Origin of the sequence: Phytobacter diazotrophicus, assembly GCF_052061655.1 — a bacterium.
In the GTDB taxonomy this organism is placed as follows: Bacteria; Pseudomonadota; Gammaproteobacteria; order Enterobacterales; family Enterobacteriaceae; genus Phytobacter; species Phytobacter diazotrophicus.
In genome coordinates this window covers 4,978,359-5,439,731 of record NZ_CM125428.1, presented here as the reverse complement: position 1 = coordinate 5,439,731, position 461,373 = coordinate 4,978,359, and the positions used below count along the sequence as shown (strand labels likewise).

Genomic DNA, 461,373 nt, shown 5'->3' with positions numbered 1-461,373 from the left:
GCTGGGCCGCATCGCTGGGTGTGGAAGTCAGCTTCTTCTTAATTGATGAAAACCGTTTCCGCCATAATGAAAGCGGCAGTCTGGGTGGTGAAGACTGTGGCTCGACGCAGCATATTTTGTTGCTCGATGAATTCTATCGTACCGCTGTGCGTCTGGCCGGTAAGCGTATTCTGTGGAATATGGTGCCGGGCGATGAAGAAGAGCACTATGACGATTACGTCATGACGCTCTATGCACAGGGCGTACTGACGCCAAATGAATGGCTGGACCTCGGCGGCCTGAGCTCCCTTTCCGCCGAAGAGTACTTCGGTGCCAGCCTGTGGCAGCTCTATAAAAGTATCGACTCCCCCTATAAAGCAGTGCTGAAAACCCTGCTACTGGAAGCCTATTCCTGGGAGTATCCGAACACCCGCCTGTTGGCGAAAGACATTAAACAGCGTCTGCACGACGGCGAAATCGTTTCGTTCGGTCTGGATCATTACTGCATGATGCTGGAGCGCGTCACCCATTATCTGACCGCGATTGAAGATTTCACGCGTCTTGATCTTGTGCGTCGATGTTTCTATTTAAAAGTGTGCGAGAAACTGAGCCGTGAGCGTGCCTGTGTGGGCTGGCGGCGTGAAGTGGTCAGTCAGCTAGTGAAAGAGTGGGGGTGGGACGAAGCGCGTCTCACCATGCTCGATAACCGGGCAAACTGGAAAATCGACCAGGTGCGTGAAGCGCATAACGAGCTGCTCGATGCCATGATGCAGAGTTACCGTAACCTGATTCGCTTTGCGCGCCGCAATAATCTGAGCGTCTCCGCCAGTCCGCAGGACATCGGTGTGCTGACCCGTAAGTTATATGCCGCTTTCGAAGCGTTGCCGGGTAAAGTCACCCTGGTGAATCCGCAGATTTCTCCGGATCTCTCCGAGCCTAATTTAACCTTTATCCATGTGCCGCCGGGCCGTGCGAATCGTACGGGTTGGTATCTGTACAACCGCGCCCCAAACATGGACTCTATTGTTAGTCACCAGCCGCTGGAATATAACCGTTACCTGAACAAACTGGTGGCGTGGGCGTGGTTCAATGGTTTGCTGACGTCGCGTACTCGCCTGTTTATTAAAGGTAATGGCATTGTCGATTTGGCAAAGCTGCAGGAGATGGTGGCGAATGTGTCCCATCACTTCCCGCTGCGTCTGCCTGCGCCAACGCCAAAAGCGTTGTACAGCCCGTGCGAAATTCGCCATCTGGCGATTATCGTGAACCTGGAATATGACCCGACTGCGGCATTCCGTAACCAGGTCGTGCATTTCGATTTCCGTAAGCTTGATGTGTTCAGCTTCGGTGAGCAGCAAAACTGTCTGGTTGGCAGCGTAGACCTGCTTTATCGCAACTCCTGGAATGAAGTGCGTACCCTGCATTTCAACGGCGAGCAGGCGATGATTGAAGCGCTGAAAACCATTCTGGGCAAAATGCATCAGGATGCCGCGCCGCCGGATAGCGTTGAAGTATTCTGTTATAGCCAGCATCTGCGCGGCTTGATCCGTACCCGCGTGCAGCAACTGGTTTCTGAATGTATTGAGCTGCGCCTGTCCAGTACCCGCCAGGAAACGGGGCGCTTTAAAGCGTTACGCGTGGCCGGACAGACCTGGGGGCTTTTCTTCGAGCGCCTGAATGTATCGGTGCAGAAACTGGAAAACGCGATTGAGTTTTATGGCGCGATTTCTCATAACAAACTGCACGGGCTGTCGGTTCAGGTCGAAACGAACCACGTCAAACTGCCGCAGGTGGTGGATGGGTTTGCCAGCGAAGGGATTATTCAATTCTTCTTTGAAGAGACCGGCGATGACGGTTTCAATATCTATATTCTGGATGAAAGCAACCGCGCGGAAGTCTATCACCACTGCGAAGGCAGCAAAGAGGAGCTGGTGCGCGATGTTAGCCGCTTCTATTCGTCTTCGCACGACCGCTTTACCTACGGCTCAAGCTTTATCAACTTTAACCTGCCGCAGTTCTATCAAATCGTGAATGTGGATGGCCGGGCGCAGGTGATTCCGTTCCGCAATCAGGCTATCACGCCCGTTGCGTCTGCTAATCAGGATAACGACGCACCGCTCTTGCAGCAGTACTTCTCCTGATGTTTTAGTGGGTCGCCCGGGTAAGCGCAGCGTACCCGGGACTCCCGGATGCGGCGCAATGCCTTATCCGGGGTTAGATGTTAGCCGCGAAAACTTACCTCTTCACCAGCCTGTTGCGTCGCCGCCTGTTCCAGCAGATCCCAGAAGGTTTCGCCTGAACGGTCGCAAACCCACTCGTCACCTTTCAGATCGAAATGGTAACCGCCTTGTTTGGCCGCCAGCCACACCTGATGCAGGGGTTCCTGGCGGTTAATGATGATTTTGCTGCCGTTTTCAAAGGTGATAGTCAATATGCCGCCGTTAATTTCGCAGTCGATATCGCTGTCGCCGTCCCAGTCGTCCAGACGCTCTTCAATGGTCATCCAAAGAGTGTCAGCAAGGCGATGAAATTCACTGTCGTTCATTGTCGTTTCCCGTTTTACGTGATGGCGGCAGTATAACGCGAAACATTTCCCGCTGCAGGGTGAGTGCAAACTCTTGCTTTTGTGTCTTCTCCTGCGATGATAGAAAGCAGAAAGAATGAACCAACAGGCAACCTACAATGAAAGACGTGTGTCGAACCCTGGCTGTATTATTAACCTTATTTAGCCTGACGGGCTGTGGTCTGAAAGGGCCGCTCTATTTTCCGCCGGCTGACAAAAATGCGCCGCCGCCAACCAAAAAAACCGAAAGCGCCATTCAGACAACGACCCCGGATCGTAACGATCGTGGCGATAATGGTGGCCCAACGCAGGTGAATTACTAACGTTCCCGTGCTGTATCCGCGTATATGGAGTAGATGATGCAGTTCTCTAAAATGCATGGCCTTGGCAACGATTTTATGGTCGTCGACGCGGTAACGCAGAATGTCTTTTTTTCCCCTGATCTGATCCGTCGTATGGCTGACAGGCATCTCGGAGTGGGGTTCGATCAACTGCTGGTGGTCGAACCCCCCTACGATCCCGAACTCGATTTCCACTATCGCATCTTTAATGCTGACGGCAGCGAAGTCTCCCAGTGCGGAAATGGCGCACGTTGTTTTGCCCGTTTTGTGCGCTTAAAAGGGTTGACCAATAAACGTGACATTCGCGTCAGCACCGCGAATGGCCGCATGGTATTAACCGTAACGGATGATGAGCTGGTGCGCGTGAACATGGGCGAACCCAACTTCGAGCCATCGCAGGTTCCGTTCCGGGCGAACAAAGCGGAAAAGACCTATATTATGCGTGCGGCGGAACAAACAATATTGTGCGGCGTTGTCTCAATGGGCAATCCGCACTGTGTTATCCAGGTCGATGATGTCGATACCGCTCCGGTTGAAACGCTGGGGCCGGTAATGGAGAGCCACGAACGCTTTCCTGAGCGCGCCAATATTGGTTTCATGCAAGTGGTCAAACGCGATTACATCCGACTGCGCGTGTATGAACGCGGCGCGGGCGAAACGCAGGCCTGCGGAAGCGGCGCTTGCGCGGCGGTCGCGGTCGGCATCCAGCAAGGTTTGCTGGCAGAAGAAGTACGTGTGGAACTCCCAGGCGGTCGGCTGGATATCGCATGGAAAGGACCGGGCCAACCGTTGTTTATGACTGGCCCGGCGGCACATGTCTATGACGGATTTATTCATCTATGAAGCAACCAGGGGAAGAACTGCAGGAAACGTTTATGGAACTGGATGACCACGCTGTCGTCGATTATCTGTTGCGTAATCCTGAGTTTTTTATCCGTAATGCACACGCTGTTGAAGCTATTCGTGTTCCTCATCCCGTACGCGGTTCGATTTCGTTAGTCGAGTGGCACATGGTGCGGGCACGTAACCATATCAACGTGCTGGAAGAGAACATGACGTTGCTGATGGAGCAGGCCAGCGCCAATGAAGGTCTGTTCTATCGCCTGTTGCGTCTGCAGGGCAAACTGGCATCGGCCAAAAGCCTTGAGGAAATGTTGAATCGCTTCCAGCGGTGGGCCAGAGATTTGGGGCTGGCAGGCGCTACCGTCCGCCTGTTCCCGGACCGCTGGCGTCTTGGCGCGCCGTCCGGTTTTACCCACCTTGCGCTCTCACGCCAGGCTTTTGAGCCACTGCGTATTCAGCGTCTGGGTCAACAGCAGCACTATCTCGGTTCACTGAACGGACCGGAGTTACTCTTACTTTTGCCGGAAGCGAAAGCGATCGGTTCTGTGGCGGTAACAATGATGGGGCCAGACGCCGATTTGGGCGTGGTGCTGTTCAGTAGTCGCGACCCGCATCACTACCAGCATGGCCAGGGCACGCAACTGCTGGAAGAGATCGCCATAATGTTACCGGACCTGCTGGAGCGCTGGATCGAGCGCGTATGACCGATTCGCCTCTGCATCTGGCCGTCACGCGTTTTCTGCGCTATCTGGGCGTGGAGCGTCAGTTAAGCCCCATCACGCTTCTCAATTATCAGCGTCAGCTTGATGCCATCATTGCGCTTGCCGGGGAAATCGGCCTGCAGCGCTGGCAACAATGTGACGCCGCCGCGGTACGGGCTTTTGCCGTACGCAGTCGCCGCAAAGGACTGGGAGCCGCCAGTCTGGCGCTACGCCTTTCGGCTTTACGCAGCTTCTTTGACTGGCTGGTGAGTCAGGGCGAGCTTCCGGCCAACCCCGCGAAGGGTATTTCCGCTCCGAAAACGCCGCGTCACTTGCCAAAAAATATCGACGTGGACGACGTAAACCGTCTGCTGGATATCGATCTTAACGATCCGCTGGCGGTACGCGACAGGGCGATGCTGGAGGTAATGTACGGTGCCGGGCTGCGTTTATCCGAACTGGTGGGGCTGGATATCAAACACCTTGATTTGGAAAGTGGTGAGGTCTGGGTGATGGGGAAAGGCAGCAAAGAGCGCCGTTTACCTGTCGGGCGTAATGCGGTCATCTGGATTGAACACTGGCTGGATTTACGCGGGTTATTTGGCAGCGAAGAAGAGGCGCTGTTTCTCTCGAAATTGGGGAAACGTATTTCCGCACGCAATGTGCAAAAACGCTTTGCTGAGTGGGGAATCAAACAGGGGCTGAACAGTCACGTGCACCCGCATAAACTGCGTCACTCCTTTGCCACCCATATGCTGGAGTCCAGCGGCGATCTGCGCGGCGTGCAGGAACTGTTGGGGCATGCTAACCTTTCCACCACACAAATCTATACCCATCTTGATTTTCAATACCTTGCCTCAGTGTATGACGCAGCGCATCCACGCGCCAAACGGGGGAAATAATGCGATTTTACCGGCCTGTGGGCCTCATCTCTGCCATCACTTTTGATCTCGACGATACCCTTTACGATAACCGCCCGGTTATTCTGCGCACTGAACAGGAATCCCTGCTGTTTGTGCAACAATATCACCCCTCGCTGAATGCGCTGGAAAACACGGATTTGAAACGCATTCGCCAGTCGTTGTTGCTCGCGGAACCGGAGATCTACCACGATGTGACCGAATGGCGTCGTCGTGCGGTCGAACGCGCCATGCTGGATGCCGGGTTAACCGTTGATGAAGCGGCAGAAGGGGCGCAAGCGGCAATGCAGCACTTCGCGAAATGGCGCAGCCGTGTTGATGTGCCGCAAGAGACCCACGAAACCCTGGCAAAGCTCGCTGAAAAATGGCCGCTAGTGGCGATCACTAACGGCAATGCGCAGCCAGCGTTATTCGGCCTGGACGATTACTTTGAATTTGTGCTGCGCGCTGGCCCTGACGGGCGTGCGAAGCCGTTTAATGATATGTACCACCTTGCGGCTGAACGTCTGAACATTCCGTTGGGTGAAATTCTGCACGTCGGTGATGACCTGACGACAGATGTCGCCGGTGCCATTCGCTGTGGTATGCAGGCCTGCTGGATCAAACCGGAAGGGGCAGACCTGCTGACGGCTTCTGATAGCCGATTGCTGCCACATCTGGAGATTTCGCGGTTGGCATCCCTCACCACGCTGATATAATCACCACAAGTTCTGTATAAATTCCCAGGGGTTGTTACGCTTCATCCTTCGGTCTACAGGTGCCTTGGCGGCACTCACTCATCCCCAGTCACATAGTTAATCTATGCTCCTGGGGATTCATGAGCTTGTCGCCTTCCTGTAAACCAAATGATATAGCGCAGCGGCTTCATACTAACCCGGCGGTGCCAATGGACGTTTCTTACCTGCTCGACAGCCTTAATGACAAACAGCGTGATGCGGTCGCCGCGTCGCGTAGCAATATGCTGGTGCTGGCCGGGGCAGGCAGTGGCAAGACGCGCGTGCTGGTGCATCGCATCGCCTGGCTGATGACCGTGGAAAACTGCTCGCCGTACTCCATTATGGCGGTGACCTTTACCAACAAAGCGGCGGCGGAAATGCGCCACCGTATCGGCCAGCTTATGGGGACCAGCCAGGGCGGCATGTGGGTGGGTACTTTTCACGGGCTGGCGCATCGCCTGCTGCGTGCGCACCATATGGACGCCAACCTGCCGCAGGATTTCCAGATCCTCGACAGCGAAGACCAGTTGCGTTTGCTTAAGCGTCTGATCAAGGCGATGAACCTTGATGAGAAGCAGTGGCCGCCGCGCCAGGCCATGTGGTACATCAACGGCCAAAAAGATGAAGGCATTCGCCCGCATCATATTCAAAGCTACGGTAACCCGGTCGAGCAGACCTGGCAGAAGGTTTATCAGGCCTATCAGGAAGCCTGCGATCGCGCCGGGTTGGTGGATTTCGCCGAGCTGCTGCTCCGTGCCCATGAGCTGTGGCTCAATAAGCCGCATATCCTGCAGCACTACCGCGAACGTTTTACCAACATCCTGGTGGATGAGTTCCAGGATACCAACAACATTCAGTATGCCTGGATCCGCCTGCTGGCAGGCGACACCGGCAAAGTAATGATTGTCGGCGACGATGATCAGTCGATTTACGGCTGGCGTGGGGCGCAGGTGGAAAATATCCAGCGCTTCCTCAACGACTTCCCCGGCGCGCAGACGATCCGCCTGGAGCAGAACTACCGCTCAACCAGCAATATTCTCAGCGCGGCGAACGCCCTTATCGAAAACAACAACGGGCGTCTGGGGAAAAACCTGTGGACCGACGGTGCCGATGGCGAGCCGATTTCACTCTATTGCGCTTTCAACGAGCTGGATGAGGCTCGTTTTGTTGTTAACCGTATTAAAACCTGGCAGGAGAGCGGCGGTGCGCTGGAACATTGCGCCATTCTCTATCGCAGTAACGCCCAGTCCCGTGTGCTGGAAGAGGCGTTATTACAGGCAAGCATGCCGTATCGTATTTACGGTGGGATGCGCTTCTTTGAACGTCAGGAAATCAAAGACGCACTCTCTTATTTGCGCCTGATTGCAAACCGAAATGATGATGCCGCCTTTGAACGTGTGGTGAATACGCCGACGCGTGGGATCGGTGACAGAACGCTGGACGTGGTACGCCAGACTTCGCGCGATCGTCAACTGACGCTATGGCAGGCGACACGCGAACTGTTGCAGGAAAAAGTACTGGCCGGTCGCGCGGCGAGTGCATTACAGCGCTTTATGGAGCTGATTGACGCGCTGGCTCAGGAGACGGCGGACATGCCATTGCACGTACAAACGGACCGCGTGGTGAAAGATTCCGGCCTGTGGATGATGTACGAGCAGGAGAAAGGCGAGAAAGGCCAGACGCGTATCGAGAACTTAGAGGAACTGGTCACGGCAACGCGCCAGTTCAGCTACAACGAAGAAGATGAAGATCTGATGCCTTTGCAGGCATTCCTCTCCCATGCCGCGCTGGAAGCGGGTGAAGGGCAGGCGGATACCTGGCAGGACGCAGTACAACTGATGACACTGCACTCCGCCAAGGGGCTTGAGTTCCCGCAGGTGTTTATTGTCGGGATGGAAGAGGGGATGTTCCCGAGCCAGATGTCGCTGGATGAAGGCGGCCGTCTGGAAGAGGAACGTCGCCTGGCCTATGTCGGCGTGACCCGTGCGATGCAGAAGCTGACGCTGACTTATGCCGAAACCCGCCGTCTGTATGGCAAAGAGGCCTATCACCGTCCATCGCGCTTTATCGGCGAGTTGCCAGAAAACTGTGTCGAAGAGGTGCGCTTGCGCGCTACCGTCAGCCGTCCGGTCAGCCATCAACGCCTTGGCGCGCCGATTTCAGAGAACGACACGGGCTATAAACTGGGACAGCGTGTGCGTCATCCGAAGTTCGGTGAAGGGACAATTGTTAATCTGGAAGGCAGCGGCGAGCACAGCCGTTTGCAGGTGGCATTCCAGGGGCAGGGCATTAAATGGCTGGTGGCTGCTTATGCACGTCTTGAAACAGTGTAACTTTCAGAAAAATATCATTATTTTGTAATATTCTGCTAGCCTTATACGCTAAGGGGGAAATATTACCCTTTAGCGTTTCGTTGCGTGTTGACGCCTCATTTTTGCTGGCGTAACATGCGCGCACGATCACGCTAAGAGGACATTCGCCTTGGACACACCCAGTAGATACTGGCTCAATTCCCTGTCATCCAGGAACAACTCCTAAGGCTATCTCCTTATGCTGATGGCCTTAGTGGTTGTCAGCGACCTGCTGTATTCCCGTCGCGCTGAGTCAGGCTGTTTAATGGTCTGAAACGCCAAATGTTTCTTGTGTGCCCAACCGAACTGTCCAGTCATTTTTGCATTGGGAGTCCCGGCTATGCTGAGCGCATTTCAACTGGAAAATAATCGTTTAACCCGTCTCGAAGCTGACGAAATAAAGCACCTCGCCAGTTCCGTCTGGGTTGACCTGGTCGAGCCGGACGATGACGAGCGAACCCGCGTGCAGTCTGAATTGGGTCAGAACCTGGCGACACGCCCGGAACTGGAAGACATCGAAGCATCTGCGCGTTTTTTTGAAGATGAAGACGGCTTGCACATCCACTCCTTCTTCTTCTTTGAAGATGCGGAAGACCATGCTGGCAACTCCACCGTGGCATTTACTATCCGCGAAGGCCGCCTTTTCACCCTGCGTGAGCGCGAATTACCCGCATTTCGTCTCTACCGTATGCGTGCCCGTAGCCAGGCTATGGTCGATGGCAACGCCTATGAGTTACTGCTCGATCTCTTCGAGACCAAAATCGAACAGCTCGCAGACGAAATCGAAAACATCTATAGCGATCTGGAAAAACTCAGCCGTGTGATCATGGAAGGTCATCAGGGTGATGAATATGACGAAGCGCTCTCCACGCTGGCGGAACTGGAAGATATCGGCTGGAAGGTACGTCTGTGTCTGATGGATACCCAGCGCGCGCTGAACTTCCTGGTGCGTAAAGCGCGTTTGCCGGGCGGTCAGTTGGAGCAGGCCCGCGAAATCCTGCGAGATATCGAATCCCTGCTGCCGCACAACGAATCCCTGTTCCAGAAAGTGAACTTCCTGATGCAGGCGGCTATGGGCTTTATCAATATTGAGCAGAACCGGATCATCAAGATCTTCTCGGTCGTTTCCGTTGTCTTCCTGCCGCCGACGCTGGTGGCATCCAGTTACGGGATGAACTTCGAGTTTATGCCTGAGCTGCACTGGAGCTTTGGCTACCCTGGCGCGATTGTCTTTATGATCCTCGCCGGGTTGGCGCCGTATCTCTACTTCAAACGTCGTAACTGGCTGTAAATCTAAAATAAAAGGTTCAGCAATTCTGCTGAACCTTCCTTTACGGATCTTATCGCGCGTGGCTTCCTTCACCTGCTCTGGCTGATTAAAGACGCGGCGATATCAGCGGTACGGAATCCTGACGCCGGCAATTACCGACCCCTGCGTTGGGTGTACAGTGCATCCATCACGAATATGGCGAGCGCAACCCAAATAAACCCGAATGTCACCATTTTGTCCGCCCCCGGATGCTCGTCATAAAACGTCACCGCCAGCAGGAACATCAACGTTGGGCCAATATACTGGAAGAAACCCAGTGTCGACAGGCGCAGACGCGTCGCCGCGCCGGTAAAGCACAGCAGGGGAACGGTAGTGACCACCCCGGCGGCCATCAACAGCAGATTAAGCGACCAGCTATTTTGTGTCATATGGCTGGTCGCGCTATCGGCAATCCCAAACAGCCAGATAGCCGCCACGGGCAGCAGCCACAGTGTTTCCACCAGCATGCCGGTTTGCGCGTCGACGGCGATTTTTTTACGCAGCAGGCCGTAGAAGGCGAAACTAAAGGCCAGGCCCAGCGAGATAATCGGCAAGGAGCCGAAGGCCCACAACTGTACCAGTACGCCACTGGCGGCCAGTATTACCGCCAGCCACTGCATGCGGCGGAAACGTTCACCAAGGAAAACCATCCCCAGCAGGATATTAACCAGTGGGTTAATAAAATACCCCAGGCTTGCTTCCAGCAGATGGTGGTTATTTACTGACCAGATAAAGAGCAGCCAGTTACCTCCAACGAGAACGGCAGATACCGCTAACAGCAAGATTTTCTTTGGCGTACGTAAAAGCTGTTTCACCTGCGACCACTGACGGCTGACGCTTATCAGGGCGATCATGAAGAAGAAGGACCAGATAATTCGGTGAGTCAGGATTTCATCGGCAGGAACGAACCAGATAACTTTGAAATAGGCCGGTGCGACGCCCCAAATAAAATAAGCGGCCAGAGCAAATATCACTCCCAACCGCGTCTGTTTTGCATCCATCAGGAAAACTCTTTGCTGAAAAGTAACGACATTTTACCCGATTTTCGCGGCTTAACCCACCATATAGGTTGCTGTGGCGCTGGCGATATAGAGCTGCTCTTCGTTATGTAACTCGACACGCGCGACCGCAACCTTGTTCCCGGCACGCAGTAACGTACTGGTGGCGGTGAAGCGATTACCCCGGCCCGGACGTAAATAATCGACGCGCAAATCAATGGTGCCCATTCGCGACAGACGAGCACGTAATTCATCTTCGGTGAGGGTGTCATGGCGTGTCAGCGTGCTGCCAACGCACACCAGGCCTGCGGCGACATCCAGTGCGGAGGCAATAACCCCGCCGTGTAAAATGCTCTGCGCCCAGTTTCCCACCATCATGGGCTGATTGTTGAAGCTGAGTTGGGCAAAATCCTTCTCGTAGCGAGTAAGCTCCAGACCCAGCGCACGATTGAAGGGCATGTGGTAGACGAATATCTCACCCACGAGTTTTAATGCGGCTTCTGCTGTGAGGACGGCAGACATAGTGGCTCTTCCGTTAGGTTAATGAAATGTTGATTTTATGCCTCTAAATTGTTGAATTCCAGTTTAAGAGAGGATACCTGCGCAGCGTCTCAATAAATATGTAGAATAGATGTTGTAAAAATATTCAGTTCATCAACATTGTTCAGGGGAAGAAAACCGATGCGGACGTTTCTGGGTTGGTTTGTGGCATTGTGTGCGCTGCCTTTCGCGGCTTTTGCGCAGGAAGCGACAGTAAAAGAAGTTCATGATGCGCCTGCTGTGCGCGGTAGTATTATCGCGAATATGCTGCAGGAGCATGATAATCCGTTCACGCTCTATCCGTATGAGTCGAACTACCTGCTTTATACCTACACCAGCGACATGAATAAAGAAGCCATTCGTTCATATAGTTGGTCTGATGAAGCGCGTAAGGATGAAGTAAAATTCCAGCTCAGCCTGGCGTTCCCGCTGTGGCGCGGTATAGTCGGTCCGAATTCCGTGTTGGGCGCTTCCTATACGCAAAAATCGTGGTGGCAGCTTTCTAACACGAAGGAGCCTGCTTCTTCGCCGTTCCGTGAAACCAACTATGAACCGCAGTTGTTCCTCGGTTTTGCTACTGATTACAGCTTTGCGGGCTGGACATTGCGCGATATGGAGTTTGGCTTCAACCATGACTCCAATGGCCGTTCTGATCCCACATCGCGTAGCTGGAACCGCCTTTATACGCGTTTGATGGCGCAAAATGGCAACTGGCTGGTGGAAGTAAAACCCTGGTATGTGGTGGGTAACACCGACGATAACCCGGATATCACCAAATATCTTGGCCACTATCAACTGCGGGTCGGCTACCAGTATGGCGAGGCCATTTTCAGCGTCAAAGGGCAGTACAACTGGAACACGGGCTACGGTGGCGCAGAAGTCGGCGTCAGCTATCCGATCACCAAACATGTCCGTTTCTACACCCAGGTATACAGCGGTTATGGCGAGTCGTTAATTGACTACAATTTCAATCAGACGCGTGTTGGTGTCGGCGTAATGCTCAACGATCTGTTTTAAGCATTGCAGTTTCATGAGCAGGCGCTGAAAATAGCGCCTGTTTTCTTTTGTCGAGTGGAGTAAATGTGGCGCAGGCGGAAGTATTGAATCTGGAATCGACAGCCCTGGAAGTTTTACGGGAAACCTTCGGCTACCAGCAGTTCCGTCCGGGTCAGCAACATATCATCGATACCGTGCTCGGCGGCCGCGACTGTCTGGTTGTCATGCCGACCGGTGGCGGCAAATCTCTCTGCTATCAAATTCCGGCGCTGATTCTGCCTGGCCTGACGGTGGTGGTATCGCCGCTGATCTCTCTGATGAAAGATCAGGTTGATCAGTTACTGGCGAACGGCGTTGCTGCGGCCTGTCTGAACTCAACACAAAGTCGTGAACAACAGCTTGAGGTGATGGCTGGCTGCCGCACCGGACAAATCCGTCTGCTGTATATCGCTCCTGAGCGGCTGATGCTTGATAACTTTCTTGAGCAACTGACGCACTGGAACCCGGTACTCCTGGCGGTGGATGAAGCGCACTGTATCTCCCAGTGGGGTCATGATTTCCGCCCGGAATATGCCGCACTTGGCCAGCTTCGTCAGTATCTGCCGTCTGTGCCTTTTATGGCATTGACCGCCACGGCGGATGATACCACTCGTCGCGATATTGAACGTCTTCTGGGGCTGAACGACCCGCTGATTCAGATCAGCAGTTTTGACCGACCCAATATCCGCTACATGCTGATGGAGAAATTCAAACCTCTCGATCAGCTTTTACGCTATGTACACGACCAGCGCGGTAAGTCCGGAATTATTTACTGCAATAGCCGGGCGAAGGTGGAAGACACCGCCGCTCGCCTGCAAAGCCGGGGTTTTAGCGCCGCGGCGTATCATGCCGGGCTGGAAAACGCGGTGCGCGCCAGCGTGCAGGAGAAATTCCAGCGCGATGATCTGCAAATCGTGGTCGCGACCGTCGCATTCGGTATGGGGATTAACAAACCCAACGTGCGATTTGTGGTTCACTTCGACATTCCGCGTAATATCGAGTCTTACTATCAGGAAACCGGCCGTGCCGGGCGTGATGGCCTGCCCGCCGAGGCGATGCTGTTCTACGCGCCGGAAGACATGGCCTGGCTGCGCCGTTGCCTTGAAGAAAAACCGGCCGGGCAATTGCAGGATATTGAGCGTCATAAGCTCAATGCGATGGGGGCCTTTGCGGAAGCGCAAACCTGCCGCCGTCTGGTCTTGCTCAATTACTTTGGCGAAGGGCGTCAGGAAGCCTGCGGTAACTGCGATATCTGCCTTGATCCGCCGAAACAGTACGATGGCCTGAACGATGCGCAAATTGCGCTCTCGACCATTGGTCGCGTCAATCAGCGTTTCGGGATGGGCTATGTGGTTGAGGTGATCCGTGGGGCGAATAACCAACGTATCCGTGAACTCGGCCACGATAAGCTTAAGGTCTACGGCATGGGCCGGGAAAAAAGCCATGAGCATTGGGTAAGCGTGATTCGCCAGCTTATTCATTTGGGGCTGGTCACGCAGAACATTGCCCAGCATTCATCGTTACAGATGACCGATGCCGCGCGTCCGGTGCTGCGTGGTGAGGTTCCGTTGCAACTCGCTGTGCCGCGTGTGGTCGCGCTGAAATCCCGGGTGATGCAAAAGGCGGCGGTCGGCAACTATGACCGCAAGCTGTTCGCTAAGCTGCGCAAATTACGTAAAGCGATTGCCGATGAAAACAACGTGCCGCCGTATGTGGTCTTCAACGACGCAACGCTGATTGAAATGGCCGAACAGATGCCCATTACGCCAGGTGAAATGCTCGGGGTTAACGGCGTAGGCGTACGTAAACTTGAGCGCTTTGGTCAGGAGTTTATGGCGCTGATTCGTGCCCATGTGGATGGCGATGATGACGAGTAGCCAGCACAGAGAAAAAGTGTCAGGATAGTAACCCACTTTATTATCTTTCCGCGAGTTAACCATGTTAATGCTGTTTCTCACCGTTGCCCTGGTGCACATTGTGGCGTTAATGAGCCCCGGCCCGGACTTCTTCTTTGTGTCGCAAACCGCCGTCAGCCGCTCCCGCAAAGAGGCGATGATGGGGGTGCTCGGCATTACCACAGGCGTGATGGTGTGGGCAGGCGTTGCACTGCTCGGTCTTAACCTGATCCTTGAAAAAATGGCCTGGTTGCACAGTATCATTATGGTCGGCGGCGGCCTGTACCTGTGCTGGATGGGTTACCAGATGCTGCGTGGTGCGCTGAAAAAAGAAGAGAACAAAGCCGGTGCGCCGCAGATTGAACTGGCAACCAGCAGTGGTCGAAGCTTTATGAAGGGGCTGTTGACGAACCTCGCCAATCCGAAAGCGATCATCTACTTCGGTTCGGTGTTCTCACTGTTTGTCGGCGACAGCGTGGGAGCCGGGGCGCGCTGGGGGATCTTTATGCTGATCACGCTGGAAACTTTCGCCTGGTTCACCGTCGTGGCAAGCCTGTTCGCCTTACCGGCGATGCGCCGTGGTTATCAGCGTCTGGCGAAGTGGATTGACGGTTTTGCCGGTGCGCTGTTCGCCGGTTTCGGTATCCATTTGATCATTTCGCGTTAATGTTTGTCCCGGAGGCGCTGCCGCTGTCCGGGGCTATGTGTTAGCCCGGATAAGGCGTTCACGCCGCCTCCGGGACGACACCGAACTCAGGCATGCCTTGCCGATGCCAGCAGCGCTCCCACCAGCATAAACAACGAACCAAACACCCTGTTTAGCGCCTTCAACTGACGCGGGCCCTTAATCCAGGCGGCAATACGTTGCGCCAGCGTCGCATAGCCAATCATCACGATAATATCCACGACGATAGTGGTCACGCCGAGCACCACGTACTGCATCACCTGCGGTTCATTGGGTGCAATAAATTGCGGGAACAGTGCGGCGAGAAAGACGATGCTTTTGGGGTTCGTCAGGTTGACGAAAACCGCGCGTTTAAACAGCCGCGTACGCGATTGTGTATGCGCCAGAGTATTAAGGTCGATCGCGCCCGCGGCGCGCCACTGCTGAATACCAAGCCAAATCAGATAGGCGGCCCCGGCCCATTTCAGCACTTCAAACGCCAGTACCGAGCGCGAGAAGAGGGTGCCCAGACCCACGCCAACCAGCACAATATGGATGCCTAAGCCGGTTTGTAGCCCGGCAATGGACGCCGCAGCGCCGCGATAACCGTGGCTTATCGAGGTGGTCATGGTATTAATCGCGCCGGAGCCGGGCGACAGGCTGAGAATGATCGATGTCAGCAGATAAGCGAACCACCACTCGAAGGTCATGAGAAACTCCCTGATTGTCTGTTTTTATGCCACAATACGCTATTGTTAGCGGAATTAGCTACAGGTCACAAAAACGTTTTTGTCGCGCAAGTGAGGGCGTAGCCAATGTACCGGCAAAACAAGGAGTGGGAAACCAGAGAAAGCGCGTTTGCCGCCTTTGCCACAGGCCCGTTAACCGACTTCTGGCGTCAACGAGAAGAGGCGGAATTTACCGGTGTGGACAATGTCCCGGTGCGTTTTGTCCGTTTCCATGCCGCCAGGCATGACAGGGTTATCGTGGTTTGCCCTGGTCGAATCGAAAGCTATGTGAAGTATGCTGAACTGGCATATGACCTCTTCCATCTCGGCTTTGATGTGCTCATTATTGACCACCGCGGTCAGGGGCGTTCCGGTCGTTTGCTGGAAGATTCTCATCGCGGCCATGTGGTCAATTTCAGTGATTATGTCGATGATCTTACGGCGTTCTGGGAGCAGGAAGTGGCTCCAGGTCCGTGGCGCAGGCGTTACATTCTGGCGCACTCAATGGGGGGCGCGATTGCCACGCTCTTCGTGCAACGTTACCCACAAGCTAACTGTGATGCTATTGCACTGTGCGCGCCGATGTTCGGCATTATTATCCACCTGCCGGACTGGATGGTGCGCCCGCTGCTGGACTGGGCGGAAGGCTACCCGCGTATTCGTGAGAATTACGCCATTGGCACCGGTCGCTGGCATGCGCTGCCGTTTGCCATTAACACGCTGACCCACAGCCGCGAACGTTACCGGCGCAATCTGCGTTTCTACGCCGACGATCCTGAACTGCGCGTGGGAGGCCCAACCTGGCACTGGGTGCGGGAAGGTATCCTGGCCGGTGAGCAGGTGCTGGCCGGGGCCGCATCAGACACATCGCCCATGTTAATTATTCAGGCAGAAGAAGAGCGTGTTGTAGATAACCGCATGCACGATCGCTTTTGTGAAATGCGCGCCGCGGCGGGCCACCCCTGTGAAGGGGGGAAGCCGCTTGTCATCAAGGGCGCGTACCATGAGATCCTCTTTGAAGAGGACGCCATGCGCTCAGTCGCGCTCAACGCCATCGTCGATTTTTTCGATCGGTATAACTAATGAATTATTGAGGTTAACGTTTCCTATGTATCAGGTTGTTGCGTCTGATTTAGACGGCACATTGCTCTCCCCCGACCATACACTCTCCCCTTACGCGAAAGAAACATTGAAGCTGCTCACCGAACGCGGAGTGAACTTCGTTTTTGCGACGGGCCGCCACCACGTGGATGTCGGGCAAATCCGCGATAACCTGGGGATCAAGGCGTACATGATCACCTCGAACGGTGCGCGGGTTCACGATACCGATGGCAATCTGGTGTTCACTCATAACCTGGATCGGGATATTGCCAGCGATCTGTTTGGCGTGGTGCATAACAACCCGGACATCATCACCAATGTGTATCGCGATGATGAATGGTTTATGAACCGCCACCGCCCGGATGAAATGCGTTTCTTCAAAGAGGCGATTTTCCAGTATTCCCTGTATGAGCCAGGCTTGCTGGAGCCTGAAGGCATCAGCAAAGTCTTCTTCACCTGCGAAAATCATGAGCAGTTGCTGCCGCTTGAGCAGGCGATTAATGCCCGTTGGGGCGATCGCGTGAACGTCAGTTTCTCGACGCTGACCTGTCTGGAGGTCATGGCCGGCGGTGTGTCGAAAGGACACGCGCTGGAAGCCGTTTCGAAGGCGCTTGGTTACAGTCTCAAAGAGTGCATCGCGTTTGGCGATGGCATGAACGATGCGGAAATGCTCTCCATGGCCGGTAAAGGGTGCATTATGGGCAATGCGCACCAGCGTCTGAAGGATTTGCATCCGGAGCTGGAAGTCATTGGCACCAACGCCGACAACGCCGTGCCGAATTACCTGCGTAAATTGTATTTGAGCTGATGAACTGGTTAATTATTGACCAGTTGTCAACCTGATACTCCGCTACAATGAGTGTTCCTTATTCTGAGAGACATTCATTGTGGCGTTACTCATCATCACTACGATCCTGTGGGCCTTTTCCTTTAGTCTGATTGGCGAGTACCTGGCCGGGCACGTCGACAGCTATTTTTCAGTGCTGATGCGCGTGGGGCTGGCGGCTCTGGTCTTCTTACCGTTCCTGCGCACCCGTGGACAAACGCTTAAAACGATCCTGCTCTACATGCTGGTGGGTGCGATGCAGCTTGGCATCATGTACCTGTTCAGCTTCCGTGCGTATGTCTATTTGAGTGTATCGGAGTTCCTGTTATTCACTGTTCTGACGCCGCTTTATATCACGCTGATTTATGATCTTCTCAGCAAGCGTCGTTTACGGTGGGGCTACGCCCTGAGTGCGCTACTGGCGGTGGTTGGCGCAGCGATTATCCGTTACGACAAAGTCAGCGATCACTTCTGGACGGGCCTGATGTTTGTGCAACTTGCCAATATCAGTTTTGCTATTGGTATGGTGGGTTATAAACGCCTGATGGAAACGCGCCCGATGCCACAGCACAACGCGTTTGCCTGGTTCTATCTTGGCGCCGCTATCGTTGCTGTTATCGCCTGGTTCCTGTTGGGTAACCCGCAAAAACTGCCGACCACCAACCTGCAATGGGGCATCCTGGTGTGGCTGGGCGTCGTGGCGTCCGGGCTGGGTTACTTTATGTGGAACTACGGGGCGACGCAGGTGGACGCCGGTACGCTTGGCATCATGAACAATGTGCATGTCCCGGCCGGGCTGCTGGTGAACCTTGCCATCTGGCAGGAGCAGCCGCACTGGCCGAGTTTTATCATTGGTGGGACGGTGATACTGGCCTCACTATGGGTGCATCGGCGCTGGGTCGCTCCGCGCTCCGCACAAAGGGCAGATGGTCACAGGCGTGGTTCCGCGCTGAGCGAATAAATGCCTCGGTGACCGGCTGGCGCTGCTCGCCATCGCGCACGGCAGCGTACAACCGGCTCCATAATCCCTCACCCAGGGTTTTGGTCACCACCAGACCCTGGCGTTCAAAACTTTCCACCACCCAGTGGGGCAGGGCGGCAATGCCCATCCGCGCCGCGACCATCTGAATCAACAGCAACGTATTGTCCACGCTTTTAAGCTGCGGGCTGATGCCTGCCGGTTGCAGGAAATGGCGCCAGATATCCAGGCGGCTACGCTGCACCGGATAAATAAGCAGTGTCTCGGTGGCGATATCTTCCGGGGTGATCCGTGTGCGTGAGGCCAGCGGGCTCTCCGGTGAAAGCACCAGCCGGACTTCAAAATCGAACATCGGCGAATAGTGCAAGCCACTGCGCGGCAGAATGTCCGAGGTCATCACCAGATCCAGCTCGCCCTGCTGGAGCGCGGGCTGTGGGTCGAAGGTAACGCCCGATTTGAAATCCATCTCGACATGCGGCCATTGGGTGCGAAAACTTTCCAGCGCCGGCGTCAGCCACTGAATACAGCTATGGCATTCAATCGCGATACGCAGGTGGGTCTGCTGTGGTTCATTGCAGGCCTGCAGTGCGCTACTGATTTGCGGCAGCACCTGATTGGCCAGTTGCAGCAGGATTTCCCCCTGCGGCGTAAAGCGTAAAGGCTGGCTTTTGCGCACAAAGAGTCGAAAGCCAAGGCGCTGTTCCAGATCGCTGAACTGGTGGGAAAGTGCGGATTGCGTCTGATGCAATGCCGCCGCTGCCGCAGCCAGCGACCCGCAGTTCCGTAACGCTTGTAGCGTTTTCAGATGTTTAATTTCGATCATGAAAGTCCTTCACTTCGGCATGACAAATTTGCGCTTGAGGAATATACAGTAACCGCCAAATATGGATGTGTAAACATCTGGATGGCTAAAACCTTTATCTTTCGAATTTATGGTGCGTTGGCCGCACTTTCTCACCCCAGTCACTTACATCAGTAAGCTCCTGGGGATGAGCAAGCTTGCCGCCTTCCCGAAATCCGAAATCTTTCGGATTGAAATTATGAGGCTCAAAAAATGACAATTATTAACCACACCCTCGGTTTTCCTCGCGTTGGCCTGCGTCGCGAGCTGAAAAAAGCGCAAGAAAGTTACTGGGCGGGTAACTCATCCCGTGACGCATTGCTGGCGACAGGGCGCGAACTGCGTGCGCGTCACTGGGAGCAGCAAAAAGCGGCGGGCATCGACCTGCTGCCGGTGGGGGATTTCGCCTGGTACGACCATGTTCTGACCACCAGCCTGATGCTCGGCAACGTCCCGGCTCGTCATCAGAACAGCGACGGCTCCGTTGATATCGACACCCTGTTCCGTATTGGCCGTGGCCGCGCACCGACCGGCGAACCCGCAGCCGCGGCAGAAATGACCAAATGGTTTAACACCAACTATCACTATATGGTGCCGGAGTTCACCAAAGGCCAGCCGTTCAAACTGACCTGGACGCAGTTGCTGGATGAAGTGGACGAAGCACTGGCGCTGGGCCACAAGGTGAAACCTGTCCTGCTGGGGCCGGTGACGTACCTGTGGCTGGGCAAAGTGAAAGGTGAGCAGTTTGACCGCCTGAGCCTGCTTAATGACATTCTGCCGGTCTACAAACAGGTACTGGCTGAACTGGCGAAACGCGGCGTCGAGTGGGTACAAATCGACGAACCTGCGCTGGTACTGGATCTGCCCCAGGTTTGGCTGGATGCCTTCAAACCGGCTTACGAGGCACTCGCAGGCCAGGTGAAACTGCTGCTGACTACCTATTTTGAAGGCGTAGCACCGAACCTCGACACCATCACCGCGCTGCCGGTACAGGGGCTGCACGTTGACCTGGTCCACGGTAAAGATGACGTTGCTGAATTGCACAAGCGCCTGCCTGCTGACTGGCTGCTCTCGGCAGGGCTGGTGAATGGACGTAACGTCTGGCGTGCCGATCTGAGCGCAAAATATGCACAGATTAAAGGAGTGGCAGGGAAGCGCCCGCTGTGGGTGGCCTCTTCATGTTCCCTGCTGCACAGCCCGATCGATTTGAACGTGGAGACGCGTCTGGATGCGGAAGTGAAGAGCTGGTTTGCCTTCGCCCTGCAAAAATGTGAAGAACTGGCGCTGCTGCGCGATGCGCTGAACAGCGGTGATACCGCTGCAATTGAGGCCTGGAGCGCCCCGATTCAGGCGCGCCGCCACTCCACCCGTGTGCACAATACCGCCGTTTCGCAGCGTCTGGCGGCCATCACCGCAGAAGACAGCCAGCGCACCAGCACTTATGAAGTCCGCGCCAAAGCACAGCGTGCCCGCTTTAACCTGCCCGCATGGCCGACGACGACCATCGGTTCATTCCCGCAGACCACCGAGATCCGTGGTCTACGACTGGACTTCAAAAAAGGCAATCTGGATGCCAACAACTACCGTACCGGTATCGCTGAACACATCAGGCAGGCGATTGTGGAGCAGGAGCGTTTAGGGCTGGACGTGCTGGTCCACGGTGAAGCCGAGCGTAATGACATGGTGGAATACTTTGGCGAGCATCTCGACGGCTTTGTCTTTACCCAGAACGGCTGGGTGCAGAGTTACGGCTCCCGCTGCGTGAAGCCGCCGGTGGTCATTGGCGATGTCAGCCGCCCGGAAGCGATTACCGTGGAGTGGGCGAAGTATGCCCAGTCCCTGACCAGTAAGCCGGTAAAAGGGATGCTGACGGGGCCGGTGACTATCCTGTGCTGGTCCTTCCCGCGTGAAGATGTGAGCCGTGAAACTATCGCCAAACAAATTGCGCTGGCGCTGCGTGACGAAGTCGCAGATCTGGAAGCCGCCGGTATCGGCATCATCCAGATTGACGAGCCGGCCCTGCGTGAAGGTCTGCCGCTGCGTCGCCGCGACTGGGATGCGTATCTGGAGTGGGGCGTGGAAGCTTTTCGCATCAGTGCGGCCGTGGCGAGGGATGAAACCCAGATTCACACCCACATGTGTTATTGCGAGTTTAACGACATCATGGACTCCATTGCCGCCCTGGACGCAGACGTGATCACCATTGAGACCTCGCGCTCGGATATGGAATTGCTGGAGTCGTTCGAAGAGTTTGAATACCCGAACGAAATCGGACCGGGCGTGTATGACATTCACTCGCCGAACGTACCGAGCGTGGAGTGGATTGAAGCGCTGCTGGCGAAAGCCGCCCGGCGTATCCCGGCAGAGCGCCTGTGGGTGAACCCGGACTGCGGCCTGAAAACCCGCGGCTGGCCGGAAACCCGAAGCGCTCTGGCAAATATGGTGAAAGCCGCGCAGAACCTGCGTCAGGCGTAATGATCAGCGCACCGTCCGTCAGGGCGGTGCGCTATCCCTCTTCCCGACACAGCCACTGCGTGCGGCGCTGTGCCAGCAGATCGCGCTGGGGGCCGGTGGGGGCTCTGTCGCTCACCACATAATGGAAATCGCCGATATCACCGTTGCGGCACATCGCCCGGCGGCCAAACTTGGTGCTATCGACCACCAGAACATTGACTTCCGCACTGGCGACCAGCGCCTGACGTGCCACTACCTCTTCATCGTTGAAATCGTACAGCTCGCCCTCTTCGCCAATTCCGCCAACGGACACCACCCCGATATCGACACGATAACGGCGAAAGAAGGTCAGGGCGTCACTGCCAATCACATCCAGATCGCGCTTACGCACGCGACCACCCGCGACGGTCAGTTCGCAGCCAGGAAGCAGACTTAGCGGCGTGGCGGCGTGCAGATTATTGGTACACACCGCCAGACGGATATCGTCCGGCAGGGCGCGCGCTACCATTTCCACGGTGGTGCCGGTGCCGAGAAAGCAGCTTTGCGCCTCGCTGAGCAACTGCGCGACCCGTTCGCCAATCCAGCGCTTACCGATGACGTTGACGATCTCGCGCTGTTGATAACCAATATTTTCGCGCGCGAAAGGGGCGACCATGCCATGACGGCGCAATAACAGCCCTTGCGCGGTGAGTTCGCGCAAATCGCTGCGTACTGTTTGCAGCGAGACGCCGAAATAGTGCGCCAGTTGTTCAATGCTACTCTCACCGTGCTCTGTCACGATGGCGACAATCGCGCTGCGACGTGCTTCTGGAGTCATATTTGCGTCCGGCTGAGGGGATTTGCGCTCATGCTAGCCCGCGAATATGAAATTATTACTACGAAAAAAACGGGTCATATTTCTGTCAGATTCCCCTGTTTTAATCGTCACAACGAAAACCAGGGGGACGAAACCATGAGTAAGAAAATTGCGCTGGCAGCGGCATTGCTGGCTTTCATGAGTGGCACCGCTTTCGCGAAATCCACTCTGACGCTCTACACCAGCCAGCCAACCGAAGATGCGCAAATGACGGTGAGTGCGTTTGAGCAGGCGCACCCGGATGTCGAAGTAAAATGGATTCGCGATGGAACCGCAAAGCTGATTGCCCGCCTGCAGGCTGAAATTTCAGCCGGTGGCGCCAGCCCGGATGTCTTACTCATCGCCGACAGCGTGTCGATGGAATCCCTGAAACAGCAAAATCTGCTGGCGGCCTACAAATCACCGCAGGCCAGCCGCTACGATGCTCAACTCTATGATAAAGACGGCTACTACTACGGCACGAAACTTATCACTACCGGTATTGCGTACCACAGCAAAGCCCCGGTAAAGCCGGAATCCTGGCAGGATCTGCTCAAGCCTGAACTGAAAAATATGACCACCTTGCCAAGCCCGCTCTATTCCGGCGCCGCGCAGATTCATATGGCGACGTTAATGAATGACCCGCAGCTCGGCTGGCAGTATTACGAGAAACTGAAAGAGAACGGCGCGATGCCGCAGAGTGGTAATGGCGGCGTGATGAGCGCCATCACCTCTGGCAGCAAAGCCTACGGCGTACTGGTGGATTACATGGCGATCCGTGAAAAAGCCAAAGGCGCGCCGATTGAGTTCGTTTTCCCGAAAGAGGGCGTCAGCATCGTGACCGAACCGGTCGCCATGATGAAAGGGGCGAAAAACCCTGAGGACGCAAAAGCCTTCATCGATTTTGTCCTCTCCGCAGACGGGCAGAAGCTGGTTCTCAAACAGGGCTACCTGACGGCGGACGCCAGCTTACCAGTACCTCAGGGCTTCCCGGCGCGTGACACCATTAAACTGATGCCATACGACCCGGCAAAAGCGCTGGCTGATACCGAAGCAAACAAAAAGCGTTTTGCCGATCTGTTCGGAAACCGCTAAGTCATGACGGACATGACACTGCATCAATCTACCGCCAGCAGCCCGCCGAAAGGGCTGCTGTGGCTTTTACTCGCGCTGATCGCCTTGCTGAGTCTACTGCCCAGCCTGCGACTGCTTATTTCCGCCCTCTTTGACTGGCAGCAAGGTAGCAACAGTAGCCTGTGGCGCGTGTTGAGCAATGAAGCCACCTGGGTTGCGCTCTACAATAGCCTCTATACCAGCGGGTTAGGCACGGTGCTGTCGCTGCTGTTGGGCAGTTTTTTCGCCTTTTGCCTGGCCCTGACCAATATTCGTGGCAAGCAGATTTGGGTCTTCCTGTTCATGCTGCCAATGATGATCCCCCCGCAGGTCACCGCCCTGAGTTGGTTACAATTGTTTGGCCCCAGCAGCATTTTGCTCAACAGTATTGGGCTCGCGCCGGGGTTTGGCAGTACCAATCCCCTTTACTCGCCGGAAGGCATCGCGCTATTGCTGGGGATCCAGCATGCGCCACTGGTCTTTCTGGCACTGCGCACGCAGCTACAGTGTCTGCCAAAAGAGCAAATTGAAGCCGCGCGGCTGAATGGCGCCTCGTTGTGGCGGGTGTTTATCGATATCGTATTGCCGCTGTGCCGCACCGCGCTGTGGGCCGGTGCGGCGATTGCATTTGTCTCCGCGCTGGGTAACTTCGGCATTCCCGCCATGCTCGGGATACCCATTTCCTATTTTGTGCTGCCGATTCAGATTTACCAGACGCTCTCAAGCTTTGGCCCGTCGATGTTAAACGACGTCGCGGCGCTGTCTGTGCTGATGGGCGTGCTCGCCATTGGTATCGTGACCTTGCAGGGATATATGCAGCGTCGTCACGCGCTGCCGCTTATCGGGATGGCCGGGCGGGCGCTCAGTTTTCAGTTAGGTAAATGGCGACTGGCGACCGAAGTACTGCTGGGAATGGTGTTGTGCGCCATCCTTCTGGCACCTCTGCTGGCGCTGATTGCAACGTCGCTGGTACCCACGCTGGGCGTGCCGCTGAATGCCGATACCCTGACCTTTGCCGCCTGGCGAACGATTTTTGATAACCAGAGCGCTACCTGGCGAGCACTCACTAACAGCATCTCGCTCTCCGTGAGCGCCTCGCTGGTTCTGATGTTGCTGTGTCTACCACTGGCGTGGCTACTGGTGCGCTATCCCAGCCGTCCGCTGCGGTGGTTATATAGCGTTATCGATATTCCCTACACCCTGCCGGGCGTGGTGCTGGCGATTGCCTTTATTTTGCTGTTTGCCCGTCCGCTGCCGCTGGTGGGTATCAGCCTGAGTGGGACGCTGACCATCATTTTCCTCGCCTATCTTGCCCGTTTTCTGACGGTCTGCCTAAAGCCGGTGCATAACAGCATGTTGCAGCTTGACCCGGCGATGGAAGAGGCGGCCAGTCTGGCCGGGGCGAATTTCTCGCAGCGTCTGCGCCATATTGTGTTGCCGCTGCTGGCCCCTGCCGCATTTGCCGGGGCGCTGCTGGTCTTTCTGACCGCCGTCAACGAGCTGACCGTTTCCGCGCTGTTGTGGAGTGCCGGTAAAGAGACGCTCGGGGTGGTGATTTTTAATCTCGACGAAAGCGGCAACAAGGTGCTGGCCTCGGCGATCTCCGTGTTAGTCGTGGGGCTGGTGGCCTGCGTCATGTTATTGCTGAGCAGTCTCGGCAAGTATTTACCCAAAGGAGTTATCCCGTGGCAGAGCTAATACTGGAACGGCTGAACAAGGTGTTTGGAGAGCAGGCCGTGGTGCGGGATCTGAGTCTGACCATTCCCGAAGGGGCCTTCACCGCACTGCTGGGGCCGAGCGGCTGTGGCAAAACCACCACGCTGCGTATTCTTGCCGGACTTGAGCACCTCTCTTCCGGGCGCTTGTTGCTGGGGGATCGCCTGCTGGCGGACTCGCGGGTGCATATGCCGCCGGAAACCCGCGATATGGGGATGGTATTTCAGTCTTATGCCCTCTGGCCGCATATGACAGTGGCGGAAAACGTGGGTTATCCGCTGAAATTGCGCAAAGTGAATGGCGCTGCGCGCCAGAAGCGGGTGATGGAAGCGCTGGATGTGGTGGAGCTGGGCGCTTATGCCGGGCGCTCGCCGCAGGAGCTTAGCGGCGGTCAACGCCAACGCGTAGCGCTGGCCCGTTGCCTGGTGTCGGAGCCGGAAGTGGTGTTGCTCGATGAACCGTTGGCGAACCTCGACCGTCATCTGCGCGCCACCATGGAGCAGACGTTTCGCGAGTTTCACCGCCGTACCGGCGCGACTTTTGTCTATGTTACCCACGATCAGGCCGAGGCGATGGCGCTGGCCAGCCACATTGCGGTGATGCATCAGGGAGAGTTAATGCAGTGGGGGGCGCCGCAGACGCTCTATCAGCATCCACAAAATGCCTGGGTGGCGGGGTTTATCGGTAAAGGCAGCATTCTGTCGCTGGCAACCCAGTATCCGCAAGCACAACTGGATAGCGTGCAACTGCATGACGGTCTTGCCCCCGACAATACACAACCGCGCCAGCAGGTGTTGGTTCGCCCGGAGCATGTCATGGTGAGTGATAGTGGGTTGCAGGCAAAGGTGGAAAGCTGCATTTTCCAGGGAGAACGCTACTTGCTGGAACTGCGTCTGCCGGATGGGCAGCGGTTAAGCGCCTTCCACCATTTGCCATTGCGTGAACAGCAGAGCGCCGGTGTACGCCTGTTACAAGGATGGTGCCTGGAGGCGGCGTGACGGTACAAATTGAGATTATCAGTGGGGCGGGACATAAAGCCCCCGCAGCGATTCTGGTTTCCACGCCCCGGCAACGTATTTTGCTGGATGCAGGCGGTGCGCTGGATCCGCATACGGAACTCTGGCCAGTGCCGGAAAAGATCGATGCGATCCTGCTTAGCCATGATCATGTCGATCATATTGGCGGTTTGTATCGTCTTGCGCCGCACATCCCGGTCTATTGTACGCAGACCACCGCACAATCATTACCCGCAGGGCACAACGTTCACCCCATTGCGGTACGCGGACATTTCAGTTGGGCGACATTACGGTGACGACGGGCAGTTGCGGACACGCCTGGGGCGGGGTGTGGTTTCATCTTAATGTGGCCGGCGGCCTGTTTTATAGCGGCGATATCAGCATGGAATCGGCGCTGTTTCGCTTTGATGCACCGCCGCCTGCGCAGATTGCGCTGGTGGATGCGTCGTACGGGCTCTATAACGTTTCACAACGCCAGCAGTGGGATAAATTGCGTGCTCGTCTGACGCATCCGGTGCTGTGTCCGGTGCCGCCGTCGGGCAGGGCGGTGGAACTGGCGCTACTACTGGCGCGTGAGGGGCGTACCGATATCACGCTTGATGCGCCCTGTCAGGAGGTGCTCAGGCAAATGGCCGCGCATAATGACGGCAGTTTGCGCGAGGATGTGGCGGCAGATTTACAGCAGCTTTTGCGCACCCTTCCTGCGTTTTCCGCCCAGTCATCGCTGATTCTGGCCGCAGATCCTGATGGGCAAAGTGGGGTGGCGGGCGAACTGCGTCGACGCAAAGATTTCCACCATCGAACCCTGTTTACGGGTCATATGAATCGCCTTAACCATCAACAGTGGCTGGCCGGGGAAGTGGATTTTTGCCGCTGGAATGTGCATCCAACTCTCAATACCTTAATGTTGTTGGTGTCGATGCTAAAGTGCAGCAAGCTGGTGCCGATGTTTACTCATGTAGAGGACATCCAGGACTGGCAGTTCGCACCAGGGTGCCACATCGTTACACATAATATGTTGGGGGTGGATCTATGCCACTGATATGCAAACCCTTTGTTTTTGTTCGTCACGGCGAGACGCCGCTTAACCGCGATAAAGTGATTGGCGGGAGTACGGATGTGCCGCTGACCGACGAAGGGGAGCAGCAGGCACGTTCCGCTGCACCCATTCTGGGCCGTTATGACTGGAATGGTGTGGCAGTAAGTTCGCTCAAGCGGGCCCAACGCACTCTCGAACTGGCGCTGCCTGGTGCGGCCCATGTGGTTATGCCGGATTTATGTGAGCGCGACTGGGGCGAGCTGGAAAACCGTCCGCTGGCAGAGTTAACGCCGTATGAAAGTACGCCGCCTGGCGGTGAAAGTTGGGAGACGTTTTGCACCCGGGTCACGGATGCGCTTAACAGCCTGCTGGAACAATACGATACGCCGTTAATTGTGGCGCATTCTGGCGTTTACCGTGTGATCCGCTATCACGCCTTCGGCACGCCTTATGGCGATCGCGTGGGGAACGCGGTGCCGATGTGGATCTCGCCTGGCGAAACGCCACAAGAGTGGCAGATAGTCCCACTGGCGGAACGTGATTAAGCGGCACGAGAGCCAGGCACGTGTCACGAGCGACACAGATCATACCGTCCTGCGTCGCTCTGCATAGGCAGTATTAGCGTGATACGCCACCGTACTGGGCGAACCAGTCCAGCATCCGGCGCCAGCCATCTTTGGCTGATTCTTCATGATAGCTGGGACGATAATCGGCGTTAAATGCGTGCCCGGCGTCAGGATAAACCACGATCTCGGCGTGTGCGTTGGCGGCGCGTAACGCCTGACGCATGGTCTCGACCGTCTCCAACGGGATCCCCGTATCCTGCGCGCCATACAGACCGAGGACCGGCGCATTGAGGTCGGTGGCGATATCCACCGGATGCTTCGGTGAATTCAGTGATTTTTGCCCCACCAGTTTCCCATACCAGGCGACCGCTGCTTTCAATTGCGGGTTATGGGCCGCGTACAGCCAGGTTATCCTTCCCCCCCAGCAAAAACCGGTCGCCAGTAGTCGATGAGCATCACCGCCATTACGTGCCGCCCAGTTGGCAACATGATCGAGGTCGGCCAGCACCTGCGCATCGGGCACCTTCATGACCAGCCCATCAAAAAGGGTCTGAATATCCGCGAAATCATTCGGGTCACCCTGACGAAAATAGAGTTCAGGGGCGACGGCCAGATACCCTTCGAGCGCAAGGCGGCGGCACAGGTCGCGAATATGCTCATGTACGCCAAAGATTTCTTGAATCACCAGCACCACGGGCAGGGGATCGGAAGCATTTTTAGGCCGCGCATGGTACGCAGGCATGCTATCGCCCTGGCTTGGGATGGTGGTTTCGCCAGCGATGATGGCGTCTTCCGGGGTGTGCAGTGTGGTTGAAGCGTGAGGTGATGCCGCCGGTGCGAAGCCCGGTAATGTTTTGGTTGTCATGGCGTTCTCCATACCCTTTATTTAGCGCTCCACTAACTATAGTCCGACAGAGCGCAAATCATCCTGCGCGAAAAAGGCTATCTTTGGAGCAGGGCGAGACGGTTGAATGTGTTAATGTGATTGATATCACTATTTTATGGAAATGTTATGCAAACAAATTACATCATGGAGATCTCAGTCACGAAATTTGGTGCATACCTTCTGTAAAGTACCGTTTTGCTTCTTCTGACTAACCCTGATCACAGAGGAGTTTTTATGTCCAAGTCTGATGTTTTTCATCTCGGCCTCACCAAGAACGATTTACAAGGGGCTACGCTTGCCATCGTCCCTGGCGATCCTGAGCGTGTGGAAAAGATCGCCGCGCTGATGGATAAGCCGGTTAAGCTGGCATCTCACCGCGAGTTCACCTCCTGGCGCGCTGAACTGGATGGCAAAGCTGTCATCGTCTGCTCCACCGGTATCGGCGGCCCGTCAACCTCTATCGCTGTAGAAGAGCTGGCCCAACTGGGTATCCGCACTTTCCTGCGCGTCGGTACGACAGGCGCTATTCAGCCCAATATTAATGTTGGTGATGTACTGGTCACCACCGCGTCTGTTCGTCTGGACGGTGCAAGCCTGCATTTTGCGCCGATGGAATATCCGGCTGTGGCTGACTTCGAGTGCACCACCGCGCTGGTGGCTGCGGCGAAAGAAGTGGGGGCAACCACCCATATCGGTGTGACCGCCTCTTCCGACACCTTCTACCCAGGCCAGGAGCGTTATGACACCTTCTCCGGCCGCGTGGTGAGCCGTTTCAAAGGTTCTATGGAAGAGTGGCAGTCCATGGGCGTAATGAACTACGAAATGGAATCCGCAACCTTGCTGACCATGTGCTCAAGCCAGGGGCTGCGTGCCGGGATGGTGGCGGGTGTTATCGTCAACCGTACCCAGCAGGAAATCCCAAACGCTGAGACCATGAAGCAAACGGAAAGCCATGCGGTGAAAATCGTGGTAGAAGCCGCGCGCCGTCTGCTGTAATTATTTCTTTCCGTATGAAGGCCGGCATGCCCGGCCTTTTGCTTATCTGCTGTTTCCCAGGGCGGGATTAATCCGTATTTTGCCCACCTGCCACGCTTGCGGTTCACAATAAAAACAACCGATTCGTATCCGCTGCTTATAGAACACACGCTTAATGAACTGTTCAGCGGAGGGTTGAAACGTAGGGCAATCTCGCCCAATCTGTTACACTTCACGAACATTTTCTTCAATAGCAGGCACTAAGATGGCGGAAGATTCAAAAGAGACGACGCACTTTGGTTTTCAGACCGTCGCCAAAGATCAGAAAGCCGAGATGGTGGCACACGTGTTCCACTCGGTTGCCGCAAAATACGATGTCATGAACGACTTAATGTCGATGGGCATCCACCGTTTGTGGAAACGTTTTACGATCGACTGTAGCGGCGTGCGTCGCGGGCAAAAAGTTCTCGATTTGGCCGGGGGAACCGGCGACCTGACGGCTAAATTCTCTCGTCTGGTCGGCGAAACAGGTCAGGTAGTGTTGGCAGACATTAACGAGTCCATGCTCAAAATGGGCCGCGAAAAACTGCGCAATATCGGCATTATCGGCAACGTTGAATATGTCCAGGCGAATGCCGAAGCGCTGCCGTTCCCGGATAACACGTTTGACTGCATCACCATCTCTTTTGGTCTGCGTAATGTCACCGAAAAAGAGAGTGCCCTGCGTTCTATGTACCGCGTGCTTAAACCCGGTGGACGCCTGCTGGTGCTGGAATTTTCCAAACCGATTATTGAACCGCTGAGCAAGGTGTATGACGCCTACTCTTTCCACGTGCTGCCGCGCATTGGGCAACTGGTAGCCAGCGATGCGGAAAGCTACCGCTATCTGGCGGAATCCATCCGTATGCATCCGGATCAGGAAACCCTGAAAGCGATGATGCAGAGCGCAGGATTTGAAAACGTCGATTACTACAACATGACCGCAGGCATTGTTGCGCTGCATCGTGGCTACAAGTTCTGACAGGAGTTCACATGCCTTTTAAGCCACTGGTGACTGCGGGTGTTGAGCGTGTGCTGAATACCTTTTTCTATCGCGAGCGGGCGCTTAAACCTGCCCGGCAGCGGTTGCAGGGAAAAGTGTTGCGCATTGCGCTAAAAGAGTTTGCTTCGCCACTGGTGCTGGCCTTTAGTGAACGCCAGGTCGATGTGCTGGGCGAGTGGGAAGGCGAGGCTGATTGTACGGTGATTACCCAGCTTCGCGTTTTGCCTAAGCTGCGTGACAGACAGCAGTTGACTGCGCTGATTCGCTCGGGCGAGCTGGAAGTCCAGGGCGATATTCAGGTGGTGCAAAATCTTGTTGCGCTGATGGATCTGGCCGAATTCGATGTTGCGGAACTGCTGGCCCCTTATACCGGCGATGTGGCTGCTGAGGGGATTGGCAAAGCACTGCGTAACGGTGCATTTCTGGTGCGCCACGGCTTTGAGCGCCAGCAGAACTATGTGGCAGAAGTGATTACCGAAGAGTGGCGTCTGGCGCCTGGGGCACTGGAAGTGGCCTGGTTTGCGGAAGAAACCGCCGCAGTAGAACGCGCAGTGGACGCATTCAGCAAACGCCTGGATAAACTGGAGGGCAAATGACGCCAGGAGAAATTCGGCGCCTCTATTTCATCATCCAGACCTTTTTGAGTTACGGCCTCGATGAGCTTATCCCCGTCATGCGTATTACGTTGCCGCTGCGACTCTGGCGACGCACGCTATTCTGGATGCCCAATCGGCATAAAGAGAAAGCGCTTGGGGTACGCTTACGCCTGGCGTTACAGGAGTTAGGTCCGGTATGGATTAAATTCGGGCAAATGCTCTCGACCCGACGCGATCTCTTCCCGCCGCATATCGCCGATCAACTGGCTATGTTGCAGGACAGAGTGGCCCCTTTCGATGGCGTACTGGCCAAACAGCAGATTGAAAAAGCGATGGGCGGTCTGCCCGTTGAGGCGTGGTTTGATGATTTCGAGATTGAGCCGCTGGCCTCCGCTTCCATTGCCCAGGTGCATACCGCGCGGTTGAAAGAGAACGGCAAAGAGGTGGTCATTAAAGTTATCCGCCCGGACATTCTGCCGATCATCAAAGCGGACTTAAAACTCATTTACCGTCTGGCCGGCTGGGTACCGCGTTTGCTGCCGGACGGGCGTCGTCTGCGTCCGCAAGAAGTGGTGCGCGAGTACGAAAAAACGTTGATCGACGAACTCGATTTACTCCGTGAGTCGGCGAACGCTATCCAGCTGCGACGTAACTTCGAAAACAGCCCGATGCTCTATATTCCCGAAGTGTATCCGGACTACTGTAGCCAGAACATGATGGTGATGGAGCGCATCTACGGCATTCCGGTCTCCGATGTGGCGACACTGGAGAAAAACGGAACCAACATGAAATTGTTGGCTGAGCGCGGTGTTCAGGTGTTCTTCACCCAGGTTTTCCGCGACAGTTTTTTCCATGCAGATATGCATCCTGGCAATATTTTCGTCAGCTTTGAACACCCGGAAAACCCCCAGTATATCGGTATCGACTGCGGTATCGTCGGGTCGTTGAACAAAGAAGATAAGCGTTATCTTGCGGAAAACTTTATTGCCTTCTTCAACCGCGATTACCGCAAGGTGGCTGAGCTGCATGTCGATTCCGGCTGGGTGCCGCCGGATACGAACGTTGAAGATTTCGAATTTGCCATTCGTACCGTGTGCGAACCGATTTTTGAAAAGCCGCTGGCGGAAATATCGTTTGGCCATGTGCTGCTGAACCTGTTTAACACCGCACGCCGTTTCAATATGGAAGTCCAGCCGCAACTGGTGCTGCTGCAGAAAACCCTGCTTTATATTGAGGGTGTGGGACGTCAGCTTTACCCACAACTGGATTTATGGAAAACGGCGAAGCCATTCCTGGAGTCGTGGATTAAAGATCAGGTGGGTATACCGGCGCTGTTGAAAGCGGTGAAAGAGAAAGGGCCCTTCTGGATCGAGAAAATGCCAGAGCTTCCTGAACTGGTGTACAACAGCTTGCGACAGGGTAAGCAATTGCAGCATAGCGTTGATAGGATCGCCAGCGAGTTGCAGACCAACCATGTGCGTCAGGGGCAATCCCGTTATCTGTTTGGCATCGGCGCGACGCTGATGTTGAGTGGAACCCTGTTGCTGATTAATCGCCCGGAATGGGGTTTCGCCCCCGGATGGTTAATGGCTATTGGTTTATTAACCTGGATTGTCGGTTGGCGCAAAACTCGCTGATTTTAACATCGCCCCTGGGAGGCACGGTAACGTATACTGTGGCTTGTTTTCATCATCTCCTACAGAGGACTATGTATGGGTGGTATCAGTATTTGGCAGTTGTTGATTGTTGCGGTTATCGTCGTGCTGCTGTTTGGAACGAAAAAACTCGGTTCTATCGGTTCCGATTTGGGTGCATCGATCAAAGGCTTTAAAAAGGCCATGAGCGATGATGACAAGCAAGACAAAGACAAATCTGCAGAGGATGCGGATTTCACTGCTAAATCTCTTGCTGATAAGCAAGAGGACGTGAAGAAAGACGAAAAGCGTCACGACAAAGAACAGGTGTAATTCGTGTTTGATATTGGTTTTAGCGAACTGCTATTAGTCTTCGTCATCGGCCTTGTGGTACTGGGGCCGCAGCGTTTACCCGTTGCGGTGCGTACGATTGTGGGCTGGATCCGCGCGCTGCGCTCGCTGGCGACGACGGTGCAAAATGAACTGACTCAGGAGCTTAAGCTGCAGGAGTTTCAGGACAGCCTCAAGAAAGTTGAGAAAGCCAGCCTGGACAACCTGACGCCGGAATTAAAGGCATCAATGGATGAGTTGCGCCAGGCAGCCGAGTCGATGAAACGTTCCTATACCGTCAACGATCCGGAAAAGGCCAGCGATGAAGCGCACACTATCCATAACCCGGTGGTGAAAGGTAACGAAGCGCAGCACGAAGGCGTCACTCCGGCAACGGCAGAAGCGCAGGCCAGCGCACCGGAGCAGGTTCCTGACATTCAGGATGCGCCGGAGGTGAAAAAAACCGTAACTCAGGCCGCAGAAGCGAAAACGGCTTCTGAGGCGACCCCTTCTTCAAGTGATAAATCCTGAACATGGCTGTCGATGATACTCAACCGCTCATCACGCATTTGATTGAGCTACGTAAGCGCCTGTTAAACTGCATTATTGCCGTTATCGTGATCTTTCTGGCGCTGGTTTATTTTGCCAATGACATCTATCAGATAGTTTCAGCGCCCTTGATTAAACAGATGCCGCTGGGTGCGACGATGATCGCAACCGATGTGGCGTCGCCCTTTTTCACGCCGATCAAATTGACCTTCATGGTGTCGCTGATTCTCTCGGCACCGGTCATTCTTTATCAGGTGTGGGCGTTTGTGGCCCCGGCGCTCTACAAACATGAGCGCCGTCTGATTATCCCGCTGCTGGTTTCCAGTTCGCTGCTGTTCTATATCGGTATGGCATTCGCCTACTTTGTGGTGTTCCCGCTGGCGTTTGGCTTCCTGACGCATACGGCACCGGAAGGCGTGCTTGTCTCAACCGATATTGCCAGTTATTTGAATTTTGTCATGGGGCTGTTTATGGCCTTTGGCGTCGCGTTTGAAGTGCCTGTCGCCATCGTGCTGCTGTGCTGGATGGGTATAACAACGCCGCAATCGTTGCGCCAGAAGCGACCCTATGTACTGGTAGGGGCATTTGTGGTGGGCATGTTGCTGACGCCGCCGGATGTTTTCTCCCAGACGTTGCTGGCCATCCCCATGTACTGTCTGTTTGAGGTGGGCGTCTTTTTCGCGCGCTTCTACACCGGCAAACGCCGTCAGGTTGACGAAGGCGAAGAAGAAACCACGACAGAAGAGTAAATCCAGCCGCCCGTCAGGGCGGTTGTTGTCTGGAGCGCTGTATGTTTGATATCGGTGTGAATCTCACCAGTTCCCAGTTTGCCAAAGATCGTGATGATGTGGTGGCGCGCGCGCAGGCGGCGGGTGTCAGCGGCATGCTGCTGACCGGCACCAATCTGCATGAAAGTCAGCAGGCGCAACAACTGACAAAACACTACCCACGCTGCTGGTCCACCGCCGGCGTACACCCGCACGATAGCAGTAGCTGGACGCAGGACACGGCAGATGCCCTCCGCCAGCTTGCCGCCCAGCCAGAAGTGGTGGCAATTGGCGAGTGTGGGCTCGATTTCAACCGTAATTTCTCGACCCCCGAAGAGCAGGAGCGGGCTTTTTCCGCGCAACTGGCGCTGGCGGCAGAACGTGGTATGCCCGTTTTTTTACACTGCCGCGATGCCCATGACCGTTTTCTGGCGCTCCTGGATCCCTGGCTTCCCCGGTTGCCCGGTGCGGTGCTGCACTGTTTCACCGGCACATTAGACGAAGCGCAGGCGTGTCTGGCGCGGGGTATCTATCTGGGTATTACCGGCTGGGTGTGTGATGAACGGCGTGGACTGGAACTGCGCGACGTGTTGCCGCATATCCCCGCAGACCGTCTGTTTGTAGAAACCGATGCGCCGTATTTGCTGCCGCGTGATTTGTCGCCGAAACCGGCATCAAGACGTAACGAACCCGCGCATCTGGGGCATATTCTGGCCTGTGTTGCTCAGTTGCGCGGTGAAGATGCCCAATGGCTTAGCGACGTGACGAATCAAAACGTGCAGACGCTATTTGGCATCAGGCTTTAACGCAGGATTAGACTTTACGGAAGTCGGTGTTTTTGATGCTCTGTAGCACCTGTTTATTCAGCAGGTTAAGCAGCAGCATGGAACGGGCTTCGCCGTCCGGCTCTTTAAAGATAGCCTGTAACCCTTCCAGCGCCCCTTCGGTAATGATCACACTATCGCCGGCGTACGGCGTTTCAGGGTCGGTAACGCCCTCGGGTTTATACAGGGAAAGCTGATGGATAACCGTCGAAGGAACCTGTGCCGGGCTCGCGCCAAAACGGACAAAGTGGCTAACGCCGCGGGTCGCATTAATCGTGGTGGTATGAATCACCTCGGGATCGAACTCGACAAACAGATAATTTGGGAAGAGCGGTTCGCTCACCGTGGTACGTTTACCACGGACCATTTTTTCCAGTGAGATCATTGGCGTCAGGCAGTTGACCGCCTGGCGTTGAAGATGTTCCTGGGCGCGCTGGAGCTGGCCTCGTTTGCAGTAAAGTAAATACCAGGATTGCATAATGTTCTTTTCCGAAAGTTCGGTGAGCAAGCATACCAAAAGCCTAAGGCGATGGCGAAGTTGATTATAACTGGCGACAATACTTACCGTCCTCTTTCACCTTGATTTAACAAAATTACAGCAACGTGAAGATGAACACCGTATAATAGAGCGCTTAGCAAGAGGCCATTATAAACCCCATGAAATACCATGACCTACGTGATTTTCTGACGCTGCTTGAACAGCAGGGTGAATTAAAACGCATTACATTATCTGTTGATCCCCATCTGGAGATGACGGAAATTGCCGACCGCACCCTGCGCGCGGGAGGACCGGCGTTACTGTTCGAAAACCCGAAAGGGTACACGATGCCGGTGCTATGCAATTTGTTCGGTACGCCACGTCGGGTTGCATTAGGTATGGGGCAAGAAGAGGTGAGCGCCCTGCGAGAAGTGGGGAAATTACTGGCCTTTTTGAAAGAGCCGGAGCCGCCAAAAGGCTTTCGCGACCTCTTCGATAAGCTCCCCCAGTTTAAACAAGTGCTGAACATGCCGACCAAACGGCTGCGCGGTGCGCCTTGCCAGCAAAAAGTGGTGCAGGGTGACGATGTCGATCTCACCAAAATCCCTATCATGCAGTGCTGGCCCGATGATGTCGCGCCGCTGATTACCTGGGGGTTGACGGTAACGCGCGGACCACAAAAAGAGCGCCAGAATTTAGGCATTTATCGCCAGCAACTGATTGGTAAAAATAAGCTGATCATGCGTTGGTTGTCCCATCGCGGCGGCGCACTCGATTTTCAGGAGTGGTGTGCTGCGCATCCAGGCGAACGTTTCCCGGTCTCTGTAGCTCTCGGTGCGGACCCGGCGACGATTCTGGGGGCGGTCACGCCCGTTCCTGACACCCTGTCGGAATATGCCTTTGCCGGGTTACTGCGCGGCACTAAAACCGAAGTCGTCAAATGCCTCTCCAATGATTTAGAAGTCCCGGCCAGTGCGGAAATAGTGCTGGAAGGCTATATTGAGGCTGGAGAGATGGCACCCGAAGGGCCGTATGGCGACCATACCGGCTACTATAACGAGGTCGATAACTTTCCGGTCTTTACCGTCACGCACATTACGCAGCGTGAAGATGCGATTTACCATTCGACCTACACCGGCCGTCCGCCGGATGAACCTGCCGTGCTCGGTGTGGCGCTCAATGAAGTGTTCGTCCCGATTTTGCAAAAGCAGTTCCCGGAAATCGTTGATTTTTATCTGCCGCCGGAGGGCTGTTCTTATCGCCTTGCCGTCGTCACCATGAAGAAACAGTACGCAGGTCATGCAAAACGCGTCATGATGGGCGTCTGGTCGTTCTTGCGCCAGTTTATGTACACCAAGTTCGTGATTGTGTGTGACGACGATGTTAATGCGCGTGACTGGAACGATGTGATTTGGGCGATCACCACCCGTATGGACCCTGCGCGGGACACAGTACTGGTGGAGAACACGCCAATTGATTACCTGGACTTTGCCTCGCCGGTTTCCGGTCTTGGCTCAAAAATGGGCCTGGATGCCACCAATAAATGGCCTGGCGAAACCGAACGAGAGTGGGGTCGCCCCATCAGGAAAGATCCTGACGTGACGGCGCGTATCGACGCCATCTGGGATGAACTGGCCATTTTTAGTGACGGTAAAGGTGCCTGACGCGCCGCCGTTTTTCGCCAGACATTACGACAACGAGTATGAACCCGACAGAGGGAGCGCATGACAACCTTAAGCTGTAAAGTGACCTCGGTAGACGCCATCACCGATACCGTATATCGCGTCCGTTTAGTGCCGGAAGCGGCTTTTTCTTTTCGCGCTGGCCAGTACTTAATGGTAGTGATGGATGAACGAGACAAACGCCCCTTCTCTCTGGCTTCCACGCCGAGCCAGCACGACTTTATCGAGCTGCACATTGGCGCATCAGAATTAAATCTCTACGCCATGGCGGTGATGGACCGTATCCTGAAAGACCGGGAAATTGTGGTGGATCTTCCGCACGGTGACGCCTGGCTGCGTGACGATGAAGAGCGTCCGCTGGTGTTGATTGCCGGGGGAACCGGGTTCTCCTACGCGCGTTCCATTTTGCTGACGGCGCTTGAGCAAAACCCGAACCGTGATATCACCATTTATTGGGGTGGGCGCGAAGAGAAGCACCTGTACGATCTGTCCGAGCTGGAAGCATTGTCCGTTGATCATCCGAACCTGCGCGTGGTGCCGGTGGTTGAGCAGCCGGAAGAGAACTGGCGTGGCCGCAGCGGAACCGTTTTGACCGCCGTATTGCAGGATTTCGGTACGCTGGCGGAGCATGATATCTATATCGCCGGACGTTTTGAGATGGCGAAAATCGCCCGTGACCTGTTCTGCAATGAGCGTGGTGCACGTGAAGACCGCCTGTTTGGCGACGCATTCGCGTTTATTTAAGCCTTCCCGAAAACCACCCCTTCGTGAAGGTGGTGGTTTTCAGCAATCACTCATCCAGGTTGTAGAAGTAAACAAACAGCGGCTCATCGTTTTCTAACAGACACATCATCTCGCCTGTCGCGCCTTGCTTCGTTTCGAGGTTTGCCGTCACCTGGGTCGCAATATGCTGGCTACCGATATTTTCATCGAAGCGCTCAATAACCGCGGTGCTGGCGTTCGGCCTGGCGGTTTGCAGTTTCGCATGTAATCCCGGATTGTCGGCTCTGAGCTTATTGAGCCCAAATGTCAGGCAGTGTTGTGCCATGATCTGTTCCTGACGGGTCTCTTCATTTGCCAGTGCTGTCTGTGCTGCCAGTGCGAATGTGGGTAACAGAATAAACAGACAGGATAAAGCCAGAGTAGCGTTCTTCATTTCATTCCCTTGTCGATGTGGTGTCGCTCCCATGAGGAGTGTAAGGGATGGAGAGAAGAATAAGAAATAAAAAGCCCGCCCCTGACAGGCGGGAAAACGGCAACTAAATCTTTCTTTGCCATTGACACCATAACTGCGTTGGCTGCACTCATTTGCCCGAATCACTTACTTCTGTAAGCGTATCGGGATGTAGTCGCTTGCCGTCTTGTTCTGGCGCCAATGTCTTTGAGATCAATTTTTGTAAGCCGGGCACGCGAAGCGCCCCGGCATCGTGTTATACCCGCTCGAACACCGTTGCGATGCCCTGACCCAGCCCGATACACATGGTCGCCAGACCAAACTGGGCATCTTTGCGCTCCATCAGGTTGAGCAGGGTAGTGCTGATACGCGTACCTGAACAACCCAGCGGATGGCCGAGCGCGATCGCACCGCCGTTGAGGTTGATCTTCTCGTCAATCTGCTCCATCAACCCCAGATCTTTTATGCACGGTAGGATCTGTGCGGCAAAGGCCTCGTTCATTTCAAACAGGTCAATATCGCTGGTAGTCAGGCCCGCTTTTTTCAACGCCAGCTTTGATGCCGGAACCGGGCCATAACCCATAATGGATGGATCGCACCCGACGACAGCCATCGAGCGTACGCGCGCCCGTGGTTTCAGGCCTAACTCGCGGGCACGGCTTTCACTCATGACCAGCATTGCCGATGCGCCGTCGGAAAGGGCGGAAGAGGTCCCCGCAGTGACCGTGCCGCTCACCGGATCGAACGCCGGTCTTAAGGCCGAGAGCGCCTCAACGGTGGTTTCCGGGCGAATAACTTCGTCATAATTAAATTGCTTTAACACGCCATCGGCATCGTGGCCGCCGGTGGGGATGATTTCATTTTTAAATGCCCCGGACTGTGTGGCGGCCCAGGCGCGGGCATGAGAACGCGCGCCAAACGCGTCCTGCATTTCGCGGCTGATGCCGTGCATCCGGGAAAGCATCTCTGCGGTAAGCCCCATCATCCCTGCGGCTTTCGCCACATTGCGGCTCATACCCGGATGGAAATCCACGCCGTGGCTCATCGGAACATGACCCATATGCTCCACGCCGCCAACCAGGCAGACCTGCGCATCGCCGGTCATGATCATCCGGGCGGCATCGTGCAGCGCCTGCATTGATGAACCACACAGACGGTTAACGGTCACTGCAGGTACGGAATGGGGGATCTCCGCCAGCAATGACGCGTTGCGGGCAATGTTGAAACCCTGCTCCAGAGTCTGCTGAACGCAGCCCCAGTAGATATCGTCAATCGCAGAAGCGTCCAGCGCCGGGTTACGCGCCAGCAGGCTGCGCATCAGGTGCGCGGAGAGATCTTCCGCGCGCACGTTACGAAATGCGCCGCCTTTTGAACGGCCCATCGGGGTGCGAATTGCATCGACAATGACAACCTGTTCCATTGTGACTCCTTAAGCCGTTTTCAGTTCGCCTGCCGGACGGGCAGGTTCAACCGGGGGATAATACGCTTCGTTGTGGCGCGCTTTCTCGCGCAGCCCGGCCGGGGCTTCATAGAGCGGGCCAAGATGCTGGAACTGATGTGCCATATCGAGATATTTTGCGCTGCCAAGCGTGTCGAGCCAGCGGAATGCCCCACCGTGGAACGGAGGGAAACCGAGACCGTAGACCAGCGCCATATCGGCCTCTGCCGGACTGGCGATAATGCCTTCTTCCAGGCAGCGCACAACTTCGTTGACCATCGGGATCATCATGCGGGCGATAATCTCATCGTCGCTAAAGTCGCGCTTGGGCTGGCTAACTTCTGCCAGCAGGGCATTTACCTCGGCATCTTCTTCTTTCTTCGGTTTGCCTTTGCTGTCTTCTTTATAGCGCCAGAAGCCAAGGCCATTTTTCTGCCCGAAACGGTTAGCGTCGAACAGCGCGTCGATAGCATCGCGATAATCTTTCTGCATCCGCTGAGGGAAGCCCGCCGCCATGACGGCTTGCGCGTGATGCGCCGTGTCGATGCCGACCACATCCAGCAAATATGCCGGGCCCATTGGCCAGCCAAAGACTTTCTCCATGACTTTATCGACTTTGCGGAAATCCGCACCGTCACGCAGCAACTGGCTAAAGCCGGCAAAATAAGGGAACAACACGCGATTGACGAAGAATCCCGGGCAGTCATTCACCACGATCGGTGTTTTGCCCATTTTGCTCGCCCATGCCACGACTTTAGCGATAGTCTTATCAGACGTTTTTTCACCGCGAATGACTTCAACCAGCGGCATACGGTGTACCGGGTTAAAGAAGTGCATCCCGCAGAAGTTTTCCGGGCGTTTAAGCACGCTTGCCAGTTCGGAAATGGGGATCGTGGAGGTGTTAGACGCCAGGACGGTATCCGGGCTTACCTTTTCTTCGGTTCCTGCGAGAACGGCTTTTTTCACTTTCGGGTTTTCAACAACCGCTTCGACCACGACATCCACGCGCTCAAAGCCGGCATAGTCGAGGGTCGGGTGAATAGTGGAAATGACCCCGGCCAGTTTTAGTCCATCGATTTTGCCGCGTTCAAGCTGTTTATTTAGCAACTTACCCGCTTCACTCATACCCAGCGTCAGCGATTTGTCATTGATGTCTTTCATAATGACCGGCACGCCTTTCCAGGCAGACTGGTAGGCAATACCGCCGCCCATAATTCCCGCACCCAGCACGGCGGCCTGTTTTGGTGTCTCGACATCTTTGGTCAGTTTTTTCGCTTTGCCTTTCACGTATTGATCGTTGAGGAAAATACCGACCAGTGCGCGGGCTTCTTTACTGTGCGCCAGGGGAACGAAACTTTGATTTTCAAGTTTCAGGGCCTCTTCACGGCCAAAGCGAGCGGCTGCTTCAATGGTTTTAACCGCTGTTATGGGGGCGGGGTAATGTTTACCTGCTGTCTGCGCGACCATACCTTTGGCAATCGTAAAGCTCATGGTGGCTTCGATTTTACTTAAGTGTAGCGGCTCCAGCTTCGGCTGGCGTTTGGCTCTCCAGTCGAGATCGCCGTTAATCGCCTGACGTAAAATCGCCACCGCGCCTGCTTTTAATTTTTCCGGCTGAACTACGCCATCGACCAGGCCGATTTTCAGCGCCTCTTCGGCACCCACATCTTTCCCGGCGGCAATGATTTCCAGCGCACTGTCGGCGCCCAGCAGACGTGGCATACGGACGGAACCGCCAAAACCAGGCATGATGCCCAGTTTCGTTTCCGGCAGACCGATGCGCAGATCCGGCGTCGCCAGACGATAGTCGGTGGCGAGCACGCACTCGCAGCCGCCGCCCAGCGCATAGCCATTTACGGCAGAAATGGTCGGTACCGGCAAATCTTCCAGGCGATTGAACACGCTATTGGCAAAGTGCAGCCAGGTACTCAGTTGTTCTGCCGGAACCAGGAACAGAGAGAGGAATTCGGTAATATCGGCACCGACAATAAACGCTGCTTTTTCTGAGCGCAGCAGCAGGCCTTTTAAATCCGCCTGTTTTTCCAGCACGTCCAGCGCCTGGCCGAGGCTGGCTACGGTTGCCGTGTCTAACTTATTCACCGACCCGGGGGCATCGAACACCAGTTCGGCAATGCCATCTTCCAGCCATTTGATATATAGGGTATCGCCTTTGTAGAGCATGTCAGTCTCCTGAATCCAGCAAGGGATCTGGTCATACCAGATGAAGCGGAGTGTGGTTTTTATGTTAATAAATTGCAAATTTATCTTTAAAGAATTGCTAGTTTGATCACGCTCAGCCGAAATCACCCTACCGGGATCAGGTATGCTAAGATGCAAAAACTTGAGCTCAAAAAACAGAAGGAAGAATGATGGACTCACTGGCTGCGCTGTATAAAAATCATATCGTTACGCTCCAGGAACGTACCCGGGACGTGCTGGCCCGCTTTAAACTGGACGCGCTGTTGATTCACTCCGGTGAACTGTTCAATGTCTTTCTCGACGACCATCCGTACCCTTTCAAAGTCAATCCGCAGTTTAAAGCCTGGGTTCCGGTCACACAGGTTCCAAATTGCTGGTTGCTGGTCGATGGCGTTAACAAACCGAAACTGTGGTTCTACCTGCCGGTCGATTACTGGCACAACGTTGAGCCGTTACCGACCTCCTTCTGGACCGACGAAGTTGAGGTGATTGCCCTGCCGAAAGCCGACGGTATTGGCAGCCTGTTACCTGCTGCTCGCGGAAATATTGGGTATATCGGCCCGGTTCCCGAGCGCGCGCTTTCGCTGGATATTGCTGCCAGTAACATCAACCCGAAAGGGGTGATCGATTACTTGCACTATTACCGCGCCTATAAAACTGATTACGAACTGGCATGTATGCGTGAAGCGCAGAAAACGGCGGTAATGGGGCATCGTGCGGCGGAAGAGGCGTTCCGTTCCGGGATGAGTGAATTTGATATCAACCTGGCTTATTTGACCGCGACCGGGCATCGCGATACCGATGTGCCTTACAGCAATATTGTGGCGCTCAATGAGCACGCCGCCGTCCTTCATTACACCAAACTGGATCATCGCGCACCGGCAGAACTGCGTAGTTTCTTGCTGGATGCAGGGGCGGAATATAACGGTTATGCCGCAGACCTGACCCGCACCTGGTCGGCCAACAGCGATAACGATTATGCCCATCTGGTCAAAGATGTTAATGATGAACAACTGGCGTTGATCGCTACGATGAAGTCGGGTGTTAACTACACCGAGTACCACCTCCAGTTCCATCAACGTATTGCGAAGCTGCTGCGTAAACATCAGATAATCTCTGATATGAGCGAAGAGGCAATGGTCGAGAATGACCTGACCGGCCCATTCATGCCACACGGCATTGGTCACCCGCTTGGCCTGCAGGTGCACGATGTCGCAGGCTTTATGCAGGATGATACCGGTACGCACCTGGCGGCGCCGTCCAAATATCCTTACCTGCGTTGTACTCGTGTTCTGCAACCACGTATGGTGCTGACGATTGAGCCGGGTATCTACTTTATTGAATCACTGCTGGCGCCGTGGCGTGACGGCCCGTTCAGCAAGCACTTCAACTGGCAGAAAATTGAGGCGCTTAAACCATTTGGCGGTATTCGTATCGAAGACAACGTGGTGATTCACGAAAACAGTATCGAAAACATGACGCGTGATTTGAAACTGGCGTAATGGATAGCTGGCTGATACCGGCAGCGCCGGTCACCTTTGTCGAAGAGATCAAGAAAAGCCGTTTTATCACATACCTGGCCCATACTGATGGTGTGGAAGCGGCTAAGGCGTTTGTCGAGTCAGTACGTGCTGAACACCCGGATGCGCGACACCATTGTGTGGCCTGGGTAGCCGGGCCGCCGAATGATTCGCAGCAACTGGGCTTTTCTGATGATGGTGAACCTGCGGGTACAGCCGGAAAACCGATGCTCGCCCAGCTAATGGGAAGTGGGGTCGGGGAAATGACCGCCGTAGTGGTGCGCTACTACGGTGGCGTGTTGTTGGGGACCGGTGGACTGGTTAAAGCTTACGGCGGCGGTGTGAGCCAGGCACTTGCGCAGTTGACGACGCTGCGCAAGACGCTATTAACCGAATATACTTTGCAATGTGAATATGGGCAGTTGACCGGGGTTGAAACCCTGCTGGGGCAGTTTTCTGGCAAGATTGTTGCGAGTGAATACGAGGCGTTTGTTCGGCTTCGGGTGGCACTCCCGCAATCTGAACTGGCTGCTTTTTCAACAAAACTTGCTGATTTCAGTCGTGGTGCGTTGCAATTACACAAGATTGAAGAATAATCCCCACCTAATTTTTGCGTACCTAAGGAAGCGGCAGAGATGCATTTTCGTGCCATAACCCGAATTGTTGGACTTCTGATCATTCTCTTTTCCGGGACGATGATTCTGCCAGGGCTGGTTGCACTTATCTATCGTGATGGCGCAGGAAGGGCATTCACGCAAACATTTTTTGTCGCGCTGGCGATTGGTTCTCTGCTGTGGTGGCCTAACCGCCGTGAAAAGAGTGAGCTGAAATCGCGCGAGGGTTTTCTGATCGTTGTGCTGTTCTGGACCGTACTGGGTAGTGTGGGGGCGTTGCCCTTTATCTTCTCTGAAAGTCCAAATCTGACGGTGACGGATGCTTTTTTCGAATCGTTCTCTGGGTTAACGACGACGGGGGCCACCACGCTGGTGGGGCTGGACTCGTTGCCTCATGCCATTCTCTTTTATCGTCAGATGCTGCAGTGGTTTGGTGGTATGGGGATCATCGTGCTGGCGGTGGCGATTCTGCCTATTCTGGGCGTCGGGGGAATGCAGCTCTATCGCGCTGAAATGCCAGGGCCGCTGAAAGATAATAAAATGCGTCCGCGTATTGCCGAAACAGCGAAGACGCTGTGGCTCATTTATGTATTGCTGACTATTGCCTGTGCGCTGGCATTGTGGTTTGCCGGTATGCCCGCTTTCGATGCAATCGGGCACAGCTTCTCAACCATCGCGATTGGCGGCTTTTCGACGCATGATGCCAGCGTGGGTTACTTCGACAGCCCTACGATTAACACCATTATCGCCATCTTCCTGCTGATCTCCGGTTGTAACTATGGTCTGCACTTCTCTTTACTCAGTGGTCGCAGCCTGAAAGTGTACTGGCGCGATCCCGAATTTCGCATGTTCATCGGCGTACAGTTGACGCTGGTGGTGATCTGCACCGTGATGCTGTGGTTCCATAATGTCTACAGTTCGGCGATGACGACGCTCAACCAGGCTTTCTTCCAGGTGGTGTCGATGGCGACAACCGCAGGCTTCACGACCGACAGTATCTCTCGCTGGCCGTTATTCCTGCCGGTGCTGCTGCTCTGCTCAGCCTTTATCGGCGGCTGCGCGGGTTCGACGGGGGGCGGCCTGAAAGTCATTCGTATCCTGCTGCTGTTTAAACAGGGTAACCGTGAACTGAAACGTCTGGTGCACCCGAATGCGGTATACAGCATCAAACTGGGGAACCGTGCTCTGCCGGAGCGTATTCTTGAAGCGGTATGGGGGTTCTTCTCCGCCTATGCATTGGTGTTTATCGTCAGCATGCTGGCTATCATTGCGACCGGCGTGGATGACTTCTCCGCATTCGCTTCAGTCGTGGCGACGCTCAATAACCTGGGGCCGGGGCTTGGTGTAGTGGCGGATAACTTCGCCAGTATGAACCCGATTGCGAAATGGATCCTGATTGCCAATATGCTGTTTGGTCGTCTTGAGGTCTTTACCTTATTGGTACTGTTCACGCCGACCTTCTGGCGCGAATAAGGGAGCTATACGTGAAAACGCTAATTTTGTTTTCTACTCGTGATGGACAAACGCGTGAGATTGCCGCTTATCTGGCCTCGCAATTAAGCGAGCTGGGGGTGAGTACCGATGTGATCAATCTCAATCGTGTCGGGACGATTGACTGGTCAGCCTATGAGCGCGTCGTCATCGGCGCTTCTATTCGTTATGGTCATTTCAACCCGGCGCTGGACACTTTCGTTAAGCAGCACCAGAAAAACCTGAATGCGCTGCCCGGCGCGTTCTTCTCCGTAAACCTTGTCGCGCGCAAGCCCGAGAAACGCACCCCACAGACTAACAACTACACCCGTAAGTTTTTGCTGCGTTCGCCATGGCGTCCTGATGAATGCGTCGTGTTTGCAGGTGCGCTGCGTTACCCGCGTTATCGCTGGTTTGATCGTCTGATGATTCAACTCATTATGAAGATGACGGGTGGTGAAACAGATCCCCGTAAAGAAGTGGTCTACACCGACTGGCAGCAGGTGACCGAATTTGCGCGCAAAATCGCTCAGTTAAACAGCAAAGCGCCGCTTTAACCGCCGCTATGAATGAAATGTGAGCGAACGATAATTTTTTTGAATTTTATGCTTGTCACTTCACAAGAACTCCCTATAATGCGCCTCCACTGACACGGAACAACGGCAAGCAAGCCGCCGGGTCAGCGGGGTTCTCAGGCGAATGCCGGTGAGAATTCCGCAGAGAAAAGTGAAAATAAATACTTGACTCTGCAGCGGGAAAGCGTAATATGCACACCCCGCGCCGCAGCGAAAAACGAAGCGGCACTGCTCTTTAACAATTTATCAGACAATCTGTGTGGGCACTCAAAGTGACATGTATTCTTAACGTCCTCGGACGATAAATGAATACCAAGTCTCAACGAGTGAACACGTAATTCATTACGAAGTTTAATTCATTGAGCATCAAACTTTTAAATTGAAGAGTTTGATCATGGCTCAGATTGAACGCTGGCGGCAGGCCTAACACATGCAAGTCGAACGGTAGCACAGAGGAGCTTGCTCCTTGGGTGACGAGTGGCGGACGGGTGAGTAATGTCTGGGAAACTGCCCGATGGAGGGGGATAACTACTGGAAACGGTAGCTAATACCGCATAATGTCGCAAGACCAAAGAGGGGGACCTTCGGGCCTCTTGCCATCGGATGTGCCCAGATGGGATTAGCTAGTTGGTGAGGTAATGGCTCACCAAGGCGACGATCCCTAGCTGGTCTGAGAGGATGACCAGCCACACTGGAACTGAGACACGGTCCAGACTCCTACGGGAGGCAGCAGTGGGGAATATTGCACAATGGGCGCAAGCCTGATGCAGCCATGCCGCGTGTGTGAAGAAGGCCTTCGGGTTGTAAAGCACTTTCAGCGGGGAGGAAGGCAGTACGGTTAATAACCGTGTTGATTGACGTTACCCGCAGAAGAAGCACCGGCTAACTCCGTGCCAGCAGCCGCGGTAATACGGAGGGTGCAAGCGTTAATCGGAATTACTGGGCGTAAAGCGCACGCAGGCGGTCTGTCAAGTCGGATGTGAAATCCCCGGGCTCAACCTGGGAACTGCATTCGAAACTGGCAGGCTTGAGTCTTGTAGAGGGGGGTAGAATTCCAGGTGTAGCGGTGAAATGCGTAGAGATCTGGAGGAATACCGGTGGCGAAGGCGGCCCCCTGGACAAAGACTGACGCTCAGGTGCGAAAGCGTGGGGAGCAAACAGGATTAGATACCCTGGTAGTCCACGCCGTAAACGATGTCGACTTGGAGGTTGTGCCCTTGAGGCGTGGCTTCCGGAGCTAACGCGTTAAGTCGACCGCCTGGGGAGTACGGCCGCAAGGTTAAAACTCAAATGAATTGACGGGGGCCCGCACAAGCGGTGGAGCATGTGGTTTAATTCGATGCAACGCGAAGAACCTTACCTGGTCTTGACATCCACGGAATTCGGCAGAGATGCCTTAGTGCCTTCGGGAACCGTGAGACAGGTGCTGCATGGCTGTCGTCAGCTCGTGTTGTGAAATGTTGGGTTAAGTCCCGCAACGAGCGCAACCCTTATCCTTTGTTGCCAGCGGTCCGGCCGGGAACTCAAAGGAGACTGCCAGTGATAAACTGGAGGAAGGTGGGGATGACGTCAAGTCATCATGGCCCTTACGACCAGGGCTACACACGTGCTACAATGGCATATACAAAGAGAAGCGACCTCGCGAGAGCAAGCGGACCTCATAAAGTATGTCGTAGTCCGGATTGGAGTCTGCAACTCGACTCCATGAAGTCGGAATCGCTAGTAATCGTGGATCAGAATGCCACGGTGAATACGTTCCCGGGCCTTGTACACACCGCCCGTCACACCATGGGAGTGGGTTGCAAAAGAAGTAGGTAGCTTAACCTTCGGGAGGGCGCTTACCACTTTGTGATTCATGACTGGGGTGAAGTCGTAACAAGGTAACCGTAGGGGAACCTGCGGTTGGATCACCTCCTTACCTTAAAGAACCTGCCTTTGTAGTGCTCACACAGATTGTCTGATGAAATACAGCAGTAAAAAATCTCTGCAGGCTTGTAGCTCAGGTGGTTAGAGCGCACCCCTGATAAGGGTGAGGTCGGTGGTTCAAGTCCACTCAGGCCTACCAAATTCCTGCTGATGCTGCGTTGCGGCGACACTCACATACTTTAAGTATGCTTCGTGTCACCACGCCTTGCCTCAACAGTAATTAAGGTTGGTGAGATTTACCTACGATGGGGCTATAGCTCAGCTGGGAGAGCGCCTGCTTTGCACGCAGGAGGTCTGCGGTTCGATCCCGCATAGCTCCACCATCTTTTACTGCGAACACAAGAAAACTTCAGAGTGAACCTGAAAAGGTGCACTGCGAAGTTTTGCTCTTTAAAAATCTGGATCAAGCTGAAAATTGAAACGACACACAGTGTCTGTTCTCCGTAATAAGAACAGATGACGGTGTGTTCGAGTCTCTCAAATTATCGCAATCAGAAGATGACACTGTAAAAGGTGACGTGAGCGACGTGAAGACAAGGCGTACCGCACGCAGCGAGCGGAGTGGACTTAATGTCCATGAGCATCGCGAGTACGGAACAACGCAGTATTCACAACGCGTAACAAACCGGACAGAACAAGACATCTTCGGGTTGTGAGGTTAAGCGACTAAGCGTACACGGTGGATGCCCTGGCAGTCAGAGGCGATGAAGGACGTGCTAATCTGCGAAAAGCGCCGGCGAGGTGATATGAACCTTTGACCCGGCGATGTCCGAATGGGGAAACCCAGTGCAATCCGTTGCACTATCGTTTGATGAATACATAGTCAAACGAGGCGAACCGGGGGAACTGAAACATCTAAGTACCCCGAGGAAAAGAAATCAACCGAGATTCCCCCAGTAGCGGCGAGCGAACGGGGAGCAGCCCAGAGCCTGAATCAGCTTGTGTGTTAGTGGAAGCGTCTGGAAAGTCGCGCGATACAGGGTGACAGCCCCGTACACGAAAGCACACAGGCTGTGAGCTCGATGAGTAGGGCGGGACACGTGGTATCCTGTCTGAATATGGGGGGACCATCCTCCAAGGCTAAATACTCCTGACTGACCGATAGTGAACCAGTACCGTGAGGGAAAGGCGAAAAGAACCCCGGCGAGGGGAGTGAAAAAGAACCTGAAACCGTGTACGTACAAGCAGTGGGAGCCTCTTTAATGGGGTGACTGCGTACCTTTTGTATAATGGGTCAGCGACTTATATTCTGTAGCAAGGTTAACCGAATAGGGGAGCCGAAGGGAAACCGAGTCTTAACTGGGCGTTAAGTTGCAGGGTATAGACCCGAAACCCGGTGATCTAGCCATGGGCAGGTTGAAGGTTGGGTAACACTAACTGGAGGACCGAACCGACTAATGTTGAAAAATTAGCGGATGACTTGTGGCTGGGGGTGAAAGGCCAATCAAACCGGGAGATAGCTGGTTCTCCCCGAAAGCTATTTAGGTAGCGCCTCGTGAATTCATCTCCGGGGGTAGAGCACTGTTTCGGCTAGGGGGCCATCCCGGCTTACCAACCCGATGCAAACTACGAATACCGGAGAATGTTATCACGGGAGACACACGGCGGGTGCTAACGTCCGTCGTGAAGAGGGAAACAACCCAGACCGCCAGCTAAGGTCCCAAAGTCATGGTTAAGTGGGAAACGATGTGGGAAGGCACAGACAGCCAGGATGTTGGCTTAGAAGCAGCCATCATTTAAAGAAAGCGTAATAGCTCACTGGTCGAGTCGGCCTGCGCGGAAGATGTAACGGGGCTAAACCATGCACCGAAGCTGCGGCAGCGACACTATGTGTTGTTGGGTAGGGGAGCGTTCTGTAAGCCTGCGAAGGTGTGCTGTGAGGCATGCTGGAGGTATCAGAAGTGCGAATGCTGACATAAGTAACGATAAAGCGGGTGAAAAGCCCGCTCGCCGGAAGACCAAGGGTTCCTGTCCAACGTTAATCGGGGCAGGGTGAGTCGACCCCTAAGGCGAGGCCGAAAGGCGTAGTCGATGGGAAACAGGTTAATATTCCTGTACTTGGTGTTACTGCGAAGGGGGGACGGAGAAGGCTATGTTAGCCGGGCGACGGTTGTCCCGGTTTAAGCATGTAGGCTGGTTATCCAGGCAAATCCGGATAATCAAGGCTGAGGTGTGATGACGAGTCACTACGGTGATGAAGTAACAAATGCCCTGCTTCCAGGAAAAGCCTCTAAGCATCAGGTAACATCAAATCGTACCCCAAACCGACACAGGTGGTCAGGTAGAGAATACCAAGGCGCTTGAGAGAACTCGGGTGAAGGAACTAGGCAAAATGGTGCCGTAACTTCGGGAGAAGGCACGCTGATATGTAGGTGAAGCCCCTGCGGGTGGAGCTGAAATCAGTCGAAGATACCAGCTGGCTGCAACTGTTTATTAAAAACACAGCACTGTGCAAACACGAAAGTGGACGTATACGGTGTGACGCCTGCCCGGTGCCGGAAGGTTAATTGATGGGGTTATCCGTAAGGAGAAGCTCTTGATCGAAGCCCCGGTAAACGGCGGCCGTAACTATAACGGTCCTAAGGTAGCGAAATTCCTTGTCGGGTAAGTTCCGACCTGCACGAATGGCGTAATGATGGCCAGGCTGTCTCCACCCGAGACTCAGTGAAATTGAACTCGCTGTGAAGATGCAGTGTACCCGCGGCAAGACGGAAAGACCCCGTGAACCTTTACTATAGCTTGACACTGAACATTGAGCCTTGATGTGTAGGATAGGTGGGAGGCTTTGAAGCGTGGACGCCAGTCTGCGTGGAGCCAACCTTGAAATACCACCCTTTAATGTTTGATGTTCTAACGTGGACCCGTGATCCGGGTTGCGGACAGTGTCTGGTGGGTAGTTTGACTGGGGCGGTCTCCTCCCAAAGAGTAACGGAGGAGCACGAAGGTTGGCTAATCGTGGTCGGACATCAGGAGGTTAGTGCAATGGCATAAGCCAGCTTGACTGCGAGCGTGACGGCGCGAGCAGGTGCGAAAGCAGGTCATAGTGATCCGGTGGTTCTGAATGGAAGGGCCATCGCTCAACGGATAAAAGGTACTCCGGGGATAACAGGCTGATACCGCCCAAGAGTTCATATCGACGGCGGTGTTTGGCACCTCGATGTCGGCTCATCACATCCTGGGGCTGAAGTAGGTCCCAAGGGTATGGCTGTTCGCCATTTAAAGTGGTACGCGAGCTGGGTTTAGAACGTCGTGAGACAGTTCGGTCCCTATCTGCCGTGGGCGCTGGAGAATTGAGGGGGGCTGCTCCTAGTACGAGAGGACCGGAGTGGACGCATCACTGGTGTTCGGGTTGTCATGCCAATGGCACTGCCCGGTAGCTACATGCGGAAGAGATAAGTGCTGAAAGCATCTAAGCACGAAACTTGCCCCGAGATGAGTTCTCCCTTGTCCTTTAAGGACACTAAAGGAACGTTGAAGACGACGACGTTGATAGGCCGGGTGTGTAAGCGCAGCGATGCGTTGAGCTAACCGGTACTAATGAACCGTGAGGCTTAACCTTACAACGCCGAAGATGTTTTGGCGGATTGAGAAGATTTTCAGCATTGATTACAGATTTTCGGGAACGAAAGATTTTACGCTGAGGCAAGGCGGCAAATGAAGTAAAGGAAGGAGCATACATGAGTATGTGACTGACTTTGCGAATGCAGCCAACGCAGCCACAGTGAAAAAGATTCGTTTCTGGCAACAGAATTTGCCTGGCGGCTTTAGCGCGGTGGTCCCACCTGACCCCATGCCGAACTCAGAAGTGAAACGCCGTAGCGCCGATGGTAGTGTGGGGTCTCCCCATGTGAGAGTAGGGAACTGCCAGGCATCAAATTAAAAGACCTGCACCAGTCTTCGGGGCAGTTCGCTACTCGACAGAGAGTAGGACAAAAGCGAGAGCTTTTGAACGTTGCGCAGCAACGGCCCGAAGGGTGAATCACAACGTGATTCATAAACTGCCAGGCATCAAACAAGTAAGAAGCCCATCCTCACGGATGGGCTTTTTGCGTTTTTACCCCTCAAGAAACCTCCCCTATAACCACAAGCGCTCACTTTGCATATGCGGTAAACTAGCCGGGTTTTTGCATCAGGACAGCGTCTATGAACCACTCCCTTAAACCCTGGAATACCTTCGGCATTGATCACAATGCAAATAAAATAATACGTGCTGAAAGCGTGCAGCAACTACTTGAAGCGTGGCAGGAATCCGTACGTAATGAACAGCCCGTATTGATGCTGGGTGAGGGCAGTAATGTTCTTTTCCTGGAAGATTTCACAGGTACGGTCATTATTAACCGCATCCTGGGTATTGAAACTGAGGAAAGCGCCGAGGCCTGGCATGTTCATGTTGGTGCGGGGGAAAACTGGCATCAGCTCGTTCAGTTTACGCTCTCGCATGGTATGCCCGGTCTGGAAAACCTGGCGTTGATCCCGGGTTGTGTTGGGTCATCGCCTATCCAGAACATCGGCGCATACGGTGTTGAATTGCAGCGCGTCTGTGCTTATGTCGACTGTGTAGAGTTGAGTACGGGAAATACCCACCGATTAACGGCAGAAGCTTGCCGCTTTGGTTATCGTGACAGTATCTTCAAACATGAGTATCAGGATCGCTACGCAATCGTCGCGGTTGGGTTGCGCTTACCTAAGCAGTGGCAGCCGGTTCTGACTTATGGCGATCTGACGCGTCTGGACCCGGCAACCGTAACGCCGCAGAACGTTTTTGAAGAAGTTTGCCGCATGCGCACCAGTAAGTTGCCCGATCCGAAAGTAAACGGTAATGCCGGTAGCTTCTTTAAAAATCCGGTTGTGAGTGCCGAACAGGCTGCCGCGCTACTGGAAAAGTCACCGAAAGCTCCCCATTACCCTCAACCTGACGGCACAGTAAAACTCGCTGCCGGATGGCTTATCGATCAATGCCAGTTAAAAGGTGTATCTATTGGTGGTGCAGCCGTTCATCCGCTACAGGCACTGGTGCTAATCAATCAAAATCACGCGACCAGTAAAGATGTTGTCCGCCTGGCTCACCATGTACGTGAACAGGTTGGCGCGAAGTTTAATGTCTGGCTGGAACCGGAGGTGCGTTTTATCGGCCATCGTGGCGAAGTCAATGCCGTGGAGGTGATTGCATGAAAGACAACACCATTCCGTTAACCCTGGTCTCTATCCTTGCTGATGGCGAATTCCACTCTGGTGAACAGCTCGGTGAGCGGCTGGGCATGAGTCGTGCAGCTATCAATAAACACATTCAAACCCTGCGTGACTGGGGGGTGGATGTATTTACCGTACCTGGTAAAGGTTACAGTCTTCCTGAACCTATCCAATTGTTAAATGAAGAGCTGATCGTAGCGCAGGTTCAAACAGGTAAAGTGGCTGTATTGCCGGTTATTGATTCCACTAACCAATACCTGCTGGATCGAATCGGCGAGTTGCGATCCGGCGATGTCTGTGTCGCAGAATACCAGCAGGCGGGGCGTGGTCGGCGTGGGCGTAAGTGGTTCTCTCCCTTTGGTGCGAATCTCTATCTCTCCATGTACTGGCGTCTTGAACAAGGTCCGGCTGCGGCCATTGGGTTAAGTCTGGTCATTGGCATTATCATGGCAGAAGTTCTGCAAGAACTCGGCGCAGAAAATGTTCGGGTGAAATGGCCCAATGATCTGTATCTGGGGGACCGTAAACTTGCCGGTATCCTCGTGGAATTAACCGGAAAAACCGGCGATGCTGCGCAGATCGTGATAGGGGCTGGCATCAACCTTGCCATGCGCCATGCGGAAAGTGATATGATCAATCAAAGCTGGGTTAACCTGCAAGAAGCGGGTGTAGTCATTGATCGCAATACGCTCGCTGTCCGTCTGATTCATGAATTACGTGCTGCGCTACAGTCTTTTGAACAAGAAGGGTTAAGTCCCTGGCTCTCTCGCTGGAAGAAACTGGATAACTTTATTGATCGTCCGGTGAAATTGATCATCGGCGAGAGAGAAATATTTGGCATCTCGCGTGGCATTGATGCACAAGGTGCATTGTTGCTTGAACAGGATGGGGTAATTAAACCCTGGATGGGTGGTGAAATTTCCTTACGCAGTGCCGAATAATAAAAGGGGGAGCATTTCGCTCCCCTTGTTTTATTTTCGCAGGCGTACTTGCTCGACCGCGTGGTCGGCACTCTTGGTCATAACAAGGCTTGCACGCTCACGGGTTGGAAGAATATTTTCTTTTAAATTTAGCCAGTTAATTTCCTTCCAAAGGGAGGTGGCAATATTGATGGCTTCTTCTTCGGTCAATTTCGCATAGTTGTGGAAATAAGAATCCGGATCGGCGAAAGCCCCTTCACGGAATTTCAGGAAACGATTGATATACCATTTCTGTAATAACTCCTCCGGCGCATCGACATAAATAGAGAAGTCGACAAAGTCAGAAACAAATACATGATGAGGGTCATGAGGATAATCCATACCGCTTTGTAATACGTTGAGCCCTTCAAGGATCAGAATATCCGGTTGAGTTACCGTTTTATCACCGTCCGGGATCACATCGTAAATTAAATGTGAATATACTGGTGCAGTAACGTTTGGCACGCCGGATTTAATATCGGAAACGAATTTCACCAGACGGTGCATATCATAAGATTGCGGAAAACCTTTCTTCTTCATCAGGCCACGATCTTTTAAAACCTGATTAGGATGCAAAAAGCCATCGGTGGTGATTAATTCAACGCGGCGATGCTCCGGCCAGCGACTTAATAAAGCCTGCAATACACGTGCAGTGGTGCTTTTGCCCACGGCAACGCTACCTGCAATGCTGATGATATAAGGTATTCTTTGTCCATTCGTGCCTAAGAATTGTTCAAGCACAGCCTGGCGACGTAAATTCGAACTGATATAAAAATTGAGCAAACGCGATAGCGGCAGATAAATCTCTGCAACCTCTTCCAAAGATAGATCTTCATTAATGCCTTTTAACCGCGCGATTTCACCCTCAGTGAGCGTCATCGGCACTGAATCACGAAGCGCAGCCCACTGGCTACGATTGAACTGCAAGTACGGGGTCATTAACGTTTGCTCTTTTTTACTCATAAGCTTTTTCTGCCTGCCATGGTGGCTCGCCACGTATGCTTCCGACACGGAGCGAGAAGCCTTCTTTTAAGGTAATGTGATGGCGCGACGTTATTGATATAAGTTAGGACAATGGGCAGGAGGTTAACACCAGATGACAGGGAATAATATGAAAAATCGCGTCTGCATGATGCTTTCCGGGGAAAGCATCACGTTTCAGAGACTGGCAGGCAATAGCGCGAGATAACGGAATTACCACGAATAAGCGTTGGTAATAAATCGCGGTTGAATGTGTGTTTCCATCTGCTGAATTCAGGAAACCCGCTATTTCGGCAGGCAGTGTCGTCCCTGCCTACTGTAGAAACCTTCTACTGCAAACCAGCCTGTACATAGTGATAAAGAAGGCTGCGTTGCCATGCATAGCCCGCTTTCTCAAGAGTATTAATAAGGCATTAGCCAGAGCCGCTTCGGTGGAATTGATGGTGTACCTTATTTATCTTGATGGATGATGTTACGAAGATGACCGTTCGTTTCGTCCCTCTGAACAACCTGCACAACAAATTGGCAAGTTCCTCGCAGTAAACGGAAAGACCATTTTTACAGTGATACTCCCGCGTACAGGTGATATGTATCACGCTCTCCTTAATAGAGGATTTCTTCTTGAACGCTTAAAAAACGGCATTAGGGTGAAGCAAAAGCACTTTATACAGAGTGATGGGAGGTGTGTTTGCCATCAATGGCGAGGAAGTATGGCCTCCAATAGCGGCCACGATGTTGGTTTTTTCCACTGATTTGCTTGAAATAGCAGCATTTAACGGCCTTGTCGTGCAAAATGTGAGCGATAGAACAATTTGTGCAATTTTTTAGTTGCATCAAGCGCTCTGTCTCCCTAGAATGCGCGCTACTTGATGCCGACTTAGCTCAGTAGGTAGAGCAACTGACTTGTAATCAGTAGGTCACCAGTTCGATTCCGGTAGTCGGCACCATCAAGTCCGGTGGGGTTCCCGAGCGGCCAAAGGGAGCAGACTGTAAATCTGCCGTCACAGACTTCGAAGGTTCGAATCCTTCCCCCACCACCATTTTCGGTCACCTTGTGTGACCAGAGTTGGTGTCAAAACTGAATCAACTCAAAGGGAGAGTTTTCTTCTCCTGAAACACAGAAAGAATAGGGTAGCCGAGTTTTAGGATGCGGGCATCGTATAATGGCTATTACCTCAGCCTTCCAAGCTGATGATGCGGGTTCGATTCCCGCTGCCCGCTCCAGACGTGCTGATATGGCTCAGTTGGTAGAGCGCACCCTTGGTAAGGGTGAGGTCCCCAGTTCGACTCTGGGTATCAGCACCACTTCTTTATCTCTCCTCCCCTGTTTCTCTCTGTTTATTGCATTCAACAAGTCGGGCATGTTGCCTGGTTGATGTGGTGATATCACCGATTTATCCGTGTCTTAGAGGGACAATCGATGTCTAAAGAAAAGTTTGAACGTACAAAACCGCACGTTAACGTCGGTACTATCGGCCACGTTGACCATGGTAAAACAACGCTGACCGCTGCAATCACTACCGTTCTGTCCAAAACTTACGGTGGCCAGGCTCGCGCATTCGACCAGATCGATAACGCGCCGGAAGAAAAAGCACGTGGTATCACCATCAACACCTCTCACGTTGAGTACGATACTGCGATCCGTCACTACGCACACGTAGACTGCCCGGGCCACGCCGACTATGTTAAAAACATGATCACCGGTGCTGCGCAGATGGACGGCGCGATCCTGGTTGTTGCTGCGACTGACGGCCCGATGCCGCAGACTCGTGAGCACATCCTGCTGGGTCGTCAGGTAGGCGTTCCGTACATCATCGTGTTCCTGAACAAATGCGACATGGTTGATGACGAAGAGCTGCTGGAACTGGTTGAAATGGAAGTTCGTGAACTTCTGTCTCAGTACGATTTCCCGGGCGACGACACTCCGATCGTTCGTGGTTCTGCTCTGAAAGCGCTGGAAGGCGACGCAGAGTGGGAAGCAAAAATCATCGAACTGGCTGGCCACCTGGATACCTATATCCCGGAACCAGAGCGTGCGATTGACAAGCCGTTCCTGCTGCCGATCGAAGACGTATTCTCTATCTCCGGTCGTGGTACCGTTGTTACCGGTCGTGTAGAGCGTGGTATCATCAAAGTTGGTGAAGAAGTTGAAATCGTTGGTATCAAAGATACTGCGAAATCTACCTGTACCGGCGTTGAAATGTTCCGCAAACTGCTGGACGAAGGCCGTGCTGGTGAGAACGTTGGTGTTCTGCTGCGTGGTATCAAACGTGAAGAAATCGAACGTGGCCAGGTACTGGCTAAGCCGGGCACCATCAAGCCGCACACCAAGTTCGAATCCGAAGTGTACATTCTGTCCAAAGATGAAGGCGGCCGTCATACTCCGTTCTTCAAAGGCTACCGTCCGCAGTTCTACTTCCGTACAACTGACGTGACTGGCACCATCGAACTGCCGGAAGGCGTAGAGATGGTAATGCCGGGCGACAACATCAAAATGGTTGTTACCCTGATCCACCCGATCGCGATGGACGACGGTCTGCGTTTCGCAATCCGTGAAGGCGGCCGTACTGTAGGCGCGGGCGTTGTAGCAAAAGTTCTCGGCTAATCGCTGATAACATTTGACGCTAAGCGTAAGAAAAGGGCATCATTTGATGCCCTTTTTGCACGCTCTCGAATCAGAACCTGGCTCATCAGTGATTTTTTTTGTCATAATCATTGCTGAGACAGGCTCTGTAGATGGCGTTAAATCCGAAACGCGCCAGAGCATTTCGGTTTGGTTGCCTCGCCTATGCGGGGCAAAAATGTTTGTCTGATTCTTGTAACAGGTTGGTTTATGAGTGCGAATACCGAAGCTCAAGGGAGCGGGCGCGGCCTGGAAGCGATGAAGTGGGTTGTTGTTGCTGTTCTGTTGCTCGTAGCGATCGTTGGCAACTACCTTTATCGTGACATGATGCTGCCGCTGCGTGCGCTGGCCGTTGTGATTCTGATTGCTGCAGCAGGTGGTGTCGCGCTGTTGACGACGAAGGGTAAAGCGACCGTTGCGTTTGCCCGCGAAGCGAGAACTGAAGTCCGTAAGGTAATTTGGCCTACTCGCCAGGAAACATTGCACACCACATTGATCGTAGCTGCGGTAACTGCGGTTATGTCACTTATTCTGTGGGGACTGGATGGTATTCTGGTTCGCCTCGTTTCCTTTATCACTGGCCTGAGGTTCTGAGATGTCTGAAGCTCCTAAAAAGCGCTGGTACGTCGTTCAGGCGTTTTCCGGTTTTGAAGGCCGCGTAGCAACTTCGCTGCGTGAGCACATCAAATTACACAATATGGAAGAGTTGTTTGGCGAAGTTATGGTGCCGACCGAAGAAGTGGTCGAAATCCGTGGCGGCCAGCGTCGTAAAAGCGAGCGTAAATTCTTCCCGGGTTACGTACTGGTCCAGATGGTCATGAACGACGCAAGCTGGCACCTGGTGCGCAGCGTTCCGCGCGTAATGGGCTTCATCGGTGGTACTTCCGATCGTCCGGCGCCGATCAGCGATAAAGAAGTTGATGCGATTATGAACCGCCTGCAGCAGGTGGGTGATAAGCCGCGTCCGAAAACGCTGTTCGAACCAGGTGAAATGGTCCGCGTTAACGATGGTCCGTTTGCTGACTTCAATGGTGTGGTCGAAGAAGTTGACTACGAGAAGTCCCGCCTGAAAGTTTCTGTTTCCATTTTTGGTCGTGCGACCCCGGTGGAACTGGACTTTAGCCAGGTAGAGAAAGCCTAAAAAAAGGCGATCAAATGTTGCACAAGGCGCGAAGTTGGCATACAATTTCGCGCCTTTTGATTTTATGGGTCCCGTACCCGTAAAACGAATTTAAACACGGGGAGCCCTTCCGGGCGCTATAACCCAAACGAGGAATTTAGAATGGCTAAGAAAGTCCAGGCCTACGTCAAGCTGCAGGTTGCAGCTGGCATGGCAAACCCGAGCCCACCGGTTGGTCCGGCTCTGGGTCAGCAGGGTGTTAACATCATGGAATTCTGTAAAGCGTTCAACGCGAAAACTGATTCCATGGAAAAAGGTCTGCCGATTCCGGTTGTTATTACCGTTTACGCTGACCGTTCTTTCACTTTCGTTACCAAAACGCCTCCGGCAGCAGTTCTGCTGAAGAAAGCAGCTGGTATCAAGTCTGGTTCCGGCAAGCCGAACAAAGACAAAGTGGGTAAAATTTCCCGCGCTCAGCTGCAGGAAATCGCGCAGACCAAAGCTGCCGACATGACTGGTGCCGACATTGAAGCGATGACTCGCTCCATTGAAGGTACTGCACGTTCCATGGGCCTGGTAGTGGAGGACTAAGAAATGGCTAAACTGACCAAGCGCATGCGCGTGATCCGTGACAAAGTTGATGCGACCAAACAGTACGACATCAATGAAGCTATCTCTCTGCTGAAAGAGCTGGCCACTGCTAAATTCGTAGAAAGCGTTGACGTTGCTGTTAACCTCGGCATCGATGCGCGTAAATCTGATCAGAACGTACGTGGTGCTACTGTACTGCCGCACGGTACTGGCCGTTCCGTTCGCGTAGCCGTATTTACTCAGGGCGCAAACGCTGAAGCTGCTAAAGCTGCAGGCGCTGAGCTGGTAGGTATGGAAGATCTGGCAGACCAGATCAAAAAAGGCGAAATGAACTTTGACGTTGTTATTGCTTCCCCGGATGCAATGCGCGTTGTTGGCCAGTTGGGCCAGGTTCTGGGTCCGCGTGGCCTGATGCCAAACCCGAAAGTGGGTACTGTAACGCCGAACGTTGCTGAAGCGGTTAAAAACGCGAAAGCAGGTCAGGTTCGTTACCGTAACGACAAAAACGGCATCATTCACACCACCATCGGTAAAGTGGATTTTGACGCTGACAAACTGAAAGAAAACCTGGAAGCTCTGCTGGTTGCGCTGAAAAAAGCAAAACCGACTCAGGCGAAAGGCGTGTACATCAAGAAAATCAGCATCTCCACCACCATGGGTGCCGGTGTTGCAGTTGATCAGGCTGGCCTGAGCGCTTCTGCAAACTAATGCCTTTACGTGGGCGGTGAATTTGTCTACAATTTTACCCCCACGATTCTGTTGAAAGATACAGACGCTATGCGAGTCATTTGAATTGCGGCAAGGCGGCAAGCGAGTGAATCGCCAGGAGCATAGTTAACTATGTGACTGGTGTGAGCGAGAGCAGGCAACGCAGCAGCAGTTCGAAGGACTAAGTTATAGACAAGATTTGTTCGTTGGAGCCTGGCCTATCCAGGCCTCCGTCGAAGACCGCAGGTGTTTCGTAAGAGACTTAATCCCCTGCGTAGACGGTGACAGAACGCTAAGATTATTTTTTATACTCTGGCTTGTTTCTGCTCACCGTATTAAGACGCTCTTCTCGTTGGGAAGAGTGAAGTGAGTTCCAGAACATTTTGTTCTGGCAAACATCCAGGAGCAAAGCTAATGGCTTTAAATCTTCAAGACAAACAAGCGATTGTTGCTGAAGTCAGCGAAGTAGCCAAAGGCGCGCTGTCTGCGGTTGTTGCGGATTCCCGTGGCGTTACCGTAGATAAAATGACCGAACTGCGTAAAGCAGGTCGCGAAGCCGGCGTATACATGCGTGTTGTTCGTAACACCCTGCTGCGCCGTGTTGTTGAGGGTACTCAGTTCGAGTGCCTGAAAGACGCGTTCGTTGGTCCGACCCTGATTGCATACTCTATGGAACACCCGGGCGCTGCTGCTCGTCTGTTCAAAGATTTCGCGAAAGCGAATGCAAAATTTGAGGTCAAAGCCGCTGCCTTTGAAGGTGAGTTAATCCCGGCATCCCAGATCGATCGCCTGGCAACTCTGCCGACCTACGAAGAAGCAATTGCACGCCTGATGGCAACCATGAAAGAAGCTTCGGCTGGCAAACTGGTTCGTACTCTGGCTGCTGTACGCGATGCGAAAGAAGCTGCTTAATCGCAGTTGTCTTTGTAACGCATTCGCTTACGTATAAACTTATTCTGATATTCAGGAACAATTTAAATGTCTATCACTAAAGATCAAATCATTGAAGCAGTATCCGCTATGTCCGTAATGGACGTTGTTGAGCTGATCTCTGCAATGGAAGAAAAATTCGGTGTTTCCGCTGCTGCTGCTGTAGCTGTAGCTGCTGGCCCGGTTGAAGCTGCTGAAGAAAAAACTGAATTCGACGTAATTCTGAAAGCTGCTGGCGCTAACAAAGTTGCTGTTATCAAAGCAGTACGTGGCGCAACTGGCCTGGGTCTGAAAGAAGCTAAAGACCTGGTTGAATCTGCACCTGCTGCCCTGAAAGAAGGCATCAGCAAAGACGACGCCGAAGCACTGAAAAAATCTCTGGAAGAAGCTGGCGCTGAAGTTGAAGTTAAATAAGCCAACTTTTCTGGTTGAAGCCTGAGAAATCAGGCCGATGGCTGGTGACTTTTTAGTCACCAGCCATTTTGCGCTGTAAGGCGCCAGCAGCATTTCACACTGTTTGACTGCTGGTAGTCCTGACAATGTTTGTTTCTATCGACGACTTAATATACTGCGACAGGCGCCTCGCTCTGTGTAAATCGCAATGAAATGATTTAAGCGTGATAGCAACAGATATTGCGGAAAGTATTCGATTTTCCGGTCAACAAAATGGTGTTGCATAAACTGTCCCTCCGATGGACAGAGTGGGTCGACTTGTCAGCGAGCTGAGGAACCCTATGGTTTACTCCTATACCGAGAAAAAACGTATTCGTAAGGATTTTGGTAAACGTCCACAAGTTCTGGACATTCCATATCTCCTTTCTATCCAGCTTGACTCGTTCCAGAAGTTTATCGAGCAAGATCCTGAAGGGCAGTACGGCCTGGAAGCGGCTTTCCGCTCCGTGTTCCCAATTGCCAGCTATAGCGGCAATTCTGAACTGCAGTACGTCAGCTACCGTCTTGGCGAACCTGTATTTGACGTTAAAGAATGTCAAATTCGTGGCGTAACCTATTCCGCACCGCTGCGCGTAAAACTGCGTCTGGTGATCTACGAGCGCGAAGCGCCGGAAGGCACCGTTAAAGACATTAAAGAACAAGAAGTGTACATGGGCGAAATTCCGCTCATGACCGACAACGGTACTTTTGTCATCAACGGTACTGAGCGCGTTATCGTTTCTCAGTTGCACCGTAGTCCTGGCGTTTTCTTCGACAGCGACAAAGGCAAAACCCACTCTTCTGGTAAGGTGCTTTATAACGCGCGCATCATCCCTTACCGTGGTTCCTGGCTGGACTTCGAGTTCGATCCGAAAGACAACCTATTTGTTCGTATTGACCGTCGTCGTAAATTGCCTGCGACCATTATTCTGCGCGCACTGGATTACACCACTGAGCAGATTCTTGATCTGTTCTTTGAAAAAGTTGTCTTCGAAATTCGCGACAACAAGCTGCAGATGGAACTGGTGCCGGAACGCCTGCGTGGCGAGACTGCATCTTTCGACATCGAAGCTAACGGTAAAGTCTATGTAGAAAAAGGCCGCCGCATCACTGCGCGCCATATTCGTCAGCTGGAAAAAGACGAGATTCAGCACATCGAAGTACCGGTTGAGTACATCGCTGGTAAAGTCGCGTCCAAAGATTACGTGGATGAGTCTACCGGTGAGCTGATCTGCCCGGCGAACATGGAGCTGAGCCTGGATCTGCTGGCTAAACTGAGCCAGTCTGGTCACAAGCGTATCGAAACGCTGTTCACCAACGATCTGGACCACGGTCCGTACATCTCTGAGACTGTACGCGTCGACCCAACCAACGATCGTCTGAGCGCGCTGGTAGAAATCTACCGCATGATGCGTCCTGGTGAGCCGCCGACTCGTGAAGCTGCTGAAAGCCTGTTCGAGAACCTGTTCTTCTCCGAAGACCGCTACGATCTGTCCGCGGTTGGTCGTATGAAGTTCAACCGTTCTCTGCTGCGCGACGAGATCGAAGGTTCCGGTATCCTGAGCAAAGAAGACATCATCGAAGTGATGAAGAAGCTCATCGATATCCGTAACGGTAAAGGCGAAGTCGATGATATCGACCACCTCGGCAACCGTCGTATCCGTTCCGTTGGTGAAATGGCGGAAAACCAGTTCCGCGTTGGCCTGGTCCGCGTAGAGCGTGCGGTGAAAGAGCGTCTGTCTCTGGGCGATCTGGATACCCTGATGCCTCAGGATATGATCAACGCCAAGCCGATTTCTGCGGCAGTGAAAGAGTTCTTCGGTTCCAGTCAGCTGTCTCAGTTTATGGACCAGAACAACCCGCTGTCTGAGATCACGCACAAACGTCGTATCTCCGCACTCGGCCCAGGCGGTCTGACCCGTGAACGTGCAGGCTTTGAAGTTCGAGACGTACACCCGACTCACTACGGTCGCGTATGTCCTATCGAAACGCCTGAAGGTCCGAACATCGGTCTGATCAACTCCCTGTCCGTGTACGCACAGACTAACGAATATGGCTTCCTTGAGACGCCGTATCGTAAAGTGACTGACGGCGTTGTGACCGACGAAATTCACTACCTGTCTGCTATCGAAGAAGGTAACTACGTTATCGCTCAGGCGAACTCCAACCTGGATGACGAAGGCCACTTTGTAGAAGATCTGGTTACCTGCCGTAGTAAAGGCGAATCGAGCTTGTTCAGCCGCGACCAGGTTGACTACATGGACGTATCCACCCAGCAGGTGGTTTCCGTCGGTGCGTCCCTGATCCCGTTCCTGGAACACGATGACGCCAACCGTGCATTGATGGGTGCGAACATGCAACGTCAGGCGGTTCCGACTCTGCGCGCTGATAAGCCGCTGGTTGGTACCGGTATGGAACGTGCTGTTGCCGTTGACTCCGGTGTTACTGCGGTTGCTAAACGTGGTGGTATGGTTCAGTACGTGGATGCGTCCCGTATCGTTATCAAAGTTAACGAAGACGAGATGTACCCTGGCGAAGCCGGTATCGACATCTACAACCTGACCAAGTACACCCGTTCTAACCAGAACACCTGTATCAACCAGATGCCGTGTGTCTCTCTGGGTGAGCCAATCGAGCGCGGCGACGTGCTGGCAGATGGCCCGTCCACTGACCTTGGTGAACTGGCGCTCGGTCAGAACATGCGCGTCGCGTTCATGCCGTGGAACGGTTACAACTTCGAAGACTCCATCCTCGTATCTGAGCGTGTTGTCCAGGAAGACCGTTTCACCACCATCCACATTCAGGAACTGGCGTGTGTGTCCCGTGACACCAAGCTGGGGCCGGAAGAGATCACCGCTGACATCCCGAACGTGGGTGAAGCTGCGCTCTCCAAACTGGATGAATCCGGTATCGTTTATATCGGTGCGGAAGTGACCGGCGGTGACATTCTGGTTGGTAAGGTAACACCGAAAGGTGAAACCCAGCTGACCCCAGAAGAGAAACTACTGCGTGCGATCTTCGGTGAGAAAGCGTCTGACGTTAAAGACTCTTCTCTGCGCGTACCAAATGGTGTCTCTGGTACCGTTATCGACGTTCAGGTCTTTACCCGCGATGGCGTAGAAAAAGACAAACGTGCACTGGAAATCGAAGAGATGCAGCTCAAACAGGCCAAGAAAGACCTGTCTGAAGAACTGCAGATCCTCGAAGCCGGTCTGTTCAGTCGTATCTACGCGGTGCTGGTTTCCGGTGGCATCGAAGCTGAGAAGCTCGACAAACTGCCGCGTGACCGCTGGCTGGAACTCGGCCTGACCGACGAAGAGAAACAAAATCAGCTGGAACAACTGGCTGAGCAGTATGACGAACTGAAACACGAGTTCGAGAAAAAACTCGAAGCGAAACGCCGCAAAATCACCCAGGGCGATGATCTGGCACCAGGCGTGCTGAAAATCGTTAAGGTTTATCTGGCCGTGAAACGTCAGATCCAACCGGGTGACAAAATGGCAGGTCGTCACGGTAACAAGGGTGTTATCTCGAAGATCAACCCGATCGAAGATATGCCGCACGATGCTAACGGTACGCCGGTAGATATCGTACTGAACCCGCTGGGCGTACCGTCTCGTATGAACATCGGTCAGATTCTGGAAACCCACCTGGGTATGGCTGCGAAAGGTATCGGCGATAAGATCAATGCCATGCTGAAACAGCAGCAAGAAGTCGCGAAACTGCGCGAATTCATCCAGAAAGCGTATGACCTCGGTGCCGATGTTCGTCAGAAAGTTGACCTGAACACCTTCAGCGATGAAGAAGTACTGCGTCTGGCTGAGAACCTGAAAAAAGGTATGCCAATCGCAACGCCGGTATTCGACGGTGCCAAAGAAGCTGAGATTAAAGAGCTGCTGCAACTGGGTGACCTGCCGACTTCCGGTCAGATCACACTTTATGACGGCCGCACCGGTGAGCAGTTCGAGCGTCCGGTAACCGTAGGTTACATGTACATGCTGAAACTGAACCACCTGGTCGACGACAAAATGCACGCTCGTTCTACCGGTTCTTACAGCCTGGTTACTCAGCAGCCGCTGGGTGGTAAGGCGCAGTTCGGTGGTCAGCGCTTCGGGGAGATGGAAGTGTGGGCGCTGGAAGCTTACGGCGCCGCGTATACCCTGCAGGAAATGCTCACCGTTAAGTCTGATGACGTGAACGGTCGTACCAAGATGTATAAAAACATCGTGGACGGCAACCATCAGATGGAACCGGGCATGCCGGAATCCTTCAACGTACTGTTGAAAGAGATTCGTTCGCTGGGTATCAACATCGAACTGGAAGACGAGTAATTCTCGCTCAAACAGGTCACTGCTGTCGGGGTAAAACCCGACAGCAGAGTGTGCTAACTCCGACGGGAGCAAATCCGTGAAAGACTTATTAAAGTTTCTGAAAGCGCAAACTAAAACCGAAGAGTTTGATGCGATCAAAATTGCTCTGGCTTCGCCAGACATGATCCGTTCATGGTCTTTCGGTGAAGTTAAAAAGCCGGAAACCATTAACTACCGTACGTTCAAACCTGAGCGTGACGGCCTTTTCTGCGCCCGTATTTTCGGACCAGTAAAAGACTACGAGTGCCTGTGCGGTAAGTACAAGCGCCTGAAACACCGCGGTGTGATCTGTGAGAAGTGCGGCGTTGAAGTGACCCAGACTAAAGTGCGCCGTGAGCGTATGGGCCACATCGAGCTGGCGTCTCCGACTGCTCACATCTGGTTCCTGAAATCTCTGCCGTCCCGTATCGGTTTGCTGCTGGATATGCCGCTGCGTGATATCGAACGTGTTCTGTACTTCGAATCCTATGTGGTTATCGAAGGCGGTATGACGAACCTGGAACGTAACCAGATTCTGACCGAAGAACAGTATCTGGACGCGCTGGAAGAGTTCGGTGACGAATTCGACGCGAAGATGGGTGCGGAAGCTATCCAGGCCCTGCTCAAGAGCATGGATCTGGAGCAAGAGTGCGAGCAGCTTCGTGAAGAGCTGAACGAAACTAACTCCGAAACCAAGCGTAAGAAGCTGACCAAGCGTATCAAACTGCTGGAAGCGTTCGTACAGTCTGGCAACAAGCCGGAGTGGATGATCCTGACCGTTCTGCCGGTTCTGCCGCCAGATCTGCGTCCGCTGGTTCCGCTGGATGGTGGTCGTTTCGCAACGTCAGATCTGAACGATCTGTATCGTCGCGTTATTAACCGTAACAACCGTCTGAAACGTCTGCTGGATCTGGCTGCGCCGGACATCATCGTACGCAACGAAAAACGTATGCTGCAGGAAGCGGTTGACGCCCTGCTGGATAACGGTCGTCGCGGTCGTGCGATCACCGGTTCTAACAAACGTCCTCTGAAATCTTTGGCCGACATGATCAAAGGTAAACAGGGTCGTTTCCGTCAGAACCTGCTCGGTAAGCGTGTTGACTACTCCGGTCGTTCTGTAATCACCGTAGGTCCATACCTGCGTCTGCATCAGTGCGGTCTGCCGAAGAAAATGGCACTGGAGCTGTTCAAACCGTTCATTTACGGCAAGCTGGAACTGCGTGGCCTCGCCACTACCATCAAGGCCGCGAAGAAAATGGTTGAGCGCGAAGAAGCTGTAGTCTGGGATATCCTGGACGAAGTGATCCGCGAACACCCGGTACTGTTGAACCGTGCGCCAACACTGCACCGTCTGGGTATCCAGGCCTTTGAACCGGTACTGATCGAAGGTAAAGCTATCCAGCTGCACCCGCTGGTTTGTGCGGCATACAACGCCGACTTCGATGGTGACCAGATGGCTGTTCACGTACCGCTGACGCTGGAAGCCCAGCTTGAAGCGCGTGCGCTGATGATGTCTACCAACAACATTCTGTCTCCGGCGAACGGCGAACCTATCATCGTTCCGTCTCAGGACGTTGTACTGGGTCTGTACTACATGACCCGTGACTGTGTTAACGCCAAAGGCGAAGGCATGGTGCTGACTGGCCCGAAAGAAGCTGAGCGTATTTATCGCGCTGGCCTGGCCTCTCTGCATGCGCGCGTTAAAGTGCGTATCACTGAGTATGAAAAAAATGCACAGGGCGAATTTACGTCTAAAACCAGCCTGATCGATACGACCGTTGGTCGTGCGATCCTGTGGATGATCGTGCCGAAAGGTCTGCCGTTCTCTATCGTGAACCAGCCTCTGGGTAAAAAAGCGATCTCCAAAATGCTGAACACCTGTTACCGCATTTTGGGTCTGAAACCGACCGTTATCTTTGCTGACCAGACGATGTACACCGGCTTTGCTTATGCAGCGCGTTCAGGTGCATCTGTTGGTATCGATGACATGGTTATCCCGGAGAAGAAACACGAGATCATCTCCGAGGCGGAAGCCGAAGTGGCTGAGATCCAGGAGCAGTTCCAGTCTGGTCTGGTTACCGCGGGCGAACGCTATAACAAAGTTATCGATATCTGGGCTGCGGCGAACGATCGTGTATCCAAGGCGATGATGGACAACCTGCAGACCGAAACGGTTATCAACCGTGAAGGTAAAGAAGAGCAGCAGGTTTCCTTCAACAGCATCTACATGATGGCCGACTCCGGTGCGCGTGGTTCTGCGGCACAGATTCGTCAGCTTGCTGGTATGCGTGGTCTGATGGCGAAGCCGGATGGCTCCATCATCGAAACGCCAATCACCGCGAACTTCCGTGAAGGTCTGAACGTACTCCAGTACTTCATCTCCACGCACGGTGCGCGTAAAGGTCTGGCGGATACCGCACTGAAAACAGCGAACTCCGGTTATCTGACGCGTCGTCTGGTTGACGTTGCGCAGGATCTGGTTGTGACCGAAGACGATTGTGGCACCCTCGAAGGTATCACCATGACCCCGGTTATCGAGGGTGGTGATGTTAAAGAGCCACTGCGCGATCGCGTACTGGGTCGTGTAACGGCAGAAGATATTCTGAAGCCGGGTACTGCAGACATTCTGGTTCCACGCAACACGCTGCTGCACGAGCACTGGTGTGACCTGCTGGAAGCGAACTCTGTTGACTCCGTCAAAGTGCGTTCCGTTGTATCCTGTGACACCGACTTTGGTGTATGTGCGCACTGCTACGGTCGTGACCTGGCGCGTGGCCACATCATCAACAAAGGTGAGGCCATCGGCGTTATCGCGGCACAGTCCATCGGTGAGCCGGGTACACAGCTGACGATGCGTACGTTCCACATTGGTGGTGCGGCATCTCGTGCGGCTGCTGAATCCAGCATCCAGGTGAAAAACAAAGGTAGCATCAAGCTCAGCAATGCGAAGTCTGTTGTTAACTCATCAGGCAAGCTGGTTGTGACCTCTCGTAACACCGAGCTGAAACTGATCGACGAATTCGGTCGTACCAAAGAGAGCTATAAAGTGCCTTACGGTGCTGTTATGGCGAAAGGTGATGGTGAGCAGGTTGCTGGCGGTGAAACCGTCGCAAACTGGGATCCGCACACCATGCCGGTAATCACCGAAGTAAGTGGTTTCATCCGCTTTACTGACATGATCGACGGCCAGACCATTACTCGTCAGACCGACGAGCTGACCGGTCTGTCTTCTCTGGTGGTTCTGGATTCTGCTGAACGTACTACCGGTGGTAAAGATCTGCGTCCGGCACTGAAAATCGTTGATGGTCAGGGTAACGACGTTCTGATCCCTGGCACCGATATGCCTGCGCAGTACTTCCTGCCAGGTAAAGCGATTGTTCAGCTGGAAGATGGCGTACAGATCAGTTCTGGTGACACCCTGGCGCGTATTCCGCAGGAATCCGGCGGTACCAAGGACATCACTGGTGGTCTGCCGCGCGTTGCGGACCTGTTCGAAGCACGTCGTCCGAAAGAGCCGGCAATCCTGGCTGAAATCAGCGGTATCATTTCCTTCGGTAAAGAAACCAAAGGGAAACGTCGTCTGGTTATCACCCCGGTAGACGGTAGCGATCCGTACGAAGAGATGATTCCGAAATGGCGTCAGCTCAACGTGTTCGAAGGTGAACGTGTAGAACGTGGTGACGTGGTTTCCGACGGTCCGGAAGCGCCGCACGACATTCTGCGTCTTCGTGGTGTTCACGCGGTTACGCGTTACATCACCAACGAAGTACAGGACGTTTACCGTCTGCAAGGCGTTAAGATTAACGATAAACACATCGAAGTTATCGTTCGTCAGATGCTGCGTAAAGCGACCATCGAAAATGCAGGTAGCTCCGACTTCCTGGAAGGCGAGCAGGTTGAATACTCCCGCGTCAAGATTGCGAACCGCGATCTGGAAGCGAACGGCAAAATCGGTGCGACCTTCTCGCGCGATCTGCTGGGTATCACCAAAGCGTCTCTGGCAACCGAGTCCTTCATCTCTGCGGCATCGTTCCAGGAGACCACGCGTGTCCTGACCGAAGCAGCCGTTGCGGGCAAACGCGACGAACTGCGTGGCCTGAAAGAGAACGTTATCGTGGGTCGTCTGATCCCGGCAGGTACCGGTTACGCGTACCACCAGGATCGTATGCGCCGTCGCGCAGCGGGTGAACTCCCGGCTGCACCGCAGGTGACTGCTGAAGATGCGTCTGCCAGCCTGGCAGAACTGCTGAACGCAGGTCTGGGCGGTTCTGACAACGAGTAATCGTTGCTGACACGTTAATATAAGTTAAGCTGCACCCCAAAGGTTGGATCCCAACTGACTAAGGTGCAGTTTTTTTGCCTTTTTTGTGCCCGCTTTTTATTGCCCCTCTCTGAATCACACCTCTGGCGTTCTGCCAGCACCAATAAGTAAAATCCTAGATTAATTAAAATGAAATGGTGTTTTAGTTGTGTGTGTCACAATTTCTTTTTCCCTGTTTGTTAAAATATGCACCGTTAGCAGATGTTTTATCCAGGCCATTTTCATGGCAAGAAATAAGGGGCTCTATTTTCATATCCTGATAGTAAGTCTTAAGCTCAAATTTATAACGACTGGTTAATTTTAATCAGCGCGTCTCTATATCATTGAATAATGCAATCTTTCTATGGATTGCCAAATTATAAAAATAATTCTGGGATTTATTTCTCAGGAACCGGCTCGTTTCAATATTACTGAAATACTAAATAAAAGATCAAATCATTATCAGTTAATAATCAATGCTTACGGTGAAAGGGTTTATTATGGATTACGTAATTAAAATATTGGGTACCCCTGCAATCATAATTGCTTTTATTGCTTTTCTGGGCCTGGTGCTACAAAAAAGTAGCATTACGAATATTATCAAAGGCACACTCCTTGCTTTTATCGGCTTTGTATTAATTAAAACCGGTGGGAGCATCCTTGGTGGTGTTCTGACCATGTTCAGCGACCTGTTCACTAATGCGTTTGGCTTGCGGGGCGTTGTCCCAAGCAATGAAGCTATCATGGCGTTGACTATTGACAAGCTTGGTCGGCCTGCCGCATTTATTCTGTTTTTCGCGATGATTATTAACGTCCTGCTGGCACGCTATACCCGTTTTAAAGCGATATATCTGTCACTGCACCTGATTGTCTTTATGTCGTTTTCCGTGACAGCCGCCCTCGTTGGCCTTGGCTACGGTGAGCAATTTGCTATTATTTTTGGCTCTGTGGTTATTGGTACCTACATGGCCGTTTTTCCTACTATATTGTCACGTTTTAGCCGAAAAATTATCGGCCACAATGAGTATTGTATAGCCCATGCTGCATCCAGTTCCTATATTATTGGCTCTTACTTAGGTAAATGGTTTGGCAATACCGCGACGAACGTTGAAGAAGTTAAAGTTAGCGATAAATTTAGCTTCCTCAAGAATGCTGATGTTGCCACTTTTCTGACCATGTTCTGTTTGCTGGGCATTTCTTCTATATTCGCTGAACATGCTTTTCTCGATAAAATGTTAGCGGGCAAACCTTATCTGGTTTGGTTATTAGAAAAATCAGCGACGTTTGCGGGCGGTTTGTACATTGCCAAGAAAGGCGTGGTCATGTTCACTGAGGAAATCGTACCTGCTTTTAAAGGCTTTTCTCAAATTGTTGCGCCCGGCTCCATTCCGGCAGTGGATCCGATGGTGCTGTTTGATAAATCTCCGAACGCGGTTCTCATCGGTTTTCTGGTGAGCTTTATGGCGGAGCTGTGCTGCGTTGCGCTGTTCCCGTTCATTGGCCTGCCGGTGATTATTCCTGGCATCATGGCGAGTTTTATTACTGGTGGCAGTGCTGCTATTTTTGGTAATGCGACCGGTGGCTTGCGAGGCGCATTGATCGCAAGTTTCGTAAACGGTCTGCTGCTGTGTGTTCTTCCAGCGTTGGTACTACCGTTGTTCAGCCATCTGGGTGTTGACAGTGTGACCTTTGCTGACCCTGATTTCACATTCCTGTCAGCCATCATTAAATACACGTTTGGTTTGGCGCATTAATCGTGCTGCAGGCCTGAATACCAGGCCTGCAAATTCTGTTTTAGCGAGGTGTAAAAATGTTTATTTATAAAAAAGAGACGGTGCTGGAAGATCTGGGTAATGGCGTCAATCGCAGAATCCTGGCCCATGGCGGCACGATGATGGCGGTGGAGGTTAATTTTACCGAGGGGGCCGTAGGGCCGATGCATAGCCATCCGCACGAACAGCTCACTTATGTTTTGTCAGGACGCTTTAGCTTTACGATTGATGGCGTAACGAAAGAGGTCAGTGCCGGCGATACCCTCTACAAAAAGCCAAATGTTGTGCACGGTTGTGTTTGCCTGGAAGCAGGAACGCTGTTGGATACATTCACGCCGCAACGTGAAGACTTTTTGTCTTAAGCGCTTCTGGTCAGAATAAAAGCAAAGACCCGCTTCGGTGGGTTTTTTTATGTACAAAAACCATCAAAAAAGACCTCGATCGTGTTTCAGGACGCGAGCACAGGCTGCGGATGCTAGAAAAGCCGGGTGTTAACTCATCAGGAAAATCATTATGTATCGTCGCCTTACTTTGCTACTGCTTACTCTTCTTATCAGCTATTCCGCGTATGCGAATGTCGGATTCAGACAACTGCAAATAAATGAAAACAGCAACCGTCCTCTCGATATCGCCCTGTGGTACCCAACGACAGACACCGGGAAAATCGAACGCATAGGAGAGAATGCCGTGTTTCACGGTATTCCTGCACTTCGCAATGCGAAACCAACAGCACGGCGGCACCCCCTTTTGTTGCTTTCGCACGGTTACGGTGGCAACTGGCGCAATTTAAACTGGCTGGCTCAGGGAATGGCCTCTCAGGGTTATATTGTGGCGGCCGTAGACCATCCCGGCACCACCACTCGCAATAAAGAAGAAGTGGCAGCGCAGCAGTTGTGGGAACGCCCACGGGATTTGATTGCGATGCTGGATTACCTGTCTGATACACCCGCCATTGCCGGTGCTGTCGACCCCGAACGCATTGCGGCGGTAGGCCACTCTCTGGGAGGCTGGACAGTCATGGAGCTGGCGGGCGCGCAGTTTTCTGCGCCTCGCTTTTTGAAAGATTGTGAAACTCATCCGGCGCTGGGAGCCTGTAAACTCAAACACGTTCTGGGTATTGATAAGCCTGAATCACTGGCGCCGTTGGCAGCAAGCCGACGTGACGTACGCATCAAAGCCGTTATTTCTCTGGATTTGGGACTGGCAAGGGGCTTTACCCCCGAGAGCCTTGCACAGGTTTCCGTGCCAGTGCTGGTTATGGGGGCGCAGGCCGACAGCGATGATGTGCCTGCACGTCTGGAATCAGGCTACCTCTTTACTGCACTTGCGCAGGAGTATCGCCATCTGATCAGCGTGACGGGAGCGACGCACTTTAGTTTTATGCAGGAATGTAAGCCAGGCGCCGTGGCAATGATTGAAGCCGCAGAACACGGTGAGGGTATTGTTTGCCGGGATGGTGGACAGCTAAGCCGGCAGGCTATCCACCAGCAATTGTTTACACAGATGAGTCAGTTTTTAAATCAGTCCCTGAACGACTCGCCTCAGCACGGCGAAAATCGCCAGGACTCATCCCGCTGACGCGCATAAATTCACGGTTAAAATTGGATTTTGTGGAGAAACCTGCCTCCAGCATGATCTGCGTGACAGGAGCATCTGACTGCACTAACAAGCGCTGTGCATATTGAATGCGAAAGCCATTAATCCACTGGGAGACATTGCAACCCCGAGTGCGGTTGATGGCCCGGGATATTTGTCGTGCAGGTGTCCCGGTTTTTCGTGCCAGCCCCTGTAATGAAAGATCCGGGTCAAGGAAAAGCTCGCGTGCCGTAAGCGCGTTTTCCAGATGCAGGCAGAGATCATTGTCTTCTGGATCCACCATCTCTGGCCCGGTAACCTCCACTGTCACGCTGAGGGGAGGTGGTGTGACTTTTCGTCCGGTGAACAAAATCGCCAGGCAAATAAATGGCAATAAGATACCTTGTGAAATAGCAACCAACAGAGGCGCATGCTGCCCATGGTACTGGTTAAAATCATAGGCTATCGCCGCATCCGTCAGGCTCGAAAAACACAGGAAACATCCGGCGGCAAACGCCATCACCGAGGTTGTTGGCGAATCGCTAAGCCGCGTTAAGACAAAGGCATCGGCGCCCAACAGAGCAGTTCTGAGTAGCGCAATGCCGTACCCCAGATAAAGCAGCACTAGTACGGCATCCGTTGCCTCAGGGCAGGTAAGATTCGCCAGCAGGGCGAGGGTGGGCGGTATGATGGAGGTTGAAATATGCCAGATGCGCTTTCGCCCGATGAGGTCGGTAAAGCAGCGCCAAACCAACGGTGGGAAAAGTATCGCCAGCAATGACTGAGCCTGGCGAAACACCATGGCGTCAAACGCCCAACGCAGGGCCGACATAATAACCAGTAGTGTGCAACCTACGATGAAGTACATTACCCCTCGCGATTTCTCACCCGGCTGCAGGCAAACTTTGGCCAGTAAGATAAGCAGGAGAAAAAGAGTAAAGATGGGAAAAGGGAGCGAAGGCATCCTGGATCCTGATGTCGTTCAGCAGAAGAATGCTCATGTTGTGCCATAAATGGCAGAAAAAAACACGCCACCAGATAGCGCGTTGACAGAGGCTAAACAGCAAAATGCCCGACTCATCGGGCATCATGCATAACTGAGCAAGAGTTAATTATTGATTAACGGGCGGCAGGCGGCGGTATAGTTCAATCATGTCTCCCGCCAAATCCTGGATGACCATTGCATTCATCAAGTGATCCTGAGAATGCACGGTAATCAGGTTAACCGGTAGTTTTCCGGCGCCTTCATCAAGGCCAATAAGTTGTGTCTGGATTTTATGTGCGTGTTTGACGAATTCGCGGGACTCTTCCATCGCCTGTTCCGCACCGGGAAAATCGCCTTTACGCGCCAGTTGCAATGCCGTCAGCGCCTGGCTGCGCGCTGCACCTGCATTCACCAGCAGCTCCATAATGATGGTTTCTAAATCTTCCACGCGCTTACTCCATCAGCTTGAGGGCTTTTTCCAGAACGACATCGCCTTTCATCATGCCGTAATCCATCATGTCGATAACCGCGACTTTTTTGCCCAGCGGTTCGGCCTGCGCCTGCAACTTGGCCTGCTCATACTTCACCTGTGGCCCGAGCAGGACAATATCTGCGGTAGCGATATTGTCTTTAAACTCAGCGACGGGAACGGCCTTAATGGAAACTTCTACCCCTTTTTTCTGCGCTGCGTCTTTCATGCGTTGAACCAGCATGCTGGTGGACATCCCCGCAGCACAGCATAAAACGATGTTTTTCATAGTCAGCCTCGATGTGGATGGGATAACTGATAATTATCCCGTGCTGGTCCCTTCAACAACCGCCTTTCCATGAATGTGTGTATAGCATCACAAACATTCACTGCGCTGTCTGAAACCGGTTACAAGGAGGTTGACGAATCGGCGGGAAGCGACTTATTACGCAATACGATTTGGTTTTTGCCTTGCTGTTTCGCCTGGTAGAGCGCCTCATCAACGCTATTCACCAGTTGCTCCAGCGGCTCCATTTGCCACTCACCCAATCCGGCGCTGAATGTCACGGTCATTCCCTCTTCACGCCACTCACGGCTTGCCACGTTAATACGCCACTGCTCCAGTATCTGACGCGCGTTGGCGATGTGCTCTTCGGGGAAAATAACCGCAAACTCTTCGCCGCCGTAACGGTAGAGCGAGATATGTTGTGACTGCAGCACTTGCAACCCTTCCCGGGCAACATTACGTAGCACAATGTCGCCGCTCAGGTGTCCCCAGGTATCGTTTATCGATTTGAAGTTATCAATATCGACCATCGCCAGCGCGAAGGGTTGGTGATCGTTCATCAGGGCGGCGATGTCGCTATCAAATGCCCGGCGATTCTTGCAATTTGTCAGAGCATCCATCGTGGCCTGCCTGACCCAGACCTGCTCCCGTTCTTTGCTACTAACTATCGCTTTGCTCAGCATCGCCTCCAGCTTCGGTGTCTGCTGTACATCCCCGGTTTTAATCGCATTAATGATATTGAGCAGGACCGTGCGGGAAGCGTAGCGCAGATACAGACCGAACAGGATAATAGTCATGGCCGCAACGCCAAACCCCCAACCGACCACCAGCGTTTCATTGCGCAGGAGATTTTCCAGCGTATCGCCCGGTACGATATAGATGGCAAACCAGTCCGGATTGGTTAGCGAGCTGTAATAAAGCCAGGTGTTACGTCGTTCGTCATGAAACATGCCCTCGCCGCTGTTCATCTCTTTCATTCGCGACTGCTGGGAAAACGCCTCGAAAAGGACGCCCGTATCCGGGTGCAACATGACATGACCGCTACGGTCCACCACAAAAAATTCCCCTTGCATGGGGGATTGCATGGTTCGTAATCCATGGCTGATAGAAGCCAGATCCAGGTGAAAAGCCAGCGTGCCTTTGAGATTGCCCTCCGGGGAGACGACGGGCTTATATACCGTCACCGTCGGATGATGGGTAAAGTAATCCTCATAAATATCCGTGTATTTGCTGTACGACGTCGCCTCGGCCTGGCGAACAAACCAGGGGCGGGTTTTGGCGTCATAACGCTGACCCTCCTCGCTATCAAACACCACCGGGGCACGCAGGTAACGGCCCTGTGGATCGGCCAGTGAAATAGAGGAGACAGAGGGCATTAGCCGCAGTAACTGCATCAGGGATTGTAATCCCTCAGGCGAGGTGAAATTTACCGCGCTATCGAGGCGGTTATAACGGGAAAAGTAGGCTGCGGCCTGGTTGAGAATATAATCATTCTCCTGAAAAACGGCTTCGGCATAGTTGACCGCAATGTTATGCGTAAACGTCTGATTAACCTTGTGATAGTTATCAGTAATGTCTTTCCTTTGGCTTAAAATGACCAGCGTGGCAATGACGGCCAGGCAAAGAAAGATGCCGGTAAAACTCACCAGAATGGGTGTAGTGAACGAAAGTTTTCGGCTATACATGTTCGTTATCTTCGAGAGCGTTGGACAGTGACCTGGAAAGTATAGGCAAGCGTGGCGCGGTAAATAAAAAAGACGTTCAGTGCTATTAATCTATTCAATTGGTTAATGTTACACCATGAGGCATAAATGAAGGGAAATTTGCGCCGGGAAACGCGGGGTTGGCTGATTTATATCAAGCGACGGGAAAACGAGGTTAACCAAAGAGAGGCGGGGCGTAAGCGACAACGCCCCGATGAGTGTAATGCGCAGCGTCCCGAAAGATATCAGCGCGTAACGGCAACGTTGCCATTTTCTTGCGGCGTTCTTCCCAGCCAGCTGTCCCAGTCTTTCCACACGGGCTGTAAACCACGCGCTGCCAGCGCGCTGGCCACCTCTTCTGGCCGCCGGTCATCATGCGGTGAAAACTGTTCCAGTTCCGGATGATTATCGGCATAACCGCCGGGTTGCGTTTTGGAAAACGCGCTGACGTTATTAATGGCCAGCGGCACCACATGATCACGAAACCAGGGTGATTCACGTGTTGAGAGTGACAGTTCGATTTCCGGCGAAAAGAGGCGGAAAGCGCAAATGGTCTGCACCAGTTGACGTTCGTCCATAATAGAGGCCGGCTCGATCCCGCCAGCGCAGGGGCGTAATCGGGGGAAGGAAACAGAAAAACGGCTTTGCCAGTAGTGCTGCTGTAACCACAACAAATGCTCCGCCATCATGTAGCAGTCCACCCGCCAGCTATCGGAAAGGCCAATCAACGCGCCAAGACCGATTTTATCAATACCCGCCTGACCTAGCCTGTCCGGCGTCTCCAGTCGCCAGAAAAAATCCTGTTTCTTGCCGCGCAGATGATGCCGGGCATACTGTGCTTCATGCCAGGTTTCCTGATACACCATGACGCCATCCAGCCCCAGCGTTTTCAGTTCGGCGTATTCCGCCATGGAGAGTGGTTGTACTTCCATTTGCAAAGAGGCGAACTGGCGACGAATGGTTGGCAGGTGACGACGGAAATAGTCCATTCCCACTTTTCCCTGATGCTCGCCGGTGACCAGCAGCAAATGTTCAAAGCCCATTTCGCGGATGGCTGCACATTCGCGAGCGATCTCTGATTCATCGAGCGTCTTGCGCTTGATGTGGTTACTCATCGAAAAACCGCAGTAGGTACAGTCGTTGGCGCATAAGTTAGAGAGGTACAACGGGACGTAAAAGCTCACCGTGTTGCCAAAGCGCTGGCGCGTGAGGCGCTGCGCTTTTTGTGCCAGAGGTTCCAGATATGCGCTGGCAGCAGGAGAGAGCAGGGCCATGAGGTCATCGCGGGTCAGGCGCGTGGCATTCAGGGCTCGCTCTACATCGGCTGCCGTCTTACTGTTAATGCGTAGCCGAAGATCATTCCAGTTCAGCGTGCGCCAGTAATCGGTAAACGTCTTCATGCGCTGGCCTCCAGAAAACCGGTTAGCGGGCTGGTGGCCACGGCATGGGAGTGGCGCCCGCCGGGGACTGCCTGGCGTGCCAGCATGCCAGCTTCAACTGCCAGACGGAACGCATGCGCCATTGTTACCGGATCGTCGGCCACGGCAATCGCCGTATTCACCAGTACGGCATCAGCACCCATTTCCAGTGCCAGTGTCGCATGGCTGGGTACGCCGATACCGGCATCAACCACCACCGGCACAGTTGCCTGCTCAATGATGATCTCCAGCATCGCCCGCGTTTCCAGTCCCTGGTTGGAACCAATGGGAGCACCCAGCGGCATGACGGCGGCACAACCAGCCTCTTCAAGACGCTTGCATAACACCGGGTCTGCGCCACAGTAAGGCAGCACGACAAACCCCTGTTTCACCAGTGCTTCCGCCGCCTTTAGCGTCTCGATAGGATCCGGTAAAAGCCAGCGCGCATCGGGGTGGATCTCCAGTTTCAGCCAGTGGGTACCCAGCGCTTCACGTGCCAGTTGGGCGGCAAAAATAGCTTCTTGCGCCGTTTTCGCCCCTGATGTGTTAGGCAGTAGCGTGACGCCTGCTGCCAGCAGTGGCGCGAGGATGGCATCGTTATGTTGACGCAAATCGACACGCTTCATCGCCAGTGTGACTAGCTGGCTGCCGGACGCACGGATGGCATCGACCATCAGCGCTGCGTTGGCAAATTTCCCGGTACCGGTAAACAGGTGTGAATCAAATTGTTTATCTGCAATGCGTAACATCTCAGCCCCCTGCGATAACCTGAAAAAGCAGGATCTGGTCGCCGTCCTGCACGATATGCGCTTCCCACCGCTCGCGCGGAAGAATTTGCTGATTAAGCGCCAGCGCGGCGCCGGGTTTTAGCTGATCGAGTTGCTGCAACAGGTCCGAGACGGTCAGCGCGTCGTCGAACTGCATGGGCGTGTCATTGAACTGAATGTGCATGCAGCCCTCCGCAAACCGGGCAACCGCTGGCCCGGCGTAATGCCAGACTGCGCCAGTTGTTGGCGCGGGCATCAAACAGACGTAACTCGCTGGTGTTGGTATTCATACCGCTCAGAAGCTTGATCGCTTCGAGTGCCTGAAGGGTGCCCATCACGCCAACCACCGGGCCGATCACACCGGCGGTACGGCAGTTGCGTTCGGGCTCTTGTTCATCTGGCCACAAACAGCGATAGCAACCATGGGTCCACGGCGGGGTGAGCACCATCAACTGCCCCCCGAAACCCACGGCGCTGGCGGTAATCAACGGTGTACCAGTGCTGACGCAGGCGGCATTAATCGCCTGACGAGTCGCCATATTATCGGTGCAATCGAGTACCAGATCGGCATTGTCCACCGCGTGGCGCAACGCCTCGCCGGAAAGGCGCTGCTCAAGGGCGATCAGCGAAATTTCGGGGTTCAGCCGTCCCAGTCGCTGTTTAGTGACCTGCGATTTCGACCGGGCAATGTCGTCAGTGGTAAACACGATTTGCCGCTGCAGATTACTCAGATGCACATCGTCGTCGTCCGCCAGCACCAGCGTCCCCACGCCTGCGCCCGCCAGGTAGAGCGCGGCGGGGGAGCCTAACCCGCCCAACCCGATAATCAGCACCCGGCTGGCGAGCAATTTTTGTTGCCCGTCGATGGCAATATCTTCCAGCAACATCTGGCGGCTATAGCGCATAAAGTCACGATCATTCATCGCCAACCCCCGCCAGAGCCAGTAATTGCGCCGTTGCCTCACGCCAGTCAGCCGCCTGCGTAATCGCGCTGACGACCGCAATGCTGCCAACGCCAGTTCCCAGCACTGCGGGCGCACGGGCAAGGCTTATCCCGCCGATGGCGACGGTCGGATAATCGGCAAGCCTTTCGATATGCCGCGCCAGTTGCTCCAGTCCCTGCGGCGCGGAGGGCATCTGTTTCGTCTGCGTCGGGAAGACATGCCCCAGGGCGATATAGGACGGGCGTGCGGCGAGCGCCACGTCAATTTCCATATCGTCGTGAGTCGATACGCCGAGGCGTAATTCCGCAGCCTGGATCGCCTTCAAATCGGTGGTTTCCAGGTCTTCCTGACCCAGATGTACACCGTAAGCGTTATGTTTTATCGCCAGCCGCCAGTAGTCGTTGATAAACAGGCGGGCATCGTAACGACGCCCCAGTGCAATGGCCGCTACAACGTCGGCTTCAACCTCTTCATCACGCTTATCTTTGATGCGTAGCTGAATGGTTCGCACGCCGGCGTCGAGCAGGCGTTCAATCCACGCCACGCTGTCCACCACCGGGTAAAGGCCTAAGCGAAGGGGCACTCTTGGGAAATCGGGTTGATACATCAGGCCTCCTCCTTTTTGAGATAGATTTCACCGCCTTTGGCGCGGAAGTTTTCTGACATATCCGCCATCCCCACTTCGATGGTCTGGGCTGCGGCGTAATCGCGCACTTCCTGGCTGATTTTCATTGAGCAGAATTTCGGCCCGCACATGGAGCAGAAGTGGGCGACTTTGCCCGACTCCTGCGGCAGGGTTTCATCGTGATACGCACGGGCGGTGAACGGGTCGAGCGCAAGGTTGAACTGGTCTTCCCAGCGGAATTCGAAACGCGCTTTGGACATGGCGTTATCGCGGATCTGCGCGCCGGGATGGCCTTTGGCGAGATCCGCGGCATGCGCGGCGATCTTGTAGGTAATCAGCCCTTGCTTCACATCCTCTTTGTTTGGCAAACCGAGGTGCTCTTTTGGCGTGACATAGCAGAGCATGGCGCAGCCGAACCAGCCGATCATCGCCGCGCCAATCCCGGAGGTGAAGTGGTCGTAGCCCGGTGCGATATCGGTGGTCAGCGGCCCCAGGGTGTAGAACGGCGCTTCGTGACAATGCTCCAGCTCTTCGGTCATGTTGCGACGAATCATCTGCATCGGCACGTGGCCAGGGCCTTCAACCATCACCTGCACATCGTACTCCCAGGCAATTTTAGTCAGCTCGCCCAGCGTGCGAAGTTCGGCGAATTGCGCTTCGTCATTGGCATCCTGAATTGAGCCGGGTCGCAGGCCATCGCCCAGTGACAGTGAGACATCATAGGCGGCGCAGATTTCGCAGATTTCACGGAAGTGCTCGTAGAGGAAGTTCTCTTTGTGATGGGATAAGCACCATTTCGCCATAATCGAACCGCCGCGTGACACGATGCCGGTCAGGCGTTTGGCAGTCATCGGCACGTAGCGCAGCAACACGCCCGCGTGGATGGTGAAGTAGTCCACGCCTTGCTCAGCCTGCTCCAGCAGGGTGTCGCGGAACGCTTCCCATGTCAGGTTTTCGGCGATGCCGTTCACCTTCTCCAGCGCCTGGTAGATCGGTACAGTACCAATTGGCACCGGGCTGTTACGCAGGATCCACTCGCGGGTTTCGTGAATATAGCGGCCCGTCGACAGATCCATCACCGTATCGGCACCCCAGCGGGTTGACCAGACCAGTTTTTCCACCTCTTCCTCGATGGAGGAGGTGACCGCGGAGTTACCGATGTTGGCATTAACCTTCACCAGGAAATTGCGGCCGATGATCATCGGTTCCGACTCCGGGTGGTTGATGTTGGCGGGGATGATGGCGCGTCCGGCAGCCACTTCGTCGCGCACAAATTCCGGGGTGATATTTTCTGGCAGGTTAGCGCCAAAGCCGTGGCCAGGATGCTGCTGGCGCAACACCTCACCGCGGATACGCTCGCGGCCCATGTTTTCACGGATGGCGATAAACTCCATCTCCGGGGTCACCATCCCCTGACGCGCATAATGCAACTGGGTGACACGCTGGCCCGCTTTGGCCCGTTTCGGTGTCAGTAAGCCGCTAAAACGCAGGTCGTTCAGGCCGTCATCCGCAAGCCGCTCTTTGGTGTATACCGAACTGCGATCGCGCAGTTTTTCGGTATCGTCGCGGGCATCGATCCACGGCTGACGCAGTTTCGCCAGCCCCTGCTGTACGTCGATAGTCACATTCGGGTCGCCATAGGGACCGGACGTGTCATAGACCGGAATCGCCTCGTTTTCTTCGTATTGAGGGTTGTCTTTTGAGCCGCCGATAAGCGTCGGACTAAGCTGGATTTCGCGCATCGGAACACGAATATCAGGCTGTGAGCCGGTAATATAGATGCGTTTTGAATTCGGGAAAGCGGTGCCTTCCAGCGTGTCGATAAAATGCTGCGCCTGGGCGCGTTGTTCACGGCGTGTAAGTTGGTTTGCAGACATAGCTCATTCCAAATGTTAAGGACATGGCTTGTCAGACGACGGATGGAGTAATAACAGCAGATCACCGCAAGGGTGATTGATGTGAATGGATTACTCTTGTTCCCTTCGCAGGTTCTAACCTGATCAGGTTCCGCGGATCCCGAATTAACGGTCTCAGCCTTTTCCACTTCATCCTTCGCGCCGCCTCTTTAGGGCATCGCGAATGCTTTTGTGGAAATATAGGCACTCCGACAAGAAAAACCCCGTCCGAAGACGGGGACTGTTTTTTAAACTACGCGTTAATCAGAAAGAACTCAAGCAGGACGCGCCATTCCACTTTCGTCGTTGGCGCCGTCTTTAAGATTGTTGTCGTATGCCAGTACGATCAACTTGTCTTCAAGTGAAAAGCGGGCTGCAAGCGCTTCGCCGATATCAGACAGCGCCTGCTGAAATTCAGCGTAATTGTCATCATCGATAGCATTTTCCAGGCTGGAGTCGTAGTACTCCATAATTTCCAGGGTATTGGCTTCGAGGAGAGGGTAAATCTGCGTGGAGGCTAAAAGTGGGCTGGTCCCTTCCATTTCACCGATAATCCGTTCATAAATATTAAAATGACCGGCGGAAAGGTATTCAACCAGGTTATGACAGAATTCGTCCAGCGCTTTTTCATTCAGCTGCATGTACGAGCCTTTTCCAGGTGTTATGCCAACCAGGTTGTAGTAATGAACCAGTAGCTGTTTTCGGTTATACAGCCAGTTGTCGACCAGTTCGTTACTTCCTCCAATTCGTTCCGCCAGGGTTGCTAACTGGTTTAGCATAATTGACTCCGCAATATTAAGATTAAAAAACGCTCGAATGTAATAATAATGTTAACAACATGCCAGTAAAGCTAAGGTAGTGCAAACAAATGCATCGTATTATCGAGTCATCAGATCATGGCTGGTGGATCGTAAGCCATGAACAAAAATTATGGTTGCCCGGGGGAGAATTACCACTCGGTAATGCAGGAAATTTCGATCTTGTGGGGCAAAGCGCACTCCAGATAGGCGAATGGGAAGGCGAACCTGTGTGGATGATCCGCCAGAATCGTCGACAGGAGATGGGAACTGTCCGCCAGGTGATTGAACAGGATGCTGGATTGTTTCAACTGGCCGGGCGCGGTGTTCAACTGGCTGAGTTTTACCGCTCACATAAGTTTTGTGGGTATTGCGGACATACTATGCACCCCAGCAAGACAGAGTGGGCCATGTTATGTGACCACTGCCGCGAACGTTATTACCCGCAGATTGCGCCCTGCATTATCGTTGCCATTCGCCGCGATGATAAAATTCTGTTGGCTCAGCACACCCGTCATCGCAATGGTATTTACACCGTTCTGGCCGGTTTCGTCGAAGTGGGCGAAACGCTGGAACAGGCCGTCGCGCGTGAAGTGATGGAAGAGAGCGGCATCAAAGTGAAAAACCTGCGTTACATCACCTCGCAACCCTGGCCTTTCCCGCAATCGCTAATGACGGCTTTTATGGCGGAATATGACAGCGGGGAGATTGTTATCGATCCTAAAGAGCTGCTGGATGCGGGCTGGTACCGCTACGACGACCTGCCGCTGCTGCCTCCGCCCGGTACTGTTGCCCGTCGTTTGATTGAAGATACGGTGGCGCAGTGCCGGGCAGAATACGAGTAAAGAACGAGTAGTGTTACACTGGCGGGCTGACGCAATAAGGAACTGTAAACATGACCGAATTAAAAAACGATCGCTACCTTCGCGCACTTCTGCGCCAGCCCGTGGATGTGACGCCAGTATGGATGATGCGTCAGGCTGGTCGCTATCTCCCGGAGTACAAAGCGACGCGCGCACAGGCGGGTGATTTTATGTCGCTGTGCAAAAATGCCGAACTGGCGTGCGAAGTCACCCTTCAGCCTTTGCGTCGCTACAAGCTGGATGCGGCCATTCTTTTTTCCGACATCCTGACTATCCCGGACGCGATGGGGTTAGGGCTCTATTTCGAGGCGGGCGAAGGCCCACGTTTTACCTCTCCCATTACCTGTTGTGCGGATGTTGAAAAACTGCCCGTGCCGGACCCGGAGCAGGAACTGGGTTACGTCATGAACGCCGTGCGTACCATTCGCCGTGAACTGAAAGGTGAAGTGCCGCTGATTGGCTTCTCTGGCAGTCCGTGGACGCTGGCAACCTATATGGTGGAAGGCGGCAGCAGTAAAGCCTTTACCGTTATTAAAAAGATGATGTACGCCGAACCGCAAACGCTGCATTTGTTGCTTGATAAGCTGGCCAGCAGCGTCACCCTGTACCTCAACGCGCAGATCAAAGCGGGTGCGCAATCGGTGATGATTTTCGACACCTGGGGCGGCGTGCTGACCGGGCGCGATTACAAGCAGTTCTCGCTCTATTACATGCATAAAATCGTCGACGGCCTGCTGCGTGAAAACGAGGGCAAGCGTGTACCGGTGACGCTGTTTACCAAAGGCGGTGGGCAGTGGCTGGAAGCGATGGCGGAGACGGGTTGTGACGCTCTGGGTCTCGACTGGACGACAGATATCAGCGATGCACGCCGCCGTGTCGGCCACAAAGTGGCGCTGCAGGGCAACATGGATCCCTCGATGCTTTATGCCGCACCTGGCCGCATCGAAGACGAAGTGGCGTCTATACTTGCTGGTTTCGGTCAGGGTGAAGGGCATGTGTTCAACCTCGGTCACGGCATCCATCAGGATGTGCCGCCAGAACATGCTGGCGTATTTGTGGAGGCGGTGCACAGACTCTCAGCCCAGTATCACAAGTAAGGAGTCGTTATGGATCTCGCGTCGCTACGCGCTCAACAAATTGAACTGGCCTCTTCTGTTTCCCGTGAGGATCGTCTGGAAAAAGATCCTCCCGCCCTGATCGGCGGCGCGGATGTAGGGTTTGAGCAAGGCGGCGAAGTGACGCGTGCTGCGATGGTGCTGTTGACCTGGCCTGAACTGGAACTGGTTGAGTATAAAGTGGCGCGTATTGCGACCACGATGCCTTATATCCCCGGCTTTCTCTCTTTCCGTGAATATCCCGCGCTGCTTGCGGCGTGGGAGCAACTCTCACAAAAACCGGATCTGCTATTTGTCGATGGCCATGGAATATCACATCCCCGGCGTCTGGGGGTTGCCAGCCACTTTGGCCTGCTGGTGGATGTGCCAACCATTGGCGTGGCGAAAAAACGGCTGTGCGGTAAGTTTGAGCCACTCTCTGACGAACCGGGCGCCCTGGCGCCGTTGATGGACAAAGGCGAGCAACTGGCATGGGTCTGGCGCAGTAAGGCGCGCTGTAACCCTCTTTTCGTGGCGACAGGGCATCGGGTGAGCACGGATACCGCGCTGGCCTGGGTGCAGCGTTGCATGAAAGGCTATCGGCTGCCTGAACCGACCCGTTGGGCCGACGCTGTCGCATCCGGCCGCCCTGCATTCGCTCGTTGGCAGGAAATTCAGCGTTGATTCAGGTACACTGCCGCTAATTTCTGCATCAGAGAACCTATCATGTTACAAAACCCGATTCACCTGCGTCTGGAGAAGCTGGCAACGTGGCAGCACGTTACCTTTATGGCCTCTCTTTGCGAGCGCATGTATCCCAATTACGCCATGTTCTGCCAGGAAACGGAGTTTGGCGATCCGCAGCTTTATCGCCGCATTCTCGATTTGGTGTGGGAAACGCTGACGGTAAAAGATGCAAAGGTGAATTTCGATAACCAGCTTGAGAAGCTGGAAGAGGCAATTCCTTCGGCTGACGACTACGATATGTACGGTGTCTACCCGGCGATTGATGCTTGTGTGGCGCTAAGCGATCTTATTCATGCTCTCCTGAGCGGTGAATCGACAGAGTACGCGATTGAGGTTAGCAAGACGTCTATTACCACCGTTGCGATGCTGGAAATGACTCACGCAGGTCGCGAAATGACCGACGAAGAGCTCAAAGAAAACCCAGCGGTGGAGCAGGAATGGGACATTCAGTGGGAGATTTTCCGCCTTTTGGCTGCTTGTGAAGAACGCGATATTGAACTGATCAAAGGCCTGCGCGCAGACCTGCGTGAGGCCGGGGACAGTAATATCGGTATAAATTTGCAGCAATGAGACAACAAAACGTGATTTAACGCCTGTTTTGTCGTCCTGGGAGGCTTCCCTTCGCACCCCCGTCTGGTCTACATTTGGGGGGCGAAAAAAAGTGGCTATCGGTGCGTGTATGCAGGAGAGTGCTTTTCTGGCATTTCCGTCGCACTCGATGCTTAGCAAGCGATAAACACATTGAAAGGATAACTTATGAACAAGACTCAACTGATTGATGTAATTGCAGACAAGGCTGATCTGTCTAAAGCGCAAGCGAAAGCTGCTCTGGAATCCACCCTGGCTGCGATTACTGAGTCTCTGAAAGAAGGCGATGCTGTACAACTGGTTGGTTTCGGTACCTTCAAAGTGAACCACCGCGCTGAGCGTACTGGCCGCAACCCGCAGACCGGTAAAGAAATCAAAATCGCCGCAGCTAATGTACCGGCGTTTGTTTCTGGTAAGGCACTGAAAGACTCTGTTAAGTAAGACAGGCGTGGCAGTGAACAGTTTTATCGAAGGGGCTTTGCGGCCCCTTTTGTCTTTCTGGCGCCGATCACGGGTGCTGGCGGGCGTGCTGTTATTAACTGCCTGTAGCCACAACTCCTCACTCCCCCCCTTCACCGCCAGCGGCTATGCCGGGGACCAGGGAGCAGAGCGCCTTTGGCGCAAAGATTCAGACAGCGAGACCCATCTTCTCGCCGCTTTTAGCCCTTGGCACAACGGGAATACCTCTTTAAGTGAATACCGCTGGCAGGGCGATGAGCTTCGGCTGATTGAACTTAATATCTATGGTAAAACACCGGAACACATCCGCGTGCGCTTTGATGACCACGGCGAGCTGAGTTTCATGCAGCGTGAAGTCAATGGTCAGAAAGAGCAGCTTTCCAGCGATCAGGTCGCGCTCTACCGTTATCGTGCAAACCAGCTACGGCAGACCAGCGACGCATTGCGCCTGGGGCGCGTCGTGCTGCGCCAGGGCCGTTGGCATGCCAATGGTTCCGTTACAACATGCGAAGGTCAAACCATCAAACCCGACCTCGATTCTCTGGCTATCAGCCATATAGAGCGTCGGCAGAATCATTCATCGGCGGAAGTGAGCGTAGCGTGGCTGGAAGGTCCCGAAGGATCTCAGTTGCTGCTGGTGGCAAATGAGGATTTTTGTACCTGGCAGCCAACTGAGAAAAGTTTCTAAGTTTTACCAGTGATTCATTCCCATATGGTCGCGGCCTCCGCCACAACTTCCGCGTCCCATACCTTCACCGCGAGGAATCCCTGCCTGTGCTAAGGCGATATCAAACTTGACTCGCTGCTGGTCCAGTTTTTGGCTTAGCGTTTCCATTTCCTGGGCTGCGGACTCTATTTTTGCGCTGTCCGGCTTATCTGCGGTTAATAACGCATTGTATTCATAACGTTTTGAGGTGAGTTGCTGACGTAACGCACGGGTTTGCTCATAAAAATCGTTATGTAGCTTCTGGACAGTAGCCTGTTGTTCGGTGGTCAGTTGGCTATAGCCCTGCGGGCCCATCCCGTTACCGTTATTCCCGTGGTGCCTGGCCCATGCTGAGCTGCTACCTAAAGTCAGCGCGGCGAGGGTGATGAGTGTCAGCGTCAGTTTTTGGTTCCGTTTCATGGTTCATTCTCCTGGTTGTCGTTATTTAGTGATTTGCATCTTCCATGCCAGGATGAGAAACCAGCAGAATATAGGGGTATTGTTGCGCTACAGGCCGGTGGGGCGAGTAAAAATGACTCACGATGAAGGGCGAGACGGGTCATTTTTACTCGTTTTCCTTGCGGGTTTATGGCAGGAGGCAGGTTTGCCGTGGCGGAAAAATGGCATGATTTCTGCTGCGTGAACGGGAGCAGCAAATAAAGGGAGTAGTAATGAACATGATGCGGTTGTCGAAGGATTCCGTCGCCGTGGGTCTGAGCTGGCTATTGACTGGCTTTATTCTGCTACTGGTGTGCCTGTTCTCCGCGCTTATCGTGCGTGATTATGGCCGGGAAAATGAGGCTGTGCGGCAGACTATCCAGGAGAAAGGCAGCGTGTTGATTCGCGCCCTGGAGTCCGGAACCCGCGTGGGTTTGGGTATGCGTATGCATCATACGCAACTTCAGGCACTGCTGGAGGAGATGGCCTGGCAGCCTGGCGTGCTGTGGTTTGCGGTGACGGATGAGAACGGCAAAATTCTTGCCCATAGTGATCCGAACCAGGTTGGCGGGACACTGTACTCCGCCGATACGATGCACGAACTGAAGATTGACCTGGAGGAACGCTGGCGGCGGCTCGAACAGCCGGAACCGGCTCTGGAGATTTATCGTCAATTCCGCCCGCTGAACAGCGGTGGTGGGCATCATATGCGTATGATGCCCCGCGAATCTGCCGAACAGCGTGCCGGGCTACCGCAGGTGATTTTCATCGCCTTTGATACACGAGAACTGGACACGGCCAATGCCCGTGGCCTGCGCAATATGGTCATTATGCTTTGCGCGGCAGGGGTGGTAATGATTGCAACGGTGTTGAGCCAGTTCTGGTTTCGCCGCTATCAGCATTCGCGTAAACAATTGCAGGAGGCGATGGCGCGTAAAGAAAAGCTGGTGGCGCTTGGGCATCTGGCCGCAGGGGTCGCGCATGAGATCCGCAATCCGCTGTCTTCCATCAAGGGGCTGGCAAAGTATTTTGCCGAACGCACTCCGCCTGATGGAGAAGCGCATCAACTGGCCCAGGTGATGGCGAAGGAGGCCGATCGTCTGAACCGGGTCGTCAGTGAGATGCTGGAACTGGTGCGTCCGGCCCATTTAACCTACCAGTCCGTTGATCTGAATGAAGTGATTAGACATTCGCTTCGGTTGGTTAGCCAGGATGCCGCCAGTCGGGCGATTATGCTCAATTTCACCCCGCAGCCAGAGCTATGCCGCATCCAGGCCGATCCGGATCGTTTGAAGCAGGTGCTGCTGAACCTCTACCTTAATGCTATCCACGCCATTGATCACGATGGCGTAATTACGGTCGCAGCGAGCGAATGTGGCGACGGGCGAGTTAAGGTAAGCGTTGCGGACAGTGGTAAGGGGATGACGGCGGAACAGTTACAGGCCATCTTCACGCCGTATTACACCACCAGAGCCGACGGCACCGGGCTTGGCCTGGCCGTCGTGCAGAACATTATTGAGCAGCACGGCGGAATAATTCATGCCGGGAGTGCTCCCGGCAAGGGCGCGGTATTTACTCTCTTTTTGCCGGTCAACGGGCAACAAAAGGATGAACAAGGATGAGTGGCGGGCAGGTCGATATTCTGGTGGTGGACGATGACATCAGCCACTGCACTATTTTACAGGCGCTGTTGCGGGGCTGGGGATACCGGGTTGCGCTGGCTCATAACGGCGTACAGGCGCTGGAACAGGTACGTCAGCAGGTGTTTGATCTGGTGCTTTGCGATATTCGCATGGCGGAGATGGACGGTATCGAAACGCTGAAAGAGATCAAAATCTTGAACCCGTCGATTCCCGTTCTGATCATGACCGCGTACTCCAGCGTCGATACCGCAGTGGAGGCGCTGAAATCCGGTGCGCTGGACTACCTCATCAAGCCGCTGGACTTTGACAAGTTGCAGCAGACGCTGTCTCAGGCGCTGGCGCATACGCGGCTGAGTGAGTCCCCTGTCACAGGCACCCCCGCTGCTCAGTTTGGCATGGTGGGGGATAGCCCGGCGATGCGGGCGCTGCTGAATAATATTGCGCTGGTTGCGCCCTCCGATGCGACGGTATTGATTCACGGCGAGTCGGGAACCGGGAAAGAGCTGGTCGCACGGGCGCTGCACGCCAGCAGTGGTCGCAGCCACGGGCCGTTGGTTACCCTCAACTGTGCGGCGCTCAACGAGTCGTTGCTGGAGTCGGAGCTGTTTGGCCATGAGAAAGGCGCGTTCACCGGCGCGGACAAACGTCGGGACGGGCGCTTTGTTGAAGCAGATGGCGGCACGCTCTTCCTCGATGAGATCGGCGATATCTCCCCGTTAATGCAGGTGCGTCTGTTGCGGGCGATTCAGGAGCGCGAGGTGCAGCGCGTGGGCAGCAACCAGACCCTTTCGGTTGACGTACGGCTGATTGCCGCCACCCACCGGGATTTAGCCGGGGAGGTTAGCGCCGGGCGTTTTCGTCAGGATCTCTACTACCGCCTGAACGTCGTGACTATCGACATGCCGCCGCTGCGTCAACGCAGGGAAGATATCCCTCCGCTGGCGCGTTATTTCCTGCAACGTTACGCCGAGCGTAACCGTAAAGCGGTACAGGGATTTACGCCGCAGGCGATGGACTTGCTGATTCACTACACATGGCCGGGCAATATTCGTGAGCTGGAGAATGCGATTGAACGGGCGGTGGTCTTGCTGACCGGAGAGTTTATTTCTGAGCGCGAGCTGCCACTGGCGATTGTCGGTACGCCGATTGCGAACGCGCCACACGGCGATGATGTTATTCAGCCGCTGGTCGATGTAGAGAAAGAAGCGATCCTCGCTGCGCTCGAAAAAACGGGCGGCAACAAAACAGAAGCCGCCCGTCAGTTGGGCATCACGCGCAAAACGCTGCTGGCAAAGCTCAGCCGTTAGCTGTTTTGCTCGCGGGCAATTGCGCGATAACCGATATCTTTACGGCTAAAGCTACCTTCCCACTGGATATTTTCCATTAAGGCGTATGCACGCTTCTGTGCTTCGGCAACGGTGTGGCCCAGCGCAGTCGCGCACAGCACGCGACCGCCGTTGGTAAGAACGCGGTCATCGTCGGAAAGCTTTGTGCCGGCGTGGAAGACTTTGCCATCCGCCACTTCTTCCAGCGGCAGTCCGTGGATCTCGTCACCGGTGTTGTAATTACCCGGATAACCACCCGCAGCAATAACGACACCAAGAGACGCGCGCTCATCCCAATCGGAGGTTTTCTCATCCAGCTTGCCATCGCAGGCTGCGAGACACAGATCCACCAGATCGGATTTCATGCGCAGCATGATCGGCTGGGTTTCCGGATCGCCGAAGCGGCAGTTGAACTCGATAACCTTCGGGTTGCCCTGTTTGTCGATCATCAGACCGGCATACAGGAAGCCGGTATAGGTATTCCCTTCGGCGGCCATACCTTTAACGGTTGGCCAAATGATACGCTCCATGGTGCGCTGGTGGACTTCATCCGTCACCACCGGAGCGGGGGAATAAGCGCCCATACCGCCCGTATTCGGACCGGTATCGCCATCACCGACGCGTTTATGATCCTGGCTGGTCGCCATAGGCAGCACATGCTCACCGTCAACCATCACGATAAAGCTGGCTTCTTCACCGTCGAGGAACTCTTCGATAACGATACGGTGGCCTGCGTCGCCAAAGGCGTTGCCAGCCAGCATGTCATTGACGGCCGCTTCGGCTTCCTCGAGCGTCATTGCCACGATCACGCCTTTACCGGCAGCCAGACCGTCTGCTTTGATAACGATCGGAGCGCCTTTTTCGCGCAGCCAGGCCAGCGCAGGTTCCACTTCGGTGAAGTTCTGGTATTCCGCTGTCGGAATGTTATGACGCGCGAGGAAATCTTTGGTGAAGGCTTTAGAGCCTTCCAGTTGAGCAGCGCCTTCGGTTGGGCCGAAGATTTTCAGCCCTGCGGCACGGAACGCATCCACAACGCCAATCACCAGCGGCGCTTCCGGGCCAACGATGGTCAGATCAATCTTCTCGCTCTGAGCAAAGCTCAGCAGCGCCGGAATATCGGTTACGCCAATGGCGACGTTTTGCAGCGTGGGTTCCAGCGCTGTGCCTGCGTTGCCCGGTGCGACGAAAACGGTGTCGACCAGCGGTGACTGTGCCGCTTTCCATGCCAGCGCGTGCTCGCGCCCGCCGTTACCAATCACTAATACTTTCATTGTCTGCTCCGAAAATTAATGGCGGAAGTGACGCATGTCGGTGAAGATCATCGCAATACCGTGTTCGTCGGCAGCGGCAATCACTTCGTCATCACGGATAGAACCGCCTGGCTGAATCACACAGCTCACGCCAACGGCGGCAGCGGCATCAATACCATCACGGAACGGGAAGAACGCATCAGAGGCCATCGCGGAACCTTTCACTTCCAGACCTTCATCGCCTGCTTTGATCCCGGCGATTTTCGCGGAGTAGACGCGGCTCATCTGACCTGCGCCTATGCCAATGGTCATGTTCTCTTTGGCATACACGATAGCGTTGGATTTCACGAACTTCGCCACTTTCCAGCAGAACAGCGCATCACGCAGTTCCTGTTCGGTCGGCTGGCGTTTGGAAACAACACGCAGTTCGCCTTCGGTCACCATACCCAGATCGCGGTCCTGAACCAGCAGGCCGCCGTTAACGCGTTTGAAATCAAGACCGGGGACGCGTGCGGTCCACTCACCACAGGTCAGCACGCGGACGTTCTGTTTCGCGGCAGTGATCTTCAGGGCTTCTTCAGTCGCAGACGGTGCAATGATCACTTCTACAAACTGGCGGGAGATAATAGCCTGCGCGGTCTGCGCATCCAGTTCGCGGTTAAAGGCGATGATACCGCCGAACGCGGAGGTTGGGTCGGTTTTGTACGCGCGATCGTAAGCATCCAGAATAGAGGAACTGACCGCTACGCCGCATGGGTTAGCGTGTTTAACGATAACGCAGGCCGGCTCGCTGAACTCTTTCACACATTCCAGTGCGGCATCGGTATCGGCGATATTGTTATAGGAAAGCGCTTTGCCCTGAACTTGCTGCGCGGTCGCAACAGAGGCTTCTTTGATCTCTTCTTCTATATAGAAGGCTGCCTGCTGGTGGCTGTTTTCGCCGTAGCGCATATCCTGCTTCTTAATGAAGTTCAGGTTCAGGGTGCGCGGGAAGCGGCCGGCGGCTTCTTTTGTCTCGCCGTGATAGGCCGGCACCATGCTGCCAAAATAGTTGGCGATCATGCTGTCGTAGGCGGCGGTGTGTTCGAAGGCTTTAATGGCGAGGTCGAAGCGGGTGTCGAGGGTCAGGGAGCCTTCGTTGGCATCCATCTCTTCAATAATAGCGTTGTAGTCGCTGCTCTTTACAACGATGGCGACATCTTTATGGTTCTTCGCCGCCGAGCGCACCATGGTCGGGCCGCCGATATCGATATTCTCTACCGCATCTTCCAGAGAACAGCCTTCGCGGGCGACGGTCTGGGCAAACGGATAAAGGTTAACAACGACCATATCAATAGGAGAGATGCTGTGCTCAGCCATGATGGCATCATCCTGGCCGCGGCGGCCAAGGATCCCACCATGCACTTTCGGATGCAGGGTCTTAACGCGTCCATCCATCATTTCCGGGAAACCGGTGTAATCGGAAACTTCGGTCACCGGCAGGCCTTTATCAGCTAACAGACGGGCAGTGCCCCCTGTAGATAGCAGTTCCACACCGCGTGCAGAAAGTGCCTGGGCGAATTCGACGATACCGGCTTTGTCAGAAACACTGAGCAGCGCGCGGCGGATTGGACGACGTTGTTGCATGGTAAATCCCCTGGATTTGACGATTACAGAGAGCGTTAGCTGAATTTTCATCTAAAAACTCAGCTAACGCCCCTTACGGGGCATCCTTGTTTTAGCGGGGGCATTTTAACGAAAACGTTTGCGCAACGCTCGCGAATTTTCACTTTTTCGCAGCATTGTGGATAAGTCTGTGTGCAAAAGGGTATAAGGCGGGCTTTTGCTGTGGAATGCAGCAGTCAGTCATTTTTCTGCAATTTTTCTATTGCGGCCTGCGGAGAACTCCCTATAATGCGCCTCCATCGACACGGCGGATGTGAATCACTTCACACAAACAGCCGAGTCGGTTGAAGAGAAAATCCTGAAATAACGGGTTGACTCTGAAAGAGGAAAGCGTAATATACGCCACCTCGCAACGGTGAGCGAAAGCCGCGTTGCACTGCTCTTTAACAATTTATCAGACAATCTGTGTGGGCACTCAAGGTGACATGGATTCTTAACGTCCTCGGACGATAAATGAATACCAAGTCTCAACGAGTGAACACGTAATTCATTACGAAGTTTAATTCATTGAGCATCAAACTTTTAAATTGAAGAGTTTGATCATGGCTCAGATTGAACGCTGGCGGCAGGCCTAACACATGCAAGTCGAACGGTAGCACAGAGGAGCTTGCTCCTTGGGTGACGAGTGGCGGACGGGTGAGTAATGTCTGGGAAACTGCCCGATGGAGGGGGATAACTACTGGAAACGGTAGCTAATACCGCATAATGTCGCAAGACCAAAGAGGGGGACCTTCGGGCCTCTTGCCATCGGATGTGCCCAGATGGGATTAGCTAGTTGGTGAGGTAATGGCTCACCAAGGCGACGATCCCTAGCTGGTCTGAGAGGATGACCAGCCACACTGGAACTGAGACACGGTCCAGACTCCTACGGGAGGCAGCAGTGGGGAATATTGCACAATGGGCGCAAGCCTGATGCAGCCATGCCGCGTGTGTGAAGAAGGCCTTCGGGTTGTAAAGCACTTTCAGCGGGGAGGAAGGCAGTACGGTTAATAACCGTGTTGATTGACGTTACCCGCAGAAGAAGCACCGGCTAACTCCGTGCCAGCAGCCGCGGTAATACGGAGGGTGCAAGCGTTAATCGGAATTACTGGGCGTAAAGCGCACGCAGGCGGTCTGTCAAGTCGGATGTGAAATCCCCGGGCTCAACCTGGGAACTGCATTCGAAACTGGCAGGCTTGAGTCTTGTAGAGGGGGGTAGAATTCCAGGTGTAGCGGTGAAATGCGTAGAGATCTGGAGGAATACCGGTGGCGAAGGCGGCCCCCTGGACAAAGACTGACGCTCAGGTGCGAAAGCGTGGGGAGCAAACAGGATTAGATACCCTGGTAGTCCACGCCGTAAACGATGTCGACTTGGAGGTTGTGCCCTTGAGGCGTGGCTTCCGGAGCTAACGCGTTAAGTCGACCGCCTGGGGAGTACGGCCGCAAGGTTAAAACTCAAATGAATTGACGGGGGCCCGCACAAGCGGTGGAGCATGTGGTTTAATTCGATGCAACGCGAAGAACCTTACCTGGTCTTGACATCCACGGAATTCGGCAGAGATGCCTTAGTGCCTTCGGGAACCGTGAGACAGGTGCTGCATGGCTGTCGTCAGCTCGTGTTGTGAAATGTTGGGTTAAGTCCCGCAACGAGCGCAACCCTTATCCTTTGTTGCCAGCGGTCCGGCCGGGAACTCAAAGGAGACTGCCAGTGATAAACTGGAGGAAGGTGGGGATGACGTCAAGTCATCATGGCCCTTACGACCAGGGCTACACACGTGCTACAATGGCATATACAAAGAGAAGCGACCTCGCGAGAGCAAGCGGACCTCATAAAGTATGTCGTAGTCCGGATTGGAGTCTGCAACTCGACTCCATGAAGTCGGAATCGCTAGTAATCGTGGATCAGAATGCCACGGTGAATACGTTCCCGGGCCTTGTACACACCGCCCGTCACACCATGGGAGTGGGTTGCAAAAGAAGTAGGTAGCTTAACCTTCGGGAGGGCGCTTACCACTTTGTGATTCATGACTGGGGTGAAGTCGTAACAAGGTAACCGTAGGGGAACCTGCGGTTGGATCACCTCCTTACCTTAAAGAACCTGCCTTTGTAGTGCTCACACAGATTGTCTGATGAAAAGTAAAAAGCAAGGCGTCTTGCGAGTGAGACTTAAGTGTCCCCTTCGTCTAGAGGCCCAGGACACCGCCCTTTCACGGCGGTAACAGGGGTTCGAATCCCCTAGGGGACGCCACTTGCTGGTTTGTGAGTGAAAGTCACCTGCCTTAATATCTCAAAACTCATCTTCGGGTGATGTTTGAGATATTTGCTCTTTAAAAATCTGGATCAAGCTGAAAATTGAAACGACACACAGTGTCTGTTCTCCGTAATAAGAACAGATGGCGGTGTGTTCGAGTCTCTCAAATTTTTGCAGCGCGATGATGAATCGAAAGAAACATCTTCGGGTTGTGAGGTTAAGTGACTAAGCGTACACGGTGGATGCCCTGGCAGTCAGAGGCGATGAAGGACGTGCTAATCTGCGAAAAGCGCCGGCGAGGTGATATGAACCTTTGACCCGGCGATGTCCGAATGGGGAAACCCAGTGCAATCCGTTGCACTATCGTTTGATGAATACATAGTCAAACGAGGCGAACCGGGGGAACTGAAACATCTAAGTACCCCGAGGAAAAGAAATCAACCGAGATTCCCCCAGTAGCGGCGAGCGAACGGGGAGCAGCCCAGAGCCTGAATCAGCTTGTGTGTTAGTGGAACGGTCTGGAAAGTCCGGCGATACAGGGTGACAGCCCCGTACACGAAAGCACACAGGTTGTGAGCTCGATGAGTAGGGCGGGACACGTGGTATCCTGTCTGAATATGGGGGGACCATCCTCCAAGGCTAAATACTCCTGACTGACCGATAGTGAACCAGTACCGTGAGGGAAAGGCGAAAAGAACCCCGGCGAGGGGAGTGAAAAAGAACCTGAAACCGTGTACGTACAAGCAGTGGGAGCCTCTTAATGGGGTGACTGCGTACCTTTTGTATAATGGGTCAGCGACTTATATTCTGTAGCAAGGTTAACCGAATAGGGGAGCCGAAGGGAAACCGAGTCTTAACTGGGCGTTAAGTTGCAGGGTATAGACCCGAAACCCGGTGATCTAGCCATGGGCAGGTTGAAGGTTGGGTAACACTAACTGGAGGACCGAACCGACTAATGTTGAAAAATTAGCGGATGACTTGTGGCTGGGGGTGAAAGGCCAATCAAACCGGGAGATAGCTGGTTCTCCCCGAAAGCTATTTAGGTAGCGCCTCGTGAATTCATCTCCGGGGGTAGAGCACTGTTTCGGCTAGGGGGCCATCCCGGCTTACCAACCCGATGCAAACTACGAATACCGGAGAATGTTATCACGGGAGACACACGGCGGGTGCTAACGTCCGTCGTGAAGAGGGAAACAACCCAGACCGCCAGCTAAGGTCCCAAAGTCATGGTTAAGTGGGAAACGATGTGGGAAGGCACAGACAGCCAGGATGTTGGCTTAGAAGCAGCCATCATTTAAAGAAAGCGTAATAGCTCACTGGTCGAGTCGGCCTGCGCGGAAGATGTAACGGGGCTAAACCATGCACCGAAGCTGCGGCAGCGACACTAAGTGTTGTTGGGTAGGGGAGCGTTCTGTAAGCCGTTGAAGGTGTGCTGTGAGGCATGCTGGAGGTATCAGAAGTGCGAATGCTGACATAAGTAACGATAAAGCGGGTGAAAAGCCCGCTCGCCGGAAGACCAAGGGTTCCTGTCCAACGTTAATCGGGGCAGGGTGAGTCGACCCCTAAGGCGAGGCCGAAAGGCGTAGTCGATGGGAAACAGGTTAATATTCCTGTACTTGGTGTTACTGCGAAGGGGGGACGGAGAAGGCTATGTTAGCCGGGCGACGGTTGTCCCGGTTTAAGCATGTAGGCTGGTTATCCAGGCAAATCCGGATAATCAAGGCTGAGGTGTGATGACGAGTCACTACGGTGATGAAGTAACAAATGCCCTGCTTCCAGGAAAAGCCTCTAAGCATCAGGTAACATCAAATCGTACCCCAAACCGACACAGGTGGTCAGGTAGAGAATACCAAGGCGCTTGAGAGAACTCGGGTGAAGGAACTAGGCAAAATGGTGCCGTAACTTCGGGAGAAGGCACGCTGATATGTAGGTGAAGCCCCTGCGGGTGGAGCTGAAATCAGTCGAAGATACCAGCTGGCTGCAACTGTTTATTAAAAACACAGCACTGTGCAAACACGAAAGTGGACGTATACGGTGTGACGCCTGCCCGGTGCCGGAAGGTTAATTGATGGGGTTATCCGTAAGGAGAAGCTCTTGATCGAAGCCCCGGTAAACGGCGGCCGTAACTATAACGGTCCTAAGGTAGCGAAATTCCTTGTCGGGTAAGTTCCGACCTGCACGAATGGCGTAATGATGGCCAGGCTGTCTCCACCCGAGACTCAGTGAAATTGAACTCGCTGTGAAGATGCAGTGTACCCGCGGCAAGACGGAAAGACCCCGTGAACCTTTACTATAGCTTGACACTGAACATTGAGCCTTGATGTGTAGGATAGGTGGGAGGCTTTGAAGCGTGGACGCCAGTCTGCGTGGAGCCAACCTTGAAATACCACCCTTTAATGTTTGATGTTCTAACGTGGACCCGTGATCCGGGTTGCGGACAGTGTCTGGTGGGTAGTTTGACTGGGGCGGTCTCCTCCCAAAGAGTAACGGAGGAGCACGAAGGTTGGCTAATCCTGTCGGACATCAGGAGGTTAGTGCAATGGCATAAGCCAGCTTGACTGCGAGCGTGACGGCGCGAGCAGGTGCGAAAGCAGGTCATAGTGATCCGGTGGTTCTGAATGGAAGGGCCATCGCTCAACGGATAAAAGGTACTCCGGGGATAACAGGCTGATACCGCCCAAGAGTTCATATCGACGGCGGTGTTTGGCACCTCGATGTCGGCTCATCACATCCTGGGGCTGAAGTAGGTCCCAAGGGTATGGCTGTTCGCCATTTAAAGTGGTACGCGAGCTGGGTTTAGAACGTCGTGAGACAGTTCGGTCCCTATCTGCCGTGGGCGCTGGAGAATTGAGGGGGGCTGCTCCTAGTACGAGAGGACCGGAGTGGACGCATCACTGGTGTTCGGGTTGTCATGCCAATGGCATTGCCCGGTAGCTACATGCGGAAGAGATAAGTGCTGAAAGCATCTAAGCACGAAACTTGCCCCGAGATGAGTTCTCCCTTGTCCTTTAAGGACACTAAAGGAACGTTAAAGACGATGACGTTGATAGGCCGGGTGTGTAAGCGCAGCGATGCGTTGAGCTAACCGGTACTAATGAACCGTGAGGCTTAACCTTACAACGCCGAAGATGTTTTGGCGGATTGAGAAGATTTTCAGCATTGATTACAGATTTTCGGGAACGAAAGATTTTACGCTGAGGCAAGGCGGCAAATGAAGTAAAGGAAGGAGCATACATGAGTATGTGACTGACTTTGCGGATGCAGCCAACGCAGCCACAGTGAAAAAGATTCGTTTCTGGCAACAGAATTTGCCTGGCGGCTTTAGCGCGGTGGTCCCACCTGACCCCATGCCGAACTCAGAAGTGAAACGCCGTAGCGCCGATGGTAGTGTGGGGTCTCCCCATGTGAGAGTAGGGAACTGCCAGGCATCAAACAAGTAAGAAGCCCATCCTCACGGATGGGCTTTTTGCGTTTTCTTCGCATGATAAAAGGAATTTTTCATGTCTGTTCTTTATATCCAGGTTCGCAAAAATCATATCACCGTTCGCAACATTGAGCGTAAGCAGGATGTAGCAGGAAGCGGTGCCTTTAGTAATCAACGCCTGCTTATTGCTGATTTTTTCAAGGCCGAAAAAGTTCTGTGGGACCTGATCGAACAGATCCGACCCCGTTCATGGTTCAGGAAACTGCTGCGCACAGACCGCTTTGACATTGTTATCAGCGCGCTGGAAATGAACGAGGGCGGATTATCGCAGGTCGAAGAACGTATCCTGCAGGAAGTCGTCGCAGGTGCGACGCGAATGCGTTATCGCTGCTTGATAACGCACGCGCAATCAACACCCCTGAGCGATGACGCTGTGATGGCGCTGATTGCGGAGCGGTAAAAAAGAGTTAAGCGGTGAACATTACTGTTGATAGCGTAAATGCAGCAGTGGATATGGTCTGCCGGAATCATCCTTTTCGCTTCGTCCGGTTACCATAAATCCCAGCTTAAGGTAGAACCCAATGGCCTGCTCGTTTTGCTCATTAACATTGGTCGTTAAGTTGGGGGCCAACAACAGGGCGTGTTCAACCAGTCGTTTCCCTACGCCGCTGCCGCGAACGTCAGGATCAATAAACAGTGCATCCATATGTTTATCGTTGAGTAGCATAAACCCAACGGGTTCATCCTGTTTATTGACGGCAACCCAAAGCGGCGCCGTCGGTAAAAATGCACTCACCTGCTCCTCCAGCTCTGCCCGATAGTCTCTGGACAAAAAATCATGTGTCGCATCGACCGAGCGGCACCAGATAGCGATCAGTCTCTCTCCTTCCTCAGGTCGCGAACGACGAATACTAATAACCATATTGTCTCCTGTTATGCGCGCTTATATTCTAACGCAAACACTTTCGTGAAACTTTCTCACCTTCTACATGCAGACTCGACAACTCGCTTATTCCTGGGTATTGTCAGCTATCTGGATGTCTAAACGTTTAAACGTATGCAGTGAGGATATAAGTTATGCCGATTCGGGTGCAGGACGAGCTACCAGCCGTCAATTTCTTGCGTGATGAAAACGTCTTTGTGATGACGACATCGCGTGCTACAGGTCAGGAAATTCGTCCGCTCAAGGTACTTATCCTCAACCTGATGCCAAAGAAGATCGAGACAGAGAACCAATTTCTGCGGTTACTCTCCAACTCGCCACTGCAGGTGGATATCAAGCTACTGCGCATTGACGCACGTGAATCACGCAACACGCCAGTGGAACACCTCAACAACTTCTACTGTAACTTTGATGAAATCAGAGAAGAGAACTTCGATGGCTTGATTGTAACCGGTGCGCCACTGGGTCTGGTTGAATTTAACGATGTTGCCTACTGGCCGCAGATCAAACAGGTACTGGAGTGGGCAAAAGACCATGTCACCTCCACGTTGTTTGTCTGTTGGGCGGTACAAGCCGCACTGAACATCCTTTACGGTATTCCTAAGCAAACCCGCAGTGAAAAACTGTCCGGCGTCTATGAGCACCACATTTTACATCCGCACGCTCTGCTGACTCGTGGTTTTGATGATACGTTCCTCGCGCCGCACTCACGCTATGCTGATTTCCCGGCGGCACTGATTCGTGACTATACCGACCTGGAAATCCTGGCTGAAAGCGATCAGGGCGATGCCTATTTGTTCGCCAGCAAAGATAAGCGTATCGCCTTTGTTACCGGCCATCCTGAGTACGATGCTAATACTCTGGCAGGTGAGTATTTCCGTGATGTTGAGGCCGGGCTGTCACCGGAAATCCCGTATAACTATTTCCCTAACGACGATCCCCGGAACAAGCCACATGCGACATGGCGTAGCCATGGCAATTTGTTGTTTACCAACTGGCTGAACTACTACGTGTACCAGATTACGCCGTTCGATCTGAGCCATATGAACCCAACGCTTGATTAACGTTTCAGCACGATCCTAAAGCGTTTCAGCTCCCCATTTCAGGCACCTTCGGGTGCCTTTTTCATGCCTGAAATTCCCTCCAGCAAGTAATTAAATTTTAAATCCATTGTTATCAAATAGTTAAGTTGTTTTTTAAATTAAAATGGAAATTGTTTTTGATTTTGAAAATTAAATGAGTAGTCTTAATTGTGCTGAACGAAAACCATACAACGATCTTTCGTTCGCGTTGGGGAGTGTACGCGGATCAACGATGATGAGGAGCAGCGCAATGACACAGCAGGCAACGACGACAGGTGAGTTGGCTTTTAATAAGCCTTATGGCGAAATGGAAAAGCAAATTCTGACCCCGGAAGCGGTCGAATTCCTTACGGAGCTGGTGACACGCTTTACGCCACAGCGCAATAAGCTACTGGCTGCGCGTATGCAACAGCAGCAGGATATCGACAACGGCAAGCTGCCTGATTTTATTTCGGAAACTAATTCCATTCGTGAGGGCGACTGGACTATTCGCGGTATCCCGGAAGATTTGCAGGATCGCCGTGTTGAGATCACCGGGCCGGTTGAACGCAAAATGGTGATCAATGCGCTTAATGCCAACGTGAAAGTCTTCATGGCGGATTTCGAAGACTCCCTTTCACCGGACTGGGATAAAGTGATCGATGGGCAAATTAACCTGCGTGATGCGGTGAATGGCACCATCAGCTACACCAATGAAGCCGGGAAAATTTACCAGCTCAAGCCCGATCCGGCGGTACTGATTTGTCGCGTCCGTGGCTTGCATCTGCCAGAAAAACACGTGACCTGGCGCGGCGAAGCTATCCCTGGCAGCCTCTTCGATTTTGCGCTCTATTTCTTCCACAACCATAAAGCGTTGCTGGCAAAAGGCAGCGGTCCTTACTTTTATCTGCCGAAGACCCAGGCATGGCAGGAAGCGGCATGGTGGAGTGAAGTCTTCTGTTATGCCGAAGATCGCTTCGACCTGCCGCGCGGCACCATCAAGGCAACCTTGTTGATTGAGACGTTGCCTGCCGTCTTCCAGATGGATGAAATCCTATATGCGCTGCGTGACCACATTGTTGGCCTGAACTGTGGCCGTTGGGATTACATCTTTAGCTATATCAAGACATTGAAAAACCACCCGGACCGTGTGCTACCCGATCGTCAGGTGGTAACGATGGATAAACCGTTCCTGAGCGCCTATTCGCGGCTGCTGATTAAAACCTGCCATCGCCGTGGCGCGTTCGCCATGGGCGGCATGGCGGCCTTTATTCCCAGTAAAGATGCTGAACGCAACAACCAGGTACTCAATAAAGTAAAAGCGGACAAGTTACTGGAAGCCAACAACGGCCATGACGGTACGTGGATTGCGCATCCGGGCCTGGCAGATACGGCCATGGCTGTCTTTAACGAGGTGCTGGGTGAAAACAAAAACCAACTGGCAGTTACGCGTGAGAGCGACGCCCCCACCACGGCAGATCAACTGCTGGCGGCCTGCGATGGCGAACGCACAGAAGAGGGGATGCGCGCCAATATCCGCGTGGCCGTTCAGTACATCGAAGCGTGGATCTCCGGCAACGGCTGTGTACCGATTTATGGTCTGATGGAAGATGCGGCGACGGCTGAAATCTCGCGTACCTCAATCTGGCAGTGGATCCATCACGAGAAAACGCTCAGCAACGGCAAACCGGTCACGAAGGCCCTGTTCCGTCAAATGCTGGCCGAAGAGATGCTTGTGATTCAGGAAGAGTTGGGCGAACACCGCTTTAGTAGCGGACGTTTCGATGATGCTGCCCGCCTGATGGAGCAGATCACCACCTCTGATGAGTTAATCGACTTCCTGACGTTGCCAGGCTATCGCCTGCTGGCTTAGTGCCCAGGCTATTTTGTTCGCCATTTTGGCCCCGGACAGTGCTCAAAACCCTCACGTACGCTAAGTACGCTCCGGTTTTTGCGCGGCTTCTCGTGACCAAACTGCCTTCACCAATAACGCCTGGAAAGCCAGGACGAGAATATGGAGCATCTGCACATGAAAACCCGTACCCAACAAATAGAAGAACTGAAAAAAGAATGGACTAACCCTCGCTGGGAAGGCATCACGCGTCCTTATAGCGCGGAAGAGGTGGTGAAATTACGTGGCTCGGTGAACCCGGAATGCACGCTGGCGCAGATGGGCGCAGCGAAAATGTGGCGTCTGCTGCATGGTGAGGCGAAAAAAGGCTATATCAACAGCCTTGGCGCACTGACTGGCGGGCAGGCATTGCAACAGGCAAAAGCAGGCATCGAAGCGATTTATCTGTCGGGCTGGCAGGTGGCGGCAGATGCGAACCTGGCCTCCAGTATGTATCCGGATCAATCGCTCTACCCGGCCAACTCCGTTCCGGCTGTGGTCGATCGGATCAACAACACCTTCCGCCGCGCGGATCAGATCCAATGGTCAGCGGGTATTGAACCGAACGATCCGCGTTACACCGATTATTTCCTGCCGATCGTGGCGGATGCCGAAGCCGGTTTTGGCGGCGTACTGAATGCCTTTGAACTGATGAAATCGATGATTGAAGCCGGTGCAGCGGCCGTTCACTTCGAAGATCAACTGGCTTCGGTGAAAAAATGCGGCCACATGGGCGGAAAAGTGCTGGTACCGACGCAAGAGGCGATTCAGAAACTGGTGGCTGCGCGTCTGGCGGCAGATGTCATGGGCGTACCGACGCTGGTGATTGCCCGTACCGATGCGGATGCTGCGGACCTGATTACCTCAGATTGCGATCCTTATGACAGCGAGTTCATCACCGGCGAGCGCACCAGCGAAGGGTTCTACCGTACCCGCGCCGGGATCGAACAGGCTATTAGCCGTGGCCTGGCGTATGCGCCGTATGCCGACCTGGTGTGGTGTGAAACCTCAACACCCGACCTGGCGCTGGCGAAACGCTTTGCCGATGCTATTCATGCGAAATTCCCTGGCAAGCTGCTGGCGTATAACTGCTCGCCGTCGTTCAACTGGCAGAAAAATCTGGACGACAAAACCATTGCCAGCTTCCAGCAGCAATTGTCGGAGATGGGCTACAAATACCAGTTTATTACCCTGGCGGGCATTCACAGCATGTGGTTCAACATGTTCGACCTGGCACACGCCTATGCGCAGGGTGAGGGGATGCGTCACTACGTTGAAAAAGTGCAGCAGCCAGAGTTTGCCGCCGCCAAAGAGGGCTACACCTTCGTGTCTCACCAACAGGAGGTGGGCACGGGCTACTTCGATAAAGTGACCACCATCATCCAGGGCGGGGCGTCCTCTGTTACCGCCTTAACGGGCTCGACGGAAGAAGCTCAGTTCTGACACCTCTCACCGTAACTCTCTCCCCTCAGGGGAGAGAGGATCGATCCGTGCAGTTTTCGGGGTTGGCTGGATAACGTTTCCCCCCTCTCCCTGGAGGGAGAGGCCGGGGTGAGGGGAAAGATGCGATGTCGCGTGGCCTGGAATTACTGATTGCACAAACCATTCTGCAAGGTTTCGATGCGCAATACGGGCGCTTTCTGGAAGTGACTGCCGGCGCGCAGCAGCGTTTCGAACTGGCGGACTGGCATGCCGTTCAGCAGGCGATGAAGCAGCGCATCCATCTTTACGATCACCACGTTGGGCTGGTTGTGGAGCAACTACGCTGCATCACCGACAGTCAGCAGCCTGATGCCGAATTTCTGCTACGGGTGAAAGAGCATTACACCCACCTGTTACCGGACTACCCGCGCTTCGAAATTGCTGAGAGTTTTTTTAACTCCGTCTACTGCCGCTTGTTCGATCACCGCTCGCTTAGCCCCGAGCGCCTGTTTATTTTCAGCTCTCAGCCGGAACGGCGCTTTCGCACCATTCCACGCCCGCTGGCGAAGGACTTTTGGCCTGAGCGTGGCTGGGAATCCCTGTTAACCAAGGTATTAACCGATCTGCCGCTGCGTCTGCCCTGGCAGGATAAAGCGCGGGATGTTGGTTATATCATTACTCACCTGACAGAGACATTTGGCGCCGATACATTGCGTCAGTCCCATTTGCAGGTCGCAAACGAGCTGTTTTACCGTAATAAAGCGGCATGGTTAGTGGGCAAATTGATCACCCCTGCGGGCACGCTTCCCTTCCTGCTGCCGATTCATCGTACAGACGAAGGCGAGCTGTTTGTCGATACCTGTCTGACCTCGCACTCGGAGGCCAGTATCGTGTTCGGTTTCGCCCGCTCCTATTTTATGGTGTATGCCCCGTTACCCGCAGCCACCATCGAGTGGTTAAGGGAGATTCTGCCGGGTAAAACCACCGCTGAACTGTACATGGCTATTGGCTGCCAGAAGCACGGTAAAACGGAAAGCTATCGCGAATACCTGAATTATATCCATGCCTCGGACGAGCAGTTTGTTGAAGCTCCGGGTATTCGCGGCATGGTGATGCTGGTCTTCACGCTGCCGGGCTTCGACAGGGTCTTTAAGGTCATCAAAGATAAATTCCCGCCGCAAAAAGAGATGAGCGCGGCGCATGTGCGCGCCTGCTATCAACTGGTGAAGGAACATGATCGCGTCGGGCGTATGGCGGATACACAAGAGTTTGAACACTTCGTTCTGGAAAAGCGCCAGATTGACCCGGCGTTAATGGCGCTATTGCTCCAGGAGGCGCCGCAGAAAATCACCGACCTTGGGGATCGCATCTCCATCAGTCATCTCTATATTGAGCGCCGCATGGTGCCGCTTAATCTCTGGTTCGAGCGGGTACATGGTTCGCAGTTGCGCGATGCGGTGGAAGAGTACGGGAACGCCATCCGCCAGCTTGCTGCGGCGAATATTTTTCCCGGCGATATGCTGTTTAAAAACTTTGGCGTCACCCGTCACGGGCGCGTAGTGTTCTACGATTATGACGAGATCTGTTATATGACGGAGGTCAACTTCCGTGATATTCCGCCGCCGCGTTACCCGGAAGATGAACTGAGTGCCGAACCCTGGTATAGCGTCTCGCCGGGCGATGTTTTCCCGGAGGAGTTTCGCCACTGGTTGTGCGCCGACCCGCGCATCGGACCGCTATTTGAAGAGATGCACGCCGATCTGCTGCGCGCCGACTACTGGCGAGGTCTGCAGGCACGCATCAAAAACGGTCATGTGGAAGATGTTTACGCCTACCGTCGCCGCCAGCGCTTCTGTGTGCGCTACAGCGCATCTGAAAGCGCTTTATTGCGAGCGGCTTTCCAGTCATGACGCTGTCTGTTTGTATGACTTTTATTGCCGCAGTACTCTTGCATCGTATCGCGGACGTACAGATGCCATTGCGCTAAGTCTGGCGGAGGAATTCTCTGGTGATATGCGTCTCTTCTTTCTAATATGTCCATACTGGCCATTCAAGCCATTTTGGCTAAAAAGGAGGATGTATGTACGTCATGCCTGCGCAACAAGCAAAGAATCAATTTGGGGATTTGCTGATGAAGGCCCAGAGTGAACCTGTGGAAATCAGTAAGCATGGTAAACGAGTGGCAGTGGTCATTTCTCCTGAGGAATATGATCAATATACGCAATTGAAGTTACAGAGACTGAAAGCTGTTCTTGCTGAATCAATGGCTCAGGCGGATGCTGGTGAATTGCATAGCGTTGAGGAGGTGTTCGGCCCGTTGGAAGCAGATAAAACCAAGGATATTTAAGGGCATAGCGAAAGGATGAGCGTCAGCTTTACGACAAGGGCGAAAGAGCATATTCACGCGATTGGTGTTTATTCTACGCATCGGTGGGGTAGGAAAGTCGCGCAGGCATATGCTTCTGTATTGCGCGTTACGATGACGGATATTCTGGATAAACATCCTTCCCCTGGCCGTGACCGCAGCAACGATCTCTTTCCGGGAGTGCGTAGTTTCCCTGTCGAAAGCCACATTATTTATTACCGTGAAGTCTCAACAGGGATTATCGTTTTGGCAGTGCTGCATGAAAAGCAGGATCCGCAGAACTCTCTCTAAATCTCAGGTCGTTAAACAGGTTATGGCCACTTTCAATTCGCCCTTTCAACGACGGCAAATTCCTCAAAGATCAGTTCCATATCCGGCGTCCAGGTGCCTTCACGTTCAAAGAACGCCTGATGCGCCGATTGCCAGTAAGCCAGGCTCAAATCACCTTCGCCTTCCAGCGCGGCGAGCTCAGGACTCATTTCATTAAACCGGATCAGCCTGAGCGTCAGAGTGCGTATCACGCATACGGCTTTGCCCTGGCCGTCCAGTACAATGTGATAGGCCCCTGGCGTGACGGGGGGTTGTTCTTGCCTGTAGCTGGCAAGCGAGCCGCAGGTACCGCGCTTTTTCCCCGCAATGACCAGGGCTGCCAGCTCGTCGGCCAGTTCCGGTGAATCGCCGAATGACCAGCAGAAAGCCGAAGGGTATTTATCCTGCCAATATGATTTGAGGTCAGCCATTTTGACGCATCCCGCCCCAGGCGACCGTCACCTCTTTGGCCCCTTTGATCGCCAGCGCACCCAGCTCAGTCACCCGGTCATCGGTGATACGGGAAATGGGTCCGGAAATAGAAATCGCGGCAAACGGCACACCGTGTTCATCATAAATGCAGGCAGCGACGCAGCGCAGGCCAAGCGCATGTTCTTCGTCATCAAAGGAGTAACCGCGCTTACGCGTCTGGGCCAGATCCTCTTTCAGATGTACCGGTGATACCAGCGTGGCATGGGTATAGGCATGCAGCCCTTTGCGATGCAGCAGGCCGGAGACCTGGTCATCATTCAAATAGGCGAGGAACGCCTTACCCGCGCCGGAAGCGTGCATCGGCAGCTTCCCGCCAATCGGCGCGGACATGCGCATCAGTTGGGTACACTGTACCTGGTCTATAATTATGGCCTGATGGTCGCTCTGGTCGAGTACCGCAAGGTTGACCGTCTCGCCGGAATCTTCCATCAGCTTGCGCAGGATCGGATGGACAATCGCCATCAGATTGCGGCTTTGCAAAAAGCTGCTGCCGACGATAAACGCGTGGGCGCCAACGGACCAGTGGCCTAATTCACCGACCTGGCGCACAAAGCCAAGCTGTTGCATGGTGGTGAGCAGACGGTGGGTTGTGGAATTGGGCAGGCCGGCCTGTTGCGCCAGCTCGGTGAGCGCAACGCTACCATGGGATTCGGCAATTGACTCAAGCAGTTTGAGTCCACGCGTCAGAGACTGGACTTGCCCGGTAGCCTGAGCGGCGGGGGCGGCGGGTTTTCTGCCGCGTTTAGCGGGAACAGTGGCGACCATGGCTGACTCCTTTTCTGTATCGTGGAAATCATTTTCGTTTTATTTAATTATAATGCAACTCTGACGCGGACTGATCGGATGAGTTCAAGTGAACATCTCTCATGTTCCCCCTGTGTGCCTTTTCCGCTCTGTCAGTTTGTGCCAGTATGTCCTGCTGGCCTTTTGGCCTGGTTGAGCGTTGTCGGGAGCACGTGTGAGCAGCAAAGTTGAGCAACTGCAGCAGCAGTTAAAAGAACGAATTTTGGTTCTGGACGGGGGCATGGGCACCATGATCCAGAATCAGCGTCTCAGTGAGCAGGATTTCCGCGGTGAGCGATTCGCCGACTGGCCCTGCGACCTCAAGGGTAACAATGATCTGCTGGTGATTACAAAGCCAGAGGTGATTGCCGCTATCCATTCCGCCTATTTTGAAGCGGGTGCGGATATCATTGAGACCAACACCTTTAACTCCACCACTATCGCGATGGCGGATTACCAGATGGAATCCCTGTCGGCGGAGATCAACTTTGCGGCGGCCAAACTCGCCCGCGCGTGTGCCGATGAATGGACTGCCCGCACGCCTGACAAACCGCGTTATGTTGCCGGTGTTCTTGGCCCAACCAACCGGACAGCCTCTATCTCGCCGGACGTTAACGACCCCGCGTTTCGTAATATCACTTTCGACCAACTGGTGACCGCCTATCGCGAGTCGACCAAAGCGCTGGTGGAAGGGGGTAGCGACCTGATCCTGATCGAAACGGTGTTCGACACCCTGAACGCCAAAGCCGCCATTTTCGCGGTGAAAGAAGAGCTGGAGGCGCTGGGCGTCGATCTGCCGATCATGATTTCTGGCACCATTACCGATGCTTCCGGGCGCACGCTTTCCGGGCAAACCACTGAAGCCTTCTATAACTCATTGCGTCACGCCGATGCGCTCACCTTCGGCCTGAACTGCGCACTGGGGCCAGACGAACTGCGCCAGTATGTGCAGGAACTCTCGCGCATTGCCGAATGCTACGTGACCGCGCACCCGAACGCCGGGTTGCCAAACGCCTTTGGCGAATACGATCTCGACGCCGACACCATGGCGGCACAAATTCGCGAATGGGCAGAGTCCGGCTTCCTGAACGTGGTTGGCGGGTGTTGCGGCACCACGCCGGAACACATTAAAGCGATGAGCGATGCCGTCGCCGGTCTGCCACCGCGCAAACTGCCGGACATTCCCGTCGCCTGCCGTCTGGCGGGCCTGGAGCCGCTGAATATTGGCGATGACAGCCTGTTTGTGAACGTGGGTGAACGCACTAACGTCACCGGTTCGGCGAAATTCAAACGCCTGATCAAAGAAGAGAAGTACAACGAAGCGCTGGACGTGGCGCGTCAGCAGGTGGAAAGCGGCGCGCAAATCATCGATATCAATATGGATGAGGGGATGCTCGACGCCGAAGCGGCGATGGTGCGTTTCCTCAACCTGATTGCCGGTGAACCGGACATCGCCCGCGTACCGATTATGATCGACTCCTCAAAATGGGAGGTGATCGAGAAAGGGCTGAAATGCATTCAGGGTAAAGGCATCGTTAACTCCATCTCAATGAAAGAGGGCGTTGACGCGTTTATCCATCATGCGAAAAAGGTACGCCGTTACGGTGCCGCCGTGGTGGTGATGGCCTTTGATGAAGTAGGCCAGGCGGATACCCGCGAGCGCAAAATCGAAATTTGCCGCCGGGCGTACAACATCCTGACCAAAGAAGTGGGCTTCCCGCCGGAAGACATTATTTTTGACCCGAATATCTTTGCGGTCGCCACCGGGATCGAAGAGCACAACAACTATGCGCAGGACTTTATCGGGGCCTGCGAAGACATCAAACGCGAACTGCCCCATGCGCTGATCTCCGGCGGCGTCTCCAACGTCTCGTTCTCATTCCGCGGTAATGACCCGGTACGTGAGGCGATCCACGCGGTCTTCCTCTATTACGCTATCCGTAATGGCATGGATATGGGGATCGTCAACGCCGGGCAACTGGCGATTTACGACGACCTGCCGGCAGAACTGCGTGATGCGGTGGAAGATGTGATTCTGAACCGCCGCGATGACAGCACAGAACGCTTGCTGGATCTGGCAGAAAAATACCGTGGCAGCAAAACCGACGATACCGCCAACGCCCAGCAGGCGGAATGGCGGAGCTGGGACGTGAAAAAGCGTCTGGAATATTCGCTGGTTAAAGGTATTACCGAGTTTATCGAACAGGACACCGAAGAGGCCCGCCAGCAGGCTGCTCGCCCGATTGAGGTGATTGAAGGGCCGCTGATGGATGGCATGAACGTGGTCGGCGACCTGTTCGGCGAAGGCAAAATGTTCCTGCCGCAGGTGGTGAAATCCGCCCGTGTGATGAAACAGGCGGTGGCCTACCTTGAGCCGTTTATCGAAGCCAGCAAAGAGAAGGGCTCCAGCAACGGCAAAATGGTCATCGCCACCGTGAAAGGCGACGTCCACGACATCGGCAAAAATATTGTCGGCGTGGTATTACAGTGTAACAACTACGAAATCGTCGATCTCGGCGTGATGGTGCCGACGGACAAAATTCTCAAAACTGCCCGTGAAGTAAACGCCGACCTGATTGGCCTGTCTGGCCTTATCACCCCGTCGCTGGATGAAATGGTGAACGTGGCGAAGGAGATGGAGCGCCAGGGCTTCACGATCCCGTTGCTGATTGGCGGCGCGACCACCTCAAAAGCGCACACGGCGGTGAAAATCGAGCAGAACTACAGCGGCCCGACGGTCTATGTGCAAAACGCCTCGCGCACTGTTGGTGTGGTGGCCTCGCTGCTGTCTGATACCCAGCGCGATGAGTTTGTGGCCCGCACACGTAAAGAGTACGAAACCGTGCGTATTCAGCATGGACGTAAGAAGCCGCGTACGCCACCCGTGACGCTGGAGGCCGCCCGTGAAAACGATCTGGCCTTCGACTGGGAGAGCTACACCCCGCCGGTGGCCCATCGCCTGGGCGTGCAGGAAGTGGAAGCCAGCATCGAAACCCTGCGTAACTACATCGACTGGACGCCGTTCTTTATGACCTGGTCGTTGGCTGGCAAGTATCCGCGCATTCTCGAAGATGAAATCGTCGGGGAAGAGGCTAAGCGCCTGTTCCAGGACGCCAACGATATGCTGGATATGTTAAGCCGTGAGAAGAGCCTCAACCCACGTGGTGTGGTGGGCTTGTTCCCGGCGAACCGCGTAGGCGACGATGTTGAGATCTATCGCGATGAAACCCGCACTCAGGTGCTCGCGGTAAGTCGTCATCTGCGTCAGCAGACCGAGAAAGTGGGTTTCGCTAACTACTGTCTGGCCGATTTTGTCGCGCCGAAGTTGAGCGGCAAAGAAGATTACATCGGCGCGTTTGCGGTGACCGGTGGTCTTGAGGAAGACGCGCTGGCAGAGGCGTACGACGCGCAGCATGATGATTACAACAAAATCATGATAAAAGCCGTGGCAGACCGTCTGGCGGAAGCCTTCGCCGAATATCTGCATGAACGCGTACGTAAGGTCTATTGGGGCTATGCGGCCAACGAGAACCTCAGTAACGAAGAGCTGATCCGCGAAAATTATCAGGGGATCCGCCCGGCGCCGGGATATCCGGCCTGCCCGGAGCATACGGAAAAAGGCACGATCTGGCAGTTACTGGATGTGGAAACCCACACCGGTATGAAGCTGACGGAATCCTTCGCCATGTGGCCGGGCGCCTCGGTCTCCGGCTGGTACTTTAGCCACCCTGACAGCAAGTATTTCGCCGTGGCGCAGATTCAGCGCGACCAGGTGGCGGACTACGCATTGCGTAAGGGCATGAGCGTGGCGGAAGTGGAACGCTGGCTGGCACCGAATCTGGGCTATGACGCGGACTAAACATCAGGCGAATTAGGCTATCTTGCTTGCCTGTTTGAACCTGGACAGTGCTCAAAATCCTCACGTACTCAGTGTACGTTCCGGTTTTTGCGCGCTGTCCGCGTTCAACGCTCTGCGCCGATGGCACCAACCGGGCCTGATTCTGAACGCTCTTTCATTCACGGAACTATCCTGCAGGCCCGTTTTTCATTACTCAGTATCTTTAGATAACAGCAGGGTAAATATTTTTATTAATCGTATGTCAATTATAATTGTCATTAGCAGCCTTAGTATATATAACTATATAAAGTGTTAATCCGCGCCGTAATTAATAACGTATTAAAAATGATACTTTAAAAATATATTAAAACCCCGGTGTTATTTTTGATACTTTAAAAGTCCCTCAATAAATCAGGTTATGTGATCGCTGTTAGTAACTCAGCATAGTTGCATTTAATAAAATAGCCAAATAAACACAGCACTTTTATTACCTGAATCAGAGCCAAATAAAAATGGCTCTAATCTATATTACTGAGGCCATATTATGGAAACCGTTCAAAATACCCTCGTCGCTCGCGAAAGCAGCGGCTGGAGAAAAAGTGATACCGTCTGGATGCTGGGCCTGTACGGTACTGCGATTGGCGCAGGGGTCCTTTTCCTGCCGATTAACGCCGGGGTTGGTGGTTTAATTCCGTTAATCATCATGGCAATTCTCGCATTCCCGATGACCTTTTTCGCCCACCGTGGTTTAACCCGTTTCGTTCTGTCGGGTAAAAATCCGGGTGAAGATATTACCGAAGTGGTTGAAGAACATTTTGGTATCGGCGCCGGTAAACTCATTACGCTGCTTTATTTCTTCGCTATTTATCCAATTCTGCTGGTTTATAGTGTTGCAATTACTAACACGGTCGACAGCTTTATTACTCACCAGCTTGGTCTGGTGTCTCCGCCGCGCGCCATTTTGTCGCTGATTCTGATTATCGGCATGATGGGTATTGTCCGTTTTGGCGAAAAAATGATTGTTAAAGCGATGAGCGTGCTGGTGTTCCCGTTCGTTGCCGCGCTGATGATGCTGGCGCTGTATTTGATCCCGCAATGGAACGGTGCGGTCCTCGATACACTTTCCCTGAGCAGCGCTGCGCCAGGTGGTCACGGTCTGTGGATGACGCTGTGGCTGGCTATTCCGGTCATGGTTTTCTCGTTCAACCACTCGCCGATTATCTCCTCTTTCGCGGTCGCTAAACGTGAAGAGTACGGCCAGGATGCCGAGCGCAAATGTTCCCGTATTCTGGGCTTTGCACATATCATGATGGTGCTGACCGTGATGTTCTTTGTGTTCAGTTGTGTACTGAGCCTCTCCCCGGAAAACCTGGCGGAAGCGAAAGCACAAAACATCTCTATTCTCTCCTATCTGGCGAACCACTTTAACGCGCCGGTGATTGCCTGGATGGCGCCGATTATCGCCATGATTGCCATTACCAAATCTTTCCTCGGCCACTACCTCGGTGCGCGTGAAGGTTTCAACGGCATGGTGATTAAATCTCTGCGCGGCAAAGGCAAATCCATCGAAACCAACAAACTGAACAAAATCACCGCGCTGTTTATGCTGGTGACGACCTGGATTGTCGCGACCCTGAACCCGAGCATCCTGGGCATGATTGAAACGCTGGGTGGCCCGGTTATCGCGATGATTCTGTTCCTGATGCCGATGTATGCCATCAACAAAGTACCGGCTATGCGCAAGTACAGCGGTCACATCAGCAATGCGTTTGTAGTGCTGATGGGTCTGATTGCCATCTCCGCCATCTTCTTCTCTCTGTTCAGCTAAGTTTTCAGCGCCGCCTGTTAGAGGCGGCGCATCCGTTTTGCTTTGTAACCGCATGGGTGCCACATGATTAGCGTTTTCGATATTTTCAAAATCAGCATCGGGCCGTCCAGCTCACACACTGTTGGACCGATGAAAGCAGGAAAACATTTTGTTGATACCCTGCAGGAAAAAGGCCTGCTGCATAAAGTGACTCGTCTGGTGGTGGATGTGTACGGTTCCCTGTCATTAACAGGTAAAGGCCACCACACCGATATCGCGATCATTCTTGGGTTGTCCGGGTATTTACCGGATACCGTCGATATCGATGCCATTCCCGGAATTATTCGCGATGTAAACACCATGCATCGTCTGTTTATTGAAGAAGGTCAGCGGGAAATTGAGTTCCCGGTGGCGGAATGCATGCGTTTTCACAATGAGTTTCTGCCGCTGCATGAAAACGGCATGAGCATTACGGCGTTTTGCGATGGCAAAATTGTCCACTTCCAGACCTATTATTCGATCGGTGGCGGTTTTATCGTCACGGAAGAAAACTTTGGTAAGAATCAGGATGCGGATGTCGATATTCCGTTCCCGTTCTATTCTGCCCGCAACCTGCTGGCACATTGCCACGACAACTGCCTGTCGATTTCTGCGGTGATGATGAAAAATGAGATCGCCCGCCACGGCAGGGAGAACGTTGAGCAAAATATGGCGAAAATCTGGGAGACCATGAGAAACGCCATCAACCGTGGTATGAACACGGAAGGCATTTTGCCTGGCCCGCTGAAAGTACCGCGTCGTGCCTCTGCACTGCATCGCGTACTGGCGCCGCAAAGCCAGTCCATTACGCCATTAAGCGCAATGGACTGGGTCAATATGTTCGCCATGGCCGTCGGCGAAGAGAACGCGGCGGGCGGGCGAGTGGTTACCGCGCCGACCAACGGTGCCTGCGGTATCATCCCGGCAGTACTGGCCTATTACGATCGCTTTATCAAAGCGGTGACGCCGGAAATCTATATGCGCTACTACCTGACGGCGGGCGCGATTGGCATTCTGTATAAGATGAATGCGTCGATTTCCGGTGCAGAAGTCGGCTGCCAGGGTGAAGTGGGGGTCGCCTGTTCTATGGCTTCTGCCGGGCTGGCGGAACTGCTGGGCGGTAGCCCGGAGAAAGTGTGCATCGCGGCGGAAATCGGCATGGAGCATAACCTTGGGCTGACCTGCGATCCGGTGGCCGGTCAGGTCCAGGTGCCGTGTATTGAGCGTAACGCGATTGCGGCCGTGAAGGCGATTAACTCGGCCAGCATGGCGATGTACCGCACCAGCGATCCGAAGGTCTCACTGGATAAAGTCATCGAAACGATGTTTGAGACGGGCAAAGACATGAACGCCAAATATCGTGAAACCGCACGAGGCGGTCTGGCGATTAAAGTCGCGGTATGTGAATCCTGAGTCCTTTCTCTCCCCGGTGGCGCTGTGCTAACCGGGGCTATAGTTGATAGCCCGGATAAGCGTCAGTGCCATCCGGGCTAACCTTTTTTCTCTGTGTCAGGCGGCAGGAAAGACCACACCACACTGTGAGATGCCGATGAGGTATACCATTCGTTAATGGTGGCGTTCGCTTCATTGGTCTGCGCTGCGGCGGCAAATTTTTCTTTTGGCTGATGCGCTTTTTTCCGGATACGGATGCGGGAAGGGGTCGCGGCATTGATTTGCGCGTTAAAGGTGCGAATGTGCGAATCGAATAAAACCGACTCCAGTTGATGCAGACGATCCAGACCGCGCAAAATACCAATCAGCGTACTCAGGGTAACGGACTCGCCTAATTCAACGCGTTTGATGGTTGCAGCGCCGACTTGTGCACGCTCGGCCAGCTCAATCTGCGATAGCCCGAGCTGCATACGCGTTTCTTTAATTCTGCGGCACAGTTCAGAAATAATTTCACTGTCGGACATAGTACTGAAACGCATCTTAATTCCCCTACTGCGTAATAAATCATGGCAGATTATTTAGCATATTAAATTATAAATAAAGCGGATAATTTCTCTTTTGCGAGAGTAACAACATTGTTTTTTCTTTAACAAAGTTTCTACAGAAGAAACGATAATTAAAGACAAGCCGCTGAATATGAAAGTTATCGCAGTTGTCCATTTTATTATTCCATCCTGGATGGATAATGCAGTTTACTCCATTTTCTTTATCTCTTTATTACGCCTTTGCCTTTATACTGATAAAAAGTGTTATGCATAACAGGGACGCGGTAATGGCATGAGTTACAAAGATAAAATATTTACATTCTGGGGTGTGATGGATCTGCTGGCTATCGGGAGCTACCTTTTCTATTCCCTAAAGATGGGTCACGTACCGATCTGGTCCGATATCCAGCTTTTTTACGCTCAGCTAGCGTTAATGGAAGTTCGGGGTGCTGACCGTATTTTTCTGCAATCCCTCTTTTTTATCCATTCAGGGTTATTGTTATCGCTCTGTTTTTCGGCATACGCCTTTCTCGCGAAAAAGAAAATACGTTTCCTGCTCATTGGGTTGCAGGAAGTGATGCGTATTTTATCTCTCACCTGCTCGGTCGCACTTTTTCCGTTGCTCCTGCAGGTTATGCGAATCGATAACGTCTTCGTTGGTCTTTTTTTATTTGTCCTTTCCGAAACGCTCAAGGTCGGTTCGCTGCTGTGGCTGAGAAGACGGGGATTGTTAACGTAATGTTGAATTCGTCTGTCTCTTTATGGCGCGTAAGACTTTATACTTAGATTCAATGAGCCTTGCTCTGACCTGTTTGACAGAGTTTTCCCCCGACACGCAGGGTAAAACCGGGTCGAGGAGAAACCGAAAGGAATCGACAACGATAAGGAGAACCAGAATACGTGTTAATTTTGCTTCACTTACTCTCTTCTGTTGCCCTGTTAGTGTGGGGCACGCATATCGTACGTACCGGTGTGATGCGCGTTTTCGGCGCGCGACTGCGCACGGTACTGAGTCGCAGTATTGAAAAGAAGTCCCTCGCTTTTAGCGCAGGGATTGGCGTGACCGCACTGGTGCAAAGCAGTAACGCTACCACCATGCTGGTGACGTCGTTTGTTGCCCAGGACCTCGGGCGCTCGCGCCTGCGCTGGTGATCGTGCTGGGGGCCGACGTGGGGACCGCGCTGATGGCGCGTGTTCTCACCTTCGATCTCTCGTGGTTATCACCGTTGCTGATCTTCATCGGCGTGATTTTCTTCCTGGGGCGTAAACAGACACGCGAAGGCCAACTGGGGCGTGTCAGCATTGGCCTTGGACTGATTTTACTGGCGCTTGAGCTGATTGTTCAGGCGGTAACCCCTATTACCCAGGCCGATGGCGTGCAGGTGATCTTCGCGTCGCTGACGGGCGATATCATGCTGGATGCGCTGATTGGCGCGGTGTTCGCTATCATCAGCTATTCCAGTCTGGCGGCTGTATTACTGACCGCCACGCTGACCACGGCGGGGATCATCTCCTTTCCGGTGGCGCTCTGCCTGGTGATTGGCGCCAACCTCGGTTCCGGCCTGTTGGCGATGCTTAACAACAGTGCCGCCAACGCCGCCGCACGCCGCGTGGCGCTGGGCAGCTTGCTGTTTAAGCTGGTGGGGAGCCTGGTAATCCTGCCGTTTGTGCACTTACTGGCCGATGTGATGGGCAAGCTGCCGCTGCCGAAAGCGGAGCTGGTCATCTACTTCCACGTCTTCTACAACCTGATTCGCTGCCTGGCAATGGTCCCTTTTGTGGGCGTGATGGCGACCTTCTGTGAACGTCTGATTCGCGATGAGCCGGAGCTGGATGCGCGACTCAAACCAAAACACCTCGACAGTTCAGCGCTGGATACGCCAACGCTTGCCCTGGCGAACGCGGCCCGCGAAACATTACGGATGGGCGACGCGATGGAGCTGATGCTCGAAGGGTTGCATAAAGTGATGCACGGTGCGCCGAGGGAAGAAAAAGACCTGCGTAAGCTCGCCGATGACATTAATGTGTTGTATACCGCCATCAAACTCTACCTTGCACGTATGCCAAAAGAAGAACTGGCGGAAGAGGAGTCACGGCGCTGGGCTGAGATTATCGAGATGTCTCTTAACCTTGAGCAGGCCTCTGACATTGTGGAGCGCATGGGCAGTGAAATCGCCGATAAATCACTGGCGGCGCGGCGGGCTTTTTCCGGTGAGGGGCTGAAAGAGCTTGATACGTTACACGAACAGTTGGTCAGCAATTTGAAACTGGCGATGTCGGTCTTTTTCTCTGCCGATGTCACCAGTGCGCGCCGCCTGCGTCGCAGCAAACATCGCTTTCGTATCCTCAACCGTCGCTACTCCCATGCCCATGTTGACAGGTTGCATCAGCAGAACGTGCAGAGTATAGAGACCAGTTCGCTACACCTGGGGCTGTTGGGCGATATGAAACGCCTTAACTCGCTGTTCTGTTCGGTGGCTTACAGCGTGCTGGAGCAGCCGGATGAAGATGATGAAAGGGATGAGTATTAACGTGGAAAACGCTTCGCACAATGGATGTGTGGAGCGTGACTCTGTCCTGGAAAATACTTTATGTTAGGCACTCGATAACCACGGATGGAGAAATAGAAAATGCTCGTTCACTACGCTAATCTTAGACACTTAATGCGCCTTACTATGGGGGTTCTCATGCGCAGTGCATCGAACGTAAAAAAATCGGTGAATGTGTCGCTGTCGCCTGACATTCTTACCCAGGCGCGCGAGCTCAACCTCAATCTGTCAGTGGTGTTAACCGAGGCGCTGATTGAAAAATTTCGTGAAAATAAACGTGATGAATGGCTGCGTGAGAATCAGAAATCCATTGATGCCATTAATCAGTGGGTAGATGAAAATGGTTCATTCAGCGATTTTCAACGGTCATTCTGATGGAGCAGTTCCACATTTTTGAAAACAAGGGCAGCGGGAAAAGCGTCTATCCTTTTTTGATTAACCTCCAGCATCCCGTTGCAAATGTGCTTAAGCACGCTCTTGTTGCACCAGCAATCGAGCTTACTCTCCTTGCCGGTATGTCGCCGCCAGCGAAAATATGCCCCGTCGTGGAAATCAATGACAAACCTTATGTCGTCATGATGCATATGATGGCTGGCATATCGGTCAAAGACCTGGGTGAACGTGTTGCGGATTTGACAAGCGCGAGAACGGTATTGCGTGATGCCATTGATTTTCTTGTCAATGGATATTGAGCTCCTTCCCTGGTGCTTTTTCAGTGCCATCAACCCGCTTCGGCGATAAGCGCCGCGTCCGTGCGCACGCCGGATTACATCGCGAACTGTTCACGGCCTGCTGCGCAGTCACTTCTGCGCCGCTGATGTTTTGCCACGCTGCTGTGCCAGGCGAATCACCGGGGTTTCTGGCGGCAGGGCGACCACCTCAAAGACCACGCTGGCGTGATTTACCATCGCTTCGCTAAAGGGCAGGGCCTCACTCTCTTTGGACCCTTGCATATTTGTGCAAACCACGATTGATGTTCCTTGATTTGATATAACCGCATGCGGGGGCATATTCAAAGGAATTTTGTTCTATTTCAAGGCGATGGAACGAGGGAATATCTTGCACAAATGATTATGCGCGTGGCTGACGTCTGCACGCTATGCTGTAGTGTCTAAGTGATTGATTCTGCTATTTTTCGCCACAGAAAGTTGCACGCGTGGTAAGACGTCACTTTTGTGTAGAAAGACGCTGTGGATCACATTTAGCACCGGGATGCGAGAAAGCGCAGATTTCCTTAACCTTCTGATAAGATATATTGCGCTTTTACAGGAGAATTTATGCTGCCAGACTCATCAACCCGATTAAATAAATACATCAGCGAAAGCGGAATTTGCTCGCGCCGCGAAGCCGATCGCTACATAGAACAAGGCAATGTTTTCCTCAACGGTAAACGTGCCACCATTGGCGATCAGGTTAAGCCTGGCGACGTCGTAAAGGTAAACGGTCAGTTGATTGAGCCGCGAGAGGCCGAAGATCTGGTCTTTATCGCGTTAAACAAACCCGTGGGCATTGTCAGTACCACGGAAGACAGTGAAAAAGACAACATTGTTGATTTTGTTAACCACAGCAAACGCGTTTTCCCCATTGGTCGTCTCGACAAAGATTCCCAGGGGCTGATTTTCCTCACCAACCACGGCGACCTGGTGAACAAGATTTTGCGTGCCGGCAATGACCACGAAAAAGAGTATCTGGTGACGGTGGACAAACCCGTGACCGATGAGTTTATTCGTGGCATGGGAGCAGGCGTACCGATTCTGGGAACCGTGACGAAAAAATGCAAAGTCAAAAAAGAGGCGCCGTTTGTTTTTCGTATCACCCTGATTCAGGGGCTGAATCGCCAGATTCGCCGCATGTGTGAACATTTTGGCTATGAAGTCACGAAGCTTGAGCGTACCCGGATTATGAATGTGGGGCTGGCTGGCCTGCCGCTCGGGGAGTGGCGCGATCTGACCGATGATGAACTGATTGCCCTGTTTAAGCTTATCGAGAATTCATCGTCCGAAGCGAAGCCAAAGGCAAAGAGTAAACCGAAAACGGCGACGACTGCCGCGAAGAAACCCGCCGCCAGTGGGGCGAAAAATATGGCGAAAACCCCGGCGGAACTGGCTTCGCGTAAACGCTTTACCCAGCCGGGGCGCAAGAAGAAGGGGCGTTAACGCCTGCCGCGCGTCGACGTACTGGCCGACCAGGAAAAGGTGGCCGCTTCATCTGGTTTGTAAGCCTGCTTTTTCTTTATCTGGCGGGCTTTTTTTGCCTCTGCTTCACGCTCAACCATTAATTTATCGATGTACTCTTTTTTGATGCTGTTGGTTTCAGCGTTGGTCAATACACGCCCGTGCGCAATGCGCGCGCGGTCGAGCAAGGTTTTCAGTTCACGCTGCTCGCGCTCGGTCATCTCTTTTTGGGTAATGCGGGGGAGTGCCATGTGGGTGCCCTCGGTCAGGAAGTTGAACCAGTGTACGGCATAGGCGTGGGGTGCTCACAGTAAATTGTCATTTGTTACAACATCTATCGCACTGACGCGTAGCCCCGGCAGGCGAAGCGCCGCCGGGGAAACCCGGATCTGACGCATGCCGACCGGGCTACGGCTTATCAGCTCTCTTTTGCTGTTTTGCGGGGTTTATCTGAAATAGGCTTACCGGACCAGTAACCAGCCAGCAGCGAACCGGAGAGGTTGTGCCAGACCGAGAACAGCGCGCCAGGCAGGGCAGCCAGCGGCGAGAAGTAGATTTTACCGAGTGCGGCAGCCAGGCCAGAGTTCTGCATTCCCACTTCGATGGCCAGTGTGCGACAGGTGGATTCGTCAAAACCGAACAGACGGCCACCCCAGTAGCCACCCAGCAGGCCGATACTGTTGTGCAAAATCACCGCGACGATAACTACCATGCCCACGGAAGCAATATACGAGGCGGAACCCGCCACCACGGCGCTGATGATCGCCAGAATACAGACCATCGAAAACGCGGGAAGATACGGCTCCACAGCTTTCACCACGCGTGGGAAGAGATGGTGCACCACTAAACCGAGGCCAATGGGAATCACCACAATCTGCAGAATGCTCAGCAGCATGCCCATGACATCTACCTGAATGTGGGCATCAACATACAGACGCGTCAGCAGGGGTGTCGCCACCACGCCAACCAGCGTTGAGACGGAAGAAATCGTCACCGAGAGCGCTACGTCGCCCTTCGCCAGATAGATCATGACGTTGGATGCCGTACCGCTGGCTACGCTACCCACCAGTACCATCCCGGCAGAGAGATCCGGCGGCATCTTGAATAGCATCGCCAGCAGCCAGGCGGCCAGCGGCATCACCAGATAGTGCAGAAAAATACCTGCCGCCACCGGCGCCGGGCGGGAAAGCACGCGTTTGAAATCGTCAATTTTCAGGTGCACGCCCATGCCGAACATAATCAGCATCAGCAGCGTAGTGACCCACGGGCCTACAGGGGTAAAGGTTGAGGGGGTGTACCAGGCAATAACAGAGAGCAGCAGCGCCCATAACGGGAACAGCCGGGTGAGTACAGCGAGCATAGTGTTTTCCTTTAACGCGTTGTGTTGTGTTTCGTTATAAAAAGGCCGGGTTCGAGCCCGGCCATAGGTATTGTTTATCGCGTGAGGAAATTTTATTCAAACAAATTAAGGTGAAGAGGATTCATGTCGCCGGGCGGACGTTTTCCCAGTTCAGACCGAAGCGAGCGAGGTATTTACGCAGACGGTCAGCATCATTCGGCCTGGCTTTTTTCAGGCGCGAAACGGCAAACAACTCGCGCCCGGCATCGGAAAGAGAGTGGTGACGACGACAAACCTCCAGTACGGTTTCTAACTGGCGTTGATCAAATAGATCGACCTCCTCTGCTAAAGGGGGAAGTGCGGAAGGCGTCTGCCAGGCGTGCTGCAAACGGCTGATTTCTTCGTCGGCGATAGAAAGGGTAATGCGCCCCTGTTCGGCCAGCGTCGCCATACGGGCAATCGAGGAACTCAGCTCACGAAAGTTGCCGCGCCACTGCGCCTGTCCGGAACAGGCAAATGCCAGATAGCGTTCGCGTGCGTCTTTGTCGAAACGGATGTGCGTCTGGGCTTCGCTACAAAAGCGCTGGAGTTCGAATTCAATATTCGGCGCGATATCTTCCCGTCGTTCTGCAAGCCCCGGCAGAGCAAAAGTCCACATATTGATACGCGCGTAAAGATCTTCACGGAATTTTCCTTCCATCACCCACTGGCGCATGTCGCGGTGCGTTCCGGCGATAAGCTGGAAATCACTGTGCACCTCTTTATCTGAGCCAAAGGGGAAGAACGTTTTTTCTTCAATGGCTTTCAGCAGCATGGCCTGCTCATCCAGACCCAGTTCAGCGATTTCATCCAGAAACAGCACACCGCCATCGGCTTCGCGCAGCAGCCCCATTCGCGGCGTTAGCGCGCCGGTAAAGGCTCCTTTGACATGACCAAACAAGGTCGACATGGCGTTATCGCCGCGCAGTGTGGCGCAGTTAACGGCGACAAGTTTGCCCGCAACGCGGTGGCGCGACTGGCGCAACTGATAAATACGTTTTGCCAGAAAAGATTTACCGGCGCCGGTAGGCCCGGTGAGAAGAATGGGGGCCGTTGAGCGCAAGGCTACCCGTTCAATTTGATCGATGAGCTTATTAAACGTTGTGTTGCGCGTATCGATACCGGCTTTCAGCAGCGAGACCGACTGTTGTTGTTCGCGTTGAAAGCGGCTGGTTAAGGTCGCATAGCGGCTTAAATCAAGATCGATAACCGAGTAAACGCCGGCGGCAACATCCTCCTCAGAAGCCCCTTTTGGTGCCGGGCTGGTTTGCAGCAGGCTGGCGGGCAGGTAGCGGGCTTCCGTCAGCAAAAACCAGCAGATCTGCGCCACGTGCGTGCCGGTGGTGATATGCACCAGATACTCTTCATTTTCCGTATCGAAATCGTAGTGGCTGGCGAAATCCAGAAACGCGGCGTACACCTCTTCAAAATCCCAGGGATCGCGAATATTCACCGTATGAGGGCGCACAGTGGTTTGCGGTGAAAGCAGCGCGATATCTTCCGCCAGTTGTTGAGCCATGCCTTCGTCGCGCGACTGGTGGAGCAGCTCCAGTCGATCAACCGGAAAATCCGGCTGCTGGCATAACCCAACGGTTGGTCGCCATTTGCGAAAACGATGTGATCGCTTGCCGCGTTTATCCAACACCGTTCCCAGTACGCCAATTACCACTCTGCGCTTTTGCATTTTTATCCTTAAAGATAAACAACGATAACTAAATATAAAAAACGCGTGGTGTTACCAGCAAGCGATCAAAGTGCGTAAAATTTAAAATCATTAAATATCAATAAATTATATTTTTAATTTTTCATTTCTTAGTACCTGGCACACTTCTGGCAATACCTGATACGTCACGACGCTGAACACGCAGGGGATTATGCCCCGCCAGCGCACCCGGAACGGTAAGACGTTATCCGCGGGGCGTTCTGTCAGCAGAGAGACACCATGAGGGTTCGATTCCCAACTCACCTTTCCGGTGAACACTGGTTGTGTTCGTAAACGCGCCGTCGGGTGGTAAACGATGGCAATGAACCGGCGCCGATAAGGGCTCCGGGTCGCAGGCAAAACAGGCTGGCAGTGAGAGTCTGTTTCCCTCCGGCTCCGATCCTGCATTCGCGCCGGTACGTGAAAATGTAAGGATGACAAATGAATAAGAAAATCACGATCCGTAAGGGACAATTGGGCCTGCTGGTGAAAGCGGGCGATTACACACATATCCTTGAGGCAGGCGAGCACCGTCTTTCCTGGTTTGGTAAGCAAGAGGTCACGATCGTTGAGCTCAATGGCAGCGATGTAGCGGAAGATCTGGCGAATTATTTGCGCCGCTTCAGACCGGAATGGGTCGACGCGTACTGCCTGGCCGTCGATACCGCCGGGCATGATGTAGCCGCGCTCTACCGTAACGGTATCCTGGTGGAAATTATCCCTCCAGCGTCACGCCGCCTGTTCTGGCAGGACGGCAGCCTGAGCGTGGAATTGCTGGATACCCGGGATGTGCGCGTACCTGAGAGCATCATGAATGCCGTGTTGCAGCCGCGAAGCGGCGCAGCAGTAAAAGGCCGGGATGCCATACTGACGGTGAATGTCGCGGCATGGCACGTCGGTGTCTTAAAAATCGATGGCGTAACACAACCGCTGTTGCCGCCGGGATTAAGCGCTTACTGGAAAGTGAACCATCTGGTTGATGCCGACGTTGTCGATACGCGCTTGCAACTGATGGAAGTGTCCGGCCAGGAAATTCTGACCAAAGACAAAGTGAACCTGCGCATCAACCTGGGCGCGAACTGGCAATACAGCGATGTATTACAGGCGTTCAGCCAGTTAACCAAACCGCTGGACCACCTGTATCGTGAATTGCAGTTTGCCCTGCGTGAAGCGGTAGGGACCCGTACGCTGGACGAACTGTTGGAAGATAAGCAGATCATCGATGAGGTGGTCAGTGCCCAGGTGAAAACCCGCATGGCTTCCTTTGGTATGGATGTCGCCTCGCTGGGCGTGCGTGACATCGTGCTACCGGGCGATATGAAAACGATTCTGTCGAAACTGATAGAAGCAGAAAAATCGGCGCAGGCGAATGTGATTCGTCGGCGTGAGGAGACGGCGGCGACCCGTTCACTGCTGAACACCGCGAAGGTAATGGAAAACAACCCGGTAGCCCTGCGCTTAAAAGAGCTGGAAACGCTGGAAAGAGTGGCTGAACGTATCGATAAAATCTCGGTATTCGGTGGCCTCGATAACGTCCTGAATGGACTGGTGAGTATTAAAGGATAATCAAATGCAGCATCACGAATTTCAACTGCTGACGGCGCAGAACAGTGCGCCGATAAAAATGTGGACGCACGGGGTCCCGGTCGAGCCAGAGGCGCGTGAACAGTTGCAGAATACCGCGAAGATGCCGTTTATTTTTCAGCATCTGGCGGTGATGCCGGATGTACATCTCGGTAAAGGTTCTACCATCGGCAGCGTGATCCCAACCAAAGGGGCCATTATTCCGGCGGCGGTCGGCGTGGATATTGGTTGTGGGATGATCGCTGTACGTACCTCGCTGGTGGCAAGCGATCTGCCCGATAACCTGAGTGGGCTTCGCAGCGCAATCGAACAGGCGGTACCGCACGGACGCACCAGTACCCGTTCCGGGCGTGATAAAGGCGCATGGGAAACGCCGCCGCAAGAAGTGGATAACCACTGGTCAATGCTGGCGGCGCGGTTTAAACGTCTGACGGATAATTATCCGCAGTTATTGAAAACCAATAATTATCAGCACCTGGGAACGCTGGGGACGGGTAACCATTTTATTGAAATCTGCCTGGATGAGCAGCAGCGCGTGTGGGTGATGTTACATAGCGGTTCGCGCGGCGTGGGTAACGCCATTGGTACGCTGTTTATCACGCTGGCCCAACAGGATATGCAGCAGCATATTGCGAACCTGCCGGATAAAAACCTGGCCTATTTCAAAGAGGGAAGTAAACACTATGACGACTATATGGAAGCCGTATCGTGGGCGCAGGATTTTGCCCGTCATAACCGGGAAGTGATGATGTCGCGCGTACTGGCGGCGCTGTCGCGCATCGTGACAAAACCGTTTATGACCCAGCAGGAAGCGGTGAATTGCCACCATAACTACGTGCAAAAAGAGACCCATTTTGGCGAAGAGGTGCTGGTGACGCGCAAAGGCGCGGTCTCGGCGCAAAAGGGCCAGATGGGGATTATTCCCGGTTCGATGGGGGCGAAAAGCTTTATCGTGCGTGGGTTGGGAAATGAAGAAAGTTTCTGCTCCTGTAGCCACGGTGCAGGGCGCACGATGAGCCGTACGGCTGCGAAAAAGCGCTTTACCGTTGATGACCAGATTCGGGCGACTGCGCACGTTGAGTGTCGTAAAGATAGCGACGTGATTGATGAAATTCCGATGGCCTATAAAGATATCGACGCGGTAATGGCGGCGCAGGCGTCGCTGGTGGAGATTGTCCACACTTTACGTCAGGTGGTCTGTGTAAAAGGATAAATGAGATGTCTTATAGCGGAGTGGATGCCGCAATGCGTGAACGCGTGCGGCAGCAATTAAAAGAGGTGGAGCAGCGTTACGGTGTCAGAGTGCTGTACGCCTGCGAATCCGGCAGCCGTGGCTGGGGCTTTGCCTCGCCGGACAGCGACTACGATGTGCGTTTTTTATATGTGCATCCGCCGGAGTGGTATCTGCGCGTAGAGGCGCCGCGTGACGTGATCGAACTGCCCATCGATGATGAGCTGGACGTGAGCGGTTGGGAGTGGCGTAAAGCCTTAGGTTTACTGAAAAGCGCAAACCCGACCCTGATCGAGTGGCTGGATTCGCCGGTGGTCTATCAGCAAGACGATGCCACCGTCTGTGCGCTTAAGGCGGAGATGCCGAAATGGTTTTCCGCCGTGCGGGCGCGCTGGCATTACTATTCGATGGCCCGCCGAAACTTTCACAGCTATTTGCAGGGCAATGAGGTGCGGTTAAAGAAATACTTTTATGTGCTGCGCCCATTGCTGGCGGTGCGTTGGGTAGAGGCGGGAAAAGGTGTGCCGCCGATGCGCTTTGCCGAACTGCTGGCCGGAAGCGAGCTGGATGCGCCATTGCGTCAGGAGATCGCTGAATTGCTGGCACGTAAGCAGCGTGCAGGAGAAGCGGAATACGGCCAGCGTCTGCCACGTTTACATGCGTTTATCGCAGCCGAGATCGAAAGGGGAACCATTCCCCCCGCGTTACCGGAGAGCCGGGAAGGCGACGTCAGGACGTTGGACGCAATGTTGTACCGGACGGTCATGGGGCAGATGTAGGCCCGGCAAATTACGGTTGCCCCGGATGCGGCGTAAACGCAGTCCGTAGCCCCGGTAGCGCAGCGCCACCGGGGAAACAACGCCTGCGATTACTCGAACAAATTATGATGCAGCTTCTGCACCACTTGCTCAGCTTCGGCGCCCGGCACCAGGAAACACAGATTGTGGCTGGACGCGCCGTAGCAAATCATACGGATATTGAACGGGTCCAGCACGCCGAAGACCTCTTTGCCAACACCGCAGGCTTTCGACAGGTCATTACCAATTATCGCTATCAGCGCGAGGTTCTCTTCCACTTCCACACGACACAGTGACGAAAGCTCGGTCAGCAGACCCTGCGTGAGCAACGTATCGCCGGTTGACGTGGACCCGGTGGTATCCAGCGTCAGCGCCACGCTCACCTCCGAGGTGGTGATCAGGTCAACCGAAATGCTGTGGCGCGCCAGAATGCCGAACACCTCCGCCAGGAAGCCACGGGAGTGCAGCATATTCAGGCTGTGTAGCGTCAACAATGTCTGCCTGCGACGTAACGCCAGCGCGCGGAACAGCGGCGGGTTACTGGTTTTGTTGCACACCAGTGTACCGCCGGCTTTGGGATCTTTGCTGGAGCCGACAAACACCGGGATATCGCTACGAACGGCAGGCAGCAAGGTTGCCGGGTGCAGAACTTTCGCGCCGAATGTCGCCATCTCAGCCGCTTCTTCAAAGGCAATCTCGTCAATGCGTTTGGCGGCAGGCACCACGCGCGGGTCGGTGGTGTAAATGCCGGGGACATCGGTCCAGATATCAACGCGGGTCGCATGCAGCGCTTCGCCGAGCAGCGCGGCGGTGTAGTCACTACCGCCACGTCCCAACGTGGTGGTGCGGCCTTTCGCTTCACTGCCAATAAAGCCCTGCGTAATAACGATGGTGTCGACCAGGCGCGGCGCAAGCTGCTGGGTCGCCAGTTCTGACAGGGCTGCCACATCGGGCTCGGCGCGGCCAAAACGATCATTCGTACGCATCACTTTACGCACGTCAAACCACTGCGCCTGCACATTGCGTTCACGCAGAATTTCAACAAACAACAGGGTGGACATCAGTTCGCCGTGGCTGACCAGCTCATCGGTCAATGCATTGGAGGTCGCCAGCGAAGCGGCTTCGGCCAGAGTGGTGATATTTTCCAGCAGACGTTCGATCTCTTCACGAATAACGTTTGGATTCGCCAGACGCTCCAGAATATCGAACTGAATTTTGCGAATCGCATCGAGCTTAACGAAACGCTCGCTAGCCTCAAGCCCTTCGGCAAGCGCGACCAGCAAATTGGTAATACCGGCAGAGGCGGAAAGCACGACCAGACGTACGCTTGCATCGGAAAGCACCACGTCCGCACTGTGGTTCATTGCATCAAAATTTGCCACGCTGGTACCGCCGAATTTGGCGACGACGAGCGGGGAAACGGAGTGACTCATTGTTATAACCTCGTGTCAGGGAAGCCTGACGTGTGACGTCAGACAACATTATTCAGCCATGGCACAAGGGAAGAGCGAAAAGGGGTAGGCGCAGAGCAAAAGACAACTACGATTACACCCAGAAGTGCTCCACCACTTGTGAAACGCCCGACTGCGAACGTTTCTGGTGACAACTCAAGGGATTCAGCCCCTGTAGCCGATGATGAATGCCGCCATGCACTTCACCACCTCGGCGTTACTCCCCCTCAGGTGTTTTCTTTAGATTGGCTCTTCCAACACCGTACCTGGGTAACGCGCCTCTTCTGGCCCGCGCACGCGCGGGTAGCGCCCTAATAAATAAAGGCTAGCGGCACCGCTGTCAATGTTACGATTATGCGGATTTTTCATGCAGACGAATCGATTAGAAAAACGTCTTATGTTAGACATATTTATCGCGTAAAAAAGGCCGTTTTAGCAGCGCTGCTGGACAGCGACACAAAAACCATCACAATTTTCATTCGCAGGCGCTACAATCGACCGCAGTCACAATTCTCAAATCAGAAGAGTATTGCTAATGAAAAACATCAACCCGAAGCAGACCGCTGCCTGGCAGGCATTACAGAAACACTTCGATGAAATGAAAGACGTTACTATCGCGGATCTGTTCGCGAAAGATGCCGATCGTTTCTCTAAATTCTCCGCGACCTTCGATGACTTAATGCTGGTGGATTTCTCCAAAAACCGCATCACCGAAGAGACCCTGAGCAAACTGCAGGATCTGGCCAAAGAGACCGCTCTGGCAGATGCGATCAAGTCCATGTTCTCCGGTGAGAAAATCAACCGTACCGAAGATCGCGCCGTGCTGCACGTGGCGTTGCGTAACCGTAGCAATACCCCGATTATTGTTGACGGCAAAGATGTGATGCCGGAAGTCAACGCGGTGCTGGAAAAAATGAAAGCGTTCTCTGAGGCGATCATTTCAGGTAGCTGGAAAGGCTACACCGGCAAAGCGATCACTGATGTGGTGAACATCGGTATCGGCGGTTCCGACCTCGGCCCGTTCATGGTGACCGAAGCGCTGCGCCCGTACAAAAACCATCTGAATATGCACTTCGTTTCTAACGTCGATGGTACCCACATCGCCGAAGTGCTCAAGAAAGTAAACCCGGAAACCACACTGTTCCTGGTAGCGTCTAAGACCTTCACCACTCAGGAAACCATGACCAACGCCCACAGCGCGCGCGACTGGTTCCTGGCAACCGCGGGCGATAACAAACACGTGGCAAAACACTTTGCCGCGCTCTCCACCAACGGCAAAGCGGTTGGCGAGTTTGGTATCGACACGGCGAACATGTTCGAGTTCTGGGACTGGGTTGGCGGCCGTTACTCTCTGTGGTCCGCAATCGGCCTGTCCATCATTCTGTCCGTTGGCTTCGACAACTTTGTTGAGCTGCTCTCCGGCGCGCACGCGATGGACAAACACTTCTCCACCACGCCGGCTGAGAAAAACCTGCCGGTGCTGCTGGCGCTGATCGGTATCTGGTACAACAACTTCTTTGGTGCGGAAACCGAAGCGATTCTGCCGTACGACCAGTACATGCACCGCTTTGCCGCTTACTTCCAGCAGGGCAATATGGAATCCAACGGTAAATACGTTGACCGTAACGGCAACGCGGTGGATTACCAGACGGGCCCGATCATCTGGGGCGAGCCGGGTACTAACGGCCAGCACGCGTTCTATCAACTGATTCACCAGGGCACCAAAATGGTTCCTTGCGACTTTATCGCTCCGGCGATTACCCACAACCCGCTGTCGGATCACCATCCGAAACTGCTGTCTAACTTCTTCGCCCAGACCGAAGCACTGGCGTTCGGGAAATCCCGCGACGTGGTTGAGCAGGAATATGCGGACCAGGGTAAAGATCCGAAGTCGCTGGAACACGTGGTGCCGTTCAAAGTGTTCGAAGGCAACCGTCCGACCAACTCCATCCTGCTGCGCGAAATTACCCCGTTCAGCCTGGGCGCGTTGATCGCACTGTACGAGCACAAAATCTTTACTCAGGGCGCGATCCTCAACATCTTCACCTTCGACCAATGGGGTGTTGAGCTTGGCAAACAGCTTGCTAACCGTATCCTGCCTGAACTCGGTGATGATAAAGAAGTCAGCAGCCATGACAGTTCCACGAATGGCCTGATTAATCTTTATAAAGCCTGGCGTTAATATCGTTCATCGATAAGGATGAGCGAAATACGCAAATTAAAATGCCGACATAACGTCGGCATTTTATTATCGGATAATTCTTGTTGTTCCGGCATCGACATAATTCTTCATTATGAGGTTATTCTGAAAAAACAGAATACCCGGTTAATTCCTCAGTGTTATTTTCAGATGTTACGTATACTTCCATGTTGTTTCTTTAATTGTAACTAAATGAAATATAATGGTTTTATATTAAATTAATATCGGCAGTTTATCGTTTTTATCCAATTTTCTTAAAACTTCCCGCTGCGTTTCCCATTCGACAAATAGCCTGCTTTAGTTGTGTATACTCGTTCTCGCCTGTTTATTTTCAGGCAAATCTCCATTCATTCAATGAAGGGAAATTGATATGAAAAAAGCACTGTATGGCATTTTTGCCATTACCGCGCTTGCGGCGACGTCTGCTTTTGCGGCACCGATTGAAGTCGGTGACGCGGCAGGGTCGGCAGCGACGACAGTTTCTGCGGGTAGCTCCTCAGCAACCAGCGTCAGCACCGTAAGTTCTGCGGTAGGTGTTGCCCTTGCGGCAACCGGTGGCGGTGATGGTTCCAATACCGGAACCACGACCACCACGACCACCAGTACTCAATAACGGCGAGTACTTTAATCATAACCACACTTCGGTGTGGTTATTTCGTCCCCCTCTGGAGAAGAGTCGTGAAGCGACCCGCAATCATCCTGATTTGCCTGCTGATTCAGGCCTGTTCATCCACCACGAAAGGGCTGGGCCATTCGCTCTGGAATAGCGTGTTCGGCACGCCGGGCGTCCAGTTAACCGATGACGAAATCCAAAACATGCCCTACGCCAGCCAGTATGTGCGGCTCAATGGCGGGCCGCAGCTCTTCGTTGTGCTCGCCTTCTCAGAAGACGGGCTGCAGAAATGGGCAACGCAGGATCAGGCCATTTTCGTTACACAGCATTATCGCATTGTGAAAACCCTGACCAACGGCGACAACCTGCTGGAGGTGAATAACCTGGCGGCAGACCCGTTAGCCAACCCGAATCAAATTATCGACGGCGCGAGCTGGACCCGCACGATGGGCTGGACAGAGCACAAACAGGTGCGTTACGCGACGGCGCGCTCGGTCTTCCACTGGAATGGCTCTGACTCGGTCACGCTGGGCAGCGAATCCACGCATGTGCGCATTCTTGATGAAGAGATTACGACGGACCAGACCCACTGGCGTAACCGTTACTGGGTGGATGAAGACGGATTAATCCGTCAGTCGGAACAGTACCTGGGGGCGAACTGGTTCGCGGTCAGAACCACGCTTATCAAGGCGGCGAAATCATGAGGCTCTTATCCGCTACCGCACTGTTACTCTGCTTTGCCTCTTCACTGGCGCAGGCCGCTGGCAACGTCAATGTCTACATGGCAGGCGACAGTAAACCCAGGGTACTCACCAACGCGGCACGTCTGATTGATGTCGTGGGGCAGCCTCGTCTGGCACAAAGCTGGTGGCCGGGGGCGGTCATCAGCGAGCGGCAGGCCACGGCTCTTGAAGAGCAGCGCCAGCAGGCATTACTGGGCAGCCTTAGCGCGTTGGCCGCCGAGGAAGAGGGCGACGATGCGGCAGCGATAAACAGCATACGTCGCCAGGTTCAGGCGCTGCGTGTGACGGGGCGGCAATTGATCAATCTCGACCCGGATTATGTGCGAATTAAAACGCGTGCTAACCCTCCTCTGGAGGGCGAATACAGCTTGTGGGTGGGACCACGGCCTGCGACGGTCATCGTGCTGGGGCTGGTAAGCCAGCCGGGTAAAAAGCCCTTTACGCCAGGGCGTGACGTGGTGAGTTACCTCGATGAGATGAGTTTGCTGAGCGGGGCGGAAAAAAGCGACGCCTGGTTGATTTATCCCAATGGTCGGACAGAGAAAGTGCCGGTGGCGTACTGGAACCGACGTCATGTTGAACCTATGCCGGGCAGCGTGATTTTTGTCGGCTTCGCTCCGGCGTTATGGGGCGATCGCTATGAAGTGCTGAACGCTGACATTCTTCGCTTACTGACCCATCGGATACCGGAAGAATAATGAAAAAATCGTTTGTCATCAGTATCCTGGCGCTAAGTGTGAGTGCCGCCTGCCAGGCTGAAACGTATCCGGCACCTGTTGGGCCCTCGCAATCGGATTTTGGTGGCGTAGGTCTGTTGCAAACCCCCACAGCCCGTATGGCGCCTGCGGGGGAGATCAGCCTTAACTATCGCGATAACGACCAGTACCGCTACTATTCAGGCTCGATGCAGCTTTTCCCGTGGCTGGAAACCACACTGCGTTATACCGATGTGCGTACCCGGAAATACAGCAGCGTGGAGGCCTTCTCCGGTGAGCAGACGTATAAGGATAAAGCCTTCGACGTGAAAGTGCGTTTATGGGAAGAGGGATTCTGGTTGCCGCAGGTGGCGGTTGGCGCGCGCGATATTGGTGGTACTGGCCTGTTTGACGGCGAGTATGTTGTGGCGAACAAAGCCTGGGGACCCTTTGATTTCTCCCTCGGGCTTGGCTGGGGATATCTGGGTACCTCTGGCAATATCAAAAATCCGCTGTGTACCTATAAGCAAAAATTCTGCTATCGCGATAACAGCTATAATCAGGCGGGCTCTGTGGATGCCAGCCAGATGTTTCACGGCCCGACCGCGCTTTTTGGCGGGGTGGAATACCAGACGCCGTGGCAGCCGCTGCGTCTGAAACTGGAATATGAAGGCAACAACTATCAGCAGGACTTTGCCGGTAAGCTACCGCAAAAGAGCAAGTTTAACGTCGGCGCGATTTATCGGGTGACGGACTGGGCCGATGTGAACCTGAGCTATGAGCGTGGGAATACCGTGATGTTCGGCTTTACCCTGCGTAATAACTTCAACGAGTTGCGTCCGAATTACAACGATAACTCACGTCCGAAGTATCAGCCACAGCCCCAGGATGCCATTCTTCAGCACTCTGTCGTGGCCAATCAATTGACCTTGTTGAAGTACAACGCCGGGTTTGCCAATCCACAAATTCAGGTGAAAGGCGACACGCTCTACGTGACCGGGGAACAGGTGAAATACCGTGACTCTCAGGAAGGCGTGGTGCGCGCAAATCGTATCATCATGAACGATTTACCGGAGGGTATCCGCACTATCCGCGTGACGGAAAACCGTCTGAATATGCCGCAGGTGACCACCGAAACCGATGTTGCCAGTCTGCAACGTCATCTTGAAGGTGAGCCACTGGGCCAGGAAACGCAGCTCGTGCAACAGCGTGTTGAGCCGATTGTGCCGGATAAGCCGGAGCAGGGCTGGTATATCGAGAAATCGAGCTTTGATTTCCACATCGACCCGGTTTTAAACCAGTCTGTTGGGGGACCGGAAAGTTTCTACATGTACCAGCTTGGGGCGATGGCGACCGCCGACTGGTGGCTGAGCGATCACCTGCTGACAACCGGCAGCCTGTTCGCCAACATTGCCAACAACTACGACAAATTTAACTACACCAATCCGCCGCCGGATTCAAAACTGCCGCGTGTGCGTACCCGCGTGCGTGAGTATGTACAAAACGATATCTACGTGAACAACCTGCAGGCCAACTACTTCCAGTACATGGGTAACAATTTCTATGGCCAGGTGTACGCCGGTTATCTGGAGACGATGTACGGTGGTGCGGGGGCAGAGGTGCTGTGGCGGCCGGTTGACAGCAACTGGGCCTTCGGTATTGACGCCAACTACGTGAAACAGCGTGACTGGCGTAGCGCGCAGGACATGATGAAGTTTACGGATTATAGCGTTAAAACCGGGCACTTAACGGCCTACTGGACACCCCCGTTCGCCCAGGATGTGCTGATCAAAGCGAGCGTCGGGCAATATCTGGCGGGTGATAAAGGCGGCACTCTGGAAGTGGCTAAACATTTCGACAGCGGGGTGGTTGTCGGGACGTATGCCACTATCACCAACGTGTCGCCGAAAGAGTACGGAGAGGGGGATTTCACCAAAGGGGTGTATGTGTCTATTCCAATGGATCTCTTCACCTCCGGTGCTACTCGTAGCCGTGCGGCCGTGGGCTGGACGCCACTGACGCGTGATGGCGGACAGATGCTGGGACGTAAGTTTGATCTTTACAGTATGACCAGCGATAAGAGTTTGAATTTCCGCTAATTCCCGGATTCGGCGCAAACGCCTTATCCGGGCTTGTATTATTAAAAAATCCAGAGATAACCGGCCAGTTCTCTCTGGTGGTGGTCCGGATGCCGTATCCGGGCTCAGACTTTGAGTCTGTATCGTAGATCCCCGCACCGGACCACCGTTATCCACAAGTGATAAACCGAACAGTATCATGGACCGGATTACCCGGTACCCCGCATTTGCAAGGAGGGTTACACTATGGAGCACGAACTTCACTTTATCGGCATTGATGTTGCCAAAGCTAAACTCGATGTCGATATGTTGCGGCCTGATGGCCGTCACCGCAGCAAAAAATTTGCCAACACCCCCGGAGGGCATGACGAGCTCGTCAGCTGGTTGCAGGGACATCAGGTCAGCAATGCCCATATCTGCATGGAAGCGACCGGGACGTATATGGAAGATGTCGCCGCTCATCTCTCTGACGCAGGATATCAGGTCTCTGTTATCAATCCGATGCTCAGCAAAGCGTTCGTTCAGAGCCAGGGAATACGCAGCAAAACCGATACGGTGGATGCCCGCCAGCTGGCATATTTTTGCCGGGAGAAACGCCCGGCGATATGGGAAGCCCCCCATCCGGTTGAACGTGCCCTGCGGGCGCTGGTGCTGCGGCATCAGGCGCTGACAGAGATGCATGTACAGGAGCAGAACCGGCGGGAAAGCGCGCGTGAGGTTCAGTTGCCGAGCATAGACATGCATCTGCTGTGGCTGGAGACGGAACTGAAACGTCTTGAAAAACAGATAAAAGACCTGACGGATGATGACCCGGATATGAAACAGCGGCGCAAACTGCTGGACAGTATCCCGGGCATAGGCCCGAAAACCGCAGCGGTGCTGCTGGCTTATGTGGGACTGAAAGACAGGTTCAGGGAGGCGAGGCAGTTCGCGGCGTATGCAGGTCTGACGCCCCGGCAACATGAATCAGGCAGCAGTATCAGGCGGGTGAGCAGGATGAGTAAACTGGGCCATGCGTCGCTGCGTCGTGCGCTGTACATGCCAGCGATGGTGACGCTGTACAAAACGGAATGGGGTCGGGTGTTCAGGGAACGGCTGGAGAAGAACGGGAAGAATGCGAAGCTGATAATCGGGGCGATGATGAGGAAACTGGCGCAGGTTGCCTATGGCGTCCTGAAGTCAGGACGCCCGTTCGATGCCACGTTACATCAGGGAAATGCTTGCGCGGCATAACAGTATCTACGACCGGTTTTCTCCCTCTCCCCCTGGGAGAGGGTTGGGGTGAGGGGAATATGCGGCTCGGAAGGTGGGTTCCGTTCACCTTATATTCATGGCGAAATGTCACCACCGGACACGTGAACGGGTAAAGGGGAACACCGCGTTCCCCTTTACAATCCCCGCGGCCCCGCAAAGAAATCGGTGCTTCGCACTGCGTTCGCCTCCCGCCCCGCTGCCTGCGGTCGGTTTGACTCGAGTTACTCGCCCCATCCCTGGGGCTCGCCCTTCGGGCCAACGCGTTGCGTTGTTCAAAATCGTTCCGGACGATTTTGTCCTGTCTCGACAAACCTCAGTCCGCCATCCCTGGCGGCCTGACCTTGTCATCGGGTCTTCGTCTCACCGATTTCAGCGGGGATTCAACCCCCTCGCTGCATGCTCTGCGCCAGGGGGCACAAAGTTGTCGCTGTGGTTGTCATGCGGGAAAATGAGTCAGCCGTGACTAACAAGGTTGAAGACGCTCACTATCTACGACTGGGTGTGTAGCCCCGGCAAGCGCAGCGCCGCCGGGGGTCTACAAGCGCCGCAACAGCTTCGCCGGATTACCCGCGTAAACCCCTTTCTCAGTGATCGATTTGGTGACTACGCTGCCAGCACCAATCACCACGCCATCGCAAATGGTCACTGCCAGAATGGTGGCGCCGCTGCCAATCGACACATCATTACCCACCACAATCCTTCCCCAGCTATCCCTGTCCGGGTTGGGTTTGCCTTCACGAAACATATCGTTGGCGAACATCACGCCATGACCAATAAAACAACGCTCGCCAATGGTCACATATTCGCAGATAAAACTGTGGGACTGGACTTTGCTGCCCTTGCCGATTTTCGTATGTCCCTGGATTTCGACAAAAGGCCCGATGAAAACGTCTTCTGCCAGTTCGCAGTCATACAGATTCACCGGGTCATAGATCACCACATTTTCACCGCAAATCACGTTACGGATAGCGGCCTGCCGCATCTTCGCACCCATCCCATCTCCTTAAATGACTTTGCCCAGAATATGCAGCGTGCTCTGCTGCGAGGCGGTACTGAACACGGTATCCCGCACATGTTCAAAGCCCTGGCGTTCATAGAATCGACGGGCCTGCGGGTTGGCATCCAACACTTCCAGCCACAGGAAGCGTTCGCCATGTTTCCGCGCACGACGCGTTACCTCCTGGATAACACCTTCCCCATAACCTTTACCGGTCGCCTGCGGCAGAAAATAGAGTTTATGCAGTAGTGTTCCTGACGGGCCCTGGGGGCCAGCGGCCGCATGCCAACTGAATTTGGCAAAGCCGACCGGGATACCATCGCTGGCAGCAACCAGCCAGCAGCACTCCTCGTCCTGCAGACTCTGCTGTAAAACGGGCAGCGCGTATTCTTGCGCGAGAAAATTCGCCAGTTCATCTTTTTTCTGCCACAAATGGGCGAAATGATGGGTATAGCTGGCGTATGCCATGTCGTGGAGCAGTTCAGCATCGTTAACCTGTGCCTTACAGATTGTAAGCATTATATTTTTTACTCCCTGTTGCTGTGCTTGCAGGGCGATATGTCACCACGATACAGAACAAAATATAAGCAAAAAATCTAGATCTTGATCACATTTTTGCGTTATACAGAAAGCTCGCCACTGAGAATGAGGTGCCGGTATGACAATGCCATCGCTAACTGTTCGTCCACGCGTTGAGTTTATCTCCACCGTTCTCCAGACCGTGTTGAATCTGGGTTTGCTGAGTCTTGGCCTGATTCTGGTTGTCTTTCTGGGTAAGGAGACGCTGCATCTTGCGGATGTCCTTTTCGCGCCTGAACAAACCAGCAAGTATGCGCTGGTGGAAGGACTGGTGGTCTACTTTCTTTACTTTGAATTTATCGCGCTGATTGTGAAGTACTTTCAGTCCGGTTTTCACTTCCCGCTTCGTTATTTTATCTACATTGGGATTACCGCGATTGTGCGACTGATCATCGTCGATCATAAATCTCCAATGGACGTGCTGATCTACTCTGGCGCGATCCTGCTTCTCGTGATCACTTTGTGGTTGTGTAACTCTAAACGTCTGAAACGCGAATAAAAAAATGGCGCTCCGGGGAGCGCCTAACAACAGTCACAAGTTAACTCGCCATATATCGGTTTGCAGGGGGGGTTGGCGGCCTCGTTTACCCCCGTCACCTACATTTTGTAAGTTACCGGGGATGCTCTCTCTTGCCGCCTTCCTGCAACCCGAATTATTTAGAGTTCGGGTCAATATTCCAATGAGGACTACAGTGGCATATATACTCGTCATACTTCACGTTGCAGATGCGTTGGCTACACTCGTTCCCCCCGGTCACTTACTCCAGTAAGCTCCCGGGGACTTTCTCATTTGCCGCCTTCCTGCCACGCGAATTATTTAGAGTATGACGATGAAAATTAACCTTTTACACCGCCTGCGGTGAGGCCGTTAACCAGCCAACGCTGCGCAAGCAGGAAGACAACCGTAATCGGGATTGCTGACAGCACCGCAGCGGCTGCAAAGTCGCCCCACAGATAGTTTTGCGGGTTGAGGTATTGCTGCATGCCAACGGCCAGGGTGTAGCTGTTGACATCGCGCAGTAGCAACGAGGCTACTGGCACTTCGGTGATCGCGGCGATAAACGACAGAATGAACACGACCGCCAGAATCGGTACCGACAACGGCAACAGCACCAGACGGAATGCCTGCCACGGCGTTGCGCCATCCAGCGCTGCCGCTTCCTCCAGCGAGTTGTCGATCGTTTCGAAATAACCTTTAATCGTCCAGACGTGCAGGGCGATGCCGCCCATATAGGCGAAAATAACCCCGCCGTGCGTGTTCAGGCCGATAAACGGAATGTACTGGCCCAGACGGTCAAACAAGGCATACAGAGCCACCAGCGACAGCACCGCCGGGAACATCTGGAAAATCAGCATCCCTTTCAACAGCGTCGCTTTGCCAGGAAAGCGCATACGAGCAAAGGCATACGCACAGGTAGTTGAGAGCGCCACTACACCGATAGCGGTAATCGCTGCGATCTTGATGGAGTTCCACAACCACAGCAGCACCGGGAAGGGGGGCGGCGTCACGCGGCCATCGGCGTGCTCCACGCTAAAGCCCAGCGCCAGTTTCCAGTGTTCCCACGAGATGCTTTCCGGAATGAGGCTCCCGGTGGCGAAGTTGCCTTCACGCAGAGAGATGGTGATCACCATCAGCAGCGGGAACATAATTGCGGCGATAAACACCAGCAATAACAAATGGGTAACGAATAACCTTAATTTTTGCGATTTCGCCTGGACCATTGCCATAATCATCGCCCTCCTTAATCAAATTTCATGCGTGTGGCTTTCAGGTTGATGATGGCAAGCGCGCCAACCAGCAAGAAAATCAGCGTGGCGATAGCGGCCGCGAGGCCAAAATCTTGCCCACCGCCACCCTCAAAGGCAATGCGGTAGGTGTAGCTGACCAGCAGGTCGGTATAGCCCGCAGGCGTGGTGGTGCCGATACGGTCCGGGCCACCGTTGGTCAACAACTGAATCAACACGAAGTTATTAAAGTTAAAGGCGAAACTGGCGATCATCAGCGGCGTGAGCGGCTTGATCAGCAGCGGGAAGGTGATGCGGAAGAAATTCTGGAACGGCCCGGCGCCATCCATTGCCGAGGCTTCATACAAATCGTCCGGAATCGCTTTCAGCAGCCCCATGCACAGAATCATCATGTACGGATAACCGAGCCAGGTGTTGACGATGATGATCATCGAACGTGCCGTGGTCGGGTCGCTAAACCACGCCGGTTTGATACCAAACAGCGCGCTCAGCATCATGTTGATCTCACCGAAGCTCTGGTTAAACAGCCCCTTGAAGATCAGAATGGAGATAAAGGACGGCACGGCGTAAGGCAGAATCAGCAGGACGCGGTAGATGGCCTTGCCTTTGAGCGATTCCCACTGCACCAGACAGGCCAGTACCATGCCGACGGCGACGGTCAACACGACGGTTAACAGCGAGAAGACCACCGTCCAGACGAAAATCTCAATAAACGGTTTCTGGATACCTTCATCGGTAAAGACGCGCATGAAGTTATCCCAGCCAATGGTAACGGTGTAGCCTGGGCTGAGCTTTTCATCGCCCCAACTGTTATCAGCATTAATGGCCTGATAGAAACCCACAGTGTTATTGGGACGGTATTTCACGCCGCTCTGCTTGTTGGTGAGCGTGCCATCTTCCGCCATGCTGTACAGCGGCGTGGTGCCAGAGAACTGACGCAGTGAGCTCATCACAACATTGCTGTTATCTGGCAATACGGCGGTAAGCTGGTTAAGCGCGGTGCGGTTTTGCGTGACGTCACGCAGGGTGCCACGTTCGCCCGCAGGCAGGGTATCCGTCTCTTTTAAGACGATTTTTTGCTCGCCACCGAGTTTAAAGGCGTCCGAAAGATAGTTTTTGCCGCTTTCACCGTCGGTTAGCGCCAGTCGCCAGCTTCCCTCCGCCGGGAAAAGCGCAAAGTTATAGGTTTTGCCCGCCTGATAAGAGCGGTCCATCAGCACCTGCTGCGCGCGTTCTTGCGTGAGCTGGTGAGTGCTGCTGTAGTTCGTGAACGCAATGGCGATGGTACAAATCAAGGGAAACAGGACAAACAGCCCCATCCCGGCAAGGCCTGGATAGACATAACGCCAGGCGTAGGTTTTACGATTCGCAAAAATGTACAGGCCAGCCGAGCTTAAAATCAGCGTCGTGATGGCGAAAAGATATTCCCCTTGTGCATACATTAAAACTACAAGGTACCCCACCAGTAAGCCCAGCAGACCTATCACTGACCATTTCAGCGCGTCACTTTGCCACCAGTGCTTCTTTTTAATGACATCCATGGGGGAGCTTCCTCTTTACACTTCATCATTCGCGCTGCCTCTTTGTTGGCTGCGGATGCGCACCCCAGTCACTTACTTTTGTAAGCTCCTGGGGATTTGCATCCTTGCCGCCTCGATGCAACACGAATGATTTCGTGTAAACAACGTATTTAACAATCCTTACTTCCTGAGAAATAAGGGACTACAGTCTTACTTAGTAATACGACCCTGTGCGTCTTTCAGCGCGGCATCAACGGTCTGACGACCACTCACTGTGTTGATCACGGCGGTGCGGGTGGCGTACCAGAAGGCGGCCATCTGCGGGATGTTCGGCATGATTTCGCCTTTCTGGGCGTTACCCATTGTTGCCGCGATACGTGGATCTTTCGCTAACTGGTCCTGGAAGGATTTCAGAGCTACCGCGCCGAGTGGTTTGTCTTTATTCACTTCATCCAGACCCTGATCGGTCAGCAGGTAGTTTTCCAGAAACTCTTTTGCCAGTTCTTTATTCGGGCTGGCGGCGTTAATACCGGCACTCAACACACCAACGAACGGTTTGGACGCTTTGCCTTTAAAGGTGGGCAAAGAGGTCACGCCGTAGTTGATTTTGCTCTTATCAATGTTGCCCCACGCCCACGGACCGTTAATGGTCAGCGCAGTTTCGCCTTTGTTAAACGCGGCTTCGGCGATGGAGTAATCCGTATCCGCATTCATATGTTTGTCTTTGATGAGCTTAACCAGGAAGCTCAGACCCGCTTTCGCGCCAGCGCTGTCCACGCCAACGTCTTTCACGTCATATTTGCCGTTTTCAAACTTGAAGGCGTAACCGCCGTCAGCGGCAATCAGCGGCCAGGTGAAGTACGGCTCTTGCAGGTTGAACATCAGCGCGCTCTTACCTTTCGCTTTCAGCTCTTTATCCAGCGCCGGGATCTCTTCCCAGGTTTTTGGCGGGTTCGGCACGAGATCTTTGTTGTAAATCAGTGAGAGGGACTCCACGGCGACCGGGTAGGCGATCAGCTTGCCGTTATAACGCACTGCATCCCAGGTGAACGGGAATAACTTGTCCTGGAAGGCTTTATCCGGGGTCACTTCCGCCAGCAGGCCAGACTGTGCGTAGCCGCCAAAACGGTCATGAGCCCAGAAAATAATGTCCGGGCCATCGCCGGTCGCTGCAACTTGCGGGAATTTCTCTTCCAGCTTGTCCGGGTGCTCAACGGTGACCTTAATACCGGTATCTTTCTCGAATTTTTTACCCACTTCGGCCAGGCCGTTATAGCCTTTGTCGCCGTTGATCCAGATAACCAGCTTACCTTCTTCAATCTTTGCGAGGGCAGAAGCGGAGAACATCATCGTCGTCAGTGCGGACAATGCGAGGATGCGTGCGCCTGTTTTGAATTTCATATATCCCGTCCTTTAGGTGATGTGCTCGTGGATATGTTTGGTGGTCTAACGGGGTGTAGTCTCCTTTGTTGGCAAGCGCTTCTCATCCTCCTTACCCCTACGCCCCTGGGTGGATTTGTGTGATCTCTGTTACATAAAGTTTCTTTATGTGTGTCAGCGCACATAAAAACACACCGATTTTTGCCGTCTGCGTCACGAAAATCGCCTCAGCCCCCGGCAACGCGGGGCAGACTCGTCCCTCTCATCCTCCCGTCTCCTCCCCCATAAAAAAGCGAGGGGGTGGAGGATTCGCCAGCGTTATCAATAGCCCATAGTCAGCCCATCTTGAATGTTTCTGTAAGTGACAGGTTGTAACGAAGGGAGAGGGGCATGGCGAGCGTACAGCTGCGGAATGTAACGAAAGCCTGGGGCGATGTGGTGGTGTCAAAAGACATCAATCTCGACATCCACGAAGGAGAATTCGTGGTGTTTGTCGGTCCGTCAGGCTGTGGGAAGTCGACGCTGCTGCGCATGATTGCGGGTCTGGAAACCATTACCAGCGGCGATTTGTTTATTGGCGATGCTCGGATGAACGATATCCCACCCGCCGAGCGCGGCGTGGGCATGGTGTTTCAGTCTTATGCACTTTATCCGCACCTTTCCGTGGCGGAGAACATGTCATTCGGCTTAAAGCTGGCCGGGGCGAAAAAAGAGGTCATCAACCAGCGGGTCACCCAGGTCGCAGAAGTCCTGCAACTGGCGCATTTGCTGGAGCGTAAACCGAAAGCCTTGTCTGGCGGTCAGCGTCAGCGCGTGGCAATTGGTCGTACGCTGGTGGCAGAACCGCGCGTTTTCCTGCTGGACGAACCGCTTTCCAACCTTGATGCCGCGCTGCGTGTGCAGATGCGTATTGAGATTTCGCGTCTGCATAAGCGCCTCGGCCGCACGATGATTTACGTCACCCACGATCAGGTAGAAGCGATGACGCTCGCTGACAAAATCGTGGTGCTGGACGCCGGTCGCGTCGCGCAGGTGGGTAAACCGCTTGAGCTTTACCACTATCCGTCAGACCGCTTTGTCGCCGGGTTTATTGGTTCGCCAAAAATGAATTTCCTGCCGGTGAAGGTAACGGCCACCGCCATTGAACAAGTCCAGGTCGAGCTGCCTAACCGCCAGCGGGTCTGGCTGCCTGTCGACAGCGCCAATGTGCAGGTCGGCAGCAATATGTCACTCGGTATTCGCCCTGAACACCTGCTGCCAAGCGACATCGCTGATGTCACCCTGGAAGGCGAAGTTCAGGTCGTCGAACAGCTAGGCCACGAAACGCAAATTCACATCCAGATCCCCGCCATCCGTCAAAACCTGGTCTACCGCCAGAATGACGTGGTGTTGGTAGAAGAGGGGGCCACATTCGCTATCGGCTTGCCGCCAGAGCGCTGCCATCTGTTCCGCGAGGATGGTACGGCCTGTCGTCGGTTGCATAAAGAGCCGGGCGTTTAAGGTCTCCCATTAAAAAAGCAAAACGCCAAACCGTTCGCGGTTGCAGCCAACGAAGAGGCAGCCCGAGAGGTGAGGTGTTTAAAGAAAAGCAATGATCTCAGGAGATAGAATGATGACTACTCTGCGCAAAGTTCCACTGGCAATCGCCATCGCCGCGGGCATTTTGTCTGCTCAGGCGGGCGCTGTCGATTTTAAAGGCTATGCCCGTTCGGGTATTGGCTGGACCGGCAGCGGCGGCGAGCAGCAGTGCTTCCAGGCCACCGGTGCTCAAAGTAAGTATCGTCTTGGTAACGAATGCGAAACCTACGCCGAACTGAAACTGGGCCAGGAAGTATGGAAAGAAGGCGACAAGAGCTTCTACTTCGATACCAACGTAGCCTACTCCGTTGCCCAGCGTAATGACTGGGAAGCGACCAGCCCTGCGTTCCGTGAAGCCAACGTTCAGGGTAAAAACCTGATCGACGCGCTGCCGGGCTCCACTATCTGGGCAGGTAAACGCTTCTATCAACGTCATGACGTTCACATGATCGACTTCTACTACTGGGATATCTCTGGTCCTGGTGCCGGTCTTGAAAATGTTGATGTTGGCTTCGGTAAACTCTCTTTAGCGGCAACCCGTTCGTCTGAAGCGGGTGGTTCCGGTACTTTCGCTGACCGTAATGCTGATGGCAGCCGTATTTATGACAACCTGGTGCCAAACGACGTCTTCGACGTGCGTTTAGCGCAAATGGCTGTCAACCCTGGCGGTACGCTGGAGTTCGGTGTGGATTACGGTCACACCAACCTGCCGGACAAATATGACCTGGCGCCGGGCGCATCGAAAGATGGCTGGATGTTCACCGCTGAACATACCCAGAGCATGATGAAAGGTTACAACAAGTTTGTACTGCAGTACGCAACAGACTCCATGACCTCTAACGGTAAAGGTATTCCGCAGGGCGGCAGCATCAACAACAACGGTTCACTGTGGCGCGTGCTGGATCACGGGGCAATCAACCTCGCTGACAAGTGGGACCTGATGTATGTCGGTATGTACCAGGACATCAACCGTGACGACAACAACGGTACCAAGTGGTGGACCGTGGGCGTACGTCCTATGTACAAATGGACACCGATCATGAGCACCCTGCTGGAACTGGGCTATGACAACGTCAAATCCCAGCGCACCAGCGACACCAACAACCAGTACAAAATCACCCTGGCCCAGCAGTGGCAGGCTGGCGACAGCATCTGGTCTCGTCCTGCAATTCGTGTTTTCGCAACCTACGCGAAGTGGGATGAGAAATGGGGCTATGCCAACAGCGATTCCGGTAATGGTTACACCTCTGGCGTAGCGTATCGCGATACTTCCGCGAAAACCTTCAGCCGTGGTGATAACGACGAGTGGAGCTTCGGCGCCCAGATGGAAATCTGGTGGTAATCCTCGCCACCTGACGTACCGAAACAAGAGGGGCGCAAGCCCCTCAATTCTTCGAGACAGTGCGCTATTGCCGGGCGTTAGTTGTCTCTCGTAAAGAAGGTGATAACAATGAAAATGAAAAAAAGTTTCGTCGCCCTGTGCCTGACCGCGGGTTTACTCGCCGCAGCGCCTGGGGTTAGCTTCGCCGATGTTAACATCGTCCCGCAAAATACCACGGCGGCGCCGGCCATTCCGGCCTCCGCACTCCAGCAACTGAGCTGGACGCCTGTCGATCAAAGCAAAACACAAACAACTGAGCTTGCCACCACGGGCCAGCGCCTGAATGTGGCGGGTATCAGTGGCCCGGTGGCCGCATACAGTGTCCCGGCGAACATCGGTGAACTGACGCTCACGCTCAGTAGTGAAGTGAATAAACAAACCAGCGTTTTTGCGCCCAATGTGTTGGTTCTTGACCAGAACATGTCACCTGCCGCGTACTTCCCCAGCAGCTTCTTTACCTATCAGGAGCCGGGAGTGATGAGTGCCGACAGGCTGGAAGGGGTGATGCGCCTGACGCCTGCGCTGGGCCAGCAAAAGATCTATCTGCTGGTCTTCACAACCGAAAACGATCTGCGCCAGACCACCAAACTGATGGACCCGGCCAAATCCTACGCCAAAGGAACGGGTAACGCGGTACCGGATATCCCCGATCCGATAGCCCGTCACGTTACTGAGGGCGTGGTGAAACTGAAAGTGAAAACCAACAGCGGTTCCAGCGTGCTGGTTGGCCCGTTGTTTGGTTCATCCGGACCAGGGCCGGTGACGGTGGGTAACACAGCCGCGCCTGCTACAGCTTATAGTGCACCGGCGGCCGCACCTGCTGCGGTGGCTGCCGCGCCGACCTCTGCGCCTGCGCCTGCCGCGAAAAGTGAGCCGATGCTGAATGACACTGAAAGCTATTTCAACCAGGCCATTAAACAGGCCGCCGCAAAAGGTGATATCGATAAGGCCCTGAAATTACTGAATGAAGCTGAGCGTCTCGGGTCTACATCCGCCCGGAAAACCTTTATCAGCAGTGTAAAAGGCAAGGGGTAACCGTCTCCCCGCAATGCTGATGTTTGCAACAACTGGTGCGTCGCCTGACGCACCCTTTTTGTCTATAGAAAACCCCCAGCTAGGCTGGGGGTTCCGGAAAGCTTTCAGCTTTAAGCCAGTTATTAAAACCCCTTTTGATTTGTTAAAACAGCTTGCGGTCTGGCAACTGCAAAAGTTCAACAAGAAATCAAAAGGGGTTGGATGGGGGACGAAAAGAGCTTAGCGCACACCCGATGGAACTGTAAATATCACATAGTTTTTGCGCCGAAATACCGAAGACAGGCGTTCTACGGAGAGAAACGTCTGGCGATAGGCAGCATTTTAAGAAAGCTGTGTGAGTGGAAAAACGTACGGATCCTGGAAGCTGAATGCTGTGCAGATCATATCCATATGCTTGTGGAAATCCCGCCCAAAATGAGCGTATCCGGCTTTATGGGATATCTGAAAGGGAAAAGCAGTCTGATGCTTTATGAGCAGTTTGGAGATCTGAAATTCAAATACAGGAACAGGGAGTTCTGGTGTCGGGGATACTACGTGGATACGGTAGGGAAGAACACAGCGAAGATACAGGAATACATAAAGCACCAGCTTGAAGAGGATAAAATGGGTGAGCAGTTGTCGATCCCTTATCCGGGCAGCCCGTTTACGGGCCGTAAGTAAGGAAGTTTGATGCAAATGTCAGATCGTATGCGCCTGTTAGGGCGCGGCTGGTAACAGAGCCTTACAGGCGCATCTGAAAAACCTCCGGCTATGCCGGAGGATATTTATTTTTCTGGCGCAACGACGCTGTTGCATATCTGTTGCGCTTATGAAAACTGAATGAAGTTCCCCGCACGAGGCAGCCTGTTCTGCGATACAATAATGTGACGTTATGTATTGGAGAGTAAGGCATGTCACACCCCGCGCTTACGCAACTGCGTGCGCTACGCTATTTTGACGCACTTCCCGCGCTCGACCCGCAGCAACTGGACTGGCTGTTGCTGGAAGATTCCATGACGAAACGTTTTGAGCAACAGGGTAAACAGGTGTCTGTGACGCTTATCCAGGAAGGGTTTGTGACGTCCGATATGCTCGATGGCGAGCGCCATTTGCTGCCAGACGATACGCGGTACTGGCTGCGGGAGATCCTGCTGTGCGCTGACGGCGAACCCTGGCTTGCCGGGCGAACGGTGGTGCCGGAGTCTACGCTGACCGGCCCGGAACTTGCGCTGCAGAAGCTGGGTACCACGCCGCTTGGGCGTTATCTCTTTACATCATCTACGCTGACACGAGATTTTATTGAAGTTGGTCGCTATGACACGCTGTGGGGAAGACGCTCCCGCTTGCGCCTGGGGGGGAAACCTCTCCTGCTGACTGAACTGTTTTTGCCTGCGTCACCGCTGTACTAAGAGGAAAAAAAATGGAGTGGAGTCTCTCGCAGAATAAGCTGCTGGCCTTTCATCGACTCATGCGCACGGACAAGCCCATTGGTGCGTTGCTGCTGCTCTGGCCAACGCTGTGGGCACTGTGGGTTGCAACGCCGGGCGTTCCTCCCCTGTGGATCCTGCTGGTGTTTGTGGCGGGGGTCTGGTTGATGCGTGCGGCAGGCTGTGTGGTAAATGACTATGCGGACCGTAAATTTGACGGGCATGTGAAACGTACGGCCAATCGTCCGCTGCCCAGCGGAGCGGTCACGGAAAACGAAGCGCGCGTACTGTTTGTGGTATTGGTGGTGCTGGCGTTTGCACTGGTGTTGACGCTTAACATGATGACCATTCTGCTTTCCGTTGCGGCGCTTCTGCTTGCCTGGGTTTATCCGTTTATGAAGCGTTATACCCATTTGCCGCAGGTGGTGCTGGGGGCGGCGTTTGGCTGGTCGATTCCGATGGCGTTTGCCGCCGTGAGTGAGTCGGTGCCGCTGAGTTGCTGGGTTATGTTTCTTGCCAATATCTTGTGGGCGGTGGCCTACGATACGCAGTACGCCATGGTGGATCGCGACGATGATCTGAAAATCGGTATCAAGTCGACCGCTATTCTCTTTGGACGCCACGATAAGTTAATCATCGGCATATTGCAGGTGGCGGTGCTGGCGCTGATGGTGGCGATCGGTGCGCTCAATGGCTTAGGCTGGCAATTCTACGGGGCGGTTATTATTGCGGGTGCGCTGTTTGTTTATCAGCAGAAGCTGATTGTGAATCGCGATCGCGACGCCTGTTTTAAGGCGTTTATGAATAATAACTATGTGGGGCTGGTACTGTTTATCGGTCTCGCGGCAAGTTATCTGGCGTAACTCACCTCTTCCCGGATGCGGCGCTGCCTTATCGGGGCTACCTTAAGCGCCAGGCTCAGCGTAGCCCCGATAAGCAAAGCGCATCGGGGACGTTACTCCCTGATGCGGCTGCTTTACTCACTCTGCCTGCGTTGCGCTCTCAATCGTCAAGCGCACATCAGAGGTAATCAGCTCGGCTAACAGCTGATACACCGCCAGCGTCTGCTCAGGCTCGGCATCTCCGGTATCGCTGATATACCCTTCGTCACGCAGCGTCAGCACCAGTGTACTGAATACCGCCTTATCGAAGAATTCCGGCGCATTGATGCCGTGCAGAACAGACAGACGCTGTGCCAGCGTGCGGCTCTCTTTCTCCAGCGTACTGCGGTTCATTGCCGGATTGGCGCTCAGCAGCCAGAAGGTGATGGCATAGCGTTGCAGTGTTTCGCGCGCACCCGCCGCCAGCAGTTGCAGCGTTCGGGAATGGGCCGGGTTGATATAAAGCTGGTCATCTTTCATGGTAATCAGCCCCTGGCGCAGCAATTCCTGAGCAAGGTTTTTCAGCACGCCTGCCAGCTCTTCTTTTTCCCAACGTAAGAACAGCTCGGCTTTCAGCATCGGGTAAAGTAACTCAACATGGCGCAGCATCTCGTCCTGAGAGATATGACGATGCTGGGTAATAATGGCCGCCATCAGAGAGGGCAACATCAGCATATGCGCAATGTTGTTGCGGTAGTATGTCATCAGAACCGCCTGCTCGCGCGGCAGAATGATGATGTCACCGATCGTGTCTTTCTCTACTTCGAACTTGTTCATCTGCAACGCATGCTCAATTAGCGCGTCCGCACTTACGGTGGGTACCGTTGTGTCGGCGGCATAGGGCACATTGCGCATCAGGTTGAGATAGCAATTCAACTGCTCGGTGAGCTGTTCACGGGTCAGAGAACGCTGGCGAGATGCCAGAAGCGCGGTACAGCAGAGGTTCATGGCGTTTGCCGCACCGGCATTGTTAATGCGCACCATCAAATCGGCAGCAATAGCGTTCACCGTCGGCGTCAGCCAGGCAGGACGCACCGCTTCGATAGGATCGATAGACTCGCGCCACTCCGGCACCCGGTGGTTCAGGTAGTTCATCAGCGGGATAGGCTCGCCGAAGTTCACATAACCCTGACCGAGATTACGCAGCTTGCTCAAACCGCGTATCATCTGGGCAAAACCTTCTTTCTCTTTCGTCGCGCCACGCAGCTCTTTGGCGTAAGTCCCCACCTCCATGACATGCTCATAACCAATGTAGATTGGCACCAGCGTGATTGGACGGGTACCTCCACGCAGCATGGCCTGAATCGTCATAGAAAGCGTGCCGGTCTTCGGATCCAACAGACGGCCCGTACGGGAGCGCCCGCCTTCAACAAAGTATTCCACTGAGTAGCCACGGTTAAACAGTTCGCCCAGATACTCGCGGAAAACGGTCGAATAGAGTTTATTACCCTTAAAGGTACGGCGAATAAAGAACGCGCCCAGACGACGGAAAATGGGGCCCGCCGGCCAGAAGTTCAGGTTGATCCCGGCTGCAATATGCGGCGGTACCAGCCCCTGGTGATAGAGCACGTAGGAGAGCAGTAAATAGTCCATATGGCTGCGATGGCAGGGCACATAGACAATTTCATGGCCATCATGGGCGAGCTGACGAACACGCTCCGCGTTATGCACATTAATGCCCTGATACAGACGGTTCCAGGTAAAGCCGAGGATACGGTCTGACAGACGGATCATCTCGTAGGAGAAGTTCGCCGCAATCTCTTCCATCAGCGCAATTGCATTTTGCTGCGCTTTATCGTGGGAGATTTTTTTGCTGCGCGCTTCGTCTTCTACGGCGCGAGCGATGGCTTTGGAGGAGAGCAGCTTATTAAACAGGTCCTGACGGGCAGGTAAGCGTGGCCCCACAGCAGCCAGGCGCTGACGGGCAAAGTGCATACGCGCGACGCGTGCAAGTTTTTGCGCAATGGTTTTGTCCGTGCCGTGCTCGGTTGCCATACGGCGCAGCGAAACCGGCGGGGAGAAACGCACAAAGCTGTCGCGGCCAAGCCACGAGATCGCGAAAAATTTCTGAATACCGTTTAGCATACGCAGCGGCGGGTTGACCTCGCCCTTTTCGCGACCTGGAGAACGGCCGAACATCATCGACACAGGCACCATCTGAACATCCAAATCGGGATGGCTGCGGTGCAGATCGAGATAGTCATGGAACAGCTTGATCGACTCTTCTTTCGGCGTGTACCAGGTAAAGACACGTGGTCCGCCGTGAATAAAGATATAACGCGGCAGCTCCGCTCCGTCGATTTCAAGCGGTTCGAGGGGGTCGGGCAAATCGTGTGCCAGACACTGAGCGCGCAAGGTCAGCAAATCTGCCTTCGAGTTATAAGGCAAAACGTACATAATAGGGCGCGACGTATCGAGCCCTAATTCCTGGGCGGGTTCCGCCGGGATAGACTTGCTTTTTACCAGCACGCTTAATGGTAAATTAAGTAATTTGTAGTAAATTCGTGGCCAGCCGGACATAAACGATGTAAAGCCTCTGGTTAATAATGCCATTGCGCGGCAAGAATATCAGAAAGTCCGCAGAATTTCTTTTCTACCTCTATAAGCTTACATAGACATTGACGTTCATTACATAAAAAGGTTGTTTTTGATGGCCAACAATACCACTGGAATTACCCGCATTATTAAAGCGGCAGGCTATTCATGGAAAGGGGTGCGCGCAGCGTGGATTAACGAAGCTGCTTTTCGTCAGGAAGGTGTTGCGGTCGTTATTGCCATCATCATTGCGGCTTTTCTGGATGTAGATGCGATTACGCGCGTCCTGCTGATTGGCTCTGTCGTACTGGTGATGATTGTGGAAATCCTTAATAGTGCAATTGAAGCCGTGGTTGACCGTATTGGGTCTGAATTTCATGAACTCTCGGGGCGTGCGAAAGACATGGGGTCTGCTGCGGTATTGATGGCCATTCTCCTGGCACTGTTTACCTGGGTTTCTCTGCTGTGGGGCTATTTTCGATAGCGCTTCCAGAAATGCGTTAAGTCCGCGTTTTTTGCTTAATTTTGGTTTCAAAATCGCCTTTAACTGTATATACTCACAGCATAACTGTATATACACCCAGGGGGCGGAATGAAAGCTTTAACGGCCAGGCAGCAAGAGGTGTTCGATCTTATTCGCGATCGAATCAACCAGACAGGTATGCCGCCGACGCGTGCGGAGATCGCGCAACAGTTGGGGTTCCGTTCCCCAAACGCGGCAGAGGAACACTTGAAAGCGCTTGCGCGTAAGGGTGTTATCGAGATTGTATCCGGTGCGTCTCGCGGTATTCGTCTGTTGCTTGAAGAGGAAGAGGATATTGGGCTGCCGCTTATCGGGCGCGTCGCTGCTGGCGAACCTTTGCTGGCGCAACAGCACATTGAAGGGCACTATCAGGTCGATCCGTCTCTCTTCAAACCTAACGCTGATTTTCTGCTGCGCGTAAGCGGTATGTCGATGAAAGATATCGGCATCATGGATGGCGATCTGCTGGCAGTGCATAAAACCCAGGATGTTCGCAACGGGCAGGTTGTTGTAGCGCGTATTGACGATGAAGTGACGGTCAAGCGGCTTAAAAAGCAGGGCAATACCGTGCAGCTATTGCCTGAAAACAGTGAGTTTTCCCCTATTGTCGTTGACCTGCGCGATCACAACTTCACCATTGAAGGTCTGGCGGTTGGCGTTATCCGCAATGGTGAATGGCTGTAATAGCCTTCTGAGCCGTGGCGGCATGCCTGCTGTCACGGTTGCTTGCTTTTCCTGACAAAGCTTTAATCTCTGTTTTATCCCGCTGATCTCGCTCGGTTTTGCTCCGCATATCTATTCCGGTAATTTGCTTTCCGATGGTTAAAAATTCCGAATAAAGAATCATGGTCGCTATCCTTAACTACAATAATTATCACGTTCAGGATATTAAGAGCGTAACGAAAGGAATAACGCTGTTCATGACCAATGATGAGGAGACGACGATGAATAAAGACGAAGTCAGCGGCAACTGGAAACAATTCAAAGGTAAAGCAAAAGAACAGTGGGGTAAATTGACCGACGATGATATGACCATCATTGAAGGTAAACGCGACCAGTTGGTCGGTAAAATTCAGGAACGCTACGGCTACGCCAAAGATCAGGCAGAAAAAGAAGTCGTGGATTGGGAAACGCGGAACGATTACCGCTGGTAGCCTTCACATCCCCCCAATGTGTAACCCTCAATGGCTACCCTGCCCGAACGGTACATGGATGTACCACCCTTAATTGCCTTACCTGCTTAAAAGAGAAAAATCGCGCTTAGCGCGATTTTTTTTTCAACTGAATCGTGTGGTCATGATGACACTCGCCGGGGTGTCGACACGCTTCAACTTCTGCGCAATCAGCACATAATCCATGTGCTTCTATGACATTATGGCGCAGCGCAAAACCGCGTTTTGCCGCCAGCGCATGCATGATGTCTTCCACGCCCTCCGCTTGCTCCTCTTTTACCACACCGCAACGGTCACAAATAAACATCGCGGACGTGTGCGTCGGCTGATCGAAAAGATGACAAAGTACGTAGCTGTTAGTGGACTCTACTTTATGTACAAACCCTTGCTCTAAAAGGAAATCCAGCGCGCGATAGACCGTAGGAGGTTTGGCTTGCGGTTCTGCCTCACGCAGAAGATCGAGCAGGTCATAAGCGCTGATTGCCCCCTGCTGCAGACTCATCAGGCGTAACACTTCGAGGCGCTGAGGAGTCAGGCGCACGTTGCGTTGCACACACAGTTTTTCGGCCTGCGCGAGCATCTCTTGCGAAGTGGACTTATCCATAGGCGTTCTCTCATGAAATGGCAATATAAGCCCCCACTTTACCATGTTCTGTACTAAACGCCGAGATCACGACCGCGCCTTCACCTTTCGCAATCGCCATGTGTCTTCTATAAATATTGATGGTCACTTCATATAACAACATCTTCTGTAACGCTTTATTACATTCAGTAGAAATAGGATATTTTTTGGATGTTATTCGCAGCAATAGAGCCTCCCTGTCCATGTCACAACTAACAGGGTCATAAAACTCATTTGATTACGAGACGCATACTGTGAAAAACAATCTTAAACTTTCGGTGGTCGCTATCGCTGTCTCCTTTTTCGTGGCAAAGCAAGCCGGAGCGGCAAATACCTGGGCAGAGGCACGTAATGATGCGATGGGGGGAACAGGTGTTGCCTCCGCAAGTTACGGTAGTGGTGCATTCATTAACCCGGCGTTGCTGGCAAAAGCAAAACCGGAAGACAATGTTACGGTCATCTTACCGACCGTGGGTGCGCGGATAACTGATGAGGACAACCTGCGTGATGAAATTGATGATATCAGTAATAAGATCGATTATTACAAGGATATAGTTAATAACCTCACCCTGCGGGAAGTGCTGCTTAACCCCGTTAGTACTGTTGATCAGTTCCAGTCAGCGGCAAAAGATCTGGCGGATTCGCTTGATTATCTGGAGGGTAAAACCGCGAGTGCGAATGCCGGGGCCGGTATCGCCGTCACGATTCCTAACGATGTGTTGTCTGTTGCCTTTGTGACCAAAGGTTACGCGCATGCTCGCGTCAATTCGAATATTGATCAGGACGATATCACCTACCTTCGCAATATCCAGAACAGTGATACGGTAGCCACGGGCGTTGCCCTGGGGGCCATACTCTCACCTAATGGCTCAGGCGAAATCACAAAAAATCTTAACTCCACGGCATCAGGCCGTGCAGCCATCATTACGGATTTTGGTATCGCCATGGCGCACCAGTTTGACGTGGGCGGCGTTCCTCTTTCCGTAGGCGTTACGCCAAAATTGCAAAAGTCATGGATCTATAACTACACCACGTCGATTTATGATTACGACAAAAACCAATGGAACAACAGTAAGTACCGCAAGGACGACACGGGCTTTAACATTGATGTTGGCCTGGCGGCAGATTTAACAGATAACGTCACCGTCGGTCTGAGTGGACAAAACCTGGTCTCGCGTAACATCGACACCAAAGATGTTTTTATCACCAATGGCAGAACCGGTGAGGTTAAAAACTACAAAGACACCTACCAAATCAGCCCATTGGTCACCGCGGGGGCGGCGTGGCATAACGATCTGCTGACGCTGAGCGCTGATGGTGATCTGACGGAAACCAAAGGCTTTAAGAGCGAGAAAAACTCGCAGTTTGTTGGCGTCGGTGCGGAGGTTCGTCCTCTGAGTTGGCTGGCGGTTCGTGCCGGTTATCGTGCTGATGTCAAAGGCGATGAAAGCAACGTCTTCACTGGCGGTGTCGGTTTTGCGCCATTTAACCGCGTGCACGTTGATTTAATGGGGTTAGTGGGTGAGAACAAAACCTGGGGTGCCGGTGCGCAGTTGAGCATGACATTCTGATGCACAACCGGAGGCCTTGCGCCTCCGGTTTTTCTTTGTGCTCAGGCAAAAACCACCTTCATACGTCCCGGGGTACGGCGTGGGCGCCCAACCACAATTTGAACATCGCGCCCTAAGCGTGTCAGACATTCAAGCATTTTTACTTCACTTATGCCGCGAAATTGGCCGCGCAGCATATTTGATAGCCTGGGCTGTGTCATCCCCAATAACTTTGCCGCCTCCACCTGAGTAAGACGACGACTTTTAATGATATTGCCAATGGTGGTAGCAAGCTGCGCTTTAACCTGCATTTCATCCGCATTGTCCAGTCCAATGTCGGCATAAACATTGCCGCTACTGATATCGATATTCTGGCTCATATTATGCTCCTCTGGCATGGGCTTCTGCTGCCTTAAGACGTTCTCGAATTTTTTCTATATCAGATTTGGGGGTTTGCATACCGGATGACGACTTCTTCTGAAATGCATGTAGCACATAGACCGCCTCTCTGAATTTCAGGGTATAAACCGCGCGATAAGTATCGGTGCAATAGTCTTCGACCACCTCCAGCACACCTGCACCCCCAAATCCTTTTAACGGTTTTGCCTGGGGATGCTTACCTCCGTCTTGTGCGAGATGCAACGCATAACCAAAAACATCCTGAACATCCTCCGGCAGAGACTGAAGATCTTTTTTGCTGCTCCCCACCCAATACAGTGGCTTCATTCGCGTTATCCTTGCGATTTTTTATATCCATATGGGTATATTTTAGCTAAAGGGATGAGCAAATAACAGTCAGAAAACAGGATGGGTGCCATTATGTGCAGTACAATAATTACACTAATGTCCTCGCTGCCCGACGGCGATTCTCTGTGCTATAGTAGCGCCCCTTTTTTACCTAAAGCCTATTTATTCGCCATGTCGCCAGAAAATCAGCCTGCTGCTTATCCTGCTCACCGTTTCTCCATTGCGCCGATGCTCGACTGGACGGATCGCCATTGCCGCTATTTCCTGCGCCTGCTTTCACGCCATACGCTGCTCTATACAGAGATGGTGACGACGGGAGCTATTATTCATGGCAAGGGCGACTATCTTGCATACAGCGAAGAAGAACACCCGGTAGCATTGCAGTTGGGGGGGAGTGACCCGGCGCAGCTTGCGCATTGCGCGAAACTGGCAGAACAGCGCGGTTATGATGAGATCAATCTGAACGTAGGTTGCCCGTCCGATCGCGTGCAGAACGGCATGTTCGGCGCCTGCCTGATGGGCAATGCGCAACTGGTGGCTGATTGCGTCAAAGCGATGCGCGACGTGGTATCCATTCCGGTGACGGTGAAAACCCGCATCGGCATTGACGATCAGGACAGCTACGAATTTCTCTGCGATTTTATCAGCACGGTTTCCGGCAGGGGCGAATGTGAGATGTTTATCATCCATGCGCGTAAAGCCTGGCTTTCCGGCTTAAGCCCGAAAGAGAACCGTGAAATCCCCCCGCTGGACTACCCACGTGTCTACCAGCTTAAACGCGATTTCCCGCATCTCACCATGTCGATTAATGGCGGTATCACTTCGCTGGAGGCGGCCAAAACCCACCTGGAGCATATGGATGGTGTGATGGTTGGACGCGAGGCGTATCAGAATCCGGGCATTCTGGCGCGTGTTGATCGGGAAATTTTCGGCGCGGATGTGGTGGACGCGGATCCTGTAGCGGTGGTTCGGGCAATGTATCCCTATATTGAGCGTGAACTGCAGCAGGGGACCTACCTCGGGCATATTACCCGCCATATGCTGGGCCTGTTCCAGGGGATCCCAGGGGCGCGCCAGTGGCGTCGCTATCTGAGCGAAAATGCACATAAAGCCGGGGCTGACGTCGCAGTGCTGGAACACGCGCTGAATCTTGTGGCAAACCGCGAATAATTTCGCTAAAAAATGGTCAAATTCACCAGGCTCTGCATCACCATGCGGAGATTTTTCTTTTATAAATCAATAAAATAAAAGTGGCATGCTTCTTGTAATGCATTTGGTAAGTCATCGTCCCGATGCCATTGTCTGTTTACCAGGAGCGCGCCATGTTGGAATTACTGTTTGTTATCGGCTTTTTTGTTGTGCTACTCGTCACCGGTGTTTCATTGCTGGGTATTCTGGCTGCACTGCTGGTGGCAACCGCAGTGATGTTTTTGGGCGGCCTTTTTGCGTTGATGATCAAGCTGTTGCCCTGGTTGTTACTGGCGGTTGCGGTGGTGTGGATTATCCGGGCAGTCAAAACGCCAAAAATTCCTCAATATCAGCGCAATAACCGTTGGCGTTACTAAAGTATTGAGCACTTGATCACAACCTCGACACTTTTCCGGGCGCTTTGCTAAGAACCGAATAGGATTTACTTATCAAATCTGTCACTATCGCCGCGTTAACGAATTCATCGAGCTGTACCCTACATACAGCCGAACTAAAAAAAGAATGGGCTTCCTTCGGGAAGCCCTAATTCTTTCTACCGATGCCATACTTCAAGCCATAGATGCATAACCTGCGCTCATTCATCCCGGTCACTGACTTGAATAAGCGCCCGGGCATTCACGCTCTCGCCGCCTGCCTGCAACGTGAATTTACGGAATCAACAGGCTCGACCCTTGCGTTACGCGACTTTCCAGAACCTCATGTGCACGCCGTGCGTCGGTGAGGGCAAATTTCTGCGATTGCGTCACTTCCACTTTGATCACGCCGCTGGCAATCAGCGAGAACAGTTCATTGCTGGCCTCTTCAAGCTCCTCGCGATTTGTTACGTAGCCGTTGAGGGAAGGGCGGGTCGCATACAGCGAACCTTTCTGGTTGAGAATACCCAGGTTGACGCCTGATACCGGTCCGGAGGCGTTACCAAAGCTCACCATCAGGCCACGGCGCTGCAGGCAATCGAGGGAGTCTTCCCAGGTGTCTTTACCCACCGAGTCATACACGACGCGGACTTTTTTCCCGTTGGTTATCTCTTTTACGCGCTCAACAATGTTTTCTTCGCGATAGTTAATCACCTGCCATGCGCCAGCCTGTAAGGCCCGCTGTGCTTTCTGTGCGGAGCCGACAGTACCGATCAATTTTGCCCCCAGCGCCTTCGCCCACTGACAGGCAATCAGCCCTACGCCACCCGCCGCCGCATGGAACAGGAATACTTCATCAGGTTTAATTTCGTACGTTTTGCGCAGCAGATAAAAGACAGTGAGCCCTTTCAGGAAGGAGGCCGCCGCCTGCTCGAACGAGATGGCATTGGGCAGAATAGCGACTTTGTCTGCCAGGACATTGTGCACGGAGCTGTAGGCGCCAAGCCCGGATTGGGCGTACACCACGCGATCGCCCGCTTTGACATGTTTGACGCCAGAACCCACTTTGCTGACCACGCCCGCCGCCTCGGTCCCCAGGCCACTCGGCAATGACGGGGGTGGATACAGCCCACTGCGAATGTAGGTGTCGATATAATTAATCCCTATGGCTTTGTTTTCGACCTGGACTTCATTTTCCGCCGGATCGGTGGGATTAAACTCGACAGCTTGCAAGACCTCAGGGCCACCATGCTTGTGAAATTCAATTCTTGTCGCCATGCTTCCTCCCGAATGATAATCTTTCGAACCATTCATTACGTTGGTAACTCCATTCACTATGGCAGGAAATAAACCCTTCAACAAACAGACTGAACCCCGCGATTTTCAGGTCGAGGGGATGAAAGTGCCGCCCCATTCCATTGAAGCGGAACAGTCGGTGTTGGGCGGTTTAATGCTGGATAACGAGCGCTGGGACGATGTTGCCGAGCGCGTTGTGGCGGATGACTTCTACACCCGCCCGCATCGCCATATCTTTACTGAGATGCACCGTCTACAGGAGATGGGCAAACCCATTGACCTGATTACGCTGGCAGAATCGCTGGAACTGCAAGGGCAGTTGGATATTGTCGGCGGCTTTGCTTATCTGGCTGAACTGTCCAAAAATACGCCAAGTGCAGCGAACATCAGCGCTTATGCAGACATCGTGCGTGAACGTGCAGTTGTGCGCGAGATGATCTCCGTTGCCAATGAGATCGCCAATGCAGGTTTTGACCCTCAGGGGCGCACCAGTGAAGACCTGCTCGATCTTGCTGAGTCACGGGTTTTCAAAATTGCGGAAAGCCGCGCCAATAAAGACGAAGGCCCGAAAAACATCGCGGATGTGCTTGAGGCGACCGTTGCGCGTATTGAGCTGCTGTTCCAGCAGCCTCACGACGGCGTTACTGGCGTGAATACGGGCTACGATGACCTCAACAAGAAAACGGCGGGTCTACAGCCATCGGACCTGATCATTGTCGCCGCGCGTCCATCCATGGGGAAAACCACCTTTGCGATGAACCTCGTTGAAAACGCGGCGATGTTGCAGGATAAACCGGTTCTCGTCTTCAGTCTTGAGATGCCCTCAGAGCAGATTATGATGCGTTCTCTGGCCTCCCTGTCACGTGTGGACCAGACGCGCATTCGTACCGGTCAGCTTGATGATGAGGACTGGGCCCGTATTTCCGGCACCATGGGCATCCTGCTGGAAAAACGCAATATCTATATTGATGACTCGTCCGGCCTGACGCCGACCGAGGTGCGTTCCCGTGCGCGACGTGTTGCCCGTGAGCATGGTGGGATCGGGCTTATCATGATCGACTACCTGCAACTGATGCGCGTGCCGTCGCTATCCGACAACCGTACTCTTGAGATCGCGGAGATTTCCCGCTCTCTGAAAGCACTGGCGAAAGAGCTGCAAGTGCCGGTTGTTGCGCTGTCGCAGCTTAACCGCTCACTGGAACAGCGTGCGGATAAACGCCCGGTCAACTCCGACCTGCGTGAATCCGGTTCCATCGAACAGGACGCCGACTTGATCATGTTTATTTATCGTGATGAGGTTTATCACGAAAACAGCGACTTAAAAGGGATCGCTGAAATCATTATTGGTAAGCAACGTAACGGCCCGATCGGTACGGTACGTTTGACCTTTAACGGACAGTGGTCGCGTTTTGATAATTATGCGGGTCCACAATACGACGACGAATAATCCTCGTCATCCTTTGAGCTGCAGCGGTGTTGGCTACGTCCCCGGAGATTCATGGCCTTGCCGCCTTGCTGCAACTCAAATGATTTAGAGGATGGTTTATTTTTCTTAAAGGCAAGGAATTCAAATGCAAGCGGCAACAGTTGTAGTCAACCGCCGCGCTCTGCGACACAACCTTCAACGTCTGCGCGAACTGGCTCCTGCCAGCCGCCTGGTTGCGATTGTGAAAGCGAACGCCTACGGACACGGTCTTCTTGAGACCGCGCGAACGCTCCCCGACGCCGACGCTTTCGGCGTCGCCCGTCTCGAAGAGGCCCTTCGCCTGCGTGAGGGGGGCATTACCCATCGCATCCTCTTGCTCGAAGGTTTTTTTACCGCTGACGAGCTCCCTCTGGTTTCTGCTCACCGCCTCGATACGGTGGTGCATAGCGTGGAACAACTCACGGCGCTGGAAGCGGCGCATCTGGATGAGCCTGTTACCGTGTGGATGAAGCTTGATACCGGTATGCACCGTCTGGGCTTTCACCCGTCTGAGGCCGAGGCGTTTTACCAGCGTCTGAGCCAGTGCAAAAATGTGCGCCAGCCGGTAAATATTGTCAGCCACTTTGCCCGTGCCGATGAGCCGGACTGTGGTGTAACAGAACGTCAGCTCGATATCTTCACTACCTTTAGCGATGGCAAGCCAGGGCAGCGTTCTCTTGCTGCATCGGGTGGCACGCTGCTGTGGCCGCAGGCCCATTTTGACTGGGTGCGCCCTGGCATCATTCTGTATGGTGTTTCACCGCTTGATCGCCATCCGTGGGGGGAAGATTTTGGCTTCCAGCCCGCGATGACGTTGACCTCCAGCCTGATTGCCGTGCGCGAACATAAAGCGGGGGATGCGGTTGGTTATGGCGGAACCTGGGTGAGTGAGCGCGACACGCGCCTTGGGGTGGTGGCGATGGGCTATGGCGATGGTTATCCGCGTTCGGTGCCATCTGGTACGCCTGTGCTGGTTAACGGTCGGGAAGTCCCGATTGTTGGTCGGGTGGCGATGGATATGATTTGCGTCGATTTGGGTCCGGATGCGCAAGATACCGCCGGTGACCCGGTGGTGTTTTGGGGGGAAGCTTTGCCCGTCGAGCGCATTGCGGAAGCCACCGGGATCAGTGCCTATGAATTAATTACGCGCCTGACATCGCGCGCTGCCCTGAAATACGTCGATTAACGCAGCGTCGACTCTCCCCGGATGCGGCGCAAGCGCCTTATCCGGGATATGATTTTGCCCGCGCTTGCGTTTGGTTTTCTCCCTCTTTCTGTGGGAGGGGGCCGGGGTGAGGGCATCAGACGACGCAGCCCAAACGCATCACACACATCCCGCTCGACCTTCTCTCGCTTCCGGTTTATTGTGTCTTATCCTTCCTACTGTAAACCTGGAGAACCACCTCGTGTTTCAAAAAGTTGACGCCTACGCTGGCGACCCCATCCTTAGCCTGATGGAGCGTTTTAAAGAAGACCCGCGCAGCGACAAAGTTAACCTCAGCATCGGGTTGTATTACAACGAAGATGGCATCATTCCGCAGCTACAGGCTGTTGTCGAAGCGGAAGCCCGCCTTAATGCCCAGCCGCAGGGTGCGTCTCTCTATCTGCCGATGGAAGGTCTGAATACTTATCGCCACACCATTGTGCCGCTACTGTTTGGTGCGGAACATCCGGTGGTGGCGCAAAAACGCGTTGCAACGATCCAGACACTGGGCGGCTCCGGCGCGCTCAAAGTGGGTGCTGATTTCCTGAAACGCTACTTCCCGGATTCCGGTGTGTGGGTCAGCGATCCCACCTGGGAAAACCATGTCGCCATTTTTGAAGGCGCGGGTTTTAAGGTCAACACCTATCCCTGGTTCGACAGTGAAACCAATGGCGTGCGCTTTACCGCGCTGCTGGAAAAACTCGCTACCCTGCCGGAGAAGAGCATCGTTCTGCTGCATCCGTGCTGCCACAACCCAACCGGTTCAGATTTAACGAACGCGCAGTGGGATGAAGTGGTAAACGTGCTGAAAGCCCGCAACCTGATTCCTTTCCTCGACATTGCCTACCAGGGCTTTGGCGGCGGTATGGAAGAAGACGCCTATGCGATCCGTGCGATTGCTGATGCGGGATTACCAGCGCTGGTTAGCAACTCGTTCTCCAAAATTTTCTCACTCTATGGCGAGCGCGTAGGCGGTCTCTCCATTGTCTGCGAAGATGCGGAAACGGCCTCTCGCGTCCTGGGGCAGTTGAAAGCGACGGTGCGTCGTAACTACTCCAGTCCGCCGAACTTCGGTGCGCAGGTTGTTGCGACGGTGCTCGGCGATACGGCGCTGAAAGCCTCATGGCTGGCAGAGGTCGAGACAATGCGTACGCGCATACTGGCTATGCGTCAGGAGCTGGTTAACGTGCTGAAAGAGGCTGTTCCGGGGCGAAACTTTGACTATCTGCTTAAACAGCGCGGCATGTTCAGCTACACCGGTCTGAATGCTGCACAAGTTGATCGTCTGCGTGAAGAGTTTGGTGTCTACCTCATTGCCAGTGGGCGTATGTGCGTTGCCGGGCTTAATAGCCGCAATGTGCATCGCGTTGCTCAGGCATTTGCTGCTGTAATGTAAACGACGCATATTTTCCTCCCGTCAGGGAGGAAAATGGCGCGATCCTGCTACAAATATTCCGGTTTATGAGGGTGAAACCGCAGAAACGCCTTCCTTTCACCCGTCCCTGAGGGTATGGTCAGAGAGCTTTTTGATGCTTAGCACGCTATCTGACAATAACGGACTGAAAATTTAGGGATAAACATGCGAAAGTTCACATTAGCCCTCTGCTTATCGTTTTCGCTCACCGGTGCTTTCTTTGCTCAGGCTTCTACGCCGACTCCGGATAGCACAGGCACCAACGTTGCCAAACTGGCCGAACAAGCGCCCATTCACTGGGTCTCCGTTGCACAGATCGAACACAGCCTGGTGGACCGCCCACCGATGGCCGTCGGGTTTGATATCGACGATACGGTCCTGTTTTCCAGCCCTGGCTTCTGGCGCGGTAAAAAAATGTACTCCCCGGATAGTGAAGCCTATCTTCAGAACCCGGAGTTCTGGGAGAAAATGAACAACGGCTGGGATGAGTTCAGTATTCCAAAAGAGATCGCACGGGCGCTGATCGCGCTGCATGTGAAACGCGGCGACAGCATTTACTTCATTACTGGACGCACGCAGACGGCGACGGAAAGCGTGACCAAAACCTTGCAGGACGATTTTTTGATTCCGGCGGTGAATATGAATCCGGTGATTTTTGCCGGGGTGAAAGACGGGCAGAACAGCAAGACGCAGTGGCTGGCCGACAAGCAAATCAAAATCTTTTATGGCGATTCGGATGAAGACATTACCGCGGCGAAAGCGAGTGAAGCCCGCCCGATACGTATCCTGCGCGCTTCGAATTCAACCTACCGTCCACTGCCACAAGCCGGGGCATTTGGTGAAGAGGTGATCGTAAATTCCGAATATTAAGATTGAACTGTTGTTTTTTTAAGCAAATCTGTTCTGTCGGGTTTTACCTTTCGCCGACTTGCTGCACACTTAAAAAGATTCGTCTTTTAAAAGGAAGCAGCAGATGTGGTATCAACAGACTCTTGTTCTCGGGGCAAAACCCCGGGGTTTTCATCTGATCACTGATGAGGTGCTGGGGCAGATCCGCGATCTGTCCCGCATCAGAACAGGCTTGTTGCATCTGCTCCTCCAGCATACTTCCGCTTCTCTCACCCTCAATGAAAACTGTGACCCCACCGTACGTCACGATATGGAGCAGCATTTTCTGCGAGCGGTGCCGGATAACGCCCATTACGAGCATGACTACGAAGGCGCGGACGATATGCCTTCGCATATCAAGTCTTCCATGCTGGGTGTGTCGTTATTACTTCCTGTCGCCAGCGGGCGCGTTCAGCTTGGGACGTGGCAGGGGATTTGGCTGGGAGAGCATCGTATCCACGGCGGTTCGCGAAAAATCATCGCGACGCTACAAGGGGAATAAAGATGACAATTTCGGAGTTATTGCAGTATTGCATGGCGAAGCCGGGTGCAGAGCAGAGCGTACACAGCGACTGGAAGGCCACGCAGATAAAAGTGTCTGACGTGCTGTTTGCGATGGTCAAAGAGGTGGAAGGCCGCCCGGCTGCATCCTTGAAAACCAGCCCGGAACTGGCTGAACTACTGCGTCAGCAGCATAGCGACGTGCGCCCAAGCAAACACCTGAACAAAGCGCACTGGAGCACCGTCTATCTCGACGGCTCGCTCCCGGACTCACAGATTTACTACCTTGTGGATGCCTCATACAAACAGGCGATAGAACTGTTGCCTGAACAGATCAGGCAACAGCTTTACTCCGCATCATCCAGGGCGTAATCAGCCCGGAAGATTATTTCAGCATCGGTTTCAGGAATCGCGCCGTGTGTGAGGCTTCACACTCGGCGACGGTTTCTGGTGTGCCGGACACGAGAATTTCCCCGCCGCCGCTGCCGCCTTCCGGACCGAGATCGACAATCCAGTCTGCGGTTTTGATGACGTCCAGGTTATGCTCAATGACTACGATGGTATTACCCTGGTCACGCAACTGGTGCAGAACGTCCAGCAGTTGCTGAATATCGGCAAAGTGCAGGCCGGTGGTCGGTTCATCCAGAATATAGAGCGTTTGGCCGGTGCCACGTTTCGACAGCTCGCGCGCCAGCTTCACGCGCTGCGCCTCACCGCCGGAAAGCGTGGTGGCTGACTGACCCAGACGGATGTACGTCAGGCCCACGTCCATCAATGTTTGCAGCTTGCGCGCCAGCGCCGGGACGGCATCAAAGAATTCACGGGCTTCTTCGATGGTCATATCCAGCACTTCATGGATGGTTTTGCCTTTGTACTTAATCTCCAGCGTTTCGCGGTTATAGCGCTTGCCTTTGCACTGGTCGCACGGCACGTAGATATCCGGCAGGAAGTGCATCTCAACTTTGATTACGCCGTCACCCTGACAGGCTTCGCAGCGTCCACCACGGACGTTAAAACTGAAACGCCCTGGGGTGTAGCCGCGCGAACGGGATTCCGGCACGCCGGCAAACAGTTCACGAACCGGGGTGAAAACGCCGGTATAGGTCGCCGGGTTGGAGCGTGGCGTACGGCCAATCGGGCTCTGGTCGATATCGATCACTTTGTCGAAATGTTCCAGCCCCTGAATATCACGATAAGGCGCGGGTTCGGCGATGGTGGCACCGTTTAACTGGCGCTGAGCGATCGGGAACAGCGTGTCGTTAATCAGGGTGGATTTACCCGAACCGGAAACACCGGTAATACAGGTGAACAGCCCTACCGGTAGCGTTAGCGTCACGTCTTTCAGGTTATTGCCGCGCGCCCCGGTCAGTTTAAGCACTTTTTCCGGATCGGCTTTAACGCGGTTTTTCGGGACGGCGATCTGGCGTTTGCCGCTCATATACTGCCCGGTGAGGGATTCAGGCACCGCCATAATCGCCTCCAGTGGGCCTTCGGCGACGACCTGACCACCATGCACCCCTGCGCCGGGGCCAATATCGATCACGTGATCTGCGGCGCGAATGGCATCTTCATCATGCTCGACCACGATGACCGTGTTGCCGAGATTGCGCAGGTGGATCAGCGTACCGAGCAGACGTTCGTTATCACGCTGATGCAGGCCGATCGACGGCTCATCCAGCACATACATGACGCCCACCAGACCTGCGCCAATCTGGCTTGCCAGACGGATACGCTGGGCCTCGCCGCCGGAAAGGGTTTCCGCGGAACGGGAAAGCGTCAGGTAATTCAGGCCGACGTTCACCAGGAATTTCAGGCGATCGCCAATCTCTTTGAGCACTTTTTCAGCGATTTTCGCGCGCTGGCCGGACAGCTTCAGATTATTGAAGAAGTCCATAGCGTGACCGATGCTCATGTCCGAGATGGTCGGCAGCGGCGTATTTTCAACGAAAACATGGCGGGCCTCGCGGCGCAGGCGCGTACCGTCGCAGGTGGTGCAGGGACGGTTGCTGATAAATTTCGCCAGCTCTTCGCGTACCGCGCTGGACTCCGTCTCTTTATAGCGACGTTCCATATTATGCAGCACGCCTTCGAACGGATGGCGGCGCACGGAGGTATCGCCACGATCGTTCATGTACCTGAATTCAATACTCTCTTTGCCGGATCCGAACAGCACCACTTTATGCACGGTTGGGCTGAGGCTGTCCCACGGCGCTTCCACATCAAATTTGTAGTGGTCCGCCAGCGATTTCAGCATCTGGAAATAGTAGAAGTTACGGCGATCCCAGCCGCGAATTGCGCCACCCGCCAGCGATAGCTCGGGGTTCTGAATCACGCGGTCAGGGTCGAAATACTGCTGCACGCCGAGCCCGTCACAGGTCGGGCAGGCGCCTGCCGGGTTGTTGAACGAGAACAGGCGCGGTTCCAGCTCGCGCATGCTGTAGCCGCAAATCGGGCAGGCGAAATTGGCCGAGAAAAGCAGCTCTTCGGCTTTGGGATCGTCCATGTCGGCGACCACTGCCGTGCCACCGGAAAGCTCCAGCGCCGTTTCGAAGGACTCTGCCAGACGTTGCGCCAGATCCTCGCGCACTTTGAAGCGGTCAATCACGACTTCAATGGTGTGTTTCTTTTGCAGCTCCAGCTTCGGCGGATCGGAAAGGTCGCAGACTTCACCGTCAATACGCGCGCGGATATAACCCTGGCTTGCCAGGTTTTCCAGCGTTTTGGTGTGTTCGCCTTTACGTTCTTTTATTACCGGCGCCAGCAGCATCAGACGTTTGCCTTCCGGCTGCGCCAGCACATTGTCGACCATCTGGCTCACGGTCTGTGCCGCCAGCGGAACGTCATGGTCCGGGCAGCGCGGTTCACCTACGCGGGCAAACAACAGACGCAGATAGTCATGAATTTCGGTAATGGTCCCGACGGTGGAACGCGGGTTATGCGAGGTCGACTTCTGCTCGATAGAAATAGCAGGAGAGAGCCCTTCAATGTGGTCAACGTCAGGCTTTTCCATCAGCGAAAGAAACTGACGAGCATAAGCGGAAAGAGACTCAACGTAGCGACGCTGCCCTTCGGCATACAGAGTGTCGAAAGCCAGTGACGATTTACCCGAACCCGACAGACCGGTAACGACAATCAGTTTGTCGCGTGGAATGACGAGGTTGATGTTTTTGAGATTATGGGTGCGCGCGCCCCGTACTTCGATCTTATCCATTCACCTTTCCCGGTAATAACTCGGCATGCCTGGTCGATTGGAAGGACAACCGGCGGTCAGAAACGGCTAATTATGACACAATTTAACCTGGCTGGATATACAGTATTGGAATGCAAATTCCGAGGAGGTGTGCAACAATGTTGAGTCCGCGCGACAACTCTGGAAGATCCTTCGCAGCTATGAACATGTCGCATGGAAATGGTACACTCCCGCGCTTACACTATTTAGAAATGTTTTCAGGAGACACGATCATGGCCAGCAGAGGCGTAAACAAGGTGATTCTCGTCGGTAATCTGGGCCAGGACCCGGAAGTACGCTATATGCCGAGTGGTGGTGCAGTGGCCAACATTACGCTGGCGACTTCCGAATCCTGGCGTGATAAAGCGACCGGTGAAATGAAAGAGCAGACTGAATGGCACCGCGTTGTGCTGTTCGGCAAACTGGCAGAAGTGGCCGGTGAGTACCTGCGTAAAGGTTCTCAGGTCTACATCGAAGGTCAACTGCGTACCCGCAAATGGACCGATCAGTCCGGTGCCGAGAAATACACCACCGAAGTCGTGGTTAATGTGGGCGGCACCATGCAGATGCTCGGTGGCCGTCAGGGTGGCGGTGCTCCGGCTGGCGGCAATATGGGTGGCGGCCAGGGTCAGCAGGGCGGCTGGGGCCAACCTCAGCAGCCGCAGGGCGGTAACCAGTTCAGCGGCGGCGCGCAGTCTCGCCCACAGCAGTCTGCTCCGGCACCGTCTAACGAACCGCCGATGGACTTTGACGACGATATTCCGTTCTGATTGCAGGCCATCGGCCTTATCAGCGCGACCCGTTATGGGAAACGTATCGACAAAACCCCGCACTGCGGGGTTTTTTGTTACCTGCTGGCGTTATTTGTCTCTTTTCGTGTCAGCGGATTTTTGCCAATAAAAAAGCTCCACGCGGGAGCTTTTTACTAAAGAAGGGATTGCTGTCAGGTAATCACCATCGGCCATTCGGGGGAAGATTTCTCTGACATCTCCGTCATGATATTGATGACGTTGTGCCAGACGGCATGGACATCGACCATCGTAATGCCCAGCAGGCCCGTTGCGAACCAGCAGGCTGCAACCAGACCAAGGCCGCTGCTTATCACAGCCAGACCAATATAATCTGCTTTACGAAAGCGAATGTTCAATGTGCTGGCCATAAACATCAGCACTGCACTCAGTATCTGCCAACGAAGAAGAACGACACTGGTGGTTAATGTAGCCATGAAAACGATCCTCGAAAGAAAACTTTCAGGCACAGGTGGGTGACGCCATGAGCCTGAGCGATGTGTGCAGGCGCAGAAAATCTGCAGAAGTAACGTTCTATATTGAAACAGTGTTTCCTATCTCAAGAATGTGTGAACTATATCACATTTGTTCTTTTATTCGCCAGTGTGCAAATGAGCAAAATTTTCTGTGCAAAGGGGCATTTTGTTAGAGGGCGTAGGGAGTACCCGGGCGTGATGATAGCGTTTTGTTATGAAGAATAAGAATGCTAATAAATTCATAAAGATAGTAACTTTATGATTTTTTGCATATTTTCCCTGGGTTGGCACTTTTGGGAAAGTCGATTATTCTTGATCGAATAGCTATATATATCTGAATGCCATTTTTCAGATTTCTGATCTGCATGGATATATCCTCAACTGGCGTCTTTTAAACGCATTTCGCTGCATTTTTTGTAAATCAGCGTTGGTCTTCTGAATTTAGTTTTTCGTTTTTTTCCTGTACAGCTCATTGTGGGTATGGTCCGGTGTTTAATCATCTGCGACTGAAAAAAAATGAAAAAAGAGAATACCGCCATTCCTGTGGATGATGGCGCGGTGGCGCTTACTATCCTGGCGAAGTTGATGCCATGCTTCAGTGCACAACGCACGCTAAAAGAAATTTTACAGGCAATTAATAGTGCCGTAGGTTCAACGCTCTCCTGGGTTGTGGTAGAACAGGACGGAGATTTCCAACATGAGAGCGCGGGGCAGATTCCATGCACCCTGGGTGATGCGCAAACCTTTCTGGAACAGTCGCAATTGCGGCGCAATCAACATGCGTGGCGTGTTATTTGTTGGCGACGACAGGTTGGCACAATATTATTTTCGCCTACTCACCATGCTGCTGATAAATTCCATGGTGGTATTCTTTGTAAATTAATTTCAAGTGCTCATGGGGTAGAGGGATATTTCTTCCTGGCGTTTCCGCAACCGTTATTTTCAATGAGTATCATTAAAAGTGTGGTGCTCATCCTTGTCGAGAAATTAAAAGATTATTTCGCCGGTATTATTGCTAAAGAGCGCATGACCAGAGAAATGCATCGCATTGTCGCGCAATATAAAGTTTTATTTGACCGCGCCCCTGTATTAATGAATTCATTCGATAAAAACAACCGCTGTATATTATGGAATGGGGAATGCGAACGGTTGTTTGGCTGGTCAATTGAGGAGTTAAACTGCCAACCTGATCCATTAGCATTGTTTTTCCCTGATGATGAGGTCCGTCATAAAGTCCGGGCTTCTGTCAGCGCTTCGCCTACTGTGGATATGTATGAATGGCATCCGGTAAGGCGCACGGGCGAAGTATTAACCGTATTGTGGTCAAATATTTTGCTCCCGGATAAATCCATTCTCAGTATCGGGCTGGACATTACCGAACGTAAGAAGGCTGAGCAGCAACTGGCGGTGAAAGCGACAACCGATGACCTGACGGGGTGCTTTAATAGGTTCTCTATATTACGACAGTTCAGAGAGGTGCTTGCCACCTGTGAACCGGGAGATCCCGATAGTCATTTCAGTATCCTAATGTTGGATCTGGACCATTTTAAAAACATCAACGATCGCTGGGGCCACCTTACGGGAGATGCGGCACTGCGCCACTTCTGCGAGAAAATCCGTGAGCTCAGCACGCCGGAATACGCGTTAGGTCGTCTGGGAGGGGAGGAATTTCTGATTTTATTACCGCAAACTGACAGTCAGACTGCGCTGCGTTTTAGCCAAAAAATTCGCGCTGCGCTGGTCGATAAACCGCTTTTTAACGGAGATGAAAAGATAACCTTATCCTTTAGCGCAGGTGTTGTGTTTGTAACCGGAGGGGTGTCCGATACTTCAGTTTTGCTTACGCTTGCGGACGATGCACTGTACGACGCGAAGCGTACCGGACGTAGCCGAACTGTGATTGCAGAAGCAATTTTATAAATATTCCCGGCTCCCTTTCGGAAGGCTACGCAATAGATGAAAAAATACTCGATCGGCCTGTCTTTTTTTTATCCTGCGGAGAGTTTGACTTAATCAACGATTGTCTGTTGCGTAAACTAAAAACCCTGACTGGCGACTGGATAAATATTTTCCTTAATATAAACACAACGCATACTTTTAGTTTGCCTTACGGGCAAATATTATCGTCATAACCAAATATTAGGTTTTTAATGAAAAAAGTAAGTTGCTAATGTCGTATGATTCATGCAACGTAATCACCTGTTTATCAAAGCATCCTGCCTTCATTACAGGCACACTAAATGCAGGGATATAGGCGGAAATGAATCATAGCGCGCAGCGTAAGATGCTGAGAGTCGTCGGGATCATCATGGTAGTGCTCCTACCGGTGATGCTGTCGCTATGGTTTGCTCACATCCGTGCAGTAAAAGAAACAGGTATACATCTTCGTTCTTTTGCGCAACTTGCTTTAGATAAAACTGAACGGGTTATCGGACAAGTCGACCAGGCCCGAAGCGCTGCTGAGAAATATCAAGGTCAGGTTTGTTCCCCTGAGCATCGTAACTACATGCTCAATATCATTCGCGGTAGCCTGTATGTTGCCGATTTAATATACGCGCGCGGCGAACAGTTTTTATGCTCGACAGCTTTTTACCCTACGCAATCGTATGCTATTTCGCCTCCCGAGTATAAAAAAAAGCCAGCCATCTCTATTTATTACTATCGTGATACGCCATTTTATCCCGGATATAAAATGGTCTATATGCAGAAAGGAAATTATGTCGCGGTAGTCAATCCACTTTCCTACAGCGAGGTGATGTCAGACGACAGCACGCTGGCTTATGGTATATACGATACGGTAACGGGTCTCTTTTTTTCCGTCAGTGATCAGGCCGATCTACAAACGTTGAATAAGCTCGTTCGTAAAAATGACCTTACTTTTCAAGAGAATGGCCGTTTTTACACAATAGACCATTCTGATAAACGTCCAATTGCAATCATTGTTTCGACCTCCAGCGACACTTATTTTCAGTATCTTTATCATCAGGCGACATTAACGCTGCCGTTAGGCATGATTTGTAGCATTATTATTTTATTGATGTGGTCGCGAACACGGCAGGAGTTTAACTCTCCACGACGAATGCTGCACAGAGCATTAACCAAACACCAGCTTGAACTTCATTACCAGCCCATTATTGATATCAAAAACGGCCAATGTGTAGGCGCAGAAGCATTATTGCGCTGGCCGGGTTTTAATGGTCCGGTAATGAGCCCGGCGGAATTCATTCCGCTGGCAGAGAAAGAAGGAATGATTGAGCGGGTTACCGATTATGTCGTTGATGAAGTCTTTAATGATCTAGGAGAATTCTTAGCAGCATGGCCGCATCTTTATATTTCGATTAATTTGTCAGCTGTCGATTTCCATTCTTCCCGCCTGATTGCACTTATTACCAATAAAACCAGGGAACATTCTGTTCGCGCGGAACAAATTAAAATCGAAGTAACCGAGCGTGGTTTTATTGATGTTCCTAAAACCACGCCGGTCATTCAGGCGTTTCGCCATGCGGGTTACGAGGTGGCGATTGATGACTTCGGAACCGGTTACTCGAACTTGCATAATCTGTACTCCCTCAACGTCGATATTTTAAAGATTGATAAGTCCTTTATCGATACGCTGACGACCAACAGTACCAGCCACCTGATCGCCGAACACATCATTGAAATGGCGCACAGTCTGCGTCTGAAAATTATCGCGGAAGGGGTGGAAACAGCAGAACAGGTAACCTGGTTACTTAAGCGCGGCGTGCAGTACTGTCAGGGTTGGCATTTTGCGAAGGCTCTGCCGCCGCAGGAATTTAAAGCCTGGGTCGCGCAGCCACCTTCGCTAAAGTAATCATCCCGGCGACACTTACGCCTGGTGGCGATAGTCGCTGGGAGTCCGATCAAATTCCCGACGAAACACGCGTGAAAACGTTTGTTGCGAAACGTAACCCAGATCCATCGCAATATCAAAAATGGGACGCCGCGTAGTACGCAGTGCTTCCGCAGCCAGTAACAGACGGCGCTGACGTATGTAATCTCCCAGCGTCTGATGCATCACGGTACGAAACATTCTCTGCAAATACCATTTTGAATATCCAGACTTTCTGGCGACTACATCAATGTTCAACGGTTGGTCGATATGTTCATCAATCCACTCCGTAAGGGTCTGAATAATTTGCTGATGGGACATAGAGCTGCCTCTTTCTCGATTCGTCGTTTTGTCTGCGGTGGAGTATAATTCCTCAAGTTAACTTGAGGTAAAGAGGTTTTATGGAAAAGAGAACACCGCGTATCAAGGCGCTGCTCACGCCGGGTGAAGTGGCGAAACGCAGCGGGGTGGCCGTTTCCGCGCTGCATTTTTATGAAAGCAAAGGGCTTATAAAAAGCACCCGTAATGCCGGTAACCAGCGGCGCTATACGCGCGATGTGCTGCGCTATGTGGCGATCATTAAAATCGCCCAGCGTATTGGTATTCCTCTGTCGACCATCGGCGATGCGTTTGGCGTATTGCCGGAAGGACATACGCTGAGTGCGAAAGAGTGGAAGCATCTTTCGTCCCAGTGGCGCGAGGAACTGGACAGACGTATTCACACGTTGGTGGCGTTACGTGATGATTTGGATGGGTGTATTGGCTGTGGTTGTCTGTCGCATAGTGATTGCCCGCTGCGAAACCCGGGAGACCAGTTAGGCGCTCAGGGGACGGGAGCAAGGCTGCTGGAAGGCGATTAGCCAAAGAAACATATTCCCCCCGGTGGCGCTGCCGCTTACCGGGGCTGCAGCAATACAAAAAACTAAAGCGCCCAACTGGGGCGCTTTAGTCGGTCCGGTCTTTGTCTTTCTCTCTATCCCATTCTGTTATGGGAGGGTTTCCCCCGACATCAGCACCCCTCATTATGTTGGAGGTTCCGGATTGTGCTGACACTTTTAGTCTAGGCAATGGCGAAAATTTCGCCACATCATGACGCTTTTTTTTAGGAAATTTTTTATCCAAAGAGCAAGCTTTTCTATAGTTAATTCGAATAACTCAGCGGGAGCCTGTCATGCTTAAAGTTCACCATCTGAACCAGTCTCGTTCTCAGCGCATTCTGTGGGCGCTGGAAGAACTGGGTTTACCGTATCAACTCATTCATTATCAACGTGAAAAAAACATGCTGGCCCCTGCGTCACTTAAGAAAGTGCACCCGCTGGGCAAATCACCGGTACTGGAAGACGACGGTCTGATCCTCGCTGAATCCGGCGCAATTCTGGAATACCTGCAGGAGACCTACGATACAAAAAGCCTGCTTAAGCCTGAGGATAGAGAGATGCGTCAGCAGTATCGCTTTTGGCTGCACTACGCCGAAGGATCGCTGATGCCTTTATTATTGATGAAGCTGGTTTTTGCCAGCCTCGGTAAACCACCCGTACCGTTTGGTGTGCGAACGATAGGAAAAATGCTTGGTCAGGGCATCCAGAAAGCCTGGCTAAACAAGCAAATTGAAACCCACGCGCGTTATATCGAGTCGCAACTGGCCGTGAAGCCCTGGTTTGCCGGAGAGCAGTTAAGCATGGCCGATATTCAGATGAGTTTTCCGATTTTCGCCTTGCTGTCACGCGGCGGCATTGCCGATCTTCCGCATACCCAGTCATGGAAAAAGAGAGTTGAAATGCGCCCGGCCTGGCAACGAGCGATTGAGCAGGGTGGGCCTTTAGATCTTCCCGGTACGTAATATTGATCGCGAAATGTTGCAAAGTTGCGCAGTGACGATAACGTTTGCGCATCGGTCGGTCAATTCTTCGTCGTCATAAGCGAAAATTAGCAAAAAGCGGCAAAGTTCAGTTGAAAAGCGGTATCTAAACGCTGGATAATCGTTTGCCTTTTTTGACCAACCGTTTTGTATGCGTGGAGTTAATCGTTTGCTTTTTGTGACACCCCTTCGTCACAACGCAGCTCAGGGAGACGACGTTTAACTGGCAGTGGACACTGTCCGCCACGCATATCAAAGAAAGATAAAAACTCTCAGGGGATGTTTCCTATGTCTACGCCTTCTGCGCGTACCGGCGGTTCGCTTGACGCCTTATTTAAAATTTCTGCTCGCGGCAGTACTGTTCGTCAGGAAGTCGTTGCTGGCTTAACCACATTTCTGGCGATGGTCTACTCCGTTATCGTCGTGCCTGGCATGCTTGGTAAAGCGGGCTTCCCGCCAGCGGCAGTGTTTGTCGCTACCTGTCTGGTTGCCGGTGTAGGTTCGATCGTCATGGGCCTGTGGGCAAACCTGCCACTGGCTATCGGTTGCGCTATCTCCCTGACCGCGTTTACCGCGTTCAGCCTGGTACTGGGCCAACATATCAGCGTTCCGGTCGCTCTGGGAGCCGTGTTCCTGATGGGTGTGCTGTTTACTGTCATTTCCGCAACAGGCATTCGTAGCTGGATCCTGCGCAACCTGCCGCAAGGTGTTGCGCACGGCACCGGTATCGGTATCGGTCTGTTCCTGCTGCTGATCGCGGCGAACGGCGTGGGTCTGGTTATCAAGAATCCGCTGGACGGCCTGCCCGTCACGCTGGGTCATTTCGCCAGCTTCCCGGTGATCATGTCGCTGATTGGCCTGGCGGTTATCATCGGTCTGGAAAAACTGAAAGTACCGGGCGGCATCCTGCTGACCATCATCGGTGTTTCTATTGTCGGGCTCATCTTCGACCCGAGCGTGCACTTCTCCGGTATTTTCGCTATGCCATCGCTGAGCGATGACAAAGGCAACTCCCTGATCGGCAGCCTGGATATCGTTGGCGCGCTGAATCCGGTCGTGCTGCCAAGCGTACTGGCGCTGGTGATGACGGCGGTGTTTGATGCGACCGGTACTATCCGTGCGGTAGCCGGTCAGGCGAACCTGCTGGATAAAGACGGCCAGATTATCGATGGTGGCAAAGCGCTGACCACCGACTCCCTGAGCAGCGTGTTCTCCGGTCTGGTGGGTGCGGCGCCTGCGGCGGTATACATCGAATCTGCGGCAGGTACGGCGGCAGGCGGTAAAACCGGCCTGACAGCGATTACCGTTGGTGTGCTGTTCCTGCTGATTCTGTTCCTCTCTCCGCTCTCCTACCTGGTTCCGGCGTATGCGACTGCGCCAGCGCTGATGTACGTAGGTCTGCTGATGCTGAGCAACGTGGCGAAAATCGACTTTGCCGACTTTGTTGATGCGATGTCCGGTCTTATCACCGCAGTATTCATCGTGCTGACCTGTAACATTGTTACCGGCATCATGATCGGCTTTGCCTCTCTGGTAATTGGCCGCGTGGTCTCAGGTGATTTCCGTAAACTGAATATCGGTACCGTGGTTATCGCCGTGGCGCTGGTTGTCTTCTACGCAGGCGGCTGGGCAATCTAATTCCCTTGCCTCATGTGTACAACGGGTGGCTCAGGCCGCCCGTTTTCATTTTTTGCGCACATCCTGTTTCCTTTGCGTTAAGCTGAATGTTCTATCATCAAGGCATGACGCCTTAATAAGAACATCGCAAACAGGGAACGCATGGAAATCTTTTTTACCATCCTCATCATGACCTTAGTGGTTTCACTCTCGGGCGTGGTCACGCGAGTAATGCCATTTCAAATCCCACTTCCGCTTATGCAAATCGCCATTGGCGCGCTACTGGCTTTCCCCACGTTTGGGTTGCATGTGGAGTTCGATCCGGAGCTGTTCCTCGTCCTGTTTATTCCGCCATTGCTGTTTGCCGATGGCTGGAAAACGCCCACGCGAGAATTTCTTGAACATGGCCGGGAGATCTTTGGCCTGGCGCTGGCGCTGGTGGTAGTCACCGTTGTCGGGATCGGTTTTCTGATTTACTGGCTGGTACCGGGCATTCCGCTGGTGCCTGCTTTTGCCCTGGCGGCAGTGCTGTCGCCCACCGATGCGGTGGCGCTGTCTGGCATTGTGGGAGAAGGGCGTATTCCGAAGAAAATCATGGGGATTTTACAGGGCGAAGCGTTGATGAACGACGCATCCGGTCTGGTTTCGCTCAAATTCGCCGTATCGGTAGCGATGGGTACGATGGTGTTTACCATTGGCGGCGCGACGGTTGAATTTTTGAAGGTGGCGATTGGCGGCATTTTCGCCGGGTTTGTGGTGAGCTGGCTGTACGGTCGTTCACTGCGTTTTCTGAGTCGCTGGGGTGGCGATGAGCCCGCTACACAAATCGTGCTGCTGTTCCTGCTGCCGTTCGCTTCTTATCTGATTGCAGAACACATTGGCTTTTCCGGTATCCTCGCCGCGGTGGCCGCCGGTATGACGATTACCCGCTCCGGCGTGATGCGCACTGCGCCGCTCGCTATGCGTCTGCGTGCCAACAGCACCTGGGCGATGCTGGAGTTTGTCTTTAACGGCATGGTGTTCCTGTTGTTAGGCCTGCAACTACCGGGCATTCTCGAATCTTCGCTGGCTGCAGCAGAAGCCGATCCGAATGTGGAAACCTGGATGCTGTTTACCGACATCGTGCTGATTTACTGCGCGCTGATGCTGGTGCGTTTTGGCTGGCTGTGGACGATGAAAAGATTCAGCCTGCGCTTTTTGCACAAAAAACCGATGGAGTTCGGTTCCTGGAGTACGCGTGAGCTGCTGATTGCCACCTTCGCAGGCGTGCGCGGTGCGATTACGCTGGCCGGTGTGCTGTCTATTCCGCTGTTTTTACCTGATGGCATCGGTTTCCCGGCACGTTATGAGCTGGTGTTCCTTGCCGCCGGGGTGATTCTGTTCTCGCTGTTTGTTGGCGTTATGGCACTGCCGTCTCTGTTGCAGCATATTGAAGTGCGTGACCATTCCCAGCAGTACAATGAAGAACGACAGGCGCGGGCTATCATTGCCGAGGTAGCGATTGTCGCGATTCAGAAAATGGAAGAGCGTATGGCAGCCGATGCGGAAGAGAATATCGACAACCAACTGCTCACCGAAGTGAGTTCCAGGGTGATTGGTAATCTGCGTCGTCGTGCGGATGGGCGTAATAACGCAGAAAGCTCGCTGCTGGAAGAGAACCTTGAACGCCGTTTCCGCCTGGCGGCCCTGCGTGCGGAACGCGCCGAGCTTTACCATCTGCGCGCGACACGGCAAATCAGCAATGAGACGTTACAGAAGATGCTTCACGATCTTGATTTGATGGAAGCGCTGTTAATCGAGAAAAAGTAAGTTTCCTCTCCCTTATCCCCACAAAAATGCGAGCACGATCGGTCCCCTCTCCTCTTTGGGGAGAGGGTTAGGGTGAGGGGGAAAATGCGGCTCTGATGGTCATTCCGTTCACCTTATTCTCCTCGCCCCAAAGGGGAGAAGACAATGGATTATGCTCGCTGTGGCTATAGCATGCACTTATCGGGGCATTCCCGGTCTGATTACTTCTTTCCTTCGCCCAGCGGCACATCCGCAATATCCATATTCACCCAGAACCCTTCACAGCATTGCAGCCAGGCTTGTGCACTGCGGGAAAGATAACTTCCTTCACGCCAAATCATCCCCAGATGCCAGCGTAAATCACTCTCCAGCGGGACCCAGCGCAGCGTCTGTTTATCCAGGCGCTGGCAAATGGGCTCCGGTAAAATCGCGATCCCTACGCCGGCCTGTACCATCGCAGCCAGGAAATCCCACTGCCCGCTACGCACGGCAATCCGCGGCTTCACGCCATGGTCGTTAAAGAGCTGCATAAGCTGGCGGCTGAGGGCGAAATCTTCGTTATAGATGAGCAGCGGGTGCCCGGCCAACTGTTCAGGTGTTATGGATTGAATATTGAGCCAGTCGCCGGAGCGCGGCACCAGCACACAGAGCGGATGGCTGAATAGCGGCAGGGTAGAAAGGCCGCTATCTTCCTCGACGGGCAGGGCGGTCATCGCCAGGTCCAGTTCGCCATTGGTGACTGCCTGCTGGACCGTCAGGCCGCCAAACTCGGAGATTTTCAGCTCAACGCCGGGATAGCGCTGGCGAAACAGGCCTATCGGCCCGGCCATCAGCATTCCGACCATTGGGGGGATGCCGAGGCGCAGCAGGCCTTTATTTAAATGGTTGATATCACCAAGTTCTGCCTCAAGCTGGCGAAACTCAGCAAGGATAGCCAGCCCGCGCTCGAACACCACGCGCCCGGTATCGGTGAGAAGTAATTTGCGCCCATCGCGAATGAGTAGCGTGCAGCTCAGCTCATCTTCAAGATTTTTCAACATCTTACTGATTGTCGGCTGGGTGACGAACAACCGTTCCGCTGCGCGAGTGAAACTTTGCTGACGCACCACTTCCACAAAATAGCGCAGCGTTCTGATGTCCATAATTATTCCTTTAAACTATGCCTGCGATGAGTTTAATTCATTTCAGTATGGAGTGGCGGCTCCCTATACTGTGCTCTCTGTCTCATTTCCGCGAGAATTATCTATGGATATGGCGTTAGGTCGTATTACGCCTGCCATTGTGCGTCGACTGCAGGTGCCGGTTCAGGTTGTTATCTATGCCGGGCTGTTTATCGTGGCGCAATATCTGGTGCAGTGGCTGCATCTTCCCCTTCCCGCTAACCTGGTTGGCATGATCCTGATGCTGGCGCTGATTGTCTGTCGCGTAATTCCCCTTAGCTGGGTGAGGGCTGGCGCGCGCTGGCTACTGGCCGAAATGTTACTGTTCTTTGTGCCTGCCGTTGTCGCCGTGGTGAATTACACTCAGCTTTTGATGGTGGAAGGCTGGCGTATTTTTGCCGTGATTGCCCTGAGTACCCTGATGGTGCTGGGGGCCACAGCCTGGGTGGTTGATAAGGTTTATCGCTTCGAAATCAGCAGGCTGAATCATGAGTGATTTTGCCCTGAGCGTGCTCTGCCTGGTCATGACGCTGGTTATCTATTTTCTCAATAAGCGCCTGTACCGCCGGTTCCATAAACTCCCGTTAATGCCGTTAGTCTTCACCCCGATATTGCTGGTGCTGATCCTGGTGTTCGGGCATATCTCCTGGCAGCGTTATATCGGTGAATCTCACTGGCTGCTTTGGCTGTTAGGCCCGGCGACCATCGCCTTTGCCGTACCGGTGTATGACAACCTCGCGGTGATTCGTCGCCACTGGATGTCGCTTTCCGCAGGCGTTATCACCGCAACGGTGGTCGCCGTAACCAGCTCGGTCTGGCTGGCGCGTCTCTTTACCCTGCCGGATGACATTCAGCGCAGCCTGGCGGTGCGTTCGGTGACGACGCCGTTTGCGCTGGCGGCGGCAGGGCCATTGGGCGGACAGCCGGATCTGGTCGCTTTGTTTGTGGTGATTACCGGGGTATTCGGCATGGCGGTGGGGGATGTGCTCTTTTTGCGCCTCTCCATTCGCGAAGGGATGGCAAAAGGCGCAGGGTTTGGTGCGGCGTCTCACGGCGCGGGAACCGCCCGCTCCTACGAGCTGGGCCAGCAGGAAGGCGTCGTCGCCAGCCTGGTGATGATGCTCTCCGGCGTGGTGACGGTATTGGCCGCGCCGCTGGTGGCGCGGCTACTGTTTTAGCCCTGTTTTTTCAAACGCGATACCAGTTCGAACTCACGGAAATTGACCGGGCGCTGTTGCTGCATGGAAATATTGCCCGCGATGCCCGTCAGGATCGACATTGCCCCGGCGCGGTGATCGGCGGCACGCCTGAGCGGATCGTTACCCGGCGTGCCGAACAGATCGGCAAGCATCGCGTTATCACCGCCGCCGTGGCCGCCTTCGCCGAGGGTAAAACTGGCCTCCCAGGGGGCGGCAAACATCGGGAAGACAGTAATATTGCAGGACTCCAGACTTCCCTCGTTTGCGCGCTCGCCCCCGGCGTTCACATACGATTTTTCGACGATTTTCATCTCCAGTCGGCCTTCGCTGCCGTTAAACACCACATTCAACCCTTCCCAGGGCAAATACGTATTCAACGAATAGCTGAGCTGGCACTGGTTCTGGTATTTCACCAGCACCGAAAGGGTATCTTCGATGGTGATACCATCGCTGAATACACTCTGATCGCGCCAGTAGTTATCTTCATGCTCCGCGTCCAGATAGAGCGCCTTAAGCTGCGGATTGTCCGCCATGTGCAGCGCAAACGGGTCTTCTTTAGCCGTCGCATAGCCGTGGGCGCGCGGATAGAACCCGGTCACGCCCCGTTTTTCCGCGTTCTCTTTGCCGTAAAAACGCAGACTGCCTTCGGCGTAGACGCGCTCCGGGTAGCTATCGAGCCAGAAGTTCATTAAGTCGAAGTGGTGGGTGGATTTGTGGACCAGCAAACCGCCGCTGTTGCGTTTTTCCCGGTGCCAGCGGCGAAAATAATCGGCGCCGTGCTCGGTGTTGAGCAGCCATTCGAAGTGGACGGAGTACACCTCGCCAATGGTGCCGTTCATCAGCAGTTCACGCACTTTGCTGTGGTGCGGCGCATAGCGGTAATTAAACGCCACGCGAACGCTGTGCCCGGTCTCTTCAATGGCATCGAGAATACGGAGCGCCCGTTTTTCATCAATGGTCATCGGCTTTTCAGTGATCACATCGCAGCCCGCTTTCAGCGCCCGTACGATATAGTCGTCATGGGTGCGGTCCATGGTGGTGACGATAATAATGTCCGGGCGCGTCTCGCGGATCATCGCCTCGAATTGCGCGGCTTTCCAGGTGGATACCGGAGCAGCGCCTTCGTTTTTTAATAATGTATTGGCGTAATTCATCCGCGTCTGGTTGGTATCGCAAAACGCCACCAGTTGCGCATTGTCTTTCCACTGACTGCCGATCGCAGAAATATATAATCCGGCGCGCCCACCTGTGCCGACCAGGGCATATTTTTTCATACTATCCTCAATTATTATCTGTGAGAGTAAATGACCTGGATGAAGTCATGAAACGTATTGCCCATCAATTAATGGAACTCAACAGCACCTTTATCTGGCACTGGCCATGGTTGATGCAAGGTGTTGAAAGCGCTAAGCAACACGGCTTTACAGGCATCATTCTTCATCAGCAGGAGTTATTTTCACTGCTGGCAACGCCCTCGCCATTGAGTCAGAAATTGAATGTGGAAAATCTCATTCATCAACAGCACTACGCGTTGCACTATTTAAAACGGGTGAACCAGTATCTGGCGGCGAATAATTTGTCTTTTTGGTTGCAGGGGGAAGCCGCGCCCGCTGACGATATTATTAAGCGTAAATTCCCGGAGTTTGCTTTCGACGATAAAAGCACGCCGGATTTCTGGAACCACTTTTATTCCACAACGCTGGCACCGTTATTAAACGAATTACCCTATCTGAGCGGTATCATCCTTAGCCTGACGACCCCGTCTTTTCAGACGGTAGAGTGGCAAAAAAGTCTGCGTCAGGTCTGGCGGCAATTACGCGGCGCCGGAAAAAAACTGATCCTGCGCGACTTTATTGATGACTCCTGGCCGCGCCAGCAGTTGTCGGGCGTACTGGCAACGCTGCCTCATGACGTTCGCGCCTCGATCAAAGCCACGGAACTCGATTACCACCCCGGTTTTGCCAATCACCCGCATATCGTCACCCTGCCGGATCATAAAAAATGGATCGAATACGATCTCTTTGGTATCGGTTACGGCTGGACAGCGCTCCCGTGCTGGCTTGCCGATGAAATCAGCGGACGGCTGAGCTGGGCCATCGGCGCGACGGACAACAGCGTAGAAGCCATTACCTGCCGGGTTAGCTGGCAGTGGCTACCGGACAGCCGCGTCATGGATTCGGTCAATGCCATCAATCTGCTGGGCCTGGCGGCGGCCAATCAGACGCAGGGCCACGTTTTTGACGACTGGGTCGAACAGCATGGGCTGCGCTTTCGTCAGCCGCAGGATAAAACCCGTCTTGCCGCGTTATTCCATTCCAGCTACGACTGGCTGTGTAAAACCCCTAATCTGCTGGGGCGACGCCTGCATTACCAAAGCCAGATCCCGGAAAGCCTGGCGCAGGCGCAACAATTGCTGCATATGGACACGCGCAGCGCCAACTGGCTGCAGGCATATCAGCCGCTGATGCCACCGGACGATCGTGACCTGGGCGGCGAACAGCGCCAGCTTATTGCGCTAGAAAAGCAAAATGCCTGTTTCCTGGCGGCCAATGCCGTACAAACCCTGCGTGAGCTGCTGCCGCGAATCACCTGCCCGGATGATTCGATGGAAACGTTACTGGCCGCCTGGCGCAATGCGGATATCTATAGCCAGATGTTCAGCCGGGTCACAGAGGTCGTTACCGATGTGCTGTGGCGCGATCATTATGGCGACGATGCCCTGCCTGCCAGAGCACTTGAAAAGCATCAACAATCTCTGCTGCGCTACGCCGATACGCTTGCCGCCTGGGTGAACAACCCGCCACCCGGTAGCCCGCTCTTTCTGCCGTTGCTACTGAGCCCCCAGCGTCTGGCGGCCTTTGCCGATAGTCTGGAGGCGTCGCTGTGAAATAAGCATAAAGGGGCGCCGTCGGGCTGTCTTGTACCCGTCGACGACCTGCGTGTCGGGAAGGGGCAGGAGATGCAAAAGCGTGATGTTGCTTACAAAGCAGGGGAAATGTTTGTGACAGGGATCGGCTTTTGGGCGGCAAAGAAGGTGATGTCTGTCACCTGTGGCGGGAAAAACTGTGATATTGCCCCGGTCATGGCTGACCGGGGCAGAGGGGCTTAGTGCGCGCGGCCCTGTGCGATGCCGACACCCGTTTGTGAACGGATGAACTGCGCACGGAACTGCTCACGCTCGCGAATACCTTCTTGCGTGTTGTCGGTAATCGAGAAAATCCAGATACCGATAAAGGCTACGGCGATAGAGAACAGCGCCGGGTATTCATACGGGAAAATCGCCTGCGCGTGGCCGAGGATTTGTACCCAAATGGTCGGGCCGAGGACCATCAGAATCACCGCCGTCAGCAGGCCCAGCCAGCCGCCAATCATTGCGCCACGGGTGGTCAGTTTTGACCAGTACATGGAGAGCAGAATGATAGGGAAGTTGCAGCTCGCCGCGATGGAGAACGCCAGTCCCACCATAAAGGCAATATTCTGCTTCTCAAACAGAATACCCAGCAGAATGGCGACCACACCGAGCACCAGTACGGTGATTTTCGAGACTTTCAGCTCCTGACGTTCGGTGGCGTCTTTACGAATGACGTTAGCGTACAGGTCATGAGAGACCGCCGATGCGCCCGCAAGCGTCAGCCCGGCAACCACCGCCAGGATGGTGGCGAAAGCCACAGCGGAGATAAAGCCGAGGAACAGGTTGCCACCGACCGCATCCGCCAGATGCACCGCCGCCATGTTATTGCCGCCAATCAGCGCGCCCGCCGCATCTTTAAAGGCCGGGTTTGCCCCAACCAGCATGATGGCGCCGAAGCCAATGATAAAGGTCAGAATGTAGAAATAACCCATAAAACCCGTGGCGTAGAACACGCTCTTACGGGCTTCACGCGCATCTGATACCGTGAAGAAACGCATCAGAATATGCGGCAAACCTGCCGTACCAAACATCAGCCCCAGGCCCAAAGACAGTGCGGAGATCGGATCTTTAACCAGACCGCCCGGACGCATAATGGCTTCCCCTTTCGGATGAACCGCCATCGCTTCGCTAAACAGGCTATTGAAGCTAAAGCCGACATGCTTCATCACCATAAAGGCCATAAAGCTTGCGCCGAACAGCAGCAACACGGCTTTGATGATCTGTACCCAGGTGGTGGCGAGCATACCGCCGAAGAGAACGTAGAGCACCATCAGCACGCCGACCAGCACGACCGCAACGTGGTAGTTGAGGCCGAACAGTAACTGAATAAGCTTACCTGCACCGACCATCTGGGCTATCAGATAGAGCGCCACCACCACCAGCGAACCGCAGGCGGAGAGGGTGCGAATCGGCCCTTGTCTGAGGCGATACGAGGCGACGTCGGCAAAGGTGTAACGCCCCAGATTGCGCAGACGTTCGGCAATCAGGAACAGAATAATTGGCCAGCCGACGAGGAAGCCCAGCGAGTAAATCAGCCCGTCGTAGCCGGAGGTGTAAACCAGCGCAGAGATCCCGAGGAACGACGCGGCTGACATAAAGTCACCGGCAATCGCCAGGCCATTCTGGAAGCCCGTAATATTACCGCCAGCCGTGTAGTAATCGTTACGCGAACGCACCCGTTTTGACGCCCAGTAAGTGATATAGAGCGTCAGCGCCACGAAGATCAGGAACATGATGATCGCCTGCCAGTTGGTTGGCTGGCGTTGGACCGCGCCGGTAATGGCATCGGCGGCGTTGGCCGTAAAAGGCAGTGTGGCGGCGAGCGCCGTCAGAACACGCTTCATGATGCTTTTACCTCTTGCAGAACGGTTTTTGTCAGACGATCAAACTCGCCATTTGCCCGCCAGACGTACACGCCGGTCAGCAAAAACGAAATCACAATCACACCAATGCCAATCGGAATACCCCGCGTGACGCTGCTGCCCGCAGAGATCGGCGTACCGAGCCAGCCTGGCGCAAAGGCGATCAGCAGAATAAAACCGACATAGATAATCAGCATGATGATGGAAAGAATGAAGGCAAACCGTTGCCGCTTTTCGACGAGCTCCCTGTAATGCGCATTGTTTTCTATCCGTTGATAAATGGTGTCATTCATCACAGAACTCTCCAGAGGTATCCCCTTCGTCTTTCACGCCACAGGTTCGTTGGCTGCACTTGTTACTCGGCTCATCCCTGGGCCTCGCCCCTGACGGGGCCGTTACAAGTAACGTTCAAATCTGTTCCAGACAGATTTGTCACCCCAGTCACATAGTTATCTATGCTGCTGGGGATGTGCGCGTTTGCCGCCTTCCTGTAACGCGAAATCCTTTGGGTAGGGTTTTTATTATTCCCTCTCCCTTTTAGGGAGAGGGGCAGGGTGAGGGTCGTTGTTACGATGGCATGGTGATGGCCTGCTTCTCTTCGAGCAGTTTCTCCACGACACCCGGATCCGCGAGGGTCGAGGTATCGCCGAAATTGCTGGTATCCCCGGCGGCAATTTTGCGCAGAATACGGCGCATGATTTTGCCGGAACGGGTTTTGGGCAGAGAGTCGGTCCAGTGCAGGACATCCGGCGTTGCCAGCGGGCCAATCTCTTTACGTACCCAGTTGCGCACCTCGGTATAGAGCGCAGGGGTCGGCTCTTCACCGTGGTTCAGGGTGACGTAAGCGTAGATGGCCTGGCCTTTAATATTGTGTGGAATGCCCACCACCGCGGCTTCGGCGATTTTCGGATGGGAGACCAGCGCCGATTCAATCTCCGCGGTCCCCAGACGGTGGCCGGAAACGTTCAGCACATCGTCCACGCGGCCGGTTATCCAGTAATAACCATCTTCATCGCGGCGCGCGCCATCGCCACTAAAGTACATATTCTTGAAGGTTGAGAAGTAGGTCTGCTCAAAACGTTCGTGGTCACCAAACAGGGTACGCGCCTGGCCCGGCCAGGAGTCGGTAATCACCAGGTTGCCCTCGGTGGCCCCTTCCTGCGGATGACCTTCGTTATCCACCAGCGCAGGCTGCACGCCAAAGAACGGACGGGTCGCGGAACCCGCTTTGAGCTGTATCGCACCCGGTAACGGGGTGATCATAAAGCCCCCGGTTTCGGTCTGCCACCAGGTGTCCATGACCGGGCATTTTTCGTTGCCGATTTTCTTCCAGTACCACTCCCAGGCTTCCGGGTTGATGGGCTCGCCGACGGAACCGAGAATGCGCAGCGAAGAGCGGTCCGTACCGTCAATCGCTTTGTCACCTTCCGCCATCAGCGCACGGATAGCCGTGGGCGCGGTATAGAGAATATTGACCTTATGTTTGTCCACAACCTGGCTCATACGCGCTGGCGTCGGCCAGTTCGGCACCCCTTCGAACATCAGGGTAATCGCGCCACAGGCCAGCGGTCCGTACAGCAGGTAGCTGTGGCCGGTGACCCAGCCGACATCGGCGGTGCACCAGTAGACGTCGCCGTCGTGATAATCGAAGACATACTTAAAGGTGGTGGCTGCATACACCAGATAGCCGCCGGTGGTGTGCAGTACGCCTTTAGGCTTGCCTGTAGAACCGGAGGTATAGAGGATAAACAGCGGATCTTCGGCATTGACTTCAACCGGCTGGTGTTGCGGGCTGGCGTTGGCGGTGAGCGCATCCCACCACAGGTCGCGGCCTTCGTGCCAGTCGATGTTGCCGCCGGTGCGTTTAAGTACCACGACATGCTCAACGGTTTTTACATTCGGGTTTTTCAGCGCGTCATCAACGTTCTTTTTCAACGGGATATTACGCCCGGCACGTACGCCTTCATCGGCGGTGATCACCAGACGGGAGCTGGAGTCCACAATGCGTCCGGCAACGGCTTCCGGCGAGAAGCCACCGAAAATGACCGAGTGGATGGCACCGATACGCGCACAGGCCAGCATCGCGACTGCGGCTTCCGGAACCATGGGCATATAGATAGCCACCACGTCGCCTTTTTTAATGCCCAGGTCTGTCAGTACATTGGCAAAACGGCAGACATCTGTATGCAACTGGCGATAGGTAATATGTTTACTTTGGCTGGCGTCGTCGCCTTCCCAAATGATGGCGGTTTGGTCGCCACGTTCGGCAAGATGGCGGTCAAGACAGTTGGCCGCAAGGTTCAGCGTGCCGTCTTCGTACCATTTAATGGAGACATTACCCGGGGCGAAGGAGGTATTTTTCACTTTCTGATAGGGTTTAATCCAGTCAAGGATTTTGCCTTGCTCGCCCCAGAAGGTGTCAGGGTCGGTAATGGATTGCTGATATTTAGCCTCGTACTGCTCCGGATTGATCAGGCAACGTTCCGCAATATTTGCGGGAATATCGTGTTTATGGATTTGGCTCATGGCTTTTGCTCTCCTTGTAGGATGTTAATAATATGTCAAATAAACGTTAATTATAGGGGCTTTGCCTGGTTTGTTTATTATTTGCGCTATAGATCACGCATTGATTGAACAGTATGAAAACTGAACAAATGAATCTTTGAAGCAAAATAATTGCCGGAATTAATTATCTAAAAATGGCTGAAAAAAAGTTTTTTCATAACAAATGGTTATGTATGATAAATGGCATAAAAAAGCGTTTTTATGCATAAATTCAGTCAATACCCCTTCTGGTAAAGGGTTGCGCCCTACACCCTGCAAATGGTACTGATAATGCGCGTTAAAAAACCCCGCAAGAGCGTGTGACGCTAACCATACCCTTTCCGTATGAGTCGTTCCCCACCGGGAAGGTCGCTTCATTGAGGATGTCTCGAGTTATGAAAAATTTGAAAGTCAGCCTGGCCTGGCAGATTTTGCTGGCCCTGGTGCTGGGTATTCTTCTGGGCAGTTACTTGCATTATCACAGCGACAGCCGCGAATGGTTGATCGCGAATCTCCTGTCTCCGGCAGGCGATATCTTTATTCATTTGATCAAAATGATTGTTGTGCCGATTGTTATCTCCACGCTGGTGGTGGGTATTGCCGGTGTGGGTGATGCGAAACAATTGGGGCGTATTGGCGCCAAGACCATTATTTATTTCGAAGTGATCACCACGGTGGCCATTGTGCTGGGCATTACGCTGGCGAATGTCTTCCAGCCGGGGTCGGGCATTGATATGTCACAACTCGCGGCGGTGGATATTTCGAAATACCAGAGCACCACGGCAGAAGTGCAAAGCCACGCGCATGGCTTGATGAACACGATTTTGTCTCTGGTGCCGACCAACATCGTGTCTTCGATGGCGAAGGGCGAAATGCTGCCGATTATTTTCTTCTCGGTACTGTTTGGCCTGGGGCTTTCTTCACTGCCTGCCACGCACCGCGAACCGCTGGTTACGGTGTTCCGTTCTATCTCCGAAACCATGTTCAAAGTGACCCATATGGTGATGCGTTACGCGCCGGTCGGCGTATTTGCGCTGATCTCCGTAACGGTCGCGAACTTCGGTTTTGCGTCCCTGTGGCCGTTGGCGAAACTGGTGGTGCTGGTTTATTTTGCAGTGCTGTTCTTTGCGCTGGTGGTGCTTGGACTGGTGGCGCGGATGTGCAAACTCAGTATCTGGACGCTCATCCGCATTTTGAAAGATGAGCTGATTCTGGCCTACTCCACTGCAAGCTCCGAAAGCGTGCTGCCGCGTATCATTGAGAAGATGGAAGCCTATGGCGCGCCAGCCTCCATCACCAGCTTCGTGGTTCCGACCGGTTACTCCTTTAACCTCGACGGTTCTACGCTGTACCAGAGTATTGCTGCCATCTTTATTGCACAGCTTTACGGTATCGAGCTGTCGCTGGGCCAGGAGATCATTCTGGTGCTGACGCTGATGGTTACCTCTAAAGGTATTGCCGGTGTGCCGGGCGTTTCGTTCGTGGTGTTGCTGGCAACCCTGGGCAGTGTGGGCATTCCGCTGGAAGGTCTGGCCTTTATCGCCGGTGTTGACCGTATCCTTGATATGGCGCGTACTGCCCTGAACGTCGTGGGTAATGCGCTGGCGGTACTGGTTATCGCCAAGTGGGAACACAAGTTTGACCGCAAAAAAGCCGCGGCTTACGAGCGTGAAATGCTCGGCAAGTTCGACAAGACGGCCGATCTGTAATCGTCACGCCGCCTTCCGTCCGGGAGGCGGCGCTTCTTGCTTCAGGCCGTGATAACGGTAATCTGTTGTTCCTTTAATACGGTACGCAGTGCATCGCTGATATTCGCTTCAACGATTATCACGTCAAGCGCCTGAGGCCGTGCCACAACATAGCGTGCCACGCCGGGCAGTTTCTCTGCCGTCAGGGCAACAACCGTCTGGTTACTCTGTTTCAGCACCGCTTTTTTAAATTCGCAGTCGGCAAAATCAAACCCCGTCAGCCCAACATCCGGGTCCATAGCGCAACCGCCGATAAACACCTGATCGAATAACATCTCCTGAATCTGTGCAACGGCACCGCTGCCGACGCATCCTCCCGTGGCCTGATGAATCTGCCCGCCCAGAAGGATCACTTCGCTGTGCGAGCGTTTCATGAGTTCGACGGCGATTTCGGGTGAGTTCGTCACCGCTGTGATGCGGATATCCGCAGGCAGGGCTCTGGCGATGGCCAGATTCGTCGTACCGGCATCAATGAAAATACAGGTATCTGGCTTCACCAGCGCTGCGCATTGCTGCGCGATCTTGTCCTTTTCTGCACTATTTTTCACTTTGCGACTGTGAAAATTCCCCGCCTCCGGCAACTGTAGTACCGCGCCGCCATAGACCTTTTTGCACACGCCTGAATGACTAAGTTCTTGTAAATCCCTGCGAATCGTATGTTCAGACACCTGCATCTGGCTGGCCAGTTCTGCACAGACAACGCGTCCGTTTTCCTGCAAAAGCTGGCGAATACGTGCTTGTCGCTGTTGCGGAAAAGCTGCATAATCGAGCATAAAGCCTCTTTATTGAAATATCATCGAGCAATAATGAGCATAATCCAGCATCATGAACCGCCTTGTCAATGCGGCTACCGGGCATAACCACTGTGGAGATAAAAGATGAAAATTGCACACGTCGCGCTCTGGACGCGCAACCTGGATGCGCAGGTCGCTTTCTGGCAGGAAGTGTTCGGCGGGCAGAGCAACGAACGCTATCTCAGTAAAAACCGTCCTGGCTTCGCCTCGCACTTCATTTCCCTGAGCGAGGGGCCGACCATTGAACTGATGGCCTTGCCTGAGCTTGATGATGCGCCGGCTAACCCGGAGTTTGTCGGCTGGGCGCATATCGCGATGACCGTTGGCGGTACCCATGAGGTGGACGCGATGGCGCAAAAAGCAGAGGCTAACGGGTGTTTGCTAAGTCCGGCGAGATGGACCGGTGATGGGTTTTATGAAGCGGTGATTGCCGACCCGGACGGCAATCGCATTGAGCTGGTTGCGGCGTAATATCCCTTACCGGGCCATATAATATATGCACGCTGACTGTCGCCTCCTAAATTGCGGGGCGATTTTTTTATAGCAGATTAAGTAATTGTAGCCATAATACGTCTGTCGCGGATATTAGCACGCGTTTAACGTTACCCTGATGATACGGAGAGTTCAGGAATGTCAGACTTTTATCTACATGAAGGCAATCGCTATATTGTTAAAAATCAAAAGGGATTGAAAATAGCCCTGGCGATCGCGTTTGCTGCGATGGGTGTTTATGCCTATTTCAAACATGAATCATCACTGCGCGGTATTATTGTCGCGCTCGTTTTATTTGCCATTGCCGGCGTGATGCTGGCGACGCTGCGCATCAAGATGGTATTTGATTTAGATAAACGCATTTTTTATATCCAGAACGGCGGCGGCAAAACGACGTACAACCAGTCGTTGGATAATTTCGCCGGGCTTGAGTTGATTCGCCAGTACCGTTTTTTTGGCCTTATTCGTAACAGTATTGTCAATGTGGTCTTTAACGTTGACGGTAAAACCTCGAAAATGCCGATAAGGCAGTTTGGCCCCGGCCAGAAAGCGCCGCAGGCTATGATGGAAGAGACGGAAGCCTTTCTGGGTATCAGCCCGCGAGGAGATGCCTGATGCCAGCCCCTTTGCTGGTAGAGTTGACCGACCGGCGCCTGGTCTATCGTCCGTGGAAGGTCGGTAGCGCACTGGTATTTGTCGCGGCCGGTATTGCCCTGCTGGTCGGCACGTTTATTTGGACGCAAATGAACGACAGGACGCTGCAATCCGTCATCGTGTTTCTGCTTTTCGGCGCCGTTCTGACGGGGTACGGGCTTATCTACACCCTAAAGAATGCGGAAGTGCTTATTTTTGATGTCGCCACCGGGCGAATAACGAAGAAAGCCCCCTTTCTGCCCGAAAAAGATCTCAGCCGTTTTAATGAGGTCTACTCCATTTCGCGCGTCGGGGAGATGCGGACATTTCATTATGCCCTGAGCCGTAAGAGTGAGCACGGCGGCGGTAATATTGCCATTTCTGACGATTTTTTAAGTGAAAAACGCGAACCTGAACGCGCTGCGTTTGAAGAGAATATTTTGCCTGTTATTTCAAGGCTGCTTAATTTAAGACCATAATAATTTAATGGTTATGTCATAAATAACAAAAAAACGGGGTGCGATAATCACCCCCCGTTTTTTTTACGCCGCTATTAGCCCAGTGCGCTTTCGCGCAGACGCGATTTCAGTTTGTTGTACTCGTCGATCACATACTGCTCGGCAGCACGCTGGTCGGGAATACGTTCCACATTCACCGCGCAGTACTTGTACTCTGGCGTTTTGGTAATCGGACTCAGGTTCTCCGTCACCAGCTCGTTACAGGCACCAATCCACCACTGGTAGGTCATGTACACCGCGCCTTTATTCGGGCGTTCACTGACCTGCGCACGGGTGATAATCCGGCCTTTACGCGAGTTCACCCACACCAGCGCTTCATCTTCAATACCGAGGCGCGCGGCATCGGCGGTGTTGATTTGCGCGTAGCCGGGTTCATCTGCCAGTGCCGAAAGCGCCGCACAGTTGCCGGTCATCGAACGACAAGAGTAGTGGCCCACTTCACGCACGGTAGAGAGCACCATCGGGAACTCATCGTTGAGTTTGTCGACTGGCGCGACCCAGTCGCAGGTGAAGAACTTCGCCAGCCCGGTATCGGTGTCGAACTTCTCTTTGAAGAGATACGACGTCCCCTGATCGGCATCCGATGTATCGCGACACGGCCACTGAATGTAGCCCAGCTCACCCATTTTCTCGTAGGTGGCGCCGTAGAAATCCGGGCAGAGATGACGCAATTCGTCCCAGATTTCCTGCGTGTTGTCGTAATGCATCGGGTAGCCCATACGGGTGGCAATCTCACTGATAATCTGCCAGTCCGTTTTCAGATCCCACTTCGGTTCTACCGCTTTAAAGAAGCGCTGGAAGCCACGGTCAGCCGCTGTGTACACACCTTCGTGCTCCCCCCAGGAGGTGGATGGCAATATGACGTCCGCCGCCGACGCGGTTTTGGTCATAAAGATATCCTGCACGATGACCAGTTCCAGATCCTCAAACGCTTTACGCACGGCGGAGAGTTCTGCATCGGTCTGCAGCGGATCTTCCCCCATGATGTACGCGGCGCGCACTTCACCATGCGCCGCGCGGTGCGGCAGTTCGCTGATGCGATAACCGGTATGCGCGGGCAGCTCGGCCACGCCCCAGGCTTTCGCAAATTTATCGCGGTGAGCCTGTTCTTTGACGAACTGGTAGCCCGGGAAGGTATCCGGCAGCGCACCCATATCGCAGGCGCCCTGGACGTTGTTCTGCCCACGTACCGGGTTCACCCCCACATGCGGTTTGCCCAGGTTGCCCGTCAGCATGGCGAGACTTGTCAATGAACGTACCGTCTCTACGCCCTGATAGAACTGGGTTACGCCCATACCCCACAGGATGCTGGCGTTTTTCGCACCGGCATACATGCGGGCGGCTTTACGGATATCCGCAGCGCACACGCCTGTTATCTCTTCCACCGACTCCGACGTATAGCCTTCGACGATTTTTTTATACTCTTCAAAACCCTGGGTACGCGAGGCCACAAACGCCTGGTCGTACAGGTTTTCTTCAATAATCACATGCCCGAGTGCGTTTAACAGCGCGATGTTCGAGCCGTTTTTCAACGCAACGTGCATATCAGCAATGCGCGCGGTTTCGATTTTGCGCGGATCGCAGACGATGATTTTTGCCCCGTTCTGTTTCGCCCGAATCACGTGGTTAGCGACGATAGGGTGCGAATCCGCCGGGTTATAGCCAAAGATAAACACGAGATCCGTGTTATCGATTTCGTTAATGGCATTACTCATTGCGCCATTGCCGACCGACTGGTGCAGACCTGCAACCGATGGGCCGTGTCAGACGCGTGCGCAGCAGTCCACGTTATTGGTACCAATAACGGCGCGCGCAAATTTTTGCATTATGTAGTTGGTTTCGTTCCCCGTACCGCGGGACGAGCCGGTTGTCTGAATCGCATCCGGGCCATACTTCTCTTTAATGGCGCTCAGGCGAGTGGCAACGTAATCCAGGGCTTCATCCCAGGAGACGGCTTCCAGTTTGCCGCCACGCTGGCGACGGATCATTGGGGTTTTCAGACGAGGCGTAAGGATCTGTGTATCGTTAATAAAATCCCAGCCATAGTAGCCTTTCAGACACAGGGTACCCTGGTTGGTCTTTCCTTGCGCAGCCTCCGCCCGAACGATTTTTCCGTTATCCACCACCAGGTTAATCTTGCAACCTGAGGCGCAATACGGACAAACCGTGACGACTTTTTTCATCGCTATCGCTCCAGTTAAGAAAGATCGCGCTTTGCGCGCTCACTCGACCCATTATGCATCTTCTATGCCATGCTTCTTTTGTGGGTATTACCTGATTTTACGTCCGAATTTTGGTCAAAATACTGACGAAGGGCAGGCCATCGTCAAATTTGACGTGACGAAGGCGAGGGGATGTGACCGCGATTATAAAAACAGCATTAATTCACCGCCTTTATGGTTCCGCCAAATAAAATAAAGCAACGAGTCACTTTTCCTGACGGATGCGGACAATGAAACCTGCGATTCTGGTAGTGGATGATGATGTGGCGGTCTGCGAACTGCTCAGGGATGTGTTGAGCGAGCATGTCTTTACGGTACACGTGTGTCATAACGGGCTGGAGGCGATTGCCGCGGCAGCAAGGCATCCTGAGATTGCGCTGGTGTTGCTCGATATGGTCCTGCCGGACATCAACGGCCTGATGGTGCTTACCCAACTGCAGAAACAACGTCCAGAGCTGCCGGTGATTATGCTCACGGGGCTGGGCAGTGAATCGGATGTGGTAGTGGGGCTGGAAATGGGGGCTGATGACTATATTGGCAAACCCTTTACCCCACGGGTGCTGGTGGCGCGGGTGAAGGCAGTGATGCGCCGCACGGGCGCGCTGGCGGCGGATGTGCAGACGATGAAAATGGCCGGGTATGCCTTCAATGGCTGGCATCTTGATCCCGCACGCTGCCAGCTTAGCGACCCCCGTCGGCAAACTGTTGATTTAACCCAGGGGGAATACAGCCTGCTGCTGGCGCTGGTACAAAACGCGCGTCGTGTACTTAGCCGTGAGCAACTGCTGGAATTGACCCACAGTGAAAGCATTGAGGTGTTTGACCGCACTATCGATGTATTGATCATGCGCCTGCGCCGTAAAATTGAGATCAACCCGCATCAACCCGCGTTAATCAAAACAATACGCGGGCTGGGCTATGTTTTTGCGGCGGATGTCGTACACAGCGAACAGGCGGCGTAGCGGCGCTACGGCGCGCCGTCGATCTCTTGTTTTAATTCTTCCAGCGATTTCGCCCCGTCGATGGCGTTCGCGCAAAGCAGGCTTGCCCGGGCGCAGGCGTGGGCCAGTTGAATGCTTTGCGCCAGCGGCCAGTGTTCGTGGCAACCGTAGAGCAGCCCGGCGCAAAACGCATCTCCCGCACCGACGCTACCGATGATCTCCTCCTGCGTGAGCATCTGGGTGGCTATCCACTGACCCTCGCGGCCAGGTTCCTCGCCCCATGCCCCCTCCGGGCAGTGGATCACCACGCGCTGGCGTACCCCGGCGGCGAGCAACTGCGAGGCGGCCGTGGCGATGTTGGCAATATGCGGCGAATCGTCAGGCAGGCGCATCTCCAGCCCGCTAAATTCTCCCGCTTCCATCTCATTGATGACCAGATAATCCAGATGCGGCAGGCAGGGCATCACCAGCGGCTGATAACGCGGATCGCCCTTGCGGGAGACCAGATCGAGAGAGGTTTCGTAACCCTGCTCGCGCATCTGTGCCAGCAGGCGGGCGCTGCGGGTACCAAACTCCTCATCCGGCAGGTCAAGGCTGTCGAGCAGCAACAGATAGCCGAGATGGAAGATTTTCATGGTCTGGTCCAGGCTGTCGAATGCCGGGAGATCCAGAAGACGGTTGGCGCCAGGGGAGTGGAAGAAGGTGCGTTGGCCGGTTGGATCGGTCATGACCTGCGACATGGAGGTCGGGGCAGAATTGGTACGCTGCACATGCTGGCGATTGATGTGATACTGGTCGAGCATCGCCATAATGTAATCCCCATCGCTGTCTTCACCCACCAGCCCCACCGCCTGAAGCGGCATGCCCGTGCGCATTTTTGCCAGCGTCAGCAGGACATTGAGCGGCGCTCCGCCGGTAGAGCGCTCGCTTTGCGTGATCTCTGCTAACCAGCCTCGCTCCGGCCATTGCACAATCTGGTGTACATGATCGACCAGCATGTTTCCGGCGGCGATAACTCCTTTTCTTTCCATTAGAGTTGCCCCGCGCTGCCAAAGACGCGCATCTGCCCGGCAACGGTGTCGGTGATGGCCTCTTCCACGCTCAGCAAGAGCTGGGCGAATTCGTCGTAGAGAGGCTGGCGGTTGGCCATGCGTGCTTCAATGGTGTCCAGCGCCGCTTGCGACATCCCGGTATAGAAATTGATTTTATGGATGCCAAGCCCGATAGCGCGCCGGAAATCCGCGTCACTGATGCCGGAACCACCGTGGAGCACCAGCGGCAGGCCGGTTTGCTGGCGAATCGCCTCCAGGCGAGTAAAGTCGAGCTTCGGTTCCCCTTTGTATTTACCATGGGCGTTACCAATGGCGACGGCGAGGGTGTCGATACCGGTACGGTCGACAAAATCACGCGCTTTGGCGGGGTCGGTAAACCAGGCTTCATCCGCATGACCATACAATGCGCCACCTTCATCGCCGCCAACGGCCCCGAGTTCAGCCTCCACCGAGACGCCCACCGCATGGCACATCTTCACCACTTCCCGCGTCTGGCGAATATTCTCTTCATATTCCAGCGTAGAGCCATCAAACATCACCGAGGTAAAGCCCAGCCTTAAGGCGCGCACCACGGATTCAAAATGCAGGCCGTGATCGAGGTTAAGCACCACCGGAATGTCATGGTGGGCGGCTTCGTATTTCACCGCTTCCACCAGTGATTCGAGGGAGACATATTTGAAGTGCACCTCGGCGATATTGATGATGAAAGGCGAACGCTCCTGTCTTGCCGCAGCATACAGCGCGCGTAAAAAATGGGAGTCAAGCACGTTGAACGCGCCCAGCGCGTAGTGATGTTCACGGGCGTGCGCCAAACCCTGGGCAAGCGAAATCAAAGCCATCGTATTCTCCTTAGCTCAGAAACAGACCATATTCGTTACACAGCACTAGCTGCGCGGGTTCGTCTTCCAGAATGTCGTTAAAGCGATCTACCGGGTGCAGGAAGTGGTTGTCATGCTCGTCATCGTTGACCGACGACACTTCGCCGACCAGCACATCGCCGAAACCAGACTCTCCCCAAAAGCTGTGGTACAGACCGGGCGGCAGGCAAATGCTTTCCCCTGGTGAGAGGCGTAACTGGCTGCCCGCTGAATGTGTCTGGAGACAACCGTCGATAACCACGCTCACGTCGGTATACGTCGTCTCTTCATGCGCGCCGGCGTTCCACAGCTCGATAATCAGATTGCCGCCGCCACGGTTAATAATGTCTTCGCGTTTGCGCCAGTGAAAATGCATGGGTGTGACCTGCCCGTCGCGCACGTGCATGATTTTTTCCGCATAGCATTTGGCGTAAGGGGTGCCATTTGGCGAACCATTGCGCAGGGTGAAAAGGGTGAGCCCCTGGGTGTAAAAATCATCACCGCCGAAAGCGGTGACATCCCAACCCAGCTTTAAGTCGAAGACTTCGCGCCAGCTATCGTGATCAAGTTGATGCCATTTGGTTGGGGGAAAACTGGCGAAGGGCGGCAAGTGGACGTCGTGCATGGAAAAGAATTGCCGGGTATGGCCGAGGATTTCATTGATTTCGGAGCGTTTCATGGCTATCTCCTGATGGCATTTGAGCGCGTTGCGCCCCTCACCCTAACCCTCTCCCCACAGGGGCGAGGGATGGTTTGCTCCCTCTCCCCACAGGGGTGAGGGGATGGTTTGCTCCCTCTCCCCACAGGGGTGAGGGGATGGTTTGCTCCCTCTCCCCTGTGGGGAGAGGGCAGGGGTGAGGGGAAAAATCCGCACTTACTTAACCGTCCAACCCTTATAGGTACTGACGTTTTTCTTGTCGATCATCGTCACCGGGATCAGCACAGGCTCTTTCGGCGCGGGTTTCCCCTGCAGAATGTCATAGCCGATTTCCACCGCTTTGGCCGCCATGACCTGGGGATCTTGCGCCGGGGTCGCGACAAACAGCGAGTTCTCGCGTTTCAGCGCCTCTTCACCGTCCGGGCTGCCGTCCACGCCAACGATAAAGAACTCGTTACGTTGTGCCTGTTTAGCCGCCAGATCGGCGCCGATCGCCGTTGGATCGTTAATCGCAAACACACCGTCGATCTTCGGATTCGCGGCCAGCAGCGAGGTCATCACTTCCAGACCCCCTTCGCGGCTGCCTTTGGCGTTCTGGTTAGATGACAGCACTTTGATATCCGGGTGGCGCTTGAATTCGGTCTGGCAGCCTTCCACACGGTTCTGTACCGCAGAGACCGGCGGTCCGTTGATGATCACCACATTGCCTTTACCTTTCAGACGGTCGGTAATGTACTTACAGGCCATCTCTCCGGCCTGGGTGTTATCCGAGGTAATAGTGGCATCTGCCCCTTCCGCCGCAACGTCAACGGCGACCACGACGATACCGGCATCTTTCGCGCGTTTGACCGCAGGCCCAATGCCTTTCGAATCCGCGGCGTTGAGGATAATCATGTCCACTTTGGCGGCGATAAAGTTATCGATTTGCGCCACCTGTTGGCCAAGGTCGTAGCCGCTGGAAACCAGCGTCACTTTCACCTTATCGCCCGCCAGTTTACGTGCTTCCAGCTCCGCCCCTTTGGTGATTTGCACGAAGAACGGGTTGGCAAGGTCGCCTACCGTTACCCCGATCGATTTCAGTTCTTTTGCCTGCGCAAATGGCGCCGCGGCAAGCAGTGCGCCAGCACAGAGCGCGGTGACTAACGGCTTCAAACGCATATTCTTTCCTCACGTAGGGTTTTCAGGGAAATCTTGTTGTTATGCACTTTGATGATGTCGGGTACGGTATTTGTCTATCAGCACTGCAATGATGATCACCGCCCCTTTGATCACCAGTTGCCAGAAGTAAGAAACGCCCATCAATGTCATGCCATTGTTCAGGGTGGCGATAATCAACGCCCCGACCAGCGTACCGGTGATGGTGCCGATGCCGCCGACGAAACTGGTGCCGCCGAGGATGACCGCCGCGATGGCGTCAAGCTCGTAGCCCATACCAAGGTTACCGTTGGCGCTGTACAGACGAGACGCGCTCATCACCCCGCCAAGGCCAGACAGCAGGCCGCTCATGCCGTAGACAAACAGCAGTACCAGCCACACTTTGATACCGGTAAGACGCGCCGCCTGCATGTTGCCGCCGACGGCATAAATGTGCACGCCCAGGGTGGTACGACGCAGGATGAACCAGCAGACCACAATCACCGCCAGCGCAATCACCACCAGCCAGGGGATCGGCCCGAGATAGTTATTGCCAATCCACTCAAACCCGATACTGGAGTTGATGACCGTGGTGCCGTCCGCCAGCAGGTAAGCCGCGCCGCGCAGCGCCGTATAGGTGCCAAGCGTAACGATAAAGGGGGGAAGCCCGGCGAACGCGACCAGTACGCCGTTAAACAACCCCAGCACCAGACCGAGCATCAGCGCGGCGGGTACGGAAAGGAAAGCCAGTTCCGGGATCAGCGACACCACCATCGCCGCCACCGCCGTGGTGCCGAGGATGGATCCGACTGACAGGTCAATACCGCCGGTCAAAATGATAAAGGTCATCCCCGCCGCCAGCACGATGTTGATCGATGCCTGGCGAGTGATATTCAGCAGGTTGCTTTCCGTAAAAAAGTTCGGTGCAATAAAGCCAAATACTGCGACAATCAGGATCAAGATTGGCAAGATGCCGACCGTTTGCATCAGATCGCCCATCAGCATTTTTTTCGCCGAGGCCGATTTCGCCACCTGTTGTGGCGTGGTGGCAGAGGTCTCTTTCGATTCAGTCATGGTGCACCGCCTGATGATGGGATTCGTTCACGCCGGTCGCCAGCGTCATAATGTTTTCCTGGGTAATACGTTCGCCTTCCAGTTCACCGGCGATACTGCCTTCATGCATCACATACACGCGGTCGCTCATACCGACCACCTCCGGTAACTCGCTGGAAATCATCAGAATGGCCACCCCTTTACGCGCCATCTGGCTCATGATGCGATAGATTTCGCTTTTGGCCCCGACATCGACGCCGCGTGTAGGCTCATCGAGAATCAGGATGCGTGGCCCGATGGCGACCCAGCGGGAGATCAGCAGTTTTTGCTGATTGCCGCCGGAAAGACCACCCGCCCGCACCTGAGAGTGGGGCACGCGGATATTGAGTAACTTGATGGCGTCATCGGAGATGGATTGCGCTTTTTTGCGGTCGAGCAGGCCGTAACTGGCATCGCGCTCAATGGTCGCCATCGTGATGTTTTCCTGCGCGGCCAGCTCCAGAAACAACCCTTGTTCTTTGCGGTTTTCGGTGAGAAAGCCGATGCCTAAATCAATGGCGGCTCGCGGGGAGTGGATAACCACCGGTTCGCCATCGATTTCAATCACCCCGCCGGTAGCTTTACGCACGCCAAAAATCAGTTGTGCGAGCTCTGAACGACCTGCGCCCACCAGGCCGGCAAGGCCGACGATCTCTCCGGCACGTACCTGCAGGCTGACCGGCTGGATTTTTTTGCCGTCGGTGAGGTGATGAATGTTCAGACGGACATCGCCCCGTGGAATATCGCGTTCTTTATTGAAGAGATCGCTGAGCGGGCGGCCCACCATCATGCGTACCAGTTCTGAGGCGTTGAGTTTGTCGCGGGTCAGGCTGCCCACATACTGACCATCACGCAGGACGCTAACCCGGTCGGAAAGTTCATACACTTCTGCCATGCGGTGGCTGATATAGATGATTGCCATCCCTTCGTCGCGCAGACGCATGATCAGTTCAAACAGGCGGTGTGTTTCACGAGAGGAGAGGGCGGCGGTGGGTTCATCCATCACCAGAATACGGCTGTTACGATGCAGGGCGCGGGCGATTTCGACCTGTTGCTGTTCGGCGATGGTCAGTTTCATTACCAGGTCGCTGGCTTTGAATTGAGCGCCGAGGCGGTCAATCACGCTTTGCGCCTGAGCGACCATGTCCCGGCGCTGAATTAACCCACCGCGGGAAATCTCACTGCCCAGAAAGATATTTTCGGCGACGGTCAGATTGGGGGCTAACTGCATCTCCTGATAAATCAGCGTGATGCCAGCCGCCAGCGCGTCTTTTGGCCCTTTGATATTAAATGACTGCCCGTCAATTAATATCTCGCCGCTGGTGGCGGTGTATGCCCCCGCGAGGATCTTCATCAGGGTGCTTTTACCTGCGCCGTTTTCCCCCATCAGTGCGTGGATTTCGCCAGGATATACCGTCAGATCCACGCCTTTGAGCGCGTAAAACTTGCCAAACGCTTTGGCAATATTGCGCATCTCCAGAACCGGCGTCTTGCTCATGGCTTACTCCTGCAAGGGTTATCAATACTTGCAGTCCACCACGATGAAATAAATGCAGAATGACATTGGGCGTTCATATTTGTCATATTGCTGAATAGTTAACGAAGATCACAGTTACGCAACATAACTTCCTTCACCCTCACCCCAGCCTCTCCCTGGAAGGGAGAGGAAGAAAACCCAGACCGCACCGAGCAGTCTCCTCGCCCCTCCGGGGAGAGGGAGAAAACCCAGACCGCACCGAGCAGTCCCCTCGCCCCTCCGGGGAGAGGGAGAAAACCCAGACCGCACCGAACAGTCCCCTCGCCCCTCCGGGGAGAGGGTTAGGGTGAGGGGAACACAGACAACGGAGCCCGCTATGCCCTATCGGCACAACTCGTTTTTCGCCAGCACGCGCGGGCGGTTACTGTTCTTCAACTTGCTGGTGATGGCCGTGACCCTGATGGTTTGCGGCGTTGCGGTATTGGGATTTCGCCATGCCAGCCAAATCCAGGAGCAGGTGCAGCAGCAGACGCTGGATGACATGACCGGCAGCATGAACCTTGCGCGTGATACGGCAAATGTCGCCACGGCGGCGGTGCGCCTTTCGCAGGTGGTGGGGGCGCTGGAATATAAGAGCGAAGCGGAACGGCTTAAGGCGACCCAAATGGCGCTGCAAAAATCGCTGGAACAACTCGCCCGTGCCCCGCTGGCCCAACTGGAACCGCAACTGGTGGAGCGCATTACCTGGCGCAGTAATGAACTGGAACAGAGTGTGACGCAGATGCTGGAGCGTGGTCAGCGCCGCCATCTTGAACGTAATGCGCTACTCAGTTCGCTGTATCAGAACCAAAGTTATCTACGCCATTTGCAGGAGATTAACCAGCGCGATGGCATTGCCATCGGCGATCCCCGTTTACTCGGCGAAATGGACAGGCTGCTGGCCGCTGCCATCCGTACCCCCTCGCCGCGCCCGACGATCCAGCAACTGACGGAGATCCGTACACAGTTGCCAGAGCGCACCAACAACCCGGTGGTGAATGGCATTTTGCAGGATTTCAACGATGAGCTGGCAAAGCTCGGCCCGCTGGCGGCGCAACTGGATGAGAGCGATCTGGCGATAAGCTGGTTTATGTTTCATATCAAAGCGCTGGTCGCCATTCTCAATACCGATATCAATCAGTACGTTGCCCAGGTGGCGCAGGCTTCTGAGCAGCGGACCGCGCAAAGTCACAGTGAAATGCGCTCGATCATTATCTTTATCAGCGCCTTTGCCCTGCTGGCGCTGGTGATTACCGGGTTTGCTGGCTGGTATATCTACCGCAATCTGGGGTCGAATTTAACGGCGATTTCCCGTGCGATGTCCCGTCTTGCGCGCGGTGAGCCGGATGTTCCCGTTCCGGCGCTGCAACGGCGCGATGAACTGGGCGAACTGGCGCGTGCTTTTAACGTCTTCGCCCGCAATACCGCCTCGCTTGAGCACACCTCAAAGTTGCTCAAAGAGAAAAGCACCCAACTGGAGACCACCTTCCATGCCATGCGTGACGGCTTTGCGCTGTTCGATAGTCAGGGCTGCCTGGTGGTGTGGAACCCGCAGTATCCGTTGCTGCTTGGCCTCTCTGCCGAGGCGCTGCAACGCGGACAGCACTATCAGAGCCTGCTGCGTCAGGTGAGTGAGCTGCCGGACCATGTGCAGGAGAACCTGGCGCGACCCATGCCAAAACCGCAGGAGCTTCGTCTGGCGGATAACCGCACTATTGAGCTGCGATTTAGCCCGGTGCCGGGGCGCGGAATGGTCAACGTCGTGCTGGACCGAACGGAACGTAAGGGGCTTGAAGAGGCGCTGTTGCACAGCCAGAAAATGAAAGCCGTCGGTCAGCTTACCGGTGGGCTGGCACATGATTTCAATAACTTACTGGCGGTCATTATCGGTAGCCTGGAACTGGTGAACCCGCAATCGCCGGATGCCCCGCGTATCTCTCGTGCGCTAAAAGCGGCTGAGCGTGGGGCGATGCTGACCCAGCGTTTGCTGGCCTTCTCGCGTAAGCAATCTCTACACCCCCATGCAGTAGAGATGCAGCCGCTGCTGGAGAACTTAAGCGAACTGATGCGTCATTCTCTTCCTGCCACGTTGACGCTGGAGATTGAAGCTCAACAACCTGCCTGGCCTGCATGGATTGACGTTGGCCAACTGGAAAACGCCATCATCAATCTGGTAATGAACGCGCGGGATGCGATGGAAGGGCAGAAAGGGACGATCAAGATCCGTACCTGGAACCAGCGTGTGACGCGCAGCGACGGACGCAGGCAGGATATGGTGGTACTGGAAGTGATCGACAGAGGTTGCGGCATGTCCGAGGAGGTGAAGGCCCGCGTCTTCGAGCCGTTCTTCACCACCAAGCAGACCGGCAGCGGTAGCGGCCTGGGGCTGTCGATGGTATACGGCTTTGTGCGCCAGTCCGGTGGACGGGTGGCTATTGATAGCGCGCCAGGTCAGGGAACCACGGTGCGTTTACAGCTTCCACGCGCATCGGTACAGGTCGTCAGCCCGGTCGAGCAGGCGCCCGCACAGGAAGCTGACCGTACTGATAAGTTAATCCTGGTGCTGGAAGATGAAGCGGATGTACGACAAACCCTCTGCGAACAGTTACACGGGTTGGGGTATTTAACGCTGGAGGCGGAGTGCGGTGAACAGGCGCTGGCGCTGCTGGCGGCATCGGAAGATATCGGCATGCTGATTAGCGACCTGATGCTGCCGGGGCAGATGAGTGGCGCGGAAGTGATTAATTTCGCCCGTCAGCACTACCCGCATTTGCCGCTGTTACTGATTAGCGGCCAGGATTTACGGCCGGCGCATAACCCTGCGCTACCGGATGTTGAACTGTTGCGAAAACCCTTTACCCGCGTGCAACTGGCACAGGCGCTGCAACGGATTGCGGCGTAGCGGCCATTGATGCGCCCCTGAACACTGGGTCTATGGGGCGAGGCCAAGTACCGGGGGAACGATCTCTTCGAGGAGCGCGATCAACGCAGGGTCCATGTAGCGGTAGTCATCGGGGATATCGAGAACGTGAAGCAGTTTATTGTCGATGATGCGACGATAGTCGGCCATTAAGCGGTTTTTATGTTTCTGCTCCATCACACAGATAACATCTGCCCACTGCAACCCTTCGGCACAGACCGTTTTTTTGGCATTGCGACTGGTCCCCGCAGAACGGACGTTAAGCCCGGGATAACGGCGGAACACCTGTTCCGCCGTGGGGCTGCGCCATTGATTACGACTACATATGAAAAGGACGTTCATTGGCAAACAGATACTCTTCCAGGCCGCGCCTCGTCCTTTGTTGACGGGTTACACGTGGATACTCAATCCCCAGTTGTGCGGCCCGCGTTACTTTTTCAGAACGCAGATACAGCATCTTCCAGTTTTTTTCGCCACGAAAACGTAAAAGCGCGGTGTGAACATCACGGGACTTATTGCGCCGCTTTTGGGCACGGCGCCAGTCCCGGCTACGGGGTGTTTCCATTGTTTTTTCTCTCTTCGATTGATCGGGTTCAGCAGCCGCGATAATACGGAGAGAGCAAACAGCGAAATTTTATTCCATTTCGTTATGGCGTGCGATAGCAATTAATGAACTTGTCATTTTACTCAGATATGTTGCGTCACATAACAGAGAAAAGTATCACCCGAAATAATTCATATTCTATTAATAAACACCCTTTAAGATTTTATCGACTTATTCTTCCTGGCTGAAAATAATAATTTGTAGCCGCGATTTTTTTGTAGCTGCACCTATACTTACCTGTTTGCAATGTAATTGAAAAACCAGAGATCTGAAAAAATTATGGATAATAAGATCGTCGCTATTGAGCAGCATGATACAGCGGTAAATCTGCATGGCCTTATGCAGGTGTTAAGTAAACATCTTTACTCCACGCCCATGGTTGCATTGCGTGAGCTTGTACAGAATGCGCATGATGCGATAGTCCGGCGCAGACTGGAGGAGGTTGATTCTTCCTTCACGCCTGAAATTCGGGTTACCGGTAACCCGCAGAATAAAACGATTACCATTTATGACTCAGGTGCGGGCCTGACAAAACAAGAAATCCATGAGTTCCTGGCAACGGTCGGCATCGGCTATACGCGGCAATTGCGCCAGGAGGATGATGATACCGGCCTCATCGGTATGTTCGGTCTGGGTTTCTTATCTTCTTTCGTGCTGGCACAACAGGTTGTTGTCCATACCACATCCTGGAAAACGCCGCAGGAAGGTTGGGTTTATCGTTCCGATAACGGCGAGACGTATCGCATCGAATCTGCCCTGCCCAGGGAACCTGGCTTTACGGTCACTCTCAACCTTAAAGATGAGTTCAGCTACCTGGCGGATAATCCGTTGCTGGAAACGCTGCTTGGCCGCTACTGCGTGTTGATGCGTGAACCGCTGTTCGTGGGGCAATCGGAGACGGCGGTCAACCATCTTTCGCCCCCCTGGCGCCGTGACCCCGACTCGGCGGTCGTACTCCATCCGGGGCTTCGGCAGAAGCAGAATATTGAGTTTGCCAGCCGTTTTGAACGTACTTTTACTCCTATTTGCACCATCGATATCACCCCTTCTGGCAAAAGCGATGTGGTCGGCATTCTCTGGATCCAGGATGGCGCGACTTATGGCACCAGCGATAACCGTAATTTGTCGCTCTTTTTGCGTGGCATGCTGCTTGACGATCAGGCGCACGACCTGCTGCCGCTGTGGGCCGGTTTTGTTGGCGGCGTCGTGGAGTCCAACGTCCTGACACCCACGGCGAATCGGGAAGATTTACAACGTGATGACGCCTATTTCGCCACCCAGCATGCATTAGCCGAAGGGTTAATTAAAGGGTTGGGTGAGCTGGCGAAAAACCAGCCGGCTATCTGGCGGCGTGTGCTGCTTCGTCATAATGAAGCGCTGCTAGGTGCAGCGATCTGCGACGAAAGGCTGTTTGATCTGCTCAAAGATGATTTGCTCATTCCGACCTCGAAAGGCGAAATTCCGGTTCGCAGTCTGCGCCAGCAAAATACGCTACTGGTGATGCCGGGAGAAGAGAGTTCTTTCGAAGAGATGTTATTTCGCCTCTCCGGGCGCCCCGTCGCGCTGGGGCATCGTTATGCCGTTATACCGTTTCTACGCCGTTGGGCCACGCTCTATTCAGCGCGGCTCATTGAAATTGGCACCACGGGCGGCAACCAGTCATTGTTCTCCTGCCATGAAATTAGCCAGCAGGAAGAACAGTGGTGGCGCGAACAACTGGCCGATGATGAAGAGTGCGTTATTTCACGATTTGAGCCCGCGGTGCTCCCCTTTGTGGTGGTACCGAATCGCGAAGTGGAATTAAAACAGCGGCTGGAACAGGATGACGCCGACCGACGCATGAGTACTGCGGCGCTGATGCTGGCACGGCAGTTTACTCAACGGATCAGCGAGCAGTCTGATAAACAGCTCTATATTAATTTTAATAATCCGGCCATCAAGGCGCTTTCTGCTTCCTGGCAAAATGGGAAAAACACTGACGTTGCCTGTCAGTTATTGAAAAGCATGAAGGTCATCTTATCTTTTCAATTACAACGTTCGGGACCCAATGATTTTCATCAGGCGCTGGATAATATTAACCAGATAATAATGACGCAATTTCTTGCAAATAAAGGGGAGCAATAAAATGGATATATGGCAATGGTATAACCAATATGAAAGGGATCTTCACGCTGCAGGCCAACCCTATATTACCGATCATTTGAATAAATTGATTAACGCCATTTGTGACGTTAAGCCCGATGTGAGCGAAGCGTTACTGCCGGAAGCGCGATCATTTAAGAAAACGGCCGGGAATCCCTGGCTTGAGGTCTTTATCGGCCACTGGGAGATGCGCCATCGGCTGGGGATGGGCGAAGGCGAGACAGCGCTGGGGGATGCGGTGACCTTCTTTGAGCGTGCCCATCAGCCGGATGCGATTGATTGCCCACAATCCGTTTGCGTGACGCAGGATCTCAGCGATTGCTACGGCAATATCGACGGTCCGGGCTGGGCGGATGAACGTATTGCCGTGTGTCAGGAAACGATGGAGCGGATTACGCCGTTATGGAGCTGCTTCCAGTGCTTATCGGACGAGCAATTCTGTGCCATGGTCGATAAAGGCGAGAAGCAGCAGGCGCTGGATTACATTCGGGGGCAGATAAAGAAAGTACGTGATGCAGGGGAACCTGATGTCACTGGCCTGCTGGAAAACGAAGCCGAAGCATTGATCTATTTGGGGCGCTATGAAGAAGCGCTGGCGGTGATTGAACCCCTCTGCGAACCGGACGAACTGGAAGGCAGCGCCGAACAGATACGGCTTACCCGAATGATGATCCGCGCTGAGGCCTATGCCTGTATGGGGCGGCTGGATGACGCCTGCAACAGCCTTATCCACTGGAAACAACTGCAAACGCGCGGCGTTGTCCGCTGGGTAAGGATCATCGACCAGCTTTGCCGCCACGATGCCTCTTACAACAACTGGCAGACGGGTGTCTCATTACAGCAAATCCTTGAACAGCGTATCGCCCGGCAGGCCTGGCGGGCTGCAATAGATACCGCAATTGTACATATTCGTCTGGCGCTGGCGCGCAATGCGACCTGGATTGCCCGCCGGGCGTTAGGGCAGGCAAAAGCCTGTTTGCCACGTTTACGTAAACAGATGGGGGCCGACCGCGTTCTGGCCGATCTTGAACGTGAGATTGCTGGCATGGAAAAAGAGGTGCTGCTCCCGGTTCCTGCCCATGAGCTGTATGACTGGCTTGACGAGCGCAGCAAACAAAATGAGGCGCGTGACCCTGAACAGGAAGCGGAGTGGCTGAAACTGGCGGCCATGCAGTTGCCTGATAATGAACAACTGGTTGCGCTGGCGTCATCCGCCCTGGAGGCGTGTCATGCTGCTGATGAAGCCATTGCGCTGTTGCAAACCTGGCGGTCACGCCATCCACACACTGAATCTCCTCTTCTGTTCGAGTTGCTGGGTGTGCTGTTGCGTACGCGGCGGTTCGATGAGGTTTTAACCCTCGCTAAGGACTATCACGAGACGCTCCCTCATGTCGCGTACTGGTTCGAAATGCAGGTAGCCTTTGGCAATGAGGATTGGGCGGCGCTGGAATCCCTGAGTGAGTCGATGCTCGCGACGCCAGAAGGCAGCACTAAGATCGCACCGCTGTTAATGGCGAGCCGCGCGGCAATGAAACTGCGCGCCAGCGAGCGGGCTATCCCACGTCTTCAGCGCGCTATTGCGATGCTTGAGGAACAAGAGCAAGAGACAAACAATGTTCTGTGGGATCTGATCACCGCGGCGAGTATTCAGCAAGAGTGGGCGCTGGTGCGTGAGGCCGGAACGAAGCTGGGGATGAAATTCGACAGCGAAGACGGCCCCATTGAAGAAAACTGGGGAGCGGTACGGCTACGTTTCCGGGAAGAGCACGACTACGTTTACTACCTTGCTCAGCGTACCGGGCCTGCGACAGCCAGAGTCTTCCAGCCAGCCTGGCCGAAAGCGCAGCAGCATTTAGGCGACAGCGTAGTATTTGATGTCGAACTGCTCAATACCCCTCCGGAAGATGAAGCCGAGCGGGAGTATTTTATCGGTCTTTATGACGCTGTCGAAATCATTGAAGAGGGTGAATATGCCCCATCATGGTTTGTTGATGGCGTTTATCCGGGCGAGGAGCTGTTTGGGCAGTTTGAGAATAAAGTGCGCGAATTGGGTGGGCAAGTATGGGTGAGTAGCGAAGGCGATTATGAAATAACCGATCGCGAAAATCCTCAAGAGCCGCTGCCTGGCGTGTACTTTAATTTGGCTACGCCGCTTTCGATGCTGCCGCAGGAAGTGGACAGTATGTTGCTCACACTCACACGGGACTGGCCGCATCCGGTGCACTGGCTTGGCGTTGCCATTAAAGGCGGGCTGGATGAACAGCGTCATCGGCAGATTATTGACCGCTACGGTTTGTAACTGTTACCCGGCGTAGTTTGAGATTCCTCCGCTACTCGTGAGAACAGCGCTTGATTAACGTAAAGCCAGCCCACTGTTGAGACTGGCTTTATGAAACGTTACGCAACCCTGCTGTTTATCAGCGCACTCTCTCTTACCAGCCAAATCGCCCGTGCTGATATTGTCGATGACGCCATCGGCAATATTCAGCGGGCAATTAATGATGCGTATCATCCCAGCGATAGCCGCGATGACGATGATCGGCAGTATGATGACGATCGCCATCGTAGTGACGAGCAGAGCAGACGCTATGAAGACCGGCACAGACAGCTTGAAGACCGACGCCGCCAGTTAGATGACCGGCAGCGCCAGCTCGATCAGGAGCGTCGCCAACTGGACGACGAAGAACGCCGACTGGAAGATGAGTTCTAATCCGCAGGCGCGAAAGAGGGCAATCAGTTCTTTTTAACGAACTCGGATTTCAACTTCATTGGGCCAAATCCGTCGATTTTGCAGTCAATGTTATGATCGCCTTCGACCAGACGGATATTCTTCACTTTCGTGCCGATTTTCAGCATGGAAGAACTTCCTTTTACTTTCAGATCCTTAATGACAGTGACGCTGTCGCCATCGGCCAGTAAATTGCCGTTGGCATCTTTGACAATCAGTTCATCACTTTCGGCAGCAGCTTCGTTGTCATTCCATTCATGGGCGCATTCCGGGCAGATGAACATGCCATTATCTTCATAAGCGTATTCGGAATTGCATTTCGGGCAGTTTGGCAGTTGCATGGGGGTATCCTCAAAAAGTACGTATGATGCTGGAAACAGGCCAGCGAAAAAGGCGGTTTATGCCAGAAAAGTCCGCGATTATACAGCATGTCCGTATAATTACTGTTGCTATTCTTTTTTTCAGAAAAAGATAAAAAAGGTGATACAGGTGACATATCCTGTCATTAGCTTAAGCGATGCTAGCTCCAACTGAGTAGGGGTAAATCCTTATGTATGTTATTTAGAATATTTTCGACGGGAAATTGCTACCCATTGCCAATTCAGATAAGGTGAGGTGACGCAACCGGTGTTAATAATTAGCATACTGTCATATCAGCAGGGTCTTCTACCGAAGACAGTTAATTACCTCGCAAATTGGGGGGGTAAATAAATGACGATATATCCTGGTCGTTCTTGAAAATGAGCTACGCTCTCTATCTCCCAGCCATTTTATGTCCGGGACGGCGTGCTCTGTCAGTCTCTACCGAGAAAATGCATTTTTCCTGATTCCCATCAGGCATTTATCTTCTTTAAGATATTTTCCACACGTAATTATAAAAGCCGAAACTTCACAAATAAAACATCACGGCTTAATAAAAGTAAGAAATTTGCGTTAAGGAAAGACTTTTATCATGCACACACAGACAATTTTCGAATTAAGCCAGGAAGCAGAGAGATTGTTACAGCTCTCCTTGCAGAATCTGCAGGCGCTCAAAGCCTTGCCGATTGCAACGCTTGATGAGGCGGCTTCCGGCAAAGCAGATAACGCAAATGTACTGCCATTACATTTTAGTGCTCGCGGCATCGAGACACAGCAAGCCACTCTGCACAACGAATTACGGAAAATCACCCGGCTGGAGATGGTGTTAGCGATCGTCGGGACGATGAAAGCGGGTAAATCGACCACAATCAATGCGATTGTGGGTACTGAGGTTTTGCCTAATCGCAACCGTCCGATGACGGCGCTGCCGACATTAATTCGCCATACGCCGGGCCAGAAAGAGCCTGTACTGCATTTCGCCCATGTAGGGCCAATCGATACGTTGACCCAGCAACTCCAGATGCGGCTTTATACCTATGATCGTGAAAAGCTGGCGCAAAAACTCGAAATCGATAAAGACATGAGTGCCCTGCTCGAACGCATCGCACAAGGGGATGCGTTCGACAAACATTATCTGGGCGCGCAGCCCATTTTCCATTGTTTAAAGAGCCTTAACGATCTGGTGCGCCTGTCGAAAGCGCTGGATGTTGATTTTCCCTTCTCCGCTTACGCCTCCATAGAGAATATCCCGGTTATTGAAGTTGAGTTTGTTCACCTGGCAGGCCTTGAAAATGATCTGGGCCAGTTGACGCTGCTCGACACCCCTGGGCCAAACGAAGCGGGACAGCCGCATCTGCACAAGATGCTCAATGAGCAACTGGCGCGAGCGTCTGCGGTTCTGGCGGTGATGGATTACACCCAGCTTAAATCGATCTCTGATGAAGAGGTGCGCCACGCGATTTCCGCCGTTGGGCGCTCCGTTCCGCTGTATGCGCTGGTTAATAAATTCGATCAGAAAGACCGTAACAGCGATGACGAAGAACAGGTGCGGGCGCTGATCGCCGGGACATTAATGAAAGGCTACATTAATCCGACGCAGATTTTCCCCGTCTCCTCGATGTGGGGCTATCTGGCGAACCGCGCCCGCCATGAAATCAAACAACAGGGGAAATTACCCGACCCGCAAGAGCAGCGTTGGGTGCAGGATTTTGCCGAAGCGGCGCTGGGCCGACGCTGGAGAATGGCTGACCTGGATGATGTCGAGCATATCCATCACGCCGCCGATCTGTTGTGGGAAGATTCGCTGTTTGAGCAACCTATTCGCAAGCTGTTGCATGCTGCACATGCCAACGCGTCGCTGTATGCCCTGCGTTCGGCGTCGCATAAGCTGCTTAACTACGCCCAGAGCGCCCGGGAATATCTTGATTTCCGCTATCAAGGGCTGACGGTTGCGTTTGAGAACCTTGAGCACAATATCAGCCGCCTTGAAGAAGATATGACGCTACTGAAAAGCTGTCAGGAGCGCGTCAGCGATGAGATTGATCATGAGGTGGATGAAGCGCTGGCGGCGGCGGACCTCTTCATTAATAGCCAGCAAGTGGAAATCGTTGGAGCCATTAATGCCTGGTTTAGTGATGGCAGGATCATGGAAATGGCCAACGAAAGTCAGGCCGACCTGCGTCTTGATGCGGGAGTTTCGCCAGGCCAACTGGTGCTGGAAGATGAGGGGCAGGCGCAGATTGTGCTGAGCAAAATGCGCTCCTCCTGCGAAGCGATTTTTGTCACCGCGCAGGAGAAGATCGGTCGCGAACTGGCGATGCGTTTTGACCAACTGGAAAATACCCTGACCCGCTCACTCAATGATGCGATGCGCCCGATCGAGATGCGCATTAAAGAAGAGCTCAGCCACGCGGGTTTCCGGGCGCGTATTAGTTTCCCGGCCTTCCAGGCAAGCGCACTCAATTTTAATACTCGCCAGCTCTTTACCAACGCTATTGCGCCGGAAGACACCCCGGCAGGGCAGGTGCCGCGTAGCGGAAGTGTACGGGAAACGGTTTCTCGGTGGTTAAATAATCCGAGCTGGGGGTGGGATGATTATGTGGTGACCCGTACCCGCTATGTCATTGATGTGGCGTCATTGCATACCAAGCTCATCCAGCATGTTGCTCATTTTTGTGAACAAATTCGTAAAGCTTTGGCTGCGCAGGTCGATGTTTCTGTTACGGCGGGAATGGCAACCTTCTTTGCCGAGTTCTCGCTGAGCCTGGCGGGGCTACAAGATAGTTTGCGTGACAGTTTGGCGATTCGTCAGCAAAACGAGTCGTCAGTGTTAGCATTGCGGCAGCACCTGCGACACTGCATCAAAACCGCTAACTGGATTCAGGAAGATGCACGTCTTTTACGCGATGATATACAAACACTATTCGCAGCAGAGTAATTATGAAAAATCGACTACTGGAAGGGCCTGGGCGAACGCTTGAGTGCATTCATCCGAAGTTCATTGTGGATTTAGTGCAGGGGGCAGATGCGCCTCGCCAGAGTCAGATTGTGCCCCAACAGCAGTTGTTTCGTGAAAGACTGACCCAGGAAGTAATGGCGCAAACCCAACTGCGTCCGTGGGCTATGTCCGGCGTATTAAATGAGAATGACTCTTTGCGTCTGGGGCTTGCGGAAAAGCTCGCCAGTATGCTCGACCCCGGTCATCTTGCGCTGACGCGTATCACCCAGCGTCTGGTCTCATTACAGCAGGCTGAGCAGCGCCGCCCCGCGACCAACACTTCGGGCAATCAACAACAATATGATGAGTTAATTGAGCACTTTAGCCAACGGGCGAACTGGAAAGAGAAAGCGCTCGGCCAGCGTGGCTTAACGGTACAGGCGGGAAATCACAGCGAACAAATTTTTACCCGCTGGCGTGCCGGGAATTATAACGGCTGGTCGATGGCGGGGCGCTGCTATGTTGCGCTGGAAGAATTACGCTGGGGCGCTTTTGGCGACGCCTGCCGCCTGGCGAGCAGCGAGGTGGCTTCCATGCTGAAAGATAACCTGCGTGCGATGGCCTCTGATTTTCTGGCGCAGGGTATTAATGCTGCGCCTGCTACCCGCCATTTTTATCACCAGTGGCTGACAACGCCTGCGACACCGGGCCTGATGGATTATAAAGATCTGCTGGGCTGGCTTGGCGACTGGTGCGATGCGGATCGTCACCCTATTTGCTGGTCGGTGACCCAAAGCTGGCAGACAGTCGCGTTAGGTATGCCAAGGCTTTGTTCGGCATCGCGCTTAGCCACTGCCATGGTGGACGAGATTTTCGGTGAGTAAAAAGGTGTGTCCTGCAATTAACCAATGTTGATGGCTAATTGCAGGACATAGCGACAAACAGGCAAAGAGAAGCCCCCGGCGTGTCACGTCGGGGGCTTTTTTAATGATTGAGCGATGCGGCGGGGTTGTCTGCCGCTTTTGTCGTTTCAGGAACCTCGCCAAACCGTCTGGCGTACAGTGCGGTGATGATGGGCACCAGAATCGCCGTTACAATCACGCTTGCTGCCACCAGCGCCGTTGCTGAGGCGGCTACCGGTTCAAACGCCGGGTTGATTTGGGCAATGATCACCGGGTTTGCTACCGCAGCTCCGGCTGCCGATGAGGCGGCGACACCTGCCGTACCGTTACCCCCACCAATGACTTTGTCGGCAATAATTAGCGGAATACCAGTGATGATGATAACCGCGATACCCAGGAAGATACCCAGCAGACCGGTATCGAGAATCACTTTCAGGTTGATGGTATTACCCAGCGCGAAGCCGAAGAACGGGATCAGTACCGGTGTAGCTTTACTAAAGAACGCGCGCAGGTCGTGGTCGAGGTTGCCCAGAACAAAGCCAATCAGAAACGGCAGTACAGCTCCGATAAAGTGGTGCGGTTCGAAGGATGCCAGGCCCGCAGATCCCAGAATGACCATGGTCATCAGTGGGCCGGATTCCAGCGACATCAGCACGAATGCGCCTGATTCTTCTTTGGTGCCGTACTGGTTCATCAGGCTGGCATACAGGCCGCCGTTGGTCATGTCCATCGCGGAAACGATAGCCAGTACGGAGATACCGGCGAAGAAACCAGTCTGAATACCGCCTTCCGGGATAAAGGTGGCGGCGATCATTGCCACTACCCAGGCAACGGCGATTTTTGTCAGTACCAGCGTGCCGGATTTGCGTAAGACGGTCCCGGTGGCGCGTAAATCAATTGACGCGCCGATACAGAAAAACCAAACGGCAAGAATAGGTACCGTACCTGTGATCATGCCCTTGGTGAAAGAACCGAAATAAGCGCCTGTATTAGGTGCCAGCGTATTTAAAATTGCCCCAAGCAGCAAAGGTATTAACATCATCCCACCGGGGATGCGTTCAATGGTGGCTTTGATTTTCATTATGAATCCTCATATCTCATCATGTGCAATGACCGAGAAAATAAAAACATGCTATTCAATGAGTTAAACCTTCCTGGTTTGAATTTGTTCAATGTCCGGAGCTGTTGTTCCTTTCCGGAGAGCACCCTCGCTATCCTTGTCTGTTTTGTGTCTGGACGTATGATGCGATCATTGGAATATCGATTCAATGAAAATAAAACAATGTTTTAGTTATCTTCATCACATATTCCGTGTAAAGATTTATATGTGAACAATTAAATAACTTTGCGTTACATAGTTTCTGTAAAAAGGTGAATGGATACAGCTAGCAGAATAATAATCACGGGGGGTATGGCATATCAGTATAAATAGCAACTGCGGGCATTCTATAAGTTAAAAACGTTTTTTCTCGTTAAGTAAAACGCAGTTCCGATGGAAAGATATGTGGATTGCCAGAATTGTGGGTGTTATCACAGGGATATTTTGTGTGAAGTTGATCACGTTTTTAAACCCTGTTAGGGTAAAAGGCGGTTAAACAACGCTCTGCCAGGCGTCAACAGGTTCGGTTGTACAGGCTGTAACCAGCCAGTGTAAGTAAACCTGCTACGCTTGAACAAGGTAAGTCGGTATGAACGGCTTAATACGCGCAATGCTGGTATGGCATATCAAATGCGCGGTTCAGGGCGAAAGTCAAAAGAGGACATCATGTTAAAAAGGAAGAAAGTTAAACCTATTACACTGCGCGATGTAACCATCATTGATGACGGTAAGTTGCGAAAAGCAATAACTGCCGCTTCACTCGGTAACGCGATGGAATGGTTTGATTTTGGCGTATATGGGTTCGTAGCTTACGCACTGGGTAAAGTGTTTTTTCCTGATGCCAACCCCAGTGTGCAAATGATTGCCGCGCTGGCGACCTTCTCCGTTCCGTTCCTGATTCGCCCGCTGGGTGGTTTGTTTTTCGGGATGCTTGGCGACAAATATGGACGGCAGAAAATCCTCGCTATAACCATAGTGATCATGTCCGTCAGTACATTCTGTATTGGGCTTATTCCCTCGTATGCCTCTATTGGTATTTGGGCACCTATCCTGCTCTTGCTGTGCAAAATGGCACAGGGGTTCTCAGTGGGCGGGGAATACACCGGCGCATCGATTTTCGTAGCGGAATACTCCCCGGACCGTCGACGCGGTTTTCTGGGCAGTTGGCTTGATTTTGGTTCGATAGCGGGATTCGTTATCGGTGCGGGCGTCGTTGTGCTTATCTCCACGGTCGTCGGTGAAGAAAACTTCCTCAGTTGGGGCTGGCGTATTCCCTTCTTCCTGGCGTTGCCACTGGGGATAATCGGTCTGTATTTGCGCCATGCGCTGGAAGAGACTCCGGCGTTTCAGCAGCATGTGGATAAACTGGAGCAGGGCGATCGCGAAGGGCTGCAAAACGGCCCGAAAGTCTCTTTCAAAGAGATTGCGACAAAGCACTGGCGTAGTTTGCTGATCTGTATCGGTATGGTGATTGCGACCAACGTCACCTATTACATGTTGTTGACGTACATGCCGAGCTATCTGTCGCATAACCTGAACTATTCAGAAGACCACGGCGTGCTGATTATTATCGCGATTATGGTCGGTATGCTGTTTGTTCAGCCTGTGATGGGCTTACTCAGCGACCGTTTTGGCCGCCGTCCGTTTATTATTCTGGGGAGTGTGGCGCTGTTTGCGCTGTCCATTCCGGCATTTATCTTGATCAACAGCAACGTGACGGGGCTGATTTTCGCGGGATTGCTGATGCTGGCCGTGATTCTAAACTGTTTCATTGGCGTGATGGCATCGACCTTGCCGGCAATGTTCCCGACGCACATTCGTTATAGCGCACTGGCGAGTGCCTTTAACATTTCGGTGCTGGTGGCTGGTCTGACCCCGACACTGGCCGCCTGGCTGGTTGAAAGTACGCAGAACCTGATGATGCCAGCTTATTATCTGATGGTTGTTGCGGTGATTGGCCTGATCACTGGGCTTACGATGAAGGAGACGGCGAACCGCCCATTAAAAGGTGCGACGCCTGCGGCCTCCGATATCCAGGAGGCAAAAGAGATCCTGCGCGAACATCACGATAATATTGAACAGAAAATCGAAGACATCGATGCGGAAATTGCTGAGCTACAGGCGAAACGCTCACGCCTTGTCGACCAGCACCCACGGATTAACGAGTAGCAGATAAAGCCCGGTTAACGTACCGGGCTTTTTTTATCAGCAACCCGCAGCAATATAATCACCGCCAGGACTGACCGGAACGACGGTTAAGAACAACACCACGGCGAACAAAATCAGCGCCAGGCCACCGACGATATTCAGTGCCGGTACCAGCCATGGCATGCTGCCGCTCTCCTCACCAAAAAAGGTAACCGTCCGGTTGCGGGCATAACGCACTGCCAGTGACAGACCCATAATCGACAATGCGGTACCGAATGCCATTGTCATTACGGCTGCGATCCCCCAGCTCACAATGCCCAGCGCGTTAGAAAAGAGCAAAATCATGATTGCGCCGCTGCAGGGGCGTGCGCCAATGGCGAGTATGACACCCAGACGTGTTTTCCAGTCGCCTTGCGTACTGATTCCTACTCCGTGATTTCCGCAGCCACAGTCGTCAGAATGCCGGTGAGATAAAGGCCTCATCGCAGTGATTTTCATTTTCTGCGGTTTGATGGTTTTTATCGCTTTGACGATGAGCCAGACGCCAAACCCACCCACCATAAATGCGCTGATTTTCTCAACGTACCAGCGACGCTCACTGAGATCGCCGGAGGCGAGGTTAAAACCAACCGCGAGGATGAAGACAAAAAGAATGGCGCTCACACCTTGCATCAGGCTGCCAAGAAACGGGATGACGCGGGCGGCGGTTTGGCTCTCCTGGTTGGTGCTGAGATAGGTTGTGACGATAAATTTTCCGTGACCCGGCCCAACCGCATGTAACACGCCATAAAAGAACGAACCGGTCAGTAGCCACAGTCCCCCGGCATACTGATGGTTATTCAGTTGCAGCAGGTACATCACCAGATAACGATGCAGCGTAATCTGGGTTGCCAGGCACCACTGGATAAAGGCATTCCAGTGCGCATGCAGCGTGAAGGCGGCGGCCAGCAATAACATCACTGCTGCGATGGCGCCGGGCAGACGCCATTGACGGGTAAGCGTTTGGGTTGTCATAAGCTTTAGGGGAATGGTTAAAGCATGACCGCAGTATAGGTGCTGCTTGTGGGGAGCTCCAGCCAGAGGGGAAATATGCGGCTCGGGAGGTGGGTTCCGTTCACCTTACGTTCATGGCGAAATACACGCTCTGTGTTGTCGCTGTGGTTGCCATGCGGCAAAACGATTATTCGTGGCTAAAAAAGGTGGAAGACATTCACCGTATCTACAAAACGAACGGAGTTCGATGGAGAGTCCGGTTGTAGAAAAGCAAAAACCCAGCCATAGGCTGGGTTCTCTGAATAAGTGGTGCCCGGACTCGGAATCGAACCAAGGACACGGGGATTTTCAATCCCCTGCTCTACCGACTGAGCTATCCGGGCAACGGGGCGCATTAAACCCTAATCAATGTAATGCGTCAACTCTATTTCAAAAAATGCTGTTCAGTTGCTCAAGTTTGCGGCAGTCTGAGTGATTCTGCGCCACAAAATGGCGTATTGCACAAATCTTCCAGATTTTTTCCGCACGGGGGAGTAATGCTGTTCCCGGGGATTTCGGAGGCAATATGGCTAATGACTGGCTGGAACTGCGGCAACATGCGGACACCGGCATCGAAACAATTCGCGCCCACTTTGAAGGCCATGCGTACGATCCGCACTGGCACGACAGCTATCTGGTGGGTATCACCCTCAGCGGAACGCAGGAATTTCATTGCCGTCGTGAACGTCATCGCAGCACGCCGGGAGATGCCTTCTTACTCGAGCCTGGTGAAATTCACGATGGTGACGCGCCGGTTGAAGGCGGTTTTACCTACCTGACATTCTACCTTGATGAAGCGTGGCTCAGTTCTACCCTTCGGGGGTTGTACGAGTCCGTCCCTTCCAGTTATTCGCTGCATTTTTCCCGCACGATGGCGCGCGAGCCAATGCTTGCTGGCGCGATCGCCAGGACCTTTCATTCACTGCACAGCGAAGAGATGCGCATTGTGCAGCAAAGCACCATGGATGATCTGCTCGGGCAGCTTACCCGGCACAGCCAGTGGCGCAAGCGCCTGCCGTCGCATCTGCAAAGCGCAGCGGTGGCCCATCGCGCACGGGACTATTTGCATGCCCATATGGGGGAAAACATCGGCCTGTCCGATCTGGCCCGCGAAACGGGTACCGACCGCTTTACCCTGACCCGTTGTTTTAAGCGCGAATTTCATCTCTCCCCCCATGCCTGGCTTATTCAACTGCGGCTGGCCAATGCCCGAAGCAAGCTGGCGCGCGGCGAACAACCGGCGGACGTGGCGGCTGCGCTGGGCTTTGCCGATCAAAGCCATCTGGGACGCTGGTTCCAGCGGGCATATCGGCTATCGCCAGCCCACTACCGGAAACTTTGCACAAATCTTCCAGACGACATCCGTAAATAACGCCAAAGTCACAGGACGGAGAATAAGGAGTCCCGACTGTGAACATGCTCTACAGCTACCTGCCATTTATGTTGTTTGCCTTTGTGGCGTCGATAACGCCCGGCCCGACCAATATTCTGATCCTTGCCAGCAGCCAACGCTATGGCATCAGGGCCACGCTACCGGCGGTGCTCGGGGCATGTGTGGCAGCAAGCCTTATTGTGTTTATCTCCGGGGCGGGGGCAGGAGAGATACTGCGAGGGTATCCGTTGCTGCGTGAGGGGATGAGTTGGGCCGGTGCATTATGGCTAAGCTGGATAAGCTGGCAGCTCTTTACCGCCCCGGCAGCGGATCTGAACGAGAAGAGTGGTGAACCCTTTAGCGGCAAAGCGGCGGCCATGTTGCAGCTAATTAATCCCAAAACCTGGATGATGGCGCTGGCCGTGGTCAGCCTGTTTGCCCCGAACGGCGCGCATCCCGTGCGCGAAGTGTCATTTTTGTCACTGAGCTTCCTGCTCATTTCGGTGCTCTGCCTGGGCGCGTGGACACTACTGGGCAAAGCGGTAAACCGGCTCTTTCGCAGTGCGGCATCGCTGATTTGGTTTCAACGGGCGATGGCGCTTTGCCTGCTGGTTTCAGCCTGGGCCGGGTTTATGCACTGATCAGGTCAATGCACCGCCCGTGCGACAACATGCAAAACGAAGAATATCTTCTGCCAGTTGTCGGGCGGTATCGACGTCGGTCTGGCTGCGATTGACCAGCATCCTGCTTAGACAACCCTCCAGCACCAGCTCCATCTGTTTCGCGACCATTGTCGGGTCGTCCACTTCCAGTTGGGTTAACAGGTCATGGGTGAAGTTAAAGGCCGCCTGCTTTTGCTGATCCGCCAGTTGGTGTATCGGATGGTCCGGGTCGGGGTAAAAGGTGCAGGCGGCGATAAACAGGCAGCCCGGATAGCGATTGTTACTAACGCAATCCGTCAACGCCCCATAACGCGCCAGCAATTTTTGCTCTTTTGTCAGCTCTTCATCGAGTAATAACTGCCTGCGCCAGATATCAACCTGCTGGCTGAGATAGCGTAGCGCATCGTAAAACAGCGCTTCTTTATCCGGCCAGAAACGCAAAAACTCCTCTAACGGGTAGTCAATACGCTCCGCGACCATTTCCGGCGTGGTGTCAGCAATCCCTCTTAATTCAAATAATTGAAGTGTCTGACTTAAAACATCTTCACGTTGCACGGTAAGTTCCTCCGTTGTCAGAAGCCTGCGTCCCAAACCAAGTGTTGTTTACGGTGTGTGATTGCGCAAATGTGTCGTAAAGGCAGGTGCATCCATAAACCCCGTGACCCGCTGTGCCGGTTGCTCGTGGCCTTGCGCATCAAAAAACACAATGGTGGGTAAGCCCAGAACCTGTAAATGGTGCAGCAGCGCTTGATCCTGCGCGTTATTGGCGGTGACATCCGCCTGTAATAACACGGAATTTTTTAATGCTGCCTGAACCCGCGTATCGCTAAAGGTGTACTTCTCAAACTCTTTGCACGCCACGCACCAGTCGGCGTAAAGATCCAGCATCACCGGGCGACCTTTGGCCTGTGCCAGCGCCTGATTAAGGTCATCCACGGTTTTGATGGCAGTAAACGGCAGATGCGCCTGGTTTTGCGCCGTTGGCTGACCAAAGGCCCAGTCCTGCAAGGGACGAGCGCAAACCAGCGCCACACCTAACAGGACGATTTGCACAATTCGCATCACCGGGCGGGTTGCGCCGAAGCTGGCAATAAAGGCCCAGGTGAAAAAGGCGACGCCGAGCAGCGACCATAAGCGTAAACCCCAGTTATCACCCAAGACTCGCTCGAGCAGGAAAACAGGTAACGCCAGGATCACAAAGCCAAAGGCGATTTTGACCTGCGCCATCCACGGGCCGCTTTTGGGCAGCAGGCGGTTGCCAAAGACGGTAACCAGAATCAGCGGCAATCCCATCCCCAGGGCATACAGATACAGCGTGCCGCCGCCAAGCCACAGATTACCGCTTTGGGCGATATAGAGCAGGATGGCGCTCAGCGGCGCTGTGGTGCAAGGGGAACAAATCAGCCCGGCAATCGCCCCCATAGCAAACACACCGCCTGCGGAACCACCTTGTTGGCGGTTGCTCATCAGCGTTAAGCGGGTTTGCAGCGAGGAGGGCAATTGCAGGGTGAACAGGCCAAACATCGACAGCGCCAGCACAAGAAAGACCACCGACAGGCCAATCAGCACGTACGGATGCTGGAGTGCTGCCTGGAACTGGAGCCCGGCCGCCGCCACGACAAGGCCCAGCGCGGTATAGGTCAGCGCCATGCCCTGCACATAGATAAATGCCAGAAGCAGCGCGCGGGGCGTTGAAAGGCGTTGTTTGCCCCCCAGCACGATGCCTGAGATTAGCGGGTACATCGGTAAGACGCAGGGGGTGAAGGCCACGCCAATACCAATCAGCAGCGCCCAAAGGGCGGAGAAGGGCAGCGCGGCTGGAGCCGTATCGTCATTGCCCCTCACCACGGCCCTCTCCCCGGAGGGCCGAGGGGGGATGGATTGGGCAGTGGCTTTCACCTCACTCAACGGAATAACTTTTGTCTCTGGCGGGTAACAGAACCCGGCGTCCGCACAGCCCTGGTAGATCACCGTCAGGGTCGCGCCTTTTGCCGCCTCGGTGATGGTCACCGGCAGGTGCAACTGTTGGCGATAAATCTCGCTCTTGCCATAAAACTCATCGTTATGCGGCTCGCCGAAAGGCAGTTGTGGCGGTGTGATCTCCGCCTGCTGCGCAGTGAGTTTGATTTGCTGGCGATAGAGGTAATAGCCCTCTTTCACCTGCCAGTTCAGCTTGAGTTCATTTTCCTGTTGCTGGAAATCAAACATAAAGGCCTGATCGGACGGAACAAAACTGGACCGTCCGGGAGCGTCAAATAGCCCGGCAAGGGCCGGTGTGCTGCATAACAGCAGAATCAGCGTAAGGATGCGTTGAGCCATGAGAGGTAATCAAAATCTCCGTGAGTAACCGGTATAGCGAGTAATTCTGGGGTCTGATAAGGATGATGCGATTTTATGCAGGCGAAGAGATCTTCAAGATGTGCAACGTCGGTTTTAAGCAACAACTGTACTTCATATTCCTGTTCCAGCTTCCCCTCCCAGTAGTACATAGAGGTGGCGCCGGGGAGGAGGGTCACGCAGGCAGCCAGTTTATCGGCCAGCGCTTTGGCGGCCAGCTCCTGGGCTGTCGCTTCATCCGGGGCGGTACAGAGCACAACAACAGTATCAGGCGTGTTCATCGTTAACCTCTTCGCAGCGAAAAGGGGACTATATCACGCACAAGAAAAACGGGCCGCAGTGCGGCCCGTTTTTAACCACTTTTACAACAGAATACCGCCAATTACGAAACCGAGTATCACGCACAGGGTGATGGCGATAACGCCCGGAACCAAAAAGGCATGGTTAAACACATACTTGCCGATACGCGTTGAACCCGTATCGTCCATTTCCACCGCCGCAAGAAGCGTTGGGTAGGTTGGCAGGACGAACAATGCGGATACCGCAGCAAACGATGCCACGGCGGTCAGCGGGCTGACACCCAGCATCAGTGCCGCAGGCATCAGCGCTTTCGCGGTTGCTGCCTGAGAGTAAAGCAGGGTAGAGGCGAAAAACAGCACCACCGCCAGCAGCCACGGGTAGCTGTTGAGCAGGTTGCCGGCCACGGTCTGGATATCCTGAATGTGGTTTTTCACAAAGGTATCGCCCAGCCACGCTACGCCCAGGACGCAAATACAGGCGCTCATACCCGATTTAAAGGTGCTGGCGTTGAGAATGTCGCCCGTGTTGATTTTACAGGTCAGGCAAATCAGCGTGGCGATGGTTAACATGAACACCACAATCGCTTCGTTACGTGGCAATACCGGGTTCGTAATAAGACCTACGTTCGGACTGATTGCCGTGGCGTACAGCATGACAGCGATAATCCCAACCAGGAACAGCAGCACGGAACGTTTGGCATGCGGTTTCATCTCGAAAACTTTGCTGCCGCGCAGTTTGACTTCCCCTCTTGCCAGACGCTCCTGGTAAACCGGATCATCTTTCAACTCAGCGCCGAGGAAGTTACACACAATAGCCGTCAGCATAACGGCGATCAGCGTAACAGGAATACAGACCGCCAGCAGCGTCAGATAACTCACACCGAGCGGTTCCAGAATGCCAGCAAAAAAGACGACAGCCGCAGAGATGGGGGAGGCGGTAATAGCGATTTGCGAAGCCACGACGGCAATGGAGAGTGGACGGGAAGGTCGAATCCCTTGCTCTTTCGCCACTTCGGTAATGACCGGCAGCGTAGAAAACGCCGTATGACCGGTACCCGCCAGGATGGTCATAAACCAGGTGACCAGCGGGGCGAGAAAAGTAATGTATTTCGGATGACGGCGCAGCATACGCTCCGCAAGACTCACCAGGTAATCCATGCCCCCTGCCACCTGCATCGCGGCAATAGAGGCGATAACCGCCATGATGATTTCAATCACATCGAAGGGTATAGCGCCGGGTTTGATTTGAAAAAAGAGTGTCAGTACAAGCACCCCGAAACCACCGGCAAAACCGATGCCGATACCGCCGAGTCTGGCCCCCAGGTAAATAGCAAGCAGGACGAGTACAAGTTCTGCAGCAAACATAATTGCCTTCCTTGTTGATGAAATGAGAATGATTTTTTTTACTGCAGGCTAAAAAAAAGGCACGTCAGAGCTGACGTGCCTTGTGGCTTTAGCCGTCAGTGTTACTGTTCGCTTTCATCGGTATAACGCTTCGCCTTATAGGCCGGATGCATCAGGTTCTGTGCGGAGAAAATGTCATCCAGCTCCGCTTCCGTCAGCAGACCGCGCTCCAGCACGACCTCGCGCACACTCTTGCCCGTTTCGGCGCAGATTTTGCCGACGATGTCACCGTTATGGTGGCCAATAAACGGGTTGAGGTAGGTCACAATACCAATCGAGTTATAGACATAGCCTTCACATACAGACTTGTTAGCCGTGATACCGCTGACGCATTTTTCCAGCAGGTTGTAGCAGGCGTTGGTCAGAATGTGGATGGATTCAAACATGGCCTGGCCAATCACCGGCTCCATCACGTTCAACTGTAACTGGCCCGCTTCGGACGCCATGGTCACGGTGGTGTCGTTACCGATGACTTTGAAGCATACCTGGTTCACCACTTCCGGCACGACCGGGTTCACTTTAGCCGGCATGATGGACGAGCCTGCCTGCAGTTCTGGCAGGTTGATTTCGTTCAGACCCGCACGTGGACCCGAAGAGAGCAGACGCAGGTCATTACAGATTTTGGACATTTTGACGGCCAGGCGTTTCAGCGCGCTGTGTACCATCACGTAAGCACCGCAGTCGGAGGTCGCTTCAATCAGGTCTTCTGCCGGTACTACAGGCAGGTTGCTCACTTCCGCCAGTTTTTGCACTGCCAGTTGCTGGTAGCCATCCGGGGTGTTCAGACGTGTACCGATAGCCGTTGCGCCGAGGTTCACTTCCAGCAGCAGCTCAGAGGTGCGCAGCAGATTTTTCGTCTCTTCATTCAGCAGTACGTTGAAGGCGTGGAATTCTTGTCCCAGCGTCATCGGAACGGCGTCCTGCAACTGCGTACGGCCCATTTTCAGGATGTCACGGAACTCATCCGCTTTGTGTTCAAAACCTTCACCTAACTGAGTGATGGCATCGACCAGCTTGAGGATGGAGGTATACACCGCGATACGAAAACCGGTCGGGTAGGCGTCGTTGGTGGACTGGCATTTGTTGACGTGGTCGTTCGGGTTGAGGTACTGGTATTCCCCTTTCTGGTGGCCCATGAGCTCCAGACCGATGTTTGCCAGTACTTCGTTGGTGTTCATGTTTACTGATGTCCCTGCGCCGCCCTGATAGACGTCGACCGGGAACTGGTCCATGCATTTGCCGTTATTCAGGACTTCATCACATGCCGCCACGATGGTGTTCGCAATGCTCTTAGGGATGGTTTGCAGCTCCTTGTTGGCCAGAGCAGCCGCTTTTTTCACCATTACCATTCCCCGGACAAACTCCGGGATGTCGCTGATTTTGCTGTTACTAATGTAGAAGTTCTCAATCGCTCTAAGAGTATGTACACCATAATAGGCATCCGCTGGTACTTCCCTTGTGCCCAACAAATCTTCTTCGATACGAATGTTGTTTAACATGTGAACCTTCTTTATCAAGCTACGAATGAATACACCAAACACACAGTATATATGTGGTTATGTGTGATTTCGGGCCGACGATTATCCCCTTAATCGGCCAGATATCTGCGATCATATGCTGATCCGAGCGAAAAGCCGTAATCTGGATCACTTATTATCTTAGCCGCTTTATCAGAATCATTAATCTGTGAAATGAATCACCGCTATCGCAGCGCTGGAAAAAATAGTTTCCGTGGAAAATTGAATTTTCCGGCGGTCGTCACCATCTCAGTAACTATGCGAATCGCAAAAATTTACCGACAGGCGCCAGTGGCGTCTGTTCACTGAGGAGAAACCAGTGCGCTGGATACCGCTGATTGCTGTTTTTTTATACGTCTACATCGAGATATCGATTTTCATTCAGGTGGCGCATGTGTTTGGCGTGCTGATGACGCTTATCCTGGTCATTTTTACTTCGGTTATCGGGATGTCTCTGGTGCGTAATCAGGGCTTCAAAAACTTTCTGTTGATGCAGCAAAAGCTGGCGACAGGGGAAAGCCCGGCGGCCGAGATGATTAAAAGCGTGTCGCTGATTATTGCAGGCTTACTGCTGGTGCTGCCGGGGTTCTTTACCGATTTCCTCGGCTTACTGCTGCTGTTGCCGCCGGTACAAAAACATCTGACGCTTAAGCTGATGCCGCATTTACGTTTTTCCCGTATGCCGGGCGGCGGCTTTAGCACCGGGCCTGGTAATACGTTTGAAGGGGAGTACCAGCGCAAGGATGATCAGCGCGACCGCCTGGATAACAAAGACGATCGCTAAACATTTTGTAGCCCGGAAAAGGCGAAGCCGCCTTCCGGGCTTACGACCGCTGAACCGCCACGCCGCGCCTGGGTAAAAATGCCCACAGACCTGCCAGCATCACAATCGCATACAGACTCTTCCAGCCAGGAATGGCCAGCAGCAGTAAGCACAGAATGCTGCCCACCCAGGCCAGCACCTTATAACGTCCCTTCAACAGGCGGCACCCTGCCAGCATGCATAGCAAATAAATCAGAATGAAAATGCCATTGGCATAAATGATGAGCGTGTCGAGATTAATCGCAAATGCGTAGATACCCAGCGTACAGATAACGCAGCAAATCAGGACGGCATTCAGCGCGTTAAACGGGATTTGTCGGGAGGACAAACGCGCCAGCGGGCTTTGCGGCTTGTATTGTGCCTGCGACCACACCAGCCGGGCGAAGCTCTGAATATAGATATTGAGACTGGCAAAACAGGCCAGATAACCGATGATGCAGGCAATCCACTGCGCCTGCTTGCCGAACAGCTCAACGACGATGATCGGTAAGGACGCCGCGGCCCCTGCGCTACGCCAGAGCGGGAAATGCAGCACCACCACGGTACAGGCCCAGTAGACTGAACCGGCCAGAATCAGGCCAATCATCAGTGCGCGGGGAAAGTCACGTTCAGGATGCTTAAACTCCGAGGCCAGATGGGCAAAGGCTTCCAGGCCGACGAAGCACCAGAACATCACCGCCAGCGAGGCGGTCATGCCGGAGAGGGGAACGTCGGCCGGTGCCGGGAAAGACAGGGCGCTAAAGGAGAGCCCACCACGCCACCAGATGGCGATAATCAATGCAACGATAAGCCCGGCAATGATGGATTGCAGGTTAGCGCTGGAACCCGCACCGCGCGTCCCGATGAGCCAGATAAGTGCCAGGGTGGCAAGCTCGGCTATCAGCAGTTGCGCGCCCTGCCAGCCAAACATCCCCTGCCAGAAACCGGCGGCGATATGCAGCGCCGCGGGCAACCCCACCGGGATCACTGACAGAAATAACCAGCCGGTGACGCGCTCCAGTCGTGAGCCAAACGCCATACCGACAAAATGGGCGACGCCGCCTGCGCTGGGAAACTGACGACCAAGAACGGCGAAGACGATAGCGACCGGAAAGACCAGCAGAATGAGCACAGGCCAGGCCCACAGGCTGCTGTCACCTGCCGCCAGCGCAGCCAGCGCCGGAACGGCAAAAACCCCTGTGCCCAGTAACGATGTTGAAAGTAACCCAATTCCCTGAGCCAGCCCCAGCTCCTGTTTCAGTCCACTCATGGCCCGTATCCCGCACGTCATCGCAAAGTAAAGAGGGATCATGCTATCACAATCAATTTTACTTATGGCTGTTGGTGCGCCTGCCTCTTCTCACGGATTGCATTTTCCCTTTTCTTGCCGACCTGGGGCTTTGTGCGAATTTTTTTTAAAGTCCCCCCTTGAAGGGGGAAAAACCCATCCCCATCTCTCTGGTCACCAGCCGGAGAACCGATTGCGGGCCGGCGTCACCCATAACTGATAATGACTTTCTCAAAGGAGAGCTATCAATGAGTATTCGTCCGTTACATGATCGTGTGATCGTCAAACGTAAAGAAGTTGAATCTAAATCCGCTGGCGGCATCGTTCTGACCGGTTCTGCAGCAGGCAAATCAACTCGTGGCGAAATCATCGCTGTCGGTAAGGGCCGCATCCTGGAAAACGGTACAGTGCAGCCACTGGACGTGAAAGTGGGCGACATCGTGATTTTCAATGATGGTTACGGTGTTAAAGCTGAGAAGATCGACAATGAAGAAGTGTTGATCATGTCCGAAAGCGACATTCTGGCAATTGTTGAAGCGTAATCCGCGAACGACACTGAACATACGAATTTAAGGGAAAGATTAAAATGGCAGCTAAAGACGTAAAATTCGGTAACGACGCTCGTGTGAAAATGCTGCGCGGCGTAAACGTACTGGCAGACGCAGTTAAAGTGACCCTGGGCCCGAAAGGCCGTAACGTAGTGCTGGATAAATCCTTCGGCGCGCCGACCATCACTAAAGATGGTGTTTCTGTAGCACGTGAAATCGAACTGGAAGACAAGTTCGAAAACATGGGTGCTCAGATGGTGAAAGAAGTTGCCTCTAAAGCGAACGACGCTGCAGGCGACGGTACCACCACTGCTACCGTACTGGCTCAGGCTATCATCACCGAAGGCCTGAAAGCTGTTGCTGCAGGCATGAACCCGATGGACCTGAAACGCGGTATCGATAAAGCCGTTCTGGCCGCAGTTGAAGAGCTGAAAGCACTGTCCGTACCGTGCTCTGACTCTAAAGCGATTGCTCAGGTTGGTACTATCTCCGCTAACTCCGACGAAACCGTAGGTAAACTGATCGCAGAAGCGATGGACAAAGTCGGTAAAGAAGGCGTGATCACCGTTGAAGACGGTACCGGTCTGCAGGACGAACTGGACGTGGTTGAAGGTATGCAGTTTGACCGCGGTTACCTGTCCCCTTACTTCATCAACAAGCCGGAAACTGGCGCAGTAGAACTGGAAAGCCCGTTCATCCTGCTGGCTGATAAGAAAATCTCCAACATCCGCGAAATGCTGCCGGTTCTGGAAGCCGTTGCGAAAGCAGGCAAACCGCTGGTTATCATCGCGGAAGACGTTGAAGGCGAAGCGCTGGCGACCCTGGTTGTCAACACCATGCGTGGCATCGTGAAAGTGGCTGCGGTTAAAGCACCGGGCTTCGGCGACCGCCGTAAAGCTATGCTGCAGGACATCGCTACCCTGACTGGCGGTACCGTGATCTCCGAAGAGATCGGTATGGAGCTGGAAAAAGCGACGCTGGAAGACCTGGGCCAGGCGAAACGCGTTGTGATCAACAAAGACACCACTACCATCATTGATGGTGTGGGTGACGAAGCGGCAATTCAGGGCCGTGTTGGTCAGATTCGTCAGCAGATCGAAGAAGCGACTTCCGATTATGACCGTGAAAAACTGCAAGAGCGCGTAGCCAAACTGGCTGGCGGCGTTGCGGTTATCAAAGTCGGTGCTGCTACCGAAGTTGAAATGAAAGAGAAAAAAGCACGTGTTGAAGATGCCCTGCACGCGACCCGTGCTGCGGTAGAAGAAGGCGTGGTTGCGGGTGGTGGCGTTGCGCTGATCCGCGTAGCAAGCAAAATCGCTGGCCTGAAAGGTCAGAACGAAGACCAGAACGTGGGTATCAAAGTTGCGCTGCGCGCAATGGAAGCTCCGCTGCGTCAGATCGTGCTGAACTGCGGTGAAGAGCCGTCTGTTGTGGCTAACACCGTGAAAGCGGGCGACGGTAACTACGGTTACAACGCATCTACCGAAGAATACGGCAACATGATCGAGATGGGTATCCTGGATCCGACTAAAGTGACCCGTTCTGCGCTGCAGTACGCGGCATCTGTAGCCGGCCTGATGATCACCACCGAGTGCATGGTGACCGACCTGCCGAAAGGCGACGCGCCTGACTTAGGTGCTGCTGGTGGTATGGGCGGCATGGGTGGTATGGGCGGCATGATGTAATTGCCCACACCCTGCATCCTTCAGGCTGCAGATGCGTTGGCTGCGTTTGCTAACCCCAGTCACTTACTTGAGTAAGCTCCTGGGGATTAACAAACTTGCCGCCTTCCTGCAGCCAGAATGATTTGGGTGTTCATCTCCCAGAATTGAAAAACCCCCGGGCAGAAATGGCCGGGGGTTTTTCTTTTGGTCATCTTTTTAGTATAAGATTCAGACACGGACGCAAGACGTCCAGCTCATTGATTGTGGGGAATAACATGCACGTTAAATATTTAGCAGGGATTGTCGGCGCAACGTTGTTACTGGCAGGCTGTAGCGCCGGTAATGAGCTTTCTTCGGGCGGGCAGAATGTTCGCTTCGTAGAAGATAAACCTGCAGCAAATTGTCAGTATCTGGGCACCGCAACGGGTAAACAAAGCAACTGGCTTTCTGGCCAGCATGGCGAAGAGGGTGGTTCAATGCGCGGTGCGGCTAACGACCTGCGTAACCAGGCTGCGCAAATGGGCGGCAACGTGCTTTTCAGCGTCTCCAGCCCGACACAAGGCTTTATGTCCAGCTTCGTGCCGACAGCCAGCGAAATGACCGGTCAGGTTTATAAATGTCCGCAGTAAAGTAAACAGCATTGCTCTCATTTATAAATGGGAGCAGTGATCCTGATGTTGCCTGTATGTTTTTATTATTCCTATTATTTTTCTAAACTCGCGTTTCGATCTTAATTGTTTGATTTTTAATAATTTTTTTATTTTTTTATAAATTAAAACCGAACGCCTTTTATTTTCATCCCCCCACGTATATTAAGATTTCTTAAGCTTTCACTTGTGTGAGAGTTTTCACATCTTTTTTTGAATTCGTAAAGTAAAAGTTAACTTAACGCTAAAGTTTTAATAAAGCGTTCCGATAAATAAACCGAAGTGTGAAAGGACTCTCCCTCATGGTGGTTATTCATCATGATCTATCAAAGATACTAAAGTTAAATTGGAGAGGTATGATGAACATCACCAAACGGTTATTACTTGCTTTTTCTCTACTTATCATTAGCTTGATTGGCACGAATATCATTGCAATGATTTCTTTATCAAAAATTAGTGAGGACACTAATTATTTCCAGGAAAATATTCTTCCCAGCCTGACGACAATGAATAAGGAAATGATTCAGGCTACAGGCGTACGCTCGCAACTTTATTTGCATGGTTTAACCGAAGACCAGACGCAAATGGATGTCATTAAACAAAATGCCAATAAAATTTATGATGAGCTCCTTGCAAAACATCAATACTATCTTAAAGAATTAGCTTCTGACCCGCGCGACGTAGAGCTTAGCAATAAAACACTGGCGGATTTACAGTCGTTCCGCGGAGCAATGGACCAATATTTTAAAATATCAGAATCTAATGACCGCAAGGCGATTATCCAAAGCATGCAAAAAGGCGGATTAATCGCAGAAAAAATTGCTACATTACTTGCTGACTTTAATGACCAGATTGACTACAACACCTCTTTAGTTGTACAGGCGAATGCGGCCAGCAAATCGCTTATTAACAAAGCACTGATTTTATCAGTGAGCGCAACACTTGCTGCCACCATTCTTCTTGGGCTGTTTGGTCTGCTTACCGTTTTGAATATTCGTCGCCGTTTAAATGCCATGAGAGATGGCATGGTGCAGATCAGTGAAGACCTTGATCTGAGCAAAAATCTGCTGGCCGGTCGCCAGGATGAAATTGGCCATGCCATCACGGCATTTAACCATCTCGTTGAGCGGGTGGCGGAATCCCTCAGCATGGTGAGAAACGCTTCTGCTTCGGTAAATACTGCGGCAAACGAAATTTCTTTAGGCAATGATGAGCTGTCAGCGCGTACTGAACAACAATCTGCCGCCGTTGTTGAAACTGCGGCCAGTATGGAAGAGCTGAGCTCGACGGTAAAACAGAACGCGCAAAACGCCCAACAGGCAAGTTTGCTGGCAGTTACCGCGTCCGATACGGCGAGTCAGGGTGGTATTGTTGTGGGTAATGCCGTGAGTCGGATGAAAGATATTATCGAAAGCTCACGCCGGATCTCTGAAATTACCACCGTTATTAACGGTATCGCGTTCCAGACCAATATTCTGGCGCTCAATGCCGCCGTTGAGGCTGCGCGTGCGGGCGACCAGGGGCGTGGGTTTGCCGTTGTTGCCGGAGAGGTTCGTTCATTAGCTCAGCGCAGCTCACAGGCTGCAAAAGAGATTGAAGCGCTCATCAGCGAGTCGGTCCACTTTGTAGAAGAAGGTGCAAAACAGGTCGATCTGGCGGGTGAAAGTATGAGTGGGATTGTTCACTCCGTCACCCAAGTGAAAGATTTAATGCAGGAAATTGCCGCAGCGTCTGACGAGCAAAATCGGGGTATTGCGCAAATTGCTCAGGCCATGTCTGAAATGGACACAACAACACAGCAGAACGCCGCTCTGGTTCAGGAATCGTCTGCTGCTGCGGGAAGTCTGGAAGATCAGGCCGTCAAGCTGCAACAACTGGTTGATGTATTCCGTTTACCTGGGGTACAAACGGCGGCGGCTGCGGCCAAAGCCCCTAAACGTCCTCTGAAAATGTCCCCTGTGTCTGCGGCTGCAGGCCATGATGCGGGTTGGGAGACGTTCTAAAGCAGGGCCTTACTGTAATAGCGTCGCACCTTTTGTCAGGTTGTCAGGTGCCGGTAATTCCAACGCTGCCACGGAATATCGTGGCAGCGTTTTCGCTATATTATTTTTTGGCTTTTTTTACCGATGGTTTCACCGTGACCTGATGGCGTATCTGGTTCAGCGTATGCATGCATCTATCCAGATTAAGCGGTTCACCCTCTTGCACGTTAATAGCCTGAATGTGTACCTGACAGGCTTTATTGGCGAGTTTTCCCAGCCGTGGGCTGAAAGCCAACAGTCTTTTGGCGATCGCCTGGGTTTCAGGAGTATCGGGAAGGCTTCTGGTTTTGATCACCGTACCGCAGAAAGTGGATTTTTTCTTTGTTCCGGCATAGTGGTACAGAAGAATTAAATAGTGATCAAACAATGCCGTTTTCCACTCTGGCTGGGTATAGGTATCGTAGATCATCTTACCATCAGGCTGGCAATCAACATCATATAGTGGAAGAAAATCCAGTAACGAAGAGATACGCAATGCCAGGTCCCGCATACCAGCGTTATTAATGGCATGAATTAAAACATGGGTAAGTAACTCTATTTGCAGCTCATGGATTTCGAATATGAACTTTTCATTATTATGTAACTGCAAAGTGAAAATGAGTTTCCCTTCATCATAGGTAAAATTATCAATGGCGTTTACGCGATAATTTATATCTGCATTTTCCAGCTCTTCCCTTTTTAACTCAGGAATATGGGCGTGCATTGTTTTGGTTACCGCAGTTTGCGCTGCGATGAAATCATCCCGTTGAGTACCGTCCAGTTCTTTTTGCTTAGAGAGATGATATTCCATGGCGACAAAAAGATCGCGTAAAGTTAAAGCCGGAAAGAAAAGCAGCTTCGTGTCACTCTTTTTAATGTTTAGTTTTAGCGCGACGGCGAGAAACTCGTCATTGTTACGTATTACGCCTGCGTTGACACCCGTAATATTCATTTCCATTATGGTTCTCCATAACCATTGTTAAAAACTATATATCCAACTGAAAAATAGAGTTAGTGAATATATTATCTGATATAAGCTTGAAAAGAGGATTAAAATACCATAATAAATGCAGTGAACAATCAGATATGCTAAAAAATCGAGCCTGGATGAGAAAACACTATCGTTTTCTTAGATACAGAAAAGCGATGCATTCCTGCATCGCTTTTCTGTTTGAACGGTTAGCTTCTATTGTTGCCGTAACTGCAAATCCAGCGGCGTTTTGCTGGGCTCACCGCCAATTTCCCGGGCCAGTTTCGGCACCATATAGCCTGAGATCAGCGTCAACAACTCCCGCATAATTTCCCGCGCTTCATCATCGCTTACCATGAAATGGGCCGCGCCCTGAACTTTATCCAGCACATGCAGGTAGTAGGGCATCACGCCAGCATCAAACAACGCGTTACTGAGGTCTGCAAGCGTGCGGGCATTATCATTAACGCCGCGCAACAACACGCTCTGATTAAGTAGTGTTACACCCGCCCGACGCAGTTTTTCCATGGACGCGCGAAAGTCGTCATCGATTTCCTGGGCATGGTTGATATGGTTCACCAGCAGAATCTGCAGTGAAGAACCTGTAAGGCGGGCGACGAGTGTGTCGGTGATCCGCGCCGGAATGACGATCGGCAGCCGACTGTGAATACGCAATCGCTTGATATGTGGAATGGCTTCAAGCTGAGCGATCAGCCAGTCCAGTTCATGATCTTTCGCCATCAGCGGATCGCCACCGGAGAAAATGATCTCATCAAGTTCAGGTTGCTGGGCAATATAATCCAGCGCAACCTGCCAGTTGCGTTTATTGCCCTGATTTTCCGCATACGGGAAGTGGCGGCGGAAGCAGTAGCGGCAGTTTACCGCACAGCCACCTTTTACCAGCAGCAGTGCACGGTTACGGTACTTATGCAGCAAGCCAGGCACCACACTTTCCTGCTCTTCCAGCGGATCGGTGCTGTATCCTGGGGCGGCAACAAACTCTTCTCTCGCCGTCAGGACCTGACGTAAAAGCGGATCGTTGGGGTCGCCTTTTTTCATTCTCGCGGCAAAAGCACGGGGCACACGCAGCGGGAACAGGCGTTTTGCTTCGCGTCCGGCGGTTAAATTTTCGTCAGTGTCTATATTTAAAACACGCAAGAGTTCATCTGGATCGGTTATTACATCGGCAAGTTGCACTAACCAATCTTCTCTGGATGGGGTATTTAGGGTTACAATATGCGCCATTTTGTGGCTTAGCTACCAGTTAACATTTTTAGAGGGCCTTTATGGCGACTTACTATAGCAACGATTTTCGTGCCGGTCTTAAAATCATGCTCGACGGCGAACCTTATGCAGTTGAAGCCAGCGAATTCGTTAAACCAGGCAAAGGTCAGGCATTTGCGCGTGTTAAACTGCGCCGCCTGCTGACTGGCACCCGTGTAGAAAAAACCTTCAAATCTACTGACTCTGCCGAAGGCGCAGATGTTATCGATATGAACCTGACTTACCTCTACAACGACGGTGAGTTCTACCATTTCATGAACAACGAAACCTTCGAGCAGTTGGCTGCCGATGCGAAAACCGTTGGTGACAGCGCGAAATGGCTGCTGGATCAGGCTGAGTGCATCGTGACGCTGTGGGATGGCCGTCCGATCGCTGTGACTCCGCCGAACTTTGTTGAACTGGAAATCATTGAAACCGATCCAGGTCTGAAAGGTGATACCGCAGGTACCGGTGGTAAGCCGGCTACGCTGAGCACTGGCGCAGTGGTTAAAGTTCCGCTGTTCGTACAGATCGGCGAAGTGATTAAAGTGGATACGCGTTCCGGCGAATATGTATCCCGCGTGAAGTAATTCACCTTATCTTTTAGGCTGCCTCTTTGTTGGCTGTGCTTATAGAAACCCCAGTTAACCCGTTAAATAGTTTGCTGGGATTTCTCCCTTGTCGCCACAATGCAGCCTGAATGATTTGTCTATTGTGAAATGTTGGTGCGCTCACCTTATTGCACCTTTGCTTTTCCAGAGCAGGAATGATGAAACGTCTTCTCAGTCTTGTAGCACTCTTTCTTCTCACCACCACTTTGCTGGCGGGCTGTAATACCGCGCGTGGCTTTGGTGAAGACATCAAACATCTCGGCAACTCAATCTCGCACGCTGCGAGCTAATTTCTTCCTGTCGTCCTAAAAATCGCCGACATTCCGCCAGGTTGCGCAATCTTGTCTATTCTTAAGTGGCTATGCACAAACAATATTGGCTACATAAGGAAGATATTATGGTTAAGAAGACATTTGCTGCGATCTTTACTGTACTGGTTCTTTCCTCAGCGCTGACTGCTTGTAACACCACGCGTGGTGTCGGTCAGGATATCTCTGAGGGTGGTAGCGCTATTTCTGGCGCAGCGACAAAAGCGCAGCAGTAATTCCTGCCAGTACGCGGTACGGCCAGTGCCGTACCGTTAATTCAGATTGTCTTGCAAGTTGTCCGGGGCCTCGGGGAGTGAAAGGAACGGTGTAAAGCGGTTGCCCATTCCCAGTTTCATCCGAATATTGCGCTTGTAGGTATACACCGTCTTACCATTTATGCTCATTTTGGACGCAATGGACTGATTGCTGCGGCCTTCCATCCATAGCGACAGCACTTTTTCTTCCTGGCGTGTGAGCAACGGGGTGGCTATCTGTGGCCCGGTTCTCACGGGGCGAGACAGAACGGCATGATCAATGACTTTAGCCAACGTTTCCATCGGCTCGCTTTTTTGCAGCGTTGCCTGTACCTGATATTGGGCACAATACGCCTTCAGTTGTGCATCTTCCCCTGACTGCAAAAGGATAAGGTGGTTATCTTTACCACAGGCGGTGAACAGTGAGGAAAGTTGCTGAATATGGTGGAGATCATTCTTAAAGCCGTAAAGATCGGCAATGATCAAGTCCGGCTGCCATTGCACAATATGCTCTTTTGCCAGCATCAGGTTATTCAGCGAAGTCACAAGGAATGAAGCCGGGAAAAAATCAGTCTGATTGAGCCAGCTTTCCAGCCCCGTACGGGTGAAGTAACAACGGTCAATCAAGAGAATTTTGAACATATTTTTCTTCGCAGTAAGGATATTGACGCACGGCTTCCCGTTGCTGGCAGCACTTCATCATAGGGGGTACTTATGGGGAATAAATGCGCGAACTGCGTTGCTATCTGTAGCTATTTCTTGCTTTAAGTCACTTAAATCTGCGCAATTCCGCAAAAATTGCATTCCGTTTGTAACCAGGTCAAAATTTATCTCTCTCAACCAGCCTGTCGGGACGACCCGATTGCGCAACACTCAATGGGGACGGCCCCGCACTGGAGCCACCTATGTCATGGATAATTCTTTTTATCGCTGGTCTTCTTGAAGTCGTTTGGGCTATTGGCCTGAAATACACGCACGGTTTTACCCGCCTTGTACCCAGCGTGATTACCGTAACGGCAATGATCGTTAGCGTCGTGATGTTGTCATGGGCGATGAAAAGCCTGCCCACAGGAACGGCGTATGCCGTCTGGACAGGCATTGGCGCCGTGGGGGCTGCTATCACGGGGATTGTGTTATTCGGTGAATCGGCCAATCCCGCGCGCCTGCTAAGCCTGGCACTGATTGTCGCGGGGATTATCGGCCTTAAGCTCAGTACGCCTTAAAGGGTCTGATTTATCCACAGAAGTTTTTCAACCGCAAAACCTTCGCGGGCTGCGATATCAACGAGCTGTTTTTTCACCGCATCCGGAAGCGTCGGTGTGCGTGACAAAATCCACAGATAGTCCCGATCCGGCCCGCATACCAGCGCGTATCGGTAATCTTTGTCCAGTGCAATGACGTTATAGCCGCCATAGAAAGGACCGAAGAACGAGACCTTAAGTGCGGCCTTACGCGTATCACCGGTAAAGTACGCCTTCCCGACCGATTGTTGCCACATGCCGCGTTCCGGATTGTAGCCTTTATTGATGACCTGAATGCCGCCGTCATCCATTGTGCTGTAGGTCGCGGTCACCTTTTCCAGGCCACGCTCGAAGCGGTGGTCAAAGCGGGCAATTTCATACCAGCGGCCAAGGTAACGTTGCGCATCGAAGTTATCCACCACGGTGACGCCAGAAGGGGGAGTAGGAGAGCTACAGGCTACAACCAAAAATGCAGCAGCAGCCGTTGCGATAATCGGCAACAAACGCATGATTTTTTCCTTCCAGTTTTTTACTTAAGTGTAGAAGCTGGCGGGAAAAATGCTCTCCCGCCAGAGCGGGAGAGCGAGGTGAATTAAAGGAAGATGACCCCGATCAGGGTGACCACTGTCAGAATAGCGGCGAGGCCATAGAAGACCCATTTCCCGCTGGGGATATGGACTTTAATATCATGCATGGCATGGTGCAGACGGTGCAGCCCGCACCATAGCGGCAGAACAATCATCAGGAATAAAAACGCACGGCCGATAAAGCTTTGGGCGAATGCCAATACACGTTCGTAGCCGAGCGCTTCACCGGGGTAGAGACCCAGCGGTAGCAGCACGCCAACCAGCAGAATCATCACCGGCGCGATAATCGCACTCCACATGCCGCCTGCGCCGAACAGCCCCCAGAAGACGGGTTCATCGGAACGTTTTGGGTTTGGATTGATCACCTTTGGCCTCCTTACCAGAACAGTGCAACGAAAAGAATGACCACCGTCGCCAGCACGGTCACGACCCACAGCCCTCTGATAACCGGCTCGGGTTTAAGCTTTTCGCTTTTGATGATGATATTCGACGCTTTTGGCGCCAGTTCAAACCAGGTTTTGGTGTGCAGCAACGCTGCCGCCAGGGCAATCAGGTTCAGGATCACCACTATTGGGTTTCGCAGGAAGGTAACAAATCCTTCCCAGGATTCCGGGCCATGTTTTAAGGAAAAAAGTCCGCAGATCAAAATGATGCTGAACCATACCGCCGGTAACGCTGTTCCTTCACGCAGCATATAGAAGCGATAAAACGGCAGCGATTTCCACCAGGTCGACGGCATTGGTCGGACATAGGGTTTGCGTTTAGTCGTCATGATGCGCTCCTTAGCGTGGTTTCAGAGTGGCGATAAGAAAGTCTTTCGAGCTTTCCACTTTGCCCTGCTGGATAGCGGCCGCCGGGTCGACATGTTTCGGGCACACTTCCGAGCAGTAGCCCACAAAGGTACAGCTCCAGACGCCATTTGGACTGTTCAACTGCGGCATACGCTGCTGTTTCCCGTGGTCGCGGTTATCCAGGTTGTAGCGGTGCGCCAGCGTGATGGCCGCCGGGCCAATAAACTCCGGATTGAGGCCAAACTGCGGACATGCCGCATAGCACAGGCCACAGTTGATACAGCCGGAGAACTGATGGTATTTCGCCATCTGCGCCGGGGTTTGCTTGTTCGGCCCCTGATCCGGTGTCCGCGAATTGCCAATGATGTACGGCTTAATGGCCTCCAGGCTTTCGATAAAGTGGGTCATGTCGACCACTAAATCGCGCTCGATAGGGAAGTTGGCCAGCGCCTCGATTTTTAGCCCTTTAGTGTAATCACGTAAAAACGTTTTACAGGCCAGCTTCGGCACTTTGTTGACCATCATGCCGCAGGAGCCGCAAATCGCCATGCGGCAGGACCAGCGATAACTGAGGTCCGGCGCCAGGTTATCCTTTATATAACCCAGCGCGTCCAGCAGCGACGTTTGCTCATCGTAAGGCACATCATAAAAGGCGCTGTGCGGAGCGGTATCCACTTCCGGGTTATATCGCACCACCTCAACTTTCAGGGTTTGCATCTCAGCCATGGGTCGACTCCTTCTTCTCAGCGGCTTCCGCTTCGCCACCGTAAACACGTTTCGCAGGCGGCAGCGTCGTTATCTTCACGTCGCTGTAATCGAGACGGGTAGTACCGTCTGCGTCCCGGTACGCCAGGGTGTGCTTGAGGAAGTTGACGTCATCGCGCTCCGTGCAGCCCTCATCCAGACGTTGATGCGCCCCGCGCGACTCTTTACGTGCAAGCGCGGAATGGGCCATACATTCGGCGACGTTCAGGCCGTGCCCCAGTTCGATGGTATAAAGGATGTCGGTGTTGAACACGCTGGAAGTATCGGTGATGCGCACGCGTTTGAAACGCTCTTGCAGCTCCGCCAGTTTATCAACGGTTTTTTGCATCAGCTCTGGCGTACGGTAGATACCGCAGCCTTCTTCCATTGACTCACCCATTTCGTCGCGAATTTTCGCCCAGTTTTCAGTGCCTTCCTGATTAACCAGATTTTTCAGGCGTTGCTCAACGTCGGCGGCCTGCGCGTTCAGCGCAGCGTCACTGGCTGCTGTCGCGGAGGCGGCACGCGCCATTGCTTGTTCACCTGCCAGACGACCAAACACCACCAGCTCTGCCAGCGAGTTTGAGCCAAGACGGTTTGCGCCATGCAGACCAACAGATGAACACTCACCCACAGCAAACAGCCCTTTGATACGGGTTTCGCACTGCTGATCGGTTTCGATACCGCCCATGGTGTAGTGCGCGGTTGGGCGTACCGGAATCGGTTCTTTTACTGGATCCACGCCAACGTAGGCTTTTGCCAGTTCGCAAATGAACGGCAGACGTTCCAGCAGTTTTTTCTCACCCAGATGACGCAAGTCGAGATGGACGACATCGCCGCGCGGGGTCGAAATGGTGTTGCCTTTACGCCATTCATGCCAGAACGCCTGCGACACTTTGTCGCGCGGCCCCAGCTCCATATATTTGTTCTTCGGTTCGCCCAGCGGGGTTTCTGGCCCCATGCCGTAATCCTGCAGATAACGGTAGCCGTTTTTGTTGACCAGGATACCGCCTTCGCCACGGCAGCCTTCCGTCATCAAAATACCGGAACCCGGCAGCCCGGTGGGGTGATACTGGACAAACTCCATATCACGCAGCGGTACGCCATGAGCAAGCGCCATGCCCATTCCGTCGCCGGTGACGATACCGCCATTGGTGTTGTAACGGTAAACGCGACCCGCACCGCCTGTCGCCATAACGACCGCGTTGGCACGAATCTGAACCAGCGTGCCTTCCATCATATTCATCGCGACCAACCCACGCACCTGGCCATCGTCGACCAGAATATCCAGCACGAAGTGCTCGTCGAAACGCTGAATTTGCGGGAACTGAAGTGAGGCCTGGAAGAGGGTGTGTAGCATATGGAAGCCGGTTTTATCTGCGGCAAACCAGGTGCGTTCGATCTTCATACCGCCAAAGCGGCGTACGTTGACAGAACCATCGGGGCGGCGGCTCCACGGACAGCCCCAGAGTTCAAGCTGTGTCATTTCGGTGGGGCAATGACGGACAAAGTAGTCAACGACATCCTGCTCGCACAGCCAGTCGCCACCGGCTACAGTGTCGTGAAAATGATACTCGAAGCTATCATGATCCTGTGCAACGGCTGCGGAACCGCCTTCTGCGGCCACGGTGTGGCTGCGCATGGGATAAACTTTTGAAATAAGGGCGATTTTAGCATTTGGATTTGCCTGGGCGGCTGCTATGGCGGCACGTAAACCCGCGCCACCCGCGCCAATTACAGCAAGATCGGCTTGAAAAGTTTGCACGACATTCCTCCTGATTATTGTTATCTCGCAACCCTTTCTGATCTGACCAGCCAGGGCCTCGAATACGATTCCACTGCTCCTTTATTGGTATGCATTATAATCTTAGGATGGTGAGGGAAATTTGACCTGTTCGATTTTTTTAACGTATGAATGGCCTAAAACATCATTGATTTTGATTAATTTAATTACAAAACCCCCAACCTTTAGTGTTTTTACCTCCCGTCGCTGAACCTTATTCCGCTCAAAATTTGTCTCTCTGAGCTGATACGGGTAGACTTCGTGCCCTTGTTTGAATTCGGAGAACGTACCATGAGCGAGACGGCAACCTGGCAGCCGAGCGCATCCATCCCTAACTTATTAAAACGCGCAGCAATTATGGCGGAAGTTCGGCGTTTCTTCGCCGATCGCGGCGTGTTAGAGGTGGAAACGCCTTGTATGAGCCAGGCCACGGTAACCGATATTCATCTGTTCCCGTTTGAGACCCGTTTCGTTGGTCCCGGCCATTCGCAAGGGATGAATCTTTATCTGATGACCAGCCCGGAATACCACATGAAGCGTCTTCTGGCGGCAGGATGTGGCCCGGTTTTCCAACTGTGCCGTAGCTTCCGTAATGAGGAAATGGGGCGTCATCATAATCCTGAGTTCACCATGCTGGAGTGGTACCGTCCGCACTACGATATGTATCGTTTGATGAATGAAGTGGATGACCTTCTGCAACAGGTGCTGGAGTGTCCGGCAGCGGAATCACTCTCTTATCAGCAGGCTTTCCAGCGCTACCTGGAAATCGATCCGCTTTCTGCGGATAAAATTCAACTGCGTGAAGTGGCGGCGAAGCTTGATTTAAGCAATATCGCAGACACTGAAGAAGACCGCGATACCTTGCTGCAACTGCTGTTCACCATGGGCGTTGAGCCGCATATCGGCAAAGACCGTCCGGCGTTTGTCTACCACTTCCCGGCAAGTCAGGCCGCGCTGGCGCAAATCAGCACCGAAGATCACCGCGTGGCGGAACGCTTTGAGGTCTACTTCAAAGGTATTGAACTGGCGAATGGTTTTCATGAACTGACCGATGCCCGCGAACAGCAGCAGCGTTTTGAGCAGGATAATCGCAAGCGTGCCGCACGTGGTCTGCCGCAGCAACCGGTGGATACAAATCTGCTGGAGGCGCTGAAGGCCGGTATGCCGGATTGCTCCGGTGTGGCGCTGGGCGTTGATCGCCTGGTGATGCTGGCGCTGGGGGCGGAAAGCCTCGCCGAGGTAATGGCGTTTACCGTCGATCGCTCCTGATTTTTCGGCTTCACCATCCCGGATGCGGCTACGCCTTATCCGGGCAACGGTCTGATGGCGTTGAGCATCGAAGCCTCTCCCGGTGGGAGAGGCTATCAGAGTAGCCCCGATAAGCGTATTGGGGAAAGATTACACACTTCCCGCCGGACGATTCCCTTTCCCTGCCGATGTCAGCGTGCGCGCCGTGCGCTTGCCGTCCAGACTTTCAAGCCGCATCTGGAACGGTGGGAACGGCAGATCGATGCCATGTTCGCGGAAGCCCGCCAGAATCAACTGATGGATCTCGTGGCGCAGCGGCATACGATGCCCCATCTCGGCGGCGTAGATACGCAGTTCAAATAGCTGAATCCCTTGCTGGAGGTCCACCAGAAACACTTCCGGGGCAGGGTTATCAATCACAAACGTACAACGTTCTGCGGCGGTATAAAGGATCTGCGTTACCTCTTCGCTGTTGGCATCGGCGGGTGCCGGAACCGTCAGCACCACACGCGTCACCGAATCCGACAGTGACCAGTTGATAAACTGCTCGGTAATAAAGGCCTTATTGGGCACGATGATCTCTTTGCGATCCCAGTCGCTGATCGTCGTGGCGCGGGTATTGATCTTCGTGACGCTACCGGTCAGATCGCGGATCGTCACGGTATCACCGATGCGGATCGGCTTTTCAAACAGAATGATCAGGCCGGAAATAAAGTTAGCGAAGATCTCCTGCAGGCCAAAGCCCAGACCGACGCCAAGCGCGGCAACCAGCCACTGCAATTTCGCCCATTCGATCCCGATCATTGAGAATCCAACCAGCCCGCCAAACAGCATCAGCAGATATTTGGTGATGGTGGTGATGGCATAACCGGTGCCTGGGGTGAGATCGAGATGCTGCAACAGGGCAAGTTCAAGCAGCGCCGGAAAGTTACGCACCAGTTGCGTGGTGATGATAAACACCAGAATGGCAATCAACACCGCGCCGAGGGTGATCGGCTCAAGGCTTTCCACCCCCTGCACCGTGGAGGTGACATCCCACAGGGAAATGTTCTCCAGGAAGCCGAAAGCTGAGTGAATTTCTGACCACAGCACAATGACGGAGAGCAGCGCGATAAGCATCAGGATCGAGCGCACCAGGCGAAGCGATTGCACGCTGATGGCATCCAGATCGAGCTCTTTCTCATCTATCTCGACCGATCCTTCGGTACTGGTGGAGTGCGGCGTCTCATCTTCGCCTTTCGCACGCTGGGCGAGGATCTCTGCGCGACGATGGCGGGCACGATCGAACGCCAGACGGCGGCGCTGGATCAGCATCCAGCGGCGGATAATGTGATACACCACTAACAGCAGGAACCAGATGGCAACGGAGGTTTCCAGACGCGCCAGCAGGGCCTGCGAGGTGGCCAGATAGCCCACCGCAGCAGCCAGAATCGCAATCAGCGGGGCGCTTAACAGCAGGTTCCATAACAGGCGGTTCGGCATGTTATCACCCGAACCGGTCTTATCGACATAGAGCGGGATCCCGGCGCGTTTAAGACTGAGTGTGACGACCGCCAGCGCACCACAAATCAGAATAAAACAGAGCCTGCCCAGCGACCCGGAAAACTCCCGGTCATTGAGGTTATCGAACATGATCAGCGCCATAATCAATGGCACGATAAAACCAATGCTCATCAGATAGTTGCGCATTCCACGCGCCACGCGATGACGCGGCCAGCCGAAATGGGCGACAAATAATCCGGTTGGGCGGGCGAAAGTGGCGCAAATCATCACCACCCACAGTAGCGGAACGGTCGCGGTGACGCCGTCGCCAATCGCTACGGCTAGCGGATACGGCCAGGCTTCCTGTAAGCCGTAACCCAGCGTTGCCCACAATACGGGAAGCGGAAGGGCGACCAGAATCGACCAGAACACCGTACGCATTGTCAGCCAGAAATGGTCCTGAGTGACTTTGCCGACTTTGGCGCTGGAGCGCTCAAGGAAACGGGTGAAGTGTTTACGCGAGTAGAGGCTGAAACCTACGAGGATGAGCGCGCCAAAAAGCGGGAACAGCGTCTCTTTGCTGGTTAGCATCATTGCGCTGGCTTTGCCGAGTTGGCTAAAGGTATCCAGCGAGATCAGGCGCCGCAAATCCTGCACGATTTCAACCGGCCAGCTCAGGCTCATTGGACTGACGTCCGCCGTCCAGAAAAGGTAGCGGTGCGTGGCTTCATTCACCTCGCGCAGCGCATCCTCAAGCTGGCTATTGGAAACTTTAAGCTTTGTCAGTTCCAGAATCAGGGTATCGCCACCCTGTAGTAGCGACGAGAGCAACTCACGCTGCGTGCGCAACTGGGCATCGAGTATACGGCTCTGCTCCGCCGTCAGTTGCTGGCCGTCAGCCTGGCGAATTTGTCGCAACTGAGGCTGCTTGTTCACCAGGTCTTCATAGCGCATGCGGTGCACGCGAAGTTGCGCCATTTCCGTATCGAGCTGCTGGGGCTTAGGCATTTCTGGCAAGCGGGCCACCTGAGCGCGTAACGCTTCGCCCAACATATTGGACGCGCCCAGCCACTGTGACTGCTCGCGCAGGGTGTTGAGGGCCTGACGGACCTGCAACATCTGATTTGTCGCCTGACGCTGTTGTGAGGCGACCAGATCCATGCGCTGTGCCTGTTGGTTCAGCGCCTGCGACAGCTCACGGTTGATCTTAAACTGTTCGATAATACCGGGCGGTAGGTTATCGCTGTTTTCCGCCAGTTGTTCGGTACTCTCCAGCGCCTGCTCGGCTTCACGCTGACGCTGGCTGTTGAGCTGATTACGCAGTGCCTGCAGGTAAGCATCCAGTTGCTGTGCCTGCTTTTGGGCCAGCTCTGAGCGCATCCGTGACAGCTCCTGGCGGTTATTTGCCGATAGCTGTGCCAGTTCCAGTTCATCGACCAGCGCCCTCAGTTTTGCTGACTCTGCCTGGGCACTCAGATTTTGCGCCTGCGCGAGCGGCGTATTACTGGTTTGCGCGCCGATGCGGCGTTCAACTTCATTAACCTGACGGCGGGCATCTGTTTGCTGTTGCGGAAGCTGGCTCAGGGAATCGTTAATTTCCCTGGCGCGCTCCTGCTCTTGCTGCGCCTGGCGGGTTTTTTCCAGCAACTGGCTGCTGACTTGCAGAATTTCCTGGTTTAGCGCGTCGGTGCTTATATTGGCAGGCACCGATTTTGGCTCATCGCGCAGGTTATCTAACTGCGAGCGTAGCGTGCGGGAAAGTTTGGGGAAGTTATCGATAACATCTTGATATTGCTGGGCACGCTCAAGTGAACCTTTACGCTCTTCAAGCGCGTTCAGCGCGCCCTGGAGCACTTCGACGGTTTCAGCCTGATCGGGCGTGGCTTTTGCCGCTTTGGCCTGCTCCAGTTCTTGCGAGATTTGTTTGGCATCGGGGGCCGTTGCTGCATTGGCCCCCAGGCTGAGGCACCAGGCCATCAGAAAAATGATAATCAGGCGCACTACAGCTTACCTTCTTCGTTAGACTTCGTCTTTCTTGTCGTCTACCAGCGGGCTGGCATCCAGCTCGGCGGCAATTTCTTCTGCGGGCAGAGGCGTCGGTTCAACTTCCGGTGTCACCAGCGTTTCGGTGGAGACGGCCAGCGGCTCGCCGATTTTGGTCACAGAAAGGCTTTGCAGGTGTTCTGCCAGGCTCACTTTACCCGGAGCGAACAGGTTAATCACCGTTGAACCCAGTTTGAAGCGGCCCATCTCCTGGCCTTTCAGCAGTGCAACTGCACCATCGCTCTCGCCTGCAGGAAAGGTCCAGCGTTTGATGATGCCTTCACGCGGCGGGGTGATCGTACCGGCCCAGACTGTCTCAATACTCCCGACAATCGTGGCTCCGACCAGAATTTGCGCCATCGGGCCGAATTCAGTATCGAACAAGCAAATGACGCGCTCGTTACGGGCAAACAAGTTCGGCACGTTCTGCGCCGTCAGGTGGTTAACCGAAAACAAATCGCCCGGTACATAAATCATTTCCCGCAGGATACCGTTGCACGGCATATGCACGCGGTGATAATCACGCGGTGACAGGTACGTGGTAGCAAAAGAGCCATTACGGAACAGGTCTGCCATCAGGTAGTTTCCTGCCAGCAGGGCTTCCAGGCTGTAATCGTGGCCTTTCGCCTGCAGGATTTTGTCGTTTTCGATTTTACCAAGCTGGCTTATCACGCCGTCTGCGGGCATGACCAGGATGTTCGGATCGGTGTTCAGAGGGCGAACATCGTCACGCAACGGGCGCACGAAGAAGTCGTTGAAGGTGCGATAGCTGGCGGTGTCCGGCTTTTGCGCCTCCTGCATATTGACCTTGTAGTATTTGACGAACAGATCAATAACCAGTTTGGTCAGCCAACCCGCGCGTTTGCTTGCGCCCCAGCCCGCCAGGCGAGTGAGCCACAGTTTCGGCAGAATGTATTGAAGCGAAAGTTTAAATGAGTTTAACAAGGTAGCCTCCAGGCCATTGTTTTTGTCGTTCCTGACCCGGCGCTATCGCCAGGTCTTTGCAAAAAAGGGGACGATTCTAACGACGCTTAGCTTAGTTGTCAGTCATCGGATTCAGAAAAGCTTTTACGCGTTTTTACTTGTGCCATGCTCTCAAGAATACGGTGATAATTTTCGAACCGCGTCCCGGCGATTTCGCCCTTGTCGACGGCTTCGCGGATGGCGCAACCTGGGTCGCTGGCATGTTTACAGTCACGGTATTTGCAGTGGCCGATATAGTCATGGAATTCGACAAAGCCGTTAGTAATTTGTTCCGGCTCCAGATGCCAGAGTCCAAATTCACGCACCCCAGGAGAATCAATCACATCGCCGCCGTGCGGGAAGTGATAAAGACGGGCTGCTGTCGTAGTGTGCTGGCCCAAACCGGAGTTATCTGAGACATCATTTGTCAGGATTTGGTCTTCATGCAGACCGAGCAGGGCGTTTAACAGGCTGGATTTGCCCACGCCAGACTGCCCGGCAAAAATACTGATACGGTCAGTTAATGCGTCCTCAAGTGGCTGCAGCCCGTTCTGGGTATGGCTGGATACCATCAATACGCGATAGCCGATGTTGCGGTAGATATCCATCTGCTCATTAACGAAGGCCATGCCTTCATCGTCCAGCAGATCGATCTTGTTCAGCACGATCAGCGGTTCAACCTCCAGCGCTTCGCAGGCCACCAGATAACGATCGATAATATTGAGCGAGAGTTCCGGCAAAATGGCTGAAACGATCACGATCTGATCGATATTTGCCGCGATCGGTTTTACGCCATCGTAAAAGTCAGGGCGGGTCAGTACGGACGTGCGATCGTGTACGGCTTCGACAATGCCTTTTACCGTCACCCCTTCCGCCGCCTCTTTGCCCGGACGCCAGACGACGCGGTCGCCGGTGACCAGTGAACGAATAGTACGACGAATATTGCAACGGTGTACGGTGCCATCCGCGGCTTCAACGTCCGCGTGCATGCCGAAGCGGCTGATCACTATGCCTTCAGACGGCTCGCCAAACAGGTTGTCATCGTAGTCGGCTTTCTCCACAGACGTTTTTAACCGGCGCTGATGATTCGCGTTGACGCGGCGTTGTTGTCCTTTGGAGAGTTTATTTTTACTCAATCGTACTGGCTCCTGGTCGCCCCGGATGGGCAAAACCTTTATGATACACGCTATTTTAGATGAATATAGTCACGCTGAATATGACGCGAGAAGGGTGGAAAATAGCATGAGTGCAAATGAAAACAACCTGATTTGGATCGATCTGGAGATGACCGGGCTGAATCCGGAACGCGATCGTATTATTGAAATCGCGACCCTGGTTACCGACGCGAATCTGAATATCCTGGCGGAGGGGCCGACAATTGCGGTTCATCAGTCTGACGCTCAGCTGGCGCTGATGGATGAATGGAACGTACGTACCCACACTGGCAGCGGTCTGGTGGAGCGCGTCAAGGCCAGTCAGTTTGATGATCGCGCGGCGGAGCTGGCGACCATCGAATTTCTGAAAGAGTGGGTGCCAGCAGGCAAGTCGCCAATTTGTGGCAACAGTATCGGTCAGGACCGTCGTTTTCTGTTTAAGTACATGCCGGAGCTGGAAGCTTACTTCCACTATCGTTATCTGGACGTAAGCACCTTAAAAGAGTTAGCGCGTCGCTGGAAACCGGAAATTCTCGACGGTTTCAAAAAACAGGGCACGCATCAGGCAATGGATGATATCCGAGAGTCTGTGGCCGAGCTTTCCTACTATCGCGAACATTTTATTAAGCTGTAAAAATAGTGCCCGGATGGATGAAAAAGGGAGTAAGGTAGTCCGTCCGGTGCAAAAACAGGCAAGATGACGAATAATCGAGCACTTGAACGAAAAATTTAAAAAATCGTTTTCGGGGGGCTTGCAGGAGAAAGGAATTCTCGTATAATGCGCCTCCCGTGACGACACAGAAATGTGAAATTACGACAGCAAGAAAAATGATGTTTGCGGGAATAGCTCAGTTGGTAGAGCACGACCTTGCCAAGGTCGGGGTCGCGAGTTCGAGTCTCGTTTCCCGCTCCAAAATTTGAATGCACCATCAATCGCCGGTATGCACGTGTAGCCAAGCTGTTGCAACGTGAAACCAGAGATTATGCGGGAATAGCTCAGTTGGTAGAGCACGACCTTGCCAAGGTCGGGGTCGCGAGTTCGAGTCTCGTTTCCCGCTCCAAAATTTGAAAAGTATCGAAAGATACGCACCACCCAAGCGGGAATAGCTCAGTTGGTAGAGCACGACCTTGCCAAGGTCGGGGTCGCGAGTTCGAGTCTCGTTTCCCGCTCCAAATTTTTACTCCATTAAATTATCCACAGCGGAAAGCACATGCTGCGGACGATTTTTTTCGTCCTTACATATTCTTGTAAACAGACTTATCCACAGAACGCCTGCCTTCATTTGAAATCCCAATCGCTTCGCCTGGTGAATAGTATCAATTTAACTTACTGAATTTTTTAATAAAAAATTCATCTTAAATTGTTAGTGGGATCACTTGACGATTTTGTGGGCATTGAAACGCAATGCGTTTTTAATTTTATTCACAAGCTGTGGATGGCTCAGGCGTCACGTATCAACCCCTTTTCGATGACCCTCACAAGGCGTTGTTTCTTCGGCGTCTGTACTTCCACCACGCAGGCATTTCGTTTTTCCACCTGTTGCGCAATGGCCCATTCTATATGCTCATCAAGAAGTGGGTGCTCACCCCGGCGTTGTTCCAGCGCACGTATATTGGCTTCATCCCAGGGGGCGTTACCCAACGCGACGGCAATATTACGCAGCCAGCGTAGATGACCGATACGGCGAATCGCTGAGCCTTCCGTCACTTTCAAAAACCAGCTCTCGCTCCAGGCAAACAATTCAATCAGTTCCGGCGAATGCAGCACCTTGCGCGGGCTGAAATCTGCTTCATTGGTTAATTGCGAGAAACGGTTCCACGGGCAAATAAGCTGGCAGTCGTCGCAGCCATAGATGCGGTTACCGATTAACGGGCGGAATTCCTCCGGAATCGCCCCTTCCAGCTCAATGGTGAGATAAGAGATGCAGCGGCGTGCATCGACCGTATAGGGCTCGACAATCGCCCCGGTCGGGCAAATGGTGAGGCAGGCCACGCAGCGACCACAATCTTCTTCAACGGGCTGGTCGACAGGCAGGGGCAAATCAATGAGTAACTCGCCGAGGAAGAAGAATGACCCCGCCTGGCGATTAAGGATAAGTGAGTGCTTACCTACCCAACCAAGCCCGGCTTTTTCAGCTAATGGGCGTTCAAGGATGGGCGCAGAATCCACAAACGGTCTAAAATTCAGCGAAGCACAATGCTGCTGGATCTTTTCACCGAGTTGCTTTAATCGGTTACGTAGCAGTTTATGATAATCGCGGCCCAGCGCGTAGCGGCTGACATAGCCCAGCGCCGGGTTTTTAAGTGTGCTGGCGAAGGCGGCATTTGCGGGGAGATAGTTCATTCTTACGCTGATAACCCGCAAGGTGCCGGGCAGAAGCTCGTGTGGACGGGCGCGCATCATGCCGTGTCGCGCCATCCACTCCATTTCGCCATGATATTGTTTGTCCAGCCATGCCTGCAGCTTAGGTTCGCTGGCGGAAAGGTCGGTGTCAGCGATACCGACCTGCTGAAAACCCAGTTCAGTGCCCCACTGTTTGATGCTGTGCGCTAATTGATTGAGATCGAGGGGCTCTGACATGACGGACCATAACAATGAAGAAATACGCAGCAAGTATACCACACTCAATCTGGCCTGCGGATGAACTGCGGCGGGCGGAAAAGGAGGCGGCAGATAGCCTTGGGATTACGCTGTTTGAACTGATGCAGCGTGCGGGTGAAGCCGCGTTCAAGGTCGCACGGGCATACTACCCCACAACGCGACACTGGCTCGTGCTGTGCGGCCATGGCAACAACGGCGGCGATGGTTACGTTGTCGCACGGCTGGCCGCGGCCGCAGGCATTGAGGTGACCCTGTTGGCTGTTGAGGAGAGCAAGCCGCTGCCGGAAGAGGCGCAGGCGGCGCGAGAAGCCTGGCTGAACGCGGGAGGTGTCATCCATGCCGCTGATATCATCTGGCCGGAAGGCGTCGATCTGATTATTGATGGTTTGCTGGGCACAGGGCTTAACAGCGCACCAAGAGAGCCTGGCGCCGCCCTGATAGCCCAGGCCAATGCACATCCGGCTCCGATCCTGGCGCTGGATATTCCTTCTGGTTTAGTGGCCCAGACCGGTACAACGCCCGGTGCGGTCATTGAGGCCGCGCATACCGTGACTTTTATCGCCCTGAAACCGGGATTGCTGACCGGGAAGGCCCGTGATGTCGTCGGTGTGCTCCATCATCATGCTCTGGGGCTGGAAAACTGGCTGGCCGGGCAGCCAACTTTACTGACCCGCGTTGATGCGACGTTCCTTCCCCACTGGTTTAGGCCGCGCCGTCCCACTTCACATAAAGGCTCCCATGGCCGGCTGGTTATCATTGGCGGCGATCATGGCACCGCTGGCGCTATCCGCATGGCGGGCGAAGCGGCGCTGCGGGCGGGGGCGGGGCTGGTGCGAGTGCTCACGCGTAGCGAAAATATTGCGCCTGTCATTACGGCCCGCCCGGAACTGATGGTTCAGCAACTCACGCCACAGAGCCTTGAAGAGAGTCTGGAGTGGGCCGATGTGGTGGTCATAGGGCCGGGGCTTGGTCAGCAAGAGTGGGGTAAAAAAGCCCTGCAGAAAGTTGAGAATTTCCGCAAACCGATGCTCTGGGACGCCGATGCGCTGAACCTTCTGGCAATCAATCCCGATAAACGTCACAATCGCATCCTGACGCCGCACCCTGGCGAGGCTGCGCGCCTGCTTGGCTGTTCCGTTGCAGAAATTGAAAGTGATCGCTTACTTTCTGCGCAACGTCTGCTACAACGATACGCAGGCGTTGTCGTTCTGAAAGGGGCGGGTACGGTGGTGGCGGGCGCTGAAGGCAAGGTCAGTATTATTGATGCAGGTAATGCGGGGATGGCCAGCGGCGGCATGGGAGATGTGCTGTCTGGCATTATCGGCGCAATGCTGGGGCAGAAGCTTGAACTGTATGACGCGGCCTGTGCTGGCTGTCTCGCCCATGGTGTCGCGGCAGATGTGCTGGCGGCGCGACAAGGGATGCGGGGCATGCTGGCAACCGATCTTTTTTCCACGCTGGTGCGTGTAGTTAACCCGGACGTTATTGAAACAGAAGATGATGAATCGAGTAATTCCTTTACCTGATGAGCAAGCGACCCTTACGTTGGGGCAACGCATGGCGCAGGCTTGCGATGGCGCGACAGTGATTTACCTGTACGGCGACCTGGGTGCGGGTAAAACCACTTTCAGCCGGGGCTTTCTGCAGGCTCTGGGTCACAACGGGAATGTTAAAAGCCCGACCTATACGCTGGTTGAACCCTACACACTCGATAAGCTGAATGTGTACCACTTCGACCTGTATCGCCTTGCGGATCCTGAGGAGCTGGAATTTATGGGGATCCGCGATTACTTTGCCAACGACGCTATTTGCCTGGTCGAGTGGCCGCAACAAGGTGCGGGTGTGCTGCCTGACCCGGATGTCGAAATTCATATTGATTACCAGGCGCAGGGGCGTGAGGCGCGCATTACTGCTGTATCCTCATCTGGCGATGCATTGCTGGCTCGTTTGGCCGGTTAATCTAAGGGATGACGGGATGATTTATCGCGTTAAAAGTTGGCTAATGACCGCACTGATTTTATTCAGCATGCAGGTCGGTGCGGCGAGTTTGTCAGATATTCAGGTTTCCAATGGAGATAACCAGGCCCGTATCACGTTCAGTTTTATGGGCGACCCGGAATATGCCTTTTCTCAGGAAGGGAAGCGAAGCGTTGCGCTGGATATCAAACAAACCGGTGTAATTCAGGGGTTGCCGCTCCAGTTCAGCGGTAACAATTTGGTCAGAAGCATTCGTTCGGGCACGCCGAAGGATAACCAGTCGCTGCGATTGGTGGTCGATTTAACGCAAAACGGTAAAACGCGCGCGGTGAAACAGCAAAGCGGCTCAGGTTATACCGTGGTGTTTACCATTGATGCCGATGTGCCGCCACCGCCTCCACCGCCAAAAGTGGTAGCGAAACGCATTGAGACGCCTGCCGTCACGCCGCAACCGGTGCAGACCCAACCCGGTCGTAATCCTTTTAGTGGCAGCAACGATCGCATCACCAGCGTCACCAGCAGCAATACGGCGGTTCGTCCTGCGGCACAGGCGCGTCCGGCTTCCGGGGACAGTAAAGTCATTATTGCTATCGATGCCGGGCACGGCGGGCAGGATCCTGGTGCGATTGGCCCTGGCGGCACTCAGGAGAAAAACGTCACTATCTCCGTGGCGCGTAAACTGCGTACTTTGCTGAATGACGACCCCATGTTCAAAGCCGTAATGACCCGCGATGGCGATTACTTTATCTCGGTGATGGGGCGTTCGGACGTGGCGCGTAAACAAAACGCAAACTTCCTGGTGTCGATTCATGCGGATGCCGCACCGAATCGTGATGCTACCGGCGCGTCCGTCTGGGTGCTTTCTAACCGTCGCGCCAACAGTGAAATGGCGGGCTGGCTTGAGCAGCATGAGAAACAGTCCGAACTGTTGGGCGGCGCGGGCGATGTACTGGCGAACAGTCAGTCTGACCCCTACCTGAGCCAGGCGGTGCTGGATTTACAATTCGGCCATTCTCAGCGTGTCGGTTATGATGTCGCCAGCAGTATGATCACTCAGCTTGCGCGTATTGGCGCGCTGCATAAGCGACATCCGGAACACGCAAGCCTTGGTGTACTTCGTTCGCCGGATATCCCGTCAGTGCTGGTTGAAACCGGGTTTATCAGTAACAACAGCGAAGAGCGTATGCTGGGCAGCGATGAATACCAGCAGCAGCTTGCGGAAGCAATCTACACGGGGCTGCGCAACTATTTCCTTGCACACCCTCTGCAATCTGCGCCGCAGGGGGGCAGTGGACAAATGGCTAACGCCGCAGCGCCCGCCAGCGGATTGCTTAATTAAGGAGACTTCATGCCGATTCAGGTTTTGCCGCCACAGCTTGCGAACCAAATCGCCGCAGGCGAAGTGGTGGAACGCCCTGCGTCGGTGGTGAAGGAACTGGTGGAAAACAGTCTGGATGCGGGCGCGACCCGCATCGATATCGATATCGAACGCGGTGGGGCGAAGCTTATCCGCATTCGAGATAATGGCGGCGGTATTAAAAAAGATGAGCTGGCGCTGGCGCTGGCACGTCATGCCACCAGTAAAATTGCCTCGCTTGACGATCTTGAAGCCATCATCAGTCTGGGTTTTCGCGGTGAAGCGCTGGCCAGTATCAGCTCTGTCTCGCGTTTGACGCTCACCTCGCGCACCGCCGAACAGCAGGAGGCCTGGCAGGCTTATGCGGAAGGCCGCGATATGGACGTGACCGTTAAGCCGGCCGCCCATCCTGTTGGCACCACCCTGGAAGTGCTGGACCTCTTCTATAACACCCCGGCGCGGCGCAAATTCATGCGCACCGAAAAAACCGAATTCGGCCATATCGATGAAGTCGTAAGACGCATCGCTCTGGCGCGTTTTGATGTCACCATCAACCTGAGCCATAACGGTAAGATGATGCGCCAGTACCGTGCGGTGACTCAGAACGGGCAAAAAGAGCGTCGGCTGGGGGCTATTTGCGGTACTGCATTTCTGGAACAGGCGCTGGAAATCGAATGGCAGCATGGCGACCTGGCGCTACGTGGCTGGGTGGCTGAGCCCACGGCGACCACATCCGCATTTGCTGAAATCCAGTATTGCTACGTCAATGGCCGCATGATGCGCGATCGCCTGATTAACCACGCGATTCGCCAGGCCTGTGAGGACAAGCTTGGGGCCGATCAGCAGCCTGCCTTTGTCCTCTATTTAGAGATAGACCCGCACCAGGTTGATGTGAACGTGCACCCGGCAAAACATGAGGTGCGTTTTCACCAGTCAAGGCTGGTGCATGATTTTATCTACCAGGGTGTTCTGAGCGTGCTGCAACAGCAGACAGCAACCGCCTTGCCGTTGGAAGACGAACCTGCGCCGCGCCCGATACCGGAAAACCGCATCGCCGCCGGGCGCAATCACTTCGCAGAACCCTCTGTGATGCGCGAGCCCACGCCGCGAGCGTCTGTTTCATCAGGGACTGCTTCGGCAGGTTCCGCGCGTCCGCCTTCATGGCCAAACGCACAGCCGGGCTATCAGAAGCAGCAAGGCGCGCTGTACCGCCAGTTGCTGGAAACCCCGGCGGCGGAGCGTAAAGCGGATGTCGTGAAAGAAGCCGCTCCCGTTCTGGACGCGCACAGCCAGAGTTTTGGTCGGGTGCTGACGGTTGTCGCGCCTGCCTTTGCTTTGCTTGAGCGCGGCGGTCAGGTCGCGTTACTGGCGTTGCCCGAGGCAGAACGCTGGCTGAGGCAGGCGCAATTGTCACCGACCGGCGGGCCGGTGTGCGGACAGCCGCTGCTCATTCCCGTGCGTCTGAAAGTATCCTCGCAAGAAAATGCCGCGTTAAAACGCGCGCAACCGGTGCTGGCTGAAATGGGTATCGAATTTGTGCCGGATGGTCAACACGTTACGATTCGCGCCGTGCCTTTACCCTTACGCCAACAAAATTTACAAATCTTGATTCCTGAACTGATAGGCTACCTGGCGCAGCAGACAGAGATTGATGCGGTGAATGTTTCCCACTGGCTGGCTCGCCATCTGGCGAGCGAACATACCCAGTGGAATATGGCGCAGGCCATTAGCCTGCTTACCGACGTCGAGCGTCTTTGTCCGCATCTGGTTAAGACCCCGCCAGATGGTTTGTTACAACCTGTTGATTTATCTATGGCGATGAATGCCCTGAAACATGAGTGATGTAAGCAAGGCTGGCCTGCCTAAGGCTATTTTTTTGATGGGGCCGACGGCCTCTGGCAAAACGGCATTAGCCATTGAGTTACGTAAAGTTTTGCCAGTTGAGTTGATAAGCGTAGATTCAGCCCTTATCTATCAAGGGATGGATATTGGTACGGCGAAGCCGACTGCCGCTGAATTACGCGCCGCTCCGCACCGGTTGTTGGATATTCTCGACCCGGCGCAGGCGTATTCCGCAGCCGATTTTCGCCGCGATGCGCTGGCAGCCATGGCGGAGATTACCGCAGAAGGGCGCATCCCGCTGCTGGTTGGCGGCACGATGCTTTATTTTAAAGCACTGCTGGAAGGGTTGTCCCCTTTGCCATCAGCGGATCCAGCGGTACGAGCAGAGATTGAAAGACAAGCAGCAGAGCGTGGATGGGACGCGTTGCATCAGCAGCTACAGACTATTGATCCTGTAGCCGCAGCGCGAATCCATCCAAATGATCCGCAAAGGCTTTCCCGGGCACTGGAAGTTTTTTTCATTTCGGGTAAAACTTTAACAGATCTGACGCAAACGTCTGGAGATACTCTGCCGTATCAGGTGCATCAGTTCGCCATCGCCCCGGCGAGCCGTGAACTGCTCCATCAGCGAATTGAGCAGCGTTTTCATCAGATGTTAGCTTCGGGTTTTGAAGCAGAAGTGCGGGCGCTTTTTGCTCGCGGAGATTTGCATACGGATATGCCTTCCGTTCGTTGTGTGGGTTATCGCCAGATGTGGTCGTATCTTGAAGGCGAAATATCCTACGACGAAATGGTTTACAGAGGTGTTTGCGCCACGAGGCAGTTAGCTAAGCGGCAAATAACCTGGTTGCGTGGCTGGGATGGCGTTCACTGGTTAGACAGTGAAAAGCCGCAAGAGTCATACAACGAAGTGTTACAGGTTATTGGTGCGATCGCGAATTGAATGTGTACAATCAAGTTGTATCGTGCGCAAAATTTTACGCAGTTTTCAGAACTCCCGGGTTCTAAGTACAAAACAAGCATATAAGGAAAAGATAGAATGGCTAAGGGGCAATCTTTACAAGATCCGTTCCTGAACGCACTGCGTCGGGAACGTGTTCCAGTTTCAATTTATTTGGTGAATGGTATTAAGCTGCAAGGGCAAATTGAGTCTTTCGATCAGTTCGTGATCCTGTTGAAAAACACGGTCAGCCAGATGGTCTACAAGCATGCTATTTCTACTGTTGTTCCGTCTCGCCCGGTTTCTCATCATAGCAATAACGCGGGCGGCGGCACTGGCAGTAACTACCATCACGGTAGCAATGCTCAGTCCTCTGCGCAGCAGGACAGCGAAGAAACCGAATAAGGTTGATGGCTGTTTTTCCATGTCGGGGAGCCAGGATTCTGAGTTCCCCGCTGGTATTTTAGGAGAGTTTACGCTTGTTTGACCGTTATGAAGCCGGTGAGCAGGCGGTGCTGGTACACATCTATTTTTCGCAAGACAAAGATATGGAAGATCTCCAGGAGTTTGAATCTCTGGTCTCTTCCGCCGGTGTCGAAGCAATGCAGGTGATTACTGGTAGCCGTAAAGCACCGCACCCTAAGTATTTTGTAGGTGAAGGTAAGGCTGTCGAAATTGCGGAAGCCGTAAAAGCGACAGGGGCTTCTGTTGTTTTATTTGATCACGCATTGAGTCCGGCCCAGGAACGTAATCTTGAAGCGTTATGTGAATGCCGGGTTATCGACCGTACAGGTTTGATATTAGATATTTTCGCCCAGCGTGCGCGTACCCATGAAGGTAAGCTGCAGGTTGAGCTGGCGCAGTTGCGCCATTTAGCGACGCGTTTAGTGCGTGGCTGGACCCACCTTGAAAGACAGAAGGGCGGGATTGGTTTGCGTGGCCCGGGTGAAACCCAGCTCGAAACCGACCGTCGTTTACTGCGTAATCGTATTATGCAAATCCTCTCGCGGCTTGAGAAAGTGGAAAAGCAGCGTGAACAGGGACGCCGCTCGCGCATGAAAGCGGATATTCCAACGGTGTCGCTGGTGGGTTATACCAACGCCGGCAAATCCTCCCTGTTTAATCAGATAACCGAGGCCCAGGTGTACGCGGCGGATCAACTGTTCGCCACACTGGACCCGACCCTGCGTCGTATTGATGTTGCTGACGTAGGTGAAACTGTACTGGCGGATACCGTTGGGTTTATTCGCCATTTGCCACATGACCTGGTGGCGGCGTTTAAAGCGACGTTGCAGGAAACCCGGCAGGCGACGCTGTTATTGCATGTCATAGACGCTGCCGATGTGCGTGTCGCTGACAACATTGAGGCGGTGAACATTGTGCTTGAAGAGATCGACGCACATGAAATCCCGACGCTGCTGGTGATGAACAAGATCGATATGCTGGATGATTTTGAGCCGCGTATCGACCGTGATGATGAAAATAAACCGATTCGGGTGTGGCTTTCCGCTCAGACCGGAGTCGGCGTACCACTGTTATTCCAGGCTTTAACAGAGCGGCTGTCTGGTGAGGTTGCGCAGCATACGTTGCGTTTGCCGGCAAAAGAAGGTCGTCTGAGAAGTCGTTTTTATCAGCTTCAGGCCATCGAAAAAGAGTGGATGGAGGAAGACGGGAGTCTGGGCATACAGGTGCGTATGCCGATTGTGGACTGGCGTCGCCTCTGTAAACAAGAACCGGCACTGGAAGACTACGTCGTCTGACCGGTTGGCCAGAAGGATTTTCCCCTTTGGGGGTACCTAAAATAATTTGGGTTGCATCGTGGCGGCAAATCAAGGCCGCCAACAAAGAGGCAGCCCGAAGCATGAAGGGTAAAACCGCATAACAAATATGGAGCACATACATGGCGTGGAATCAGCCCGGTAACAACGGACAAGACCGCGACCCGTGGGGAAGCAGCAAACCAGGCGGCAACTCTGAGGGAAATGGAAACAAAGGCGGTCGCGATCAGGGGCCACCTGATCTGGATGATATCTTCCGTAAGCTGAGCAAAAAACTCGGCGGCCTGGGCGGTGGCAAAGGCACCGGTTCAGGTGGCGCAAGCCAACAACCTTCCGGCCCGCGTGGCCACGTTGGCGGCCGCATCGTCAGCATCGTCGCGGCGGCTGCCGTGATTATCTGGGCTGCCAGTGGGTTCTACACCATTAAAGAAGCGGAACGTGGCGTTGTGACCCGTTTCGGCAAATTCAGTCATCTGGTAGAGCCAGGTCTGAACTGGAAACCGACCTTTATCGATAACGTGACGGCGGTAAACGTCGAATCCGTTCGCGAGCTGGCGGCGTCCGGCGTGATGTTAACGTCTGATGAAAACGTCGTGCGCGTCGAAATGAACGTGCAGTACCGCGTGACCGATCCTGAACGTTACCTCTATAGCGTAACCAGCGCGGATGACAGCCTGCGCCAGGCGACAGACAGCGCGCTGCGTGGCGTTATTGGTAAATACGGCATGGACCGCATTCTGACGGAAGGCCGTACCGTTATCCGTAGCGATACCCAGCGTGAGCTGGAAGAGACCATCAGACCGTACAACATGGGTATCACCCTGCTGGACGTCAACTTCCAGGCGGCGCGTCCGCCAGAAGAGGTCAAAGCCGCGTTTGATGATGCGATTGCCGCACGTGAAAACGAGCAGCAATTCATTCGTGAAGCGGAAGCGTACACCAACGAAGTGCAGCCTCGTGCGAACGGTCAGGCGCAGCGTATCCTGGAAGAAGCGCGTGCGTACAAGACCCAAACCATTCTGGAAGCACAGGGTGAAGTGGCTCGCTTTGCGAAGATTCTGCCTGAGTATAAAGCCGCACCGGAAATTACCCGTGAGCGTCTCTATATCGAGACCATGGAAAAAGTGCTGAGCCACACCCGTAAAGTGCTGGTCAACGATAAAGGTGGCAACCTGATGGTTCTGCCGCTTGATCAGATGCTGAAAGGCGGGAATGCACCTGCGGCAAAGAGCGATAGCAGTGGCGCGAACAACCTTCTGCGCCTGCCGCCTGCGTCCTCTTCCGGTAACAGCGGTGCGAGCAATTCATCGTCTATCAGTCAGGGCGACATTATGGACCAACGCCGCGCTAACGCGCAGCGTAACGACTATCAGCGTCAGGGGGAATAACGATGCGTAAGTCAGTTATCGCGATTATCATCATCGCGCTGGTAGTGCTCTACACCTCTATTTTTGTCGTAAAAGAGGGTGAACGCGGGATCAAATTCCAGTTCAGCAGCGTGGTGCGTGACGGCGATAAAAAGCCGGTAATTTATGAGCCAGGTCTGCATTTTAAAGTGCCTTTTATTCAGTCAGTTAAAATGATGGACGCGCGTATCCAGACGATGGATAACCAGGCCGATCGTTTCGTGACCAAAGAGAAGAAAGACCTGATTGTCGACTCGTACATCAAGTGGCGGATCAGCGATTTCAGCCGTTACTTCCTGGCGACGGGCGGTGGTGACGTCTCTCAGGCGGAAGTACTGTTGAAACGTAAGTTCTCGGACCGTCTGCGTTCTGAAATTGGTCGCCTGGATGTCAAAGATATCGTGACCGACTCTCGTGGCCGCCTGACTCTGGAAGTGCGTGACGCGCTGAACTCCGGCTCTGCGGGTACAGTAGACGAAGTGACAACGCCAGCGGCGGATAACGAAATCGCTAAAGCGGCGGAGCGCGTTCAGGCTGAAACCAACGGTAAAGTGCCGGTGGTTAACCCGAACAGTATGGCAGCGCTGGGTATTGAAGTCGTTGATGTGCGTATCAAGCAGATCAACCTGCCAACCGAAGTGTCGGAAGCGATCTTCAACCGTATGCGCGCTGAGCGTGAAGCGGTTGCCCGTCGCCACCGTTCTCAGGGTCAGGAAGAGGCTGAAAAACTGCGCGCAGCGGCTGATTATGAAGTCACGAAGACACTGGCAGAATCTGAGCGTCAGGGCCGTATCCTGCGTGGTGAAGGCGATGCCGAAGCGGCGAAACTGTTTGCTGACGCCTTTAGTCAGGATCCCGACTTCTACGCCTTTATCCGTAGCCTGCGTGCTTACGAAAGCAGTTTCCAGAGCAACCAGGATGTGATGGTGCTCAGCCCGGATAGCGATTTCTTCCGTTACATGAAGACACCGACTTCCGCGACACGTTAAACTGACGTCATCGATTTTAGAAGTAAAAACCACCGGCCTATCAGGGCGGTGGTTTTCTTTTTATAAGGATAAAAAATGAACGCAACAATCTGGCTGGCACTGGCGCTCGTGTTGGTGTTTGAAGGGCTCGGTCCGATGCTTTATCCCCGAGCCTGGCGCCGTATGATTGCCACGATGAGTACATTGCCAGACAACCTGCTGCGTCGTTTCGGAGGGGGTCTTGTGGTCGCCGGTATCGTTATCTACTACATGTTGAGGAAAACGATTGGCTGATCAAAAAACGGTCGGATTTGCCTCATTTTGGGTACAAAAAGTGCTGTATATCTGAAAAAGCGATGGTAGAATCCATTTTTAAGCAAACGGTGATTTTGAAAAAATGGGTAACAACGTCGTCGTACTGGGCACCCAATGGGGTGACGAAGGTAAAGGGAAGATTGTTGATCTTCTGACTGAACGGGCTAAATATGTTGTTCGCTACCAGGGCGGTCACAACGCAGGCCATACTCTCGTAATCAACGGTGAAAAAACCGTCCTCCATCTTATTCCATCAGGCATTCTTCGTGACAATGTGACCAGCATCATCGGCAACGGTGTTGTGCTGTCTCCTGCTGCTCTGATGAAAGAGATGAAAGAACTGGAAGACCGTGGTATCCCGGTTCGTGAACGTCTGCTGCTCTCCGAAGCATGCCCGCTGATCCTTGATTATCACGTTGCGCTCGATGTGGCACGTGAGAAAGCGCGCGGTGCGAAAGCTATCGGCACCACCGGTCGTGGTATCGGGCCAGCTTATGAAGATAAAGTTGCTCGCCGCGGTCTGCGTGTTGGCGACCTGTTCGATAAAGCGACCTTTGCTGACAAACTGAAAGAAGTGATGGAATATCACAACTTCCAGTTGGTGAATTTCTATAAAGTTGAAGCCGTTGACTACCAGAAAGTGCTGGACGATGTCATGGCGATTGCCGACATCCTCACCGCGATGGTGGTTGATGTTTCCGAGCTGCTGGATCAGGCGCGTAAGCGCGGCGACTTCGTGATGTTCGAAGGCGCGCAGGGTACGCTGCTGGATATTGACCACGGTACCTATCCGTACGTCACCTCCTCTAACACCACCGCAGGTGGCGTGGCAACCGGTTCTGGCCTGGGGCCGCGTTATGTGGATTACGTACTGGGTATCATCAAAGCCTACTCCACTCGCGTGGGTGCGGGTCCGTTCCCGACAGAACTGTTCGATGATATCGGTGAGTTCCTGTGCAAACAGGGTAACGAATACGGCGCTACCACCGGTCGTCGTCGTCGTACCGGCTGGCTGGACTCCGTTGCCGTTCGTCGTGCTGTGCAGATCAACTCCCTGTCTGGCTTCTGCCTGACCAAGCTGGACGTCCTGGACGGCCTGAAAGAAGTGAAGATCTGCGTTGCTTACCGTATGCCGGATGGTCGTGAAGTGACGACGACTCCGCTGGCGGCAGACAACTGGGAAGGTATTGAGCCGATTTATGAAACCATGCCAGGCTGGTCTGAATCGACCTTTGGCGTGAAAGAGCGTAGCGGGTTACCGCAGGCGGCGTTGAATTACATCAAACGCATTGAAGAACTGACTGGCGTGCCGATCGATATTATCTCTACCGGTCCGGACCGCACAGAAACCATGATCCTGCGCGACCCATTCGACGCGTAATGATCCACGGGGCTTGCCTTGCAGGCCCCTCTCTTCCTGCTTTTTTCCCCTTCAGTTCAAATAAATTGGCGGCATCACTGTTGGCTGGTTTATCATCAATAGAGTCAATACCTGTAGGTATCTCACCTTTCTCCCTTTTACTGAGGTAGATGTGCAGTTAACAAGTTTTACGGATTACGGATTACGCGCACTGATTTACATGGCTTCCTTGCCGGAAGGAAAGATGACCAGCATTACCGAGGTCACTGAAATCTATGGTGTGTCCCGTAATCATATGGTCAAAATAATCAATCAACTTAGTCGTGAAGGTTACGTTGCTGCCGTCAGAGGAAAAAACGGCGGGATACGCCTTGGTCGGGCGGCGAAAGATATCTGCATTGGCGATGTCGTGCGTGACCTGGAACCGCTGGCGCTGGTTAACTGTAGCAGTGAGTTTTGCCATATTACTTCCGCCTGCCGCCTTAAGCGGGCGCTTTCTAAGGCTGTGCAAAGTTTCCTCAAGGAGTTGGATAACTACACGCTGGCCGATTTGGTTGAAGAGAATCAACCGCTTTACAAATTACTGCTGGTGGAAGGATAAAAGCCCTGAGTATTTCGCGTTACATCGCGGCGGCAACTGAACGAATGCCCCCGGCGCTTATATCGATAAGTGACGGGGTGAGTGAAAGAAGCCAACAAGAGGTAGCGTGGAAGATAACGGGACTTTCACCAGAGATGACAACGGAGGAACCGCTATGTCACACGATCCTTTCCAGGAACGCGAAGCTGAAAAATACACAAACCCCATCCCCAGCCGCGAATTTATCCTCGAACATTTAACAAAACGCGAAAAACCGGCCAGCCGTGAAGAGCTGGCAATTGAACTCAATATCGAAGGCGAAGAGCAAAACGAAGCACTGCGCCGCCGCCTGCGCGCCATGGAGCGCGACGGACAACTGGTCTTTACCCGCCGTCAGTGTTACGCCCTGCCAGAACGCCTTGATTTGCTGAAAGGAACGGTTATCGGTCACCGCGATGGCTATGGCTTCTTGCGCGTAGAAGGCCGCAAAGACGATCTGTACCTCTCCAGCGAACAGATGAAAATGTGTATTCACGGCGATCAGATTCTGGCCCAGCCGCTGGGTGCCGACCGTAAAGGTCGTCGTGAAGCGCGTGTTGTGCGTATCCTGGTACCGAAAACCGGTCAGATTGTTGGCCGTTACTTTACCGACGCGGGCGTCGGCTTTGTGGTGCCGGATGACAGCCGTCTGAGTTTCGACATCCTGATCCCGCCAGAAGAGATCATGGGCGCGCGCATGGGCTTTGTGGTGGTGGTTGAACTGACCCAGCGCCCGACCCGTCGCACTAAAGCCATCGGTAAAATTGTCGAAGTACTGGGCGACAATATGGGCACCGGCATGGCTGTCGATATGGCGCTGCGTACCCATGAAATTCCGTATGTCTGGCCGCCTGCGGTTGAAAAACAGGTTTCAGGGCTGAAAGAGCAGGTGCCGGAAGAGGCCAAAGTGGGCCGCATAGACTTGCGTTCCTTGCCACTGGTCACCATCGATGGTGAAGATGCCCGCGATTTCGACGACGCCGTTTATTGTGAGAAAAAACGCGGCGGCGGCTGGCGCCTGTGGGTTGCTATTGCCGATGTCAGCTATTACGTCCGTCCGGGCACGCCGCTGGATGATGAGGCGCGAGCTCGTGGAACCTCGGTCTATTTCCCATCCCAGGTTGTGCCGATGCTGCCGGAGGTGCTCTCCAACGGCCTGTGTTCACTCAACCCGCAGGTTGACCGCCTGTGCATGGTCTGCGAAATGACCATTTCGGCAAAGGGTCGTCTGACGAGTTATACCTTCTACGAAGCGGTAATGAGCTCCCATGCCCGTCTGACCTATAACAAGGTCTGGCATATACTGCAGGGCGATCAGGATCTGCGCGAGCAGTATGCGCCGCTGGTTAAGCACATCGAAGAGCTGCACAACCTCTATAAAGTTCTTGATGCCTCCCGTGCCGAACGTGGCGGTATCTCTTTTGAGAGCGAAGAGGCGAAGTTTATCTTCAACGCCGAGCGTCGTATTGAGCGCATTGAGCAAACTCAGCGTAATGATGCCCATAAATTGATTGAAGAGTGCATGATCCTCGCGAATATCTCGGCGGCGCGTTTCGTTGAGAAAGAGGATGAACCCGCGTTGTTCCGTATCCACGACAAGCCAACGACTGAAGCGATCACTTCTTTCCGTACCGTCCTGGCGGAATTGGGCCTGGAACTACCGGGCGGTAACAAGCCTGAGCCTGCGGATTATGCAGCACTGCTTGAGTCCATCGCCGATCGTCCCGATCATGAGATGCTGCAAACCATGCTGCTGCGATCCATGAAGCAGGCGGTCTACGATCCCGAAAACCGCGGCCACTTCGGTCTGGCGCTGCAATCTTATGCACACTTTACCTCGCCGATCCGCCGTTATCCTGACCTGTCGCTGCACCGTGCCATCAAGTATCTGCTGGCGAAGGATGAGGGCCATACCGGCAACAGCACTGAAACCGGCGGCTGGCACTACTCTATGGAAGAGATGCTGCAACTGGGCCAGCACTGCTCGATGACTGAACGTCGTGCGGATGAAGCGACCCGCGAAGTCTCTGACTGGCTGAAATGCGACTTTATGCAGGACCATGTGGGCAACACCTTCCCTGGCGTGATTGCCAGCGTCACTGGCTTTGGCTTCTTTGTTCGCCTGACCGATCTGTTTATCGATGGTCTGGTGCACGTCTCCACGCTCGATAATGACTACTATCGCTTCGACCAGGTGGGCCAGCGTCTGATTGGCGAATCGGGCGGCCAGACTTACCGTCTGGGCGACAAAGTGGAAGTGCGTGTGGAAGCGGTCAATATGGACGAGCGTAAAATCGACTTCTCGTTGATTTCCAGCGAACGCGGTCCGCGTAATGTCGGTAAAACCGCACGTGAAAACGCGAAGAAAGGTAACGGCGCTAAGCCGTCGGGTAAACGTCGTCAGACCGGTAAGAAAGTTAATTTCGAACCCGACAGCGCATTCCGTAAAGCGAAAAGCCCCGCGAAACCGAAGAAAGAAAAAAGCGTGAAAAAGCCGTCCGCGAAGACGCAAAAAATTGCCGCAGCGACTAAAGCGAAGCGTGCGTCAAAAAAGAAAGACGCTGAATAAATAGCGCTGAAATACCGCCTGATAACCCCTCTCTATGCAGAGGGGTTATTCTTTTTTAACGTAATATATTCCCGCGTGTAATAGAAATAGCCCTCAGGGCGGTTATTTCTTTGACTTAGCTAAATTGTGAGAATCGATATTTATTATTGGTGATTAGCGCTCAGAATCTGATGTGTATAGTGACTCCCATCTGTTATTCGCTTATTTAGCAAGGAGTCGTTATGCATCTGGCGCGCTTTCCCCGACTTTCGCTCGGCCATTTTTCCACCCCCCTGGAGCCTCTGAATAATCTCTCTGCATTACTCGGCGGTCCGAAAATATGGATCAAGCGCGATGATGCGACAGGGCTTGCCAGCGGCGGCAATAAAACCCGTAAGTTGGAATTTCTGCTGGCCGATGCGCTGGAGAAAAAAGCCAATGTGATCATTACCCAGGGGGCGACCCAGTCTAACCATGTGCGCCAGACCATTGCCGGAGCGGCGAAACTTGGGCTGGCCGCAAAAGTGCTGCTGGAAAAACGCGTTACCGACTTTGGCGAAGACTATCAACGCTCCGGGAATGTCCTGCTGGATGATTTGCTGGGCGGCGAAATCGTTGCCCATCTGCCGGGCGGCACCGATATGCAGCAGGCAATGGAAGAGTATGCCGCGACGCTGCGTGAGCAGGGCCATAACCCCTACATCATCCCCGGCGGTGGCTCTAACCCCATTGGTGCGCTGGGTTATGTCGCCTGTGTCGAAGAGTTACTGTACCAGTCTTCACAGTTACGTTTGCGTATTGATCATGTCGTGCACGCTACCGGCAGTACAGGTACTCAAGCCGGGCTGGTCGCCGGGTTTACCGCCACCAACAGCCAGGTGCCTGTGCTGGGGATTAGCGTTCGCGCACCGAAGACGAAGCAGGAAGAGAACGTCTGGAATCTGGCCTCGCGCACCCTGGCGTTGCTGGGTGTGCCGGGTGAGCTGCCGCGTGAGGCGGTGGTGGCGAACAGCGATTACGTTGGTGACGGTTATGGCCTGCCAACCGAGAGCATGCTGGAGGCGCTGACCCTCTTTGCCCGCCATGAAGGTATTCTTCTCGACCCGGTCTATTCCGGGAAAGGGGCTGCCGGGCTTGTCGACCTGATTCGCAAGGGCCATTTCCGCAAGGATGAGAACGTGGTGTTTATCCACACCGGTGGTTCCGTTGGTCTGTTTGGCTATCGTCAGGTGCTGGAGGCGCATGCCCGTCATGGCTAAGCCCTTTTTGCTTGGCGTGCTGGGCGGCATGGGGCCGCTCGCCACGCTCGACTTTCAGCACAAATTGCTCGACGCCACACCGGCGCAGAGCGATCAACATCACCTGCCGTCGGTAGTGTGGAATGTGCCGCAAATCGCCGACCGGCAAAAGGCGCTGGCCGGGACTGGTCCGTCGCCGTTGCCTCAGTTACTTGAAGGCATTGAAAAATTGAACCAGGCGGGGGCGAGCCATATCGCTATTCCTTGTAACACCGCGCACCACTGGTATCCGCAACTGAGCGCCGCCAGCGATGCGCCCATTCTGCATATCGTGGATGCAACCCTGGATGCGCTGTTAACGGTGGCGAAAAAGCCCGAACGTGTTGGCATCATTGCCACCAAAGGGACACTGGACGCCGGCTGGTTTCAGCAGCGTCTGGCAGCGCAGGGGATTGAATCCATTACGCCTACAGAAGACGAGCTGGCGGAGTGGTTTGTGCCCGGCTGCTATGCTGTGAAGCGCGGCAAACTGGCCGAGGGGGGCGAACTGCTCTCATTGCAGGCGCTGGCGCTGATGGCGCGTGGCGCGCAGCAACTGGTGCTGGCTTGCACGGAAGTCCCGGTGGCTCTGCGCGCGGTGGAAGCGCCGTTCCTGTCACTTACGCACGACCCCGCACAATCGCTGGCCGAACGATGTTCCTGCCTCTGGCAGGACTATCGCCTCACGCAACTGGCATAAAACAACAGGCTTTAATTGACTATTTTCCCCTGCTTCGCGGGAAAGATGACTCGCATTTACCTCAAGGAAAAAGAAATGAAAAAAACGCTCGGCATATTACTCGCAGCAGGCAGCCTGTGGGCCAATATCAGTATGGCCGCCAATCCTCCAGAAGTCCGTGTGGCTTATAGCGGTGGCTCTCAGGTATTAATGCTCGCCAAAGCCGACGGCTCTTTAGATAAAGCCTTACACAGCCAGGTAAAATGGGTGCAATTTGCCTCCGGTGCCGATGCCCTTAATTATTTCGCCAGTAACGCAATTGATATTGCCAATTTCGGATCCAGTCCGGCAACGGCGGGTATTGTCCGTAAATTACCGGTAGAGATTATTGGTGTCTCAGGCGTCATTGCCAGTTATGAACGTTTAATTGGCAAAAACGGCATCAACACGATTAAAGATATTGAAGGGAAACGCGTGGCCTATCCGCCAAATTCCACGGCGGCTTATGCGCTGGAAGCGGCAATTAGCGTCAATAAACTCGATCGCAGCAAAATCACCCTCCTGCCATTGCGCCCGGCAGAGATGGTGGCAGCCTGGAAACGCGGCGATATTGACGCAGGTTATGTCTGGGCTCCCTTTGCACAGGAGCTGGAATCCTCCGGTGGTCACCAGGTCTTTGCCACCAAAGATCTGCAAAAAGAGGGCTACCTGATTTACAACAACTACGTGGTACGTAAGGCCTTTGCCGAACAGTACCCGGAAGCAGTAAGCGCCTTCCTGCGCGTGCATCAGCAGAAAGTCGACGAGTTTAAGAAAGACCCGGAAAGCGCTGCCGCCATCGTTGCGAAAGAAGTGGGCGCACCGGTCACCACCGCTGCCAATACGCTGGGCGGGCTGGAGTACCCAACGCTTGCTGATCAGGGCACAGCGGCCTGGCTGGGTAACGGCACGGACACCACCCATAGCGGCATCGGCAAGGCGCTGACCAAAACCTCTAACTTCCTCGCAGGCATTGGCGAAATTCGTAAGCAGGATATCCCGGACAACTGGGACACGGCGATTGATTCCCGTTACATCCGGGAAGCGGCGGCAAAATGAAAGTAGGTCAGCATATCGCCATCAGCGTGTTTTCGGTGGCGGTTTTCTTCGCGCTCTGGCAACTGGCGGCCACCCGGCAATGGGTGGACCCGCTGTTACTGCCGTCACTCACCGATATTGGCCTGACGGCTGAAGAGCTACTGGCGGACGGTTACCGCCAGGTCCCGCTCTGGCAGCATGTGGCGGTGAGCCTGGCCCGTGCGCTGAGCGCCTTTGCGGTCGCGATTGTGCTGGGTATCCCGCTCGGACTGCTGATGGGGCTGTCACCCGGTTTGTCCGCGGTACTTAACCCGTTTGTGCAGTTCCTGCGCCCGTTACCGAAAATCGCGCTGATCCCGCTGGCCGTGGTCTGGCTGGGGATAGGGGAAGCGTCGAAATTCTTCCTGATCTTTATCGCCACCTTCCTGAGTGTGGTGGTGGGGGCGTCGGCGGCGGTGGAGCGGATTGGTCGGGCACGCATACGGGTGGCGCAAACGTTGGGGGCAACCAAAGGGCAGATTTTCCTGCGTGTGGTGCTGCCGGATGCCCTGCCGGATCTCTTTACCACCGTCAGGCTCTCTATTGGTATTGGCTGGACCTCGTTGATTGCCGCTGAGATGGTCGCCGCCAGTTCAGGCCTCGGCTGGATGGTGATTAACGCCAGCTCTTATTTACGTACCGACATCGTCATGCTCGGCATCCTGCTCCTGGGCGGGACGGGGTATCTGTTGGATTTATTACTGCTGGGGCTACAACGTCTGTTTGTCCCGTGGGCGGGGAAAGAATAATGACTGCCATCGCGCTTGAAAATGTCTCCCTCTCTTTTGCGGCTAAACCGCAGCCGTTTACGGTGCTGGAGGGGATAGATCTCACCCTCGATAAAGGAGAGTTTGTCGTGCTGTTAGGCCCGTCGGGCTGCGGCAAATCCACCATTCTCAACCTGGTCGCCGGGTTTACCAAACCGGACAGCGGCCACGTGCTGGCGAGCGGAAAACCGGTGCGGCAGCCGGGGCCGGAGCGCGGCATGATTTTCCAGCAGCCGAATCTGTTCCCGTGGCTGTCGGTGCTGGATAACGTCACCTTTGGCCCGCGCCTGGGCCGCTATCAAAAAGAAGAGGTCAATGCGCGGGCGCAGGACTGGCTGAACCGCGTGGGCCTGAAAGGCTTTGAGCAGCATGCGCCGTGGCAGCTTTCCGGGGGCATGAAGCAGCGTGTGGCGCTGGCCCGCGCCTGGCTGCCGGGGCCAGAAGTGCTACTGCTGGATGAACCCTTCGGCGCACTGGATGCACAAACCCGTCTGATGATGCAGGAGCTGCTGCGCGAGGCCTGGCTGACGACCGGCACCACGCTACTGTTCGTCACCCACGATGTGGAAGAAGCACTGTTTCTGGCTGACCGCATCCTGGTGATGTCGGCCAAACCGGGAAAAATTGTCGAAGAGATTGTCCTGCCCTTTGGCCGCGAGCGCGACATTGAAACGCTGGCGGAGCACCCGCGTTACGGCGAAATCAAGCAGCACGTTTTACACCGCGTCCGCCAGGAGGCGAAACGTCATCTTAGTTGATTCGATCTGGGGCGTCTGTCGGTTATAATGTGGCGATGTGAATGTCTCACAGCCTATTCAACCCGGCGATATCGCCTCAAATGAGTACCATTGATGAGTGAAATGATTTACGGCATCCATGCGGTGCAGGCCCTGCTGGAACGCGCTCCGGAACGTTTTCAGGAAGTGTTTATTCTCAAGGGGCGCGAAGACAAACGTCTGATGCCCCTGATTCACGCGCTGGAAGCGCAGGGTGTCGTGATTCAGGTCGCTAACCGTCAATATCTGGATGAGAAAAGCGAAGGGGCGGTGCATCAGGGCATTATCGCTCGCGTCAAACCGGGTCGTCAGTATCAGGAGAACGATCTGCCGGATCTGATCGCCAGTCTTGAGCAGCCTTTCTTCCTGATCCTTGATGGCGTTACCGATCCCCATAACCTCGGCGCCTGCCTGCGTAGCGCCGATGCGGCGGGCGTTCACGCTATCATCGTGCCGAAAGACAAATCTGCCCAGTTAAACGCGACCGCCAAAAAAGTGGCCTGTGGTGCGGCAGAAAACGTCCCGCTGATCCGTGTGACCAACCTGGCGCGTACCATGCGTCTGCTACAGGAAGAGAATATCTGGATTGTCGGCACCGCGGGTGAAGCTGACCACACCCTGTTCCAGAGCAAAATGACCGGCCCGATGGCGCTGGTGATGGGGGCGGAAGGTGAGGGGATGCGCCGTCTGACACGTGAGCATTGCGATGAGTTGATCAGCATTCCGATGGCGGGCAGCGTGTCGTCACTGAACGTGTCGGTCGCTACCGGCATCTGCCTGTTCGAAGCCGTTCGCCAGCGCACAAAATAAACCGCAAAAGGCAACGTAAGTTGCCTTTTTAGTGTTTGCACCCTCTCCCCGTAGAGGTAAAAGCAAAACAGCAACGTTGGTTGCTGTTTTTAGTGTTTACTCCCTCTCCCTGTGGGAGAGGGCTGGGGTGAGGGCATCAGACCGCACGGCCCCCAGCAAGGCGAGGGCGCCAGACTGCATTACTCCTCCAGTGAACGCTGGTGATCATCCTTCCTGAGCGTCATCAGCGCAATTACACTCACCACCGCCGTTGCCATTACGTAATATGCCGGAATATCCAGATTCCCCGTCTGCTTAATCAGCCCGGTAATAATTAGCCCCGCACAGCCTGAGAAAATCGCATTCGACAGCGAATAGGCAAGCCCCAGGCCGGTATAACGAACCCTGGTCGGGAACATCTCCGCCAGCATGGCGGGCCCAGGCCCTGCCAGCATCCCCACCAGTCCACCGGCGATAAACACCACCACCGCCTTGATAAATATCGTGCTTGATTCCGCCTGTAACACTTTCAGCAGCGGCAGCGCCAGGATGAGCAACAGCACTGCGGCGGTGACCATCACGGTGCGTCGACCAATCCTATCGCTCAGCATGCCGGAGGGGATAATCGTCAGGGCGAACCCGGCATTAGAAATCACCGCTATCAATAGTGCCTGGTTAAAGCCAGTGTGCAGCGAAGACTGAAGATAGGTCGGCATAATCACCAGATAGGTATAACCCGCCGCTGACCAGACCATCAGGCGACCAATCCCGGTGATGATGGCTTTTAGCGTACTGGCGAAACTGGCCGCCTGAGGCGGAGCGGCCTGCGCTTGCTGATGTACAAAACTGGGTGTCTCTTCCATATGAACGCGAAGCCAGAGCGCAACGGCGCCCATTGGAATCGCGATGAAAAAGGGAATACGCCAGCCCCAGTCATGAAGGGCCTCCGGACTAAGTAATGCTGACAGCAATGCTACGACCCCGGCCCCCGCCAGCAGACCGAGGGCGACGGTCAATGACTGCCATGCACCGTACAAACCGCGCTTACCTCGTGGGGCAAACTCGGTCATCAGCGAGACGGCCCCGCCATATTCCCCACCGGCAAACAGACCCTGCAAAATGCGCAGGCCGGTAATAAGCAGCGGTGCGGCGACGCCGATACTGGCATAAACCGGCACCACGCCAATGGCCGCTGTCGCCAGGGTCATCAGTACGAGGACAATGATCAGCGTTGGCTTACGGCCTATCCGGTCACCCATGCGGCCAAACACCACTGCACCTAACGGACGGAAGAAAAAGGCGACGGCAAAGGCGGCATAGGTCAGGATCAGACTGGTGATAGCAGATTCACCTTCGAGGGTAAAAAAGTTCTTCGCAATCACCGTGGCAAGAAAGCCATAGACCGCAAACTCGTACCATTCGATAAAATTACCGATAGAGCCTGCGACCAGCGCTCTTTTTTGTGCATGTGTTGTTGTCATGGGCGTCACCGTTCCTGGTTTCATATTGTTAAGCCTCGCCGCTAAGTGCGGGTAACGCAAACAGAAAGCGCCCATACGCACCATTTTGTGACCGCTATCGCGGGCGGAATGCCTGCCATCTGCCCATACTTATTGCCGATGCCATTGATGGAGGGCAAACAGATGCACTGGCAAACGCATACCGTTTTTAATCAACCCATCCCCCTGAATAACAGCAATCTTTTCCTTTCTGACCGAGCCCTGTATGACGCTGTTATCCGTGAAGGCGCAGCCTGGGATACTGATTTACTGGCCAGTATCGGTCAGCAATTGGGTACGGCAGAATCGCTGGAGCTCGGCAGGCTGGCCAACGTTAATCCCCCGGAACTGCTGCGTTATGACCCGACGGGGGCACGACTCGATGATGTACGGTTTCACCCGGCATGGCACTTACTGATGCAAGGCCTGTGCGCAAACCGTGTTCATAACCTGGCATGGGAAGAGGACGCGCGCAGCGGCTCGTTTGTTGCCCGCGCCGCGCGGTTTGTGCTCCATGCACAGGTGGAAGCCGGTTCATTATGCCCGGTTACCATGACCTTTGCCGCCACGCCGCTATTGCAGCATTCGCTTCCTGCGCCTTTTCAGGATTGGCTCAAACCGCTGATGAGCGACCGTTACGACCCGCATCTCGCGCCAGGCAACCAAAAGCGCGGTCTGCTGATTGGCATGGGGATGACGGAAAAACAGGGCGGCTCGGACGTGCTCAGTAATACCACGCGGGCGCAACGCAGTGGTGACAGCTACCGGCTGGTGGGGCACAAATGGTTTTTCTCGGTGCCGCAGAGCGATGCGCATCTGGTCCTGGCGCAGGCGGAAGGCGGACTCTCCTGCTTTTTTGTGCCGCGTTTTTTACCTGACGGACAGCGCAACGGTGTGCGGCTCGAACGTCTGAAAGACAAGTTGGGTAACCGCTCGAATGCCAGCAGCGAAGCAGAATTTTGCGAGGCCAGCGGCTGGCTGGTAGGAGAAGAGGGCGACGGCGTGCGTCAAATCCTCAAAATGGGCGGTCTGACCCGTTTTGACTGTGCGCTGGGTAGCCACGGTCTGATGCGCCGGGCATTTTCCGTTGCCCTGTACCATGCTCATCAGCGTCAGGCATTCGGAAAACATCTCGTCGACCAGCCAATGATGCGGGAAGTCCTTAGCCGGATGGCGTTGCAACTGGAAGGGCAGACGGCGTTTTTATTTCGCCTTGCCCGCGCCTGGGATGGTCGCACTAAGCCGGAAGAGACGCTTTGGGCACGGCTGTTTACCCCCGTTGCGAAATTCGCGGTCTGCAAAGCGGGTATGCCCTTTGTTGCCGAAGCCATGGAAGTGCTGGGCGGCATTGGCTATTGCGAGGAGAGCGAGCTTCCCCGGCTTTATCGGGAAATGCCGGTGAACAGTATCTGGGAGGGTTCAGGCAATATTATGTGTCTTGATGTCTTACGCGTGCTGGCTAAACAGCAGGGCATCAGTGAGTTGTTGCACGATGCGTTTGGTGCGGTCAAAGGTCAGGACAGGCATTTTGATCGTGCCTGGCGTCAGTTACAGCAACAGTTGCGTAAACCTCTTGAGGCGCAAGGGCGGGAGATTACCCGGCAACTGTATCTGCTAGCGACGGGGGCGCAATTGTTGCAATTCGCTCCCCCGTCAATAGCACAAGCCTGGTGCCGGATGATGCTGGATGTACGCGGCGCGTCTGTTGTGGCTGAGCAGGTCCAGAGTGACCTGCTGCTGCGTGCCACGGGCGGTCTCGGTTAGTCCGTTTTCAGGCTGAACAGGCGGACCACCTCCGTCAGATGTGCCCCTTTTTCGCGCAGCGTGCCAGCGGTTTGCTCACTGCGCGAAACCCGTCCTGCGTTAATATGCGTGGCTTCACCAATATGCGTCATGGCGATATTGACCTGATTAATCCCTGCCGACTGCTCATGAGAGGCGTTATTAATCTCGTTAACCAACTGGTTAATGTGGTTCATATGCGCGGTGATAGAGCCCATCGCCTGTCGGGTATTGTTGGATAACGTATGTCCCTCATGGACTTTTTTGAGTGTATCGCTGGTCAGTTCATCGATCTCTTTTACCGCATTGGCGCTGCGGGCTGCCAGCGCTCGTACTTCCTGGGCCACGACGGCAAATCCTTTACCATGTTCCCCGGCGCGAGCGGCTTCAACCGCAGCGTTAAGCGCCAGGATATTGGTCTGGAAGGCGATAGATTCAATCACATGGGTGATGTCGGCAATTCGCTGCGAGGCGGTACGAATCGCGTCCATGGTGGCAACCGCTTCTTCGACGGTTATGCCACCCTTTTGTACTTCCCGGGCGGTTTCATTCACCAGCGACTGCATCTCTTCCATATTGGCGGCATTCTGCTGTAGGGTCGCCGCAAGTTGCTCCATGCTGGCTGAGGTCTCCTCGACGCTGCTGGCCTGCTTGTTAATTTGCTCGCTGATTTCACTGCTGTCGGCGGCAAGCGCATTGGTGCCGTGGTGAATATCACTGGCCGATTCACGCACTTGTAAAACAATGGCATGCAAGCCATTACCGATTCCGTTGATGGCATCAATGAGTTGCCCCACTTCGTCCTGACGTTTGACCTCCAGAGTGGCCCGCAGATCGCCCGACGCATAGCGGCTGGCCAGGCCAATGGCATCACGAAGAGGGCGGGTCAGCCAGCGGCGAACAATCACCACAAACAGTGCGGCAAACAGCAGAGAGAGGACCAGCCCGGCTATCAGGAACTGGTTGCGTAACGTGTTGACGTCATTGAGTAATGCCGCCTTGTCGACTTCGCCCACCACCGTCCAGTTCCAGCCGGGCACAGTTATCCATGAGAGCATTTGTCGATGGCCATCGGGGCGCTGCTGTTCCAGCGTACCGGTAGTCTGTTGCAGAACGGTATTCAGATCGCGCTCATCCCACTGCGGGCGTTTACCCTCCTCGCTGGGGTGGAACAGGTAATTACCGTAGTTCTTACCATTATTACGATCCAGTACGTAGAAATGGCCGCTATCGCCAAGCTGGCGTCCGAGGATCTTGCTGCGCATGATCTCCCATGAGTGGGTGATGTCCACGCCGACAAATAAGATGGCTATGGTATTGCCATTGTTATCTTTTACCGGCTGGTATTGCGTGATGTAGCGCTTACCGAATAATAAGGCCAGCCCACGGTAGGTTTCGCCTTTCAACGCCGGAGCAAAAGCCGGGCTGGCTTTGTCCAGTTTCGTGCCTATCGCACGATCGCCATTCTCTTTACGTAACGAGGTAGCAACGCGCACAAAGTCATCGCCACTGCGCACAAACAGCGTGGCGATAGCCCCGGTGCGGGTAAGAAAATCATCAACAATGGCATTGTTTTCATGAAGGTCACTGTCGCCCCCTTTCAGCAAGGGAACGCTAATGCCGTTAATTTCACGGCGTTGCGCCTGATCGATGGTCACAGGTTGAGGCAAAAAACTGCTGAACAGACGGGTATAGCTTTCAACTTCTTCGCTCAGGCTGCTGTTAAACATTTCTACCATATCCTGGACGCCCGTGGACTGGTTATGGAGATCTTCCACTGCCAACGTTTCTAGTTGTTGGCTGGCTTTATTGCTTAACAGAAAGGTGAAAACCAGGAAAAGCACGGCTACGCTTGTGCCCGTCAAAAGAGAAAGTTTGGTGCCGAGTCCAATGCGACTAAAAAAGGTGCTCATAAAATATCCGCTGAAAAGAATGTCAGCACCTTCAACGGCAATAATTCGATAACATTTAATGTGTCAATGTAACTAAATGTTACTAAAAAGTTCCATCTTCGTAAATCATTGTTAACAATGAAGTAAACAAAAAAGCCACTCTTTAAAAGTGGCTTTTTCGGGTATATACATGTCAGGCATAAAGTATGGCCTGCACCCGCCAGTTATCTGCCCGTTGTTCTTCCTGCATCTGAATAATACGGTACCAGGATGCTCCCTGTTCGTCTGCCTTCAGCGCGATGACACGCTCCACATCCTGTGGACTTCCGGAAACATTGTTGACAGAAATCAGGCCAATTTCATTCAGCCCGGTGACGCAGTCAGCGCTCGCGAACTCTGCTGGCTGCGCTGTTATGCTGGCTAAGCCGGTAGAAAGCAACAGTGAGTTTAAGGCAAGAGATCGTTTCATATCTATCAGCTCCATTCCACGTTACCCCGATTTTTTCCAGGGCACTCCATCGCGCGAAAATTCCATACATTCCATTGTGCACAGGCAAACATAAAAGGACGCAAAGCAGTGTAAATCTTCCTTAAACCCAGACGTTTACTTAATGACGATACAACATAGCCCTTGCATACCAGCGGCCTGGAATGACCGTGTCATCCATCATCAGAATGACGTAGTAATCCGCTTTTTCAGCGGTAGCTCTGGCTTTTATTTCATCTTCAACGTCCATAGGCGAACCCAGCACCGATACGCTAAATGCACCCATTTCATGCAGGTTTTGCGTCTGATTACGACTTATCTCCTGCGGATGATCGCTGACGGGCGGGGCGGGCTGTGGTTTACCTTCCAGCACGCTACATCCACTCAAAAACAGCGCCATAACAAGGGGGAGAAACCAGCGCATCATGTTTTCATGTTTCCTGATAGCCATAGTGTAGTTCCATAATAAACAGGCAAGAGGGGAATGTTCCCAATTTTGCTATTGCCAACATAAGTTTCGAATGAAAATGCGATCGGCGCAGCATCTTTATCACAATGCTAACACTTGATATGCGAACGTTGACTTGCACCTTCGAAGGCGTGATGGCATACCAGCACTATAGATCAAGGAGAGGCCAATGATAGAACTCGATGTACGGCATTTTGCCGGGATTGAAGCATTACACGCGTTCCCGGCGGGAAAAGAGGCACAGCCATTACCCTGTATTGTTTTTTACCACGGATTTACCTCCTCCAAGCTGGTATATAGCTATTTTGCCGTGGCGCTGGCTCAGGCCGGGTTTCGGGTCGTTATGCCTGACGCGCCGGAGCATGGAGCCCGGTTTGACGGTGATGAAACGCGGCGGCTACAGCGTTTCTGGCAAATTTTGCAGGGTAATTTTACGGAGTTTGCGGCGCTGAAAGCGGCACTGTATCAGCAGGGATTGATCGACAATCAGCGGCTGGGCGTGGGGGGCGCATCGATGGGCGGCATGACGGCGCTCGGTATTATGACGCAGTTTCCGGAAGTCAGGAGCGTTGCCTGCCTGATGGGTTCCGGCTATTTCTCCACCCTGGCGAATTCCCTTTTTCCGCCGCTGGAGGTGACAACACCGGAAGAGCAGGCGGCGTTCGATGCGATTGTCGCGCCGTTAGCAAAATGGGATATCAGTGGGCAATTAGCACAGCTTGCCAACCGTCCGCTTTTTCTCTGGCATGGGGAGGAGGACGACGTTGTACCCGCAGCGGAAACATTACGCCTGCAGCAGGCGTTGACGGCTGCACGTCTGGACGAGCAGTTAACCTGCCTGTGGGAAGCAGGCGTAAAACATCGCATAACACCCACCGCCCTGACGGCCACCGTCCGCTTTTTCACCGAGCATCTTTAACTACACGCGCATCACTTTAACTCCCTGATCCTCAAGTTTTTTGAGGATTTCGGGGTTGGCCTGTTTTCCGGTGATCACCAAATCGATTTGATCGGCGTTACTGAACAGCATACCCGCACGCTCACCGACTTTGCTGCTATCCACCAGAACGACCAGTTTTCCCACCATGTTCAGCATCTTCTGTTCGGCCATGGCCGTCAGCATGTCGGTTTTATAAAGACCTTCTGCCGTCAGCCCTTTGCCGCTGGTAAACATCCAGTGACCGGCATAGAGGCTATTTTCACTGCTTTGCGGGCTCAGGGTGATGGACTGCGTCTTGTTGTACTGTCCGCCCATGATGACCACGCTTTCGTGTTCTTGTTCGATGAGGTAATTGGCGAGCGGCAGGTAGTTAGTGATGATTTGTACCGGTTTACCGCAGATTTCACGGCCCAACAGGAAGGCCGTTGATCCACAGTTGATCACTACGCTTTCACCCGCGCTAACGAGCTGTGATGCGGCTCTGGCGATACGTACTTTTTCATCGTGGTGCAGTGCCTCATGGATATTCATCGGCGACCAGCGCGGACGCTGCTGGCTGATGGCTTCGGCGCCGTTACGCACCTTCTTAAGTTTGCCACTTTCATCCAGCTTGTTGATATCGCGACGTGCGGTTGCAGGAGAAACGCCCAGGCTGGCGATCACTTCTTCAACCGTAATAAAGCCCGTCTGCGACAGTTGATCCAGCAGTATTTGATGTCGTTGCGCTTCCGTCATGAGCTATTCCGATGATTAATGATGTGAAAAGATGATATTTGAAATAGCCTGAAATTACTAAAGATAAGTGCACGATACTGATGATAAAAGCGGGTGCACACGGCACCCGCTCCGGCTTTTAGAGGAAGGACTTAAACGGTAAATCGGGCTCGATAGTAAAGCAATCGTCAAAACCACGTGGGTAGTGATACTCGAAATTATCTTTATCCACAGGCCAGGTAAATTTCCCGCCCACCTGCCAGATATAAGGCTTAAAGCCATACTGTAAGCGGTCTTTTTTCATGTTCCACAGAACACGAATCTCTTGTGGATCGGCCTGAAAATTAGACCAGATATCGTGGTGGAATGGGATCACGACTTTTGTATTTAGCGCTTCCGCCATACGCAGTATGTCGGCGCTGGTCATTTTGTCGGTAATGCCGCGCGGGTTCTCGCCGTAGGAACCCAATGCCACATCAATTTGGTACTCATTACCATGTTTCGCATAGTAGTTGGAATAGTGCGAGTCACCGCTGTGGTATAGCGTACCGCCGGGGGTTTTAAAGAGGTAGTTAACTGCACGCTGATCCATGCCGTCAGGCAGTACGCCAGCCGCTTTTTGCTCTGCAGGCAGGGTAATTAACGCGGTGCGATCAAACGCATCAAGTGCATGAATTTCAATATCTTTTACGCGAACAACATCACCCGGTTTGACGACGATACAGCGTGACTTTGGTACACCCCAGCCAATCCATAAATCGACGCAGGTCTGTGGACCGATGAAGGGGACATCATCGGCACAGTTCTTCATGACGGCAGCGGCGACGTTTACATCAATATGATCGTTGTGATCGTGAGTGGCGAGGATGGCATCGACCTGACGAATAGCGAACGGATCCAGCACAAACGGCGTGGTGCGCAGGTTTGGCTGCAGTTTTTCAACACCTGCCATGCGCTGCATCTGATGCCCTTTTTTCATCAATGGATTACCGTGGCTCTGCTTGCCCGTACCGCACCAGAAATCGACGCACACATTGGTACCTCCTTCTGATTTCAGCCAGATACCGGTACAGCCCAGCCACCACATAGCAAAGGTGCCGGGAGCGACACGTTCCTGCTCAATTTCCTCATTAAGCCAGCTTCCCCACTCGGGAAAAGTGCTCAGAATCCATGATTCCCGGGTAATGGTTTCAATCTTACTCATGGTGTCGCTCCTTACCTGTTTAATCAAAAAAAATCATATTGTGATAACTTGTGATTTATATTTTCACAGTTTCATCATGATCGCAACAGGGTTTGGCGTGTTAAATCGCATTGTGATTGTGTTGCTACGATACGCTTTGCATGCTGATTTCTCTGATGTTTTTACTAACTATATGAATTTAATAAATTGTTTTGCGGGTTCTTGTACTGGATATGTATGTGTAATGAGAATGGGGAAATAAATTGCGTGATGCATCACAATTAATCAAAAACAATCTTTTTGTGATTATTTATGATTGATAGAGTGTTTTCACCTTGTGCTGCATTGCACAAATGCAGCCACTTTCTTACTGGAGCGAGTTATGGAGATTCTCTACAACGTCTTCACTGTCTTTTTTAATCAGGTGATGACCAATGCCCCGTTGCTGCTGGGGATCGTGACCTGTATTGGCTATATCCTGTTGAGAAAAAGTGTCAGCGTTATCGTTAAAGGCACGATCAAAACGATCATCGGCTTTATGTTGCTGCAGGCGGGGTCGGGGATCCTGACCAGCACGTTTAAACCGGTGGTTGCCAAAATGTCTGACGTATACGGCATCAACGGTGCGATTTCTGACACCTACGCGTCAATGATGGCGACCATCGAACGTATGGGCGATGCGTACAGTTGGGTGGGTTATGCGGTACTGCTGGCCCTGGCGCTAAACATTATTTACGTCCTGCTGCGGCGTATTACTGGTATTCGCACCATCATGCTGACCGGGCACATCATGTTCCAGCAGGCCGGTCTGATTGCGGTGTTCTTCTTTATTCTCGGTTACTCCATGTGGACCACCATTATCTGTGCTGCCGTGCTGGTTTCACTCTATTGGGGCATTACCTCCAATATGATGTACAAACCAACACAGGAAGTGACAGATAATTGCGGTTTCTCTATCGGTCACCAGCAGCAGTTCGCCTCCTGGATCGCTTACAAAATCGCGCCGTACCTTGGGAAAAAAGAGGAAAGCGTTGAAGATCTGAAACTGCCGGGCTGGCTGAATATCTTCCATGACAACATCGTCTCTACCGCCATTGTCATGACGGTCTTTTTTGGTGCGATTCTGCTCTCTTTTGGCCTTGATACCGTTCAGACGATGGCGGGGAAAACTCACTGGACGGTCTATATCCTGCAAACCGGCTTCCAGTTTGCAGTGGCGATTTTCATTATCGTCCAGGGCGTGCGTATGTTTGTCGCCGAGCTTTCCGAAGCCTTTAACGGTATTTCTCAGCGCTTGATTCCGGGGGCTGTGCTGGCGATTGACTGTGCGGCGATTTACAGCTTCGCACCGAACGCGGTGGTCTGGGGCTTTATGTGGGGGACTATCGGCCAGTTGATTGCGGTCGGCATCCTGATTGCCTGCGGCTCCTCCATTCTCATCATTCCTGGCTTTATCCCGATGTTTTTCTCCAACGCCACCATTGGCGTCTTTGCCAACCACTTCGGCGGCTGGCGTGCCGCCATCAAGATTTGCCTGGTGATGGGCATGATCGAAATTTTTGGCTGTGTCTGGGCGGTAAAACTGACGGGAATGAGCGCATGGATGGGAATGGCTGACTGGTCCATCCTGGCACCGCCGATGATGCAAGGCTTTGCCTCCGTGGGGATCGCGTTTATGGCCGTGATGATACTGATTGCGCTGGCTTACATGTTCTTCGCCGGCCGCGCCCTGCGTGCTGAGGAAGATGCGGAAAAACAACTGACAGAACACTCTGTTTAAAAAGGAGTTTGATTATGACCGTACGTATTCTGGCTGTGTGTGGTTGTGGGCAAGGTAGTTCCATGATCATGAAAATGAAAGTTGATCAGTTTTTGACGCAACAAAAGGTCGACCATACGGTGAACAGCTGCGCGGTGGGGGAATACAAAAGTGAGCTGAGCGGGGCGGACATCATCATTGCCTCTACCCATGTCGCCAGTGAAATCGAAGTCTCCGGTAATAAGTACGTGGTCGGGGTACGCAATATGCTCTCTGCCGCTGATTTTGGTCCGAAGCTAATGGAAGTCATCAACGCCCATTTTGCACAGGATGTGAAATAAGGACTCACTATGAAATTACGTGACTCGCTGGCGGAGAACAATGCGATTCGCTTGCAGGCAGAGGCCAGTACGTGGCAGGAGGCGGTGAAGCTTGGCGTGGATCTGCTGGTAGAGGCTGAGGTTGTTGAACCGCGTTACTACCAGGCCATTCTGGACGGTGTGGAACGGTTTGGACCGTACTTCGTGATTGCCCCGGGACTTGCCATGCCCCATGGCCGCCCGGAAGAAGGGGTGAAGAAAAATGGCTTTGCGCTGGTGACCCTCAAAACACCGCTGGTTTTTAATCACGAGGACAACGACCCGGTCGACATCCTTATCACAATGGCGGCAGTGGATGCGCGTACTCATCAGGAAGACGGCATCATGCAAATCGTCAACTTGTTTGAAGATGAAGCGAATTTTGACCGTTTACGCGCCTGTCGCACGGCGCAGCAGGTACTGGATTTAATTGATAGCGCCACGGCGGCGTCTGTATAAGGAGCAAAAAAACATGTCTGATTTACCGATGTTGCAGGTAGCCCTGGATAACCAGACGCTGTCACACGCTTATGCAACCACCCGCTTAATTGCCGAAGAGGTGGATATTATTGAGGTTGGGACCATTTTATGTGTTGGCGAGGGCGTTCGGGCTGTTCGCGATCTTAAGGCGCTGTATCCTCACAAAATCGTACTGGCCGACGCCAAAATTGCCGATGCCGGGAAAATCCTTTCAAGAATGTGCTTTGAAGCCAATGCCGACTGGGTGACCGTGATCTGTTGCGCCGATATTAACACCGCGAAAGGTGCGCTGGATGTGGCGAAAGAGTTTAACGGCGACGTGCAGATTGAACTGACCGGCTACTGGACGTGGCAACAGGCCCAGCAGTGGCGCGATGCAGGCATTCAACAAGTCGTTTATCACCGCAGTCGTGATGCGCAGGCGGCAGGGGTCGCATGGGGTGAGGCGGATATCAGCGCGGTGAAAAAACTGGCCGAAATGGGCTTTAAGGTGACGGTTACCGGTGGACTGGCGCTGGAAGATTTGCCGCTGTTCAAGGGCATTCCCATTCACGTTTTTATTGCCGGGCGCAGTATCCGCGATGCCGCAGATCCAGTTGAAGCGGCGCGTCAGTTCAAGCGCTCAATTGCTCAGTTGTGGGGCTAAGGAGCGGATATGTTGTCAAAACAGATCCCGCTGGGCATCTACGAAAAAGCACTCCCTGCCGGGGAGTGCTGGCTGGAACGGTTGCGACTGGCGAAAACGCTGGGTTTCGATTTTGTCGAAATGTCGGTAGATGAAACCGATGCCCGTCTGGCCCGCCTCGACTGGAACCCTGAGCAGCGTCTGGCACTGGTGGCTGCGATAGCCGAAACGGGCGTTCGCGTTCCTTCAATGTGTCTGAGCGCGCACCGGCGTTTTCCGCTGGGCAGCGAAGATGACGCGGTACGCAACCAGGGGCTGGAGATCATGCGCAAGGCTATCCGGTTTGCGCAGGATACCGGTATCCGGGTGATTCAACTCGCTGGTTATGACGTTTACTACCAGCAGGCGAATGATGAGACGCGCCGCCGCTTTCGTGACGGGCTCAAAGAGAGCGTGGAAATGGCCAGCCGCGCACAGGTAACCCTGGCGATGGAAATTATGGATTACCCGCTGATGAATTCGATCAGCAAAGCGCTGGGGTACGCGCACTACCTTAATAACCCATGGTTTCAGCTCTACCCGGATATCGGCAATCTTTCAGCGTGGGATAACGACGTGCAGATGGAACTGCTGGCGGGCGTCGGCCATATCGTGGCGGTTCATGTCAAAGACACGCGCCCTGGCGTTTTTAAAAACGTCCCCTTTGGCACCGGCGTAGTGGATTTTGAACGCTGTTTCGCCACGCTCAAAGAGAGCGGCTACTGTGGTCCGTACTTGATCGAGATGTGGAGCGAGACGGCAGAAGATCCGGCGGCAGAGGTGCTAAAAGCGCGCGACTGGGTGAAAGCGCGTATGGCAAACGCGGGTTTGGTGGAGGCGGCATAATGCAAGAGCTTAGGCAGCAGGTGTTTGACGCCAATATGGATTTGCCGCGCTATGGATTAGTGACCTTTACCTGGGGAAATGTCAGCGCTATTGATCGTGAACGTGGGCTGGTGGTGATTAAACCCAGCGGTATTGCCTACGAGAACATGAAACCAGATGACATGGTCGTGGTGGATTTACAGGGCAACAGGGTGGAAGGGCAGTGGCGCCCGTCTTCCGATACCGCAACACACCTTGAGTTGTACCGACGCTACCCTCAGCTTGGCGGTGTTGTGCATACCCATTCCACGCATGCCACGGCCTGGGCGCAGGCGGGTCTGGCCATTCCTGCGCTTGGCACCACCCATGCAGATTATTTCTTTGGCGATATTCCCTGTACCCGGGCGCTCTCTGAAGAGGAGGTACGGGAAGAGTATGAACTCAACACTGGTAAGGTGATTGTCGAGACGCTGGGCAACAGTAACCCATTGCATACGCCGGGAATGGTGGTCTACCAACACGGTCCGTTTGCATGGGGGAAAAATGCCGCTGACGCCGTTCATAATGCGGTGGTCATGGAAGAGGTTGCCCGGATGGCGTGGATTGCCCGAGGTATCAATCCGTCGTTAAAACCGATTGATGATTATCTGATGAATAAACACTTTATGCGTAAGCACGGCCCAAATGCTTATTACGGGCAGTGACCGGTAGCCCGGCCAGGCGCAGCGCCGCAGGATTTTCCCCGGCGTCAGCTATGCTTCGTCCGGACTACCAGAAAATTATGCTCCGGAATGTGTACGCCTTCGGGATGTTACTGGTCTGATTCCGGAGCCTTTTTATGCCTGTCGATAGGCTGATGGTATGCAGCGCATCCCTGCCAGCGTAATCAGGCAGATCACGGCACCGGCATAAAATGTTGATGCTGCGCCCAGGCTTTCCCACAAGACACCGGCCCCGGCGCTGGCCAACAGCAGGGCGATACCGCTCATGAGGTTAAACATGCCAAACGCGGTGCCGCGCAGTTCTGCTGGCGCGGTATGGGCGATCATCGCCGCCAGCAGGCCCTGAGTCATTCCCATATGGATACCCCACAGGGCAACGCCAAGCAGCAACGTGCTCCAGTGGTGGCTTAACGCCAGTACCAGATCGGCGGCAATCAGCACCAGCAGGCCTGCCTGCAGCATTTTGCTGTGGCTCATGCCGTCGGACAATTTACCAAAGGGGTAGGCCGTCAGGCCGTATACCAGGTTCATTGCGACCATTACCAGCGGAATGGCGAACAGTGGAATCTCCATCTGCTGTGCGCGTAGTACCAGAAAGGCTTCACTAAAACGGGCAAGGGTAAAGACGCTGCCCAGTCCAACGACCCACCAGTAAGCACTACTGAGTTTTTTCAGGTTCTCACGGGTGAGCGGGTTGGTGCGCTTGTTGGTAATCGGCGTTTTGGGTTCATCAAGCCCGAAATAGAGCAGAGCGATAGCCAGTGTGCCTGGGATCACTGCCACCCAGAAGATGGACTGGAAATCATTGTCCCACAGAAACATCAGCGCCACGGCCAGCAGCGGACCAAGGAAAGCACCGATTGTGTCCAGCGACTGGCGCAAGCCAAATGCGGCACCACGAATGTCGGGGGGCGTCACATCGGCAACCAGCGCGTCGCGAGGCGCCCCACGGATCCCTTTGCCAACGCGGTCAATCATTCGCGCGCCGAATACCAGGCCGGAGGAAGATGCCAGGGCAAACAGCGGTTTGCTAAGCGCACCCATGCCATATCCCAGCAGGGCCAGTCCTTTGCGTTTACCCAGATAGTCGCTGAGTACGCCGGAAAACACTTTAATGATAAGCGCAGTTGCCTCTGCCATCCCTTCGATCAGGCCAATGACAATGACGCTGGCACCTAGTGTGGTCGCCATAAAGAGAGGTAACAGGCTGTGGATCATCTCGGACGAGACATCCATTAACAGACTTACGCCGCCGAGCACCCAAACGCCTTGCGGGATACGGCCCAGGGTTGCAAAACGCACAAACATGATATCGCTCCGGATAATCAGGTTATTAAGATGCTATTACATCAGCGGCCTGCGGTTTTGATAAGCGCACTGTACAAATAATTATCATTTAATGATGTGCAAAAAAAAGCCCTCATGGAAGAGGGCGATTAATAATGGCAAGGGTAAGTTGTCTGTGTGTACTAGCGATAAATGTCAGCGCTGGCGTGAATAAGGCCATTGCTGCCCGGCTCCCGAAGTAAGACCGGGTGATAATATTTCGCACCCTTCGCGTCAGTTTCGACTTTGAGTGCTTGATCCGCTTCGCTTTCAGTGGCGATGTTATGATTAATGTAAATAACGCCTAAGCTCTGCACATCATCCATGTTTTTGGCTTGCCGGCCGTCAATTTTGATGGCTGCTGCCGCATTGGCGCTAAGGAGTAGCGCTGCGAGTAAGATTGCGATGTTTTTCATAATATTGTGCTCCATTACTGCTTATGTTGTGACCTTCAGAACATCTTTCCTCCCGTGTCATTGGGGTGTATTTAAAGTCTACGCTTTCCCGCCAAAACGTATCGCGACCATTTCTGATGCTGTCGTTCAAAAAATTGCCGTATCCGTTTTGTCTAATTTTAATCCCACTCTGTGAAGCGGCTTTGCGCTTAGTGCGAATTATTTGTGCAATCAGCTTGAGTTTGGGGGGCGAGATAAGTATTATGACGCGTCAATTTTTCAGCCGCCCTTTAATCACGTTCCTTGCCTCCATGGGCCGCGGCTGACCCAGACAGGAGGCTGAATAATCCGTAAGGAGCAATTCGATGCGTCATTACGAAATCGTTTTTATGGTCCATCCTGACCAGAGCGAACAGGTTCCGGGCATGATCGAACGTTACACTGGTGCAATCACTGCAGCAGAAGGTACGATCCACCGTCTGGAAGACTGGGGCCGCCGTCAGCTGGCTTACCCGATCAACAAACTGCACAAAGCACACTACGTTCTGCTGAACGTTGAAGCTCCGCAGGAAGTTATCGATGAGCTGGAAACAAACTTCCGCTTCAACGATGCCGTTATCCGTAGCATGGTAATGCGTACTAAACACGCTGTTACCGAAGCATCTCCGATGGTTAAAGCGAAAGACGAGCGCCGTGAGCGTCGCGATGATTTCGCAAACGAAACCGCAGATGATGCAGATGCTGGGGATTCTGAAGAGTAATTTCTGATGACCAACCGTCTGGTGTTGTCCGGCACTGTGTGCAGGACCCCCCTTCGAAAGGTCAGCCCATCAGGAATTCCTCACTGCCAGTTCGTGCTTGAGCACCGTTCTGTGCAGGAGGAAGCCGGGTTTCACCGGCAGGCGTGGTGCCAAATGCCCGTTATCATTAGCGGACACGAAAACCAGGCCATTACTCACAGTATAACGGTCGGTAGCGCAGTAACCGTTCAGGGGTTCATCTCTTGCCACAAGGCAAAGAACGGTCTGACTAAAATGGTCCTGCATGCCGAGCAGATTGAATTGATAGATTCTGGAGACTAGCCATATGGCACGTTATTTCCGTCGTCGCAAGTTCTGCCGTTTCACCGCGGAAGGCGTTCAAGAGATCGACTATAAAGATATCGCTACGCTGAAAAACTACATCACCGAAAGCGGTAAGATTGTCCCAAGCCGTATCACCGGTACTCGTGCAAAATACCAGCGTCAGCTGGCTCGCGCTATCAAACGCGCTCGCTACCTGTCTCTGCTGCCGTACACTGATCGTCATCAGTAATCGGGCACGGTCCATTAATACGACTTTAAGAGGATAAGGTAATGCAAGTTATTCTGCTTGATAAAGTAGCAAACCTGGGCAGCCTGGGTGATCAGGTAAACGTTAAAGCGGGCTACGCTCGTAACTTCCTGGTTCCACAGGGTAAAGCTGTTCCGGCTACCAAGAAAAACGTTGAGTTTTTCGAAGCTCGTCGCGCTGAACTGGAAGCCAAACTGGCTGACGTTCTGGCGGCTGCTAACGCTCGCGCTGAAGCAATCAACGCACTGGGCACTGTAACCATCGCTTCCAAATCTGGCGACGAAGGTAAACTGTTCGGTTCCATCGGTACCCGCGACATCGCTGACGCTGTAACTGCAGCTGGCGTTGAAGTGGCTAAGAGCGAAGTTCGTCTGCCGAACGGCGTTCTGCGTACCACCGGTGAGCACGAAGTGGACTTCCAGGTTCACAGCGAAGTATTCGCTAAACTGATCGTTAACGTTGTTGCTGAGTAATTAGCTTCTGACGTTGCGTAAAAACGCCGGCCTTGTGCCGGCGTTTTGCTTTTTATCCCTCTGGTTTTTCCTTTTTATACCTTCGATCTCATAACCGGATCTCTGTTTTCGCATATCTGTTTCCATTTCCTGACTATTCCGCAATAATTAAAAAATAAAACGTTATTTTAAATTGGTGAATGTATGGAAACGATACACCAGCCGCCGCTCTTTGCCCGTAAAAATGCGGCGTATGCAGGAGCAGCATTCTGTTGTTTATTATGGGGAAGCGCCTACCCGGCGATTAAAAGCGGTTATGAGATTTTCCAGATTGACGTGGATGATATCCCCTCGAAAATCGTCTTTGCTGGCTATCGCTTCTTCTTCGCATGGCTACTGTTATTACTGCTTGCGCTGGCGCAGCGCCGTCCGCTGGCTCGCCTCTCTTTCCATCAGTGTGGCCAACTGGCACTGCTCGGGGTTACGCAAACCTCACTCCAGTACGTCTTCTTCTATATTGGTCTGGCCTTCACCACTGGGGTAAAAGGTTCAATTATGAATGCGACAGGCACCTTCTTTAGCGTGCTGCTGGCCCACTTTATCTACCAGAATGACAAACTGAGCTATAACAAAACCCTTGGCTGCGTACTGGGGTTTGCTGGCGTCATGGTGGTTAACCTCAACAATGGCCTGATGGAGTTCAGCTTTAGCCTGATGGGGGATGGTTTTGTAGTCCTGGCGGCGTTTATCCTCTCGGCATCGACGCTATACGGTAAGCGGATCTCGCAAACGGTCGATCCGTTGGTAATGACGGGTTATCAACTGGGGTTTGGTGGCGTCGTGCTCGCGGTCGGCGGGTATGTTTTTGGCGGCGAGCTTACCGTGCATGGCCCTTCCTCGGTGGCGATTCTTGGCTACCTGACGCTGCTCTCCTCGGTTGCGTTTGCGCTGTGGAGCATTCTGCTCAAGTACAATCGGGTGGGGATGATTGCGCCGTTTAACTTCTTAATCCCGGTCTCAGGTGCGTTACTGTCGGCTATTTTTCTGGGCGAGAATATTCTCGAACTCAAATACGCGATTGCGTTGATGCTGGTGTGCTCCGGCATCTGGTGGGTGAACAAGGTCTCCCGAAAAGCCGATTAACTTCTGGCCGGGTAGCGTTATCGCTCACCCGGCCAGGAGGCTTATCGTGCCCGGATAAAACTACCGTCCTGCTGGCGAGTGAACAAGACAGACTGGCCGCTGCCATTTTCAATCGTCAACCCGGTTACTACGCCATTCGCGTTCTGACGAATTTTCACCATCTGGCCGCTTTGCAGGGTGCTGAGCGGTTTGCCTTCGCCTTCTACTTTTGCCATGGCATAGACATCGGTTGGCGGCAAATTGTGGTCACGGAAAACCTGGGCCAGCGTTTTGCCCTGTTCGACACGGTAGGTGCGCCACTGCTGCTCAATACCGCCAGCGGAAGAGGCAGCAGGTGCAGAGTGTTCGGCGACCGGACGCTCCTGTTGTATCGGCTCCTGCACGGCCTGCGGCTCCTCGTTAAGGACAGGTGCAGGTTGCTGGTTTTGCACCGGCTGTGACGTCACCAGCGGTTGTGAAGGCTGCGATTGTGTCTGCGGCTGGGATTGTGACTGAATATTCAGTTGTGCTTCGCGCCCGACAGAGGTGGAAGGCGTCACCGTCTCTTTCGGGGTGGGCAGCAGGAAACCGATAATAACCAACAACGCCGCAAGGATCAGCCCACGACGGTGCATCGGCGGAAGCGGGTCCAGAATGCGAAAATGATCCGGGGCGTGCCAGATTTTCGCCAGGGTAGGTTTCAGTTCAAATCGCCCGGGCATGGCTTTCCTCCTGCTCCGCGTCATTATTTATCCTGTCTCGTTGAGTATAGATGGCTAACTACCTGATTGGCTGTGTGATGCATTGTCTCGTGACATCATAATGAGAATTATCTTACCGGGAGTATTGTTTCTGTTTCTCTGCGATTTGTCATCTTTACTACGACAAAGTTTTACCCGCTGCGGCGTGGCTGTTATGCTGCGCGCTACCTTAAAAAGTGATGAAAGGAAAACCCATGACAACCCCAACGTTTGACACGATCGAAGCGCAGGCCAGCTATGGCATTGGTTTGCAGGTAGGACAGCAGCTTAGCGACTCCGGCTTACAGGGGCTGTTGCCGGAAGCGCTGGTCGCCGGTATTGCTGACGCGCTGGCAGGTAAACAACCGGCTGTGCCGGTGGATGTTGTTCATCGTGCGCTGCGTGAAATCCACGAACGTGCGGACGCAGTGCGTCGTGCTCGCTTTGAAGAGATGGCGGCAGAAGGCGTGAAATATCTGGACGAAAATCGCGAGAAAGAGGGTGTGAACAGCACGGAGTCTGGTCTGCAGTTCCGCGTTATCACTCAGGGCGAAGGCGCTATCCCGGCGCGTACTGACCGTGTTCGCGTTCACTACACCGGTAAACTGATCGACGGTACCGTGTTCGACAGCTCCGTCGCGCGTGGCGAACCGGCTGAATTCCCGGTAAACGGCGTGATTGGCGGCTGGATCGAAGCGCTGACGCTGATGCCGGTTGGCTCCAAATGGGAACTGACGATTCCGCACGAACTGGCCTACGGCGAGCGCGGCGCGGGCGCGTCCATCCCGCCATTCAGCACCCTGGTATTTGAAGTGGAATTACTGGAAATCCTGTAATCTTCCCGATGTTTTCCTCTCCTCGTCAGGGGGGAGGAAGACGATGTTGCGTGAATCATTCATTAAATGAATTAGTTTCGATACTTTATCTTGCTATGCGCGCATTGCGGTGTATTTTTGTGAACTCCATCCCCTAATTTGAGTGATATGCTGCTCACTTTAAACAAATATTTAACATCTCTTTTAATTCAGAGTATTCATCCTACCAATTCTTACCTAATATCGTTGCGTCCGCGAATGGGCGAAGTATGCAATTAAAGGCCAGAAGAGCCTCAACAACACAGACAGGATATAAACATGGTAGATCAGGCAAAAGTCGCGGCTGACGAAGAGGCTTCGACTGAACAATCGCTACGGCGCAATCTTACAAACCGTCATATTCAGCTAATCGCTATCGGTGGTGCCATCGGTACCGGGCTGTTTATGGGCTCCGGGAAAACCATCAGCCTTGCAGGACCGTCGATCATTTTTGTCTATATGATCATCGGGTTCATGCTGTTTTTCGTCATGCGTGCGATGGGTGAGTTGCTGCTGTCGAACCTTGAGTACAAATCTTTTAGCGACTTCGCCGCCGACCTGCTCGGACCGTGGGCGGGGTATTTTACCGGCTGGACATACTGGTTCTGCTGGGTAGTCACCGGGATGGCCGATGTGGTGGCGATCACCGCTTACGCACAATTCTGGTTCCCTGGATTATCCGACTGGATAGTGGCGTTGACCATTGTCCTGGTGCTGCTGAGCCTGAACCTTGCCACCGTAAAAATGTTCGGCGAGATGGAGTTCTGGTTCGCGATGATCAAAATCGTCGCCATTGTGGCGCTGATTGTTGTTGGTCTGGTGATGGTGCTGACCAGTTTCAAATCGCCGACCGGAGTAGAAGCCTCTGTTGCGCATCTGTGGAATGACGGTGGCTGGTTCCCGAAAGGTATCAGCGGCTTCTTTGCTGGTTTCCAGATTGCGGTCTTTGCCTTTGTGGGGATTGAGCTGGTCGGAACGACAGCGGCAGAAACCAAAGACCCGGAAAAATCGCTGCCGCGCGCCATTAACTCCATTCCGATCCGCATCATCATGTTCTATGTGTTTGCGTTGATTGTGATTATGTCCGTGACCCCATGGAGCTCAGTGGTGCCGGATAAGAGCCCGTTTGTTGAACTGTTTGTTCTGGTGGGCCTGCCTGCCGCAGCGAGCATTATCAACTTTGTGGTGCTGACGTCTGCTGCGTCTTCCGCGAACAGCGGCGTGTTCTCCACCAGCCGTATGCTGTTCGGCCTGGCACAAGATGGCGTGGCGCCAAAAGCGTTCGGTAAGCTCTCTAAACGTGCGGTACCGGCGAAAGGGCTGACCTTCTCTTGTATCTGCCTGTTGGGCGGTGTGGTAATGCTGTACGTGAACCCAAGTGCGATTGCGGCGTTCACCATGATTACCACCGTTTCGGCCATCCTGTTTATGTTTGTCTGGACGATTATCCTCTGCTCTTACCTCGTCTACCGTAAACAGCGTCCGCAACTGCATGAAGCGTCCATCTACAAAATGCCGCTTGGCAAAGTGATGTGCTGGGTATGCATGGCGTTCTTTGTGTTCGTATTGGTGTTGCTGACGCTCGAAGAGGACACTCGTCAGGCCCTGATCGTCACCCCCATCTGGTTTATCGTACTGGGCGCGGGCTGGCTGATTGTGGGTAAAAAACGCCTGGCAGGTATGCGCTAGTCTTCGTAGACCTTGCATCCGGGAAAATAAAAAAGAGCCGCGCAGGCGGCTCTAAAGACTTCCATGAATCAGGCGCTCTCAGGGGCGCCTTTGCTTATTCTCCAGCGAGGGCACGCGGAAACAGAACGTTGTTTTCCAGACTGATGTGTTCCATCAGGTCGTCGATCAATTCGTTGATACCGTTATACATTGCTTTCCAGGTGGTGCAGGCTTCCGGCGGCGGTGTCACGCCATTGGTAATGTGCTTGATAACTTCCAGCAGTTCGCCTGCATCATCATGCTCGCTTTCCATCACGCTGATTGGCCCCATCGCCTGGCTGCCCATCCCCTCTTTAATCATCGGGAACAGGATGCGCTCTTCTTTCATCATGTGGCTGGAAAGCTCGTCGTGCAGCATGGTCAGGTATTTGGTTAACCCTTTTGGCACGTTGGGTTTATCGGCATGCACGCGTTCTACTTTGGTCGCCTGCAGGATAAGCTCTGGCAGTTGTTCGCGATGGCGGTCGTGGTAACGCACGATAATGTGATCGATGATTTCGTTCAGTGCGGCGGCGCGCCAGTCTTTCTCGATGGGCTGCTCTGCCAGTTTTGCCAGTTCGGTTTCAATGATGCCAACATCCAGTTCTTTGCGGGACGCGGCGCGCTCCAGCGTCTGCTTACCGCCGCAGCAGTAATCCATATCGTATTTACGAAACAGCGCTGACGCACGTGGAATGGATAGCGCCAGTTCACCCAGGGGTTGGTCACGGAAAGCCATAGCAGTTACCTCATCAGAAATTATAACATGCATTTTAAATGCATCTTTTGTTCGATGATATACCCCTTTCGGGGCAAGGTAAACAAGACCACGATTAACCGTGGTCTGAAACTGACTGAACCAGAGGCTTTTCTGGCTTCGCGCGTACGGCCATGACCACGCCGCAAACCAACAGGGTGATACCACAGAGGGTGAGCAACGGCGGCATTTGCTGACGTAGCATGAAGGTATAAAGCAGGCCCGCCAGGGTTTCAAAAACAATCAGTGGCCCGACAATGACCGTGGGTAAACGCTGACTGGCAACATTCCAGCACATAGCGCCGACCCAGGAGCAGAGCACTGCAATCGCGAACATCAAACCGAGAAATACCGCCGGGCGCGGGCCAAAGGGTTGGGCAAAATCGGGTTGTTGCGTACTCAGCCACAGACAAGCAACAGCATAGCCGAGTAAAGAGACGGGGAGCGTCACCAGTGCCTGCGCGGTTGCCCACATCATCGGGTTCTTGTCCGGGTTTTCCCGCAACCAGCGGGCGTTACGCAGCGCATACCACGCCCAGCAGGCGACGGAAACCAGCGCAAGGGCAATGCCGGAGCCATAGCGCCACCAGGAGAACGCCGGCAGGCCGCCGTGCAGTTCGGCTATATTCACGCAGGCCAGTCCCGCTGCAATACAGAGCAGTGCCGGAGCGAGACTTGTCCAGGTGCGTTTACCGTCACGCTGGCTGTAGAGCAGATTTGCACATATCGGGATAACAACCGGCAGGGTGCCAATGATCATCGTCGAAACCGGTGCCCCGGTGCGCTGAATGGCGCTGGCAAGACAGACGTAATAGATGAGATTGCCCATCATGGTCAGCGCCAGTGCGGTGAGCCAGTCTTTTTGTGTTAACTGCCGTAAACGCTGGCGGCCCAGCCAGGCCAGCGGCAGGGCAATTATCCCCAACGCCAGATAACGACCGGTTGACTGCAATGCCGCCGGGTAATCCGGCACAATTAATGGCCCAACAAAAATAAGCCCCCACAACAACCCCGCGAGCAGGGCATACAACACACCACTAATCATACTTCCACCTGACGTTTCTGTTTGCCGTCACAGTGTAGGAAAGGAGGGGAACGGAATATTGTATGAGATTGCGCATTAGCGCCGGACGACCTGCTTCTGGTAGCGCACGGGGGTAATGCCGTAACGACGCGTAAAGGCGCGGGTGAGGTGTGACTGGTCAGTCAGCCCGGTGGCGGCGGCTACTTCGGCGGCGGGCATCCCGTGGGTCAGGAAATCTTTCGCCCGCCACAGACGAATCGCCATCAGCATTTGATGGGGTGTTACGTGAAAATGGGCTTTGAACTGACGCTGAAAATGGTACGGGCTCAACGAGACCACCTGCGCCAGCTCATCCAGCGTCAGGGGGTGCATAAAATTATCATGCAGATAGTCACGGACCCGCTCAAAACGATGAGCGCCTTCCTGACTGACCGGCGTGTGACGTGCAAGCGGTGTGAAGGTGTCGATCAGGTCCAGCAGCATCCCTTTTTGCGCCAGCGAATCCTCGGTGTGCCACAGGCCATGAATCAGGCGGCAAATCTTGACTGTGCGCAGGGGATCGTGGCGAGTAGCATCGCTAAACCACCAGTGGCGGATACCGGTCACCTCTTCCAGCAACGCGGGGTCAAGGTAGATCATGCGATAGCGCCAGCCATCCGCGGTCTCAGCCTCACCGGTATGCAGTTCGTCGGGGTTCATGGTGACAACAGAATTGGCAGGCGCAACGTACTGCGTACCGCGATAACGAAAGCGTTCGGCACCCGCTTCGATTGCGCCAATACCAAAGGCTTCGTGGGTGTGGGGTTCGAAGGCATAACGGGAGATATGCGCATGGTACAACTCCACCCCTGGCAATTGCGCCAGGTGGCGAAAACGCGCGCTGTCTCTTTCGTCAAAGAATTGTTCCGGTACGCCTTCCACTTTTCGCCTCCGCTCAGGTCATCTTCTCATTATTAAGGATGACCCGGCGGCGTGCTACAAAAATTAACCAGCCTTTAACAGTTACAGGATGCCTTTGACGCTTTCCGCGAGCGGGGTGGTCGGGCGACCAATCAGCTTGCTCAGGGTATGGCTGTCATCGAACAGACCTCCTTTCGAGGCTCCGATATCCGAGTCAGCCAGCAGGTTAGCGAACACGTCTGGCAGACCAACACCCTTTAACGCACCCGCAAAATCGGCTTCGCTCAGGTTCTGATACACCACTGGTTTACCGCTCTGTTTGCTCAGTTCAGCCGCCAGTTCGCTGAGTGTCCAGGCGCTGTCACCGGCCAGTTCGTAGACTTTCCCTGCATGGCCGTCTGTGCTGATAACGCGTGCGGCGGCAGCGGCGTAATCTGAGCGGGTGGCCGAGGCGATTTTGCCGTCTCCCGCAGCGCCGATGAAGACGCCATGAGCCAGAGCAGCCGGGGCGCTGGCCAGGTAATTTTCGGTATACCAGCCATTACGCAGCAGGGCGTAAGGGATACCGGAATCGGCCAACATTTTTTCGGTTTCAACGTGCTCAACATGCAGACCGAGCGGAGATTTATCCGCATGCAACAGGCTGGTATAGGCGATAAATTTCACGCCCGCCGCTTTGGCCGCATTGATCACGTTACGATGCTGAGCGGCGCGCTGGCCCACTTCGCTGGAGGAGACCAGCAGCAGTTTTTCTACGCCCGACAGTGCCGCCGTTAGCGCTGCCTGGTCGCCGTAGTCGGCCTGGCGAACGACGACACCTTTCTGAGCCAGTGCGTCAGCTTTTGCCGGGTTACGTACAATCGCGACGAGCTCACTCGCTTTGACGGTTTTCAGTAATTCTTCAACAGCCAGTGCGCCCAGTTGGCCTGTAGCGCCGGTAATTGCGATCATGATGATTCCTCTTCGTGTTTGTCTTGTGTTGTGGCACACTATCACCTTAACTAACTTTTAGTAAGTACGTACAAAAAGGTAAGTATGGAAGGCATAAATCCCACCCTGAGCGAGCGGATGCGCGACGGTAATCTGTTTGCTGAGGAGTGCCCCTCCCGTGAGGTGCTTAAACACGTGACCAGCCGCTGGGGCGTATTGATTCTGGTGGCGTTGCGCCATGGCACTCACCGTTTCAGCGATTTACGCCGCAAAATGGGCGGTGTCAGCGAAAAAATGCTGGCGCAATCGCTGCAGGCGCTGGAAATGGACGGTTTTATTAACCGCATTTCGTACCCGGTGGTGCCGCCGCATGTGGAGTATAGCCTGACGCCGCTGGGAGAGCAGGTGAGCGAGAAAGTGGCTGCGCTGGCCGACTGGATTGAGCTGAATTTGCCGCAGGTGCTGGCGACGCGAGACGACCGCGCCGCCTGAGTGAACCCGGATGGCGGTGTGAACGCCTTGTCCGGGCTACAGTTGCGGGATAACCGAGCTTACTTACTTAAATCCACCTGATAGAGCGCAAAGCCAATCTCGTCCGTACCGACCTTCTTCATCGGGTACTGCGCTTTCTCTTTGATAAACGCAGCCGCTTTCTCAGAAGGTGAGGTTTCGAAACGGATATCCAGCGCCGTATTACTGTGAATCGGTGCCAGGCGCCAGTTGTTATCCGCCGCCGGGTGGATTTCTCCCGCTTTTGCCGATTCGTCGGTTATCCATTTTGCCAGCACCGCGCGGTTTTCATCCGGCGAGGCAAAGGCGATATGGCTGTCACCCGTTCCCGCAAACTTACCGCCATAGGCGCGGTAGTTATTGGTTGCCACCAGGAACACCTGGTTGGGATCGATCGGTTTGCCGTTAAAGGTCAGATCTTTAATACGCTCAGCTTGCGGGTTGATGCTCTGGCATTCGCCGTCATAACGCGCAGGCTGCGTCACATCAATCTGATATTTCACCCCATCAATCACATCGAAGTTATAGGTACGGAAGGTCTCCCAGTTGATGAGTGACTGAGGCTTCGTACTGTTGGTATCGATCTGATTAAACTGCCCGGCGGAGCACTCCAGCCACTCTTTCACCTCTTTGCCCGTCGCTTTTACGACCACCAGTGTGTTGGGGTAGAGATACAGATCGGCGGCGTTACGGAAGGTGAGCTGCCCTTTTTCGACCTCGACAAAACTGGCCGGATCGTTTTTACGTCCGCCTGCTTTGAACGGGGCGGCGGCAGACAAGACCGGCAGGTTCGCCAGGTCCGGATCGCCCTGAATAAAGTGCTTCACATAAGCGGTCTGGGCATTATTGACGACCTGGACGGTTGGGTCATCCTGTACAAGGGAGAGGAAGCTGTACATGTTGTCGGCGGATTTCCCGATAGGCTTGCCGACGAACTGACGGGTGGCATCGTGGTCGTGTTTCAGGATTTCCACCAGTTTGCTGTCTTCTGCGGCCAGCGATTTTTTGGCAGCGGCGTCATAAATCGGGCGCGCTTCGGCTTTTGACGAAGCGACCTGCCACTTCCCGGCATCGTTATTCAATACCAGATCCACCACGCCGAGGTGGTCGCCCCACATTCCTGGCATCACTGACGGCACGCCATTTAAGGTTCCTTTGGCGATATCCGCTCCTTTAATGGCGGCGAAATCTTTCGACGGGAACACCGCATGGGCATGACCAAACAGAATAGCGTCAATGCCGGGGACTTGGCTTAAGTAGTAGACGGAGTTTTCCGCCATCGCCTGATAAGGTTCAGAAGAGAGGCCGGAGTGGGCAACCAGCACGACCAGGTCGGCCCCTTTTTCGCGCATCTCTGGTACATATTTTTTCGCCGTTTCGGTGATGTCATTAACCGTGACTTTGCCGCTCAGGTTGGCTTTATCCCACACCATGATTTGTGGCGGGACAAAGCCGATATAGCCAATCTTCAGAGTATGCGTTTTACCATCGGTATCGGTAACGGCGGTCTCTTTAATGAGATACGGGGTAAACAGCGGCTTTTGGGTTTTGACATCGATAATGTTGGCATTCACGTAGGGGAATTTTGCCCCTTCCAGCGCCCGGTGCAGATAATCCAGGCCATAGTTGAATTCGTGATTGCCGAGGTTGCCCACGGCGTAGTCCAGCGTATTTAGCGCCTTATAGACAGGGTGGATGTCGCCCTTTTTCAGCCCTTTGGCTGCCATATAATCACCGAGCGGGCTGCCCTGAATTAAGTCGCCGTTATCCACCAGCACGCTATTTTTGACTTCTTTTCTGGCGGCATTGATCAGGCTGGCGGTACGCACCAGGCCAAATTTTTCTGTCGCAGAATCTTTATAGTAATCAAAGTCCATCATGTTGCTATGCAAATCAGTGGTTTCCATAATCCGGAGATCCACCGTCGCCGCTTGTACGCTGGCTGCTATCAACGTGGCAAGGAGCGTTGCGCTAAACTTAATCATCAGAGGTGTCCTTTTTAGATCTGAGCCACAAAAGAAATGATATGTACATTTTGTTGCTTACAGAATTGTGAATTCTGCCATGAAATTTGCCACATAAATGCAACAACTATCACACCTGGCAGATTCGACCTGAATGCGATATAAGTAAAACAATGAGTTATACCCGTCATACTTCATGTTGCATGAGCGTTGGCTGCGTTCACTCACCCGAATCACTTGCTGAGGTAAGCGCATCGGGATCCACTCACTTGCCGCTTTCCTGCAACGTGAATTATTGAGGGTAAAGACCCCACTGCCATAGAAGAGGTGGATGATGTTAGAAGCCATTTGTCAGCTCGCGCGAGAAGCGGGCGATGCCATTATGCAGGTCTACGACGGCCATAAGCCGATGGATGTAACCAGCAAATCCGACGATTCGCCCGTGACGGCCGCCGATATTGCCGCGCATGCGGTGATTGCTGGTGGGCTACAGGCACTGACGCCGGATATTCCGGTTCTGTCGGAAGAAGATCCTCCCTCCTGGAGCGTTCGTCAGCACTGGCAGCGTTACTGGTTGGTCGATCCGCTGGACGGCACCAAAGAGTTTATAAAGCGTAACGGTGAGTTCACGGTGAATATCGCCCTGATTGAAAACGGGAAACCGGTACTTGGCGTCGTTTATGCCCCGGTGCTTAAGGTGATGTATTGCGCGGCGGAAGGTAAAGCGTGGAAAGAGGAAAACGGCACGCGGACGCAGATTAAAGTGCGTGACGCGCGTCCGCCGCTGGTGGTGGTAAGCCGTTCCCACGCAGATGACGAACTGAAAGAGTATTTAACCCAGTTGGGTGAACATCAGACAACCGCGATCGGTTCATCGCTGAAATTCTGCCTGGTGGCAGAGGGACACGCTCAACTGTATCCGCGTTTTGGGCCGACCAGCGTCTGGGATACGGCGGCAGGCCATGCGGTAGCCGTGGCAGCCGGGGCACATGTTCACGACTGGCAGGGAAAAACCCTGGATTACACGCCGCGTGAATCTTTCCTGAACCCCGGCTTTCGGGTGTCGATTTACTGACTGTCGAGTAATTTATGCAGCAGGGCGATGACCTGCTGCACTTCCGCCTGCGTCAGCCCACCGTCTTTGACATATTGCACCCGTCCGTCTTTATCCAGCACCACGATGGCTGAACTGCCTTCATCCAGTTGCCAGGCCTTTCGCGCTACGCCATCACTGTCGACAATAAACTGTGACCAGGGATAGAGCTTTTTGTTGCTCTCAATACTGCTGCGCACAAACATTGCTGAGCCGGGGATCGCATCATCTGTATTGATGATGGTCGTCGTCTGGTAACGATCGTGAGGTAAATTTGCGGCCTTGATCGCTTCAATCAGCGCGGCATTTTTCTCTTTGGCAGAGGTCCGACCGGCAATATGTTGCACCACTCGCACTTTGCCAGGAAGCTGCGCGCTGTTCCAGTTTTTGTAACTAAACTTATCGTTATTGAGAATCAATTCCCCTCTATCGGCGATGCCCACAGGCGGTACTCGTTGGCTGGTTTCAAAATTGTGGGCTTGCGCCAGGAGCGGCAGTAGCAGGCAGGTGGCTGCCAGGATGTTACGTAAGGTCATGGTGTTTCCTTTTATTATTTGCAGGTGATCCGACCACTTAACTCAACCTTTTAATCATAAGTGCGATCAATGTGCTTTTCCCGCAAACGGGATGCCAGTTTGCGGGTTAACGCACATAACGGCGAAAAAACGACGACTTATACTGCCTGTTCGTAAGCGCTGAAAAGAAAATTCTGAATAACTGTAATCAAAAGGTAAATAAACTTATACATACTAGGTCTCATGTTGTTTCTGAACTATGCTCATTGAGCACCAAAATTTGCGCTCATCACTGTTGGGCCAAGCGTGGCACCGCAAGGGCGTATTACTTAGCAGGAGATACAAAAATGAAAATTTTCCAACGTTACAACCCACTTCAGGTGGCAAAGTACGTGAAAATCCTGTTCCGTGGACGGTTGTACATCAAGGACGTTGGCGCTTTCGAGTTTGATAAAGGCAAGATCCTTATCCCGAAAGTGAAGGACAAACAGCACTTTACTGTGATGTCCGAAGTCAACCGTCAGGTTATGCGTCTGCAAACTGAGATGGCTTAACCAACCCACTATGCTATGCAGTAATCGCAGTACAACAAAAACGGCTCCGTCAGGGAGCCGTTGATGTTTTGAGGGGAGAATCGCCTCTGAATGGCAGGCAAGAAAAAAGGCGGAAATTACGCCGCCTTTTATATCGAGGATTTGCCGTCGTGCTTATTCGCTTTTCTCTTCAGCATCCGGCAACTTTGGCGTTAAGACCGTGGCCTTGTTATCAATCCGCGTGACCAGCAACTGGTCGATACGGTAGTTATCAATGTCCACGACTTCGAACTTATAGCCGGAGTACTTCACCGAGTCGGTACGTTTCGGGATCTTGCGCAGCATGAACATCATAAAGCCGCCAATGGTCTCGTAATTGCCGGACTGAGGGAACTCGTCGATATCCAGCACACGCATCACATCATCAATCGGCGTGCCGCCGTCAATCAGCCATGAGTTTTCATCACGCGCGACGATTTGTTCTTCCAGCCCCTGACCGACCAGGTCGCCCATCAGCGTGGTCATTACATCGTTGAGGGTGATAATCCCCACCACCAGCGCATACTCGTTCATGATGACCGCAAAATCTTCGCCTGCCGTTTTAAAGCTTTCCAGCGCTTCGGAGAGCGTTAACGTATCCGGCACAATGAGCGTGTTGCGGATTTGCACGCCGCTGCTCAGCACCAGGCTTTGGTTGGCCAGTACGCGAATAAGCAGGTCTTTTGAGTCGACGTAACCAACGATATGGTCAATGTCTTCATTACATACGAGGAACTTGGAGTGCGGGTTTTCAGCGACTTTTCGTTTTAAGCTTTGCTCATCTTCATGCAGATCAAACCACACCACGTTTTCGCGCGATGTCATTGACGATGGTACCGTGCGCGATTCCAGCTCAAACACATTCTCAATCAGCTCGTGCTCTTGCTTACGCAGCACCCCGGCCAGCGCGCCAGCCTCGAAGATGGCATAGACATCATCAGACGTGATGTCGTCTTTACGCACCATTGGCAGCTTGAAGATGCGGAAAATAATGTTAGCCATGCCGTTAAAAAACCACACCAGCGGGCGGAAGAGAAACAGGCAGAAGCGCATCGGGTTGATAATGCGCAAAGCCACAACTTCAGGCGCGATCATACCGATGCGTTTCGGGGTCAGGTCGGCGAACAGGATAAACATCCCCGTTACCAGCGAGAACGAAATAATAAAGCTCAGACGGTCTGCCAGCTCTGGCGACACCACGGTGACTAAGATGCTGTAGAACGCGGGGGAGAAAGCGGCATCACCTACGATACCACCCAGGATGGCAACGGCATTCAGGCCGATTTGCACCACGGTAAAAAAGGTGCCGGGGTTTTCCTGCATTTTTAAAATGCGTTGCGCATTGACGTTGCCATCATCGGCAAGCAGTTTCAGTTTTATTTTTCTGGAAGCGGCAAGCGAAATCTCAGATAGCGAGAAGAATGCACTTACGACTATCAGACAGAGTATGACTAAGATGCTGTTTAACATAATTTATCCAGCTATAAGCGGGATCCTCGGAGGGAAGTTGAAAAATCCTTGTGGTAAACACATTGAAAGCGAGTCCGAAGCGGTGGACCTACAATTTCGACGGCTAGTATAGCGTAAGCGTGTTACAGCCTGCCAGCAGTGTAAGCAGTTTGTTACATGTAGATGGGAGCTTTTCTCATTTGTGAGTTCGTTTCTTGCTCTAATGGCGCAATGCGTAGTCGTTTTTCAGGTGTAGCCTTTATCCACAGGGGTGAGCAATGCGTCAATGAAAGAGCAAAAGGAGTAATAAGAGGGTTTTTATATATTCCCGTGGCACGTTATTACTTCCTTTTACTCGCGCTAAGGTTTTGCCTTTAATTTCTATTTTGTGGATGTGACCTTTTCGTTATTACACTCGTGTTCTCTTTCGTAACGATTAAAGCAACCACTCCAGTTTCTTTAAGGGTACTGAGCGATACATGTAGCCCTGAACCGCCCAGATGCCGCAATCCTGTAGTACTGAAAATTCCCACGTACTTTGTACGCCGTCGATAATGACGCGATCCGAATATGATTTTCGGATGTTCTTAATCAGTTCAGGGAAAGTGGGCTTCTGCACCTGTTTATGGTAGAAGTCTCGATTAATCACCACGGCCTGGCGGACGTTTTCCCGCCATAGCCCAAATAACGCAGGATCTTCCTGTTTCATTAATGTCAGGTGTGGAAACTGTGCTGCAGTATCTGTAAGATTCCTGGGGTTGTTAACATAAAACAAAAGCCCATTTTCGACAGAGAAGTCAGAACAATACTTCAGGTGATGGCTGTGCGGGGGATGATCGCTACAGTCCATTGAAAATCCAACAATTGTGCCATTCAGGCTGTGAATGGGTATTACGCTAACCCGGTCCATATCCTTTCCTTGTTAATGCCTAGATATATCTAATATTGATCGCTAAAAGTTATTAATCAATCATTTATTGATCGATAATTAATATCAATATATATACCTATCAAAGGGTATTTCTTTGATAGTTAGCGCATTTGTATATTGCCGGTTGGGCAATAAATGTTGTTAAGCGATGAGGGTTCTGGCTGTCGCTTTTATATGAAGGCGGCTTTTTTGTGGTCGTAAGACGTCATTCCTTACCGGAGGATATGCTGGAATTTTTCACTGTTTATGTATAAAAAACTAAATCAAAATATCAATTCATGTTCATTTCGTAATAAATGACACTGCAAATGGGCAGAGCGTGTCGCAACAAGGGGTTACATTAACTGATGCACCTTACTAAACGGTATTGGCGCATAAAGTCCGCAACAGGCCCAAATACCCGCCTCTTCAAGTGCTCTGCGGTTAATATCATTGTCTGTTTTTATAATAACTTTGTCGCAATAACGCTTTAAATTTTGGATAAGGTATGGAAACGTGTTTTTACTTAGCTCGTTGTTTGTAAAGGTTTCATCCAAAATGATTGCTTCACAATACTGGGTAAAGGGCGCGTTTTTATTGCCCACATGACTCAGCCAGATGCCATTTTTACTTTTTGCTAAATCTTGTATGGCTGTTTCAAATGTTTGGTTGATTTGTAATTTCACAAAGGGAAGTCGCGCCAGTGTTGCCTGTAACACTAAGTCAAACGTTAATAGCATTGCGATCTCTTCATCGGTGATGGAGACCAGACAGAACAAATCACGCTTTTTAAAAAAATCGGCTTTATTACCAATGGCATTCATTAAATCAAAAAGGTAAGTTCTTTTTTTTTCGAGACTATTCAGGACAAGCGTTTTTCTTGGGTAGATCTTAACGCCCAGTAGTTGACCGTGTGGAGTGGTTATCCTTTCTGCTAAGTAAGGCATATAAAATCTCCCTCCAGGTGGTATTCACATCGCTTTCTCTAAAACACGCTTACAGCGTGTGTAACACATACTAAGAGCATATTGCGACAGGTGATGTCACTCTTAAATGGAAATTTATCTGAAATACGCTTATGAAAAAGATTGTTATATATGACAGATTTTACTTAAGTTAAAAAATTGAAAAAGCTAAAAAAACTTCTCAATAAAATGAACAGGATACACATATCTCGTAATACAGTTCAGGTATGCGAAATTAAACCAGTAATGACGTGCAAATAGCGTGGTCGGTTGAGAAAGAATAGCGAAAAGTTAAAGCGAGAATTTCCAGGGGGGCGGGTCAGGTGCTACGTGAAAACCGGTTCAGGAAGCTGAACCGGTAATAAAGGAATATCAGGCCAGTTGCGGCGGCAGGCAAACGCCAATACCACCAATGCCGCAATATCCATAGGGGTTTTTATGCAAATATTGCTGATGATCGTCTTCGGCATAGTAAAACGGTGGTGCGTTAACAATTTCCGTCGTAATAGTACGATCATCATTCGCGGCCCGCATTGCCGCCTGGAACCGTTCAAGGCTGGCATGAGCGGCAGCGCTCTGCTCGGGCGTCAGCGGATAAATGGCGGAGCGGTATTGCGTGCCGTGGTCATTGCCCTGACGCATTCCCTGGGCCGGATCGTGGTTTTCCCAGAACACCTGCAGAAGCTGCTCATAACTGATCACCGACGGGTCATACACTACGCGAACCGCTTCGGCATGGCCCGTCTGTCCGGTACATACTTCGCGGTAGGTTGGGTTCGGCGTATAACCGCCCATGTAGCCTGCCGCCGTGCTATAGACACCGGGCAGTTGCCAGAACAGACGTTCGACGCCCCAGAAGCAACCCATTGCGAAATAAGCGGTCTCCATCCCTTCCGGTACGTTTGTCATGGAGTGCTCGTTAACAGCATGTAGCGTGGCAACGGGCATTGGCGTGTTACGTCCGGGTAACGCATCCGATTGAGTAACAAGGTTTTTCTTATCAAACAGACTCATGGTGAGGCCTCCCATAAGCGCAAATTGCGGTTAAGGTTGTAACGAAGCGTCTCTTTTAACACAATAAACGCGGTAAATCAGACTAGATTTAAACATAAGAAATATTTGGGGTGTCGTCCGTTTTTCAATCCACATATTGGATTTTTTACAAGCCGCGGAGCGGTGTTGACGTTTCCTTCCAGGGGTGGAAACAAGGGATATTCAGGAGAGAACGTGCCAAAAATCCGTACTTTATGTTTTGCCGGTTTGTTGCTGGCAAGCCATAGCGCCATGTCGGCAAACGTCCGATTGCAACTGGAAGGGTTGACCGGAGCGCTGCAGAAAAATGTTCGCGCTCAGCTTTCCACCATCGAGAGCGATGAAGTGACGCCGGACAAGCGATTTCAGGCGCGTGTCGATGACGCCATCCGTGAAGGTTTGAAAGCGCTGGGATATTACGAACCCACTATCGAGTTCGAGCTTCGCCCACCGCCGGCGAAAGGGCGTCAGGTATTGATTGCGCGTGTCTCGGCAGGGGAACCGGTACGCATCGGCGGTACGGATGTGATCCTGCGCGGCGGTGCGCGTACCGATGAAGATTATATTGCATTGCTAAAAAAGCGCCCGGAAAAAGGCACGGTGCTGAACCACGGTGATTACGACGGTTTTAAGAAATCACTCACCCGTGTTGCCTTGCGCAAAGGCTATTTTGATAGCCACTACAACCACAGCCAGTTGGGCATCGCGCTTGACCGGCATCAGGCATTCTGGGATATCGACTATGATAGCGGCCAGCGCTACCGTTTCGGAGATGTGACCTTCGAAGGTTCGCAAATCCGCGAAGAGTATCTGCAAAATCTGGTGCCGTTTAAAAAAGGTGATTACTACCAGACCAAAGATCTGGCGGAACTTAACCGTCGCCTGTCAGCTACCGGCTGGTTTAACTCCGTGGTGGTGGCACCGGAGTTTGATAAAGCCAGAGAAAGCAAGGTACTACCTTTAAAAGGTGTCGTCGCACCGCGTATAGAAAACACCATTGAGACGGGTATCGGCTATTCCACCGACGTAGGTCCGCGCGTCAAAGCCACATGGAAAAAGCCGTGGATAAACTCCTATGGCCACAGCTTTACCACCACTGCCAGCGTCTCTGCGCCGGAACAACAGCTTGATTTCAGCTACAAAGTTCCGCTGCTCAAAAACCCGCTTGAGCAATATTATCTGATTCAGGGCGGTTTTAAGCGCACCGATTTAAATGATACCGAAGCGGACTCCACCACGCTTGCGGTGTCCCGTTACTGGGATCTCTCCAGCGGCTGGCAGCGCGCCATTAACCTGCGCTGGAGCCTCGACCACTTTACGCAGGCGAGCGTGACCAACACCACCATGCTGCTTTATCCGGGGGTGATGATCAGCCGTACCCGTTCGCGCGGCGGTCTGATGCCGACCTGGGGTGATTCCCAGCGTTATTCCATCGATTACTCCAGCACCGCTTGGGGCTCGGATGTGGAGTTTATCGTGATGCAGGCGCAAAACGCCTGGATCCGCACGTTATATGACCGCCACCGTTTTGTGGCCCGTGGCAACCTAGGGTGGATCGAAACAGACGATTTTAACCGCGTACCGCCAGATTTGCGCTTCTTCGCCGGGGGGGATCGCAGCATCCGCGGCTATAAATACAAATCTATCGCGCCGAAGGATGATGACGGTAAGCTGATCGGCGCCTCGAAAATGGCCACCGGATCGCTGGAATATCAATACAACGTGACGGGTAAATGGTGGGGCGCGGTCTTTGTCGATAGCGGTGAGGCCGTGAGCGATATCCGCCGCAGTGATTTCAAAACCGGTACCGGCGTCGGGGTGCGCTGGCAATCACCGGTTGGCCCGATCAAATTCGATCTGGCCGTTCCGGTCGGCGATAAAGACGAGCACGGATTACAGTTTTACATCGGTTTGGGGCCTGAATTATGAGTTTATGGAAGAAGATAAGCCTCGGCGTACTGGTGTTTATCCTGTTAGTGCTGGGGACGGTTATTTTTCTCGTCGGGACGACGAGCGGGTTACACCTGCTGTTTAAGGCCGCCAACCGTTGGGTTCCGGGACTGGAAATCGGCCAGGTGATCGGCGGCTGGCGTGATTTATCGCTGAAAAACATTCGTTACGATCAGCCGGGTATCGCGGTGAATGCCGGAGAGTTCCATCTGGCGGTAAAACTGGGCTGCCTGCGTGACAGTAGCCTGTGCGTGAACGATATCTCGCTAAAAGATATCAATGTGGTCATCGATACCAAAAAGATGCCACCTGCCGCGCCGGTGAAAGAAGAGGATAACGGGCCGTTAAACCTTTCCACGCCGTACCCCATTACGTTAAGCCGCGTAGCCCTCAATAACGTCAATATTAATATTGATGACACGACCGTCTCCGTCATGAACTTCTCCTCTGCCCTGAACTGGGAAGAGAAGAACCTGACCCTGAAACCCACCTCGCTGAGCGGCCTGCTAATTGCCCTGCCGAAAGTAGCGAAGGTGGCGCAGGAACAGGTGGTGGAGCCGAAGGTTGAGAATCCGAAACCGGATGAACTGCCGCTGGGCGAATCCCTTAAGCAACTCTTCGCCAAACCGCTGCTGCCGCAGATGACGGATGTGCATCTGCCGCTCAATCTCAATATTGAAGAATTTCACGGTGAGCAGCTTCGCTTAACCGGTGACACCGATATCACGGTCAGCAATATGCTGCTCAAAGTGAGCAGCATTGACGGCAATATGAAGCTTGATGCGTTCGATATCGATTCAAATCAGGGCACGCTTAATGCCACGGGCACGGCGACATTGCGGGATAACTGGCCGGTGGATATCACCCTCAACAGCACCCTGAATGTCGATCCGATGAAAGGCGAGAAAGTGAAGCTCAAAGTCGGCGGCGAGGTGCGCAAACAACTGGAGTTTGGCGTCAACCTGTCCGGCCCGGTGGATATTGTTCTACGTGGGCAAACACAGCTTGCCGAGGCGGGGCTGCCGCTCAATCTGGACATCACCAGCGAGCAGCTCTACTGGCCGTTTACCGGTGAAAAACAGTATCAGGCCGACGACCTTAAGCTCAAGCTGACCGGTAAAATGACTGACTACACACTGTCGTTCCGCACGGCGGTAAAGGGCCAGGACGTACCACCAGCCACCATCACTCTGGACGGTAAAGGTAACGAGCAGCAAATCAGCATCGACAAGCTGAGCGTCGCCGCGCTGGAAGGGAAAACCGAACTCAAAGCCTTGCTCGACTGGCAGCAGGCGATTAGCTGGCGCGGAGAGTTAACGCTGGACGGTATCAACACCGCAAAAACCTTCCCGGACTGGCCTGCAAAACTGAACGGGCTGGCGAAAATGCGCGGCAGTCTCTACGGCGGAACCTGGCAGCTTGATATCCCGGAGCTGAAACTCGCCGGGAACGTGAAACAAAATAAAGTCAGCGTTGACGGGCAGCTTAAAGGCAACAGCTATATGCAGTGGACCATTCCGGGGCTACATCTGGAACTGGGACGCAACAAAGCCGATGTCAAAGGCGAGCTGGGAGTAAAAGATCTTAACCTGGATGCCAACATCGACGCGCCAGGTCTGGATAACGCACTGCCAGGGCTGGGCGGTACGGCTAAAGGGCTGGTGAATATTCGCGGTACGGTGGATGCGCCACAGGTAATGGCGGATATCACCGCCAGCAATCTGCGCTGGCAAGCGCTGCGTGTGGCCCGTGTCCTGGTGAAAGGGGATGTGAAATCGACCGATCAGCTTGCCGGTACGATGAATGTGCGGGTTGAACGCCTCTCTCAGCCTGGGGTGAATATCAGCCTGGCAACGCTTGCTGCCAAAGGCAGTGAAAAGCAGCACGAACTTGAGTTGCGGGTGCAGGGTGAGCCGGTCGCCGGGCAGTTAAAACTGGCCGGGAGTTTTGATCGCAACGAACAGCGCTGGAAGGGCACCCTTAGCGATACACGCTTCACCACGCCCGTCGGGCTAGTTGCCCTGAACCGTGAAATCGCGCTGGATTACCGCAATCAGGAACAGAAGATCAGTATTGGGCCACACTGCTGGACCAACCCGAATGCGGAGCTTTGCGTGCCGCAGACGATCGATGCCGGGGCGCAGGGGCGTGCGGTGGTCAATCTGAACCGCTTCGACCTGGCGATGCTGAAACCCTTTATGCCGGATACCACCCAGGCCAGCGGCACATTCAGCGGTAAGGCTGATGTCTCGTGGGATGCCACCAAAGAAGGCTTGCCGCAGGGTGAAGTGACGCTATCCGGGCGTAACGTCAAAGTGACCCAGGTAGTGAACGATGCACCGCTGCCGGTCGCTTTCGAAACACTGAACCTTAACGCGAAGTTGCAGAATAATCGTGCGGATTTAGGCTGGCTGATCCGTCTGACCAATAACGGACAGTTTGACGGGCAGGTGCAGGTCACCGATCCCCAGGGGCGACGTAACCTTGGCGGTAACGTCAATATCCGCAATTTCTCGCTGGCGATGGCTAACGCCATCTTTACGCGCGGCGAGAAAGCGGCGGGTACGCTGAACGCTAACTTACGGCTCGGCGGGAATCTGCAAAGCCCGCAGTTGTTCGGGCAGATGCAGCTCAACGGTGTGGATGTGGAAGGTAACTTCATGCCGTTCGATATGCAGCCCAGCCAACTGGCAATGAACTTCAATGGAACCACCTCGACCCTGCAAGGGGTGGTGCGGACCCAGCGTGGACAAATTAACCTGAGCGGTGATGCGGACTGGAGCCAGATTAACAACTGGCGTGCCCGCGTGGCGGCACAGGGGAGCAAGGTGCGCATTACCGTGCCGCCTATGGTGCGTCTGGACGTCTCCCCTGATCTGGTGTTCGAGGCTACGCCGACTCTGTTTACGCTTGATGGCCGGGTCGATGTGCCCTGGGCGCGGATCGTCGTGCATGATTTGCCGGAAAGCGCGGTTGGCACCTCCAGTGATGAAGTGATGCTCAATGCGGATCTGAAACCGGAAAAACCGAAAAGCGCGGCGATTCCGATTAACAGTAATTTGATTGTGCATGTCGGCAATAATGTGCGGATGGATGCTTTCGGACTGAAAGCGCGGCTGACCGGCGATCTGAAAGTGACTCAGGATCAACAAGGGCTTGGCCTTAACGGGCAAATCAATATTCCGGAAGGGCGCTACCACGCTTATGGTCAGGATTTGATTGTGCGTAAGGGGGAACTGCTTTTCTCCGGCCCTGTCGATCAGCCGCTGCTGAATATCGAGGCGATTCGTAACCCGGATGCCACCGAGAACGACGTGACCGCCGGGGTGCGTATTACCGGCACGGCAGATGAACCGAAAGCGGAGATCTTCTCCGACCCGGCGATGTCGCAGCAAGAGGCACTCTCTTACCTGCTTCGCGGGCAGGGGCTTGAGAGCGGACAAAGCGATAGTGCAGCAATGACTTCAGCCTTAGTGGGCCTGGGGGTTGCACAAAGTGGTCAGGTTGTGGGTAAAATCGGCGAGACGTTTGGCGTAAGCAATCTGGCGCTGGACACCGAAGGGGTGGGAGACTCCTCCCAGGTGGTGGTCAGCGGCTATGTACTGCCGGGTCTACAGGTAAAATATGGTGTGGGTATTTTTGACTCACTGGCGACTCTCACGTTACGTTATCGCCTGATGCCTAAGCTGTATCTGGAAGCGGTGTCTGGCTTAGATCAGGCACTTGATCTGCTCTATCAGTTTGAGTTTTAGCAATGCGAATATTTGTCTACGGCAGTTTACGACGCAAGCAAGGCAACAGCCACTGGATGACCAATGCTCAGTGGCTGGGTGATTATTGCGTTGAAGATTATCAACTCTACAGTCTGGGGCACTACCCTGGCGCTGTACCGGGTGATGGCAGTGTGCTGGGTGAAGTTTACCGCATTGATGCGACAACGCTTGGCGAACTGGACGCGCTACGTACCGCTGGGGGCGAATATAAACGGCAGCTTATCCAGACGCCTTATGGCAGCGCCTGGATGTATGTGTACCAACGGCCGGTGGAGGGGAAAACGTTTATCCCTACCGGCAACTGGTTAGACAGAGACCAGTATTAATACAAACACGCCACCTTCGGGTGGCGTTGTTTTTTGTCCCGCAGACGTTGCCTGGCTACCAGTGCTTAATCAGCGATGCGCCGATGTCGGCGATTTTTTTGTTTCGTTCGTCCATGGTCGCCTGCGTTTCGGTGATGTAGATAACGACGATGCGGGCCGGTTTGCCATCAGGCCCCAGCGCGGCAACAATACCGCGAGAACCCCGTTCCCCCGCTCCCGTTTTATCGGCGATAAACCAGCCTGTTGGTATGACCGAACGAATCAGCGGCCCACCGACTTTATCTGCTTCCATCCAGGCCATTAATTGCTGCTGTGATGCTGGTGTCAGTATCTTGCCGGTGAGAAGCTGGCGTAGCATCTGCGCCATGGCCTCAGGTGTTGTCGTATCACGCTCATCGCCAGGCAACGCTTCATTCAACGCGGTTTCCCATCGGTCGAGACGGGTGACCCGATCGCCCGCTTTACGCAGGAACGCCGTAAGTTCGGACGGTCCACCGATCGCAGACAGCAGCAGATTGCCCGCCGTGTTATCACTCATTGTGATGGCGGCGCTGCACAGTTCGGCCAGGGTCATCCCGTCGTTCAGGTGCTTTTCCGTTACCGGCGAGTACGCGACCAGGTCCTGCTTACGATAATGTATACGACGGGCAAGCTGCTCCTGCCCGGCATCAACCCGCGATAAGACCGCGCCGCACAGCAGCACTTTAAAAGTACTCATCATGGGAAAACGTTCTTGTGGACGATAGCTGCCCAGCATTTGGCCGTTGGCGAGGTTCAATTCGGCATAGCCCACTCGTGCGTTAAGTTGGTCCTCGGCTTTTTTTACGGTCTCCAGCGTGACCGGGTGAGCAAAAGCGGGCAGGCAAAAGGCGGTCAGCAGGGAGATAAAGTGCAGACGAAACCGTGGCATAGAGATACGTTTCCTTGTGGTTATTTCGGGGCAGGAGGGCAATCACACAACGGTATGCATTGTAGAGGTATATCTTTACCAGAGTGTGATGAATTAAGGGTAAAGATTCGCACGGTAAATGAAAGTGGGAGGGTAAATACAGCGCCCTCCGACCCAAAGCCGAATGGCGCTGCTGCTGATTACGCGGCGTTTTGCCGCAATTTGAACTGGCTTACGGCTTCTAACAACTCTTCTGCCTGGCGCTGCATTTGATGCGCGGCAGCCGACGATTCCTGCGACAGTGTGGCGTTCTGCTGGGTTGCGGTATCCATATGCGTCACCGCCACGTTCACCTGATCGATACCGGTGCTCTGCTCTTTGCTGGCGGCGGAAATAGACTCCACCAGCTCGCTCACCTGCTGCACGCTACGCAAAATCTCGGTCATTGCGGAACCGGCGCTTTGTACCTGCGCGTTCCCTTCGGCGATACGGTTAACGGAATTGTCGATCAGGTTACGAATATCCCGCGCCGCAGAGGCAGAACGTTGCGCCAGGGCGCGGACTTCGGAGGCAACGACAGCGAAGCCACGGCCTTCGGCACCCGCGCGTGCGGCCTCGACGGCGGCATTCAGCGCCAGGATGTTGGTCTGGAAGGCAATACTGTCAATCACACCGATGATGTTATTAATCTGGCTGGAGAGCTGGTGGATGTCGCTCATGGTTTGCACCACGCGCTCCACGGCTTGCCCGCCCTGGCCTGCGATAGTGAATGCGTCGCGGGCGATAGTGCTGGCAAAACGCGAGTTCTCGGCGTTGCTTTTCACCACCGAGGTGAGCTCCTCCATGGAGGCAGCCGTTTCTTCCAGCGCGCTCGCCTGCGCCTCGTTACGTGAAGAGAGTTCCCGGCTACCGGTGGCAATTTGCACCGATGCCGAGGCTATGGATTCCGTGCTGTGACGAACACCGTGGACGATGCGGGTCAGGTTGCCGTTCATCTCCTGCAAGGCGTGCATCAGTTCGGCTGTCTCGTCGCGCCCGGTGATACTAAAGGTTGTCTGCAAATCACCAGAGGCCACCGTGCGGGCAACGGTAACGGCTTGTGCCAGCGGATGGGTAATGCTGCGCACCAGCCACCAGGTGATAATCCCACCGGCCAGCATGGTCAGCGCCATGGCGATCAGCAACATCAGGCGGGTTTGCTGATATTGCGCCAGGTTGCGCGCGTCCGTCTCCACGTGAATAGCATTGGCGTGTTTCAGCGTCCGCTCTACTACCTCGTCAATCATCCGTGTTGGCTCCCGATCAATGCCGGTCACCAGTTTGTCGACGCGTTGGGCGCTGGTAGGGTCGCTCAGATCGTATTGCTGTAGTGCGCTCAGGTAGTGTGCTTCAAGCTCAGCATGGAGCTTGCGAGTCTGTTCAACCTGCGCGTTATCCATGCCAAGTTGTGGCAACATCGCGCTCAGTTTTTCCAGCAGTTGCTGCGTTTTTTGGCTCTGGGAAACAAAGGCTGCTTTGTATTTATCAAAAGTCTCTTGTCCCTGAGAGCCGCGTAGTAGCGTGTTCTTCCATTCCTGAACCTGGATTTTGAACTGCACCTGGGCGTTACGTGCGGTATCAATGCTCTCAACGAGCACCTTCTCCGTTGCCATCATTTTCTGATTCTGCCCAAAGCTGTCACTGTTTATCGCCAGCCCCCGCAAGCCGATAAACAGCGTTGCCAGCAGTAACAGTGTTGCCATCAGGCCGAGTCGTTGCCCAATTGTGAAGTGATTAAGTTTCATGTTGTTCCCCGGTGGAATGAAAGAGCACGGTCACAAAAGGGGTATCGACCCGCGTGGGGCGGACTTTACAGCGGTCGGAAGGCGGTTGTGGGGCGGGTTTGGGTTATATCGTTCAAACGCATGGGAAAAGAATTTTGTGACGTTTTTATGACAGCTTAAGAAACGGGCGCTGAAAGGGCAGGAACAGAGAAGGACAGAGGAATAAGACATAAAAAAACCCTGTCCGCCGTTATCCGCGTTCAGGGTTTTTCAGATAAAACGGATTACTTCTTCGCCGCGCGCTCGAAGGACGCAACGATTTCAGCTTTAGCCGCTTCAGCGTTGTCCCAACCGTCTACTTTCACCCATTTGCCTTTTTCGAGGTCTTTGTAATGCTCGAAGAAGTGAGTGATCTGTGCTTTCAGCAGTTCTGGCAGGTCGTTCACATCTTTAATGTGATCGTACTCTTTGCTCAGTTTGGTGTGCGGTACAGCAACCAGTTTGGCATCTTCACCAGACTCGTCGGTCATTTTCAGCACGCCAACCGGGCGGCAGCGAATGACAGAGCCGGGTTCCAGCGGGTACGGCGTTGGGACCAGCACATCTACCGGGTCACCGTCCAGAGACAGGGTGTGGTTGATGTAGCCGTAGTTGCACGGATAGAACATCGCAGTGGACATGAAACGGTCAACGAACAGCGCGCCGCTGTCTTTATCGACTTCGTATTTGATCGGATCTGCGTTAGCCGGGATTTCGATAATAACGTAGATATCTTCTGGCAGATCTTTGCCCGCCGGGACGTTGAGTAAGCTCATGTTTGTTTCCTTTAAAATGTGTGGCAAACAAGTGCCGGGTATTATAGCCAACTCATCGGGAATGTCTTTGCTTGTTTTACATTGCGACACGCCTGACGCCTCCTTTTTTTTCAGAAAATGTAGCTGGATTATCCATAAAGATAGCTGCATCCTGAATAAAATTGTGAAAGCGATTACACTGCATAAATTGGACGCGGCTTTGAATGAAAATTTGTGTGTTTTCAAAGCATGATGCAGAGGCGATCGACCTGGCTCTTTTCGCGCGCCAGATCTCAACTGGCAACTAACAATTCATTCACTTTTCTGATTTGTGATGTAACGCATTCTGTTACATCTCCAATTGTCTATAGTTTTCCCGCAGGCGAAGTTGTAGCCAACAATAACCCTACGAGGATACACCTATGTGGAAGCGCTTACTTCTTGTCACAGCAGTTTCAGCAGCCATGTCGTCTATGGCGATGGCCGCCCCGTTAACCGTGGGATTTTCGCAGGTCGGATCAGAATCCGGCTGGCGAGCCGCCGAAACCAACGTCGCTAAAAGCGAAGCTAAAAAACGCGGTATTACCCTGAAAATTGCTGACGGTCAGCAAAAACAGGAAAACCAGATCAAAGCGGTGCGTTCGTTCATTGCCCAGGGCGTGGACGCCATCTTTATTGCGCCCGTTGTGGCAACAGGCTGGGAACCGGTACTGAAAGAAGCAAAAGATGCAAAAATCCCGGTATTCCTGCTCGACCGCTCAATTGATGTGAAAGATAAATCCCTCTATATGACCACCGTGACCGCCAATAACGTGCTGGAAGGGCAACTCATTGGCGACTGGCTGGTGAAAACCGTCGCTGGCAAACCGTGTAACGTGGTTGAACTGCAGGGCACCGTAGGCGCGAGCGTGGCGATTGACCGTAAGAAAGGCTTTGCCGATGCCATTTCTAAAGCGTCCAACATCAAAATCATTCGTTCTCAATCCGGCGACTTCACCCGCAGTAAAGGGAAAGAGGTCATGGAAAGCTTTATCAAAGCGGAGAACAACGGCAAAAACATCTGCATGGTTTATGCCCATAACGATGACATGGTGATCGGTGCCATTCAGGCCATCAAAGAAGCGGGTCTGAAACCGGGCAAAGACATCCTGACGGGTTCTATTGACGGCGTGCCGGATATCTACAAAGCGATGATCGACGGTGAAGCCAATGCCAGCGTGGAATTGACGCCGAACATGGCCGGACCGGCGTTTGATGCGCTGGAAAAATACAAAAAAGACGGCACCCTGCCTGAGAAGCTGACCATCACCAAATCCACGCTCTACCTGCCGGATACGGCGAAAGAAGAGTTAGAGAAAAAGAAAAACATGGGCTACTAATGCCTTTATCGCTCTGCCCCTCACCCCAGCCCTCTCCCCGGAGGGGAGAGGGTGTCGACGGGCTGGCACTATCTATCCCCTCTCCCCTCCGGGGAGAGGGTCAGGGTGAGGGGGAGAAAACAATGACCACCGAACAACACCAGGAGATCCTCCGTACAGAGGGGCTTTGCCAGTACTTCCCGGGCGTTAAAGCGCTGGATAACGTCAATTTCAGTCTGCGTCGGGGCGAAATCATGGCGTTACTCGGTGAAAACGGTGCGGGAAAATCCACGCTGATTAAAGCCTTAACGGGCGTCTACCATGCAAACAGCGGCACCATCTGGCTGGAAGGCAATGAAATCCGGCCTAAAAACACCGCCCATGCGCAGCAACTGGGCATTGGTACGGTGTACCAGGAAGTCAACCTGCTGCCGAATATGTCGGTAGCGGATAACCTGTTTATTGGACGCGAACCGCGTCGTTTCGGCTTTATATGTCGCAAAGAGATGGAAAGACGCGCCACCGAGTTAATGGCGTCTTACGGCTTTTCCCTCGATGTGCGTGAGCCGCTCAACCGTTATTCCGTCGCCATGCAGCAGATCGTGGCGATCTGCCGCGCCATCGATCTCTCTGCCAAAGTGCTGATCCTGGATGAACCCACCGCCAGCCTGGACACCCAGGAAGTAGAAATGCTCTTCACCCTGATGCGCCAGCTACGCGCGCAAGGTGTTGCGCTGATTTTCGTAACCCACTTCCTGGACCAGGTTTATGAGGTGAGTGACCGCATCACGGTTCTGCGTAATGGTGGCTTTGTTGGCTGCCGCGAAACGCGAGAACTGCCGCAAATTGAGCTGGTAAAAATGATGCTGGGACGTGAACTGGACAATAACGCCCTGCAACGTGCGGGACGTACCCTGTTGAGCGAAAAACCCGTCGCTGCATTTAAAGGCTTCGGTAAGAAAGGGCTGATAGCACCGTTCGATCTGGAGGTTCGTCCCGGTGAGATCGTCGGCCTGGCCGGGCTATTGGGTTCCGGGCGCACCGAAACTGCCGAGGTTATCTTCGGGATTAAGCCCGCCGACAGCGGTAATGCGATGATCAAGGGTAAGCCCCAGACGCTGCGCTCACCGCATCAGGCCTCTTGCCTCGGTATCGGTTTTTGCCCTGAAGACCGTAAAACGGACGGCATTATTGCCGCCGCCTCCGTGCGGGAAAATATCGTTCTCGCATTGCAGGCGCAGCGCGGCTGGCTACGGCCGATCCCCCGGCGCGATCAAAACGCCATTGCGGAGCGCTTTATCCGCCAGTTAGGGATCCGTACGCCGAGTGCGGAACAGCCGATTGAGTTTCTCTCCGGCGGCAACCAACAGAAGGTGCTCCTTTCCCGCTGGCTGCTGACCAAACCGCAGTTCCTGATCCTCGATGAGCCAACGCGTGGCATCGACGTCGGAGCGCATGCGGAAATCATCCGCCTGATTGAAACGTTGTGCGCGGACGGCCTGGCGCTACTGGTTATCTCTTCGGAACTGGAAGAGCTGGTGGGCTACGCTGACCGGGTAATTATCATGCGCGATCGCAAGCAAATAGCGGAAATCCCGCTTGCTGAGCTGTCGGTCCCGGCGATCATGAATGCCATTGCGGCATAAGGAGTACAGTGTGATGCCTCAATCACTCCCACAAACCGGGCAGCCGAAGCGCCGCTTTAAGTGGCCCACAGGGACGCCACAAATACTGGCGCTGATTCTGGTGCTCGTGGTGGATAGCCTGGTGGCGCCCCATTTCTTCCAGATTGTGTTACAGGATGGCCGCCTGTTCGGCAGCCCGATTGATATTCTCAACCGCGCCGCGCCCGTAGCGTTACTGGCCATCGGCATGACGCTGGTGATCGCGACCGGGGGGATCGACCTTTCCGTCGGTGCGGTTATGGCCATCGCCGGAGCGACCGCCGCGTCAATGACCGTGGCCGGATACGGCTTGCCGATAGTGCTGCTTGCCGCGCTGGGGACGGGGATCCTCGCTGGTCTGTGGAACGGCGTTCTGGTGGCGATTTTAAAGATCCAGCCGTTCGTTGCCACGCTGATTCTGATGGTGGCCGGACGCGGGGTGGCGCAACTGATTACCTCCGGGCAAATCGTCACTTTCAACGCCCCCAATCTGGCCTGGATTGGGAGCGGTAAGCTCTTGCTGTTCCCGACACCGGTTATCATCGCACTGGCCACACTGGTTATCTTCTGGCTGTTTACCCGTAAAACGGCGCTCGGCATGTTTATTGAAGCGGTGGGGATTAATATCCGCGCGGCGAAAAACGCCGGGGTGAATACCCGCACCGTGGTGATGCTGGCCTATGTACTAAGCGGCGTATGTGCGGCTATCGCCGGGGTGATTGTGGCGGCGGATATCCGCGGGGCTGATGCCAACAACGCCGGTCTGTGGCTTGAGCTGGATGCCATCCTCGCCGTGGTGATTGGTGGCGCATCGCTCATGGGCGGGCGCTTTAACCTTGTGCTGTCGGTGGTAGGGGCACTGATTATTCAGGGCATGAATACAGGAATTTTGCTCTCCGGCTTCCAGCCAGAGCTTAACCAGGTGGTGAAAGCGGTGGTGGTGCTGTGCGTACTGATTGTTCAGTCGCCGCGCTTTATCGCACTGATTAAAGGAGCGCGCGGTCATGATAAAACGTAATTTACCGCTGATGATCACTCTGGGCGTGTTTATCCTGGGTTATCTCTATTGCCTGACGCAGTTTCCCGGTTTTGCGTCCACACGCGTCATTTGTAATATCCTGACCGATAACGCCTTTTTGGGCATCATCGCTGTCGGTATGACCTTTGTGATTCTGTCCGGCGGGATAGACCTTTCCGTGGGCTCGGTGATTGCTTTCACCGGGGTGTTCTTGGCGAAAGCCATTGGCTTCTGGGGGATATCGCCGCTGGTTGCCTTCCCGCTGGTGCTGGTGATGGGCTGTGCATTTGGCGCTTTTATGGGGCTTTTGATCGACGCGCTGAAAATCCCTGCATTCATCATTACCCTGGCCGGGATGTTCTTTTTACGCGGTGTCAGTTATCTGGTCTCCGAAGAGTCGATCCCGATTAACCACCCGGTCTATGACACTCTGTCCGGCCTGTCGTGGCTGATTCCCGGCGGTGGGCGTCTGAGCGCCATGGGGCTGCTGATGTTAGGGGTCGTGGTCATCGGGATTTTCCTTGCCCACCGTACCCGTTTTGGCAATGAAGTGTATGCCATTGGCGGCAGTGCAACGTCGGCGAACCTGATGGGGATCTCAACGCGCAGCACTACCATTCGTATCTATATGCTCTCGACCGGGCTGGCGACGCTGGCAGGTATTGTCTTTTCTATCTACACCCAGGCGGGATATGCGCTGGCCGGTGTGGGGGTGGAACTGGACGCGATTGCCTCGGTGGTCATTGGCGGTACGCTGCTGAGCGGTGGTGTGGGCACGGTACTGGGGACGCTGTTCGGTGTGGCGATTCAGGGGCTGATCCAAACCTACATCAATTTTGACGGAACATTGAGTTCCTGGTGGACCAAAATCGCGATCGGCATTTTATTGTTTATTTTTATCGCGTTACAACGTGGTCTTACGGTGCTGTGGGAGAATCGCCAGAGCTCGCCTGTTACACGCGTTAGCACAGCGGCAACAAGGCAGTAACACATTGAAATAATTAAAAAGAAGTAAAGTTTTTCCGGTGGCGGTCGATAACCTGCCAATGAGGCTTATTTTACGCCTGAAAGAATCTCTGCTACCGGAAAAACTATCATGCTCAGAACGCTCTCGCTTCGTACTGGTTTGCTTTCCCTTCTCGCTATTATGACTTTCCTGCTGCTGGTGGTGAGCGGCATGGGAATTTATGCCCTCAGCAAAAGCTCTTCCTCCCTGGAACGAATTAGCGTTCTGCAAGGCGAGAAGATGGCGCGCCTCAATGAAGGCTATACGCAAATTCTGCGTGCGCGTAATGAGTCGGGCCAGGCTGTACGCATGATGGAAGTTGGCCTGCTCGCCGATGCAGGCAGTGCAGTCAAAATCATTAATAGCGAAATTGAGCAGGGGCGTAAGTCGCTCGATAGCGTCATTAAAGCGGGCGTGGATGACGAGCAGGGCGCAGCGCTGCTGGCTCAGGTTGCGAAAAGCTACAGCGTGTATCTGGACCAGGGCATTAAGCCGATGCAGGCAGCGTTAAACCAACAAAGCGCGGATGCCTATTATGATCTGCTGGAGAACAAATTAGTTCCGGTTTCCCGGCAGTTTGATAACGATATCCAGGCGTTTCTTACTTGGGGCGAAAACCGTGGTAAAGCTGAGGTCAGCGCGGTCCAGACCAGCAAAAATTTTGTGATGATGCTGATTGTCGTCGTTGCACTGGCAGCCGCGGGCATTATCGTGCTGGCCTGGCTGGCAATGCGCCATATGCTGCTTAAACCGCTGGATGCTTCAATTATCCAACTGGAGCATGTTGCCGCCGGAGACCTGGCATCCGTTAGCGTTAGTACCGCCAGTAAAGAGTTCAACCGCCTGAATGCGGCGATTGAGAATATGCGTCATTCGCTCATTAACTCCGTTACCCGCGTGCGTGATGCCAGCTCGCAAATCGATACTGGCAGCCGTGAATTGTCGCTGGGTAACGTCGACCTGGCGCAACGTACTGAATCAACGGCAACGTCGCTGGAGCAGACCGCCGCCAGCATGGAACAGATCACCGCCACGGTGAAACAGAATGCGGATAACGCCGACCAGGCGCATCAACTGGCGAAATCGGTGTCTGATACTGCCGATCGCGGCAGTGAAATGGTTTGCTATGTGATTGAGAAGATGCGTGATATTTCCGACAGTTCCAGCCGCATCGCCGATATCCTCAGCATGATTGACAGCATTGCTTTCCAGACCAACATCCTGGCGCTGAACGCCGCCGTTGAAGCAGCCCGTGCAGGCGAGCAAGGACGCGGCTTTGCCGTGGTGGCTGGCGAAGTGCGTAACCTGGCAAGCCGCAGCGGTGATGCGGCCAAAGAGATCCGTCAGCTCATCAGTAGCTCTCAGGCCCATGTGTCCGAAGGCAGCGACCTGGCGATGCAGGCAGGCGAAACGATGGATGAGATCGCGTCCGAAGTTATGCGTATGACCAAATTGATGCGCGAGATTGCCAGTGCGTCGCAGGAACAGAGTCGTGGCATTGAGCAGGTAAATATCGCAGTCAGCCAGATGGACGAAACGGCACAGCAAAACGCCTCGCTGGTGCAGCAATCTTCCGCCGCGACCCGCTCGCTGGAAGAGCAGTCCCGCGAACTGCTGGAGGCGATGGCCTCTTTCCGTTTGCAGCCAACGGCATAATAATTAACCCCGCGCAGGTTCGCGCGGGATTTTTTTATACAGGGTAAGGATAGATGGATACACAGGAAGAGATCAGAAAACACATTTGTATTCAGTGTGATAACGAAGCGCTTAAAGGCAGCGATTACTGCGAAGCGTGCGAGGCCAAAGAATTTAAGAAAATTGGTGGCTGGTTGTATCTCCCCGCGCTGGGGCTGCTCGTGGCGTTAGTGTTGAGTATTTTTGCCATTAACAATACCGCGCGCGCCCTGCTGGAATTCGGCAGTAGCTTTACCACCAGTGGGCTTGCGGTCGTTTACTTTGAGCTTTTTGGGTTTATCGGGCAGTTCCTGCTCGTTATTTATGTGGGCAGTCTCTTTCTGCGCAAAAAGCGTCAGTTACCGGTTACTTACATCATTTTTCTTCTTTACGGTGTGGTGTTTGTGGGCGTGGATTTGTGGCTGGCGAACGCGCTGATGAACCTTCCATTTGGCTATGACGATGCTCGCTCCCTCATTCGCGCGATCGTGGCTTGCTGTATCTGGATACCCTATTTCCGGATGTCTGAACGTGTAAAACGGACTTTTGTGCATTAATCAAAAAAACCGGATACGGCATCAATGCCTTATCCGGTTGTAGCCCGGGTACGCGAAGCGCACCCGGTACCAGATGCCGAACTTACGCGTCCGGGAACTCACGCATAAGACGTTCTACATCATCCACCATGTGCTCATTGCCAACGAAGAACGGGCGGCGCTGGTGCAGACTTTGCGGCACGATATCCAGAATACGGTTTTTACCGTCACTCGCTTTACCGCCAGCTTGTTCCGCCAGGAACGCCATCGGGTTGCACTCATACAGCAGACGCAGTTTCCCTTCCGGGTGGCTTGCGGTGCTCGGGTAGAGGTAGATCCCGCCTTTCAGCAGGTTACGATGGAAGTCCGCCACCAGTGAGCCGATATAGCGCGTGGTGTACGGGCGCTGAGTGGACTTGTCTTCTTCCTGACAGAACTTGAGATACTTCTTCACGCCCAGCGGGAATTTGATGTAGTTGCCTTCGTTGATGGAGTACGTGGTTCCTTTTTCCGGGAAGCGCATACGCTCCTGACACAGGCAGAACACACCCAGGGACGGGTCATAGGTGAAGGCATGCACGCCACAGCCGGTGGTGTAGACCAGCATGGTGGACGAGCCGTAAACCACATAGCCCGCAGCAACCTGCTTGTTGCCGGGCTGCAGGAAATCTTCTTCGGTGACAGGTGTGCCTACCGGCGTAACACGGCGGTAGATAGAGAAGATGGTACCGACAGAAACGTTAACATCGATGTTACTGGAGCCGTCCAGTGGATCCATGAGCACAACATATTTTGCGTGTTCGCAGCCTTCGAAAACGACGATTTCGTCCTCTTCCTCAGAGGCAATACCCGCGACAATATCGCGCGCACGCAGCGCGGCTTTCAGTTTTTCATTGGCAAACAGGTCGAGTTTTTGTTGCACCTCACCCTGGACGTTCTCGGCGCCACTGGCACCCAGGATATCAACCAGACCCGCTTTGTTGATATCTCGATGGATGATTTTGGCACCCAGTTTTATTGCCGAGAGCAGTGCAGTCAGCTCACCGGTAGCATGGGAAAATTCATGCTGCTTTTCGACAATAAATTCACCTAACGTTTTCATACCCTGTCCCTACATTTTATATGGAGTAATGTCACTGCAACAATATTAACAAAGATTCAAATGTTAGCGCACAGGTGAATCGCGCCAGCACAATACGGATTATCCTGAAATGCATTTCCGTCGTGTGAGACAAGAGGGTAAAATGTGCGCCGTAGATAAGAAGGATAGAGACGAATGCGCATTCATATTTTGGGGATTTGTGGCACCTTCATGGGTGGGCTGGCGCTGCTGGCGCGCTCACTGGGTCATGAGGTAACGGGTTCGGACGCCAATGTGTATCCGCCGATGAGCACCCTGCTCGAGAAGCAAGGCATTGAACTTATTCAGGGTTACGACGCCAGTCAGCTTGATAACGCGCCGGACCTTGTGATCATTGGCAACGCCATGACGCGCGGGAATCCGTGTGTTGAGGCGGTGCTGGAAAAAAACATTCCGTATGTTTCAGGCCCGCAATGGCTGCATGACTTTGTGTTGCGTGACCGTTGGGTGCTGGCAGTGGCGGGCACACACGGCAAAACGACCACGGCAGGCATGGCGACCTGGATTCTGGAAGCCTGCGGTTATAAACCCGGATTTGTCATTGGCGGCGTGCCGGGCAACTTCGAGGTGTCTGCTCGCTTAGGGGAAAGCCCGTTTTTTGTCATCGAAGCCGATGAATATGACTGCGCGTTTTTCGATAAGCGTTCGAAATTCGTCCATTACTGCCCGCGTACGCTGATCCTCAATAACCTTGAGTTCGATCATGCGGACATTTTCGACGATCTGAAAGCGATCCAGAAACAGTTCCACCACCTGGTGCGTATCGTACCGGGGCAGGGCAAGATCATCTGGCCTGAAAACGACATCAACCTGAAACAGACGATGGCGATGGGTTGCTGGAGCGAGCAGGAGCTGGTGGGCGAACAGGGCCACTGGCAGGCAAAAAAACTGACCACCGATGCCTCTGAATGGGAAGTGCTGCTGGACGGTGAATCTGTCGGACAGGTGAAGTGGGGTCTGGTAGGCGAACACAATATGCATAACGGTCTGATGGCGATTGCCGCTGCCCGTCATGTGGGGGTTGCGCCAGCCGATGCTGCCGATGCGTTGGGCTCGTTCGTGAACGCCCGTCGCCGCCTTGAACTGCGCGGTGAAGCCTATGGCGTGAAGGTGTATGACGATTTCGCGCATCACCCGACGGCGATTCTGGCGACGCTGGCTGCGCTACGCAGCAAAGTGGGGGGAACGGCGCGCATTATTGCGGTGCTGGAACCGCGCTCAAATACCATGAAAATGGGCATCTGCAAGGACGATCTGGCGCCTTCTCTGGGGCGTGCCGATGAAGTCTTCCTGTTGCAGCCTCAGCATATTCCGTGGCAAGTGGCGGAAGTGGCTGACGCGTGCGTGGTCCCTGCGCACTGGAGTGGCGATGTCGACGCACTGGCAGAGATGATCCTCAAAACCGCGCTGCCTGGCGATCACATTCTGGTGATGAGTAATGGCGGGTTCGGCGGCATCCATCAGAAACTGCTGGATGGGCTGGCGAAGAAAGCCGAAGCGGTCGCAGAGTAATTGAGCGGCCTCTCTTTCGACCAAAGAGCGGGATTGCTTAGACGTTGAGATAAGATGTTCTGGAAACCGCGCCATCTGATGGGAATGGCGCGGTTTTTTTATGCTTACTCTTTGGCGATTGGCGTGTCGATAATCTGCGGTGCTTTAGCTCCCTGAATATCAGCGACACGTTTTTCCACATCCTTCACCTGGCTTGCGTTGTGCAGCAGGGTGTAGGTCAGGTCGAAACGGGTGCTCTGGCCCGGTTCAAGTTTCTTCACGCGTTTCTGTTCGCGTTCAATGGTCACCGGATAGGCGTAGCTGGTACCCGGTTCAATCCCCGTCACATAGCCCTGTTTCAAAGTGTCGGTATTTTTCCACAGCGTCAGCACCGGCAACTGCTGGGTGTTAAAGCTGATGGCCGCCCCTTTATCACCGGCTTTGTTAATTACCGCCGCTACGGTCTCTTTACGCGCGTCAGCCAGCGGCTTGAAGTTAAATACCATTTCATCGAAGTCTTTGGTCGGCCCGCTATAGGTTTGCCAGTTTTTCAGCCCGGCTTTGGCGTAATCGTTGAACGGGCTGACGCTCTCAACAGGGGCGATAAAGCGCGCGCCCTCTTCCAGAATCGGCGTGCCGAAGTTGCTGTGGTAGATGATTTGGTAATCGTGCGCGTAATCAGCATGGTTGGTCAGCACATCATGCAGGGTAAAGCTGTTGCTGCCCGGAATATAGCTCAGCTCCATTTCGGTTTGCAGATCGGCTTTTTTGAAGGTGCTCTCTTTTACCAGCCCACGAATGCGAATTTCATACGGCGCTTTCTCGCTGACATCCACGGAAACCTGTGAGGCCGGGGTGTTGCCCACTTTGCCGTGCAGGGTATAAATCTGCCCGTCAGCGGTGACCGGATGGCCGGTCCATTCATAGCCGCAGCGCACCAGCATTTCGTTGAATCCTTCCAGCCATCCCAGACCATTGCGGCTTTCCAGATTCATATACGCCGGGTTAACCACCTCTTTTACCGGTGAATCCCAGCCCATCCGCACGCCAAAACCTTCAACACGGAGCAAATTCATGCCGCGAGTCGGGCTCAGGGTGATAGTCAGGCCATTCTGGCTGCTGATGGTGATGATTTTACTGCCTTCCTGCTTGCCGCCGTGCAGGACTTTTTGCTCAATGCTGAAAGTCTGATCTTTAATTTTCAGCTGCTGGCTGGTGACCTGCCAATTTCCTTGTTCTACGCCGCTTTCAGCGCTTGTCAGCAACCATGTTTTTGCACAAACGTTGCCAGAAATAAGCAGAGCGAGGGTTGATAACACCAGGGCTTTCTTCATTTTTATTCCTTTTTTGCTGAATCGATTATTTTCATGACCCCTGAAATCTAATAATTGCTGACGCTAAAAAATGTGATCCGTTTCATCTGGTGTAATTAAGCGCAATTGAGTGATCAAAAGTCTGCTATTGATCGCTTTTAACTATGTAAGCATGAAATCTCATGCATAAAATCTGTGAACCATGATGATTTTAGCTTTAACGATTCAGCTTAATTGGCTTTTAGAGATCAATAAGATAGATAAAAAATAGGTAAGAGAATTTTTAGATCCCTGGAAGGCCTGGCAGGCGAGGTGAGGGGGAGATGACAGGACATTTATCGCGCCACCTGGTACTGATACGAGTGGCGCAAGGCATGGGTATTAAATGGCTTTTAGCTGATTAATGATAAATGGGTTCGCCTGCAGGAGCAGGAGGAGTTTTCTCGGCGCTCCTGTGGGTTGACGACGCTTTGTCTCCCAACTTTTTACAAGGTCATAGCTGACGCCCACTGCCACGGCAAAATCCTGTTGCTTCAACCCGGTTGCCTCACGGATCGCTTTTACGTCAATTTCGCTAAACGTATGCACATGTTCCGGCAGTGGAATATGTTCGCCTTTTTCAATGCGCACCATCTCTTCTGCACTGGCCAGCAGATCGGCAAATAATTCGTCTTTCATCTGTCTCTCATCGCTGCTCGTAGACGGACTTTGCCGCCTGGTGGAAGTTACAGAGCTTTAGCGTTATACCAGCATGTCGGATAATTGCTTAAGCGCTTTTTTTTGAGCTTCCGTCAAATTATCCATTTCGTTCTTAGGGTAGAGCAAAGCCAGATAAATACGCCCCTTGCTCGTCAGCGTGTAATAAATCACCCTGATACCACCGCGCCTGCCCATACCGGGCCGACGCCAGCGAATCTTTTTAAATCCACCGGTATCCGCGATGGTGTCACCAGCTTCTGGATCTTCAATTAGCATTTCTTGAAACGCCCGGTATTCGTCATCAGGTAAAAGCGCCTGGCGTCGCTTACTGAAACCCAGCAGTTCAATAAAAGTGAACATATCAATCCCTGATCCTTAGCCACTCCTGAGTTCACTATAAGTGTACCGGGTACATGATGCAAATTGAAAATGTACCAGGTACATATTTAGTTATTTACGGCAATAAAGTAGAGAACAAGAAAAGGCCGGGGAAACGAATCGGCAGGGAGAAGAGGAAAAGCGATGTGCGGGGCGAGCCGCACATCCGGGGGAGATTACTCTGCGGCTTCGGACAGCTCGCGCAGGTACTGGAAAATCAAACGCGCGGATTTCGGCGGTTTGTTTCCTTCTTTCTCTTTCTTCGCGTTGCGGATAAGCGTACGTAATTGCTGACGGTCCGCGTCCGGCCACAGGCCTAACACTTCCGCAATGGCGTCATCACCTTCCTCAATCAGGCGGTCGCGAATCTGTTCCAGCTTGTGGAAAAACGCCACCTGTTGGTTATGGCGGTTTTTCAGCTTATCCAGCGCCTGGCGAATTGGCTCAACGTCACGTTGACGCAGCAATTTACCAATCAGCTGTAACTGGCGGCGGCGGCCTTCCATCTTGATGCGCTGTGCCAGTTCAATGGCGTCGCGCAGGTCCTGGTCGAGCGGGATTTTCTCCAGCGCATTTTTACCCAGGTCTACCAGTTCCGCACCCAGGCGTTTTAATTCCTCGGCGTCGCGTTTAATTTCACTCTTACTGACCCAGATGATCTCATCATCTTCGTCCTCGATGTCGTCACCGGGAACGTCGTCGAGCCAGTCGTCGGGCTGCTTTGTCATCTCAGGTTCCTCAAAAAAGAGGCTAATGTTACCAGTTAAGGGGCGCACTGAAAAACGGTTCTCTGTTAGACTTCAAAGATTCTCTCCTCTAATTATGGCATTGGCGATGAAAGTAATCACACAAGTTGCACAACAACGCAAAGCACTGGAAGAAGCGGTTTCTACCGCGCTGGAGTTGGCCTCCGGAAAAGCGGATGGTGCGGAAGTGTCTGTCAGCAAGACCACTGGGATCAGCGTCAGCACGCGCTACGGTGAAGTGGAGAACGTAGAATTTAACAGCGACGGTGCGTTAGGCATTACGGTTTATCATCAAAATCGCAAAGGCAGCGCGTCGTCCACCGATTTAAGCCCGGATGCGATTGCCCGCACCGTGCAGGCCGCGCTGGATATTGCCCGCTACACGTCGCCGGATCCCTTTGCCGGGGTGGCGGATAAAGAGCTACTGGCCTTCGAAGCACCGGATCTGGATCTCTTCCATCCGGCGGAGGTGACGCCAGACGAAGCCATTGAGCTGGCTTCACGCGCAGAGCAGGCGGCGCTGAAAGCCGACAAGCGCATTAACAATACCGAAGGCGGCAGTTTTAACAGCCACTACGGCGTCAAAGTCTTCGGCAACAGCCACGGTATGCTGCAGGGCTATGCCTCAACGCGTCATTCGCTCTCAAGCTGCGTTATCGCCGAAGAGAACGGGGATATGGAGCGCGATTACGCTTACACCATTAGCCGTGATATTCGCGATTTGCAAAGCCCTGAGTGGGTGGGGGAAGAGTGCGCGCGCCGTACGCTCTCTCGCCTTGCTCCGCGTAAACTCTCCACCATGAAAGCGCCGGTCATTTTTGGTCATGAAGTGGCGACCGGCCTGTTCGGGCATCTGGTCGGGGCAATTGCGGGTGGCTCGGTGTACCGCAAATCCACCTTCCTGCTTGACTCGCTGGGTAAGCAAATTCTGCCGGAATGGCTGACCATTGAAGAACATCCGCATTTGCTCAAAGGGCTGGCGTCGACGCCGTTTGACAGTGAAGGGGTGCGCACAGAGCGTCGCGACATCATCAAAGATGGCGTATTAACGCAGTGGCTGCTGACTAATTACTCCGCACGCAAACTGGGGCTGAAAAGCACCGGGCACGCGGGCGGGATCCACAACTGGCGGATCGCCGGGCGCGGCCTGAGCTTTGAGCAATTGCTTAAGCAAATGGGTACCGGTCTGGTTGTTACCGAACTGATGGGGCAGGGCGTTAGCGGTATTATCGGCGATTACTCCCGCGGTGCGGCGGGGTTCTGGGTGGAAAACGGTGAAATACAGTATCCGGTAAGTGAGATCACCATTGCAGGAAATCTGAAAGATATGTGGCGTAATATCGTTACGATTGCTGACGATATCGAAACACGTAGTAATATTCAGTGTGGTTCAGTGTTGTTACCGGAGATGAAAATCGCCGGTCAGTAATGCCCGTTATAGTTCAGGTTACAGGCGCGTTGGCTGTACGTGCGCACCCCGCCGTTTACCCATGTAAACGGCTGGAATTCAGACGTTTTCCGGCTGCCTGAATCTCGAATTATTGAGGGTATGGCTTTTTTTAATAATAAAAAAGGAAGTGAGCAATGCGGAAAAAACTGCTGGCGATGTTAGCTGTATCCACCCTTGTCCTGAGTTCGGCAAATGTATTCGCCGCCGATCTTGAAGACGACATGGGCATCCTGAATGACAATCTTAAAGTGGTTGAGAAGGCAGATGACGCCGCCACCATTAAAGATGCGTTAACCAAAATGCGCACGGCTGCCGAAGATGCGCAAAAAGCGACACCGCCGAAGCTGGAAGGTAAAGCACCGGACAGCCCTGAAATGAAAGACTACCACCAGGGGATGCAAACGCTGATTGGTCAGATCGACGGCGCGCTGAAACTGGCGAACGAAGGCAAAGTCAAAGAAGCAAAAGCGGCGGCTGAAGATTTCAAAGCCACCCGCAACAGCAACCACAAGAAGTTCCGCTAACTATCCCGAAGCGGGGCATATGCCCCGCTTCTCTCCCCGCTACGGGACAAGTACGATTTTCCCGCTAAATTCCCGGTTCTCCAGCAAACGATGCGCTTTTGCCCCTTCCCTGAGTGAAAACGCGGTGATATCTGGCAGCGAAACGTGACCCTCTTTGATAAGCCCGAACAGGCGATCCGCCCGCCGTTGACGTTGCTCCCGCGAGGTCAAGTATGTCCACAGATCGGCCCCCAGCACCCCGGAGGATTTCAGTAAAAAATCAGCCGGATCCACGGCCGGAATTTTTCCTCCTGACATACCAAACAGCACCACGCGACCGCCTTCTTTCACGGCTTCGAGGCTTTGCAACAGGGTGCTGCCGACGGAGTCAAAAACGATATCGCAGCCTGCGGCCTGTTTCTGCCAGGTGTCATAACCCACCGCAATTTCCGCCCCGTGGGCAAGGCAGATGGCCTGCTTCTCCTGGCTTGATGCTACGGCAAGCACCTGAACACCCCGGTGGACGAGCATTCGCGTCAGTAGCCGCCCAACACCACCGGCAGCGGCCAGTACGGCAACGCGCATCCCCGGCAACACAGGCAATACATCGTGGATCAGGTAATCAGCGGTTAATCCTTGCAACAGCACGGCGGCGGCCTGCGCCTCGCTAAGCCAGTCGGGAAGGTGAATTGCATGGGTTTGCGGCACGATAACGTGGCTGGCATGTGCCAGCGGCACATCGGTAAAGCCAATACGATCCCCCGGCTGCCAGCCGCTGACCCCCGCACCGACCTGCACCACGCGCCCGGCCCCTTCATAACCCGCTGTCCAGGGGGCGTCTCCGGCAAGAGGATAGCGTCCCTGTCGCCGATAGACATCGGCAAAGTTAAGCCCGGCCGCGGAAATTTCAACGAGAATATCGCCCGGCCCTGGCTGCGGCGTGGCGCTCTCTCGCAAGTACAACACGTCGGCAGATCCAAACTCATCGAAAACCAGTGATTGCATAATAAAATGACCTAATAGAGGGTAATGTGACGATTATTCCTCCCTGTTATGTGCGGATAAAGTGGACTCTGTTATTTTGATTTGATAGCCAAAGTTTAGAATTGGGGTGGTGAATGGATTACTTAAAATGCGTTGAGTCCTTTGTCCGTACGGTAACCTGCGGCAGCTTTACCGCGGCGGCGGAAGAGCTGGGCATCACCCCGGCGATGGTGGGTAAACATGTGCGCGAGCTGGAAGCCAGAACGGGATGCCAGTTGATTCACCGGACGACCCGGCGACAAGGGCTGACGGATGCCGGCCAGCGTTTTTACCAGTATGGCCTGCAGATTCTCGCCACCATTCGTGAGGCGGACGGGCTGGCAAACCATCTGTATGACAATGTCGCGGGCATGCTGCGTATCAGCGCGCCTGTGACCTTTGGCCAGCGCGTTCTCACCCCCATCCTGTCGCGTTTTCTACAGCAATATCCTGGGGTCGATGCTGAAATGGTGCTGACCGATCGGAAAGTGGATCTGATAGAAGAGCGCTTCCAGTTGGCGATACGCATTGGCAATATCAACGATGACGGGATCGTCGCCATTCCGCTTCCGCCGTATCGTATGATCCTAGCCGCCTCCCCCGAATACCTGCAACGCCACGGCACGCCGCTCACGCCACAAGATCTGAGGCAGCATCATTGCATCAGTTTCAGCCAGTGGCGCTCGGATCATAGCTGGCAACTGGAAGGCCCGTCCGGGAAGCTGGAGATTGCGATTACACCGCGTCTGATGGTCGATTCTGGCGAAGCGATACGCCAGGCGGCGCTCGCCGGGCTGGGAATAGTGCAGCACTCTGTTCTGACGTTACAACAGGATATCGACGAAGGCCGTCTCTGCCCGGTGCTGCCAGACTACCTGCCACCACCGCGCCCCATGCATTTGCTGCGCTTACCGATCAGGCCGCTGCTGCCGATTGTCTCCTCGTTTACCGACTACTTTTTGCAGGCGCTAAAAATGACCCTTTGATCCTTTTTCATAAGGAACCCTTATCTCGTCACACTTTTCCCTTCATGTTGACCGTTTTTTTATTCTCCCATAGCCCCGTTTTTCCGCATTTTTCCATCAAAGCTGTGAGCGCTGCACAGTGAAAAGCCCCAGAGGGGCGCATTAATGTGGCGCAGATCACTAAAGTCTCCCGGCTTTCCACTTCAAAGTGGAAAACTCCTCGCTACAAACTCTTAACCTGCAACGTTAGTTTTATTCCAGGCCATTAACGGGGTAAGACGAGTGAAAAACGGAGCGGTAATGAACGACGCTGGAGACGGGGCGGAACAAACGGCAAGCCTGGCCGGGCATATGCTCACGCAGGTATACACCTTATTGAGCCAGCACAACATCACGCCTAATGCGGTACAGCAGCAGATGCTGACCTCGCATGTCCGCGCGATGGCGCACCGGTCGGTGACTGGCGAGCCGCTACCGGAGGTGGATGCCAGCCTGTTTGACGAAATCTCGCCTGAATCAATGCAACTTGCCCGCGATGTCGTGGCGCAATTTGGCAACCTCCCGGAAGAAGAAGCCTGGCTACTGTCGGTGCACTTCGAAGTGGCAAAAGACAACCTGTAAGGAGCGAACAATGGAACAGATTACCGTAGTGATTGGCGACCGTCTGGGGAAAGGCCAGAAAGTGGCGGCAGGTGTTGAGAAAGCCGGTGGGCGCGCCGTGGTGGTGCCGGGTGTGGCGGCGGATATGAAGCTGGGCGATGTGATGAAAGCGGAAAACGCGACGTTCGGCATCTCGTTTTGCGGCAGCGGCGGCGCAGGGGCTATCACCGCGCAAAACAAACACGGCTATAAAGCCAAATACGGCATGCGTTCGGTTGAAGAGGGCGTTACCGCCATCAACGAAGGCTGCAATGTACTGGGTTTCGGCTTTATGGATAAAGAAGAGTTAGGCGAGCGCCTGGTGCAGGCGTGGCAGAAAAAATACGGCGCGTAACCATGAAAGAACAGTTCACCACCACGGTCAGGGTTAAAGGGAAAGGCGAGGCGAAAGCGCGCGCGTTTTCCGATGCGCTGAACCATGTTCAGGCCGCGGTGATGAAAGCGTCGCCGCACATTTTACTGCGTATAGAGCCACAGGACGTGCAGGTTGTTCATGCGCATGAAACGACGCGGAAAGAGGCTTTTTTGTTCTTCTTTCTGCGCCGCGAAAGACGGACATACAGTGTGGAGCTGGATGTCACCGTCAACGTGACCGCCATCAATCTCGACAAAGTGGATTTCGTCACGCAACGCTGATTTTGACTAAAAGGGCAGACTGATGTTCCTGATAATTTTAATAAAATCGCTCATCATCGGCGGCCTTGTGGGCGTCGGGGTAGGCGCTGGGGCTGCACGCATGTTTCATGCGCCGACCACGCAAGGGATGGGCGCATTTCGTACACTCGGCGAGCTGAATTCCTGTGAAGGGGATCCGGCTTCTCACTTCTCCTTTGGGTTAGGTTTCTTCTTCAACGCCTGGGCCTCGTCTGTAGCGGCGGGTTCCTTCACTCAGGACGTTGATCATCGCATCATTCCGAACTGGGGCGCGGCGGCGCTGATGGTGAAAAACCGCAACGTCGGCGAAACCCTCCATGATCCGAAAAAGATGGCCATCGCCTGCGGCCTGATCGGCATGATCGTGGTGACCTTCCTTAACCTGACAGCCTCCTCCGTTCCGGCGGCACTACAGGTGACGGCGGTGAAAGTTCTGGTGCCTGCGGCGAACCTGCTGGTCAACACCGTCATGCCGGTTATCTTCTGGCTGGCGGCGATCGATGCGGGGAAAAAATCCGGCTTCTGGGCCACCGTTTTTGGCGGTGCCGCGCAGCTCATCATGGGTAACGCCGTGCCGGGCCTGGTGCTGGGCATTCTGATTGGTAAAGGTGTGGAAGAGAGCGGCTGGCATCGCGTCACCAAAGTGATGATGAGCGCCATTGTGGCCCTGTTTGTCCTGAGCGCCTTCTTCCGTGGCTTCGATCTGAAAATGATCCAATCCTTCCACCTGAGCGCGCCGAACTGGCTGGAGCTCATCCATAACTCGCTCAGCGGCAAGTAAGGAACGATGATGGAACAGAATAAAGGTTTTTGGTACGCCGACTGGTCATTCCCGATTTTTGTCGGTCTGCTCTCTTCCGGCGTCTTCGCCGGGACCCATATGTACTACCTCTACGGCATCGGTGCCTTTAACGAAGTGGCGTTCGTGGCGATGCTGAAATCGGGGATTGATACCGGCGCCTACGGCGCGGTGGCGGCCTTTGGCGCGAGCTTCCTGTTCGCCCGTATTATCGAAGGTTCACTGGTGGGGATTCTGGACATCGGCGGGGCGATTCAAACCGGCGTTGGCCTCGGCGTTCCCGCGCTACTGCTGGGTGCGGGCATTATGTTCCCGGTGACCAACTTTATCGCTTCGCTGGCGACCGGCCTGGTGATTGGTCTGGCGATTGGTTACATCATCATTCTGGCGCGTAAGTTCACCATCAACCAGAGCGACTCCACCTACGGGGCGGACGTCATGATGGGGGCGGGCAATGCTTCCGGCCGTTTCCTTGGCCCGTTGATTATCCTCAGCGCGATGACCGCGTCGATTCCTATCGGCATCGGCTCTCTGATTGGCGCGCTGCTGTTCTACCTCTGGCAAAAACCGATTACCGGGGGCGCCATCCTCGGGGCGATGCTGCTGGGCTCCATTTTCCCGATTGCACTTTGATCTGACCGGGCGCGTAAGCGCCCGTTATCACTGGAGATTCGCATGTTTGATTTACTCCTGCGCCGGGCGCGTCTGGTGGATGATACGGTGACGGATATCGCCATCGAAAACGGTAACATTGCGGCGCTGGGCGACATCAGCGGCCCGGCGATGAAAACCGTTGATTTAGGTGGTGAGCATTATGTGAGTGCGGGCTGGATTGACTCCCACGTCCATTGCTACTCCAAATCGCCGATTTACAATGACCAGCCGGACAGCGTCGGTATCGCGACGGGGGTGACCACGGTCATTGATGCGGGGAGTACGGGGGCAGACGACATTGATGACTTTTATGCCATTACCCGCAAGGCGGTGACCGAGGTCTATGCGCTACTGAATATCTCTCGCGTTGGGCTGATCGCGCAAAACGAACTGGCAAACATGGCGAATATTGACGCCGATGCCGCGCGCAACGCGGTGAAACGCCATCCGGATTTTATCGTCGGCCTGAAAGCGCGTATGAGCAGCAGCGTCGTTGGCGAGAACGGCATTAAGCCACTAGAGCGCGCCAAAGCTATCCAGCAAGAGAACGGCGACCTGCCGTTGATGGTTCATATCGGTAATAACCCCCCAAACCTGGATGAGATTGCCGATCTGCTGACTTCCGGCGACATCATCACCCACTGCTATAACGGCAAACCCAATCGCATTCTGACACCATCTGGCGAACTGCGTGCCTCTATTACGCGTGCCATTGCGCGCGGCGTGCGTCTGGATATCGGCCACGGTAGCGCCAGTTTCAGCTTTGCCGTCGCGAAACAGGCTATTGCCCTTGGCATCCTGCCGCAGACTATCAGTTCTGATATCTACTGCCGCAACCGGATCAACGGCCCGGTCTTCTCGCTGGCGAAAGTGATGTCCAAATTCCTGGCTATTGGCATGTCGCTGCCACAGGTGATTGCCTGTGTGACCGACCATGCCGCCGACGGACTGCGTTTGCGTCGCAAAGGCCGGCTTGCCGTGGGCTATGACGCCGACCTGACCATTTTCGACCTGCGCCGTCAGCCCGTGCTCTTTCGTGACGCGGAAAACGACACCCTGCAGGCCGACCTGTTACTCACGCCGCTTGCCGCTATTCGCGCAGGCAAGGGCTATATGACCGAACAAGGGAGTGCGGAACATGTCTTCGATTTATGAAAAATATCAGTTAAAGCAAGTCATTAATGCCTCCGGGCGCATGACGATGCTGGGTGTTTCCACACCGCGCCCGGAAGTCGCTGAGGCCGTGTTGAGCGGCATGAATCACTACTTCGAAATGAAAGATCTGGTGAACAAAACCGGCGACTACATTGCGAAGCTGCTGGAAGTGGAAGGGGCGACGGTCGTCTCCTGCGCCTCGGCGGGGATCGCCCAGTCGGTGGCGGCGGTGCTGGTGAAAGACAGCGACTGGTTGCTGGAAAACCTGCACAGCACGCCGATTGAGAACAACGAAATCGTCCTGCCACGCGGCCATAACGTCAACTTCGGCGCCCCGGTGGGCACCATGGTGGCGCTGGGCGGTGGAAAGGTGGTTGAAGCAGGCTATGCCAACGAGTGCTCTGCCGACCAACTGGCGGCGGCCATTTCCCCGCGCACGGCGGCAATCCTCTACATCAAATCGCACCACTGTGTACAAAAAAGCATGCTGAGTGTGGAACAGGCGGCGGTAGTGGCACGTAAACACAACCTGCCGCTGATTGTGGATGCGGCGGCGGAAGAAGATTTGCAGTGCTATTACCGTGCCGGGGCAGATCTGGTGATTTATAGCGGTGCGAAGGCGATCGAAGGGCCAACCAGCGGGCTGGTTATCGGCAGAACACAGTACGTGGAGTGGGTCAAACGCCAGACGGCGGGGATCGGGCGCGCCATGAAAGTGGGCAAAGAGGGCATCCTCGGGCTGACATGTGCCATCGAGCACTACCTGAGCGCCACCAAAGAGAGCGGCGCAGAGATGGTCGCCAAAATGACGCCGTTTATCGACAGGCTGAACACCCTCAACGGCGTCAGCGCCCGCGTGGTGTGGGACGGCGCCGGTCGTGACATCGCCCGCAGCGAAATCAAGTTTGATGAAGCGATCACCGGCATCGCCACCGGCGAGCTGGTCAGTGCCCTGAAACAAGGGGAATACGCCATTTATTTCCGTGGCTACAAAGCCAATGAAGGGATCATCGAAGCCGATGTACGCAGCGTGAGCGCTGAACAACTGGATATTGTGGCGAACCGTATCGCCGAAGAATTGAATAAGGAGTCCCGCGCATGAAACTGACGCCCAATTTTTACCATGACCGTGTCTGCCTGAATGTGCTGGCGGGGAGCAAAGAGAACGCCAGCGCTATTTACGAGGCCGCAGAAGGTCATGTGCTGGTGGGGGTGCTCTCCAAAAACTACCCGGATGTGGCAAGCGCGGTGGCAGATATGCGTGAGTATGCGGCGCGTATCGACAACGCCCTTTCCGTGGGCCTGGGAGCGGGTGATCCGAACCAGTCGGCGATGGTGAGCGCTATCTCCCGCGAAGTACAGCCGCAGCATGTTAACCAGGTCTTTACCGGGGTGGCGACCAGCCGTGCGCTGCTCGGCCAGAACGCGACCGTAGTGAACGGTCTGGTGTCGCCAACGGGCACGCCGGGTCTGGTCAAAATCTCTACCGGGCCGCTCAGCAGCCAGGCGGCGGACGGCATCGTCCCGGTGGAAACGGCGATTGCACTGCTCAAAGACATGGGCGGCAGTTCGATTAAATATTTCCCGATGGGCGGCCTGAAATGTCGCGAAGAGTACCAGGCGGTGGCGGAAGCGTGCGCGCGTTATGACTTCTGGCTGGAGCCGACGGGCGGTATCGATCTGGAGAACTTTGGTGAGATTTTGCAAATCGCACTGGACGCAGGGGTGAGTAAAATCATTCCTCATATTTATAGTTCTATTATTGATAAGGTAAGTGGCGATACCCGCCCTGCGGATGTCCGCCAGTTGCTGGCGATAACCCAACAGCGCGTGGGTTAATAAAACACCCTCACCCCGACCCTCTCCTTCCGGGAGAGGGAGAAAAGCCATGTTAAGAGGACAACGACGTGCGATTCCCCAACCAACGTTTAGCGCAACTGTTTATGATGTTGCAGAACGAGACGCTGCCGCAGGATGAACTGGCGCAGCGGCTGTCGGTTTCCACGCGTACCGTCCGGGCTGATATCACTGCGCTGAATGCTTTGCTGGAAAGCCACGGGGCGCAGTTTATCCTCAACCGTGGCAGCGGTTATCAGCTAAAAATTGACGACGCCAGCCGTTATCAGACCCTGCAGGCAGAGCGTCCGCGCACGTTGCGTATCCCCCGTAGCGGACCGGAGCGGGTACAGCATCTTCTGCTGCGTTTTCTGACCTCGGCCTTTTCCATCAAGCTGGAGGATCTGGCGGACGAGTGGTTTGTCAGCCGCGCCACGTTGCAAAATGACATGGCGGAAGTGAGGGAGTGGTTTTCCCGCTACCGCCTGACGCTGGAAACCCGGCCGCGTCACGGTATGAAGTTGTTCGGCAGCGAAATGGCGCTGCGTGCCTGCCTGACGGATTTGCTCTGGGAACTGACGCAGCAGAATGCCCGCAACCCGCTTGTCACCGAAGAGGCGCTCAATAAAGGGATTCCGGAGCAACTGGCGGTGATTCTGCGCGATGTTTTTACCCGGCATCATATTCGGCTGACCGATGAGGGCGAGCGCTTCATCCGCCTGTATTGTGCGGTAGCGGTACGCCGTATCAGCGAAGGGTTTCCGCTGTCAGAGTTCACCGCCGAAGACGGTGACGAGAATGTGCGGGATGCTGCGCGCGAGATTGCCGCCGCGCTGCAACAGCTTGCCGAAAAACCGCTGGCGGCTTCGGAAGTCCACTGGCTGCGGGTGCATATCGCCGGGCGTCAGTTGCAGGACATTACCCCCAGCGCCATCAGTGCGGACGATGACGAAGCGCTGGTCAATTACATCCTCAATTACATCAACACCCACTATAACTACAACCTGCAAAACGATGCGCAGTTACATGCGGACCTGCTTACCCATATCAAGACCATGATCACCCGGGTGCGCTATCAAATCATGATCCCTAATCCGTTGCTGGATAACATCAAGCAGCACTACCCGATGGCGTGGGACATGACGCTGGCCGCAGTCTCCAGTTGGGGGAAATATACGCCGTATGTGATCAGCGAAAACGAAGTCGGTTTTCTGGTACTGCATATCGGCGTTGGGCTGGAGCGGCATTACAACATTGGCTATCAGCGCCAGCCGCGGGTGATGCTGGTGTGCGATGCGGGTAACGCGATGGCGCGAATGATTGAGGCGGTGCTGCAACGCAAATATCCACAGATTGAGGTCACCCGTACGCTGACGCTGCGCGACTATGAGCAGTGCGAGGCCATCAACGAAGATTTTGTTATCTCCACGGCAAGGATCAGCGATAAAGAGAAGCCGATTGTGACCATCGCGCCGTTCCCGACGGACTACCAGCTTGAACAGATCGGCAAACTGGTGCTGGTGGACAGAACGCGGCCGTGGATTCTGGAAAAGTATTTCGATGCTTCGCATTTCACGATTATCGACCAGCCGTTAGACAGACAAACGTTGTTCACTACGCTTTGTGCCCAGCTTCAGCGGGAAGGGTTTGTTGATGCGGATTTCCTCGACTCAGTCGTGGAGCGTGAAGCGATTGTCAGCACCATGCTGGGTGAGGGGATCGCACTGCCGCACTCGCTGGGCCTGCTGGCGCAAAAGACGGTGGTCTATACGGTGCTGGCACCTCAGGGCATTCAGTGGGGAGAGGAGACGGCCCATGTTATTTTCCTGCTGGCCATTAGCAAAAGCGAATATGAGGAAGCGATGGCGATATACGATATTTTCGTCACGTTTTTGCGCGAGCGGGCTGCATCCCGATTGAGTGCCTGTAAAGATTTTATGTCATTTAAAGCCGTAGCCATGGAATGCGTTAGCCGCTTTTAATGGGGATTGCGCGTTGAAACAACGCGCCCCACCTGACCAGACGTTACTGCTTAATATTCCGAAAGAGTAAAACGAATATTCTATTTAAAGCTCGCGCTTATTTTCCTTGGCGGAAATAAGGTTTTCTTATCTTATGTTTCTGTGTGCGTAGTAAATGATTTACTATTCCGCAAGTAAGACTGATTATATTTTTTAATAATTATTCTGCGTTACCGGCGTGAGATTTTATAGTCTCTCCCGGTGTCCCTGCAATGTTTGCCATCTCTATATTTAATGATTCCTGAACGCTTTCTGTAGACCGACTAAACTGTTGCTGCAGGTCTTGCGCCGTTAATTTGACGCCAGAGAGGGCATCAACCATCTCTTCACTCCCGTCAGGATATTTCACCACCGAGACCAGGCGACCATGAAATAGCGGGATGCCCGTCATCTCCAGGGTGTAGTCAGTCTTTTTTATTTCTTCCTGTTTTAATTGATGTTGTTTCTTAATTTCCTCCGCTGTTTTGGATGATAGCGAAAGTTTGGTACTGCTATCATCGCTGCCAGAGCTATTAGTGTCAGAATTAGCATCTGCTGATTTAGGTTTATTTCGCAGACCAAACGTACTTTCATTATTTGATAAATGAGGATCACCGAGTGTGCCTGCGCTTACGGCGGTAATTTTATCAATACCGTTCATTGTCATCTCCGAAAAATGCAATCCAGGACCTGACGCAAGGAGCCTTCTGCCTCGTTGGATGATGAATCTACGCGGGAAAGAACGAGACTACGTCATTATCGGCAGTAAAAAGAATATGTTTAGAAAATAATCACGCAAAGGGTTCTTTCACTTTTTTTGAACGATAGATACAAATAGTTCTGCTTTCCCTAACTGGCTGGCAGGATTACTCTTTTCACAGTCAGAGCAAACAGCCTGCGGGGTGTTTGCTCTCTTTTAAGGGACCGACAGGAATCAGCGAACCATGAACTCGTTTCAGCGAATTTTGAACGCATTACTTTCCCGGGAGCAGCCTGTCACGCACACCCCAACTCCGTTGGAATTCACCACGCTTTCAGGAGGCGTTATGCCAGAGAACTACCTTGCTTTAGCGAAACAACGCAGAACCATTTATGCACTGGGCAAAGACCTGCCGTTGCCGGAAGATGAAGTTGTTCAGACGATTCAGGACGCCATCAAGCAAGCGCCATCTGCGTTCAACTCGCAGAGTTCTCGCGCGCTGATCCTGTTGGGTAATGAGCACAATAAATTCTGGGAGCTGGTCCGCGAGCAACTGAGAAAAATTGTTCCGGCAGAGAGCTTCCACGCCACCTCCGACAAACTCGATGGTTTTGCCGCTGCCGCGGGTTCCGTGCTGTTCTTTGAAGATCAGGACGTTGTGACCGGGCTGCAGGAGCAGTTTGCCGCCTACGCCGACAACTTCCCGATTTGGTCAGAGCATAGTTCAGGTATCGCGCAATATGCGGTATGGCTGGCACTGGCTGAGAAAGGCATTGGCGCCAACCTCCAGCACTACAATCCGCTGGTGGATGCGGATGTTCAGCGTACCTGGAATATCCCGGCGAGCTGGAAACTGCGTGCGCACATGAACTTTGGTTCGATTATCGCCCCTGCAGGCGACAAAGCCTATATGGATGACGCCAAACGCTTTATCGTGGCGAAATAATCCGCCCAGGCTGGATGTATCACGTGTCTTCGTCGCCCCGGCAGCATCGCGCCGCCGGGGAAAACCCGGATGGCGGCGCAAGCGCCTGATCCGGGCAACTGATAACCCTGGCACCTGTGCCGGGGTTTTACTATCGCAGGTGATGCACCACCTGGTTGCTGCTGCCTCGCCAGATAAGCGCCGGGTCTTTTAGATCCTGCACAAACTTCCCGTCGATCAATACGTTAATTAAATCGACAACGGCCATTTGCGCGTCGTTCAGCTCGTTTAACTTATACCCCGTCCAGACCCAGATATCTTTGCCCGGACATTCGGTGCGGATGCGCTGCACCAGCTTGAGGATATCCGGGACATTCTGCGGATGGAGCGGATCGCCGCCGGACAACGAGATACCCTGGCGCTTGACGCGGGTGTCATTGAGATCGTCAATGATCTGGTCTTCCATCTCTTTGGTAAACGGCTTGCCGGAATTTAACCGCCAGGTGCTTTTGTTGTAGCAGCCGGGGCATTCATGTACGCACCCGGAGACAAAGAGGGTGCAGCGCGTGCCGGGGCCGTTGACGATGTCGACAGGGTAGTACTGATGAAACCTCATTTTCGCTTCCCAATTGACGCCATTACTGCGTTGGCTGCTCTCACTCACCCTGGTCACTTACTTATGTAAGCTCCCCGGGATTCGCGCGTTTGCCGCCTTGTCCTGACGCCAATTGCTTTGTGAAGAGCGCGGATCAGGTAAGTTACAGTAATTGAAGTTGCTTTCGATCGGTCCCCTCTCCCTTGAGGGAGAGGGTTAGGGTGAGGGGGAGAGGTCGGTAAAAAACTTAACCTATCTGCCCATTCCCAAGATGCTTAACGCGGCGTTTCACTTCTTCCTGCTTCCCGGCGTTAAACGGACGGGCATCCGGACTACCGAGATAACCGCACACGCGGCGGGTCACCGATACTCGTGCTGCATCGTGGTTGCCGCATTTCGGGCAGGTGAAGCCTTTGCTGGTACACTCGAACTCGCCGGTAAATCCACACTCGTAGCACTCATCAATCGGCGTATTGGTCCCGTAATAGGGCACATGCTGATAGCTGTAATCCCAGACATCTTCCAGCGCACGCAGGTTGTGCTGAATATTCGGGTACTCGCCGTAGCAAATGAACCCCCCGCTGGCGAGCGGTGGATATGGCGCTTCGAAATCAATCTTGTCGTATGGGTTTACCTTCTTCTCGACATCGAGATGGAAGCTGTTGGTGTAATAACCTTTATCCGTCACCCCATCCACCACGCCAAACTCAGCGGTATCCAGACGGCAGAAACGGTCACACAGGTTTTCACTCGGGGTGCTGTAGAGGCTAAAGCCGTAGCCGGTCTCTTCTTTCCATTGATCCACCGCCTGGCGCAGACGCTCTACAATCGCCACGCCTTTGGCACGCAGCGTTTCACTGTCGAACATGTGCTCTTTGCCGAACAGCGCGTTGATGGTTTCGTGGATGCCGATAAAGCCAAGCGAGATAGACGCACGGCCGTTTTTGAAAATTTCAGAGACGTCGTCGTCCGCTTTCAGACGCACGCCGCAGGCCCCTTCCATATAGAGGATCGGTGCCACACGCGCTTTCACTCCCTCCAGACGGGCGATACGGGTCATCAGCGCCTTACGCGCCAGCACCAGACGTTCATCCAGCAGTTTCCAGAACGCGGCTTCGTTGCCTTTGGCTTCCAGCGCGATGCGCGGCAGGTTCAGGCTGATGACGCCCAGGTTGTTACGCCCGTCGTGAATCTGTTCGCCGTTCTCTTCGTACACGCCGAGGAAGCTGCGGCAGCCCATCGGGGTTTTAAACGAGCCGGTCACTTTCACGACCTGATCGTAGTTGAGGATATCCGGGTACATGCGTTTGCTCGCGCACTCCAGCGCCAGTTGTTTGATGTCGTAGTTCGGGTCATCAAACTTATGGTTCAGGCCATCTTTAATGGCGAACACCAGCTTCGGGAACACGGCGGTTTTACGGTTTTTACCAAGACCTGCGATGCGGTTACGCAGAATCGACTGCTGAATCAGACGCGATTCCCAACTGGTGCCAAGACCAAAGCCGAAGGTGACGAACGGGGTCTGGCCGTTGGCGGTATGCAGCGTATTGACTTCATATTCCAGTGACTGGAAGGCGTCGTAACACTCTTTTTCCGTGCGGCTGTGTGCGTAGCCATCGGCATCCGGAATTTGCCATTCGTCGGCGACCTTACGGTGTTTGGCAAAGCTTGCAGTAACAAACGGCGCCAGCACTTCGTCGATACGGTTGATGGTGGTACCGCCGTAAATGTGGCTGGCGACCTGCGCGATAATTTGCGCGGTCACTGCGGTTGCGGTAGAGATGGATTTCGGCGGCTCAATTTCCGCGTTGCCCATTTTAAAGCCGTGGGTCAGCATGCCTTTCAGGTCGATCAGCATGCAGTTGAACATCGGGAAGAACGGCGAGTAGTCGAGATCGTGGTAATGGATTTCACCACGCTCATGCGCCAGTACCACATCGCGCGGCAACAGGTGCTGACGGGCATAGTGTTTGGCAACGATGCCGGCCAGCAGGTCGCGCTGGGTCGGAATGACTTTACTGTCTTTGTTTGCGTTTTCGTTCAGCAGTGCGGAGTTAGTCTGTTCCACCAGCCCGCGAATTTCCTGGTTCAGGCGGCCCCGTTTTTCACGCGCGATATCACGATCGTGGCGATATTCAATATAGGCACGCGCGAGCTGCTTGTGGGAACCGGACATGAGCTGGTTTTCGACAGCGGTCTGGATTTCGTTGATGTCGACCTGTGAACGGTTTTGCATCTGCTGACTGACAATTTCTGCGACGGTGGCGCAATAGTCCGCGTCATCGACTCCCGCTGCTTTAGCTGCACGCAGAATGGCTTCTTTGATGCGCTCTGATTTGAACGGCACTTTCTTGCCGTCTCGTTTCATCACATGCGGTGTCATGATCACTCCATATTAAAAACAGGTTATCCACAGAGGTGAGGAATTATTCACTGGAGGTAAGTGTTGTTGCGACAGTGAGTTCCCCGAATCCTGACCCTTGTTATCCACAATTCCGGCCAGCGTCGATGCCGTTGCTTTGTTGGAATAATAGACGATTAATACAATATGTTGGGTCGGCGTGCATTCTAAGTTCTATATATAGTGATTTGCATCAAACAAGTTTGCGATTTTTTTGATTCAGGACAAAGTAAAAAAGGGAGAGTACAAACGGCGGGCACTGGCGGCTTTGTAAATTCTGTCAGGAAAAATCTGATTAATTATTCAACAAAAACAGTAAGGTAATAGGACTCGCGGAGATAACATACTCCCCGGTGTCGCTACGCTAACCGGGGCTACGGGCGTGGTGCCGGATAAGGCGGCTGCGCTGCCATCCGGGGTTGTTCCCCGGTGTCGCTACGCTAACCGGGGCTACGGGCGTGATGCCGGATAAGGCGGCTGCGCTGCCATCCGGGGTTGTTCCCCGGTGTCGCTACGCTAACCGGGGCTACGGGCGGGTAGCCCGGATAAGGCGCTAGCGCCGCATCCGGGGCCAGGTCAGTCGTCGGATTGCAGCCACCATACCGCTTCAAACGGACGCAGCGTCATCTCACCGGGCGCCGGGGAAATTTCGGCGTAATTACTCATGATCGGCTGCCACTGCCCTGGCATCTCTTTAGGTTGCCACTGCTGACATTCACGGCTCAGGTTTGCCGCCACCACCAGCGTCTGCCCCAGCCACTGACGGCGATAACACCACAACCATGGGTGCGTGGGCAGCAAATCCTCATAATCGCCCCAGGTCAGAATCGGCTGCTCTTTACGCAAGGCGATCAGACGCAGATAGGTATAAAACACCGAATCCGGATCGTTCATCGCCGCCTGCGCGTTAATTTCGTCGCGGTTATCACACAGGCCAATCCAGGGTTCACCGGTTGTGAATCCGGCATGCTTCTCGCCCGACCACTGCATTGGCGTGCGGCCGTTATCGCGGGATTTACTGGCCAGAATCGCCAACAGCTCGTCGGCATCACGCCCGCTGGCCCGCAATTCGGCAAACATATTGTGGCTTTCCACGTCCCGATAATCGGTGATTCGCGTAAAATGCGGGTTGGTCATCCCAATCTCTTCACCCTGGTAGATATAGGGCGTCCCTTGCATACCGTGCAGCACCATCGCCAGCATTTTGGCGGACGGCACGCGCAGCTCGCCTTCATCACCAAAGCGCGACACAATGCGCGGCTGGTCGTGGTTACACCAGAACAACGCGTTCCACGCCACTTTATGCATGCCCTGCTGCCAGTGGTTGAACAGCGATTTCAACGCCACGAAATCCGGGCGCGCCAGCTCCCACTTTTTACCGCCGGGATAATCCACTTTCAGATGGTGGAAGTTGAACGTCATCGACAGTTCGCGTCCGTCCAGCGCGGCATATTGCTGGCAATGTTCCAGCGAGGTTGATGACATTTCGCCTACCGTCATCAGATTACGCGGCTGGAAAACATCCCGGCTCATCTCCTGCAAGAATTCATGGGCACGCGGCCCGTCCGTATAAAAACGACGGCCATCACCGTCATGATCGTCCGGGAAATCCTGATCTTTGGAGATCAGATTGACCACATCCAGGCGTAAACCGTCGACACCGCGATCGGCCCAGAATTCGCAGACCTTTTTAAGCTCCGCGCGTACCGCCGGGTTTTCCCAGTTCAGATCCGCCTGCTCCGGCGCAAAGAGATGCAGATAGTACTGCTCGCTTGCCGCGTGCCAGCGCCAGGCGTTGCCGCCAAACTTCGAGCGCCAGTTATTGGGCACTTCATCTGGTGTGCCATCGCGCCAGATATAAAAACTGCGGTACGGGCTGGCGGGATCCTGAGACTCACGAAACCAGGCGTGCTGGGTGGAGGTGTGATTAAGCACCATATCCAGCACCAGGCGAATGCCGCGCGCTTTGGCCTGAGCGACCAGCTCATCAAAGTCTTCCAGCGTACCGTAGAGCGGGTCGATTGCGGTGTAATTGGCTACGTCGTAGCCGTTATCCACCTGCGGTGAGATATAAAACGGCGTCAGCCAGATGGCGTCTACGCCGAGGGTTTTCAGGTAATCGAGGCGCATGATCACGCCGCGTAAATCGCCCGTGCCGCTGCCGGTCGTGTCCTGGAAACTCTTCGGATAGATCTGGTAGATAACACCGTTCTGCCACCAGTGAGGAAGGGTATTCATAGTGATTTCCTGGTTAAAGCGAAGGGGCGCAATCGCGCCCCAAAAAAGTTACACAATCTGCAGCGTGCCCTGGCGGAACTTACGCTGGTAAACCACCGAGGTCAGCGCCATCGGAACGATAATCGCGACGGCCATCGCCAGTGCGAACACCTGCCAGAAAGAGGGCTGAATGGAGAGGATGCCCGGCAGGCCGCCGACACCGATGCCATTTGCCAGCACGCCGTTCAGGCCACACAGCAGCCCGGCAAGACCAGAGCCGACCATCGCGCAGAGCATCGGGAAGCGGTATTTCAGGTTGATGCCGTACATTGCCGGTTCGGTCACGCCGAGATAAGCCGCAATGGCCGCCGGGACGGAGATTTCACGTTCGTTCTGTTTACGGCTGACAATAATGATCCCGGTTACCGCTGATGCCTGAGCAATGTTAGAGAGCGCAATCAGTGGCCACACCGGGGTGCCGCCCATGCTCTGAATCATCTGCATGTCGATAGCCAGCGTCGTCTGGTGCACACCGGTGATGACCAGCGGCGCATAGAGGAAGCCAAACAGCGCCGCGCCAATGGGCGCAAAGCTGCCGGTCATCAGGTGGCGTACGGCGAAGGCCACGCCATCGCCGATCATGCGGCCGAACGGGCCAATAAAGGCATGAGCGAGGAACACCGCCAGCAGCAGGGAACAGACCGGCACGACCACCAGATAGAGGTAATCCGGCACCCATTTTTTAAGGCGCGTTTCAATGAGCCCGAGCGCCAGACCGGCTAGCAGGGCAGGAATAACCTGTGCCTGATAACCCACTTTGGCGATGCTAAACAGCCCGAAATTCCAGACTTCCGGCACCTGGGAGCCGAGCAGGTAAGCATTCATCAGTTGTGGGGAGACGAGGGTCACGCCCAGCACGATCCCAAGGATCGGCGTGCCGCCCATTTTACGCACCGCCGACCAGCAGATGCCCACCGGCAGATAGAAGAAAATCGCCTCGCCAATCAGCCACAGAAAGTCGTAGACGGTTTTGAGGCCGGGGTACATTTGCGCCAGCGTCTGGCCGTTACTCATCGGCAGATCGCCAATGACGTTACGGAAGCCAAGGATCAAACCACCGCTAATCAACGCAGGCAGCAGGGGGAAGAAGATCTCGGCAAAGTGTGAGATCAACTGTTCGTGCCATTTCATGTTCTGGCGCGCCGCACGTTTGATCTGTTCTTTATCGGCAGAGGCCTGGCCGATGGCACTGATGAGTGCCTGATACCAGTCGCCCACGTCGGTACCAATAACAACCTGAAACTGCCCGGCGTTGGTAAAGCAGCCTTTGACCATCGGCAGCGTTTCGATGGTTTTTGGGTCGGCTTTGTCCGGTGCGTTCAGGACAAAACGCAGGCGGGTGATGCAATGACTCACCGTAGCGATGTTTTCACGTCCGCCGACCAGTTCAATAAGCCTGGCGAGATCCTCTTGTCTGACTTTGCTCATCGTGATGCCCCACTGAGAGAAATAATGACTGCTGATGAATGTGCGCAAGCATATCCATTGGCTCAATAACTGAAAATGGGAACGTTCCCGAAACCAAGCGAAGATCACAATAAACCGTGCGGGAGGGGGACTCAGGCGAGGTGGGCGGGGATCACTATTTGACGTGGATCGGTGCGGCCATTGACCTGATCGATCAGTTGCGCCGCGGCCTGGCGGCCTGCTTCGGCATAGCCGGGATCAACGGTGACGATCTCCGGGTGGAGAAATTTCATCAACGGTGTATTCCCCACGCTCGCCAGTTGCAGGTTATCAATGCGCTGTTCCTGCAAATATTTGCTGGCTCCCAGGGCAAGTGTGTCCGTTGCACAGAGCAGGGCGCTTGTGTCGGGCGTCAGCACGCTGCCGACGTTATCGTAGCCGTGTTTCATCGCGAGACCCGGCAAAATGAAATTGGGGATGAGTTGATGGCGCTCGCAAAACGCCATATAGGCCTCGTGGCGACGCTTGCCCGTGGTGATATCGCTGTGCGGTACGCCAATAAAACTGATGTGGCGATGGCCTTGATCATAGAGATTCTGCATCAGCAGATTTATGGCTCCTTCGTCGTCATAGCAGACGGAGGCGAACCCTTTGGCATCCCGCGCCAGCAGGACCAGCGAGGCGCGCCACGAGGATAACAACTTCTCCGTGACGCCGGTAAAGCCAAACAGCACCACGCCATCAATATTGCGGCGGCGTAGCATATGCAGATGTTCTTCGACCAGGTCCGGCGAGAACTGACTTTCCATCATGATCGGGTCATAACCCTGTTCATAGAAGGTGGGGAGCATGGTCTGAACGGCCAGGTTTTCAGAAAGAGAATCGAGACGGGAGACAATGATGGCCACCACTTTATCGCTCTGACCGCGCATGGCGCGTGCGGAACGGGAAGGTGAAAAACCGTGTTGATTGACCACCGCTTCCACGCGTTCGCGGGTACGTTCGCTTACACCGCTTTCATTATTCAGCACGCGAGACACCGTTGATTTCCCAACGCCACTTAAACGCGCAATGTCTTTGATCGTCAGCCGGTTTTGCATGCGTCCTGTCCTGTTCCTCTTCTGGGCGGATAGCAGAATAAAGAAAGTTTGGTGAGTACTCAACCAAACGACAATGGGTAAAGTCTGGTTTACGTTCGGTTTAATTCACCGGAGTTATAATAACGACGCTTGAAATCGTCCCCTTTTCACCCTTACCGGAGGTTTTATGGACCCTGATCCCGCACCTCTCCCGCGACGGAGACACTCTTTCCGGTAAGCCCGCCTTTGCTGCCTTACCGGAAACGTAAGGCAGCGACGCAAAACGTCCCTGCATAACTGAAAACGCCTGCTGGCGCGGATGTCCCGTGCCTGCGGCAATGCACAACATCATTCGTGATATGTCTAGCCAACAAAGCGACATCGCGAAGGATGACGTGTAGTGGCACCCGCGTGATGCGGGGGCAAGGATGACTACTATGTTCAAAAATATCACCCGACTCCTGGCCCGGCTTAACCGCCACTTACCTCGCCGTCTCGTTCAGCGTGACCCGCTGCCTGACGCCGCTAATATTCAACACGTCGAGGTTCCGGCTTCGCTGAGCGATCGCTGCCTGGCGCTGTCGACGATGGAACTCGCCGAACTGTGGCAACAGCTCAACAGCCATCCGGAAGGGCTGAATGAAAAAGAGGTGCAGGACGCGCGGGAAAAACACGGCGTTAACCAGATCCCCGGTCAGCGCCCGGTGCCCTGGTGGGCGCATCTGTGGTCCTGCTATCGCAACCCGTTTAACCTGCTGCTGACCTGTCTGGGCATTTTCTCCTACGCGTCGGAAGATCTGTTTGCCGCCGGGGTGATTGCGCTGATGGTCGCTATATCGACCTTCCTGAACTTTATTCAGGAAGCGCGTTCCACCAAAGCGGCGGATGCGCTGAAAGCAATGGTGAGCAATACTGCAACGGTGCTGCGTGTAGCCAATGAGCAGGGGGAAACCCGTTGGATGGAGATCCCGCTCGACCAACTGGTACCGGGGGACATCGTGAAGCTGGCGGCGGGAGATATGATCCCGGCTGACCTGCGTGTGGTGCAGGCGCGCGACCTGTTCGTGGCGCAAGCGTCGCTGACCGGTGAATCCCTGCCGGTAGAAAAAGTGGCAAAAACCCGTGCAGCGGATCAGACCAACCCGCTGGAAAGCGACACCCTCTGTTTTATGGGGACCAACGTGGTGAGCGGCACGGCGCAGGCGATAGTTATCGCCACGGGCGGCAACACCTGGTTTGGGCAACTGGCCGGGCGGGTGAGTGAACAAGAGAGCGAGCCGAATGCGTTCCAGAAAGGCATTGGCCGCGTCAGCATGCTGCTTATCCGCTTTATGATGGTGATGACGCCGGTGGTGCTGCTGATCAACGGCTTCACCAAAGGTGACTGGTGGGAAGCGGCGCTATTTTCGCTCTCGGTTGCCGTGGGGCTGACGCCGGAAATGCTGCCGATGATCGTCACCTCTACGCTGGCACGCGGCGCGGTGAAACTGTCAAAACAGAAAGTGATCGTCAAGCATCTGGATGCGATTCAAAACTTTGGCGCTATGGACATCCTGTGTACCGATAAAACCGGTACGTTAACGCAGGATAAAATCGTGCTGGAAAATCACACGGATATCGCCGGTAAAGTCAGCGAACGGGTGTTGCACTGTGCCTGGTTGAACAGCCACTACCAGACCGGGTTGAAAAATCTGCTCGATACGGCGGTGCTGGAAGGGGTGGAAGCAGAAGCGGCCCGGACACTTTCGACCCGCTGGCAGAAAATTGACGAGATCCCGTTTGATTTCGAGCGTCGTCGCATGTCGGTGGTGGTCGCCGAAAACGCGGATGCCCACCAGTTGATTTGCAAAGGGGCGTTGCAGGAGATCCTCAACGTCTGCAGCCAGGTGCGTTACAACGGCGATATCGTGCCGCTGGATGAAACCATGCTGCGCCGTATTCAGCGCGTCACCGAAACACAGAACCGCCAGGGGCTGCGGGTGGTGGCGGTGGCAACGAAATATCTCCCGGCACGCAGCGGCGATTACCATCGTGTGGACGAATCCGACCTGATTCTGGAAGGCTACATTGCGTTCCTCGATCCGCCGAAAGAGACCACGGCACCAGCGCTGAAAGCGCTGAAAGCCAACGGTGTGACGGTGAAAATTTTGACCGGCGACAGCGAGCTGGTAGCGGCGAAAGTCTGCCTGGAGGTGGGGTTGGATGTCGGCGAGGTGGTGACGGGCAACCAGATTGAGCATCTGGGTGATGACGAACTGGCGGCGCTGGCAAAACGTACCACGTTGTTTGCCCGTCTGACGCCGATGCACAAAGAACGGATTGTGACCGTGCTGCGTCGTGAAGGGCACGTGGTGGGCTTTATGGGTGACGGCATCAACGACGCGCCAGCGCTGCGCGCGGCAGACATTGGCATTTCCGTGGATGGCGCGGTGGATATTGCCCGTGAAGCGGCCGATATCATCCTGCTGGAAAAAAGCCTGATGGTGCTGGAAGAGGGGGTTATTGAAGGGCGTAAAACCTTCGCTAACATGCTGAAATACATCAAAATGACTGCCAGCTCTAACTTTGGTAACGTGTTCAGCGTGTTGGTGGCGAGCGCCTTCCTGCCATTCCTGCCCATGTTGCCGTTGCACTTGCTGATTCAGAACCTGCTTTATGATGTATCCCAGGTGGCGATCCCGTTTGATAACGTTGATGACGAGCAGATTCGTCAACCGCAGCGCTGGAATCCTGCCGATCTCGGTCGTTTTATGATCTTCTTCGGCCCGATCAGCTCCATTTTTGACATTCTGACCTTCTGCGTCATGTGGTGGGTGTTTAAGGCGAATGTGCCGGAAGCGCAGACCCTGTTCCAGTCGGGCTGGTTTGTGGAAGGGCTACTGTCACAGACGCTGATAGTGCATATGATCCGTACTCGGCGCGTGCCCTTTATTCAAAGCCGCGCTGCCTGGCCGCTGATCATGATGACGCTGATGGTGATTCTGGTGGGTATCGCGCTGCCGTTCTCGCCGTTGGCAAGCTATCTGCAACTGCAGGCATTGCCGCTCTCTTACTTCCCGTGGCTGATTGCGATCCTTGCCGGATACATGACGCTGACACAGATGATGAAGGGGTTCTACAGCCGCCGGTATGGCTGGCAGTAAATTGTTGTAATAATCGACCTGAAGCCGTTTTGTTCAGGTCGATTATCTCAAGATCAGGTGCACGAACAGATACCCCAGTGAGCAGAAGAAAAGAATAATCAGGCACCAGCTTAACTGATAAAAGACATTATCCGCTCCTGGGCCTGAACGTGCGAGGGAGGTATCTCCTTCCTTGATATGTTCTGCAGATAGCGCGCGATAGCGGCGGATGTAACGCAGGCAGTAAAGTAAGACAAAGGGAATGACCCAACTGGCAACGGGTTTTGAGAAAATAAAAGCGAGCAGTAAAGTCGAAATCAAGAAGCCCAGAAAGATGTAGGACGCGGTTTTTTCTGCTTGTTTTAACTCACCGCGTATCCGTTGGGCATGTAATTCTTGCCAGCGTCGAAGCGTGCTCGGGCTGAATCCAAATTTCTCGCACAATACGTTGTTGGGAACCCCATTTTTGGATTGTTGAAGAAAATCAGCAATCTGTTCCTCAGTGAAACGTACTTTTGCCATGATCACCCCTCCATGGCGGCTATCAATATGTATTCAGCGAGATTAGCGGCGTACCACGATGGCTTCAATCGCGATTTTTACCGCCTTTGGCAGATGAGTCACTTTAAGGCATGTGTGGGGGAGATCCCCGGTGGCGCTGCCGCTGACCGGGGCTACGTGGTGCCCGGATAAAGCATTTGCGCCTTATCCAGGAAAGCCTTAACGGCGTAATGCGATGGCTTCAATCTCGATTTTCACATCTTTCGGCAGACGCGCCACTTCTACGCACGAACGCGCCGGGAAGGTGGCGTTGTGCTCGGTAAAGAATGCTTCGTAGGTCGCGTTAACGGTAGCGAAGTCGTTCAGATCTTTCACAAACACCGTCGTTTTCACGATATCGCCCACTTTAAGGCCTGCGGCTTCCACGATAGCTTTCACATTTTCCAGCGACTGACGCGCCTGGGCAGAAACGTCGTCCGGTACGCTACCGGTTTTCGGATCAACCGGGATCTGACCGGAGGTGATGATCATGCTGCCGAGATCAACACCCTGAACATAAGGGCCGATTGCTGCTGGTGCATTTTCCGTCGCGATAGTTTTGCTCATGATTTCTCCTGAATTACAGCGGTAATAAGGTCGGGGCTCATTATACCCGTCATACTTCAAGTTGCATGCTTGTTGGCCAGGTTTGTTCGCCCCAGTCACTGACTTGAGTACACCCTTGCATCAATTACCCTGCCAGTACCACAGAATGCGAAAACTCTTTTTCACAGTATTTGCATTTCAGGGCGATATCGTGTGGGCGTTTCTTCACCGCGAAGCTGGAGGCGACCGGTTCAGCATGGCTGATACAGTTGCTGTTCGGGCAGACCAGCACGCTGTCGATGCGATCCGGCAGATTCGGATGAGACTTGCTCACCACTTCATAGTTGTCGATGCGGTTTACCGTCGCCTGCGGGGCATACAGCGCCAGTTGGTTAACCTGCTCATCCGTCAGGAAAGTATTCTCGATTTTGATCAGATCCTTGCGACCCATTTCGCCTGACGGCAGGTTCAGACCGATAGTGATACGCTGCTCAGTTTCCGTCAGCTTGAATAGCGTCAGCAGCTTAAAACCTACCTGTGCCGGAATATGGTCAATCACCGTACCGCGATTGATCGCTTCAACCTGGAGTTTATTGTCGTGTGTCATTGTCGCTTCCTCCTACAGAACCAAATCACTATTCAGAACCAGTGCCAGCAGCGCCTGGCGCGCAAAGATGCCGTTACCGGCCTGCTGGAAATACCAGGCGTGCGGTGTTTTATCCACGTCGGTAGTGATCTCATCAACGCGTGGCAGCGGGTGCAGTACTTTCATGTTGCTGCGTGCGCCGATAAGGTCGCTGGCGCGCAGGATGAACTGGGCTTTGACGTTGGCATATTCTGATGGATCCAGACGCTCTTTCTGCACGCGGGTCATATACAGAATATCGACCTCAGCCATCACCTCTTCGATGCTGGCGTGAATGCTCCACGCCAGCCCTTTCTCATCGAGCATGTCGAGAATGTACTGCGGCATGGCCAGCGCATCCGGGGCGATAAAGTAGAAACGGTTGCCGTTGAACTTCGCCAGCGCCTGCGCCAGCGAGTGCACGGTGCGGCCATATTTCAGGTCACCGACCATCGCGATGTTGAGGTTCTCCAGGCGGCCCTGGGTTTCCTGAATGGTGAACAGATCCAGCAGGGTCTGAGTCGGATGCTGGTTAGCACCGTCGCCCGCGTTCAGAACAGGAATGCCGCCGGAAAATTCGGTCGCCAGACGGGCGGCGCCTTCCTGTGGGTGGCGCATCACGATCGCGTCCACATAGGTGCTGATAACTGAAATCGTATCCGCCAGCGTTTCGCCCTTCTTGCCGAGCGAGGTGTTGCTGCTGTCAGAAAAGCCCACCACGCTCGCCCCCAGGCGATGCATGGAGGTCTCAAACGACAGGCGGGTACGCGTTGAGGCTTCAAAGAAGCAACTGGCGATCACTTTGTGCCTGAGTAACTCCGGCTGCGGGTTGGCTTTCAGCCGGGCGGCAGTATTCAGCACCAGTTCAAGTTCTTCGCGGCTGAGATCGTTTATGGAAATGATATGTTTTTGATATAGCGGGTTAGCCATGTTTATCTCCTGACGACTGCGCAAAAAAAAGCCCCTCAATAGAGGGGCTATGGAATGGGGTGGGCAACGGGAAGAAAAACGGCAGGCCTGCGTCCTTTTTCAGACGCCCAGGGACATTATGTCGAACACACTGGACCATGCTTCCTCCCGGCAAATTGTCCGCGATTATACTCAGCTACTTTTCGGTTTCAAGCGATTAATGCAACATTTGCGTCAGGCAATCGGTTTATTTGCATATAAATGCATATTTACTAAATAAGTAATTACTTTTAATGCGTGTGAATAGTCGTAGTGACAATCCGGTGGAATAAACATGCGCAAGCGCAACTCTTCGGTAAAAAGGGGTGGTGAGCATCGCCATTTTTCCGTATAAAAGCTAAAAATGAAACGATGTTTTATCTTGAGGAGATAGCTATGATCGTTGGCAACATTCACCACTTACAAAGCTGGTTGCCGGAAGAACTGCGCCAGGCCATTGAACACGTCAAAGCCCACGTGACGGATGCCACCCCGACCGGGAAGCATGATATTGACGGTAACAACCTGTTTTATCTCGTTTCTGAAGACATGACTCAGCCGTTTGCCGAGCGCCGCGCGGAATATCACGCCCGTTATCTGGATATCCAGATTGTGCTTAAAGGTCAGGAAGGGATGACATTCAGTACGCTGCCCGCAGGTGCGCCGGACACCGACTGGCTGGCAGATAAAGATATCGCGTTCCTGCCGGAAGGCGGCCAGGAAAAAACAGTGGTGCTGAGCGAAGGGGACTTTGTGGTGTTCTACCCAGGCGAAGTCCATAAACCGCTGTGTGCCGTGGGCGCGCCCGCGCAGGTGCGTAAAGTGGTTGTGAAGGTTTTAGTAGCCTGACTCGCGCTACCCGTTTCCCCTCATCCCAGCGGGGCGAGGGGAGCGATCGCAGTGCGAAGCACCGATTTCTTTGCGGGGATTGTAAAGGGGAACGCGGTGTTCCCCTTTACCCGTTCACGTGTCCGGAGGTGACATTTCGCCATGAACATAAGGTGAACGGAACCCTCCTCCTGAGCCGCATATTCCCCTCACCCCAACCCTCTCCCCAAAGAGGAGCGGGGACCGTTCGTGCTCGCATTTTTGTGGGGATTCCTCACCCCTTTTCAGAGCTACACGAACAGCGCACCCAACGAATCTGACTTCCCACTCTCCCTCCCTGGCTTCCCCTTACCACATCGCATAACGAAAACATGATGGCGATCTCATTAATACGTATTATAACGTATTAATGTTATCCCGAATTCAATATCCCTGCGTCTAACTTATGTGGAGATTTTCAACGTTATGAATATCAAAGAAATTATTGAAAAACTGGCGGGCAATGTTAAAGACAGTGGCGGGATTCGCCAGGTGTTTCTGGTGGCATGTGGCGGTTCGCTGGTGGATATGTATCCGGCAAAATACTTCTTCGACAGCGAAGCCACCACGCTGCATGTGGGCATGTACACCGCGAATGAGTTTGTTTATGCCACCCCGAAAACCCTCAGTGAAAACTCACTGGTCATTGTCTGTTCGCACGGCGGCAATACGCCGGAATCGGTCGCGGCGGCAAAACTGGCGCGTGCGCATCAGGCGCAAACCGTGACCCTGACCCACAACGAACAGGCGAAGCTTATTCAGCACGCCAACCATAACATTCTGTATGCCTGGGGCAACGATACCAATGTCGTTGATAACCCGATGGCGATTATCCTCAGCCTGTGCGTCGAGGTACTCAATCAGGTGGAAGGGTATGCGGCTTATGCGGATTTTCAGCAGGGCATGGAACAAATCAACGGTGTTATTGCAAAAGCGCGTCAACAGGTGGCTGACCGCTGCCAGCGCTTTGCCCGTCGTTATCAGGACGAAAAATTGTTTTATATCCTTTCCAGCGGAGCGTCCTATGGCCATGCTTACGGCTTCGCCATCTGTTCGTTAATGGAGATGCAGTGGCTGCACGCCGCGCCCATTCACTCCGGCGAATATTTCCACGGGCCGTTTGAAGTGACCGATAAAGAGACGCCGTTTATCTTACTGATGAACGAAGGTCGCACCCGCGTGATGGATGAGCGGGCTAACGCTTTCCTTTCCACCTACGCAGAAAAAGTGGAAGTGGTTGATGCAAAAGAGCTGGGTATTGGCGTACTCCCCCCGCGCGTCGTGGAGTTCTTTAACCCGGTGCTGTTCTACAGCATTATGTGTGAATATCGTTCGGCGCTGGCGGATATTCGTCAACACCCGCTGGAAACACGTCGCTATATGGGACAAGTCGCGTATTAAGGAGAGCATGATGAAAGTCATAGGCGTTGGCGATAATGTCGTCGATCAATATGCCCATATTCGTACGATGTACCCAGGCGGCAATGCGCTTAATTTTGCAGCTTATGCCTCTATGCTGGGCCATGAAGCGGCGTATCTGGGTATTTTTGGCAATGACAGCGCGGCAAAACATGTTATTTCCGTACTGGACGAACTGGGTGTCAGACATCCGCACTGTTTATATGTCTCCGGGGAGAATGGTTGTGCGCAGCTTAAAATAGAAGATGGCGAGCGAATATTTCTCGGATCAAATGCCGGAGGTATTCGTAAAACAACCTCAATGGATTTTATTTTCCATCATACGGACTATCTGCGGGAATATACTCTCATTCACAGCGGTTGTTATAGCTATATGGAAGAACAGCTTCCGGCATTACAGCAACTGGGTGTGCCCGTCTCGTATGACTTCTCGGATGATTTTGTACTCGAAGAGGCGTTGCCGCTTTGCCAGTATGTCGATTTTGCCTTTTTCTCCTGCGCTGATTACAGCCTTGAGCAGACGCGAGACATTATTCAGCAGGCACACAATAGCGGCAGTCGGATTGTCTGTGCCACGCGTGGCAGCGAAGGGGCAATTCTGTTTGATGGCAAACAGTGGTATCAACAGGCTCCGGAATATGTCACGCCTGTGGATACGATGGGGGCAGGCGACGCGTTTATTACTGCCTTCCTGTGCCATTATCTTGCACAGACAAATACCCCGGATGAAGAAGCGATTCCTGCAAGCCTTAAGCAAGCCGCATTATTTTCGGCGAAAATCTGCCTCAAAGAGGGGGCTTTCGGCTACGGTGTTCGCTATTAAATAACGCTATCTAAATAGGTTTTTATTTCGCTCATTTTTTGAGGGGAAGGGCGCGGTTTTGCGCTTTTTCCCCAATAAGGAAAGAGTTATGCCTGAATATCATACTGCCGATCTTATTCTGCGGTCGGATAATATATTTACTGCCGACAGCGATGAATTATTTTCTGGATATATTGTTATAAGCCACGGCGTTATTTCAGCGATACTTGCAAACGATGAAGATATTAGCCCGTGGCGCGGCCCCACTACCCATTTTCGCGATCTTGGCGAGCGGCTAATTTGTCCTGGTTTTTGTGATAATCACACTTTTTTTACGGGGTATATGAGCATGCATCGCGGCGTAGATCTTCGCGCCACGAACACTAGCTCGGCGGCACTATCGCTGCTCAAAAAAGCGGAGCAGGGTCTGCCTGCCGGAAAAAGCCTGTACGCGTGGGGCTGGTCTGCGGCGCAGTGGGGAGCGTTACCTGCCAGTGCAGAACTTGACGACGCTTTTCCCCATCGCCCGGTGGTCGCGATTAATAGTGACAAGAGCCACTGCTGGATGAATCAGGCAGCGATCGCTCGCTACGGGTTCACGCCTGACGACTGTAGCGCGGAGGCACGTGTACATCTGCTTACAGAAATGCTTAACGACGCGGGGCAGGTAAAAGAAGAGTTACGCGCCTTTATGGCGATGCTGGCGACGCGCGGTATAACGGCAATTAAAGATGTCTGTTTTGATGATGCCCCCGCGCTGCTGGACGCCTGGGCCGGGCTTGAGGCGAATGATGCGCTGTCACTGCGCGTCAGCCTGGTCAGTGAGCCAGTGACCAGCGCCGCTAATTTTACTTTTGCCCGCCAGGCGCGTGACCGTTTTCACTCTGACCGGCTGCGTTTTCATGGCTTTAAATTTATGGTGGATGGTGTGATTGCCGATTACACCGGCGACATGTTGCAGCCTTATACCGACCGACCGCACACGCATAACGAAAAACCGGGGGATTACGCGCTATTGCGCCAACAGGTGCTGGAAGCCGACCGGCTTGGGTTTAATTGCTGCCTGAACGCCGAAGGGGATGCCGCCATACGTCATTGCATCGATATTTTCGCTGAATGTCACCGCGCCAATCCTCCCCGAGTGCGCCATCACGCCTTAAGCGATCTCGAGTGCCCGCATCCGGACGATATCCCACGTCTTGCCGCACTGGGCCTTTCTGCTGAGATCTACGCGCAGATACTGCTGCTTAATCAGAGCGCGTCTGACGCCTATATGCGTGAGCGCGGAGGCGAAGCCAGGGAGAGGCAGTTCTTTAACTATGCCGCGCTGTTTAATGCCGGGGTTCTGGTGACCATCGGCACCGATTTGCCGCTGTTTATCCCCAGTATTCCCGATGCGATCTATGCGGCCTGCTGTCGCCATTTTGCCGATGGTTCGCCACCAGAAGGGTGGCATCGCGAACACGGAATGACGCGAACACAGCTTCTGAAAGCCTGGACCATCAACGCCGCCGTTCAGCATGGCATGGGGGCACAGACCGGAAGTCTGGCCGTGGGTAAGCGCGCGGATATTGCCGTGTTCGACCGCAACCTGCTCACCTGTGCCGATGATGAAGTGCGTAACGCGCGAGTGGTGCTGACCCTGATGGATGGCCGTACAACACACGATGTTTTATAGACGCCCGCCTTCACGCGCACAGACGACGTGATGACAGGCGATAAAGCGAATTCTTACCGAGGCAGATTATGCGTATTCCAACAATAAAATGGGCCGTACCCCACTGCTACGCTCTGATCTTTTTTATCATTGTTGTGGTTGCCGTTTTAACGTGGTGCATCCCCAGCGGCAGCTTTGACTATCACGCGGTCACTTTACCGGGTGGCGAGACCAAAAGCCTGGTGGTGCCCGGCTCTTATCATGTACTTGAAAAAGTCACCGTTGATGGTGACTTACGACAGGGGCTTTCGGCCATTCTTGCCGCTCCCATAGAAGGCATCATTAAAGCAGCCGATGTGATCGCCTTTGTGCTGATAGTCGGCGGCGCGTTTGGCATTATTATGCGGACCGGCGCCATTGAGCGCGGCCTGCTTGCGCTGGCGCAGCGGCTGGCAGGCAAAGGGATTCTGGTGATTCCACTGTCGATGACGCTGTTTAGCCTGGGCGGTGCGACTTTCGGCATGAGCGAAGAGGTCATTCCGCTCTATGCCATCTTCATTTCACTGATGTTCGCACTGGGCTATGACTCCCTCACCGCCATTTTGATCTTATTTCTGGGGACGCAGATTGGCTACGTCGGCGCGATGACCAACCCCTTTTCCGTGCTTATCGCCCAGGGCGTTGCCGGTATTCAGGGCAACCCACAGCTCTGGCTGCGCGCCATTGCCTGGGTGGTTTTTACCGCGATGTCGATTATCTTCACCATGTGGTACGCCCATCGTGTGAAGCGTGACCCGAGCAAATCACCGTCGTATGAAAGCGACTGCCAGAACCGCACGCTGTTTATGGGAGAGCAGACAGGAACGGTACACTTTTCGCTGAGTGACCGGTTGATCATCATCGCCTTTGTACTCGCGCTGGCGGTCATCTCCTGGGGGCTCATCACCCGTGGCTGGTATATGGTGGAGATTGGTACCGTCTTTTTAGCGCTGGGGCTGTTTGCCGGTATCGTCAGCAGAATGTCTGTGAGCGATGTGGCGGAAAGCTTTGTCGATGGCTGCAAAGAGTTTGTCTATGCTGCGGTCGTTATCGGCCTGGCGCGCGGCATTCTGGTGGTGGCGGAAAACGGCAAAATCATCGACACCCTGCTGTATGGCCTGTCGGAAATGCTGGATGGTTTGCCGCAGTATGCTTTTACGACGCTGATGCTGGTGAGCCACAACATCATCACCTTCTTCGTGCCGTCCTCTTCGGGGGAAGCGGCGTTAACCATGCCGGTGCTCGCACCGCTGGGCGATCTGGTTAATATCAATAAAGAGGCGATGGTGATGGCCTATCAATTTGGTAACGGGCTGACCAACCTTATTTCGCCCACCGGCGGTGTGCTGTTGGCTGGGTTGTCGATTGCGCGCGTAGGGTTTGGTCAGTGGCTACGGGTGATTATGCGCCTGTTTCCGCTGCTGTGGATCACCAGCGCCATTTTTGCGGCCATCTCCGCCTGGGTTTAACCGCGCTATGCGCGCCGGCATAGTTTGCCGTGCGCGCATCGACTATAATCCGGGTTCAAATCATTGGCCCTGTTGGTGAAAACGCGATGTTGAGTAATGGACTGCAACAGCATACCGCTGTCCCGCTATACAGACAGTTGAAGGACAAAATCCTCAGCGATATCTCCTCCGGTAAACTTGCGGAAGGGGCGAAAATACCCACCGAAGTTGAGCTGAGTGAGCTGTATGACATTAGCCGTGTGACGGTGCGTAACGCTATTAAAGAGCTGGTGGACGAAGGCTATCTGGTTAAGAAACAGGGAAAGGGTACCTTTGTTTGTCTGCCGAAGATTGAACGTAAAGTGGTGCATCTGCTGAGCTTTACCGATGCCTGTGACAGTAGCCATCTGACTACCGCCAGCAAGGTGCTGCGTACCGCGATCCTCGACGATTATCACCATGTTCGCGAAGCGCTGCGCTTAACTGACGACGACTCGCTGCTCTATATTCAACGCCTGCGTCGCGCGGGGGACCATCCTTTGATGCTGGAGAATAACTACTACTCACTCAAGCGATTTGGTTTTTTACAGCAGGAAGATCTGAGCGGTTCGTTGTATCAGCTTTTACGCGAAAAGTACGCGATCCGCCCGACCCATGCCGGGGAGACCACCGTGGAGATGGTGCGCGCCCACGGCGAGACGGCAACATTGCTGGAACAGCCGCTCGGAGAGCCGCTGTTTTTAATGAAGACGCTGATTCTGGATGCCGACTACCAGCCTATTCACTATGGCGAGCAGCTTATCGTTGCCGAGCGGTATAAATTCAATTTTTGACATGCGGGTAATTTCCCCGGATGCGTTGCGCGCCGTGGAAATGATTACTGAGCCAGGGTCGCGACCATCACCGCTTTGATGGTGTGCATGCGGTTTTCCGCCTGATCAAACACAATACTGGCCGTCGATTCAAATACCTCGTCGGTCACTTCCATTCCGCCGTGCAGACCGAACTCTTCCGCCATCTTCTTGCCAAGCGTCGTCTGGTCGTCATGGAATGCAGGCAGGCAGTGCAGGAACTTCACATCCGGGTTACCGGTCAGCGTTAGCATCTGGCTATTCACCTGATATGGACGCAGCAGGTTAATGCGCTCGGCCCACTTCTCTTTCGCCTCGCCCATCGATACCCACACGTCGGTGTAGATAAAGTCTGCCCCTTTCACCCCTGCGGCGATATCTTCGGTCAGTGTAATATTGCCACCGTTTTTCTCCGCCAGCGCTTTACACTTCGCTACCAGACTGGCTTCCGGCCAGCAGGCTGTCGGGGCGACGAGGCGTAAATCCAGCCCGGTCATCGCCGCTGCTTCCAGCATGGAGTTGCCCATATTGTTACGCGCGTCGCCTGCATAAACCAGCGTCATTTCATTAAACGCTTTGCCCGGCAGGTGCTCTTGCATGGTCAACAGGTCTGCCAGCAGTTGCGTCGGGTGAAACTCATTGGTCAGGCCGTTCCACACCGGAACACCGGCAAACTGCGCCAGGGTTTCGACGATCTCCTGGCCATAACCGCGATACTGAATACCGTCGTACATTCTGCCGAGCACGCGTGCAGTATCCTTAATTGATTCTTTATGCCCAATCTGACTGCCGCTTGGGCCGATCCAGGTGACGCGAGCGCCCTGGTCAAATGCGGCAACTTCGAAAGAGCACCGGGTGCGAGTTGAGTCTTTTTCGAAGATGAGCGCGATGTTTTTGCCGGTAAGCTTTTGTTCTTCTTTGCCGTTTTTCTTATCGGCTTTCAGTTTGGCGGCGAGTTGCAGCAGAGCGTTGATTTCAGCAGGGGTAAAATCGAGCAATTTCAAAAAATGTTTCTGGTAAAACGACGACATGGTTCCCTCACCTGGCTAAAGCCACTTATTGAATTAAAATTCAATTTATATGTATGAATATTCATTTGCAAGCCAAATGAATAAATCTTTTCCGCCAGGAGTGGAGGCATTGCCAACGGTATGTGACAATATCTCTATCTGCCACATTATGAGGAATGAGCCATGGCGAACCCGGAACACCTGGAAGAACAGCGCGAAGAGACGCGTCTGATTATTGAAGAATTGCTGGAAGATGGCAGCGATCCTGATGCGCTCTACACCATTGAGCATCACCTGTCGGCAGATGACTTCGAGACGCTGGAAAAAGTGGCCGTCGAAGCGTTTAAACTGGGTTACGAAGTGACCGAGCCGGAAGAGCTGGAGCTGGAAGAGGGCGAAGTCGTGATTTGCTGCGACATTCTGAGCGAATCCGCCCTGAAAGCCGAGCTGATTGACGCGCAGGTGGAACAACTGATTAACCTGGCCGAGAAATTTGATGTCGAATATGACGGTTGGGGCACCTACTACGAAGACCCGAACGGTGAAGACGAAGACGGCGACGAAGATGAATACGAGGATGAAGACGACGACGGCGTACGTCACTAAGTCTTCCCTGTGCGGCAGCTACGGCTGCCGCAGTGCAAGGAACAGCCATGGATTACCCGCAAATACTCTCCCCGGTTTTACACTTTCTGCATTGCCCAACACCTCAGGCCTGGATAGATAAAGCCCGCGACCCGCAAAACCTTCCGCTGTTGCTCACCGATCATATGGTCTGCGAATTGAAAGCCGCGCAAACCGCCATGCTGCTGGTGCGTAAATATGTGGCGGATAAAAGTGGGGCCGATGCGCTACTTGAATGGCTGAAACCCTATGAAGCTTTTACCTTTCGTGAAGGGCCGGAACCGGACTTTGTAGCGTTGCACAAGCAGATCGCCAAAGGCGCGATGCCGAAAGCGGATGATCCGTGGGGCAGGGCGCTGATCGACAGCATGGTGCTGCTTATCAAAGAAGAGTTGCACCATTTCTGGCAGGTACGCGAAGCTATGCTTGCCCGCAATATTCCTTATGTGAAAATCACTGCCAGCCGCTATGCGAAAGGGATGCTCAAAGGTGTGCGTACCCATGAGCCGCTTACGCTTATCGACAAGCTGATTTGCGGTGCCTATATCGAGGCGCGCTCCTGCGAACGTTTTGCCGCGCTGGCCCCGTATCTGGAAGAGGAATTACAGAAATTCTATCTGTCATTGCTGCGTTCCGAAGCCCGCCACTATCAGGATTATCTTGCGCTGGCACAACAGGTCTCGGAAACGGATATCGCGCCACGGGTTCGCTATTTCGGTGAGATTGAAGCCGAACTGATCACCTCGCCGGATCCCGAGTTTCGTTTTCACAGCGGTGTGCCGGGCTGACCTGCCAGAATCCGTAGTTATTTCGCTCGCCAGGTGACAATCCTCGCCGGGCTGGTACAACAATCAGCAAAATGGTTACAAGGAACCTGAAATGAACTGGACGTCTATTCTACTCTCCGCCCTCGTCGCTGGCCTGGCGACAGCACTGACGCAGTATCTGCGCCGGAAAGGGAAAATCGGCGGCATCACCTCGGCGGTGATTGTTGCGGTTGCTATTGTGGTCTGGAACGTGGGCTATCGGCAGTATATTGCACCCTTACTGCAAAATAGCGGTGAGTCGCAAATGGACGTGGCGTTCCGTGCGATAAGCAGCATGCCGACATACCAGGTGTTGCGTGAACAAGAGCCGCAGTTGCTGGAAACTATTCGCAGCACGGCGAAAAAAATGGAAAAAGAGGGGAAAACCCCTCAGCAGATTATTGATTATATTCAACCGCAGATTGTCGGGGTACAAATGGTGCGTTTACAAAACGCCCCGGATGAGAACGTGATTGCTTATATGCAGATCAATATGGAGCAAACCGTGGCCATTCAGAAAGTCAGCGATGATAATTGCTTTCGTTTCCTGTTCCCGGCGGTGAAAGGGGGGATCAATCCCGCGAAAATGTTGTCGAGCGATTTCCTGATGAAACGCATGAATATTGATGCCGCGATGATGCGCGCTGCCTACGGCGTCAACCGACACACGGTGACAGATAAAGAGCGCCAGGACGCACAGCAGCATCTGCAGCCAATTATTGCGTCGCTGGTCAAGAAATACGGTCAGGATATTGAGATCATGCCGGACCCGCGCAAAGGCGTCGGCAAAGAAAAAGTCGCCTGCGACATTGTGCAGGACTTGTGGCGTAACGTGCTGACGTTGCCCCAGGATCAGGCTGCGGGAATGATTCGTCTGATTATGGCGCCGGAGAATCAGTAAAGATGAGGTTCCGGTCCTTTCCCGTAGAAAAGGAAAGGACCGGGAACAACTTAGAGTGTTTTCAGCATTCGCACTTCGCAATCTACATGCCCGGTACAGCCCAGCGGCCCGCTGATATGGCTAAATCCGAGATGCTCATACAGGCCAATCGCCTCTTTTAAGAACGCGGTAGTTTCCAGATAACAACGGGTGAAGCCCTGCGTACGGGCGTGTTCAAGTGCCAGCAGCGCCAGTTTCTTCGCCAGCCCCTGGCCGCGCGCGGCAGGCAGGAAATACATTTTTTGCAATTCGCAGATATCCGGCTCGCTACATTTCAGCGGGGCGACACCGCCGCCGCCCACCACCTGGCCATCCTGTTCCACCACCCAATAGGCGTGCCCCGGCTGGCTGTAGAGTTGGTACAGCTCGTCCAGATTGGGGTCCGCCACGGTATAGCCTTTATCAGCGGTAAGACCGTATTCGGCAGAAACCCGACGAATAACGGAGGCAATCGCGGCATTATCGTCGGCAGTCATCCGGCGTAATGTCACGCTCTGCTTGGCCACAACATTCATACACTCACTCAATAAAAATATATGCATTTATATGCGTATTTAATAGCACTCTCTGAAAGTAGCCGCAAGTCGTTTAATTATGCTGTGATTTATTAGGGTATACGTTATCGTAGCGCGCTTCACGGAAGTGATAATCATTATTTATCAAATCAATGTTTATATTTAAGGATGATGTAGTTATGAACGGTGATGTCCGTTATAAGAATAATTTCCGACAAACATTTATCTTTCATGGCAAGGGTCTGGATTATTTTCTCATTTCGCTGGTTAATGTTCTGCTGAGTATCATTACGTTAGGGGTTTATGTGCCCTGGGCAATGGTGCGCTCCCGGCGCTACGTTTACGAAAACATGGAGTTAAACGGCGCACGCTTTGGCTATCATGCAAAGGGTGGAGCACTGTTTATGAGTTGGTTGCTCATGTCGGTATTAATTTCAATCATCATCGTTGTAGCGGAAATTTGTAATCCACTCTTAGGTTCGCTGGCCATTTTTCTGGTAATGCTGGTCATGCCTTTTTTTATGGTGAAAAGCCTGCAATACAATGCACTGATGACGACATTAAATAATGTTCGTTTCGCCTTTCATTGTTCAATGAAAAAAGCCTGGTGGGTAATGATGGGCCTGCCGACATTACTGGCTATTTTATTATGCGTGGTTCTCTATGGTATTGGGAGTATGATGTTCAGCGGTTACAATTTTGACAGCTTACTGGCGAAGATTATTACGCTGGCACTGCTCGGAATCGTGGGCATGGGCGTGAGCAATGGCTATGTGTATGCCAAATGGCTATCTCTGATCGGGAAAGGTGGTCAGTTCGGCGTCCATAAATTCGATATTCGTGTCAGCACGAAGTACTGTATTAAAGCCTGCCTCTTCTCATTAGGTATTCTGGTTCCGTTTATGGGGCTAATGTTTTACTTACTTTCGATCTCCAATAGCAGTATGGCGATGCTGCATACGATTAACGGCTCGGAGGATTTCGAGCCCTCAGGGTTTCCAGGGCAAATTCTGCTGTGCTATCTGCTCTATATTGGCGGCATTCTGATCTCATCGGCTTATCTCTGGCAGGCCTTCCGCAACCATTTAATGAATGGTTTGACGCTGGCGGAAGGACGTATTCGTTTTACTTCCACCCTGACGTTCTATGGCGTTGTGATACAACTGGTTTTGCTGGTCTTCGTCTCCGGGATCACGCTCGGCCTTGCCTATCCGTGGATGAAAATACGTTTTATCCGTTACCAGGCCCTTCATACCCATGTTGAAGGAGATTTGGACGACGTAGTGTTGACGGATCATGACGAGCAGGTTGAAAAAGGTTTTATCGCCCTGCTTTCCCGCGGCGTGATGCCGATAGCTCCTTTCATATAAAACCAAAAGGCCGGACTCTGCTTCGGCCTTTATTTGCTTTTATCGTCGTTTTCCTGCCATACCATCACTTTTCTGTGCTGACAAGACCAGTAATATTGGGCGCTACATTTTTAGTACAAAGTTTACTAAACTTAATAACGGAAATAAAAATACCGCAATATTTCTATGGCTTAATTAGCGTTGTTTCTGATTTACGATAAGGATTGTTATGACTTTTGAAAATGGTGGTGCTGCGGCGACGCCTTCCCGGAATTTTGTGTTCCAGGGCAGTGGCGCGGGATATTTCTGGATCTGGCTGGTAAACGTTTTACTCACCGTCGTTACCCTCGGGTTGTTTCTGCCTTGGGCGCTGGTGCGTGCCCGCCGTTATTTTTATGAGAATACCGATCTGGAAGGGGCGCGTTTTTCTTACCACGCCACCGGACGTTCAGTATTTGTAGGCTGGCTGTGCCTCATGGTGCTGTATATCATATTTCTGATTAACATGGCGCATAATAACGTGGTGTTATCCCTATGTATGATAGGGTTGTTTTTACTTTTCTTCCCATGGCTGGTGACGCAGGGCCTGCGTTATCAATTCCTGATGACGGAAATTAATAATGTGCGCTTTAGCTTTTACGCCAGCCCGCTGCGCGCCTGGTGGGTTATGCTGGGCTGCCCGTTGTTAATTATGACGGTCTCTGTGGTGGTGTTTTCGCTGTTTATGTCGAGCACTCTCAGCATGGGTTCCTATACCGCGATTATTGTGGGTATTGGCGTTGGTACGCTGGCGTTGCTGCTGGGTTCCGCCATTATGCAGGGGGTTTATACCGCCCAGTGGTATGGCATGCTGGTGAATAATCTGCAGTACGGTACGCAGAAATTTGCCGCAACCTACTCCATCAAGAAGTGCATCTGGATAGCGCTGTTCTCCATGCTGCTGCTCTTCCCGTTCCTGGCACTGGCGTTGTTTATCATCGTGCCGGCCTTCTTTACGCTGATGCAATATTCTCAGGCTGTGGGCGATAGCCCGGAACAACTGGCGATGTTAGCCGGGCCATTCTACGGCAAAATCGCGCTGGCCTATCTGGTTTACCTGTTCGGTATTATTGTCTGCTTTATCTATGCCTTCGTGAAAATGCGTAATTATATTTACGGGCAGGTCACGCTGGCCGGGCATATTCGCTTCTCATCGACCGTGACTATTGGGCGCGTGCTGTGGTTGTCTATCAGCAATACGCTGGTGTGCATGATTACGCTTTTCCTGGCATATCCATGGGCAAAAGTCCGCTTTACCCGCTATGTGCTGGAAAATACGCATGTTCACGGTGAGTTGCAGAATCTGACGCTGGAAAACCACGGTCAGCAACCGGCAAAAGATCCGGCGAACCTGCTGGCGCGCGGGTTGTCGTTTTTCCCGGCGGTGTTTTAAGTCAGACGTTCCCGGATGCGTGATGCTGTTTGTAGCCCCGGTAAGCGCAGCGCCACCGGGGATTACCTGAGAGTTTCCCCCCTGAATTGTGGGACAAAAAAAGCCGGGCTATCGAAGCCCGGCTTTTTCATGTGCAGCCCGATTACAGCGCGCTAATAACGGCCTGCTGTTCAATCAGCTTGGTTTTGGCCTCTGCATAGCCGTCCAGCTTCTCACGCTCTTTGGCAATCACCGCTTCCGGTGCGCGCGCCACAAAACCTTCGTTGGACAGTTTGCTTTCGATACGGCCAATTTCCGCGTCGATCTTCGCCACTTCTTTCGCCAGACGCGCCAGCTCGTCTTCTTTGTTAATCAGACCTGCCATGGGGATCAGCAGCTCCGCGCCATCGATAATCCTGGTCACGGAAACCGGACCTTTATCATCGGCTGGCAGAACCGTGATGCTTTCCAGACGCGCCAGATTCAGCAGGAAGCTGCGGTTGTCATTCACGCGACGCTCCGCATCTTTACTGCAACCACGCAGCAGCAGCTCCAGCGGTTTGCCCGGGGAGATGTTCATTTCGGCACGGATATTACGTACCGCCACGATCGCCTGTTTCAGCCATTCGGTATCAGCCAGCGCCGCTTCATCAACCTGAGACGCATCGTACTGCGGGATAGGCTGCAGCATGATGGTATCGGCGGTAATGCCTTTCAGCACTTTCACGCGCTGCCAGATGGTTTCCGTGATAAACGGAATGATCGGATGCGCCAGACGCAGCAGCGCTTCCAGCACGTTCACCAGCGTGTTACGCGTGCCGCGCAACTCTGCCTCAGAACCGCCGCTCATCACTGGCTTGGTCAGCTCCAGATACCAGTCACAGAACTGGTTCCAGGTGAATTCATACAGGATGCCCGCGGCGATATCGAAGCGGAAGTTATCCAGCGCTTCACGGTATGCTTTCACGGTCTGGTTGAATTCCGCCAGGATCCAACGGTCCGCCAGCGACAGTACCATCTCGCCGCCGTTGAAGCCGCAATCCTGGTCTTCGGTATTCATCAGCACGAAACGGCTGGCGTTCCACAGCTTGTTACAGAAGTTGCGGTAACCTTCCAGACGCTTCATATCCCAGTTGATGTCGCGACCGGTCGAGGCCAGCGCGGCCAGGGTGAAGCGCAGGGCGTCGGTGCCGTGCGGCTCAATGCCGTTCGGGAACTGCTTCTCGGTGCGCTTGCGGATTTTTTCCGCCAGTTGCGGCTGCATCATGTTGCCGGTACGTTTCTCCAGCAGATCCGCCAGAGAGATACCGTCCACCATATCCAGCGGGTCAATAACGTTACCCTTGGATTTGGACATCTTCTGGCCTTCGTCATCACGAATCAGACCGGTCATGTAGACGGTATGGAACGGCACCTGCGGCTTGCCGTTTTCATCTTTGATGAAGTGCATGGTCATCATGATCATGCGGGCAATCCAGAAGAAGATGATGTCGAAGCCAGAGACCATCACGGTGCTCGGGTGGAACTGACGCAGGGCATCGGTGTTTTCCGGCCAGCCGAGGGTAGAGAAGGTCCACAGGGCAGAGGAGAACCAGGTGTCCAGTACGTCTTCGTCCTGGCGCAGGGCAACATCGGCGCCCAGGTTATTTTCCTGGCGCACTTCGGCTTCGTTACGACCCACATAGACATTGCCGTTGTTGTCGTACCACGCCGGGATGCGGTGGCCCCACCATAACTGACGGGAGATACACCAGTCCTGAATATCGCGCATCCAGGAGAAGTACATGTTTTCGTACTGCTTCGGCACAAACTGGATCTCGCCATTCTCAACCGCTTCAACCGCCGGTTTCGCCAGCACATCGGCACGTACATACCACTGGTCGGTCAGCATCGGTTCGATAACCACGCCGCCACGGTCGCCGTAAGGTACGGTCAGGTCGTGTGGTTTGATCTCTTCCAGCAGGCCCAGCGTGTCAACGGCAGCAACGATGGCTTTACGCGCCGCAAAGCGTTCCAGTTTCTGGAACTCCGCCGGGATTTCATTTGAATAGACGTCGGATTCGTTGCCTTTGGTGTCGTACACTTCCGCCGTTTCGCGGATATCGCCATCAAAGGTCAGAATGTTGATCATCGGAAGCTGATGACGACGGCCCACTTCGTAGTCATTAAAGTCGTGCGCCGGGGTGATTTTCACGCAGCCGGTGCCTTTTTCCATGTCGGCGTGTTCGTCGCCCACGATAGGAATACGGCGATTCACCAGCGGCAGAACCACATATTTACCAATCAGGTCTTTGTAACGCGGGTCTTCCGGGTTCACCGCCACGCCGGTATCGCCCAGCAGGGTTTCCGGACGGGTGGTGGCGACAACCAGATAATCTTTGCCGTCGGCGGTTTTCGCGCCGTCAGCCAGCGGGTAGCGAATGTGCCACATGGACCCTTTGGACTCGCGGTTTTCCACTTCGAGGTCGGAAATCGCGGTGCGCAGTTTCGGGTCCCAGTTCACCAGGCGCTTACCACGGTAAATCAGGTCTTCTTTGTACAGGCGGACAAAGACTTCTTTCACGGCGTTGGAGAGCCCTTCGTCCATGGTGAAGCGCTCGCGCTCCCAATCCACGGAGTTGCCCAGACGGCGCATCTGGCGGGTAATGGTGCCGCCGGATTCTGCCTTCCACTGCCAGATTTTGTCGATAAAGGCGTCGCGGCCATAATCGTGGCGGGTTTTACCTTCTTCGGCGGCAATCTTACGCTCAACCACCATCTGGGTTGCGATACCCGCGTGGTCGGTACCGGCCTGCCACAGGGTGTTTTTGCCCTGCATGCGCTGGTAGCGAATCATGGTATCCATGATGGTCTGCTGGAAGGCGTGACCCATGTGCAAACTGCCGGTGACGTTCGGCGGAGGGATCATGATGCAGAAGCTTTCCTGGCTTTCATCGCCATTCGGTTTGAAGTAGCCCTGCTTTTCCCAATGCTCGTAAAGCGGCTGTTCGATCTCTTGGGGGTTGTATGTCTTTTCCATTATTTCCAGGTTGCCGTGTTCAGGTTGAAACCAGCCATGCGATAGGCTTTATAGCGTTCGCGAGCCAGTTGTTTCAAAGAATCTTCGTAAGGAACGAAGTCTATCACTTCTGTGAAAGCGGTGGCAAAATCTGCAAAGTTTGTCCGCAAACTGATGAGAATATCGCGCGGGCTGCCGTTGCGCTTTTGCGGCCAGGCTATCTCAACAGGCGCACCGCCTCTGGGGCCTTCTCCGGCGAGGTTATGCGGTACAAAACTCTCCGGCGGCCTTGCCCACAGCGCTTCATCCAGTCGCAGCGCTTGCTGCTCGTCCTCACAGGCAATCAGCACGCGTTTGCCATTGCGCCAACGTTCTGCGGCAACCTCACACACCAGTTGTTCCACGGCGCTCAGGCCGTCGACGGTGGTCTCATTGTCCAGAAGATAAAACGTGGCGTTCTTCATGATATGGGGCTTCTTGTGGTGAATTTAAATCGTCCACCCTCACCCGGTCATTCGCCCTCAAGAGAGAGGGCGAATGCCGTCCCCACGCCCCTTAGGAGAGAGGGGAAGGGTGAGGGGATTTCGCTTACTCTTCGCCAGTAAACCCGGCGCGGTTCAGCAGGAACTGCGACAGCATGGCCACCGGACGACCGGTTGCGCCTTTGGCTTTACCGGAACGCCACGCGGTACCGGCGATGTCCAGATGCGCCCAGTTGTACTTACGGGCAAAGCGGGACAGGAAGCACCCAGCGGTAATCGCGCCGCCCGGACGACCGCCAATGTTCGCCATATCGGCAAAATTGGAATCCAGTTGCTCGTAGTACTCATCACCCAACGGCAGACGCCATGCGCGGTCACCCGCCTGTTCGGACGCGCCAATCAGCTCGTGCGCCAGCGGGTTATGGTTCGACATCAGTCCGGTGATGTGATGGCCCAGGGCAATCACACATGCGCCGGTCAGGGTCGCCACGTCGATAACCGCTTCCGGCTCGAAGCGCTCAACATAGGTGAGCACGTCGCACAGTACCAGACGGCCTTCGGCATCGGTGTTCAGCACTTCAACGGTCTGGCCGGACATGGTGGTCAGCACGTCGCCCGGACGATAAGCGCGCCCGCCCGGCATGTTTTCACAGCCCGCCAGCACGCCGATGACGTTAATCGGCAGTTGCAGTTCGGCCACCATGCGCATCACGCCGTACACTGCCGCCGCGCCGCACATGTCGTACTTCATCTCGTCCATCCCTTCGGACGGCTTAATAGAGATACCGCCGGAGTCGAAGGTCAGGCCTTTGCCGACCAGGACAATCGGACGCACGTCTTCCGACGGGTTACCTTTATATTCGATAACCGACATCAGCGATTCGTTTTGTGAGCCTGCGCCGACCGCGAGGTAAGAGTGCATCCCCAGCTCGCGCATCTGCTGCTCACCGATTACGCGGGTGATGACATTTTTGCTGTAAGAGTCCGCCAGTTGACGCGCCTGAGAAGCCAGATAGGCTGCATTACAGATGTTCGGCGGCATGTTGCCGAGATCTTTCGCCGCTTTGATGCCCGCAGCAATCGCCAGACCATGCTGGATTGCGCGCTCGCCGCTGGTCAGTTCACGACGGGTCGGCACATTGAAGACCATTTTACGCAGCGGGCGACGCGGCTCGCTCTTGTTGGTTTTCAACTGGTCAAAGCTGTACAGAGATTCTTTTGCTGTTTCGACCGCCTGGCGAACTTTCCAGTAGGTATTGCGACCTTTAACGTGTAGCTCGGTCAGGAAGCAAACGGCTTCCATTGAACCAGTATCATTCAGGGTATTAATGGTTTTCTGAATGACCTGCTTATACTGGCGTTCATCCAGTTCGCGTTCTTTGCCGCAACCAATCAACAGAATACGTTCGGAGAGGACATTTGGAACGTGGTGCAGCAGCAGGGTCTGGCCCGGTTTGCCTTCCAGTTCGCCACGGCGCAGCAGTGCGCTGATATAGCCGTCACTGATCTTGTCGAGTTGCTCGGCAATCGGAGAGAGACGGCGCGGCTCAAAAACACCCACAACGATGCAGGCACTCCGCTGTTTCTCCGGGCTACCGCTTTTTACACTGAACTCCATGCACTATACTCCTGAATCTTAAAGACAACAGCAGGGGCTACAGATATACTCGACCTCTTTCAAACCGCAGATGCGTTGGCTTGCGCCTGCTTACCCCAGCCACTTACTGAACGTAAGTTACGGGGCTTCACAGTCTCGCCGCCTTTCTGCAACTCGAAATCCATTGAGTATATAATTGCAAGCTTTCGTAACTCATGTCCGCTGTTGCGGTGACTTCGTGTTAATCTTAACGATACTTAGGTTTCGGCACGTCAGATACGGGTCGGATACGTTTTACCGCTGAGTATATTAATCTTAGCGATGATTTCGACGACTCAAGAGAATAAATGACGTTTAAGCCACGAAACAAGCGATTTTCCAGTAAAAAGACTGGTTTTTACGGGCGTAATATAAAGTGATAATCATAAGATATCTTGCGCGGGAGACGCTAAAAAGCCAGTTTGCGATCCTCTTCATCCTGCTTCTGATCTTTTTCTGTCAGAAACTGGTAAGGATCCTCGGCGCAGCGGTCGACGGCGAAATCCCCACGAACCTGGTACTCTCGCTACTGGGCCTCGGTGTGCCAGAGATGGCGCAACTTATCCTGCCGCTCAGTCTGTTCCTCGGTCTGCTCATGACGCTGGGCAAACTTTATACCGAGAGTGAAATTACGGTCATGCACGCCTGCGGCCTGAGCCGGGCGGTGCTGGTCAAAGCGGCGATGATTCTGGCGCTGTTCACCGGTGCGCTGGCGGCGGCAAACGTCATGTGGCTTAGCCCCTGGTCATCGCGCCATCAGGAATCGGTGCTGGCTGACGCCAAAGCTAACCCTGGCATGGCCGCACTGGCGCAAGGGCAGTTCCAGCCAGCCTCTGACGGTAACTCGGTGCTGTTTATCGAAAGCGTGGAAGGCAGCAAATTCCACGATGTCTTCCTGGCGCAGATTCGCACGAAAGGCAATTCCCGCCCCTCTGTGGTGGTAGCGGATTCCGGCCAACTTGCACAACTGAAAGATGGCTCTCAGGTCGTGACCCTGAACACCGGCACCCGCTTTGAAGGGACGGCGCTGTTGCGTGATTTCCGCGTTACCGATTTCAAAGATTATCAGGCGATTATCGGCCACCAGGCGGTAACGCTGGACCCGGACGATACCGAGCAGATGGGGCTTGATACGCTGTGGCGCACGGATACCCCACGCGCTAAGGCCGAGTTACACTGGCGTCTGACTCTGATATTCACCGTATTTATGATGGCGCTGATGGTCGTGCCGCTGAGCGTGGTGAACCCGCGCCAGGGACGTGTGCTGTCGATGCTGCCCGCCATGCTGTTGTATCTGGTGTTCTTCTTGCTACAAACTTCCCTGCGATCCAATGCCGCAAAAGGCAAAATCGATCCGATGATTTGGATGTGGGCGGTTAACCTGGCGTACCTGGCGTTGGCGATGGGGCTGAACTTGTGGGACACGGTACCGATGCGTAGGATTCGCGCCCGTGTGATGGGCAGAGGAGCGGTATAATGCAAGCGTTTGGCGTACTTGACCGCTATATCGGCAAAACCATTTTTTCCACCATCATGATGACGCTGTTCATGCTGGTGTCGCTCTCCGGCATTATCAAATTTGTCGACCAGTTGAAAAAGGCCGGGCAGGGCAGCTATGACGCGATGGGGGCGGGGCTTTATACCATCCTCAGCGTGCCGAAAGATATTCAGATTTTCTTCCCGATGGCGGCGTTGCTTGGCGCGCTCCTGGGGCTGGGGATGTTGGCCCAGCGTAGTGAACTGGTGGTGATGCAGGCTTCGGGTTACACCCGTATGCAGGTAGCGCTGTCAGTGATGAAAACGGCCATCCCGCTGGTGCTGTTAACCATGGCGATTGGCGAATGGGTGGCGCCTCAGGGCGAACAAATGGCGCGTAACCAGCGCGCACAGTCAATGTATGGCGGTTCGCTGCTCTCCACCCAACAGGGGTTGTGGGCGAAAGATGGCGAGACCTTTGTCTATATTGAGCGGGTGAAGAGCGATGATGAATTGGGTGGGGTGAGTATTTACTCCTTCAACGATCAGCGTCGTTTGCAGTCCGTTCGCTACGCCGCTTTAGCGAAGTTCGATAAAGACACCCGGCTGTGGCGGCTGTCGCAGGTGGATGAATCCAACCTGACCGACCCGAAACAAGTGACCGGTACACAGACGCTGACCGGTACCTGGAAGACCAACCTCACGCCGGACAAACTGGGCGTGGTGGCGCTGGACCCTGATGCGCTGTCGATTAGCGGTCTGCACAACTATGTGAAGTACCTGAAATCCAGCGGCCAGGATGCCGGGCGTTATCAGCTTCAGATGTGGAGCAAAATTTTCCAGCCGCTTTCCGTGGCGGTGATGATGCTGATGGCGCTGTCGTTTATCTTTGGCCCGCTGCGTAGCGTGCCGATGGGCGTGCGCGTGGTGACGGGTATCAGCTTCGGCTTTGTATTCTACCTGCTGGACCAGATTTTTGGCCCGCTGACGTTGGTATACGGCATACCGCCGATTATTGGCGCGTTGCTGCCAAGTACTTCGTTCTTCCTGATTAGTCTCTGGCTGCTGATGCGTAAGAACTAGGTTTCTGTTCTGTTCCCGGATGCGGCTTCGCCTTATCCGGGCTGCTTTCTCCCTCTCCCTGTGGGAGCGCGCGCCTGGCCGCACTAAACTCACCCTATTTCATCGACACACTTTCCCTTATCCTGGCTACGCTTTCCTTACGGTTCTCAAAAAATTCAGGAAGCTATGTCCAGATTCTTCTTTAATGACCGAAAACAATTGGTCAATGACGCCATTGAAGGAATGGTGATTTCCGCTCCCCACGGCAATTTAGTTCGCCTCGACATCGACCCCGCTATTCGTATTGTTGCCCGCGCCGACTGGGATAAATCCCGCGTTGCAGTGATCTCCGGCGGCGGTTCCGGCCATGAGCCCGCACACGCTGGCTTTGTAGGTAAGGGAATGCTCACTGCCGCCGTCTGCGGCGACGTGTTTGCCTCGCCGAGCGTTGATGCTGTGCTCAACGCTATCGTTGCCGTCACTGGCGACCGGGGCTGCCTGCTGATCGTTAAAAACTACACCGGCGACCGCCTTAACTTCGGCCTCGCGGCAGAAAAAGCCAAACGCTATGGGCTGAAAGTCGAGATGGTGATCGTCGCCGATGACATCGCTCTGCCGGACAATAAACAGCCGCGCGGCATCGCCGGAACGGCGCTGGTGCATAAAATCGCAGGCTATGCCGCCGAGCAGGGTAAGTCCTTAAGCGAAGTGCGCGACATCGCCCGACAGGCCAGTGAGAGTGTCTGGAGCCTGGGGCTGGCGATGGAGACCTGCAACCTGCCGGGAAGCAGCGGTGAAGACGACCGCATCCAGCGCGGGCAGGTCGAACTGGGGCTCGGCATTCACGGCGAGCCGGGCGCGAGCACGGTGGACTCGCATAACAGCCAGAAGTTGATTGAGACGCTGGTTGCACCGCTGAAAGCACAGGCCGGGGATGACCGCGTTGCGGTGTTAATCAACAATCTGGGCGGTGTGTCAGCGCTCGAAATGGCCCTGCTCACCAAAGAGCTGGCACACTCGGCGCTAAAAGATCAGATTGCGTATCTGATTGGCCCCGCGCCGCTGGTCAGTTCGCTGGATATGAAAGGCTTTTCCCTCTCGCTGTTACGCCTGAACGAGACATTTGAGAAAGCCATTAATGCCGATGTACAGACCGTCGGCTGGCAAAAACCGGTGCCTTTTGCGCCGATGAAAACCCAGCGCCACAACCCGGTTTATAACCAACTGGAAATCGAACCGTCGGAAAACCCACAGGTAAAAACGCTGGTCTCGACGGCGGCGCGGACACTTGTCGATCTCGAAAATCGCCTGAATGCGCTGGATGCCAAAGTGGGCGATGGCGATACCGGCTCGACGTTTGCCGAAGGGGCGCGGGAAATTATCCATTTACTGGAGCAGGGTGCGCTGCCGCTGAATAACACCGCGCAGTTGCTGCAACTGGTGGGCGAAAGGCTGGCAACAGTAATGGGCGGTTCCAGCGGCGTGCTGATGTCCATCTTCTTTACCGCCGCAGGTCAGGCTGTGCATGATGGTAAATCTTTGCCAGAGGCGTTGCTCCGTGGGCTACACCAGATGAAACACTACGGTGGCGCGGACTTAGGCGACCGAACGCTTATCGACGCGTTGCAACCGGCGCTGGAAGCCTTGCGCGATAGCGGGCTGGATGCCGCAGCGTCTGCCGCAAAAGCGGGGGCCGCCAAAACCGCGACCATGCAGACCGCTGGCGCGGGCCGTTCGTCCTATGTGAACAGTGAAAGTCTGGAAGGTGTCACCGACCCCGGTGCCGTGGCGATTGCAGAGGTGTTCGCGGTGCTGGCGAAGGAGTAAGCCATTTCCCGGATGCGCTGCGCTTATCCGGGCCACGCCTGGTTCCCGATACAAATGTGAGTGCGGGTTTTCGCCCTCTCTCTGTGAGAGAGGGCAGGGGTGATGGCATCAGGCCGCACAGCACCATTAGCCGGATGCGCTGCGCTTATCCGGGCTACGCCTGGCTCCCGATGCAAATATGAGTGCGGGTTTTCTCCCTCTCCCCGTGGGAGAGGGCAGGGGGGAGGGGCACATCAGAAATCCGCTTTCAACACCACGCGGTAACGCGCCTTCCCGTCACGCACATGCTGCAACGCCTCGTTAATCTGCGACATCGGGAACATCTCGGTAGTCGGTGCCACCTTGGCCCGCCCGGCAAACTTCATCAGCTTACGCAGCTCGAACGGCGTACCGGTCGCGGAACCGGACACACTTCTGTCGCCGCCAATCAGCGTAAAGGCCGGGACTTCCAGCGGTTTCAGCACTGCGCCGACGGTATGGAATGCGCCGCCGTGGGCCAGCGCTTCAAAATACGGCTGCCACTGCAAATCAACGTTCACGGTGTTGATAATTAAATCGAACTGGCCCGCCAGCGCTTTTAAGGCCTCCGGATCGCGGCTGTTGACTACATAATCCGCGCCCATCAGGCGGACTTCGGCCTCTTTCGCCGGGTTCGAACTGAACGCCGTCACCTCACAGCCCATCGCGCGCAGCAGTTTGATGGCGATATGGCCCAGTCCTCCAATCCCTATGACCCCGACACGGCTGGTAGCGGTGATATGGTGCATCAGCAGCGGTTTAAACACGGTAATGCCGCCGCAGAGCAGCGGCCCGGCGGTCTCGACATCAATGGTATCCGGCAGCGGGATCACCCATTGCCAGCCCGCGCGGATTTTGTCGGCAAAGCCGCCGCGGTTAAGGATGGTCGGCACCGCGCCTTCCTGGCAGTTGATATTGTCGCCGTTGATACAGGCGTCGCAGTGACCGCAGCTTTTCGCCGTCCAGCCAATGCCCACGCGCTGACCGACTTTCAGCCCTTTGTTTTGCGCGGCACTACCCAGCGCCACCACGCGACCAATTACTTCATGCCCGGCGACCAGCGGATATTGAGAGAAGCCCCACTCGTTGTCGATCATCGACAAATCCGAGTGGCAGATCCCGCAATAATCCACTTGTACTTCCACATCTTCCTGACCCAATTCACCCGCGTCGTACTCAAACAGCTCCAGGTCTGCCCCGGCTTCTTTAGCGGCATAGCTTTTGATAATCGACATCGCCTTTCCTCATGATGGTGTGAGATTTGAGTGTAGAAGATAGTCAGAGTAGTGGAGTTAATCTTTGCGTAACAAGGCGTTAAGCCAGGTTTCCGCACGATCCGGGCGTTTATCCTGCGTCGTCCACATCGACACCACCTGAACATCCGATAATGGGCTGACCAGCGCGGTCAGGCCTGATTCGGTTAAGTCACTGAAATGTCGACCTTCTTTCTCTCTTTCCTGTTCGCCATATTTGAACGAGACGTACCAGATTCCGCCGAGTTTCAGCGCCTGCGCCAGCCTGGACATCACCTGCGGTAAAGCGTGTGCTTCCACGTGTAGCAGGGACGCGCAGCACCAGATGCCGTCGTAACGGTCAGTGGCATCGACATCGCTGAATGTCATTTGCTTAACCGCCAGCCCGCTATGCTGCGATGCCATGCGAACCATCTCGGAGGACGCATCAAAGGCCTCGACCTGATAACCCATCTCCAGAAACGCACGGCTGTCGCGCCCGGAACCGCATCCGGCGTCCAGCACGCGCGCGCCAGGGGCAAGGTGCGCGATAAAAGGGGCGTAGAGCGACGACATATCGACGCCGATGGTGTCGGCAAAGAATGCCTGTGCATGATTTTGATAGTAGTTAATGGTCATCAGAAAGTATCCGGCCCGGCGGCCATTGGCTCCCATTCATGGAATAAATTTACGCGAGCAGTGTTCCAGACATTTGACAGGAAATCATGCCGTTTTACAGTGCTCGCCCCGGTCTGGCGCATCAGGGTTTCGCGCAGCGGGAGGTGGCTGGTAATGAAGTACTCGTTGCGATCGTGCAGGCGCTGCAGCAGTTTCAATGAGGGGACATGGGCAAATTTTCCCTGTTTACCCCGGTTACAACATTTACAGGCCAGCACCAGGTTCCAGACGCCATTCACATTCCTCACCTGGTCTTTGAGCATCCACGGAATAAAGTGATCGACATCGGCCAGGTTTGCGTCACCGGTTTCTACGCTTATAGGTGCGAAGCAGTAAAAGCAGCGGCCTTTCTGGTAGCCGTTGAGGCTATCGCGACAACTGGTGATATCGACACGGCGGTTATTCTGGATGCTGAACAGCATGTTGTCCTGTTCGTCATGCTCCACGGCAATGAGGTTGCGCGACACGCCCATCGCCCAGCCTTGCTCGACCAGGTTCCAGCGCGCGTCCGTCTCCAGCTTCAGGTTCTGATACTGCATACCTTCCGTGAGCTGATGAAAATTTGTCGTCAGGCGTATGCCTTTGTGGGTTTTACGCTCATCGATAAAAAAGCGTTTTTCGATTTCGCCCTGATTGACGTTGTGAAACGCATTGAGCACAACACTAAAACCATTTCGCAGCGTCGCTTCTGTAAGCGCATTCTGGTCGATTTCCCCGGTATTAAACTGACGACAGGCATCCAGATACTGACTTCTGGAGGAGGTGATTTGCTTTGGTGCCTGCGCCAGATGGCGACACAGATGCTGGCTGAACGGGACAGCGAGATCTTCGAGAAGGATGAGGTCGCTGCCGTCGCGTTTCACGTCGTACAGCGCATGGGCCAGCGCGAATTTGTAGGAAGCGACATTTTTGCCAAAGAGGATTATGCCGCGCCAGTAGTTCTCCAGCGTGGGTTCAACCTGATAGAAACGCATGCCTTGTCCTGATCTATGGATGTGGGGAATGGGTAAAACCCGTAACAGGATCAGATAACAAGACGCGATAAATGTAAACCGCCGCCGTCACGTTGCAGCGTTTTGCGAGAAGCGTTCCAGATAGTGGGGGAGTGCGGTGGAGATGTGTCGATTTTTTCGGCATTTAGACGCGACAAGGCGGGGGAATGCTTGCGCGGGGATCTGCAACAGGTATAATGCAACCCGCTATCAGCATCCCCTTCAGTGCCGAAGTGGCGAAATCGGTAGACGCAGTTGATTCAAAATCAACCGTAGAAATACGTGCCGGTTCGAGTCCGGCCTTCGGCACCAATCAAGAAAAACCCCTCAGAAACAACGAGTTAGTTAAATAACTCTGCCTTTCTTGCCTGTGTTTTTTGCTTGAATAATGTCACCAACGATTGCCGCTGTGTTTGGTAGTGGCTTTTGGGATGTTATCACGCAGCGGCAGGTAGTTTCCAGGCTCAACCCTGTACAAAACGTGAACGGTCAGCACTGACGGCTTAATTTTTTGTCGCTGGTCTATCCGTTGCGCTTTTCCTTTGAAGCCGGAAGACGCCGCCAGCGTCTCTAATCCTTTTCCCATAACCCTTGTCGATGTGGCTCGCGCTTCGTGCGGCGCTCCATGATGCAACACGTCGAGATGACGTTGCAGCGAATAAACAGGCGTAATGTTGGGAAGACTAACCGGATCGGGAAAGAATCCGGCTCTGCCACGGTTTCAGCCACCGGATCACAACGGCTACCTGATAAGAGGCCATGACAAGGCATCATCATTCCCGCGAGGGGAGCATACTTACTGGTGCGGATGTCGCTTCGCTCCGCCTCTCCTTATGTGCCCAACACGGCACGTAAAGGTCACTTATTGCCTTCGGCACCATTTGGTAGGGTATTTTTGCATCTGGATTTGTCACTGCGATTTTCTGTAGCCTGCCTTTGTGGCCCAGCGGCGGGCCGACCTGGAGGCAATCATGGTGAAGAATGCAGCAGCAACCAAACGCAATAACCGTAAAATTCACGCACGTAAGTTTCTGGCAACTCCAGAGGGCAAAGTCTGGCTTGAACAGAAGAAGGTAGAAGAGGCTGAGTTGAAAATGGTCGCAGAGGCCAGAAAATTTATCTGATAGCAGCCTTCCACAAAGGGGCCAATTCGGCCCGATGTAACCGTTTAGAACCCAGATGATTCGCCTTCGGCGCTTTTATTCGCGCACTCAACACGATGTACGGGCGATTTATTGTTTAAATTTAGTCTATACAATCAATTGGCATCGCCAACGGCATTGGATCTGGCCTGCTGGTTCCGATGAAAGGATTAAATTGTTAAGATGCAGGGCATAAGCCATAGGGCGGAGAAAAGAATGAAATCTGTAGAGCTATTTGCCGGAGCTGGCGGCTTGGCTATGGGCTGTGAGATCGCTGGTTTTGAGCATCTTGCCGTTGTTGAGTGGGACAAATGGGCCTGTGATACCGTCCGGGAAAACCAAAAGCATGGGTTTCCGTTGTTGTGCAACTGGGATCTCTTTGAAGGCGATGTAAGGGCGTTTGACTGGTCGCAGATTCCAAAAGATATTGATCTCCTTGCCGGGGGGCCTCCTTGTCAGCCATTCTCGATTGGTGGTAAACACAAAGCTAACTCTGACTCGCGAGATATGTTTCCTGCGACAGCAGAAGCCATCAGACAAATTCGCCCTAAGTCCTTCATCGTCGAGAATGTGAAGGGGTTGACGCGCGCAACCTTTGCGAGCTATTTCCAGTACATCCAGTTGCAGCTTGAATTTCCTCAGGTCGCGCCGAGAAATGGCGAGGATTGGAGCGAGCACCTGAAACGCTTGCAGGAAGAGAAAACCAGTGGGAAAAGCAAAGGAAAGGGGCTGACGTACAACGTGCTGGCAACATTGGTCAATGCCGCAGATTACGGCATCCCACAAAAGCGCGAGCGTGTCTTTATTGTTGGTTTCCGTGATGACCTTGAGATTGAATGGTCGTTCCCTAAGCCAACCCATAGCTATGATGCCCTTGTTTATGAGCAGTGGGTTACTGGTGACTACTGGAAGAGACATGGTTTAGAAATGCCCGATCTTCCGGATCAGTTAGTTAGCCGTGTCGCAAAACTGCGTAAAAACCCCCCGGATACACTCCCGTGGAAAACAGTTCGGGATGCTATTGCGGATTTGCCAGATCCTGAAACAAAGGCGGCTAAGAAGATCCGGAATCATACGTTCCAGGCGGGGGCGCGAACTTATCCCGGTCATACAGGAAGCCCGTTAGATCTGCCAGCTAAAACACTCAAAGCTGGTGCTCATGGCGTTCCAGGGGGCGAGAACATGCTCGTTCGTGATGATGGCTCAGTACGCTATTTTACTGTGCGAGAAAGTGCACGAATTCAAACGTTTCCCGATAGTTATCGTTTTCACGGGAGCTGGACTGAAACCATGAGGCAGTTGGGTAACGCTGTGCCGGTTCACTTGGCGTATTGCGTTGCAAGTAGTGTTGCTGAAAAACTGTTGATCTCCGAGATTGGTAACATCCTGAGAAGGGGTGGAAATAATAAAAGGGTTTCTGCATGACAGGTAAAGTCATTCCGTTTAATCCACTTGATAAGCAAAACTTAGGAGCCAGCGTTGCAGAAGCCTTGTTGAGCAAGGAAGCACATCCACTTGATGAGTTAACTTCGTTCTCTGGCGCCGGGATTTATGCCATTTATTACACTGGCGATCACCCTGCATATGAGCAGTTAGCAGGTATGAACCGTGATGGTAAATTTCAGCTACCAATTTACGTCGGAAAAGCTGTTCCCGCAGGTGCCAGAATGGGGCTTACCAATCCGGAAAAGGTTGGCAACGTTCTTTTTAGGCGCTTAAAGGAACATGCTGAGAGTATAAGGTCAGCACAAAACCTGGATATTAAAGATTTTTATTGTCGCTTTCTCGTTGTGGATGATATCTGGATTCCTTTGGGCGAGTCTTTGGTCATATCCCGATTTAAGCCAATCTGGAATTCATCCATTGACGGTTTTGGTAACCATGATCCTGGTAAACATCGGTACACTGGTTTGCGTCCTCGCTGGGATTTTATGCATCCGGGTAGAGGATGGGCGCAAAATCTGCGTGAGCGTGACGAGACAGTTGATGAATTGATTAGGGATTCGCGGCAATACTTGCAGAACTTGCCGCTCAGTTTAGCCCAGAAATTCATCGAGGCTGAGGGCGATTAAGCGAAAGATCACCGGGGGCTATTTTGCCCCCTTTTTATTATGTCGAGATTTTCAATGCTTCCAGCCACGCCAGCAACTGGCGCAACTGCTGCCCGGTCATCGCCGGGATTTTAACCGCCTGACCGGCTTCGACGTTGCGAAGCGCGAGCGCTAACGCCATAATGTTGCTGTTCTTCATTCCTGACTCTCCGTCGGTTTTGTTGAACATGGCGCGGGCTGTCTACCGCCAAGCACTCAGCCTGCGCCGCCTTATCTACTGCCTGCCTTAGGTTCTTCGGTAGCAGATGCCGCTGTATAACCGTCCCGGCAAACGTCACCGTCTTCGTGTAGACCTGAACCACGGCCCCACACCAGACGAAGCTGGCGAGAGCTTCTTCCTTCTTCATTAATTTGAATCCTCGGTGTCGAAGTTTTTGACTGACGCGCAATGCTTGCTCAGCGTCACGTAACTAAATGAATAGATAGAATTTTCATAACGGCAAAGCGTCTTGCCGTTGGCTGTATCCTCCTGTTCAGTGAGTTGCATCGTGATCCGTCCGGCGTGTGCTGGCTGACATGCCAGCAGGGCCAAAACTGTTAACACTGATGTTGTGCATTTTTTCATCATTACCATTCCTCCCCGAGAGAATATTCTCCCGCTAATGTGTCAGCCGTCTCCTGCGTGAACCCGATGTAAAACAGTGTTGAGGCAGGGTTAGCCTGGCCCAACAATTTTGTGATGTGCTCAAGCGGTGCTCCGTTCTCAAACAATATACGGCCCTTGCTTTTGCGTGGTGTATGGCTTCCCACATCCTGGAAACCTGCACGGCGTCCGCACTTCCCGTACTCAGTCAAAACCGCATTGTGTGAAACTGGCTGACCCTTCGATCTCAGATCGGACAGGCTGAATATGTAGTCACCGAATTTTGGGCGGTCTGCTGCTTCTTCCCGGCGAGCTTGGACGATAGAGCGCATAGCCGGGGTAATAGCGACCTTGTGAAGTTTCCCGGTCTTCTCTTGCTTGATAGACAGATGCGTCTTGCCATCAGCGAACTGATCCCAGGTCAGTTTTACGGCATCACCGAAGCGGAGAGCGCTCTCGAACTGCATCGCCCACAAACAGCGGAACAGGTTGGTTTTTGTATTCCGTGCCAGCTCCGCGCTGACGGCCTTCACTTCTTCGGCGGTCTTCAAAGCGATCATTGCATTACCCATAATTTTCTCCCTACAGCCGTGCGGCTTTTTTATCTTTCAGTTGATATATTTTTGATCAAAAACAGTGTGTTGGAAAGTGATTTAGTTTAATTGAAGCACGAAATGATCAAGAAATGAGTAAGTATTTTTGTTCCTGAACGGGCTTTAGGGCGCAGCCAAGTGAAGAGGAGCCGTGATCAGTGGATTGCTCCTGGTAAAGGATTAATCTATCGTGACGGGATGTAACGAATACTTGCAGCGGTTTGGATCACTTATGCTTAATACGCCAGAACTGATAGCCCCAATCATTGGATTTTGCTCTTTCAGTTGCGGGGTTACCTCTTATCTCGCATGTAAAGGACAAGGATTAAGTAAACTTGGCTGGGTACTTGTTATATGCAATGTTGCGGCATTCCTATACTTGAATAACCTTCTTTTCATCGATCTGATTCAAAGGGTTGCAGATACCGAAGATGGTTATGTGAATATTTTTGATGATGAATTCGTCTCGGATGTTTCTCGAAATACGATACAGGTAATCATCACTTACGTGGCGGCGGCTGCAATTGGTGGTTATCAGGGAGCAAAAAGAAAATTCAAAATAAATAGGTAACTTGATGGTGGTTAAACGTTTCCCCGCTGGAAAGGGTCTAAAGTGACTGCCCTCCTTTTATGTCCTGCCCAGAAAAATATCCTGCCTTCACACTCAGAGATCTGCCTGACGAACACTCACACCCCACGAAAAAAGTCAACAGAAATTTCAAAATATCTTAGCGGCTGAGTCATCGAGTACCGCCCGAGTCCCGAGCATCAGTCCAACGAAGTGAATAAACCTTGCCTGATCCTGCATAAACGATGCATAGGAAGGCCGTCTGACGGCGTTATCAGGCTCATATACCTATTATCAATCACTTGGAGAGTGGAGACTGTTAGTCTTCACTTTCACGACTTCGCTTTTCCCTCTGCCCTACGGGCCAGGTTTCCCCACCAACAAGAGGCCAGGCGCTGGCGATATGGCCCGACCTCCGGCCCTGGTCGTTGTCTTATCCCACAACAGTTCCGGCCTCAACCCTTCCACCATCCGGCAACCCTTACCACGCTTCACCAGAAACCCTTAGCGGCGTTTGCCGTCACGATCTGAATCACGATAACCGCAATCACAGCGCCCTCCAGAGCGCGTCCCGTGAGCCTGAAAATCGGGCTGAAAAGCGAGGCGATTGTCATCGTTTCTGGTTTTTTGGCGAAGAATTATTTTTTGCAGAGAATGGGGCGTTGTGAGTGAATCTGGTTAAGCTCCGTGATGAACCGGCAAGCTACGATATCAGCAGACAAATTTAACGAACATGCGCCCCGGCTGGCTCTCAGGCCCCTCCACATGTACCACACACCATAGATATGATCGCCACTTGACCACACACGCGCGCGGAGAGTGGCCCGGATGGGTCGAGATATCGGGGATTTACTTGCATTTGTTTATTATTATCAGGCTATTTAATGGCATTTATTTTGAGAAAAGATCGCCAGAGGTGGGACAGCACATCGTGCGTTTGTTTCTGCATTACCGGCGGATGCGCCACCAACACGACGACGTTTTGACTCGGCGGCGATTCTGACCTGCCAGATTTCGGCATTACTGGGGTCGGAACGACATGCCCCTTGAACTTTGTAAGGTCGCCAGACGACCATAGAAATGCGTTTGTAAGGTCGCCAGACGACCATAGAAATGCGTTTGTAAGGTCGCCAGACGACCACCAATAAGCACGTAAAGTAAAATAAGATCATAACTCTCTAATAAGATCTTTTCCCATCTACTTCCCTGGCCGGGAAGAGAATGCAACGGCTCAACAACAGGTCAACATCCACACCTCTTTAGATTGCCATTGTGATGGCTATCTTTCTTTCTGACCTTGTTCAGTCGCAGCCGCTCCACGCTCCACGCTTCGCGATATCCATCGCCCACGGTGTCCGGTTAATCTCTCCCTGACCGGGAGAGGCCAGCCACCTTTGGGCAGCAAGGGCGACAGCCCGCGCAGCAATTTGGAAACTGTCACGAACATGTAGTGTGAGAGTCTATTGGGGCCGCGAGGGTGTGCGACTTATGCAATACCCGCGCCAACTATACACGAAGCCATCAAATCCTTAACGAGAGGGGCCTACGCGACGCTGTAACACCTCGGGTAATACGATGGTAGCCGGTATGACTGAGAGAGCGTTACAGAGCGTCTCAGTGCGTTTAAAAAGAATTTGACATTGAAATCATACGTGTGTCATATTAATATAAAGAAATCTATGCTTCCTTTGGTTGTGCTTGCTATTTGCAAGGATTACTGATAACATGGGTTTTAACAAATAAGGTGCATCGCCGCCCGGTGATGGCTCCTGACAAATGGGTACAAATGACCTCCGAGAATAATTTCAATAACTCAACGGAGAACCCAAATGAACAAACCGAAATCCCAACGCATCACCCCAAACGCCATGACAGGCGAGCAAATCGCAGATGCGATCCTTTACGGCACCTACACCAAAACCGCGCTCTGGTCTTTCATTAGCCGAAGTGGTGGTGCTGACGCTGCACACGCGAAGTTCCCGCAGATTGCCGTTGCACTTCATATCCTGAAACAGGAAAAGAAGAAGGCAAAGAGCGCCCGAGCGGTCAAGACGATCCTCAAGCCGTTATCCCGCCAGTTCGCTGACGGTCAGTCGCTGACTGAGATATTAGCCCCGGTGCTCCAGGGTTACCGTCGTCTATACCGTGAGAAACTCAACCTCGATATGACGCCCGAGCAGGTGATCATGTTCCTGGTCGCTACCCACGGTGTGGAGAACCTGGAACAACACGGTTACAGCGTTGCGGGCAACTTCCTGACAGCTACGACAGCGTGATCCCATCCGGCGCAACGCCGGGTCAATCAAATTGCCTCAAATAGGGCAGACCAACCAAAATGCAGGCCACAAGGCCGCCGGAATCCTGATCGCTACCCGCGATAGCAGGATCGAATCCGCATGTCTGACAAACAGGAGAACGCCATGAAACTGACGTTTAGCAATTCAACGATGGACGTAATCATGCACGAGTGCCGCCGCACAGGGACACCTGTTGCAACGCTCATCAATAAACTTGTGGATGCCGAGGCAGAACGCATCCGAATCAACTTGAAGAAATCCATTGAAGGAGAACCAAATGACAGAAGCAGCAAAAAATAAGGTAATTACCGAGCCATCCCTCATCACTGCTAAGCGTCTCACGGCGCATCAGATTGTTGTGAAGGACACGAACCAGGTGATCAGAATGACGAATGACCACAGGATGGTTTACTCGCATCTGGAAGATCAATTCCGTGGTCTGACAAATCCCAAAAATATCGCCGCTGGCAAGTCTACCGGTCATTACTACGACTCAGACGAAAACCTCGCGATTCGGTGCGATGTATCAGAATACATCTTCAAGAAAGTGAAGAAGGATCTTAAAGCTCTGGGCCTTATCGACTGGATACCACCCAAGGCGAGGAAATCAGGCCACTCTTGTGAGTATTTTGTTAAGTCGGTTAAGGAAGTGGCGCTCAATCTGGAATTTATCTTCCAGGAACTGCCGAATGGTCAACCATCTTATGATCATGAACGTGTCAGCGGTCAAAAGACAAATAAATCAAAGCCGCAGGCACCACAGGCAGAAACCGCTGCTACACCGTCCACTGATGCGCCCGCAGAGGAATCCACTGACACACCCGCTGATCAGGGTGTTGGCATGGCCCCTGAGCCTGCCCCGGTTGTTGTTGGACAGTGCGATCGCCTGGCATCTAACGATGACGGCAGCGGCGATGCTGGCACCGATGGTAATCATGCGGTGAACAACGAGGATGACACGACAGCAGGGAGGCCCATTATTGTGACGGGATATAAAACCCCGGCTATACAGAGCAAAGGGGGGATCTACACTCCCGAGGAGATGGCCCGCTTTGCTGCTGAGGAGCGTGCAGAGTATGCCAATGGTGGCACACCTTTTTAAATAGCAGAGGACACATTGATTGAGAAACGCAAGGCGCTGACCGCCAACCAGAACGAAACAGAAGAAGATCTTCCCGAACCACTCCCAGACCTGACTCGCCTATATAAACGGCGTTGCCGCAACGGCGATATCATGCAGAAGTGCAAACATCTCCTCATTGCCGGAATGCTTCCGGGAAGGGTTGCGCTGATCTGTAGGCTTCCACTGGAAAAAGTCCAGGAACTGTACGACAACAGTTATAACCCGCGTTGCCGCCGATTCGCGAAAACGAACGAATACACCAATGCCCATTTAGCGCTGACCAGTTTTAACGAAGGGGCTGATTTAAGCGCCATATGTACGGCTCTTGGATTGTCGCTGTACTGGGTGGTGATGTCACTCAGGCAGAACGGCGTCACCGATGCCGCAATGGCTCCACGGTTCCCTCCATACGACCATCCGCTATACGTTGAATATCGCCGAGTGTGTGAACGGAAGGCCGCGAGCCGTTTTAAAGCGATTCAAATAAACCCGGTAAGACGCATCAATAAGAACCAGGAAGGCAAGCCAGGGCCACGAACAAGGCCGCAACCGTGAGTCAGATCGCGACGACCTGAAAGTCCCACATTGACCCAACATTTAACCCTACTCGAAATCTTATCTTACCTGCCCGTCGCAGTGGCCGCAGCTTTTCGCCGCGCCCGTGATGGACTGGCCTTGTACAGGAATAAAAAACATAATGAAAAGCGCATTGCAGAAAGTAAAAGACGGAATCGCCGCCATGTTGCTGGGCAAAAATCCCGAACAATTAGCAGACGAGCAGCGCCAGGCGGCTGTAAAAAGCGCCGTGGATGACTACCTGGCCCGCCATCCCGATTGGAAGCCGTCAACGAAGCCAGCGCCAGCAGTCGCGCCAGTTGCCAACACCAAACAAAAGGCCAAACGTATCATGAAGACGCTGGGCGCTGGGGCAGGTGTCTTTACTCCCCATGTTGTGGACGAAGCGGCGTTAGCTCGTGCTCGCTCCAAATGCCGGGAGATCGTCGCCGCCGATCCGGCTGCGTACTCCTACGTGATCCCGTCAGTGCCACTGCCTGACCAGGATAAACCGGGCGGGGCGGGTATAATACAGGGCTAATGATAAAGGGGGCAGGGAAGCCTTCCTTCTTTGCATTCACAGATGAACTTAGAAGTCAATAAATTTAACGTAAATTCTGATTGCGCTTTAAATAATAACGTGTTAAAATTATATATAAGGTGATTAATAGATTCGAAAGAGTCTACTGCGAACTACAGCCAATTGAACGTAATTTAATCTCCTCTCAGGCGCTGGCTCCTTGATACCTCGCAGGCCATCTTTGCTTTCCAGCGCCGCTTATTCCCCTGCCGTGGTATTAGCCTTCCGCGATGGGGTTTGCCAGCGGTCTAACAACCGCAATAAGTCCCTCTCCTCAGTGGGCCATCTTGCCATGATGTTAACTGGCACGAGCGCGGCGCGTTTGGGGTTTCTCCCCTCATCAATGGGCGTTGCCGCCGCTCCCTTATTCTCTTCTCTCAGAAAAATAACGATAAAGATCCTCGTTGCTCCTCAGGGGCGGTATCTCCGCCGCCCGCCTTTTTTCTGATGCAGAAACAAATAAAGGAAGGTCGCCACCGGGCGACCTCTTTTGTACTCGCACACCGTCAATTCTGACGATACGGCCCGAAAGGCCAAAGCCTACAGGCCAGCAAACAACAACTTATGGAGTGAAACCATGAAACTGGGCGAATCCCAACGCACCTTTAATGATGTCGTGACCTATCAGGCCGACGCTAATTTTGCAGTGAAAAATATTAACATCCCAAACCTGGCCGTCGAAGTGCAGCCCGGTTCGGTCATTAAGGCTGATGGCACTGCATTTACCTCCGGCAATGATGCGTTACTGGTTCTGAGTCATCACCGCGCTGGTACAGATGCAAACATCATCGTTGCTGACCGTGGCGTTTACATCCGCCCGGAAACAGTGATCGCCGTTATGGGGGAGATTGTAGGCGCTGCTGCAATAGCTAGTCTGATTGCATCCGGCAATATCCGCGCAGCTCAGGCTGACGCTCGATAATTTTACCGATAAGGACATCACAACATGGCTCTTACAAAAGATTTTTCATACGTCGATTACAGTTCGACCTTTGCGAACGTTCCGGCCCGCAACCGTATCTTAACCAACCTGAACATTTTCCAGCGTGACGTTACTGACCAGTTTAAAACCAGTCTGGACATCCTGAATGCTCAGGCTGACACCATCGCCCCGGCAGCGAATCGCTTTTCCAGCGAATGGGGAAGCACACCGAAGCCAAAAGCAGCTAACCATCTGATCGAGCTTCCTCTGTTCCCTACTCAGGATGTGATCACTGCTGCTGACGTGCAGCCGTACCGTAAGATCGGCTCTTCGCTACAGGCCAATGTCCTGGATGCTGTGACTGCTAAAAGCCTGGCTCACTATGAACGCTTCGCTGCAACTCGTGAACGTATGTTTGCTGAAAGCCTGTTCCGTCATCGAGTCACCGATATGCAGTACACCGCCGACGGACCAACCCTAGATTGGTCCGAAGAGTTCGGGTATGACCAGAGCACCGGAACCATCTACACGGGGATTGCTGCTGATCCGTTAGAATCCCTGTCCGATGAGGTCAGCGCCATGAAGCGCCGCATGGGTGGTCTTGCTTCGCTGCTGAAAGGCATCTACCTGTTCGCGGGTTCCAACCTGTTCAAGAAGCTGCGTTTTAACCCATCGGTTCGCCAGCTTGTGCAGTATGGTGTGCTTGATCCTGATGGTCTGGTATTCAATAAAGAGATCAACCCGGCATTCAGCTATTACGTCCTGGATAACGTGACCGTGGTCGAGATGTCCGATACCGATTTTTACGGCATTGGGGCAGATCAAGGCTTCATGGTTCCGGTCTTCGAGAAGCCGTTAAGCGCTGATCAGGCATCACCATTTACCAACCTTGTCGGGCCTACATCACGAAATCTCGAATTGGCCTTTGCTGACGTGGTGGACTTCCGCATCTATAGCAGCACCGACGCGTATAAGAACATTACGCTTTCCAGTGAGTTCAGCCTGTTGCCGATTTGCTACCGCCCGGATCTGGTAACGAAGCTGACGATGGATGCATAAAGAAGTTGGGCGGTGATTGCCGCCCTCTTAATCCTTTGGAGAGGTAATAAAGATGCAATTGAAAATCCTTGGCGTGGGAAACTCGCCGCTGCTGTCGGTCAAGGTTAAGACGCTGGACGATGCCGGGTTGCTGAACGTGTCAGCGCTGGCGCGCGCGCTCTCGGTGCATAGGTCAACATTCTTAAGCAAGGTTGCCAGCGTAGGCCTGGAGGCTGCGATCCTGCACTACGTGACTGAACAGAAATTGAAAAATGTAAGCTAAGGCCGGATGGGAAACCATCCGGTTTTTTTATAAGGGCTTTAACCTATTTAACCCGTGTGGGTTACATCATATTTTCATTTAACCATCAGATGATTAACCATGCAAAGTGTAAGTAAATAAACTTGGACGAAAACGTTTGCGGGAATTAATATGGATAAATCCTAAGAAAGGGAGGTGTCTATGGAACTGCCAAACGCTCAGTCAGTAAATAATTTCGATTTCCTTGCACGAAGTTTTGCGCACATGGAGGCTATGGGTTTGCCTGTTAATCTAAATGAGATTACAGGGAACATGCCTGACGAATTGAGGAAGTGGTTTTGTCGTCGGTATGTACAATACTGCAAGCACGAAGTAAAAAACGAGAATGAAGAAACTACGGGCGACTGAAAGAATATCGAGACCGGACGGGAAACCGCCCGGTTTTTTTATGCCTGCGTAGCGGGATGAAAACCGCCGTCGGCGATATCGTAACGGATTAACTCGACATATTTTGATAGCTCCACTGGTGATGCAGCATTTTTGGAGTATGTCTTGAACGCCTCTGTTTTCCCGCGCTCATGGCCCATCAATAACGCGATCCTGTCTTCTGGAACCTGGTTGCGGTCAAGCTGCTGGGCCACTTCATGACGTAGCGAGTGATAAACCTTCCGTTCCGTTTCAACTCCACCCAGTGCCTGTCGTTTAGCCCGTGTAAAACGCTGCGTATGCCACGTTGAGCGCTTGCCGTCTGCACGATCAATGATCGACGCACGGTAGAAAAGGAAGCCGTTATGGGGCTTCTGGAGAAGGGACTCCACCAGATCGATAATGCGGCTATGAACCGGGATGATACGCGCCGCTGATTTGGTCTTGCCTTCTGTGACCTCGAAGCAAAGGACGCCCTCAATCCTGCGGATGTTCCCAACCTGCAAAGAGCAAATCTCGTTCAGCCTCATGCCGCTGTACATGCCAATCAGCGTGACCGCTTGCATTTCTTCGTCACCCCCCAGAGCTGCGAAGACCTTCGCCAGTTCCACATGGGTGAAAACTTCGTAGCTTACCTTGCTACTTTTCGCTTCCAGGCCATGACCACGCCAGGGGTTATCCTGTGGTGCGTCGTGATATCGGTTACGGGCCAGATCCCAGATTTGAGCCAAGGCGCTAATATAGTTTTGAATCGTCTGGGGCGCTCTCTCGCTTTTCAGCCTATCCAACCAGCCAGTAACTATGGTTCGGTTAACATCCCTCAGAGGAATATCGCGCTTACGAAGGTGGGACAATAAGACCTCGACGGCCTTGTTCGTCTTTGACAGGGTGGTCAGTTTACGTTTCTCGCTGAATTGCAGAATGTACTGATCCCGCATCGCCAGAAGGGAAGGGCAAGCCAACACCTGAGCGGAGAAGTTCAATTGTGTGGGCGGTGCGTCCTTTGCCTGTTTGCTGATGCCCCGAAGTTCATCAAGGATCTGTTCAACCCTTGAACCTGAACGTACAGGTTTAAGCTGATCGCGCAGCTTGTACCATTCCAACGCGATGGCATCCCGGAATAGACGTGCCTGACGAATGTCGCGAGTCGCTGTTGACCTCATGAAGTATGTTTTATTGCCGAAGTGTGCCGCCATGTATGCCGGGACAGCTATGCGTACCATGTACACACCACACGGATCGAGAATTAGATAACGATCGCGTTTGTCCTTCGGCTTTACCCTCTTGTGATCCATGTAAACCCCTGCTATTTTGCTGGGGCAATCTGTTGGCGAAATTGGCTGTACGAACCGTAGGTGCGTAACAAGTTAGTGATGATAATCAATGACTTGTTAGACGCAGTTGATTCAAAATCAACCGTAGAAATACGTGCCGGTTCGAGTCCGGCCTTCGGCACCATCGGAACATCAATAGACGTCAACGGACGTCTTTTTTTGTGCCTGAAATCCAGTATCCGCAAGGCTTTCCTCGCTTTTTCACTCAACCTAAGTCAACCTGATTCAATCTACATCAACTTACTGATGCGGGTATAACTGCGGGTATATCCCGGTTCGATAATAATTGTACCCACACAGAACCCTTGAAAGGATATTCATCATGGCTCTGAGTGATGTGAAGGTTCGTTCGGCTAAGCCCGAAGCAAAAGCCTATAAACTGGCTGACGGTGAAGGCATGGTTTTGCTGGTTCACCCTAACGGTTCTAAATACTGGCGACTTCGTTATCGCTTTGGTGGTAAAGAGAAAATGCTGGCGCTGGGTAAATACCCCGAAGTGTCATTAGCTGATGCCAGAAATCGTCGGGATGAAGCCCGTAAGTTGTTAGCTAAGGGCGTCGATCCTAGTGAGAACAAGAAAGCTGTTAAGGTGGAGCAGGAACAAGAGGCGATAACGTTTGAAGTTGTTGCAAGAGACTGGCACGCCAGCAATCAGAAGTGGTCTGCATCACATAGCGCTCGTGTATTGAAAAGTCTCGAAGATAATCTCTTTGCTACCATCGGTAAGCAGAACATTGCGGAGCTTAAGACTCGGGATCTTCTTGTACCCATCAAAGCGGTGGAGTCATCCGGGCGACTCGAAGTCGCTGCTCGTTTGCAACAGCGAACTACCGCGATTATGCGCTTTGCTGTGCAGAGCGGTTTAATCGACTACAACCCTGCACAAGAAATTGCCGGGGCGGTTGCTACGGTGAAAAGACAGCATCGTGCGGCTTTGGGGCTTAACCGCATACCTGAATTACTTCATCGCATTGATCACTATTCCGGAAGACCATTAACCCGACTTGCTATCGAACTTACCTTGTTAGTCTTTATCCGTTCAAGCGAACTGCGTTTTGCTCGCTGGTCTGAAGTAGATTTTGAAACGGCTATGTGGACGATTCCGGGCGAGCGTGAACCCTTAGAAGGTGTTAAGCATTCTCAGCGTGGTTCGAAGATGCGTACGCCTCATCTTGTTCCCTTGTCGCGTCAAGCTCTCGCCATTTTGGAAAAGATCAAAAGCCTGAGTGGAAACCGTGAGCTGATCTTCGTTGGTGATCACGATCCGCGTAAGCCGATGAGTGAAAACACAGTTAATAAATCACTACGAGTCATGGGCTACGATACGAAGGTTGAAGTATGTGGTCATGGTTTCAGAACAATGGCTTGTAGTTCATTAATTGAGTCGGGATTGTGGTCAAGAGATGCGGTAGAGCGGCAGATGAGTCACCAGGAACGTAACTCTGTGCGTGCGGCTTACATTCATAAGGCGGAGCATTTGGGGGAGAGGAGGTTGATGTTGCAATGGTGGGCTGATTATCTTGATGCTAATCGGGAGAAGGCGGTGAGTCCGTTTGATTTTGGGAAACTAGAGTCTACACGGTAGTAACGGCTGTCTTGAGGATAAATTTCTGCTGAGGATTAAGTACTCTGAGCAAAGCCTGCCGCCTTGTGGTGGCAGGCATAGAGCTAAAGTTTTTTATTTTTTTGATACAACCTAGGTAACGCATTGGAACTACTTGATAAAATTTTCTTCGGTTAGAATGAGTGCATCATCCTCTACGGGTACTGTATTTTTTAGGAATAACAATGGCTGTTAATCAGGCGAAAATTTTTGAACATCTCGAACAACTGGTTGAAAACCCTGAGCAAGACGAATTTATCTACGGCTTTTTAACTGCTTTTGAGTTCCCTAAAGCTACGTTGAGTCTCATCCGGCAAGGCGGGGCGCGGAATGTTGCGAAAGAGCCTGGACATGTTGGGTTAAAAAATAAGCTCTATTACCAGCCAGTAGCCGATAGCGATGATATCGAATCAGTTTTTGGTAATGCTGCCAACTTACTGATTTAGTGTATGATGGTGATTTTAAGGAGCTTGCGTGGCTTCCATTTCCATCAGATGTCCTTCCTGCTCCGCTACTGAAGGCGTGGTGCGTAACGGCAAAAGCACTGCCGGACATCAGCGCTATCTCTGCTCTCATTGCCGTAAAACATGGCAACTACAGTTCACTTACACCGCCTCTCAGCCCGGTACGCACCAGAAAATCATTGATATGGCCATGAATGGCGTCGGATGTCGCGCCAGTGCACGCATTATGGGCGTTGGCCTCAACACGGTTTTACGTCACTTAAAAAACTCAGGCCGCAGTCGGTAACCTCGCGCATACAACCGGGCAGTGATGGGATTGTCTGCGCTGAAATGGACGAACAGTGGGGCTACGTCGGTGCTAAATCACGTCAGCGCTGGCTGTTTTACGCGTATGACAGGATACGGAGGGCGGTTGTGGCGCACGTCTTCGGTGAACGCACTCTGGCCACACTGGAGCGTCTTCTGAGCCTGCTGTCGGCCTTTGAGGTCGTGGTATGGATGACGGATGGCTGGCCGCTGTATGAACCCCGCCTGAAGGGAAAGCTGCACGTTATCAGCAAGCGTTACACTCAGCGCATTGAGCGACATAACCTGAATCTGAGACAACATCTGGCAAGGCTGGGACGGAAGTCACTGTCGTTCTCAAAATCGGTGGAGCTGCATGACAAGGTCATCGGGCATTATCTGAACATAAAACACTATCAGTAAGTTGGAGTCATTACCTTGCATTTTTGCAAATGCCATGATATTAAACTGTCCGCTTTTATATTCTTAACGCTAACCGCGCAAAGCGGTCGTGCAATAATTTCAGCATGTAAATATCCGGGGCCTTCTATTGGAACCTGGCGTTAGCGTGATCGTTTTTTTCAGCACTGAACCCCGAAACTTTTTGCCCTATATAGAGCGGTAATTTATGACGCGTATAAAAAATCGGAGTCTACGGCCCCGCGCCCATCGTTTTGCGCTTGAATCTCGCCAACTTTTTGATGGCGCCGCGTTAGCTGAAACCGCCGCACATAATGATACCGCCAGCGATCTGGTCCACCATGCCAGCATCGCTGAGCAAACGCGCATTGCCGATATCACCGTTCCGGCCGCCGCACCCGACCTGACCGCGCCCATAAAAGGCATCTCCGTCATTGAACCCAGCACCCTGAATGCCGCAGGCGCAGATGCCGCACAGCTCAGCGACTGGCAAATCAGCGCGACAGACAGCAGCGTGACCGTCACCGCCACCCTGCGCGACAGCACCATCGGCACCTTAAGCGACGGGCAAAGTAGCGGTACCATTCTCACCATGACCGGCACGGCAGATGAAGCGCAGGCGTGGCTGAATAGCCTGACATTCAAAGCGGCGGATGTGGAGCTTGGCAATAACGCCGCCACCAGCCAGCTTGATGTCCACGTCAGCAGTGAATCCGGTGATGCCAGCGGTTCGATGGATATTACGGTCACCCCGTCGAACGACCCGGTCACCGTCGCCGATAACCACCAGACCGTCGCCGAAATCGGCAGCACGGCGATCACCGACACCACGCTGTTCGCTGTCGACCCGGAGGTCAGTGCGGGGACACAGTTCCCGGTGCAAATCGTGTATGGCTTAACCGAATTGCCGAAGTACGGCTACCTGACGCTGGACGGCGACCGCCTGGGGATTGGCTCCGTCTTCACCCAGGAAGATGTCATTAACGGCAGCCTGGTTTACGTCCACACGGCAACCGGGGCCGATCAGAACACTGCCGATGGTTTTGTGGCGGTCGTCAACGACGGCGCTACGCCGAAAGATCTTTCGGGCACGGTGCACATCACGCTGGATATTGCGCCGCTGAACCAGTTGCCGTCGGTAGGCGGTAGCGGTCTTGTCTATGAAGGCCAGCCGGCTAACGCGGTCGATACCGGCAATGTCGGGCAGTATATCGTCGCCAGCACCGGCGGCGATCCGCAGGATACAATCCTGACCATTGCCATTACGTCACTGCCGACCCACGGCACGCTGTACTACAACGGCGTGGAAGTGACCGTCGGCCAGACCTTTGATTATGCCGATCGCAGCCTGCTGACTTATAAAAATGACGGCAGCGAAAACCAGGGCCAGGACAGCTTTGGCGTGCGCGTCACTGACCAGGGGGGTGGCACTGGCGTCCCGGGGAATAGTGATGGCGTCATCACCCTGCGCGTGCAGGATGTTGACGACGATCCAACCTTCACTGGCAATGGCAGAACGCCGAATGCCGACGTGCCATCAACAGGCACTACCGCTGTCACGCTCACCGCCGACATGCTGTCTGCCAGCGATGTGGATTCAGGCAATAACCATCTGAGCTTTATCACCGATAACTCGGGGCTGACTCATGGTTATCTGACGCTCAACGGTAAAATCCTCAATAACGGCGGCACCTTTACCATGGCGGATATCCTCGCGGGTAAGGTGCAATACGTGCAGTACGCCGGGGCCAGTACCGCAGGCCAAACCGACAGCTTTAACTTCGTTCTCGTCGATAACACCATGGCGCTGCGCTGGAACGATGACGGCAGCCGCTACAACCGTGCCGGGGGCATTTATGACCCAGGAACGCAAACGCTAACCCGTTTCACGTTTACCCTGGGTCTCGTGCAGTTCGCCAACGGCAGTGGTATTGGCACGCTGCCCACCAGTGATCCGCAAATTGCCCACAGTGACTCCAGTTGGGCAGGCGCGGTTTTCACCACGGGCGACAGCCGCGGGCAGCTCAATGAAGGCGGTAGCGTCACCCTTAACGGCACAAACGGTGATTTCTCCGCCGTTGCGGGCATGAGCTACACCGCGACGGACGTTGATCCTTCGCAGGTGGTCTACACCTTCCTCGGCTTTTCGAATGGGGCGACAGGCGGCGAGATTCAGCGTAAAGACAGCAGCGGCAACTGGGTTACCGTAGGGGCCTACGGCACCTTTATTCAGGCAGATCTTGATGCCGGGAATATCCGTTTTCAGCATGACGGTGGCGAGACGTTCTTCTTTGCCGCCCAGTTTGCGGTGTCAGCAGGGCTGACGAAAACCGATCAAAACGGCTATATCACTCAGGATATCTGGACCCCAACGCTCAATATTTATGTCACGCCAGTCAACGATTTGCCGGTGGTGACCGGTTCCTCGACGACCGTGATCGCGGAAGGGGAAACGGCTTACATCACCACCGGGCAACTGAGCATCAGCGATCCGGATGATGCCAACAGCGGCAGCGATCTTGAAAGCAGCGCCACCCTGCGTGATGGCGTGGATAACTACGCCTATAACAACGGCGCGGGCGGTGGCACGCCGCTGAAATTTGAAATCGACAGCCTGCCGACAGGCGGCACGCTGCAATATTATGACGGCAGCGCCTGGAAAGATGTCACGGTCGGCATGACGCTGGATGCGGCGCTGCTTACCGCCAGCACCAACACCACCGGCCTGCGTTTCGTGAACGACGGCTCAGAGGTACGCAAAACCGACTTTACCGTTACCGCGATTGACCGCTGGAGCGCACGCTCTGCAAGCAGCGGGAAGGTGACGATTCAGATAACCAACGTCAACGATGCGCCGCAGATTGCCAAAAACCCGACGCTCGCCGACCCGGTTATTCAGCCCAATTCGCCGAACATCATTGGCGGGGCTCCGGAAAACAACCCGCTGTATGTCAAAGAAGGCAGCTATCAACAAATCACCAGCGCCCTGCTACAGGCCTATGACTCCGACAGCAGCGCACGCCAGGTGCAATACACCATCACCTCTGCCCCTGCGCATGGCAACCTGGCTTACTCTACCGATGGCGTACATTTCAGCATTATTGGTGCCGGGGGTTCCTTTACCCAGCAGGATGTGATCGACGGGCATATCTACTACCTGAGTGATGGCAGCGAAGGCAGTGGCCGCAGCGAAACCAGTACGCCCAACACCCCGGACGACAAGTTCACCTTCCGTCTTTCCGACGGTGACAAAGAGCAGAGCGGCAACGAATTCTGGATTTACACCCTGCCCACCAACGATGCGCCGATTGTCTCGGCCCCGTCTGGCGTGCACAACATCACCAGTGAGAACCCGGCCAATAACCACATCACGGGCTTTTCGGTCAGCGACCCTGACCTCACGGCGATAATTACGGGGGAAACCGACTATTTGCAGGTTACCGTTCGCCTGCTGGATCGCAGCGGTAACGCCCTCACCGATTACACGGGCGTCACCCTAGGCTATGACTCCAGCAGCGGTGCGGCAACGGCCATCACCCACAGCGGCCAGAACGATTATCTGGTGCTGAGCGGTACGTATGCCCAGGTGAACGCCGCCCTTGCTGGATTAACGGTCACCTTCACCGGAGATCGCAACACACTTTATCAGGTACAGGTGATTGCCGATGACCGCCTGCGCGATGCCAGCGGCGCATTAGTGGGAGGGGCAAACGGCGGTAGCGAAAACCAGTCGAATACGCCGGGCAAAAGTCAGCCGGGCACGATCAGCAGCACTGAATATAACTGGTACAGCAGTACCACCGTTGCCGAGGCAGACAAGGGCAACATCAGCATGGCCTCGGTCTGGGTTCGCGCCTCAACCATTAACGATCCCGGCACCCTGACCATCACCACACCGGCCCGCACGGCGCTGGAAGATCAGGCCACCTTTATCGGCGGCAACATCACCCTTAGCGATGTGGAATCCACCAGCTTTGGTACCCCGGTCACCGTGACCATCACCGTTGCCGAGGGTACGCTGGGTATCGGCGGCAGCGGCACACAGGAAAGCGTCACCCCGAGTGCGACGGGTAGCCAGCAAGTGACCATCAGCGGTGATGATACCGGTACGCTGGTTTTGACCGGGCGGGCCAGCGACATTCAGGCCCTGCTTAACGACACGACGCTGGGGCTGACCTGGACCAGCCCGTTGAACACTAACCACGATCTCAACGGCGCTGCACCAGGCGATGTCACCGTGACGTTGCACCTGGATGACGGCGGTTCGCACATTGGTGATACCGCCGGGGGTGCCAACCCTGCCGATGCAACGCTGGATGTCACTATCGTGCCGGTTAACGATGCCCCAACGGTTAGCGCCGATTCGTCCACCGCCTATCTCAACAGCGATCGGGGCGTGACAAACGGCAACGCGGTCAGCGGTTTTGTTATCAGCGATCCCGACTATACCGACGGCGGCGACATTGCCGACGGCGAAAGCGACTTTATGCAGGTGACGGTGCGTATCACCGACACCGACGGTACCCCGCTCGCCGCCGCGTTTTACAATAATGGCAGCGTCTCCAGCATCATTATCAACTCTGGCAATACTCAGTCCGGCGTAACCCTCGACACGACCTTCGATGGCAATAAAGACGCCCTGGTGATCCGCGGTACGCTGGCCCAGGTGAATGCGTATCTGGCCGATTTGCAGGTTTCAATGACCGGCAGCGGCGTGGAAAACGCCGACAAAGCCTGGCATGTTGAAGTCATTGCTGATGACCGTATGCGCGATCTCACCACCGGGGCGCTGCTTAGCGCAGGCAATGCCAACGGCGGTGAAAACGATGCCAACGGCAACGGCACGCAAACCGTGCCCACCACCGTGATTGACCCGTATGCAGCGCTGCCCGCAGGCCTGACGCAAAACGTCGCCATTGCCGCGCGCACCATTTTCCCCAGCAGCATTAACGATCCGGCGACCATTACCGTCACCGATAGTAACGTCTCAGAAGGCGTGGCGAGGGTGAAACTCCCGGCCATCGCCGTGGCCGATCCGGATGCCGATGTCGCCACGTTGCAGGCGACAATCACCCTGCCCTCTGGCTTTACCTTTAGCGGGCTGAACAGCGGCGATGTGGTCACCACCGATGCTTCCGGTCACCAGACGCTGGCGCTCTCCGGCACCCTCAGCGAACTGAACGCGCGGCTGGCAAACCTGACGGTGCAGCTCCCGACGACCACAGGCGTAGCGGCCACCGACTGGAACGGCAGCTTTAGCGTAACGGTGGTGGTCAATGATAACGGCAACCACGGTAGCCGCCCGTCAACGCTGGACGGAGACAGTAACGATCCGGGCAGTAACCCAGGTGACATCAGCTATGCCGATGCCACCTCTGCCGCGCTGATCACCACCCGCACCTTCACGGTCACCGTTGTGCCGGTTAACGATGCGCCAGGGTTAACCAAAACCACACCGCAGACCCTTGCCCCCATCAGTGAAGACAGCGCAGACGCGACCATCGTTGGAGACACGGTCGACAATTTGTTTGGCAGCTACTTCCAGGACACGGCGGACAACGTTGATAACTCGGCTATCGGAGCCAGCGGTGGTACATCCTCAGATTCATTCTGGGGTGTCGCGATTAATAGCCTGACGACTAACAGCGCCCAGGGAAGCTGGCAATACTCCACCGACGGTGGCAGCACCTGGACCGCCATCGGCACCCGCACCGACGCCAGTTCTCTGCTGCTGGATAAAACCGCCCGCGTGCGCTTTGTCCCGGCGGCCAATTTCTTTGGCACCCCGGCGGCGCTGACCGTGCGGCTGGTGGAAACTAACAGCAACAACGACACGACAAGCACCACAGCAACGCCGACCAGCGGGCTGGTCACGTCGACGGCCACCAACGGCGGCACGTCGCGCTACAGCGCCAGAACGGTCACGCTTTCCACCAGCATCACCGGGGTCAACGATCGCCCGGTGCTCACTGGCAGCATGCCGGTGACCATGGTGGAAGATACTCCGCAGGCGGTGACGCTCGGTTCACTGTTGAGCGGAAAATACAATGACGACACCGACAACCAGAGCGCCATCAGCGGCGGTGGCAACGCCAGCGGTGCGGCGGGCTTTGTGGCGATCACCGGCAACAACACCAGTACCAGCCTGGGCCACTGGGAATACTCCACCGATGGCAGCACCTGGCAGAGCCTGGGCACCGACTACAGCGACAGCAATGCGCTGGTGTTAAAAACCACCTCGCAGCTGCGTTTTGTGCCCCTGGCCGACTACAACGGCACGGTACCGGGCGGGCTGACCCTTCACGCCGCCGATACCAGTACCACCGCCGATGCGGGGGTGACAACACTGTATGCGGTACAGGATCTGCAAAGTGCCATTAACCAGGGCGATACCAGCCACTGGAGTAATGCGCAAACCGTCACGCTCACTATCACTGCCGTCGCGGATGCCAAAAACGATGCTGCCTCAACCCACTCCGGTACCCCGGTCACCGTGGATGTGATGGCCAACGATACCTTTAGCAACAGCGATAAAACGCTGACATCAGTCACCCAGGGCGCGCGCGGGTCAGTCAGTATTGTCGATGGCAAAGTGCTGTATACGCCGAACAATAGCAGCTATGTCGGCAGCGATACCTTTACCTACACCGTGACCAGCGGCGGCGTGAACGAAATCGCCACCGTGACCATCACCATGACCAACAGCGCACCGGTCGTTGCCAGCGAACATGTGTCGGTCGCCGAAGACAATAGCCTAAGCGGTTCAGGCACCACCGGGCTTTTGTATAACGACAGCGATCCCGATGGCGATACGCTGACCGTCACCACCTTCAAAATTGGCAGCCAAACCTATAACGCAGGGGATACGGCGACCATTGCCGGGAAAGGAACGCTGGTGGTTAACGCCAACGGCAGCTATACCTTTACCCCGCTTCCCGACTGGAATGGCACCGTACCGCAGGTCACCTATACGGTGAGCGACGGACGCACCAACGGCGCGGTAACCACGACGCTCGATATCACCGTCACCCCGGTAGCCGACACTCACGCAGATACCGCCACCACCCATGCGGGGGTGGCGGTCACTATCGACGTATTGGCTAACGATACGTTCAGCAACCCGGATCGCTACCTCAGCGCCACCACCAGTGGTCTGCACGGCACCACGACGATTGTCAGCGGTAAAGTCATCTATACCCCAACAACGGGCTACGTCGGCACGGATACCTTTACCTATACCGTGAGCAGCAGCGGCGTGACCGAAACCGGCACGGTGACCGTTACCATGACCAACAACGCCCCGGTCACTCAGGGCGAACAGGTCACGACGGCGGAAGACACCGTCTTGTCGCGCCCGGCCACCAGCGGGCTATTAATCAACGACAGCGATCCGGATGGCGACCCCCTCTCCGTTGTCAGTTTTAGCGCTGACGGCCATACCTGGAGCGCGGGCGTCACCGGAACGATTACCGGGAAAGGCACGCTGGTTATCAACAGCGATGGCAGCTACACCTTCACCCCGGTGGCGGACTGGAACGGCAGCGTGCCACAGGTCACCTATACCGTTTCGGACGGGCGCAGCAACGGACTGACCACCGCCACGCTGGATATCACCGTCACCCCGGTGGTCGATATCCACGATGACAGCGCCACCACTCACGCCGGTGTGCCTGTCACCATCGACGTGCTGAGTAACGACACCTTTAGCAACAGCAATAAAACGCTGACTGCCACCACCGACGGCCAGCACGGTACGGTCACCATTCAGAGTGGCAAAGTCATCTATACCCCGACGGATGCCAGCTACGTCGGCAGCGACACCTTTACCTATACGGTTACCAGCGGCGGCATTGCCGAAACTGCGACGGTTAGCGTCACCATGACCAACAGCGCGCCGGTCGTTGCGGACCGCCAGCTCACGACCCCGGAAGATACCGCGCTTGTCGGCACCGCCAGTAACGGCCTGCTTTTCACTGCGACGGACAGCGACAATGACACGCTTACGGTGGTGGATTTCACGGTCAACGGACAGCGCTATAACGCGGGGGATCGTGCGGATCTCAGCGGTAAGGGATCGCTGACGATCAACAGTGACGGCAGCTACCGCTTTACGCCTGTCGCGGACTGGAACGGTGCGCTGCCGCAGGTGACCTATACCGTCACAGACGGGCGTTCCAACGGCACCACCAGTGCCATTCTGACCTTGAGCGTCACGCCGGTAGCCGATGCGCACAATGACACCGCCAGCACCCATGCGGGCGTACCGGTGACCATTGACGTGCTGGCAAATGACACGTTCAGCAATGCCGATAAAGCGATTACCGCCACCACCGACGGGCAAAACGGCACGGTGGCGATCCAGAGTGGCAAGGTCGTTTATACACCGACCGACCCGACCTTTATCGGCACCGATACCTTCACCTATACGGTGACCAGCGGTGGCATTAACGAAACGGCGACCGTCACGGTGACGGTGGGCAACAGCGCCCCGGAACTCACCCCGGAACAGGCCACAACGCCGGAAGACACGCCGCTGGCGGGTGCGGGCAGCACCGGGTTACTGGCACACGCCAGCGATCCGGATAACGACGCCATTAGCGTGACCAGGTTTAGCGTTGACGGGCACGACTACAACGCAGGCGACACGGCAACCCTTGCCGGGAAAGGCACGTTGACCATCAACAGCGATGGCAGCTACCTGTTTACCCCGGTTGCCGACTGGAACGGCGCACTGCCGCAGGTGACCTACACCGTTTCAGACGGGCTGATCCACGGCGACAGCACCACCACGCTGGATCTCAGCGTCACCCCGGTGGTTGACGCCACTGCGGACAGCGCCAGCACCCATGCCGGGACACCGGTAACCATTGATGTGCTGGCAAACGACACCTTTAGCAACAGCGACAAAGCCATTACCGCCACCACGGACGGTCAGCACGGCACGGTGGCGATGCAGAACGGTCAGCTGGTTTATACCCCGTCTGACGCAGGCTATGTTGGCACCGACACCTTTACCTACACGGTCACCAGCGGTGGGGTTAACGAAACCACCCACGTTACCGTGACGCTGACCAACAGCGCCCCGGCGGTACCCGACTTAGCGGCCACCACCGCCGAGGACACCCCGCTTGTCGTTACCGCCGCCAGTGGATTACTGCATAACGCCACCGACAGCGAGCACGACGCACTCACGGTTAGCGACTTTAGCGTTGGCAGCCAGACCTGGAGCGCAGGCACCCAGGCAACGCTGGCGGGCGTGGGTGAACTTACCATCAACAGCGATGGCAGCTACCGCTTTACCCCGGTTGCCGACTGGAATGGCACGGCTCCACAGGTGATCTTTACGGTCAGCGACGGGCGAACAAACGGCAGCACCAGCGCCACGCTGAATATCACCGTGACACCGGTTGCCGATGCCCGTGATGACAGCGCAACAACCCACTCGGGCGTACCGGTGACCATTGATGTGCTGGGTAACGATACGTTCAGCAATGCCGACAAAACCCTGCTAGCCACCACCGACGGCCAGCACGGCGCGGTTGTTATTCACAATGGCCAGGTCATCTATACGCCTGCCGATTCCCGCTATGTCGGCACGGATACCTTCACCTACACCGTACGCAGCGGCGGAGTTGAAGAAAGTGCGACCGTCACGGTGACGATGACCAACAGCGCGCCGGTTTTAACGGACGAGCATGTCACGACGCCAGAAGATACGCCGGTAAGCGGGCCAAACCTGCTGGCAAATGACACCGACGCCGAGGGCGACACGCTTACGCTTACCGGGTTTAGCGTCGACGGGCAGCATTATCTGGCTGGCGACACCGCCACGTTGAGCGGGAAAGGCACGCTGACCATCAACAGCGACGGCAGTTACCTGTTTACCCCGGTTGCCGACTGGAACGGCGCACTGCCGCAGGTGACCTATAGCGTGACCGACGGGCGGACCAATGGCGAACGCAGCACCACGCTGGATATCGCTGTGCTGCCGGTTGCCGATGCGGTTAACGACAGCGCCACCACCCACGCCGGCACCCCCGTGACCATTGATGTGCTGGCAAACGACTCGTTCAGCAACAGCGATAAAACCATTACCGCCACCACGAACGGCCAGTACGGCACGGTGGCGATCGAAAATGGTCGCGTCGTTTATACCCCGACGGATGCCAGCTATGTCGGCAGCGACGCCTTCACCTATACGGTAACCAGCGGTGGCATCGCTGAAACCGCGACGGTGGTGGTGACCCTGACCAATGCCGCGCCGGTTTTAACGGGCGAGCATGTCTCTACACCAGAAGACACCCCGCTGGCAGTACCGAATCTGCTCGCTAACGACCACGACCCGGAAGGCGATCCGCTCACCATTACCGGCTTTAGCGTGGGCGGTCAGAACTATCACCCCGGCGAAACCGCCACCCTGAGCGGTCGCGGAACGCTGACCATTAACAGTGACGGCAGCTATCTGTTCACCCCGGTTGCCGACTGGAACGGCAGCGCACCGCAGGTTACTTACACGGTCAGCGACGGACGCAGTAACGGCGAGCGCAGCGCGACGCTGGATATTACCGTCACGCCGGTGACTGACGCGTTCGATGATACGGCCAGCACCCACGCGGGCACCCCGGTCACCATTGATGTGCGGGCAAACGACAGTTTCAGCAATGCGGATAACACCATTACCGCCGTCACCCCAGGCCAGCACGGTTCGGTGGCTATCCAAAACGGCAAGGTGGTTTACACCCCGAGCGACGCAGGCTATGTCGGCAGCGACACCTTCACCTACACGGTGACCAGCGGCGGCGTCACCGAAACGGCCACCGTCACGGTGACCCTGACCAACAGCGCGCCACAGCTTAGCGGCGAACATGTCAGCACACCGGAAGATACTGCGTTTTCTGGTTCTGGCAGCAGCGGCCTGCTGGCCCATGCCAGCGATGCGGATAACGACGCCCTCAGCGTCACAGGCTTTAGCGTTGACGGACACAGCTACAATCCGGGCGAAACGGCGCTGATTAGCGGTAAAGGCACGCTGGTGATTCACAGCGACGGGCACTATCTCTTTACCCCGGTTGCCGACTGGAACGGCGACGTGCCGCAGGTGACCTGGACCGTCTCCGACGGGCGAAGCAACGGTTTTAGCAGCGCAACTCTGGATATTCATGTTCTACCGGTTGCCGATGCCATTGACGACAGCGCCAGCACCCATGCGGGTGTGCCGGTCACTATCGACGTTCTGGGTAACGACACCTTTAGTAACGCCGATAAAACCCTAAGCGCCGTAACACAGGGCCAGCAAGGCACGGTCACTATCAGCACAGGCAAAGTGGTCTATACCCCCACCGATCCGAACTATCTGGGAACCGACACCTTTACCTATACCGTTACCAGCGGTGGTATCACCGAAACCGCCACCGTCACGGTGACGATAAGCAACACCCCACCGGTACTGACGGGCGAGCAGTTGACGACACCGGAAGATACCCCGCTGAGCGGCCCGAACCTGCTGGCGAACGATTATGATGCCGATGGCGACGCGCTCACCCTGAGCGGGTTTAGCGTCGACGGGCAGCACTATCTGGCAGGCGAAACCGCCACCCTCAGCGGGAAAGGTACGCTGACCATTAACCGCGACGGCAGCTACCTGTTTACCCCGGTTGCCGACTGGAACGGCGGGGTTCCACAGGTGACCTATGAGGTGACCGACGGCCACACCAACGGTACGCGTACCACCACGCTGGATATCCGCGTTCTGCCGGTCATTGACGCATTTGATGATGCCGTCAGCACCCACTCTGGCGTACCGGTCAGCATTGATGCGCTGAATAACGACACGTTCAGCAACAGCGACAAAGCCATTACCGCCACCACCGACGGCCAGCACGGGACGGTGACGCTACAAAACGGTAAACCGGTCTATACCCCAACGGACCCGGCATATGTCGGCAGTGATACCTTCACCTATACGGTCACCAGCGGCGGTATCGCAGAAAGCGCAACGGTCACCGTGACGCTAGTTAATGCCGCACCGGAGCTGGCCTCTGCGCATGTCAGCACGCCGGAAGATACGCCGCTTGCCGGGCAAAACCTGCTGGCAAACGCGCGCGATCCGGACGGCGACCCGCTGACCCTCACCGGCTTCCAGGTGGCGGGCCAGGATTATCATCCGGGCGACACGGCCATTCTCGTGGGCCAGGGCTCGCTGGTGATGAACAGCGATGGCAGCTACCTGTTCACTCCGATCGCTGACTGGCATGGTGATGTTTCGCCAATCACCTGGACCGTCTCTGACGGACGCAATAACGGCGAAAGTACCGCCACGTTGACTATCACCGTCACCCCGGTCGCCGATGCCAATCCGGACAGCGCCACCACCCACGCAGGCGTGCCGGTAGTCATTGACGTGCTCGGTAACGATACGTTCAGTAACCCGGATCGTACACTTAGCGCGACGACTAACGGGCAGTACGGCACCGTGACCATCAACAATGGGCAGGTTGTCTACACCCCAACGGGCGGCTATGTCGGTAACGACACCTTTAGCTATACCGTGACCAGCGGCGGCGTCAGCGAAACCACCTCCGTGACGGTCACGCTAACCAACGCCGCACCGGTCACGCAAAGTGAACAGGTCACCACGCCGGAAGACACGCCGATAAGCGGGCCAAATCTGCTGAATAATGACCACGACGCGGAGGGCGATCCTCTGACAATCACCGGGTTCAGCGTCGGTGGACTGCACTATCAAGCAGGGGATACCGCCACCCTCGCAGGCAGCGGCACGCTTACCATCAACAGTGATGGCAGCTACCATTTCGTGCCGGTTGCCGACTGGCACGGCGACGTACCGCAGGTGATTTATTCGCTAAGCGACGGGCGCAGTAACGGGACCGTCACCGCGACGCTGGATATCCGCGTCACCCCGGTGATGGATAGCCATGACGACAGCGCCTCGACCCACGCGAATACGCCAGTGACCATTGATGTGCTGGCAAACGACACCTTTAGCAACCCGGATCGCGTCATCAGCGGCGCGACCAACGGGCAGCATGGCACGGTGGTGATTGAAGACGGGAAAGCCCGCTATACCCCGAACAACGGCTATGTCGGGACCGATACCTTTACCTATACCGTCACCAGCGGCGGCGTCAGCGAAACCGCCGTGGTGACGCTGGATATTCTCAACACCCCGCCGGTCGCCATGACCGATAAGGCCAGCACACTGCTCAATACCCCGCTGAGCGGTAATGTGCTCGCCAACGACAGCGATGCCGAACACGATGTCCTGCACGTCACGAGCGTCACCGTGGACGGCGTGCACTATGTGCCGGGCGACACCATCGACCTGCAAGGGGCGGGAACGTTAGTGGTCAACAGCGACGGCAGCTATCGTTTTACCCCCGCCACGGGCTGGTCCGGCTTTGTGCCCACCGTGAGCTACACCATCAGCGACGGTAACGTTGACGGCACCAGCAGCAGTGAACTGCACCTGCTGGTGAGCCCCATCGGCGAAGCCTGGGTGAAAGAGGCTGGCCTGGTCGACAGCGCCAGCGGTACGCAAACCACCAGCGGAACGCTCTCCCTGCTCTCACTTGATGCGATGGAAAGCCTGACCATTGGCGGCCACACGCTAACCCTGGCGCAGTTGACGGCTCTTAGCGCCACGCAGCCGTTCGATATCGTCACCCCGGACGGCGTGCTGAGCCTGACCGGGCTGCGGACGCTCGACGCGGGCCATGCACAGCTGGATTATCGCTACACCCTCTCCCACGCCATTGCGCAGCCGGGCTTTGTCAGCACCCAGGAAGATATCTCCCTGAGCGTTAACGGCGAGCAGACACAGGCGCCGGGGCTGCTGCGGGTCAACATCGTCAACGATGTTCCCGTCGCGCAGGATGACAGCAACAGCATTGACCAGGATCGCGGCGAGCAAATTGTCTCCGGCAATCTGTACGCCAACGACCGTATCGGTGCCGATGGCACCATCGCCAGCGGGCCGCTAACCGCCGTCTCGTCAGTGAATCTTGGGCATGAAGGGGTCATTAATGGCACCTTTAAAGGTGAATTTGGCGAGCTGACGCTCGATGCCAACGGCAACTATCGCTACGTCGCTGACCGCATGAACCTGCGCGTTTCCACCCTCGATCCGCTCTCCACGCTGACCGAAGTGTTCGTGTACACCCTCACCGACGCCGACGGCAACACCAGCCAGGCGCGTCTGTCGATTGTGATTCATGGCACCACGCCACCGCTGTCAAAACAGGGCGACGAGATTTTCCCGCATGACCGTCGGCAGGAAGAGACCGCCCTCGACCAACCCTATACGCCGGGGCTGTTTATTCTGCCCGCCATTTATGGCATTTACAGCGACCGCTTCACCCGTGAGGTCGAACTGAACCGCAAGGTGACCGAACTGGGCCGTGGGGCGAACGATAACGCCACGCCGGTGCTGGAAGACGCGGTGCTGTTTACCCGTTGGGTTAACACTACGTTGCTCAGAAGCCCGACGCCGTCAGGTGATAACCACGACGTCGCGACACAGCAACTGGCCAGCCGTTTCAATCCGTTCACCCCGAAAGCCACGGGCAAACCGACCCCTGCCGACGTGCCTGCGATCCAGGAAGAACGCGTGGTGCACGGCGAGGCAACCAAAGGCAAACCGGTGGTGAAACACGACACCCACGAGAATCTCCCACCGCAGGCCAACATATCGATACCGGGCGTCGTTGTGATACCGGCTGGCGCGCCCCGTCCCGGTGCGCCAGGCCTTGCCGAGCAGATCGACAAGCTTGCCCGTAACCACACGCAGGCGCCGGAGCCGATCACCGTCGGAGGTCCCGCATCGACTCGCTAACCCTTGAAACGCACTGTTTATTCTGCACCGGCGAAGCCCAGGGCCGCCGGTTCGTTAACCTGAAACTAAAAGCACAATAATGATGATAACGACAACAACCGTATCGCTGAATGCAACCCGCCCGGTGCCGGTGATGGCGCGGATTTCCGCCCTGATCTGCCTGGTCCTGCTCAGCGGCTGTGGCTCCGTAAAACCGGAACCTTTAACCCAGGATGAAATCGCCGCACGCGTTAACAACGATCGCCTGAACATGTATCGCGATCAGCAGCCGCTTTCCGGCCCGCTGACCCTGTCAGACGCGATGGCGCGCGCGCTGAAATACAACCTCGACTACCGCCTGAAACTGATGGAGACCGCCCTGTCGCGCGGCCTGCTGGATGTATCGCGCCAGGATATGTTGCCCAAACTGATGACCGATGCCGGATATCGCTGGCGCGACAATGATTCCGGCGGCACCAGTATCGGTATCGAAGACCGGGTGGTCAGCCTGCGCCCATCCACCTCTGAGGAGCGCGACCATTACCTCGCCGACGCGACGCTTTCCTGGGACGTGCTGGATTTCGGGATGAGCTACTATCGCGCCAAACAACAGGCGGATAACGTCAATATCGCCGAAGAACGCCGCCGCAAAGTGCTGCAAAACATCGTACAGGAGGTGCGCGATGCCTGGTGGCGTGCGCTGGGGGCACAGCGTCTGCTGGATGAAGCCCAGCCGCTGGCGGAAAACATCCAGATTGCGCTGAATAAAACCCGTGAAGCCGAACGCGCAGGCATTTTGCCTCCCGTTGAAGGGCTGGAATACCAGCGCGCGCTGCTGGACGCGGTCTCGCTGTTAAACCAGAAGCGCCAGGAAATGCAGATGGCCAAAAGCGAGCTGGCTGCCCTGCTGAATCTGCCGCCGAACACCGACTTCAAATTACAGGACGTGACAAACCCGGCGCTGTCGCAGGTACCGACCCAGTTGGATAGCCTGGAGCAAATGGCGCTCGAACGCCGCCCGGAGCTGCGTGAAGAGGATTACAAAACCCGCATCGACGTACTGGAAACCAAACGGCAAATTGCCTCGCTGTTCCCCAACCTGAACCTGTTTGGTGGCATCAGCTACGACTCTAACCAATATCTCTACAACAGCAGCTGGATTCAGGGTGGCATGGGCGTGTCGATGAATCTGTTCAAACTGCTGGGAGCACCGGCCATCAACCGCACCAACGACGCCCGTCTGCAGACGGATGAAGCACGGCGTATGGCCCTGAGCATGGCAATCCTGACCCAGGTACGCGTTTCCGTTGAACGCTACAAGCTGGCAGTTTACGACCTGCAAATCGCGCAGGAATCCGCCCGCGTCGACCAGCGTCTGGCCAGTATCTCCCGCGCGAGCGCGAGCAATTCCCTGTCCAGCGAACTGGAGTCGCTGCGCACCCAGGCACGCTCCGTGGTCTCGCGCTTCCAGGAGGCCGCTTCTTATGCCCAGGCGCAGTCCGCCTATGGCCGCGTGTTGAACTCGGTGGGGATCGACCTGCTGCCAGAAACCGTGAAGAACACCGATCTCGCCAGCCTGTCGCAGCAAATTCACCAGAGCCTGGTCGCCGGAGAAAAACATGTCTTTACCCAGAGCGCCGATGCGGTGGTCACCCGCCATCCGGTGAATGTGACCCTTGGTCGCCTGCCTGCTGCCGTCAATAAAAATGTGATTTATCAATCGGTCACCCGCGTACTTAACACCAACCAACTGGTGGTGGGCAGTGGTCCGAACAGCTATCGCCTGGAGATGAATCTGAATGTGGGTCACGCCCAAAATACGTTGCGCGGTGTGTGGGATATCACCGTGGTAAACCCGCAGGGAGCGTCGGTGCTGAAACAGCACTACACCAGCTATTTGCCCAATGACGTGAACACCCGTTCCGTGAGTGCACTGGCTGAGGCTGCCGCGCTGTCCGTGGTGTCCGACCTGAATAAGTACGCAGGCGGTTCCACCATGGCGACGGCCAATAATCCCTAAGCAGGTACAGGTATGAAAAGACGTCATTACGACTGGCGCATGGGCGCCATCATCGCGCTGGCATTCAGCGCCAGCGCGCTGGCAGAGGATACGGCTCCGGCGGTCTCTGCCACCAGCACGGAACAGGCAGCGCCAGCGGTGGCGGAGCCGACAGCCGCGCCTGCCTCAACAGCAGAACCGGAACCTGCTACCGTCGCACAGGAACCCGTGGCAACGCCGGAATCTGCACCTGCGGCTGTCGCTCAGGAACCCGCAGTTGCCACGGAATCGGCCGCGCCCTCAGAATCCGTCACAACAGAGACGGTAACCACGCAGATAACCCCACCACCGGTCGCCGTTGAGAAAAGCGCCCCTGTCGCCGCCAGCGAGCCCGTGCCGGAGACCGCTGCCGTGGAACAAGGCCCGGCGCAGGTGCGTTTTCTGGTGATGGCCGATAAAGAGAGCCCGCTGTCGAGCGTGGTGGCAGGCCGCGTGATGCAGGTAAACGTACAGCTGGGCGATAACGTCGCAGCCGGAAAACTGCTGGCGACCCTCGATTGCAGCGAACTGAAAGCGCGTAAAGACGCGGCGGAGGCGGAATTCAGCGCCGCCCAGATCAAATACGAGGCCAAAGCCAAGCTGCAGGGGCTGGACTCAGCAGGGGCGCTGGAGGTTGGTCTGGCCGCCGCAGACGTCAACCGGACCCGCAGCCAGATTAAGATTTTCGACGCCCAGTTGGCACAGTGCCGCTTTACCGCGCCCTTCGAAGGCCGAATTGCCCGCATCTATGTCAAAGAGGGCCAGGGGATTGGCGCAGGCGCGCCGGTCATCGATCTGGTGGGCAATGGCAACCGCAAAGCCCGACTGAACGTGCCTTCAAGCTGGATGAACTGGCTGACGACCGGCGCCCGCTTCGATGCCGTGGTGGGTGAAAATGGCCAGCACTATCAGATGACCGTCTCGCACATTAGCGGACGCGTCGATGCGGTGAGCCAGACCATTGAGATCGAAACCCAGTTTGTCGATAACGTCAAAGAGATCCTGCCGGGCATGAGCGGGCGCGCGACGCCGGTCTGCCCGCAAGATATGCCGACCTGTGCCAGCGGGGCGAACCGTTCGTGAGTGCTTCGGTCTTCTATGCCCTGATGGGCCGCGTCAAAGCCGCACACAGCCCGGAAGAGCTGGGCTTTATTATCTGTAACGAAACGCGGGCGCTGGTGGACTACCGTCAGGCCGCGCTGCTGAAATATACCGCCACCGGGCGCGCCCAACTGGTTGCGCACTCCGGGCTGAGCGATACCGACCGCAATACCCCGTATGCCCTGTGGCTTGCCGCCGTGGCGAAAGCGATCGCGCCGCAGTGTGCCGCATTGCCGGAAGGGGCGCGGGTCATGTCGCTCAGCGCAGGCCAGCTCAGCCCATCGCTGGCGCAGGAGTGGGATGAGTGGCTACCGGCCCACGTCTGGGTTCTGGCGCTGGCCGGGCCGAATGGGCAACTTCACGCCCTGCTTATCCTGGCGCGCGACACCCCATGGCCGGTGCAACTGAGCGTCGAAAGCCCGGAATATACCCTGCTCCAGCTTGCCAGCCTGTACGGTTATGCGTGGTGGACGCTGGCGGCGCGGCCTTCGCGCCTGCAGCGCCTGCTGCCAACCTCCGTGCGAAAGCGTATTGCCCTCGTGCTGGTACTGCTTGTCGCCATTTTGCTGATCCCGATTCGCGAATACACCCTGGTGCCTGCCGAGGTGATTTCACTTAACAGCGAGGTTATTGCCGCCCCCAGCGACGGCGTGATCCGCCGGATGACGGTTGCTCCGAACACCGCCGTCACCGCAGGCCAGGTGCTGGCAGAACTGGATGACACGACCTTAAAAAATCGCCTGGCGATTGCCCAGGCAGAACTTGCCACCGCCGCGCTCAACATGCACCAGTCGTCCCAGCAGGCGATTGAAGATCAGAATGCCAGGGCCGAGCTGGCGCTGGCTGAGGGCAAATGGCGCGAGCAGAAAGTGCAGGTAGCCTCCCTGCAACGAGAGCTGGAAAAACTGTCGATTCGCGCCCAAAGCAGCGGCGTGTTTGTCTATAGCGATCCGGATGACTGGGCCGGACGCCCGGTGCAAACGGGCGAGCGTATTGGCCTGCTGGCTGACCCCACCCGGCTGGGCATCCGCGCCTGGGCACCGGTGGCGGAATCCACCAACCTGAATGCGCACGCCCCCATGACCGTCTTTTTGAAGGTCGACCCGCTGCACCCACTGAATGCACAGCTGGATTACGCCGGCTATGAAGCCGTAGAGGCACCCAACGGTGTCGCCAGCTATCTGCTGCGCGGTTCCCTGAGCGAACCCTCGGCGCTGGCGCGTATCGGCCTGCAGGGGACCGCCCGCGTAACCGGGGAGTGGAGCGTGCTGGGTTATCTTATCTTCCGTCGTCCACTGGCGACCGCCCGCGCCTGGTGTGGGTTCTGATATGCAGCCAATGACGGCGCTTTCCCCGGCAGCCACCCTGCCGCCGCTGCGCGATGAATTACACATCCACCCGGCGGGCAATAATCGGGACGGTTCCCCTGCCTGGCATCTGGCAGATCCGGTGCGTAACCTCTTTTTCCGCCTTGGCTGGCTGGAATTTGAGATGGTTCGCCGCTGGGCGCTGGGTAGCGCGCCTCAGATTGCCGAGGCCATCAGCCGGGAAACCACGCTGACGGTGGAAGAGGAGGACGTCACCCTCTTCCTGCGTTTTTTGCAACAGCAGCAGTTGTTACGCCACAGCAGCTTTAAATCTCGCCCCCCGCTGTGGAAACGCATTCTGCATGGCTATCTGTTTATTCGCCTGCCGCTGATTCGCCCGGAAAAAGCCCTGCGCCGCTTTTTACCCTGGGTCTGCTGGCTGTTCAGCGTACCTTTTTTGCTGGTAACGCTGCTTGCGGCACTTAGCGGGCTGGTGCTGGCGGCTCGCCAGTGGGATAGCGTACAGGCAGCGCTGCACGGGGCGCTTAGCTGGAACGGCGCGCTGGCGTTTGCCGTGGCGCTGATTTTCTCGAAATGCTGGCATGAGCTGGGGCACGCGTTTGTGGCAACCCGGCATGGCGTGCGCGTCGGCCATATGGGTGTCGCCCTGCTGGTGCTCTGGCCGATGGCCTATACCGATACCGGAGAGAGCTGGAAGCTGTCCCGCTCGCAGCACCGGCTGGCGATTGCCAGCGCCGGGATCGTGGCCGAACTGATGCTGGCAGGCTGGGCGACGCTGTTCTGGAGCTTTGCGCCGGAAGGAAACGTCAAAAACGCGCTGTTTTTTCTCGCCACCACCGCCTGGGTAATGACGGTCGCCGTTAACGCCAGCCCGTTTATGCGCTTTGACGGCTATTACATTCTGAGCGACTGGCTGGATTATCCGGCGCTGCATGAGCGCGCGGGCAACTGGGCAAAACGCTGGATGCGCGGGCATCTGCTGGGGCTGGACGATCCCCTGCCAGATAACGTTTCGCCCGCCTTTTCCCGCTTTCTGACCCTGTTTGCTTTCGCCACCTGGATCTATCGCCTGACGCTGTTTATCGGCATCGCGCTGGTGGTCTATCACGCGTTTTTCAAAGCGCTCGGCCTGGTGCTGTTTTTTATTGAAATCATCACGTTTGTGGTGCACCCCCTGTTTCGTGAACTGAGGATCTGGCATATGCGTCGCCAGGAAGTAAAACCCGCGCGGCTTCTGCGCCTGTGCATCATGTTGCTGGCCCTCGGGCTGACCGTGTTTTTGCCCTGGTCCAGGCAGGTGTCGCTGCACGGGGTGATGGAGGCGGGCGTCGCACAACCTGTCTATACCCCGTACGCCGCCCAGCTTGAGAAGGTGCGGGTAAAAGATGGAGATACGGTCACCGTCGGGCAGACGCTCTTTGAGCTGGTGGCCCCACTTCCCGGCGATGAAAAAGCAAAGGCGCAGGCGCTGAATCAGGCCTGGCAGGCCAGTGCCCGTGGCGCGATGGCGCTGAATAAAGACGGAGCAGCAAAACAGGTGCTCGCCGAGCAGATGGCGCGCCAGTATGCCACTCAGCAACAGGCCAGCGTCGTTGAACTGCAACGCCTGCAACTGCTGGCAACGCAAAAAGGGGTGGTGCATGACGTGGTTCAGACGCTGCACGCGGGCAGTTGGGTGTCGCCGGGTACCCGCATCGCCAGCGTGGTAGATCCGTATCACTGGCGGGTGAAAGCGCTGGTGAGCGAGACCGATTTGTCGCGTCTGCGCCCTCAGGCGAAGGCGAAGGTGTATGTCGAGGGGCAATGGCAGACAGTGCAGGGCACAATTGTCGCTATCGACCACGATGCGGTAAAACGCCTGCCAAACCTGATGCTGGCCCAGCCTCACGGCGGCCCCGTTGCGCTTAACCCGACGCTTGCAGCGAAGGAACTGCGCCCGGCGGCAGTCTGGTATCGGGTGGTGATTGAGGGAACGTCGACCCGGCCACTCACCCAGGAGCAGCGCGTGCAGGTGGACGTCAGCAGCGAGCCGCAGAGCTTCGCCCACGGCTGGATAAATAGCGCGATGTTGATGCTGATTCAGCAAACGGGGTTCGGTAAGGAGGGATAAGTGCCGTGCGGGATTGTCCCGGCAGTGTCTTTCTCGGCAAGGTCTGGGGGACAAATCCGCACCGCTCTCCCCTTGCTGTGAGGGATCCCCCCAAAAATGCGAGCACGTTCGGTCCCCTCTCCCTTGAGGGAGAGGGTTAGGGTGAGGGGGAAAAGCAGAAACCTAAGAAAAAAATACTTACGACGCCAGGTCGTCCCCTGCGGGCCATCTTCCAGCACGATACCCATCTCATTGAGACGGTCGCGCGCCGCATCTGCCGCCGCCCAGTCCTTCGCTTTACGCGCATCCAGACGCTGCTGAATCAAGGCTTCAATCTCAGCCACTTCGCCGTCATCCGCCTTTACGCTGCTTTGCAGGAAGACATCCGGCTCCTGCTCCAGCAGACCCAGCACGCCAGAAAGCTTACGCAGATGGGAAGCCAGCGCATTCGCCGCCGCCATATCTTCTGCTTTCAGGCGATTCACTTCACGCGCCATATCAAACAGCACGGAATAGGCTTCCGGGGTGTTGAAGTCATCGTTCATCACCTCGACAAAGCGCGCTTCGAACGCCTCGCCACCGGCCGCCGCGACAGATTTGTCGGTGCCGCGCAACGCGGTATACAGACGCTCCAGCGCCGAGCGTGCCTGCTTGAGGTTATCTTCGCTGTAGTTCAACTGGCTGCGATAGTGACCGGACATCAGGAAATAGCGAATGGTTTCGGCATCGTAATATTTCAACACGTCGCGCACAGTAAATAAGTTGCCCAGTGATTTGGACATCTTCTCGCGATCCACCATCACCATGCCGGAGTGCATCCAGTAGTTCACATACTCGCCGTCATGGGCACAAGTAGACTGGGCGATTTCGTTTTCGTGATGCGGGAACATCAGGTCCGAACCGCCGCCGTGAATATCGAAATGGTTGCCCAGCTGTTTGCAGTTCATTGCGGAACACTCAATGTGCCAGCCCGGACGTCCTTCGCCCCACGGCGATGTCCAGCTCGGCTCGCCCGGCTTGGACATCTTCCACAGCACGAAGTCCATCGGGTTACGCTTCACATCAACGACGTCCACGCGAGCGCCCGCCTGCAGCTGGTCAAGATCCTGGCGCGACAGCTGGCCGTAGTGTGGGTCCGTCGGCACAGAGAACATCACGTCGCCGTTATCCGCCACATAGGCGTGACCGCGCGCGATCAGCTGTTCAGTGATTTCGATGATCTCGTGGATATGGTGCGTCGCACGCGGCTCGCTGTCCGGGTGCACAATATTCAGTGCGTCAAAATCTTTGTGCATTTCGGCGATCATGCGGTCGACCAGCGCCACAAAGTTCTCACCGTTTTCATTGGCGCGTTTGATAATTTTGTCGTCGATATCGGTGATATTGCGCACGTATTTCAGCTTATAGCCGGCTTTGTTGAATAAATCAGATTTCGGGTAAGTCTCCCCCGTAGCGGGTTGTGTTTTCAGGCAATACGCACGCTTTCAGGCATACCTGCTTTCGTCATTTTGTTCAGCGCTCGTACCAGGGCCATAGCCTCCGCAACCTGACCATCGTAGTCACGCAGCGTCAGTGAATCTCCCAACAACTGCTTCATTCTGTACATTGCCGTTTCCGCTATCGAGCGACGATTGTAATCTGTTGTCCATTTCCACCGCGCATTACTCCCGGTCATTCGCTGATTAGCCACTGCACGGTTACGGTCTGCATATTCACCGGGCCAGTAACCCGCACCTTTTCGGGGAGGGATAAGCGCGCTGATTTTCTTACGCCGCAGTTCATCGTGACAGAGCCGGGTGTCGTAAGCGCCGTCTGCCGATGCTGCCCTGATTTTTCTGTGAGTCTGCCGGATAAGACCCGGGAAGGCTTCTGAGTCCGTCACATTGTTCAGCGACAGGTCTGCACAGATGATTTCATGTGTTTTGCTGTCAACTGCCAGATGCAACTTTCGCCATATACGACGGCGTTCTTTGCCGTGTTTTTTGACTTTCCATTCGCCTTCACCAAAGACCTTCAGCCCGGTGGAATCAATCACCAGATGCGCGATTTCACCCCGGGTGAACGTTTTGAAACTGACATTAACCGACTTTGCGCGCTTGCTGACACTGGTGTAATCCGGGCAGCGCAACGGAACATTCATCAGTGTAAAAATGGAATCAATAAAACCCTGTGCAGCCCGCAGGGTCAACCTGAACACGCGTTTAATGACCAGAACGGTGGTGATGGCGAGATCAGAATAGCGCTGAGGTCTTCCCCGTGATGAAGGCGTTGCCGACTCATACCAGGCCTGAATAGCTTCATCATCCAGCCAGAAAGTTATGGAGCCACGGTTGATGAGGGCTTTATTGTAGGTGGGCCAGTTGGTGATTTTGAACTTTTGCTTTGCCACGGAACGGTCTGCGTTGTCGGGAAGATGCGTGATCTGATCCTTCAACTCAGCAAAAGTTCGATTTATTCAACAAAGTCTCGTGCATGTGAACCACGTTGTATTTAATATTCTATTAAATATTTGTTTAATAGATTTATAATTTAATATTGTCCATTAATTAAGATTAAAACACTAGCAACCTCCTTGTAACAAAGCCGCTTGTGGCATGTCGCTTTGCTTACAGAAAGCCTTCTATTTGGTGTTTTTGCATGATCAATTTAGGCCATTTTGTCAGATCATCTTACAAAGACTACATAGCCAGCCACCTTCCTCCTCTAGTTCATATTCACGTTAAATTGTCAAGACAATTCAGGTGTCGATCTTTTGTCTGCACTTTCTGGTTTGGCAGGGCCAATATCTGACAAAAGGTCAACGTGTAGGGAGCATGGTGTGGAAAGAAATGAAACGAATGGTATGCAACTTGTCGATATGAAGTGGATAACAGCAACGCTGAAAGTCACTGATAAATGGATTTATAAGCAAATCCAGGATGGAAAATTCATGAAGCCAATAAAACTTGGCAGAAGCTCTCGCTGGAGGTTATGTGACGTAAACGAATGGCTGGAAAGTCGTGTGATGTGAATATGAAGGGGGTACGATGGCAATATGTTGCAGAAAAGGATGCAATTTAAATATAGATCCTGTCAGTTACGAGCACAAGGTCAGACTTTGTTATATTCATTTTAATAAACGAAAGGAGCTGAGTCATAGAAGAAACGTAAAGAAAGAAATTCGTTGTAAAGTTTGTGGTGCTGACTTTTCTGAAACTAGAAACAATAAATATTGTTCAAACAAATGCAAAGGGATCGGTATGCGAATCCTTAAGGAGGCTGACAAAATAGAAGTTTACCATCATTCTTACTGGCTAAACGTAGAGTGCTTTATTAAAAATAACCCATTGCAATTAAACTCAATTAACAGCTTAGAGGATATGGCAGAAATAATTAATTTATATAAACTTAAATCTCGGTTGCAGTTCGCATGTAGCCATTTCCTTGGGGGGGAAATATTATCTAAACATAAAAAAAACGAACATAAACTGATTCCTTTTATTAAGATTGATTTAAGCCATAAATATCCGAATTCTAAAGGTGGGATGAATGTGGTAGAAAATATCATGATTGCCCCTTCATTTATAAATAAAATGAACAAAGATAAAATTCCTGAAAATAATGCATTTCAAGAGTTTAATGGTAAAAGTGCAAACAAAAAAAGAAAAGATATTCGGTGTAGTCTTGTTAACGCCATCACTAAAAATTACTCAGAGGATGAGATAAATGCGATGTTTTATAAAATAGGAAAATTGCCAAGACTAAAAAATGGTCAAAAAAGAAACCTCGACGTCGCAGATACATTTAATCAGGTTATTATTTTTGAGTTATTAAAAAAAGAATGCAAGCGTTTAGAACTAAAAGATTATCTTTACTGTCTTAAATTTGTTGATGAATTTCTAAGAAATAAAACAATAAAATTTAGAGGGAGAAGAGTTACTTTTTTTCCATGTTATCTTGATATGATTTCACTTGCTTTTTTTCATGCATATCTCCGAGGAGATCCTGATTGTTTTTTGTCTAAATTTAAAGATTTTGTGAGGACGATGGACAATGGGAAAACAACAACGCGAAGAGTACGCGCACTGTTTTCTGTGCTTGCCATATCACGACGGTACTGTAAGAAATATTTCTCAATATCTAGTGCTAACCTAGAATCAACTAAAGATACAATATTAACTGTATATGCTAAGGTTTTTGCAGTTAAACCTTCTTATATCTCTGATGAAGGCTACCCACGGTGGATACGTTAAATACTATCTTGGTAAGGTGCGATATTATTATCATCAAGATTACCGTTAAGTATGTCCATGAAATAATCTATTGCGTTTTTTACATTGCGAGTGCCGTTATCTTGTGACTCAAGTGCATTATTTATTTCAGTGTTTGTGAGTATTTCATTTTTGTTTGCGCTGAGTATAATGGCATCAATTATAATAAAAACATCCAGCGCATTTAACTTTCTCTTAATGTTTTCAATTGCTAATATTTTATCTATATTATTTTGTACGGCGCGTGGATATTTTTTTCTTTCAATTTCAATTAACCCTTTCAGTTGATTGACAATGATCTCATCAGAATAACGAAGATCTAAACTAAGCCACAAGTTAGATAGGGCGATAGTATCATCTGCATAAGGATAGTTTTCTGGGATAGCTCTAACAATTGAATTATTGATTTTTTTTATTTCTTCCATCATTTCAGGGTTAACGCTTCTGCTATATGGGAAATCGTCAGGGGTGAAATCAATATATTTGTTGCAATGGTTGAAAAAACTAAAGAGCTCGGATGTAGTGTTATGTGCATTTTTCGATGCATTAAAAACATCAAGAAACGTCAACTTCTTTACTACCTGTCTGGTGGTTGGTCTAAAAGAAATAAGATCATTGTTTTTATGCTTTAAAATTTCCAAGTTTTTAATGCGTGCCGACAATGCCTCAAGCGCATCTCTGTGGTCAGAGTTATTCATGAATTTATTTCTCATTATTCTTTTTTTATTGTCTGAGATTTTTTTACCGTCAAAATCAAAAATGTTTTTCTCCGCACTCCTGACCGCACTTTCACAATCAAAAAACAACTTCCTGCAATAAAATGCATTTACTAAATCCTCTTTTGTGAAGGAGGATGTGAAGTTTGCATATATTTTCTTATGCTTTCTGATAAATTCAATTATCTCATCTTTAGGTTTTGATTGTTTATTCTCTTTCATACTTTCTCATGAAAAATTTAAATTTACTTCAAATATATATCATGCTCCTGAACCAAGCAAGTTTGCTTAACCATCAGAGGAATTAGGAAATGATGAGACACAATGATGAATTAAAGAAAATGTACTCTCCACTTTATTTACTGCCAAAAAATGTTGCCGTAGAAGTCATGAAACGCCTTAACGAAACTATCTGCTACCAGCCGGTGATTGGCATTATGGGTAAAACCGGTGCCGGTAAATCCAGTCTGTGTAACGCACTGTTTCGCAGCACGGTCTCGGCCGTCAGTCATACCACTGCGTGTACCCGTGAGCCACAGCATTTTACGCTGCAGGCAGGTGAACGCCAGGTGACGCTGATTGACCTGCCCGGAGTGGGCGAAAGCCCGGGGCGGGATGAAGAGTATCAGGCACTGTATCAGCGTATCTGGCCGGAGCTGGACCTGGTGCTCTGGCTGATTAAAGCCGATGACCGGGCACTGACCCCCGACTGTGATTTTTACTTTCGGATGCTTTCACCAGGCAGTGCCGGGAGGGATAAGGTGCTGTTTGTCCTGACCCAAGCCGATAAAATCGAGCCCTCTCGTGAATGGAGCGGCTTTCTTAATCAACCTTCAGAGCAACAGTTAAAACACCTGGAGGAAAAGCAGCGCGCGGTGTGCTCGTTGTTCAACCACCCGGCACTCCCGGTGATCACAATATCAGCAGCCACTGGCTGGCATCTACCTGAGCTGGTGGGGGTGCTGTTTCGCTCACTGCCTGCCCGTGCCAGCAGTGCCGTCAGCTCGGTCATCAGACCACAATACCGCACGCAAAAAATTGAGGAGCAGGCGATACAGGATTTTGGCGAGACGGTCAGCGACGTGATGACACACACGCTGTCTGAACTCTCTCTCCCCAGCACGGTGACGGCGGTGGTCAGTACCGTGATTAGTGCCGTTGTCTCTGTTGCCCGCAGTGTCTGGCGGTTTTTCTTCTGACGGCAGAAATACCGTTATCCCGTGAGCAAATGCAGCAGTCAGTACGCGCCTGACATGCACTCTCCGTTTGCCGGACACACCCTGTCCATCTGCGGCGGGGTGCATCCGGTTAAAAAACCGACAAAGCACGTTCTGTACCGCAGCCCGTCTGGCACTGACGGGGGATAAAAATATTTTCTGCTCTGTCCATACCCTGACCGCCCCCCTGTTTACAGTAATCACATCTTTTTCAATGCCTTTCATCACGATGGAGAAAATGCCATGTCACAGGCTGAACACCGGTATGACCGGCTGGCGGTCAGACTGTCCCTCATTATCAGTCGCCTGCTGGCAGGCGAAACGCTAAGCGTGAATAAACTGGCGGTTGAGTTTGGTGTCTCGGTACGTACTCTGCGCCGCGATTTTCGTGAACGGCTGATGTATCTGAACCTCGAATACCGTCATGGGCACTGCCGACTGTTGTCAGACCCCGGTATGGCACAGCGTGCCCCGGGAACATTGTCATTTATGCGCAACGTCGGGCTTCACGACGTGTTTCCGGAAACGGACCTTCGGCTGGTCAACACCCTGACAGACAGTGAAGGTATCTCACCGTGCCTGGTCTGGCAGGGGGGAGCCGGAAGCGCCAGTGTGCGCCCCGGCCTCTTCTCCCGGCTGGTCGATACCATTGTGCAGCAGCAGTGCATCAGGGTACTGGCTGACGGCGTTCGCGCTGAACACCTGGCGCCGTACCGGCTTATTTATCTTGAAGGAGAGTGGTATCTGGCAGGCGAGCAGCACGGAGGCATTACTGTTCTGCCGCTGTCCAGCGTCACCGCCATCACGGTACTGAGTGACACCTTCCAGCGTCGTGATGCGGTTTGTCACCTCACCCGTCAGGAGGCCTTCATCCGGGCTCTGCCGCATTTCCCGGTCATCAGCGACGTAATGGCCGTATCTCATCCGGCACCACCATTACTGCAGGAGGCGACCCCTCCTGAACATCCCGGCTGAGGGGGCGTCGTCGCCCACCAGCCTCTTACGTTGTTATCGGTTACTCATTGAATAAGGAAACACTATGCATCAGCGTTATCGCCGCATTATTGCCAGCGCCCTGGCCCTGAGTAGTTTCAGTCTGTTCATCCCCACTGTGGCCCAGGCCGGGTACAGTGATTACGAGTCGTTCCATCTGGTCAGAACGGATAACAGCCCCTCGGGCGGGGCACAGAAAATCTGCACCTATCAAAGTATGGTCACTCGGAAATATGTCCAGCTGGAAATGCCCAATACCTGCCCGGGAATGATGTTTCGAAACCTGAACGACGGGCAGTTTTACGACAGAACCAGCTGAATGAAGCACGGATTTATCTGTGTCACTGATACCTGCGGTGGTTGTTTGCACCGGCCTCAGTGAGCCGGTTTTTACGGGAATGGCCATGTTTAAGGAGGGCCGCTATGCCTTTAAGCCTTTGTCTCAGCCTGTCGACCCTGGTGGGACTGATTATCGCGTTTGTTGATACCCGTATTGCCGGGTTCTGGTATTCCGCATGGGCTGCCGTGTTGCTCTGCACTCTGCCAGGGCTGGGCGTCTGGCTGGGCAATATCATCCGAAAATGGATAATGCCGGATGCGGTTTACGGAAGCACCGGTGCCGTCATTCAGGCCCGCCTGTTCTGGGCGGTGGTACCCCAGTTCATTGGCTGGTTCATCGGATTTATGGTTGCCATGAGCTTGCTGGGTATCCGGGCCTGAGCCGTATCCGGCGACAGACGTAACGACGGATATTCAGTCTCCCGCTATACCTGTCAAACCCCACACCACGGCCTTCTCAACCGAGCAGGCCGTTTTCTTTTGTCTTTCTGAAGGAAATACCCTCATGACCCGATTAGCCAGCCGCTTTGGTGCGGTAAACCTCGTTCGCCGTGACCGTCCCTTAACCCATGAAGAATTAATGCACTATGTGCCGAGTGTGTTCAGTGAAGACAAGCATGAATCCCGCTCTGAGCGTTACACCTGCATTCCGACCATCACCCTGCTCGACAGCCTGCAACGTGAAGGCTTTCAGCCATTCTTTGCCTGTCAGACCCGGGTACGTGACCCGGGGCGTCGTGAGCACACAAAGCACATGCTGCGCCTGCGGCGCGAGGGGCAAATCACCGGTCAGCAGGTACCGGAAATCATTCTGCTCAACTCTCATGATGGCACCAGCTCGTACCAGATGTTGCCGGGGTTATTTCGTGCGGTGTGTCAGAACGGGCTCGTCTGCGGTGAGAGTTTTGGTGAGGTGCGCGTGCCACATAAAGGCAACGTCGTAGAGAAGGTGATTAAAGGGGCGTATGAAGTACTGGGGATATTCGACCGGGTGGAGGAGAAACGTGATGCCATGCAGTCACTGATACTGCCACCGCCCGCCCGACAGGCACTGGCCAGCGCAGCACTCACGTACCGCTTCGGGGAAGACCACCAGCCCGTTACCGAATCGCAACTCCTTTCGCCACGGCGCTGGCAGGATGAGAGCAATGATCTGTGGACCACGTTTCAGCGGATTCAGGAGAACCTGATTAAAGGTGGTCTGCACGGGCGTAATGCTGCAGGAAAGCGCACACATACCCGTGCGGTGAAGGGCATTGATGGCGATGTGAAGCTGAACCGTGCCCTGTGGGTGATGGCAGAAAGCATGCTGCAACTCGCTTCCTGATACCACAGGAATGAAGGAACCTGAAAATGCTTTCTCCCACCGTACTGCCACCCGGGTCATTCAGTCGTCAGCAGGCAGAAGCTTTTACCGCAGCATACCGCAATATCTTCATTGAGGATGACCAGGGAAGCCATTTTCGCATGGTCGTTCGCGACGTAAAAGGGCAGATGGTCTGGCGGGCATGGAGCTTTGAACCTGACGCCGGAACGGTGCTCAACCCGTATATCCGGCAGTACGGTATCCCGCGAGCGTTATCTACCCGCTAATTCTTCTCGTCCTGCCCCTTGCGTCACACACCATCACATCCCTTTATTCCCTGACTCGCCAGTCACCCTTGCTGGCGTTTTTTTACTTTACGGAGAACACGCATGACCTCTCTCACCCCCTACGCCCTGACCCCGGCTAATGAGCCGCACTTCACCCTCATGGCCACCGCCGCTCCTGATGAACAGCGTATTCATTTCTGGCCTCAGCACTTCGGCACTATCCCGCAGTGGGTAGCGCTGGAGCCCCGCATCTTCGCCTGGATGGACCGCTTCTGTGCGGATTACAGCGGTGGTATCTGGCAGTTTTACACCCTCAGTAATGGTGGAGCCTTTATGGCTCCCGATACTGATAGTGATGAGAAATGGTGCCTGCTCAACAAAATGAACGGTAATAGCGCGGAGATGAGTGCAGAAGCCGCAGGCATTGCTGTCTGCCTGATTGAGTTCAGCCATCACGCCTGCCGAACCGAATGCGATGCCATGACAGAGCACTATTACCGCCTGCGGGACTACGCCCTGCAGCATCCCGAATCACAGGCCATTCTGCGCATTATTGATTAAGGAAACTCGCTATGGAAACCTCCCTTTCCCCACAGACAGCGGCGTTGTCACTGAGCTCACAACGCACGGTAAAACGCGCGCTGAAACTGCTCGACCGCCACCTGCGTGAGCCTGGTGTGGCGTTCACCTCCACCAGCGCCACCCGTGACTGGCTGCGGCTGAAAATGGCAGGCCTTGAACGCGAGGCGTTTATGGTGATGTACCTGAATCAGCAGAACCAGCTGATTGCCTATGAAACCCTGTTTACCGGCTCCATCAGCAGCACCGAAGTGCATCCCCGCGAGGTGGTAAAACGTGCCCTGTACTTCAATGCCGCCGCGGTGATATTTGCCCACAACCATCCCTCAAGTGACACCACACCCAGTCAGGCAGACAAGGCTGTCACGCAACGACTGGTGCAGGCACTCCAGCTCGTTGATATCCGGGTGCCTGACCATCTCATCGTTGGCGGCAACCAGATACTCTCGTTTGCTGAACACGGTCTGTTGTGAGGCATTACATGAAAATTATCAGCAAACGTCGGGCGATGACGATATACCGCCAGCATCCTGACTCCCGCATTTTTCGCTACTCTACCGGCAGATATCAGTGGCATGGCAGCGTCTATCACTACGCCGGTCAGGTAGTACCTGACATTCCTGGCGTCCTGGCGGTATACGCCGAACGCCGCCAGGACCGCAACGGGCCATATGCCTGTCTGATGAGTATCACCGTGAACTGACAATAAAGGAGAACAATAATGAGCAACATCACATGGGGACTACAGCGTGACGTCAAACCGCGTTTCGGAGCCCGGTTGGTACAGGAAGGCAACCGGCTGCACTATCTGGCTGACCGGGCCGGGATTACTGGTACTTTCAGCGAAACAGAATGCATGAAGCTGGATGAGGTATTCCCGCACTTTATCCGTCAGATGGAATCGATGCTGACAACTGGTGAGCTGAATCCCCGCCATGCCCACTGCATCACTCTGTATCACCACGATTTTACCTGTGAAGCCGATACCCTGGGCTCATTCGGTTACGTCCATATCGTGATTTACCCTGCGCAACGCTAACCCTTTTAATTGACCTGAGAGAAAAAATGAAAACCTTACCTGCAACAACCCTGCGGACGGCGAAGCCATGTCCGTCACCTGTGGTGGTCTGGCAGACGCTGTTGACCCGCCTTCTGGAACAGCACTATGGCCTGACGCTAAACGACACGCCGTTCAGCGATGAAGGCGTGATTCAGGAGCATATCAACGCCGGTATCACACTGGTCGATGCTGTTAATTTTATTGTGGAAAAATACGAACTGGTCCGTATCGACCGCAAAAGATTTAGCTGGCAGGAGCAATCTCCGTATCTGAGGGCTGTAGATATTCTGCGAGCACGACAGGCAATGGGTTTATTGAAAAGAAATTGTATCAGTGCATCACGGTGAACATTGGGAATAGCACCCTCATTCACATTGCAGCCTTTCTTACTTATTTACTCATTCCAAAAAGCACCTGCCGATGCTGGCCGGTGCTTTTGCTTATTTGGACGAAATATCATGCGAATAGAAGCTGTAATTTTAACTGACCATATCATCGCAAAACACAATCCAGGAATGCTGTGCTGTCGTTGTTGAGGGTTTTGACGCATGCGGCGAACAAGCTTATGATCCAGCTTAATTTCTTTTCCTCACGAAGGGATGGGTATGGGCAACAGAATGTGGATGATCCGCGGTGACGGCGGCAAACTCTATGACGATTTCCGCGATAAACAAATCGCGGGTATCGGTTGGTCTCAGCTGGCTCCTTTGGTCAAACCCGGCCTATCCCGAGCTCAGTTACTCGCTTTATACCAAGAGGCCGACCCTTTAACGAAGCTGGGAACTGCGCGTTCTGGTGCATCTCAGGTCTGGCGGTTTGTGAATGAGATCCAAAAGGGTGATTGGGTTATTACCTATTCGCCAGCCAACCGTACTTACCTGCTAGGCAAAGTTACTTCAGACTTCCAATATCGTTCTGAATGGGTGGAAGAGGGGATGGGGATCGCTCGGCAGGTTAAATGGAATACTCAAGAAATCGACCGCGATCGACTGTCCGTTGCTACCAAAAACACATTGGGTTCTACACTGACGGTTTTCCAGCTTCCAGTATATGCTCTAGAAGAGCTTTTGCAGGATAAGAAACCCACTGTAGATGTGATTACTCAGAATCCAGTTGTGATGGATGAAGATGAGGTCGTTTCTGATCCGCTGCTTGTGGGTACAAGTGCGGGTATAAATATTTATTTCTGTTTTTAAACAACATTGATATCAGTATATTAGGTATGAAATTCGAGTCCGGCCTTCGCACCAAAAGATGCAACAATCAAGTCGCCTAAGGGCGGCTTTTTTTGTGTCTAAACTCCAGTATCCGTAAGGTGTTGTCCCGCTTTTTCACTCAACCTAAATCAATCTGATTCCATCGACATCAACTTACGGATCTCCTCCCTGAAAACAGTGCCAATCTAAACTGAAGTATCCTGTCTTTCTTCCATCTCGCCGAGAGGCACATCGCCATCAAAAAGACCCGTTATACCGAAGAACAGATTGCGTTTGCGCTGAAACAGGCCGAAACCGGCTCCCGCATCGGGGAAATCTGCAGAAAGATGGGTATTTCTGAGGCCACCTTTTGCAACTGGAAAAAGAAATTTGCCGGTCTGGGCGTGACGATCGGGCAATAACCCTGCACATCAGGGAGATAGCAGAAACCCGGATACGCTACGGTTGTCCACGCATTCATATCCAGTTACGCCGGGAGGGCTGGCCTGTTAATCACAAGAAAACCCACCGGATTTATTGTCTGAAAGGACTGAATCTGCGCAGAAAACGGCCCCGCAGGCATTTCAGTGCAGCACGCCGTCAGCAGCGCCCGGCGCTGACGCATGTCGATCAGTTCTGGAGTATGGATTTTGTGTCGGATAATCTGTTTAACGGGCAGCGTTTTCGGGCCCTAACTGTAGTGGATAATTTTAGTCGGGAATGTCTGCGATCCATGCCGGAAAATCGCTGAAAGGTGATGATGTGGTCAGAGTGATGGAAGCGCTTCGGGTACTGGATAAGCGCCTGCCGGTACGTATTCAGACGGATAACGGCAGCGAGTTGATCTCGAAAAGTCTGGATAAATGGGCGTATGAACACGGTGTCACGATGGATTTCTCCCGCCGCGTAAAACCGACAAATAATCCGTTTATTGAATCATTTAATGGTAGCCGTCGCGACGAATGCCTGAACATTCACTGGTTTTTATCACTGGAAGATGCGCAGGAGAAACTCGACAACTGGCGCAGGGAATATAATCATAAGAGAACGCATTCATCATTAAATAACATGACTCCGGCTGAATTTATCTGAATTCTCCAGAAAGGCGAAGATCTCTGATTTAGCACTGCACTGATTTTGGGAGACGGTCAATCTGGCCGAGATCTCAAAAAATACATGGAACTAAAACGGGACTATTTACAGTTATTAGTAAATAAAATAAAAATTATTACTGCTGTCATATGGTACTTTATGGAGGGATATTTAATATATAAATACACTTATTAACCGATTAATCTAAAAAGGCCTTAAAAATCATTAACAAATCTTGATGTATCTTCTCCCACTCCTGAGCCAAATCTATTGTGCATAGCCCGATATCGAAGCCGTTAATATTATATCGATGTTTTACTGTGGTTCCGACTTGAGGGTAGAGAAGTAAACCACTTACTTTTTCGTCTTGATTCGGCTTGAATGCTAATAGGTAATTCATTAGTTGGTAGAGATTGACTGAGTGGAATTTTGGGGAATTCTTACGATTTGAAAAGATATTTTTATAATATTTGGCATCAACAATAAGCGTATTGTTGTTATAACTTAAAGTAATATCTGTTTCCATTCTTGGTAACAATGAAAGGGATGGATCAGATTCACTGTAGGCATTCCATTTAAGATATGAGCGCTTCGTGTGAACATTTTTCAATTCGTTTTTACAAAACTGATAGAGGAAATCTTGATAGAGGAGAGACATACTGCACTCATCCCTCTCGAAATCATAAAAACGATAGCTTCCATCTTTTTGATTTATAATGGTATTGTTCTTTATTAGTTTACAGATGCTGATGGCAAATTTATAATAACGATTATTCGAACCGACTTTAATCTGACTAAAATGTTGAGGAGATAGATGGATCTCATTTATTCCCATCATTTTTGCGCGAATAGCGCGTGCTTCTTCCCGAACGACCTGATTCAGTTTTTCATGTTTAATGAGTATTGATAGAGTACTCTTAATGATCTGGTTTGCCAGTGTGTCTGGATTTAACTCGTCAAAAGTACTAATTGTTTTGCCTTGGGTCAGATGAAATCCACGCAACGTTTGGGCAAAATTCACTCGGCCTTTTACCCCGGGAATCAATTCCGTATGAGGGCAATATCCAAGCTCAAATCCTCGACGTGAAAGATGCAATACGCTTTTATTAAGCACATGCCCTAAAATGTCGAGAAGGTTATTACCCGGAATCGCATCAAGGCTAACCAATTTAGCATTCTGTAAATGATTCCAGGCATACGCCAGCATAAAATAGATGTTACGTATAGGTATAATTGGCTGTGTCATTACAAGTCACCAAGCAAAACATCAAGCCAGTTTTGTTGTTTACTTGGGTCATCAAACCAATATTCTTCAAGTAATGGCGCAATATCTGAATGTACAATGGAACTAAACCATTCCATATCTGGCAGAGTATCATCGTCAAGGCCTGAACAAAAATAACTATGGCCAATTCTGAATCCTTTACCAAGAATATCTGAATCTTTAGTTATTTGTGCATTTAATTGTGTCATCTTAAAACATAAAGAGTCAACGAAAGAAGGCTGAGCTTTATTATCTAATAAAAAAGTACGGAACTGAGGCGTGTCAAAACCAGGTTCGATATCAATAAAGGAAAAACGTCGGCGCAGCGCATAGTCGACAACAGCCAGAGAACGATCAGCTGTATTCATCAACCCAATAATATAAACGTTAGCTGGAATATAGAATCGTTCTTCATTATTTTGCGAATAGGTCAAGGGTATCGCCCAGTTATCACCTCGTTTATCATGTTCAATGAGCATCATGACCTCTCCAAATACTTTGCTGAGATTTGCTCGATTGATTTCATCTATGATAAAAACGTGTTTCTTATCCGGCTGTTGTTGGGCTTGCTGGCAAAAGCTATAGAAGATTCCATCTTTACGTCGAAAACCGTTGCCGTTTGGACGATAACCTTGTACGAAATCTTCGTAACTGTAGGATTGATGGAATTGTACCATGCCTATTCTTTGTTGATCCCTCTCACCCATTAGCAAGTAAGCCAGACGGCGCGCCACGAAAGTTTTACCCACGCCCGGAGGGCCTTGTAAGATAACATTTTTCTTCACTAATAAACGTTTTATGACTGATTCTACGGTGAGTTCAGGAATAAACAAGTCGTTTAGTGCGTCACTCATGGTGTAAGGTTTTTTTACTGGCAACTTTGGTTGGTTTATCGGCTGCTCGTTGGAAAATAACGAGATATATTCATTGATGACTTTATCCAGTTCTTTTTCGAATTTTGAAAAATTAATACCCTGCGAGACTTTCTGCGAAAATACATAATACGATTGACCGTATTTTTTCGGGTATATACCAGCGGTAGTGTGGAGGTACTCTCTAATTGTTATTGGGGAGGACGAATCAAAATCCCACTGACGTTGAGGTTTATTTGTATCGCTGATCCCATAGGCCAGAATAAGCTCATCATAGTCTTTATAGTAAAGGATTACCGGATAAATGCCGTGCGAGACTTCCTGTCCTTCAGCAAGAAATGCTATCCAGGGAATTGAGCTGAAATTGCCAAAACCAAAACTAACCTTAACCTTCAGGCCGCTGTGTTTGCCCGGATACTCTTTAGTTGACTGTGAGTTTTTTTGATCTGCTTGTTCGATAAATTTTCCAAGCCATGATTGAACTGATTGCATCCCTTGCTCCTTACTAGAAGTAGTAAGAGCATTATGGCTTTCACCTGACTGAATCGCTACGTGTTTGTTCGCTATATAAAATTATCCTGATTTAACTCATGGGGCGGCAGTTTATGCTTTCATTACAGGCTCATTTATCTTTAGGGAGTATTCACTCCTTAGGTTTATCTGGTTGCCCCACCTTTGGCAGGGCTTCCGAAGTCAACGTTTTGCTACACACCCCTCCCACTCACCACCCCAATAAACTCTCTCACCTGCTTCTGTTTCCTCGCTGACAGTTTTTCCACCACCCTCAGCGACGCCAGCAGTTCCGGTTCTGGCTCTTTCGCGGTCAGCACAATGCAACCATTCATCACTCTGGCCTCCACCTCTGTGCCGGTGGCGAATCCGGCGGCTTCCAGCCACTGGCCTTTCAGCGTGAGAGCCGGGATACGCGCGTAATCCGGATGACGGCTCGCATAACTTACCGTTAGTTTGTGCTTATTCGCCGGGAGAACTTCTGGTTGCTCAATATCTGCAATACAATCCGCGTTAGTCATGATTACTATTCCCTTTAATAGTGATTGTGGTTAGCGGAAAAGTGTGTTGGCGCACACTTTCTCCGCGCTATCTCTGTTCAAACTATTTGCGCCAGTGACGCCTGATGAATCAGATGATACACCTGTAAAAATAACCAGTATTCATCTGCTAGTCCAGATGTAAATCAATGAAAATCAGCGCCTTATAAATTCTTTTGGAATCATTTTCTTATCATTTCCACAACTGCCCGTAATCATCCCCCCATTACATCCCGTTGCCGCCCATTTTGTGATCAAGCCTCAAAAAAGCGCAGTCTCCCCGTCTCTCTGATTTACCTCTGTGCAACACCTGGATTACAGTGAATCAAATTATAAGAACGTTGTTCTATAATATAGAACAACTTCCAAAAAGATGTCGCCAGCCGTTCTTTGAACGCGGTTGACCGGGAGAATACGACAATGTCCATCGACACTATTTTTACGCCGCAGGATGAACAATTCTATGCGGTGAAAACCCACGCTGCGGGGCCGCAGGGCGCGCTGCCGCTCACCCCGCAAATGCTGCTCGAATCCCCCAGCGGCAACCTGTTCGGCATGACCCAAAATGCCGGTATGGGCTGGGATGCCAACAAACTCACCGGCAGAGAAGTCCTGCTGATCGGCACCCAGGGCGGCATCCGTCACTCGGACGGTCGCCCCATTGCGCTGGGTTATCACACCGGGCACTGGGAGATCGGCCTGCAAATGTCGGCGGCGGCAAAAGAGATTACCCGCCTGAGCGGCATCCCGTTCGCCGCCTTTGTCAGCGATCCGTGCGATGGCCGCTCCCAGGGCACCCACGGCATGTTCGACTCCCTGCCGTACCGTAACGACGCGGCCATCGTCTTTCGCCGCCTGATCCGCTCGCTGCCCACGCGCCGGGCGGTGATCGGCGTGGCCACCTGCGATAAAGGCCTGCCCGCGACGATGATTGCCCTGGCGTCAATGCACGATCTGCCGGTGATCCTCGTGCCGGGCGGGGCGACCCTGCCGCCCACCTTCGGCGAAGACGCCGGAAAGGTACAGACCATTGGCGCGCGTTACGCCAACAACGAACTGAGCCTCAAAGAGGCCTCCGAGCTGGGCTGTCGCGCCTGTGCCTCCCCTGGCGGCGGCTGTCAGTTCCTCGGCACCGCGGGCACCTCGCAGGTGGTGGCCGAAGCGTTAGGGCTCGCGCTGCCGCACTCGGCGCTCGCGCCATCGGGCCAGGACGTCTGGCTGGAGATCGCCCGCCAGTCGGCGCGTGCGGTTATGGCGCTGGATGAGAAGGGCATTACCGCCCGCGACATCCTCACCGACAAAGCCATCGAAAACGCGATGGTGGTGCACGCGGCCTTTGGCGGCTCCACCAACCTGTTGCTGCATATCCCCGCCATCGCCCATGCGGCCAAATGCCGTATGCCTGACGTGGCGCAGTGGAGCGCCATCAACCGCAAAGTGCCGCGCCTGGTGAGCGTGCTGCCCAACGGGCCGGACTATCACCCGACGGTGCGCGCGTTCCTCGCGGGCGGCGTACCGGAAGTGATGCTCCACCTGCGTCGGCTGGGGCTGCTGCATGAAGATGTGATGACGGTCACCGGGCAAACGCTGGGCGAAAACCTCGACTGGTGGGAGCACTCCGAGCGCCGCGCGAAGTTCCGCCAGTGCCTGCGCGAACAGGATGGCGTGGAGCCGGATGAGGTGATCCTCTCGCCAGAAGGGGCGAAAGCCAAAGGGATGACCTCCACGGTGGCCTTCCCGGTGGGCAACATAGCGCCGGATGGCTCGGTCATCAAAGCCACGGCCATCGATCCGTCAGTGGTGGACGACGACGGCGTCTATCGCCATACCGGTGAGGCGCGGGTCTTTGTCTCGGAAGAGGCGGCCATCAAAGCCATCAAGCAGGGGCAAATCAAGCAGGGCGATATCATGGTCATTATCGGTGGCGGGCCATCCGGCACCGGCATGGAAGAGACCTACCAGCTCACCTCGGCGCTGAAACATATCTCGTGGGGGAAAACCGTGTCGCTGATTACCGATGCGCGTTTCTCCGGTGTCTCGACCGGGGCCTGCCTGGGGCATGTCGCGCCGGAAGCGCTGGCGGGCGGGCCGATTGGCAAGCTTCGCAGCGGCGATGTGATCGAGATTATTGTCGATCGCCTGTCACTGGCAGGAAGCGTGAACTTTATCGGCACAGCGGAGGCGCGTCTGACGCCGGAAGAGGGCGCAGTGGTACTGGCGCAGCGCGAGCTGCACCCGGAACTGAAAGCCCATGACTTCCTGCCTGACGACACCCGCCTGTGGGCGGCGCTACAGGCAGTGAGCGGTGGCACCTGGAAAGGGTGCGTGTACGACACGGATAAAATTATTGAGGTGATCAATGCCGGTAAAAAAGCGCTGGGTCTTTAAATAATTAAACGAATTTGCCGGGCCGCCGAATAAATGTTTCGGCGGCTAAAAATATTAAGAAATAAAGTATCCCTCACGGGAGAAATAACTGTTTCTGTCACCAGGTAAAATGTATCGCTATCACAGAAGCTAAAATACATAATTGCGAAAGCAAAATTGATAATTGTTGCTGCATATATTCCTTCCTAGAATCAAATCCGCACTGAACATCTAATAAGCGTACGAATAAAGGGTGTATTCCTCGCAAAATGCACTGCACGCATTTTATTTTGTAGGTCCCGGCCGTTCGCAATCCATCCCTCTCATATGACTGGAGGTAGACATGCAGTTAACGATGAAAGATAAAATCGGCTACGGGCTGGGGGATACCGCTTGCGGTTTTGTCTGGCAGGCCACCATGTTTTTGCTGGCGTACTTTTATACCGACGTCTTTGGCCTGTCCGCGGGCGTCATGGGCACGCTGTTTTTGATTTCACGCGTGCTGGATGCGGTAACCGACCCGCTGATGGGGCTGGTGGTTGACCGTACACGTACCCGCTACGGCCAGTTCCGCCCGTATCTGCTGTGGGGCGCGATCCCGTTTGGTATCGTCTGCGTATTAACGTTCTATACGCCGGATTTCTCCGCGCAGGGGAAAATTATCTACGCCTCGATTACCTATATTTTACTGACGCTGGTATATACCTTCGTTAACGTTCCCTATTGCGCGATGCCTGGCGTTATTACCTCTGATCCTAAAGAGCGCCACGCGTTACAATCCTGGCGCTTTTTCCTCGCCGCCGCCGGTTCATTAGCCATCAGCGGTATTGCCCTGCCGCTGGTAAATATTATCGGCAAAGGCAATGAGCAGGTGGGATATTTTGGCGCGATGTGCGTGCTGGGTATTTGCGGTGTTATCTTGTTGTTTGTCTGCTTCTTTACCACCAAAGAACGTTATACCTTCGACGTTCAGCCGGGCGCTTCCGTTAAGAAAGACCTGAAACTCTTAATGGGTAATAGTCAGTGGCGAATTATGTGCGCCTTTAAAATGATGGCGACCGGCTCCAACGTGGTGCGCGGTGGCGCGACGCTCTATTTTGTGAAATACGTAATGGACCACCCGGAGCTGGCAACACAGTTCCTGCTGTACGGTAGCCTGGCGACCATGTTCGGCTCCCTGTGCTCATCTCGCCTGCTCGGGCGTTTTGACCGCGTGACCTCTTTCAAGTGGATCATTGGCATTTATTCCCTGATCAGTCTGAGCATTTTCTTTATTCCCTCAGACAATATCGCGCTGATTTTCGCGCTCAATATTCTGTTCCTGTTTGTCTTTAACACCACCACGCCGCTGCAATGGCTGATGGCCTCTGATGTGGTCGATTATGAAGAGAGCCGCAGCGGACGCCGCCTCGACGGGCTGGTCTTCTCCACTTACCTGTTCAGCCTGAAAATCGGCCTGGCGATTGGCGGCGCGCTGGTGGGCTGGATCCTCGCGTTCTCCAGCTACTCGGCAAGCAACGCCGTACAGCCGGATAACGTCCTGACCACCATCAAAATCCTCTTCTGCATTGTGCCGGTGGTGCTCTATGTCGGCATGTTTACGCTGCTGTCGTTCTACAAACTGAGCAGCAAACGGGTGGAAGAGATCAGCCAGCAACTGCAACGTCAACGCGCTGCGCACCCTGCAACGCAGCCTGCCGATGCCGCGGCGGCGGTGAACTGAGGAGAGAACCATGTACCAGATTGAAAACCCGATCCTGACCGGCTTCAACCCGGACCCGTCACTGTGCCGCGTGGGGGAGGATTACTACATCGCCACCTCCACGTTTGAGTGGTTCCCCGGCGTACGTATTTACCACTCTCGCGACCTGAAAAACTGGGCGCTGGTGAGTACACCGCTCGACAGCGTGGCGCTGCTGGATATGAAAGGTAACCCGGACTCCGGCGGCATCTGGGCACCCTGCCTGAGCTACGCCGACGGCAAGTTCTGGCTGCTCTACACCGACGTGAAAATTGTCGATTCGCCGTGGAAAAATGGCCGCAACTTCCTGGTCACCGCCCCCTCGGTGGAGGGGCCGTGGAGCGATCCCATTCCCATGGGCAACGGCGGGTTCGACCCGTCGCTGTTCCACGATACGGACGGGCGCAAATATTACATCTATCGGCCGTGGGGGCCGCGCCATCACAGTAACCCTCATAACACCATTGTGATGCAGGAATTTTTTGCCGACACACACACCCTCTCGCCGCAGCGTTCCACGCTCTTCACCGGTACGCCGCTGGGTTATACCGAAGGGGCGCATATTTATCGCCGCGATGGCGACTACTATCTGCTGGTGGCAGAAGGGGGCACCAGCTACGAACATGCGGTGGTGGTGTTACGGGCGAAGGACATTACCGGGCCTTATGAGCTGCACCCGGATGTAACGATGATGACGAGCTGGCACCTGCCGGAAAATCCGCTGCAAAAAAGTGGTCACGGCTCGCTGCTGGAGACCCATACCGGCGAATGGTATATGGCATACCTGACCAGTCGGCCGCTGCATCTGCCGGGCATTCCACGGCTGGCGGCTGGCGGGCGCGGATACTGCCCGCTCGGGCGCGAGACGGGGATAACCCGCATCGAATGGCGTGATGGCTGGCCTTACGTTGAGGGGGGCAAACATGCGGCGCTGACGGTGCCGGGGCCACGGATGACGGAGCAGCCTGGCGCAGGCACAGGCGCATGGCGCACAGACTTCGACAGCGAACGGCTCGACCCGGAATTGCAAACGCTGCGTATTTCGTTTGATGAGCAGTTAGGTTCGCTCACTGCCCGTCCCGGCTTTTTACGCCTCTACGGCAATGACTCGCTCAACTCCACCTTTACCCAGTCAACGGTGGCCCGCCGCTGGCAGCATTTCCGTTTTCGCGCCGAAACGCAGATGGCCTTTTCGCCGCGCCACTTCCAGCAGAGCGCCGGGCTGACCTGCTATTACAACAGCAAAAACTGGTCGTACTGCTTTATGGACTATGAGGAGGGGCGCGGGCGGACGCTGAAAATTATCCGGCTCGACCATAACGTGGCCCACTGGCACCTGTACGATAACCCGATTGAAGTGCCCCAGAGCGCGGAGTACGTCTGGCTGCGGGTGGATGTCGATCAGCTTGAGTACCATTACAGCTATTCATTTGATGGGGAAAGCTGGCAGGCCATTCCGCTGACCTTTGAGGCGTGGAAGCTGTCGGATGACTATATTGGCGGCCGGGGCTTCTTTACCGGGGCGTTTGTTGGCCTGCACTGCGAGGATATCAGCGGTGATGGCTGCCATGCTGATTTCGCCTCGTTTACCTATCAGCCCGAGGCGTAGCAGACGGCGGGCTAGCGTTCGCGGTAGCCCAGCGTTTTTGACAGCCCCAGCCCGGCCTCCATCAGCTTCTGGCGGCAGGCGGCCAGTTGGTCGTCGTTAACCCGTGAGGTGAGAGTGGAGAGGCTGAGCGCGGCGATAACCCGCGATTCGTGGTTCCACACCGGCACCGCGATGCAGCGCACGCCCGGCTCGTTCTCTTCGTTATCGAGTGCGTAATGGTTGTGGCGGGTTTGAGCCAGCGCGGCCAGCAGCGCGTCGCGATCGGTCAGGGTGGCTGGCGTAAAGCGCGTGAACGCATACCCGTCCAGTATGGCGTTAAGCTCCTCGTCCCCAAGCCAGGCCAGCAGCACCTTGCCAATGGCCGTGGCGTGTACCGGCAGGCGGCGGCCAATGCGTGAATAGGCGATGGCCGCCTGCTTACCTTCGATTTTTTCTATGTAAACGCCTTCGTTGCCGTCCAGAATCCCCAGGTGGGTCGTCTGCCCCGTCTCCTGAGAAAGGGCAGACAGCCAGCTTTTCGCTTTCTGGCGAATGTCCATGGTGCCCACGACAAAGTGGCCGCGCTCCACCAGTTTCATCCCCAGACAATATTTGTCGTTATCCGGGTTCTGATCGATATAGCCATGAAGTTGAAGCGTTTTGAGCAGCGAGTGAAGGGTGCTTTTGCTTAATCCCATCTGTTTGCTTATCTCGGTGATTTTGAGTTCCGTCGCCTGATCGTTAAACAGGTCGAGGATCTGCAAAGCACGTTCAACAGACTGAATTATCGGCATAATTTTTACCATTCACGAGGAATTCTCTGCGTGTGACCGTACTATTTTCACCAGGGAAAAGCAATGGCGGGGGCTAGTGTTATCAAAACGGCTCCAGTGTGCTGTTTCTCCCTTGCTGCCAGTGGGCGGGCGGGCACTATCAGCGCATGGCGATAGCCCAGGGTTTTAACCTGGTCGCCGACTTGCCAGGTAATCCCCACCTGCGGGTGGGGATTGCTTAACACCAATTATTGGTTGTCCAACTGCGCGCGGACATTGCTCAGACCGGTACGGTTAATGCGATAGGGCTGACCATTAACCGAGCGGATGAGTTTTTTGCTTCTCAGTTTCCTGAAGACGGCGAGCGTGCAGTCGCTGAGCAATAGCCCTTCACGGGTATAACACTCAACGGCGGTGACGCGCCCGCAGGTGTCGCGGGTATGAACGATACGTCCGCCTTTGGCAAGGACGTGCAGGGTACGTTGTTCCTGACGGGAAATATTCATGCTGAAAATGCCTGTAATCATCTTGTGCAAAACCTGCCAACACCCTGGGGTGTTAGCGCGAGTGTTTAGCGCAGTGATAACCAGCCCGGCCGCACGGATCGGAAAGCTGATTATCAGATGGTTGCATTCTCCAGCATCGAAGCCTCGGTATTCGCTAAGAAATATTTATCCAGTCAATGTTAACACGCAACATCTATAAGGGAATTATTTTGCTTAAGGAGTGTGATCTGTGTGGGTACTCAGTGGCACGCTTTTTTTCACTCTGTGCGCAAGGCGACGTTATGGACAATCGGGTCGTTGTGAAGGCACGCAATGCTTATGAAATGTTCATTTATAAGACAATACTTAAGACAGAGATGCATATGGCCTTACACAGCACGTCGGCGGACTGAAGGAGTATGCGAATGAAAAGACAAGACCTGAACGCAGTGAAGAATTTTGATTTTTTGGCACGCAGTTTTGCCCGTATGTATGCGATGGGCCAGCCAGTTGATATTGATGCCGTTACCGGCAATATGACCGAAGAGCAGAAACAGTGGTTCCAGGAACATTACGACCATTATTGCAAACAGGCGCAGCGCGCCAGAGTGAAGGAACTGCAATAGCGATACCCACAACGGGCCTGGCGGCCCGTTGCGTTTTCTGGCTTCGGGGGTTCTTGCGGTCTGTTGCCACTTCTCCTCTCTGCCTGTCACATTTCTTTGAAAACCAGATGCCGTGATTATCAACTGAGATCGTGCAAGGACTTATTGAGTGGCGGTGTTAACGTCATGTCGCTGAATTTCACCGCTAATCCTTGCCGCTCCGGCGTGCAGCACATTACCCCGACCTTCACCTTTCCGGCGGGAAAAGGGCACAAACGCAGCAACGGCCAGCTCAGACCATCCGCCGAATATTGCAGACGCAGGGCGTCATCTTTACGCGTCAGACGCAGCCAGAATTCGCGCGGGTTGCCCGGAAAAATCCCCGTCGCCCAGTCGGAATAATCCAGTGTCAGCACGCTGCCGATAGCGGGGGCGCCATCGTTGAATTCAATACCCGCCTTCAGCCAGTGGCGGTTATCGGTCATCAACATAATGCCCGCCTGGTCATAAAGGGTGGTGAATTCCGCACAGATTTTGATCTGAAAAGTAAAATCCTCAGCGACCTCTTTGGCGAACAGATGACCGGAGAAGCGTTCGAAACCGTACCAGGTTTTGTGCCAGAAATCGGTGTGTTCATCGGTGACGACCGACAGGACGCCCTCTTCACATTGCCATTGGGCTGGTTCGTTAACCCATTGAAACTCCTCGTGCATGACGCTTCTCCTTTGTCTTTTGCGTGTTATACCGGGCCCTGTGCTTTGTCTGCCCAGGCCGGCATGGCCGTCAGATAGCGCACCGCGCGCTTGCGTGACTCTTCCGGCCCGACGTGTTGCCATGAATCAAGATAGCCTGCCAGCCCGGCTACCGCCTCCTCCCAGGATTTAAGATTGCCTTCGCTGTCGGTGCAATATTTGCAGTATTTGTCGCTCGGCCCCTGGGCGTCGGGGGCGGAAAGCGGCATTCCGCAGGAATGGCAGCACGCTTCATGTTGGGACATAGGACACTCCTTGTTTGATGAGATGAACAATAAATGTACATGCTTTCGCCAGAGCAGAAGTGCCGCACGATCATATAACCACAAATAAAAAGTGGATTTTTAGTTGTGCTACGCGTGATCCTGCTTACGTCTAACCCTTGACCACCGACAAAGTAAATTCCGCCGATCCCTCACATAATCACGGCCGCTTATCATTCCACAGGTGTGACCCCATGGCTTACCAACTAAACCTTAACTGGCCTGAATTTTTAGAGAAATACTGGCAGAAAAAGCCGGTTGTATTGAAAAACGCATTTGCGAACTTTGTTGATCCGATCACCCCAGATGAACTGGCAGGCCTGGCGATGGAAGTGGAAGTCGACAGCCGTCTCGTCAGCCATTTCAATGGTGAATGGCAGGCCAGCAACGGCCCGTTCGAACATTTTGATGGCCTGGGGGAAACCGGCTGGTCGCTGCTGGCGCAGGCGGTAAACCACTGGCACGCACCGTCTGCCGAGCTGGTTAAACCGTTCCGTGCGATCCCGGAGTGGCGCTTTGACGATCTGATGATCTCTTTTTCCGTACCGGGCGGCGGTGTTGGCCCGCATATCGACTGGTACGATGTTTTCATTATCCAGGGGATGGGTAGCCGCCGCTGGCGCGTAGGGGATAAATTACCCCTGAAAGAGTTCTGTCCGCACCCGGCGCTGCTCCACGTTGAGCCATTTGAGCCGATTATTGATGAAGACCTGGCGCCGGGCGATATTCTCTATATTCCGCCGGGATTCCCGCACGACGGTATTACCCACGAGACCGCGTTTAACTATTCCATCGGTTTTCGTGGGCCGAATGGCCGCGATCTGATCAGCAGCTTTGCTGATTATGCGGTTGATAAAGATCTGGGCGGCGATCACTACACCGATCCGGATTTAACCTGCCGTGAAAATCCGGGTCGGGTTGAAGAGTACGAGCTGGAGCGTCTGCGCGGCATGATGATCGAGATGATCAATCAGCCGGAGGATTTCAAGCAGTGGTTTGGCCGTTTTATCACTACGCCGCGCCATGAACTGGATATCGCCCCGGCCGAACCGCCGTATGAGCCGCAGGAAGTGCTGGAAGCGTTGCAGGAAGGCCAGGTGCTGACGCGTCTGGGCGGGCTGCGCGTGTTCCAGGTTAGCGACTGTTTCTTCGTGAATAGCGAGCGTTTCGATACCGTTGCGCCGAAAGCTGCAGAAGCGCTGTGCCGCCATTTGTTGATCGGTAAAGAGGAACTGGGTGAAGCGTTGAATAACCCAACCTTTATTGCCGAGCTGACCGGGCTGGTGAACCAGGGCTACTGGTATTTCGACGAATAATCGCCGTTCCGGATGCGGCGTAAACGCCTTATCCGGGCCACTGTTGGTAGCCCTGGTAAGCGCAGCGCCACCGGGGGATGTCCCGGATGCGGTCTCATATCCGGCCACTGTCCTGATCCCCTCTCCCGGTGGGAGAGGGCCAGGGTGAGGGCAAACTAGCGGTACACCGGCAACAGATGAAAGCTGGAAAGCACGTGAATAATGGCGTTACCCGCGCCGAAACAGAGAATCAATATAATCATCGCCTTACCGCCCCACACACGATAATGCGGGCTGCCGAAGCGTTTACGCGATGCGCTGGCCAGCAGCGCTGGCACAATCGCCGCCCAGACAGTCGCGGCTAATCCGGCAAAGCCAATCGCATAAATAAACCCGTTCGGCCACAGCACGCCCCCAATAATTGGCGGCAGGAATGTGACCAGCGCGGTCTTAAAACGCCCCTGCGGGCTGTCGTCAAACTTAAACAGATCCGCCAGATAGTCGAACAGCCCCAGCGTCACGCCGAGGAACGAACTGGCGACGGCAAAGTTTGAGAAGACCGTCAGCAGCAAATCCAGCCCGCGGCTGTTCAGCACACCGCTCAGCGCCTGTACCAGCACATCAATGTTGCCGCCTTTTCCGGCGATATCAATAAATGCCGGGCGCGGAATATTACCCATCGTACCGACCAGCCAGAAAACGTAGAGAACCAGCGCCATCAGCGTACCGAGCAGCAGGCAGCGGCGGATAGTCAGCGGGTCTTTGCCGTAGTATTTCATCAGGCTGGGCACATTGCCGTGATACCCAAACGAGGCCAGGCAGAACGGCAGAGTCATCACGAGATAGGGCAGGTAGCTGGGGTTCACTTCGGCAGTGTTAAACAGTACCGCTGGCTGCACGTGCCAGATTAACCCGCCAAAGCTCATAAAGAAGGTGAGGATCTTGGCGCCCAGCACAATGGTGGTCATGCGGCTGACGGCCCGGGTGCTCAGCCAGACAATAAAGGCCACGACCAGCGCGAATAACAACCCGCCCAGCCGTGCCGGGAAGTCGATATTCATTTGTGAAAAGGTATGGTGAATAACGGAGCCGCTGGCGGAAATATAAGCGTACGTCAGAATATATAAAACAAACGCGACGGTAAGGCCGTTAATAATATTCCAGCGATTACCGAGAAGGTCTTTGGTAATAGTGTCGAAGCTGGCGCCAATATGGTAATTCAGGTTAGCCTCAAGGATCATTAATCCTGAATGTAACATACAAAACCAGGTGAAAACTAATGCGAGCAGTGACCAAAAAAACCATGAGCCAGACATGACAACTGGTAAAGAAAACATGCCCGCGCCAATAATGGTGCCACCAATAATCATTGCGCCACCAACGAGCGATGGCGCTTTATTTGTTACCGATAGAGTAGCCATAGTACGTTTCCATAGACGTCATATTCCGCATCGCCCGAGTGGGCGACGTATATACCCGTCATCTTTCACGTTGCATATGCGTTGGTGTGCTCACCCCCTTCAGTAAGCTCGTGGAGGTTTACGCTCTTGCTAACTTTCTGCAACTCGAATTATTTGGGGTAGAGCTATTCAGGCGTAACATCGGAAAGACGCGCCCGTTGCAGGCGCGTCCGGGTGAGTTTTATTCCACCGGTTTTAAACGGGCCACGAAGTGGCGCAATACCGGCGGTTCATAGGTGAAGGTCAGGCCTTTGATGGACGATGCGCGTTTTTTCACGGCAATCAGCGAATCAGCGATGTAGTCCATATGGTCGTTGGTGTAGACACGGCGCGGAATAGTCAGGCGTAGCAGCTCCATCGGCGACGGTTTTTGCAGGCCGGTGGCCGGGTCGCGCCCTAACAGCAGCGAGCCAATTTCCACGCTACGAATACCCGCTTCCAGATACAGCTCGTTATTCAGGGCATGTGCCGGGAACTGTTCCGCCGGGATATGCGGCAGCAGCAGTTTGGCATCGACAAACACCGCGTGGCCGCCGGTCGGGTACTGGATCGGAATACCGCCTTCGCGCAGACGCTCGCCCAGATACTCCACCTGTGCAATACGGTAGGTGAGGTAATCTTCGTTGGTGCCTTCTTCCAGGCCGATAGCCATCGCTTCCATATCGCGTCCGGCCAGGCCGCCGTAAGTGACGAAGCCTTCCATCGGCACGCAGCGGATGCGTACTTCGTTAAACAGATCTTCGTCTTCGCGGAAGCAGCACATGCCGCCGATATTCACCAGCGGATCCTTTTTCGCGGACATGGTCAGCATGTCGCCATAGGTGTACATCTCGCGGATGATCTCTTTAATCGATTTATCCGCGCAGCCCTCTTCGCGTTGCTTAATAAACCAGGCGTTTTCGCAGAAGCGCGCGGAGTCAATGACCACCGGGATTTTATGACTTTTTGCGATTTGGTAGACTTCACGCATATTGGCCAGCGAAATCGGCTGGCCGCCGGAGCTGTTACAGGTCACGGTGGTGACGATCGCCGCCACGTTTTCCGCACCCTGCTCGGCGATGGTCGCTTTCAGTTGAGCGATATCGAAGTTGCCTTTCCAGTCGTACCAGGAGGTGGTATCGAACGCTTTCGGCGTCACTACGTTGATGGCTTTCGCACCGTTCAGTTCCACATGTGCGGCGGTAGTGTCGAAGTGGAAGTTGGAAATAAAGACCGGTTTTTTCGATTTGCAGCGCGCGATCAGCGACGGGAAGAGGATCTGTTCAGCACCGCGCCCCTGGTGGGTTGGGATGGTGAACGGATAGCCGATGATCTCTTTTACTTTTGCGCATAAATTCTGGTAGTTACGTGAGCCTGCATAGGCTTCGTCGCCCATCATCAGCCCGGCCCACTGGCGATCACTCATGGCCCCTGTGCCAGAGTCAGTCAGCAGGTCAATATACACATCCTCGCTATTAAGCAGGAAAGGATTATATCCGGCTTCGGCCAGCGCTTTGACGCGGTCGTCGTAAGTGGTCATGCGGATATTCTCAACCATTTTAATGCGGAAAGGTTCTGGGATGCGTTTCATAATATTTCTCCAATAGCGTGCCTTGCGACGTCACGATATTTTCGGCGGTATAAAGTGCGCAAAAAAATATCGCTCAACGTCGTGTTGAGTTTGATTTTTTTAATGAATAATAGGCAGCGGAGAATTAACGAGGGAAGTCGTTGGTAATGCGCGGATCGAGATTGTACCAGGCGTTCAGACCGCCCTGAGCAATGAGGCGGTAACTCAATCGGTATTTCATTACAGCGTCCTCTGACGTTACGGGAGTACTAAAAATAGATAAATATGAAAAAATATCCGCGATTAAACTCACAAATAGTTTATTGAGAGAACTATTCACTGTGAAATATGATGGCAGACACATTTTGCGTTCACTTTTTTAATCGCAATAACCCCGTGGATTTGAGGGGCTTGCTACCGTTTTCCTCATCCTTTGAGAATCGCAGCAAAGGCTGTACCCTATGTCGCGCAGAAACGGCGCACTGACCGCGCGGGCTTTTCAAAGGTAACGAATGAAATTCAAAGCAGACCAGACCAGCCAGAAACTCCGGGGTGGTTACTATACGCCGCAAAACTTAGCCGATTACGTGACCCGCTGGGTGTTGAGCACACATCCGGCCAGCGTGCTGGAACCGAGTTGCGGTGATGGCGCATTTATTCAGGCTATTCATAACAACAATGGCGATAAAGCGGTCAACCTGGAATGCTTTGAGCTTTTTGATATCGAGGCGCAAAAAGCTGTGCAGCGCTGCGAGACCCTGGGGTTTTCCAACGCGACGGTGACCGAAGGCGACTACCTGGTGTGGGCCAATAAGCAACTCGCTGAAAACCATACGCTTTATGATGGCGTGGTAGGCAACCCGCCGTTTATCCGCTACCAGTTCCTCGAAAATGAATTTCAGGTGCAGGCGGAGCTGGTGTTTAAACAGCTCAAGCAGAAATTCACCAAACATACCAATGCCTGGGTTCCGTTTTTGCTCTCCTCGCTGGCGCTGCTTAAAGAGGGCGGGCGGCTTGGCATGGTGATCCCATCGGAAATCATTCACGTGATGCATGCGCAGTCGCTGCGCAGTTACGCGGGGCAGGTGTGCTCGAAGATCGTGATTATCGATCCGAAAGAGATCTGGTTTGAAGACACCCTGCAGGGGGCGGTGATCATCCTGGCTGAGAAGAAAACCGATCCACAGCAGGAAACCGAAGGTGTGGGGATCGTCAGCGTTAACGGCTTTGATTTCCTTGCCGAAGATCCCAACGCGCTCTTTGCGCGTACGCCGGGAATCAACGGGGAAACCGTCGCCGGGAAATGGACCAAAGCGGTGCTGGAGCGCGATGAGCTGGCGTTGATTCAGTCGCTTATCAATCATGCCTCGGTGCATCAGTTTAATGATATTGCCACCGTGGACGTGGGGATCGTCACCGGGGCGAATGAGTTTTTCCTCGTGGATAATCAGACCGTTGATCAGTATCAACTGGCCGATTATGCCCATCCGATGTTTGGCCGCAGCCAGCATTGTCCGGGGATTTTGTACGATGCAAACCAGCATGCGGAAAACCAGCGTGACGGTCTGCCGACTAATTTTCTGTATATCGCCGACGAATTCGAGGCTCTGCCGTTAAAAGTGAAGGAGTACATCCTTTTCGGCCAGTCGCAGGAGTTGCATACGCGCTATAAGTGCCGCATTCGCAAGCCGTGGTACAAGGTCCCTTCGGTTTACAGCACCAGTATCGGCATGCTGAAACGCTGCCATGAAGCGCCGCGTTTAATCCTCAATCAGGCGGAAGCCTACACCACCGATACCGCCTATCGTGTGCGTTCGACCTTTACCAGCAGTGAAAATCTGGTGTGCAGCTTTTTAAATCCGCTGACGGCCATTACCGCTGAGCTGGAAGGGCGCTATTACGGTGGCGGTGTGCTGGAGCTGGTGCCGTCGGAGATTGAACAACTGTATATCCCGGTTATTGAGGGGATGGAACACGATCTGGCGGGTATCAACCAGCAGGTGAAAGCCGGTGAGATCGCCGCCGTGATCCGCAGCCAGGGCGAGAAGATCCTCGCGGCGTTAGGTTTTAGCAAAAGCGATAACGACAGGCTGATGGCGATCTGGGAAAAGTTAAAGGATCGCCGGTTACGGAAATAACCCTCCCCCGGTGGCGCTTCGCTAACCGGGGCTACGCCCGGTTTTCTCCCTCTCCCTGTGGGATAGCCCGGATAAGGCGTTTGCGCCGCCATCCGGGAGAAAACCACTCACAGCCCCTTATACAACACCTCTATCGACGGGATTTTCTCGTCCAGCTCACCCAAATCAAACAGCGCCGTAATCAACGCGTCCATCCGCGCCTGCTGGGTGTCGAACTGGCGCTGATAAACGATTTTTTCCCGTGCGGATGCCTGCGTAATCTGCGCGTACAGGTGGTTAAGCTGCTTTTGCAGGGTGGCGATATCATCATGGCGCGCCGCGTCTGCGCTGTCGGCAAAGCGGATGGTCGGAATCGGCATCCGGGTCTGGATTTTGGTGCCCCTGGCGATAAAGCCGCCGCGGAAAATTTCCCCATAAATCGATGCGAACCACTCCAGATGGCGGGAGGTCAACAGCGCCTGAATATAGTAAATGGAGTAGGGGCAGTCGTCGGGAACATTAATAATGCTGTAGCCCGCGGTGCCGCCAGAAGAGACAAACGTCCGGTGGTTATCAATCGCGTATTTGTAGCCATTCGACAGCACGCCGACGATAATTTTTTGCGGCACATCGCAGTTCTCCAGCGCCTGACTGCGCCCATAGCGATACCACTCATGCGGCGTTGTCGGATCTGGTTTTATCGACCGCTTGCCATTATCAAGATGCGGTTTGACCACCTGCAGAAAAGCGAACGTCTGCGGATAAAGGGCACGTAAATCGTCGTACTCAATAAACTGAATGCGGCCATCCACCTTATGATAGGGGTAAATGACGAAGGCGTTCGGCTCCACATCTTTATAGCTGTAGAAGTTATCCTGACCCGAGCGTGGCGTTTCAAAATAGGGGCGGGTTAAGGCCTCTTCAACAGAATATTCCACGCCGTCGTAAACGAACCAGACATAGCCATTTTCCGTTTTCAGGCTCTTATGTACGTAATATTCATTGGCGCTGGTCTGGATACCGTTGGCAATGGCTCCTTTGCCCAGAATCTCCCCCAGTTCGGCAGACTTGCTGAACATTCGCTGCAAAATATCGTTCGTTTCTTTCTCCAGCACCCAGGTGTCGGAGTCCAGTTTATCGGGCGAATGAAGACTTAACAGCGACGATTTATCTTCACGGGTCAGCCACTTTTTAAAGTCTTTCACTTCATAAAAAGCGAATTCATTCTGCGGCGATTTTTGCAGACACAGCAGGCAGGTATAGGTGGTTTTATTGAGAAAGACCTGATGCGAACCAAACGAAATCAGTTTGCTCAGATAGCGGTTATCCGCCAGCAGCTTACGCAGGTTTTTCCCCGCGCCGATTTTGGTGAATTTGGACGGAAGAATATAGCCCAGATAGCCATCCTCTTTTAGCAACTGCATGGCGCGTTCGACAAACAGGAAGTATTTATCGAACTGTTTGTAAGCCGACTGGTATTTCTTTTTGTAGACAGGCAATTCGGCCGGGGTGAACTGCTTCATATGCTCCGTTGCCATATACGGAGGGTTGCCGACAATCACATCGAAGCTGTTTTCATCAATATGCAGCGGGTTCACGCTATAGCTGTCCGCCGCCGCAACCCCGTCATTTGCATCCACCAGACTATTGCCGAAAATAATGTTGCGCTGAATTTTCGGCAGGATGGGTTTGTCATCGCCAATCGTCTCTTTCGATTCCCCTTCCAGCAACTTGAGCAGCAGACCAAAAGCACAGGCTTTTACCGCGTTGTAATCTTTATCGATACCGTAAATACAGCGGCTGAGCAGCTCTTTTTTCACCGACAATTTCAGTTTGAAGCTGTGCGGCGAAAGCTGTTGAAGCTTCGTGCGATCGTGCCTGATGTAATAGTCGACCAGCGTATCCTGGAGATACTGAAAGACCTCCAGAAGAAAGGCTCCCGAGCCGCAGGCGATATCGGCGAATTTGGCATTAAGGATCTGCTCATCGTTTTTGCCCCGGCAAAATTCGCTTACCGTGTTGCGGATAATCTCTTTAATGATGTGTATCGGTGTGGTCACCACATCGCGATCGAGATGTTCCTCTTTAGGGCGAATTTCGGGCGTGCCGTTGGGGCCAATTTTGATTTTTTCGCTCAGGAAGATCTCGTAAATACTGCCGAGAATATCGGAAGAAAAGACCGCAAAGGAGTAAGTGCTTTGTGGGAAATAGAGCTGATTGATGATCTCCCAGATCGCAGAATTATCATTACTGATCAGCTCCGCAATATGGTCGAGGGCGAACAGGCCGGAGTCATATTTGCGATCCGAGGCCTGCAAGGTCTGCACCAGCGCCTGGTAATCCTGTTTCTGCGCTAAAGACCAGAGTGTCTCATAAGCTTCTAAGTCACGATCTTCACAAACGCGCAAAAAGACAATGCAGTTAATGTAGTTCTGCGTCAGATCGTTAATCTCTTCTTCATTCAGACCGGGCTTGAGGGAGAGAAACTCCCTGGCGAGCAATAAACGCCATTGATTGATTTGCCGGAGGAACAGATCGTCGACGCTAAAGCGCAGGATCTTGCTTTCAATGGCGGACCATTCGTTATCAAATTGCCCGGAATAGACGCTATCACGGCCCATCAGCGCCATAATTTCATCGAAGTGGGCCGCCAGTTCGCTGTAGTGATACAGCTTGATACGTGAGTGGCTGGTCTGGTCGCTCTGTTCTACCGGATTGGAGCAGTCATAAATGGCGGTATATTCGAAATTAGTCAGCACCGAGATTTTTAATTTACCGGTAAAGCCGTAGCGTCGCACCTGTTTTGCCGGTTCCGGGTCAAGGGTAATATCCACGCTCGGCTTTTTGGCTTCGACAAAGAATTTGCGCTCAGAGAACAGACGGAAGGTGTAATCCGGTTTCTTCGCGTTTTCCCCCATCCGCGCTTTTAATCCCTCTTCGACCAGCACTTCACGCTCGTTGGTTGGTTTACCCTGGGCGTTGATAATGTCCCAACCCAGAAGGGTAAACAGCGGATCGAGAAAATCAGTTCGTAGCTGCGTTTCGTTATATTTTCTGGAGTGGTAGTAGGCCAAATCATTCTGATATTTCGCCACCAGTTGCTCAAGCTGCTCAATTTTTGTCATCTGATTTCCCGATCCTGACGTGCGGTATTTTCCCTGTGGGCGTTACGCTAAGCGGATCATCATAGGCAATACGCGCAACGATGTCTTTCCCTGGAAACCGGAGCGGCTTGCGACAGGCAAAAAAAAGCCCCGCAAACGCGGGGCAATGCTCACAAACATTAACCTTAAAAATCCATTTTCACCGTGAACTGCACTTCACGCGGATCGCCAGGCTGGTTACCCAGGTTGTTGGTGGCGATGGACGAGGTGTAATAGGACTTGTCGAACAGGTTTTTCACGTTCAATTGCAGCGTGACCGGGTATTGCAGCTTCATCTTGTAAGCGGCGAAGGCGTCAGCCACAAAATAGCCCGGCAGGTAGTAATCCGCGCCGTTGGTAGCCGAGCGACGATTAACCCCGTGACCGCCGCCGCCGAGCGTCAGCGTATTGCCGCCCGGCATATTGCGGATGTCATACGTCAGGAACACAGAACCGGTATGGCGCGGCACGTTTGGCAGCGGTTTCCCGGCATATTCCGGATCTTCGAGTACTTTGGCGTCGGTATAGCTGTAGCTGGCGATAACATTCATATTGCTGGTCAGCGCGCCGGCGATATCCATTTCCACGCCCTGCGAACGCACGCGGCCTGCGGTTTTCGCCACGGTCTCGTCACCGACAATCTCGCTGTACATCACGTTGCGTTTGTGAATATCAAACAGGGAAATATTGGCGGTGACGCCGTCAAAGAGGTCGAACTTCGCCCCCACTTCCCACGCGGTGGAGGTTTCGGGCGGCAGATCGCCAATATAGCTGGCGATGGAGTACTGCGGCATAAACGACTGCGCCACGTTGCCGAACAGGGAGATGGACGGCGTCAGCTTGTAGACCAGGCCGAATTTCGGCGTCCATTGTTCGTCGGTGCTGTCGGTGTTCACATTGAACGGACGGCCTTTGCCTGCGTACTCGGTGTAGTACTGATAACGCACACCGGCGACGGCGATCCATTTGTCCGTCAGGTACAGCGCATCCTGAACATAGGCAGAGTAGCTCTCCTGCCTGATGGTCTGGTCGCTGTCCGATGCTGACACCGACGTACATTTGCTGGCATTACCGTAGGTCGGGTTATAGATATTGAAATCTTTGACGTTTTTGCAGCGGATCATATCGGTACGCAGCAGATCGTAATTTTCATACGACACGCCGGTCAGGATCTCGTTATAAAACCCGGCGATATCCACGTTGCCCTGCAGATCGGCGCGGGTGCTGTGCATCCGCTGGGTCGATCCCTGCGTGGCATCCACTCGGCGCGTTAGATTCCCGGTGGCTGCATCATAGGCCATCACGCGCGACTGGTTATCGGTGTATTTATCCTGGCTAAAGCTGTAGTCAAACTTCGCCGTCCATGCGCTGTTGAGACGGTATTCGGCATTCAGTTGCGCCAGATCAGATGCACCATCGGTAATGTTGAACGGCTCATCGAAGCGGGTTTCACGGCTGGCATTCACCGGCTGTTTGGTCTTGAGATCGAAAATCGTGCCGCGATCAAACGGGGTGTTGTAGTCACGGTGCGAGTACAGCACGCTCACCGTGGCGTCATCGCCAAACCAGGTCAGCGACGGGGAGATAAAAGTGCTTTTCTCTTTACCGAAGTTGCGCCAGTAATCTTCGTTCTGATATTCGCCAGTCAAACGATACGCCAGGCGAGTGCCTTCAATCGGCCCGGTAATATCGAGATCCCCGGTGCCACCGCCAAAGCTGGAAGAGGTGGCAGAGACGGAGCCACCAAAAGTGGTTTGCGGGCGTTTCGTTACAACATTGATAAGCCCACCGGGATCCAGAATACCGTACAGCGTGGAGGCCGGGCCTTTCAGTACTTCAACGCGCGAGGTCGCAGCATTAAAGCTGCGCGGCAGCACCGTTCTCAGGCCATTGGTCATGATTGACCCGTCGCGGTTCGCGCCAAAGCCACGGCGCACAAAGGCATCCTGCGTGCCGCCTAAGGTGTTGGTCTGCACCACGTTACTGACGTTATACAGCGCTTCATCCAGGGTTGTCGCATGCTGATCTTCCAGCACTTTATCGCTCACGGTGTTAACCACCTGCGGAATATCCAGCAGCGGCATGGTGGTGAGCGTTGCCGCCGAGGTGTTCAGCGGTTGATAGCCCGCCGTCGCAGCCTGATCTGCCGATGACGCGCCTGCCAGTACGGTCAGCGTGTCACTGTCTTTATCCTGCGCAGCGTTTGTTGCTGCCTGTGCCAGAGGTGAAAAGGTTGCCCCCAGGAACAACGCAGAAAACAGTGCGTGCCCTTTTTTCCCGGAGATCGAAGAAGTTAACTCAGCCATGTTGTCCGTTTTTCCAAAATGCCCTCTGCCAGTCATGCATAAGGGAAGATTTTTATTCATTGCCCGCGACTGTAAATCTATCCTTCGGCGTGAGTTATTCATGCCGGATATGTAATTGAGAATCATTCAATCATGGCGAAATGTAGTAGTAAATGGAAAAGTGAGAAAAATGACTACACCGCATTTTGCGGATGAAAATGCGCCTGAAAACATCCCCTTTATCCATTTAATTTATTGAAAATAAACAAATTAAAAATAGCAATCACCCAGTGAAGTGGCTGTAGTCACCCTAAAATACCCGGTGAAGTTATGGGTATTTGATTCTCTTGACTACTACATTGCCTGGCGGCAAAATCTAAAAGAGAATGATATTTATTTTTATTTGTTAAGCTGGCGCGCGCGGAGTGTACCACGTGGTTGCGGCGCAGGAGTATACATGCCACAGCAGGTGGACAACGCGGCCAGTCGGCCCGGAATTGTGCTGGATAATCTCTCGGCAGGTTATCAACAAAAGGTGATTGTTGATGGCATCAGCCTTGCCATCCCCTCCGGCAAAATGACCGTGCTGGTCGGTGCGAACGGCAGCGGCAAATCCACGCTCCTCAGTACCATTGCGCGCCTGCTCAAACCGCTGGGCGGCAGCGTCCAGCTTGACGGCAAAGCCATTCACCAACAGCCGACCAAAGCGGTCTCGCGCCAGTTGGGGATCCTGCCTCAGTCACCGTTAGTCCCCGAAGGGCTCACCGTGTTTGAACTGGTCTCCCGTGGACGTTTCCCCTGGCAAACCTTTATGCGCCAATGGTCTGACGACGACCAGCAGGCGGTTGAAGAGGCGCTGGCGGTGACCGGCACCACAGCGTTCGCGCATCTTCCGGTCGACAGCCTCTCCGGCGGCCAGCGTCAACGCTGCTGGATTGCGATGGCGCTGGCCCAGCAAACCCCGGTGATTTTACTCGACGAACCCACCACTTTCCTCGACCTGCGTTATCAGGTGGAGATCCTTGAACTGCTGCACTCGCTGACCCGCCAACACGGGCGCACCGTAGTGGTGGTATTACACGATCTGAACTTCGCGGTGAATTACGGCGATACGCTGGTCTTTCTGCGTCAGGGCAAAGTGGAAGGCGTGTTGCACGAAGGCGATCCCTGCCCGGCGGAGCTTATCAAATCGGTCTTTGATGTTGATGTGCATGTCTCCATTAACCCGATGACCGGGAAACCCTTCTTTATGCCATTTCGCCGTCAGCACGAGCCGCACGTATGACCACGGAATCACTTCTTGTACGCCGCCGTAGCGGGCGAAGCGGGCTGGCACTCCTGCTGGTGCTGGTGTTGCTCGTGCTGGCCTCGGTGGCCCATCTGGGGCTGGGGGCGCGCATGATTGGCCCGCAAACCGTTGTCCGTGCGTTTCTGGCCTTCGACCCGCGCAACTTCGACCATCAGATAATTATCAGCCTGCGTCTGCTGCGCCTTGTGGCGGCGCTGGTGGTGGGGGCGGCGCTTGGCGTCGCCGGGGCGCTGTTACAGACGGTGATCCGTAATCCGCTCGGTGAGCCGCATATCCTTGGGCTGAATGCAGGGGCGGCGCTGGCGGTGGTTGCGACCACCGCGCTTGGGCTTGCTTTCGGCCCTGGGCAACCGCTGATCGCCGCCTGCGGTGCCGGGGCGCTGTTTGCGCTGGTGATGGGTATTGCCAGCGCCGGGAAAAGCGGGCTGACGCCGATGAAGGTCACCCTGTGTGGCGTGGCGCTCACCGCGTTTACCTCCTCTCTCACTGCCGCCATTCTGATCCTTGATGAACAAACCCTGCTGGCAATGCGCACCTGGCTTGCCGGGGATCTGGCAGGGCTACGCTGGGAGGCGGTCCGCACTGCGGCGCTGGTGGCTGCGACGGGGCTGGTTCTGGCACTGTGGGTAGCCCCGGCGCTCAATATGCTGGCGCTGGGGGATCAGGTGGCTATCGGGCTGGGGATTTCGCTGGCGCGTACCCGTGGCCTTGGGCTTGTTGCCATTGCCTTGTTGTGCGGGGCGGCGGTATCACTGGCCGGGCCGATCGGCTTTGTCGGCCTGGTCGTCCCGCATCTGGTGCGCCGTTTTGCTACCGATGACCTGCGCCCGGGCGTGCCGCTTTGTGCGCTCACGGGGGCGTTACTGTTGCTGCTGGCGGATATCGCCGCCCGTACGCTGGTCGCCCCCCATGAGCTGGCAACCGGGGTGATGACCGCGCTCGTGGGAGCACCGCTGTTTATCCTGCTGGCATCGAGGTTATTCAAATGAGTTCGCTGCTATCACGCGCAGGCTTTCGTTCGTTTCGTCTGTGGCGTTTTTCCCGTTTATGGCGGCCAAAGACGGCTGTATGGGGCGCCGTGCTGCTGGTGCTCGCACTGGGGTTATTACTTTCCGGCCTGATGCAAGGCTCGCTGCCGGTTCCCGCATCGGCGATCGGGCGTGCTCTCTTTTTCCCACAGGCGCTTAATGCAGAACAGTTGTACATCGTGTGGGATATCCGTTTGCCGCGCCTGCTGATGGCGCTGCTGTGCGGCGCCATGCTGGGTATGGCCGGGGCGGCGATGCAATCGATCACCCGCAATGGTCTGGCGGACCCTGGGCTGCTGGGGGTAAAAGAGGGCAGTAGCGTGGCGGTGCTGGCGTTAATCCTCCTCTTCCCGGCGCTGGGGCTGGCCTGGCGGCCCGTAGTGGGCATGGCGGGCGGCCTGCTGGCGGCGTTGATCGTGCTGCTGCTGGCGCGGGATTTTTCGCGTCCGCGTTTTATTTTGCTCGGTATTGGCGTCTCCTGGACGTTTGCGGCAGGCATTGGGGTGTTTATGACCACCGCCGATGTGCGCGATGTGCAGACCGCGCTGGTGTGGATGGCGGGCAGCCTGCATACCGCCACCTGGCCGCTGCTGGTGGTGGCGACCTGCTGGGCGCTGCCTGCCGCGCTGATGTTGTTTGTTACCGCGCGGGCCTCAGATGTGGCGCTGCTCGGCCATCAGGCCGCCGCCGGGCTTGGCGTGCGGATGGCGTGGCTGATGCGCATTCGTTTTTTTGCTCCGGTGTTACTGACCGCCGCCTGTGTCTCTTGTGCGGGTAGCATCGGTTTTGTCGGGCTGATTGCGCCGCATATGGCGCGTTTTCTGCTGCGCGGCGGCCAGGTGGCGCTGTTGTCAGGCAGTGCGTTGCTCGGTGCGCTGCTGGTGCTGGTGGCCGATTCGCTGGGGCGGCTGGCATTTGCGCCGCTGCAAATCCCGGCGGGCATTGTGATTTCATTGACGGGCGGACCATTTTTCCTGCTGTTGCTCTGGCAGCGGCGGGACCGGTTATAACTCAGGGAGCCGTATGCGTTTACTTTTCGCTTTCTTATTACTGGCGGTGACGGCGGTGCATGCCGAACCCGCGACCCGCACCTTTACCGATGATCTGGGGCGGACGGTGACCGTGCCGCTGCATCCGCAGCGTATTGTCTCGTTGCACGATCTCGATATCACCATTCCGCTGATTGAGCTGGGCGTGCCGCCGGTCGCCAGCCATGGCCGCACCCGACCCGACGGCAGCCATACGCTGCGCTCGAGTGCGATGTTGACCGGGGTGGATTTTGATAACAGCCAGATCGCGTTTATCGGCACCGCAACCATTGATATTGAAGCCGTGGCGGCGGCAAAACCGGATCTGATCATTACCGAGCCAAGTCGCAATACGCCGGTGGAGCAACTGGAAAAAATCGCCCCGACCGTCAGTATCGATCACCTTGACGGTGGCGCGCCGCGTATCTACAGCAAACTGGCGGAGTTGACCGGCAGTCAGGCACGACTTGCCATTCTTGAACGTCGCTATCAGGCGCAAATCGCGGCGCTAAAAGCGACGGTGGATACCCGCAAAATCCGCGTGTCGGTGATTCAGGCCAACCAGGGGAAAATCAACGCCCTGCATACCTATCATTCGCTGGGACGTGTGCTGCGTGATGCCGGGTTCACCTTCCCGCCGCTGATTGAGCGTATCCCGGAAGGCGGGCGTATTGATGTCAGCGCGGAACGGCTGCCGGAGCTGGATGCCGATTTTGTCTTCGCTACCTGGCGTGGGGATACCGGCGGTAAGCCGCAGGATGAGCTGGCGGCGATGGATGCGGTGATGCCGGGCTGGTGTAATTTTCTGTCGGCCTGCCGTACCGGGCATTATGTGTTGATTTCACGGGAAGAGGCCATTTCCAACTCCTATGCGGCGCTGGGCCTGATGGCGGCACAGGTGCAATCGCAGATTGCCGGGCGTCCGTTACCGGGTGCAACGCCATGATGCGCGCAACGAAAAGCAAAGGGCGGGTGGATG

General features: G+C 53.8%; 409 protein-coding genes, 12 tRNA genes, 6 rRNA genes, 6 pseudogenes and 2 riboswitches (2 of these 435 running past the window's edge). Of the genes and pseudogenes, 279 read left to right on the top strand and 154 right to left on the bottom strand.

All coding sequences use genetic code 11. The features are described 5' to 3' along the window. Window positions 1–2,120 carry the 3' portion of a class I adenylate cyclase gene (cyaA, locus tag ACS0RQ_RS26300; RefSeq protein WP_039077028.1) on the top strand. 424 nt of this gene lie to the left of the window's left edge, so 2,120 of the gene's 2,544 nt are visible here — the last part of the coding sequence; its start codon lies off the left edge, out of view; the stop codon is at window positions 2,118–2,120. Window positions 2,121–2,200: 80 nt separating this feature from the next. Here the strand turns inward: cyaA and cyaY are convergent, their stop codons facing one another. Beyond that, entirely contained in the window at window positions 2,201–2,524 is a 324-nt protein-coding gene (gene cyaY / locus ACS0RQ_RS26295) for an iron donor protein CyaY (RefSeq protein WP_039077029.1), read from the bottom strand. A gap of 137 nt (window positions 2,525–2,661) precedes the next feature. On the opposite strand from cyaY, the gene lptM reads away from it, so the two are divergent. The 8 genes from lptM (at window position 2,662) to corA (ending at window position 9,705) form a co-directional block, all read left to right on the top strand. After that, window positions 2,662–2,865 (top strand): LPS translocon maturation chaperone LptM, encoded by a 204-nt coding sequence (gene lptM, locus ACS0RQ_RS26290; RefSeq protein ID WP_039077030.1) that lies wholly within the window; start codon window positions 2,662–2,664, stop codon window positions 2,863–2,865. 36 nt (window positions 2,866–2,901) lie between these two features. After that, window positions 2,902–3,726, top strand: coding sequence for a diaminopimelate epimerase (gene dapF / locus ACS0RQ_RS26285; RefSeq protein ID WP_271850821.1), 825 nt, complete (start codon window positions 2,902–2,904; stop codon window positions 3,724–3,726). Continuing rightward, on the top strand, window positions 3,723–4,430 hold the full coding sequence (locus tag ACS0RQ_RS26280) for a DUF484 domain-containing protein (RefSeq protein ID WP_039077032.1): 708 nt from the start codon (window positions 3,723–3,725) through the stop codon (window positions 4,428–4,430). The genes dapF and ACS0RQ_RS26280 overlap by 4 nt, the downstream gene beginning before the upstream one ends. Next, the gene (xerC, locus tag ACS0RQ_RS26275; protein ID WP_271850798.1) at window positions 4,427–5,329 is read left to right on the top strand and encodes a tyrosine recombinase XerC; all 903 of its coding nucleotides are present in this window, start codon (window positions 4,427–4,429) and stop codon (window positions 5,327–5,329) included. Before ACS0RQ_RS26280 ends, xerC begins: the two co-directional genes overlap by 4 nt. Then, the gene (yigB, locus tag ACS0RQ_RS26270) at window positions 5,329–6,045 is read left to right on the top strand and encodes a 5-amino-6-(5-phospho-D-ribitylamino)uracil phosphatase YigB (RefSeq protein WP_271850799.1); all 717 of its coding nucleotides are present in this window, start codon (window positions 5,329–5,331) and stop codon (window positions 6,043–6,045) included. The genes xerC and yigB overlap by 1 nt, the downstream gene beginning before the upstream one ends. Window positions 6,046–6,233: 188 nt before the next feature. Then, on the top strand, window positions 6,234–8,396 hold the full coding sequence (gene uvrD, locus ACS0RQ_RS26265) for a DNA helicase II (RefSeq protein ID WP_039077035.1): 2,163 nt from the start codon (window positions 6,234–6,236) through the stop codon (window positions 8,394–8,396). A gap of 148 nt (window positions 8,397–8,544) precedes the next feature. Then, a complete protein-coding gene (gene ysgD / locus ACS0RQ_RS26260; RefSeq protein ID WP_212743980.1) occupies window positions 8,545–8,601 on the top strand; it encodes a YsgD/CorL family protein in 57 nt (18 codons plus the stop codon). A 153-nt stretch (window positions 8,602–8,754) separates the two neighbouring features. Next, window positions 8,755–9,705 carry a magnesium/cobalt transporter CorA gene (gene corA / locus ACS0RQ_RS26255; RefSeq protein WP_039077036.1) on the top strand — a complete coding sequence of 317 codons (951 nt, stop codon included), beginning with the start codon at window positions 8,755–8,757 and terminating at the stop codon, window positions 9,703–9,705. Window positions 9,706–9,836: 131 nt separating this feature from the next. On the opposite strand, the gene rarD is transcribed toward corA, so the two are convergent. Next, complete coding sequence (gene rarD / locus ACS0RQ_RS26250) at window positions 9,837–10,724, bottom strand: EamA family transporter RarD (RefSeq protein WP_039077037.1); 888 nt, start codon at window positions 10,722–10,724, stop codon at window positions 9,837–9,839. 51 nt (window positions 10,725–10,775) lie between these two features. Beyond that, window positions 10,776–11,243, bottom strand: coding sequence for an acyl-CoA thioesterase YigI (gene yigI / locus ACS0RQ_RS26245; protein ID WP_039077038.1), 468 nt, complete (start codon window positions 11,241–11,243; stop codon window positions 10,776–10,778). A gap of 159 nt (window positions 11,244–11,402) precedes the next feature. Here yigI and pldA point away from each other — a divergent pair, with 159 nt between their 5' ends. The 3 genes from pldA (at window position 11,403) to rhtC (ending at window position 14,858) form a co-directional block, all read left to right on the top strand. Continuing rightward, window positions 11,403–12,278, top strand: coding sequence for a phospholipase A (gene pldA / locus ACS0RQ_RS26240; RefSeq protein ID WP_039077039.1), 876 nt, complete (start codon window positions 11,403–11,405; stop codon window positions 12,276–12,278). Between the two features lie 65 nt (window positions 12,279–12,343). Continuing rightward, window positions 12,344–14,173, top strand: a complete 1,830-nt coding sequence (gene recQ, locus ACS0RQ_RS26235; RefSeq protein ID WP_271850800.1) for an ATP-dependent DNA helicase RecQ — start codon at window positions 12,344–12,346, stop codon at window positions 14,171–14,173. Window positions 14,174–14,234: 61 nt separating this feature from the next. Beyond that, window positions 14,235–14,858 (top strand): threonine export protein RhtC, encoded by a 624-nt coding sequence (gene rhtC / locus ACS0RQ_RS26230; RefSeq protein WP_039077041.1) that lies wholly within the window; start codon window positions 14,235–14,237, stop codon window positions 14,856–14,858. An 86-nt stretch (window positions 14,859–14,944) separates the two neighbouring features. Here rhtC and rhtB read toward each other — a convergent pair whose 3' ends face one another. Continuing rightward, complete coding sequence (gene rhtB / locus ACS0RQ_RS26225) at window positions 14,945–15,565, bottom strand: homoserine/homoserine lactone efflux protein (protein WP_039077042.1); 621 nt, start codon at window positions 15,563–15,565, stop codon at window positions 14,945–14,947. Window positions 15,566–15,670: 105 nt separating this feature from the next. Between rhtB and pldB the strand changes: the two genes are divergently transcribed. From pldB to ACS0RQ_RS26210, 3 genes are all read left to right on the top strand, one after another. Continuing rightward, entirely contained in the window at window positions 15,671–16,666 is a 996-nt protein-coding gene (gene pldB / locus ACS0RQ_RS26220) for a lysophospholipase L2 (protein WP_193794838.1), read from the top strand. A gap of 25 nt (window positions 16,667–16,691) precedes the next feature. Beyond that, entirely contained in the window at window positions 16,692–17,492 is an 801-nt protein-coding gene (yigL, locus tag ACS0RQ_RS26215; RefSeq protein ID WP_271850801.1) for a sugar/pyridoxal phosphate phosphatase YigL, read from the top strand. Window positions 17,493–17,571: 79 nt separating this feature from the next. Continuing rightward, entirely contained in the window at window positions 17,572–18,471 is a 900-nt protein-coding gene (locus ACS0RQ_RS26210) for a carboxylate/amino acid/amine transporter (RefSeq protein WP_271850802.1), read from the top strand. Here the strand turns inward: ACS0RQ_RS26210 and metR are convergent. Continuing rightward, the gene (gene metR, locus ACS0RQ_RS26205; RefSeq protein WP_039077046.1) at window positions 18,359–19,312 is read right to left on the bottom strand and encodes an HTH-type transcriptional regulator MetR; all 954 of its coding nucleotides are present in this window, start codon (window positions 19,310–19,312) and stop codon (window positions 18,359–18,361) included. The genes ACS0RQ_RS26210 and metR overlap by 113 nt on opposite strands. Before the next feature lie 231 nt (window positions 19,313–19,543). Between metR and metE the strand changes: the two genes are divergently transcribed. Continuing rightward, window positions 19,544–21,805: a 5-methyltetrahydropteroyltriglutamate--homocysteine S-methyltransferase gene (metE, locus tag ACS0RQ_RS26200; RefSeq protein ID WP_271850803.1), complete on the top strand. Its 2,262-nt coding sequence runs from the start codon at window positions 19,544–19,546 to the stop codon at window positions 21,803–21,805. A gap of 31 nt (window positions 21,806–21,836) precedes the next feature. Here metE and ACS0RQ_RS26195 read toward each other — a convergent pair whose 3' ends face one another. After that, the gene (locus tag ACS0RQ_RS26195) at window positions 21,837–22,601 is read right to left on the bottom strand and encodes a DeoR/GlpR family DNA-binding transcription regulator (RefSeq protein ID WP_271850804.1); all 765 of its coding nucleotides are present in this window, start codon (window positions 22,599–22,601) and stop codon (window positions 21,837–21,839) included. A 135-nt stretch (window positions 22,602–22,736) separates the two neighbouring features. Between ACS0RQ_RS26195 and ACS0RQ_RS26190 the strand changes: the two genes are divergently transcribed. The 6 genes from ACS0RQ_RS26190 to ACS0RQ_RS26165 are packed head-to-tail and all read left to right on the top strand — an operon-like array spanning window position 22,737 to window position 28,048. Continuing rightward, entirely contained in the window at window positions 22,737–23,714 is a 978-nt protein-coding gene (locus ACS0RQ_RS26190; protein ID WP_079498577.1) for an ABC transporter substrate-binding protein, read from the top strand. Window positions 23,715–23,717: 3 nt separating this feature from the next. Beyond that, entirely contained in the window at window positions 23,718–25,430 is a 1,713-nt protein-coding gene (locus ACS0RQ_RS26185) for an ABC transporter permease (protein ID WP_271899764.1), read from the top strand. Then, window positions 25,418–26,446, top strand: coding sequence for an ABC transporter ATP-binding protein (locus ACS0RQ_RS26180; protein WP_271850806.1), 1,029 nt, complete (start codon window positions 25,418–25,420; stop codon window positions 26,444–26,446). The genes ACS0RQ_RS26185 and ACS0RQ_RS26180 overlap by 13 nt, the downstream gene beginning before the upstream one ends. Further along, complete coding sequence (locus ACS0RQ_RS26175; RefSeq protein ID WP_334633852.1) at window positions 26,443–26,760, top strand: MBL fold metallo-hydrolase; 318 nt, start codon at window positions 26,443–26,445, stop codon at window positions 26,758–26,760. The genes ACS0RQ_RS26180 and ACS0RQ_RS26175 overlap by 4 nt, the downstream gene beginning before the upstream one ends. Beyond that, the gene (locus ACS0RQ_RS26170) at window positions 26,742–27,506 is read left to right on the top strand and encodes a hypothetical protein (protein ID WP_334633850.1); all 765 of its coding nucleotides are present in this window, start codon (window positions 26,742–26,744) and stop codon (window positions 27,504–27,506) included. The genes ACS0RQ_RS26175 and ACS0RQ_RS26170 overlap by 19 nt, the downstream gene beginning before the upstream one ends. Further along, window positions 27,497–28,048, top strand: a complete 552-nt coding sequence (locus ACS0RQ_RS26165; protein WP_039077054.1) for a histidine phosphatase family protein — start codon at window positions 27,497–27,499, stop codon at window positions 28,046–28,048. Before ACS0RQ_RS26170 ends, ACS0RQ_RS26165 begins: the two co-directional genes overlap by 10 nt. Window positions 28,049–28,121: 73 nt before the next feature. Here the strand turns inward: ACS0RQ_RS26165 and ACS0RQ_RS26160 are convergent, their stop codons facing one another. Next, window positions 28,122–28,934, bottom strand: a complete 813-nt coding sequence (locus tag ACS0RQ_RS26160; protein WP_271850808.1) for a dienelactone hydrolase family protein — start codon at window positions 28,932–28,934, stop codon at window positions 28,122–28,124. Between the two features lie 255 nt (window positions 28,935–29,189). On the opposite strand from ACS0RQ_RS26160, the gene udp reads away from it, so the two are divergent. From udp to tatD, 8 genes are all read left to right on the top strand, one after another. Beyond that, a complete protein-coding gene (gene udp, locus ACS0RQ_RS26155) occupies window positions 29,190–29,951 on the top strand; it encodes a uridine phosphorylase (RefSeq protein WP_039077056.1) in 762 nt (253 codons plus the stop codon). A 244-nt stretch (window positions 29,952–30,195) separates the two neighbouring features. Then, a complete protein-coding gene (ubiE, locus tag ACS0RQ_RS26150; protein WP_039077057.1) occupies window positions 30,196–30,951 on the top strand; it encodes a bifunctional demethylmenaquinone methyltransferase/2-methoxy-6-polyprenyl-1,4-benzoquinol methylase UbiE in 756 nt (251 codons plus the stop codon). 11 nt (window positions 30,952–30,962) lie between these two features. Beyond that, window positions 30,963–31,568, top strand: a complete 606-nt coding sequence (gene ubiJ / locus ACS0RQ_RS26145; RefSeq protein WP_271850809.1) for a ubiquinone biosynthesis protein UbiJ — start codon at window positions 30,963–30,965, stop codon at window positions 31,566–31,568. Next, entirely contained in the window at window positions 31,565–33,205 is a 1,641-nt protein-coding gene (ubiB, locus tag ACS0RQ_RS26140; RefSeq protein WP_071195571.1) for a ubiquinone biosynthesis regulatory protein kinase UbiB, read from the top strand. Before ubiJ ends, ubiB begins: the two co-directional genes overlap by 4 nt. Before the next feature lie 75 nt (window positions 33,206–33,280). Then, entirely contained in the window at window positions 33,281–33,535 is a 255-nt protein-coding gene (tatA, locus tag ACS0RQ_RS26135) for a Sec-independent protein translocase subunit TatA (RefSeq protein WP_039077060.1), read from the top strand. Window positions 33,536–33,538: 3 nt separating this feature from the next. Beyond that, window positions 33,539–34,063 (top strand): Sec-independent protein translocase protein TatB, encoded by a 525-nt coding sequence (gene tatB, locus ACS0RQ_RS26130; RefSeq protein WP_271850810.1) that lies wholly within the window; start codon window positions 33,539–33,541, stop codon window positions 34,061–34,063. Between the two features lie 2 nt (window positions 34,064–34,065). Then, complete coding sequence (gene tatC, locus ACS0RQ_RS26125) at window positions 34,066–34,830, top strand: Sec-independent protein translocase subunit TatC (RefSeq protein WP_271850811.1); 765 nt, start codon at window positions 34,066–34,068, stop codon at window positions 34,828–34,830. A 41-nt stretch (window positions 34,831–34,871) separates the two neighbouring features. Continuing rightward, the gene (tatD, locus tag ACS0RQ_RS26120) at window positions 34,872–35,654 is read left to right on the top strand and encodes a 3'-5' ssDNA/RNA exonuclease TatD (RefSeq protein ID WP_271850812.1); all 783 of its coding nucleotides are present in this window, start codon (window positions 34,872–34,874) and stop codon (window positions 35,652–35,654) included. A gap of 7 nt (window positions 35,655–35,661) precedes the next feature. Here tatD and rfaH read toward each other — a convergent pair whose 3' ends face one another. After that, window positions 35,662–36,150, bottom strand: coding sequence for a transcription/translation regulatory transformer protein RfaH (gene rfaH, locus ACS0RQ_RS26115; RefSeq protein ID WP_271850813.1), 489 nt, complete (start codon window positions 36,148–36,150; stop codon window positions 35,662–35,664). 179 nt (window positions 36,151–36,329) lie between these two features. On the opposite strand from rfaH, the gene ubiD reads away from it, so the two are divergent. Together ubiD and fre are read left to right on the top strand one after the other, a co-directional pair. Then, window positions 36,330–37,814, top strand: coding sequence for a 4-hydroxy-3-polyprenylbenzoate decarboxylase (gene ubiD, locus ACS0RQ_RS26110; RefSeq protein ID WP_271850814.1), 1,485 nt, complete (start codon window positions 36,330–36,332; stop codon window positions 37,812–37,814). 60 nt (window positions 37,815–37,874) lie between these two features. Beyond that, complete coding sequence (fre, locus tag ACS0RQ_RS26105; RefSeq protein WP_039077066.1) at window positions 37,875–38,576, top strand: NAD(P)H-flavin reductase; 702 nt, start codon at window positions 37,875–37,877, stop codon at window positions 38,574–38,576. Window positions 38,577–38,622: 46 nt separating this feature from the next. Here fre and ACS0RQ_RS26100 read toward each other — a convergent pair whose 3' ends face one another. The 3 genes from ACS0RQ_RS26100 to fadB form a co-directional block, all read right to left on the bottom strand. Continuing rightward, on the bottom strand, window positions 38,623–38,988 hold the full coding sequence (locus ACS0RQ_RS26100; RefSeq protein ID WP_271850815.1) for a hypothetical protein: 366 nt from the start codon (window positions 38,986–38,988) through the stop codon (window positions 38,623–38,625). Between the two features lie 274 nt (window positions 38,989–39,262). Further along, a complete protein-coding gene (gene fadA, locus ACS0RQ_RS26095) occupies window positions 39,263–40,426 on the bottom strand; it encodes an acetyl-CoA C-acyltransferase FadA (protein WP_039077067.1) in 1,164 nt (387 codons plus the stop codon). 9 nt (window positions 40,427–40,435) lie between these two features. Further along, window positions 40,436–42,625, bottom strand: coding sequence for a fatty acid oxidation complex subunit alpha FadB (fadB, locus tag ACS0RQ_RS26090; protein ID WP_271850816.1), 2,190 nt, complete (start codon window positions 42,623–42,625; stop codon window positions 40,436–40,438). A 188-nt stretch (window positions 42,626–42,813) separates the two neighbouring features. Here fadB and pepQ point away from each other — a divergent pair, with 188 nt between their 5' ends. From pepQ to birA, 11 genes are all read left to right on the top strand, one after another. Beyond that, window positions 42,814–44,145, top strand: coding sequence for a Xaa-Pro dipeptidase (gene pepQ, locus ACS0RQ_RS26085; RefSeq protein ID WP_079498544.1), 1,332 nt, complete (start codon window positions 42,814–42,816; stop codon window positions 44,143–44,145). Beyond that, window positions 44,145–44,759 (top strand): IMPACT family protein, encoded by a 615-nt coding sequence (locus ACS0RQ_RS26080; protein ID WP_271850817.1) that lies wholly within the window; start codon window positions 44,145–44,147, stop codon window positions 44,757–44,759. Before pepQ ends, ACS0RQ_RS26080 begins: the two co-directional genes overlap by 1 nt. 39 nt (window positions 44,760–44,798) lie before the next feature. Continuing rightward, a complete protein-coding gene (trkH, locus tag ACS0RQ_RS26075) occupies window positions 44,799–46,250 on the top strand; it encodes a Trk system potassium transporter TrkH (protein ID WP_039077071.1) in 1,452 nt (483 codons plus the stop codon). Between the two features lie 11 nt (window positions 46,251–46,261). Further along, window positions 46,262–46,804, top strand: coding sequence for a menaquinone-dependent protoporphyrinogen IX dehydrogenase (gene hemG / locus ACS0RQ_RS26070; RefSeq protein ID WP_271850818.1), 543 nt, complete (start codon window positions 46,262–46,264; stop codon window positions 46,802–46,804). Window positions 46,805–47,198: 394 nt separating this feature from the next. Then, window positions 47,199–48,740, top strand: a 16S ribosomal RNA gene (locus tag ACS0RQ_RS26065). A gap of 70 nt (window positions 48,741–48,810) precedes the next feature. Next, a tRNA-Ile gene (locus ACS0RQ_RS26060) sits at window positions 48,811–48,887 on the top strand. Between the two features lie 108 nt (window positions 48,888–48,995). Next, window positions 48,996–49,071 (top strand) — tRNA-Ala (locus ACS0RQ_RS26055). A 333-nt stretch (window positions 49,072–49,404) separates the two neighbouring features. After that, window positions 49,405–52,307: ribosomal RNA gene (locus tag ACS0RQ_RS26050) — 23S ribosomal RNA — on the top strand. A gap of 195 nt (window positions 52,308–52,502) precedes the next feature. Continuing rightward, window positions 52,503–52,618, top strand: a 5S ribosomal RNA gene (gene rrf / locus ACS0RQ_RS26045). The 16S, 23S and 5S rRNA genes sit together here with 2 tRNA genes alongside, the layout of an rRNA operon. 273 nt (window positions 52,619–52,891) lie before the next feature. Then, entirely contained in the window at window positions 52,892–53,920 is a 1,029-nt protein-coding gene (gene murB / locus ACS0RQ_RS26040; RefSeq protein WP_271851970.1) for a UDP-N-acetylmuramate dehydrogenase, read from the top strand. Next, window positions 53,917–54,879 (top strand): bifunctional biotin--[acetyl-CoA-carboxylase] ligase/biotin operon repressor BirA, encoded by a 963-nt coding sequence (birA, locus tag ACS0RQ_RS26035; protein WP_271851969.1) that lies wholly within the window; start codon window positions 53,917–53,919, stop codon window positions 54,877–54,879. Before murB ends, birA begins: the two co-directional genes overlap by 4 nt. A 30-nt stretch (window positions 54,880–54,909) precedes the next feature. On the opposite strand, the gene coaA is transcribed toward birA, so the two are convergent. Next, window positions 54,910–55,860, bottom strand: coding sequence for a type I pantothenate kinase (gene coaA / locus ACS0RQ_RS26030; RefSeq protein ID WP_039076759.1), 951 nt, complete (start codon window positions 55,858–55,860; stop codon window positions 54,910–54,912). Between the two features lie 889 nt (window positions 55,861–56,749). Between coaA and ACS0RQ_RS26025 the strand changes: the two genes are divergently transcribed. The 16 genes from ACS0RQ_RS26025 to ACS0RQ_RS25950 all read left to right on the top strand — a co-directional run bounded on the left by ACS0RQ_RS26025 (window position 56,750) and on the right by ACS0RQ_RS25950 (window position 74,281). After that, window positions 56,750–56,825, top strand: a tRNA-Thr gene (locus tag ACS0RQ_RS26025). Between the two features lie 8 nt (window positions 56,826–56,833). Further along, window positions 56,834–56,918, top strand: a tRNA-Tyr gene (locus tag ACS0RQ_RS26020). 109 nt (window positions 56,919–57,027) lie between these two features. Then, window positions 57,028–57,102 (top strand) — tRNA-Gly (locus tag ACS0RQ_RS26015). 5 nt (window positions 57,103–57,107) lie between these two features. Continuing rightward, window positions 57,108–57,183 (top strand) — tRNA-Thr (locus tag ACS0RQ_RS26010). 115 nt (window positions 57,184–57,298) lie between these two features. Continuing rightward, window positions 57,299–58,483, top strand: coding sequence for an elongation factor Tu (gene tuf, locus ACS0RQ_RS26005; RefSeq protein ID WP_047372260.1), 1,185 nt, complete (start codon window positions 57,299–57,301; stop codon window positions 58,481–58,483). Between the two features lie 228 nt (window positions 58,484–58,711). Further along, complete coding sequence (secE, locus tag ACS0RQ_RS26000) at window positions 58,712–59,095, top strand: preprotein translocase subunit SecE (RefSeq protein WP_003033128.1); 384 nt, start codon at window positions 58,712–58,714, stop codon at window positions 59,093–59,095. A 1-nt stretch (window position 59,096) separates the two neighbouring features. Then, window positions 59,097–59,642, top strand: coding sequence for a transcription termination/antitermination protein NusG (nusG, locus tag ACS0RQ_RS25995; protein WP_001287521.1), 546 nt, complete (start codon window positions 59,097–59,099; stop codon window positions 59,640–59,642). Between the two features lie 141 nt (window positions 59,643–59,783). Then, window positions 59,784–60,212, top strand: a complete 429-nt coding sequence (rplK, locus tag ACS0RQ_RS25990; RefSeq protein ID WP_006688357.1) for a 50S ribosomal protein L11 — start codon at window positions 59,784–59,786, stop codon at window positions 60,210–60,212. 3 nt (window positions 60,213–60,215) lie between these two features. Then, complete coding sequence (rplA, locus tag ACS0RQ_RS25985; protein ID WP_039076861.1) at window positions 60,216–60,920, top strand: 50S ribosomal protein L1; 705 nt, start codon at window positions 60,216–60,218, stop codon at window positions 60,918–60,920. Between the two features lie 414 nt (window positions 60,921–61,334). Continuing rightward, a complete protein-coding gene (gene rplJ / locus ACS0RQ_RS25980) occupies window positions 61,335–61,832 on the top strand; it encodes a 50S ribosomal protein L10 (RefSeq protein ID WP_007704673.1) in 498 nt (165 codons plus the stop codon). A 66-nt stretch (window positions 61,833–61,898) separates the two neighbouring features. Beyond that, a complete protein-coding gene (rplL, locus tag ACS0RQ_RS25975) occupies window positions 61,899–62,264 on the top strand; it encodes a 50S ribosomal protein L7/L12 (protein WP_002884142.1) in 366 nt (121 codons plus the stop codon). Window positions 62,265–62,584: 320 nt separating this feature from the next. Beyond that, on the top strand, window positions 62,585–66,613 hold the full coding sequence (gene rpoB, locus ACS0RQ_RS25970) for a DNA-directed RNA polymerase subunit beta (protein WP_039076860.1): 4,029 nt from the start codon (window positions 62,585–62,587) through the stop codon (window positions 66,611–66,613). A gap of 76 nt (window positions 66,614–66,689) precedes the next feature. Then, window positions 66,690–70,913 carry a DNA-directed RNA polymerase subunit beta' gene (gene rpoC, locus ACS0RQ_RS25965; RefSeq protein ID WP_039076859.1) on the top strand — a complete coding sequence of 1,408 codons (4,224 nt, stop codon included), beginning with the start codon at window positions 66,690–66,692 and terminating at the stop codon, window positions 70,911–70,913. A 518-nt stretch (window positions 70,914–71,431) separates the two neighbouring features. Beyond that, complete coding sequence (ulaA, locus tag ACS0RQ_RS25960; protein WP_271851695.1) at window positions 71,432–72,685, top strand: PTS ascorbate transporter subunit IIC; 1,254 nt, start codon at window positions 71,432–71,434, stop codon at window positions 72,683–72,685. 56 nt (window positions 72,686–72,741) lie between these two features. Further along, on the top strand, window positions 72,742–73,065 hold the full coding sequence (locus ACS0RQ_RS25955) for a cupin domain-containing protein (protein ID WP_039076858.1): 324 nt from the start codon (window positions 72,742–72,744) through the stop codon (window positions 73,063–73,065). Window positions 73,066–73,216: 151 nt separating this feature from the next. Next, window positions 73,217–74,281 carry an alpha/beta hydrolase family protein gene (locus tag ACS0RQ_RS25950; protein WP_271851696.1) on the top strand — a complete coding sequence of 355 codons (1,065 nt, stop codon included), beginning with the start codon at window positions 73,217–73,219 and terminating at the stop codon, window positions 74,279–74,281. Here the strand turns inward: ACS0RQ_RS25950 and ACS0RQ_RS25945 are convergent. From ACS0RQ_RS25945 to rsd, 11 genes are all read right to left on the bottom strand, one after another. Beyond that, window positions 74,199–75,242, bottom strand: a complete 1,044-nt coding sequence (locus tag ACS0RQ_RS25945) for a helix-turn-helix domain-containing protein (protein WP_271851697.1) — start codon at window positions 75,240–75,242, stop codon at window positions 74,199–74,201. The two genes, ACS0RQ_RS25950 and ACS0RQ_RS25945, sit on opposite strands and share 83 nt — an antisense overlap. Window positions 75,243–75,390: 148 nt before the next feature. Further along, window positions 75,391–75,711 (bottom strand): PTS lactose/cellobiose transporter subunit IIA, encoded by a 321-nt coding sequence (locus tag ACS0RQ_RS25940; RefSeq protein WP_271851698.1) that lies wholly within the window; start codon window positions 75,709–75,711, stop codon window positions 75,391–75,393. Between the two features lie 4 nt (window positions 75,712–75,715). After that, window positions 75,716–76,021, bottom strand: a complete 306-nt coding sequence (locus tag ACS0RQ_RS25935) for a PTS sugar transporter subunit IIB (RefSeq protein WP_039076854.1) — start codon at window positions 76,019–76,021, stop codon at window positions 75,716–75,718. A 119-nt stretch (window positions 76,022–76,140) separates the two neighbouring features. Beyond that, on the bottom strand, window positions 76,141–77,703 hold the full coding sequence (locus ACS0RQ_RS25930) for a sensor domain-containing diguanylate cyclase (RefSeq protein ID WP_271851700.1): 1,563 nt from the start codon (window positions 77,701–77,703) through the stop codon (window positions 76,141–76,143). 263 nt (window positions 77,704–77,966) lie between these two features. After that, entirely contained in the window at window positions 77,967–79,121 is a 1,155-nt protein-coding gene (thiH, locus tag ACS0RQ_RS25925) for a 2-iminoacetate synthase ThiH (protein WP_271851701.1), read from the bottom strand. Next, on the bottom strand, window positions 79,118–79,888 hold the full coding sequence (thiG, locus tag ACS0RQ_RS25920; protein WP_271851703.1) for a thiazole synthase: 771 nt from the start codon (window positions 79,886–79,888) through the stop codon (window positions 79,118–79,120). The genes thiH and thiG overlap by 4 nt, the downstream gene beginning before the upstream one ends. Before the next feature lies 1 nt (window position 79,889). Next, window positions 79,890–80,090, bottom strand: coding sequence for a sulfur carrier protein ThiS (gene thiS / locus ACS0RQ_RS25915; RefSeq protein WP_271851705.1), 201 nt, complete (start codon window positions 80,088–80,090; stop codon window positions 79,890–79,892). Further along, window positions 80,071–80,829 (bottom strand): thiazole biosynthesis adenylyltransferase ThiF, encoded by a 759-nt coding sequence (gene thiF, locus ACS0RQ_RS25910; protein ID WP_193794863.1) that lies wholly within the window; start codon window positions 80,827–80,829, stop codon window positions 80,071–80,073. The genes thiS and thiF overlap by 20 nt, the downstream gene beginning before the upstream one ends. Beyond that, window positions 80,822–81,457, bottom strand: a complete 636-nt coding sequence (thiE, locus tag ACS0RQ_RS25905) for a thiamine phosphate synthase (RefSeq protein WP_271851706.1) — start codon at window positions 81,455–81,457, stop codon at window positions 80,822–80,824. Before thiE ends, thiF begins: the two co-directional genes overlap by 8 nt. Next, window positions 81,457–83,352: a phosphomethylpyrimidine synthase ThiC gene (thiC, locus tag ACS0RQ_RS25900; RefSeq protein WP_271851707.1), complete on the bottom strand. Its 1,896-nt coding sequence runs from the start codon at window positions 83,350–83,352 to the stop codon at window positions 81,457–81,459. The genes thiE and thiC overlap by 1 nt, the downstream gene beginning before the upstream one ends. 83 nt (window positions 83,353–83,435) lie before the next feature. Next, a riboswitch (TPP riboswitch) is annotated at window positions 83,436–83,592 on the bottom strand. A gap of 53 nt (window positions 83,593–83,645) precedes the next feature. Then, entirely contained in the window at window positions 83,646–84,149 is a 504-nt protein-coding gene (gene rsd / locus ACS0RQ_RS25895; protein ID WP_271851708.1) for a sigma D regulator, read from the bottom strand. An 89-nt stretch (window positions 84,150–84,238) separates the two neighbouring features. On the opposite strand from rsd, the gene nudC reads away from it, so the two are divergent. The 6 genes from nudC (at window position 84,239) to ACS0RQ_RS25865 (ending at window position 88,606) form a co-directional block, all read left to right on the top strand. Then, entirely contained in the window at window positions 84,239–85,012 is a 774-nt protein-coding gene (gene nudC / locus ACS0RQ_RS25890; RefSeq protein WP_039076845.1) for an NAD(+) diphosphatase, read from the top strand. A 50-nt stretch (window positions 85,013–85,062) separates the two neighbouring features. Further along, window positions 85,063–86,127: a uroporphyrinogen decarboxylase gene (gene hemE / locus ACS0RQ_RS25885; RefSeq protein ID WP_271851710.1), complete on the top strand. Its 1,065-nt coding sequence runs from the start codon at window positions 85,063–85,065 to the stop codon at window positions 86,125–86,127. Window positions 86,128–86,136: 9 nt separating this feature from the next. Continuing rightward, window positions 86,137–86,808: a deoxyribonuclease V gene (nfi, locus tag ACS0RQ_RS25880; RefSeq protein ID WP_039076843.1), complete on the top strand. Its 672-nt coding sequence runs from the start codon at window positions 86,137–86,139 to the stop codon at window positions 86,806–86,808. Between the two features lie 42 nt (window positions 86,809–86,850). Then, the gene (locus ACS0RQ_RS25875) at window positions 86,851–87,441 is read left to right on the top strand and encodes a YjaG family protein (protein ID WP_071193735.1); all 591 of its coding nucleotides are present in this window, start codon (window positions 86,851–86,853) and stop codon (window positions 87,439–87,441) included. A 186-nt stretch (window positions 87,442–87,627) separates the two neighbouring features. Continuing rightward, window positions 87,628–87,900, top strand: coding sequence for a nucleoid-associated protein HU-alpha (hupA, locus tag ACS0RQ_RS25870; RefSeq protein ID WP_035890328.1), 273 nt, complete (start codon window positions 87,628–87,630; stop codon window positions 87,898–87,900). A 13-nt stretch (window positions 87,901–87,913) separates the two neighbouring features. Continuing rightward, window positions 87,914–88,606 (top strand): DUF1481 domain-containing protein, encoded by a 693-nt coding sequence (locus ACS0RQ_RS25865; protein WP_039076841.1) that lies wholly within the window; start codon window positions 87,914–87,916, stop codon window positions 88,604–88,606. Window positions 88,607–88,609: 3 nt separating this feature from the next. Here the strand turns inward: ACS0RQ_RS25865 and zraP are convergent, their stop codons facing one another. Then, window positions 88,610–89,044 carry a zinc resistance sensor/chaperone ZraP gene (gene zraP, locus ACS0RQ_RS25860; protein ID WP_271851713.1) on the bottom strand — a complete coding sequence of 145 codons (435 nt, stop codon included), beginning with the start codon at window positions 89,042–89,044 and terminating at the stop codon, window positions 88,610–88,612. A gap of 251 nt (window positions 89,045–89,295) precedes the next feature. Between zraP and zraS the strand changes: the two genes are divergently transcribed. Both zraS and zraR read left to right on the top strand, forming a co-directional pair. Further along, a complete protein-coding gene (zraS, locus tag ACS0RQ_RS25855) occupies window positions 89,296–90,684 on the top strand; it encodes a two-component system sensor histidine kinase ZraS (RefSeq protein WP_334634328.1) in 1,389 nt (462 codons plus the stop codon). Further along, window positions 90,681–92,012: a sigma-54-dependent response regulator transcription factor ZraR gene (gene zraR / locus ACS0RQ_RS25850; protein WP_271851717.1), complete on the top strand. Its 1,332-nt coding sequence runs from the start codon at window positions 90,681–90,683 to the stop codon at window positions 92,010–92,012. The genes zraS and zraR overlap by 4 nt, the downstream gene beginning before the upstream one ends. Here the strand turns inward: zraR and purD are convergent. Next, on the bottom strand, window positions 92,009–93,301 hold the full coding sequence (gene purD / locus ACS0RQ_RS25845; RefSeq protein WP_271851718.1) for a phosphoribosylamine--glycine ligase: 1,293 nt from the start codon (window positions 93,299–93,301) through the stop codon (window positions 92,009–92,011). The genes zraR and purD overlap by 4 nt on opposite strands. 15 nt (window positions 93,302–93,316) lie before the next feature. Further along, a complete protein-coding gene (gene purH, locus ACS0RQ_RS25840) occupies window positions 93,317–94,906 on the bottom strand; it encodes a bifunctional phosphoribosylaminoimidazolecarboxamide formyltransferase/IMP cyclohydrolase (protein ID WP_071193740.1) in 1,590 nt (529 codons plus the stop codon). A gap of 563 nt (window positions 94,907–95,469) precedes the next feature. Between purH and ACS0RQ_RS25835 the strand changes: the two genes are divergently transcribed. The 5 genes from ACS0RQ_RS25835 (at window position 95,470) to ACS0RQ_RS25815 (ending at window position 101,059) form a co-directional block, all read left to right on the top strand. Next, window positions 95,470–97,011 (top strand): 16S ribosomal RNA (locus ACS0RQ_RS25835). Window positions 97,012–97,096: 85 nt separating this feature from the next. After that, a tRNA-Glu gene (locus ACS0RQ_RS25830) sits at window positions 97,097–97,172 on the top strand. 218 nt (window positions 97,173–97,390) lie between these two features. After that, a 23S ribosomal RNA gene (locus ACS0RQ_RS25825) occupies window positions 97,391–100,291 on the top strand. A 195-nt stretch (window positions 100,292–100,486) separates the two neighbouring features. Then, window positions 100,487–100,602, top strand: a 5S ribosomal RNA gene (rrf, locus tag ACS0RQ_RS25820). Window positions 100,603–100,675: 73 nt separating this feature from the next. Then, a complete protein-coding gene (locus ACS0RQ_RS25815) occupies window positions 100,676–101,059 on the top strand; it encodes a YjaA family stress response protein (protein WP_271851750.1) in 384 nt (127 codons plus the stop codon). Window positions 101,060–101,080: 21 nt separating this feature from the next. On the opposite strand, the gene ACS0RQ_RS25810 is transcribed toward ACS0RQ_RS25815, so the two are convergent. Further along, a complete protein-coding gene (locus ACS0RQ_RS25810; RefSeq protein ID WP_271851751.1) occupies window positions 101,081–101,521 on the bottom strand; it encodes an acetyltransferase in 441 nt (146 codons plus the stop codon). 155 nt (window positions 101,522–101,676) lie between these two features. On the opposite strand from ACS0RQ_RS25810, the gene metA reads away from it, so the two are divergent. From metA to ACS0RQ_RS25780, 6 genes are all read left to right on the top strand, one after another. Further along, on the top strand, window positions 101,677–102,606 hold the full coding sequence (gene metA / locus ACS0RQ_RS25805; protein ID WP_271851752.1) for a homoserine O-acetyltransferase MetA: 930 nt from the start codon (window positions 101,677–101,679) through the stop codon (window positions 102,604–102,606). A 268-nt stretch (window positions 102,607–102,874) separates the two neighbouring features. Next, complete coding sequence (gene aceB / locus ACS0RQ_RS25800) at window positions 102,875–104,476, top strand: malate synthase A (RefSeq protein ID WP_039076764.1); 1,602 nt, start codon at window positions 102,875–102,877, stop codon at window positions 104,474–104,476. 156 nt (window positions 104,477–104,632) lie between these two features. After that, window positions 104,633–105,937, top strand: a complete 1,305-nt coding sequence (aceA, locus tag ACS0RQ_RS25795; RefSeq protein ID WP_103245891.1) for an isocitrate lyase — start codon at window positions 104,633–104,635, stop codon at window positions 105,935–105,937. A gap of 125 nt (window positions 105,938–106,062) precedes the next feature. Then, on the top strand, window positions 106,063–107,826 hold the full coding sequence (aceK, locus tag ACS0RQ_RS25790) for a bifunctional isocitrate dehydrogenase kinase/phosphatase (RefSeq protein ID WP_271851753.1): 1,764 nt from the start codon (window positions 106,063–106,065) through the stop codon (window positions 107,824–107,826). A gap of 170 nt (window positions 107,827–107,996) precedes the next feature. Beyond that, window positions 107,997–108,263, top strand: a complete 267-nt coding sequence (locus ACS0RQ_RS25785; protein WP_271851754.1) for a type II toxin-antitoxin system Phd/YefM family antitoxin — start codon at window positions 107,997–107,999, stop codon at window positions 108,261–108,263. Window positions 108,264–108,278: 15 nt separating this feature from the next. Continuing rightward, on the top strand, window positions 108,279–108,572 hold the full coding sequence (locus tag ACS0RQ_RS25780) for a type II toxin-antitoxin system RelE/ParE family toxin (protein WP_271851755.1): 294 nt from the start codon (window positions 108,279–108,281) through the stop codon (window positions 108,570–108,572). Window positions 108,573–108,604: 32 nt separating this feature from the next. Here the strand turns inward: ACS0RQ_RS25780 and ACS0RQ_RS25775 are convergent, their stop codons facing one another. Continuing rightward, the gene (locus ACS0RQ_RS25775) at window positions 108,605–109,021 is read right to left on the bottom strand and encodes an ASCH domain-containing protein (RefSeq protein WP_271851757.1); all 417 of its coding nucleotides are present in this window, start codon (window positions 109,019–109,021) and stop codon (window positions 108,605–108,607) included. Next, entirely contained in the window at window positions 109,014–109,847 is an 834-nt protein-coding gene (iclR, locus tag ACS0RQ_RS25770; RefSeq protein ID WP_039076768.1) for a glyoxylate bypass operon transcriptional repressor IclR, read from the bottom strand. The genes ACS0RQ_RS25775 and iclR overlap by 8 nt, the downstream gene beginning before the upstream one ends. 193 nt (window positions 109,848–110,040) lie before the next feature. On the opposite strand from iclR, the gene metH reads away from it, so the two are divergent. The 3 genes from metH (at window position 110,041) to ACS0RQ_RS25755 (ending at window position 116,962) form a co-directional block, all read left to right on the top strand. Then, window positions 110,041–113,724: a methionine synthase gene (gene metH / locus ACS0RQ_RS25765; protein WP_271851758.1), complete on the top strand. Its 3,684-nt coding sequence runs from the start codon at window positions 110,041–110,043 to the stop codon at window positions 113,722–113,724. A gap of 523 nt (window positions 113,725–114,247) precedes the next feature. After that, complete coding sequence (locus ACS0RQ_RS25760) at window positions 114,248–115,531, top strand: HAAAP family serine/threonine permease (protein ID WP_271851759.1); 1,284 nt, start codon at window positions 114,248–114,250, stop codon at window positions 115,529–115,531. Between the two features lie 63 nt (window positions 115,532–115,594). Continuing rightward, window positions 115,595–116,962 (top strand): L-serine ammonia-lyase, encoded by a 1,368-nt coding sequence (locus ACS0RQ_RS25755; protein WP_039076771.1) that lies wholly within the window; start codon window positions 115,595–115,597, stop codon window positions 116,960–116,962. Between the two features lie 77 nt (window positions 116,963–117,039). Here ACS0RQ_RS25755 and ACS0RQ_RS25750 read toward each other — a convergent pair whose 3' ends face one another. Next, a complete protein-coding gene (locus tag ACS0RQ_RS25750; protein ID WP_071194377.1) occupies window positions 117,040–117,480 on the bottom strand; it encodes a helix-turn-helix domain-containing protein in 441 nt (146 codons plus the stop codon). A 298-nt stretch (window positions 117,481–117,778) separates the two neighbouring features. On the opposite strand from ACS0RQ_RS25750, the gene ACS0RQ_RS25745 reads away from it, so the two are divergent. From ACS0RQ_RS25745 to ACS0RQ_RS25730, 4 genes and pseudogenes are all read left to right on the top strand, one after another. Further along, complete coding sequence (locus ACS0RQ_RS25745; protein WP_271851761.1) at window positions 117,779–118,225, top strand: hypothetical protein; 447 nt, start codon at window positions 117,779–117,781, stop codon at window positions 118,223–118,225. A 161-nt stretch (window positions 118,226–118,386) separates the two neighbouring features. After that, window positions 118,387–120,017 (top strand): annotated as a pseudogene (locus tag ACS0RQ_RS25740) (Na/Pi cotransporter family protein). A gap of 99 nt (window positions 120,018–120,116) precedes the next feature. Then, complete coding sequence (locus tag ACS0RQ_RS25735) at window positions 120,117–120,410, top strand: type II toxin-antitoxin system CcdA family antitoxin (RefSeq protein WP_271851762.1); 294 nt, start codon at window positions 120,117–120,119, stop codon at window positions 120,408–120,410. Beyond that, window positions 120,410–120,727: a CcdB family protein gene (locus tag ACS0RQ_RS25730; protein WP_271851763.1), complete on the top strand. Its 318-nt coding sequence runs from the start codon at window positions 120,410–120,412 to the stop codon at window positions 120,725–120,727. Before ACS0RQ_RS25735 ends, ACS0RQ_RS25730 begins: the two co-directional genes overlap by 1 nt. A gap of 29 nt (window positions 120,728–120,756) precedes the next feature. Here ACS0RQ_RS25730 and ACS0RQ_RS25725 read toward each other — a convergent pair. Next, window positions 120,757–120,988: pseudogene (locus ACS0RQ_RS25725) on the bottom strand (shikimate 5-dehydrogenase); the annotation flags it as partial. A 324-nt stretch (window positions 120,989–121,312) separates the two neighbouring features. On the opposite strand from ACS0RQ_RS25725, the gene rluF reads away from it, so the two are divergent. Then, window positions 121,313–122,191, top strand: coding sequence for a 23S rRNA pseudouridine(2604) synthase RluF (gene rluF / locus ACS0RQ_RS25720; RefSeq protein WP_107224275.1), 879 nt, complete (start codon window positions 121,313–121,315; stop codon window positions 122,189–122,191). Here the strand turns inward: rluF and ACS0RQ_RS25715 are convergent. The 3 genes from ACS0RQ_RS25715 to rtcR form a co-directional block, all read right to left on the bottom strand. After that, the gene (locus ACS0RQ_RS25715) at window positions 122,188–122,460 is read right to left on the bottom strand and encodes a YjbD family protein (protein WP_071194375.1); all 273 of its coding nucleotides are present in this window, start codon (window positions 122,458–122,460) and stop codon (window positions 122,188–122,190) included. The genes rluF and ACS0RQ_RS25715 overlap by 4 nt on opposite strands. A 167-nt stretch (window positions 122,461–122,627) precedes the next feature. Continuing rightward, on the bottom strand, window positions 122,628–123,569 hold the full coding sequence (gene panS / locus ACS0RQ_RS25710; protein ID WP_103245100.1) for a ketopantoate/pantoate/pantothenate transporter PanS: 942 nt from the start codon (window positions 123,567–123,569) through the stop codon (window positions 122,628–122,630). Between the two features lie 121 nt (window positions 123,570–123,690). Next, on the bottom strand, window positions 123,691–125,271 hold the full coding sequence (gene rtcR / locus ACS0RQ_RS25705; RefSeq protein ID WP_271851773.1) for an RNA repair transcriptional activator RtcR: 1,581 nt from the start codon (window positions 125,269–125,271) through the stop codon (window positions 123,691–123,693). 459 nt (window positions 125,272–125,730) lie between these two features. Here rtcR and ACS0RQ_RS25700 point away from each other — a divergent pair, with 459 nt between their 5' ends. Genes ACS0RQ_RS25700 through ACS0RQ_RS25690 form a run of 3 tightly spaced genes read left to right on the top strand, consistent with a single transcriptional unit; the run spans window position 125,731 to window position 128,883 of the window. Beyond that, window positions 125,731–126,855 (top strand): slipin family protein, encoded by a 1,125-nt coding sequence (locus ACS0RQ_RS25700; RefSeq protein ID WP_039076779.1) that lies wholly within the window; start codon window positions 125,731–125,733, stop codon window positions 126,853–126,855. Window positions 126,856–126,859: 4 nt separating this feature from the next. Beyond that, complete coding sequence (locus ACS0RQ_RS25695) at window positions 126,860–128,086, top strand: RtcB family protein (RefSeq protein WP_271851774.1); 1,227 nt, start codon at window positions 126,860–126,862, stop codon at window positions 128,084–128,086. Window positions 128,087–128,091: 5 nt separating this feature from the next. Further along, a complete protein-coding gene (locus tag ACS0RQ_RS25690; protein ID WP_071194370.1) occupies window positions 128,092–128,883 on the top strand; it encodes a nucleotidyltransferase domain-containing protein in 792 nt (263 codons plus the stop codon). 89 nt (window positions 128,884–128,972) lie between these two features. Here the strand turns inward: ACS0RQ_RS25690 and lysC are convergent, their stop codons facing one another. Further along, a complete protein-coding gene (gene lysC, locus ACS0RQ_RS25685; protein ID WP_271851776.1) occupies window positions 128,973–130,334 on the bottom strand; it encodes a lysine-sensitive aspartokinase 3 in 1,362 nt (453 codons plus the stop codon). 114 nt (window positions 130,335–130,448) lie between these two features. Further along, window positions 130,449–130,644: riboswitch (Lysine riboswitch) on the bottom strand. Window positions 130,645–130,887: 243 nt separating this feature from the next. Here lysC and pgi point away from each other — a divergent pair. The 6 genes from pgi (at window position 130,888) to ACS0RQ_RS25655 (ending at window position 137,914) form a co-directional block, all read left to right on the top strand. Then, complete coding sequence (gene pgi, locus ACS0RQ_RS25680; protein ID WP_296433559.1) at window positions 130,888–132,534, top strand: glucose-6-phosphate isomerase; 1,647 nt, start codon at window positions 130,888–130,890, stop codon at window positions 132,532–132,534. A 388-nt stretch (window positions 132,535–132,922) separates the two neighbouring features. Next, complete coding sequence (gene yjbE / locus ACS0RQ_RS25675) at window positions 132,923–133,165, top strand: exopolysaccharide production protein YjbE (RefSeq protein WP_047372205.1); 243 nt, start codon at window positions 132,923–132,925, stop codon at window positions 133,163–133,165. Between the two features lie 65 nt (window positions 133,166–133,230). Beyond that, window positions 133,231–133,869, top strand: a complete 639-nt coding sequence (locus tag ACS0RQ_RS25670; RefSeq protein ID WP_271851780.1) for a YjbF family lipoprotein — start codon at window positions 133,231–133,233, stop codon at window positions 133,867–133,869. Continuing rightward, window positions 133,866–134,606, top strand: a complete 741-nt coding sequence (locus ACS0RQ_RS25665; protein WP_271851781.1) for a capsule biosynthesis GfcC D2 domain-containing protein — start codon at window positions 133,866–133,868, stop codon at window positions 134,604–134,606. The genes ACS0RQ_RS25670 and ACS0RQ_RS25665 overlap by 4 nt, the downstream gene beginning before the upstream one ends. Next, a complete protein-coding gene (locus ACS0RQ_RS25660; RefSeq protein WP_271851783.1) occupies window positions 134,606–136,702 on the top strand; it encodes a YjbH domain-containing protein in 2,097 nt (698 codons plus the stop codon). The genes ACS0RQ_RS25665 and ACS0RQ_RS25660 overlap by 1 nt, the downstream gene beginning before the upstream one ends. 225 nt (window positions 136,703–136,927) lie before the next feature. Further along, a complete protein-coding gene (locus ACS0RQ_RS25655) occupies window positions 136,928–137,914 on the top strand; it encodes a transposase (protein WP_271851994.1) in 987 nt (328 codons plus the stop codon). Between the two features lie 556 nt (window positions 137,915–138,470). On the opposite strand, the gene ACS0RQ_RS25650 is transcribed toward ACS0RQ_RS25655, so the two are convergent. Continuing rightward, window positions 138,471–138,917 (bottom strand): acyltransferase, encoded by a 447-nt coding sequence (locus ACS0RQ_RS25650; protein ID WP_420372491.1) that lies wholly within the window; start codon window positions 138,915–138,917, stop codon window positions 138,471–138,473. Between the two features lie 21 nt (window positions 138,918–138,938). Further along, complete coding sequence (locus ACS0RQ_RS25645; protein WP_271851073.1) at window positions 138,939–139,451, bottom strand: GNAT family N-acetyltransferase; 513 nt, start codon at window positions 139,449–139,451, stop codon at window positions 138,939–138,941. Window positions 139,452–139,596: 145 nt separating this feature from the next. Between ACS0RQ_RS25645 and psiE the strand changes: the two genes are divergently transcribed. Then, complete coding sequence (gene psiE, locus ACS0RQ_RS25640) at window positions 139,597–140,010, top strand: phosphate-starvation-inducible protein PsiE (protein WP_039077938.1); 414 nt, start codon at window positions 139,597–139,599, stop codon at window positions 140,008–140,010. Between the two features lie 338 nt (window positions 140,011–140,348). Here the strand turns inward: psiE and malG are convergent, their stop codons facing one another. The 3 genes from malG to malE all read right to left on the bottom strand — a co-directional run bounded on the left by malG (window position 140,349) and on the right by malE (window position 144,178). After that, entirely contained in the window at window positions 140,349–141,239 is an 891-nt protein-coding gene (gene malG / locus ACS0RQ_RS25635) for a maltose ABC transporter permease MalG (RefSeq protein WP_039077937.1), read from the bottom strand. A gap of 14 nt (window positions 141,240–141,253) precedes the next feature. Further along, window positions 141,254–142,798: a maltose ABC transporter permease MalF gene (malF, locus tag ACS0RQ_RS25630; protein ID WP_271851072.1), complete on the bottom strand. Its 1,545-nt coding sequence runs from the start codon at window positions 142,796–142,798 to the stop codon at window positions 141,254–141,256. 189 nt (window positions 142,799–142,987) lie between these two features. Then, complete coding sequence (gene malE / locus ACS0RQ_RS25625) at window positions 142,988–144,178, bottom strand: maltose/maltodextrin ABC transporter substrate-binding protein MalE (RefSeq protein ID WP_271851071.1); 1,191 nt, start codon at window positions 144,176–144,178, stop codon at window positions 142,988–142,990. A 369-nt stretch (window positions 144,179–144,547) separates the two neighbouring features. Here malE and malK point away from each other — a divergent pair, with 369 nt between their 5' ends. The 6 genes from malK (at window position 144,548) to ubiA (ending at window position 150,420) form a co-directional block, all read left to right on the top strand. After that, a complete protein-coding gene (malK, locus tag ACS0RQ_RS25620; RefSeq protein ID WP_039077921.1) occupies window positions 144,548–145,657 on the top strand; it encodes a maltose/maltodextrin ABC transporter ATP-binding protein MalK in 1,110 nt (369 codons plus the stop codon). Window positions 145,658–145,766: 109 nt separating this feature from the next. Then, complete coding sequence (locus tag ACS0RQ_RS25615; RefSeq protein WP_271851070.1) at window positions 145,767–147,077, top strand: maltoporin; 1,311 nt, start codon at window positions 145,767–145,769, stop codon at window positions 147,075–147,077. Window positions 147,078–147,185: 108 nt separating this feature from the next. Continuing rightward, window positions 147,186–148,151 carry a maltose operon protein MalM gene (gene malM, locus ACS0RQ_RS25610; RefSeq protein WP_169038550.1) on the top strand — a complete coding sequence of 322 codons (966 nt, stop codon included), beginning with the start codon at window positions 147,186–147,188 and terminating at the stop codon, window positions 148,149–148,151. A 201-nt stretch (window positions 148,152–148,352) separates the two neighbouring features. After that, a complete protein-coding gene (tnpA, locus tag ACS0RQ_RS25605) occupies window positions 148,353–148,811 on the top strand; it encodes an IS200/IS605 family transposase (RefSeq protein WP_038918153.1) in 459 nt (152 codons plus the stop codon). 230 nt (window positions 148,812–149,041) lie between these two features. Next, the gene (gene ubiC, locus ACS0RQ_RS25600) at window positions 149,042–149,539 is read left to right on the top strand and encodes a chorismate lyase (RefSeq protein ID WP_039077918.1); all 498 of its coding nucleotides are present in this window, start codon (window positions 149,042–149,044) and stop codon (window positions 149,537–149,539) included. Window positions 149,540–149,550: 11 nt separating this feature from the next. Then, window positions 149,551–150,420 (top strand): 4-hydroxybenzoate octaprenyltransferase, encoded by an 870-nt coding sequence (ubiA, locus tag ACS0RQ_RS25595; RefSeq protein WP_193794893.1) that lies wholly within the window; start codon window positions 149,551–149,553, stop codon window positions 150,418–150,420. 117 nt (window positions 150,421–150,537) lie between these two features. Here ubiA and plsB read toward each other — a convergent pair whose 3' ends face one another. Continuing rightward, a complete protein-coding gene (gene plsB, locus ACS0RQ_RS25590) occupies window positions 150,538–152,958 on the bottom strand; it encodes a glycerol-3-phosphate 1-O-acyltransferase PlsB (protein ID WP_271851069.1) in 2,421 nt (806 codons plus the stop codon). Between the two features lie 130 nt (window positions 152,959–153,088). Here plsB and ACS0RQ_RS25585 point away from each other — a divergent pair, with 130 nt between their 5' ends. Together ACS0RQ_RS25585 and lexA are read left to right on the top strand one after the other, a co-directional pair. Continuing rightward, a complete protein-coding gene (locus ACS0RQ_RS25585; protein ID WP_079497650.1) occupies window positions 153,089–153,457 on the top strand; it encodes a diacylglycerol kinase in 369 nt (122 codons plus the stop codon). A 108-nt stretch (window positions 153,458–153,565) separates the two neighbouring features. After that, complete coding sequence (gene lexA / locus ACS0RQ_RS25580) at window positions 153,566–154,180, top strand: transcriptional repressor LexA (protein ID WP_039077914.1); 615 nt, start codon at window positions 153,566–153,568, stop codon at window positions 154,178–154,180. Here lexA and ACS0RQ_RS25575 read toward each other — a convergent pair. Further along, entirely contained in the window at window positions 154,155–154,343 is a 189-nt protein-coding gene (locus tag ACS0RQ_RS25575) for a hypothetical protein (RefSeq protein ID WP_271851068.1), read from the bottom strand. The genes lexA and ACS0RQ_RS25575 overlap by 26 nt on opposite strands. Window positions 154,344–154,440: 97 nt before the next feature. Between ACS0RQ_RS25575 and ACS0RQ_RS25570 the strand changes: the two genes are divergently transcribed. Further along, the gene (locus ACS0RQ_RS25570; protein WP_039077936.1) at window positions 154,441–154,650 is read left to right on the top strand and encodes a CsbD family protein; all 210 of its coding nucleotides are present in this window, start codon (window positions 154,441–154,443) and stop codon (window positions 154,648–154,650) included. A gap of 106 nt (window positions 154,651–154,756) precedes the next feature. Here ACS0RQ_RS25570 and zur read toward each other — a convergent pair whose 3' ends face one another. Further along, the gene (zur, locus tag ACS0RQ_RS25565; protein ID WP_047372189.1) at window positions 154,757–155,272 is read right to left on the bottom strand and encodes a zinc uptake transcriptional repressor Zur; all 516 of its coding nucleotides are present in this window, start codon (window positions 155,270–155,272) and stop codon (window positions 154,757–154,759) included. Window positions 155,273–155,544: 272 nt separating this feature from the next. On the opposite strand from zur, the gene ACS0RQ_RS25560 reads away from it, so the two are divergent. Then, window positions 155,545–156,861, top strand: coding sequence for a conjugal transfer protein TraF (locus tag ACS0RQ_RS25560; protein WP_271851067.1), 1,317 nt, complete (start codon window positions 155,545–155,547; stop codon window positions 156,859–156,861). A gap of 41 nt (window positions 156,862–156,902) precedes the next feature. Here ACS0RQ_RS25560 and ACS0RQ_RS25555 read toward each other — a convergent pair whose 3' ends face one another. Both ACS0RQ_RS25555 and ACS0RQ_RS25550 read right to left on the bottom strand, forming a co-directional pair. Next, entirely contained in the window at window positions 156,903–157,220 is a 318-nt protein-coding gene (locus ACS0RQ_RS25555; RefSeq protein WP_071194355.1) for a helix-turn-helix domain-containing protein, read from the bottom strand. A 1-nt stretch (window position 157,221) separates the two neighbouring features. Beyond that, the gene (locus ACS0RQ_RS25550; protein ID WP_271851066.1) at window positions 157,222–157,566 is read right to left on the bottom strand and encodes a type II toxin-antitoxin system RelE/ParE family toxin; all 345 of its coding nucleotides are present in this window, start codon (window positions 157,564–157,566) and stop codon (window positions 157,222–157,224) included. A gap of 192 nt (window positions 157,567–157,758) precedes the next feature. Between ACS0RQ_RS25550 and dusA the strand changes: the two genes are divergently transcribed. Both dusA and pspG read left to right on the top strand, forming a co-directional pair. Continuing rightward, complete coding sequence (dusA, locus tag ACS0RQ_RS25545) at window positions 157,759–158,757, top strand: tRNA dihydrouridine(20/20a) synthase DusA (RefSeq protein ID WP_271851076.1); 999 nt, start codon at window positions 157,759–157,761, stop codon at window positions 158,755–158,757. A gap of 152 nt (window positions 158,758–158,909) precedes the next feature. Next, window positions 158,910–159,152, top strand: coding sequence for an envelope stress response protein PspG (pspG, locus tag ACS0RQ_RS25540; protein ID WP_271851065.1), 243 nt, complete (start codon window positions 158,910–158,912; stop codon window positions 159,150–159,152). Between the two features lie 291 nt (window positions 159,153–159,443). On the opposite strand, the gene ACS0RQ_RS25535 is transcribed toward pspG, so the two are convergent. Beyond that, window positions 159,444–160,427, bottom strand: coding sequence for a quinone oxidoreductase (locus tag ACS0RQ_RS25535; protein WP_271851064.1), 984 nt, complete (start codon window positions 160,425–160,427; stop codon window positions 159,444–159,446). Window positions 160,428–160,485: 58 nt separating this feature from the next. Between ACS0RQ_RS25535 and dnaB the strand changes: the two genes are divergently transcribed. The 6 genes from dnaB (at window position 160,486) to ACS0RQ_RS25505 (ending at window position 166,289) form a co-directional block, all read left to right on the top strand. Beyond that, window positions 160,486–161,892, top strand: coding sequence for a replicative DNA helicase (gene dnaB / locus ACS0RQ_RS25530; RefSeq protein ID WP_039077905.1), 1,407 nt, complete (start codon window positions 160,486–160,488; stop codon window positions 161,890–161,892). 124 nt (window positions 161,893–162,016) lie between these two features. Next, entirely contained in the window at window positions 162,017–163,096 is a 1,080-nt protein-coding gene (gene alr / locus ACS0RQ_RS25525; RefSeq protein WP_271851063.1) for an alanine racemase, read from the top strand. A 220-nt stretch (window positions 163,097–163,316) separates the two neighbouring features. Beyond that, entirely contained in the window at window positions 163,317–164,510 is a 1,194-nt protein-coding gene (gene tyrB, locus ACS0RQ_RS25520) for an aromatic amino acid transaminase (protein WP_271851062.1), read from the top strand. A gap of 183 nt (window positions 164,511–164,693) precedes the next feature. Further along, entirely contained in the window at window positions 164,694–165,398 is a 705-nt protein-coding gene (aphA, locus tag ACS0RQ_RS25515) for an acid phosphatase AphA (protein WP_271851061.1), read from the top strand. A gap of 103 nt (window positions 165,399–165,501) precedes the next feature. Further along, the gene (locus tag ACS0RQ_RS25510) at window positions 165,502–165,918 is read left to right on the top strand and encodes a secondary thiamine-phosphate synthase enzyme YjbQ (RefSeq protein WP_039077901.1); all 417 of its coding nucleotides are present in this window, start codon (window positions 165,502–165,504) and stop codon (window positions 165,916–165,918) included. A 2-nt stretch (window positions 165,919–165,920) separates the two neighbouring features. Further along, window positions 165,921–166,289: an MmcQ/YjbR family DNA-binding protein gene (locus tag ACS0RQ_RS25505; protein WP_039077900.1), complete on the top strand. Its 369-nt coding sequence runs from the start codon at window positions 165,921–165,923 to the stop codon at window positions 166,287–166,289. A 13-nt stretch (window positions 166,290–166,302) separates the two neighbouring features. Here the strand turns inward: ACS0RQ_RS25505 and uvrA are convergent, their stop codons facing one another. Then, window positions 166,303–169,128, bottom strand: a complete 2,826-nt coding sequence (gene uvrA, locus ACS0RQ_RS25500; protein WP_271851060.1) for an excinuclease ABC subunit UvrA — start codon at window positions 169,126–169,128, stop codon at window positions 166,303–166,305. A 251-nt stretch (window positions 169,129–169,379) separates the two neighbouring features. On the opposite strand from uvrA, the gene ssb1 reads away from it, so the two are divergent. Continuing rightward, window positions 169,380–169,916, top strand: coding sequence for a single-stranded DNA-binding protein SSB1 (ssb1, locus tag ACS0RQ_RS25495; RefSeq protein WP_039077898.1), 537 nt, complete (start codon window positions 169,380–169,382; stop codon window positions 169,914–169,916). Window positions 169,917–170,089: 173 nt separating this feature from the next. Here ssb1 and ACS0RQ_RS25490 read toward each other — a convergent pair whose 3' ends face one another. Further along, window positions 170,090–170,371 (bottom strand): YjcB family protein, encoded by a 282-nt coding sequence (locus tag ACS0RQ_RS25490; RefSeq protein ID WP_039077897.1) that lies wholly within the window; start codon window positions 170,369–170,371, stop codon window positions 170,090–170,092. A 555-nt stretch (window positions 170,372–170,926) separates the two neighbouring features. Between ACS0RQ_RS25490 and ACS0RQ_RS25485 the strand changes: the two genes are divergently transcribed. Both ACS0RQ_RS25485 and pdeC read left to right on the top strand, forming a co-directional pair. After that, window positions 170,927–172,330 carry a GGDEF domain-containing protein gene (locus tag ACS0RQ_RS25485; protein WP_271851059.1) on the top strand — a complete coding sequence of 468 codons (1,404 nt, stop codon included), beginning with the start codon at window positions 170,927–170,929 and terminating at the stop codon, window positions 172,328–172,330. 340 nt (window positions 172,331–172,670) lie between these two features. After that, entirely contained in the window at window positions 172,671–174,242 is a 1,572-nt protein-coding gene (gene pdeC / locus ACS0RQ_RS25480) for a cyclic di-3',5'-guanosine monophosphate phosphodiesterase PdeC (protein ID WP_271851058.1), read from the top strand. A 15-nt stretch (window positions 174,243–174,257) separates the two neighbouring features. Here the strand turns inward: pdeC and soxS are convergent, their stop codons facing one another. Next, window positions 174,258–174,581 (bottom strand): superoxide response transcriptional regulator SoxS, encoded by a 324-nt coding sequence (gene soxS, locus ACS0RQ_RS25475; protein WP_039077894.1) that lies wholly within the window; start codon window positions 174,579–174,581, stop codon window positions 174,258–174,260. Between the two features lie 80 nt (window positions 174,582–174,661). On the opposite strand from soxS, the gene soxR reads away from it, so the two are divergent. The 4 genes from soxR (at window position 174,662) to ACS0RQ_RS25455 (ending at window position 179,544) form a co-directional block, all read left to right on the top strand. Then, window positions 174,662–175,120: a redox-sensitive transcriptional activator SoxR gene (soxR, locus tag ACS0RQ_RS25470; RefSeq protein WP_271851057.1), complete on the top strand. Its 459-nt coding sequence runs from the start codon at window positions 174,662–174,664 to the stop codon at window positions 175,118–175,120. 311 nt (window positions 175,121–175,431) lie between these two features. Further along, complete coding sequence (locus tag ACS0RQ_RS25465; protein ID WP_271851056.1) at window positions 175,432–176,100, top strand: glutathione S-transferase family protein; 669 nt, start codon at window positions 175,432–175,434, stop codon at window positions 176,098–176,100. A gap of 306 nt (window positions 176,101–176,406) precedes the next feature. Next, the gene (gene ghxP / locus ACS0RQ_RS25460; protein WP_249569829.1) at window positions 176,407–177,756 is read left to right on the top strand and encodes a guanine/hypoxanthine transporter GhxP; all 1,350 of its coding nucleotides are present in this window, start codon (window positions 176,407–176,409) and stop codon (window positions 177,754–177,756) included. A 141-nt stretch (window positions 177,757–177,897) separates the two neighbouring features. Then, window positions 177,898–179,544 (top strand): Na+/H+ antiporter, encoded by a 1,647-nt coding sequence (locus ACS0RQ_RS25455; RefSeq protein ID WP_271851055.1) that lies wholly within the window; start codon window positions 177,898–177,900, stop codon window positions 179,542–179,544. A 200-nt stretch (window positions 179,545–179,744) separates the two neighbouring features. On the opposite strand, the gene ACS0RQ_RS25450 is transcribed toward ACS0RQ_RS25455, so the two are convergent. Further along, window positions 179,745–180,665, bottom strand: coding sequence for a LysR family transcriptional regulator (locus ACS0RQ_RS25450; RefSeq protein WP_271851054.1), 921 nt, complete (start codon window positions 180,663–180,665; stop codon window positions 179,745–179,747). Window positions 180,666–180,768: 103 nt separating this feature from the next. Here ACS0RQ_RS25450 and ACS0RQ_RS25445 point away from each other — a divergent pair, with 103 nt between their 5' ends. Both ACS0RQ_RS25445 and ACS0RQ_RS25440 read left to right on the top strand, forming a co-directional pair. Continuing rightward, window positions 180,769–181,179 (top strand): CidA/LrgA family protein, encoded by a 411-nt coding sequence (locus ACS0RQ_RS25445; protein ID WP_271851053.1) that lies wholly within the window; start codon window positions 180,769–180,771, stop codon window positions 181,177–181,179. After that, complete coding sequence (locus ACS0RQ_RS25440; protein WP_271851052.1) at window positions 181,172–181,861, top strand: LrgB family protein; 690 nt, start codon at window positions 181,172–181,174, stop codon at window positions 181,859–181,861. The genes ACS0RQ_RS25445 and ACS0RQ_RS25440 overlap by 8 nt, the downstream gene beginning before the upstream one ends. On the opposite strand, the gene ACS0RQ_RS25435 is transcribed toward ACS0RQ_RS25440, so the two are convergent. Further along, on the bottom strand, window positions 181,858–183,156 hold the full coding sequence (locus tag ACS0RQ_RS25435; RefSeq protein WP_271851051.1) for a Gfo/Idh/MocA family protein: 1,299 nt from the start codon (window positions 183,154–183,156) through the stop codon (window positions 181,858–181,860). The two genes, ACS0RQ_RS25440 and ACS0RQ_RS25435, sit on opposite strands and share 4 nt — an antisense overlap. A gap of 47 nt (window positions 183,157–183,203) precedes the next feature. On the opposite strand from ACS0RQ_RS25435, the gene ACS0RQ_RS25430 reads away from it, so the two are divergent. Together ACS0RQ_RS25430 and ACS0RQ_RS25425 are read left to right on the top strand one after the other, a co-directional pair. Further along, window positions 183,204–184,769 (top strand): hypothetical protein, encoded by a 1,566-nt coding sequence (locus ACS0RQ_RS25430; protein ID WP_271851050.1) that lies wholly within the window; start codon window positions 183,204–183,206, stop codon window positions 184,767–184,769. Between the two features lie 72 nt (window positions 184,770–184,841). Continuing rightward, window positions 184,842–184,991, top strand: coding sequence for a hypothetical protein (locus ACS0RQ_RS25425; RefSeq protein ID WP_271851049.1), 150 nt, complete (start codon window positions 184,842–184,844; stop codon window positions 184,989–184,991). On the opposite strand, the gene actP is transcribed toward ACS0RQ_RS25425, so the two are convergent. The 3 genes from actP to acs all read right to left on the bottom strand — a co-directional run bounded on the left by actP (window position 184,988) and on the right by acs (window position 189,181). Further along, window positions 184,988–186,637 carry a cation/acetate symporter ActP gene (actP, locus tag ACS0RQ_RS25420; protein WP_271851048.1) on the bottom strand — a complete coding sequence of 550 codons (1,650 nt, stop codon included), beginning with the start codon at window positions 186,635–186,637 and terminating at the stop codon, window positions 184,988–184,990. The genes ACS0RQ_RS25425 and actP overlap by 4 nt on opposite strands. Further along, window positions 186,634–186,948, bottom strand: coding sequence for a DUF485 domain-containing protein (locus ACS0RQ_RS25415; RefSeq protein ID WP_039077883.1), 315 nt, complete (start codon window positions 186,946–186,948; stop codon window positions 186,634–186,636). The genes actP and ACS0RQ_RS25415 overlap by 4 nt, the downstream gene beginning before the upstream one ends. A 274-nt stretch (window positions 186,949–187,222) precedes the next feature. Further along, entirely contained in the window at window positions 187,223–189,181 is a 1,959-nt protein-coding gene (gene acs / locus ACS0RQ_RS25410; RefSeq protein ID WP_271851047.1) for an acetate--CoA ligase, read from the bottom strand. A 413-nt stretch (window positions 189,182–189,594) separates the two neighbouring features. On the opposite strand from acs, the gene gltP reads away from it, so the two are divergent. Beyond that, entirely contained in the window at window positions 189,595–190,908 is a 1,314-nt protein-coding gene (gene gltP / locus ACS0RQ_RS25405) for a glutamate/aspartate:proton symporter GltP (protein ID WP_271851046.1), read from the top strand. A gap of 41 nt (window positions 190,909–190,949) precedes the next feature. On the opposite strand, the gene ACS0RQ_RS25400 is transcribed toward gltP, so the two are convergent. Then, on the bottom strand, window positions 190,950–191,720 hold the full coding sequence (locus ACS0RQ_RS25400) for a DeoR/GlpR family DNA-binding transcription regulator (RefSeq protein WP_271851045.1): 771 nt from the start codon (window positions 191,718–191,720) through the stop codon (window positions 190,950–190,952). 105 nt (window positions 191,721–191,825) lie between these two features. On the opposite strand from ACS0RQ_RS25400, the gene ACS0RQ_RS25395 reads away from it, so the two are divergent. From ACS0RQ_RS25395 to ACS0RQ_RS25385, 3 genes are all read left to right on the top strand, one after another. Continuing rightward, entirely contained in the window at window positions 191,826–192,212 is a 387-nt protein-coding gene (locus ACS0RQ_RS25395; protein WP_271851044.1) for a VOC family protein, read from the top strand. A 159-nt stretch (window positions 192,213–192,371) separates the two neighbouring features. Further along, on the top strand, window positions 192,372–192,848 hold the full coding sequence (locus tag ACS0RQ_RS25390; protein ID WP_039077878.1) for a hypothetical protein: 477 nt from the start codon (window positions 192,372–192,374) through the stop codon (window positions 192,846–192,848). After that, window positions 192,848–193,345 (top strand): hypothetical protein, encoded by a 498-nt coding sequence (locus ACS0RQ_RS25385; RefSeq protein ID WP_271851043.1) that lies wholly within the window; start codon window positions 192,848–192,850, stop codon window positions 193,343–193,345. The genes ACS0RQ_RS25390 and ACS0RQ_RS25385 overlap by 1 nt, the downstream gene beginning before the upstream one ends. Before the next feature lie 74 nt (window positions 193,346–193,419). Here ACS0RQ_RS25385 and fdhF read toward each other — a convergent pair whose 3' ends face one another. Next, the gene (gene fdhF, locus ACS0RQ_RS25380; RefSeq protein ID WP_271851042.1) at window positions 193,420–195,567 is read right to left on the bottom strand and encodes a formate dehydrogenase subunit alpha; all 2,148 of its coding nucleotides are present in this window, start codon (window positions 195,565–195,567) and stop codon (window positions 193,420–193,422) included. A 269-nt stretch (window positions 195,568–195,836) separates the two neighbouring features. On the opposite strand from fdhF, the gene ACS0RQ_RS25375 reads away from it, so the two are divergent. After that, window positions 195,837–196,568, top strand: a complete 732-nt coding sequence (locus ACS0RQ_RS25375; RefSeq protein ID WP_271851041.1) for a response regulator transcription factor — start codon at window positions 195,837–195,839, stop codon at window positions 196,566–196,568. Between the two features lie 5 nt (window positions 196,569–196,573). On the opposite strand, the gene ACS0RQ_RS25370 is transcribed toward ACS0RQ_RS25375, so the two are convergent. The 6 genes from ACS0RQ_RS25370 to ACS0RQ_RS25345 form a co-directional block, all read right to left on the bottom strand. After that, window positions 196,574–197,578 carry a carbohydrate kinase family protein gene (locus ACS0RQ_RS25370; RefSeq protein WP_271851040.1) on the bottom strand — a complete coding sequence of 335 codons (1,005 nt, stop codon included), beginning with the start codon at window positions 197,576–197,578 and terminating at the stop codon, window positions 196,574–196,576. Continuing rightward, the gene (locus ACS0RQ_RS25365) at window positions 197,578–198,438 is read right to left on the bottom strand and encodes a ketose 1,6-bisphosphate aldolase (protein WP_271851039.1); all 861 of its coding nucleotides are present in this window, start codon (window positions 198,436–198,438) and stop codon (window positions 197,578–197,580) included. The genes ACS0RQ_RS25370 and ACS0RQ_RS25365 overlap by 1 nt, the downstream gene beginning before the upstream one ends. A gap of 10 nt (window positions 198,439–198,448) precedes the next feature. Continuing rightward, on the bottom strand, window positions 198,449–199,135 hold the full coding sequence (locus ACS0RQ_RS25360) for a D-lyxose/D-mannose isomerase (RefSeq protein WP_271851038.1): 687 nt from the start codon (window positions 199,133–199,135) through the stop codon (window positions 198,449–198,451). A 195-nt stretch (window positions 199,136–199,330) separates the two neighbouring features. Next, window positions 199,331–200,272: an ABC transporter substrate-binding protein gene (locus tag ACS0RQ_RS25355; RefSeq protein WP_039077870.1), complete on the bottom strand. Its 942-nt coding sequence runs from the start codon at window positions 200,270–200,272 to the stop codon at window positions 199,331–199,333. Window positions 200,273–200,311: 39 nt separating this feature from the next. Further along, the gene (locus ACS0RQ_RS25350; protein WP_039077869.1) at window positions 200,312–201,322 is read right to left on the bottom strand and encodes an ABC transporter permease subunit; all 1,011 of its coding nucleotides are present in this window, start codon (window positions 201,320–201,322) and stop codon (window positions 200,312–200,314) included. Continuing rightward, the gene (locus tag ACS0RQ_RS25345) at window positions 201,315–202,838 is read right to left on the bottom strand and encodes a sugar ABC transporter ATP-binding protein (protein WP_193794917.1); all 1,524 of its coding nucleotides are present in this window, start codon (window positions 202,836–202,838) and stop codon (window positions 201,315–201,317) included. The genes ACS0RQ_RS25350 and ACS0RQ_RS25345 overlap by 8 nt, the downstream gene beginning before the upstream one ends. Window positions 202,839–203,193: 355 nt before the next feature. Between ACS0RQ_RS25345 and ACS0RQ_RS25340 the strand changes: the two genes are divergently transcribed. Beyond that, window positions 203,194–205,758: an ATP-binding protein gene (locus ACS0RQ_RS25340; RefSeq protein WP_271851037.1), complete on the top strand. Its 2,565-nt coding sequence runs from the start codon at window positions 203,194–203,196 to the stop codon at window positions 205,756–205,758. Window positions 205,759–205,788: 30 nt separating this feature from the next. Here the strand turns inward: ACS0RQ_RS25340 and ACS0RQ_RS25335 are convergent, their stop codons facing one another. Next, window positions 205,789–206,118 carry a low molecular weight protein tyrosine phosphatase family protein gene (locus ACS0RQ_RS25335; RefSeq protein ID WP_271851075.1) on the bottom strand — a complete coding sequence of 110 codons (330 nt, stop codon included), beginning with the start codon at window positions 206,116–206,118 and terminating at the stop codon, window positions 205,789–205,791. Then, complete coding sequence (locus ACS0RQ_RS25330; RefSeq protein WP_071194333.1) at window positions 206,096–206,341, bottom strand: hypothetical protein; 246 nt, start codon at window positions 206,339–206,341, stop codon at window positions 206,096–206,098. Before ACS0RQ_RS25330 ends, ACS0RQ_RS25335 begins: the two co-directional genes overlap by 23 nt. Before the next feature lie 318 nt (window positions 206,342–206,659). Between ACS0RQ_RS25330 and ACS0RQ_RS25325 the strand changes: the two genes are divergently transcribed. The 3 genes from ACS0RQ_RS25325 (at window position 206,660) to yjdP (ending at window position 211,232) form a co-directional block, all read left to right on the top strand. After that, window positions 206,660–208,504, top strand: coding sequence for an ATP-binding protein (locus ACS0RQ_RS25325; RefSeq protein ID WP_271851036.1), 1,845 nt, complete (start codon window positions 206,660–206,662; stop codon window positions 208,502–208,504). A gap of 1 nt (window position 208,505) precedes the next feature. Next, a complete protein-coding gene (locus ACS0RQ_RS25320; protein WP_039077863.1) occupies window positions 208,506–210,821 on the top strand; it encodes an ATP-binding protein in 2,316 nt (771 codons plus the stop codon). Window positions 210,822–210,911: 90 nt separating this feature from the next. Then, window positions 210,912–211,232, top strand: a complete 321-nt coding sequence (yjdP, locus tag ACS0RQ_RS25315) for a DDRRRQL repeat protein YjdP (protein WP_271851035.1) — start codon at window positions 210,912–210,914, stop codon at window positions 211,230–211,232. A 23-nt stretch (window positions 211,233–211,255) separates the two neighbouring features. Here yjdP and ACS0RQ_RS25310 read toward each other — a convergent pair whose 3' ends face one another. Beyond that, window positions 211,256–211,591 carry a zinc ribbon domain-containing protein YjdM gene (locus ACS0RQ_RS25310; protein ID WP_039077861.1) on the bottom strand — a complete coding sequence of 112 codons (336 nt, stop codon included), beginning with the start codon at window positions 211,589–211,591 and terminating at the stop codon, window positions 211,256–211,258. A 611-nt stretch (window positions 211,592–212,202) separates the two neighbouring features. Here ACS0RQ_RS25310 and crfC point away from each other — a divergent pair. After that, window positions 212,203–214,548 carry a clamp-binding protein CrfC gene (gene crfC / locus ACS0RQ_RS25305; protein WP_271851575.1) on the top strand — a complete coding sequence of 782 codons (2,346 nt, stop codon included), beginning with the start codon at window positions 212,203–212,205 and terminating at the stop codon, window positions 214,546–214,548. 2 nt (window positions 214,549–214,550) lie between these two features. After that, window positions 214,551–215,432, top strand: coding sequence for a diguanylate cyclase regulator RdcB family protein (locus ACS0RQ_RS25300; protein WP_271851574.1), 882 nt, complete (start codon window positions 214,551–214,553; stop codon window positions 215,430–215,432). Window positions 215,433–215,532: 100 nt separating this feature from the next. Here ACS0RQ_RS25300 and kdgT read toward each other — a convergent pair whose 3' ends face one another. Next, on the bottom strand, window positions 215,533–216,531 hold the full coding sequence (kdgT, locus tag ACS0RQ_RS25295) for a 2-keto-3-deoxygluconate transporter (RefSeq protein ID WP_110295192.1): 999 nt from the start codon (window positions 216,529–216,531) through the stop codon (window positions 215,533–215,535). 684 nt (window positions 216,532–217,215) lie between these two features. On the opposite strand from kdgT, the gene proP reads away from it, so the two are divergent. Continuing rightward, complete coding sequence (gene proP / locus ACS0RQ_RS25290; protein ID WP_039077934.1) at window positions 217,216–218,718, top strand: glycine betaine/L-proline transporter ProP; 1,503 nt, start codon at window positions 217,216–217,218, stop codon at window positions 218,716–218,718. Window positions 218,719–218,754: 36 nt separating this feature from the next. Here the strand turns inward: proP and ACS0RQ_RS25285 are convergent, their stop codons facing one another. Both ACS0RQ_RS25285 and ACS0RQ_RS25280 read right to left on the bottom strand, forming a co-directional pair. Beyond that, window positions 218,755–219,711 carry a nickel/cobalt transporter gene (locus ACS0RQ_RS25285; protein WP_271851573.1) on the bottom strand — a complete coding sequence of 319 codons (957 nt, stop codon included), beginning with the start codon at window positions 219,709–219,711 and terminating at the stop codon, window positions 218,755–218,757. Window positions 219,712–219,997: 286 nt separating this feature from the next. Next, a tRNA-Phe gene (locus ACS0RQ_RS25280) sits at window positions 219,998–220,073 on the bottom strand. Window positions 220,074–220,255: 182 nt separating this feature from the next. Between ACS0RQ_RS25280 and ACS0RQ_RS25275 the strand changes: the two genes are divergently transcribed. Together ACS0RQ_RS25275 and ACS0RQ_RS25270 are read left to right on the top strand one after the other, a co-directional pair. After that, window positions 220,256–221,101 (top strand): AraC family transcriptional regulator, encoded by an 846-nt coding sequence (locus tag ACS0RQ_RS25275; protein WP_271848609.1) that lies wholly within the window; start codon window positions 220,256–220,258, stop codon window positions 221,099–221,101. A gap of 44 nt (window positions 221,102–221,145) precedes the next feature. Next, a complete protein-coding gene (locus ACS0RQ_RS25270; protein ID WP_271848869.1) occupies window positions 221,146–221,742 on the top strand; it encodes a LysE family translocator in 597 nt (198 codons plus the stop codon). Here the strand turns inward: ACS0RQ_RS25270 and ACS0RQ_RS25265 are convergent, their stop codons facing one another. The 5 genes from ACS0RQ_RS25265 to aspA form a co-directional block, all read right to left on the bottom strand. After that, complete coding sequence (locus tag ACS0RQ_RS25265; protein WP_271848610.1) at window positions 221,743–222,318, bottom strand: transcriptional regulator; 576 nt, start codon at window positions 222,316–222,318, stop codon at window positions 221,743–221,745. Window positions 222,319–222,366: 48 nt separating this feature from the next. Further along, window positions 222,367–224,082 (bottom strand): protein-disulfide reductase DsbD, encoded by a 1,716-nt coding sequence (locus ACS0RQ_RS25260; RefSeq protein ID WP_334632416.1) that lies wholly within the window; start codon window positions 224,080–224,082, stop codon window positions 222,367–222,369. Further along, window positions 224,058–224,381, bottom strand: coding sequence for a divalent cation tolerance protein CutA (gene cutA, locus ACS0RQ_RS25255; protein ID WP_039077851.1), 324 nt, complete (start codon window positions 224,379–224,381; stop codon window positions 224,058–224,060). Before cutA ends, ACS0RQ_RS25260 begins: the two co-directional genes overlap by 25 nt. An 81-nt stretch (window positions 224,382–224,462) precedes the next feature. Beyond that, window positions 224,463–225,764 (bottom strand): anaerobic C4-dicarboxylate transporter, encoded by a 1,302-nt coding sequence (locus ACS0RQ_RS25250; protein ID WP_271848612.1) that lies wholly within the window; start codon window positions 225,762–225,764, stop codon window positions 224,463–224,465. Window positions 225,765–225,865: 101 nt separating this feature from the next. Next, window positions 225,866–227,302, bottom strand: a complete 1,437-nt coding sequence (gene aspA / locus ACS0RQ_RS25245; protein ID WP_039077849.1) for an aspartate ammonia-lyase — start codon at window positions 227,300–227,302, stop codon at window positions 225,866–225,868. Between the two features lie 337 nt (window positions 227,303–227,639). Here aspA and ACS0RQ_RS25240 point away from each other — a divergent pair, with 337 nt between their 5' ends. Continuing rightward, complete coding sequence (locus tag ACS0RQ_RS25240) at window positions 227,640–228,104, top strand: FxsA family protein (protein WP_039077848.1); 465 nt, start codon at window positions 227,640–227,642, stop codon at window positions 228,102–228,104. Between the two features lie 40 nt (window positions 228,105–228,144). On the opposite strand, the gene yjeH is transcribed toward ACS0RQ_RS25240, so the two are convergent. Further along, window positions 228,145–229,392, bottom strand: a complete 1,248-nt coding sequence (yjeH, locus tag ACS0RQ_RS25235) for an L-methionine/branched-chain amino acid transporter (protein ID WP_271848613.1) — start codon at window positions 229,390–229,392, stop codon at window positions 228,145–228,147. Window positions 229,393–229,658: 266 nt separating this feature from the next. On the opposite strand from yjeH, the gene ACS0RQ_RS25230 reads away from it, so the two are divergent. The 4 genes from ACS0RQ_RS25230 to ACS0RQ_RS25215 all read left to right on the top strand — a co-directional run bounded on the left by ACS0RQ_RS25230 (window position 229,659) and on the right by ACS0RQ_RS25215 (window position 234,272). Beyond that, window positions 229,659–229,952: a co-chaperone GroES gene (locus ACS0RQ_RS25230; protein ID WP_007372708.1), complete on the top strand. Its 294-nt coding sequence runs from the start codon at window positions 229,659–229,661 to the stop codon at window positions 229,950–229,952. 44 nt (window positions 229,953–229,996) lie between these two features. Further along, window positions 229,997–231,643: a chaperonin GroEL gene (groL, locus tag ACS0RQ_RS25225; RefSeq protein WP_071194324.1), complete on the top strand. Its 1,647-nt coding sequence runs from the start codon at window positions 229,997–229,999 to the stop codon at window positions 231,641–231,643. 254 nt (window positions 231,644–231,897) lie between these two features. Beyond that, window positions 231,898–232,251, top strand: a complete 354-nt coding sequence (locus ACS0RQ_RS25220; protein WP_039077845.1) for a DUF4156 domain-containing protein — start codon at window positions 231,898–231,900, stop codon at window positions 232,249–232,251. Window positions 232,252–232,625: 374 nt separating this feature from the next. Then, window positions 232,626–234,272, top strand: a complete 1,647-nt coding sequence (locus tag ACS0RQ_RS25215; protein ID WP_271848614.1) for a methyl-accepting chemotaxis protein — start codon at window positions 232,626–232,628, stop codon at window positions 234,270–234,272. A gap of 100 nt (window positions 234,273–234,372) precedes the next feature. Here the strand turns inward: ACS0RQ_RS25215 and yjeJ are convergent, their stop codons facing one another. After that, entirely contained in the window at window positions 234,373–235,248 is an 876-nt protein-coding gene (yjeJ, locus tag ACS0RQ_RS25210; protein WP_271848615.1) for a YjeJ family protein, read from the bottom strand. A 228-nt stretch (window positions 235,249–235,476) separates the two neighbouring features. Beyond that, window positions 235,477–236,505 (bottom strand): EF-P beta-lysylation protein EpmB, encoded by a 1,029-nt coding sequence (gene epmB / locus ACS0RQ_RS25205; RefSeq protein ID WP_271848616.1) that lies wholly within the window; start codon window positions 236,503–236,505, stop codon window positions 235,477–235,479. 41 nt (window positions 236,506–236,546) lie between these two features. Here epmB and efp point away from each other — a divergent pair, with 41 nt between their 5' ends. The 3 genes from efp to ecnB all read left to right on the top strand — a co-directional run bounded on the left by efp (window position 236,547) and on the right by ecnB (window position 237,678). Next, entirely contained in the window at window positions 236,547–237,113 is a 567-nt protein-coding gene (gene efp / locus ACS0RQ_RS25200; RefSeq protein ID WP_039077842.1) for an elongation factor P, read from the top strand. Between the two features lie 176 nt (window positions 237,114–237,289). Beyond that, window positions 237,290–237,424 (top strand): lipoprotein antitoxin entericidin A, encoded by a 135-nt coding sequence (gene ecnA, locus ACS0RQ_RS25195; RefSeq protein ID WP_039077841.1) that lies wholly within the window; start codon window positions 237,290–237,292, stop codon window positions 237,422–237,424. Window positions 237,425–237,531: 107 nt separating this feature from the next. Continuing rightward, window positions 237,532–237,678: a lipoprotein toxin entericidin B gene (gene ecnB / locus ACS0RQ_RS25190; RefSeq protein ID WP_039077840.1), complete on the top strand. Its 147-nt coding sequence runs from the start codon at window positions 237,532–237,534 to the stop codon at window positions 237,676–237,678. Between the two features lie 36 nt (window positions 237,679–237,714). Here ecnB and ACS0RQ_RS25185 read toward each other — a convergent pair whose 3' ends face one another. Continuing rightward, entirely contained in the window at window positions 237,715–238,338 is a 624-nt protein-coding gene (locus ACS0RQ_RS25185) for a LuxR C-terminal-related transcriptional regulator (protein ID WP_271848617.1), read from the bottom strand. A gap of 263 nt (window positions 238,339–238,601) precedes the next feature. Here ACS0RQ_RS25185 and sugE point away from each other — a divergent pair, with 263 nt between their 5' ends. Further along, window positions 238,602–238,919: a quaternary ammonium compound efflux SMR transporter SugE gene (gene sugE / locus ACS0RQ_RS25180; protein ID WP_193794935.1), complete on the top strand. Its 318-nt coding sequence runs from the start codon at window positions 238,602–238,604 to the stop codon at window positions 238,917–238,919. Here sugE and ACS0RQ_RS25175 read toward each other — a convergent pair. From ACS0RQ_RS25175 to frdA, 5 genes are all read right to left on the bottom strand, one after another. Continuing rightward, the gene (locus tag ACS0RQ_RS25175) at window positions 238,916–239,446 is read right to left on the bottom strand and encodes a lipocalin family protein (RefSeq protein WP_039077837.1); all 531 of its coding nucleotides are present in this window, start codon (window positions 239,444–239,446) and stop codon (window positions 238,916–238,918) included. The two genes, sugE and ACS0RQ_RS25175, sit on opposite strands and share 4 nt — an antisense overlap. Before the next feature lie 83 nt (window positions 239,447–239,529). After that, a complete protein-coding gene (gene frdD, locus ACS0RQ_RS25170; RefSeq protein WP_039077836.1) occupies window positions 239,530–239,889 on the bottom strand; it encodes a fumarate reductase subunit FrdD in 360 nt (119 codons plus the stop codon). A gap of 11 nt (window positions 239,890–239,900) precedes the next feature. After that, the gene (frdC, locus tag ACS0RQ_RS25165; RefSeq protein ID WP_039077835.1) at window positions 239,901–240,296 is read right to left on the bottom strand and encodes a fumarate reductase subunit FrdC; all 396 of its coding nucleotides are present in this window, start codon (window positions 240,294–240,296) and stop codon (window positions 239,901–239,903) included. Window positions 240,297–240,306: 10 nt separating this feature from the next. Next, window positions 240,307–241,041 (bottom strand): succinate dehydrogenase/fumarate reductase iron-sulfur subunit, encoded by a 735-nt coding sequence (locus ACS0RQ_RS25160; RefSeq protein ID WP_039077834.1) that lies wholly within the window; start codon window positions 241,039–241,041, stop codon window positions 240,307–240,309. Next, complete coding sequence (gene frdA / locus ACS0RQ_RS25155) at window positions 241,034–242,824, bottom strand: fumarate reductase (quinol) flavoprotein subunit (RefSeq protein WP_039077833.1); 1,791 nt, start codon at window positions 242,822–242,824, stop codon at window positions 241,034–241,036. The genes ACS0RQ_RS25160 and frdA overlap by 8 nt, the downstream gene beginning before the upstream one ends. Window positions 242,825–243,133: 309 nt before the next feature. Between frdA and epmA the strand changes: the two genes are divergently transcribed. Beyond that, on the top strand, window positions 243,134–244,111 hold the full coding sequence (gene epmA / locus ACS0RQ_RS25150; protein WP_271848618.1) for an elongation factor P--(R)-beta-lysine ligase: 978 nt from the start codon (window positions 243,134–243,136) through the stop codon (window positions 244,109–244,111). Window positions 244,112–244,240: 129 nt separating this feature from the next. On the opposite strand, the gene mscM is transcribed toward epmA, so the two are convergent. From mscM to rsgA, 3 genes are all read right to left on the bottom strand, one after another. Continuing rightward, window positions 244,241–247,573, bottom strand: a complete 3,333-nt coding sequence (mscM, locus tag ACS0RQ_RS25145; protein ID WP_039077831.1) for a miniconductance mechanosensitive channel MscM — start codon at window positions 247,571–247,573, stop codon at window positions 244,241–244,243. A gap of 18 nt (window positions 247,574–247,591) precedes the next feature. Continuing rightward, window positions 247,592–248,560, bottom strand: coding sequence for an archaetidylserine decarboxylase (gene asd, locus ACS0RQ_RS25140; protein ID WP_271848619.1), 969 nt, complete (start codon window positions 248,558–248,560; stop codon window positions 247,592–247,594). A 98-nt stretch (window positions 248,561–248,658) separates the two neighbouring features. Continuing rightward, complete coding sequence (rsgA, locus tag ACS0RQ_RS25135; protein WP_271848620.1) at window positions 248,659–249,714, bottom strand: small ribosomal subunit biogenesis GTPase RsgA; 1,056 nt, start codon at window positions 249,712–249,714, stop codon at window positions 248,659–248,661. A gap of 106 nt (window positions 249,715–249,820) precedes the next feature. Here rsgA and orn point away from each other — a divergent pair, with 106 nt between their 5' ends. The 4 genes from orn (at window position 249,821) to ACS0RQ_RS25115 (ending at window position 250,905) form a co-directional block, all read left to right on the top strand. Beyond that, window positions 249,821–250,366, top strand: a complete 546-nt coding sequence (gene orn / locus ACS0RQ_RS25130) for an oligoribonuclease (RefSeq protein ID WP_271848621.1) — start codon at window positions 249,821–249,823, stop codon at window positions 250,364–250,366. A gap of 203 nt (window positions 250,367–250,569) precedes the next feature. Next, a tRNA-Gly gene (locus tag ACS0RQ_RS25125) sits at window positions 250,570–250,645 on the top strand. Window positions 250,646–250,717: 72 nt separating this feature from the next. Then, a tRNA-Gly gene (locus ACS0RQ_RS25120) sits at window positions 250,718–250,793 on the top strand. A 36-nt stretch (window positions 250,794–250,829) separates the two neighbouring features. Continuing rightward, window positions 250,830–250,905 (top strand) — tRNA-Gly (locus tag ACS0RQ_RS25115). Between the two features lie 268 nt (window positions 250,906–251,173). On the opposite strand, the gene queG is transcribed toward ACS0RQ_RS25115, so the two are convergent. Continuing rightward, a complete protein-coding gene (queG, locus tag ACS0RQ_RS25110) occupies window positions 251,174–252,313 on the bottom strand; it encodes a tRNA epoxyqueuosine(34) reductase QueG (protein ID WP_271848622.1) in 1,140 nt (379 codons plus the stop codon). On the opposite strand from queG, the pseudogene nnr reads away from it, so the two are divergent. From nnr to rlmB, 19 genes and pseudogenes are all read left to right on the top strand, one after another. Then, window positions 252,312–253,860: pseudogene (gene nnr / locus ACS0RQ_RS25105) on the top strand (bifunctional ADP-dependent NAD(P)H-hydrate dehydratase/NAD(P)H-hydrate epimerase). The gene queG and the pseudogene nnr sit on opposite strands and share 2 nt — an antisense overlap. Continuing rightward, window positions 253,832–254,293, top strand: coding sequence for a tRNA (adenosine(37)-N6)-threonylcarbamoyltransferase complex ATPase subunit type 1 TsaE (gene tsaE / locus ACS0RQ_RS25100; protein WP_271848623.1), 462 nt, complete (start codon window positions 253,832–253,834; stop codon window positions 254,291–254,293). Before nnr ends, tsaE begins: the two are co-directional and overlap by 29 nt. Window positions 254,294–254,309: 16 nt before the next feature. Then, the gene (gene amiB / locus ACS0RQ_RS25095; protein WP_271848624.1) at window positions 254,310–255,650 is read left to right on the top strand and encodes an N-acetylmuramoyl-L-alanine amidase AmiB; all 1,341 of its coding nucleotides are present in this window, start codon (window positions 254,310–254,312) and stop codon (window positions 255,648–255,650) included. Between the two features lie 9 nt (window positions 255,651–255,659). Next, window positions 255,660–257,510, top strand: coding sequence for a DNA mismatch repair endonuclease MutL (gene mutL, locus ACS0RQ_RS25090; protein WP_271848625.1), 1,851 nt, complete (start codon window positions 255,660–255,662; stop codon window positions 257,508–257,510). Further along, the gene (gene miaA / locus ACS0RQ_RS25085; protein ID WP_107223546.1) at window positions 257,503–258,453 is read left to right on the top strand and encodes a tRNA (adenosine(37)-N6)-dimethylallyltransferase MiaA; all 951 of its coding nucleotides are present in this window, start codon (window positions 257,503–257,505) and stop codon (window positions 258,451–258,453) included. Before mutL ends, miaA begins: the two co-directional genes overlap by 8 nt. A gap of 96 nt (window positions 258,454–258,549) precedes the next feature. Further along, complete coding sequence (gene hfq / locus ACS0RQ_RS25080; RefSeq protein ID WP_039077815.1) at window positions 258,550–258,855, top strand: RNA chaperone Hfq; 306 nt, start codon at window positions 258,550–258,552, stop codon at window positions 258,853–258,855. A gap of 74 nt (window positions 258,856–258,929) precedes the next feature. After that, window positions 258,930–260,210: a ribosome rescue GTPase HflX gene (gene hflX / locus ACS0RQ_RS25075; RefSeq protein ID WP_039077814.1), complete on the top strand. Its 1,281-nt coding sequence runs from the start codon at window positions 258,930–258,932 to the stop codon at window positions 260,208–260,210. Between the two features lie 140 nt (window positions 260,211–260,350). Beyond that, window positions 260,351–261,616 (top strand): FtsH protease activity modulator HflK, encoded by a 1,266-nt coding sequence (gene hflK / locus ACS0RQ_RS25070; protein ID WP_039077813.1) that lies wholly within the window; start codon window positions 260,351–260,353, stop codon window positions 261,614–261,616. A gap of 2 nt (window positions 261,617–261,618) precedes the next feature. Further along, the gene (hflC, locus tag ACS0RQ_RS25065) at window positions 261,619–262,623 is read left to right on the top strand and encodes a protease modulator HflC (RefSeq protein ID WP_039077812.1); all 1,005 of its coding nucleotides are present in this window, start codon (window positions 261,619–261,621) and stop codon (window positions 262,621–262,623) included. A 75-nt stretch (window positions 262,624–262,698) separates the two neighbouring features. Further along, complete coding sequence (locus ACS0RQ_RS25060) at window positions 262,699–262,896, top strand: DUF2065 domain-containing protein (protein ID WP_039077811.1); 198 nt, start codon at window positions 262,699–262,701, stop codon at window positions 262,894–262,896. A gap of 103 nt (window positions 262,897–262,999) precedes the next feature. After that, on the top strand, window positions 263,000–264,298 hold the full coding sequence (gene purA / locus ACS0RQ_RS25055; RefSeq protein WP_271848626.1) for an adenylosuccinate synthase: 1,299 nt from the start codon (window positions 263,000–263,002) through the stop codon (window positions 264,296–264,298). 151 nt (window positions 264,299–264,449) lie between these two features. Next, window positions 264,450–264,878 carry a nitric oxide-sensing transcriptional repressor NsrR gene (gene nsrR / locus ACS0RQ_RS25050; protein WP_039077809.1) on the top strand — a complete coding sequence of 143 codons (429 nt, stop codon included), beginning with the start codon at window positions 264,450–264,452 and terminating at the stop codon, window positions 264,876–264,878. Between the two features lie 154 nt (window positions 264,879–265,032). Further along, the gene (gene rnr / locus ACS0RQ_RS25045) at window positions 265,033–267,465 is read left to right on the top strand and encodes a ribonuclease R (RefSeq protein ID WP_271848627.1); all 2,433 of its coding nucleotides are present in this window, start codon (window positions 265,033–265,035) and stop codon (window positions 267,463–267,465) included. Window positions 267,466–267,686: 221 nt separating this feature from the next. Further along, entirely contained in the window at window positions 267,687–268,703 is a 1,017-nt protein-coding gene (gene cuyA / locus ACS0RQ_RS25040) for a D-cysteate sulfo-lyase (RefSeq protein ID WP_334632417.1), read from the top strand. Beyond that, a complete protein-coding gene (cuyB, locus tag ACS0RQ_RS25035; protein ID WP_271848629.1) occupies window positions 268,696–269,421 on the top strand; it encodes a cysteate racemase in 726 nt (241 codons plus the stop codon). The genes cuyA and cuyB overlap by 8 nt, the downstream gene beginning before the upstream one ends. A 75-nt stretch (window positions 269,422–269,496) precedes the next feature. Next, on the top strand, window positions 269,497–270,498 hold the full coding sequence (locus tag ACS0RQ_RS25030; protein WP_271848630.1) for a taurine ABC transporter substrate-binding protein: 1,002 nt from the start codon (window positions 269,497–269,499) through the stop codon (window positions 270,496–270,498). Continuing rightward, complete coding sequence (locus ACS0RQ_RS25025; RefSeq protein ID WP_079497688.1) at window positions 270,495–271,265, top strand: ABC transporter permease; 771 nt, start codon at window positions 270,495–270,497, stop codon at window positions 271,263–271,265. The genes ACS0RQ_RS25030 and ACS0RQ_RS25025 overlap by 4 nt, the downstream gene beginning before the upstream one ends. Then, entirely contained in the window at window positions 271,265–272,041 is a 777-nt protein-coding gene (locus ACS0RQ_RS25020; RefSeq protein ID WP_271848631.1) for an ABC transporter ATP-binding protein, read from the top strand. The genes ACS0RQ_RS25025 and ACS0RQ_RS25020 overlap by 1 nt, the downstream gene beginning before the upstream one ends. Window positions 272,042–272,134: 93 nt before the next feature. Further along, entirely contained in the window at window positions 272,135–272,869 is a 735-nt protein-coding gene (gene rlmB, locus ACS0RQ_RS25015) for a 23S rRNA (guanosine(2251)-2'-O)-methyltransferase RlmB (protein WP_271848632.1), read from the top strand. Between the two features lie 179 nt (window positions 272,870–273,048). Here rlmB and ACS0RQ_RS25010 read toward each other — a convergent pair whose 3' ends face one another. Next, window positions 273,049–274,329, bottom strand: a complete 1,281-nt coding sequence (locus ACS0RQ_RS25010) for an MFS transporter (RefSeq protein WP_271848633.1) — start codon at window positions 274,327–274,329, stop codon at window positions 273,049–273,051. A 162-nt stretch (window positions 274,330–274,491) separates the two neighbouring features. Between ACS0RQ_RS25010 and ACS0RQ_RS25005 the strand changes: the two genes are divergently transcribed. Continuing rightward, the gene (locus ACS0RQ_RS25005; protein ID WP_271848634.1) at window positions 274,492–276,111 is read left to right on the top strand and encodes an isovaleryl-CoA dehydrogenase; all 1,620 of its coding nucleotides are present in this window, start codon (window positions 274,492–274,494) and stop codon (window positions 276,109–276,111) included. Here the strand turns inward: ACS0RQ_RS25005 and ACS0RQ_RS25000 are convergent. The 3 genes from ACS0RQ_RS25000 to bsmA form a co-directional block, all read right to left on the bottom strand. Continuing rightward, the gene (locus ACS0RQ_RS25000) at window positions 276,108–278,042 is read right to left on the bottom strand and encodes a methyl-accepting chemotaxis protein (RefSeq protein WP_271848635.1); all 1,935 of its coding nucleotides are present in this window, start codon (window positions 278,040–278,042) and stop codon (window positions 276,108–276,110) included. The genes ACS0RQ_RS25005 and ACS0RQ_RS25000 overlap by 4 nt on opposite strands. A gap of 172 nt (window positions 278,043–278,214) precedes the next feature. Then, window positions 278,215–278,490, bottom strand: coding sequence for a DUF1471 family protease activator YjfN (yjfN, locus tag ACS0RQ_RS24995; protein WP_039077798.1), 276 nt, complete (start codon window positions 278,488–278,490; stop codon window positions 278,215–278,217). A 139-nt stretch (window positions 278,491–278,629) separates the two neighbouring features. Next, entirely contained in the window at window positions 278,630–278,959 is a 330-nt protein-coding gene (gene bsmA / locus ACS0RQ_RS24990) for a biofilm peroxide resistance protein BsmA (RefSeq protein ID WP_039077797.1), read from the bottom strand. A 187-nt stretch (window positions 278,960–279,146) separates the two neighbouring features. On the opposite strand from bsmA, the gene yjfP reads away from it, so the two are divergent. After that, complete coding sequence (gene yjfP / locus ACS0RQ_RS24985) at window positions 279,147–279,896, top strand: esterase (RefSeq protein ID WP_079497697.1); 750 nt, start codon at window positions 279,147–279,149, stop codon at window positions 279,894–279,896. Here yjfP and ulaR read toward each other — a convergent pair whose 3' ends face one another. Together ulaR and ulaG are read right to left on the bottom strand one after the other, a co-directional pair. Then, window positions 279,897–280,652 (bottom strand): HTH-type transcriptional regulator UlaR, encoded by a 756-nt coding sequence (gene ulaR, locus ACS0RQ_RS24980; protein WP_039077795.1) that lies wholly within the window; start codon window positions 280,650–280,652, stop codon window positions 279,897–279,899. A 118-nt stretch (window positions 280,653–280,770) separates the two neighbouring features. Further along, window positions 280,771–281,835, bottom strand: a complete 1,065-nt coding sequence (ulaG, locus tag ACS0RQ_RS24975) for an L-ascorbate 6-phosphate lactonase (protein WP_271848637.1) — start codon at window positions 281,833–281,835, stop codon at window positions 280,771–280,773. 361 nt (window positions 281,836–282,196) lie between these two features. Between ulaG and ACS0RQ_RS24970 the strand changes: the two genes are divergently transcribed. The 6 genes from ACS0RQ_RS24970 to ACS0RQ_RS24945 are packed head-to-tail and all read left to right on the top strand — an operon-like array spanning window position 282,197 to window position 286,605. Further along, the gene (locus ACS0RQ_RS24970) at window positions 282,197–283,594 is read left to right on the top strand and encodes a PTS ascorbate-specific subunit IIBC (RefSeq protein ID WP_271848638.1); all 1,398 of its coding nucleotides are present in this window, start codon (window positions 282,197–282,199) and stop codon (window positions 283,592–283,594) included. A gap of 14 nt (window positions 283,595–283,608) precedes the next feature. Then, a complete protein-coding gene (gene ulaB, locus ACS0RQ_RS24965; RefSeq protein ID WP_039077792.1) occupies window positions 283,609–283,914 on the top strand; it encodes a PTS ascorbate transporter subunit IIB in 306 nt (101 codons plus the stop codon). A gap of 9 nt (window positions 283,915–283,923) precedes the next feature. Continuing rightward, window positions 283,924–284,391 carry a PTS ascorbate transporter subunit IIA gene (gene ulaC, locus ACS0RQ_RS24960; RefSeq protein ID WP_271848639.1) on the top strand — a complete coding sequence of 156 codons (468 nt, stop codon included), beginning with the start codon at window positions 283,924–283,926 and terminating at the stop codon, window positions 284,389–284,391. Between the two features lie 13 nt (window positions 284,392–284,404). Then, window positions 284,405–285,058 (top strand): 3-keto-L-gulonate-6-phosphate decarboxylase UlaD, encoded by a 654-nt coding sequence (ulaD, locus tag ACS0RQ_RS24955; RefSeq protein WP_107223536.1) that lies wholly within the window; start codon window positions 284,405–284,407, stop codon window positions 285,056–285,058. Between the two features lie 9 nt (window positions 285,059–285,067). Further along, window positions 285,068–285,922 (top strand): L-ribulose-5-phosphate 3-epimerase, encoded by an 855-nt coding sequence (locus ACS0RQ_RS24950; RefSeq protein WP_079497700.1) that lies wholly within the window; start codon window positions 285,068–285,070, stop codon window positions 285,920–285,922. After that, window positions 285,922–286,605, top strand: a complete 684-nt coding sequence (locus ACS0RQ_RS24945; protein ID WP_271848640.1) for an L-ribulose-5-phosphate 4-epimerase — start codon at window positions 285,922–285,924, stop codon at window positions 286,603–286,605. The genes ACS0RQ_RS24950 and ACS0RQ_RS24945 overlap by 1 nt, the downstream gene beginning before the upstream one ends. A gap of 132 nt (window positions 286,606–286,737) precedes the next feature. Here the strand turns inward: ACS0RQ_RS24945 and ACS0RQ_RS24940 are convergent, their stop codons facing one another. Next, window positions 286,738–287,931, bottom strand: a complete 1,194-nt coding sequence (locus ACS0RQ_RS24940; protein WP_071193483.1) for an MFS transporter — start codon at window positions 287,929–287,931, stop codon at window positions 286,738–286,740. Between the two features lie 161 nt (window positions 287,932–288,092). Continuing rightward, the gene (gene yjfY / locus ACS0RQ_RS24935) at window positions 288,093–288,365 is read right to left on the bottom strand and encodes a DUF1471 family protein YjfY (RefSeq protein ID WP_271848641.1); all 273 of its coding nucleotides are present in this window, start codon (window positions 288,363–288,365) and stop codon (window positions 288,093–288,095) included. A gap of 344 nt (window positions 288,366–288,709) precedes the next feature. Here yjfY and rpsF point away from each other — a divergent pair, with 344 nt between their 5' ends. The 5 genes from rpsF (at window position 288,710) to ACS0RQ_RS24910 (ending at window position 291,271) form a co-directional block, all read left to right on the top strand. Beyond that, a complete protein-coding gene (gene rpsF, locus ACS0RQ_RS24930; protein WP_006686337.1) occupies window positions 288,710–289,105 on the top strand; it encodes a 30S ribosomal protein S6 in 396 nt (131 codons plus the stop codon). Between the two features lie 6 nt (window positions 289,106–289,111). Beyond that, the gene (gene priB, locus ACS0RQ_RS24925) at window positions 289,112–289,426 is read left to right on the top strand and encodes a primosomal replication protein N (protein WP_039077787.1); all 315 of its coding nucleotides are present in this window, start codon (window positions 289,112–289,114) and stop codon (window positions 289,424–289,426) included. Between the two features lie 4 nt (window positions 289,427–289,430). Then, window positions 289,431–289,658 carry a 30S ribosomal protein S18 gene (gene rpsR, locus ACS0RQ_RS24920; protein ID WP_000135199.1) on the top strand — a complete coding sequence of 76 codons (228 nt, stop codon included), beginning with the start codon at window positions 289,431–289,433 and terminating at the stop codon, window positions 289,656–289,658. Window positions 289,659–289,699: 41 nt separating this feature from the next. Beyond that, a complete protein-coding gene (gene rplI, locus ACS0RQ_RS24915; protein WP_039077786.1) occupies window positions 289,700–290,149 on the top strand; it encodes a 50S ribosomal protein L9 in 450 nt (149 codons plus the stop codon). Window positions 290,150–290,332: 183 nt separating this feature from the next. Further along, on the top strand, window positions 290,333–291,271 hold the full coding sequence (locus ACS0RQ_RS24910; RefSeq protein ID WP_271848642.1) for a DMT family transporter: 939 nt from the start codon (window positions 290,333–290,335) through the stop codon (window positions 291,269–291,271). 41 nt (window positions 291,272–291,312) lie between these two features. On the opposite strand, the gene ACS0RQ_RS24905 is transcribed toward ACS0RQ_RS24910, so the two are convergent. Further along, on the bottom strand, window positions 291,313–291,972 hold the full coding sequence (locus tag ACS0RQ_RS24905) for a LysM-like peptidoglycan-binding domain-containing protein (RefSeq protein WP_271848643.1): 660 nt from the start codon (window positions 291,970–291,972) through the stop codon (window positions 291,313–291,315). 233 nt (window positions 291,973–292,205) lie between these two features. Here ACS0RQ_RS24905 and bamJ point away from each other — a divergent pair, with 233 nt between their 5' ends. Both bamJ and cycA read left to right on the top strand, forming a co-directional pair. After that, the gene (gene bamJ / locus ACS0RQ_RS24900; RefSeq protein ID WP_039077783.1) at window positions 292,206–292,826 is read left to right on the top strand and encodes a BamJ family beta-barrel-assembly machinery protein; all 621 of its coding nucleotides are present in this window, start codon (window positions 292,206–292,208) and stop codon (window positions 292,824–292,826) included. A gap of 297 nt (window positions 292,827–293,123) precedes the next feature. After that, on the top strand, window positions 293,124–294,533 hold the full coding sequence (gene cycA, locus ACS0RQ_RS24895; protein ID WP_079497704.1) for a D-serine/D-alanine/glycine transporter: 1,410 nt from the start codon (window positions 293,124–293,126) through the stop codon (window positions 294,531–294,533). 94 nt (window positions 294,534–294,627) lie between these two features. Here the strand turns inward: cycA and ytfE are convergent, their stop codons facing one another. The 4 genes from ytfE to ACS0RQ_RS24875 all read right to left on the bottom strand — a co-directional run bounded on the left by ytfE (window position 294,628) and on the right by ACS0RQ_RS24875 (window position 298,183). Then, on the bottom strand, window positions 294,628–295,290 hold the full coding sequence (gene ytfE, locus ACS0RQ_RS24890; protein ID WP_271848644.1) for an iron-sulfur cluster repair protein YtfE: 663 nt from the start codon (window positions 295,288–295,290) through the stop codon (window positions 294,628–294,630). Window positions 295,291–295,384: 94 nt separating this feature from the next. Then, window positions 295,385–296,353: a DMT family transporter gene (locus tag ACS0RQ_RS24885; protein WP_271848645.1), complete on the bottom strand. Its 969-nt coding sequence runs from the start codon at window positions 296,351–296,353 to the stop codon at window positions 295,385–295,387. 75 nt (window positions 296,354–296,428) lie between these two features. Beyond that, window positions 296,429–297,253: an AraC family transcriptional regulator gene (locus ACS0RQ_RS24880; protein ID WP_271848646.1), complete on the bottom strand. Its 825-nt coding sequence runs from the start codon at window positions 297,251–297,253 to the stop codon at window positions 296,429–296,431. 81 nt (window positions 297,254–297,334) lie between these two features. Beyond that, window positions 297,335–298,183 (bottom strand): SDR family oxidoreductase, encoded by an 849-nt coding sequence (locus ACS0RQ_RS24875; protein WP_271848647.1) that lies wholly within the window; start codon window positions 298,181–298,183, stop codon window positions 297,335–297,337. Between the two features lie 84 nt (window positions 298,184–298,267). Between ACS0RQ_RS24875 and ACS0RQ_RS24870 the strand changes: the two genes are divergently transcribed. Next, a complete protein-coding gene (locus ACS0RQ_RS24870) occupies window positions 298,268–298,654 on the top strand; it encodes a winged helix-turn-helix transcriptional regulator (protein ID WP_039077777.1) in 387 nt (128 codons plus the stop codon). Between the two features lie 59 nt (window positions 298,655–298,713). Here ACS0RQ_RS24870 and ACS0RQ_RS24865 read toward each other — a convergent pair whose 3' ends face one another. Continuing rightward, window positions 298,714–300,657 (bottom strand): bifunctional 2',3'-cyclic-nucleotide 2'-phosphodiesterase/3'-nucleotidase, encoded by a 1,944-nt coding sequence (locus ACS0RQ_RS24865; protein WP_271848648.1) that lies wholly within the window; start codon window positions 300,655–300,657, stop codon window positions 298,714–298,716. A gap of 313 nt (window positions 300,658–300,970) precedes the next feature. Between ACS0RQ_RS24865 and cysQ the strand changes: the two genes are divergently transcribed. Beyond that, a complete protein-coding gene (cysQ, locus tag ACS0RQ_RS24860; protein ID WP_271848870.1) occupies window positions 300,971–301,711 on the top strand; it encodes a 3'(2'),5'-bisphosphate nucleotidase CysQ in 741 nt (246 codons plus the stop codon). On the opposite strand, the gene ACS0RQ_RS24855 is transcribed toward cysQ, so the two are convergent. Next, window positions 301,705–302,265, bottom strand: a complete 561-nt coding sequence (locus tag ACS0RQ_RS24855) for a YtfJ family protein (protein ID WP_193794970.1) — start codon at window positions 302,263–302,265, stop codon at window positions 301,705–301,707. The two genes, cysQ and ACS0RQ_RS24855, sit on opposite strands and share 7 nt — an antisense overlap. Window positions 302,266–302,591: 326 nt before the next feature. On the opposite strand from ACS0RQ_RS24855, the gene ACS0RQ_RS24850 reads away from it, so the two are divergent. Beyond that, window positions 302,592–302,798: a DUF1107 domain-containing protein gene (locus tag ACS0RQ_RS24850; protein ID WP_039077773.1), complete on the top strand. Its 207-nt coding sequence runs from the start codon at window positions 302,592–302,594 to the stop codon at window positions 302,796–302,798. A 153-nt stretch (window positions 302,799–302,951) separates the two neighbouring features. Here the strand turns inward: ACS0RQ_RS24850 and paeA are convergent, their stop codons facing one another. From paeA to msrA, 4 genes are all read right to left on the bottom strand, one after another. Further along, complete coding sequence (paeA, locus tag ACS0RQ_RS24845) at window positions 302,952–304,286, bottom strand: polyamine export protein PaeA (RefSeq protein ID WP_039077772.1); 1,335 nt, start codon at window positions 304,284–304,286, stop codon at window positions 302,952–302,954. A 415-nt stretch (window positions 304,287–304,701) separates the two neighbouring features. Further along, window positions 304,702–305,175 (bottom strand): hypothetical protein, encoded by a 474-nt coding sequence (locus tag ACS0RQ_RS24840; RefSeq protein WP_039077771.1) that lies wholly within the window; start codon window positions 305,173–305,175, stop codon window positions 304,702–304,704. 356 nt (window positions 305,176–305,531) lie between these two features. Then, window positions 305,532–306,122 (bottom strand): EAL domain-containing protein, encoded by a 591-nt coding sequence (locus ACS0RQ_RS24835; protein ID WP_271848649.1) that lies wholly within the window; start codon window positions 306,120–306,122, stop codon window positions 305,532–305,534. 390 nt (window positions 306,123–306,512) lie between these two features. Next, on the bottom strand, window positions 306,513–307,154 hold the full coding sequence (gene msrA / locus ACS0RQ_RS24830) for a peptide-methionine (S)-S-oxide reductase MsrA (protein ID WP_271848650.1): 642 nt from the start codon (window positions 307,152–307,154) through the stop codon (window positions 306,513–306,515). Between the two features lie 213 nt (window positions 307,155–307,367). Between msrA and tamA the strand changes: the two genes are divergently transcribed. From tamA to ACS0RQ_RS24815, 3 genes are read left to right on the top strand one after another with little or no spacing between them, the layout of a single operon-like run. Continuing rightward, entirely contained in the window at window positions 307,368–309,101 is a 1,734-nt protein-coding gene (gene tamA, locus ACS0RQ_RS24825; RefSeq protein ID WP_271848651.1) for an autotransporter assembly complex protein TamA, read from the top strand. Next, window positions 309,098–312,874 carry an autotransporter assembly complex protein TamB gene (gene tamB, locus ACS0RQ_RS24820; RefSeq protein ID WP_271848652.1) on the top strand — a complete coding sequence of 1,259 codons (3,777 nt, stop codon included), beginning with the start codon at window positions 309,098–309,100 and terminating at the stop codon, window positions 312,872–312,874. Before tamA ends, tamB begins: the two co-directional genes overlap by 4 nt. A gap of 2 nt (window positions 312,875–312,876) precedes the next feature. Beyond that, a complete protein-coding gene (locus ACS0RQ_RS24815) occupies window positions 312,877–313,221 on the top strand; it encodes a gamma-glutamylcyclotransferase family protein (RefSeq protein WP_039077766.1) in 345 nt (114 codons plus the stop codon). Between the two features lie 55 nt (window positions 313,222–313,276). On the opposite strand, the gene bla is transcribed toward ACS0RQ_RS24815, so the two are convergent. From bla to ppa, 3 genes are all read right to left on the bottom strand, one after another. Then, complete coding sequence (gene bla / locus ACS0RQ_RS24810; RefSeq protein ID WP_271848653.1) at window positions 313,277–314,131, bottom strand: class A beta-lactamase; 855 nt, start codon at window positions 314,129–314,131, stop codon at window positions 313,277–313,279. A 179-nt stretch (window positions 314,132–314,310) separates the two neighbouring features. Beyond that, on the bottom strand, window positions 314,311–315,894 hold the full coding sequence (locus ACS0RQ_RS24805) for a methyl-accepting chemotaxis protein (protein WP_193794976.1): 1,584 nt from the start codon (window positions 315,892–315,894) through the stop codon (window positions 314,311–314,313). 263 nt (window positions 315,895–316,157) lie between these two features. After that, window positions 316,158–316,688: an inorganic diphosphatase gene (gene ppa, locus ACS0RQ_RS24800; RefSeq protein ID WP_039077764.1), complete on the bottom strand. Its 531-nt coding sequence runs from the start codon at window positions 316,686–316,688 to the stop codon at window positions 316,158–316,160. A 401-nt stretch (window positions 316,689–317,089) separates the two neighbouring features. On the opposite strand from ppa, the gene ytfQ reads away from it, so the two are divergent. The 6 genes from ytfQ (at window position 317,090) to ACS0RQ_RS24770 (ending at window position 323,944) form a co-directional block, all read left to right on the top strand. Next, entirely contained in the window at window positions 317,090–318,046 is a 957-nt protein-coding gene (ytfQ, locus tag ACS0RQ_RS24795) for a galactofuranose ABC transporter substrate-binding protein YtfQ (RefSeq protein ID WP_271848654.1), read from the top strand. 122 nt (window positions 318,047–318,168) lie between these two features. After that, on the top strand, window positions 318,169–319,671 hold the full coding sequence (ytfR, locus tag ACS0RQ_RS24790) for a galactofuranose ABC transporter, ATP-binding protein YtfR (RefSeq protein ID WP_271848655.1): 1,503 nt from the start codon (window positions 318,169–318,171) through the stop codon (window positions 319,669–319,671). A gap of 10 nt (window positions 319,672–319,681) precedes the next feature. After that, window positions 319,682–320,707 (top strand): galactofuranose ABC transporter, ATP-binding protein YtfT, encoded by a 1,026-nt coding sequence (gene ytfT / locus ACS0RQ_RS24785; protein WP_103245020.1) that lies wholly within the window; start codon window positions 319,682–319,684, stop codon window positions 320,705–320,707. Then, entirely contained in the window at window positions 320,694–321,695 is a 1,002-nt protein-coding gene (gene yjfF / locus ACS0RQ_RS24780) for a galactofuranose ABC transporter, permease protein YjfF (protein WP_039077760.1), read from the top strand. Before ytfT ends, yjfF begins: the two co-directional genes overlap by 14 nt. A gap of 108 nt (window positions 321,696–321,803) precedes the next feature. Further along, entirely contained in the window at window positions 321,804–323,369 is a 1,566-nt protein-coding gene (locus ACS0RQ_RS24775) for a methyl-accepting chemotaxis protein (RefSeq protein ID WP_271848656.1), read from the top strand. A 53-nt stretch (window positions 323,370–323,422) separates the two neighbouring features. Further along, window positions 323,423–323,944: a DUF2569 domain-containing protein gene (locus ACS0RQ_RS24770; protein ID WP_271848657.1), complete on the top strand. Its 522-nt coding sequence runs from the start codon at window positions 323,423–323,425 to the stop codon at window positions 323,942–323,944. A gap of 82 nt (window positions 323,945–324,026) precedes the next feature. Here ACS0RQ_RS24770 and fbp read toward each other — a convergent pair whose 3' ends face one another. Further along, a complete protein-coding gene (gene fbp, locus ACS0RQ_RS24765) occupies window positions 324,027–325,025 on the bottom strand; it encodes a class 1 fructose-bisphosphatase (protein WP_039077757.1) in 999 nt (332 codons plus the stop codon). Between the two features lie 174 nt (window positions 325,026–325,199). On the opposite strand from fbp, the gene mpl reads away from it, so the two are divergent. Next, window positions 325,200–326,576: a UDP-N-acetylmuramate:L-alanyl-gamma-D-glutamyl-meso-diaminopimelate ligase gene (gene mpl, locus ACS0RQ_RS24760; protein ID WP_271848658.1), complete on the top strand. Its 1,377-nt coding sequence runs from the start codon at window positions 325,200–325,202 to the stop codon at window positions 326,574–326,576. A 104-nt stretch (window positions 326,577–326,680) separates the two neighbouring features. On the opposite strand, the gene ACS0RQ_RS24755 is transcribed toward mpl, so the two are convergent. The 4 genes from ACS0RQ_RS24755 to yjgA form a co-directional block, all read right to left on the bottom strand. Further along, window positions 326,681–327,889, bottom strand: coding sequence for an aldose 1-epimerase family protein (locus ACS0RQ_RS24755; protein ID WP_271848659.1), 1,209 nt, complete (start codon window positions 327,887–327,889; stop codon window positions 326,681–326,683). Window positions 327,890–328,249: 360 nt separating this feature from the next. Then, on the bottom strand, window positions 328,250–328,546 hold the full coding sequence (gene nadS / locus ACS0RQ_RS24750; RefSeq protein WP_039077754.1) for a NadS family protein: 297 nt from the start codon (window positions 328,544–328,546) through the stop codon (window positions 328,250–328,252). A gap of 63 nt (window positions 328,547–328,609) precedes the next feature. Next, window positions 328,610–328,927 (bottom strand): type II toxin-antitoxin system RelE/ParE family toxin, encoded by a 318-nt coding sequence (locus ACS0RQ_RS24745; protein ID WP_039077753.1) that lies wholly within the window; start codon window positions 328,925–328,927, stop codon window positions 328,610–328,612. A 194-nt stretch (window positions 328,928–329,121) separates the two neighbouring features. Next, window positions 329,122–329,673: a ribosome biogenesis factor YjgA gene (gene yjgA / locus ACS0RQ_RS24740; protein WP_039077752.1), complete on the bottom strand. Its 552-nt coding sequence runs from the start codon at window positions 329,671–329,673 to the stop codon at window positions 329,122–329,124. A 94-nt stretch (window positions 329,674–329,767) separates the two neighbouring features. Between yjgA and pmbA the strand changes: the two genes are divergently transcribed. Together pmbA and cybC are read left to right on the top strand one after the other, a co-directional pair. Then, entirely contained in the window at window positions 329,768–331,120 is a 1,353-nt protein-coding gene (gene pmbA, locus ACS0RQ_RS24735; RefSeq protein WP_271848660.1) for a metalloprotease PmbA, read from the top strand. Window positions 331,121–331,275: 155 nt separating this feature from the next. Further along, window positions 331,276–331,665: a cytochrome b562 gene (cybC, locus tag ACS0RQ_RS24730; protein WP_193794978.1), complete on the top strand. Its 390-nt coding sequence runs from the start codon at window positions 331,276–331,278 to the stop codon at window positions 331,663–331,665. A gap of 39 nt (window positions 331,666–331,704) precedes the next feature. Here the strand turns inward: cybC and ACS0RQ_RS24725 are convergent, their stop codons facing one another. Continuing rightward, a complete protein-coding gene (locus tag ACS0RQ_RS24725; RefSeq protein ID WP_172600688.1) occupies window positions 331,705–332,649 on the bottom strand; it encodes a quinone oxidoreductase family protein in 945 nt (314 codons plus the stop codon). A gap of 113 nt (window positions 332,650–332,762) precedes the next feature. Between ACS0RQ_RS24725 and ACS0RQ_RS24720 the strand changes: the two genes are divergently transcribed. The 10 genes from ACS0RQ_RS24720 to ACS0RQ_RS24675 all read left to right on the top strand — a co-directional run bounded on the left by ACS0RQ_RS24720 (window position 332,763) and on the right by ACS0RQ_RS24675 (window position 341,372). Next, on the top strand, window positions 332,763–333,653 hold the full coding sequence (locus tag ACS0RQ_RS24720) for a LysR family transcriptional regulator (protein ID WP_271848661.1): 891 nt from the start codon (window positions 332,763–332,765) through the stop codon (window positions 333,651–333,653). 261 nt (window positions 333,654–333,914) lie between these two features. Further along, the gene (locus ACS0RQ_RS24715) at window positions 333,915–334,253 is read left to right on the top strand and encodes a PRD domain-containing protein (RefSeq protein WP_075203554.1); all 339 of its coding nucleotides are present in this window, start codon (window positions 333,915–333,917) and stop codon (window positions 334,251–334,253) included. A gap of 10 nt (window positions 334,254–334,263) precedes the next feature. Next, on the top strand, window positions 334,264–334,626 hold the full coding sequence (locus ACS0RQ_RS24710; protein ID WP_020456288.1) for an SFCGS family glycine-rich protein: 363 nt from the start codon (window positions 334,264–334,266) through the stop codon (window positions 334,624–334,626). A gap of 2 nt (window positions 334,627–334,628) precedes the next feature. Beyond that, a complete protein-coding gene (locus ACS0RQ_RS24705) occupies window positions 334,629–334,928 on the top strand; it encodes a DUF4312 family protein (RefSeq protein ID WP_039077746.1) in 300 nt (99 codons plus the stop codon). A gap of 22 nt (window positions 334,929–334,950) precedes the next feature. Then, window positions 334,951–335,727, top strand: a complete 777-nt coding sequence (locus ACS0RQ_RS24700; RefSeq protein WP_039077745.1) for a DUF4311 domain-containing protein — start codon at window positions 334,951–334,953, stop codon at window positions 335,725–335,727. Between the two features lie 9 nt (window positions 335,728–335,736). Further along, complete coding sequence (locus ACS0RQ_RS24695; RefSeq protein ID WP_039077744.1) at window positions 335,737–336,378, top strand: DUF4310 family protein; 642 nt, start codon at window positions 335,737–335,739, stop codon at window positions 336,376–336,378. Window positions 336,379–336,420: 42 nt separating this feature from the next. Beyond that, window positions 336,421–337,554 carry an amidohydrolase/deacetylase family metallohydrolase gene (locus ACS0RQ_RS24690; RefSeq protein ID WP_271848662.1) on the top strand — a complete coding sequence of 378 codons (1,134 nt, stop codon included), beginning with the start codon at window positions 336,421–336,423 and terminating at the stop codon, window positions 337,552–337,554. Continuing rightward, window positions 337,538–338,656, top strand: coding sequence for a DgaE family pyridoxal phosphate-dependent ammonia lyase (locus tag ACS0RQ_RS24685; RefSeq protein WP_271848663.1), 1,119 nt, complete (start codon window positions 337,538–337,540; stop codon window positions 338,654–338,656). The genes ACS0RQ_RS24690 and ACS0RQ_RS24685 overlap by 17 nt, the downstream gene beginning before the upstream one ends. Next, entirely contained in the window at window positions 338,653–339,393 is a 741-nt protein-coding gene (gene dagF, locus ACS0RQ_RS24680; protein ID WP_039077741.1) for a 2-dehydro-3-deoxy-phosphogluconate aldolase, read from the top strand. The genes ACS0RQ_RS24685 and dagF overlap by 4 nt, the downstream gene beginning before the upstream one ends. 68 nt (window positions 339,394–339,461) lie before the next feature. Then, on the top strand, window positions 339,462–341,372 hold the full coding sequence (locus ACS0RQ_RS24675; protein ID WP_271848664.1) for a BglG family transcription antiterminator: 1,911 nt from the start codon (window positions 339,462–339,464) through the stop codon (window positions 341,370–341,372). Between the two features lie 199 nt (window positions 341,373–341,571). Here the strand turns inward: ACS0RQ_RS24675 and ACS0RQ_RS24670 are convergent, their stop codons facing one another. Beyond that, window positions 341,572–342,051, bottom strand: a complete 480-nt coding sequence (locus ACS0RQ_RS24670) for a hypothetical protein (protein ID WP_271848665.1) — start codon at window positions 342,049–342,051, stop codon at window positions 341,572–341,574. Window positions 342,052–342,436: 385 nt separating this feature from the next. Here ACS0RQ_RS24670 and ACS0RQ_RS24665 point away from each other — a divergent pair, with 385 nt between their 5' ends. Beyond that, the gene (locus ACS0RQ_RS24665; protein WP_110295152.1) at window positions 342,437–343,036 is read left to right on the top strand and encodes a nitroreductase family protein; all 600 of its coding nucleotides are present in this window, start codon (window positions 342,437–342,439) and stop codon (window positions 343,034–343,036) included. A gap of 130 nt (window positions 343,037–343,166) precedes the next feature. On the opposite strand, the gene nrdG is transcribed toward ACS0RQ_RS24665, so the two are convergent. From nrdG to treR, 5 genes are all read right to left on the bottom strand, one after another. After that, window positions 343,167–343,631 carry an anaerobic ribonucleoside-triphosphate reductase-activating protein gene (gene nrdG / locus ACS0RQ_RS24660; protein ID WP_107223515.1) on the bottom strand — a complete coding sequence of 155 codons (465 nt, stop codon included), beginning with the start codon at window positions 343,629–343,631 and terminating at the stop codon, window positions 343,167–343,169. 226 nt (window positions 343,632–343,857) lie between these two features. Beyond that, the gene (gene nrdD / locus ACS0RQ_RS24655) at window positions 343,858–345,993 is read right to left on the bottom strand and encodes an anaerobic ribonucleoside-triphosphate reductase (protein ID WP_071193505.1); all 2,136 of its coding nucleotides are present in this window, start codon (window positions 345,991–345,993) and stop codon (window positions 343,858–343,860) included. A 594-nt stretch (window positions 345,994–346,587) separates the two neighbouring features. Beyond that, window positions 346,588–348,249 carry an alpha,alpha-phosphotrehalase gene (gene treC / locus ACS0RQ_RS24650; protein ID WP_271848666.1) on the bottom strand — a complete coding sequence of 554 codons (1,662 nt, stop codon included), beginning with the start codon at window positions 348,247–348,249 and terminating at the stop codon, window positions 346,588–346,590. Between the two features lie 48 nt (window positions 348,250–348,297). Next, on the bottom strand, window positions 348,298–349,716 hold the full coding sequence (gene treB, locus ACS0RQ_RS24645) for a PTS trehalose transporter subunit IIBC (RefSeq protein ID WP_071193507.1): 1,419 nt from the start codon (window positions 349,714–349,716) through the stop codon (window positions 348,298–348,300). Between the two features lie 131 nt (window positions 349,717–349,847). Next, entirely contained in the window at window positions 349,848–350,795 is a 948-nt protein-coding gene (gene treR / locus ACS0RQ_RS24640; protein ID WP_271848667.1) for a trehalose operon repressor TreR, read from the bottom strand. A 166-nt stretch (window positions 350,796–350,961) separates the two neighbouring features. Here treR and mgtL point away from each other — a divergent pair, with 166 nt between their 5' ends. Then, entirely contained in the window at window positions 350,962–351,012 is a 51-nt protein-coding gene (gene mgtL / locus ACS0RQ_RS24635; RefSeq protein WP_222557130.1) for a mgtA regulatory leader peptide MgtL, read from the top strand. Between the two features lie 199 nt (window positions 351,013–351,211). Further along, complete coding sequence (gene mgtA, locus ACS0RQ_RS24630) at window positions 351,212–353,917, top strand: magnesium-translocating P-type ATPase (protein ID WP_271848668.1); 2,706 nt, start codon at window positions 351,212–351,214, stop codon at window positions 353,915–353,917. 42 nt (window positions 353,918–353,959) lie between these two features. Here mgtA and ACS0RQ_RS24625 read toward each other — a convergent pair whose 3' ends face one another. The 5 genes from ACS0RQ_RS24625 to pyrL all read right to left on the bottom strand — a co-directional run bounded on the left by ACS0RQ_RS24625 (window position 353,960) and on the right by pyrL (window position 356,676). Next, entirely contained in the window at window positions 353,960–354,418 is a 459-nt protein-coding gene (locus ACS0RQ_RS24625) for a transposase (RefSeq protein ID WP_271848669.1), read from the bottom strand. 198 nt (window positions 354,419–354,616) lie between these two features. Continuing rightward, window positions 354,617–355,003 (bottom strand): 2-iminobutanoate/2-iminopropanoate deaminase, encoded by a 387-nt coding sequence (gene ridA / locus ACS0RQ_RS24620; RefSeq protein ID WP_271848670.1) that lies wholly within the window; start codon window positions 355,001–355,003, stop codon window positions 354,617–354,619. A gap of 124 nt (window positions 355,004–355,127) precedes the next feature. After that, a complete protein-coding gene (pyrI, locus tag ACS0RQ_RS24615; RefSeq protein WP_039077731.1) occupies window positions 355,128–355,589 on the bottom strand; it encodes an aspartate carbamoyltransferase regulatory subunit in 462 nt (153 codons plus the stop codon). A gap of 12 nt (window positions 355,590–355,601) precedes the next feature. Then, window positions 355,602–356,537: an aspartate carbamoyltransferase gene (pyrB, locus tag ACS0RQ_RS24610; RefSeq protein ID WP_271848671.1), complete on the bottom strand. Its 936-nt coding sequence runs from the start codon at window positions 356,535–356,537 to the stop codon at window positions 355,602–355,604. Continuing rightward, entirely contained in the window at window positions 356,530–356,676 is a 147-nt protein-coding gene (pyrL, locus tag ACS0RQ_RS24605; RefSeq protein WP_072039708.1) for a pyr operon leader peptide, read from the bottom strand. The genes pyrB and pyrL overlap by 8 nt, the downstream gene beginning before the upstream one ends. Window positions 356,677–356,951: 275 nt before the next feature. Between pyrL and ACS0RQ_RS24600 the strand changes: the two genes are divergently transcribed. The 6 genes from ACS0RQ_RS24600 to ACS0RQ_RS24575 all read left to right on the top strand — a co-directional run bounded on the left by ACS0RQ_RS24600 (window position 356,952) and on the right by ACS0RQ_RS24575 (window position 363,620). Beyond that, window positions 356,952–357,404, top strand: coding sequence for a YhcH/YjgK/YiaL family protein (locus tag ACS0RQ_RS24600; protein ID WP_039077728.1), 453 nt, complete (start codon window positions 356,952–356,954; stop codon window positions 357,402–357,404). A gap of 444 nt (window positions 357,405–357,848) precedes the next feature. After that, window positions 357,849–358,823 carry an SIS domain-containing protein gene (locus ACS0RQ_RS24595; protein WP_271848672.1) on the top strand — a complete coding sequence of 325 codons (975 nt, stop codon included), beginning with the start codon at window positions 357,849–357,851 and terminating at the stop codon, window positions 358,821–358,823. A 10-nt stretch (window positions 358,824–358,833) separates the two neighbouring features. Then, entirely contained in the window at window positions 358,834–359,664 is an 831-nt protein-coding gene (locus ACS0RQ_RS24590) for a fructoselysine 6-kinase (protein WP_271848871.1), read from the top strand. A gap of 88 nt (window positions 359,665–359,752) precedes the next feature. Continuing rightward, on the top strand, window positions 359,753–361,321 hold the full coding sequence (locus tag ACS0RQ_RS24585) for an amidohydrolase (RefSeq protein WP_271848673.1): 1,569 nt from the start codon (window positions 359,753–359,755) through the stop codon (window positions 361,319–361,321). Window positions 361,322–361,389: 68 nt separating this feature from the next. Beyond that, window positions 361,390–362,808 carry a YfcC family protein gene (locus ACS0RQ_RS24580; RefSeq protein WP_271848674.1) on the top strand — a complete coding sequence of 473 codons (1,419 nt, stop codon included), beginning with the start codon at window positions 361,390–361,392 and terminating at the stop codon, window positions 362,806–362,808. 86 nt (window positions 362,809–362,894) lie between these two features. Further along, window positions 362,895–363,620: a GntR family transcriptional regulator gene (locus tag ACS0RQ_RS24575; protein WP_271848675.1), complete on the top strand. Its 726-nt coding sequence runs from the start codon at window positions 362,895–362,897 to the stop codon at window positions 363,618–363,620. A 44-nt stretch (window positions 363,621–363,664) separates the two neighbouring features. Here ACS0RQ_RS24575 and argF read toward each other — a convergent pair whose 3' ends face one another. Beyond that, window positions 363,665–364,669, bottom strand: coding sequence for an ornithine carbamoyltransferase (gene argF, locus ACS0RQ_RS24570; protein ID WP_271848676.1), 1,005 nt, complete (start codon window positions 364,667–364,669; stop codon window positions 363,665–363,667). Further along, window positions 364,639–364,734, bottom strand: a complete 96-nt coding sequence (argL, locus tag ACS0RQ_RS24565; protein ID WP_380081253.1) for a putative translational regulatory protein ArgL — start codon at window positions 364,732–364,734, stop codon at window positions 364,639–364,641. Before argL ends, argF begins: the two co-directional genes overlap by 31 nt. A 97-nt stretch (window positions 364,735–364,831) precedes the next feature. Between argL and rraB the strand changes: the two genes are divergently transcribed. The 3 genes from rraB (at window position 364,832) to ACS0RQ_RS24550 (ending at window position 366,979) form a co-directional block, all read left to right on the top strand. Next, window positions 364,832–365,254, top strand: a complete 423-nt coding sequence (rraB, locus tag ACS0RQ_RS24560) for a ribonuclease E inhibitor RraB (RefSeq protein WP_039077721.1) — start codon at window positions 364,832–364,834, stop codon at window positions 365,252–365,254. Window positions 365,255–365,301: 47 nt separating this feature from the next. Next, window positions 365,302–366,060, top strand: a complete 759-nt coding sequence (miaE, locus tag ACS0RQ_RS24555) for a tRNA isopentenyl-2-thiomethyl-A-37 hydroxylase MiaE (RefSeq protein WP_039077720.1) — start codon at window positions 365,302–365,304, stop codon at window positions 366,058–366,060. Window positions 366,061–366,151: 91 nt separating this feature from the next. Then, window positions 366,152–366,979: a topoisomerase II gene (locus tag ACS0RQ_RS24550; RefSeq protein ID WP_271848677.1), complete on the top strand. Its 828-nt coding sequence runs from the start codon at window positions 366,152–366,154 to the stop codon at window positions 366,977–366,979. A gap of 50 nt (window positions 366,980–367,029) precedes the next feature. On the opposite strand, the gene ACS0RQ_RS24545 is transcribed toward ACS0RQ_RS24550, so the two are convergent. Further along, entirely contained in the window at window positions 367,030–367,533 is a 504-nt protein-coding gene (locus ACS0RQ_RS24545; protein WP_039077718.1) for a GNAT family N-acetyltransferase, read from the bottom strand. A 179-nt stretch (window positions 367,534–367,712) separates the two neighbouring features. Between ACS0RQ_RS24545 and ACS0RQ_RS24540 the strand changes: the two genes are divergently transcribed. Together ACS0RQ_RS24540 and ACS0RQ_RS24535 are read left to right on the top strand one after the other, a co-directional pair. Next, entirely contained in the window at window positions 367,713–368,903 is a 1,191-nt protein-coding gene (locus ACS0RQ_RS24540) for a YjgN family protein (protein WP_271848678.1), read from the top strand. A 208-nt stretch (window positions 368,904–369,111) separates the two neighbouring features. Next, a complete protein-coding gene (locus tag ACS0RQ_RS24535) occupies window positions 369,112–370,314 on the top strand; it encodes a YjgN family protein (protein ID WP_271848679.1) in 1,203 nt (400 codons plus the stop codon). Window positions 370,315–370,456: 142 nt separating this feature from the next. Here the strand turns inward: ACS0RQ_RS24535 and ACS0RQ_RS24530 are convergent, their stop codons facing one another. The 3 genes from ACS0RQ_RS24530 to pepA form a co-directional block, all read right to left on the bottom strand. After that, window positions 370,457–373,312 carry a valine--tRNA ligase gene (locus tag ACS0RQ_RS24530; protein WP_271848680.1) on the bottom strand — a complete coding sequence of 952 codons (2,856 nt, stop codon included), beginning with the start codon at window positions 373,310–373,312 and terminating at the stop codon, window positions 370,457–370,459. Continuing rightward, window positions 373,312–373,755 (bottom strand): DNA polymerase III subunit chi, encoded by a 444-nt coding sequence (gene holC / locus ACS0RQ_RS24525; RefSeq protein ID WP_039076903.1) that lies wholly within the window; start codon window positions 373,753–373,755, stop codon window positions 373,312–373,314. The genes ACS0RQ_RS24530 and holC overlap by 1 nt, the downstream gene beginning before the upstream one ends. Window positions 373,756–373,879: 124 nt before the next feature. Beyond that, window positions 373,880–375,391 carry a leucyl aminopeptidase gene (gene pepA / locus ACS0RQ_RS24520; protein ID WP_039076902.1) on the bottom strand — a complete coding sequence of 504 codons (1,512 nt, stop codon included), beginning with the start codon at window positions 375,389–375,391 and terminating at the stop codon, window positions 373,880–373,882. Between the two features lie 279 nt (window positions 375,392–375,670). Here pepA and ACS0RQ_RS24515 point away from each other — a divergent pair, with 279 nt between their 5' ends. The 4 genes from ACS0RQ_RS24515 to ACS0RQ_RS24500 all read left to right on the top strand — a co-directional run bounded on the left by ACS0RQ_RS24515 (window position 375,671) and on the right by ACS0RQ_RS24500 (window position 379,774). Beyond that, on the top strand, window positions 375,671–375,721 hold the full coding sequence (locus ACS0RQ_RS24515) for a hypothetical protein (RefSeq protein WP_216637209.1): 51 nt from the start codon (window positions 375,671–375,673) through the stop codon (window positions 375,719–375,721). A 64-nt stretch (window positions 375,722–375,785) separates the two neighbouring features. Continuing rightward, window positions 375,786–376,886, top strand: coding sequence for an LPS export ABC transporter permease LptF (gene lptF / locus ACS0RQ_RS24510; RefSeq protein ID WP_110295140.1), 1,101 nt, complete (start codon window positions 375,786–375,788; stop codon window positions 376,884–376,886). Next, the gene (gene lptG, locus ACS0RQ_RS24505; protein ID WP_039076900.1) at window positions 376,886–377,968 is read left to right on the top strand and encodes an LPS export ABC transporter permease LptG; all 1,083 of its coding nucleotides are present in this window, start codon (window positions 376,886–376,888) and stop codon (window positions 377,966–377,968) included. Before lptF ends, lptG begins: the two co-directional genes overlap by 1 nt. A 165-nt stretch (window positions 377,969–378,133) precedes the next feature. Continuing rightward, on the top strand, window positions 378,134–379,774 hold the full coding sequence (locus ACS0RQ_RS24500) for a dihydroxyacetone kinase subunit DhaK (RefSeq protein ID WP_271848681.1): 1,641 nt from the start codon (window positions 378,134–378,136) through the stop codon (window positions 379,772–379,774). Between the two features lie 233 nt (window positions 379,775–380,007). On the opposite strand, the gene ahr is transcribed toward ACS0RQ_RS24500, so the two are convergent. The 3 genes from ahr to ACS0RQ_RS24485 are packed head-to-tail and all read right to left on the bottom strand — an operon-like array spanning window position 380,008 to window position 382,676. Continuing rightward, a complete protein-coding gene (gene ahr / locus ACS0RQ_RS24495; RefSeq protein ID WP_039076898.1) occupies window positions 380,008–381,027 on the bottom strand; it encodes an NADPH-dependent aldehyde reductase Ahr in 1,020 nt (339 codons plus the stop codon). A gap of 57 nt (window positions 381,028–381,084) precedes the next feature. Continuing rightward, the gene (locus ACS0RQ_RS24490; protein WP_271848682.1) at window positions 381,085–381,663 is read right to left on the bottom strand and encodes a class I SAM-dependent methyltransferase; all 579 of its coding nucleotides are present in this window, start codon (window positions 381,661–381,663) and stop codon (window positions 381,085–381,087) included. Continuing rightward, window positions 381,663–382,676, bottom strand: coding sequence for an HNH endonuclease family protein (locus tag ACS0RQ_RS24485; RefSeq protein ID WP_271848683.1), 1,014 nt, complete (start codon window positions 382,674–382,676; stop codon window positions 381,663–381,665). The genes ACS0RQ_RS24490 and ACS0RQ_RS24485 overlap by 1 nt, the downstream gene beginning before the upstream one ends. A 245-nt stretch (window positions 382,677–382,921) precedes the next feature. On the opposite strand from ACS0RQ_RS24485, the gene ACS0RQ_RS24480 reads away from it, so the two are divergent. Then, a tRNA-Leu gene (locus ACS0RQ_RS24480) sits at window positions 382,922–383,006 on the top strand. 79 nt (window positions 383,007–383,085) lie between these two features. Here the strand turns inward: ACS0RQ_RS24480 and ACS0RQ_RS24475 are convergent. Next, window positions 383,086–383,280, bottom strand: a complete 195-nt coding sequence (locus ACS0RQ_RS24475; RefSeq protein WP_050862201.1) for a hypothetical protein — start codon at window positions 383,278–383,280, stop codon at window positions 383,086–383,088. Between the two features lie 385 nt (window positions 383,281–383,665). On the opposite strand from ACS0RQ_RS24475, the gene ACS0RQ_RS24470 reads away from it, so the two are divergent. From ACS0RQ_RS24470 to ACS0RQ_RS24460, 3 genes are all read left to right on the top strand, one after another. Then, complete coding sequence (locus tag ACS0RQ_RS24470; protein ID WP_177948730.1) at window positions 383,666–383,818, top strand: hypothetical protein; 153 nt, start codon at window positions 383,666–383,668, stop codon at window positions 383,816–383,818. A gap of 234 nt (window positions 383,819–384,052) precedes the next feature. Beyond that, window positions 384,053–385,261: a DNA cytosine methyltransferase gene (locus tag ACS0RQ_RS24465; protein ID WP_114272264.1), complete on the top strand. Its 1,209-nt coding sequence runs from the start codon at window positions 384,053–384,055 to the stop codon at window positions 385,259–385,261. Then, entirely contained in the window at window positions 385,258–385,908 is a 651-nt protein-coding gene (locus tag ACS0RQ_RS24460; protein WP_088299174.1) for an Eco29kI family restriction endonuclease, read from the top strand. Before ACS0RQ_RS24465 ends, ACS0RQ_RS24460 begins: the two co-directional genes overlap by 4 nt. Window positions 385,909–385,945: 37 nt before the next feature. Here ACS0RQ_RS24460 and ACS0RQ_RS24455 read toward each other — a convergent pair whose 3' ends face one another. The 3 genes from ACS0RQ_RS24455 to ACS0RQ_RS24445 all read right to left on the bottom strand — a co-directional run bounded on the left by ACS0RQ_RS24455 (window position 385,946) and on the right by ACS0RQ_RS24445 (window position 387,102). Beyond that, window positions 385,946–386,086 (bottom strand): hypothetical protein, encoded by a 141-nt coding sequence (locus ACS0RQ_RS24455; RefSeq protein WP_227524309.1) that lies wholly within the window; start codon window positions 386,084–386,086, stop codon window positions 385,946–385,948. A 207-nt stretch (window positions 386,087–386,293) separates the two neighbouring features. Further along, the gene (locus tag ACS0RQ_RS24450) at window positions 386,294–386,512 is read right to left on the bottom strand and encodes a hypothetical protein (RefSeq protein WP_334632424.1); all 219 of its coding nucleotides are present in this window, start codon (window positions 386,510–386,512) and stop codon (window positions 386,294–386,296) included. A gap of 2 nt (window positions 386,513–386,514) precedes the next feature. After that, window positions 386,515–387,102 (bottom strand): tyrosine-type recombinase/integrase, encoded by a 588-nt coding sequence (locus ACS0RQ_RS24445; RefSeq protein ID WP_048290869.1) that lies wholly within the window; start codon window positions 387,100–387,102, stop codon window positions 386,515–386,517. 253 nt (window positions 387,103–387,355) lie between these two features. Between ACS0RQ_RS24445 and ACS0RQ_RS24440 the strand changes: the two genes are divergently transcribed. From ACS0RQ_RS24440 to ACS0RQ_RS24395, 10 genes are all read left to right on the top strand, one after another. Next, a complete protein-coding gene (locus ACS0RQ_RS24440) occupies window positions 387,356–387,694 on the top strand; it encodes a hypothetical protein (protein WP_050543448.1) in 339 nt (112 codons plus the stop codon). A 1,826-nt stretch (window positions 387,695–389,520) separates the two neighbouring features. Then, a complete protein-coding gene (locus ACS0RQ_RS24435) occupies window positions 389,521–389,967 on the top strand; it encodes a hypothetical protein (protein ID WP_114272263.1) in 447 nt (148 codons plus the stop codon). 144 nt (window positions 389,968–390,111) lie between these two features. Then, window positions 390,112–390,288 carry a hypothetical protein gene (locus tag ACS0RQ_RS24430; protein WP_176377309.1) on the top strand — a complete coding sequence of 59 codons (177 nt, stop codon included), beginning with the start codon at window positions 390,112–390,114 and terminating at the stop codon, window positions 390,286–390,288. Further along, window positions 390,266–391,090: a DUF6945 domain-containing protein gene (locus ACS0RQ_RS24425; RefSeq protein WP_114272262.1), complete on the top strand. Its 825-nt coding sequence runs from the start codon at window positions 390,266–390,268 to the stop codon at window positions 391,088–391,090. Before ACS0RQ_RS24430 ends, ACS0RQ_RS24425 begins: the two co-directional genes overlap by 23 nt. Before the next feature lie 15 nt (window positions 391,091–391,105). Continuing rightward, a complete protein-coding gene (locus ACS0RQ_RS24420; RefSeq protein WP_114272261.1) occupies window positions 391,106–391,666 on the top strand; it encodes a hypothetical protein in 561 nt (186 codons plus the stop codon). Window positions 391,667–391,808: 142 nt separating this feature from the next. Further along, complete coding sequence (locus tag ACS0RQ_RS24415) at window positions 391,809–392,207, top strand: hypothetical protein (RefSeq protein ID WP_114272260.1); 399 nt, start codon at window positions 391,809–391,811, stop codon at window positions 392,205–392,207. 616 nt (window positions 392,208–392,823) lie between these two features. Beyond that, window positions 392,824–393,168 carry a hypothetical protein gene (locus ACS0RQ_RS24410; protein ID WP_114272259.1) on the top strand — a complete coding sequence of 115 codons (345 nt, stop codon included), beginning with the start codon at window positions 392,824–392,826 and terminating at the stop codon, window positions 393,166–393,168. 24 nt (window positions 393,169–393,192) lie between these two features. Next, window positions 393,193–394,227 (top strand): major capsid protein, encoded by a 1,035-nt coding sequence (locus ACS0RQ_RS24405; protein ID WP_114272258.1) that lies wholly within the window; start codon window positions 393,193–393,195, stop codon window positions 394,225–394,227. Between the two features lie 52 nt (window positions 394,228–394,279). Then, the gene (locus ACS0RQ_RS24400; protein WP_200920859.1) at window positions 394,280–394,489 is read left to right on the top strand and encodes a hypothetical protein; all 210 of its coding nucleotides are present in this window, start codon (window positions 394,280–394,282) and stop codon (window positions 394,487–394,489) included. Window positions 394,490–394,669: 180 nt separating this feature from the next. Further along, window positions 394,670–394,876 carry a glycogen synthase gene (locus tag ACS0RQ_RS24395; protein ID WP_114272256.1) on the top strand — a complete coding sequence of 69 codons (207 nt, stop codon included), beginning with the start codon at window positions 394,670–394,672 and terminating at the stop codon, window positions 394,874–394,876. A gap of 38 nt (window positions 394,877–394,914) precedes the next feature. Here the strand turns inward: ACS0RQ_RS24395 and ACS0RQ_RS24390 are convergent, their stop codons facing one another. Continuing rightward, complete coding sequence (locus ACS0RQ_RS24390) at window positions 394,915–396,189, bottom strand: site-specific integrase (protein WP_114272255.1); 1,275 nt, start codon at window positions 396,187–396,189, stop codon at window positions 394,915–394,917. A 361-nt stretch (window positions 396,190–396,550) separates the two neighbouring features. Between ACS0RQ_RS24390 and ACS0RQ_RS24385 the strand changes: the two genes are divergently transcribed. From ACS0RQ_RS24385 to ACS0RQ_RS24350, 8 genes are all read left to right on the top strand, one after another. Further along, window positions 396,551–397,813 (top strand): tyrosine-type recombinase/integrase, encoded by a 1,263-nt coding sequence (locus tag ACS0RQ_RS24385; protein WP_208594691.1) that lies wholly within the window; start codon window positions 396,551–396,553, stop codon window positions 397,811–397,813. A 203-nt stretch (window positions 397,814–398,016) separates the two neighbouring features. After that, window positions 398,017–398,277: a hypothetical protein gene (locus ACS0RQ_RS24380; protein WP_049007579.1), complete on the top strand. Its 261-nt coding sequence runs from the start codon at window positions 398,017–398,019 to the stop codon at window positions 398,275–398,277. A 28-nt stretch (window positions 398,278–398,305) separates the two neighbouring features. Then, window positions 398,306–399,003 (top strand): IS1 family transposase gene (locus ACS0RQ_RS24375; protein ID WP_247171588.1). Its coding sequence is split into 2 segments (ribosomal slippage): window positions 398,306–398,555 and window positions 398,555–399,003, totalling 699 coding nucleotides; the frame shifts between segments, so codons are not numbered across the junction. A gap of 205 nt (window positions 399,004–399,208) precedes the next feature. After that, window positions 399,209–413,851, top strand: a complete 14,643-nt coding sequence (locus tag ACS0RQ_RS24370; protein ID WP_334632418.1) for a cadherin-like domain-containing protein — start codon at window positions 399,209–399,211, stop codon at window positions 413,849–413,851. 79 nt (window positions 413,852–413,930) lie between these two features. Beyond that, window positions 413,931–415,850: a TolC family protein gene (locus ACS0RQ_RS24365; RefSeq protein ID WP_049005806.1), complete on the top strand. Its 1,920-nt coding sequence runs from the start codon at window positions 413,931–413,933 to the stop codon at window positions 415,848–415,850. 12 nt (window positions 415,851–415,862) lie between these two features. Next, on the top strand, window positions 415,863–416,951 hold the full coding sequence (locus ACS0RQ_RS24360; RefSeq protein WP_239664021.1) for an efflux RND transporter periplasmic adaptor subunit: 1,089 nt from the start codon (window positions 415,863–415,865) through the stop codon (window positions 416,949–416,951). After that, window positions 416,948–418,297 carry an efflux RND transporter periplasmic adaptor subunit gene (locus tag ACS0RQ_RS24355; protein WP_049005804.1) on the top strand — a complete coding sequence of 450 codons (1,350 nt, stop codon included), beginning with the start codon at window positions 416,948–416,950 and terminating at the stop codon, window positions 418,295–418,297. Before ACS0RQ_RS24360 ends, ACS0RQ_RS24355 begins: the two co-directional genes overlap by 4 nt. 1 nt (window position 418,298) lies before the next feature. Further along, window positions 418,299–420,407: a site-2 protease family protein gene (locus ACS0RQ_RS24350; protein ID WP_049005802.1), complete on the top strand. Its 2,109-nt coding sequence runs from the start codon at window positions 418,299–418,301 to the stop codon at window positions 420,405–420,407. Between the two features lie 176 nt (window positions 420,408–420,583). On the opposite strand, the pseudogene cysS reads toward ACS0RQ_RS24350, so the two are convergent. Together cysS and ACS0RQ_RS24340 are read right to left on the bottom strand one after the other, a co-directional pair. Continuing rightward, window positions 420,584–421,795: pseudogene (gene cysS / locus ACS0RQ_RS24345) on the bottom strand (cysteine--tRNA ligase); the annotation flags it as partial. 56 nt (window positions 421,796–421,851) lie between these two features. Beyond that, entirely contained in the window at window positions 421,852–422,820 is a 969-nt protein-coding gene (locus ACS0RQ_RS24340) for an IS5 family transposase (protein WP_499079246.1), read from the bottom strand. 408 nt (window positions 422,821–423,228) lie between these two features. On the opposite strand from ACS0RQ_RS24340, the gene ACS0RQ_RS24335 reads away from it, so the two are divergent. Both ACS0RQ_RS24335 and ACS0RQ_RS24330 read left to right on the top strand, forming a co-directional pair. After that, complete coding sequence (locus ACS0RQ_RS24335) at window positions 423,229–423,396, top strand: helix-turn-helix transcriptional regulator (protein WP_049007797.1); 168 nt, start codon at window positions 423,229–423,231, stop codon at window positions 423,394–423,396. Between the two features lie 229 nt (window positions 423,397–423,625). Beyond that, window positions 423,626–424,618 (top strand): hypothetical protein, encoded by a 993-nt coding sequence (locus tag ACS0RQ_RS24330; protein ID WP_239664038.1) that lies wholly within the window; start codon window positions 423,626–423,628, stop codon window positions 424,616–424,618. On the opposite strand, the gene ACS0RQ_RS24325 is transcribed toward ACS0RQ_RS24330, so the two are convergent. Next, window positions 424,615–425,574, bottom strand: coding sequence for a hypothetical protein (locus tag ACS0RQ_RS24325; RefSeq protein WP_049007795.1), 960 nt, complete (start codon window positions 425,572–425,574; stop codon window positions 424,615–424,617). The two genes, ACS0RQ_RS24330 and ACS0RQ_RS24325, sit on opposite strands and share 4 nt — an antisense overlap. A gap of 89 nt (window positions 425,575–425,663) precedes the next feature. Between ACS0RQ_RS24325 and ACS0RQ_RS24320 the strand changes: the two genes are divergently transcribed. The 13 genes and pseudogenes from ACS0RQ_RS24320 to ACS0RQ_RS24260 all read left to right on the top strand — a co-directional run bounded on the left by ACS0RQ_RS24320 (window position 425,664) and on the right by ACS0RQ_RS24260 (window position 433,421). Then, window positions 425,664–426,551 (top strand): GTPase family protein, encoded by an 888-nt coding sequence (locus ACS0RQ_RS24320; protein WP_229220743.1) that lies wholly within the window; start codon window positions 425,664–425,666, stop codon window positions 426,549–426,551. A 261-nt stretch (window positions 426,552–426,812) separates the two neighbouring features. Continuing rightward, the gene (locus tag ACS0RQ_RS24315; protein WP_049007140.1) at window positions 426,813–427,544 is read left to right on the top strand and encodes a DeoR family transcriptional regulator; all 732 of its coding nucleotides are present in this window, start codon (window positions 426,813–426,815) and stop codon (window positions 427,542–427,544) included. A 64-nt stretch (window positions 427,545–427,608) separates the two neighbouring features. Further along, window positions 427,609–427,881 carry a hypothetical protein gene (locus tag ACS0RQ_RS24310; RefSeq protein ID WP_334632420.1) on the top strand — a complete coding sequence of 91 codons (273 nt, stop codon included), beginning with the start codon at window positions 427,609–427,611 and terminating at the stop codon, window positions 427,879–427,881. A gap of 104 nt (window positions 427,882–427,985) precedes the next feature. Then, entirely contained in the window at window positions 427,986–428,282 is a 297-nt protein-coding gene (locus ACS0RQ_RS24305) for a permease (RefSeq protein WP_229220742.1), read from the top strand. Between the two features lie 124 nt (window positions 428,283–428,406). Continuing rightward, window positions 428,407–429,228, top strand: a complete 822-nt coding sequence (locus ACS0RQ_RS24300; protein WP_049007143.1) for a DUF932 domain-containing protein — start codon at window positions 428,407–428,409, stop codon at window positions 429,226–429,228. 26 nt (window positions 429,229–429,254) lie between these two features. Further along, complete coding sequence (locus tag ACS0RQ_RS24295; RefSeq protein WP_049007145.1) at window positions 429,255–429,494, top strand: DUF905 domain-containing protein; 240 nt, start codon at window positions 429,255–429,257, stop codon at window positions 429,492–429,494. Window positions 429,495–429,596: 102 nt separating this feature from the next. After that, on the top strand, window positions 429,597–430,055 hold the full coding sequence (locus ACS0RQ_RS24290) for an antirestriction protein (protein WP_049007147.1): 459 nt from the start codon (window positions 429,597–429,599) through the stop codon (window positions 430,053–430,055). An 11-nt stretch (window positions 430,056–430,066) separates the two neighbouring features. Further along, window positions 430,067–430,546 carry a RadC family protein gene (radC, locus tag ACS0RQ_RS24285; RefSeq protein ID WP_049007149.1) on the top strand — a complete coding sequence of 160 codons (480 nt, stop codon included), beginning with the start codon at window positions 430,067–430,069 and terminating at the stop codon, window positions 430,544–430,546. Window positions 430,547–430,554: 8 nt separating this feature from the next. Further along, window positions 430,555–430,776, top strand: coding sequence for a DUF987 domain-containing protein (locus tag ACS0RQ_RS24280; RefSeq protein ID WP_049007150.1), 222 nt, complete (start codon window positions 430,555–430,557; stop codon window positions 430,774–430,776). An 18-nt stretch (window positions 430,777–430,794) separates the two neighbouring features. Further along, window positions 430,795–431,112 carry a type IV toxin-antitoxin system YeeU family antitoxin gene (locus ACS0RQ_RS24275; protein WP_049007152.1) on the top strand — a complete coding sequence of 106 codons (318 nt, stop codon included), beginning with the start codon at window positions 430,795–430,797 and terminating at the stop codon, window positions 431,110–431,112. Between the two features lie 26 nt (window positions 431,113–431,138). Beyond that, window positions 431,139–431,480, top strand: coding sequence for a TA system toxin CbtA family protein (locus ACS0RQ_RS24270; protein WP_049007153.1), 342 nt, complete (start codon window positions 431,139–431,141; stop codon window positions 431,478–431,480). 258 nt (window positions 431,481–431,738) lie between these two features. After that, a pseudogene (locus ACS0RQ_RS24265) lies at window positions 431,739–432,284 on the top strand (restriction endonuclease); the annotation flags it as partial. 302 nt (window positions 432,285–432,586) lie between these two features. Beyond that, a pseudogene (locus ACS0RQ_RS24260) lies at window positions 432,587–433,421 on the top strand (IS3 family transposase). Between the two features lie 199 nt (window positions 433,422–433,620). Here ACS0RQ_RS24260 and mcrC read toward each other — a convergent pair. The 3 genes from mcrC to symE all read right to left on the bottom strand — a co-directional run bounded on the left by mcrC (window position 433,621) and on the right by symE (window position 436,588). After that, the gene (gene mcrC / locus ACS0RQ_RS24255; RefSeq protein ID WP_271848684.1) at window positions 433,621–434,667 is read right to left on the bottom strand and encodes a 5-methylcytosine-specific restriction endonuclease system specificity protein McrC; all 1,047 of its coding nucleotides are present in this window, start codon (window positions 434,665–434,667) and stop codon (window positions 433,621–433,623) included. Beyond that, window positions 434,667–436,049: an MrcB family domain-containing protein gene (locus ACS0RQ_RS24250; protein ID WP_271848685.1), complete on the bottom strand. Its 1,383-nt coding sequence runs from the start codon at window positions 436,047–436,049 to the stop codon at window positions 434,667–434,669. Before ACS0RQ_RS24250 ends, mcrC begins: the two co-directional genes overlap by 1 nt. A gap of 212 nt (window positions 436,050–436,261) precedes the next feature. Next, complete coding sequence (gene symE / locus ACS0RQ_RS24245; protein WP_271848686.1) at window positions 436,262–436,588, bottom strand: endoribonuclease SymE; 327 nt, start codon at window positions 436,586–436,588, stop codon at window positions 436,262–436,264. 438 nt (window positions 436,589–437,026) lie between these two features. On the opposite strand from symE, the gene ACS0RQ_RS24240 reads away from it, so the two are divergent. The 3 genes from ACS0RQ_RS24240 to ACS0RQ_RS24230 all read left to right on the top strand — a co-directional run bounded on the left by ACS0RQ_RS24240 (window position 437,027) and on the right by ACS0RQ_RS24230 (window position 442,323). Next, window positions 437,027–438,994 carry a YjhG/YagF family D-xylonate dehydratase gene (locus ACS0RQ_RS24240; protein ID WP_039076890.1) on the top strand — a complete coding sequence of 656 codons (1,968 nt, stop codon included), beginning with the start codon at window positions 437,027–437,029 and terminating at the stop codon, window positions 438,992–438,994. A gap of 322 nt (window positions 438,995–439,316) precedes the next feature. Beyond that, complete coding sequence (locus ACS0RQ_RS24235) at window positions 439,317–440,696, top strand: glycoside-pentoside-hexuronide (GPH):cation symporter (RefSeq protein ID WP_039076889.1); 1,380 nt, start codon at window positions 439,317–439,319, stop codon at window positions 440,694–440,696. Window positions 440,697–440,706: 10 nt separating this feature from the next. Then, complete coding sequence (locus tag ACS0RQ_RS24230; RefSeq protein ID WP_271848687.1) at window positions 440,707–442,323, top strand: glycoside hydrolase family 43 protein; 1,617 nt, start codon at window positions 440,707–440,709, stop codon at window positions 442,321–442,323. Window positions 442,324–442,334: 11 nt separating this feature from the next. On the opposite strand, the gene ACS0RQ_RS24225 is transcribed toward ACS0RQ_RS24230, so the two are convergent. After that, window positions 442,335–443,096, bottom strand: coding sequence for an IclR family transcriptional regulator (locus ACS0RQ_RS24225; protein WP_071193690.1), 762 nt, complete (start codon window positions 443,094–443,096; stop codon window positions 442,335–442,337). Between the two features lie 98 nt (window positions 443,097–443,194). Here ACS0RQ_RS24225 and ACS0RQ_RS24220 point away from each other — a divergent pair, with 98 nt between their 5' ends. Beyond that, window positions 443,195–443,317 carry a hypothetical protein gene (locus ACS0RQ_RS24220; RefSeq protein ID WP_271848688.1) on the top strand — a complete coding sequence of 41 codons (123 nt, stop codon included), beginning with the start codon at window positions 443,195–443,197 and terminating at the stop codon, window positions 443,315–443,317. Between the two features lie 6 nt (window positions 443,318–443,323). On the opposite strand, the gene ACS0RQ_RS24215 is transcribed toward ACS0RQ_RS24220, so the two are convergent. Then, window positions 443,324–443,581 carry a YjhX family toxin gene (locus ACS0RQ_RS24215; protein ID WP_271848872.1) on the bottom strand — a complete coding sequence of 86 codons (258 nt, stop codon included), beginning with the start codon at window positions 443,579–443,581 and terminating at the stop codon, window positions 443,324–443,326. A 398-nt stretch (window positions 443,582–443,979) separates the two neighbouring features. On the opposite strand from ACS0RQ_RS24215, the gene glgS reads away from it, so the two are divergent. Then, window positions 443,980–444,186 carry a cell surface composition regulator GlgS gene (glgS, locus tag ACS0RQ_RS24210; protein ID WP_369943835.1) on the top strand — a complete coding sequence of 69 codons (207 nt, stop codon included), beginning with the start codon at window positions 443,980–443,982 and terminating at the stop codon, window positions 444,184–444,186. A 119-nt stretch (window positions 444,187–444,305) separates the two neighbouring features. Here glgS and ACS0RQ_RS24205 read toward each other — a convergent pair whose 3' ends face one another. Then, complete coding sequence (locus ACS0RQ_RS24205; protein ID WP_271848689.1) at window positions 444,306–444,878, bottom strand: DUF1349 domain-containing protein; 573 nt, start codon at window positions 444,876–444,878, stop codon at window positions 444,306–444,308. Between the two features lie 26 nt (window positions 444,879–444,904). After that, the gene (locus ACS0RQ_RS24200; protein WP_039076885.1) at window positions 444,905–445,162 is read right to left on the bottom strand and encodes a zinc ribbon domain-containing protein; all 258 of its coding nucleotides are present in this window, start codon (window positions 445,160–445,162) and stop codon (window positions 444,905–444,907) included. Window positions 445,163–445,374: 212 nt separating this feature from the next. Here ACS0RQ_RS24200 and ACS0RQ_RS24195 point away from each other — a divergent pair, with 212 nt between their 5' ends. Next, window positions 445,375–446,496, top strand: coding sequence for a ribosomal protein uL16 3-hydroxylase (locus ACS0RQ_RS24195; protein WP_039076884.1), 1,122 nt, complete (start codon window positions 445,375–445,377; stop codon window positions 446,494–446,496). Between the two features lie 155 nt (window positions 446,497–446,651). Here the strand turns inward: ACS0RQ_RS24195 and mtr are convergent, their stop codons facing one another. The 3 genes from mtr to tnaC form a co-directional block, all read right to left on the bottom strand. Further along, a complete protein-coding gene (gene mtr / locus ACS0RQ_RS24190; RefSeq protein WP_071193542.1) occupies window positions 446,652–447,896 on the bottom strand; it encodes a tryptophan permease in 1,245 nt (414 codons plus the stop codon). Between the two features lie 220 nt (window positions 447,897–448,116). Next, complete coding sequence (gene tnaA, locus ACS0RQ_RS24185) at window positions 448,117–449,505, bottom strand: tryptophanase (protein ID WP_039076882.1); 1,389 nt, start codon at window positions 449,503–449,505, stop codon at window positions 448,117–448,119. A gap of 124 nt (window positions 449,506–449,629) precedes the next feature. Beyond that, complete coding sequence (gene tnaC, locus ACS0RQ_RS24180; RefSeq protein ID WP_072039686.1) at window positions 449,630–449,725, bottom strand: tryptophanase leader peptide; 96 nt, start codon at window positions 449,723–449,725, stop codon at window positions 449,630–449,632. Between the two features lie 271 nt (window positions 449,726–449,996). Between tnaC and ACS0RQ_RS24175 the strand changes: the two genes are divergently transcribed. Further along, complete coding sequence (locus tag ACS0RQ_RS24175) at window positions 449,997–451,622, top strand: Eco57I restriction-modification methylase domain-containing protein (protein WP_271848690.1); 1,626 nt, start codon at window positions 449,997–449,999, stop codon at window positions 451,620–451,622. Window positions 451,623–451,729: 107 nt separating this feature from the next. Here ACS0RQ_RS24175 and ACS0RQ_RS24170 read toward each other — a convergent pair whose 3' ends face one another. Both ACS0RQ_RS24170 and ACS0RQ_RS24165 read right to left on the bottom strand, forming a co-directional pair. Further along, window positions 451,730–454,726, bottom strand: coding sequence for an Eco57I restriction-modification methylase domain-containing protein (locus tag ACS0RQ_RS24170; protein WP_271848691.1), 2,997 nt, complete (start codon window positions 454,724–454,726; stop codon window positions 451,730–451,732). A 164-nt stretch (window positions 454,727–454,890) separates the two neighbouring features. Continuing rightward, complete coding sequence (locus tag ACS0RQ_RS24165; protein ID WP_334632421.1) at window positions 454,891–457,050, bottom strand: TonB-dependent siderophore receptor; 2,160 nt, start codon at window positions 457,048–457,050, stop codon at window positions 454,891–454,893. A gap of 436 nt (window positions 457,051–457,486) precedes the next feature. Between ACS0RQ_RS24165 and ACS0RQ_RS24160 the strand changes: the two genes are divergently transcribed. The 5 genes in view from ACS0RQ_RS24160 to ACS0RQ_RS24140 are tightly spaced (at most 13 nt apart) and all read left to right on the top strand, a layout consistent with a single transcriptional unit that may run on beyond the window. After that, a complete protein-coding gene (locus tag ACS0RQ_RS24160; protein WP_271848693.1) occupies window positions 457,487–458,314 on the top strand; it encodes an ABC transporter ATP-binding protein in 828 nt (275 codons plus the stop codon). Beyond that, window positions 458,311–459,327: a FecCD family ABC transporter permease gene (locus ACS0RQ_RS24155; protein ID WP_271848694.1), complete on the top strand. Its 1,017-nt coding sequence runs from the start codon at window positions 458,311–458,313 to the stop codon at window positions 459,325–459,327. Before ACS0RQ_RS24160 ends, ACS0RQ_RS24155 begins: the two co-directional genes overlap by 4 nt. Then, window positions 459,324–460,376, top strand: a complete 1,053-nt coding sequence (locus ACS0RQ_RS24150; protein WP_271848695.1) for a FecCD family ABC transporter permease — start codon at window positions 459,324–459,326, stop codon at window positions 460,374–460,376. Before ACS0RQ_RS24155 ends, ACS0RQ_RS24150 begins: the two co-directional genes overlap by 4 nt. A gap of 13 nt (window positions 460,377–460,389) precedes the next feature. Continuing rightward, window positions 460,390–461,340: an ABC transporter substrate-binding protein gene (locus ACS0RQ_RS24145; RefSeq protein WP_271848696.1), complete on the top strand. Its 951-nt coding sequence runs from the start codon at window positions 460,390–460,392 to the stop codon at window positions 461,338–461,340. Continuing rightward, window positions 461,337–461,373 carry the start of a MurR/RpiR family transcriptional regulator gene (locus tag ACS0RQ_RS24140; RefSeq protein ID WP_108702094.1) on the top strand. Its footprint extends 857 nt past the window's final position, so the window shows 37 of its 894 coding nt (coding positions 1–37); the start codon lies at window positions 461,337–461,339; its stop codon lies beyond the right edge, outside the window. The genes ACS0RQ_RS24145 and ACS0RQ_RS24140 overlap by 4 nt, the downstream gene beginning before the upstream one ends.

What these genes read in the sequence shown, in the direction of transcription:
- ACS0RQ_RS25490 (WP_039077897.1), bottom strand. Translation starts at nt 170,371, where the DNA reads ATGGCTACATTAACCACCAGTGTCGTTCTTCTTCGTTGGCAGATACTG.
- epmA (WP_271848618.1), top strand. Translation starts at nt 243,134, where the DNA reads ATGAGCGAGACGGCAACCTGGCAGCCGAGCGCATCCATCCCTAACTTA.
- ACS0RQ_RS25260 (WP_334632416.1), bottom strand. Translation starts at nt 224,082, where the DNA reads ATGGCTCAACGCATCCTTACGCTGATTCTGCTGTTATGCAGCACACCG.
- ACS0RQ_RS24315 (WP_049007140.1), top strand. Translation starts at nt 426,813, where the DNA reads ATGTCACAGGCTGAACACCGGTATGACCGGCTGGCGGTCAGACTGTCC.
- argF (WP_271848676.1), bottom strand. Translation starts at nt 364,669, where the DNA reads ATGTCGTCGTTTTACCAGAAACATTTTTTGAAATTGCTCGATTTTACC.
- ACS0RQ_RS24415 (WP_114272260.1), top strand. Translation starts at nt 391,809, where the DNA reads ATGAAAAGCGCATTGCAGAAAGTAAAAGACGGAATCGCCGCCATGTTG.
- ACS0RQ_RS24885 (WP_271848645.1), bottom strand. Translation starts at nt 296,353, where the DNA reads ATGATTAGTGGTGTGTTGTATGCCCTGCTCGCGGGGTTGTTGTGGGGG.
- rhtC (WP_039077041.1), top strand. Translation starts at nt 14,235, where the DNA reads ATGTTAATGCTGTTTCTCACCGTTGCCCTGGTGCACATTGTGGCGTTA.
- yigI (WP_039077038.1), bottom strand. Translation starts at nt 11,243, where the DNA reads ATGTCTGCCGTCCTCACAGCAGAAGCCGCATTAAAACTCGTGGGTGAG.
- ACS0RQ_RS24770 (WP_271848657.1), top strand. Translation starts at nt 323,423, where the DNA reads ATGGATACACAGGAAGAGATCAGAAAACACATTTGTATTCAGTGTGAT.
- ACS0RQ_RS24240 (WP_039076890.1), top strand. Translation starts at nt 437,027, where the DNA reads ATGTCCATCGACACTATTTTTACGCCGCAGGATGAACAATTCTATGCG.
- aceK (WP_271851753.1), top strand. Translation starts at nt 106,063, where the DNA reads ATGTCGCGTGGCCTGGAATTACTGATTGCACAAACCATTCTGCAAGGT.
- ACS0RQ_RS24195 (WP_039076884.1), top strand. Translation starts at nt 445,375, where the DNA reads ATGGCTTACCAACTAAACCTTAACTGGCCTGAATTTTTAGAGAAATAC.
- ACS0RQ_RS24590 (WP_271848871.1), top strand. Translation starts at nt 358,834, where the DNA reads ATGAAAGTCATAGGCGTTGGCGATAATGTCGTCGATCAATATGCCCAT.
- ACS0RQ_RS25430 (WP_271851050.1), top strand. Translation starts at nt 183,204, where the DNA reads ATGAAACGTATTGCCCATCAATTAATGGAACTCAACAGCACCTTTATC.
- purA (WP_271848626.1), top strand. Translation starts at nt 263,000, where the DNA reads ATGGGTAACAACGTCGTCGTACTGGGCACCCAATGGGGTGACGAAGGT.
- pepQ (WP_079498544.1), top strand. Translation starts at nt 42,814, where the DNA reads ATGGACTCACTGGCTGCGCTGTATAAAAATCATATCGTTACGCTCCAG.
- ACS0RQ_RS25375 (WP_271851041.1), top strand. Translation starts at nt 195,837, where the DNA reads ATGAAACCTGCGATTCTGGTAGTGGATGATGATGTGGCGGTCTGCGAA.
- ACS0RQ_RS25425 (WP_271851049.1), top strand. Translation starts at nt 184,842, where the DNA reads ATGCAAAAGCGTGATGTTGCTTACAAAGCAGGGGAAATGTTTGTGACA.
- ACS0RQ_RS24905 (WP_271848643.1), bottom strand. Translation starts at nt 291,972, where the DNA reads ATGCCCGGGCGATTTGAACTGAAACCTACCCTGGCGAAAATCTGGCAC.
- ACS0RQ_RS24775 (WP_271848656.1), top strand. Translation starts at nt 321,804, where the DNA reads ATGCTCAGAACGCTCTCGCTTCGTACTGGTTTGCTTTCCCTTCTCGCT.
- ACS0RQ_RS24225 (WP_071193690.1), bottom strand. Translation starts at nt 443,096, where the DNA reads ATGCCGATAATTCAGTCTGTTGAACGTGCTTTGCAGATCCTCGACCTG.
- ACS0RQ_RS24155 (WP_271848694.1), top strand. Translation starts at nt 458,311, where the DNA reads ATGACCACGGAATCACTTCTTGTACGCCGCCGTAGCGGGCGAAGCGGG.
- symE (WP_271848686.1), bottom strand. Translation starts at nt 436,588, where the DNA reads ATGACTAACGCGGATTGTATTGCAGATATTGAGCAACCAGAAGTTCTC.
- ACS0RQ_RS24950 (WP_079497700.1), top strand. Translation starts at nt 285,068, where the DNA reads ATGTTGTCAAAACAGATCCCGCTGGGCATCTACGAAAAAGCACTCCCT.
- ACS0RQ_RS25930 (WP_271851700.1), bottom strand. Translation starts at nt 77,703, where the DNA reads ATGTATAGCCGAAAACTTTCGTTCACTACACCCATTCTGGTGAGTTTT.
- ACS0RQ_RS24865 (WP_271848648.1), bottom strand. Translation starts at nt 300,657, where the DNA reads ATGATTAAGTTTAGCGCAACGCTCCTTGCCACGTTGATAGCAGCCAGC.
- ppa (WP_039077764.1), bottom strand. Translation starts at nt 316,688, where the DNA reads ATGAGCTTACTCAACGTCCCGGCGGGCAAAGATCTGCCAGAAGATATC.
- ACS0RQ_RS25510 (WP_039077901.1), top strand. Translation starts at nt 165,502, where the DNA reads ATGTGGTATCAACAGACTCTTGTTCTCGGGGCAAAACCCCGGGGTTTT.
- ACS0RQ_RS25000 (WP_271848635.1), bottom strand. Translation starts at nt 278,042, where the DNA reads ATGAGCACCTTTTTTAGTCGCATTGGACTCGGCACCAAACTTTCTCTT.
- ACS0RQ_RS24595 (WP_271848672.1), top strand. Translation starts at nt 357,849, where the DNA reads ATGAATATCAAAGAAATTATTGAAAAACTGGCGGGCAATGTTAAAGAC.
- ACS0RQ_RS25220 (WP_039077845.1), top strand. Translation starts at nt 231,898, where the DNA reads ATGCACGTTAAATATTTAGCAGGGATTGTCGGCGCAACGTTGTTACTG.
- ACS0RQ_RS25455 (WP_271851055.1), top strand. Translation starts at nt 177,898, where the DNA reads ATGGAAATCTTTTTTACCATCCTCATCATGACCTTAGTGGTTTCACTC.
- orn (WP_271848621.1), top strand. Translation starts at nt 249,821, where the DNA reads ATGAGTGCAAATGAAAACAACCTGATTTGGATCGATCTGGAGATGACC.
- ACS0RQ_RS24205 (WP_271848689.1), bottom strand. Translation starts at nt 444,878, where the DNA reads ATGCACGAGGAGTTTCAATGGGTTAACGAACCAGCCCAATGGCAATGT.
- ulaB (WP_039077792.1), top strand. Translation starts at nt 283,609, where the DNA reads ATGACCGTACGTATTCTGGCTGTGTGTGGTTGTGGGCAAGGTAGTTCC.
- ubiJ (WP_271850809.1), top strand. Translation starts at nt 30,963, where the DNA reads ATGCCTTTTAAGCCACTGGTGACTGCGGGTGTTGAGCGTGTGCTGAAT.
- birA (WP_271851969.1), top strand. Translation starts at nt 53,917, where the DNA reads ATGAAAGACAACACCATTCCGTTAACCCTGGTCTCTATCCTTGCTGAT.
- miaA (WP_107223546.1), top strand. Translation starts at nt 257,503, where the DNA reads ATGAGTGATGTAAGCAAGGCTGGCCTGCCTAAGGCTATTTTTTTGATG.
- yjbE (WP_047372205.1), top strand. Translation starts at nt 132,923, where the DNA reads ATGAAAAAAGCACTGTATGGCATTTTTGCCATTACCGCGCTTGCGGCG.
- nrdD (WP_071193505.1), bottom strand. Translation starts at nt 345,993, where the DNA reads ATGACACCGCATGTGATGAAACGAGACGGCAAGAAAGTGCCGTTCAAA.
- ytfQ (WP_271848654.1), top strand. Translation starts at nt 317,090, where the DNA reads ATGTGGAAGCGCTTACTTCTTGTCACAGCAGTTTCAGCAGCCATGTCG.
- ACS0RQ_RS24410 (WP_114272259.1), top strand. Translation starts at nt 392,824, where the DNA reads ATGAAACTGGGCGAATCCCAACGCACCTTTAATGATGTCGTGACCTAT.
- yjfY (WP_271848641.1), bottom strand. Translation starts at nt 288,365, where the DNA reads ATGAAAAACATCGCAATCTTACTCGCAGCGCTACTCCTTAGCGCCAAT.
- alr (WP_271851063.1), top strand. Translation starts at nt 162,017, where the DNA reads ATGCAAGCGGCAACAGTTGTAGTCAACCGCCGCGCTCTGCGACACAAC.
- treC (WP_271848666.1), bottom strand. Translation starts at nt 348,249, where the DNA reads ATGAATACCCTTCCTCACTGGTGGCAGAACGGTGTTATCTACCAGATC.
- ACS0RQ_RS24670 (WP_271848665.1), bottom strand. Translation starts at nt 342,051, where the DNA reads ATGAACGGTATTGATAAAATTACCGCCGTAAGCGCAGGCACACTCGGT.
- ACS0RQ_RS24695 (WP_039077744.1), top strand. Translation starts at nt 335,737, where the DNA reads ATGGAACAGAATAAAGGTTTTTGGTACGCCGACTGGTCATTCCCGATT.
- radC (WP_049007149.1), top strand. Translation starts at nt 430,067, where the DNA reads ATGGAAACCTCCCTTTCCCCACAGACAGCGGCGTTGTCACTGAGCTCA.
- ACS0RQ_RS24535 (WP_271848679.1), top strand. Translation starts at nt 369,112, where the DNA reads ATGACTTTTGAAAATGGTGGTGCTGCGGCGACGCCTTCCCGGAATTTT.
- ACS0RQ_RS24365 (WP_049005806.1), top strand. Translation starts at nt 413,931, where the DNA reads ATGATGATAACGACAACAACCGTATCGCTGAATGCAACCCGCCCGGTG.
- ACS0RQ_RS26100 (WP_271850815.1), bottom strand. Translation starts at nt 38,988, where the DNA reads ATGAAGAACGCTACTCTGGCTTTATCCTGTCTGTTTATTCTGTTACCC.
- ACS0RQ_RS24440 (WP_050543448.1), top strand. Translation starts at nt 387,356, where the DNA reads ATGCTTAATACGCCAGAACTGATAGCCCCAATCATTGGATTTTGCTCT.
- rpsR (WP_000135199.1), top strand. Translation starts at nt 289,431, where the DNA reads ATGGCACGTTATTTCCGTCGTCGCAAGTTCTGCCGTTTCACCGCGGAA.
- metR (WP_039077046.1), bottom strand. Translation starts at nt 19,312, where the DNA reads ATGATCGAAATTAAACATCTGAAAACGCTACAAGCGTTACGGAACTGC.
- metA (WP_271851752.1), top strand. Translation starts at nt 101,677, where the DNA reads ATGCCGATTCGGGTGCAGGACGAGCTACCAGCCGTCAATTTCTTGCGT.
- tsaE (WP_271848623.1), top strand. Translation starts at nt 253,832, where the DNA reads ATGATGAATCGAGTAATTCCTTTACCTGATGAGCAAGCGACCCTTACG.
- ACS0RQ_RS26190 (WP_079498577.1), top strand. Translation starts at nt 22,737, where the DNA reads ATGAGTAAGAAAATTGCGCTGGCAGCGGCATTGCTGGCTTTCATGAGT.
- rarD (WP_039077037.1), bottom strand. Translation starts at nt 10,724, where the DNA reads ATGGATGCAAAACAGACGCGGTTGGGAGTGATATTTGCTCTGGCCGCT.
- ACS0RQ_RS25330 (WP_071194333.1), bottom strand. Translation starts at nt 206,341, where the DNA reads ATGGAAACACCCCGTAGCCGGGACTGGCGCCGTGCCCAAAAGCGGCGC.
- ACS0RQ_RS25815 (WP_271851750.1), top strand. Translation starts at nt 100,676, where the DNA reads ATGTCTGTTCTTTATATCCAGGTTCGCAAAAATCATATCACCGTTCGC.
- ACS0RQ_RS24625 (WP_271848669.1), bottom strand. Translation starts at nt 354,418, where the DNA reads ATGGCAAAAGTACGTTTCACTGAGGAACAGATTGCTGATTTTCTTCAA.
- ACS0RQ_RS24360 (WP_239664021.1), top strand. Translation starts at nt 415,863, where the DNA reads ATGAAAAGACGTCATTACGACTGGCGCATGGGCGCCATCATCGCGCTG.
- ulaG (WP_271848637.1), bottom strand. Translation starts at nt 281,835, where the DNA reads ATGAGTAAGATTGAAACCATTACCCGGGAATCATGGATTCTGAGCACT.
- ACS0RQ_RS24745 (WP_039077753.1), bottom strand. Translation starts at nt 328,927, where the DNA reads ATGTTCACTTTTATTGAACTGCTGGGTTTCAGTAAGCGACGCCAGGCG.
- ACS0RQ_RS24705 (WP_039077746.1), top strand. Translation starts at nt 334,629, where the DNA reads ATGAAAGAACAGTTCACCACCACGGTCAGGGTTAAAGGGAAAGGCGAG.
- glgS (WP_369943835.1), top strand. Translation starts at nt 443,980, where the DNA reads ATGCGAATGAAAAGACAAGACCTGAACGCAGTGAAGAATTTTGATTTT.
- fre (WP_039077066.1), top strand. Translation starts at nt 37,875, where the DNA reads ATGACAACCTTAAGCTGTAAAGTGACCTCGGTAGACGCCATCACCGAT.
- ACS0RQ_RS24390 (WP_114272255.1), bottom strand. Translation starts at nt 396,189, where the DNA reads ATGGATCACAAGAGGGTAAAGCCGAAGGACAAACGCGATCGTTATCTA.
- pyrL (WP_072039708.1), bottom strand. Translation starts at nt 356,676, where the DNA reads ATGGTCCAGTGTGTTCGACATAATGTCCCTGGGCGTCTGAAAAAGGAC.
- malF (WP_271851072.1), bottom strand. Translation starts at nt 142,798, where the DNA reads ATGGATGTCATTAAAAAGAAGCACTGGTGGCAAAGTGACGCGCTGAAA.
- pldA (WP_039077039.1), top strand. Translation starts at nt 11,403, where the DNA reads ATGCGGACGTTTCTGGGTTGGTTTGTGGCATTGTGTGCGCTGCCTTTC.
- ACS0RQ_RS24945 (WP_271848640.1), top strand. Translation starts at nt 285,922, where the DNA reads ATGCAAGAGCTTAGGCAGCAGGTGTTTGACGCCAATATGGATTTGCCG.
- ACS0RQ_RS24465 (WP_114272264.1), top strand. Translation starts at nt 384,053, where the DNA reads ATGAAATCTGTAGAGCTATTTGCCGGAGCTGGCGGCTTGGCTATGGGC.
- ACS0RQ_RS25535 (WP_271851064.1), bottom strand. Translation starts at nt 160,427, where the DNA reads ATGGCGACAAGAATTGAATTTCACAAGCATGGTGGCCCTGAGGTCTTG.
- rplL (WP_002884142.1), top strand. Translation starts at nt 61,899, where the DNA reads ATGTCTATCACTAAAGATCAAATCATTGAAGCAGTATCCGCTATGTCC.
- ACS0RQ_RS25335 (WP_271851075.1), bottom strand. Translation starts at nt 206,118, where the DNA reads ATGAACGTCCTTTTCATATGTAGTCGTAATCAATGGCGCAGCCCCACG.
- frdC (WP_039077835.1), bottom strand. Translation starts at nt 240,296, where the DNA reads ATGACGACTAAACGCAAACCCTATGTCCGACCAATGCCGTCGACCTGG.
- ACS0RQ_RS25735 (WP_271851762.1), top strand. Translation starts at nt 120,117, where the DNA reads ATGCTCGTTCACTACGCTAATCTTAGACACTTAATGCGCCTTACTATG.
- ACS0RQ_RS24530 (WP_271848680.1), bottom strand. Translation starts at nt 373,312, where the DNA reads ATGGAAAAGACATACAACCCCCAAGAGATCGAACAGCCGCTTTACGAG.
- zur (WP_047372189.1), bottom strand. Translation starts at nt 155,272, where the DNA reads ATGGATAAGTCCACTTCGCAAGAGATGCTCGCGCAGGCCGAAAAACTG.
- nusG (WP_001287521.1), top strand. Translation starts at nt 59,097, where the DNA reads ATGTCTGAAGCTCCTAAAAAGCGCTGGTACGTCGTTCAGGCGTTTTCC.
- ACS0RQ_RS24720 (WP_271848661.1), top strand. Translation starts at nt 332,763, where the DNA reads ATGGATTACTTAAAATGCGTTGAGTCCTTTGTCCGTACGGTAACCTGC.
- ACS0RQ_RS25780 (WP_271851755.1), top strand. Translation starts at nt 108,279, where the DNA reads ATGAGCGTCAGCTTTACGACAAGGGCGAAAGAGCATATTCACGCGATT.
- uvrA (WP_271851060.1), bottom strand. Translation starts at nt 169,128, where the DNA reads ATGGATAAGATCGAAGTACGGGGCGCGCGCACCCATAATCTCAAAAAC.
- bla (WP_271848653.1), bottom strand. Translation starts at nt 314,131, where the DNA reads ATGCCACGGTTTCGTCTGCACTTTATCTCCCTGCTGACCGCCTTTTGC.
- ACS0RQ_RS24385 (WP_208594691.1), top strand. Translation starts at nt 396,551, where the DNA reads ATGGCTCTGAGTGATGTGAAGGTTCGTTCGGCTAAGCCCGAAGCAAAA.
- ACS0RQ_RS24500 (WP_271848681.1), top strand. Translation starts at nt 378,134, where the DNA reads ATGTCCAGATTCTTCTTTAATGACCGAAAACAATTGGTCAATGACGCC.
- ACS0RQ_RS25690 (WP_071194370.1), top strand. Translation starts at nt 128,092, where the DNA reads ATGTCTTATAGCGGAGTGGATGCCGCAATGCGTGAACGCGTGCGGCAG.
- malG (WP_039077937.1), bottom strand. Translation starts at nt 141,239, where the DNA reads ATGGCAATGGTCCAGGCGAAATCGCAAAAATTAAGGTTATTCGTTACC.
- ACS0RQ_RS25955 (WP_039076858.1), top strand. Translation starts at nt 72,742, where the DNA reads ATGTTTATTTATAAAAAAGAGACGGTGCTGGAAGATCTGGGTAATGGC.
- epmB (WP_271848616.1), bottom strand. Translation starts at nt 236,505, where the DNA reads ATGGCGCATATTGTAACCCTAAATACCCCATCCAGAGAAGATTGGTTA.
- rplI (WP_039077786.1), top strand. Translation starts at nt 289,700, where the DNA reads ATGCAAGTTATTCTGCTTGATAAAGTAGCAAACCTGGGCAGCCTGGGT.
- ACS0RQ_RS24815 (WP_039077766.1), top strand. Translation starts at nt 312,877, where the DNA reads ATGCGAATATTTGTCTACGGCAGTTTACGACGCAAGCAAGGCAACAGC.
- dnaB (WP_039077905.1), top strand. Translation starts at nt 160,486, where the DNA reads ATGGCAGGAAATAAACCCTTCAACAAACAGACTGAACCCCGCGATTTT.
- kdgT (WP_110295192.1), bottom strand. Translation starts at nt 216,531, where the DNA reads ATGAAAATCAAAGCCACCATTGAACGCATCCCCGGTGGGATGATGTTA.
- ACS0RQ_RS26165 (WP_039077054.1), top strand. Translation starts at nt 27,497, where the DNA reads ATGCCACTGATATGCAAACCCTTTGTTTTTGTTCGTCACGGCGAGACG.
- panS (WP_103245100.1), bottom strand. Translation starts at nt 123,569, where the DNA reads ATGCTCGCTGTACTCACCCGGCTGTTCCCGTTATGGGCGCTGCTGCTC.
- ACS0RQ_RS24710 (WP_020456288.1), top strand. Translation starts at nt 334,264, where the DNA reads ATGGAACAGATTACCGTAGTGATTGGCGACCGTCTGGGGAAAGGCCAG.
- ACS0RQ_RS24230 (WP_271848687.1), top strand. Translation starts at nt 440,707, where the DNA reads ATGTACCAGATTGAAAACCCGATCCTGACCGGCTTCAACCCGGACCCG.
- ACS0RQ_RS25660 (WP_271851783.1), top strand. Translation starts at nt 134,606, where the DNA reads ATGAAAAAATCGTTTGTCATCAGTATCCTGGCGCTAAGTGTGAGTGCC.
- malM (WP_169038550.1), top strand. Translation starts at nt 147,186, where the DNA reads ATGAAAATGAAAAAAAGTTTCGTCGCCCTGTGCCTGACCGCGGGTTTA.
- ACS0RQ_RS24250 (WP_271848685.1), bottom strand. Translation starts at nt 436,049, where the DNA reads ATGCAATCAGTTCAATCATGGCTTGGAAAATTTATCGAACAAGCAGAT.
- ACS0RQ_RS24145 (WP_271848696.1), top strand. Translation starts at nt 460,390, where the DNA reads ATGCGTTTACTTTTCGCTTTCTTATTACTGGCGGTGACGGCGGTGCAT.
- aceA (WP_103245891.1), top strand. Translation starts at nt 104,633, where the DNA reads ATGAAAACCCGTACCCAACAAATAGAAGAACTGAAAAAAGAATGGACT.
- ACS0RQ_RS25160 (WP_039077834.1), bottom strand. Translation starts at nt 241,041, where the DNA reads ATGGCTGAGATGCAAACCCTGAAAGTTGAGGTGGTGCGATATAACCCG.
- nudC (WP_039076845.1), top strand. Translation starts at nt 84,239, where the DNA reads ATGCATCGTATTATCGAGTCATCAGATCATGGCTGGTGGATCGTAAGC.
- ACS0RQ_RS25875 (WP_071193735.1), top strand. Translation starts at nt 86,851, where the DNA reads ATGTTACAAAACCCGATTCACCTGCGTCTGGAGAAGCTGGCAACGTGG.
- ecnB (WP_039077840.1), top strand. Translation starts at nt 237,532, where the DNA reads ATGGTTAAGAAGACATTTGCTGCGATCTTTACTGTACTGGTTCTTTCC.
- ACS0RQ_RS25350 (WP_039077869.1), bottom strand. Translation starts at nt 201,322, where the DNA reads ATGACTGAATCGAAAGAGACCTCTGCCACCACGCCACAACAGGTGGCG.
- rraB (WP_039077721.1), top strand. Translation starts at nt 364,832, where the DNA reads ATGGCGAACCCGGAACACCTGGAAGAACAGCGCGAAGAGACGCGTCTG.
- ACS0RQ_RS25465 (WP_271851056.1), top strand. Translation starts at nt 175,432, where the DNA reads ATGCTTAAAGTTCACCATCTGAACCAGTCTCGTTCTCAGCGCATTCTG.
- yjfP (WP_079497697.1), top strand. Translation starts at nt 279,147, where the DNA reads ATGATAGAACTCGATGTACGGCATTTTGCCGGGATTGAAGCATTACAC.
- ubiD (WP_271850814.1), top strand. Translation starts at nt 36,330, where the DNA reads ATGAAATACCATGACCTACGTGATTTTCTGACGCTGCTTGAACAGCAG.
- ACS0RQ_RS25320 (WP_039077863.1), top strand. Translation starts at nt 208,506, where the DNA reads ATGGATATATGGCAATGGTATAACCAATATGAAAGGGATCTTCACGCT.
- ACS0RQ_RS25810 (WP_271851751.1), bottom strand. Translation starts at nt 101,521, where the DNA reads ATGGTTATTAGTATTCGTCGTTCGCGACCTGAGGAAGGAGAGAGACTG.
- ACS0RQ_RS24685 (WP_271848663.1), top strand. Translation starts at nt 337,538, where the DNA reads ATGTCTTCGATTTATGAAAAATATCAGTTAAAGCAAGTCATTAATGCC.
- ACS0RQ_RS24280 (WP_049007150.1), top strand. Translation starts at nt 430,555, where the DNA reads ATGAAAATTATCAGCAAACGTCGGGCGATGACGATATACCGCCAGCAT.
- ubiE (WP_039077057.1), top strand. Translation starts at nt 30,196, where the DNA reads ATGGCGGAAGATTCAAAAGAGACGACGCACTTTGGTTTTCAGACCGTC.
- hfq (WP_039077815.1), top strand. Translation starts at nt 258,550, where the DNA reads ATGGCTAAGGGGCAATCTTTACAAGATCCGTTCCTGAACGCACTGCGT.
- rtcR (WP_271851773.1), bottom strand. Translation starts at nt 125,271, where the DNA reads ATGCAAAAGCGCAGAGTGGTAATTGGCGTACTGGGAACGGTGTTGGAT.
- ACS0RQ_RS24490 (WP_271848682.1), bottom strand. Translation starts at nt 381,663, where the DNA reads ATGACCATTAACTACTATCAAAATCATGCACAGGCATTCTTTGCCGAC.
- fadB (WP_271850816.1), bottom strand. Translation starts at nt 42,625, where the DNA reads ATGCTCTACAAAGGCGATACCCTATATATCAAATGGCTGGAAGATGGC.
- thiG (WP_271851703.1), bottom strand. Translation starts at nt 79,888, where the DNA reads ATGTTACGCATTGCAGATAAACAATTTGATTCACACCTGTTTACCGGT.
- ACS0RQ_RS25445 (WP_271851053.1), top strand. Translation starts at nt 180,769, where the DNA reads ATGGATATGGCGTTAGGTCGTATTACGCCTGCCATTGTGCGTCGACTG.
- pspG (WP_271851065.1), top strand. Translation starts at nt 158,910, where the DNA reads ATGTTGGAATTACTGTTTGTTATCGGCTTTTTTGTTGTGCTACTCGTC.
- ytfE (WP_271848644.1), bottom strand. Translation starts at nt 295,290, where the DNA reads ATGGCTTTCCGTGACCAACCCCTGGGTGAACTGGCGCTATCCATTCCA.
- thiH (WP_271851701.1), bottom strand. Translation starts at nt 79,121, where the DNA reads ATGAAGACGTTTACCGATTACTGGCGCACGCTGAACTGGAATGATCTT.
- lptG (WP_039076900.1), top strand. Translation starts at nt 376,886, where the DNA reads ATGCAAGCGTTTGGCGTACTTGACCGCTATATCGGCAAAACCATTTTT.
- dapF (WP_271850821.1), top strand. Translation starts at nt 2,902, where the DNA reads ATGCAGTTCTCTAAAATGCATGGCCTTGGCAACGATTTTATGGTCGTC.
- ACS0RQ_RS24335 (WP_049007797.1), top strand. Translation starts at nt 423,229, where the DNA reads ATGCAACTTGTCGATATGAAGTGGATAACAGCAACGCTGAAAGTCACT.
- rpsF (WP_006686337.1), top strand. Translation starts at nt 288,710, where the DNA reads ATGCGTCATTACGAAATCGTTTTTATGGTCCATCCTGACCAGAGCGAA.
- rnr (WP_271848627.1), top strand. Translation starts at nt 265,033, where the DNA reads ATGTCACACGATCCTTTCCAGGAACGCGAAGCTGAAAAATACACAAAC.
- ACS0RQ_RS25345 (WP_193794917.1), bottom strand. Translation starts at nt 202,838, where the DNA reads ATGAGCAAGACGCCGGTTCTGGAGATGCGCAATATTGCCAAAGCGTTT.
- psiE (WP_039077938.1), top strand. Translation starts at nt 139,597, where the DNA reads ATGCCATCGCTAACTGTTCGTCCACGCGTTGAGTTTATCTCCACCGTT.
- hemE (WP_271851710.1), top strand. Translation starts at nt 85,063, where the DNA reads ATGACCGAATTAAAAAACGATCGCTACCTTCGCGCACTTCTGCGCCAG.
- ACS0RQ_RS25695 (WP_271851774.1), top strand. Translation starts at nt 126,860, where the DNA reads ATGCAGCATCACGAATTTCAACTGCTGACGGCGCAGAACAGTGCGCCG.
- aphA (WP_271851061.1), top strand. Translation starts at nt 164,694, where the DNA reads ATGCGAAAGTTCACATTAGCCCTCTGCTTATCGTTTTCGCTCACCGGT.
- ACS0RQ_RS25615 (WP_271851070.1), top strand. Translation starts at nt 145,767, where the DNA reads ATGATGACTACTCTGCGCAAAGTTCCACTGGCAATCGCCATCGCCGCG.
- ACS0RQ_RS24460 (WP_088299174.1), top strand. Translation starts at nt 385,258, where the DNA reads ATGACAGGTAAAGTCATTCCGTTTAATCCACTTGATAAGCAAAACTTA.
- pgi (WP_296433559.1), top strand. Translation starts at nt 130,888, where the DNA reads ATGAAAAACATCAACCCGAAGCAGACCGCTGCCTGGCAGGCATTACAG.
- ghxP (WP_249569829.1), top strand. Translation starts at nt 176,407, where the DNA reads ATGTCTACGCCTTCTGCGCGTACCGGCGGTTCGCTTGACGCCTTATTT.
- ACS0RQ_RS25655 (WP_271851994.1), top strand. Translation starts at nt 136,928, where the DNA reads ATGGAGCACGAACTTCACTTTATCGGCATTGATGTTGCCAAAGCTAAA.
- fadA (WP_039077067.1), bottom strand. Translation starts at nt 40,426, where the DNA reads ATGGAACAGGTTGTCATTGTCGATGCAATTCGCACCCCGATGGGCCGT.
- plsB (WP_271851069.1), bottom strand. Translation starts at nt 152,958, where the DNA reads ATGTCCGGCTGGCCACGAATTTACTACAAATTACTTAATTTACCATTA.
- ACS0RQ_RS25025 (WP_079497688.1), top strand. Translation starts at nt 270,495, where the DNA reads ATGAAAGTAGGTCAGCATATCGCCATCAGCGTGTTTTCGGTGGCGGTT.
- ACS0RQ_RS24215 (WP_271848872.1), bottom strand. Translation starts at nt 443,581, where the DNA reads ATGAATATTTCCCGTCAGGAACAACGTACCCTGCACGTCCTTGCCAAA.
- secE (WP_003033128.1), top strand. Translation starts at nt 58,712, where the DNA reads ATGAGTGCGAATACCGAAGCTCAAGGGAGCGGGCGCGGCCTGGAAGCG.
- yigB (WP_271850799.1), top strand. Translation starts at nt 5,329, where the DNA reads ATGCGATTTTACCGGCCTGTGGGCCTCATCTCTGCCATCACTTTTGAT.
- ACS0RQ_RS24850 (WP_039077773.1), top strand. Translation starts at nt 302,592, where the DNA reads ATGAAAATTTTCCAACGTTACAACCCACTTCAGGTGGCAAAGTACGTG.
- ACS0RQ_RS24835 (WP_271848649.1), bottom strand. Translation starts at nt 306,122, where the DNA reads ATGCCTTACTTAGCAGAAAGGATAACCACTCCACACGGTCAACTACTG.
- mutL (WP_271848625.1), top strand. Translation starts at nt 255,660, where the DNA reads ATGCCGATTCAGGTTTTGCCGCCACAGCTTGCGAACCAAATCGCCGCA.
- tuf (WP_047372260.1), top strand. Translation starts at nt 57,299, where the DNA reads ATGTCTAAAGAAAAGTTTGAACGTACAAAACCGCACGTTAACGTCGGT.
- pepA (WP_039076902.1), bottom strand. Translation starts at nt 375,391, where the DNA reads ATGGAGTTCAGTGTAAAAAGCGGTAGCCCGGAGAAACAGCGGAGTGCC.
- ACS0RQ_RS24150 (WP_271848695.1), top strand. Translation starts at nt 459,324, where the DNA reads ATGAGTTCGCTGCTATCACGCGCAGGCTTTCGTTCGTTTCGTCTGTGG.
- ubiA (WP_193794893.1), top strand. Translation starts at nt 149,551, where the DNA reads ATGGAGTGGAGTCTCTCGCAGAATAAGCTGCTGGCCTTTCATCGACTC.
- rfaH (WP_271850813.1), bottom strand. Translation starts at nt 36,150, where the DNA reads ATGCAATCCTGGTATTTACTTTACTGCAAACGAGGCCAGCTCCAGCGC.
- ACS0RQ_RS24425 (WP_114272262.1), top strand. Translation starts at nt 390,266, where the DNA reads ATGACAGAAGCAGCAAAAAATAAGGTAATTACCGAGCCATCCCTCATC.
- ACS0RQ_RS24725 (WP_172600688.1), bottom strand. Translation starts at nt 332,649, where the DNA reads ATGCAATCACTGGTTTTCGATGAGTTTGGATCTGCCGACGTGTTGTAC.
- ACS0RQ_RS25645 (WP_271851073.1), bottom strand. Translation starts at nt 139,451, where the DNA reads ATGCTTACAATCTGTAAGGCACAGGTTAACGATGCTGAACTGCTCCAC.
- pmbA (WP_271848660.1), top strand. Translation starts at nt 329,768, where the DNA reads ATGGCATTGGCGATGAAAGTAATCACACAAGTTGCACAACAACGCAAA.
- ACS0RQ_RS24175 (WP_271848690.1), top strand. Translation starts at nt 449,997, where the DNA reads ATGAAATTCAAAGCAGACCAGACCAGCCAGAAACTCCGGGGTGGTTAC.
- ACS0RQ_RS24700 (WP_039077745.1), top strand. Translation starts at nt 334,951, where the DNA reads ATGTTCCTGATAATTTTAATAAAATCGCTCATCATCGGCGGCCTTGTG.
- ACS0RQ_RS25775 (WP_271851757.1), bottom strand. Translation starts at nt 109,021, where the DNA reads ATGGCTGACCTCAAATCATATTGGCAGGATAAATACCCTTCGGCTTTC.
- ACS0RQ_RS25275 (WP_271848609.1), top strand. Translation starts at nt 220,256, where the DNA reads ATGGCTAATGACTGGCTGGAACTGCGGCAACATGCGGACACCGGCATC.
- ACS0RQ_RS24585 (WP_271848673.1), top strand. Translation starts at nt 359,753, where the DNA reads ATGCCTGAATATCATACTGCCGATCTTATTCTGCGGTCGGATAATATA.
- thiC (WP_271851707.1), bottom strand. Translation starts at nt 83,352, where the DNA reads ATGTCTGCAAACCAACTTACACGCCGTGAACAACGCGCCCAGGCGCAG.
- zraS (WP_334634328.1), top strand. Translation starts at nt 89,296, where the DNA reads ATGAACATGATGCGGTTGTCGAAGGATTCCGTCGCCGTGGGTCTGAGC.
- ACS0RQ_RS25730 (WP_271851763.1), top strand. Translation starts at nt 120,410, where the DNA reads ATGGAGCAGTTCCACATTTTTGAAAACAAGGGCAGCGGGAAAAGCGTC.
- ACS0RQ_RS25285 (WP_271851573.1), bottom strand. Translation starts at nt 219,711, where the DNA reads ATGACAACCCAAACGCTTACCCGTCAATGGCGTCTGCCCGGCGCCATC.
- ACS0RQ_RS25400 (WP_271851045.1), bottom strand. Translation starts at nt 191,720, where the DNA reads ATGCTCGATTATGCAGCTTTTCCGCAACAGCGACAAGCACGTATTCGC.
- ACS0RQ_RS24320 (WP_229220743.1), top strand. Translation starts at nt 425,664, where the DNA reads ATGATGAGACACAATGATGAATTAAAGAAAATGTACTCTCCACTTTAT.
- bsmA (WP_039077797.1), bottom strand. Translation starts at nt 278,959, where the DNA reads ATGGCTATCAGGAAACATGAAAACATGATGCGCTGGTTTCTCCCCCTT.
- ACS0RQ_RS24970 (WP_271848638.1), top strand. Translation starts at nt 282,197, where the DNA reads ATGGAGATTCTCTACAACGTCTTCACTGTCTTTTTTAATCAGGTGATG.
- ACS0RQ_RS26185 (WP_271899764.1), top strand. Translation starts at nt 23,718, where the DNA reads ATGACGGACATGACACTGCATCAATCTACCGCCAGCAGCCCGCCGAAA.
- ACS0RQ_RS24430 (WP_176377309.1), top strand. Translation starts at nt 390,112, where the DNA reads ATGAAACTGACGTTTAGCAATTCAACGATGGACGTAATCATGCACGAG.
- ACS0RQ_RS25585 (WP_079497650.1), top strand. Translation starts at nt 153,089, where the DNA reads ATGGCCAACAATACCACTGGAATTACCCGCATTATTAAAGCGGCAGGC.
- ACS0RQ_RS25945 (WP_271851697.1), bottom strand. Translation starts at nt 75,242, where the DNA reads ATGCCTTCGCTCCCTTTTCCCATCTTTACTCTTTTTCTCCTGCTTATC.
- rplK (WP_006688357.1), top strand. Translation starts at nt 59,784, where the DNA reads ATGGCTAAGAAAGTCCAGGCCTACGTCAAGCTGCAGGTTGCAGCTGGC.
- ACS0RQ_RS25370 (WP_271851040.1), bottom strand. Translation starts at nt 197,578, where the DNA reads ATGGAAAGAAAAGGAGTTATCGCCGCCGGAAACATGCTGGTCGATCAT.
- nrdG (WP_107223515.1), bottom strand. Translation starts at nt 343,631, where the DNA reads ATGAGGTTTCATCAGTACTACCCTGTCGACATCGTCAACGGCCCCGGC.
- ahr (WP_039076898.1), bottom strand. Translation starts at nt 381,027, where the DNA reads ATGTCGATTATCAAAAGCTATGCCGCTAAAGAAGCCGGGGCAGACCTG.
- murB (WP_271851970.1), top strand. Translation starts at nt 52,892, where the DNA reads ATGAACCACTCCCTTAAACCCTGGAATACCTTCGGCATTGATCACAAT.
- ACS0RQ_RS25325 (WP_271851036.1), top strand. Translation starts at nt 206,660, where the DNA reads ATGGATAATAAGATCGTCGCTATTGAGCAGCATGATACAGCGGTAAAT.
- ACS0RQ_RS24275 (WP_049007152.1), top strand. Translation starts at nt 430,795, where the DNA reads ATGAGCAACATCACATGGGGACTACAGCGTGACGTCAAACCGCGTTTC.
- miaE (WP_039077720.1), top strand. Translation starts at nt 365,302, where the DNA reads ATGGATTACCCGCAAATACTCTCCCCGGTTTTACACTTTCTGCATTGC.
- ACS0RQ_RS24940 (WP_071193483.1), bottom strand. Translation starts at nt 287,931, where the DNA reads ATGTTTGTGCGTTTTGCAACCCTGGGCCGTATCCCGCAAGGCGTTTGG.
- ACS0RQ_RS25485 (WP_271851059.1), top strand. Translation starts at nt 170,927, where the DNA reads ATGAAAAAAGAGAATACCGCCATTCCTGTGGATGATGGCGCGGTGGCG.
- tatD (WP_271850812.1), top strand. Translation starts at nt 34,872, where the DNA reads ATGTTTGATATCGGTGTGAATCTCACCAGTTCCCAGTTTGCCAAAGAT.
- ACS0RQ_RS25950 (WP_271851696.1), top strand. Translation starts at nt 73,217, where the DNA reads ATGTATCGTCGCCTTACTTTGCTACTGCTTACTCTTCTTATCAGCTAT.
- dusA (WP_271851076.1), top strand. Translation starts at nt 157,759, where the DNA reads ATGTCGCCAGAAAATCAGCCTGCTGCTTATCCTGCTCACCGTTTCTCC.
- iclR (WP_039076768.1), bottom strand. Translation starts at nt 109,847, where the DNA reads ATGGTCGCCACTGTTCCCGCTAAACGCGGCAGAAAACCCGCCGCCCCC.
- ACS0RQ_RS24910 (WP_271848642.1), top strand. Translation starts at nt 290,333, where the DNA reads ATGGAAACGATACACCAGCCGCCGCTCTTTGCCCGTAAAAATGCGGCG.
- ACS0RQ_RS24200 (WP_039076885.1), bottom strand. Translation starts at nt 445,162, where the DNA reads ATGTCCCAACATGAAGCGTGCTGCCATTCCTGCGGAATGCCGCTTTCC.
- ACS0RQ_RS25650 (WP_420372491.1), bottom strand. Translation starts at nt 138,917, where the DNA reads ATGCGGCAGGCCGCTATCCGTAACGTGATTTGCGGTGAAAATGTGGTG.
- ACS0RQ_RS25060 (WP_039077811.1), top strand. Translation starts at nt 262,699, where the DNA reads ATGAACGCAACAATCTGGCTGGCACTGGCGCTCGTGTTGGTGTTTGAA.
- ACS0RQ_RS25575 (WP_271851068.1), bottom strand. Translation starts at nt 154,343, where the DNA reads ATGATTCTTTATTCGGAATTTTTAACCATCGGAAAGCAAATTACCGGA.
- ACS0RQ_RS24330 (WP_239664038.1), top strand. Translation starts at nt 423,626, where the DNA reads ATGCGAATCCTTAAGGAGGCTGACAAAATAGAAGTTTACCATCATTCT.
- ACS0RQ_RS26280 (WP_039077032.1), top strand. Translation starts at nt 3,723, where the DNA reads ATGAAGCAACCAGGGGAAGAACTGCAGGAAACGTTTATGGAACTGGAT.
- cybC (WP_193794978.1), top strand. Translation starts at nt 331,276, where the DNA reads ATGCGGAAAAAACTGCTGGCGATGTTAGCTGTATCCACCCTTGTCCTG.
- malK (WP_039077921.1), top strand. Translation starts at nt 144,548, where the DNA reads ATGGCGAGCGTACAGCTGCGGAATGTAACGAAAGCCTGGGGCGATGTG.
- purH (WP_071193740.1), bottom strand. Translation starts at nt 94,906, where the DNA reads ATGCAACAACGTCGTCCAATCCGCCGCGCGCTGCTCAGTGTTTCTGAC.
- cyaY (WP_039077029.1), bottom strand. Translation starts at nt 2,524, where the DNA reads ATGAACGACAGTGAATTTCATCGCCTTGCTGACACTCTTTGGATGACC.
- ACS0RQ_RS25030 (WP_271848630.1), top strand. Translation starts at nt 269,497, where the DNA reads ATGAAAAAAACGCTCGGCATATTACTCGCAGCAGGCAGCCTGTGGGCC.
- pyrB (WP_271848671.1), bottom strand. Translation starts at nt 356,537, where the DNA reads ATGGCTAACCCGCTATATCAAAAACATATCATTTCCATAAACGATCTC.
- ACS0RQ_RS24475 (WP_050862201.1), bottom strand. Translation starts at nt 383,280, where the DNA reads ATGGGAAAAGGATTAGAGACGCTGGCGGCGTCTTCCGGCTTCAAAGGA.
- ACS0RQ_RS24170 (WP_271848691.1), bottom strand. Translation starts at nt 454,726, where the DNA reads ATGACAAAAATTGAGCAGCTTGAGCAACTGGTGGCGAAATATCAGAAT.
- ulaA (WP_271851695.1), top strand. Translation starts at nt 71,432, where the DNA reads ATGGATTACGTAATTAAAATATTGGGTACCCCTGCAATCATAATTGCT.
- paeA (WP_039077772.1), bottom strand. Translation starts at nt 304,286, where the DNA reads ATGTTAAACAGCATCTTAGTCATACTCTGTCTGATAGTCGTAAGTGCA.
- ACS0RQ_RS24870 (WP_039077777.1), top strand. Translation starts at nt 298,268, where the DNA reads ATGGAAGGCATAAATCCCACCCTGAGCGAGCGGATGCGCGACGGTAAT.
- ACS0RQ_RS24370 (WP_334632418.1), top strand. Translation starts at nt 399,209, where the DNA reads ATGACGCGTATAAAAAATCGGAGTCTACGGCCCCGCGCCCATCGTTTT.
- holC (WP_039076903.1), bottom strand. Translation starts at nt 373,755, where the DNA reads ATGAAGAACGCCACGTTTTATCTTCTGGACAATGAGACCACCGTCGAC.
- ACS0RQ_RS24755 (WP_271848659.1), bottom strand. Translation starts at nt 327,889, where the DNA reads ATGAAGAAAGCCCTGGTGTTATCAACCCTCGCTCTGCTTATTTCTGGC.
- ACS0RQ_RS25340 (WP_271851037.1), top strand. Translation starts at nt 203,194, where the DNA reads ATGCCCTATCGGCACAACTCGTTTTTCGCCAGCACGCGCGGGCGGTTA.
- ACS0RQ_RS24435 (WP_114272263.1), top strand. Translation starts at nt 389,521, where the DNA reads ATGAACAAACCGAAATCCCAACGCATCACCCCAAACGCCATGACAGGC.
- ACS0RQ_RS25440 (WP_271851052.1), top strand. Translation starts at nt 181,172, where the DNA reads ATGAGTGATTTTGCCCTGAGCGTGCTCTGCCTGGTCATGACGCTGGTT.
- ACS0RQ_RS25715 (WP_071194375.1), bottom strand. Translation starts at nt 122,460, where the DNA reads ATGGCACTCCCCCGCATTACCCAAAAAGAGATGACCGAGCGCGAGCAG.
- ACS0RQ_RS24290 (WP_049007147.1), top strand. Translation starts at nt 429,597, where the DNA reads ATGACCTCTCTCACCCCCTACGCCCTGACCCCGGCTAATGAGCCGCAC.
- ACS0RQ_RS25665 (WP_271851781.1), top strand. Translation starts at nt 133,866, where the DNA reads ATGAGGCTCTTATCCGCTACCGCACTGTTACTCTGCTTTGCCTCTTCA.
- soxR (WP_271851057.1), top strand. Translation starts at nt 174,662, where the DNA reads ATGGAAAAGAGAACACCGCGTATCAAGGCGCTGCTCACGCCGGGTGAA.
- zraP (WP_271851713.1), bottom strand. Translation starts at nt 89,044, where the DNA reads ATGAAACGGAACCAAAAACTGACGCTGACACTCATCACCCTCGCCGCG.
- ACS0RQ_RS25555 (WP_071194355.1), bottom strand. Translation starts at nt 157,220, where the DNA reads ATGAGCCAGAATATCGATATCAGTAGCGGCAATGTTTATGCCGACATT.
- ACS0RQ_RS26080 (WP_271850817.1), top strand. Translation starts at nt 44,145, where the DNA reads ATGGATAGCTGGCTGATACCGGCAGCGCCGGTCACCTTTGTCGAAGAG.
- rplJ (WP_007704673.1), top strand. Translation starts at nt 61,335, where the DNA reads ATGGCTTTAAATCTTCAAGACAAACAAGCGATTGTTGCTGAAGTCAGC.
- uvrD (WP_039077035.1), top strand. Translation starts at nt 6,234, where the DNA reads ATGGACGTTTCTTACCTGCTCGACAGCCTTAATGACAAACAGCGTGAT.
- ACS0RQ_RS24295 (WP_049007145.1), top strand. Translation starts at nt 429,255, where the DNA reads ATGCTTTCTCCCACCGTACTGCCACCCGGGTCATTCAGTCGTCAGCAG.
- bamJ (WP_039077783.1), top strand. Translation starts at nt 292,206, where the DNA reads ATGACAACCCCAACGTTTGACACGATCGAAGCGCAGGCCAGCTATGGC.
- tamB (WP_271848652.1), top strand. Translation starts at nt 309,098, where the DNA reads ATGAGTTTATGGAAGAAGATAAGCCTCGGCGTACTGGTGTTTATCCTG.
- ACS0RQ_RS25750 (WP_071194377.1), bottom strand. Translation starts at nt 117,480, where the DNA reads ATGCGTTTCAGTACTATGTCCGACAGTGAAATTATTTCTGAACTGTGC.
- yjfF (WP_039077760.1), top strand. Translation starts at nt 320,694, where the DNA reads ATGATAAAACGTAATTTACCGCTGATGATCACTCTGGGCGTGTTTATC.
- lptM (WP_039077030.1), top strand. Translation starts at nt 2,662, where the DNA reads ATGAAAGACGTGTGTCGAACCCTGGCTGTATTATTAACCTTATTTAGC.
- ubiC (WP_039077918.1), top strand. Translation starts at nt 149,042, where the DNA reads ATGTCACACCCCGCGCTTACGCAACTGCGTGCGCTACGCTATTTTGAC.
- aceB (WP_039076764.1), top strand. Translation starts at nt 102,875, where the DNA reads ATGACACAGCAGGCAACGACGACAGGTGAGTTGGCTTTTAATAAGCCT.
- ACS0RQ_RS25250 (WP_271848612.1), bottom strand. Translation starts at nt 225,764, where the DNA reads ATGTTTGCTGCAGAACTTGTACTCGTCCTGCTTGCTATTTACCTGGGG.
- ACS0RQ_RS24575 (WP_271848675.1), top strand. Translation starts at nt 362,895, where the DNA reads ATGTTGAGTAATGGACTGCAACAGCATACCGCTGTCCCGCTATACAGA.
- sugE (WP_193794935.1), top strand. Translation starts at nt 238,602, where the DNA reads ATGTCATGGATAATTCTTTTTATCGCTGGTCTTCTTGAAGTCGTTTGG.
- lysC (WP_271851776.1), bottom strand. Translation starts at nt 130,334, where the DNA reads ATGAGTCACTCCGTTTCCCCGCTCGTCGTCGCCAAATTCGGCGGTACC.
- mtr (WP_071193542.1), bottom strand. Translation starts at nt 447,896, where the DNA reads ATGGCTACTCTATCGGTAACAAATAAAGCGCCATCGCTCGTTGGTGGC.
- ACS0RQ_RS24550 (WP_271848677.1), top strand. Translation starts at nt 366,152, where the DNA reads ATGAACTGGACGTCTATTCTACTCTCCGCCCTCGTCGCTGGCCTGGCG.
- actP (WP_271851048.1), bottom strand. Translation starts at nt 186,637, where the DNA reads ATGAAGCGTGTTCTGACGGCGCTCGCCGCCACACTGCCTTTTACGGCC.
- ACS0RQ_RS24305 (WP_229220742.1), top strand. Translation starts at nt 427,986, where the DNA reads ATGCCTTTAAGCCTTTGTCTCAGCCTGTCGACCCTGGTGGGACTGATT.
- mgtA (WP_271848668.1), top strand. Translation starts at nt 351,212, where the DNA reads ATGTTCAAAAATATCACCCGACTCCTGGCCCGGCTTAACCGCCACTTA.
- xerC (WP_271850798.1), top strand. Translation starts at nt 4,427, where the DNA reads ATGACCGATTCGCCTCTGCATCTGGCCGTCACGCGTTTTCTGCGCTAT.
- ACS0RQ_RS24310 (WP_334632420.1), top strand. Translation starts at nt 427,609, where the DNA reads ATGCATCAGCGTTATCGCCGCATTATTGCCAGCGCCCTGGCCCTGAGT.
- ACS0RQ_RS24805 (WP_193794976.1), bottom strand. Translation starts at nt 315,894, where the DNA reads ATGAAACTTAATCACTTCACAATTGGGCAACGACTCGGCCTGATGGCA.
- tatA (WP_039077060.1), top strand. Translation starts at nt 33,281, where the DNA reads ATGGGTGGTATCAGTATTTGGCAGTTGTTGATTGTTGCGGTTATCGTC.
- ACS0RQ_RS24875 (WP_271848647.1), bottom strand. Translation starts at nt 298,183, where the DNA reads ATGATCGCAATTACCGGCGCTACAGGCCAACTGGGCGCACTGGCTGTT.
- ACS0RQ_RS25010 (WP_271848633.1), bottom strand. Translation starts at nt 274,329, where the DNA reads ATGACAACAACACATGCACAAAAAAGAGCGCTGGTCGCAGGCTCTATC.
- treB (WP_071193507.1), bottom strand. Translation starts at nt 349,716, where the DNA reads ATGAGCAAAGTCAGACAAGAGGATCTCGCCAGGCTTATTGAACTGGTC.
- ACS0RQ_RS25385 (WP_271851043.1), top strand. Translation starts at nt 192,848, where the DNA reads ATGCCAGCCCCTTTGCTGGTAGAGTTGACCGACCGGCGCCTGGTCTAT.
- nadS (WP_039077754.1), bottom strand. Translation starts at nt 328,546, where the DNA reads ATGAAAGACGAATTATTTGCCGATCTGCTGGCCAGTGCAGAAGAGATG.
- ACS0RQ_RS25935 (WP_039076854.1), bottom strand. Translation starts at nt 76,021, where the DNA reads ATGAAAAACATCGTTTTATGCTGTGCTGCGGGGATGTCCACCAGCATG.
- udp (WP_039077056.1), top strand. Translation starts at nt 29,190, where the DNA reads ATGTCCAAGTCTGATGTTTTTCATCTCGGCCTCACCAAGAACGATTTA.
- queG (WP_271848622.1), bottom strand. Translation starts at nt 252,313, where the DNA reads ATGTCAGAGCCCCTCGATCTCAATCAATTAGCGCACAGCATCAAACAG.
- ACS0RQ_RS25785 (WP_271851754.1), top strand. Translation starts at nt 107,997, where the DNA reads ATGTACGTCATGCCTGCGCAACAAGCAAAGAATCAATTTGGGGATTTG.
- ACS0RQ_RS24855 (WP_193794970.1), bottom strand. Translation starts at nt 302,265, where the DNA reads ATGACCTTACGTAACATCCTGGCAGCCACCTGCCTGCTACTGCCGCTC.
- ACS0RQ_RS24325 (WP_049007795.1), bottom strand. Translation starts at nt 425,574, where the DNA reads ATGAAAGAGAATAAACAATCAAAACCTAAAGATGAGATAATTGAATTT.
- rplA (WP_039076861.1), top strand. Translation starts at nt 60,216, where the DNA reads ATGGCTAAACTGACCAAGCGCATGCGCGTGATCCGTGACAAAGTTGAT.
- ytfR (WP_271848655.1), top strand. Translation starts at nt 318,169, where the DNA reads ATGACCACCGAACAACACCAGGAGATCCTCCGTACAGAGGGGCTTTGC.
- ACS0RQ_RS24840 (WP_039077771.1), bottom strand. Translation starts at nt 305,175, where the DNA reads ATGGACCGGGTTAGCGTAATACCCATTCACAGCCTGAATGGCACAATT.
- ACS0RQ_RS24395 (WP_114272256.1), top strand. Translation starts at nt 394,670, where the DNA reads ATGGAACTGCCAAACGCTCAGTCAGTAAATAATTTCGATTTCCTTGCA.
- nfi (WP_039076843.1), top strand. Translation starts at nt 86,137, where the DNA reads ATGGATCTCGCGTCGCTACGCGCTCAACAAATTGAACTGGCCTCTTCT.
- pldB (WP_193794838.1), top strand. Translation starts at nt 15,671, where the DNA reads ATGTACCGGCAAAACAAGGAGTGGGAAACCAGAGAAAGCGCGTTTGCC.
- thiF (WP_193794863.1), bottom strand. Translation starts at nt 80,829, where the DNA reads ATGAATGATCGTGACTTTATGCGCTATAGCCGCCAGATGTTGCTGGAA.
- pyrI (WP_039077731.1), bottom strand. Translation starts at nt 355,589, where the DNA reads ATGACACACGACAATAAACTCCAGGTTGAAGCGATCAATCGCGGTACG.
- rlmB (WP_271848632.1), top strand. Translation starts at nt 272,135, where the DNA reads ATGAGTGAAATGATTTACGGCATCCATGCGGTGCAGGCCCTGCTGGAA.
- ACS0RQ_RS25700 (WP_039076779.1), top strand. Translation starts at nt 125,731, where the DNA reads ATGAATAAGAAAATCACGATCCGTAAGGGACAATTGGGCCTGCTGGTG.
- soxS (WP_039077894.1), bottom strand. Translation starts at nt 174,581, where the DNA reads ATGTCCCATCAGCAAATTATTCAGACCCTTACGGAGTGGATTGATGAA.
- metE (WP_271850803.1), top strand. Translation starts at nt 19,544, where the DNA reads ATGACAATTATTAACCACACCCTCGGTTTTCCTCGCGTTGGCCTGCGT.
- proP (WP_039077934.1), top strand. Translation starts at nt 217,216, where the DNA reads ATGTTAAAAAGGAAGAAAGTTAAACCTATTACACTGCGCGATGTAACC.
- ACS0RQ_RS24485 (WP_271848683.1), bottom strand. Translation starts at nt 382,676, where the DNA reads ATGCGTTTCTATCAGGTTGAACCCACGCTGGAGAACTACTGGCGCGGC.
- ulaC (WP_271848639.1), top strand. Translation starts at nt 283,924, where the DNA reads ATGAAATTACGTGACTCGCTGGCGGAGAACAATGCGATTCGCTTGCAG.
- purD (WP_271851718.1), bottom strand. Translation starts at nt 93,301, where the DNA reads ATGAAAGTATTAGTGATTGGTAACGGCGGGCGCGAGCACGCGCTGGCA.
- ACS0RQ_RS25570 (WP_039077936.1), top strand. Translation starts at nt 154,441, where the DNA reads ATGAATAAAGACGAAGTCAGCGGCAACTGGAAACAATTCAAAGGTAAA.
- ACS0RQ_RS24600 (WP_039077728.1), top strand. Translation starts at nt 356,952, where the DNA reads ATGATCGTTGGCAACATTCACCACTTACAAAGCTGGTTGCCGGAAGAA.
- ridA (WP_271848670.1), bottom strand. Translation starts at nt 355,003, where the DNA reads ATGAGCAAAACTATCGCGACGGAAAATGCACCAGCAGCAATCGGCCCT.
- ACS0RQ_RS25020 (WP_271848631.1), top strand. Translation starts at nt 271,265, where the DNA reads ATGACTGCCATCGCGCTTGAAAATGTCTCCCTCTCTTTTGCGGCTAAA.
- ssb1 (WP_039077898.1), top strand. Translation starts at nt 169,380, where the DNA reads ATGGCCAGCAGAGGCGTAAACAAGGTGATTCTCGTCGGTAATCTGGGC.
- cutA (WP_039077851.1), bottom strand. Translation starts at nt 224,381, where the DNA reads ATGAACACGCCTGATACTGTTGTTGTGCTCTGTACCGCCCCGGATGAA.
- ACS0RQ_RS24300 (WP_049007143.1), top strand. Translation starts at nt 428,407, where the DNA reads ATGACCCGATTAGCCAGCCGCTTTGGTGCGGTAAACCTCGTTCGCCGT.
- ACS0RQ_RS25270 (WP_271848869.1), top strand. Translation starts at nt 221,146, where the DNA reads ATGCTCTACAGCTACCTGCCATTTATGTTGTTTGCCTTTGTGGCGTCG.
- ACS0RQ_RS24580 (WP_271848674.1), top strand. Translation starts at nt 361,390, where the DNA reads ATGCGTATTCCAACAATAAAATGGGCCGTACCCCACTGCTACGCTCTG.
- yjdP (WP_271851035.1), top strand. Translation starts at nt 210,912, where the DNA reads ATGAAACGTTACGCAACCCTGCTGTTTATCAGCGCACTCTCTCTTACC.
- ACS0RQ_RS25505 (WP_039077900.1), top strand. Translation starts at nt 165,921, where the DNA reads ATGACAATTTCGGAGTTATTGCAGTATTGCATGGCGAAGCCGGGTGCA.
- ACS0RQ_RS25395 (WP_271851044.1), top strand. Translation starts at nt 191,826, where the DNA reads ATGAAAATTGCACACGTCGCGCTCTGGACGCGCAACCTGGATGCGCAG.
- coaA (WP_039076759.1), bottom strand. Translation starts at nt 55,860, where the DNA reads ATGAGTAAAAAAGAGCAAACGTTAATGACCCCGTACTTGCAGTTCAAT.
- ACS0RQ_RS24540 (WP_271848678.1), top strand. Translation starts at nt 367,713, where the DNA reads ATGAACGGTGATGTCCGTTATAAGAATAATTTCCGACAAACATTTATC.
- ACS0RQ_RS24165 (WP_334632421.1), bottom strand. Translation starts at nt 457,050, where the DNA reads ATGGCTGAGTTAACTTCTTCGATCTCCGGGAAAAAAGGGCACGCACTG.
- yjeJ (WP_271848615.1), bottom strand. Translation starts at nt 235,248, where the DNA reads ATGGAAATGAATATTACGGGTGTCAACGCAGGCGTAATACGTAACAAT.
- acs (WP_271851047.1), bottom strand. Translation starts at nt 189,181, where the DNA reads ATGAGCCAAATCCATAAACACGATATTCCCGCAAATATTGCGGAACGT.
- ACS0RQ_RS25745 (WP_271851761.1), top strand. Translation starts at nt 117,779, where the DNA reads ATGAGTTACAAAGATAAAATATTTACATTCTGGGGTGTGATGGATCTG.
- ACS0RQ_RS25215 (WP_271848614.1), top strand. Translation starts at nt 232,626, where the DNA reads ATGATGAACATCACCAAACGGTTATTACTTGCTTTTTCTCTACTTATC.
- ACS0RQ_RS24665 (WP_110295152.1), top strand. Translation starts at nt 342,437, where the DNA reads ATGCCAGAGAACTACCTTGCTTTAGCGAAACAACGCAGAACCATTTAT.
- yjfN (WP_039077798.1), bottom strand. Translation starts at nt 278,490, where the DNA reads ATGAAACGATCTCTTGCCTTAAACTCACTGTTGCTTTCTACCGGCTTA.
- efp (WP_039077842.1), top strand. Translation starts at nt 236,547, where the DNA reads ATGGCGACTTACTATAGCAACGATTTTCGTGCCGGTCTTAAAATCATG.
- cuyA (WP_334632417.1), top strand. Translation starts at nt 267,687, where the DNA reads ATGCATCTGGCGCGCTTTCCCCGACTTTCGCTCGGCCATTTTTCCACC.
- rhtB (WP_039077042.1), bottom strand. Translation starts at nt 15,565, where the DNA reads ATGACCTTCGAGTGGTGGTTCGCTTATCTGCTGACATCGATCATTCTC.
- ulaD (WP_107223536.1), top strand. Translation starts at nt 284,405, where the DNA reads ATGTCTGATTTACCGATGTTGCAGGTAGCCCTGGATAACCAGACGCTG.
- ACS0RQ_RS24450 (WP_334632424.1), bottom strand. Translation starts at nt 386,512, where the DNA reads ATGAAAAAATGCACAACATCAGTGTTAACAGTTTTGGCCCTGCTGGCA.
- pdeC (WP_271851058.1), top strand. Translation starts at nt 172,671, where the DNA reads ATGAATCATAGCGCGCAGCGTAAGATGCTGAGAGTCGTCGGGATCATC.
- ACS0RQ_RS24270 (WP_049007153.1), top strand. Translation starts at nt 431,139, where the DNA reads ATGAAAACCTTACCTGCAACAACCCTGCGGACGGCGAAGCCATGTCCG.
- ACS0RQ_RS24350 (WP_049005802.1), top strand. Translation starts at nt 418,299, where the DNA reads ATGCAGCCAATGACGGCGCTTTCCCCGGCAGCCACCCTGCCGCCGCTG.
- tnpA (WP_038918153.1), top strand. Translation starts at nt 148,353, where the DNA reads ATGGGGGACGAAAAGAGCTTAGCGCACACCCGATGGAACTGTAAATAT.
- rluF (WP_107224275.1), top strand. Translation starts at nt 121,313, where the DNA reads ATGCTGCCAGACTCATCAACCCGATTAAATAAATACATCAGCGAAAGC.
- malE (WP_271851071.1), bottom strand. Translation starts at nt 144,178, where the DNA reads ATGAAATTCAAAACAGGCGCACGCATCCTCGCATTGTCCGCACTGACG.
- mpl (WP_271848658.1), top strand. Translation starts at nt 325,200, where the DNA reads ATGCGCATTCATATTTTGGGGATTTGTGGCACCTTCATGGGTGGGCTG.
- ACS0RQ_RS24445 (WP_048290869.1), bottom strand. Translation starts at nt 387,102, where the DNA reads ATGGGTAATGCAATGATCGCTTTGAAGACCGCCGAAGAAGTGAAGGCC.
- ACS0RQ_RS24405 (WP_114272258.1), top strand. Translation starts at nt 393,193, where the DNA reads ATGGCTCTTACAAAAGATTTTTCATACGTCGATTACAGTTCGACCTTT.
- gltP (WP_271851046.1), top strand. Translation starts at nt 189,595, where the DNA reads ATGAAAAATTTGAAAGTCAGCCTGGCCTGGCAGATTTTGCTGGCCCTG.
- ecnA (WP_039077841.1), top strand. Translation starts at nt 237,290, where the DNA reads ATGATGAAACGTCTTCTCAGTCTTGTAGCACTCTTTCTTCTCACCACC.
- ACS0RQ_RS24235 (WP_039076889.1), top strand. Translation starts at nt 439,317, where the DNA reads ATGCAGTTAACGATGAAAGATAAAATCGGCTACGGGCTGGGGGATACC.
- mcrC (WP_271848684.1), bottom strand. Translation starts at nt 434,667, where the DNA reads ATGACACAGCCAATTATACCTATACGTAACATCTATTTTATGCTGGCG.
- hupA (WP_035890328.1), top strand. Translation starts at nt 87,628, where the DNA reads ATGAACAAGACTCAACTGATTGATGTAATTGCAGACAAGGCTGATCTG.
- yigL (WP_271850801.1), top strand. Translation starts at nt 16,692, where the DNA reads ATGTATCAGGTTGTTGCGTCTGATTTAGACGGCACATTGCTCTCCCCC.
- thiE (WP_271851706.1), bottom strand. Translation starts at nt 81,457, where the DNA reads ATGTATCAACCCGATTTCCCAAGAGTGCCCCTTCGCTTAGGCCTTTAC.
- ACS0RQ_RS25365 (WP_271851039.1), bottom strand. Translation starts at nt 198,438, where the DNA reads ATGGCTTTGATTTCGCTTGCCCAGGGTTTGGCGCACGCCCGTGAACAT.
- dagF (WP_039077741.1), top strand. Translation starts at nt 338,653, where the DNA reads ATGAAACTGACGCCCAATTTTTACCATGACCGTGTCTGCCTGAATGTG.
- aspA (WP_039077849.1), bottom strand. Translation starts at nt 227,302, where the DNA reads ATGTTAAACAACATTCGTATCGAAGAAGATTTGTTGGGCACAAGGGAA.
- cycA (WP_079497704.1), top strand. Translation starts at nt 293,124, where the DNA reads ATGGTAGATCAGGCAAAAGTCGCGGCTGACGAAGAGGCTTCGACTGAA.
- ACS0RQ_RS25550 (WP_271851066.1), bottom strand. Translation starts at nt 157,566, where the DNA reads ATGAAGCCACTGTATTGGGTGGGGAGCAGCAAAAAAGATCTTCAGTCT.
- lexA (WP_039077914.1), top strand. Translation starts at nt 153,566, where the DNA reads ATGAAAGCTTTAACGGCCAGGCAGCAAGAGGTGTTCGATCTTATTCGC.
- argL (WP_380081253.1), bottom strand. Translation starts at nt 364,734, where the DNA reads ATGAATATTCATACATATAAATTGAATTTTAATTCAATAAGTGGCTTT.
- ACS0RQ_RS24470 (WP_177948730.1), top strand. Translation starts at nt 383,666, where the DNA reads ATGGTGAAGAATGCAGCAGCAACCAAACGCAATAACCGTAAAATTCAC.
- ACS0RQ_RS25760 (WP_271851759.1), top strand. Translation starts at nt 114,248, where the DNA reads ATGGAAACCGTTCAAAATACCCTCGTCGCTCGCGAAAGCAGCGGCTGG.
- ACS0RQ_RS26160 (WP_271850808.1), bottom strand. Translation starts at nt 28,934, where the DNA reads ATGACAACCAAAACATTACCGGGCTTCGCACCGGCGGCATCACCTCAC.
- ACS0RQ_RS25185 (WP_271848617.1), bottom strand. Translation starts at nt 238,338, where the DNA reads ATGTTCAAAATTCTCTTGATTGACCGTTGTTACTTCACCCGTACGGGG.
- ACS0RQ_RS26195 (WP_271850804.1), bottom strand. Translation starts at nt 22,601, where the DNA reads ATGACTCCAGAAGCACGTCGCAGCGCGATTGTCGCCATCGTGACAGAG.
- hflK (WP_039077813.1), top strand. Translation starts at nt 260,351, where the DNA reads ATGGCGTGGAATCAGCCCGGTAACAACGGACAAGACCGCGACCCGTGG.
- ACS0RQ_RS24545 (WP_039077718.1), bottom strand. Translation starts at nt 367,533, where the DNA reads ATGAATGTTGTGGCCAAGCAGAGCGTGACATTACGCCGGATGACTGCC.
- ACS0RQ_RS25415 (WP_039077883.1), bottom strand. Translation starts at nt 186,948, where the DNA reads ATGAATGACACCATTTATCAACGGATAGAAAACAATGCGCATTACAGG.
- ACS0RQ_RS24400 (WP_200920859.1), top strand. Translation starts at nt 394,280, where the DNA reads ATGCAATTGAAAATCCTTGGCGTGGGAAACTCGCCGCTGCTGTCGGTC.
- ACS0RQ_RS25355 (WP_039077870.1), bottom strand. Translation starts at nt 200,272, where the DNA reads ATGCGTTTGAAGCCGTTAGTCACCGCGCTCTGTGCTGGCGCACTGCTT.
- ACS0RQ_RS25230 (WP_007372708.1), top strand. Translation starts at nt 229,659, where the DNA reads ATGAGTATTCGTCCGTTACATGATCGTGTGATCGTCAAACGTAAAGAA.
- ACS0RQ_RS25450 (WP_271851054.1), bottom strand. Translation starts at nt 180,665, where the DNA reads ATGGACATCAGAACGCTGCGCTATTTTGTGGAAGTGGTGCGTCAGCAA.
- ACS0RQ_RS25300 (WP_271851574.1), top strand. Translation starts at nt 214,551, where the DNA reads ATGAAAAATCGACTACTGGAAGGGCCTGGGCGAACGCTTGAGTGCATT.
- ACS0RQ_RS24380 (WP_049007579.1), top strand. Translation starts at nt 398,017, where the DNA reads ATGGCTGTTAATCAGGCGAAAATTTTTGAACATCTCGAACAACTGGTT.
- ACS0RQ_RS24455 (WP_227524309.1), bottom strand. Translation starts at nt 386,086, where the DNA reads ATGAAGAACAGCAACATTATGGCGTTAGCGCTCGCGCTTCGCAACGTC.
- ACS0RQ_RS25360 (WP_271851038.1), bottom strand. Translation starts at nt 199,135, where the DNA reads ATGAAACGCTCCGAAATCAATGAAATCCTCGGCCATACCCGGCAATTC.
- ulaR (WP_039077795.1), bottom strand. Translation starts at nt 280,652, where the DNA reads ATGACGGAAGCGCAACGACATCAAATACTGCTGGATCAACTGTCGCAG.
- tatC (WP_271850811.1), top strand. Translation starts at nt 34,066, where the DNA reads ATGGCTGTCGATGATACTCAACCGCTCATCACGCATTTGATTGAGCTA.
- tnaA (WP_039076882.1), bottom strand. Translation starts at nt 449,505, where the DNA reads ATGAAACGCATCCCAGAACCTTTCCGCATTAAAATGGTTGAGAATATC.
- yjgA (WP_039077752.1), bottom strand. Translation starts at nt 329,673, where the DNA reads ATGACAAAGCAGCCCGACGACTGGCTCGACGACGTTCCCGGTGACGAC.
- hflC (WP_039077812.1), top strand. Translation starts at nt 261,619, where the DNA reads ATGCGTAAGTCAGTTATCGCGATTATCATCATCGCGCTGGTAGTGCTC.
- cuyB (WP_271848629.1), top strand. Translation starts at nt 268,696, where the DNA reads ATGGCTAAGCCCTTTTTGCTTGGCGTGCTGGGCGGCATGGGGCCGCTC.
- ACS0RQ_RS25390 (WP_039077878.1), top strand. Translation starts at nt 192,372, where the DNA reads ATGTCAGACTTTTATCTACATGAAGGCAATCGCTATATTGTTAAAAAT.
- msrA (WP_271848650.1), bottom strand. Translation starts at nt 307,154, where the DNA reads ATGAGTCTGTTTGATAAGAAAAACCTTGTTACTCAATCGGATGCGTTA.
- ACS0RQ_RS25175 (WP_039077837.1), bottom strand. Translation starts at nt 239,446, where the DNA reads ATGCGTTTGTTGCCGATTATCGCAACGGCTGCTGCTGCATTTTTGGTT.
- ACS0RQ_RS25435 (WP_271851051.1), bottom strand. Translation starts at nt 183,156, where the DNA reads ATGAAAAAATATGCCCTGGTCGGCACAGGTGGGCGCGCCGGATTATAT.
- fbp (WP_039077757.1), bottom strand. Translation starts at nt 325,025, where the DNA reads ATGAAAACGTTAGGTGAATTTATTGTCGAAAAGCAGCATGAATTTTCC.
- yjeH (WP_271848613.1), bottom strand. Translation starts at nt 229,392, where the DNA reads ATGAGTGGACTGAAACAGGAGCTGGGGCTGGCTCAGGGAATTGGGTTA.
- priB (WP_039077787.1), top strand. Translation starts at nt 289,112, where the DNA reads ATGACCAACCGTCTGGTGTTGTCCGGCACTGTGTGCAGGACCCCCCTT.
- rsd (WP_271851708.1), bottom strand. Translation starts at nt 84,149, where the DNA reads ATGCTAAACCAGTTAGCAACCCTGGCGGAACGAATTGGAGGAAGTAAC.
- cysQ (WP_271848870.1), top strand. Translation starts at nt 300,971, where the DNA reads ATGTTAGAAGCCATTTGTCAGCTCGCGCGAGAAGCGGGCGATGCCATT.
- ACS0RQ_RS25755 (WP_039076771.1), top strand. Translation starts at nt 115,595, where the DNA reads ATGATTAGCGTTTTCGATATTTTCAAAATCAGCATCGGGCCGTCCAGC.
- crfC (WP_271851575.1), top strand. Translation starts at nt 212,203, where the DNA reads ATGCACACACAGACAATTTTCGAATTAAGCCAGGAAGCAGAGAGATTG.
- trkH (WP_039077071.1), top strand. Translation starts at nt 44,799, where the DNA reads ATGCATTTTCGTGCCATAACCCGAATTGTTGGACTTCTGATCATTCTC.
- tnaC (WP_072039686.1), bottom strand. Translation starts at nt 449,725, where the DNA reads ATGAAATACCGATTGAGTTACCGCCTCATTGCTCAGGGCGGTCTGAAC.
- groL (WP_071194324.1), top strand. Translation starts at nt 229,997, where the DNA reads ATGGCAGCTAAAGACGTAAAATTCGGTAACGACGCTCGTGTGAAAATG.
- treR (WP_271848667.1), bottom strand. Translation starts at nt 350,795, where the DNA reads ATGCAAAACCGGCTGACGATCAAAGACATTGCGCGTTTAAGTGGCGTT.
- corA (WP_039077036.1), top strand. Translation starts at nt 8,755, where the DNA reads ATGCTGAGCGCATTTCAACTGGAAAATAATCGTTTAACCCGTCTCGAA.
- ACS0RQ_RS24160 (WP_271848693.1), top strand. Translation starts at nt 457,487, where the DNA reads ATGCCACAGCAGGTGGACAACGCGGCCAGTCGGCCCGGAATTGTGCTG.
- rpoB (WP_039076860.1), top strand. Translation starts at nt 62,585, where the DNA reads ATGGTTTACTCCTATACCGAGAAAAAACGTATTCGTAAGGATTTTGGT.
- ACS0RQ_RS24690 (WP_271848662.1), top strand. Translation starts at nt 336,421, where the DNA reads ATGTTTGATTTACTCCTGCGCCGGGCGCGTCTGGTGGATGATACGGTG.
- zraR (WP_271851717.1), top strand. Translation starts at nt 90,681, where the DNA reads ATGAGTGGCGGGCAGGTCGATATTCTGGTGGTGGACGATGACATCAGC.
- amiB (WP_271848624.1), top strand. Translation starts at nt 254,310, where the DNA reads ATGATTTATCGCGTTAAAAGTTGGCTAATGACCGCACTGATTTTATTC.
- ACS0RQ_RS25005 (WP_271848634.1), top strand. Translation starts at nt 274,492, where the DNA reads ATGCACTGGCAAACGCATACCGTTTTTAATCAACCCATCCCCCTGAAT.
- thiS (WP_271851705.1), bottom strand. Translation starts at nt 80,090, where the DNA reads ATGCACATTCAGTTCAATGACACGCCCATGCAGTTCGACGACGCGCTG.
- ACS0RQ_RS25310 (WP_039077861.1), bottom strand. Translation starts at nt 211,591, where the DNA reads ATGCAACTGCCAAACTGCCCGAAATGCAATTCCGAATACGCTTATGAA.
- ubiB (WP_071195571.1), top strand. Translation starts at nt 31,565, where the DNA reads ATGACGCCAGGAGAAATTCGGCGCCTCTATTTCATCATCCAGACCTTT.